Here is a 343,037-nt window from a genome sequence, read left to right as displayed (position 1 = left end):
AACATCGAATAGTACCGAATCAATTAAATCGGGAATTTAAACAAAATACCCCAGGGAAAACACTTCTTACAGATATCACCTATTTAGTTTACGGTAAGAATCAAAGGGCCTATTTATCTACAATTTTAGACGGCTCAACTAATGAAATTTTAGCTTACCATGTTTCAGAACAGATGACGTTAGAGCTCGTAACGACAACTCTCCATAAACTAAAAAGGAATCCGCGGATTCGATTGACTGACGGTGCTTATATTCATTCAGATCAAGGATCCCACTACACAAGCCCTACCTATCAAAAGCTAGTTAAAAAGCTAAACCTTGGACAATCCATGTCAAGAAGAGGAAACTGTTGGGATAACGCCCCACAAGAATCATTTTTTGGTCATCTGAAAGATGAAGCTCATATAAAACCTTGCGTGTCCTTTAATGAATTGAAACAAGAGATTAAGAAATATATGACGTATTATAATCATTATAGATATCAATGGAATTTAAAAAAGATGACTCCTGTTGGATACAGAAATCATCTTCTTGATGTTGCCTAACTTTTTTCAAAATGTCCTTTACAAAGGGTACAGATTATAAATCTAGGGGTACTTTTTTATAAATGAATTTAATAGATTCTTGTAATGGATAGTCTCGCCACATAGCCATCGAGTTAAGAAAAGCAAATACCTTAAAAACGGATATTTTATGCGTTTTACTTTTTATTGTTTTGGGATAACTGTTTTTTTTAGCTTGATAACGATGCGACGAGACGCCTAGAAGAACATTTTAAATACTCTTATTGTTTTTTAGTAACATATTTAATTCTTTAGCATCTTTTTTTGTATTTAAATAGGATATAAGCCAAGAAAATGCATATATCAAAACTATACTTTCGAAAAAATCAACAGTTGGAAAGGTTGCTATCCAATGGTTATATATAGATATAAGAAAAATAACTAAAATCATTATGAAAAAATGAATTACTAAAGCAAATACATAGCTTATTCTTTCAACATCAAAAATAAATGTGAAAATACCTGCACAAGCAGAAATTAACAGAACACTTATTATTTCAGTTTTTGTAATAAAGGTACTATTGTTTCTCGATAGTAAAACTATCATATATATAAATGATCCCGTTCCTAAGCCTTTATATAGTCGTTCTTTTAATTTCAATATTTTTTTCCTTTCGTATTTTTTTATGACTGTAAGGTAATATTCTTTAATTTTGATTGCATATAAAATGTATATAAGATTCCTCCAAAAAATAAACCTACAGACAATCCACTTATAGCAGAATACATTACATTAAATGCAATATCATCATAAAATGATAAAGATACTTCTAAAGTTACATTTAAAAGATATTTCACAAAAAAGTTAATCAAAATAATTATTAATGGCAAATAACATTTCTTTCTAAAAATAACTGTGTCTTGTTTAAAATAAATTTGATATTTTTTATATAACAAATATCCAATTAAAATGCCTGGAAGAATGAAAATAGTATAGCTTATTAAACAATACCCTAGGTGAGAAAATTTATTAATAATTTTCTCCAAACCCCACATCATAAAAATCACAGGAACAAGAAACATTTTAGACAAATTAATCGGTCTTTCTTGAGAAATAGCAATACCTCTTTTTATTAAAATAAATAATAATATCCATACCCATAATGGAGTTCTTATAAGCACTTCTTTAATCATTGTATCTCCTCCTTTGTTTTTATTAATATTTACATTAAAGGAGATATAAAGAAATACGTTTAAACATAAGTGGTAAAAATCAATACATATGTGGTTATTTAGAATACTGTTTTAACTTTTTTTTTAAAGAAGAAACATATTTTCTTGATACAATTAAATTTTCGCCATTTGAAAGCAGTGCCTCTAGATTTCCACTCGTCTTAGCCGAGAATTTATTTAAAAAATGGATATTGACAATTGTAGTCTTTGAAATTCTAATAAAGTTATCTGGAAGTGTATATTGCAATTTATATAAAGGACTTTTCATCTCAAATATATTTTCTTTTGTATAAATAAACACTTTTCTTTCAAGGTATTCCAAATAATAAATAATTGAACAAGAGATTTTTTCTTGTTCATTTTTGTGGATAGAATTTACTATTAAATAATCATCAGAACTATTCTCTAGTGTGGATACCATATCTAGAATGAAAGATGTAACTTTATGAACGTAAAAAGTACAAGATTCTTCTTTAAGTTTTTCAATGATGTTAATGTTTACTTTCATTTGTTATCCTATGTTCCTTTCTTCAAAATACATTTTATCGTTAGTTTGAAACACAGTTTTATCAAATTCAAAATAGTATTTTATATGAATATTATTAAGAAATCTATCAACATATCTCATTTTTCATCGCACCTTGTTTATAAACATCGTAACATTATTTTTAAAACACAACTTACCATATTACCATCAATTTAAGAAATGTATTCTTCTCTAAAAGGATAAAATTGTGTTGGAAATATAAAACGGAGATATTCCCGTTTTGAGGTATCTCCGTTTTGTTAGCTTGATGACAATGTTTCCATACCCCTACAATTGACTTATGGGACAACCTCATTTTTCACCTTCTATTCTAACTAACAAGTCGCGAAATTCGTTTCTTCTGCCATGAAAGTTTATAGTATCCGTATTGCAAAAGTAAACTCACAATAAATGCAGCTGGATATCCAATCCATATTCCTTTTATACCAAAATTTGTATGATAAGAAAGGTAATAAGCAACTGGGACTTCTACAAGCCATATTGATACGACACCGATAACAGTGGGCCATAGTACAGTTCCACTTGCTCGCATTGTCGCACCAATAATTTGAGCATGACCAAAAATTAAGTAACTCCAAAGTGTAATCATCACTAAACTATGTGCAATTTCGATTGTATTCGGGCTCGTTAAGAATAACGCTAGGATTTCTCTTGAAAACAAGTAAATAAGAGTGATTAATATTCCACCAATTATATAGTTCATAACAATTCCAGCGCGAATAACTTTCTGTAATCGATTAAATTGATTCGCACCAATGGATTGTGCAGCGAAAATGGATACTGTAATTCCAAGACTGACTGCCGGCATCTGAACATAACTTGCAACCTGGTTCACAACCCCATATGCAGCAGTCGCATCAGATCCGAAGCGATTCACAAATGCGATTACCGCAATCTCAGATAACGAAATAAGTATCATATTAATACTCGCTGGAATCCCAAGGCGTAATAATAGTTTTAATAAATCCCAATCCATACGAAGATATTTCCGTACTGTCTCATCTAATTGCAGTGGATGATTCTTCTTCTTTAAATAAATAAGCATAACAACAAATGTTACAATGGTTGAGATAACAGAAGCATAAGCGGCCCCATACACATCAAACTTCGGTAATCCTAGCCAGCCAAAAATTAGAATAGGTAATAAAATCATATTTAAAGCTGTACTAACAATTAAGAAATAAAATGGTGTTTTAGAATCTCCTGTACCTCGCATAAATGTTGTATAGGCAAAATATAAGAATAAAACTGGCATAGAAATAAATAAAATACGCGCATAATGCACACTCATATCAATTATATTTTCTGGCGTACCCATAAGGCGCATAATATTTAGGGCAAATATACTTCCCACCACTGCCAAAATAGCTCCTATTATAAAGGTAAAAGTCAGCGTCGTACCAACGATAGCTTTTAAACGATCTTCATTACGGGCACCAAATGCCTGACCAATTAAAATCGAACTACCTGATCCAATCCCAATTACAAATGATACAAGTAAAAAGAATAATGGGAAAAATGCTGAAATAGCAGCTAAATCATTCATACCAAGCCATCGCCCTACCACTACCATACCAAACAATTGTCCAACTGATTGTAATATATTACTTAAAAGCAAGGGAACTAAAAACATAGACATGGATTTCCATATTGGTTGCCCTTGATTTTGTGATTTTTCACTTTCTTGAATATTATCTAAGGATGATTTCAACTTTCTTTTCTCCTTTTATTAGGGGTACTATGTGATTCTAGGAATTGTACACGAAAGACAAAAAGAAATTTTAAACCCAACTTTATTATTTGTAAACATTACCCTATATTAAATAATCAACGTTTTATCATCAATTTCAGAATTAAATTTGGGGATAAAATTTAGCTAACCCTTTTTAAAACGCCCTTCTATATGGATACTTCCCATAGCCATCAAGCTATGTTTTCATCATGTTCCTCAAAAGAGAAAAATTGTATATTTTTACTCCAGAGATATCAATTTTTCTCTTTTGAGGAATGTTTCATTTTACTAGCTTGATGGGCATGTGGCGGTACCCAAAATGTACTTAATTTAGAATCAAACATCAGTTTCATTTAGACTAACCTAACTTGAGTTCCGTCCATAATAAAATATTGAACTATTGTATAATAAGTTAGCTTAATAACTAAAAAATAGAATATAAATCAAACGTATTTATTCGTAATTATTCAACTTCTAGTATCCCAAAAATTAAAATGCTTAAAATGAATAAAGTAAAAAGCAAGATATAAAACTAACTGAATAACAATAAACAACATAAAACTGATAGGTTATTAGTTAGAATTTTTATACCAATCACCACATACTCCACAAATTCCTCAGCCACAATTTTTTAGCAAATAAACCCCTTCTTGAAGGAAATGTATTGCAGGTACCTTTGACCATAGAAATGAATAGTACTCGTCGATTCATTCCTTTTTTAAAATCATTGAATCATTAACTACTATCCTCGCAATATTTCTGTTTATATCCAAACCAATTCCCACGTTAAAAACGACATAGTTACATGAGATAACACATCAAGGACAGTTACCATACACGTGGTGTTCAAGTAGTTGTAGATACTAACTTTATGGATTCTACATCTGCAATGTGATACTAGAGATGTCCTATTTGTTAAAAAAATCCAAAATACGGTCATTTATATATTGAGGATTCTCCATGGATATTAAATGTCCTACATCTTTCACCAATTCTACAGTTAGATTGGGTGATGAATTTTCAGCACATTTGAAAGCTTCTATTGGGTTATACATTACTTCATTCTCTCCTAACATTAACAGCATAGGCGTTTGAATTTTGGCTAACTCTTGATTCGTAAAAATATATGGAAATCCCTGTTCTGTTGGAGTTTCATTTTTCACTGAATTATTCCACATCATTCCTGCTACCAATTGTTCTTGAATAAATGGATGAATAGTGTATCGATTATCAAAAATCCACTCTAAAAATTTCTCGACCCCTTCCCTACTATTCATCATTCCTGAAGCATAGGAAAAAAACAAAGGATAAAAAGGAATATACGTTGCTGCAGGACTCATTATTACGGCCTTATTTACCTTATCTGGAAAAAATGTCAAGAAGTTAACAGTATGCAAAGCACCATATGACAATCCTACAATGTTGGTGCTATTAATTTCTAATGTATGTAATACATCTTTTAACCATAGTGCGTAACTTAAGCGATCTGTAAAGCCCTTTTTTGGAACACTTTTATTTTTATCTCCTAAAATATCAATACACATTATTCTAAAATGTTTACTCCAGTGTAAAATATTTGAATACCACATTGTCGAGCTCATCTTTGCTCCATGGAGTAATACGAGAGGTTGTGCTAATTTATTACCACTTTCAATAATATGAGTCTTCCCTTGAGATGTTTCTACAAAGTAAGATAAAAAACTGGTTGGCCATAATTTTAGACTTTTCTCATAAGATTGTAGATAGTTAGTTTCTTGATATTTTTGTTCTAAAATCTTCATTTTAGTTCCCTCCGTATAAATCATTTTCATAGTTCACTTTTAAAGTCACAGTAGTTTTGCTTTACTTAATACCCATTTTAAATTTAAAGGTTTCAATTTCATCGGCTGCCTTGTTATATCCTCCAGCATTTTTTAAAGATTCTCCAATTCTATGGCTATTTTTTATATAAATATCATTCGATAACACATGCATTGCTGTATTACGTAATATTTCCGGAGTAAGCAAATTACGATCTAACTGGACTCCGGCTTCTAATTCTTCTATTCTTTGAGCAACTATAGGCTGATCTCCCATAACTGGAATAACTAGCATAGGAACACCAAAATATAAGCTTTCACTGGAACTATTCATTCCCCCGTGTGTAATAAATAGATCAGTTTGTTGTAGAATATCTAATTGAGGAACGTAATTATATAACTTAAAATTAGAAGGAATATTATCTAATTGACTAATATTATTTTGTTCCCCTATAGTTAATATGACAGTAACCGAGCTATCTCGAAATGCTTCAAAACATGTGTAATAAAAGTCGGGTTGCTGATTAAATACTGTTCCCATAGAAATAAAAATCAGCTTGTTTCCCTTTTCCTGTTCTAAGGAAAAAGAATCTACATCTTTACGCTGTGCAATAGAGGGCCCGACAAATATATAAGAATCATCAAATTCTTCGACATTTGGTTGATACAATTTTGATGTATATACAATTGTAATATCCCCTGGGCATGTCATCACATTCTGTTTTTCATTAAGAGTAATTCCATAAATATCTTCCCATTTTTTCAAAATACACATGACTTCCTGATATAAAGGGGATTTTTTATTTTCTTCTCCATGATTTTTCATAAGAGTAGAAGCTATCTTTTTAGTAATGGCAAATGTTGTACATGAAGAAATTTTAGGTAATTGTAATACTTCTGCTATGATCCATCCAACAGCGAAATTATTATCATATATAACATAATCGTATTCTTCTTCTTTTACTTCTTCTAAAATTATCTCTATTATTTTATCCATGGATTTTATCATGTGTAATAATAGTTCTTGAGAATCTATTTGCCCACTCATTCTTTTTACCATGTCTATTTGTGATATGAAATTTTCATATGGTCGAAACAAAGCTCCTGTATTCTCTATTTTACTTCTATACTTTTCTACGCAATAGTAAATAACTTCCTCGCCTCTTTTTATTAGTTCTTCGACAAGTGCAATTGTCGGATTAATATGTCCTTCTCCTGGAAAATTAAACATTAGAACTTTTGCCATATTATTGTTCCTCCCCTAAAGTTTAAATAACTATTCTATTATTACTAAGATCAATCACGTACTGATATTTGAAGTAAAGGTAAAGATTTTCTCCTTTCATTTTAATGAAATCACTTGTGCTATTAAATGGAAAAAACAATTAAGAAACAAAGTAGATATAAAAAATCAAATAATTCCCTCTCTCTATTTCTCTCATGTATAATAAAAAATAACTAAGAGTAGAAAGGGCTGAATTATGCGCAGATATCAATATTTTTAATCTACCCATCACCAATATAATGGAGGTAAAAGTATTGATTACAGAATTATACACACAAAGATTACATTTAAGAAAAACAGAAGAATCCGATTCATTAAGCTTATTTAAAATATGGTCTGATCCAGATGTTACGAAATTCATGAATATTATTAATTTCACTACTGAGGATCAAGCAAAAGACATGATTAAATTTCTAAACGAGCTGGCTCAAAGCAATAAAGCGCTCCGATTTACTATTATCGAAGCAAAATCTAATCAAATCATTGGTTCATGTGGTTATAATTTCTTAGATTTCGAAAACTCTAAAACTGAGATTGGTTATGATATTTCAAAAGCATTTTGGGGCAAAGGATATGCACCTGAAGCAATCTCCGCTTTATTAGACTATGCATTTACTAATTTAAAGCTAAACCGCATTGAAGCAAAAGTTGAACCTGAAAATCTAAATTCCATAAGTGTTTTAAAAAAATTAAAATTTACATTAGAAGGAACGCTAAGAAAAAGTGAAAAATCAAATGGAAAATTCATCGATTTAAGTATCTATTCGAAATTAATAACTGATTAATTTCTGTCTCTCCCCCTATACTTCAGTGAAGTATAGGCTCTTTTTATTCCTTAAGAAAATTCAAATTGTAAGTCAATAGAAAATTGATTTCGTTTCTAGTTACTAACCTACAACTCAAAACTGTTTATAAAGGTACACTTTTATAGGCATATCAAATGCTCTCTATATCTTTGAACACGTAATAATAAAAAGCGAACCAAATGGTGTACCTTTTGAAACGTAATAAAGAGAAGAGTTTGCTATGAACTCTTCTCTTTATAAAAACAATGAATAATTTCTATTATTTAATTTACACTCTTCCCTCATAAAAATTTATTTTTTAAAGAGCATAATTATCTGTGTGCTCTTTTCATTTACTATTTTAATAACTATGTTGTTAAACTTCCTCTAACCGCACCCACTTTCACCATTAATATCAAATTAACTTCAGTGCTTTCAGTAAGGCGTGTTCTCTTGACTTGGCATCTTCTTTTGAAAAATGTGCCTCTGGAAACATAGAAGACAAATGATGGTACCCAGGGTAGACATGTAATTCCACTAAAACACCATCAAAAATCAGTTGTTTCGCAAATATTAAGGCTTCGTCTATAAATAAATCAATGGTACCTATATTCATATAAGTCGGTGGTAACCCAGCCAATGACTTTGCACGTGCAGGTACGTAATATTCACTTACTTCCTCCAGACCTAGTTCATGCCCTAATACGGATTTCCAGCCAAAATAATTACTTTGTTTTGTCCAAATAAATTCCCCTGCATAGGGATGCTCTGGTGCAATACTCGTACGGTCATCTAGCATTGGCCTTATTAGTCTTAGATGATGGATTTCGAATTCCTTCTGATCACGAATGTATAGGGCTAATCCAGCTGCCAATCCGCCGCCAGCGCTGCTACCCGCAAGAGCAACTTTCTGCGTATCTATTCCTAATTCCTCCGCATGTTCAATACACCATTTTAGCCCTGAATAGCAATCCTCGAGTTGACTTGGCTGAATATGCTCAGGTGCCAGGCGATAATACACAGATACACAACAAAAACCATGCTGTACAGCCAATGATGCATTGCTTGAACGGTCAACGGCTGGGCTTCCTAAAACCATTCCGCCACCATGGATCGAATAAAATAAGGGCATCCTATAATACTTTGATTGAGTTGGTTTAATGATTTCTATTCGAATATCCGGACCACCAAAATAACTTGGCACAACCTTTTCTTCAAATGTGACAGGGAACATCTGTGTTATATCTATTTGTGGCATCATTTGTGATTGATTCTTACGTGATTCCATTAGCGTAGATTGGGTAAGTGCGTTTGTTGGTATTAAATCAACTGCCCTGATAATTTCTGGATCAATCAAATGTCTACTTCTGCTTTTTTGCTCCGCCATAGTAAAAATCCCCTCACTTTCTTTTTATAAACATAATTTAGTATTAAAATTTCATTTTGTTTTAATCATGAAACAGGATCTATCCAAACCGTTATAAAATCTTTCTAAGAAATAAAAGTCGGCCACTACATGTATTGTTATATCGTTTTTTTATGTTGCTGACATGTTGTCTATTCATATTTTAAAGTGCCAAATAATCTTCTTAAATGGAAACAATGATTTAGAATCATTATTTCCTATTTTTTTATATAAATAAACAATTTGGTTCTGTTGCAAAGTTTGTTAAATATTATCTGATTTTGATTAAAAGCACTTTGCAGTCTTCAGGTCTCTTGTTTTGCTTAGGTAAAAATCGATTGTATTTTCTTTAAAATCAACAGCACAATACAGATACTTCCATTGACCTTTTACTTCGATATAGGTTTCATCGACTCTCCAGGAGTCATTTATTTTTTTTAGGTGATATCGGATTCGTTTGTCCAATTCAGAACTGTACTGATGAATCCAACGGATAATCGTTATATAAGAAATAGATAAGCCCCGTTCCTCCATTATTTCCACTGAATCACGAAAACTGAGGTTGTACCGTAGGTACCATCTTACCGTTAACAAAATAAGACTGAGAATGCTTTCATTTGAATACATTTTCCTTTTCCACACCAATCACGCACCCTTTCTAAAGTAATAGTATCAGTATGTCCAAGGTTTATAGATTCATTGCAATGGTCCTTAAGTTTTTGCACCAGAATCAATATAACTGCCCTCAAGATGAAGACTTACTTTTCGTAACAAATTATAAAAGGAAATATACGCAGTTAACTGTTAGAGCTATACAGAAGTTAAGTGATAAATATTTAAGTGCATTTGATGAGAAGCATAGCCCTCATCAAATGCGCCATACCTATGCTATAAATCACTATAAAGAAAATAAGGATCTGGTATTGTTACATGATCAACTTGGTCATACTTCTGTCGAGGTGACCAGTATCTATACGAACATCAATAATGAGAAGAAACGTGAGGCGATTGAACGTTTAAAAAGAAGGCAATTTGAATAGTATCAACTCATCCATTTTTATTAATCAAACTTGCATATTTTATGTAATACAAAATGTATGTTACAATATCCTCTTCATCCTTAATTAACTAGGGCTTTCATCCGTTTAGAAAACCATCGTAATAAAAAATACGATGGTTTCCTTGTATTTTTTATTTTGCTTTATCACAAGGTAATTTTACGTTTATATACGAAACTTCATAACTTTATTTCAAATCTACAAAAGATGTTTAAAAAAGTAGAGTGACATAAAACGCTATGTCTCTCTACTAAATACTACTTTCTACAACTAACAAAATATTTTTACTAATTCTTCTGCGCAAATTTTAATGTATCAATGATGGATATCACGAAAAACCTCCTTCAATTTTTCATCTGCACGGTCTGAGAAAAACATATCTAAGTTAGCTTGAGTAATGGCTGCCATTTCTCCAGCGTATGCAAACATTTTGTCTTCATAGATTTTAATTGCATCATTCAAATTAGAATGATTAATGATGGACAGCGCTAGTTCTGCGCCATCCAGCATGGCCAAATTTGCTCCAGCACCAGCAAAAGGAGACATTAAATGAGCGGCATCACCGATAAGCGTAACTCCAAATCTATTTTCCCATCGGTGATGCACAGGGAGCATATAGATTCTTCTAGGGATTATTTCTCCATTCGCACATAAAATATATTTTTTAAAATCGTCCGACCAATCATCGAAATATTCCAACAATTCTTTTTTAGCCTTCTCTGGTTCATGAAAGGGAATGCCACATTCATCTAAAAAATTGTAACTCGTTCGGAACCCTAAATAGATGCGAATTCTACCGTCACCGTTTACTTGAGCCACAAGTGTTTTATTGTCCCCCATTGCAAACATAGAGCCACTGCCATTAAATTTTAAAATGTCTGGATGCTGGTCAGCGACATTCATTATACTTAATTCAATCATGCTAATACCAGAGTATTTGGCACTGGCCTTGCTTACCAGAGGTCTAATTCGTGAGAAAGCACCATCAGCTGCAATGACAAGATCCACAGTAACTTTTTCTCCATGTTCGAATTGAAGTTCATATTGATGATTTGCCACAGGGACAGCCTGAATTAACTTATAGCCCCATTGAACGGAATTGGGGTGTAGAGAATTTAATAGCAAATTTCTTAGATCCATTCGGTCAATCTCGGGTCTGGAATTTTCCTCTTTATCCTGGAAATCATTCTTATAGCGAAGGTGACCATTCTTATTCATAATCCTTAATTCCTGTCCTTCATAACGGCAAACTTTTTCAAATTCTTTCATCAGTCCAGCCACTCGTAGAGCTTTTTGACCTGTATGAAATTCCAAGTCAAGCGTTCCTCCTTGAGATCGTTCAGTTGACGAAGATTCACGTTCGTAAATCAAAGGTTCAAATCCTGCTTGCTGCAAAATACGTGCAAGAGTTAATCCACCTGGACCAGCTCCAATAATGGCGATTCTTTTTTTTGAGTTGTACATAATAGTAGCCCCCTTTTGTATTTTATAATAAGCAATGTTCACTTTAGTATCAATACATGGTTTGTTTGTGAATTAATGTAAACTCGATATACTGATACTTTCCTATTGAGATATGGCAAAGGCTCAAAAAATACCCCCTCATACCTGAATTTTTTTATTTAAGGGATTACTTATGCTAATTATCAAAAATACGATTTACCCTAGAAATTTTTGCATCGCAGTATACCGCTTATTTATTTTCCCTTTGTAATACTTCTCCAGATTCTGGTCCTTAAGTTTTTGCATCAGAATCGTCTATCATGAGACAGTATCTTTGATAAACAATAATCTTTTTATGCAATATTGCATAAAAAACACCTGTCAATTTTGCTATAATTTCAAGAGTAAACTGTTGCATCCAACATTTTATAATCTTCTATATTCATTAATATAGAAACCCTAATTAAAGGCGAAAAGGGAAGAATATTGGTGGTTCTTCCCTTTTTGCTTATTTTTTTAACAGTCTAATGTTTTATTCTATAGTCTAAACTATTTTTATTAATGAAACCTATTAAAATTCAAACATACAAACTTGAGTTAGCAAACTAGAGATAAACACTTCATTATTTTTTCTGCTATATTGAAAAGTTCCTACTCTAAATACAATAAGAAAAGCAAAAAGAACTTGTAGGAATCCTACAAGTTCTTTTTGCGGTTACAGCCAATACACAGGACACATAAAATATCTGGTTATTCATATCGGGGAAACTATCTTATATATGGTTTGATTCCATTATACAGCAAATTGCAATTCTTTAAGATTTTATTTTTGAAAATTCTGTGAATTAAAGAAATGAGATGTTATAGCGAGCTATTAATCCCTAAAAATACCACTTATGCATTTTGTATAAAATGTTTTGAATCAATATCTATACCATAATAAATTATAAAAAATGTAAGTATAGGTAAATAGAGAAGAATGTAGGATTCTTACAGAAACATGTATAAAAATATTCAAGATTAATTAACTATAAGAAAATGAGTTTTACGTTATAACTAACTGTAATTCTTGAATATATGTAAATGGAGTATTCTTATTTTTTTATTTATGTGATGAAGAAATTTGGTGTAGGAGAATTAAACAAACGTTTGTTTTAAATATTTTAGTTATGAATCTATATGTGAGATATGGATGATGAGTTACAGTGTTCAATTGTTTGCTTAGTAAATTTCTCAATTATTATATAAATTTTATATAGCAAAGAAAAAAGCGCCCGCTATCGGTGCTTCCTCTAAAAATTTATCGCTACAAGTTCTTCTTAATGCTTTTTCTTCATGAGATGTAATTAATTTTTGAACTTTTCCAATATTCGTAACCACTATTTGTAATTCAATCCACATTTTGTTGATACTATTACAGTTACAGGTGTGTTAAAATTCATTTGAAACATTGCTTTTGGGAATACAATTGCTACTATACTTGCAATTTATTTTCTACAAACTGATTGGGTTTTAACCCAAATTGCGGTTTTATTCCGTAATCCTTAACAAATTGTTAAGGACCTTTTTTTATTTGTCCTTTGGTTGCGAAAAAATAAAGTTTTAAAAGGGGGTCCGCCAGCATTTCAGAAAAACCCCACGTTAAGCAAATTTCAACACAAAACTTAGTTGTTTGTAATATCAAAAAAAAATGTTTCCTTTAGTCCCTTTTTTCCGTCAGAGGTGATTTTTATTGCTCTTGTTTTAGGTAAACGTTGAACCCAATTTAATTCTAATAGTCTTTCTAGTAGGGCATTTCCTAATGCTCCCGCAAGGTGGTGACGTCTTTCACTCCAATCTAAACATTTATGTGTGAATGAACGACGTTTTTTCTTAATCTTTTCAAGATCAATTTGAAAATTTGTAAAGAATGACTCTCCTTTTTCGGTAACAGTAAACCCGTCCTCTTCTTCATAAATAACACCCATTTTAATTAAACAATCTGTTAATTGTACTCCTAAATTCCCCGCAAGATGATCATAACATGTTCTTGCAAAACGCATCGCTTTATCTTCCGAAGCCTGTTTTAATGATTTAATTTCAATTGGTGGAGCTATTGATAAAAATGACTCCATAACTTGAGCAACTTCCGAATTTCGGATTCCATAATATCGATGTCTCCCCTGTTTCTCAACTGTAACTACATTTGCATCGACCATTTTTGTCAAATGGAAACTAGCCGTCTGTGGTTTGATTCCTGCCATATATGCTAATTCGCTTGCAGGATGGAATCTACCATCTAATAAGACAGTTAATATTGCTGCACGAGAAGATTCACTCACAAGAGTAGCAATCATTGCTACATTTGGATTTGCGTTCATTTTAATTCCCCCTAATGTAATCCATATTTCGATGATAATCGAAATGTTTATATTCTACAATAAATAAGGAAGAACATATGAATAGGAGGAGTAATAAAGATGAAAAAAATGGATCAGGTTCCAAACACAGAAATTATTAAACCTAAAATTCTATACTATGGAACTCCTGTGATTTTATTAAATTCACTAAATGAAGATGGAACAGTAAACATTAGCCCTATGTCATCATCATGGGCATTAGGAGATTGTATTATATTAGGAATTGGACTTGGCGGGAAAGCTATCGAAAATTTAGAACGACATCCTGAATGTGTAATCAATGTTCCAAGTCCTTCATTATGGGAGAATGTTGAACAATTAGCCCCCTATACAGGGAAAAATCCCGTTCCAGATTATAAGAAAAAGAATGGATTTACATATGAAAAGGAAAAATATGATATTAGTAGATTAACACCTACTGAGTCTACATCGGTAAAACCTACTCGAATTATGGAGTGTCCAATTCAAATTGAGGCAAGGGTGAAACACATTCGAATTCCTGATTACTCTCCTGATTTTGCAGTTGTTGAGACACAAGCTATACATGTACATGCTCATAAGGAAATAATTCTTGAAGGAAATCATATTGACCCAAATAAATGGAGCCCACTTATATATAATTTTCGTCATTATTTCGGTCTTGGTAACCAGTTAGGTAAAACCTTTCGATCCGAAATATAAATATATTATCTTTTAATGTGGACAATCCGTAGTAAGAAACCGAATTCCACCTGTTAAGGAATTCGGCTTCTTTATTATTTTTTCTTTTGCTAAGAAGTGGTATTTCAATTTCCTTATAGCATCCAATACAACACAATGTCATTTATGTTGCATCAAAACTAAAAAAGACTAATGTAAATGGGTGTTAACGCAACACAATTTAAATTAGCGTTAAAATGGCTTAAAAATCCTTAGCGTGGTTTTTTCCGTTTCGCGGTCTGTACCTCATCGCTATCAAGCTAAAATTTTATAGAGCCCCCAAAACGAAAAATTTACGTTATTTATAGAAAAAAGTTCATTTTTATCGTTTTGGGTGATACTTCAAAATATTAAGTTACTGATGGCGCAAGTCCTAAATAAATCCTAGATACTAGTACTAATTAGTCTGTTTATTTTGCTTAACTAATAAAGAGAATCATATTAACTCAAGCCCTCTATACTTCTCGACAAAATATATAATATCCTCCACGGGCCATTCGTACATCTGCACTATACAATGTATCTTCTAAATAAAAAGTAATCGGTTTTGTTTTACTTTCAAACCTTAATTTCTCCTTAGACTGTATAGCATAGGTTTCAACAGCTGAACAAATTGTTTTAGGAGATGGATAATGAAGAGAATCATCTAGTTCAATATAAAAGGTTTTTCTTAATAGTTTTTTTAAAAATCTTTGCTTTTTCATCCTAATCTACTCCCCCTTCACCCTTAATATAAATCACTATTCTGAATCATCCATATTATACCATAAAATAACTCCTATTTTTGAGTATGATTACTGGTAGGGGATTTGGTTAGCCTCCAGGAACTTAAAGTAATTAAATCTAGAAAAGTGAATTACTTGGATTAATAGAAATGGGGTCCATCCCATTTCTATTAATCTAAAAAACAAAATACCCCATAAAATGAAAAAATACGTCATCCTTTCCTATGACTCTACAGAAAGAATAGCGTATTTTTTAGAAACATCGTGACTTTCTTCCAAATATACATCAAGATGTCAAATTTTTAAATAATGCTTCCTATTCAAAAATACAAATCTTTTCTTTTAGTTCATCTAAATGAGGAAACTGTTCTTTCATATCAAAAGCTCCTTTTTCATAGGCAGATAAACTGTATTGCAAACCTTGAAGTAAATCAATTTTTGGTACAGGTAGTTCATGTTCACATAATTTAGAAATATCCATCACATAAGGAACATCTCTAAATGGGAAATAATCTCTTACACTTAGATTTAAGGCTGTTATTATTTCTTCATCTATTTGTTGAACAGTAATCTCTTTAGAAGTAATTCTTTCGAATATTTTTGTTAGTTCTATCCAGGTAACTGTTTCTGGATGAGTGACATTAAATGCCTTCCCATTAACTTTTTCATTTGTTAAAGCAGCGATTAAAATATTATTTAAGTCATCGATATAGATAAATTGCTCTTCATTTTTAGAATTTTGGTAAGAAAATGCTTTGTTCATTAAATGCACAATCCAAAAAATAATTTTCACGATATAGGTTATTTCCTTTACCGTAAATATATGTAGGTCTAAAGATAACAAAGGGAACAATTTTTTCTTCAAATAAATAATCCTCGGCTTCTTTTTTATGCAGTCCATATTCTTTCCAGTTTATATTCCAACCTCTAGGTGTTTCTTCAGTCAACACCTGATAATTATCATTGTAAACAGCACCAGAACTTAGCAAAATATATTTTTTTAAACTTGTTAGATTTAAACTATTTAACAACATTTCTACATCTTCTTTTGTATAAGCAGAAACATCAATGACATAATCATATTCTTTATTCATTAAATATTTCTTTAACATTTCTTGATTATGGCGATCACAGATAATATGTTCATGATATCCATCAAAATTAACTACCTTTAATCCTCGTGTAATAAAATCGACTTGAAATCCTCTTACAATGAGTTCTTTGACTACTGATTTACCAACAAATTCTGTTCCACCCATAACTAATACAGTAAACATAAATACCCCCATCTCTTTTAGTTTATCTCCATTTTACAAAAGCTATTACTTCGCCTACTGACAGGAATACTCCCCTTTCTTTTCCCTCATAATTCCATTTTATCAAAAGTTATGTATTTGTTCATCTTGTATACCCTATACATTATTAGTTAAAATAACGTCTGATTATTGGTAGTATACAAAAAATTCATATCTCTACTGTTATTTATAAGAATTCATGTCATTTTTCCGTTTTGGGGTATGTGCTTTTCTTAGCTTGATAGCAATGGGGTAGCACCACATCACCATCAAGCTAAGGATGCCAAGAGGATATATGTGAGTGTTATTTCTTTAAATCTCTACGACTATACTAAAGATATGCATAGCAAATAAACCTATTAAATAGATGTTTTAAAAAATATTATGCAACTTTGAAACTTTGAGACAACGTGCAATCATACACAACACCTAAGATATCAAAGACTGTTTTCTTTTCGTACCGGTGAGATTTTCGCCCGTTTTTCTCTAAAAGAAAAAACAAACGCAGTAAAATTTTTAATAATTCATGGGTGTCCTTTTGTAATCCTTCATAAAACAACAGATAATAATTCTTTATCATATAGATGGATTTATATTCACTTAACTCTTTCTTTTTTTTATCCAAGAGTAACTGACGCATTTGAAACATCGTTGATGAACAGAGTAAAATACTAATGAGTTGTCCATATAAGTGGCATTCTAAGCGTTCTCTCTTAATTTCTTTGCACTTGTGAATTTGAAAGAATGACTTCCATGTTTTAAACAAAATTTCAATTTGCCAGCGTAATGAATACAAGTCATGGATATGTTCCATTGGAACATTTTCTATAGAAAGATTCGTAATATACACGTTGATTCCACTCAACCGTTTACTTCGTTCTTTGTAGGTAATACCTTTCTTTTTTTCTTTTTTAGCTTGTTCTTTCAACCTTTTGTCTGTTTGTTCCTTTGTTAATCGATGAATAATAACACGAGCTGGTAATTTTTGATACTGTCCAATGTATGCCTCTGAAATCTCCATTGTTTGACCAGGGAGTAATTGATTCATGAGTCCTTCCATATCTAACTGAATATAGAGTGTTCTTTTCTTCGCGATTCCATTTCGAAAATACTCTGGCTCATCATTCTTACGATAGATTCGAGAATTTAATTTCAAACGTGAGACATAGTAAGCGTCTTTATCATGGATCTTCTGTAAGTCATGTAAGTCGAAATAGCCTAAATCTCTTATGCACAAGTCTTTTGGTTGAATGGTTTGTAGGTTTGTTGAACCGAAGGTTTTATCATTTTCTCTTCCTTCTCCTACATAAACGTGCAGGAACTTCCCGCTTAATAGGTCATACTCCAATTGAATTTTAACTCCTGCCGTATGGCTACTTCCACCCGAACCTTGATAATGTGAAGCAAACTTATCTGGAAGCTGAAATGTTGTAGAATCTAGAATCCGAATGTGCTTAAAAGTCGTGGTATATTGATGAATTATTTCTTGTGTTGAATGAATTCTTTGAGTTAGAAGGTTAGCTAGAACTTGTTCAAGAAACTGTACTGCGGAAGCATTAAATCGTTGGTTAAGCCCTTCAGGGCTGATAAGAACACCTGTAGATACTTCAAGACAACTACATAATTGTGTGAGTGATGTACTTGCAACCTGTTGGCTAAGCCATACACATAAAGCAACTAATTCCTTTGCTTGATATTTACTCTTTCGATGAACGAATCCTATTTCTTTAGCTAAGTGCTCTAGAACATGGGGAGACATATGTCGTTGCAATTCTTCAGCAATTGGTTGAAGTTCGTCAAGAATCGGAAGATCCATAAAAAAACGCCATCCTTTCCTATAATCCTACAAAAAGGATAACGTCTTTTTTTCTTTATGGATAGTGCGAAACCTTAGATTGATAGCGATGTGGCGGTAACCTATGCAAATAAATTTAAACATTCAGAGTTTATCAAAAACGAAAAAATGAGATGACTTCTCAAAATAACTAACTGTAGAGAAAGAAAAATTTCATTTAGTGGGTACTTCAAAACCTTAGCTTGATGGCGATGGGGTCACCATATCAAAAAAAGAAAATTGTGCGTATAGTGTAGCCTTGGAATAAAGTTGGATTAAATTAACTTAATAAACCCTGATAAAAGATGCAAATAGAAAAAGTTTGATAATTTTTGCGATCCTTACTCAATTAATGCGCCCTTTGGCTGAAGAAGGGCACATCAGTCTATCACTGATTTTTCTTTTCTAATTTTAATTGATTAACAATGTAAGATACTAATGTAATTAACGGATTAATAATAGTCTTAGATGTTTTATACTCAACTTGCTGAGATGCATCAACCATAGATAATTGAGCAACGGAGATAACTTTCTTTGTATCTTTAATGATTTGATTTAAGAACTTTGCAATTTCTTGGTCGTATTCTTCTTTTAGTCCTTGCATTATCAATTCAAAAGTACTATTTATAACAATAACCTCTAAATCTAAAGATTTTTGATGATTATTAGCATGATGTTTAAGGCGTTCTACCGTACCTTCAACAGTTGCAGGATTTGTAAAAAGAATGGTCTGAGGCTGCTGTATATTGCAGAGGTAATCAAAGAATGGTTCATCAATTTTAATAATTGGCACTGAAATTGAGAGTTGGTCTTCCTGTAAAATTGCAATATAGTTTGTGCAAGTAATAAGGATAGCATCAACATTACATTGGGCAATCCATTCTATTTGCTCTTTAACTTTAAATTGAGCATCTGATTCTTGAAAATTTTCATTTAATGTAACTCGATACATTAAAGCTGGGTCAACAAAATGTATTAATTCAATGTTAAATAGGGAAAATGCGTTTTCTATATATTCTATATTTGAATAATGGGCGTGTAAGCACCCTAATCTTTTTCTCAATTCCATTCCACCTCTATTATATTTCTGCTTATTCTATCAGTATGCGCATCCAAATGTCTATAAAAATTGAGATTGAGACCTTTCCTCTTATTCCACAATATGGTCCTTTAGTGCAGGAACTTTATTGCTATTCAACGATTCCTTAATCCGCCTTTCAGTACAGATCTTCTATTCACTATAAAAACATCACAATTTTTTTATAAACGTCGCGACTTTATTCAAAACATCGCATCTTTTTTAAAAACATCGTGACTTTATTTACAAGCGACATATAGACATATTTTTCAACCGCTTCCTGTACGTTAAGGGACTCGTTATTCTTTTTACAGTTTTTTATTATGAAATTCTAAATAACTAATTATAATAGGTGAAAAAACGATCAATAGTTGGGTTACGGAAAGGATTCGAAATTACATTCTTTCTCAATACATATTATGGATAAATAAAGTAAAATATGGGTTGGGGTTATGTCTCATGTTGTGTTAATCCTAACAATAACTAAGGGTACATAATATGCTTTCATACCTTTGAATAATTTTGTTATAGGAGGGATGGAGATTTAAATGGCTCAAATTGTTGGTATTGATAGATACCTTTGTACTGGGGCTTTATCTATATGCGTGAGGGCCTTTCCCTAAGTCTTGTCAGGAAGTAAGGAACAGTAGGCAAACACTTATACAATATGAATAGAGGAGAGGAATGCCTTATGAAAATACGTAGTCAAATTACATGTGCAAGTCTGGCCCTTTTAATAGCTGGAAGTTCCCTGTTATATACAACACCAACCTCAATTGTAAAAGCAGAGCCCACGCAAAATGTATCTAGTTCGTTACAAACAAATACTCAACGAGATCGTAATTCCGTCAAGCAAGCAATGCGGGATACATTGCAACTTGGATACCCGGGGATACTTGCTAAAACTTCTGAGGGTGGAAAAACGTGGGGGTATGCCGCTGGAATAGCGGATCTGAGAACCAAGAAACCGATGAAAACAGATTTTCGCTTTCGCATTGGGAGTGTGACGAAGACGTTCACCGCAACAGTTGTACTTCAATTAGTGGGAGAGAATCGCCTGAAGCTAGACGACTACATCGAAAAATGGTTACCTGGTGTCGTTCAAGGAAATGGATATGATGGTAACAAGATTACTATCCGGCATATATTGAACCATACAAGTGGTATCGCTGAATACTCAAGGTCAAAAGACGCTGATTTTACGGATACAAAAAAATCGTATACGGCTGAAGAGTTAGTGAAGATGGGGATTTCTCTACCCCCAGACTTTGAACCAGGAAAGGGCTGGTCTTATTCAAACACAGGATACGTATTACTGGGTATGCTTATTGAAAAAGTAACCAAAAACAGCTATGCGGAAGAGATTGAAAATCGGATTATTGAGCCACTTGAATTGTCGAATACATTCCTACCTGGGAATTCAAGTGTTATTCCAGGCACCAACCATGCCCGTGGATATGACCAACCAGACAGAGCAAGTGAGCTAAAAGACGTTACTTATTATAACCCAAGTGCAGGTAGCTCTGCTGGAGATATGATTTCTACTGCTGACGACTTAAACAAATTCTTCACTTACTTGCTCGGTGGCAAATTACTGAAAGAACAACAACTAAAACAAATGCTTACTACAGTTCCTACAGGAAGAGAAGGAATCGATGGATATGGTCTTGGAATCTATGAAACTAAGCTTCCGAACGGTGTCTCGATATGGGGACACACAGGTGGCATTCTAGGGTTTACTACTCTTGTTGGAGGTACACTTGGAGGCAAGCATACGTTGGTCGTCAATTGGAACAGTTTGGGTAGAGCTGACAGTCCTAATCCTTTTAAAAATATTTTACTTGCTGAATTTAGTAAGTAGGAAAAAGGAAAAATTTACCGTAGTTTTCATAGTTAAAAATATACTTTTCTGGTTCAAAAGCCCCACCTTATTTTCGAGAAAAATTTGGGGCTTTTTTTGTTTTGGTGGCGTTTATTCTTCTTAAGTTGGTGGATGTAGGGTAGCACCACATCACCATCAAGCTAAGGTTTTGAAGTACACACTAAATGAAAATTCTCTTTCTCTTCAATTAGTTATTTTGAGAATTCAACTCATTTTTTCTTTTTGGGGGTATTTACCTTTCTTAAGTTGATGGGCATGGGGTAGCACCACATCGCTATCAAGCTAAGCTTATGCAAAATCAATTTTAGACGAGATTGTTTCTTTTTTCTAAAGGGCAAGTGTAGGTGATTGAAAGATTTGCATACGAAATAAACCCTAACGGGTTTCACTTTTTTGAATTAAGCGGCTTGATTATCAGACAGGGTACAATTGTAAACGACACCTAATATATCAAAGACCGTTTTTTTCTCATATCGATGAGATTTCCGCCCGTTTTGCTGTAGGAGGTTGAACAGGCGAAGTAACACCCTTGATAGCTCTTGGGTGTTTTTTTGTATAGTTTGGAATAGAAGAAGAAAATAGTCTTTAATCATATATATGGCTTTATACTCACTAAGCTCTCGTTTTTTCTTCATGAGGAGCAATTGGCGCATTTGAAACATGATAGAAGAACAGAGTAGAATGGCAATCAATTGACCATATAAATGGCACTCCAATCGTTCTGATTTTATCTTTTTACAATGATGAATTTGAAAGAATGACTTCCACGTTTTAAATAAAATTTCGATTTGCCAACGCAAAGAATACCAGTCATGTACCTGTCCCATCGGGACAATATCTGTAGGGGTGTTTGTCATATATACATTGATACCACTGAGTCGTTTACTACGAGGAGAATACTTCATTCCTTTCTTTTTTTCTCTTACAGCTTGATCTTGTAATCGTTTTTGTTGTTGTTCTTTTGTTAGTCGATGAACAATCACACGAGTTGGGACTTTATCAGTCATTCCTACATAAGCGTTGGATATTTCACATGTTTGTCCTGGTTGAAGAGAGTTCATTAAAACCTCCATATCTATCTGGATATACTCTGTACTTTTCTTGATTCTGCCATCTTGAAAATAATCAGGGTTAGGGTTCTTTTGATAAATACGTGTATTCGATTTGATACGTGAGATATAATAAGCCTTTTTATCTTGTATATGTTGAAGATCTTTCAAATGAAAATAACCTAAATCTCGGATACATAAATCATTCGCTGACACATTTGGGACACACAGAGAACCGTAGGTTCGATCATGTTGTTTACCTGGACCAGTATGAATATGTAGGAACTGTCCACTTAACAAATCATACTCAAGTTGAATTTTTATCCCAGCTGTATGGCTGCATCCTCCTGCACCTGGATAAACGAATGTAAAGGGATCTGGGAGTTGAAATGCGGTTGAATCTAAAATACGAATACGCTTGAAAACAGAATTGTATGGAGAAGAAATCGGAATAGATGAGGCCAGTTTTTGGGTTAGTAGTTCAGCTAATAGGTGTTGTAAAAATTGGACAGCCGCTTGATTAAATCGTTGATTCAGCCCCTCAGGACTGATGAGCACTTCTGTTGATGCTTCCAAGCAGCTAGATAACTGAGTTAAAGAAGTCGTAGCGACATTTTGGCTCATCCATACACATAAAGCGACTAAATCTTTTTCTTGGTATTTACTGGTTCGTTGTACAAAACCAACATCTCTAGCAAGATCTCGCAAGATATTTGGAGATAAAAAGCTTTGAATCTCTTGAGCAAATAGTTGTAATTCGTTAGACACAGAAACAGACATAAAAAACCCCATCCTTTCCTATGATTCTACAGAAAGAATAGCGTATTTTTTCGTTATTTTATAGTAAAATAGGTCTCATGGTATGAATGTACAATTTAGATATTTGCCCAATGAACCATATGCTTTTAGAACTGAGAAAGACCTTGAAATAAATAAGTTATATATTTTAAGACAGTAATGTTCCAAGCAGTATAGATGGGAACGTCAAGAACTTAAATGATTTAAGATTCACACTATATAAAAGTTGAAGTATACGACTAAGGAAAGAGTGCTTTGCAGTGTGCTGCATATTCAAGAATTAATCTTACGTAGGGAGTGCTTATATGAAAAGCATGAAAAATGTAATATTGCTAGTAGTATGTTTCATATTTTTAAGTGGTTGTAATCAAGTTAATGAAGATGAGGTACAAAAATATATAAAAGAAAAACACGGAATCGATGTTGTTGTAACACATATGAGCCCTTTAAATGAAAATAATATGGGACATGCATACCATACTGTGCAAGTAAAGAATAATAAAAATATTCAATTTCGAGTAGAGGTAGATGGTCTCTTCTATTCATCCATAAAAAGTGATGAATACAAATATGGAAAAAAAACATATGAGGCATATCAGAAATTCCAACCAACTCTAGAAGAAATAAAAAAGTTAGGGTACGTGGAAACTAAAACTGATAACACTCTTCAATATTTGTCAGAGGATAGAAGATCAGATGAAGGAAAACCAACTAATGAATTATTATTAACTTTGCAGATGAGTAACGAGATTGATTTTAGCCAATTTGAATCAGTAGAATTAGATCGTTTATATACTCTATTTCAACTCATCCAGAAAAATAATAAAAAGATAACAGAACTTGAAATTAAGGATTATAATGGAAAATCTTTAGGTGGACCTTTTAAAAATGTGCAAAAAATGATAACAAAAGAAGAGCTGTTATTAACAATGAAAAAAACGATGAACAATACCATAGACATTTATTTGGAAAATTGGATTAAAAATCATACAAAAATAGAAGAGAGATTAATTGCAATTCAAAACAATCGTTTTGAATTACAAGGTATTACTTATGCGAATTTGGAATATATGGATATCCGAGGATATAAGGTGAATTTAATTATTAATACCGGTAGTAATGAATTTGAAAATAATCCCCTTGTAATTAAAGATTTAATCAAGGTAACCTCAATCCTTAAAGAAGAACTATATAATAAAAAATTTCAGATATATTTACAAACTAAGAATGGAACAAGATATACACCTTGGTTATCATCAGAAGAAATTAAAAAAGCTATTAACATCGAAGAACTTGTAAAAGAGCGATATCCTAAGAATTAAATTTAAAGTACTGTTGCTGTTTGTTATTTGATGGGAAAGCATGATATTTCGATTTGTTCCGCCAGCTTGCAAATTAGGGTTCAGTTGTAAAGTTTATTAACAGGTAGAAAGTTAGAATAAGTATAGTCGAATCTGATTGAAGAGGAAGTACGACATCATCTTAAATTAGGGGTACAGACACATCGCCATCAAGTTAAAAAACTAATTATCCCCCAAAACGCAAAACACGAGCTTAATTCACATAAACAACTGTAGAGAGATAAAAATTTCGTTATGGGGGTACTTTAAAATCTTAACTTGATGGGCATGGGGTAGCACCAACAAAACGCGAATTTCGTACGCTAAGCAATTTTTTACATAGAAAAAGCCGATTTCCTGTAAGCTAAGGGGGAAAAGTTTTTTACTATTAATTTGTTTATAATGGTCGAAAGAAGATTATAGAAAAGAGCGGCTGAAAGGTTATAGGTATGAGTTGAAGTTGTTGTAAAGCATCTTCATACATTCTCCACTGACTAACGTGATCTGATTGATACTGCGAAATACAAAAAATCCTGCATGTTTGAACCATGCAGGATTTTTTCTAGTCTTTGTTTTTCATAATGTAAGAAACCAGACGAAGGATCTCTAGGTATAACCATACTAATGTCATCATAAGTCCTACTGCGCTGTACCATTCCATATACTTTGGTGCTCCACTATGAGTACCATGTTCAATTGAATCAAAATCTAGTAATAAATCTAATGCAGCAACAACAATTACAATTGCACTTATGATAATACTAATTGTCCCACCTTGATGAATATATGGAACAGTCACCCCTAAGATGCTCAATAAGAAAACAATAAAATACATAATAAAAATTCCAAGTGTTGCAACCGTTACAACCGCACGAAACTTTTTAGTTACTTTTACTATTCGAGTTGCGTATAACACTAACATGGAAAATAAAATCGAAATTGTTAGTAATACGGCAGTTAAAGCGATAGAATCACCAAAGCGCATTGTATAATATGCTGAAATACTTCCTAATAAAACCCCTTGTAATATTGCGTAAATCGGTGCGCAAATTGGGGATATGCGCGGAACGAATATAACCACAAAAGCGACAATTAGAGTAACTATTATAATTCCAATTAACACGGGTATTTTCATTGTCTCTTGTGTCATCTGTACGTAGGAATAGACAGATGCTGCAAGAAGTAAGATAAGCAAAATGAATGTTTTTCCTATCGTTCCACCTATTGTCATCGTAGAAGCGCTTGTCTTCTCTTCATGAAATTTGTCTTTTTTTAACATTGGATTAGATGTTCTCATGCTTTCCTCCCAAAATATCTTTTACTTATAAAGTGATTTTTTATATCTCTAATTTCTTATTGATAATGCGACCTGTAATCGCTACGAGTACAATTATTAACAAGCAAGTAAAACATAGCCCCAAAATAGTGAAATCTTCAATAGGGTAAAATGATGTATCAAAAAAATCATTCTTATCCATGAACCCAGAACTTTTAATAGTAACTGCATATTTCTCTAATTTACTTAACACATTCATTACTATTGTTTGTATTGTTGAAAAGATAGCAACGAAAATGATGAATAAAATTATTTTACTCATCCATGACTTCACTGGAAACAGCCTTATAATGGCTATGATAAAATAACAAGAAATAAGGATACTTATGAAATCGATTCCCCATAAAAGAAAAGCAAATATGTGTTGGAAGATTCCGTAACTATACAACTTGTGATATTCTTGTCGAAATTCTCCGGTTACTTCCCCACCATAAAGACTCGGATTATAACCAATTACTTTTCCATCATAAAGACTTTGTGAAAAATAATATGAAAAAATTAAGCCTATACCTAATAAAATAATAAACATTAATGTAAAAAATAATAAATTCGTATATATATATTTTTGGGTTGGGATGGCTGTATAACGAATCATAGAATTTTTTAATATTTTATTGAAAGAAGGCAGCGCTATTAGAAGAAGTAAAAATGCAGCTATACCAATTATTATTAGGTATATGAGTAATACTAAATCCTTTATAAACGGAGGTAGTACCCTTGAGAGTCCTATCGTACTAAATAAAAGAAGTAAAGAAATAATAATAAAACCAGAATAAAAGACTGCTATTTTTTTTCTATTGCACTTATATAAATAGAGAAAAAGTGGGTTCATTGCTCAAACACCTCCCTAAACAACTCATGTACTGCTTTCCCGTGATGAAAACGAATTTCCTCTACGTTTTCATGTAATATAATAGTTCCGTCTTTTAAAAAGATTACTTCATCAAATATATTTTCGATTTCTTCTATTAAATGAGTTGAAATGAGAATGGTACAATCTTCTCGGTAAAATTTAAGAATTAAATCTAGTACATGTTTTCTAGAAACAAGATCAATTCCACCCAATGGCTCATCTAATATATATAACTTTGCTTTCCTGGAGAAAGTTAAGATAAGTTGTAATTTTTCCACTCCACCTTTTGATAAAGCAACTATATGCTCTTCTAATGGCATTTTAAACTCAGCTATTAAGTCCATTGCCTGATGAAAATCAAAGTCACTATAAAAATCCCGATAGAAAACTACAGCATCTTTTATCGTCATCCACTCGTCAAAAACAGGACTATCAGGCATAAATGAAACAGTTTTCTTTGTTTCTATTCCTACCTTCTGACCTTCAATTGTGATAGTTCCTTTAGAAGGATAACGCAAACCAGCAATCATTTTTAATAATGTCGTTTTTCCGCTACCATTATCACCAACAAGACCAATAATTTTCCCTTCAGAAATTGTTGCACTTAAATCTTGAAGCACTGTTTTTAAGTTATATTTCTTCCACAGATTTTCAATTTTTAATAACTCTGTCATTCGTTTTCCTTCCTTTTCTTTTCTAATGAAGAATGGAGGATTGCAAGAATTTCTTCTTTCGTAAATCCTAAATTGTATATTCATATTTTCAATAGTGCGTTCCCAACCCTATTGAAAAGAAATCTATTCCGTACCACTAAGTAGATCTCTTTCCAGAAAAAGAACCTGTTCTCAATGGAAAACAGGTTCTTTTTTGTTCAAAATCGATAAATTATACTACAACAGTATTGGTTCTTTAATTAATGGTAAATACTCTATACTCATAGCATAATTTAATAACAAATTAATATACTCTTGATTTGGCTCTAAACAATGTATGTTCTTCAAATATCCTTGCGTGTATAAACAAGATGGTATAGCTACTGATAGCTCTTCTACAGATTCTAATAAAGGCATTATGAGCTCTAAAGCTTTCTGTTCATCAGTAGTTAAATTCGTATTAAAAAACTTCTCTATATATTTTTCTTGTTTCATTAACAGGATATCGTATCCAAAAGCTTGTAAACTATTAATAAATTGTTCCCATTTTAGCTGAATTGGATTACAAATATGCATGGTTTTATTTACTGTATTGGCCTTATAAGATAATTCAGTAATAGCTAAACTTCCATAGTCTACAGGCGTTAAATCTACATACGTATTGACGTCAGGAGCTATGCTAGATAGGCATATCCCTTTTAATAATCTATAAAATGCGTTTTCATTAATATTGTATTGAAATTTACCTGTTTTAGAGTTACCCACTAAATTCCCTACACGGTATATTGTGGCACGAACTTCTTTTTCCATTGCTTCTCTGACCATTTTCTCGCCTTGAAACTTACTTTCTAGGTACAGATTATCTAAATTTTGTCCTCTATCAAAATTAGACTCAAAAAATTCAAATTCTTTTGGATCGCTTTCAGCCTGACCTACTACACTTAAAGTCGATATATAATGAAAACGTGCATTTGTGTTCTTAGCTAATTCCAATAAGTATTTTGTAGACTGAACATTTACCTTTTGAAAATGCTCACGTTCTCCATAGTGTCTAACTTCTCCACCACAATGTATGATTGACTCTACCTTATTCTTTAAATGGTCCAGCTGCTTTAAATCTAGACCTAGATTCATCTGAGATAAATCTCCTTCAATTAACTCTACTCTCACCTTCAACTTTTGGAGAATTTCTTTACCGAAATAAAACTCCATTCTTTCTTTTAACTTTGCACCAATTACTTGATCTTCATTTTTTCTTACTAAACAGTAAATAGTCGTAGATGGTAACTGTAATAATCGTTCTAAAATATGTGCTCCTAAATATCCTGTTGCCCCTGTAAGGAAAACTGCTTTTGGATAATTCACCATATCTAACTCACATTCTTCTAATTTAGTTGTTTCATAAACAGGAGTCGTTTTCGTTTCATTTTCCCTACATGCTACATTCATATTTTTCTCTTTCTTGAACGACATATCTTCCATCTCTTCAATATGAGAGGCTAATTTTTCTATGGTTCTATACTTAAAGAAATCTTGAATTTTCAAGTTAGGATATAACGGTTTTAATTTGACTAATGCCGGCATAACTTTTAAAGAATGTCCACCCAAATTAAAGAAATCATCTTTTAAACCTATAGATTTTACGTTTAGAACTTCAGACCATACCTTTGCAATGTTTTTTTGTACTTTAGTTTGAGGCTTAAGTATACACTCATCCTTTTGCTCATGATCAAACTCTATTTCTGGTAGTTTTTCAAAATCAATTTTCCCATTCGCCGTTATTGGTATTTCTAGCACATGAGAGTAATATTTAGGGATCATATATTCTGGCAATACATTTGATAAATGTAAAGCTAACTTATTTTTCTCTATCCCTATACCGTCCACTGTTTTATAATAAGCTTGCAGTAACATTCCATCTTTCGTTTGTGTTACCACAGCCTGACTTATCCCATCAAGTTGTAACATTGCATCTTCTATTTCCCCTAACTCAATTCTATGCCCTCTAATTTTAACCTGCTTATCTTTTCTTCCCATAAATTCTATATTTCCATTTGGTAACCATCTTGCTAAATCACCAGTTCGGTATAATCTTTTGCTATTGTCTTCTGAAAATGGGTTTGAAATAAATGCCTGTTTTGTTTTCTCTTCCTGCTTCCAATACCCTTGGGCCAATCCTAAACTTTCAATATATAATTCACCAATGCCCCCTACCGGACAATGTTGCATATATGAATTCAATATATGAACCTTTGTATTAGAAATTGGAATACCTATCGGTATGCTTCCTAAAAGATTATTTTCATCTTCTAAGACTGGTATGAAATAATACATTGCTGAAACGGTTGCTTCAGTAGGGCCATACTCATTTACCAGCTGTACTTGGTTTTTAAAAGTATTTTGCCAACTTCTAATAGCATTTGTTGATGCAGCCTCCCCTCCCATTATTATAAATCTTAAAGAACGTATCTTTTCGCTATCCAGTTTAGTTAATGAAGTCGATAATTCATTGAAAAATACTGTTGGTAAGTCAGAAATAGTTGCTTGAGTTTTTTGAATGGCTTGAGCATATGCGACAGTTGAATAGCGCTGTTCATCACTTAATAGATATAGTTCTGCCCCATTTAACAAGGTAGAAAAAATTTCTGATACTGAAGAATCAAAACTATGGGAATAAAACTGTGTTACTTTATCATTTGGAGAGATCTGAAACACTTCATTTCTCCATTCAACTAAATTTAATACTCCTTTATGCGTTAATAATGTACCTTTTGGTTTTCCTGTTGAGCCTGAAGTATAAATTACATATGCCAAGTCATCTGGTTTATTTAAAATTTTTACATCATCATTTATAGTCGTACGATATATATCCTCTATTATTGAAACCTTATAATCACTTACATTCAAATGACTTTTAAATTTGTTACTCGTTATAATTCTACATGCCTCACTGTCACGAACTATATAATTTATTCTATCCTCAGGGTATTTTACATCGATTGGTATATAGGCAGCACCGGCTTTTAATATTCCAAGCATAGAAACGATACTATTCATACTTCTATCTAAAAATATGGCTACCTTATCACCTCTTTTTATACCTTTTTCGAGTAAATGTTGAGCTACTTGATTAGAGCTCATATTTAATTGTCTATATGTTAAAGATTCCTTTGCAGTCACTATAGCAATCCGATCGGGTTGTCTATCTACTTGCATATAGAATTGCTCTTGTATATTTTGAAAATAAGGATATGGTCTTTCTGTATGATTTACGTTTTTATATAAAGATTCTTCTTCCTGTGATAGAAATGAAAGATTTTCATATGCCACTGTTCGTCGATGAATAAAGGCGTCCAGTATATTAAGTAAATTTTGAGTAAACCTATTAATTGACTCTTCCTTGAAAAGATTAATATCATACTCAAATGAAACCCCTACATAATCCAATCCTTCTTCAACAGCTAAAGAAATGTCAAACTTACTAATATCTTGTTTATTAGGTAACAACTGAAGCTTGTATGCATCATGTTGCTGCAGAATATCTTTCTGATAACTAAACATAGTAGAAAAAATCGGGTTATTTCCAAAGCTTCTATCAGGATTTATTTGTTCAATTACTTTATCAAATGGGTACGATTGGTTTTGGAATGAATTCAAACATTTCTCTCTCACTACTTGTAATAGCTGTGTTAAATTTTTCACATCATTCAATTGTGTTCTAACCGCTAAGGTATTTACAAAAAAACCTTGTATTTTTTCAAATTCTTGATGATTCCTTCCAACAACCGGTGTACCTACAATAATATCTTTTTGATCCGTTAGATAATGTAACAATTGAATATACGCTGCCAAAAACAGCATATACATAGAAACATTCTCTTGTTCACATACTTGTTTCAAAGACTCTTTCATTTCATTATCTAACTTCATTTCAAATACTGTACCTTTATTTGTACTTTGACGATTCCTACTAAAATCTAAAGGAAGATTTAATATAGGAAGAGGTGCTGCAAGTTCGGCCATCCAATAAGATTTTTCTGTATCCCATCGACCTAAATTTAACTGCGCCTGTTCCCACTCTGCATAATCTACATATCGATTAGAAATAGTTGGCAACTCAGGATTTCTACGTTTAGCAAAGGCAATATATACCTTCATTAATTCATCTAATAAATTCCTTACACTCCACTCATCTGTAATAATGTGATGTAAATTAATATATAAATAAGACTTTTTCTTATTCAGATTAAAAATTCTAATCCTAAAAAGAGGGCCCTTTTCTAAATCAAATGGTGTATGATCCGTTTGATTTATTGTTGTACGTATATATTCTTGTTGTTCTTTTTTAGACATATGTTCAATCTCATCGTGAATCAGATCAATCGCTATTGAGTTTAAAATGACTTGTCTAGGCTCTCCATTTCTTTCAATAAACACTGTTCGTAGCATCTCGTGTCGTTCAACTAAAAATCTTATGGTGTCTTGTAAAATATCCTTATTTAAACTCGGCTCAATATATATGTGTAGTGGTGTATCATATACTCTATTAATGGCGTTATACTTATTTAAAAACCAGATTCTTTTTTGAGCACTTGATAACTGATAACTTTCCTTATCTGCAACTTTTAATACTTGCATCTCCTGTTCTTCCCTATCATGATTTACTGCCATTAATTTATCGATGTAAGCAGATAGACTAGCAATCGTTGTATGCTCAAAAATATCTCTAATTTCAATTTTTAGATGAAACTCTTTTTGAATTTGATTTAACACTTGCACAGCAATTAATGAATGTCCCCCAAGTTTAAAAAAGTCATCATCTCTGCCGATTCTATATTTCCCTAAATTTAAAATCTCTGCCCATGTTTTTGCCAATCTTTTTTCTGTTTCACTTATCGGTGGAACATATTGCTTCTGCATGTTTTCAAGTAAAGATGGGATTTGTAATTCTAATTTTTTTCTATCTAGTTTCCCGCTTGGTGATACAGGAAAACTTTCAAGGTGAAATATATAATTTGGCATCATAAAATCTGGTAAACTTTCACTTAAGAATGTTTTTAATGCCTCTTGTTTTAGTTCTGTATTGTCTTTAGATAAATAAAAACTAACGATTTTGTCGTTTTGATAAGTGAATACTACAGCATCTCTCACCTCTGGATGTTTAAATAATGTTCCTTCGATTTCATCCAGCTCAATTCGATACCCACGTATTTTTACTTGATTATCTTTCCTTCCGATAAATTCTAAATTTCCATTTGGTAAAAGACGGACTAAATCCCCAGTACGATACATCTTTTTATCCTGATTATAGGATTTATCAAAAGAAATAAACGACTCTTCTGTTTTTTCCTTTTGATTTAAATATCCGTTGGCAACTCCATCACCGCCAATAAATAACTCACCTACTACACCTGACGGACATAATGTATTGAACGGACTTACCACGAAAACTTCACTATTAGCAATTGGTTTACCTATTGGAATATTAGAAATTTCTTTTTGTATCTCACCATTTACTTCATACATGGTTGCACATACAGTAGTTTCAGTAGGACCATATGCATTAAGAACTGGAATCTTTAACCCTAGTTTACTTTGCCATTTACGAACTGATTCTGCAGGTAAGGTTTCCCCTCCTACAAATAAACGTTTTACAGAATTTAATTTAAGTAACATTTCTTTTGGCATATCAGCTATTAATTTAAAAAATGCAGTTGGTAAAACCACATTTGTAATACCATTCTTTTGACTTACATTTATAAATTCCTCTGCTGAACGTTTTTCGATTTCAGAAATTAAATGCATTCTTCCTCCACATAGCAAAATCGGAAATATTTCCATAATGGAGGCGTCAAAAATGATCGTTGCAAATTGTAAAAATACATCTTCTTTTCCTAAATGAAATGTATTGATTACTGAATATGATAAATTAACTACGCCTTTATGTGGTACAACGACTCCTTTTGGCAAACCTGTTGAACCTGACGTGTAGATAATATAAGCTGCATCTTCTATGGTATGTGTAGGCGCAATATTTTCTTTAGAATTAGCGTAATGAAAATCTTCTAGATAAATTGTATGAATCGCAAAACTTTCAACCAATCCCCTGTACTCTTTCTTCGTAATAATCATTTGACTTTCGCTATCTTTTAAGATGTATTCTATTCTTTTTTCAGGAAACTTTGGATCAATTGGTACATAAACTCCCCCTGATTTTAGGATACCTAGAATCCATACAATGGTATCAATCTCTCTCTCCATTGTAATACTTACACGTTGTCCCTTTTTCAAATCATTTTCACGTAAATAATTCGCAATTTGATTGGACCTTTGCTGTAATTCATAATAGGTAATGGATTTGTCACCCATTGAAATCGCTATTTGATTTGGCGATTTTAATGCTTGTAGATCGATTAATTGATCTAATGTTTTTAAATTAGGATATGTAAGAACATTTGAGTTCATCTCTTTGTATAGACGATGATCTTTTTCTAAAAGCAAATCCAATGAATGAATAGGTTCATTCACATTCTTCATTAATTTTTGTAACAAATATATATACCTTTCGACTAAATCACTAATACTCTCTGGTTTATATAATGCTGAGTTATAGTCAACCTCAATTTTATTCTCTGTTTCCCCTTCATATCGCATTATTCTCCAAGTCATATTAAAAGGATTTACTCTTTTACAATCTGTTAAAACTGTTGACTCAATATCAGGAATTTTTAATTCCGGTATCTTCATCGTATTAAATGCTGTGGAATATACCATATTATGATTTGTATTTGTATTTAGATTTAAATCTTTTACTATATGTGAGTATGGATTATGTTTATACGTAATAGCTAGATGAATAGATTTATTCACTTTATTAAGTATTCCCTTAAATGTTTCTCCCTTTTCTATTGTTATACGTATAGGTACTGTATTTACAAAATAGCCAAAAGTATTTCGTTCTTCTGTATGTGGTCTAGTATTAATTGGAATACCAACAATTATCTCTTCAGCATTTGTCATTTGATGAAGCAAGGTACAATAAGTACTTAACATTACTCGATAAATACTTATATTATTTTTTTTAGCAAAACATTGTATTTGATAAAATATATCTGAATTAATATTCTTACTTATATTTTTATCTGTATATCTTTTTTCATTCATTTTATTAAAATCAATAGGAAACTCTGTAGGAGTTAAGTCACCTTGTAAATAATCTTTCCAATAAGATAATCCCTCTTTATATATTGCACTATCAATAAAACTCTCCTCATACTTTACGAGGTTCTGATAAGGAGATTCAAATTCTACATTCGTCTTCCCTTGAAGTAATTCACCATACGTATTGGATAATTGTCGGATGAAAACTCCTAAACTCCATCCATCGTAAATAATGTGATGAAACATTAAATGTAAAATAAATGTATCTTCACTGAATTTAATGATGTGGAATTTAAACAAAGGTCCCTCTTCTAAACTAAATTTCTCATTCACTATAGATTCTAAGAAATTTTTTAAAATAGATTTTTGTTCTGTGTTTTTAAAAGCAATTAAATCTTTAATTGGTATATCAAATTCTACATTCTTTTGAATTAATTGCTTTATTTTTTCATCCCTCTTCTTAAATATTGTACGTAGCGCCGGATGTGATTGCACTATTACGGTAAGCGCTTTCTTCAAGACCTCTATTTGAAGTTTTCCTTTTAACTTTATTATAATCGGTTCATTGTTCATTCCTTTTTCTATTTCCATTTGATGAGCTATCCATAATGCTTCTTGGCCTACCGTTGCATCCAATTCTTCTACAATTTCATATTTCTTTTGTATTTCCTTCATATGAATTTCTCCTTTTATAAATATTTAAAAACGGATAATATTTACAGTTACAACTATATGTACATATTCTGCAATTTGTAAATCTATATTTTCCGACTAAATTCAACATTTATTTCGCTTATTGCATAGTTATTAAAATTATGAATAAAACTCATATTTATACTGTAACAGTTCATACTTTTATTCAATTTAAGCATAAAAAACCATTTCACTAATAATTCTAATTTCTTTTTATACAGTAATCTTACATATTTTATTAAAGGAAATAGTCTAATTTATACTCCAAAAATAAATTCAAGAATATTCCAACTGGTCACTATATATACTTCTAATAACATAAACTGTAAAGGAGGAGTCCGTACATAATGGAATATAGATTATTAGGTAACACCGGGTTAATAGTTTCAGAGATAGGATTCGGTTCATGGGCGATTGGTGGAGATGAATGGGGAGCAGTAAAAGATAATGAATCACTTGATGCAATTGAGAAAGCAATTGACCTAGGGGTCAATTTTATTGACACTGCTGATGTTTATGGATTAGGTCATAGTGAAACACTCGTTGCAAAAGCTATAAATAATCGCAGGCAGGATATCATTCTTTCTACAAAAGGTGGATTAATTGGTCATCATTATGACCCAAATCAACCAGCTATTTATGGAGATCCTCAAAAGATCATTGATGCGTTTGAGGCTAGTTTACTGCGGCTTAAAACGGATTATATAGATGTGTACTTTTGTCATATTTGGTGGGATAAACATGAAGAAACAGAAGCCTTTCTACAAGCTTTCCAAACCTTAAAAAAATCTGGCAAAGTGAGAGCCGTTGGTGTTTCTACTAATGATTTAGATTATATAAAACATTTTAATCAAGATAATGATTTAGATGTCGTACAATTCGATTATAGTATTTTGAATAAAGAACCTGAAAAAGACATCCTTCCTTATATTGAAAAACATAATTTAGGTGCTGTGATAAGAGGTCCACTTAAGATGGGAATTTTAACTGGGAAATTTAATCATGAAACTCAATTTCCAGACGATGATTTAAGAAAAGATTGGCCAAAAGAAAAGTGGTTTAAAGATAGCTTAAACAAAGTAGAAAAATTACGTTCACTTGTACGATCAAATAGAAGTTTAGCGCAAGTCGCCTTACGTTATGTTTTAAGTCATCCAGCAGTTTCAGTTGCTATTCCTGGTGCAAAAAATTCTACCCAGGTTGAAGAAAACTCTTCCCACTTAACTCGTCCATTATTATTAGATAATGAAATTGAATTCATTAAAAAGCTTTGATCAGCTCGTTATTCTCCCATAAAAATCAAACTGATTTAGCTACCAAATCCATACCATTACTTCTTCTCCACTAGAACATATCTTTAACACTTACACCTTATTTTTTCTCTTTTCCCAACAATATCTACAGTTTATAAGGTAGTTGAGCTCTTATATTCAACTACCTTATAATAGTTCTACATTATATTAAAATATCTACTACATTAATTGAATACATGCTAAGGCAACATGCAAACCGAATAAACAATTAATTCAGAAATATTTTTAGAAACTTCATTATCTCACAATTACTTTTTTTAAAATAAATCAAAAAATTTTTCTTTACTTTAAATTCCATAATTCATATAATCTTCTATGGAATTACATTTTTTTCTAAATAGCTCCTCATTTCTAAGTATTCAAAAGGGCAATTACAAATTATTATACCCTTATGTTTAACCAAGTAAAATAAAAATCCAGTTTTTCACAAGGAGAAGTGACTGCATGCAAGATATTTTAAAACTATTTCCGAGCGTTGACGGAAATGAAGAAAAACAACAACTTTTATTAGAATCTATGCAGAAAATAATTAAAAATCTTGACCAATTAAAAAATGAAGAGCGAGCTACTTTAGGTAAATGTGAGGAAAAATCAGAAGGATACTACAATGACTTAATTCACCAAAGTTATATTCCACTAGCTGGAATTACTATGTCTGAGGTTATAGAAGAGCTAAACCAATTTATGAATGGTCATCCGTATCCAAATAAATATTACTTGTCTAACGCTGTACCACTACCAAGTATACCTTCACTATTAGGGGTAATCACCATGGCCCTTTTAAATGGTAATGGCGTTTGGGATGTATATGGTCCAGGGGCAGCAGAAGCAGAAGTGAAAGTGGTATCCATGCTTTCAAAACTGATAGGTTATAATCCACATAATAGCGGTGGATATACCACATGGGGTGGACAAGGTTGTGTATTTTCGAGCTTACGTTTAGCAATTTCTAAACAATTTCCATCGGCAAAAGAACATGGTGCTCCACAAAATGTATATTGCTTTGCTTCTGAAAATGCACATTATAGTTTATTAAAGTCAGCTGAAGCAACTGGTATTGGGTCAAATCACTTAATAAAAGTGAAAACTGATCCTTATACAAGTTCTATGGATATAGAAGATTTAGAGGCTAAAATGATACAAGTTATTAACAATGGCGGTATCCCCCTTTATATTCTAGCTACCATGGGATCAACAGACACATTTACTATTGATGATATAAGAAAAATTAAAGAGAGCGCTGAAGCAATACAGAAAAAATATAAATTAAAACCGATTTATATCCATGCTGATTCTGCAATGGGCGGATTCTATAGTTTCTTTAATAATTATAGTTTTGAAGAAAATCCACTCTCATTTGAATCTAATGTAAAAAATGCCTTACAATACGTACAAGATAAAATGCAATATATGTCCCTTGCAGATAGTGTATGTTTTGATTTTCATAAATTAGGACAAACACCTTATGCTTCAAGTATTTTAATCGTAAAAAATCATACTGATTTACAACTGATGGACATTGAACAAGATGATACACCTTATCTTGGTAATAGATCATATGGGAGTTATCATACAGGCTATACCTTAGAATGTTCACGAGCTGGTAGTGCTATTCCGATGTATATCAATCTATTAGCCTTTGGAATTGAAGGATATCAAAAATTATTAGCAAATTATATTCGTGTAAATCTATTATTTAGAGAGAAGTTGCGCACGGCCCTGCCTCAAGTTGCAATCACAAATGATTTTACATATGGACCAATTACAACTTTCCGTTTCTATCTGAATGGAGATGGCCAAGAAAATTGGGAAAAAGAACGAATAGGTCTTGCAACAAAGGAAGAAATTGAGGATACAAACCGATTAAATATAGAACTATTTAATTACCTAGGAAAAAATCGCGATCAAGTATTTTTTGGTGATACAACTCGTTCTTGTGTAGTAGATGTAATAAACAGTTATGATAGAAATCCGATTTCTACATTAAAATTCTTTTCTATCTCTCCATATACAACTGTTGAATGTATAGATGAGATCGTAGAATTTCTTTATAAACATATTTCGATTGCTACTAAACAGATTCATTCATATGTTTAATAACCATTTTTGTTAGCGCTTTAATAATTAAGCTTAACTAAATGAAATAAAATTTTTAATCCTTTTAATTACTATTAACTATATCAGGAAAGAGGAAAAACATATGAATATAGAGCTACTAGATACACACCACGTGAAAGAGGCAGCACATTTACTTGCACATTCTTTTGTGAATAATGAACCTCTTGTAAGCAATTTACAAATTCCTTTTGCTTCTTTTCACAAAATGTGCGAAGAAATGATGAAACAAGCTGTATCTCAAGCTATGTCATTTGTAGCAATAGAAAATTTTCAAATTGTTGGAGTTCTTTTAACCAAAAAAGTAACCCAGCCACTAATAGATACAGAGAAAGCGATTGAACTATGCCCGCAAATGGAACCTATTTTTCACCTTTTAGATACATTAGAGACAGAATCTATTGAGTTTTCTCATTTAGATAAAGAAAAATTGGTCTATCTAGATATGGGCGCTTGTCATCCAGATTGGATGGGAAGTGGTATAGTCACTACCCTGCTTTCACATGCCATTCAAGAAATAAGTAAAAGAGATTTTGATTTTATTGCTGCTTGTACAAATAAAATTTCTCAAAAAATCCTAAAAAAACTGTGTACGACCTATGAAATGAATGAAATAGTGTATAGTAATTTTCTTTATAAGGAAGCATACCCCTTTGCTAATACAACAACTTCCTTAACAGCTCAATTACTATATATACCTCAATCTCAATTCGTCATTAAAGCCATATAAATTTGTAAAGAAAACTAGCTGTACTTTTGTGCAGCTGCTTTTTTTTATAGAGTAAATTAGTAATAGATATTCTTACATAAGTGCTACCTTTCACACTTTAACTTCTTGGCATTCAATAGCCACTTTCTCAGTATGCCTTATTTCTTTGCTTAGCCTACCTAAAGATCCCCTTCTATTTATTTCAACATGTTTCATTATGCTTTAATTTCATATGCTCCTTTATTTCATCTATACAAGTAACTTAGACACTTCTCCCTATTTAATAACTAATCTTTTACTTTTTAAGTAACGATTGATACACATCTTCCCACTCTTAAGTACTTTAAAATTTATTACCTAATAACCCCTTAACAATCCCTGTAATTCTTACAATTCTCTTTCATTTTGTTTATCTATCCATTCATCCCCCATATCCTTTATCTACCTAATCTTCCCCAACGAATCCAATGTAAAATTCATGATAAAAGGAAACAACCGTTTCATATTTAGCATTTAAGAAAAAAGAGTGAGAATTACTGGATTCCCCTTTCTTTTCATCCTTTTTAGAAGCTCTTTAAAGTCTAATTCTATTACATTCCTGCTAGGTAACATGTCTACTAATCATTAACAATTTGTATAGCTATTTGAACTACCCCCACTTTCACTTCGTTTAGAAGTGGGGGGATTCCTAAGTAAAGAGTTCTATCGAACTCTAATTGATTAGGCTATCTCCGCAGTCCTTGCGGTTAGAAGCCTTATCGCTTCATTCTTAAGATTGATACTTGCGTTAATATCCCTATCATGGTGTGTACGACAAGAAGGACAGTCCCATTCACGTAGGTTTAGATCTTTAACGTCTTTATTTTGATACCCACAACAAGAACATAATTGGCTGGAAGCAAATGTTTTCGATACGACAATGACTTGTTTGCCATACCATTTTGCTTTGTATTCTAACATGGATCGAAATTGCGACCATGATACTTCACTAATTGCTTTTGCTAACTTATGATTCTTTAACATATTCGATACTTGCAAATCCTCTATACCGATAACATCGTGGTTTTTGATGATTTCGGTTGAAATTTTGTCCAGGTAATCTTTTCTAGCATTTGATATGTATTCATGAATTCTAGCTACCTTTACTCGTTGTTTATTCCAGCGAGAAGATCCTCTCATTCTTCTAGAAAGAACACGCTGTGCTTTCGCTAACTTATCTTCTAATGCTCGGAAAAACTTCGGATTTTTATAGTGTGTTCCATTTGACAAAATAGCGAAATCTTTTAGTCCTACATCTATTCCAATGTAAGAATGTGTTTTCGGAAGTTCTTGTACTTCTGTTTCCACTAACAATGACACAAAATATCTACCAGAAGGGTTCCGTCTAACTGTAGCATTTACAATACGTCCCTCTACTTCACGACTTTTGGCAAATCGAACAAGGCCTAGTTTCGGCAACTTTATTTTGTTCCCTATAACGGCAATGTTTTCATTTGTTTGTTTTGTGGTATAAGATTGTACGTTGTTCTTCTTAGATTTAAAGCGCGGTGCGCTGTTTTGTTTTTTAAAAAAGCGCATATAAGCATCCGCAAGGTTGCGAACGGACGACTGAATCGCAATACTATCCACTTCTTTTAGCCAAACAAGCTCTTTCTTCATGGCAGGTAGTTTTGCAGAGCATGCACCATAGGTCAAGCCTTTTCCTGTCTCTTTGTATGCATGATCCCATAAGGATAAGAAATAATTGAATACAAAACGAGAACACCCAATCGTTTTGTTAATTAGAATTGCTTGTGCTTGATTTGGATAGATACGAAACTTATAGGCTTTATTCATCATTATTTGATTCACCTCCATTTCGGTATATGACTATTATACACCAAACGTACATTCGATAGATAGTGGAGTAATACTTTCTATATGTCGAACAATTAAGATGGCTTCCTGCCATCCCTTGTTCGAAGCCAATTCATCTCCCACCTACTCACTAGACTGTGACCCTTCACGCTCCTTGAGGAAGGAGTCTTCTTGGCTAAAATGATAAATAATACAAAAGTCATCACCGAAGTGCAGCTTTAAAATAAAGTTTTTGTTTAGCTACCTTTCATTTCCGAATAATATTTTTAACCCTGTTGATACTATTTCTGCAACTTAAAGTTACAAACTATTCCTGTAAGCATAGCGTTTCTTTTGTACAACGAGCAGTTAGTTTTATTAACTAGCTGCTTTGGTGTGCAAAATGAAGTTTTTGTCCAAGTTTTTCACCATTTGATAAAATAAACATAATAATAGTTAATGAACAGACATTTATAATCAATCTCCTAAGGAGCACTTTAATTAGGTGCTCCTTTCTACATATACAATTTAGATATCGTTGCGATATATAACTTTGAAGTTATCTCCATCTTTTCCCCGGCTTAACACTGTACGCGCGACTTTCATTGCATACAGCGTCCCATCTTATCCTTTTATACTAAAGCAACTAGATTACGAACAATATTGTACTCACCGATGTATTCATTCCCTTTTCTTACGAAAGGTCCCATCATCTTACTCGATCCTGTGAGTTACATATAGTTGATTTAGTTTTCAACGAATAAGACTAGGGACTATCCCTCCACATTTGTTACATGCTTCGTTGATACGTGTCCCCACCTTCACAAGAACAAATCAATTTCGGTTCGTTAGAACCGTATATGCACCTGTCTTCTAGTAGGCTTTGGTGACATTTTCTTGCTTACCACGTTCCGATTGACTTAGCTATACATATATCCTTAGGTGCTTGCTGTAAGCCTGTTATCTTTACATCCTCATCGTTAGATGTTCCGAATTTCATATCATTTACTCTTACTTTTCGGTAGATAACATCGTCATTAACGACATACACATTTCTAATGTATTAATCCTTTAGAGCCGTACATTCTCACCATAGATATTTTGTAGCATCCCGACCTATCCATTACCATATGATTTCTCACTTAGGTTTTGTTCAGCTAACTTCACCTAGCTTCATACAATTTGTGACTATTATCATGCCTTGCATGTAGGAGTATTAGATAAGTAGTTTAAGCTCAACCTGGCGGTTTCCATTCCTACCTTCAGTCAAACAGTTGTTGCCATAAAATTAATAACCCTCCTATTTCGTATTTGCACACTTATAAGGAAACGTGTCGTGCAAATAAGAATTTTATTTAGTTTTCTAGTTACTCTGGATTCCCATAAATGCTACCAAAAACTTAAGCCTTCTATCTCATCCTAATCAAATACCATATAGCATAGCTCGATATACTCGTTATCTCCCACCCCATAATTCCGATCCATATCATTTGGAACTTTGAATAACTGATTACTAAATCATACAATATCTCCTTCATAAACCTCCTTACCATTTTTATCTTTTAAACGTGTGTATAGTAGTATTTCACAGTGATCCTGTTGATCATGAACGAATATCCAAGCACTTTATACTGCTACCACATACACTATAAGATGTTTGTAATTTACTACATTATTTGAAATTAGAGTTAGGAGGATTTAATATGGCAAATTGTACAGGTTTAGCTTGTTTTTTATTCTCTTCGTGGCCAACAGGTACAGTTGTTACAGTTACTACTAGATCAGGTCAAATTATTGGACCTGCTACTTTTTCACTGTTCTTTCCAAATCTTTGTGCGGTGGTATTGGTAGAAGAAGATGTGCTGACCCCCTCTTCAACCAATACCATATTCATAAGTTGTGAAGATATAGAAAGCGTTACTTTAACCACACCTTAAGATGATTTAAATGGTTCCAGTTCAATCTATAAAAAAGACATTCTAATGAATGTCTTTTTTATGAAAAAATCTAATCAGAATAATCACAAATGTATTATTCTATTTTATCTATCACTTCAATAATTTTCTTTAATTTAATTTTTTCCCCTTCTAAGGGTTACTTGTCTACACATCCTTCTACATACTTTCATATGATACAGTATATTGTTTAAAGGAGGGACAAATTTGTTCTTATGTAATTTATTTCGTTGTTCAGGTGGAGTATGTAGTATTTTTAAAAATTTACAACCAGGCGAAGTCGTTACTGTGACTGGTAAATCTGGAAATATTATTGGACCTGCTATTTTTACAAATTTTAACCCTAATACTTGTATCGTCACATTAGAAGAGGAAAATTCACTTACTCCTCCTACTATAAGTATTACTAAGATCAGTTGTAAAGAAATAGAAAGTGTTACGTTTAGCTCATAATATATTTTATACCTAAAGCAGGGATTGAAATATGAAACTCTTATACATTACTTCTGGTTACTCAAAAATCTATCAATATCTAGATCAAAGCATACAGAGAACACTTATCAATCAAAATTTCGAATGGTTAGCAGTACAGCCGAGTGAATTAATAGAGCAATTAGATTTCATTACAACAACGTTTCATCCTGATATTGTTTTCACCTTATTAGGTAATCATCTACCGCAAATAGCCATTCAATATTTTAAAAAAAGGAACATTAAATTAGCTGTCTGGTTAACTGAGGACCCATTTTATATAGACACTTCTCTTCTTCTATTAAATAACTTTGATTTTATATTTACTATCGATAGTGAAGCACTTAAATATTACACAAGTTTAGGATATACCAATGTATATCACTTACCATTAGCAACTAATATAGATGTATTTAAACCTGGTCTAAAAAATTCAAAATATAAAAGTGAAGTATTGTTCATTGGATACCCTTATCCAACCCGAGTAAAATTGATACAGTTTCTTTTGGAAAAAACTCCCTATCACTATACTATTATTGGTCAAAACTGGAGAAATAAGTTAATTAAAAAATGGAAAAATCACCGAAGAATTAAGATTATAGAAGAATGGATTCCACCTCAAGAAGTTGCGTTCTATTATAATAACGCTAGTCTCATATTAAATCCTCATCGTAGTTATATGTTTCCACAGAATAAAAATAAAAATAGAGTAAAAAGTAATACCATTAATAATCGTACATTTGATATCGCCGCTTGCCAAGGCTTTCAAATTATAGAAGAAAAATCTGATCTTTCATCTTTCTTCAATAAAGATGAAATTATATCCTATAACAGCTTTAATGATTGTTTAAATAAGATATCTCTTCATTTGAATGATACGATTTCAAAAGGATTAATGATCGAAAAAATTCACACAAAAGTTATTACACAACATACTTTTCATGAGAGGATCAATTTTATAACGACTATATTACAATCACAACTTAATTGATTTATTAAATTAAAAATTTCTTTTCTTTTATAATCATTCTGAATAAATTAAAATGCCTTTTCAATTTTATGAAAAGGCATTTTAATTTATCTTTTCCCGTCAGAAGACTCCCTCCTTACTTTTCCTGAAGGTGTGCTAGCACTAACAAATAGGTAGGAGATACATGTCGGTTAGCGTAAGCTAACTTGTTTGCTACTATATACTTGAAATGAAATTTTATTAGTATTTCAGTATACTCTATCAAATTAAATCCCATGAAATAGGTGTTCCTTTTTTGATATCCTTACTCGCTTTCTTTCCGAGAATTTTGGATAAGTGTTTTGGCAATAAACCATTACCTGGTCTGATAGCTTTAATATTTTCATTCGTGAATACTTCTCCCGCTTTTATGTCTTCTACAACATATAATGACCTTCTAAACTTTAAAGAGTCTTTTTCTAAATTAGTTGGTCCATAATATACATTACCTAAAGATTCCCATGCTTTTTCAGTTTCACTTACTAATAATTTAAATTCAGCAGGTTCCATTGAAAATTCAGCGTCTACACCTCCGTCAGACCTCGAGAGTGTTAAATGTTTCTCAATTACTGTGGCCCCCAAAGCAACACTTGCTACAGATACCCCTACTCCAAGTGTATGATCAGATAAACCTATTTCACATTTAAATAACTCCTTCATATGAGGTATGGTAGCTATGTTTGTAGATTTTGGTGATGCAGGATACGTACTTGTACATTTTAATAGAATTAATTCTTTACATCCCTCTTCTCTCGCAGCCCTTACTGTTTCATCTAATTCAGCAACTGAAGCCATACCTGTCGAAATGATTATTGGTTTTCCTGTTGCGGCTACTTTACGTATGAGGGGAATATCAGTATTTTCAAAAGATGCGATTTTATAACAAGAAACATTTAATGACTCTAGAAAATCTACAGCAGTTTCATCAAATGGCGTACTAAATGGTATCATTCCTAATTCTGTACAGCGATCAAAAATTGGTTTATGCCACTCCCATGGTGTATATGCTTCTTTATATAAATGATAAAGTGATTTACCTTTCCATAAGCTGTTCGTATCCTGAATTAAAAAATCACCATTTTCTATATTTAAAGTCATTGTATCAGGTGTATATGTTTGAATTTTAAATCCCTGTGCTCCAGCCTCTGCAGCCGCTTCTACAATTTGCAATGCTCTACCTAATGATTGATTATGATTCCCTGACATTTCTGCAATAATAAATGGTGGCGAGTTATTGCCAATCTCTCTACCGCCGATATATACATTACTCATGTTTTTCACCTTCAAGTTCTTTTTTTATAGCTTTTTTCCTTTCCATCCATTGCTCATAAAACAGTGTCATTTTAATGACATCGATATATTCATTACCCTTGCAAATATGGTTCACATATCTTCCATTTTCTACAAACCCAAGTTTCTGATGAAAGTTTAAACTAATCCGATTTAATTCTAATATTTCTGCACACACTTTTTGTATGCCTTTTGTTGCAAAAATAAAATCTAATGCTAATAAACCTAATACAGTTCCAGCACGCCTTACGCTTTGTTTGTCACCTATATAAAATCCCCAATAACAAGTCCGATTCATTTCGTCTATTTTTGTAAAATTAACAAATCCAATTGGTTTTTCTTTATATATTAATAATCTTGCAATCTTTGTATCATCTATTTCTAGTTTTTTATACCATTTTAAATGTTCGTCTATTGTAATTTCATGATCTTCATACATAACCGTACGTATTTCTTTTGTATTCCTCCACTGTAAAATAAGTTCTAAATCTTTCTTTTCTAGACTTTTCAATTGAAAATCCCCTATATCTAACATGCTATCCTCCTAAAATAATTTTTGCTATTTCATCTGAATTACTGGCACACTGTATAGAAAGAGCTTTATTAGACATTTCTTTCACTATATTAGAATTTGATAAAAGCTTGCTTAGACATTTCGTAATCGTTTCATCCGAAACACTTTCAGCTGTACCAATATTCCATGTAGCTCCAGCTTTCGACACAGCCTTGGTTACTTCAATTTGATTTGGAGCAGTTGTAATTGTTATAGAAGGTAATCCAAGAAAGCAGCGTTCCCAAGTGGTTGTGCCACCAGCTCCTATCCCTAAATCCGCTCGTACGATAAACTCTTCCATATTCTCTATTTGACAATAGAATGAGGCATTAGAAATATTCCTGCAATAAGATTCAATCTCTTCTTTATGGGGATTTTGACTTCCTACTACTACATCTACTTTTAAAGTATCGCTACTTATATTTTGTATAGCTCTTAATGTTTTTAATGTTTCATTCGTTGCATCATGCCCCCCAAAAAATACAAAGATGCGTTCAATCTCGCCTGTTCTTTTTCTTAAAAATTTTTTAGCAGCATGAAACTCTGGTCGTAATATGGCATATTTAGGTCCTAATTTCAATAATGATTGCTCTGGTAATAAATCTTTATAGCGAGTATTAAGGTTATCATATAAATTTTGATCTAGTAATAAATCACAGTCATGCATTCGATTTGCAAGGTCATCGATCACCATAATCTTTCTTACAGTTTTTCTTAAAGCAGACTCCCACTTTATATCTAATCCATAATGATCCACGATTAACCAATCAAAGTTGGGAAGTTGCGACAAAATATCATCGGTCTGTTGTGCATCAACAAACCAATGATATTTTAGCCAATTTAAATAACTCCCGTGTACTGTACTTAAGAAATTCGTATTTTCACCATCTGCATCTAATAAAAACACATGAAATCCTTTATTTAAAATATATTGATGCAAATCACCTTGCAGTTTACGACAAATGAAATAAATTTGAGCGCCTTTATCCCGTAACACCTGGGCCAGTGTTAAACAACGCATAATATGACCGGTACCTATTTCAATAGATGCGTCGGCGCGAAAGGCAATTTTTTTCTCAAGCAAGCTACTCCCTCCTCACTAAAAGCGCTACAATTTATTAATTTATAATTTCGTTTCTTTATTTAGCTCATTTACTAATGATTGTTGATTTATATATTTCAGTTTCACATGACTATTGATTTGAATAAGTTCAGGATTTCCTAGGATGTAATCTTTTATTTGATGAAAAAATAAAGGTTTAGATTTTACATTCAGACTTTTATAAAGTTCATTGAACATATCTAAATCTGGTTGTTCATCTAATGTTAGCCTCCAAGTAGGGTAACGAAATGGAGGAGGGAGTTTTACTATATTGACTTGGAATAAATGGGGATTATTTATAAAATACAACGGAAGGTATTCTGCATAGGTTAAAGCTTTTTGGGTTTGTAGCAATCGTTCGATTGCCTCTAATGTAAAAATATCGCCTGCTGTTCCAACAGGTAACGTACTTAACTCTGCCTGTGTATAATCTGCACCGCTTTTCAAATGTTCATCTAGTAAAAAAGTATTGATTTCTGGTGACACAACTGGGCAATCTCCTGTAATCCGCATTACAATATTTGCATTTTCTTGTTTGGCAGCTTGGAATATGCGATCAGCAGTATTTTCTGGATCACCTCTGAAAATTTTAATCTTCCCGTCTAAATCAAATTTTTCCAAAGGATCATCTTGTGCTATATCTGAAGTAGCAAGTATGACCTGATGTTTTCCTGGAATAGCTAATGTATTTATAAGACATCTTTCAATGGAAGGAATTCCATATATTGGTAATAATGCCTTTAAAGGTAACCTAGTAGATTTTAACCGGCAAAGTACAATTATTACTACTTTTGGAGGTTCCATAACCTCTTTTGATAATGGGGTACCTGCAGACAAATTATATAAAGCTATCTGAGGTAACAATTCCTCTGCTTCAAGCTGGTTCAGTGCATTTTCAACAACATCTAGTTCCATAGCTATTTTATTAGCTGTAATAATCTCTCCTTTTTTAATATCGATTTTTGTAACAGCTCTTAACAATTTTTGATTTTGCAATCTTAATAACACCCCTTTCATTTAATGTTTAGCAACTCTATAAAACGAAAGAACTTTTCTCACCGCTTTTATTACATCCCATACATCAGCTTCTGTCATTTTCGGAAATAGAGGCAGTGTAATAATTTCCTCATATACATTTTCTGCTTGTGGACAAATACCTTTTTCATAACCTAATTTTTGATAAAACGGTTGTAAATGTACGGGTATATAGTGCACATTCACACCGATATTTTCTCTTTGTAATGCCTCGTAAATTTCTTTTCGATTGCCCTTTAATAATTTAGTATTTAAACGAATAATGTAAAGATGCCAACTTGAGTCGGTTTGGGGCAATTGCTTTGGTATGATGATTTCAGATAGACAACTAAATTCTTTATTATAAATGTCTACATATTTCTTTCTAATCTTAATAAAAGAGTCTAATTTATTTAACTGTGATAAGCCAAGAGCAGCTTGTATATCCGTTAATCTGTAGTTGTAACCTAAGAATTGCATTTCATAATACCAAGGCCCATGATTTTCAAGAAGTTTTTGAGGATTCCTTTCAATTCCATGCGTACGGAATTGAACAAGTTTTTCATAAAACAGTGGATTATTTGTAGTAATTACTCCGCCCTCTCCGGTAGTAATATGTTTCACCGGATGGAAACTAAACATTGTCATATCACCAATAGAACCAATCTTTTTATTTTTATATGTGGCTCCTAATGCGTGGGCTGCATCTTCGATGATAATCAAATTATTTTCTTTTGCGATTTTCTTTATTGCCTCTAACTCTACAGGCTGCCCAGTAAAATGTACGGGAATGATGGCTTTTGTTTTGTTTGTAATCTTTTCCTCAATAGATTTAGGACTAATGTTATATGTTTCATTGTCAATATCTGCGAATACTGGCTTTCCTCCCTGGTATAAAATACAATTTGCACTTGCTACAAATGTCATTGGAGTTGTAATTACCTCATCTCCCTCAGTTATGCCAGCTGCATAGCAAGCAGCATGCAGAGCAGCTGTACCATTTGAAAAAGAAACAGCGTATTTTGCTCCCACATATTTCGCTATAGCCTCTTCAAACTGTTGAATCGTTGGCCCTGTTGTTAAAAAATCCCCTTTTAATACATCTACAACCGCCTGAATGTCATGTTCATCAATTTGTTGTTGACCATATGGTAAATAAGTTTCTCTAACAGGCTTTCCTCCATGTATACCGAGGATTTCCCTTACCATTATTCTTTCTCCTTAGGGTTACTTTTTAAAGATTTAATCCACTCTTCTGTTTTAATAACTCCATCTTCTAAAGAAACTTTTGGTTCCCAACTCAATATTGTTTTTGCTTTTTCATAGTTACATAATAATTTTTGAATTTCACTTTGGGGATGGATATGAGTTACATGTTGAATACTTACTTTATTTCCTGAAATCAATTCTGCTAATTTATTAATGGATATATCTTGTCCTGTTCCTGCGTTAATAATATGACCATTTGCTTTTGAAGAGTATCCTGCTGCCACAACAAAATCCGCACAATCTTCAACATATAAAAGATCTCTCGTTTGTTTCCCATCTCCATAAATATTTAGTGGTACATTATCTAATTTATTATTTATAAAAATAGCAACAACCCCACCTTCACCACCAGTTTTCTGGAATGGGCCATACGTATTAAATGGACGAATAACCACAACTGGCAGCTTGTAAGCATAATAGTAAGATAAAACCATGTTTTCAGCAGCAATTTTTGACCCAGCATATGGAGAAGCTGGTTTAATCGGGTCTAATTCTGATATTCCTTGTATATTAGTAGCTTTATCGTATACCATACACGTACTCATAAAGACCATTTTGACATTATGCTTATGACATTGTTCTAACAAATTAAAAGTACCTACTGTATCATTTTCAAAAGTTGTTCTAGCATCGTCTATACTATCTTGAACATTAATACTCGCTGCTAAATGATAACAAAGGTCAAATGAATTATTTTCAAATAATTGAGCAACTAATTTTTTATCTTTAATATCTCCCTGAATGCATTGTTTTAAATTTAGATCGTGTGCAAACTCGGTAATATTTGCAGTAGTTGAATTTGCTAAGTTGTCTAATATCCATACTTCATGCTTATCCTGCAATAATCTCTTTACAACCCACCTACCAATAAAACCTGCACCACCAGTTACTAATATTTTCATAGTTTCTCCCCTCCTGTTAATAGCTGCTGGTTTAATATTAAATTTCTAAGCTCTTCTTTTGAAATAGCATTTTGATTATCAGAACGGTAAAACCCTGCCTTCGCCCTTTTTGCATTTTCATATTGAGCACCCTTTTTTAATGGGCTAGGAATGATAAACATATCTGGTAATTCAAAAGCCTGTAAAGATTCATCATGTGTCATAAGTTCTTCATACATTTTTTCACCAGGTTTTAACCCAATTTCTTCAATTTTAATATTCTCCTTGGGCAATCCATATAACTTTGTAACTTCTTCTATCATCACTTCACTTAAATCGTTTAATGAAATAACTGGCATTTTTAATATAAAAGTTTCACCACCCTTTGCTATTTTCATTGCTTCAATTGTTAACATAGTTGCTTGGGTCAGTGTCATCATAAATCTACTCATACTAAGATCCGTTACAGTTATTTTTTGGTTTTCTTTAATTTGATTTTCAAATAAAGGAATGACAGAGCCTCTTGACCCCATAACATTTCCGAAGCGAACACTTGCAAATATCGTTTCACTTGAACCTTTTGAATATTCCGCTGACGTAATCAATCTTTCAGCAGTCAATTTTGTTGCACCGTAATTATTTGTTGGTGAAATCGCTTTATCAGAACTTGTAAAAACTACCTTTTTTACTTTCTGAGCAATTGCCGCTTTTATTACATTTTGTGTTCCAAAAATATTGGTCAAAACTGCTTCAAACGGATTATATTCACAAAACGAAACATGCTTCATCGCTGCCACATGGAACACATAATCAATATTTTCCATTGCACTATATAATCGATCGTAATTTCGAATATCCCCAATTAAATAGCGAATATTTTGATTTCTCCCCCTGAGTTCTTCTTGTAATAAAAATTGATTATATTCACTTCTACTAAAAATCCTTACAACTTTGGGCTTTTCTTCTAGAATATTAGAAAGAATGCTCTTTCCAATTGTTCCTGTTCCACCAATAATTAAAATGTTTTTATCTTTAAAAAACATATAAATGCATACCTCCTCTTATTGAAATAATTTTTAGTCAAGAAAACTCTTTTCTCAATTTGTATGTAGTGCTATTGCACCAACAAATAGGTGGGAGATAAATTAGCTTTTTGAATAGCAAAACATACGATGCTGTTTTATATTTTTTGTACAGGTTGCTCATTGAAAACTGAAAATATGAGGTTGTTTAAGGAGTTATCTTTGGTTGAAATGAAGACATTTTTTTCAAACTCTAACTACAACTGCGTTTCTTCTATTGGCTCAATGGACAGTTGTTTATAAAAATTATTTACTTCATATTATTTTTTACATCATCGTCTAAATATTGATAAAAATTACTCAGTAATGGCAAACGGATATTATAATGGTTTAGCTCAGAAAAAACATTTATATATTCTAGATTTTGCGCCTAGTAATTCCCAAATAGATATCACTCAACATTTCACCCTCTTTTTCTTCTTAAGTCTTCTCTTAATTCTTTACATGTTCTTTGTGGCGGTAATAATTGTACAAATTCATTTTTTTCTTCTGCAAATAACTGCGAATGTATTGAATGTGAAGTAATATAATTGATATCTAAAATTTCATCTAAAGGATGAAAATCCCAATAATGATTTAATCTCCAAAAAAAACGTGCATCTCCTATACGATAAAATTGAGGATCTTCATCCCAGTATGAATTCCACCTTTTTTCAAGAATCGGTAAAACAGAGGCTCTATGCATAATAGAACAATGATCAATTGTACATGGAGCATTATTAGTAATTTTTTTGGCAGCTCTTTCAACAGTTTTAATAGGCAAATCTGATTCATCTAGATGAATCGTTTTTGATGCAGAATAAATAATTTGAACATCTTTATTCTCATCAAGATAACTAGACATCTTTTTGAGTCGTTCTTTTTCATATTGATTATCATCAGTAATATAAGTAATATACTCCCCCTTCGCATGCTTAAGAGCCTCATTAATTAGAGCCGCATATCTGACTTTTTTTGTCCGTTCAGAAATATGGACCACATTACTTTTATAAAAATGTATATTTTCCTTATTTATAAATGGTTGAATTACCTTCTGGGTCATTTCATTAGAATTATCATCCATGATAAAAAGCTCAAAATCTTGAAAAGTTTGGTTTAATACACTTAATATCGATTTTTCAACAAACGTAGGCTTATTGTAACTTGTCATTATAACTGAAATTTTAGGCAAATATTCCTCTCCTCCTTATAACCAAATATAAAAACAGTTACGTTATTATATAAACAGAAAGGACAATCCGTTCCGATAATTTAAAAAAAAATTTATATATATTAAAGTCTATAGCAGCGTTTATATTTATCTATATATCTCTTTTTACTCCACTATAGTCCATACCATTTCTATGAAAAGGTAATAAACTATCCAAGTACAAAAAAGAATGTATCAATAAAGGTTTATTATTATCTATTAGACTTCGCTAGAAAAAACATTCAATATTCTCAGAAGAGGTGACGATTTTGCAACCCCTAATTTCAATTATCCTTACTAGCTATAATAAGCCATCATTAATTAATCAAGTTATTGAAAGTGTCCTAATGCAAACTTATAAAGAATGGGAACTTTTTATTATGGATGATAACTCTTGTCCAGAAACTATAAATATTATAAAAAATTATTTAGATGACCCTCGAATTTATTATGAAAATAGTTTTATACAAGATAATGAGAGATATAAAACCACAAGATATGCAACTCTCATCAATAAGGCACTTCCATTAACACGTGGGGAGTATATTTGCTATTTAACGGACGATACTATGTACGTTCCAAACAGATTAGCTGAAATGTTATCTTTCTTAGAAAAACAACCTGAAATAGATATAGTGTACTCTTCTCAATACGTAAAATATGTTGATTATAATCTACAACCTATTCATGAATATGTAAGAGAAGCTTCAAAAATTTTATATACAGCTGCAAATGTTGTGGATCACTGTTCAGTTATGCATACTAGAAGAATATTATTAAAGGTTTATGAAAAATACTGTGAATATTGGGATACAAATCCTTTATATTGGTTTGTTGGAGATGCGATGTTTTGGAAACGCCTAAATACATTCCAGCCTTTTTATCCCATTAACAAAGTGCTCGATATTACTTTTAAAACACCATTTTCCTTCCAAAATTTATATGCTAACCTCCCTTCCAAAGATTTAAATGGTATTTTGTTTAGCAATTCACAAGGTGAAGTATTTTTAATTGATAATTATAAACGTAGGCTTATATCGAAAGAAATGCTTTCCTACTTCAAATATAATCAAAATGAAATTGTCTCAATCCCTGATCCCTTTATCTACAAATATACTGAAGGTCCTCCCATAACCCTTACTGAATCAATCCCAAATCTACGGGTTGTGCAAAACGAAAAAGAAGAATTATTTTATATAGAAAATAATCAAAAACGTCCATTCATTAACACCATAGCATTTCGCAAATTAAAATTTTCAAATCAAGAAATTATTAAAGTTTCACAAAGTAGTTTAGATAAATTTTCAGATGGACCACCTATTTATCCGAATTTATCTCATTACACGATTCTACCCGAAGGAAAAGTATTTATCTATCATCACAATTATTTCATAATGACAGATTACATGCTTCATCCAATAGATAAAGACATATTGCAAAAACTATATTTATTAAAGAACTGTATACCGATTTCAAAAACTAGTTTATCCTTCTTTAAGATTGGTCCTCCTATTTCATCATACCCCTCTCACTTAGCTAAAGAATACCAAGAAGAATGATATAAGAGGATAGTACCAATAAGAGATATTGCTTCAAAAAATAAACATGATACAAATTGTATTTTTTCATTTCCCATTAAAATTTTGGTACTATTTTGGAAATAACCTTCTTAAAATACCTAAATCATATTAACAAAGGTTTTCAATGAGTTGCACTAACTCAAAAATAAAAGTCAGTCTCAATAAAGAGAAATGACTTCTATCTATATCAAATACTTCCTTAAAATTAGGGAATTTTACAGAATAACAAAGTATTTGTAACGATAAATTTATCAATATAATATAACATTATTAACGAAGGCTCTTTTCACTTCTAGATTGTCAAATTCTCACTATAACTAAAAAATCTTCTCATCTTATATAAAATGAGAAGATTTTTTCAGTGGAAAGGTTTCTTGTTACATCCTTGACTTTCTAGCGATGTTTTACCACGATGTCCAGCCACCATCAATGCAAATATTTTGCCCCGTTACATAGCTTGAAGCATTAGATGCAAGAAAAACAATCAACCCTTGTAATTCCTGGGGATTTCCAATACGACCTAGCGCTGTTTTTTTCTTTAAATTTCGAATAAATTCTTTATTTTTCTGAACTTCTGTATTAGGAAATGGACCTGGAGAGATAGAATTAGCTCTAATTCCTTTTAAACCATAGTGACACGCAAGATACCGAGTAAACTGTATGATAGCAGCTTTTCCTGCTCCATAATTCGGAGGATTATTAAAGCCTGAATCGCCATAAATAGAAGGGTCTGGGGAAACAACACCATACATTGAAGAGATATTAATAATATTTCCTTTATTCTTCGGTAGCATATATTGTAATGCCTTTTTAGTAACCCGAAACACATTATTTATAGAACCATCAATTCCTGTTTCCCACTCTGATTCTGTCATTTCTTCAATAGTCTTTCCTGCTCCAAAGTAAGCATTATTAATAAGAATGTCTATCTTATTATCTGAATTATAAATCTCCTCAAATGTATGGTTTATTGATTTACTATCTGAAACATCTAGAGCATATCCCTGACATTTCACATTATATTTTTGATTTAACTGATCAGCTAAATTCATACATTTTTCTTTGCTTCTACTAACTATCATAACGTTTGCACCATACTTAGCCAGCCCTTCAGAAATTGCAGAACCAAGATAACCAGATCCACCAGTAACAATTGCATTCTGGCCTTTTAAACTAAATAATTCATGTTGATTCATTATTCACCCTCCATAAGTTCGGATTAATAATTATCTCAGGTATATCCTTAAATAATTTCTTTGCAGTATTAAGAACTTTCTCTTCTAATAAAGGTGAATTACAGATTTGAATATTTTCTTTTAATTGATCTACTGTTTCACATCCAATAATAATCTTATCAACTTCTTTCAATTCTCGAACAAATAATAAAGCCAATTGCGCTCTACTTAAATTGAATTCCCGAGCTAAAAACTCAAATTCTTTTATTGGTTTTTTAGCGATTTGTAAATAATTAGGAATTTTTTCCGTATCCATTAATAGCAACCCTTGAAGATATGGGCTTCTAGCATGTATTTCTATTCCTTTTGTTTTCAGCTTTTGTAGTAGGCCTGAACAAATTAGACGTTGATCAAATATATTTAAAGGAACTTGAATCATATCAAAACAATCAAATTCCAAAAACCGCTTAACTTCATCAGGTGTATAAACGGATACACCAATCTTTTTGATTACTCCCCCTAATTTCAATGTATTTAATTTTTGAATGATATATCCATTATGTGAAACCATATTTTTAGAATCATGTAACAGGCAACAGTCTATAATATTTGTTTTCAAATTCATCATAGATTGTTTAATATATTTATCAATTAAGCTATCTAAATGCTCAATACCAATATTTTCAGAATCAATCATAGGTATTTTAGTTACAACCTGAAAATTTTTTTCTGTTGTTTTGCTTGAGACATATTCACCTATAATAACTTCACTATTTCCATAAGAAGACGCTGTATCTAACACATCTATACCATTATTTATAGCATATTTGATGATATTTAAAGCCTCTTCCCTATCAGGTTTACCCATTATATTTCCTATTCCATAATGAAGACCCAGCTGAACAGTACCTAATGCTAATTTCATAGAGCACCTCCATAATAACCACTTAGGCTAGTTAGATATTTTAAACAGAATGACAATATATATTTACATTGAACTGCCCCTACCTTCACTCCGTTTAAAGGAGGAGCTCTTCTCCTTCACATGATAAAGATTTCTTATTTATTTTTAGTTATCAAGATTGCGTATAAAAATGTTGATGTAAAGAGAATAAAGCCTAAAATTTTTGGGCCGAATGTATATAGAATCTGTGGCATTTTCTATACGTACGATACGACAAAGAAAAAATGGATTTATCTTTTATATCCTTATGAAATCGAAAATCAAATTCGTTCCTATAGGCTCCTTCGTACAACACGGCAGACCTTACTGACCGCAAATAGCGGGATAAAGCAGGTAAATAGTATCCTGCCCAGTATATGAAAGTGACTGCTATTTGGTACAAATGATTTTGGATCTCGAATAATTAAAAGCTCACTTAAAGAATGCTACGGTGATGCGATTGCACACTCTAATACATTAATGGAAAACTACTACTTGATATTTCTCTGATGGAAATCAAAACAAATATTTCCCATTTTCCCAATAATAATTTTAAAAAATAATTATTTCACGTTCTAAATTCGTTTCTTGATTCATACGTTATTAAAGTTGTTGAAAAATAAAAAAGCGAAAGATTTAAAATATGATCCAAATGATCCAGATGATGTTTAAGAGAGGTAGGTATATCTTCTCCTAAATAAACACTGCAGCTGCTATAGCATGTGATTATTTACACTTCACTTCTGTTTAAACATTTCTAAATAAAAAATCTTGCTAACAATTCCTTACAAATACACTTAAGAAATTACATTCTATACAACTGCTGCAATTTTGTAGTTACCTTGAGAAAGGACAGATTGCTGATGCAGAAATTTAATATTAATAGGAAGCTAATTGGTGATGATTCATCAGTTTTTGTAATTGCCGAGGCCGGAATTAATCATGCAGGTTCATTTATTGAGGCGAAAAAAATGGTCGATGTTGCCAACTCAAGTATGGCTGATGCAGTTACTTTTCAGCATATAGCCTATAATGACATTGATTGTAGAAAATCTTCTAAGACCAAATTAGATTGGGATAAATGGAGATTATCAGACGAACAGATTATCGAATTGTTTGATACTGCACATAGATTGGGATTATCTACGACGGCTTGTGTAGTAGATTTTAAGTCTCTTGAGTTTATTGTCAAGTCAGGTGCTGACTTTCTTAAAATAGTTAGCGGGGATATTACATGCCATCCCTTTTTGGCTGAATGTGCAAAAACTGGTTTACCTATATTTCTTTCTACTGGAAGTGCATTGTTATCTGAAATAGAAGCTGCTTTAGAAGTGATTGAAAAATCAGGTGGAAAAAATGTCGTTGTATATCAAACTAATACTAAATATCCGACTCCACCTAATGAAGTTGATCTTAGAGTAATGGAGACACTAAAAAAATTTAATTATCCAGTAGGCTTCTGTGATCACACTGCAGGAACAGCTATCTCCTTAGCAGCAGTGACGTTAGGTGCTCACGTTATAGAAAAGCACTTCAGTTTAGACGCTACAATAAAAAGACCTGACTATGAAGTTTCTATTAATCCTCATGAACTAAATCAATTTGTAACTGATATACGTAATATTAAAAAAGCAATGGGTGTGCCGATAAAGCGCCGGCATACGGATGATGCAAATTTTATATTAACTCGTAGGTCCTTGGTAGCTTGTAGTGATATGACTAAAGGTACAAAAATCCAATGGAGTGATTTAACATATAAGCGCCCTGGAACAGGTACCCAACCTTCAGAAGCTAAGAATTTTATAGGTAGAACTTTAAAATATGATGTAAGTAAAGATGATCAATTATATGAAGATATGTTGGAGGAGATTTAATGAATAAAATTGAAAGACGTACCGCATTAGTGTTAGCTAGTTCTGATGGACTTGGCTTAGCAGTTGCTAAAAGATTATACTTTGATGGACATAATGTAATTATTACAAGTAGAAGTGAAAAATTAGAAAAAGCTAAAAAGGAAATTTGTGATATTGGTAGTAAAGGAGAAGTTCTAGCAATCCCATCCGACGTAACTAGCATCGAGGATTTAAATAAACTTATTATGCAAGGAAAAAAGCAACTGGGGAAGATTGATATTTTATTTACAAATGTGGCTGGTCCTAAAGCTGGAACGATAGAGGATTTAACTATTGAAGATTTCTGTAAAGCACACAATGATCTGTTATTGCCCGTCATTTATTTAACTAAACAATTAATTCCTGATATGTCTTCTCGTAAGTGGGGAAGAATTATTATAAATTCTTCTCTTACTGCAAAAGAGCCTTCAAAAATGCTTACCTTATCAAACATATATAGGGCTGGACTAGCTTCTCTTTCTAAAACTCTTTCTCATCAATACGCTAGTTATGGAGTTACAGTTAATACTGTTGGACCTGGTTCTTTCAAAACTGCTCGCGCATTAGAATTATTAAATGAAATGTCTAAAACACAAAAGCGAAATGTTGAAGATATCGAATTAGAAATCACAAAAAATTTACCAATGAAGAGATATAATGACCCAATAGAATTTGGTAATGTTGTAGCTTTTTTAGCTAGTGATGCTGCAAGTGCTATTACAGGTACTTTTATTCCAATTGATGGTGGAATTTCTCATGGGATATTCTAGATAAGTAGATATTTTACTATTATCCCAAAGTACTAAATGCTGAGATCGAGGGGTTTTTTATATTGTGATCTCTTCTATTGGTAAAGCAAGTTTTTTATAAAATTCAACTGGAACCATTCGATCAGGTGTTAAACCCATCTAAAAAGAAAAATAACGATAAAAAATTGCTGTTTTTTCATAAGAATACTTAATCATTTAACCATTTTGATATAATTATCTAATTGTATCAAAGCCAAAAAACTACTTACTTAACAAATATTAATGCACTTTTAACTTCAAGACCAAAAGAAGAGCGAACTGTATTGCCATTCCCATCAGAAAAAAATTAGGAAACGCACTGATTTCATAATAACAAACTTCTCCCACACATCTTGGCCCACAAGAAATTTCATATTGTAGTGAAATTTCAATCCAGACGAAGTTCTAGATTGGAAATATTAGTTCTGTTGCAAAATTAACTAAAATGTAAAATATCTGTGGTTGAAGAAAATAAATTTTATACAGGCAGCAATAATTTCTATAATTCATTGTATATCGAAAAAACGGAGTTTGGTTGAAGACTCCGTTTTTTTATATAAGGAATGAATGGCTTCAATTCCTTTTATTGTACTTGAGGCTTGAAGAGAATTTTGAAATCTTGAGGATCTAGCAAAACGACGTTTTACGTGTCTATGATCTTATTCCATACGATTATTTAGATGTTTAGCTGTAGAATTCATTGCGTTTTATAAAGTTTTTTACTTTTACATACCTCGAGATAAATCTTGTAATTTTTGAGTAACTGTAGTTTGAGGGTAATTTTTCTGTATGAAATAATCTCTTAATTGTTTAGCAGTTGTAGAATAGGAAGAATCATATAAAACCTTTTCAATTGTCTGTATCATATTTTCAATAGAATGAGTTACAAGCCAGCTTAATTCATCGTAATATTTATAATCTCTCTCCTCTGACTTAGATTTATAAACGACTACTGGTTTATCCAATAACATAGCCTCTAATCCTACTGTTGAATTAGAGATAACTACAAGATCTGAATTAGAAATGACATCATAAATACTTACTTCTGTTGTAATATACTTGACATTAGGGTATACCTTACTTAAATGAATATATTCGCTCACTAAATTACGACCTTTTTCCCAAGGGTGAGGCTTTATAATAACTGTAATATTTTTGTCTTTCATCAATTGTTTTGTTAGTTCAACATAAACTTGGGTTTTAAATGGTTGCGTTGCTATAAAGATTATTTTCTTAGAGGTATCTATATTTAGTTTCTTACAAAGTACTTTTTTTTCTAAATGCTTCTTTTCAAAGATATCATCATATCTTGGGTGTCCCAATATCTCGATTTGAGAATCCGCTCCACCTCTTCGAAAATACCACTCTCGTTCATACTCTCCATATACAATCTGTTTCGTAGCGAAAATTGGAAAAAACGCTTCTTCTCCCATTATGGCCCCATGCTGAAGACAATAACTTGGAATCCCCTTACTTTTAGAGATAAGAGTAAGTACTCGGTTCGTTATATCTTCTGTTGTACCAACAATCACACTCGAGATATCATGTTCTTCAAAAATAAAATATGCCATATTAATTTTTTCAATCATGATAGGAAGATCATTGAGTAGTTTTGTTTGAAAAAATTTATTAGAAAATAACGGATGTTCTTTACATGTTGAAAAAATTTTTTGAGCTTTTTCAATGAAAATATGAGAACTATCAGGAACTTTATTTGTATAATCCAGTGTGCAAATCGTAGGGAGACCATAAAGCTCGCTTTTTTTTGCTCTTGTTAATATTTTTGTATACTTAGGGTTAAAATGCGAAAAATTACCTGCTGAAAAACGAAGATAATCAGTATTAAGCAATACGACTCCATCTGATCCTCTTTTCTTTGTTGTTTGCTCAAGCAGAGGCAACCATTTTTCAAATTCTGACTGCAATTGTTTTTCTTCTATTGGTGCAACAGACAAATATTTATAAAAATCCTTACTTTTCATCTTACTTTTAACATCTTCTTCTAAATATTGATAAAAATTACTTAATAAAGGTAAAGAAATGTTATGATGTACTAATTCAGAAAACACCTTTATATACTCTAAATTTAATAACCAATAATTTTTCAAATAGACTTCACTCAAGGTCTCACCCTCTTTTTCTTCTTAAGTCTTCTCTTAATTCCTTACATGTTCTTTATGGTTTAATAATTGTATAAATTCATTTTTTTCTTCCGCGAATAACTAAAAATATATTGAATTTAAATTAATATATTTTTTATCTAAAATCTTATCTATCGGATAAAAACCCAAAAATGATTCAATCTCAAAAAAATATCATACCTCATGCAATAAAATTCGGTTTCTTATCCCAGTAAGAAACCTATTTTTTGAACGATTGGCAAAATAGAAGCCCAATACATGTCGAACAATGATCCATTATATATGGATCATTGTTTGTAATCTTTTGTGCAGGTCTTTTTACAGCTTTAATTGGCTGAGATGCTTCGTTAATTAAAACTGCGGAACATTGACAATTCTAATTTAATACGCTCCGTATCGATTTCTCTACAAACAATGGCTTGTAATAACTAGTCATAATAACTATAATTTTAGGCAGCTATTATCCCACTCCTTATCAATAAATAAAGTTCAGTTATATTATTATATAAACAAAAAGAACGAACTGTTCCGGTAATTATGATTTTCTTTTTGTATACACTAAAAGATAAAGGCGATATCTTGTTTGTCCATGAATTTTTATTATTTTCCGTAAAAATCTATTCCATAAGTAACTTCAATCACAATATGACTTGCTAACTAGAAAATCTTCTAATGTGAAAAATAAACCAGGAAACTCTAATCGCTTTCTAGACTTACTCCCCCTCACTCTTAAGCGTCACAATCCTTATTAGTGGTACATATGCAATTTCCGTTTCTGCCATAGCGCTGTGTCACCTTTCATGCTTTGACTTCTTTGAATTCAATAGCGCTTTATCAGCATTAACCTATCGAGATCAATTTTATATTTACCTCAACGTGTTTTACTATTATTGGATCAAATATTATCCCGATTAAAATAACCACGATATGTACAAGCATTAGAAAATAGGAAGCATAATATAGAGCATTGCCACCTATTGGCATGTCATATCAACAAGTAAATGCCTTTCAAACATGATTATTTCATAAAAAGGCATAAGTTCTAAAATTATTTTTCTTAATACGGTATGTAATCAACTTTATATACCACATGAAATAACACATAATTTTTGATAAAGGAAGTGAAGTACATGTTACCTTGCCAAGGTACGTGCAATCAATATGTAGATTTTGAGGTTTTAATTACAGCTCCTGAAGGATATATAATTAATGATACGAATTATACCGGTGCTGTCACCTGGAATACAAACCGATTAAAATGTGCATTTGAACCATGTACGCTGCAAGCACCGAACCCTTGCCTTCTTCAAACTGATCTACCAGATGGTTCCTATCCAGTACACAGTGTTCGCATATATGGAGTACTTACAATGCTTGTTAGTATTTCCCCTGTTCAAAATCAATATGGACAAGGAGATGCAGCTTTTTCTAAATGGCATAAATTCTCTATCAATCAGATTGTTTATTATACAATTGATTCGAATTGCTGCTTTGATTTTAGTAGCTTTAAACTTAAGAGTTTAACAGTTACGCCACAAGATAAAAATACATTTATCTTAAATGGCACCCTCTCTGTTTTACCAGTGCCACCAAATCCTCCTATTTATGCTTTTACAGCAAATAGAGATGATAATACTCTCTCAGTAATTAATACAGCAACAAAGACTGTCCAGCATGTAATCAATCTTCCATATCAGCCAATTAAAGTTGCTGTTAGTCCAAACAAAACATACACTTTAGTTTTGCACTCAAATGATAATAGTGTTTCTACAATTAATAATGAAACACTTACCATTATCTCTACTTTCTCGATAAACGACCCAATTGATATTGGGTTTTCTCCGGATAACCAGTTTGCGTATATACTAAATTTTTTAACTGGTTCAATGGGCATTACTGTTATTAACCTCTTAACTCAAACCATCTCTAATACTATCTCGCTTGGAGGTTATGGATTTTCAAGTATAGCAATTGATCCGAATGGACAATACGCCTACATCGTAAATTATACGACTTGGAGTATTGTAAAGGTTGATCTAAACACAGGAGAAATTGTAGCAGAACGCCCTACTTCAAACGATTATCCAAATCTCATAGAAATCAGCTTGCTTGACGGATTCGCTTATGTTACAGAAGAGTTGGTGGCGTCTGGGACTACCCTTACAGTTATTGACTTGTCCACTTTCCAAGAGATTGGGGATATTCTTACTGGAGCATATTACTACTCGTTCCTTGCTCTTTCACCTAATCAACCTGTAGCATTGCTAGGAGAAGAAACTACAGATGAAATCAATATTATTGATACAGCACAACATCAATCCACAGGCACTATTTCCATAAATGGCCCAAAAAGCGCTGCGTTTACCCCTGATGGAAAATTCATCTATATTGCACAGCCAGAACAAAACACAGTTACTATTCTTAACTCCGTTGACTATACCGTAAATACAATAGTAACAGTTGGAGCATCACCTGTAAGTGTTGCAATATAAAGTTTAATGCTTATTAACATTCAAGAAATACTGAGGATTGCACTCTCTACTTATATTAATTTCCTACTCTCCGGTATTCCATTTATACAAATAACTAGTGTCCTTCTCTCTATTTAATGACTAATCGTTTATTTTTATATGTAATAATTTATACATGGGACTCTTCTTAAATACTAAAAAACATATTATCTAATAACTCCTTAAATATTTCCTATAGTTCTTTCCATTACAATTCTCTTTAATTTTGTTTATCTATCCATTCCCTCCGTCGATCAAATCTCCCTCAAGGAATCCAATTTAAAATTCATTTTACAAGTAAACAACCGTTCCATAAGTAGATTATTTAAGGGAAAGGAGTCAGCCTTACTGGATTCCCCTTTCTTCTCATCCTTTTTTGAAGCTCTTTTAAGTCTAATTCTATTGTATTCCAGCTAAATAATATTCCCACTAATAAATAACATGTTATATAAATATATAAAAACTCTAGCAAATCATTAAAGGAATCTCCTTCCCCCTATCGAATTATTGTAGAGGAAAGGAGAGGAATACATGGAAATTCTAGGATTAGATCCTCGCGCATTAGCGACTCTAGGTGCACTTGAATACACCAATCGTCGCAATAAATTAATTGAAGACTCGGAGAATAACATATACGAGTGTAAAGAAATAAAAGAAATACTTCAATCACTCCCTAAAGAGAAGCAGATTGAGGTTCTTGAGAATCAAGCTCACTTTGAAGCTGTGGCAAAGATGATTGAACAAAACAATTTAATTCTTTTAGAACAGATGAAAGCTCTACAGCTAGCTCAGAAATAAGAAACTTATGATTGATTAATTCTACATACGATTCCATAAATAATGTATCTTTATCTATACCATCAGCCTCTGTTTTTACAGGGGCTTTTGTTATGCGTTGATTCATATTTTGAATTTGAATGGTTTCTTTTACATGTACGAATAGATCTTCTAATAAACCTGGTGTAGACTCTAATTCCTGCTTTTCAATTTCCTCTGTTACAGCACTGATAAATTCCCATAGTACCTTTGCACCTAATAGTTCTGCTAATCGTTTTTCACGCACTTCAAATGTTTTCATGTTCATGCAAATACACCTCTACAATTTATATATAATGATAAAAAAATTACCTTTTTATGTAAAATCACCTAAAACACTTTCTAAACTTACATTTCTAAAAAATCACTACATCATCTTAAAAATCTAACATTATTCAACACACTTCGTGTTGTCCTGAATCAAAAAAAATTGTTTGAACTGTAACACCATAAAAATTCGCTAATTTTATTTTTATATTATCTCGTGGGATTCTCTGTCCATTTTCATACATCTGCAATGTACTAATACTGATTCCGACTGCTTTTGCCACCTCTTCTCTAGATCTCCCATTTCTTAAATTAATTAGATTTTCAGCTACTCTTTCATAATTCATACATTCTCACCCCCAAAACCACATTTCGTGTTGTTAATTAAAATATAAACCGCACGAAATGTGTTGTCAATAGATTTCAATTATCAATTTTTAAAAGTTTTAATATATTAACACATATTGTGTTAATATATTATCAGGTGATAGAATGAAAACGTTTGGAAATATAATTCGTGATTTAAGAAAACAAAAAGGAATTACGCAAAAAGAACTGGCTCAATCCCTTCAACTAAGTGAAAGTACAATTGGTATGTATGAACGTAATGAACGTCAACCTGATTACAATACCTTGATACGTATAGCAGATTACTTTAAAGTATCTACTGATTTTCTTCTAGGGAGAGATTTTGATGCTGAAGGGAAAAGAAATGATTCAGAACTAGATCAATGGTTAAATGATATAAAACTTGCTCCATCCCAAAAACGTGAAGAATTAAAACGTTTTTGGAAATTTATAATGCAGGAAGAAAAGTAATACAATAAACCCCCACCTTTACAGTGTGGAGGTCTTGAGTTCGAGCCCTTTCCGGGCCATATATTACGGTAAAATGGCGTTCTACCCAAAGTTAGAGCGCTTATTTTTGTCCGATAATTTATTCATTAATTTAGCCGAAATATTTGCGTTACGCCGCCAAACTGTATGAAATGGAAGCCTCCTATTTCATACATTCAACGTACATCATAGATTTCATGATACTGGATTTTAGTCTGCCTTTAGACATGGAAGTGTTAACTAGTGATTATCAATACACATGAGCATTTAATGCGTAATATCTACTGGAAAAGAACGCCTTACACCACTTCGCATAACTATCTTCTCCATAATATTTGATTTTTTTCAAAGTATAATCGGTAAAAACTACTTTTATTTGCAGGTATTCGACTCTTTTTAGTTATAAATACGAAGGAGCATTGTAAAGTTTGCTTTCCCATCTCATTTATTTCTCTATTTCCTATAAATAAACAAAAGAGGAAAAAAAGTAATAATAGATTAAAATGCAAAGTGATAATAAAGTTATTTAATTTTAATATAAAAAATATAAGAGCCTTGCTACATTTTATTGTAGTAAGGCTCTTTAAAGTTTTTTAATTTCTATTCATTTAAATACATCTAAACTCAAAAATCAATAACATAGTTGTTTAATCTTATTCAACTAAAGCACCTGTTTGTTGAACAAGAGGCGCTTTAATTATAGAGCCGTTGACTTTTTAAACAAAGGTATGTAACCTCCACTGCCTATCAACTGAATGTTTTGAAGGTACCTCCAAACTTTATCGACATTTAGTTACTTATGTAGATAAAGCTCATTTTGTACATCTAGTAGTTTATTTTTTAATCTATGTCGGACTTTTACTTGAATATAAATTAAATAAGTCACATTCATTAAAAAAACTCTGATTTCCATAATGTATATGAAATCAGAGCGTTTTTTCGGTAGATCAAACTTCAATATTTTCAATAGGTCTTTTTTTAAAATACAAATGGCCAAATACATGAAAAAACTCCGCTTTTAATGTCTTCCCTTATTTGCTAAATAGAGGTGCTATTTTATCAATGCGATTTGTCCAAATTCCACCTGTATAATCATCTGGAAGACGTTTTATATCTTCAGATGAGTCAAATCCACTTGAAAATCCAAGTCCATTTCCTCCTACAATGATAATTCGCGTATCTGCTTTATCCATTCGATTAAGAAAACGATTAGGCCATCCCCAAAGCAAAGGAGCTACTTTATCTGGTATATGTAACTCTCCATGCTTCATGCTTGAAGGTATGTAACCAGTCCACCCTAACGCCATATAAGTAAGAAGATCCTTTTTCATGGTTGCTTTTGACATCGTTCGTAAACTAGGGATGTGCTCTCTTATCACAGCAATCGGCTTATCACCACCATATACTGTTAGTTGATGAAGGCGTTTCGCTGGTAGTTTCTTGAGGTAAGTAGCCAATTGGATTCCTTCATTTTCATCATCACTTTTAATATGAATAAGAAAAGAACGATCTGGAAAATGGTTAAGTACTTCATCAAGTGTTGGCATAAGATTAATCCCTTTTCCACGAAACGGGAATGTTTTTCCCCCGTCAGCTGTATACCCATAACCAATATCAAGTGCTTGTAATTCTTTTGTTGTAAAATCTCTAGTAACACCTTTACCATTAGTACGGCAATCAAGAGTCCAATCATGAAAAATGACAAAATTATTATCTTTAGTTGGTTGAACATCAAACTCTACTAGGTCAGCTCCAGCTTTAAATGCCGCTTCCATAGATGGAATTGTATTTTCTAAATAAGAATGTTCAGGTTCATGTATACGTTCTGCTGTACACGTATCCCCCTCAATTCCCTCCATGCTAAATGTTTGCGAAAGTCCTCGATGAGCAAGAAGAAGAGGATTCCCCTCGTCCCTCTTCGCAAAAAAAGAACTGTTATTTACATAAACAAGTACGAAAAGAATAAAAATTATCCAAGTCGTTTTACGTTTAAGTAACTTTTTTATTTTATTCATTGTATTCTCCTCTTAAGTATTAGTTAAAATGATTTAAACAATATCCGGCATTTAAATACTTTTAAATTCTATAGCTTATCTTATTCCTTTGCAATGGAGATTATAAACAATTGCATGTTGCTATTTTTATATAAAGCAGGAGCGATTCAAAGGTATTTTTTAACTATTATGTAGTATCATTTTTAAGAAATTATGTCTACTTTAAGGCTATCTTAGTGGCGATGGACATGTAGTGCTCTCAATAATAAGTTTTCTTCCACAAACAAAAAGAACCATAACCTTACCGAAACGGCAAATTTATGGTTTAAATCACAATTTTATCCGCACAATTCTATAACTTTTTGCAACCTACTAGTAATCGTATAATATCCCCTTACACACACATGTCTTTGTTTATTTTTTTGAGATAATTTGCAGCGAAATCTTTTAAAGACTCAGGAATTAATGTTTTTTAAAAATTCATTTTCTAATTCCACTATCTTTCTTTTACGAGCTTTTATTTTTCTTACGGGCACCCCGACATACACATACCAATCATCTAAACTTTCTTTTACCATACTCATCGCGCCAACTGCCGCTCCTTCTCCTATTACTACATTTGGAAAGATAATAGAATGCGCACCAATAATGGCATGCTTTTTTAAAATAACTTTTCCAGCTTTCACATTTTTATATTGATGTGGAACAGTCGGTCCCATTAATGTATTTCCGCTAAAATCATCAATTGCTGCATATACAATTGTTTTTGATGAAATATTTGCAAAATCATGCATTTCAATCTCCATTTCTCCTCCAAATAACGCTGTATATGCCGCTATATGCGAATAACTTCCAATTGAAATTTTGCCACTTAAAATGCAAAAGTCATCGATTCTTACATTATTTCCAACAGATATAGCACCTGGATTATATATGCTGGTTTTTTTACTTATTAATACATTTTCCCCGACAGATAGAAAGCCAATTTCGCTCAACTCTTCTTGACTATAAAAACTATTCATCTGTGGAAACCCCCTTCTGCATTAAACACATTATAATTTTCTCTACGATTTCTTTTGTCATTCCTTCCCATAAAGGTAGACTAATTATTCGTTTTTCTATTTTATTTGTATTTGTTAAATCTGTAGACTTATATTTTTTAAAGAAATCTTGTTGATGACAAGATGGTGAAAAATATGATCTAGCTTCTATCTTTTGCTTTTTCAACTTTTCTATTATCTGCATATTGTTAATTTTTTCTGAACCGAGAATAGGCATAAATTGATGAATAACTGCTTTTGTCTTTTGAACTTGCCAGCCTTTTTTGATTAATCCCGTACTTTGTAATAACTGTTTATACCATTCAGAGATACGAGTTCGTTCTTGCATTTTTTGATCCCATTTATTTATCGTTGTAATCCCAATAGCTGCTGCATATTCAGTCATTTTACAGTTAAACCCCATCATCGTACATTCACGATTATGATCAAATCCAAAATTCCCCATTCTTTTAATTTGATTTATCTCTTCCTCATTATGGCTATATATCATACCACCTTCACCAATTCCGAAAGGCTTTGTTGCATGAAAGCTATATACAATCATACCACTAAAATTCTGACCGTAATGTACACCCTCATGCATTAATCCAAACCCTGGTGCCGCATCTACAACAACCGGAACACCCTTTTTCTCTAATTCTTCATAGTCTTTCAAGTCCATCCATGATCCGAATGTTGCATATGGAACAACAACTGCAACCTCTTCTTTTAATTCATCAATCTTATCCAAAAGTACCGTTTTATCCATACACCAATCATCTAATGAAATATCAATAAAATAAGGCTCCAAGCCACACCAAATAGCTGCCAATGGAGTAGCAGGGAATGTAAAACTAGGCATAAGAGCATACTTTCCTTTTTTTCTTTTCTTAAATTGAATTGCCGCCATTAACCCTAGCGTTGCGTTTGCTACTGTTGTAACTGCTCCCCTGTTCTGAAAAAATTCCGACATAATTGTTTCTTCAAAACGTTGATTTATAGGTCCATAATTTGTATATATGTGGGATATATCAATTCGCTCTAATTCATCTAAGTACTCGTTTGCAGGTACAATTGACGCACGTAAAAAAGGAATATTCTCCATATGCATCTATTCCTTTCTATCATTTTCGGACAATATAGAGCATATCCGTTTCAGATAATCCGAATTTCCTAGCAATTTCTATTCCTTGTTTCTGAGCTATGTTATACAATTCCACCTTAAAGCCCGCATCTGTTAATCGTTGAATAAATCCCGATCGATTATAAATCCTAACATGATCTTCTTGACCAAAGGCTAATTTTCTCAATAATGGCGTTACAATAGATTTATCCTCTATAATAAAATCTACATTCATTACGATTGGCACTTGAATAATTCCCCATCCATTTGGCTTTAGTACCCTATATAATTCTCGCATTGCTTTTTCATCGTCAGGCACGTGTTCTAATACATGACTACATAAAATAACATCAAAGGTATTATTTTCGTATGCAATTCTCGTAATATCAATTTCCTCCATTAAAGAATCCTTTGGTTCTAAATCCCCACATATATAAGTAATGTTTTTAAACTGGTTAAGCCATCCTCTTACCTTCACTTCAGGTGCAATATGAAGCATAGTATAATTCCTACTTAACAAATCCGTTTCTGTTTCAATGTACGCACGATACAACCTGTCACGATCCATCGAATAGCAAACTGGACAGATACCTGTATCTTTATTCCACATCTCAAATTCATATTTTAGAAAATCATAATGTGCTGGCCAAGGTGAAAATTTTTCAAATTCTTGATTGCAATATTGGCAATAACAAATATTTTTCTCAAATATATGAGTAACTAGTTTAATTAACCCGTTTTTTATCTTTTCATTATAAATTTGATCTAGTTCTCCACTTCTTACTGCATCCTTAAGTATAAATCCCGCATTCTCCAAACAATAAGATAAGCTCTCTTTATAATCTTGTTCAGAATTTAAAAACCCACTATTATGTGCATCTGTAATTAATTCAATCCATTCTTCAATTGTCATTAATATAAAGTACATTTGTTTTTGATTTTGTCCACTATGTTGTCTAAAGTAGCTAAGAGATTCCTCTATATAAACTACTTTTCCTTTCCTCATCATATCTAACCAAGTTGCAATGTCATTAATAGAAGAATACGCTTTCCCCTTAAAATAACCAAATTTCCCTCCAAAAAAATTGCGATTAAACAAAACCGTTGTCGGTTCTCCAACTACGTTTTTCAAGTTTTTCAACATATAATTCCCTAGTGTTTCCCCTTCAAAAATTGTAGTTTCTATGGCAATTTTCATATTCAATGTTGAGGGGGGTAATACCTCTCCATTCTCATCAATCAGTTCACGGTACGACGTCACAAATGCAATGTTTTCTAAATCAAAAAAGTATTTCATCATTCTCTCAATCTTTTCAAGATGAAATAAATCATCATCTAATAAAAAATTTATATATTCACCAGTAGCAAGCTCTATACATTGATTAAAATTTTCAGCCACCAATGGATTTTCATTTTTAACATATGTTATACATTCATGTTCTTTTAAGTATGGCTGGATCATTGTTTTTACTTCATCATTTGTACTATCGTCAGAAATTATAATTTCAATATTTTCATAGGTTTGATTCAAAGCACTTTTGAGGGCTAATTCTAAGTAATGAGGTCTATTGTAGGCAGGAATTAGTATACTGACTTTTGGGAGGTGCGAGTTGATATTCATACGCTGTTTTTTCTTTTCAATATTTATTTTCTTTAGCTTGATTTGTTGATAGTAGTCCAATGAATATAATATGGATGATGGAACAATTCTTCTTGCATAGTCTAGAAAATTTGTAATAGCTCTGTCTAACTCCTCTTCGGAGGATAAGAAACCATATTTTTCTCCAGCTATAATAATACTATGAGAAAAATCTTCTAACCCATCCATCATTTTATTAGATTCATTTAACTGCTGATTTGAATGTAATCGAAAGTAACTGAGTGTCTCCGCTATATATACTGCTTTCCCTTTACTCAGTAAGGATAACCATGAAGCTACATCTACGTTGCAAAGATACCGCCTTTTATCAAATACACCATACGGTTCTGTTAAATCACTTTTACGAAATAAAACCGTTGTCGGTTCTCCTATATAATTCTTTTGATTCATAATCACCATTTTTCCTAATTGTAGCCCATCTATAATCGTATCTGTAAAAAATAAACGCATCGTTGCATAAACATCTGGCAATAGGTTTCCTTCTGCATCCATTACTTGGCGATGGGATGTTACAAGCTTAATTTCATTATCTAGGTCATTTAAAAAGTATTTCATCATTTTTTCAATTTTATTTACATGAAATAAATCATCATCCATTAAGAAGTTTATATACTGACCTTTCGCTTTATGAAATAACATACGTGAGTTCTCAAATTGTCCAAGAGTTGACTTATTTTTTATATAAATAATATTTGAATGATCATACAAGTACTTTTGTAACACTTTCTCTGTTTCGTCGTTTGTACTATCATCCCCTATTATAATTTCTATATTAGGATACGTTTGTTCTAATACACTACATAAAGCTTTTTCAAAATAGTGTGGACGATTATACGTAGGAATTAATACACTTACTAAAGGCGTTTGATTTATTTCCTTTTCATTTGTACCATTTTCCATTCTATTCCTCCGCCTTTTTATTTATTTTCACTTTTGAAATAGACATGCTACTACAAATCTATTTATTAGACGAACTAGATCTGAAAGGTGTTGCGAAAAACAAATAAATAGCTTTAAAAACAGCATCTATGTTGACATACTGTAGAATAAACCTGGATAACTTTTTTCGTCCCATTCTATTTATTTGTAAAATGCGGCATTCTTTTTTCAATAAATGCCTTTACCCCCTCCTTCACATCCTCTGTTTGAAATACTTTTCCAAAGTAACGCGCTTCAATCTCAAGCCCTTCTTGTAAAGGTACTGCTGCCCCTTCGCGAATTGCCAACTTCATATAGGCGAGAGCTGGAAGAGAAAATTTACTTATATCCCTTGCAATCTCTTTTGCTTTATTTAACGCCTCTCCTCGAGGGGTAATGTAGTTAACCAATCCTATTTCTTTTGCTTCTTTAGCTGTAATCGATTTCCCTGTGAACATCATCTCTTTTGCTTTCCCTTCTCCAATTAATCTAGGTAAGCGTTGGGTTCCTCCAGCCCCAGGAAATAAACCTAACGTAATTTCCGGTAATCCAATTAAAGACTGTTCTTCTATGATCCTTAAGTCACAAGCAAGTGCTAATTCACATCCACCACCTAGTGCTAACCCATTAACAGCAGCTATAGTCGGTTTAGACAGATTCTCTAGTTGCTTAAGAGGTTGGTGCAATTCTAATGATTTCATCTCGGCATATTTTTCACCTTTGCCCATCCAATCTGGAAATTCTTTTATATTCCCTCCTGCTACAAAGGCCTTTTCTCCACTTCCAGTTATAATTACGACTGAAATATCATTATCAATTTCTATTTCCTTTAATACATCTACTAATTGTTGAACTACTTCTAAACTTAAAGTGTTGACTGGTGGATTTTGAATTGTAACGACTGCAATACTTCCTTTTTTATTACAAGTTACTACTCGTTCATTCTTCATAAAAAATCCCCTTTTAAACTACCTAATTTTTCACAACACCAAGCATCTTTACTTCACTCACCATCAGCCTAAATTTCCGATTATGGTTCCGCTTTTAGAAATTCATCAATTTATTGTATGAACTGTAGAAGCATAAAATGAGCAATCCTTTCTTGGCATCATTTTATAATCACAACATATTTTTAAATTGTTCTTTTACTGTATTAATTTGGCTTCATGTTTCTTTGGTTTCCGTTACACAGTTTCTGAAGCTGGGATGACTCTGAGAAAAGATGAGATAAGAAGAATGATACATGAGGTACATTAAATGATAACAATTTAAGAAAGACACTATTTTAGTAACCACTTGTATTTAAGTCTTTCTTAACTAATTTGTTGTAATTACAAATAAATCACTTCATCAAACCATCCACCAATAGTTGTTTTTGAATTAAACACAGCTGCATAACCAGTTATCTTGGAAGGTTGTTCTTCTGTAGCATCCCTGGTACTTAATTTGGTAATGTCAAATGTCCGTGTTTCCTTTGGTCCTTACCATTTCCATCACCTCCCTTCAGTGAATCATCTGTAGCTTGTTTCTCACCAATTTTTGATAAGTCATTTGAAATTTAAATCGCTTGTGATTCAGGTGTATTTTTCATAGGGAATCCAAGCATATCCCAACATTATCTGGCGATGTAATTCCTGTCCGAACAATGTTGTAAGCAATGTTTATTTTCACGCTATAAGTAACAAAATCAAGGATATTTATCTTGAATTTAATACGTTTGTCAGAATTTTTGCCGAAAAAAAGAAGACTCAAATGGTCTTCAAAATTTTTCATTATCGGTCTAACTGCCTTTTGATGCAAATACACCATTGCTTGCTCGAGGTCTTCCTTAATCAAGTCCGTGTATATGTCCACATTTACGCCTAAAAACTTACCTAAATCCTTTTTGTATACATTTAGATACGCTAAGGGTTTTTCATCGTCTAGCGGGCTTTTAAGCGTCTCTATTGAATATCCTTTTCCAAGTGGAATCATTTTAACTGACCTTGCATCATCGATGGATTCCAATTGATCTAAAATCTTTTTAATTAATTTGGACTGTGCACCGTTCTGTGGATTAATATGAGCATCTAACTTAAGTAAAAATGCTAGTAATCCACCTTTTTTATACTTGTCAGTTAAAGTTTTCTCAGCTGACATAACACCTTCAAGTGTATCTTTACCTAAATCAAGAATGCCTGTACCTTTTAGATGATCGGCACCAATATTCTTCACATGTCGAATCATAAACGATGGAATTTCTTCTCCATTCACTTTGAAATGTTCTATTAATCTATCATCCAATTCTGTATAAACATTAGATGCTAAATGTAATTGGTTACCATCCAATACCGGAAAGACCTCACCTTGAAGTAAATAGATATTAGTCATTAACTTAATGAATTCAGACTGTGTAAGATAATTGTTTGGATTCTTTAAAACCTTGAGAACTGAATCATTTTTAATTTCCTTACCGTCTTTATCTTCCACAACAATCTCAGCCAACATCATTTGATTACTTATATCTTGTAGCAATTCATAAACATCACTAGATTCCAAGATATTATCATCGCCTGCATATCTACCGCCATATCGAACAGTATTATTAAAAATATCTTCGAACAAACCGCGCTTTTCAGCTTGTTTAAATAAAAAATTCGAAAACCTATCTCTTAAACCCAATTTCTCACCGCCTTTCTATTAACGAACGTTTCTGGATCCGTTAAAGTAGTTTTGTTCCTATTTTAAATTTAAGCTTTGCTATGTATGTTAGACAATTATGCATGGACAATTTCCCCAAAAGTATACAGCTAAATATAATATTGTGGAAAACAAGATTAAGATAAGGAGTGATTGTCTTTGTATCGTCAACCATCTGAAGAATGTATCTGGGATTGTATTATGAAAGGTGGAAACAGGTTTGAATGTGAAACTATATGTAATATGCATCCATCGACCTCTAATTATTACGAACACTTCCCTCACTCAATATCAACACCATACGTACCTATCGCAGCTCAAGGCATGTCTTTTTCTTCCGGATACTACTCCCCACCAACAATAATTTCAATAAACCCAAATTGCTATATTCAATGTATAAGAAATGGACATAGCCCTTGGTACTGTCAAAATGCATGCAGAAAGCATCATTGGTAAAAAGAATTTAAAGCCACTATTATTTGGTTAAGTAAATAAGAAAAAAAACAAATTGATAAAGTGAATTTTTATTTTCACACACAATCGTTACGAAATTAGGGGTTTTTCTTAAAATAAGCTTTACTAAATTACAATGTAGATATTTCATCAAAAAAGGACCATTTTTGGTCCTTATAATTAATCCCTTCGACTTAGTCCTTAAATTCAAGAGCTGAAAGGCGTGCCTCGAGGTTAGCTAATTTCTTATGTAACTCATCATTTTCAGCCTTGAGTTTTTTGTTTAAACCTTGAATAGCCGCTAATGCTACGCCTTGTATATCTATGGCTGAGATCTGTACATCATCATCTCCATTTAACCCAAAGGCAGCTTGGAAATCCTGAGCTGTTGGACCCATGTGACGTATGTTATTTGGATCGGCTTTATAATTCCAAGATTGAATTGACATACTCATTAGATTATCCAATATTTCAAGTGTATTGACATTTAAGAAGTTTTCTTTTTCATTCTTGTCACAAGTAAGCGTAATCCCTCGAACTTGAACGTCACCACTATTTAAGACTCTAAAAACTTCAGCATTTCTATTATCTCTTCCAATAATAATATTTCCAGTTCCCCACTGATTAACAATTAAAGCTGGTATATCCCTACCTCGAGTTGTAGCAACAAGAGCTGTATTTTGAGTACTTTCTGCTGAAATTGCAATATTATTACTTTTACCCATTACTCCATAACCATCTTTACTTTCACCAAATACACCAGCATGTACACTAACTCCTTCATTTACTGTTCGACCATAGACACCGTAGATTTCGCCTTCTCCAAAAGTACCTGTAACTTTACCTTTGCCCCAGACGCCAACTCCATATTGACTAGTTCCCAACACAGCAGAAGCATTTGGATGATTAACTGTATTATTAGCCCAGACTCTACCATTAGCAACCTCAACATCACCCTCAAACATACCTGCTAATCTTCCACCTTTGCCCCAGACACCAACTCCGTATTGACTAGTTCCATACACACCAGAAGCATTCGGATGATTCAATTTGTGGTTGCCCCAAACTGCCGGTCCACCAGTACTATCTCCAAAAACCGCCGCAACATTTGGATCATTAGAAGTGCCCTGCACGTTAGCCATTTAAACTCCTCCTTATGTGCCACTCCAATCAAAAAGATATTAGTAAAAACTTCATATTACAAATATATTTTGAATGCTATGTTTAAGAACTAAAAGCTCAATATATACTATGTCTATCCTTAACTTAGATATCAGTTTAATGAAAAAATTAACACTATTTTTTAACTTTGCTTATTTTACCTATAAACCCCATCTAAATATTCATCGTAATCTTCATCTGGGATAGTATCCTCCATCATATTCAATGTTTCTTTATGGCCAATTAACATGGCCACGAATCCATCAATATGTTCTGGTGATTTACGTTTAGAGGGTGTTTTTAAATTATTTATATTTGTAATTATTTTTGCGTTACTTACACAGAAAATAAGTAAAGGATTATCTGTTTTAATTCGATCCTGGAGTAATAAAATTTCAAAGTCATCAAATGATTCATTCATGTGAGTTGGATACTGCGGAACTTCCACACATTGAATACCAAGCATCTCCCACTTTTCAATGAGTTTTTCAGCAAATGCTGGATTATAGTTTATTTGACGTAAATCAAAATTCTCAAATACCTATTCCACATATTGATTGATCATCTCTTCATCAACTGTTTTCCCAGGACAAATTGTTACAAAACCTTTTTCAGCTAATGCTCTATACGGAACGTTTCTTTACTGCTCTTTGTCTTCGATTCCAAACTCCGGAATAAAATACATTTGCTTAACGATTAAAATTGCATTTCCTTCATCATCGTACGTTGGAATATTTATTGATACACAAGTTAATTGGAAGAAACGTAACCACCACCAGAAATGCAACTGCGAATGTAACTGCCATCCACGCTATCATGCGTTCACATCTGGTCCTTTATTCCGTAATGCAGACACCGATTTCATCTAAGTGTCCGCGCTTAATCAAACCGACGAACCACAAGAGGAGATTGCTATACTTACAGTTGATGAATTACGACGTTTACTTGATGCTCCAAATAAATGAAGCTATAACGATTTTCAAGATTACGTTATTATGAATCTTTTATAGACACATTCTTGCGTATCAGCAAAGTGCTGTCACTTACAGTTCACGATATTGATTTTTCAATAGTAACTACCTCCGATTATTATTCAATTCTTTTTCCTACGTATAAATCTGACCCCTGAATTGCTTCGTAACGTTAATTTCAAAAAAGCTTCAAAACTTCTCATTCGTATATCTTGGAAGAAGCGCCGGTCGAAAGATGATCAGCTACTACTCTCATCTCTCACACTATTAAATCTAACCCTAAGTCGATTTTGTAGCGGAGAAACTGAAAAAACTCGCAAAAAAGACGTGAACCGAGGTTCACGCCTATATTTCAATTATTCTTCATCTTCGTCATACATAAAATGTTTAGCTATCTACCACCTAGCCTACACTCTTAACTTTTGAAGAATTTAAGGTACTTAACATCCTCATCTTCAAAACATCTTCCTTCTGATTTTTTGTTAGCAAAGTTGAAAAACTCTTTTGCTATTTCTAAATTACCCAATTCATACGCAACTTTTCCCGAAATAAATTCTTTTTCACCTGTATCAATACGCATAAATCCGGTTAAAAACATTTTATCTGACCATTTTTTTGCTGTCTTAAAATCCTTTACAATAAAACAAGTATCAATAATATCATTCACTAAATCAAAACTTTCATTATAAATACCTTTCGGATTAGGCAATACACTCCAAGCCTCTTCTAATAATGTAATAGACTCATTATGATTACCTTTATCAAATTCATCATTACTCTGATTAACGAGACTTTCGAATTTCTCTTTTAAAGGTGATTGTAATATAGCCATTTTGCTCCTCCTTAAATAATGTCTTTAATCAAGTCAAAATATTTATCATCTTCTTCAAAAAATATCTTGTAACCTTCTAGCATGTATGCTTTTAATAAATATTCCTTAGCTTTTTCAAGTTCTCCACATTCGAACAAGCTCTCTCCAAGTCTCAATAAAATCAATGGATTCGAAATACCGTCTGGACAGTTTAAAGCATTATAAAAATTACTTTTTGCCATTTCATAGTCATCTTTAATAAGATAAGTGTCGCCTATTACTGTATATAACCAAGTACTTGCTTCCCAATTAGTCTTTGGTGCTGGCACCATATCTAAAGCCACTAAATATTTCTCCAGTGCTTGATCAAATTGTTCTACTTCAAATAGAATATCTCCCTCTTCACATAGTTGTACAATTTGATTGTATATTTTGTCATCTAGTTCCAATTCCCTTTACCTCCAATTATTTTTTAGTTGGTGGCAAATATCTCTCACCTAATTTAGCGCCTGCTGATCTATTTAAACTAAAATGATCCAATTCATAATTAACAGAATCTAGCATCCATTTTCTAACTTCCTTAGACTTTGCTCCATAATGCCTACCAATACTATTCCACCACGAGACAGCATCGGTTAGATGAGCCATATCTGATTTACTAAGATCATACCACACTCCATCACTTGCCTTAAATTGCATTTTACCGGCACGTGTTGTCCTAATTCTTGGTGGATTTTCATTTTTCATTTTTTCTATTACTTCACGGCCAGTTCTTGATTTCTTTCCAGGTGTCTTTCCTAAATATTGTTCTCTTAAACTTTTAACTTTTTTAGGTGACGATTTTTTTATAGTACTAGCAGATCCATTTGAAGAAGACTGGAATTTTTGAAGAGTATCCTTAGCATTTTGAATTGATTTATGTAAAACAAATCCACCATGTCCAACCACACCAGCACCAGCTACTGTAGCAACTCCATTTAATGGAAGAACAATTGGTGATGCCAATCCACCGGTTCCTATTTCCGCCACGATGGTTAAGAAATTAGAGCCACCTATAAGTGAAATACCTTCAAAAATTTCTATAACAGATCCTACCATCGATAAAGCATTTCCAGTAAGCCTTCCAGCTTGATAAGTTATCTTGCTTTCTAATTTATCATTATCAGGCGTTTTAAGTCCAATAAAGTTTTCCGCTGCTGCACTACCAGCACCTTGAAAAAATTCGATAACACCATTCAAATACTCCCAAGCACCAATAGCTGTTTTTTCATACCATGATCTATTATCTTCCTGAGCCCTTAAAGCCACTTGTTTTTCTATTAAATCCATTTCTTCGATTTGATCTTGAATAGCTTGTTCATACATAATTTCTTGAATAGGTGTTAGCCATTCCATATTTAATTCTCTCGTACTAAATGTGCCGCTTGCAGGATTAAATCCTTTTCCACTCTGTACTTCTGCCAGGCCAGTAGCAATGCTAGCAGCTAATTGAATTGCTGTACTATAGTTATTACTAGATGTTTGATTAAATTCATGTAGATGATCTAGCTTTTTTTGCAGTTTTTTCCTCATGACAGTAAAAAGATTCGCCATAGCTTCCATACCCGGGATTGGCATAGCTTGATTGATGGCTTCCATACTTGCTTTCATTCGGTCAATTTCTCGAATTTGTTCTAGCAACTCTTGTTCAATGACATCAGTTGAAGCTACCTGTGATTCGAAATCATTGGGAAAAGCATTATTCTGACGAATTAACTCTTCACATAAAAAAATAATTCCTTGAGCCAAAGGGCGAAAGGTTTGGACAAAGAATGTTCTTGCACTTTCGTAAGTTTGACCTTGTAAAACAGTATCACTTGCAAAAGCGTCAATCGACTGAATGGCGTGTTCCATCCCTTGAATGGTAGCCATACATACAGCATTCATGCTTTGAGTCTGGTTCTGTACTTCTCCCAAATACATATTTAAACTCATGCATTGCCCCCCTTTGCTAATTGTTGTTGCTGATAGGAAAGCTCATTTTCTAAATCACTAAGATCTCGTCTTTCTTTAAGTAACGCTTCTTTTTTGTTTTCGAATTCAAATGTAAGTTTCCGCTCAATGTGTTGTGCTTCTTTATAGACATTTATAAAAAAATGAGATAATTCTCTATCTCCATGCCAAGTTTCTAAAATTCGATTAAACAAACGACGATTTTGATTTTTCCATTCATAAAAGCCCTCTTCTGCTTGCTCTTGAGTTTGAATTGTGGATTGATTTCGGTCCTGTTCTTCAGATACACTTCGTAACCTTTGATTTAATTGTTTGATTTGGTTTTCAATACCTTGACTCATCTTTTTCCTCCTACCGTTTTACCTTTACGAAGGTGGTCACATTAGCGAAAAGTATTTTGAAGTTCGTTATCCATTCTCTCAAATTCGTTAGCTACCGAATGAATATTATCGACTGCCTGTTGAAAGGCGGTACAAAATTGTTTCATTAAATCTAAAGCTTGCTGATTTGCTTCTTGTGCTTTGGAATTAACAGTTAGCATAGTACGATTCGCCTTAGTAATAGAACGATTTATCGCACTCTGGATAGTATCAGAAGCATGCCTCATTTGCGTTGCGATTTGTTCTGCCGTTTGAAAATTACTTTGTAATTGCCCCATCGCTTAAACCCTTTCCAATATTTTTATAGAAAATTATACCATATAGGATTATATGACTGTAGCAACTATTCAAATTTATAACTTATAATTAGTTAATGGCTTCACTTCAACAAATTTTAGCTTTCTTTTAAATTTAAAAATTAAATCGCTAAACAAATCATGTTATATAACATGATTATTCATACATGCTTCAGCCTTCAAATGTCTAAAGATAGTTATCTAGCAATAAGAGATAATTATGAAAATAGTTGGACAAATTCTTTTAAAAAAGCAGATGAATTTAGGATTGATCTCATCATTATTGACGAAATTGATCGTTTAAAGTTTCCCACACTATATACAACGACATCACACTACTTCCGAAAATTACTGTCTTATTTGTATCAGACGCCAGCAAATGGCAAAATATAATTCATTGTAAACTATCGAATCCATTTCCTACCCATACTATATAATAAATTAATCCAAGACTCCGGCAATAACATATATGAGTGTAAAGAATACTTCAATCACTCCCTAAAGAGAAGCAGATTGAGGTTCTTGAGAATCAAGCTCACTTTGAAGCAGTGGCAAAGATGATTGAACAAAACAATTTAATTCTTTTAGTACAGATGAAAGCTCTACAGCTAATTCAGAAATAACAAACTTATGATTAATTAACTCTACATATGCTTCCATATATAATGTCTCTTTATCTATACCATCAGCCTCTGTTTTTATAGGGGCTTTTTTTATGCGTTGATTCATATTTTGAATTTGAATAGTTTCTTTCACATGTATGAATAGGTCTTCTAATAAACCAGGTGTAGACTCTAATTCCTGCTTTTCAATTTCCTCTGTTACAGCACTTATAAATTCCCATAGTACTTTTGCACCTAGTAGTTCCGCTAATCGCTTTTCACGCATTTCAAATGTTTTCATATTCATATTAAACACTCCCCTTATCTAATATTTTCTTAAAAATAACTAATAATTTATTTCGTTTTAGGAAAACAATATAGAAACATAACTTATCATGTTTTGAATTACACAAAACGTGACATTATTCTTCAAAAAAAAGAGTCCAATCAAAATTTAGTACCTTAGCTATATTCTTTGCGACAGAAACACTTGGATTTCTTTCACCACTTTCAATCATTGCATACATACTTCTAGATATTCTTGCCTTATATGCAATATAATCCTGTGTTTTCTCTCTATATTTTCGTTTTTCCAATAACCATAACCTCATTGTTCCCCTCCTTTCATTGTCACAAAATGTGTATATAACAATCACATTACATGAAAATAATTATAAATTCAACATTTTTTACACATTTCGTGTACTTTATTAAATGTTACATATTGTGACGTTATAATTGATATAGAAAACATCTAAAAGGAGGTAGCATATGTTTGGCACAAGACTACACACTCTTCGAAAAGAACGCAAACTGCGTCAAGAAGACATGGCAAAACAACTAGGGATCGCTCGAACTACATATGCAATGTATGAACAAGGAAATCGTGAACCCGATTATGATACATTGATAAAATTAGCCACTTTCTTTGAAGTATCAATTGATTACCTCCTCGGTACAACTAAAATAAGACAAGTTACAGACATACAAGATCCTGACCTTTATCAATGGTTTAAAGATATAAGCAATGCGACTCCTCAAAAACGTGAGGAATTAAAAAAGTTTTGGGAGTTTATATTACAAAGAGAAGAATAGATTATTTAAAAGGGTTTGAGGCTTCTTTTATTATAAGATAAACACTCCCAAATACCTTAAAAATTCTAAACTGGTCACCATTTGGTCACTCTCCTCTTAAATTTCAATTCTTTTAAAGAAGAAATAGCTAACTATCTTACAGGGACAATGGCAATCAGTACATTAGTTCAAAACTTTGCAGAAACTTATGGAGACGATATAGTAGTTCAATTCTTTAATAACAATTTAAATATTGAAGAACTATTAAATTCAAATATAAAACTTAATTTTAACGGACCAGTTCTAACAGATTCCGATAAACAAAAAATCCTTAATCTAATTAAGGTACTGTATCAATAAAATTCTCCTTAAATACAGATACAATATTTTTATATTCAATCATACATCTAAATTTTTCAAGGGGGATTATTACACAGTCTAATAATCCCCCTTAATTACATTTAATTATCATTTTTTCTTATAAAAAGCTATATACATAGTCTCTAATGCTTAATTATTAGCCTTTTGAATAAAATTAGTAGGCCACTAGTATAATTAAGCTATTCCTACCACGCTTCGCTTACTGACCTCTATAAAAGTAGTCTTGTAACCTTCTTTTATCATTATGATTTTATAGAGAGACTCTGGTAAACAATATTATTGATTTTTTATCAAAAACAAAGGACTTTTATATTCTTTGGTTTGCTCCCTATTTAACTGGTGCTACCCGTTAATGGAATACGACTTCAAATAGAAGGGATTCATTAATGATACGAAAAAGGTTATTGCATATTTCAAAGAGCGTCTAGATCCGAAGTTACCGAGTTACTATATGATTATTGAAGGAAAAAAATAATACTATAATAAATAACTTATTGTTAAATATGCATGACAAATAACAAAGAAAATAATAAATAGTCGCATAAACTATTTATTACTTTCTTTTCCCATATAAAAAGGATTAAATCCAGTTTTATTTTCATAATTTAGCTCATCAAACTTATCCACATTTAACCCCAGCTCTTCGTATTTTTTATCATCAAATATAAATATTTGCACATCTTCTTTTGAAACGTCTTCATAAAATTTTGAAATAATTGTTCCTATCGAACTTATATTTTCTTTATCAAAAGGCTTTGAAATATGATCAAGAACCAAAATTGGGATTATTGGTGTTCGTTCTTCACAGATCAAAAGTTTTATAAAGGCTAAATATCCGCATAATTGAACTAGCGTATGTCTTGCCATACTTCCCATAACATAATTTACTTCTTCTAGTTTATCCTTATTTTTCACCTTCTTTCTAGACTGTAGTACATTACCCCTTTTAATATATTTGATCCTGAATCCTTTTTCATTTACATCTGTATTTACTATCTCCGAAACTCCATATGCTGATTTATAAAGTTCTGTTATATAGTTAGAAAATTGATCGATTTTTTTAATATCATCTGCATTTTGAAGATTTTTCAAATCTTCCTTTAAAGTTTTAATTTTTTGGGTCTTGATTTGTAATTCTTTATCAACATCATATACATCATCACTAAGATATTCTTCGATCAGCATTATCGCTTTGATTTTTTCATCAACTGAAAAAATTTGAAATCTAGATTCATTACCCTGTAATTGTTTTTTCAATTTTTCCCTTTTATCCTTCAATTTTAAGATAGCCTCATCTTTAATTAAATATTTAGAAAATGATATCGCATCATCCATTTCTTCTAAAAGTTCAGTTAAAGGCTTCGTTAAGTACGTTAACTCTTTATTATCATTTAATAATTCGTTTAATACTTGTAACATCACTTTCCTATTTTCATATTCTTTAAGCATTTCCTTAGAATCATGCTGTCTATTCTCATAAATCTTTATTTGTTCATCAATCTCACTATAAGAAGCTTCTAATTCTGATATAACTTTAGATTTGATTGGTTTTTTTTAACATTTAATTGTTTATACTCTTTGATAAACGCTAAAACTTCCGATGTATTTTTACCATTATAAATTCTAGTAGAGCTTAATTTTTTTAAATTATTATTAACTTGGGATTTAATAAAAGAATATTTAGAAGCCTTTTCTTTAAGCTTGGCCATATCCTTTTGAAGAATTTTTATTTGATCTTGTAATAAAAATATTTTTTCAATATTCTTATTAAATATGTAATTTAATACCGAACTCAACTTTGTATAATATTTTACATCTCTACATTTATCTAAAAAATTATATGTTAATCCTTGTCCTTTTTCTCCCAAAAAATTAAACATAGTAAATGTCCTAAAAGTCAAATGCTCATTAGTAAATTGTTTTAATTCCTTGAGTATATCGTCGTTTGCAAAAACTGCGTTTAGCTTTTCTTTATACTCTTTTAAATTTATATAATCCTTTTCGTCAAAAGAATCCTTGTGATAATAAAAATAATTTTTTTCTTTATCCAATGTTCTTACAACACTATATTTAATCTTTTTATATTCAAAAATCATTAAAGCTTTTTCAAAGGAATCTTTATACCATACTTTTTTAGAAATATCTTCAGAAGAGCCTAACATAAAATCAATAAATTTATAAAACTCTGTTTTACCGGTACTGTTTCCACCTTTAAAGTAATTTATCCCTGTTTTAAACTCATAAGTGAAACATTCATTACTAGGAGAATATATTTGTAATTCGATAATTTTAAACACTGGATAGAACCTCCTTCAAAAATTGTTTATCTGATATCTTCTCACTTTCTTTAATAGCTTTTATTAAAAACGTGTTACTTTCAAACTCCCCGCTACTATACTTATCTTTTAATCCATGAAGTATGCCATTTCCAAAATTTAAAATATCATTTTTCACTAATAAATCTATAGCCATTATTATATATTTCAATTCATAAAAAAAATATTCATCACCAGCTAGTATAGATAAGCTCTTATACATAAGATCCTTTGTATTCTTAGCGTTATATATTTTAAAGTTTTCTACATCTTCCTTTTTTATCAAATATGCATAAACTACAGTTTTAGGTAATGTTAGCTCTCTTTGGACATGAAATAATTCATTTAAAATTTTACAATAGCTGCTTAATAACAACACCTCTGATTGCAGCTTTAAATTACTCACATTCCTCATCCTTCCATGAAATTTTTTTATCATCATCCGTATTCTCTTTTGTCAGGAAAATAGCTGAACCCCATCTTATTTGTTCATTATTAGCATAGGAATTAGACTCATTTTTAGTCCCATCTAGTCTAAAAAATGGATGCTCTTTTTTTTCAAGCCTTAATCTTCGTTTAACCGATGAAAAATTAGCATAAGTCGTATCTTCAATAGATTTAATTTTTTGTACTCTATGTCTCCCTAGGATCATTAAACGATAACGATTATAGTACAGCATGTATATCAGATGATCTTTCATTTCCCTTGAATCAAGTTCACATTCATTGAGCTGTATATACTCCCTACTACCAACTATTTTTTCATCTTTTATATTCAAATCCTTTTTGGTTTCTTTATATAGTGAGTAATCAAGCTCCACATGTTTGTCATTAATTTCACACGATATCTTTTCAACTAATTCTAGAAACTCAGAACGGTTTATAGTATAAGCTTGCTGATTATTGATTTTTTCTAAAATTTCATATGTTATCTTTTCTAAAAGTGTTTTAATACGATAAATATAAACTTTTTCTTTATCTTCTCCATCTCTTTTTCTAAATAAATCTTCATATGCCTTCATTATGCTATCATCAATATTTTCTACAGGTTTAAATTCAAATTTACCTTCAACAGCTTTATATGTATCTATAAATAATGTCTTATTATTTATAAATTGCTTTTTTAACTTTCCAATTATAGATCTTGGTTTATCTTTTAATTCTTCTTGATCAATTTTTAAGAATAAATCTTCTGCTGTCATATTAAATAGAATATTTTTATTGCCATAACTCTCTGGTGTCACTAAGGTATATTTGGAAATATTACTCTTATAACTCTCTAATAAAATCCAATTCATTAAAACTTTTAAAGCTGTTCCATTATCTATTTTTGTTCTCTTTACTTGAATAGCTTCAATTTTATTTTCCTTAAAGAGAGTATGGTTAAAGGAACTTTCATTTGAATCAAGTGTGTCTATATCTGTTTCTTTTATAGTTACATCATCATACGTTTCAAATTCTAGCTGCATATTTGATTTTAATTTTACAAGATACAATACAAAGACTCTTATTTGATAAGAGAAACCACCTAATGTATGTATTCCACTCGAATCTGTTTCAAATACATCTGCCAAAAAATTCACCTCAGTTCTAAATCTACTATAATTTTCTAATTAAATTAATTATAACAGTCATTAAATATTTATTTAACTTCAATTTCAATGAATTTTTCTTGCAGCCATTTAGACCCATCCATTTTTCTAACCAAGAATGCTATATTCAGTCAAGCTTCTCTTCCAAGTTACTAATTACTTCATCAACTACTTACTTTTCAAAATTAAATCCTCTACGTCTCTTTGCTCCCATTCCACCAACTGTTTATTAATAATTTTCTTTGCACCATGAAATTCATTTTTGTAGTAATCTATTGTTGCTGGTCACAAAGTAGCGAAAACCAACGAAAACTACAGTTCAAATAAATTTTAAAAGTCTCCTTAAACTGAAGTGCACCTCCAATTGTTAGACACAGTCTAACAATTGGGGTGCACTTCATATTTTGGTGGTCTTTTATAAACAAACACCCTTATTAAATATTAACTGTTCAAAAATCACCTTTGTGATTGTGCAGTATAAAAAACACTATAATAATTATCAATAAATAATGCTAGCCACTCATGGTTGAACAAATTCTCTTCATCTAAATCTCTGTTAAATTCTTCGTCTCTACTATTTGATACTGTAAAGTATTGGTCTCTACAGTCTGGATAAAAATCTATATCTTCTAATGATTCATCCTCACCTTTTATAATTGGTGCACTATACTTACAAACTCTAAGGTTAGTGTTTTCATCTAAAATAACAAATGAGATTTTGGTTATACTTCTATAAACAAACGGGCCAATAATATCATCATCTTTTACTACCCATTGATGGAAACGATAAACAAATTCATTATCTGGAAAAGCTACCTCAGGGTCAAATCCAGTTGTTAACCCTTGTGGGTCAAAAGGAACACCATCTAGAACATTCTCTAAATCCATAATGTTACTTATAACTATCCTCTCTTCATTCACAGTATCTACTAATACGACTTCATCAGTCTCGGTATCCCTTTCGAATGAATAACTGTAATTAAAATCATCATCTTCTGTAATAACCTCTCCCTCGATTTGTTCTCCTCTTATCATAAAATTAGAACCCGCTAATGAGTGCAGTGCCATATACGGAGAGATTCCTAATTTACGATATGAGCTTGTCCCATATGCATTTAAAGCACTTTGAACCTCTTGCCTCATACTAGTAGCTAAATGATACAAATCAACTCCATTTTGTTCAATTTCGTAGCTTATCCGTTGACCAATTCTTGATTCTAAATTATCAATTAAGGAGCCTGACCCTATAACTAAACAACTATTCTCCTCAATAGGTTCTATCCTTACTCCTGTTCCTGGCCAAGCATCAATTGAAAATAATACATTCTCCTGAGTTTCATTATCGATAACAAATCCAATTGCTCTTGAACGTATGCTAGGCTGTTGTTCCCAAAATATTTCTCTAATTTCCCTGCAAAAAGGTTCTTCCATTTCCAGTACATTATTAAGCGTAACAAATTCTCCTACTTCTTGAAGAGGAGCTACGCATCGTTCCCAAAACCTAGCATCCCCAGAAAAAAATAATCCTATATGTTCTCCAATATTAATAAACTTTAACGCTACATCAGTTTGATTACCGTTTGAAGAAGTTCTGAAATCTGATAAAAAAATTGCTCTATCATCTATGCGATACATTGAAATAATTGTCATTTTCATCCCCCTTAATAAATATATTTATAGATAAACCCTTTTAGAGTTTGTCCTTTTGTTCAGCCAATGCCTGTTCAACTGCTAAAAGAACTTCACTAGTCAAATAACCGCCACAATGCGGACATTTTTCATCAGTTACCACATAAAACTCATTATTTTTCAAAATGAATTCAAAAACTCCTTTTTCTTCAGTCACTTTGATTCTTGCCGTTTCTTCTGTTTCTTCCACAATACAAAAATCTAACAACTTTTGACTACGTAACATTCTCTCAGTTTTTGCTTTAATACTACCGCCTAAAACATCATCTTCCGGCTTGTAAAACACTAAAAAAAGTTTTCCGTCACTTGTACGCTTTATAAAATGAGACTCGCCTTTGAAAACGAGCTAACAAAATTCAACGAGGACTTAGATGTAAATCGCAATCAAACAGGACGCTTAGAACAATTTTACCTTCGAAAGTACCTACTTAATAATAGTCCAACTGGTGTATGTGCGTGCTGCGGGGAAATTATGGGTGCAGATTTACTTGTCTGCAGTCATATTAAAAAAAAGAGCGGCTTGTACGTTGGAGGAAAAAAAAGACTATAATGTCGTCACCCTAATGTGTACTTTAAACGGTTGTGACAAACTTTTCGAGCTAGGGTATATAGGTGTAGGATACGACGGCCGTATCGTCACTGTGGATAAAAATAGTTCGCACACCATAACGAAGGATCTTTCAAGACGATTAGCGCATTTAAAAGGAAGAGCTTTCCTGTCGTGGAACGCTAATAACTCAAAATTCTTCCAGTGGCATTACGAGTTTCACAAATTTCCAAATGAATAGTTTTTCCAGTCATCGGAGTAAATAACCATGTTCTTTTCAAATATACGTGTCTGAACATGTTGCCAAGGTAAATCTAGTAATTAACGCTTCGCCCTTACCGACTACGGTAAGGCTTTTTTGTAGTCAACACTCATTTTATGTAATATATCCAATGTCATACTGTTAAGTATTTTTACTTTACAACAAATCCGAAACAATTGATCAAACACTTGATTCATCTAGGCTTTCGAATGTAAATTAAAAACTAAACGGTACCCCTGAATATTTTGGGAAGTGACGTTTTTGGACAGGCTACACCAAGTATTTCATCATTCATACGGATTTTCATACTACGCCAATTGCTTCTGTAAATTCTCACCATAACTTCTCAATCCTTAAGATGTGCTCCGCCTTTTGTGGATGTCCAAATTCGAGTGCATCGGTTATGTGACCGTAAAGACGCTTTCGGCTTATAGATTAACATACCCTACAACATGTAATAGACTTACTACTGTTCTGTCCGCATAGTACCGTATATAACACTTAAGACATGTTAACGTAATAAGCCAGCAATACGCTTCGCTCCATTGCTCGGCTGAATCCTGCTATGCGGCAGTATTCACATAAAATATAATCAATATTATTTAGCTGGCTGTTACTGAAACTGATAAGCTGATAGTACATCACCGAACCGTCGAGCTGTTAAGCTCTTTAGGTGAAGGTTATTACGATATTACGTTTTACACCTATCTTTCTCTTAAAGAAAAACGTCTGTGACAACCGCCAGAGATGGCGGCTTCACTCTTCTTCCTCTACCACATCTATCTTATAAGAGGGTAGCCTGGAACAATTTTAAAATTTACGTATTATTACTAATTTCCCAAGAAAAATTTATATTTAAACTCACTTTCTTTTTTATCTTACCCTTTAAATTTTGTTACTCTTCTTCGTTTGCTAAAACCTGAACGACTGGCTTATTACATTCATCAATTGAAAATGGAAAGTTTTCCTCAATATTAAAATTGCAAAAAAACAAATATTCCCGTCCTCTAGAATCTCTTTGTGTGACAATCAATTAAAACAGTTCTTCTCTTCGAATCAGTGCTAATTTTAAACAATTATTGTACATACCATGCCAACACATTATATAATATATACATTACAATAAAATGAAATGAATACCCATTATCTATATTAAATAAATAATAAAATAAGGACTATTCCACAACATGATGTAGCTTTAACCATACAATATTATCGAAATAAGTAGCATTTAAATTTACCACAGTAATTATGTAGTATAAACACCTAAAAGAAATACTTTAACTCTTAGAATACCAATAATTAAAAGGAATATATGAAACCCTTCTACATTCAAGAGCTAGCATATATTCCTTCTTTTAAGAAAGAACACCCTTAATTGAAAGTCACGATATTATTTTAGCGAAAAATTTTTTCATATAATGCTCTCATATAATCACTTATATCTTCATATCTTTTTTCGTTTCTCAACTTTAAGAGAGTTAATATATCAGCATCACAAAGAGTTAAAACATAACCTTTACCACTGTTTATCGCATCTTTACATCTTGCTCGGTTTCGTTTCTCATCCTTAATTGATCTGCATGTTAAAATGCCAAATTCACTATAGTTTTTATTAAATCGGCCAATTAATTGATCAAATTCTGGGTTCTTTAGCTCTCCCGTATAGTTTTTACATTCAACAAGAATCTTTGCACATCTTATATGATGCAAAGAATTTAATTCCCAAAAAAAACCTTCACTTTCCTTATTATCGAAAACAATATCAATACGTTTTCTCCCCTCATTAATTAATTCTTCTTGACGCCCCCTTCTTAGTTCTTTATCAAAGATATATTTTAGGGATTCAAAAACCCAATCTTGATAATTATCTGCATGATCTATTCCTGGAATAATTTGCTTAATTTTAGTCATTAACTCGTTCTCATTAACTACTATTTTCTTTACAGATGGTGTTGAGCATAATTGTTTTATACTTTTAGGCACTTGCCTACTATCCACTGCATTACTATTAGTAATTGATAGATGGCTGTTATTAGTAACTATTCTTTCTCCTTCAGATATTACTAGACTTAATTGCTTTGTTTTTCTACACACTTCACTAGTATCAACTGGATTACTAGTTGTAATTGATAGCTGACTATTATTATTCACTATTCTTTTTTCTACACTTACATTTATTATTCCCTTACAATTAAGAGCCTCTCTTAACCCCTCTGCTATTAGAAATGCTAGTTTCGGCGGAAAAGCTCTTTTTATTTGCCTCATTTTTGATCCTCTTAACCCCTCAAAAATTACGTCTTTCGAAAATGATTGTATCGCTGCAGCTTCTTCACATAATAAAGATACATAATCTCCATTATCACTACGTATAACGATATTCTGAATAACATTGAGTGGAGGTGAAATATCATCTAAATCAATTATTTTATAAGCCCTATTGTATTTATAAATCTTTCCTGGTTCAATGATTTTTCTTCCTTCTTTACTTTTAATGTCTACATCCTTTAAAACATCTCTAACAGTAACTTTTAAGTTATCTTTTAATGGAAATTTATATCTTAAACATAAATCTTCTCTAACTCCTACCATAACTAATATTTTCCTATTTTGAGCAATCCCATAATCACTTGAATTCATTAACTCATAAGTAATACGGTAACCAAGTGTTTCAAAGGTATTTAATAGCGTCTTAATATCCTCTCTTTTATTACTTATTAATAATCCAGCAGTACTTTCAAAAACAAATGCCTTTGGCCTTTTATATTCAATAATTTTTAATACTGTATTTAGCAAATTACCTTTACTATTTACTCTCTCTTTTTTCCCTATAGAAGATCTAGGTACAGGAAGGTAGCCAATTATTACATCTGAATTTGGAATTTGATTTAAATTTACTTTATTTATATCTATATTCGCTACTTTTGCTCTTGACCAATTTTTATAAGTTTCACAACAATTTTTATCAATATCAATCCCTAAAATAGATTTAAAACCAGCTTTTTGAAAACCGTAATCCATTCCACCAGCTCCACAAAGTAAAGAAACTACAGTAGGTTTTTTATAACTATCTAACTCCAAAATAATACTCCCTTCTCCGCATAATAAACTCTTTTTATTTCAATTTATCAAAATATTAATAAAATCACTGCATTTTCTCCTAAAACAGGCTACAATCTAAAGGACATATAATATATAAATCCTTATCAATTATTTACATAAACCTAATATATCAATAGTTAATTTAGACAAAGGCTTATTCAACAAATCTTTGTCATTTCCCATAACTCCAAATAAAAAAAGATTAAATTCCTCCTCCGAAAGCTTTATGTTTAATAATTGTTCAGTCATCTCTTTATAAGCTGGAGAATACGCGTTGCTTTTATATAAGAGTTCTTGTACATAATCTTTGTGAGATTGGTATACTTCTTTTAACTTAAACATTTCTAAATGTCCTTGAATCTCATCATTATCTTCATAGGCACTATTTAACTCCAGGACTAAATCAAAATCATTAGTATTCCCAATTAAAGAATTGATATCATATGTAGAGGTTGATTTTACTTTAAAAGTAACTTGATCTTCAAACCCCTTCTCATATAAATATAATATTTTAAGTTTTCTAGCCTTTTTAAACCTACTATTACATATGGAACACGCTGGGATAAAGTTAAATAGTGCTAATGAATATAATTGAAATGCAACTTTTGGATAAAAATGATCCAGGTCACTTGTTGAACGCAGATTTCTATTTTTATTGTAAGTAGTAATATATTGTCTATTACAATAAGGACAAACTCTAATTTCTGATGAGCACAAAATATAATGCCTCATCTCCTCTGTTAAATAATTATAATCTATCATTTTTCCAATTGATTGATTAAGTCTATCTAATTTACATTTAATATGAGTGATCAGTTTTTTATAATTTTTCCATGTTTTTTTATAATGTATATGGTCTGTATCTGTTATATCTGATTCGACCCACGGATTATTTAAACTTATTATATTGTCTTCTCTTACTTTTGCTAAATGTTCACGTAAGATTTTCTGCTTCTTTATCTTCCATTTTAAATAATTTTCATCATAAAATGCTAATACGGCTGTTTTATAATAAGACTCTAGTTGGGGATATAATTGCTTGTACCTATCAGAAAAAGGATTAATTAAAATTGTTTTAATCAACTCTTCATTTAACTCACCATTGCTATCCTCAAATAAATTTACAACAGGTTCATTGGTAAAAGGATTAATATCATTTTCTGTTTTTAAAATCCTATACTTTTCTTGTATAATTGGCATCATTTGTTGAATATATTCTTCTGACAAGTCTATAATTTTCTGCGGATCAATTTTTATCATTGTTACTCCCCTTAAGTTGAGATAACTCTTCTTCTAATTCTTTAATACGTGCATTTTTTTCATCATCCGACATGATCGCTCTTATTTTTTGCTTGAGAATTGCATCTAATTTATTCTGAATAAATTTATCATCAATTATATTTATAAATGACTGTATTTCTTTTACGGCCTCTTCATTATAATTTGATAAAATATTTATTCTCTCCAAAACCTTATTAATCTCCCTTGTCGCAAATTCACCTATTGAGGAATTTAGGAAGAAGTCATCTTTTATAATGTCATACAAATTACTTCCAAAACCAAAATTCGCTTTTTCAGTAATACGAGTATATGCCCCATCCTGTTCAAGTAGTTTTATACATGTGATATTATTTTTTGGAATATCAGAAACAATAAATGGAGAATGCGTACTTATAATGACTTGATATTTAATATGTTGACCTTTTTTCACTTGATTTAAAAAGGTAGTCAAATAATAAATATATTTTCTTGCCCACTCCGGATGAAAAGATTCTTCAGGCTCATCTAGACATATGATTATATTTCTAACACTTGGATTCTCAGAAAATGCTAGTGCTTTATATAAAGAAGAAAAGTGATTAACAAAGAGCATTTCTCCTCTACTCATTTTTGAATAATGGACATGAATAACTCTTTGCAGATCATTTTTCATATCTTCATCTCTTGGGGAATACGAATCATATACTGCTAGTAACATTCCTATATTTTCGTCAAAACCACTATTAATTGGTATTTTTATTTCATCGTAAGAAATAAAGTATTCATCTTTTATAACTTGCAAATGATTTATAAAATCAATTAATGCTTGTGCATAGTAGGTTTCTTCACCATCAAGGTACTTTTCAGAAAGAGCATCACATACTTGGTTTAATACCAAATATAAATATCTTAATAAATCTTCAAAGGATTGCTCTTGTGGCAAACCTTTGAACTTTACAGCATCTATTGTTTGTTTTAATTTATTTACCTTTTCCTTTTCTACACTATCTTTATTAATTCCATTAACCCATGCATCCACAATATAATTTTCTAATAAAGTAATAATGAATTTTTCTTTTTTACTAAAAGAAATAGGTTCTTCTTTATTCTTTAACAATGAAAATATTTCTTGAGATAACTTTGAAGTAATTAATGGTTGCCCCTGATAAAGTAATCTTAATTTGTTTATATCTTTTTTTGATAAATCTATTCCCCTATATAAATTACCTTTATCTATTATGCAAAAAACATTCTGAGCGGTAAATTGTTTTGTCTCTATCATTTCATATTCTTTAGTTAAAAAATGATAAATGTTACCTAATCTCACTTGCGAAATCTTAACTCGTTTAAAACCAACATAATGATCTGAAGAATAATCCTGCTTTTCAGTTTTTAACCAGTTTGGTCCTTTTGAATCATTACCATACATGAATATTAATGTATCATTAAGAGATACTTCATATTCTTTCTCAATATTCAGTTGTTCAAACTGAATATAATCTTTAAAGTATAATCTTGTCTCATCAAAAGAATATCTACAAACAAAAGAGTATTCATGGGATGGTGTAAATCTTTCTTTAAATAATAAGTTAGGCCCCGCACCCTCTACAACAAATTTATCATCTTCAACATGATAAATAGCAAACCATTCAGAAAACCTGTTATTATGAAAACTATTAACCAATCCTTCCCCATATTTATTAAATAAATGTCTACGATTAATATTTGTTTCAGCAATTAAATCTAATATTGTTGATTTTCCTGCTCCATTTTTTCCAACAATTAAATCAATGCTATTAATTTTATTTCCCCACAGGTCAAAGGCCTTTTCTTCATTTTTTTCTATATTTAGATCATGAGTTTCTAGGTCATATTTTACTATGAACTCATTCGTAAAATTAAAATCAAAATTGCGAAACCCTCGATTTATATCTTTTATATATAGATAAATAAGTTTTGTATTCATTTGATGCTTCTCCTTACTCAATTTGTTAAACATATAAAAATCGTATTAAAAAGAACACTGATTAAGTGGTGTCTTATATCACTGTTCTCATATAATATAACAATTCAATATTAAATAATCTACTGACCCTGCATTTTTTTAGTATCTAGTCTCTTTTCAGTTCTAATACAACATATAAATCCTTATTTTCTAGCTTAATATTTGCACTAAGATCTAAACTAATTATTTTTTTCATTCATTACTTTAAATATCACTATTTCATATTCATTTGGAGAATCTTATTCAGTTCTTTAATTGTTTTGTCCCTACTTTCTAGTGATATACTACATACTTTTAACTTTTTTCTGTATTTACACGTAAATACCAAGATTGAATGTGTTCATAATAATCTATTTCAAATTCTAATTGTTTTAGATACAACAAAATTGCAGCTTATGCACGTTCACATCGCGTTTGCATCAAAAATAATTTTTATATTACCATCATCAACAACAATATTTGGTTTTAGCTGAAAAATATTATTTCCATAGTGTTCATTTACAAGTAATTTATATTCTTTATGTTGCTCACATACAATATGCTTGATAATCTATTTTACTAAAACTGATATATACCGTTTAGTATATATTTAATGGATTGCTGTGGGTGAGAACTAATAAGGAAATACCACTTAATAATTATTCCCATCAGGTTTGACACACGAAGGGTATATAAGTAGAAATTTTAAAATTAGATTAATCAATATAAAGATATAAGTTATCTTATGTATATAAACAGTTAAAAAGCTCTAGAAAGAACATTTCTAGAGCTTAATCTCTATATATCGAATCCTTCCAAGAAATTTAGTTTCTCTTAATTCATCATCTGTTAATAAGGAAATATGTAAATCAATATTATGATACATTTTATAGTACCTTTTTAAAGCATTTTTCAACTTCAAAATATCTTTTGGAATAATGGATTTATTATATTGAATTAACAAATCAACATCATTGGGATTAGGACTATGTAAAACGGATCCAAAAAGATAAACTCGTAAACTAGAGTGCGGTACGATTATTTTCTTTATTTCTCTTACGCTCTTCTGGAGAGATGTAACTAATGAAGAAATCTTTATTATCATAATTTAATGCCCCCATAAATTCTTTGAAAGAAAATAAACCTATTTTATTTTCTTTAGCCAATGCTTTGGCACTTAGGGTATATTGATTCCAGTTACTAGAATTGACTATTACATCAATTTTTGGGTAGCGAGAATATAAATCGAATAATTCTGACTCCGAAAGGATATATATGTTTACTAATAGAGCAACTAATTCGCTATTATTTTGTTTAGTCACCTTAAATAAAGGTAGCCCGATTTGTTCAACAGCCTTAACAGATTGGTGCTTCGAAATAACATCAAGGAAAAATTTAATGCTCTCGGGTCTTGGAGTTTCAAATTCATCAAGCAAATTTTCCATTTTAGTTCCTCCTTTTTTAATCTTAGTTAAGAATGTAGTAAATTTCTCTAGGAAATAAAGGGATATCCTGACTTTTGAATTCGTTTAAATGATTATTTTTAAATCCTTCAACATGATTCTTATAAATTGTCAGGGTACTCTTTTTATTATGGGGTATTAAATCAATATTTTCCTCTAAGGATTTTAATATCCTATCATTATTTGGAATAATATGAGATATAACCTTTTGCCGCCAAATATATGCAGCCTCTGAAAACGGTTTTTGTTGCGCTATAATCGACTTTGGTCCATATTGCTTAAAGATTCGTTCATTTTCACTAAATAAAAGTTCCAGTTCTTCCACTAACCTTTTTTTCCTATCTTCAATTGAATTTAATTTTAGACTATCCTCTTCTTTTAATTTATGAATTAATGTTCCATTTTCCATGAGCCTGCCTAGCGAATTATTTTTTGTCCAATACTCATGTTCAGAATTCCACAAATACTGAGTGATATAAGCCTTTGAAGAACTAATACTAATATCTATAAATCCTCCTATTGTATAACCATCAAAATGAACTCCCGAACAAACTACAGTTAGTAAACTATTATAATTATTCGCCTCATAATTGTAGGCAGCCTGATGTACATGACCTGATAAATAAATATTAACACCGTAATCATCGAATAAATTTAAAATTGCTTTTTTATCAGGTTCACTAAAACATTCTAAAGTATGGTGCCCCATGGCTATAATAGGTTTATTATTTGGATTAGAAATATTCTCTAAGCAATCAAACAGCATATCTTTTGCAATTAATAAATTCCCCTCTTCGTCCTTTTTATTAGCGATAAGACAAGAATTAATTAAAACTAAATAACATTGTTCTAAATCAAATACATTATGCACATTTTTTAATGGATAAGGTTCTCCTTTTAATTTTATATGAAATTCATTAAATTTATTAAAAGAACCTAATAAAACATCAAGTTTCCCCTCTTCTTTTAAAATAGTATCCAAATGATCAGATGGCGAACCAGACGGAATATCTAAAATTTCAGCAATTAGATCCGTCCTGGCGTTATCTCTAATTAAATCATGATTTCCAGGTACTATTAATAAATTCTCCTTTTCTAAATCAATCGAACTTAATATTTCTTGAATCATCTGCATATGCAACTCTGAAAAATCCTGTCCTTGATGAGTAATATCACCACTTAACAATAAGTAGTCAAAAGATTGTTCATTATTTAATTCAGCAATTTTATCTAAAAGTTTTCTACGCATGCGCTTGGTTTGGTAATTATTAATTTGAGCATGAATATCTGAAATTTGTAAAATACGCATAAAATAATCTCCTTTATAAACTTAACTATATTATAGCAAAAAACCCCTTTCTTTAGGGGTATACTATTATTACTAATAAATTATAACTTTCACCATACTCTCTTCATTATTTCATAATAAACTTTATTTGAATAATATTAATTTAATTATATTTGAATAAAAATAGACATTCTTTACTAATAAGCAATACTACACAGTAACTTTTGAATTTACAGTTACACAAGTTTTACTTTATATTTTCACTTAAATTTTATATATTAAGATTAACAAAAACTAACGAATTATAATATGGTTTATTTAAAACTCTCTCTTTAAAACCCATTTTTTATAATTCAATTATCAGCGTTAGAATACTTTATATTTATAAGATAAAAGAGTAGTAATTTTTATGAATTACTACTCTTTACTCAATACAAACAATTCCAATACCTGTGTTATATAGTTTTTCATCTTTATAATCAAAATACATAACAAAAATATATGTTTTTACCCTATTTAAACTTACTAATACATAGTGTTTTGCTAATATTAGAAATTCATTGCCCACAACTCTTGGTATATTTTTTCCACTGATTTTATTAAATCAGGATTCCGTGAGAAAATCCCTAAATTAACTTCTTTTTCTAATTGTTCAATAGTTAGATCTGCAGATGATATTAGAACTGCATCATCTGTAACTATAAATCTAGCATGTAGAAATGAACTTGTTTTAAAATTGGATTCTAGTTTTTTTTGAAGTGTTTCAAAAGCTAACTCCACATATTTTTTTCCCTCACCATAAATTTTTGCTCTTGATTCTTTTGATGGTAAGGTGAGAACCTTAATATCAATTTCAGGATATTTCTCTTTAATTATTACAAGATCTGTCCAAAATTCAGTAATATACCTAGATGCAATCCATATTTTTTTTGTTCTACCATATAGCATTTGTTTGACCTTATTTTTTATACTGAATTGTACATTATACGGGAGTGTCATAACAAGTTCCGGCTTTAGTAATTCTATTTTTTGATTGTGAAGCTTTTCTAAACGCTCATATGCTGAATAAGAGATTGACTTTCCATTACCACACTCTCTTAAAATTAAAGCAACCTCCGATGCAACCCAATCTTTTATTTCACAAAAATTTCTTTCTAAATATTCTTTACTTTTACAGAATATAGGATCATCAAATCCACATACTAATCCAATAGCCTGTGTAAGATATGCTTTATCTAGAAAGGAATAAACTGAATCATTACCTAAAATAAATTGTTCTCCATTGAAATAATTTTTTATTTCTCCTATCATTTCTTGTAATATATCTTTATAAAGATAATAATTATGTTCAAATAAGCCAATAATACCTATTGCTTGATCTCCAACATTAAAACTAGAGAAATTATTAATAAAATAATTTACTGCATCTGTTGTAGATTCATTTTCAGGTTCATAAGCAATCATTACCCTCATTGGTCCTACATGATTATTACTGTTAGCATGGATAAATCCCCTTACTGTTTGAACATCTTTAATTAATTCTTCATATAAAGTTTTAAATAAATAAGAATCACCTAATCCCATTTTATATATATACAATAACCTTTGCGGATCATCAAAAAACCAATCTATGTGCTTTTCGTACTGTTCAATCCCTCTAATTTTCTCAATATAACAACTAATGTTATCCCCTTCACGACTTAATAAATATAATTCTGTAACATTTCTCAAAATAAAATCTAGCTCATTTTCTACTTCTCCTTCAACTAACTTCTGTTTAAAATCCAAAATAGTTTTCCGAATATACTCATTAACTGTTAACTGTAATTCCATTATGATAATGCTCCTTATACATTTTTACTATATAATACCATTAATTATTGCAATAGATAAGTTCCTACAATTTCTTAAAAAATCATAACTACTTAATAAATTTTGCTATCATCATATTTGCCAACAAATATGATGAACATGTTATCTTCTCTCATTCTCCTCGGAATTATAAATAAATATTTTAATGATACAAGATATAAATCATCATTTTTAACTCTATAGTTGAGAAGAAATGCTAAAAAAAGAAGGGAGATGATGATGAAATATCAAACAATATTTCCCTCATTAAAAAAATCGCTTTTTATCTTTATACCTTCTTTCAGCATATTAATTTTCACACTCCCTGCCTCTACCTTTGCACAATCCAATAACAATGCAAATTCTGTTACAAATTACTATGTATCTCCAACAGGCAATGACCTCAATCCCGGTACATTAGATCACCCTTTCGCTACCATTCAAAAAGCTGCTAACGTCGCGAAAGAAGGAAGTACAATCTACATAAGAGGCGGAGTTTATAACCAAAAAGTTCGTGTCACTCATTCTGGTGCCTCAGGCGCACCCATTACTTTTCAAAATTATCAAGATGAAAAAGTCATTCTCGATGGTTCTAAAGTCAAGTTAGAAGATGATGGGTTATTTACAATAGAAGACAAAAACTATATTCAAGTAAAAGGATTAGAATTTCGTAACTTAAAGTCAACGAAAGTTAACGAAACCCCTATTGATATTTACATCACTGGAACAGGAAGTTACATTAATATTAGAAATAATTATATCCATCACATTGAAGCAAATGTAAAGGATGGAAATGCACACGGTATTGCTGTATACGGTACTTCATCTAGTGCACAAAATAATTTAAATCATATTGTCATCGATAATAACGAATTAACAAATTTGAAATTAGGACTGTGTGAGGCTATTGCTGTGAATGGGAATGTGGATTCTTTTGAAGTTACCAATAACAAAGTACATGATAACAACATTGGAATTGTTCTGATTACTCTTTAATCAAACTCAAACTAGCGCATAATCCCGTCCTAAATATAGGACGGGGTAAAAAATATAGCTGTTAAATCCTGATGTAAAATAGTTTGATACAAACTAATCATCCCTAGTAATTTGTAAATATCCCTATAACTTCTAAAATTAACGATTCATTAAGCCAAATCACGATTCATATTAATCTTCTTACTATGTTGTCTTCCCCCAAAAGTATTTATACGCATAAATACTTCATCAGGATATATTTCAATATGGATCCATTCATTTTTATCATTATCTCGAGTTCCAAATTCTAAAGTCTCCTTTGGTTCTTGATACCCATTGTTCTTATGGGAATAAAGATTAACAATGTAATACCGATTGGATAAATTACCATTATTTTTAATAGTATATTCTAAATTATCTATGCCTTTCATTGAAGATAATGCCATTATTTCTACTAATTTCAAAATTACAATTAAAAATATTTGGTAAATCTAATATAAAAGAGAATTTTTTTGTATTTAAAAGATTCTTTTTATTTTACATTATATTTAAAATCCCCCTTCACAGTGTATGACTATTCAATCCTAACGAATAGAATCATCTTATGTGTAGTTCTATGAAGTTTTTACGATTCAGTAAGTTGCATCAAAATGGGATTAGACCCTATGCATACAAAGTTAGCAGTAGTCGGTGATGTAAATAGAAGCGGTTCAATCGTTCTAGCCGCAACTCCACCCTTAAAAGCATTGAGTGTAAAAAAGAATGTATGGTTTGGTATTTAAGAATGCAAATCAGACTGTATTTGATACTATGGAACATTATCCCTTATATTTTTCATTCCTACTGCTACTTATGTTATTTCTAAATTAATATGTTCATAATTAAAAAAGAGGGTGCTCGCAGCTCCCTCTTTTTTTAGATAATTAAATATGCTCTCCATGATCCATAAACACTTCAATTGTTTCATTTTGTGATACGTCTTTTACATTAGTAAGACCAAAAGTAAAAACAGCGGATAACATCATCATTAATAAGATTGCTTTTTTCATTTTAGCGCCCTTCTTTCTATACTCTTTTTGTCTGCATCTAAAGCGATGTGTAAATACTTGCTGGCTTTTTCGTGATTTTCTGAACCATAGAATATATTACCTAAAAGATAAGCATATTCTTTTACCCAATCATATAATTCTTCTTTTTCAAAATACGAAATACCTTCCATGACCACCTTTTCTAATTCTTCTTGTGGTGCATAGTTATGTACTGCTTTTAAAATTTGAAAATGATGACGATAACATAAGTCACTAATCTTATAGCCATTCTCAATATATTCATTAGCATTATGATTATGACCTAACTTAAAATGTTCTCTTGCTAAAAGAAACATCGTTTTAGCGTTGTTTTCTAGTGATTCCTCTAAATGCTTAATTGCTAACTCTGACATGTTTTGACTTGCATATAAAAGTCCTAAATTGTGCTTTACACGTTTAGTAAGACTTTCGTCATGAGATTTTTGGAAGGTACCTAGTGCTGAAAGTAAATATTCCTCTGCACTTTCGAATTCATTTAGTCGAATGTGTGCCATCCCTAAAGTATTTAAGCATGCTGCAGTTTTTAATTCATACCCTGGACTAATTGAAAATACTTCATTTGCCTTCGTAGCAAATTGAACTGCTAGGATTGGTTTCAATATGTGATAGTAATGAACTGCAAGCCAATAATTAAATTCAGCTTTTTCGATTTCATCATGCATGTACTCTAAATACTTTTCAGCTTCTTCAAATTGCATTCTTGCTTCACTATGGTTTGCTGTATTAGTAGCATAAATTGCTTTAAATAAATGATGATAGTACTCTAAAAATGTTTCTGTAGGCTCTTGTAATGGCTCAATTTTATCCAAAATATCTTTTGAACTATCCATATCACGAATTAGCAAATTATACCGTGCATTCAATAAAGCATAGTAGACTAATATTGTTTGGTCTTCCTTAATATTATTGATTTTATCTGCAATCTCTTCTTTTATTGTATTAGACTGTAATACACTTTGTGAAATTATAGCTTGATACCAGTCGTTTAATAATTTTGTGATTTCTTCTTTAGAAATAATTTCAACATTCATATACGCTACCCCCTTTTATTAAAGGTTACCATAACATACTTGTTTATATAAATGATTTTCCGAATATTAAAACTTGATAAATTTTTTTCGAACACTCATATTAAACAATGTTAATTTCAAATTTATTGAACCACCCCCACTTTAAATAATTATCTGTTAATCTTACCAATCAAATTAGTACAACAGTTAACATGATACACAGGGAAGCTTTAATTGAATAGAAAACATATTTTGAATAACTTTCCTTAAAATTAGTATCAGTATCTCTCATTCCCTCGTCTACCGATTTTAATATCCATATTTCTTTAAGTACACGTATATATGATTTGATTTTATACGAAAAACCATGAATTATTAAAAATTTAGTTTCAGATAGAAGACGTAGACCATAGGAGTTGATGTCCCTTAACCCGCAATACATTCCTGTTTTTTTTATTGATACAAGATATAAATCGTCAGTTTTAACTATATAGTTGAGAAGGAATGCTAAAAAAAGAAGGAGGATCATGATGAAATATCAAACAATATTTCCCTCATTAAAAAAATCGCTTTTTATCTTTATACTTTCTTTCAGTATGTTAATTTTCACACTCCCTACCTCTACCTTTGCACAATCCAATAACAATGCAATTCCTGTTACAAATTACTATGTATCTCCAACAGGAATTGACCTCAATTCCGGTACATTAGATCAACCTTTCGCTACCATTCAAAAAGCTGCTAATGTCGCAAAAGAAGGAAGTACAATCTACATAAGAGGCGGAGTTTATAACCAAAAAGTTCGTGTCGCTCGTTCTGGTGCCTCAGGCGCACCCATTACTTTTCAAAATTATCAAGATGAAAAAGTCATTCTCGATGGTTCTAAAGTCAAGTTAGAAGATGATGGGTTATTTACAATAGAAAACAAGAATTATATTCAAGTAAAAGGATTAGAATTTCGTAATTTAAAATCAACGAAAGTTAACGAAACCCCTATTGGTATTTATATCACTGGAACAGGAAGTTACATTGATATTAGAAATAATTATATTCACCACATTGAAGCAAATGTTAAGGATGGAAATGCACACGGTATTGCTGTATACGGTACTTCATCTAGTGCAAAAAATAATCTAAATCATATTGTGATTGATAATAACGAAGTAGCAAATTTGAAATTAGGATTGAGTGAAGCCATTGCTATGAATGGGAATGTAGATTCCTTTGAAGTTACCAATAACAAAGTACATGATAACAACAACATTGGAATTGTTCTGATTGGACATGAAGGCGTATCTCTAGTAGCTGCTTTAGATCAGGCACGAAATGGAGTTGTTCGTAATAACATTGTCCATCACAATTCATCCATCAATAATACGAGTTATAATGAATATTCCGCTGATGGTATTTACGTGGATGGTGGGAAGGAAATTATCATTGAGCAAAATCAAAGCTATGAAAACGACCTCGGTATTGAAGTAGCTAGCGAACATGCAGGAAAAAGCGCAAGCCAAATTACCGTTAGAGAGAATACGATATCCAATAATATCATGAGTGGCATTGCAATTGGTGGATATGATAGTCAGCAAGGATATGCTGAAAATAACACAATTACAAACAATGTGATTTATAAAAATGATACAAAAGATCAAGAGAGTGGCCAAATCGAATTAAATTACGATACCCGCAATAATGTGATTACCAATAACCAAATCTATGCGAGTAATAGCCGTATTTTTATTAGCAATAATTTCAATAAAAATACTGGCAACAAACTTGATTACAATCATTACTATGGGGAATTCGATCAAAGTAATGGCTTATGGCAATGGAAAAGAAAAACATATAAAGGATTTTCATCTTATCAATCAGGTATGAACCAAGAAGGAAATGAACAACATAGTGTATTTAACAAATTATCACCTGCGTTCAAATTAATTGAAAAATAAAGCAAATCTACTAAAACAGCTGTATCTTAGCTTATTTCATCTCCCCTCTTCTATAAAAGTGAACGTAGAGGAGCTATCAATCTCCATTATTAACATTAGAATTGGCACCTTTTATATATTGCATACAGATGTTTGCAGCTCTCTTTTATCTACAAACCAGGTATTCGCAAATTGATGTTGATTTGTAATGAAATTTAAACAAAAAAACACAAACCCATAGTTTATGGTAAACAAAAAGACTCCACTTTGAAAAAGGTTTAATCAAAATGGAGTCTTTTGTTAGAAATCTGCATTTAGTTTTTATAAAAAAGATTGTTCAAAACTCATGAACATATCTATCATAATCATTTACTCATACATGAACTATTCTTCAAACCAAAACAGAACTTCAAGAGGTGCTTTTAAAACCTTCGCAATATCATAAGTAAGTTTGAAGGAAGGATTATATTTTCCATTTTCGAGATTGCCAATTGTTTCTCTTCTAACACCAACCTCCTTGGCTAAATCTTCTTGCGACATATTTAGCTTTACTCTATATTCTTTCATTCTAGTCTTAAGTGGCATCTTGCATTCCTTTCTTTTCTCTGCGCTCAAATATTTCTAAATTAATTATAAATGTGCCTAAAGGTATGAAAAATGAAATTATAACGAATAACCGAATTATATGTAAATTTTCTAATATAAAAACACTCAAAAGTAGTATACTTCCTAGTACTACTGCTACGAAAAAAGCCCTTGTAGCAGCGATACGAACATGTAGCATAAAAAGCTCATCTGGTACTACTTTTGCATATGCGAAAAAGAAAAAGAAACCGAAAAAATAATATGCCCATGAAATATTGCCTAAAAGTGTAAACGGACCTAAAAAACCCAAAAAACCGAGAAATCCTAAATAAGACAATTTATTTTTCATAAAAACCTCCATGTGATATATTTCGCTCTTTATGTTATGAATATATCACATTAACTTGAAAATAAAAAGGACTGAAAACAGTACAATTTTTATAAACGATACTTCTATTTAATAAAGAATACAACTTTATTAAATAGTAATAGTAACACAAACACATATTATATGATAAATAAGAAGAATCTGACATAAGCTTGTTCAAAATGGATTCTTTTTTTGTAAACTAGTATGCGATTTTTATAAAAAATTTGATCGTTTTGTTACCCATTATTTTGTTTCGTTCTCCGTCAATTTAAGTACCCTTCTTCAAATTATATTTAATAGGGATAAATATAATGGCTTTTAACCACTATGTTTGTGATACTATATATATTAATAATATCAATACAATGGAGGTCTACAACATGAAAATCCTAAAGGAATTTCTCAACAAGCCATCTATTAAATACCCATTAGCTATAATTTCAGCTATAGCAATAATAAAAACAGGCTATGATTTAGGTTCCTTCATAATAAAATTTAAACATATTTAAATCGTAAAAAGGAAATTGATCCTTTTAACAAATGGTCCATTTCCTTTTTATATTTTATCGCATCTTTTTTCAAAACATAGTGACTTTATTTAATAGAAAATATAAAGCTTCTGTATAAAACATAAAGCTTTATATATTTCCCCCTTTATAACTCATTTAGATAATTCATTTAATATATGTTTATTCATATAATTTCCACTCACAAAATAATAATTACGCGCCAATAAAAGCAAAACCTTTAAAAAATAAGGAAAGTCCTTCTCGTCATTTACTGTTACAGTTAACTCCTTAATCTCATCCCAATTTGAACGATTACGTATTTCACAAGTAATACGAGGGATATCTTCATAAAAATATTTAATATCAAAACTAATATTCATATTAGAATTAACATCTTCTGTATATAAGCTAATTTCGGATTGATAATGCAAAGTAGTAAGAAAAGATTCTAAAATAGTAATGAAAGCCGAAACTAAATCAAAAAAAGCTTCTATATCACCTATTTTAGGAATTTGATAATTATGTTCCATTTTATTCCTAATCTTATTAAATCTAGAAAGAGAAAAAGAATTAAAAACACCAATATCTTTAAAAAATTTAAGTTTTTGATCTAAACTTAAATTTTTCTTCCTAAATACCTTTATCTTCAAGACATATAAACATGTATCTAATTGACAATCAATTGCCCTTCTCAAATGAGAAACACAATTTATCAAATGTATATGATTAATATTTGTATCATCTTTCTTTAAGTGCAAAAGTTCGTGTTCTGCAAATTGTAAATAATCTCGTGCAAATAAATCAAAATCAGGAAATTCAAAATTACTTCCACCTGCTGAATCCATTATTAAATCGGTGAAATTTTCTAATAAAAACTCTCTTAATTGTTCAGACCTGCTAATAGTAGTAATTTCAAACATAAATTATCTCCTTTATTAAAAAATATACAAGTGTTATTCAAAAAAACGTCGCCACCACGAATCATTCTTGATACTTTCAAATTGATATTTTGTTTCTTGTACTTCTTTTATAATTCTAATCTTCTTTTAATTTATTTCCTATGTTTTTTCTCAATTAATTTGTTTATTTTGAAGTTCTGCAACAGTCTTCCATAAATCCGTAATTTCTTGCTTCTGATCTGCTATTACCTTGATAGCTAAAATAAACTTATTAATCATTTGTTGAAACTTTTCTCAAATCTTTATTTGCATAATCATCCCTTTGGCTTCGCATCGTTGTTGCAGTTTTTTCTTTAACATCAATATTCCTTGCATTCATCCGGGATAAATCCTCTTCTATTTCCATTACAGTTAAATTACGATGGAAACCCTTCTCAATAAATCGATCCCTATTAATAACGCGCTGTTGATTCTGGCTATTCAATTCTTTTGCTATTTGAGAAATAGCAAATAATTTCCAATCCATTATTGTACTCTTTTCTCATATTAAATTTTATTCTTTTTTTACAAATCCTTTTATAATTAAAACTTCTTTCTTTTGTTTTTCTTCTATATAACATTCAAGATATAATTCTCTAATCAAACTTGTTAAATCTAACACTTCATATTTCCTCACAGAATATACCAATAAAAATGTAGACTTTAAAGATGATAATACACAACTAGTAATAAAATAAAAACAACACATAATAACGGCAATTTCTATAAAAATAAAATTTAACATAAAAATATGTCCACTATTAGTAATATCAATTTTAGCATCTCTAAAATTAAATACTGTTTGAATATAATAAGTGCATAGAGGAATTAATATGCTTATAAGTACAGATAAACGAGATATATTAAACCGATTTTGATATTCTTTTTCTAAAACATCCATAAATACCTTTAAGTGTTCCTCATTATAAAATCCTTTTTCTTGAAAATGTTGACGTAATTTGATTACTTTTTCATCTCTAAGCGATTTTAAGTCGTTTAAAGTCATTAAAAATTTTGTATCTGCAACAAATAAAACGCATTTAGAGACTTTTTGTTTAAAAGTTAGACCTTTAAAATGTCCTAATCGTCCTTCAATTCTATATATTAAACAAACAAAAGAGATAAAAGTTATAATTGCTAATATTGTTATTACTACATAATATTTAAATCCATGTTGACCTAAAATTATTGTAAAAAAAAGTAAAATCATTAATAATAAACAAATTAAAGCATATACTTTTTCTTTAATAAATACTTTAGAATTACTAATGTTATCTTCATAAAAATTTAGTAACTGTTGTAAATGCGTTTCCATCGTATAACCTCCTCAATATATTTACTAACCTATTTTACCATTAAACATAATGTTAAGATTATATAATATATAAAACTTAAATTATTTCATAGTCGAATTATACACTGTATTAATAAAAATCAATTTCGCTAAGCCTCCCTTTCCAAAGATATCTTTTACACATTTATACAGGGAGTTAAACTTAAAAGTCACACATAAATCAAATAATCTCGTTACAGCACTTCTCAAGCAGGCTTCTCACGGATCCCCCAAAACCAAGATCGGCAAAGCCGAGTGAATGTTCTTTAAGAGCATTTTTCCCTTGTGGGATCTCGGACTCCTGGATGCTTCGCATCACGAATCTGTTAAAAAACATACTTCTGTTCAATTTACTTAAACACCTAGAAAGAAAAGCGAAAACACCGAGAATTACTAATTCTTCGTCAAAATACAGTTCATAAAGGAGAATTAGTCCGCAGACAAGAAATAAAAACAGATGCGCCCGAGTAGCAAGATAGCAATAACCCCTGAAATTAAAATTAAATCTGAACAGATTGAAGAATCCACTACAAAAGATCTAACAAAGCAACAATAAACTGAATATAGATTTGAATTATATTTCTCAACAACCAAAATTACTTAATGTGGTAAGAAATAATCAGGTTGGCACCCAATTCCATATTACGATGGTTCCAGTCGCAGGAAGGCGCCTTTGTGTGTCTTTTCTTTTGTTTGAAACACATTCTGGCAAAATTCTTGTATCTTTGTTGATTTACGCCTCACATAAACCAACAAACTTCGTATATATAATTTGTTACCCTAAATGGGTTGACAATACGAACCGTTATAGGAGGATTTTGTGAATGGTAAAAACAGCATGTGTAAGTATGATTACTGGCATTCTTTTAATATGTTCAACAGGATGTGCCACTCAAACTGATTCTATTACAGCTAAAACTCAATCAATAGATGATGGCACATATACAACAAAAGAGATCACAGACGCATTTCCTGTAGGAACACCCATAACTACTTACATTCAAAAAGAAGAAAAACTGAACGTAAAACATCTCACCAATATTTCACTTACAGATGGTGGCGTCGGTAGAGTTCTGGAAGCAACAGATGGTTTTGTTGTTGTATGTGGGAATGAAAAAGGAGTTTTTGATGTGTTAACATTTAAAACTCTGGAAGATGTAAAGAAATATGAACAGAGTTTAAAGCGATAATTAATATCCTCCTTATGCCTTTTACACAGACATTGTCCTCTTGCTCTTGCTATGGCCTTTTCTAAGGACAGTATAATTGCGCCATGAATACACACACGTTATAATAGTCACCTAATTACATATTAAGAGGTGCTGAAAATGAATAAAACTGAATTAACAAAAGTAGTAGCAGAAAAAGCTGAACTTACACAAAAAGATGCTGCAGCAGCAACACAAGCATTATTAGATACAATAACAAATGCGTTAGCAACTGGAGAGAAAGTACAGATTCTTGGTTTTGGTACATTTGAAGTACGTGAAAGATCTGCACGTACAGGACGTAACCCACAAACAGGTGAAGAAATGCAAATCGCGGCTTCAAAAGCACCTGCTTTTAAAGCTGGAAAAGAATTTAAAGAGGCAGTGAAATAATTACACATAGTCAAAAGGCTTTCCACACCCCAGCTTTGCCCCCTACCCTTCGTATATCCTGTTTTGGCTAGCTAATCTGGTTTGTTAAGGGGGAAAAGAGAAGGAGGGCAAAAAAAAGAATCCTTTAAAGATCAGGATTCTTTTTTTTGAAGTATCGCCTATTGTGAAGTATTTTTATAAGAATGTGTAGTAGAAGGTTATAGCAAATCCGATTATAAAGAGTAATGATACGAGGAGATAAACTCTTTTTTTGTTATCTTTTGCTATTATTTTATCTAGTGTAATAAAAATACCAACAATACCTGCGATTAATGCGAATTTAGAGAATTCAGATGGATATGTGAAGGCAACTACTGCGAAACAAGCAATAATCAATGTTAGTCTATAAAACAGTATTCCTTTAGACATTTCCATTTGAGGAATCACACCCTTCTTTTTATATTTGACTAGCAGCGCAACCAATTGCGTAACCAGCTAGACATCCAAGACAACCACCACATGCATATGGACTAGCAAATAAACATCCTCCACATGCACCTTCGCAAGCCCATTTAGCCCATTGAGGCATAGTTTTCCAGTTGTTTTTAATACAACGTTGAACATCTTCCCAGTAACCTGCTTTTGCATTGTTTTCTTTTAAGATTGATTCACTTTTTCCATCAGTGAATAATTTCATCTGATTAAGTTTTCCATCTTTTGAATTTAGGTCTAAAGTCCCTACATTTTCACCATCTAATGTTTTTACTGTTAAAAGAATCGTATCACCATTATTTGGTGTTTTCAACTCTAAAAATGTAGGGTCTGCAAACTTACTTTCAGATTCGTTAAATCCTACAGTTAGATATTGTTTTGTATCATTAGATTTAGGGTTTTCTTTTGAAGGAATTATGATAGCCGATGTTTTATTCTCTTTATAATCGACTTTAACAGCTTCTTTCCATTCAAAATCTGCTGTGGAATAAATACTTAATTTGTTTTGTTTAAGATCAGTTAATTGTTTTTTTACTTTGTCCAAAATTTGTTCGTCAGCAAATTTATTTGTTTCGTTTTTCGAAAGATTTTCTGGTTTTTTACAAGGTACACAATCGATCTTTTTTTCTTTGGTATTATTATTAATATTGTTACTAGTATTATCTTGTGCAAAAACTTTTTCTAAATTTAGTGAGTATGGTTGAAAAACTCCAAAAGCTAATATAACTACGACAAAAACTAATCCTAAAAATTTTTTCAAACTAATACAGCTCCCTTATAAGTATAATTTCTCCTCACCTCCATAATAGAACAAAAAATGAAAATTTTTAATATTTTTCTAATAATTGGAATATGCTGTTAGCTTAGAGAACTTTGATATATTCCGTTTTTCATTTATTTAAAAATCAGATTATAAAAAAACACCTTCAAGAATGAAGGTGTTTTTTTCTTATAAGTCAGCGTGTGTTTGTAATAAATAATCTGGTCTTGCTGGTGCACCTCCACCGTCTCCTATATTTACAGCTTGATTTTTAAAAGAGTCGTTTAACCCTAACGATAGAATACTAATTAAAGATATTCCAAGTATAGTTAGATAGATTTTTTTCATTATTTTAACGCTCCTTTTTCTAATTCATTTTTTTGAGCTGTATTGCTCATGTAAAAATATTGACTTGCTTTGTTATGGTTATTTTCTTCATAAAACTTTAGAGCTAAGATATCAGCATATTCTTTTACGCATTCCCATAGTTTTTCTTGTTTGAAATAAGTAATACCTTCTGAAATAAATATTTCTAAAGTTAATGTAGGGACATTGTTGTTGAGGGCTTTTAAAATTTTAAAACGATGTTGGAATTCTTGATTGTTAAAATCGTTACTAAGTTTTAATCCTTTTTGAATTAGTTGATCGCTGTAATCATGGTCATTTATCTTATAGTATTCATATGCTTCTACGAAAAATGCTTTGAAATGGTTTGGATTGTTCTTTGTTACTTCAGATACATGACGAATCGCGAGTTTAGATAAATTTTGTTTTGAATATAACCAAGCTAAATTATGTCTTACCATAAGGATAGAATTTTTATGGTTATTTTTTTGGAATGTGTCTAGTGCCTTATTAAATGACTCCTCAGCTAATTCGAAATGTTTTAAATCAATACAGCACAGACCTATAAAATTGTCACATAGTGCTACATTTATTTCATAACCTTCATGTTTTAAAAATTCTTCTTTAGCTAATTTTATATAATCAAGAGCTATTACTTGTTTATAGATTTGATAATAAAAATATCCCATTCGATAATTAAATTCAGCATGTTCTATTGGATCAGGAATGTGTATTAATAGTTCTTTAGCTTTTTCATAGTGTTCACTTGCTTCAGTGTAATTGGATGTTAAAGTAGAATGGAATGCTTTAAAGAAGTGATAATAATAACCTAGGAAGTCATCTGCTGGAGTTGTGAAATTATCCATTTCATCAAAACTGCTTTCGTTAATACTTATCCAATCTGTTAATGCTTTGTATCTAAAATCTAATAAAGAATAATATAAGAGTACGTTTTGATTTTCTTTGACATTGTTAATTTCATTGTCTATATACTCTTTTAATTGTTTTGCTTTAACTAATTGTTGTTTTAACATGGTTTGATACCAGTCGTTTAATAATTTTGTTATTTGTTCATTTTCTAGTTGAACATTCATAGAATCTTCCCCTTTTCCAAAATTATCTATATCTAATGTAAAACTATGGTATCATGGTATTACATTAGATTAACCTTTAAATAAGTTGATATATATAATTTTGAATATTCCGTTCATTTTACCTTTAATTTTATTGCGACCTTTATTTAGTATGGTTTTAGCAAAAAAATACTAATAAATCCAGGGCACATTTATGGACATAATGAAGGATATTACATACGTTTATCATACACCTATGCTTAAATTTTAAATTTATTAAATTTAATATATTAATTAATAGAAATCACCCATACACTTTAATGTTAGGTCATTGCCATCAAGTTAAGAAATTCATTATCCTAAAAATGAAAAAAATGATTTGTCATAAATTGGTGTAGAGAGATAAAAATTTTCTTTTTGTGGGTATGTTAAAATTTTAGCTTGATGGACATATGTCACGCCCCCTATTACTGATTGTTGTTAGAACTGCTGCTCCCACAAGAAGAATATCTGAAAAAATTATTTTAAAACAAAACCTCTTTATAAAAGAACACAAGCTCGTATACAATAAGAACAAACGTTCTTTTGTTTAGGAAGGAATAACAGTGTATGACTATTCTATCTTACCGAATAGAATCATCTTATGTGTTGATTTACGTAGCTTTTACGCTTCTATAAGTTGCATCAAAATGGGGTTAGATCCTATGTATACACAATTGGCAGTAGTCGGTGATGTAAATAGAAACGGTTCTTTCGTATTAGCTGCCACTCCCCCATTAAAAGAATTGGGAGTAAAGAAGATGGCCAGATTATACGAGCTTCCTCGAAGAAAAGACATTCTTGTTATAAATCCGATTATGGGAACATACATTAAATGCTCTAATTACATAACAAAGTTAGCTTTGCAGTACGTTCCTATTGAGGATTTTCACCAATATTCCATCGACGAGTTCTTCATGGATATTACGGATAGCATTCATTTATTTACTAACGATCCCTATGAATTTGCGTTGAAATTTAAACGTGAAATATATGCAAAAACACAGATCGAATGCACAATAGGAATTGACCCTAACCCTTTAATGAGCAAAATAGCTTTAGATATAGATGTAAAATAAAATAAATTTACGTAAACATGTTTAAATCATTATAAAGGAGCATAAAAGAATGCAAGAGGTTCAAATAAGAAAGAATGCAGTAGGAGCAATTATTCATAATGATATTAAAAACTATCCCTATTTAAATATACCTATGGTTATTAAAGAGAAAGATGGACAGATTTATGAAGTTATAAACACTGGTTTTCACACTAATAATGCAGTAAGAATGATAACAACGGACGATTTTGCTACAACCAGAGTAAATACACCGATTGTAACTGTAAAAAACAGTGATGGTAATATTCAAGTATACCGCTTGCCTTTAGAATTGGAATCTTGGGTAATTTCTTGTATGCAGGCTGCTTCTGCAGGAAAAATTTCATTTCCATGTAAAGTTTCCTTTGGGATTATAGATACAAAATATTATGTTGAATTCATTTAAAATTAGAATACATTTAACATTTGATGTAAATAAAGACGGAACACCAACATTTTGCAAATTCTGTACGTCAAGACTAAATCTCTTAATCAAACCATATTTTATTATACGTACCAAAACTAATTACCAACAACAAAATAGCCTAAAAAATATTAAACATCCTTTATTAACGATATTATTAATGTCAAATAAAAAAAGAAGAGAGAAAACATTCTCTCTTCACCAATAATATTTTACAGAGTAAGTAGGGTAAAAAACTATATAGAGATGAACCACGAAAATACTTTACCTAGTGAATTATATCATAAATCACTCTAAAAAATACATATCACATACAATTTTGTTTTATTTATGACAAAATTGTTAAATATTTGAATGCAGAAAGGCTTTATATCTAAATGAATAGAATGGTGTTGGTGTGGTAATAAAATTTAAGGAGGCTTTCTATTATGTTTTCAAAAAAACAAAAATTATTAACAGTAGTTACAACATTAACATTAGGGTGCGGATTTACTTTTGGCTTAACACCTGCTTCTGCGGATACTGCCAATAACACTTCTCCAATTAAGGAGGAACAGGTACGAATACAAATACCTTTCACGGGCTATGTTATTTCAGCAGACGATAATTACTTAATTGTTGCTGATACTTTTACGAAAGAAGAAGCACTTTATTATCAGCATAATTGGTGGGAGCTAGTTTCCCAAAATAAAATTTTAAGAGTACCTGTATCCAATGGTGAAAACTACAAATTAGGTGAAAAATTAAACGTATACGCTGCTGCTTGGACTTACTCTTTACCACCAATCGCTATAATGCCAACAATTGAAAAAGTAGTTGATTAAATACTGCTTATCTAATAAAAGAAACATTGCCCTAATTAGAGCAATGTTTCTTTTCCTCATTTGACATTAGAAATTGAAATGGATGAGAACAAATTTGGAATGCTATTCTCAAAAGCTAATGAAAAAGAAGGGATTAATTCATTTATTCTTTCTTGCATTGGTTTCTTATCTACTTCTCCAAGTTCGTTCAAAAGTTCATTCTCTTCTAAAGACTCATCTCCATTGATTAACATCTTTAACATATCTGAGTTAATGATATCATGAGGCGAATGAACTAGCCCATTCATCATTATATATTTTTGGAGCATGGATGAATTCCCCTCATTCGCTTGCTTTACAGCTTGTTTAAGGTATAAATCAAAATATTTCTGTGCAAATTTCACACCTTTTAGTGGAACAGCTCCTACATGTTCAACACCTTTCCAACGTAAATCCGCAATTGAACTCAGCCACCATGCCGGTTCAATAGCTTGTTGCATACGTTGCAGCACCTTGCGTTCGAATCCAGGTTTATGAGTAGAATGTTCTTTTAAACAAGTATCTAACATTTCAGCTTCAATGGCGGCTACGGTCATTCCTTGCCCATAAATGGGATCAAAGTTACAAAAAGCATCACCTAACACTAATAATCCAGATGGCCAATTTTCCATTTGTTCAAAATGTTGACGAGTTGACTCACGTGCTCTAAATCCTCTTGGGACACTAATTGGTTCTAACTCTTTAATTAACTCCCTCATCATAGGGGTAACTAATGAATCCAGCTCTTTTTCATATTCTTTTGAATTGGTTGGTGGATAATGCGTACCTCCAGCAACAAATAGTAGCGCTTGAGCTATGTTATCTTCAATATATAATAACCCTACAGCACCAACTTTTTTAGCAGGATCTCCTTCAGAAATTGCACTCAATTTCTCTTTGATATGTGAAGGTACTTTATAATATCTCGTGCTATATCCGAAATTCACCTTTAAACGTTCTGGTTCTGGAACATCATAGCCCATAGATGTAAGCCATTTATTGAGTTTAGATTGACGACCACATGTGTCAACTACCAAATCGGTTAACACAGTTCGCTTTGTTTTTAATTCGTCCCGTTCTTGAATATTAATTCCAATAACACGCTTGTGATCAGACGAAGCTAAAATGCCTGTGACTACTTGCTTTGAATAAAAATGGACATTAGGAATTTCTTGGACACGTTGGCGGATTGTCCATTCTAACAATGCTCGACTGCTTGCTGCACCTTTTCGTTCTATAACTAGTTCCAGTGCCCCATACGGAGAAAATCGAATCATTTTATCATTCTTGACATTATGGGCCCCTAAATTTAATAAATCATCAACATATCCAGGAAAGAAACGGTTCATAATTATTTCTCCACGTGGTAATACACGATGAGGATGAAAGTCTTGGGGGGTACCTGGACGTTCAGATGGTTTTTGAGGTAACTCATCTTTTTCAACAACTATCACTGTCTCAAAATAACTGGAAAGCACGCGTGCAGTAAGTAAGCCTGCAATACCAGCTCCAATCACAAGTGCCTTTTCTCTTTTTTGCTGTTGATATAGTAATTGACTATCCATCAATAATCTCTCCTCTTTCTAAAAAGTATGTTTGTTCAACATGAATCTATTAAAACTTTTCCAGAAATCAGAATAAATGAATGATGATTCTTCATTATTTTAATCAAGGTGGTTCAAATCAGAAAGTACACTCAAATGAGTATCATTTTTTAACAAGATTCAGGTTCATATAACCTGTATAACTGCTCACCGTTTATAATAGTCTTTTGTAAATACCGCTTTATTCACCCTCTTTTTATATTTTTTATAATTTGCACCTTAAATGTATCACTTTTGTTATCCCTATAAATATTTAGGGTTTTTAGAAATATTTATTTAATTTTTAGTAATATTAGGATTCTATTTTATCAAATAAATACTAGAAGGTTTGAGAGAAGTATGTAATAATGCATAATAAATCAACTGGATATTATGATATACTTTCAAAGAACTAATACAAAATTTCTTTAGATTGGAAAACTGAAGTCTTATCTACCTAATTGTGGGGACGCCTTATGGCGTCTTTTCTTTTTATTATAAAAAACCCTCAAGCATCCATATGCTTAAGGGTTTATCAATTGAAAGGTAGAGCTGTTTGAAATTCTTTAAATTAAGAACAAAGCGGGATTACTCCTAAACCAATTAATAAAGCTGCAGCAAACACTGGAATTGGCGCAGGAATTTCGATACCTTCTACAACTAAAAAGTATTGTCCATTTACTACTTTAAAACAAACTAATTGCATGGCTAATCCTCCCTTCTGTTAGGATTAATACATTACATTAAAAACAAATTATTTATATAATTAAATAATTTGTTTTTAATGTAATGTATAATTTATCAACGTTCAAGGGAAACAGATTAATTTATCTTCCCTTATTTTCAAAAGGACCTGCTCAATTCACACATAAAAACATAAGGTAAATTGAACCCATTAAAACACATGGAATACCCCCTAGTTTTACCCTCTTATCTAAAGGAGGAACTATTATTATGGGATATGGTGGTAGTTGCGGCGAAGGCTGCGGTTTTGCTGGAGGCTTTGCTTTACTCGTTGTACTCTTTATACTATTAATCATTATTGGATGCAGTTGCTTCTGCTAAAAAACTATTAGAAAAGGCACTTTAGGGTGTCTTTTCTTTATGCGTAAGAACCTCGCCATCTTATGGAAATGGCGAGGTTCTTATCTATATTATTTATTATCTTGTTCCAGGCTTTTATCAAGATTAGAATTACCATTATTATGGTAACGTTGATAGTTCTCTTCATGTAGCCTTTGTTGTTCTTGTTCAACTTTATTATCATGATCAATTACCTTAATAACAAAAAATAATATTACGATTACAAACACTACAAATGGGATGAGAGCAGTTTTAGAAAGCTCCTTTAAATCCTCTTTTGCTTGTCGCTTTTCTTCTCCTGTTGAAAAGAGATAAGCAAACAAAGCTATTATAAATGCGAAAAAACCTAAGAGTATTTCTACAACTGCAAAAATAGCATCTAACATTACTTATGTATCCCCCTAATATAACATATATGTATTACTAATTAACCAATAATTCCCTTACACATTATATCACCTAGAATACATGAAAGTATAATATATTATTTGTATAGTTAATTTTATTAATTAACATGCATTACTATACAACAATTCGAATCGTCGGAAGACCCCTTAAGTTTTTTTTATGGAAAAATCCCCACACATTGTGTAGGGACCTTGTTTTTCTTACCATTTAATTTTTGTTGGATTTAACTTGGAAATATATCCACGTACTAATTGTTTTTTGTTACTGTCATAGATACCGATATCACCAGAGAAATTTTCCCAATATTCCCCTAAATAATCTTTTGATGGTACTTTCAAATCTACATTTAATCCCATTGCCCCAAAACTTGCCACCTGGCGCGCTGCTATGTCGCCTACTTGTTGCGCTCGTTCTTTCGTTGTTCCAGCTGGAACGATAACAACAATTCGAGTTAGATTGTCTTTTGCTTCAATATGGACGTCTTGCGCCTGTGCAGCCACCTTTATTCCATCCTTTGCTGTTTCGATGCCTAATTGGCTTAATTTCACATCTTTATTACGCGCTCCCTGGCCTTGTGCTGTCATCGATTGTTCCACTTTTTCTTTTGCTTGTGCCTCATTTAACCCGCTGACTTTCGGTTGTTCAACAGGCGTTGACTCTGCTTTTTGTTCTTCTTTAACTGTTTCTTTTACTACATTTTCATGCTGTTTTGACGTATCCGTCGATTGTTGCACAGTTACTTTCCTATCTTCTTGCTGCTTTTCTGCCTGAAATGCTTTAACTTTTTCTTTTTGTTCCTCTTTCTTCACATCTTGCTCTATTTTCGCTTCTTCAGTACCACACGCTGCCAATAATAAACCTGCTGCAATTGTTAAACCTGCTAATTTAATTGCTTTCATAATAAATACCGCCTTTTCATAATTTAATTCTTTCATATGTATAAACGAACTCAGCTACAAATATTGACTTTGTACTACATATTTGAATTATTTAAATGATAACATATTAATATTCAAATTCTTTATATTTAAATATTAATTTTATAATCTATTTTCAATCAAAACAAATTAATATTTGCATAAAACGTGGCAGTCATTCTTTTAAATCGATAGTGATAGGGTACCGCCACACATCCATCAAGCTAACAGAACAGATTACCCCCTAAACGAAAATTTTGTGTCTTTTTTTAGCGCAGAAGTTCATTATTATCGTTTTTTATGTTCCTTAACTTGATAGAGGTGTGGTGGATCCCTTTTTTAGAAGTAAATACTTCTAAAACCTTGAAGTATTTGAAAATCAATTTTATCTGCTTTTGTCCTTTGAATTATAAAATCTAATCCATTTTTGGTATTGTCCGCATATTTAGGCATTGCTTCAAGAGTATCTGTCAATGGTTTGTTGAAATCGTCCCAATGTATTGGAATAACAAGCTTCGGTTGTACTTTTCGTACAGTTTGCTTGTAATACGTATTTTGGAAAGTACTTTCCTGCTTTCCTAATACCCCTATTCCTAAAAACAAGACATCAGCTCGAATATCATCTAATACTCCTTCTATATAGTTAGCACTTGGTTTAACAAGGAAAGTTTTATTATTATGTGTAATCAAGTAATCATAAGAAGAGTCTTCATGATAATCTAGGGTTTTAGCAGGTTGTTTAAGTGGCTTTTTTATTTTTTCTCCTTCATCAAAGGTTGGTGAATGTTTCGATGGAAGGACAGTAACAGTAAAATCACCAAACTTCATAGCCTTATTTACTTCATATACAGACATCTGGTTCTTATTTATATCACCACCAATACCTATGTTAATTGCTGATTCTGAATCATATACATGTGTTCCAGTTCGTTTAGCTATATAAGCTAAATCAAACGCATGATCATAATGTGTATGTGCAATAAATAATCCCTTAAGTTTATTATTATCAACCCCTATTTGATTAAAAGCTTTATCCACAGTATCTTCATCTGTTTTTATATTGCTGAACAACATTTTTGGTAAGGATGGCCTAGAAATAAAACCATCAATCATTAATTGTGTATTTCCATCATCAAATAGTAAAGATGATGTTCCTAAAAATGTGACCTTTACCTCACCTTGATTCAATACTTTTTGTGTTGTTTTTGGAGCATAATACTCCTTGTATTGTTGAATATCTGCTGAAGGTGTTAAAAACTTGTAATAAACGAAAATAGAAGTGATTATTACTAGTACTAGTAATCCTATAAAAAACACCCTTAATTTTTTTCTTAATGTGTATTTCAAAAAACATTCTCCTTTCTAGACAAAAAATATTATTGTTTGCCTGTGCTAAATCCTCCTACTTGAGGCTACCACAAAGTATCTATAAAATTTAAAAAACGCCATCCTTTCCTATGATTCTACAGAAAGAATAGCGTATTTTTTCTTTTTATGGATACATTTTTTAGCACAATAACGATGGGTTGTTACCTCGAATATAATTATTTTATTTAAATGTCTCTTTTAAATTTGTTTCATATCTTTTCATAGGTTGGTATACAAGAACGTGTAGTGATAAACCTATCACTGCAGCAATGTTTAAAATAATACTTATAATCATTAAAGACCCTTCTATAACTGGAGAAAAGTATCCATTCGTACTTAACGTAGAAGAACTTATACCAAGTAGTAAAATCACTATTAGTAAAGGTAAGTTTTTAACCAATTTGAATCCCCCTTTAAATGTAATATCTTTATATTATTATATCACACACTAGTTTATGTAATTACTATAAGATAGTTATCTATGGGCAATTTCACATGTTTTTTTGTTACAAGTTAGCACGAAATTTTGTTCTGGAGTATTATAAAACTTCCGCTTAATGGCGATGTGGTTCTATCCCATCGCTATCAAGCTAAGAAATTCATTGTACACCCAAACGAAAAAAGATGAAAAAATAATAAAAAGCTTATCATTAAGTGCTAAAAGATAAGCTTTTTTGTCTATACTTATTAAATTTTATTTGATTTCTTCCATGCTAATACTGTAATAAGATATTGAATACCAAATAGGAAAGCAAAAAGTATAATAAATCTTGCTATTACTGATAACCATCCAACGAAATCTTCAGGTAAGTTATATTTGTATGTGGTAGCACCTATTGCGACAAAACATAAAATAAAGGTATTACTCATTTTTTCTTTTAACTTTTCATTTAATTGTTCTTTATTATTAATATCTGTTTCATAAATACCAGTCAAAATAGATTTAATAAAAAAGAATATCATATAAAAAATTATAATGGCTAATGAAGCAGCCCATTCTAAAAATGGACGGTGTAGATATGCTCCTCTTATTATAAAATCAACAAAAGCTATAAGTAGGACAATAATTCCAGATTGAGCCCAAATTTTCATTTCAATTTGTTGGATTCTTTCATCTGGGTGTGTACTGAGTGAAAACCATTTTTTTAGTTTTTCCATTTTAAAATTCCTCCCAAAATAATTTATCTAAACTTTTATCTAGTGTTTTAGCTGTATGAATGCAAAGTTTTAAAGAAGGGTTATAATTATTACTTTCAATAATACTAATGTTATGTCGTGTAACATTTACAATATTGAACAACCCTTGTTGGGTCAGACCTTTTTCAACCCTTGCAATCTTCACTTTACTTAAAGTCATTAAATACACCTTACTTGTAAAGATAACTTCACACCATAAATCTTATATTTTATATATTAAATTATTAACAACATTAATGCAATATATATTTTACATTTAGTCATGTATAGGTTGCAAATTCCTGTGTTTTTGTATCTAAAACTATCCTACAAATATAAAAAAATTCTTTCTGTAGAATCATAGGAAAGGGTGAATTTATTATATCTGTTTCTATATATAATAAACTAGAAGTATTTGTTCAAGAGATTCAAAGTTACTTGTACTTATCTCCCAATTAATTGTGCAATCTAACCTTTTCATCTACTAAGTTCTTTTACTAAGGAATAGAAACTAAAAAAGAAATAGAAATGAGCCTTTTTATTATTTTGTTCATCTTTTTTCTTTTTAGGAGAGATTTTATTTTTTAGCTTGATAACAATGTGGAGAAATCCTAGGTTTAAAAATCCCTTTAGTTACTGCATACTAGCAACAACCTTTTGAAATTTAGGTTACTGCGATGTATAATTATCAGAAAATCTAAGGAGTTTTATATATCGATAATATAAAAATAATAGCTGAGGTTCTGAGTATAGGGTTACAAATTGGTTTATTTTCAAAAACTGAAATAATTGATTGGGCTGATCAGACAATTGAAGCATGAGATAGCCCTTCTATTGAAATTATAGAAGTTTCTCTATCTAGTAATGATAAGTTGGTTGACATCGTACCTAAATTAAAAAACGTAAAAGGAACGTATGATAAAAAATTACCCGTAAAAATAATACTGGGGCTGTTATGGGATAAATTTATCCTAAATGAAGAAAATGTATTGAAAATAAAACCATTTATATCTAATTTGATACATAATGATTGCTGTGAGGGATTCAGTTATGTAGATGAACAGCTATATAATTTTAATGAGGACATTAATTTAGCAGTAGATAATATATATGGGAATCTAGAAGATATTAGTCAAGAATTAAAAAGCTTTCTATTTCCTTATAAAGACTTTAGTAATTATTTCAGTTTTTGGGAAACTTGAAAAATATTAAATTGATGGTGATTGTATTCCCTAATGTAGTTGGTGGAAATGTTAGTCTTGGATTAGCGCCAGTTGCAGCTTCTCAACTTTCACCTGGTGGTGGTGCTGGTGGGGTCATGTTCCCCCAAGTTGCCCCTATGCAACCTGGATTTGGTGGTAGATAAAAAAATTTAACAAATATTTTATTTCAGTATATAAAATTAATTAAGTATAGAAAAAACTACACTTAATATAGAAATGGACCAAATTTTTTTTAAAAAAAAGATCCTTTTTCAGTATCAATAACGAATTTCATGTCAACTAGCACCTCTTACGAGGCGCTAGTTGTTATTTTTGTTGTATACATATTAGAAGCATACGTTGACCGCAAACTAAAAAGGAATAAGTTGATCAAAACGGCCATCTTATGCTTCTTGTTACAATTTTAAACATAGAGTATACAAATTATTACACTTACTTTTCTTCACCGCTTGCTTGTATGGAATTAAACGTCCAATTTAATTTCAATGCATCTCCCTGAAATATATTTTGGCCTTCACCGCTATCTACGAATGTGAACATTACATAAAATGTATCATCATCACCTGGAGTAAATCCATTTCCTTCTCGATCTAAAATACCTTTCTTTACAAGGTCAGGAATACTTCCATTTTGCGTAGCTACCTTTAATTTAGATAATGTAGAATAGTACGTTTTTGCTTTACTCGTTGTACTCTTTATACTTTTAATCATTATTGGATGCAGTTGCTTCTGCTAAAATACTAAGGGAAAAGACACTCTTATTTGGGTGTCTTTTCTTTATTTCTCAATATAAGAGCTATAAAAATATGCTATGATTTTAATAGAAATTCCCTTGTGTGCAATGAGATAGTAATACCCAACAAAAACCCACCTATTTCCGTAGGTGGGCCTTATCTTTATTACACAATCCAAATTATACTCTGATTTTCCCATCAACTTTATGCAATTATACATATCTGGAAAAAATACACCGAATGAATTTTATATATAGTAAAATAATAAACGTGGATACATTCTATAAAGCAGATTCTTTTGAAAGGCGTAACATACCAATCATTATGGAAGGTGTCGCGTCACTCTAATACTGATCTCAAATCTCTTGTACTTTGTAAACTAACAATCTGGTGTATATAGACGATTCTGTTTTATAGGGTGTGTTTACACGTATAACAAAGGGATAATACGGATAAGTTTATACTAAATGAACGTGGTTCAAGTCGGAGGAAGGCACCTTAGGGTGTCTTTTTTTGTACATAATAAAAGCCTCACCATCCTATGGAAACGGTAATTCCTTTAAAACAAATAATAATTGTAAATATATTAATTTTACATTACATTAAAAGTTAGAGAAAGCTCTTATACTAATACAGTGCTAAATAGTAGGTGAAAAAATGGAATTTAACGATTTGGGTATTACCATTAAAGAACTTAGAATAAAAAAAAACATATCACAATCCGAATTGTGTCATGGAATTTGTTCACAAAGTCAAATTAGCAAGATCGAAAAAGGTGTGATTTATCCATCTAGCATATTGTTATATCAATTATCAGAAAGACTTGGCATTGATCCGAATCATATATTTGCACTAACTCAAAACAAAAGATTAAAATATACAGAAAATGTAAAATACGTAATAAAAGATTGCTTAAAGCAAAAACAATATAAAGAACTTTATGAAATAGTAAAAAAAGAGAAAAACTTAAATAATTTTCAAACAAAAGAAGAGAAACAATTTCTAATATGGCATGAAGCAATCGCTATATTTGAGGTAAATAGATCAACAAAAACTGCTTTAACTCTTTTAAATCATGCATTAAAACTAACTTTAACCAATTCTGATTTTTTATCAGAAAGAGAAATACATATTATGCAAACAATGGCTATATTTCATGGAGAAAACAAAGAATATGAAAAAAGTATTACGATATTAAAAAGATGTTTAACTAATTTTAATAAGTTAGATCTTCCTAGAGATAAAGAAATTAAATTAAAAATCATTTTCAATTTAGCAAAATGTTTAGACTTCACATATCAACATGAAGAGGCAATAAAATACATTGATAGGGGCATCAAATTAGCAATTAATCTAAATACTTTATACCTATTAGGTGAACTATTCTATTTAAAAGGTCAGTGTTTATTAAAGATTAAACAACACAATGTAGAAGATGTTGTTTATAACTGGAAAAAAGCATTATTTATATTTGAACTAACAGAAAAAGAATATTATATAGAAATGGTACAAGATGAACTTATTGAAATACAAAATAAAAAACACTCATAATTTCGTAAAAACTACTAAAAAAAACCACAGGAAAAGTTTCCGTAGGTTTTACATTTATAAACATATTATTATTTTTTATAAAACCGCATCTCCAATTATTAGATAACTATCTAATCCATTGGAAATGCGGTTTACTTAGGTCATTAATGTTTCAGCTATTCTCTTTATTTGAAAATTACATCTACCATACTAATTTAATATTATATTCCTGAAGCCAACTATTAACTTGAAGTAAATAATCTATTATACCTCTTGCATCATTACCTGAAATTACTTCGTCTTTTCCTTCTGCAATAGCACGAACTCTTTCTACATTAATTAATGGCAAAATAGGTGATTCAGGATTGTTCAACACATGTAACATCCAATCACTAATACCTTGTAGATAAGAGGCATCCTTAGTGCTTGGATATGCACTTTTTTTGCGATAACGTACATCCTCTGGAAGTACATTTTCAAAAGCTCTACGTAAAATACCTTTTTCAATATTGTCTATGCTTTTCATTTCGAATGGGACATTCCATAGGTATTCTACAAGCCGGTAATCGCAAAATGGAACTCGTACTTCAAAGCCATTCATCATACTTGTGCGATCTTTTCGTTCTAGCATAAATGGCAAGAAACGTGTAATAAACATGTAAGACATTTGACGTTGCTTCATTTGCAGATCACTTTCACCTTCTAAAAAGGGAACCTCAGCAACTGCATCTTCAAATTTTTGTTTTTGATATTTTTCAGGGCTAATCTTCGCTTTAAAATCCTCTGATAAAATTTCTGTACTATACCATAAATTAACACTCCAAGGGAATATCTCTGCATCTAGAAACTTCTCTTGATGGAACCATGGATATCCTGAGAATACTTCATCTGCGGATTCGCCTGAAAGTGCAACTGTTGCGTCTTTTTTCATTTCCTTAAATAGCAAATAAAGAGACGTTTCTAGTTCTCCAACTCCAGGTAGATCACGCGCTCGCATTGGAGTTAATAAATACTCTATTAAACTATCTGATCCTATCTCTATAGAATGATGCTTTGTTCCTACATATTCAGCCACACGTTTCACCCAAGGTTCATCACGATCAAAACGAAGGAAGTCTTGCTCAAAGTCTTTTTCATCATTGATGAAATTCAGGGAATATGTATGAAGGCGTTCCCCTTTATTCCCAAATTCATTTCCTGCTAAACCTGTCAAACCACTGGAATCTAAACCTCCGGAAAGCATAGATACCACTGGTTTATCAGCAATTAACTGCCGTTTAACCGTATCTTGTAAAATGGAGCGGATTGTCTCGACTGTTGTATCAATATCATCAACATGTTTTTTACTTTCAAGTTTCCAATACTGTGTCGTAGTCGAGCCATTAGAGGTAAACGTCATATAATGGCCAGCACGCACTTCATGTATATCCTTGAAAATAGCATGACCAGGAGTACGTGTTGGTCCAAGACAGAATATTTCAGAAAGTCCTTCTTTATCTACCTCTGCATCTACAAGCGGATGCGAAAGTAAAACTTTTAACTCTGAACCAAAGAGAATTGCGCTTCCCCTTTGAGCGAAAAATAAAGGCTTCACGCCTAGATGGTCACGACCAAGCATCAATTTCCCAAATCTTTCATCCCAAATACCAAAAGCAAAAATCCCATTTAAGTGTTGAATACAATCTTCTTGCCACTCTAAGTAAGCATGTAGTAATACCTCTGTATCTGACTTGGTCTGAAATTCATGACCTTTCTCCTCAAGTTCTTTACGTAATTCTTGATAGTTATAAATTTCTCCATTGAACGTAAGGCCAATCGTATCATTTCCATCTTTATACAGCATAGGTTGAAGGCCACCTTCAGGATCAATGACGATGAGACGTCGATGACCTAATGCCGCTCGTTTTGAAAACCAATGCCCCTCTGCATCAGGCCCTCGATGAATGATAGCATCTGTCATTTTTTTTAACGTTTCTTGTTCATGAGACAGGTCTTTAGACCAGTCTATCCACCCTGCAATTCCACACATAGTGTCTACCTTCTCTCAAATAGTATAGAAACCGACTGAAATCAAATATCAGTCGGTTTTCCGTAAAAAAATCCGACTAAAAGTATCTTTTAGTCATGTTTATATAATAAAACGAATTAAATAAAAAATCAAACAATTCACTCAAGAAAGAAATCACTGTCCCCTTTCACTTGAATTCTCATCGTCCGATTATAAAAATTATTACCTCAAACTTTCAACTTTATCCCTAGGTTATAAAGTTGCATTCTATTATAGTTATATACTAGAAATAAGAATGGTGTATGTTATTCTATAAGAAGCAAATAGAGGATTTTCTATTAGGAGTTACAAAATTACAAATGAACTGATACAGAATGTAAAGACAGAAAACTTCGCTAAATATTTCAAGGATAGGGTGTAGACAATGATCAAATTAGAAAAAGAAAATAAAAAAATGAAAATCATTCAATCTGCCACAATACTGTTCTCTACGCGTGGTGTCCGTAACACAACGGTTGATGAAATTGCAAAGACAGCTAAAGTTGGTAAAGGTACTATTTATTATTACTATACAGATAAAACTGAAATATTATGCGACTGCTATATGCGTCATATTCAGCTTAAACGCTCACAATTATTTAATTTATATAAAGAAGAAAAAGATGTTTTACTTCGAATACAAAAAATTCTTCATTATATCAGCCTAGAATATCATCAAGATCCGTTTGTTTCTACACTCTTTCAAGAATATAAAGAGTACCATTCACCTGAAATTACAACTTGTTTTAAACAATCTGAAGAAGAAGCAATTAACATGATAAGTAATTTACTCGAAAAAGGTTATCAGCAAGGAGCTTTGCATAAGGTACCATTACCGCTTACAGCTTTTATGTTAGTACGAATGATTTTTAACTACGAACAGGATTATATAAAAAATGATAAAAGTGATACAGAATTTCTGCAGTTGCTAAAACATATGCTTCTTAAAAACTAGTTTTAACCACATACAAAAAATAAGTGCGGTGCAATTATATGAAGAAGAACGTGAATAATAGATGGTTTAATAAGCTCTTTTCAGTTTGGACAAACCTGCAAAATATCCAACGCTTATGTAGGAATGACTGATAAAATCCCAACCCGTGTAATTGTTCATCGACTAATAAAAGAATAACAGCGATTACAAGATCAAACTGTAAGGGAAAAAAGAATGAAATAAAGTATTCTGCTCGTAGTTAATACTTAGCGATATTAACAAGAAGTACCAATCATTTACTTGTGCTGATGGGAGAAGTAAATGATTGGTATTCTTTACGTTAGCCAATATAATTTTAATTTAAAACATGATAAGCATTCTTCCTCATTCATCGTTGCAAAAAAATAAAACGAGAAAGATTAGAATGCGAATTCAGGTGATGTTTTTATCATGTACTAATATTCGAGTTCATTTCAATGTGCTTAAGCTTTTTATTTTTTACCCTATTAGATATGGGTTTACATTACTAATCTAATTAAATCAGATTTCTTTACGCACCCTCTTCTGAATCCCACACTTCAGTAAATTGAAAACCTTTTAATTCACTCTCTAAAATTGCATTTTTGAATTGATCTGATACTAAAAGATAGTTAGGATGTACCTTCCCATTTATATTCAATTTAAAAATCGGTTCGTGCTGGACAACATAAGGAATAAATACAAATTTTTTACATCCTATTATTAAACCTGAACTTAACTTATCAAAGATTGTTTTATTAGTATCAAGTGCTTCCAACACCCTTAAAACATGCATAGCATAGTATTTTTTATTTGTTTGTTTATGAATTAATGGTAAAAATTCAATATTATCTCCTACTATAGGTTCTAAAACATTCTTGGCTTTTTCACTAATTATTTGTACACCAGACTTTCCCCAAAAAATAGGGGAATCGCTTAATTTCCCATCATCTTTTACCTCAATAAACTTAGGCGTCCATGAATCTGACAAACTCACCATAGAATTAAAACTAGTTTTAAAATATTTTTTATCCTCTTCATAGTTCAATAATTGAAAGCTTTCATAATCATCAGTCGAGCTTTTTAATTGCCAAATCTTCATATATATTCCCCTTTATTATTACCATTTATATAGTTATTTCTTGGGTTCATTTAATCGTAAATTGCCTTCTAATAAATCTCTTCTTATCCATGTAACACTCTCTGAGTTCACATTCCTTATTTAATTCTTGTAAAAAAATAAAAAACAGACTAACCTTTAAAATGTTAGTTCGTTTTTAATAAATCATTAAATTAATATCAGGCAAGTGAACTACCCGCCACTTAACGTCCTAACGGACTGTTTGAAGTGGCGGCTTCTCGGTTAATCATTACTTTTGATAGCTAACGAATTTGTCCTTAGACAGCCGAGCTAACTCCCTTGTTCCAAAGGTTTTGTTATTGCAATTTATCCTAACGCTAATAGGCGTATTGCTTCATTTTTGATATTAATAGCTGCGTTATAATCTCTATCGAGATTTACACCGCATATACAAGAATAAATTCGTTCAGACAAAGTCATATTTTTTATATTTCCACAATTGCTACATGTTTTGGTGGAAGGAAACCATTTGTCTATTTTCAAAAGTTGTTTTCCTTGTTCGTTTAGTTTATAAGCTAAGAAAGAAGTGAACATACCCCATCCATTATCAGTGACACTTTTTCCAAAATGAAGTGCTTGCGACATTCCTTTCATGTTAAGATTTTCAATAGCTACGACATCAAAATGAGTAGCTAACTTTTTAGACTCATGATGAAGGAAATTCTTACGTTGGTTAGCTACTTTCTCATGTAACTTAGCTACACGAATACGTTGTTTATGCCAACGCTCAGAACCTTTATTACGCCTTGATAATACTCGTTGTGCCTTTGCTAACTGGTCTAACATGTTACGATAGAAATTAGGATAATTGGCTTTCTCATCCTCAGAACTAACGTATAATCCATCCATCGCAAAGTCTAACCCCACAACTGTTTCTACTTCTTTTTGTACAATTTCTTTTTCATATTCAGTCAAGATGGACACATAGTATTTACCCGTAGGAGTCATAGAAATCGTACATGACTTGATTCTATAATCTTGTGGTATCTCTCTATGTTGTTTGATACGTACCATTTTGAGTTTTGGCAATTTGATATGACCATTCAGCAACAAAATATTTCCGTTTACTACATTCGTTGTATAAGACTTTCTGTCTTTTTTACTTTTGAATGTTGGGAAGTCATTTTGACCACTAAAGAAATTCTTATAGGCAGTTTGCAAGTTTAGTTGAGCATTTGCCAAAGCTAATGAATCCACTTCTTTTAACCACTCAAATTCTGCTTTATATTTCGCGGGAGTTGGAGGCTTTTGTTTCTTTAGTTGCTCCCTATCATCTTTGTATTTTTCGTACGCTTCTTTTCGTTCAGCTAACATTCTATTATATACAAAACGTACACAATCGAAGGTTTTATGCATAAGATATGCTTGTTCTTCTGTTGGATACAAACGGAATTTATATACTTTATTGTGCTTTGGCATATCATTTCACCTCACTTTTCGCCTTGATTTTCAATATATTTCTTTACTACGTCTATTGGAGAATCCCCAGTAGTTAATAAGCAAAAACTTCTTGACCAAAACATCTCTTTCCAAAGTTTCGTTTTCACTCGTGGAAAGTCTCTCTTGATGAGTCGAGAACTTGCACTTTTATAAGCATTAATAAATTTTGTCATTTCTGTATTCGGATGAGCCTTGAACAAAATATGAACATGGTCTACATCATGATTCCACTCTATCAATGTTATGTTGTAATTCTCAGATAACCTGACAAACATGTCTTTTGCATAGTCTGATATATCATCATTGAACACATTTCTTCTGTATTTCACAACCAATACAAGGTGATAATATAGCAAGAACACCGAATGATTATTATTATCTAATTTTATTGATATACCAACCTTTATTCTTTATAAGACTGATTCTATCAGAGGAAAAATAAAAAGCAAAGCCTTTTGGCTCCGCCAAACCGAAATTCGTCTCCCACCTATCGTCGGGCTACGCCCTTCACACGCTTGAGGAAGGAGACTTCTTTCGGGAAATAAGTTAAAAATGAATTTCAAATTATGTTTAACATTAATTATTTTTATCCATTGGTATTGTATTTAGTGCTAAACCAATAGATCCTAATTTTTCAATTATTTTTTTTGCTTTACCATATGGAGCTCCTTTTACTAATGTAAAAGGAAGGTTTTTCGATCCTTTTAATAGTTCCCCTGTTGAAATATCAAGTGCGAGTACACTTTTTATCTTTACTAAATCTTTTAATCCTCCATTAGGAATTTCTATTAACACTATATTACACGTATCAGGGATTTCTTCTTTTATTTTCTGTATTTTTTGATTCAAACACCCCGTATTTACCCATTCAATAAAATCTAATGTAACTACAGTGGCATGATTTGGATTCATATCACCAGAATCAACAGCCCTTACTTCTCGTACATCTGCACCTTGCGACATTAAAAAAACATTGCCACTACCATCATCACCAATAGCAACATAACCATTTGCATATTCTGCTACTTCCCAAGTCTCATTTCGTTCTATAATATCATCAGTACCATAAATTATTAATCCTCCACCTATAGAAAAACCATTTGTATACTTCAATAAATCTTTATGTACATTTGGTAATTTAACTTTCATTACATCTTCTATTTCTTGAATTTCAATATCATTTGCTGGCTTATTTTTTATTAAACCAGAAACATTAGATAAATTTATCATTTTTTCACAAAACCTCCCAAACTATCAAAATATTTATAAGCATCTACCAATACTTTTCTTGCAGTTTTCTGATCAACTCCTGCCTCAATCATTTCTCTATAGCTTACATTAAATTCATAATTTATATCAGTATCATATCCTTCAAGCCTTCTTCGCTTTCTTTGCATAGCAGAAATTTTCGCATGAGGTAAACCAGAACTTGATGGTAAAAGTATTGCTTGAGCTTTCTTTTCGTTATAATCAAATCCACCCTTAATAGCCCATCTTTTAGCCCATTCATTTTGTATAGGATGATGTGATTGTATTCGATTATCAGCAGCTATATTTTTATTTCCTGGAGCACGATTAACCGCCGGACTTAAATAACCATGTTCATCGATATCTCCTTTTTGATATCCCCCTGGTCTTTTTGCATTTCCTAGCTTTATATTCATTCCGTTATTTGGACTACTTGCTTTAACCAAATAATCTTTCATTGTAGGTATTTCAATTTTCATAGAACCCATACCTGCAATAGCCAGACGGTCTCCCATTTGCAAATTACTTGTAACACTTGATAAACCTTTTGTTAATGTAGTTACATTGCCCACTTGTCCCAATTTACTTACTTTACTTAATCCTTTATCACCAATAAGCCCAAGTCCAATTTGTGTAAAAGCATAACTTCCCCACTTAGCACGACTTTCAGCGTCTCCATTTATTACATCATTAATAAACGAATCTGATAATGTGTTCCACATAGCAGGTAAGGTTTCACTTAAATGAGTAAAAGCGTACCCCATGTTCTCCCATGTTTCCCATTTACCAAGTGCCACAACACCATCTATTGTATCTTCAACTGCTTGACCCGTACCTTCTAAAATACCATCTATAATTTTTTCAGAAGTAGATTTTTCAGGAGGTTTCTTGCACACCGCTCCCTCTTCCATTGATCCTTCCTTTAAAAGATTATCAACTTGACGTTTTCTTTCATCAGCAATTTCTTGGATCGAAACGGTCCAATCCATATTTAATCCTTGTGTACTAAACGTACCACTTACAGGACTAAATCCTTTTCCACTTTGGACTTCAGCAAGGCCGGCAGTAAGGCTAGCTACAAGTTGAAGAGCTGTGTGGTAGTTATTACTGGACGTATAGTTAAATTCATATAGATGCTCTAATTTTTCTTGCAGTTTTTTTCTCATCTCCACTAAAATAATAACCATGGCATCTATTCCAGGCAACACTGTAGCAATACTAATCGATTCTATACTTGAGATCATTCGATTAATTTCTTGAATTTGCTCTCTTATTTCTTGTTCAATGACATCTGTGGAAGCAACTTGTGATTGAAAATCGCTTGGAAATGCATCATTTTGACGGATTAATTCTTCACATAAATAAATGATACCTTGTGCTAAAGGACGAAAAGTTTGGACAAAAAATATTTTTGCACTACTATATGTTTGCCCTTGTAAAACTGTATCAGTTGCAAAGGTATCAATTGATTGGATTGCTTGCTCCATAGCTTGGATAGTAGCGACACATACAGCATTCATGCTTTGGGTTTGATTTTGTACTTCCCCTAAATACATATTTAAACTCATGCTTTATCCTCCCTTTTTAATCGCTGTTGCCGATAGATAAGGTCGGTTTCTAAATCAATAAGATTGCGTCTTTCTTTAAGTAATGTTTCTTTTTGATTTTCCAATTCCAATGTTAATTTCCGCTCAATATGTTGTGACTCTTGAAGCTTATTCATAAAAAAATGAGAAACATCTTTATCACCATGCCATGTTTCTAAAACCCTATTAAATAAACGTTTTTTTTGATTTCTCAATTCGTGAAAGTCCATTTCTGCTTGTCTCTGGATTTGAATCTCCGTTTGATTTCGATCCTGTTTTTCAAATACTATCCGTAATTCATGATTAAATTCATTTATTTGCTTTTCCACATCTTGACTCATCTTATTCTTCCTACCCTTCTCCCTTTACCGTAGGTTGCCACATTAGCGAAATGTCTTTTGTAGTTCGTTATCCATTCTTTCAAAATCCTTAGCTACTAAATGAATATTATCAATTGCTTGTTGAAAGGCCCCACAAAATTGTCTAGTCAAATCTAGCATTTGTTGATTCGCTTCTTGCGCCTGAGCATTAACAGATAGTGTAGTACGGCTCGCCTTTGTTATAGAACGATTTGTCGCACCTTGAATTGTATCCGATGCATTTTTCATTTGTGTAGCAATTTGTGTAGCCGTTTGAAAATTACTTTGAAAGTTTCCCATCATTTAAACCCCTTCTAGTTCCAAAATCATCAAGAAAATTATACCATGTAAGAATATTTCAATGTATCAAATATTTCTAGTAAGGAATTGATAGCTCTTAATGATAAGAATGAAGCTTTTCATACCGAATTTCAATTAAAGATCGCTTCAACAGATGTAGTTGAACTAGAACTATTAGAACAAATTGAAGAGATTGACTGAATCAGAACAAATACTGAAATTACAAAGCAAGTTATGCCACTAGCAGGTATGGGTGCAATGAGGAACAAATATTTTTATGGAGTTTGGTTTAGGATGGATTGGAGATAAAGGAGCAGGCCAAATTGGAAAAGTAACTTCCCTTGGAGATCTGTAAAGTTAACGAAATTTTCAGGTGATACACCTTATATTTCAAGCCACTTACCATTAAAAGATCGATTTGCTTTTGCTGGTGGAGATGGTTTGCGATCTAGATTTGACACACCAGACTTTAAACAAGCTGAAGAAAAACTCTCTACCTATCAATTTGCTAGTAGTGGAAGAATTAATAGTAGCAGAACTAATGGTGGCAATGTTCCGTATAGTTTTGATTCATCACTTATGGAGCACCTTTTTCACGGGGAACTAAAACAAAAATGGTGGGGACTAAAAGCTGTTGGATATCACCATGAAAGTATGATGGGTGGAGGAGAAATAGTTAGAATTACCCATGCACCAAATTCTGCGGGAGTATATAGAGCAAAAGTAAAAGTAGACGGTGAAACAAAAAATGCGCTTTCTTCATTTTTCCCTAAGGATTGGGATAGAGTACAGGTACTTGATTCTATCAAAGAAGCATAAGATAATAAGATTCAAGTCGATACAGTTAGATATGTAGGACAAACATCCCACGGATTTAAAGTAGAAATGATTATACAAAATAATGAGATAATAACAGCATATCCTGTTTATACTAGGAGGTAAAAAATGAAATATACATACGAATTTTATCGTGATGGACTTGGCGGATTAAGAATACGTTTGCCAAAAGAAATTTCTATAATTTCTCATTTCTTGGAAGATATTTTAGATGATGAAGCAGATGAGTATATACAAATTTTAGATAATGTAGTAGACCAAAAAGTTCCGCAATATGAAATAGAAGGGAACGTAGCAGCAGTCTACATTGAACCTAATTACACCAGTGCTATTAACTTATTTATGAGTGCTCCAAATAACCAATGTAAAATTGAGACCTCTGAATTTAGAAAACTACTTGTGTTGTGGCAAGATACAGTGGTAGCAGAAGGGAAAGATATAGAAGTATAAAAGAAAACTACCTTCTGTGATATTTAGATCATAGATGCTAAACTCAATAAAATCAAAGGTAGGAATATATTAAATATATTTCTACCTTTTTATTATGTGGCGAGACTCCACATCCATTAACTTAAAAATTTTTTATTTAACAGGAATTGTACTTGCAGGAATATAAAAGATTTTACAATTAAGATGCTGCACTTAATATTGTTAACAGTTATTTTTGCTTATCCTTCATTAATTGTAAACTACCACCCTTAACCCCTATGTTTTTCCGGTACAAGAATAAAATGTTAAAAACAGTTTTAAAATGAGTTTCTTTTTCACCTTGTAAGCTGTAGAGCTTTCATATATTCCCCTTTTCTTTCAAGGGCCTTTTTTGCATCCTTAGCCGTTAATGCAAAATCTACTGCAATGTTCTGTAATAACTCCTTATTAGCTTACCTGAAGAAATCTCTTAGTTGTTGATTTGCTAACCTTTCTTGTTTACTATCAATCAATTAAAAAAAGAATTTTTTTGTTTAAGTGCTACTTTAAAATCTTAAGTTGATGGATGTGTGAACGAACCGCTACTAAAATTCTTGCTTTTAAATCATTATTACTGTATTATATTTACATATAAACATGAGGATTATAGTATATAAAAAGGGATCAAATCTATAAGTAAGATTTAAATCCTTTGCCAAGTCAAAAAGACTTTGCCAAAATCTAATATAATTTATGCTTGTCTTTTTAATATGTATCTAGTAATAACATATTTTTTATCAATAGAATTCTGTTTTCAATGATAGGAATTAGTGTTCTAAACAAGGAACCATACAAAGTGATCTGAAAAACCTGAGAGATATTGTATGTAGTTTGCTCATCTCCCGGTACTACAATAAAAGAGCCTTACCTCTCTAGGCAAGACTCTACTAGTTTAGTTGTATAATATTTACGTAATAACTAAGAAACAGAAAATATATAACACCAAATAGCAGCACCCTATTACTCCTCCTACAGCTAATACCTGTTTAACCCAACTCTTAAATTTTTGATTACTGTAAATCGCTTGCACTCTTTCCATATTTCCTCCTATTAAGGACAACCCTTATAGACTCTCACCTTGCTATGGTAACATTAAAAAATGGCTAATAGAGGCCTAATGTATAAATATGCAATATTGCATACATAAATGTATTGTTATAATTGTAAACGCTTACTATAATAAAGTTATAAAGATTCACTAAATCTTAATACGAAAAAAGAGGAGCAAATAATATGGAAATCGCAATGGCAGTTTTAAAATTTCTAGGTGGAGCAATCCCATTAATTCAAGAACTTCTAAAAGCATTTATGTAAATTCACTATTTAGCAATTATTTATAAAAATTATCATACAAATGATCTGTATATCAAAAACGAATTGATTTACAGATCATTTGCGTGAGCAAGTTCCCTTTAACATGACTAAGAGACTTTTTTAATTTTTAAATATGACTAATGTCTCCCATTTTATCGTACTGATTACCTATACGAGGTTTTAAAAGAACCACCTTGACTAAAATGATAAAACAAGAAATCGAAATGAGCCCCTTTTTTATTTTGTAAGCAGTAAAGCTTCCATATAATGCTCTTTTCTCTCAAGAGCTTTTTTTGCATCATCAGCTGTTAATATATAATCTACTGCAATGCTCTGTAATAGCTCCTTATCCGCATTTGGCAACTGAATCGTTATCTCTTCCACACTACTCTTATTATTTCCATTTGTCTTATTAAATTCTTGAATACCTCTTGCCAGCTCTGCTAATTTTTCCATATGCACAGGATTGTTTACATCCAAAAATATATTACTTCTAAAAACTGCCGTAACATATTTCTTTACATTTTTCTTTTCTTTTTCTGCTTCTTCTTTTTTATCAAAAACAATATTTCCCGTATACATTTGTTCAAACGTAAATATATCGTTATTCTCTTTTCCAGCATAATATGTATGGAACTTTTCTTTTACATCATTCGCTTCTTTTTTGATTTTATAATTATCACTATCTACTTTTGGGGAGATTCGTCCATCCAAAGCTAGCTGAAACTGCAAATACGGTTCATTTACTTGCTGTACATGAGCTATCCGTACATCTGGCCCCAGTAAATCTTTATAATTCCCCGGTATTTCAACTTCATTTAGTTTAACAGAAAAACCATACTGCGATTTTGTATAACTTTGAGCTTTTTGTTTAATTTCTTTATCCGATATATCACATGATGTTAATAGTATTAAACTAAACATCATACTACATGTTATTTTCATATGGTATCTCCTTTTATGCTTACTTCATATACATAAATGCTAATATAGATTTCCGATAAAGTCACGAAGTTTAACAAAAAAAGAGCAGTTTTAAGTTGCTATGTTTATACAATTTCATATGAATCAGAGTTAAGTTTAAAGGAAGTAAATCGTGAGTTTTCTCTTTATACAATCATTTAACTTACTAACACTTTTCATAAGATATTTACACACTGCATTTAGGTAAAGAAATACAGAAATGTGTTTTTTTCTTTGTACTATCTAAATTTATGCTCCCTCCATGTTTTTCTACTATATGCTTAGCAATAGTTAATCCAAGACCTGATCCCCCATTATTTTCTCGAGAATCATCTACTCGAACAAATGCATCAAAAATACTTTGTTTCATATCCTCAGGTATTCCAAATCCATTATCTATAATGTTTATATATACTTTGCTTTCATCCTCAATTAACGATACAAACACGGTCGTACCTGCCGTATTATACTGTAGAGCATTAGATATTATATTAGAGATAGCACGGTATAGTAACCTGTTGTTAATTGGAGCAATCACTTCTTTAGAGGGTATTTGATATTGAAGGATTAAGCGCTTCGCTTGAAATAAATCATAATATTCTACAAGCAATTCACGAATAAACTCAGATACATCAGTTGGATGTACTTCAAAAGGGTAATCAGAATGCTCTAATTTAGACAGTTCAAAAATATCTTCAGTTAATACCGCAATGATTCGAATCTTATTATATATTACATTCAAAGTTCTTTCTCTTTCACCTTTTTCAGTAATGATCCCTAGTTGTAATGCTTCAACATAACCTTGAACGGTTGTAATTGGTGTCCTTAAATCATGAGACAAATCTACAAGCATCTTCTGCTTGGTTTCTTCCAACTTCTTCTTCTCTTTCTCTATTTTATCCAGTTTTTCCGACATAACATTAAACGAATGCTGTATTTGCATTAACTCAAAATATGTTTCATAGTTTAACCTTTTATCATATTTTCCACTAGCAATTTCCTCAAATCCAGTTGCTAGTTTATCCAATGGCCTGGTTATTTTCCTAGCAATTTGCCTACTAAATATATATACATTCATAGAGAAAAATACAAAAAATAAAACGATTGTAGTAAGCAATATCTTATAAAAAACATATACGTATTCCTCATTTTTATCAGAAAACGTATATTCATACTTTATTGCTTTTTTAGGAACCTTAACAAGGCAATATAATATTTCACCTTTTTTCGTTACAAATGTTGCTACAGATGAATAATAAGGAAGCTTGTCATTATCAAAAAATAAAGTAGCAAATTCTTTTTGTGAATATGATAAAAGCTTATCCTTCTTTTCCCCTTTGGTATAGATAACTTGTAAATTTTCATTAAGAATTTCTACCCAACCACCAAATGATTCTATTGATTCTGAATTAATAGTTTCAAAGTTTTCACGCAATACTTCACTTGCTTTTAAATTATTTAGCTCTCCTAGTTGCTTTTCTGTTTGGTACATCAAAAATATAAATAAGATTATCACCGTGAAACCTATTGCTAGTGCAAATATAACGTAATTTTTAATTAAGATATATAAAACTTTATTTTTCATAAAGTTCTTCCTTCCTAGCAAATCTATACCCAAGTCCCCGGATCGTTTTTATATAAACTGGATTCTTTGGAGAATCCTCTAATTTCTCTCGCAGTCTACTAATATGAACCATAATCGTATTATCATCTGCACAGTAATAATCCGACCATACACTTTCAAAAATTTGTTTTTTAGTAAAAATTCTCCCTGGTTCTTCCATAAAAAGTGTTAAGATTTTATATTCCGTAGCACTGAGAGAAATGGATTCGCTTGATTTATAGAGTGTACAAGAATGATGATCTAATACTAAATCACCCATATGAATTTGCTTCTCCTTACCTTCTACAGCCTTATCATTAAATTCATAGGACCTTCTAAGGTGAGCTTGAACTCTAGCTATAGTTTCTAAAGCACTAAATGGCTTTGTAATGAAGTCATCTGCTCCAATCCCTAAACCTATAATTTTATCTACTTCTTGAGATTTGGCTGACAATATAAGTATTGGGAATTGTAACGTCTCACGAATCTTTTTAATTAATTGGTAACCATCCATTTTAGGCATCATAATATCAACGATAGCTAAATCAATATGATTTTCTTCTAGACACTTTAAGGCAACTTCCCCATTTAAAGCCTCTATAACAAAAAAATTTTCCATTTCTAAAAAAAGCTTTAAAAGATCAATAATATCTTTGTCATCATCAACAATTAATATATTTTTTTTCATACTCTCCCTCGCATCGGTCAGAATTTTCAAAAATCCATTTAAGGTTATTGTAAGGTAAATGAAAGTGACATGAAAGACTAACCGTTTAATATACAGGTATGAATTAAAAAAGGAGGCATTATCACATGAAAAAATTTGTTGGAATTGCGTTAGCAGCTACCATTGGAATTGGAGGTTTAGGAACTTTTGCTACTACTAAAACTCACGCTGCAGTAAACAATCCAGAATCAACAAAATCGTTTTATCAAGTATCTGATGTGCAAGGTGAATTTATGCACATTAAAGTGGGGAAACCTTGGTCAATGACGCCAAGCGGAAATCAATACAAATATGTCTTATTTAGTGAAAATAAAATTTATGTCAACCCTAAAACTGGTGTAGTAACAGCATATGAAGAAGGAGCAGCTGAAGGCAGAGTACTCGATAAAAATGGAAATGTTGTTGCTATTTGGTATATTACAGCTTTTAAATAATGAAGGGTTAATTTTACAAGGTTGAAAAGAGCATCTTTAAGTTTATTATGAAAGTAGTAAAAGAATTTCAAAACTTCTAATTACACTAAAATAAAAAAGCTTATCCTTTAACACGTAATGATAAGCTTTTTTATTATTCTTTTCATTTTTTGTTTTAGGAAGTATTTCTTTAAGTTGATAGCAATGCGGTGCTATCCCATCACTATAAAGCTAAAACTTTATAGTGCCCCCAAAACAGAAACAACGGGTTGCATTTATATAAATAGCTTTTAAAAAATTAATAATTTTGTTTAGGGATACTTTAAGTTTTTAGCTTGAATGACATATAGTGTTAACTCATACTGAGTGATTAGACTATTAAACTTAAAAGTGTTGTTTTTAGCATTCTAAATAATCGGGTTCAATGTATTTTTCTGTTTCAGGAGAGCTTTTAATTTCTATTGGATATTTCTTAAAAGCTACAACAGTGATCCTATCTTCTTGAACTAAACTTCTGGATTCATTTATAGAAGAGAAACCTGTTCGCGTTAAAAAATTGTATAGAGAGGATTTTGTCATCCAAAAACTAGTAACGTTATCTAATGATGCCCATTTTGATTTTAAACGTTCTTCTATTGATGAATTAGCAGAGTGTTCTAGCATTGTGTGCCCCTTATATTCATAATTTTTATAAAGTACTGACACATTAGGAGTAGAAGTGATATGAGTATCAATTATTACAAACCTTTTGCATACTTCATACACTTTTTCTAAAAAGGGGAATACATCTGAGCAGTCTAAATGATATAAAATACCAGAGCATAAAACAATATCAAAATGACCATATTTTTCAGCACTTAAATTTCTTACATCATCTTGATAAAAGGTTAAGTTTTCCAACCTTAATAAATCTTTAGCGAATATAGCTTTTTGTATGTTTGATTCTCTTCCTTCTATCCCTACAACAGTTGCTCCTTGCATAGCAAACTCAATAGCGTAATGCCCCTCTAAACAAGCTAAATCTAAGATTCGAAGATTTTTAAAATCACATTGTGTGATATCTTGAATCATTGTCACAATTTTTTTTAATGCAGGATTTGGTTGTCGAATATCTCTTGTATATAGAGTATCCGTTAATTTAATATCATAAGCGGTCCATTCACCATATTTACGAATAATGTTTTCTTTTTCGAGAACAAAATCTTTCATAATACAATTCGCCACCTTTAACATAATATTATGTGTAATATATACCTTAATAAGATCAATATATGTATGTATAACTTGTATTTAGACGAAGGTAAACATTTTAAAGCTTCTCACTTTATCATGTGGTACGTCCACGATTCCTTCTTTTTGGGAGCCACTCGCAAATTTAGAACAATATGCAGCTCAAATAGTCAACTAATTAAACTACCTATTCATCTCATCTATCTAAATTATAGAAATAATTCTAATTTAACTAATTAAGATTTTTTCTTTTACATAGAAAATCTTATTATATTCATTTTTAGCCATAGCCAGTGCAAATGTCATAATAATAAGTGGGACACCACATTGCTATCAAGCTAAGCAAACAAAATACTCCTTAAAATAAAATGAAAAAATACATTATTTTTTCTTATAAAAGAAAAGCAAAGAATAAACTTTAATATGTATTAATCCAAACAAGAGAAGATGATTCATGTGAAACAATTTACTAAATTTCCTCTGACATTTTTAGTTATGTTCCTAGCCAATTTAGCGAACTATTATTTTATCCTATTTATGTAATAATAAAAGCCTTCCTAATTATAGGAAGGCAACGTTCTAAAATGAAAACCTATATTTGATTACTAATTAAATTACCTCAAACTGATAATATACACTTTTCCCATTCTCCCTAGTTACTTTAATTTCAGCAAATCCTTTACCAATGACATCCATTCTAACCTTTCCATTGCCCTGTACTGTATATTTGACAACTTTTTCTCCATCTATTGTTGTATGCTTTGCTGCAACTCCATCTTCTGTTCTAGATTGACCAACACGCCAACAGTCACTGCACTTTTTTGTGCTCTTAGATATCATTTCATTTTTTACATGTACGCTGTTAGTAGATGCATCAGCAATACCATTTGTACTCAACAAAATTATGGAAGTTACTAAACCTATTCCCAGTTTCTTTAACATTATTTCATCCCTCCTGTGATAATTCATAATTTTATATTAAACTGAGATTCTTTCAGGTAACTTTCATTTACCTTACAATAACCTTAAATCCCTTTCTGTAGATATCGAATTCTTTGGAAGAAAGAATTCACATAGTTTATATTGATTTTTTTAACATGGCCATGTGGATTGGCCCTACATTATTAGCTATATGTACCTTTCCGTTCATTTTCTGCTATTAGTTCATGTGTTAAATAAATCAAATACATAATGACTGAGAGAATTAGATAACTAGCAGTTTTACCTTTATCAGCAATTAAATGCCTTGCTTCGACTAGAATCACTTTTATTATTAACAAAATCTCACTAGCTCAAATGTAATAACTTATGAGTATAAGAATATTTTCTGAGCTTTAATATAATGTAAAATTAGTAAGAAACTTATTTCATGAAAAAATGTTAACTATTAAAGAATTAGAAGTGATTATATGAATAAATTATTACTATCGTGTTTATTAGCTACATTCTGTCTAAATATCGCAGGATGTTCTAATGATATGACTATACTAAAGGATAGTTCTAAACCTTCAATACCTACGAAGGCGAAATGCATTAACAAAGCTTGGTACAAAAAACATATGCCATGTAATAGGTTATGCTAAAGATCCTAAGGCGAATATGAATGCATATAGTAAACAACATATAAAAACATTGTAATTAGTTGTTATAAATCTACCTAAAAAGACTATCAATAATGGTGGTCTTGTTTATATTGGTGAGATTGTACTAGGATGATAGAATAGATTTAACTGTATGACGTAGGGTGGGTGCTGTCCTTTCTCTTTTTTATGTAGAGGGAAAGTAGGTGACTCCTATGATGGAATATTTACTGTCTTTGCTACAGAATTTATTGAAAGTATTTCTAGGAATTATTGTTATTGGTTATGGAAACAAGCTAGTGAATAATATTAGCAAAACGCAAAAGAACCTCCCTACGCCGTCGGAAGCAAAAGGGAAGTTCTAGAAAAAGAAAATAAATTTATTTAGTAACTACCCGCCTTACGGCAACAGTTACCAGAAGAGATGTATCAAGCATCTCTTCTTTTATTATATACCCAAGGTATTACTGTAATACTACTGTAGTAATAATTATATCAAACGAAGATAAAGTAATCTAGCAACTTGACCACGTGTAATACTATCCACCAAAATCATATGTACCATTTTCCATAACCAGCTACTTTACTTTCCCTTTTTATATCTATGTTTTCTTTATATAACCAAATGGTCAATAAGAATATCTTTAAAGATTATATCTGTCCGTAGATTTGCTAAAGATATTAAAGTTGTTGCTGCAAATACTGCACCTAAAAGTTGTTTCATTTTCTCACTATTTCCCCTTCTTACCCTAATTATTTTTGCGAATAAAAATATCCTTTATTTCCTAACACAAATCACCTATATATAATAATTTATATATTAATAATAAACAAATTAATTCCTCCCAGAATACTGTAGACTCACTAAAAAACTCTTCTTGCCTATAGAAGAGTTTTACTACGACTTCACTGTTAAATAGCATTTTCCTTTATTTCAAGTAAATGTCTGCTGTATTCTTTTTAAACTAGCCGAGATATTGTTTTAGTATTTCTAGCCCTATTTTCAACTCTTCTAATGAGTTTGTAGAGGATAGAGCAACTCGTAAATACTGATTAGGCATGGTTTGTGCGGTAATAAAGCGCTCGGAATGAAAAACCCGAATGCCGTGCCTCTCCAAATCTGTTTCTAATTGAAATGCATCATAATGATTTTGAATAGGTAGCCAACGGTAAAAACTAAAAGGATGCCCGACAGGATTGTTGGAAGAAAAATATCCTGAATAAATTTCGTTTGCAGACTCCGCTAAAAATTTCTTCTGCTTAACAATTTCATGAGCTTTTCCTGATAACACTAGCTCTGTTATCACCTCTACGTCTAAGGAAGATGTTTTAACATTGACATTAAATATAGCCTTTAAAATATCCTTACGTAAGGCATCTCCGAATACCATATAAGCAACCCTTAATCCTGAACAAATGCACTTAGAAGTTCCACTAATATAAACACTTTGTTCTGGAAGTAAATTAAACATTGGTTGCTCATAATCAGAAATAACCCCTGCTGTCAAAAATGCATGAATATCATCCTCAATCAAAATTATTTGATGCTTTCGAATGATTGCTGCTAACTCTTTCTTTCGAAAATTTGCAATCATAATCGTAGTAGGATTAGAACAAGAAGGCATTAAAAAAATACCATGAATATCTAATTGACTACATTGCTTATCGAGTTCACTTGGGAGCATTCCAAATTCATCCCCTTGAATGGGTACTAATTGAATATGTAGCATTTTTGCCAATTCGATAAAATTTGAATAGGTGTATACATCAGTTGCAATTCGGTTTCCAGGTTTAAACAACGCTGTCAATGTAATCGCTAAAGCATTTTGTGACCCCGAAACTATTGCTATATGGTCTTGATCCACATTAATGCCAAAAGACTTCATCCAATTGAGACCTGCCGTTTTTTGATGCGGAAGACCAGTTGGATCATTGTAATTTAATAGTTGCTCTAAATACTTTTTATCTACTACCTTTTGAATAGTCTCTGCGACAATACTATTAGTTTGCTCAAATGATGCTACTAATCCAAGATCAATGCAGTTTCTGATTTCCTCTGTAGAAATAGTAATGGAACGAGTTGCATTAGGAGCTACAAAAGTTCCACTCCCTGTGATTGCGTAAATTAGGCCTTTAACTTCACATAGTTTGTAAGCTCGGGTAATTGTTGTAAAGTTTAAATCTAAAAAATCCGCTAATTCTCGTTGTGGAGGCAATTTTGTTCCTGGAGCTAAAAAACCATTTACAATATCATGTTCAAGTAGTGCTGCAATAGAGGAATAAAACGGACGCTTTAATAGTTCCTTATTAGGTTTCCAAGACATAGAGTAATTTTCAAATGAATTTACTGGCATGCTTCACCTCTACGATTAAATTTTTATAGATAAACTCAGCATTATTTTAAAGTTAGAATAACACACTCCTCTAAAGAAAATTGTAATCCATACAATTTTCTTATTCATTGTATGGATTTTATGTGTTAAATTTGTATGCAATAAAGCTCTTGATTAAGGATGTGAATAATATGAAAAATAGAAATCAAATACGAATCGCATTCCGTGCAGCTTTCCCTTATACAATACCTATTTTTGCTGGTTTTGTATTTTTAGGAATTGCTTATGGAATCTACATGAACTCTCTGGGTTTCAGTGCAATATATCCAATTCTAATGAGTTTAATCATATTCGCTGGATCAATGGAATTTATTGCAGCTAATTTATTACTGGTTGCTTTTAATCCAATTCATGCACTTTTTCTTACTTTAATGGTGAATGCACGGCATTTATTTTATGGTATTTCTATGCTAGATAAGTATAAAGGAACTGGTAAGAAAAAGTTTTATCTTATTTTTGGACTATGTGATGAATCTTTTTCTATTAATTCTACTGTTGATATTCCAAAAGGTGTTGATAAGGGTTGGTTTATGTTCTTCGTGACACTGCTTAATCATTTGTATTGGGGTATAGGAGCCGCAATTGGTGGTATTTTTGGTTCCCTTGTACACTTCAATACAAAAGGACTAGATTTCGTTATGACAGCACTTTTCGTTGTGATTTTTGTTGAACAATGGATGAGGGAGAAAAAGCATTATAGCGCTCTTGTAGGACTGGGATTATCGATATTTAGCCTAATTATTTTTGGTGGAAACAATTTCATAATTCCTGCAATGATTATGATTTTATTAGTACTTACTATCCTAAAAAAAACAATAGAGAACATAGAGGAGGTTTCCGTGTGACAATGAGTTTACTGCAACAAGTTATAACAGTTGGTATAGTGGTTTTAGGCACAATGATTACAAGGTTCCTTCCCTTCTTAGTGTTCCCATCAGATAAACCTACTCCGCAATATGTCCAGTATCTCGGTAAGGTACTACCTTCAGCTGTCATAAGTCTTTTAGTTATTTACTGTTTTAAGGATCTGAACTTATTATCCGGCAATCATGGTGCTCCAGAATTAATTTCAGTAGGAGTAGTAATAATCCTTCACATATGGAAGAGACAAATGCTTCTCTCCATAGCAGGTGGAACAATTATCTACATGCTGTTAGTACAATTGTTTTTTAATTAAATTTAAAGTGACAAGTAATTGATCCTATCATCCTTCTATTTTAGAAATAGGATCATTATATTCAATAAACTAAAGAATAAGCAATGAATGCATTAGCATGCGCAATTCTTTTCGATAATACAGTGAGCTTCGAGAAAGATTACTATTAGACTAGTTACAACGCACCAGTGGGCTAAATCTAATTATCAATGTTGTCTCTACTTCTGTAATATTTTGTATTTAACTCCAGCTACAAAAAATATGAAGAAGGTTGGCAAATATCTTACCTCTTAGTTCAGAGCATATTAATTTTCCTAGATGAATACAACTTTATTTTTAGGAATTCTCCTTCGTTTTGTCCTTTAAGGGAATCAGAACCTTAGCTCTTTCCAAATTCTCTTAGCGTACGAAATTTGCGTTTTGATGGCGCTACCCTATCGCTATCAAGGTAACAAGACAAAATACTCTCTAAAATGAAAAAGGCGTTATTCTTTCTGAGAAATCATAGGAAAGAATAACGTCTTTATATTAATATTGCAACCCGTATCTAAAACCGCAATAGCTATGTCCTTTCCTTTCTCCTTTTTCTCCCATACTAACGGAGAAAACTCATCTCTTAGCCTTAGGAACTACAGGGATAGCATAATCAATCAAAATCCACGAGGTTTCCGTACTTAGAAATCTCCCACTTAACGACCTTACAGCCTATAGAAATTGAAAGTAGTTTAATTCTCTAACATGGATTGCGGAACAACTTTTTTTCCCACTACTTTAAATTCAATTTCCCCTTTTTCTCCATATATTAGTTCTATAATTGGAATAGTTACCATTAATTTTCCCTTCTTTTTTCTTTCTGTCTCTAAATCAATTATTTTCATGTCACAATCCCCTTTATTTATTATAAACAAGGAGAAAGCACTCATTTGAGTGCTTTCTCCTTGTTTATAAGTGGACCTTGTAGGACTCGAACCTACGACCGAACGGTTATGAGCCGTTTGCTCTAACCAGCTGAGCTAAAGGTCCAAAGCGTAAAATTTACTTCATAAGACGTTTTCATATATATCATTTTACCATATAATGTATCAATCCACTTTACTTTTTATTTAATATGCATATTTACATCGTGTTAATAATGTTTATATTCTGCAATCCTAACCTTTTGTAATTAGTACTATCTTTTAATACCTTTATAGAGGCCTGATTAACAGTAAAAAATTCATATATCAATCATATTAAAAATGATATAGTTACAACATTGAATTGTTTATATTTTCAAATGCTTTTATGCCATATTTCTTTATATCAGAAATTGTAACTAAATTATATGCCTGTTTCATTGTATTAAAGCAATTATCTATCTCTTCTTTTTCCATAATAGGTTTACCGGGATCATTATCTTCTAATTCTAGATGCGCAACTTCCCATGGTAAGTCAAATAGAATCATTTTTTCTAAACTCTTCCCACTATAACAACCTAAAGTATTGATTACACAGTCTAATATTTCCTTTTCTATTTGAGTTAATTGATTTGTACTATCATAATTAACTTCAAGATTGTCGTACTGATATACTTTATATTTATTAAAAATAACTCGATATACCGGGCCATGACTTCCTACTTCACAATCATCTTCAAATAAATATGTCCCAGTAAGCACCTTACAAAATCCTTGCGCATAGTATAACAGCTTTTGAAGAGCTAAAGGAGTAATATCATCATTTTTATATAGCAAATAGTTAGCAACTTCCTCGATTTTCGTAGTCTGCGTAGAAGGAATATCATCATTTTCCTGTAGCTTTGCGATTGCTTCTTTAGAGACTCTATATGCTTTTTGAGTAATTAAATCTTTATTTCTTTCCAAAATATCTAGCATAAAAGATTGATCTCTACCTAATCTTTTCAATATATCCGAGTACTGCTTCGTCGGAATATCTCCATTTACATACCTTGTTAGGGTAACCTCTCCCCAACCTAAAAGTAAAGACAATGGACGTTTTCCAATCTTATATTTTTCTAAAACCTCTCTTATTTCAGAAATAGTAACTAACTGTTCCTGTTGTCTATAGGCATGATCTAATTGTTCTAAATTATAATCATGAATGTTAGGAACAAATATTTCAGATTTACACTCCTCGCAATTTGCTTCTTTACCTACATAATGATATTGCTTCCCTCTAATGACTGTCACTTTTGAAACATCTTTAGTAGAATACTTTACCATATCTCGACAAAACTCACATAAAACCAACATAAAAATCCTCCCTCATTCTAAAACCATTAATCACTTATCTTTACCTAAAAAGATAAGTGACTGGTTTATTCCTTTTATGAAAAGAAACAACAATCATGTATTTGTTCCTGTCCTTATTTTCAATTAGATTCATCTTAATATATATGTCTACCGACTTCTTTTGTCCCCAATTATCTAACTCATATTGTGGACAAAAGATATACAATTTTTCATGAGCAAAATTTGGATTTTTATTATCAACTGCATAACAAAAATCACGTACTCCTATATTAAGAAGAATCTCTTTCACTTTACTAGCGTTAATCTTATTAGCCTCTAAAAATTCACTATTCTCTTTCCTTTTTTCATTTCGAGAAACCGTAAATCGATTATTTTTAATTAATTTTTTAAACTCTAATATGTACTGCTCAATCTCCCCGATTGTAAAATTAGTGTGCTTTTTTGTCTCCCTATTTTGAAAGCTAATATGCATTAAAATTCTTTCCCCTTTCAAATCGTACCTCATATTTACTAGAATTACAATAAAAAACGTATCAATTGATACGTTTTTTAAAAAATTCACAGTAAAATTCTATTCATCCTTCTTATAATGAGTACATTTATGTCGTCTACAAAACTTCTATATAATTATTTTTGCTGCGATTCGTAAATCTATTATGTATCTATTTTACAATCACAGTTTCATATATCCGTGTATACATTTAACGTAAAAAAACTACATATCCCTCCAATTTCCCTGATAAACAAATCAATTACTCATATGTTTTCTCCCCCTATATAAATTTCCTATCTTAATCTGTTGTTTTATACAGAAATATATATTTATACCTGTTTAAACCCAAACAAAAAAGGCCTCCTCAAGCCGATTAATTGTGCATAGCAAAATAAGCTAATTACACTAATCGGCTCAAAGAAGCCCTTTCAAAATTAAAGTAAGAACAAAACTTACTTCTACAACTCAACCACAACACATAAGGTGTGGGAATGAACGGAATCAAATAAACTAACAATATAACTGTATATTACATAATAAAATTATAATTCTCAAGGGTATTTGATTAAAATATTCCTACAGTGCTTCTACCGTAGGAACATCAGCGGGTGCCCACTTTAAATGCTTTAAATCCTTAATACTCATCCATTTTAGCTCTGCATGTTCAAGAGCTTTAGGCTTACCTGCCAAGATTCTAGCTTTATATGTAGTAAGATGAACAACAACGGTTTCATACTCGTACTCAACTTCCTCTACCTTCTCATCTACAACAATTGTACATCCAAGCTCTTCTTTAATTTCACGAATTAATGCAGCTGATGGTTCTTCTCCTTTGTTTATCTTACCACCTGGAAACTCCCAATAATCAGGTAACGTCATTGTCGGAGAACGTAATGCACATAAGACTTCATTATTTTCATTAACAATTACCGCACCAACCACCGATACTTTTCTCTTCATACTTACACACTTCCTTATACAGATTAATTAATACTTACTATCTTATATTAATTCATATTTTAACACCAAGTTTTCCTTTTAAATGATGATTAACCTTTCATTTGCTAATGAATGAGCCAAAATAAAGCATCTAAAATCTCTAATATACTAAAATCTTTCGAGTAAACAAGACAAAATGAAAATAAAAAAATGGAAAATTTGTTAACGACAATGATATGCTTACATATGTATATTTGTTACATAAATACATTAATTTTATTGAATGAGAGTTGATGAATTGCATCTCAATATTAAATCATTACAGTATTATAATTTATAAGCAAAATCTAGTATCTTAGATAAGGAGGTTCTTAAATGAACTGGAGAAAAATTTTTGGTTATCGCTCTAAAACCGCATGGAAAATGTTTATTGCTTCCATTGTTTATATCTTTATTTTATTTTTAATACTTCAAGCAATTATTCCAAATTCTATCCGCCCTGCCCTTGTTAATATTGGTTTTTTGGGATTTTCGTTAAGCTTACTTGCTTTAATTATTGGATTAATTAAACCACAATTTGTGTTACCCAAAATACAAATTAAAACCAGAAAGAAAGTAGTATATTCATATTTATATCTAGTACTAGCTTTCTTTTTAATGGGTATTGTATTTATTGATGGAAAATCAACTTCCAATCAAACTGTACAAAAGGCAGACACCAAAGTTGCCACTTCACAAGATACTAAAAAAGATACAGCAGACACAAAGAGTAAGGAAGAAGCTGACCGTAAAGCTCAAGAAGAGACTCAACGCAAAGCTCAGGAAGAAGCTAACCATAAAGCTCAGGAAGAAGCTAACCATAAAGCTCAGGAAGAAGCTAACCATAAAGCTCAAGAAGAAGCTCAACGTAAAGCTCAGGAAGAAGCTCAACGTAAAGCTCAGAAAGAAGCTAACCGTAAGGCCCAGGAAGAAGCTTCACAAAAAAGTAATGCTGTTGTTTCCTCATCTAGTGGTAATCATAACGGTTCTAATCGGAAACCTTTCCAAAATGATCCTAGTGATGACAAAGAAGCCAATACCACTTGTAAAGGACAAATTAAAGGAAATGCCAATTCGAAAAAATACCATGTTCCTGGTGGACAATATTATGATTCTACAAAAGACAATATTGTTTGGTTCTGTTCAGAAGCTGATGCTCAAGCAGCTGGTTATGTGAGATCTAAAAAATAAAGTCAATTACATTAGAAAAGGAAACACTGTATAAGCGTTCCCTTTTCTAATGTCAAAATATTATTATCCATTTATTAATAGCGAATAATAAGCTACACCCTATTAAGAGATTAAATATAAGCTGCTTTAAAAGCTTGTTGGACAGCTTGTACTTCAGATGAATTTTTACCATATAAGTTTGTTGCTATACGAATACAACCCTCTTTTAATTCTTTTAATTCTTTTAATTCTTTAAAATCAGAAATCATATTTAACTCATCTTTATTCACATAATACAAGATATTAAACATCTTATCTTCTTCCAAAATCTCTTTTCTCTCTTGCTTTTCTTTTAACTCTAACATTTCAAATTCCCCGTTATTATTTATTTCTATTTTCTATTATCCCTATACATAATTACTTAGGTATAGCTCCCTTTCCTCCTGTTAAAAAAATATATTTTGATCAAATCTTTAAATTGAAAAAAGAGGTTATTGTTATAAAAATTACAATAATACATACTACTTGAATCTCAACAAATATAAATTGATAGAATATTCCGTCTTATATTGATAAATGCTATTAAATAGATTTTGATAGAGGAAATTTCTGATATGATACTAATTGCTGCATAATATCTTTGGAGAGGATGAAATTGAACAATGAATGTTCATATACAGGGGAACGAGCAAATAACTCATTTATTAAATGAATGGTATCAAGAAATTAGAGCTAGGCATGTAGACGCCGCTCAATTACTTAAACAGGAAATCGAAAACAAAATCCATAACATAGAGGAAAATCAAACGATATTATTATACTTCTCACTACTAGATTTTAGACATCAATATTTAATTGATAGTTTAAGTATTTCTAAAGATAGCTTTAAACAAAGTGATGCTTATAAAACTCCTACAGACGATTTCCTTTCATACTATTATCACTTCTTTAAAGCCATTCATTCCAATGTTACTGGCAATCATAGCCTTGCAAAAATACATTACGATAAAGCTGAATACCTATTAGAAACAATTCCTGATGAGATTGAACATGCTGAATTCCATTATGAGTTGGCCATTTTCTATTGTCATACACATAAATCGATTTTATGTATTAATCATGTAATGAAGGCGAAAGATATATTTTCAAAACATCCTGGGTATGAATTGAAAGTTGCCTTCTGTAATAACCTATATGGATTAGCATGTACTCATTTAAAGGAGTGGGAATTAGCTGAGGAACACTTTATCTCGGCTATGGATACATTCCAAAAAGAAAATTTAGAATACAATATTTTGATTGTTCGTCACAATCTAGGATTTATGTATGCTACACAGAATTTATCCGAGGTAGCATTACGTTATTTATCTGAAGTTAATCAGAAGCTACCTAGCGATTATAAAGCTGTTTTTATTGAAGCTAGGGAACATTATAAATTAGGAGAACATCAAATTGCTCAAGAATTAATAAAAAGAGGCCTACAGCTTTCTACTCAATTGGGAATTGAAGGCTATATACATCACTTTAAGATTTTAGAAAAAATGAATCTAAATAGTTGTGCTACTGATATAGAAAAAACTGTTTTAGAAGGAATTTCTTATTTTGAACGCGAAGAACTATATGAGTATATAAATGAATATACTGAAAAGTTAGCAACCCAATTTTACAAAGAAAATAATCATAAAAAAGCCAGCTATTACTATTATGAAGCTAGTAAAGCCAGTGAAAAAAACTTTAAAAAAGGAGCATTAAAATGAAAAAATTAGCGGTTAGCTTACTGGGTATCTTAATTGTTGTAACAGTAACTTTTGGATCAAATTCTTCAACAGGCTCTCAAAGTACTATAAATGTTATTAAATATTCACATGGACATACTGGATGATGAAAGGAAGGATTATACCTTCCTTTTTCTTATATTTTAGAATTCAATACGTATCCCCCTCCTACATTTATTTATATAAATTTAAGAAATAAATAATTCAAAAGGTAAAATAAAAATACTACAATTAAAAACTTCCATTTGTTTCTTTTCGTTGGTTTTCCAGCATGTTGTATATAAAAAAATAAGGCAATACCTGCCATAGCAATTAAAAACATTTGATAGTAATCAATCATCTGTAATACCCCCTCCATACAAAAAATAAGAAGTCTCTTTTTAAGAGACTTCTTATTTTTAATACAAACGACATACATAGGCTAAACATACACAATAAAGTCAGGATGATGTACTTTATTGCCTTTTTATCATAACATATAATTTATCATTTTTGTTTAATAATTCCATATAATAAAACTTTATCAACCTTAAAATGTTTTATAATAAACGCTGTAGAAATAAATCCGAATATCGGTTCAAACATTGATTAACTCCTTCTGAACTCATATGTGTAGCTGTATTTGCATAAAACTGATTAAATAATCAAGTAACAGAATCGCTTGCTCCTTCTCGACGATTCCAGATACATAAGACCGTCAAATCTCTTGCACTATACTAACTTTTACATTTTACCAAACCTATCTCTTATTCAAGTTGTTGAAGATGGGTATCGCTGTAGTTCTTTAGTGAACAAATGAAACCCATTCTGAATTGATGGATTTATACAAAACGCCATCCTTTCTGTATATTTCTACAAAAAGAATAGCGTTTTTTGTTTTATGGATACACTTTTTTAACTTAATAGCGACGTGCTATAATCCCCAACCATTTCTGTAAAAGATTATTATCCCCAAATGTCTACTTCAGCTACTGAAGCAAATCCATTCTGTCCATTCGTTACTTCTATTTTTACATACTTTGCAGTAACTGGGTTAAATGTTGCCGTTTTCTTATCACTATTATTTCCCCATGTTCCTGATGATGCTTTTTCATATTTAATACCATCTACACTTGTATAAATACTGTACCCTAAAATGCGGCCGTTCTCTGATCCATCTTGTCTTGGAAGATAATCCACTTTTGAAATTGTTTGATTTTTGTCAAGTTCCAATGTCAAATTGTATGGATATTGATTTGGTGTCCAACTGCTATGCCAAAATGTATCTGTTTTTCCATCAATTGCTTTACTAGCTGAACCACTTGATTCCTCACTATTTGCACTTGCTTTCATTGTATTTTTAGGCAATACGTATGGTTTAACAGATGGAGAATCAGTTAGAATATCTACTTCAGCTGCTGAAGCAAATCCATTCTGTCCATTTGTTATTTCCACTTTTACATATTTTGCAGTAACTGGATCAAATGTTGCATTTTTCTTATTACTATTATTTTCCCACGTTCCTGATGATATTTTGTCATACTTAACACCATCTACACTCGTATAAATATTGTAAGTTAAAATACGGCCATTTTCTGACCCATCCTGCCTTGGAATATATGCCAATTGTGAAATGGTACGTGTATCGCCAAGTTCTAGTGTTAAATTGTATGGATATTGATTTGGTGTCCAACTACTATGCCAAAATGTATCTGTTTTTCCATCTATCGCCTTACTAGCTGAACCCGTTGATTCCTCACTATTTGCACTTGCCTTCATTATTTTTTTAGATAATACAGCAAGTGGTTTAACAGGTTTAGCATCCGTTGCTTCCCATATAGGTGCAATTAATGTCGGGTTATTTAAAGCTTCTACTTTTTGTCTCGTTTCTTGGGTTGCCTTCAATCCCCACTGATCAAAAAACGGTAGTACATTTTGTTTTGCTATTTTCGATGTATTGTAAATAAAAGCTTGTATTTTATCTTCGTCTGTTTTTGGAAGTTGATCCTCTGGTATCTCACGATATAATTTGTGAAGATTTGGATAAAACTCATCCCCATATGCCAAATGAAGCTGCCAAAGCATAACAAGTTTTACAAACAGGTCATCAATATTTTTATATTCTTTATTCGTTTGTTTTAAATAAGTAAAAGCCCTATTATAATCTCCCTCTGTATCTAAACGTGTTGGTTTATTTGGATATATTTTCTTGAATGCAGCTAAAGAATATAGATTAACAGTTACTTCACCCATACCTCTTAAATCATTCCACGTCCATGGATATTGTTGTCTTGCATGTCCTGCTTCATGCATTTGTCCCCATCCAAACTCATTTACATTTAAAGTACTTTTGATTGCTTCACCAGCAGTTGTAAAGACGGCACCATCCCAACTTGCATACATGCCCCAGCTTTGTGCATTAGGGTTTTCTACAAAGGTCCAAATACGACGAGTTGAACGATGTAAAGGATTAGGTTCTGTTTCAGATAGCCCCGATATCTTGTCTTGCGCTCGAATCATTTCATCATATTTATTTAATAGTGGCACAGGATCTTGATTTACAATATATTTATTGGCACTATCACGAGTTACAGTTAGTACTGCTCGTTCTGATTTCAATTGTACTGCATGTGCATCTGGATATTTGTTCATCATGGCAACCCAGTCTTCTTTCGTGTGTTTCCCTAATTCAAAGAAAGGAATAGGACTTCCGCCTTGCGTTACCTGCACCTTAACTGTTCCTGTACTTTGAAAATTATCTAACCCTAATACACCGCCGTTCGATGAAGAAATAGTATTAGAACCGGGAGAAAGATCAATTTCTTTTCCCCATTCTTTATCATATTGATGTGTCCCAATAATGGCTCTAATCTTTTGCGTTCCTGATACTGTAATAGTAACCTGTTCATTAGGTTTCACATAAATGCCTGTTGGCATATAATTTTTTTGCTCACCTCTTTTTTCTCTTTTTGCTTCATCCGAAAAACTGCCTGTACCTGGAAGATCAAACTCTCTTTGTTCAAGTTGAGTTGCAGTTTGTGCAGTTTCAGCATGTACAGCTAAATTATTTGTCATGATAGGTGCAAATAAAGTAGTTGCTAAAATAGCGGATGTCGCAAACACCTTTATAGTTTTTTGTAATCTACCACTCTTTCTTTTGTCCATATAAATCAGTCCTTTCGTTCAATTTCATTATTACTTACATACGAAATATCAGTTTTCTCACTAATTTCAAAAGTGGATTTATTAAATGTACATGTATTTTAAACAATGCTAATTATATTTTTGGATGAGTATAATAACACTTCAAATTCTTTTCCTAATTAATCTAGAGATACATTTCCTTCATTGATTTTTTAAATCACTCCTCTAAATAAGAATTTAAGATAAATGTCCTGTCTCAAAGGTCCTTTCCTAATTTTGGTATTACGAATTAAGTATAATTCGAAAATAAAATTATACAATTGAGAAAAATAATAATGTTAAAAATTTACATACGCGTAAAGTTTTTAACATTTACTGAAAAATAATGTGTTATATGAGGATTAATTTAATATATTTGGTGTTAAAAAATATTTTTAATAGAGGATTGTTCATTCCCATTCAGAAAAACTCCACCTTGGTGTTTTCAAATTATGAAGTCCCCACTTTCTAGTCTTTCTACAAAAGATATAGAGTTCATTTACAATCTGATTCATGATTTTTTTAAATTACCCTTCCCTTCTGTTAAGAAGACTTCAAAACTTGAATAGATTACCTTATATCGCTACTTTGTGTATGCAAAATTACATACCAATCCCCATTGAAAATAGTTCTCATTGTAACTATAATGGTTTCAGGGATTGAAATTTTCACTTTCGTTTCAAATCTCACAATATATTAAAGGAGGAAATACTATTATGAAAAAATTGATTTTAGCAGGGGCACTAGGAATTGCAGTATTTTCAGGTATGAACTTACCAGGGGCTGAGGCATTAAAAGCGAGTGCAGCTACTACGAATTTAGAAATTCAAGAAGTCACAAAATACTACTCTATGAGTTCCTATGAAGTGTCTCAAAAAGAATCATTTAATCTTAAAAAAGGGGAAGAACTTACAGTCTTTGTACAAAATTCAGGATTCCCAATTTCTTATACAGTCTTTGATGCGGATAATCAAGTAATTGGCACATTCAATGCTAATTCCCCATATGGTCGCGTATTTAAAGCGCAAAAAGACGGTAATATTTCTGTACAATTTCAAGCAGGTGTAAATTCTACGTACATGAAGAAGATGAATTTTACAGCTAAATTTGCTGTTTCTAAACTTAACCAATAATAAAAAATGTAACGATCCTCTTTACAAACAAATTAAAAAGGTATATCCCTTCAATGGGATATACCTTTAGTTTTAGTGAATTTTATATTGACCAGATAGCTGCTCTTGCGCCATACGAACTAAACGTTTCGTAATCTCTCCACCTACTGAACCATTTGCTCGTGCAGTTGAGTCCGGTCCAAGTGTAACACCAAACTCCTGAGCTATTTCATATTTCATTTGTTCAATTGCACTTGCTGCAGCTGCTATTAAGATTTCGTTTGAATTATTATTTTCGCGAATTTGCATTTTTTAAACACCTCCGTTGAATTTGGTAATATCATGCTCTATTTCCAACAAAATATGCAAAAAAATTATTCGTTTAGCTATTTTACATATATACCTAAGCTTTCATCTCTTATATAGGAATAAATAAAGGTATAGGTCATACTCTATACCTACACCTTCTCCTATCCTACTTACTTTTGAATTCCCCTATTAACCCCTGTAATTCTTGCGAGAGCCAATTTAAAGAATTTGCCAACTCTGCAATTTCTTGTACATATAGTTCTTGCTCTTTCATACTTGACTCCACATTACTACTGCTATTCACATATGTATTTGCAATGTGTGATAATTCATTTACAAACTGAACAATGGTTTGATTATCTTTTAGAATGTCACTTGAATGATTCGAAGTCGCTTTAATTTGATTTGTAACAGATTGTGCAGATTCTGAAATCTTTTCAAAGAAAGCACCACTACTTTGAACAAGTGTTATTCCTGATTCTACTTCCTTTGAACTCTTCTGTATGGATCTTACAGCCTCCTCTGCTTCAGCTTGGATTTCACCAATTAATTTAGCTATATCCCTTGTAGATGCCTCGGTTCTTTCCGCTAATATACGTACCTCGTCCGCAACACCTGAAAATTCTTCCCCCATCTCTCCAGCACATGAGGATTCAGTAGAAGCATTTAAAGCTAATGAATTTGTTTGATTTGAAATGGTTGTAATTACAGTAAGAATTTCATGAATTTCCTTAGATTGTACTTCTAATGCATAAATACTAGAAGATACATCCTGAACTGTATCTTTGATTCTTTTCATTTGATTCACGATTTGCTTAATCAAACCTTTTCCCTCTACAGAATGCTGGTCCATGTCTTCCAAAGCATTGCCAACTTGTTTTGCAGCTCCTTTAATTTCTTTCATCTTACTTTCTATTTCTTGAACAATCCCTAAACATTTTTGCACTACATATTCATGAGAATGTGCTCCTAAATTTAATCCTGTAATAGCACTTGCAATTTCTTTAAAGGCTATGCTATTCTCTTTTGTACTTACCGACAATTCCTGTGAAGATGTCGAAACCTGTTCAGCAGTCTGCCTTACTTTATCTATAATCCTATTAAACTTTTTAATAGTGTTATTAAAATAGATATTGGTTATCCCTATATCATCAGATCTTTCATTCAATTTAATACTTAAATCCCCTTCACCAACTTTACGTAACCCTTCTTGTAAATCCTTTAAAGGCGATAGAGAGTTTCGTGAGATAAATATTTGAATTGTAATTGCGATAGTTAATGAAATTATAATAAATAGTAAACCTTGTATCATAAAGTTTTTCTTTGTAAGAGGAATAATAGAAGCTTCCAAATCTGCTGCAACAATTGCAATTATATTTTTATTTTCATCTGTAACTGGCTCTAAAATTGTTACCCAGAACCCTAATTCATCTTCATACACTTCTGTCATTTGTGCCTGTTTTGTTTGTATTACTTTATCGTATGTTTTCATCCAATAAGTAGGCTGCTCATAGTATTCACCTGGCTTTACAGAAACAGTATTTGCTAATTCTGTACCCAAAGCTACTATTTGTAATTCAGCTTTATCATTTAGCTTGGCTCCTGTAACATATGTTTGCCCAACACTTTTCATATCTTTTATAGATTTATCCAATTGCTCTGTCAATTTTTCTTTCTTCACTCTTTGAGCTGTGGGGTCTTTTGCTACATATCTTACTATTTCTAGATCTAATTGATTTAACACCGCATCACCTGTTTCAAAAGACTGCCTCTCAAATATAGACATCATACTATTTTGAAACATATTAAAACTTAACGCTCCCATACTTCCAACAAGGGTCAGAATTACTAATACCGTTAGTAATACATTTTTTTGAAGCAACGATAGCTTATGCCAATATTTTTTCATTGATTTCACCTTTCTTATTTTCAACAATACAAAAACAAAGTAGTAACATATTAAGAGGTTCTCTTTCTGTTATTAATTTAAACTTTAAAATAGCATACTAATCGTTCAACCAAACGTTCCAATTTTTTTCATTTACAATTGCATCTTTTATATGTCCAGCTGCTCCTGGAAATCTATTAAAAGGAAGACGTAATACTTCTACCACTTCATCTTTTCTATTTGTACTGATTTCTTCTAAATCGATGATATTAAAGGATTTGCCTATAATAATTGCTATAATGTTTTATAGACGACTAAGAATATTTAAAATTCCATATTTATCTCCTAAAGATTTTCAAATTAGATTTGTTGCAGTACCTTCAGCAAGGATTTTTTATAATATCGTTAGTTTTAAATAAAGATAAGAATTTTTAAGAGCCTCATCTTTAGTTATTTTTATCTTGCAGAACAATAAAATCTGAAAGTTTAATTCAATCTCCTATTTTATAACTTTTCCCCTTATTTTTCTATAATATTATAATATTTACCTGTACAATCTAAACTTAGACTCTTTTGGCCTTTACTCTTCAAGTGTCTTAAATTCATATGAGGTAGCGCAGAAAGTAAATTTTTAATAAAAAACTTTTGTATTAAAAAATGCAAAAATACATACTCCTCCAAAACTATATGCACTTAAATATTCATATAGTAAAATAAACAGTACAAGCGTGTCCTATACAGCATATTTCCTTAACTGGCTTGATATTATATTCATCATAAAATTGGTGTGAACTTAATATCTCACTTAGCTCTTTAATATTTTAATATTAACAATATAGTGTTAATATATCCCTACTTTATCGCTACACCTACATATAAGCCAAGAATTCAATTACAGAACGGTTTTCATCAATAGTAGACAAAAACATGTCAAACAAAAAGAGACTCAATTATTTATTACTTTTCGTATAGATGTAATAAAAGATTATAGGAGAAATATATATGCTCAAAAAAATAAATAGATTTATGTTTGCTTTGCCTACCATTTCTTTTATTTTTCTTATTTTATTAGGATCATTTTTATTTGTAATACCATTAGATCTATTCTTACCTGAAATACAAAAAAACCCAATAACAGAAGCACCTCTTATTCTTCAAGTTTTATTAGGGGTATTAGCGGCACCTATATATGAAACAATAGTTTTTCAAGTATTTTTATTTTGGCTATTAAGTTGGATTCCTTACATTAAAAATCACGATTACCTTATCATATTAATAACTTCAATTATATTTGGATTAAATCATCCATATGGAATCACTTATATAGTTGGTACAACGATAATTGGTCTTTTATATAACTATGCTTATTGGGTATATAAAAAAAAGAATGAAAAATATCAGGTTACCATGTCTGCTTTTGGGGTTGTTTTTTTGATTCACTTATTACATAATTCTGTTGCTTTTATAGCTTCAAATTTATCATTTTAGCCAAGAAGACTCCTTCCTCAAGGAGCGTAAAGGGTCAAAAAGCCAATTTAAATATGTAGAAGAAATGAATGCATTTGCTTGTCCGATGGGGTGTATTTTAGAGTATGCGACAACGGATCGTGAAGGATATCATCAATATAAATCCAATCCAGAAGACTACGCTGTTTGTCCGCTACGTGAGGTATGTTTTTCAAAGAAACAAAAAGTTATTACTCATCATATATGGGAGAAATATAAGGATATCGCTAGAAAAAACAAACTAACAGTTACAGGGAAAAAGTTTTACAAAGTACGCTATTCAACTATAGAGCGAAGCTTTGCGGACGCCAAAGAACTACATGGCTATCGATATGCTCGATTTCGGGGGCTGAAGTCTGTCCAAATGCAGGCTTATCTCACCGCAACTTGTCAAAACATGAAAAAAAACAGCCCTCCATCTGACCAAAAAAGGTCTGGTGGAGGGCTATTTTTTTGAAACTCTATTATTTTATATTGTTTTTATTCGCTAAAATCAAAAACAAACTCATCTTATGACCGCGTTTCTTCTTACGAAATTAAGTAATTATTTCAATAGCTGGTTTTTTAGTCATAGAATTACTTTCTCTCTCAGCTTTATTATTCTGTTCTTTCGCCTAAAATTCCAATATCCCCATTACTTCCTTCGTAAATAGTTTGAAATCAGTTAAATGTTTTTCAATAATTTGACGAACAATATCTAAATTTACACTTTGATAATCATGAACAGCAATATTACGAAATCCAACCATCGCCTTTAACTTATTTGCTAGATCAGCGCTAAGTAATCCTGCTGTAACCAATAAATCAAAGGCCTCTCGACTAGATTGGGGTAGTCCTAATTTTTTCCCAGCAACAATATGCATTGCTAGATCAATACTCGCTTCACAAGCTCTTTGTATATTCAATATTATTGAATCTTGTTTTGTAAAGTCCTCTAAATTTTCAGGGTCATTTCCATACACATCTTGGATTCTTTTTATACAACGCTCTATTGTAGAAATTTTATTTAAAATAACCTCATTCTTCATATATAGAACCTCTTTTCTTTATATCATCAAATACTACCTGTCGTTCTTCATTCAATTTTGAATACATTTTTAAAGTTTTCATTTCAAAAATAACCTTACGTTTTTCATCGGAACAAAATATTGTCTTTCCTGTATGTATAATCTGAGCTTGAAAAACTGTAGAAGCTTCGGATAAATCAACTAAATCAACATCTCTCTGAACAATGTTAGCTAACTCCTGTGCTAATAAAAAACGTTCATAGTTCCCTAATGTTGTGTCACTTACATAAGCTATATCAATATCACTATCTTCTCGTTCTCTGTTCTCAGCCGTTGATCCAAACACAATTATCCAATAGGGATTCACCGTCTCTTGTAATTTTTCTATAATAGCTGTTATCATGCTTTGAAAAATCATTTAATTAATCCCCCTTATTGTACTTGAATTTTATTATATCATAACCAATCATAAATCCTTTAAACGACTATAAATACGTAAACAAAATTAAGCTTTTTTAGTACTTAACTCCTCACAAAATTAGAAGCTTATTTCTGACCTAAAATTATTATAGTTCAGGAGTAGATATATTGTAGCTTTGGATCATAAATAATTGTTAATAATCCAACACTTGTCTGTTAAATGCCTTTTATATTTTCTTCGTGCAAAAGTAAAAGACTGACAATAACTGTCAGCCTTTTACTTTTACAACTATAAAGAACTTTAGCCTATTTCACAATATACATTCTAATAGTTTGAGGATATATTGCTCTAACAAAGCATTATATATTAATCCACCTTTAATTTTTCTTTTACCTTTGTAGGGAGTTCGTCTTTTTTAAGTTCTTCCCAAGATTTCACACCTTTTTTCTCAGAGTAATATATACGTAAAAACGCTTCTTTACGAAGGTTTTTTAACGCTGTAAACTCCATTTCTTTCTCTTTACCATCCTTATCAAATCCAGGTAATTTATATTCGTAAGTCGTATCCCCATTTACATTTTTCTCTTTTAATTTTTCACCATCCTTGGTAATTTGCACATAATATGTATCTGTACCAAGACGATTTAAATTACACCCGGATAACAACACAGTAAACATCACAAAAACGCTACACATAAGCACTATTCGTTTCATATTATTCACCTCATATCTTTTCTCACAAAAATTATATCCTAATCTATTGGCTGCCAAAATTCATTTCCATTACGCTAACATTACGTTTTTGTAAGGTAGTAAAAACAGCTTAAAATAAAAAGGATATAAATTCATATTTCTATTGAATTCATATCCTTTGTTCTTATTGAGTAAACTATTTTGCCCCATGCTTAATAGGAAGTATTTCTATTATTCTGGGAAAATAAAGCTAGAGTCCTCTCCACTATTAGCGGTATCTTCTTTCGGGAATGTAATAGCAGATCCTTCATTTCCCTTATTTCCTTTATTTATTTCTTGTTCCTCAGGAAATACAATGGAAGAATCATTACCTAAGTTTGGTGAAAAACCAAGTTTAGATAAAATAGCTTTTAAGTCAGGTAAAACACCAATTTTATCAGAAGTTGGATCATTGGATTTCGTTCCGGTGCTAGAATCACTTAAAATATCCCTAAGCTGTCTTGGTGTATATACTCTCCCCTGATTATTTTTTGCAATTCCTTGAATTGATGCTGCAGCACCAGCAATAATAGGTGATGCGCTAGATGTTCCAGCAAAACTAGATGTATATAGATTTGTTATAAATTCACTTGGTTTAGCATCTGTAGTATCTACTGCATTCCCCCATCCATACACATCCACTCTACTACCGTAATTAGAGAAATATGAACGCTTATGAGGAACCCTTGCAGAAGCTGCCCCAACCATAATTGCCCCTGAATCTTTAAAATCAGGACTATTACGATTTAAAACTTGTTTACCATTACGGTCTCTAAATTGATCCAAGTCATTTCCGCCGTTTGCACCTGCTTCAATAATAATAATTCCCTTATTTGTTCCCATACGAATTGCATCAAATATGTCTGGTTTTACTTCCACAGGAAAATAGTTCTTATCTCCATATCCATCGTAAGTTGCTTGTGCCTCTAGTAAAAGAATATCTCCAGCTTGCATATTGTTAACCGCGCTTAAAATAGCATCAGCTGTATTATAATTTCCGTTATCCCTAATCTGAGATACAACCTTTACCTTAGCTTTCGGTGCGATCCCAATTCCACCTATGTTATTATCCTCTGCCGAAACAATTCCTAAGACTGAGGTACCATGATCATGGTGCTCGCTTTTATTCTGTCCAGATATCAGTTCAATCTTTTGATTCACTAAATCCTCATGATTAAATAACCACCCATACTCCATATCTACGAAAGTAGTTCCTTTTCCATCTCCACCTTTTATGCTCCAGGCATAAGGTGCATTAATTCCTAATGGTGCTGGTTCAAGGTAACCTTGTCTTGTAAGTCTAGGCTCATCATATGGATTAACAGATAAGTTTGGCAAACGCTCTGCTGGTGGCGCCTCTTCTTCCTGTAAATACGCCGTTTCAACAAGAGATGATTTTTCAAATTTTGTAAGTAATGCTTGTACATCAATATCATCTTGAGTTTCTACAATATAATAGTTTAGCAAATTAGAAGAAATATGATCAGAACCTTTTATTTCTTTACCAAGATTTTTAATTTCTTTAGGATTTAAAGAATTAAAAAGTCGATTTATAGTTACATTTGGATATTCAGCTAAAATTCCAATTAATTCAGGATCTTGTTTTTCTTCTTTAATGAATTTTTCTATTCCATCCTGATATGGTAAATTCGCTTCATTTTTAAATTTCAAAATTAATTGTTTAGTAACTTGCTTATGTACAGTAGAATTCAATTGCTTATTTGAATAATTGTAAGTAGCCGCATAGGCAACTTCTGATTTTTCATTTGGAAGTAGTCCGCCTACCCCATTAAATGCTGTTAATGCAATTGAAGAAACTAAAATTCCCTTAAAAATTTTCAAAACATGCACCTCTTTTCATTAGTATATAGTTATAAAAAAATGTATATTACCTAATTTCTTTTTATACAAACGTTTTATATGTAGGACTATATTTTCAACTCCATTCATTCTTTAATATTTGTTTATACATCATTAATACAACCAATTCATACCAACAACTTTATTAATTCAGTTGCATCACTGTAACCAGTGTAGTTACACCTTGTGAAATAGTCAACCTTAAATGCAATTTTGCATGTAAAATCATACATACTTCTACCAAGTTACTCCCAATTATTTCAAGAGAAGTTGAACTTCTATCATTTTGAGTAATTGCATATATATAATATAAAACATATAAGGGGGGTTAAAACGTGGTAATCTCAAGACAAGATTCTTGGACTGATGATAACGATTTACTTCTCGCATCAACAGTACTTCAGAATATTCGTAACGGTGGCACACAGTTAGCTGCATTCAAAGAAGTAGCAAAACTACTAGCTAGAACACCCGCAGCTTGTGGATTTCGTTGGAATTCATATGTGAGAAAACAATACCAAGAAGAAATACAACAAGCAAAACAAGACCGAAAAATGGGAAACAACATTCCCCTCTCCCCATCAGAAAAAGAAAAAAACTCTTTGTCTATTACATTAGAAGATATTATTCTCTTTCTACAAAATTATAAAGATATGAATGAATTGACAAAGTTACAAAATCAAATTGAAGATTTAGAAACAGAGAATCAATCTCTTCTACAACGTATAACTATGTATGAAGAAGAGTATCGTATGTTACTGAGCCATATCGATAAGACAAGAAATTTAATTGCAGTGGATTAAACAGCATAACTATAATGACTTTCCAGTAGGATCTTCGCCCGCCAAAACCACCATCAATAAAGAAAATTCAGACTATTATTGGTAATAATAAGTAAAATACACATACATAATGTATGTGTATTTTTACTTTGACTATTATTAAAAGAAATATTTAGTCTATGTTACATCTTTTCTAATATTTCTTGCCTTTCACACCATTTTGTTAGCTTTTCTAATGCTTTTTTAGATAAACGTTTTGTTTTATAATTACAAAACCTAGATAATGTAGACGGAGAAATACTCATTTCATCTGCTATTTCACGAATGCTTACCTTTTTTTCATTGTGTACTTTCAGTATTTTGTCACGGATCTTTTTCTCTATTTGTTCGACTGATTCTACAGTCTTCTTTATTTCTTTAACAACTGTTACTTCCGGTAACTGCTCTTGTGGTTCCTCAATACTCTTCTTTCCTATTACCCTATCCATTGACTGTAACATTTCTTCAGGTGGCAAAATCGTTATTCCTAAGTTAGTGTAATAATTTTTAAACCAATTACGTTTCCCAATTTGTTGTTCATCCAGTGGATCACTATACTCCCAATGAGAGATTACTTTTTCATTTTCTAAATCCATTAGAACGTTTTCTAACTGTTCTCTAATACGATTAGGCTTCCAATCTTTCGGGATATCCATTACTGCTAGCAGGCCTTTGTCCCCACCTATAGAATATGGCTTTTTCAATGATGAATACATTTGTCTAATTCTCCATTGCCATGTTAAGTATCGTATTAACCTTTTATGATATTTGTGTCTATAACTATTGTATTCAAGTGCTTTTTTAGACAATAATGCTGTTGTATTATTTGATCCGTATAAATAATTGGTTAAAAAGCTGCCTGGCTTAATACGACAAGATTCAATACCCATATATTCATTTGTAACACTATGTCTCCACAATACAACCGAATCTAATACAAATAATCGTTTAACAACCTCACGCTTTAATTCTAGTCGTTCCCCTTCATCTTCACGGTCATTTAATACTACGACTTCATTCTCATCATTTAAATAGATAAAAATACTTGCTAAAGCCGCAATTCTTTTTGCTATTTTAATTTTATCTTCCGCTCTATAGTATTCCTTATTTTTGACTACTGTTTTTGGAATGTTGCACATCTCTAAAACTTGCTCATAAGAAAAATCAATGAATTCGTCTGGAGATTTTGCTTCGTTTATCCATTGTATTGTAATTGCATCTAGACAATCTGCCGTTAAATCATCCATATTACTCATTACATCATCGACAAGAGTATTCCATCGAGCAGCTTCTTCTATATTAGTAAGTCTTAAATCTTCATCTTTGTGTGAAGAAAGCTGGGCTACACCATTAGAAGATTTTGTTTCAATAGGATATTGTAAAACCTTACTTAATTCATCTTCTTCAAATTGATTTTTTGCAATCCCATCTCTTAGCTTATAATAAACAGCAGAGTTATTTACCTCATAATAATCCTCATGGTTTACTATACTTGTCTCTTCTATATTTTGATCATTTTCTACTATTATGGAACTTGAAGAAGCTATATTTTGGAATTCTTTGTCTATAAATCCTTCAATTTCTTTATATATTTCTTCCTTATAGGAATCAATTTTGGCATAAATTTGTACTAATGTAGTACCGGATTCTTGTTTTTTCTCTAGCCAAGACACTAATGCAGTAAATGATGGGGAAGCATGAGGTGATGTGAGTACTTTATTATTATTGTTTTCAACATCTTTAAAATATGCATTCCACTTATTCCATACTAGCTCGTTAGTTTTATAAATTGGCTCAGAGATTAACAATGCATCTCGAAACATTTGTAATAAGTTATCCACTTTCTTTTCCTCCCTAAACCATGGATCACAATTAAATAATTCTCAGTATAAAAATCTTAACTACTATTATATTTAATTTATTGTAACAGATATTTACAAATTTTTGTTTCTTTCTTCTCTATTCTGCTTTTCTTGCATTCCTTTTGCAACTTTCTTTCCTGAACTTGCAACATGCTGCTCTTTCTTTTCCCTATTTCTTCTTACTTGCATTTCTTTTGCGCTTTGCTTTCCTTAACTCCTTAACTTGCAACATACTGCTCTTTCTTTTCCCTATTTCTTCTTCCTACATTCCTTTTGCGCTTTGCTTTCCTTAACTCCTTAACTTGCAACATACTGCTCTTTCTTTTTCCTATTTCTTTTTCCTACATTTCTTTTGCGCTTTGCTTTCCTTAACTCTTCAACTTGCAACATACTGCTCTTTCTTTTCCCTATTTCTTCTTCCTACATTCCTTTTGCGCTTTGCTTTCCTTAACTCTTCAACTTGCAACAGGTTGCTTTTTGTCTTACCTATTTCCCCTTACTTACATTCCTTTTGCGCTTTGCTTTCCTTATATTTCTCAACTTGCAACATACTGCTCTTTCTTTTCCCTATTTCTTCTTCCTACATTCCTTTTGCGCTTTGCTTTCCTTAACTCTTCAACTTGCAACAGGTTGCTTTTTGTCTTACCTATTTCCCCTTACTTACATTCCTTTTGCGCTTTGCTTTCCTTATATTTCTCAACTTGCAACATACTGCTCTTTCTTTTCCCTATTTCTTCTTCCTACATTTCTTTTGCGCCTTGCTTTCCTTAACTCTCCAACTTGCAACAGGTTGCTTTTTGTCTTACCTATTTCTCCTTACTTACATTCCTTTTGCGCTTTACTTTCCTTAACTCTTTAACTTGCAACAGGTTGTTCTTCCTCTTACCTATTTTCCTTTACTGACATTCTTTTTGCGCTTTGCTTTCCTTAACTCTTTAACTTGCAACATGCTGCTCTTTCTTTTCCCTATTTCTTCTTCCTACATTTCTTTTGCGCCTTGCTTTCCTTAACTCCTCAACTTGCAACAGGTTGCTTTTTTTCTTACCTATTTCTCCTTACTTACATTCTTTTTGCGCTTTGTTTGCCTTATATTTCTCAACTTGCAACACGTTTGCTCTTTCTCTTACCTATTTCTAATCAACTTGCAACACGTTTGCGGTATCCTTTCCCTATCTCTTTCAACTTGCAACAGTATAATTAATTTCTCAACTAAGTAATTCTAAAAAAAATCATGTCATTTTAAAGTTTTTAAGCTATTTATCTCATATTTTTAATAAGTTACATACATAATATGCAACATGTTTGCGGTATCCTTTCCCTAACTTTCCTACCATTTTCACTCTAATCCTTTATATACCAAGGGTTTAGGTGCTTTTCTATTTACTTTTATACATATTACCCAACTTGCAACACGTTTGCGGTATGCATGCCCTTATTTCCCTCACTATATGCAACACTGTTTGCGGTATCCTTTCCCTACTTTCATTCTATAAATGCCGACCAATCCTTTTATATCAAGGGTATTTATTACAATTCATTTTTAATGATTGCGTTCACTAACTTGCAACATGTTTGCGGTATCCTTTCCCTAACTTTCCTACCATTTTCACTCTAATCCTTTATATACCAAGGGTTTAGGTGCTTTTTCGCTTACTTTTATACATACCACACAACTTGCAACACGTTTGCGGTATCCTTAACACAAAAAAAAATCATGAAATTCTCTTATCCCTTGATACAACTAGCTTCATAAGCTGTTGCAAGTTGCTAATTTTCTTCTTAAAGGAGCGCCTTTCATCATTTTTCGATTTGCTATAATCAAAATTGGTATATTTTATAGTATTTTGACATATATTTCTGAATTTGTAGAACGGAGGTGAAAAAGATGGGAAAATCATTTGTGATACGTAATCAACGTAGCTTAAATGGGAAAACAACAAACGCAGTTTTAGTAACACTCAAATCTTGGCAAAAGTTTGTGGAAACATTTGAGGAGAAATACTACAGCTATAAAGATACATATTTAGAAGATATTTTGCAGCACATGACATACGAAGAGCGTATTGCGGATGTAGAAGGTTTTGTTGAAAAAGCCAAACCATCTTTTTCACGTCGGGCAATGTCTACACTTGCAGAAAAAGCAGGACGAAAACATAAATTATACGGTATTACGAATGCTGATCTTGAAGTGTTCTTGTACTTACATAAAAAATGCTATACAAACGGCGTCATTCCAAATGTAACCATACATATGATGTGGGAAGATTACAAGCAATATAAAGAAGAATTTGCTTATATCCAACACTCTCAATTCTATATCGCATTAAAGAAATTAAACTTACATAACATTATCTCCATCGAAAATGGAGTAGATGGCCGTTATACAATCAAACTCACTCATTTTATGAATGAGGAAACAGAAAAAGCAAATCCGTACGTATATATTAGTCCTGTTGTATTTACAAAGGATTTCTTTAAGCTATCTGTAGCAGCTAAGAAACTATTCTTAGACATCGCAATGCAACAACATACGGAAACAACATTAAAGCGTTCTTTAGACAAGCAGGACGAAAGAGGAAACAAAACTCACTTCGGTGGGATGTATCGTTTCTTACATAAAAAATATCCGCATCAGATCCGTGCAGTTATCGAGGAATTAACAACTGCATTACCATGTACGGGGAATCCCCTATTCAAAATTTGCAAAATGCAAAAAGGTGTAAAGCATACAAAACGATATACAACATTATATCTGTCTATACATTCAGACTTCTTATGTTCGAAAGAAGCTGGAGAAGAACAACATAGGGATCCATTTACACCAAAAGCTACCTATGCTCGAAAAGCGAAATTTATCGAAGCAGTCCTACAAGAGATGAATATCGGTGAACTTTCTGCAGACATGAATAAATTCATTCATGTATTAAAGCACACTTGTCATCGTCAAATTCGCAGTGTAATTCACGGACTACGTGACATGGTTGATCGAAAAGAAGGATATCCAACGAAAATTGTATATACATTGAAGAAACTATTGCATCAAACATCTCAATATCAAATTCTCGATACAGCAGCTAAAGAAGGTATCTACCCTCTTATTGCGCAGCATATACCAAAAGAGAGAAATAGCGAACGTGAGCAAGCTATCTTTAATTTCGGCCTACATTATTCTATGTACTCTCTTCGTAACATTAAAAAGATGTTTAAAAATGTGCATGCATTATTGAAGCAGAAGTTTGCGGTACCAGTAACAGAAGAATCTTATCACCGTAATTATATAAAATACCAGGAAGAAACGTTATTTAGAAAATATGCATATGATCAGGGAGTGAATCTCCATGCATATATCGCTTTAGAAATTGAAATGCGTGAAAAACTAAAAGTTCGTGGTCATAAAGAACGCACAATTCCAAGTGATGTACGTGAATGGTTTATTGAAACAATTGATAAACTACCACAAGAACAACTGCGTGTGATTGAGCTACCAAAACAGTTTAATTTACTAGAGTTTATGCGTACCTTCGAACGCTTAGTACGTGCTGGTGTAACAATAACAGCTCCAGATCAGGTGCTACACGCGATGGAAATAAAATAATAGTAACGAGCTCTCTATTTTTGAAAAAATCGAAATTAGAGGGCTATTCGTAGTTGTTTCATTCATACTCCTTTTCTACTACTCTATTTATAAATACAAAATCAGAAGGACTTCATGTAAAATGAGGTCTTTTTTTATGCACTTCTATACAAATTCTCTTCTAGCATTATAGAACTCTCCACATAGTGCTAAGGAGTATTCTTTTAAAGTAGTAAAACCTATCTCATAAAACCTACAAAAAATCAGAAGAAAAATAATAAAAATAGTGGATATGAGGAAAAATATACTTGAATGTGAATAATATTTTCCTGACATCATTGTAACTACTAGTGTCGTTGTATTTATCTAATAAAAATCATCAATAATAATGTGAGTTATGTGGAAATACTTTGTAATGTTAATAAATAGCAGCCTAATCTGGATAAAATGTGGGTAATTGAACGCTAGATACTGCTATATTTAACAAAATAAAGAAAATAAACCCTATTTACATAGTTGGATAAATATAATGTGATATGTATCAATTTCTTTCTGATTTCATGTAGAAATATATGATTCTCTTTATGTTTTTTTGTAGAATTGATAGTCTAATAATCATTGAATTTCCAGATACATTTTCTACTATTTATGATTTCTTACGTTCTATCATCAAATTTCCCCTTGTGGGAGTAGATCTTTCCCCTATTTTTGATAACCTATAATAGTTTTATCTTTATTTCTTTTTAATATATAAGATATATATTTATATAAGATTTTTAATACAGCTAGTATACTTGTTAATAAGATGTCAGACCTAATTGAAAAAATATGTAAATTCCGTTATAATAATGGTAATTAAACATATCATTACCCACATAAAAAAGGACAAACCTACGTATCCCTACCAGGGCGAGGTTTGTCCTTTTTTCATTTTAATAAACAATTCATATTGGGAGGATTAAACATGGCTGTACTAAAAGATTCGACTTACATAGAAATGAAAACTTATAACGAGATTGGATTTTTTAAAGGGATTCTTTGGGGTTTAGTTTTTGTAGTTCCTTTTTGGATATGCCAGCAACCGTGCGTAGCAAAGGGCGGTAGCAGGTCTTTCACTTATTTTCTGTTATAGTAATTCCTAAGAAATTAGGTGATTATAATGAGCGAAAACATTAGCAGCCTTTTCTGCTTATTTAACAGAAAAAGGACGGAAACAATCCACGATTAAACGTTATGCTTATAATATTAAAGATTTTTATAAGTGGCTAAGAGCAAATGAGAAACTTCTAGATATCAAATCATGGAGTGAACTTTTTGAAGCAGACTATCAGATGTATTTCTCTGAGTTAGAAGACAAGCGTAAATATTCTCAGAAAACAAGACACAGAATATGGGTTGTTTTAAAGAAGTTACACATGTTTTTAGGTATAGTTAGTCCATTGGATGGTATTAATCGCTCTTTAATTCCGGATCTATCACTAAATGATAATAATTTTATTACCGAAATGGAAGAAAAGCTTTTAAAACAAACTGTTCTATCAACAAATGGGTTAACGGAAAGACAAGCTAAATATCGCCCTCTTATTATGGATAGAAACGTTTGTATTATAAATTTAGTAAACTATGGGTTGTCCTTGCAAGAGCTTGTATCGCTTAATATGAGCCATATACAGTTTGCTAGAAATATCTTAATGGTACCTGGGGAAAATGGAGCAACTAGGTCCGTCTCTTTAACTATGGAAGATACGCAGCAGCTTTACAAATATTACACGACTATTCCGGAACCTGTAAGACCTAGACAACACACAGATAATCCTCTATTTGTGGCATTTGATATTAATCGAGGTACGTATCGTTGGGTGTACGAAAAGGATGCGCCAAAAGCTTTGTCTGAAGTTGCTATACAAAAGATGATACGACTTGAAGTGAAACGTGCGGAATTAAATAGGCGTATCTCTGCACAGCAGATGAGAAACACTTTTATTCTCCGTCTTATTAAGCAAGGATTAACTGAGGATGGGGTTCAAAACTAAAATATCTTTAAAAAGATATTATCAATATTTACAGTTGTAGCTTTGAAATAAAGTTTGATCAAAAATACCTCGCAATCCAAAGTTTTACGATAAATAAAAAGAATCCATTTTGAAAAAGATTGATCAAAATGGATTCTTCCCCAGCAGATTTAAGTTTGGTTTTTATAAAAAAGTTTGATCATTTCTACCTATGTTGTTCAACAATCGCGCCCGTTTGTGAAATTGGCAAAGGCAGTCTAATTATCGAATAGCCCTCTTCCTCTCAGATTTGCGGAAACAGGCTCCTTTCCTATTTCACGTGCCCATATAGATAACTGGCCAATATGGTGGATTTCGTGGACAATGACATGACGTATGATCTCTCCGTGTGTACATTCAATGACTCGGCGCCTGATTGGTGCGTCTCTAGAGCTAATCGGTTCTTCATTGAAATCAGTTTCTGAAAGTTTCCGAGAATCCATTTCATTTGTCAAAGATGTCACAAATGGCTTCACTTTCTCATGGTATTGAGCTGAAAGATTTTTCACTTTTTGTAAGCTAGCATAATCCTCAAACAATGGCTCCTCAGGCACTGGTTCACCTCGCAAACCTAAGATCCACATATATTCCACATCTACAATGTGAAATAGGGTATGTAGTATACTGCCGAACCCACCGACCCGTTTCTTTAATAGTTCTTCATCTGGTATGTCTTCGCACAATGTAAACCAATCATCACGGACTTGCCAGTTATATTGAAACAGTTTCAACATCACAACAACCTCTATCTTTTATAGATTTAATATTTAATTTTCACCAAGAGACTTCAAAATCCTTTTTTAAATAATAACCCTAAAAAACCTGTTAAAATCCTCCACAAACTGGCCCTTTAGTTGAGTAACTTTATTGCTACTCAACGATTCCTTAATCCGCCTTTCAGCTCAGATCTTCTTTTCACTATAAAAATAGCCCTTTAGATAAACAGATCCAAAGGGGCAAAACATCGCAACTTTTTTATAAACGTCGCGACTTTATTCAAAACATCGCGTCTTCTTATTAATATATTTTTCTTTGATTACTTCTTACTTTTCCGCATCTATCTTTTTAATTGCAGCTTCGTTCTGACTAATTATATCTTGAAAATGCTCTTTCTTATTTTCTTCTACAAACTGTATAAGTTCTTCGAATTCCATTATTATCACCTTATTTCATTAACTTTGATTACTTGTTCTAATTCAAATACAGAAAGTACCTGGATATGTAAAAATGTCTTTAGGGCATTCCAAACCTCTCTGTGGTCATCTAACGATACCTGGAGAGCGCTTTTCCAAACATCCATCCCAACCTCGTTATATTTAGGACTTCCTTTTATCAGGCATGATTTATGTATAGTAAACGAAACCGGATCCGCTTTTACATCTTGATATAGTACAAGTGTAGGAACCCAATCAATCGGAGTATGTAAGTGCATAAGATTTTCCAAACATTTCTTTAGAACGCTATTGTCTCCTATACAATGTATTTCACCGCTTATTGTATCCATTATGATTTTTTCACTCGGATGTATCTCTCTAACGTAAAATGGTACTTGATCTTCATAATGTTTATATATCCTTTTAAATGCTTCTATGGCCTTTTCTATTGATGTCGCATTAATAAAACTGATTTTATGTTCTGTAGTAATTTCTAATATGTATAGGCGCATAATTATTAATCCCCCTATATTTTCTATATATTAATTGATACATTGTATTATCTTACTTTTAATTTAAAGAAAGTACCTACGTTACTGGTACTCTCTTTAAATATAGCTTCTATTTATTGTTTTCCGACAGAAGACTCCTCCCTCAAAAATGTGAAGGTGTAAAACACCAATTTTAGGTGGGAGATGAATGTCGGTTGGCATAAGCCAACATGTTTGCTACCATATACTTGTACAGATTGCTCTTTGAAAACTGAAGATATGAGGTTGATTGCAGAAAAACGTTGCAATCGTAAAATCTTCAACGTTCTTTCGCCCCACGTTTGCTGAAGTTGCGAAAACCAAGCTAAAGTTAGGAAGCGTGGTGAGTCAACGTACAAGATACTTATGTTTTCACCGTAGGAATTACGGGCAGAGTCTGCTAAGATAACTGTTGGATACATCGGTGTTCGCAGGAATCTCCCACTTCAAGCAGTCCGTAAGGACGTTAAGTGGTGAGTAGTTCAAATGTTAATCTATTAAAAAAGCCTCGTTTCTTAATTCCTTAAGTATTTTTACAAAGAGATGGTTTGTCTCTTCGGATAGTATTTCCTCTGTTTCTATTAATCTAGAAAGTCTATTTGTAAACTCTGCTGCATACAAAAGCTTCGCACTAGCTTTTTCATCTTCTTTAAAAAATTGTTCATTCTTTATGGATTGAATTAATAGCTGAATTAGCATTTGTTTATGTTGTTCGTTCTTCTTTCCATGGTACATATCCATTCCTAACCAATGACGAACAATTCGTTCAGCGTCTCTTGCTTCTGTTACATCTACTCTAGATACAACAAAGGTTAGCTTGTTCCATGTTAACTTTGCAACTTCATTTGAATAATTTGAAGGAAAGAAGAAAAAGCTTTGTTGTGTAATTCTTTGCCGCTCTTTAATCCAACGAAATAGTTCCTGCTTCCCTAGATGAATATCTATTTCTACAAAAAATACGGGAAATGGAGACGTTGTTTTTTCCTCATTTATTGTACAATCGGGTTTGAACACCAACTCACCTAGATATGCGTGGTGTATAGGTTCCAATTCATCTCGGTATACTCTAATTCCATCCGTTTCATACCAGGCTTGCAGTACTGCCTCAATCTCTTCTTCAGAAATAAGACTTGTATTCATCTTTTGTTGTGTAAAAAGTAGATACTCTAAAAGCATTCTTCTACCTTCTACCGTAAGCCCTCCTGGTGCATAGTCTCCTTTTTCTGTGCGATCAAACATAATATAATCATATTCAGTATGATTTTGAATTGAAAACAAGTCCGAATCCCCTTTATTTTCGTTTTTAAGGAGTGTTTGCAGACTTCGCCTATTCATTACATTCCGATAACGAATATCGTTTCTAATGGAGCGTAAGAAGCTTTTCCATGATTGTAGATAAGCATAATCTGTATATCCTTCGCTTATTAGCTGGGTTAGCATTTTATCCTCACCATTCATCATAAGACAAGTCCAATAGCCACTACGCGAATTTGCAGCTCCACGAGCATTTCCTTGTTGTTTTCCGCCTGTTTTTATGCCGCATTCAAACATAGCTTGTCCGTATTGTATACTCATTTCTTCTACATCCACACCAAAAGGAGGTATCCCTCTATCTAGAAGCAACATCCATACTTCATCACCGGTTAAGAATTTGACTGGATTAAAGCAGAGTATATTTTTCATATCATTGTGACGTGAAAATAAAGATTCATTACTTACTGTATATTTTTGAATACTCTGTCTTCTAAGTGCGCTTTCTTCGTTACTTACATATCTACATAAAATATCTGTACATAATTAAAAAATCATTATTAAGTACCTGTTCCATTCAACCTCAAACTTATTACGTAATTGTACATAATTATTTATCGTGCATAATCACTACAAATTATGCAAACCAAGAGCTTCTGCCTACATTTTAACGAAAATATAGCCAACCTAATTCCGACATCAAAAGAACCAACATTTCTATCCTAGTCCCAATATCAGCATGGCTACAATTAGGGGTAAAGTAATTCATTTTATAATTTCAATTTTTATTAGTGCACGAACAAATTAGCTCTAACTCTTCATTTAATTTTTGCTTTTTCCAACTACCAAGTAAACGATCTTTTTTGTTCCTCAGGTAATTAATCTAATAACCATTCGTATGATACAGATTTAATTTCTTGTGTAGCCATGTCAATGTGTTTAATTGATGTTCTCATAAACTATATCCCCATTCTTTTATACAGAATTCCATATATCGCTAATTAAACGTGGAGTTGTTCAATATCCAGAAGATTCTTTTAACGAAATTGTAAACATGGGCTTTACAAAAGATACAAATGTTAAACTTAAGAAAACGAGTGATATCTGTATACGTACTGATATCACTCGTTTTATATAGATGCTTAATAGTTAATTTGGTAATTTATGGAATTTCGTGAAATTAGTTTTACTTTTTATAGATAACCATTATGGTCTAATCATATCATTCTAGGAATTTTGTACGTTTAAATATTATTTTTAGCTCTTACGGACTTTTGGGGAGTTGTTCTGTCGTTTTCTACATTTTTATAAACACCGTAACCTAAAAATGATAATTTTTAAAAAAATACAAATAAAGAAAATCATGTTACAATCCAGATATAACCTGTTTAGAGGAGGATATAAATGAATATTATAAACGTGACTGATTAAAATTTTGAACGCGAAACAGATAAAAGTATTGTTTTAGTAGATTTTTGGACAAAATGGTGTGGTCCTTGTAAAAGATTATCCACGGTGCTAGAAGAATTTGACACAAAAATGAAGGGGAAAATAAAGGTTGTAAAAATAGACATAGATAAAAATAAAAAAACTTCTCATAACTTTAAAGTTATGAGTATACCAGCCTTATTCGTATTAAAAGATGGTCAAGTAGTCTATTGAGCACTTGGATTCAGATCTAAAGAGGCGTTAGTAGAATTAGTATCAAAACAATTCTAGTAGTCACTTAATAAAATTGTTTAATCTTAGCTAACTTAATCCAAAAATACTACGACAATGTCATTCATAAAGTTGAAAATAAACTAGTTTGATGCACCATAACCCAATAACATTAAATATTTTGAATATACTCCCCAAAAATCATTCCTTAATTTTTATGAATGTGATTTTTTACTAATGGTTACTAAATTAAGAGAAGCACCAATCGGTTAAATAATCGTACCTATAAACCCTAAGTACATTACATAGTAAAAAATTTTATTTTTTAACATAATACACACTCAATTTTATTTTCTATTGGTACTTTTCTCTCCTATATATCGAAATAACAATTTACTTAATTTAACCTATGACTTTATTTGCTTCACTTACTACACTTTATTTTTTATAAATCATCTAAAAAATCACTGGTAACTTGCCTAACCCTCTCATTAAGTAAGTGGGACGCCAAGACAAAGTTTCCAAGTCAGCATTAAGTCTAATATTTGGTACTCTTTTCAATACTGTATTGATAGCAATCTTTCCCTCAAGGCGAGCTAGGGGAGCCCCAAGGCAATAATGAATTCCCATACCGAATGCTAAGTGATGATTATTACTTCTTGAAATATCTAAATATTCAGGATTAAAGAATTTAAACTCGTCGCGATTAGCTGAAGCTAAGGACACCACGATCATATCTCCTTTACGAATTAGTTTGTCACGAATAAATAAATCTTTGCTAGCCCACCGATTTGTTGCTAGTTCAACCGGACTATAGAAACGCAACAATTCTTCAACTGCAGAGTCAATAAGATTAAAATTGCTTTTAAGTTTTTCTAGTTGCTCCGGAAATTGTAACAATGCTAAAATTCCATTACCAATTAGGTTAACTGTTGTTTCATGCCCTGCAATTATTAATAAAAAAACCATGGAACATATTTCTTGTTGTGTAAGCTGGTCTTCTTCAGATTTAGTATAAATTAATTTACTAATAAGGTCATTTTTAGGTTGTTCTTTCCTTTTCATAATTAAAAATTGAAGATAATCAGAAAAAGCTTGGAATTCCGGACGCGCATCTTTCATTTTACTTGGAAAATTACTTGCCTCCACTAATGTATTAGACCATTTACGAAACATTTTATAATCACTTTCTGGTACTCCCAAGAGACTTCCAATAACTGCAATCGGGAGTGGGAAGGCGAAGTCGTCAATTATATCCATTTCTCCTTTATATTCAACTTTATCTATTAAGTCTTGAGAGATATCTTCAATTTGCCTGCGTAAAGATTCAACTGTTCTAGAACTAAAAGCTGTATGAACAACTTTGCGTAATCTAGTATGATTAGGTGGATCGGAGTTTAACATGTGATTTGTTAACAAATCTTTTTCTAGATTTGGGAACATTTTCTCTATTTCTTTCGGCTTAAAAAGCTTATATGGATCTTTTATAAATTGATTATCTTTTAATATTTTAATTGCATCATCATATCTAGTAATTAACCAAGCAGTTTTCTCACTAGGGAGTGAAAAGCGAAATACAGGATTATTTACTCTAAGACTTTCATAAAATAAATAAGCATCTTTCTTAAACTCTGATGAAAATAAATCAATTTGTAATCCCTCTTGATAGGATAACGATTTAAATGACATCTTTAAAACTCCCTTCATTTTTTTAATACATCACTACCGTTTATATAGGGCCTTTAATCTAATATATATGTAATAAAATAATTATAATTTCTCCCTTTTTATTTCTATATATTTACTAGATTTTTTCTTTGATTCTAGATTTAAAAGAAGTAACGAAGGTATAAAAGATGTTACTAAAAGTACAGAAATCCATTTTTTCATCACGTTTAACCCCTTGTATACGAATATGTAATTTTTTATTTATAAAAGAAACCACTTATATACATTAGATGATTATAAGCAGTTTCTTTTTATATGTTTTTGATGATTAATTTCTAACGGTATATATTACTTAATATCTAACTTACGAATGAATTTTAATTATATCCCTCTAAAATAAACAATTTCTTCTAAAGGTGCTCTACTAGTTTTATATTGATTCTGTTCATGCTCAGAATCCCCATATCCAATAGCAATTCCTAACATTATTTTAAGATGGCTTGGAATATCTAAAATTTCTCTCAATTTATCTGGATATGTTACAAAAGTATAAGAAGGAGCTGAATCTAATCCATGAGCTTGTGCAGCTAACATTAAGCTTTGTGATAATTGTCCTATGTCTAATACTGACCATTCAGATAGAGAAACGTCCATACATAAAAATGCTACAACTGGCGCACCAAAAAAGTTAAAATTATTTTCTATATGCTTTTGTCTAGCCTGTGTATCGTCCCGATCAATACCCATATTTTCAAATTTCTCAATAGCCATTTGTTTCATACGATCATCTAATTTTTGGGGCCAATTTTGTGGTCTAGGAATATCTGAATTAATGGGAACTCCATTTTTAAATGCTGTTAAATAAGCTTTTCTTAACTCTTTTAGTTTATCTCCCCCTGCAACAAAAATTTCCCAAGGTTGCGAATTGGCCCAAGAAGGCGATTTTGTTGCATCTACAAATACTTTTTCCAATAGCCCCTTATCAACTTGTATATTTTTATATGCACGGCAAGTATAACGGGATCCAAATAATTTAGTTTCATTTAATGTAGAATTATTCATATTTTCCTCCTGAGAATTTATTTCAAATAATACTCAATAGTATTTCTAATTGTATCTTGCAATTTATATTTAGTGATAAATCCCTTTTTCCTAATTCTATTATCATTTATTAATCTATTTGTTGAAAATGCCTTAACTGTAAACGGAGTTAAATTATACTTTTTAATTTGCTCACTAGTTAGATTTTTAGGTAAATTAACCATTTTTGATTCTTTGCCTATTACATCATCGATTGCTTTTTTTAATTGATACCAAGTAGTATTAAATCCCTTTACTAAAAAGACACTATCATTTTCATTATTGCACTCATATGACCCTAACCAAGCCATAGCACGGCCAATATCTCTTGCATCAATAAGAGATACTTCGGGATTCCCTTTTTCTATAAGTGGATATAGATTATTAGAATGAGATTCTAATAATCTTGTAAAAAATGAAGATCTATCCCTAGTTCCAATAGAAATAGCTGGACGTAATATGCAAGTTTTAATTCCGTTTTGTTGACCAATTTCCCGAACTACTTTTTCCCAGTGAATACCTAATTTTTGAATCTGATATTGAGGGTTTGGGACATAGAATTCATCAATATTATCCTCTTTTTGAAAATCGTATATTAAAATTGTGCTTAAATGAATAAACTTAGAAATTTTAGTGTTGGAGGAATAAATAATAAGCTCTTTGGTAAATTCTATTTCCTCTTCAATATCTTCTAAAAAGTTATTATGTAATTTATCCTCTATGGATAAATTGTAAACAACATCATGTCCTTTGATAATTTGTTGAATTGAACTAATATCCGTTTTATCGAACTGAACAATATTGACTGCCATGTCTCTTAAAAAACTTATATTATCGATATCTTGTGTAGCTATAGTTACCATATATCCGGCTGAAATTAGTTGTTCAATAATATGACTGCCAATATAGCCAGTTCCTCCAAAAATTATTGCTTTCATATTCTCATCCTTTCATTTATGAAAACAACTCTTTTAGTAATATAAAGCATATATTTAAAACAGTGTACCTAATGATTCAACTTGGAAAGGACGTAACTCATCAAAACGACCATCACGTACTTTTACTACCCAAGCAGGATCGGCTAATAAAGCACGACCAATAGCGACTAAATCAACTTCTTCTTGTTCGAGCATATCAATTAATTTATCAATATTCGTATTATTAGCACCTTTACCTTCTAAAAAAGCGCTTAAAAACTCATTATCAAGACCAACTGAACCAACTGTAATAGTTGGTTTTCCGGTTAATTTCTTAACCCATCCTGCTAAATTAAGTTCGGAACCTTCAAATTCAGGTAACCAAAAACGACGAGTTGAACAATGAAAAATATCAACTCCTGCATCTACAAGAGGGCGTAAAAATTCGTCAAGCAATTCAGGTGTTGAAGCTAATTTAGCGGTAAAATCTTGTGTTTTCCACTGTGATAAACGGAAAATAATTGGGAAATCGGGTCCCACAGCCTGACGACATGCCTCAACAATTTCAGCAGCAAATCGCGTACGAGCAACCATATCCCCACCATAGCCATCCTCACGCTGATTGGTTCCCTCCCATAAGAATTGGTCTATTAAGTAACCGTGCGCTCCATGAAGTTCAATTCCATCAAATCCTAGACGCTGAGCATCAGCAGCCCCTTGTGCAAAAGCTTTAATTACTGCTTTAATATCTTTCTCAGTCATTGGATCAGTTACTTTTACACCTGGTTTTTCTAGACCAGAAGGACCAATTGGTTTAGCTTCAGGGTTCGGTGAATCACCAACTTTACGGTCCATTCCTACATGCCACAATTGTGGAATAATACGTCCGCCTGCATCATGGACTTCTCGAACCACCTCTTTCCATCCCTCTAATGCATCTTCACCATAAAAGCGTGGAACATTAGGATCACTTGCAGCTACTGGGTGATTAATGACTGTACCTTCTGTAATAATTAAACCCACACCGTTCTCAGCTCGGCGTTTATAATATGCTGCAACATCAGGTCCGGGAACTCCATTTGGAGAACATTTACGGGTCATTGGAGCCATAACAACTCGATTTGATAAAGTTAAATTCCCAAGATTAAATGATTCAAACAAAGGCGTAACAGATTTGGATAATAAAGTTTTATTATTATTCATGAAAATACCTCCAATTTTTATATGAAAATTTTTGATATGTTTACCTAGTTTTTTAATATTACATATTAGCGGCTTCAATTTCGATTTGCATTTTTTTGACTTCTTCATTCGCTAATGCAATAGCTTTATCAATTTCCATTACAGGCTTTAAATTATATATTTTCATTATTTTTTCTAATCTTTCTTGAATACTTCCCGATACTATATGATATTTAATCTCAAGTTCATCGAGTGTTCTAAGTAATAATTCATCCGATAATTGTCTAAACCTTTCTGATACAGGTCGGTGTCCATCTGCCACTAATGGAAATTCTACTGGTAAATGAATAAACTCATCATAATTACGTTTAGCATGCTGTTTCATAACAGCTCCCATATTATCAATTACTTCTTCAAAAAACACCATACTAGCATCTTTTTCTACGTCTTTATTCATTCCCACTGTATCATTTGGGTTAATTCCAACTCTAATTCTTATTTTTCCATACACCCATTCATGGAGTGAGGAACCATCAGATATAAAACCATTTGGCAAATGACTTTCATGTACTGCACGCTCGACTAAACGACGCATACCTAACTGGAAAAGTTCTGCTGGAGTACAATCTTCTAGTCTTTTTCCTGGCAATGCATCAGGTAAAATTTCACGCATAGTTTTTGCATGTGTTCGTGGAATCCCTGTTAAATAAGCTAATGCCAATGTAGTTGTTGTTTTACCTGAAGAATAAGTACCTGAAATCGCTAAGTTCATATTCTATTCACCTCATTTTATTATTTAACTTTATTATTTTTTTACCTAATTAACTTTTTCTTGTAAAAAAACTCTTTAATATTATTTCAATCAACAGATGGTAATTCGTGAGCAAGGTAATAATGTAAACTATAATTTTTATATTCTCCAAACATTTCAGTTGTTCTCCACATACTACCTTTTAATTTCAATAAATTACTTTTTGAAATATATGTTGATGCAACAAAGGGCTCATATGGCTGATAAGGATTTTTATTTTCAATAATAACTTTTCTCATCCAAAGGGTATTACTATTGCTACGATCAATATCATCAACTTTATATATTAGCGCTTGAGCCATTTGGGCAACAGTTATCATACAGTCGATAATTGAGAAAGATGGGTAATAGGCAGCCTCCATCCCCTCCACCTTAAAAGGACTTTCATTTATATGTGTCACATTAACTAACGATGTAACTTTTTGATTTTGAAAATCAAATTGCACATCTTCCATGATTTGTTGTGGATTTTTATACATATCTCCGTAATATCTTTTGCTATGTAATCCTAAAATTTGATCTATGCTATCAAATTTAGCTCCTTCATTGCATTCTTTTTCTATATCGTGTTCTATTTCACACCGAATTTGCATAGAGCCAATCTGAGATTCAAATATAGATACGTTTGTACCTAAAGAGTCAGAAACATTTTTTGTTTTAATATGTTGAGTGCTAATTATAAGTTTATTTAAATCTTCTTGAGGTGTTGTTCCTGCTTTCAAAACAATACGCTTCAGCCATATTTTTCTTCTTTGAGCTTCTGTAATCCCAAACTTTTGCATAATGTAAACTTCATTTAGTTGTAAACTCAATACTGTAGCATCAATAGTACTAAGATGAGGTTTTAAATCTGTATCTTCTGACTTTTTAGACCAGTCAGTAGGATAGCTAATATCAGCTGTTGCTACAACACATTTTTCACTAACCTCTATATCATATATTTGATGATTTACTTTTTTAAATCCCGAGCCAAAAAAACGTTGTTCTCTAGATCCCAAGATATCATCAATGTCTTTATATCTAAGATCAGTAGCTAGCATACTAGTCAACTCCTTCTTATTTTCGATATAAATTTTTTTAACTCTATAAACAAAAATATTGATTTTATTTCTGAAAACAAATTGTTCCTTCTTTACAACTAACTTTACTTGTTATGAATCACCTCCTTATCCTTTTGTTATATTCGATAAATAAATTCCCTTCTTAAGATTCCTTATATTCAAATAACTTTCTTTTACATTTGTTATTATAAACCTATTAGTAAAAAAATTCCAAAGTTATTTTTCTGCATTTTTTGACATTTAATTACATTAAATTACTTTTAATTACATAAAATTACACAAATATCCTTATATTTATAAAATAAAAATCTCTTTTCTAGAGATTTATATTTTATATAAACTCCAGAAAAGAGATTTTTATTAAAGTATTTTAAAATTATATTTCAGTACGTACAAATCGCCAAGTTAAGAAAGAAGCCACAAGATAAGCAATACTCATTACCAAGAAAGCAATAGTTGCTCCATTGTACCAACTATGTGCTTCATGAAGTACTACCCCCATTATAGCGACACCTACTAACGCCCCAACTTGACGATTAGCATTTAATGTAGCTCCTGCTATATTTGCATGTTCCTTACCTGCTGCCTGCATTACAGTAGCAGTCATTGCCGGGACCGCAACGCCTACTCCTAAATTAGCAATCGCATAAATAACAGCCAATATCCAATAGGGTGCACTAGAAACACTAAACATTAAAAGTAGTGAACCTATTCCCGCTATTGTAAACGATACTAACATTGGAATTTTAACTCCTAAACGTGTTGTTAATCGTGCAAATAATAGATTTCCTATTACAAATACCGCCATAATTGGTAATAATTCCACGCCAGCTATAAAAGGGCTTGCTCCTTTTGCTTTTTGAAGAAATAAACCAAACATGAAAATTCCTCCAAATAATGCAAAATTAATTAAAAATCCAACTAAATTGGCTGATGAAAAACTTGAATTATTGAATAATTTCATAGGGATAATTGGATCTTTTACTCTACGTTCTATAGATATAAAAAGAGTTGCAGTAACAATCGTTACAATAAGTGCAATTATTATTGAAGAAGATGACCATCCCAATGATGGGCCTTCAATAAGAGTGAAAGAAAGTCCAGCTAAGGTAATGATACCTAGAATATGATTGAAAATATTCAGATTACCTTTTTTCCCAGGGGAAGATGTCACAATAAAATAGGCCATTAACAGTCCGATAATACCTATTGGGATATTAATTAAAAAAATGCTTCGCCAACCAAATGTATTAACCAATACTCCACCAACAAAAGGACCTAAACCTGAAGAGATGGAAACAATAGCAGACCATATCCCAAACATTTTTGCACGTTTGTTCGCATCTGGATAAGAAATTGCCAATAAACTTAAGGAACTCGGCATAAATAATGCTGCTCCAACTCCCTGAATAGAACGAGCTACTATAAGTATAGTTCCAGTAGGTGCTAAGGCACATAATACAGATGCAATCACGAAAATTGTTAGTCCAATCAAATAAATATTTTTAGCTCCATATCTATTTGCTAATGAACCACCCGCTAAAAGTAAAGAAGCAAAAAATAACATATAGCCATCAACAATCCATGTTGTACTTGAAAGACTAATTTGTAGTTTTTCTTGAATATCAGCAACTGCTACATTTACTACAGTAACATCAAGTGTCGCCATGATAAATCCCATTGCTAAAGATACTAAAATCCAAATATCAGAAATAGTGCGGGTATGCGTCTTAAGTAACTCTGCTCTATTATTGTCTGTCTCTTGTATTGTCATTTTTATCCCTTACCCTTCCCTTTAATCTACATATATTGATAGTGATTTTATAGTTTGTTATGAATTTACTATTCATAAACTATTGGAGATCTTAAAATTACATATCTTCTCGTACTATTCATATTATCACCTCCTTTAAACTAATAACCCTTGTGTATTCCGGGAAAATAATTGATGATTAAATTTATTATTTACCATTAGTTCTTTATAAAATATAATAAATGAAGTGCTACAATTATAAAAGTACTGATTTTTTGTATAGTAACTATATTTATATATAGTATCAGGAGGGAATAATGTATGCTTAAACAAGAAGAAGAAAAATTGTCTAAATGCCCTATAGAAAAAACAATGCTGGTAATTGGTGGGAAGTGGACATTTGTTATTCTTAGAGACCTTTTTTCGGGACCAAAACGGTTTGGTGAATTAGAAAAATCCTTAAAAGGAATCAGCCCTAGAACACTATCCATGAGACTAAAAGAATTAGAAAATGAAAAAATTATTCAACGTGTAATTTACTCTAATATCCCACCTCATGTAGAATATTCCTTAACTGATAAAGGACAAACTCTACAGCCTATTTTTAACGAAATGAAGATATGGGGAAATACATGGGATGTATTAGGACTTAAGAAAGAGCAATGCAGAAAATAAATAGTTTGTATGGCTGATTTTAATATTAAAAGTGTAAAGCATGTTCATATAAAAACGAATATTATAGAGTATAATTTAAATTCTTATATTGAACTATAAAAATATGAATACATCTTGTATATAATAATTTTTAAATCCTATTAAAATATATATTTCAAAAGGGATAATACTTTACCAACAGTGTTTCTGTCTCTTTTTAGTTATGTATGCAGAATGAGAAAAGAGAATCCATTAAGATTCTCTTTTCTCAAAGTATTTAAGTTCAACATTCCAGGATAATCCAATTTAGAAAGTTCAGCACCATATGAAATCATTAGGATGGAAACCTACAGACCACCACTGACTACCATTAACTTATTGGTTAGAAGAACAGGAACTAAAGGTTGTGCTCTTGAATACAACCTATGTGAAAAAGTCCAAGAAACTGGACGATATCCGCGAAGGAATGAACTGTACGAACGAACATCTCATAAAGAATCTTCAAGCGGTTTGAAGGCTCGTTCATCAATGAATTAACTGGTACTTCCCTAAGTAGACAAAGGTCTTTAATGATTGAGAAAGGAAAAACACCTTACAAGATTAATTATAATTCTCAAAAAATTAATCCAATGGAACCTTTTATTAAAACTATGGATACATATTGTATAAAAAAGTTCCATTGTTTTGTTGAACTTTTTATACAAGTGCTTTCTATCGTTAAATAGTGAACTTTTTAACGATACTATTCCAACCTTTTATTTATCGCCAGCAATGATATTCATAAACAAAGAATTCTTGTACACTTTCAATCTCTATCCAACTTGTCGTATAATCATTCTCAATAGTAAATACTATATAATCCTATTCATTGTTCTAACTAAAATCTATTCCACTATATAGTAATCCAATAAACACTATATCGACATTCTGATCAGCAGTAGTAAGGTGTTCAGTAATTCCAATAATATCCTTCGTTAAAATATTGACTTTTAAGACATAAAAAATAAGAAACCCTTTAATATAAGGTTTCTTATTTTAATTTATGCACAATTCATTTTTGTACTATTTTTAGCAGATAAACGAACGGCCAAAGCAAGGACTCCATTGTACTCTTCAAAGTAGTCTACTACTTTTTTAGTTGGGGAATCTATTAGTATTTCCTTCATCTTACGTTGCATGGGTTTAACTTTAAGGGAATCAGTACACCATCGTAGTCTACTATTTCCTGTTGGTGGAAGAACACCTCTACCTAGTAGTTTATACCAATATGAATCTTTCATTAATGGTCTAACACTATGTACTATAAACGGAAGGTTTTGCTTATCCGCATTCTTTTGGATTTTCTTTAATGTACGTGAGATATAAGCAGTCATAACAGGTGTTTCTACCCCAATCTCGGAAGTTAATATATGAATAGGTTTTGTACGATCTTGTAGCGACAGCTCGGAAATCGCATCCCATAGCAATGTCAACATAGCAGAACTATCTTTCCCCCCGCTATAACCTACAAAACAACAATCGCGAGATAAATAGACTTTTTTCATTTCCTCTTTAATTAGTGTGTAAATGTCCATAATTATATTGTTAGCCCCTAGCAAAATAAGATTTTATTTTGTTATGTATGGGGCATTCCTCCTCTTTTTGAGATAGAAAAAGAGAGTCCCTTAGTAAGGCACTCTCTTTTATATATTTCCTCTATATTTAATCGATTACGATTTTATTTATATTTAGCTTGTTTAAGGTCTCTTTATAAAAACGAATTACTTTTTGAGCATGTTGTATAGCTATTAACCCATCTTGAACAGTAAGGGCTTCAAAATACGGATAACGAATGTCTGTAGCATAACCATTCAGCTGCACGCATTGTTCTAAAATCAATGAGAACTCCTCATCTAATCTACAACAAAATTTATGCAGCATTAAAAGGTTATGAGTTTTAGGGACTGGCCTACCGTTTAGTGCAAGAAATCCTTTTAGGAGTTTCTCCACACATTGTTGACTATGATAACAAATAATTGCAGTGGGGAAAGGTTTCATATCAGATAAGTAAATAGCAGAATCTAAATCGGATTTTGCAATGAATACCCACTCTTTTAGATCCTCAATATTTCTCATATAGGACCGTCCCTTCTAGTGCAATCTTATGTTCCATAGTTACAGTACGACTAGCACGTTCTTGAAACTCTTCTGGCCCATACACTAAAATATCAACTGGCGTTTCCATTACATCGTAAATTCCCCAATTAATACGATTAATGACTTCCCTTTTTCTTTCTCCTACACCTTCCACAACAATACAGAGATCAAAATCACTGTCTTCATTTGGTGTGCCATATGCATGAGAGCCAAAAAGGATGATTTTTTGGACAGAAGATACAGTTTCACGAATCTTTTGCACCAATAGGTCCAATTCTCTTTGTACCTCTTCGTTAATCCGAATCACCCCTCGGATAATGTAATTAAATTGACGTTTAAGTATATTATACATGCGTTTCTCTTCTCCCTGCTATTATATATATTTTTTTTATTCATTTTAGCCAAGAAGACTCCTTCTTCAAGGAACGCGAAGTGAGTAGGTGGGAGATGAATTGGCTTCGAACAAGGGATGGCAAGGAGCCATCTTAATTGTTCGACATACATAAGGTGTTACTTCACTATCTATCGAATGTACGTTTGGTATATAATAATCATATACCGAAATGGAGGTGAATCAAATGATAATTAATAAAGCCTATAAGTTTCGTATCTATCCAAATCAAGCACAAGCAATTCTAATCAACAAAACGATAGGTTGTTCTCGCTTTGTATTCAATCATTTCCTATCCCTATGGGATCACGCATACAAAGAAACTGGGAAAGGTTTAACATATGGTACATGCTCTGCCAAACTACCTGCCATGAAGAAAGAGCTTGTTTGGCTAAAAGAAGTGGATAGCATTGCGATTCAGTCGTCTGTTCGCAACCTTGCGGATGCCTATACGCGCTTTTTCAAAAAACAAAACAGCGCACCGCGCTTTAAATCTAAGAAGAACAACGTACAATCTTATACCACAAAACAAACAAATGAAAACATTGCTGTTGTAGGGAACAAAATAAAGTTGCCGAAACTAGGCCTTGTTCGATTTGCCAAAAGTCGCGAAGTAGAGGGGCGTATTGTAAATGCTACAGTTAGACGGAACCCTTCTGGTAGATATTTTGTGTCACTATTAGTTGAAACAGAAGTACAAGAACTTCCGAAAACACATTCTTACATTGGAATAGATGTAGGACTAAAAGATTTCGCTATTTTGTCAGATGGAACCCACTATAAAAATCCGAAGTTTTTCCGATCATTAGAAGATAAGTTGGCGAAAGCACAGCGCGTTCTTTCTAGAAGAATGAAAGGATCTTCTCGCTGGAATAAACAACGAGTAAAGGTAGCTAGAATTCATGGATACATATCAAATACTAGAAAAGATTACTTGGACAAAATTTCAACTGAAATCATCAAAAACCACGATGTTATCGGTATAGAGGATTTGCAAGTATCGAATATGTTAAAGAATCATAAGTTAGCAAAAGCAATTAGTGAGGTATCTTGGTCGCAATTTCGATCCATGTTAGAATACAAAGCAAACTGGTATGGAAAACAAGTCATTGTCGTATCGAAAACATTTGCTTCCAGCCAATTATGTTCTTGTTGTGGATATCAAAATAAAGACGTTAAAAATCTAAACCTACGTAAATGGGTTTGCCCTTCATGTCAAACACATCATGATAGGGATATTAACGCAAGTATCAATCTAAAGAATGAAGCGATAAGGCTTCTAACCGCAAGGACTGCGGAGATAGCCTAATCAATTAGAGTTCGATAGAACTCTTTACTTAGGAATCCCCCACTTTCACTTCTAAACGAAGTGAAAGTGGGGGTAGTTCAAAATAGATTTTATTATTACTAATATGATTGTTAATAAGATGTAAGACCTAATTGAAAATATTTGTAAAATCCGTTATAATAATGGTAATTAAACATATCATTACTCCCATGTAAAAGGACAAATCTACGAATCCTTATTAGGACGAGATTTGTCTTTTTTTCATTGAAAATAAAAAACAACATATCAAAAAGGAAAAGGGTTGTTTGTCCGTTTTCCTTTTTGATATGCCAGCAACCGAGCGTAGCAAAGGGCGGTAGCAGGTCTTTCACTTATTTTTTGTTATAATATATGATAAGAATTTAGGTGATTATAATGAACCAGGGTATTAGTTTAGAAGTAGCATTTTCTGCTTATTTAGCAGAAAATGGACATAAACAATCTAGGGTTGAACGTTATAATTACGATATTAAAGGTTTTTATAAGTGACTAAGAGTAAATGAGAAACTCCTACATATCAAATCATGGAGTGAACTACCTAAAGAAAATTATTAGGAGTATTTCTATGAGCTAGAAAATAAGGCACAGAATATGGCGGTTCTTAAATAAATTGAACATGTTTATACTTCAGTAGATGATTTTCACCTCTCCTTAATTCCTGATCAATCACTAAGTGATAAGGATTTTATAATTGAAGCAGAAAAAAACTATTAAAACAAACTATACTTTCAACAAAAGGATTAACAGAAAGACAAGTTGAATATCGCCCTCTTATTATGGATAGAAACGCTTTTATAATAGATTTAGTAGTAAAACTATGGGTTGTCCTTACAAGAGCTTGTATCGCCTAATATGAGCCATATACAGCTTGCTAGGAACAATGTAATTGTTCCAGGTGAAAATGGAGCTATTAGATCTGTCTTCTTAACAGCTGAAGATACACAGCAGCTTGACAAATATTATTCGACTAGGCCTGAACCTGTAAGACCTCGACAATACACAATTAATCCCCTATTTGTGGCATTTGATTTTAATGGAGGTACTTATCGATGGGTTTACGAAAATGATGCGCCTAAGGCTTTGTCTGAGGTTGCTATACAAAAGATGAATCGACTTAAAGTAAAACGAGTAGGGTTGAATAAACGTATCTTGACGCAGCAAATGCGAAATAAATTCATTGTTCGTCTTATTAAGCAAGGCTCTTAATTATTGTTATCGTGAGAGGTTTAGAAGTGTATGAACAAGCGATTAGCTGCTTGTTTATCTGTATTAACCTAGATATTTTGTATAATGTCTGTGAGATATCAGCCATCATAGCAAGTGTTTCTACTCCAACTTAGGAAGCTAAGATATGAATAGGTTTTGTACGGTTCTCTAGCAGAATCTCAGCAATTGTATTACATAATAGTGTCAACGGACTATCTTTTCCCCACTGTAACCTACAAAACAACAATCTCGAGATAAATAGACTTTTTTCATTTCCTCTTTAATTTCTCTATAAGTATTCATCATTATAAAACATGCCTCTTCTTTTCTACATAGAAAAAGAGAGTCCCTTACTATAGGAACCCTCTCTTATGTATATCCTCTATTTTTAATCCATCTTGGACAGTAAGTGCTTCAAAATACGGATAACGAATGTCTGTAACATAACCATTCAGCTTCACGTATTGTTCTAAAATCAATGAGAACTCCTCAACTAATTTACGACAAGATTTGTGCAGCAGTGAACTACCCGCCACTTAACGCCCTAACGGACTGTTTGAAGTGGGGGCTTCTCGGTTAGTCGTTACTTTTGGTAGCTAACGAATTCGTCCTAAGACAGCCGAGCTAACTCCCTTGTTCCAAGGGTTATTTTATTGCTATCTATGCTAACGCCAATAGGCGTATTGCTTCATTTTTGATATTGATAGCTGCGTTATAATCTCTATCGAGATTTACACCGCATATACAAGAATAGACTCGCTCAGACAATGACATATTTTTCACATTTCCACAACTGCTACATGTTTTTGTGGAAGGAAACCATTTGTCTATTTTCACAAGCTGTTTGCCTTGTTCATGTAGTTTATAAGCTAAGAAAGAAGTGAACATACCCCAAGCATTATCAGCGACGCTTTTTCCAAAATGAAGTGCTTGCGATATTCCCTTCATATTTAGATCTTCAATAGCTACAACATCAAAATGAGTAGCTAACTCTTTAGACTTATGATGAAGGAAGTTCTTACGTTGGTTTGCTACTTTTTCATGCAGCTTAGCTACACGGATACGTTGTTTATTCCAACGCCCTGAACCTTTTGTACGTCTTGATAATACTCGTTGAGCCTTTGCTAATCGGTCTAACATTTCACGATAGAACTTAGGATAATTGGCTCTCTCATCCTCAGAACTGACGTATAATTGATCCATCGCAAAGTCTAATCCAACAACTGTTTCTACTTCTTTTTGTACGATCTCTTTTTCGTATTCAGTCAAAATGGACACATAGTATTTACCAGTAGGTGTCATAAAAATCGTACATGACTTGATTATATGGCCTTGTGGTATTTCTCTATGCTGTTTGATACGTACCATTTTCAGTTTTGGCAATTTGATATGACCGTTAAGCAACATAATATTTCCGTTCACTACATTCGTTGTATAAGACTTTCTGTCTTTTTTGCTTTTGAATGTTGGGAAGTCATTTTGACCACGAAAGAAATTTTTATAGGCAGTTTGCAAGTTTAGTTGAGCATTTGCCAAAGCTAATGAATCAACTTCTTTTAACCACTCAAATTCTGCTTTGTATTTCGCAGGAGTGGGAAGCTTTTGTTTCTTTAGTTGATTCTTATCATCTTTATGTTTTTCATACGCTTCTTTCCGTTCAGCTAACATTCTGTTATACACGAAACGTACACAATCGAAAGTTTTACGCATAAGATGTGCTTGGTCTTCTGTTGGATACAAACGGAATTTATATGCTTTATTCTGCTTTGTCATATCATTTCACCTCACTTTTCACTTTGATTTTCAATATATGTTTTTACTACGTCTATTGGCGAACCACCAGTAGTTAGCAAGCAAAAACTTCTTGACCAAAACATCTCTTTCCAAATTTTCTTTTTCACTTGTGGAAAGTCTCTTTTAATAAGTCGAGAACTTGCACTTTTATAAGCATTGATGAATTTTGTCATTTCTGTATTAGGGTGTGCCTTGAACAAAATATGAACGTGGTCTACATCATGATTCCATTCAACTAATGTGATGTTATAGTTTTCAGATAGTCGAACAAACATATCTTTTGCATAGTCTGACATATCATCATCAAACACATTTCTTCTGTATTTCACGACCAACACAAGGTGATAATATAACAAGAATACTGAATGGTTATTACTATCTAATTTCATTTATATATCAGCCCTTATAATTTATAAGACTGATTATATCAGAGGTGAAATAAAAAGGAAAACCTTTTGGCTACGCCAAACCGAAATTCATCTCCCACCTACCGTTGGGCTACGCCCTTCACACGCTTGAGGAAGGAGAATTCTTTCCGGAAATTCGTTAAAAAAAACCATAATTTTTCCTCCAGTTATATATATCGAATAGTAGCAAACAAACCTGACATTCTACCGAATATTATAATTTGCAAATGTAAGTATAACACACCTAAGACACTATAGGATGCCAAACAAAGCCTTAACCATTTGTTCCTCTATAGTTTAAAAAGAAAAAAGACATTGAAACAAACCGTTCAATGTCTTTTTTCTTTTTAAATGTTTGTATACTCAAAGTATAATTTTTCTGGTTTTCCATACATGTTAATTTCATTTTGATATAGGACAGCTAATGGCTGAGACATCTCAATGCTTTCCACATAGGATAATGAAGCAGTTGCTTCTATTTTTTCTTTAATCTCATTAGGAATGGCTGAGTAAGATAAGTTATTCATTTTACTTCCTAGTTTAGTATCTGTAGCAGCTTCATAATAAATCTCGGTAATTAAAAATTCATCATCTTCCGGATCATACATGTATCCTCGATTAACTGTAATCATATTATATAACTCCTCTCAAGTTTCATATTCTGATTCCTCGTGCTTTTAGCATTGCAACAAGTACTTTCCATATTTAGATTCCCTTTTTCTTCTCTTTCGAATGCCATTATGAATGGATACTTATTATCTTACTTCATCGTAAAATTTTGGAATTTCCAACAATATAAAGGTTTGATTTTATAGATAGTAAGTTCATAACTTTTAACGCGGTAATTAATTTTTTTCTTTTGAAAGTTTTAAATGATTTCCCCTATTGATAATGTTGGCTTATCTAAAGTAATTGCATGTTCATATTTCATCATAAATATCCTCTTTTCTAAATAAAAAGCACGAAATATGTGCGTTTATCCATATTTTTTTATGCTATGCTCTGTAAAAATTCATATAATCTCCCCTCTAAATTAAACAAAAAGCACAAAATATGTGTTTTCTCATTTAGCATACTTTTAGTCCTAAAAGTTTATGTATAAGTGATTCCTAACTCGAAGACAACACAAAAAGGACTTCTTCAAGTCGATTAAAATGTGCATAGCAAAATAAGCTATATATACACTAATCGGCTCAAAGAAGCCCTTTCATAATTGAAACAAGAATACAACTTGTTTCTAAAACTCAACCACAACACATAGGGTGTGGGAATAAACGGAATCAATTAAACAATAAATATAGATTTATATTAAACTATTTTTATATTATATTCAATTATTTTCAATAGAACAGGGATAAGAAGGAAGTTTATATGCAGATCCCACATGTATTGTATAATAATGCCCCTGAATCCCCTGCTATAAATCCCCTCTTATATTCAGTCCCTGAAGTTACTTCATGTACTGTATTTCAAAATATAGCTTTTCTGGCTTTTGATTTTGAACTAAATAACAAAGTATTTCCTTTATATTTTTTTCTTCTACTTCAACACTTTCCATATAGGTCATACTTTCGTTTTCCTGGACCTTTTGAAAAATAGCAACAGGTACTTTAACTGCATCAAATACACCCATTTTACTGCCTAACTTTTTTTCTGATGTACCATCATAGAAAATTTCATTTACTATTACCTCATTATCATCAGGATCGTACATGTACCCTCTTTGTATACGTAGCAATATAGTACTCCTTTCTTGTATATTCCTCCAATAAAATAACTATATTTGTATATAATGTTATTTTATTAACAGGTGTCAAAGAATATTATTTCGCAAAATCTGTGCTTTGTATAGAGGTAGATACAGGATTATTAATTTTGTTAAGTTTTTTTGAATACTCCAAGCTAATTATAAAATAAACAAGCCACCCTTAAAGCGAAAGCTTGTATGGTGGCTTAGTTTTCTATAAATAGCTTTGTATCTAATTGTTTGATCTCCCCTTCTGCAAGAGGTTGATAAAAAGCGTGTTGTAATCCTTGAAAATGTAAAGATTCCCCTATGCATAACAATACTTTACCAGGAATTAAATCAAGTAATAGTTCATTATTAATTTGCTTTGCTTGTTTTTTAGTAGAAACATAAATAACTAAGATTGTAGGGTTATTCCCTAAGTCCTGCATAATAACATCTTTTCCTGACTCTACAAAAGTCTTCCATCTAGCAATTATTCGTTTTAATCGATCCTTTTGATCAGATAATAAGGTGGAGTATACAACAAAGTTAAATTTACGTTCTTTTCCTCCATTTATTATAAAACTTAAAGAAGGGGTAAAAACCCCTTTACTAATAGATGGATGCATAATATGACCTAAAAATGAAGGAGCGTAGCGTAAATGACAAAGTAGGTCTATGTCATGCCAATAACGCAGGTGAACATATTTACCATGATTGTCAAGACGCTCTGGGGCAAAGAAGAACATATTTCCTTGCCAGTATTTTAGTAGTTTAAATCCATTATTGGATAAGGTATATGTTTCTTCAAAGATTTCCATATCAAAAATTTCTACTTGCCATTTTTCGATAAATTGATAGTAAAGTAATCCTTGAAGTGCATTGTTAATTTTCTTTCGCGAAAATTTATTCTTGAATAGATATAATAAATGATTAAACCGAACGGATGTATGAACACCAATAAAATTGAGTATAGCATATTGTTCCTCTGTTAAAAGCTGCTTAAACTTAACTAATTCGTCATAAGAGTGGAATATATAGGTTTTATCCAAATCATGTATCCGATATATTTGAAGTCCTTGTATATCCTCACTTGATAAATGAGGAATAGAAGGAATATAAGTAGACATTTGTTTCTCTATTGTACGCATAATCATCCATTAAAATTGGTAAATTGACGAATTAGATTTTTTACTTTGGCCTTGCGGATAATTTAGGATACGTACAGTTCCTCTTCTATTTTTAGCATCAATATTAAGCAGCTCACATGTAACAATTGTTTGGTTTACTGCGTCATCCACAGTTGGATTTGCCAGATTACGACCCTTTAGCCCTTTAAACTGAATACCTGGTGCAACTTCTACGAAAATCCCAGCAATAGCATCTACACCTACAATTTTACCTACAAAGCGGTCACGTCGTTTGTTTAATTCTAATAGTTTTTCCATTGGATCCGTTTCAAGTTTCTTTTTATTTCCTCTAAACTCATAGCGCCCATCCTTTTCCACTACTTTATCGATGATAAGCTCTACAACATCGCCAATAATAATATCCGCCGAACGAACGAATGAATGAGACCATTGCGAGTATCTTACTCCTACTGTTACACCATGAACTTCAACCAGAATAGTTTGTGCAGATGGAATATGTCCAGAAACTGTTCCTGTGTATACTTTATTCCCCTCTTGCTCTACTATTTCTTCATATAATTTTCTTTGCAGTGCAAGTTCTCCTGCAGTGATAGATACAACAGCAAAGTTCCCTTCCTCAGTTCTTTGGAAATGCTCAATAATAACGGGTTTTGTTTTACCTATCAGCCATTGAGGATTTTTAGGAATATTTATACCTGCCTCTGTAAGTGGACAATATGCTGTCGTATGAGTACCAATTTGCATTGTGAGCACTTGTATCCGCTCAGATGTCCCGTTTTTAGTTGGGAATAATTTTTCAGATACTATGGTAATTAAGCCTTTCCCTACAGTACGTTCACGTTTCATACGAGCTAATTCTTCTAATTCATGTTCACGTATTCTTTCAAATTGATTGAAAGTTGATTCTATAAAGATGTCCTCTAGCGTGTTATCCGGTTCAAATGCCATCCCTAGTTCTTTTGTAATATGAGTATTTACCTTATCTTCAACCATTATATTTTCCTCCTAGAACGTAAAAAAGGACACACCTGTACCGTTGGAATGGTACGTAAGGTGTGTCCTTCACGTAAGTCATGTTTTATTTATATAATTATTAATTAAAATATAACGTTTTTATGTAATTTGTGCAAGTATTATTTTTTGAAAAGGGAAAAGTTAAAATACTATATCTAACCTTTCCTCCTAATTTAAGTTAGATTTTCCCTAAAAATATAATCTTGAATAAAAAGTTATTTTAGGTTTCTATAGGTATTAATCAAAAAAATCATCTAATTCCTTACTCATTACATTAGATGTATTTTTCTTTTGTTGCTGGTTTTTATTAAGTAGTGAATTTGTATTGTTATACGTATTCTTTTGTTTGGCTTTTAAGTTTTTTTTGCGTTCTTTATAGTCGATATGTTTATCTTCATGCTGCTCTTCATTATTTCTAGTGTTCTCTACCATATTCTTTTCTAAGTTTTGATGAACAGTAATGCTAATAGATTCGTAAACTTTTGCAACCTCTTCATCAAGTTTATTTTCTTTAGTGGGATTAACTGTTTTTGTAGCTGGTTTCAAATTAGTTTTCATATCTGTTTTTGTTTCCTCTAATACTGTGGTTATAAGTCCCTCTGTTAGAAGCTTTTTTTGCAATGGATCAGTTTCTACAGGAATTCCTAAATGAATTGGGTAATCTATATCCCTTTTTGGTTCCAGCATAGTATTAGATACCTCTTTCTTCCGTTCTGCTAGCTCCATATTTTTTTTAGGACCTACTATTTCCCTATGTGTCTCTTTTGTTATATTCGGCAGCTCGCCATTCCGTTGTAGGGCATCTTGTAATCTTGAAGCACGTGTATAATCAATTTTAAATGCGTTCTGTAGTGCATGTATAGAAGAATTCCCTGATGCCTTAACAAAGGCTACTACATCATCATATAGGATGTCTTTAAAGAAGCCTGTTTCCTCTTGCTTTGCTTCTGATTTTTCGTTTGGAATGCTATTTTCTCGTGAAGTCGTATTATCTAAATCTGTATTAGATGAAGGAGTAGTATTGATTTGAGAATCCTTTGATAATATCAACGTATTATTATTGTTTGAAATTAAAACTTTACGAGGGCTATTCCCGGTGTAAGTGCTCACAATGTGATTGTGTTCTAACTTCTCAATAAATTTTACAGCCTTTATATGGCTGATTCTGAATTTTCTTTGCAAAAGAGATGGTGAGATTTGTTGTGATTCAATAACGAATGCCTTAATTTCTTCATACAACTTATTTTCAGTTTCTTCAATAACATTTCCCTGTTGACTGACATCCTTAAAATAATCAGGAAAAGTTACATTTTCTACAGTGTTTGTTTCTATGGAATTATTTTGTTCTATTTTATCACCATGCATAGGTGGAAATGATTCTATCTGTTTTTTATTATTTGCATCTACATGTTTCATAGGATTTGATTTTGCGATAGATTCTTCAATGAGTCGAAGACGTTCAGTTTCCCAATATTGTCCAGACTTGATCTCTACTTGAATGATTGCTTGAGTAAATTCCTCTTTGGGTACAAAGTTACTAGTAATTTGTTGTACAGGTTGCACATGATTGTCTTGTACAATACGCGCAGCACAAATGAAGGCACCTTGTGCCATAATATCTCCTGGTGACATAACGACTTCTTTTAATTTTTGATATGTCGAACCTAAGCGACTAACGGGATTCTCTTGCATAGGAGAAATCCCTTGTTCGGATTCGGATTCTTTAAATTCCTCTGTTTCACCAAACATGTCAGAGAAAATTTTCGCATCATATGGTGTTACATCACCAAATATCATCTTGTTACGGAACGAACCTAGTAAAGTAAACATATACTGCTCTGTGAAATCCAAAGCTAATTGAGATAGTGTTTGACTTGCAATTGTCAGAATGACTTTATATTTACGAGATTGTGCAGGGAACTCTTTGAACGGGCGCACAACATAATCAGGGAATTCATCCACAATAATATGATGGTATGGTGAAATATTTGGTTCTCTTCGGAATACAGCATTTTGCATACTTAGTAATACGAATTTTCCTAGTACATTAGAAAGATCTGCAAGTTCTCCTTTGGCTGTATTTACTAGTAAAATACCACCTTGCTCTAGATGAACATCAAAATCAAAATCTGATTTTCCAAATAAAACACGTCGTATTAAAACATTTGAGGCTAAATCTTTTAAGATGTTACGCAAACCTTTTACATATTCTTCTTCCCGGTCATAATGCATTGGTTTTCCACGATATTTTCCAGATTTATAAACGGCCGGTTCCCCTTGGAAACCCGTTTTTTCACGAATGGTATTATCGAACCATTCATCGATACCTTTTATAATCTTATATTCGTTTTTTTGATCACGTGAAGCAACACCACTTTGAACAAAATCATATAATTTTTCTACCTGTACTTTTAATAGTTTGTGCATACGGTGTACACGTTCTACATCGTCGTACATATCTATTAAGTCATCAAAGGTCACATCTTTTTGTGGGTTATGTAGTTTTAATAAATAAATATGTTGCTTAAGGTGGTTCCGTTGTGCTTGTTCAAAGAATGCATTATTAGATTCCGACAGACCCTGGATAACCATTGCAAAAACCTCGGCTACTTTATCAACTGGTCCACGTAAAATATTAATGTTTTTGGTATCAGGGTTTGTGGGATCAATATAATAAATTGAACTTTCAGGAATCTTGTGTGCTTGTACTAACTTAAATACCTTTTGACATAAATCATTACTCGGTTCAATAACAGTTATCCCATTTAAAAATGTTCCTTTTACTTCTTCTGTATCATAATTATTCTTTTTATACGTATTTTCAAACTTATTTATAAAACGTACCATCCAGTGTAAATCTTGATTAATCATTGGAATAATTAAACTAGATGTCTTACCAGAACCAATAGGACCAATAATAATTCCATTTAGGGTTCTATCTTTCCCCTTGATTCGAATCATTTCTTTGTGCTTAATATGAGGACCTATATCAACATCAGGATATATTTGTTCCTCTTGGCTATTAAACCACTTTTGCAACTTATGATTTTTATATTCGTATTTTTGTACCCACTTTAAGATTTCTTCTCTGTAACGTATAATATGGCCACTATACCAAAGAGTAAACAAAATCATAAATACGGTCGGTAAGAATACAAATATCATGGTGAGTGTATGGAAATTTCCTGTTAATACATCCCCTATTGCTTGATATTCACCAAAATTAACATGTTTTGCTTTATTCATAAGATAAGGAATAACTTTCGCATGGATAGGAGTAGTTGCAAACCATAAAAACTGAATATCTACTGCAATATGAGAAGCAATTAAAATTAATAACTTGCCATTTTGAAATTGTAAAGCTGGGATACGGCTGTAGAACCTAAAACTAAATTCTCCTAATAGCAAAGAGAAGAACATTAAAAATAGTGGTACATATGTAATTTCTATAGGATAAGACGGTGGTTCAAATGCATAGTAGAGTAACTGGATATAGTTTAATACACCAAATCCAAATGAAAGGATAAATCCGCTAATTAAGGCGATTGTAGTGTATAATGGTAATCTTTGCTTAGATGTCTCCATAAGGGTTCACCTACTTTTTAAAGACATAGTTGAGCTTTATGGTGTAATGTAAAACGATTATGAAGTTCTGGCTTGAATTGTTCCTTTGATTTTTTTAGAAAGAACTTCGCTGCATCTTCAGTTTGTTTTAAATATAAGTCAATACTATCTCCTTCACACAATTGGTTATATTCTTCTTGAGAAAGTACTGCAATATTTATCTCTAGTTTGTTATTCGCCGCAGTTTCAATTATTACATCGTACCAATAATAATTAGGTTTCCCTGGAATTTTGATATCTTGTAGGGAAACGCAAAATTTAGCTCCCCCTTCTGTAATATGTTTAAGGACTAGTTCTGGAGTTTTAAATGCTTCTCTTGCTGAGAGCACTCCCCCAGTAGTTGTTGCAAATTGTAAGTTCATTGTCATTTTCCACTTCCACCTTTCTCCATACAAAAAAAGGCAAGCGACACCCACTGTAAAAACAGCGTGTGTCGCTTGCCTTAATTTCATATGTTCTGATTTGATTGTAGTTTTGAGTGTTTAGTTCAAACGTTATTCTATCACCTTAAATAATAAAAATCAATAAAGTTATATAAAAGTATATAAAAAATAAACGATTAATATAATTCTACAAGTTTACGTCTTTTCGGATTAATGTTATTTGCAGCATGTACCATGATCTGTTCATCGGTTGCTATATTTGTATTTTGAATGGATAGAAGTAGTACATTATCATAAGTGTCCATCAGTAGAATATCTCTAGGATTTTCACGTTTAGGATAGATAACTACAAGCGGAACGCCTTCATCTCCATCCCTTCTTGAAAACACGACATCATCTAATCTTGCAATCATTCGGTAATCATTTTCATTTCCAAAAATAAAAAAGAAATCTTGAATAGAAGCTTTATCTCTCTTGTATGTGCGTCGAAGGCCACCATCTATTGATTCTTTAAACGTTTGAATTTTTTCGACAAAAGTGTAACGCCAATTGACATCTCCTACTGTACGTTGAGATAAAGGAAAAAGAATATCTTGTTCCAAGTTTTGATTATCATTTGTTCCTAGAATGATATCTGAAATAACATCCCCAGCATCTTTCAATGAGCAAATGTGTACATTTAGATTTGGTATATTCATTAATAATTCATGATGCTTCCGCATAGAAAATAATAGATTTTTCATACGTATGTATGGCGGTTCTGCATCTTCAGCAAGGAACATTGATTTGTCGTACATAACAAAGACAACCGTTACATCCTCATTTGTTTTTTTTGCATATTCTATGTACTTCTCTACTTTTTCAACTAAGATAGAATTTGTCTCTTTGCACATGTCCATCTCAATATGGATATTTTTATTTTGGTATGAAATATGTTCATCAGGAATCAAGGCCAATTGGTTGTCCTCAATTTTTATATTTTTTTTCTGGTAAAAAGAACGAATATCCAATTCATATAATACTTCATTGGTTTGTGTCTTCTTTGTAGTCGCTAAAAGAGTACGGATCATGACTTCACGTGAACACATAGTGTGAAGAGAAGTTGTTCTTGAGTACCGTCTTTTTGAACTTTTTTTGGGAATTCTTCCTATTTCCAATAAGAATTCAATTGTCTTTTCTTTTAAGGAAAATAAAGCGCGTTTCGTAATACTGTCAGCCCTTTTATCTATTCTTTTAGTTAACATAGCTCCATATTGTGAGTACCGGTCAAGCTTTGTAAATATGCTAGCTTCAGAACATTCTCTTCCCTCAAATGCACTATATAACTGCGTGATTTGCCTTGTTGTAAGTGCCCTTTTGTAATATAAAACTGTAAAGACAAATATGTCAGCTTCTTTTAAGTGAAAATGTTTTTGGGTACCTGATCTTCTATATTTATACACTTTTTCGGACAATGCATACACCTCTTATATTGAATTAAACTAAATTAAATACTTATTATTTTTAATATACTATTACATTGATGTGGTGGTTGTAAAACCTGAAAAAATAAATAAGACATTTTAATTTTTAGAGGTACTTCATTTTGTACGTTGAAGTTGAGATGAAAACTACTCTTATAAATCTCTTATAAATTATTGATTTATAAGGCTCTATTAAATCGTTTGTTTTGTTAGGACGAGCTACTACTAGATACCTAACAATAGTTATAATGAAATTCTATTTATAAAATAATGTTATGACGTCCTAACATTTATTAGATAGCCAAACTACTATTTTAATTGATTAAAATTATTCAAGATTTATAAAAAGGTTTATTGATAATAAAGAATAATTTTTTCTATCCTTAATTCGAAATTCAACTTTTTATTAGTGATGAAACGCTCTTTTCAACTTCTACTATTTGCTCAATGTAAAATTCCAACTTTTTCTTTTATGTTTTTTTCTTGTATAGAATCATAAATTCACTTAGACAAATAATATTAATTGTTTATACCAAATCATAAATAAGTTAACAATATGTCTATAGATACTTAACATATTGGTTTTAGTCAATTGAATTACCTTCACTTTTTCTTCGTTAAACAAGGAGTTATCTTAACTGAAATAATAAAATTGAACAGTTGTTAATTTTATGTGAGGTTGTAATTGCTATCATCATTCCTCCTGCATTACAAAAAATTTTATTATAATGTAAGTATCACTTTGATGTTAATAAGATGAGATTTCACTTTTAATAATCTAGTTTGAACAAATGTTTCTTTTTTATAATAGAGATGTGATTGTTAGCCTACTACTTTTAGAATGTCAAAGTTGATTTATCCTAGTACTCCCTTTTTAATATGTTGAATATTGAGGGTATTGATGCTGTTCATATGAAATTAACAACCTTTTCTACTGGCTTTTGAGGAATGAATGAAATTGACAAGGAATTGAATTCAAATGAGGAAAAGAGGATAATTTTTCTTATAACATATATAATAATGTGAACTAACAAGTACTAAGTGAAGAACAGTACATTAACATAACATTAACAATGAGCGGTCTTATAAGTGATAAATCCCGTTAAAACAGCTAGGTAACAAAGAAAAACTTAGTGTGAATTGCTATAAGAATGTCTTGAAATCTCCCTAGTAATATAAATACACTCGAACAATATTTATTGTTGGAATATTAAAAAAGTTTAGTTGAATTATATAAGCTTTACAAATACAGTTTACATACAAGTTTTATATAAGAGACTTATATAAAACTTGTATGTAAACTAGATAATTTGTTTTTTGATTTAACTAAGATATAAAAGCATTATTTTATACGTTTTATATATAAAGCTTATATATAAAACGTATAATTATTTCTGGAATTTTTATGCTAAAAAAATTGGTGGTTTTTAATCTGTTTTTTAGAATTTTGATTTGGTTTTTTTAATAATCTTTTTTGAAATGTCAATCACATGAAATTTAAGATTGATATAACATGTATACGCATTATATATAAGGCGTATACATAAACCCTTATAAAATATATATTAATTCTATTTTTAATTTTATAAGTCTTATATACAAGTCCTGTATATAAGTTTTATTTATAATGACTTGATATACGACGTGTAATGATGTACTATGTTTCTAGGAATAATTAACCAGTGTTTTAAGGGGGGGGACGACTTGAACGAAGTTTTAAGTGAAAAATATCAAACAATCAAGTTTGCAGATGAAGTAGTAAACATGTTTGCTGATATACTTGAACAAGATGAGATACTCTATAGTGTATTTCTATACATAGGAAACATAGTAAATAAACAATTTCAAGAGACGAAGTACATGAGGGGCATATCTATTAATGAAATAGTGGAAAATGTAGTTATTGATAGGAGAGTAAAGAAAAAAAAGGGAAAATCCTATTCTTTAGAGGTTGAACGTACGAATATATCTAGACGTTCAGCTGAAATAAGTGTGAGTACACTATCATCAATGTCTTTAATCTATGAAAAAACCATGCACCCATATAAATTTTTGATCTCAACTTATAGAGGGCAACAAGTACTGATTGAGTTAGGGAAAAGAAAAAAGATAAATAAGGAGAGATAAAATAATGGCAAAAAACTTCTTGAAGAATGAAGTGGCAGTTAAAATGACGATGGTCGGTTTTGGTCAAGCTGGTACTAGAATGGTAGATAAATTTGCGGAATATACACATACAGATGGTACAGCAGTATATAATTGCTTAGCACTAAATAGTAATGATGGAGATCTAGCTGAATTAAAAAATGTACCCAAAAGTAATCAAGTTTCACTGAAATTAGGTGGTTTAGGTAAGAATCCTGAGCGTGCAGTAAAAGTCCTTGATTCAAATGAGGAAGCAAAAGAAAAGCTAAAAGAATTTATTACTGAACGAGTAAGACCTTCGGATGAACTTGTTTTATTTTTTGCAGGTTTAGGTGGAGGAACTGGAACTTCTACAATCATTAAGGCTATTGAAGAATTTTCGGCTTTTCATAACAAGCCAGTAATCAGACAAGAATTACAAAAAGTTGCGCAGCTATATCCAATGTCTGAAATCAAGGCGAATCAAGCGAAGTTTGCGAGAATAGCCTTTGAAAATGCTATTGAGCGCAAAGACTTTATTAAAATGGGGATTGTTGTAACTCTTCCCGTCCGAGCAGATGGGCCTGATGTATTACGACAAGTAAATAAATTTTCACAGGAAATTTGGAAATTAGCAAATGATAAATCAAAAGGTGTAGCATTTGTTGTGTTTGCTGATAACCAGCATTTTTACGATGAATTTAAGGAATTGAATGAAAATGAGAAAAAAGGTATTGCTAATTCACGAGATTATGCAAATCAACGTATTAGTGAAATTATTCATGAGTTAAATACCGCTGCTAATGGATCTGGTACATCTGTAATACTGGATTCTCAAGATTTTAAACGTATTTTACTGGAGAAAACGGGCTGTTTAGTAATTAATAAGGTTTCACGTAATATGAATCAAATAGAAAATAGCCATGCAATTATAGAAATGTTCCAAGAATCATTAAGAGGAAGCTCTTTCCATCCCCCGATTGATTTGATGAAGAAGAACGATGATGGTTCTGTTGAAGCATCAAAAGTACATCATTTTGGTATGCTTGCTATCCTAGATGAGCAAAAGAATATTAATGATTCCTTTATGGATGACGCTAAGGTAGAAGTTTCAAATAATTTACCTATAAATGGTACAGTTTTTAATGGATATTTGGTAAGTAAGAATGATTTCTTAGGAACTGTATATACCTTCTATAAAACCGATGCATTACCATCGAGATTATCTAAAGGTTTAGTTGAAGAATTTAATGAATTTAAAGAAAGACAAAGCCAAATTCAGTATAAAAAGTCTCAAATTAGTACGATTGAAAGTATAGATGAGGATGAGGATTTAGGTTTTGCATTTGGAGATTTTATTGATATGGGGAGTGACGAAGAAAATAATAATGCTGGAGCAAATGAAGATGAAGATCTAGCAGATTTTCTAGATCCGGATAAGATGTTTGGTACTACAAAATAATAAAAAAGTCTGGACTAAGTTCCAGACTTTTTTATTATTCCACTGAATCCATAAGAGATTTTATATACTCAATAATATTATCTTGTATGTACTGCTCTATGAAGAGTTGTTTTTTACTCAAGTCTTCCTCTTTTTTAAACCAGCCTGCTTTTCTAGTGCGCTCTTCCTCAGGTTTATTATTCCATAAGCTCTCTGCTTGTTTTCTTAATTCCTGACGTGCCCTATGCTCAATAATAAAATTATCAAGCCTATCTTGGCGTTGGCGTAATTTTAGCGTTTCTACATCTTCTGGTTGTGGTAACTGCTTTAATATACTTTCTACCCTCTCTTCATAATGAGATTCAATATGTTTTATTTTTTCTTCTAACTGTTTAGTTACCATTTTTTCAATAATTTCAGCAGTAGCTTGAAGGTTTAATTCAGTGGATACCTCATTTGTTTGATGTTCTGGTGAAACTGGTCTTAAATCAAATTGGTGTGGTAAAAGGTCAATAATTGCATCTAGAGACCATTTCTCATCCCTTTTCTGCTTTATAAATAGAGCAATTTCAAGATCTAAAGCATTATAGAGTTTTTCATTTGTATTTTGAGTTCTTAAAGTTTCATGAAGTCCCTTTTCTTCTAGGATATTGAACCAATTATAAACTGTATTATGATGACGTCCTACTAGTTTTGAGAATTCTGTTATCCGCCATGCTTTTTCGAAAACATTATCATCTAATATATCATCATCGTTAATTTGATGGTCTTGTTTTTCATTTTTTTGCTCAATCATTGTAACTACCTCCTCAAAAATCAACTCATAAATAACTAATTATAATTAATATGTTAGCTGAGATTAACATGTTAGCTAGTATTTCGATAATATTTGTAAAAATCCCTACCAATCCAGTGGATTACATGAAATATAGAATTAACATGTAAACATATACTTGTTAACAAAACATTAACGTTTAGTATAGAATTCGGTGAATCAGTAACTTTATTACCAATTATATATTTCGAATTGGTAATGTTTTGTTAATGGGAATATATATATATTGTAGTAGCGCTACTGATAGTTGCTATGAGATTAACAAATTAGGCTACTTAATATTAATGATAAGGAAATAAAGCTATTTTGTAAATAAGTTATAAGGATATAATCCGGGTATATAACGGAAAATACACAAAGTAACGCCCAAAATCTAATTATCACGTATAAAAACTAGTAAAAAGTAAATAATATTAATGTAGAGTTAGTATTGTTCAATAAACAAAACGGTATTTAAGGATATAGGAGCACAATCATAATACTTCGAAGAGGTTCGTCCTACTCCCTATTTACTTGCTACATACAAGTTAGGATCTACTTATGTATATTAATTTAGTATAGAATGTACAATTTAAGTTGTATATTGCATGTCATGATAGAAATTTATGTAGTCAGTATCAACAAAATGATCTTTATCAGCATTAAAGAACAGATTGAGCCTGTGAGTTGACATTAACATGAAACGTGACATTGACATGAAATTAACACTACAACCACCTACTAACAACATACGAACACCTATTGTTAATGTTTTGTTAACTATAATAGATATAGATCGACCCTTTATATACATGTTGATCTAAAAAGATTACCTTTTAACATGAAATGTGAACCATAAACGAAGGATTTTATAGATAATTTTGAGGAAGTTTTTAAGATACTAAGGTTCGACTTAGAATACTAGAATAATCCAAGTGATGTATTTTGTAGATATCCGATTTCTAGTATATGTTTGCATATATTAATAAGTTCATAAATAAGACAATGAGATTGATATGTTAACGAAAATTAGATAAGCATACTTCGAATATCCATAAAGATAACATTGACATGAAATAAGGTATTGCTATGAGATTGATACGACATTAACAAAAAAACATCCAAACAAAGGATAAATCATCCTAATTGTTAATGTTATGTTGATCAGAAATAGAAACTGCCATTTACATTTAGAAATATTAGTTATTCTAATGGGTGTTTATGACTTAGATACCCATTAAAAAGTTAATAAAAGTAATTAGTAATAAAATATAGCGTGCGCTGGTTTGTTAGTTATTACATTCCAGTAACTAATGATAATAAATGTAGATCTACTAATTGGTTTTACGTTAATTTATATCTGAGTATCATCGGATTGATATAACATGTAAAATATCAATATGAAATCAACATCTACACATTTTTGTTTCGTTTCATATCAATGTCGGTTGATGTGTTAATTTCATTCAAGGGTATTGGTGTTAGTTAATTGTTTATATGACATTAACAAATTTGGGTTGTGTGCTTCAAATTGTGTTAAAAATTAAATGGAGATAGACTTTCTTTGAAACCTTCTTGATCAAGGAGGTTTATAAAAAGAACGGTGTAGCATATTGGGAGTTTTAGTTATAAATAGCAGTTGTAATACTTAGGTATACGACTTATTTATTTGGGCATACTATAAGTATGAGTTCTTTTCTATGATAAAAAAAGTGCAGCTAATATCTTTACAATCTATAATTATAGATTGTAGTTTTTATAGTATTTGAGTAGAAGAAATGATTTTGTGTATCATTCCAATATAAGTATATACTAACTAAAAGTCATTTTAATTGTTACAAGAAAAATATGTTATGGATGTATATTCATTATTAGCGTGCTTTTTGTTTAATAACTAAAATAGGAACTTAAAAGCTATTTTATAATTTTTGTTTGCGAAATATGTAATTAATAAATTGGCTTAGGTATGAACTGGATGGTTAGTTTAACTTGTATTCATCTCTCAATATGAAATTTCATGTCAATGTCAGTTGATATGTTGATATCAACCGAACGAGTTTGTGTCGCTTTATTGTTTACATAACATTAATATGCTTTAGTCGTTTACTGTTAGTTATGCTATGAGTAATATAAAGATTGTTTTATATTTAAAGTTCTCTAAGGTAAGGAATATATTAAATGAATGTTTTTTACTTTTGAAATTTAGTTGTAAATAAAAAATCGAAATTTTGTTATGAAAATCCTATACTTAGATATACTAATAGTATTACCTGAATTAGGTTATTAAATGACATATGCAAAAAAGAAAAGGTTAATCAATTAGAAGCATTATTTTTGTGAGTTTATTTAATAATTGCGAAGTAGTATTGACATTTAGATATTATATAGATAATCTTATACATAAGTTTTATTGTTTAAAATTAATATACAAATCGAGAGATATTTAATTCTTGCTAAACGGACACACCGAGGGCATATACCTGCCATTGGTGTGTCTTTTTTTATTTAATAACTAGAAAATGATAAGGAGAGTATTAAAGAATGAATGAAATTATTAGTGAAAGTAAAAGAAGATTTGATAAATATTGTAAAGATAATCAAGTTTTTGAGGAGAGAATTAATTCTCTTATTAACTACTATTTTTTACTGCTTGCTGATCGTGTAAACATTTTACAAGATAGAGAATTTAATAACGAGGTCGAAGAGAAGCAATTTAAAAGCAATCTCAAAAGATTTGAAACATTATTCCCAGCTGCTGCTAAGAATGCATTTCTAAAAGGATATCAGCTTGGTTTAGAGTTTTTCAAACATCCAGAGACAGTGATTCCGGATTCTCTATTTATAAATCCTAATTTTGTACAAGATATTCCTTTTGCAATTGTAAATGCAGCAGAATTTAGCATTTATGAATTAGTTCGAACGGATGAAACACAAGAATTTAGTGTATATGCTGTTCGAACGTATGAAGGCATTAAACCCATAATGGAACAAGTATTTTGTGAAATTGCATTGTTTGGTGCGGAAATTTCGCTTGAGCATGAACGTGAGGAAAGAGGACTGAAAGTAGTTGAAGGAAAAACAACTACTTTTACAAATGTTCCAGTAGATCGTTTATTTACAATTACTCCATCTGTAGCTGCTAATGTTGTGCATGCGGACGGCCGCTGTGAAATCTGGAGTCTAAACTGGAATACAAAATTAACTTTAGATAATCCTTTTATTGAATTAGTACAAGTAACCATTGTTTACAAAGACAAGACAGAAATACAAAAAAATCTTCGGGATGGATTTATATATGAACAAAGTTTATTTAGTGCGATACCGTTAGAAGAAATAGAGGATCGTTTAGAGGTTAGAGTCAAATATAACCTTATTGATAATATGCCATGTAATTTGGAGGGATTTGAAATAGAATCACTTCTCACCGAACTATTAACAAAAATACAATACGCAACAAAAGTGCCTTTTGAAAACATGCTATTACTTTAAAGTGATTTTCTATCAAAGAGGAGTTTTTCATAATGAAAAAGATTGTATTAGCTATTAGTGATACTGTGTATACGGCATATTTACGTGAGGATTTTGTTGGTGCAGGATTTGAAGTAGCTGATAGTGATGTCATGCACATAAAGTATTTAGATGAAATTCTAGATACGGAGCAACCTGATATTCTATGTATTAATGACAAACGATTAAATATTGATGCGGGACACGAAGATAAGCGAGAATTAATTATTTTACAGAAGTTAAGAGACATTCGCTTTCAGCGGGATATTCGCATTGTAGTATTTACAGAGCGTGAAAATAATGATGAATTTTTAGCGAAACTGATTTATCTAGGTATCTATGACATTTTTAACTCTCGTAAAATTGATATTGATAATAAAGTCATCCCGCAGCTGCTACAGGAATCGGATATTAAAAATGTGGTGGAAATTGTAGGAGCAAGTCAAGCACCGCAACATACGAAATTGCCTGTAGTTCCTTTTGATGAGGAAGAAGAGAAAGTATCAAGTGAATTAGAGGAAGGTAACAACAGTGAATCACATTCTAATTTAAAATTATTTAAAAACAAACAAAAGCGTAAGTCTATTCAGGAAGAAACGCCAAAAGCGCCAATTATAAAAAAAAAGTATAAATTGGCTTTTGAGCCAGTATATGAGAAACAAATTGGTATCGCTATTCCAAGAAGAACAATTATTGTGGCCAACATGAATAGGAGAAGTGGTGCCACTTTTGTTTCACATCTTTTAGCCGCTTACTTAAATGAGCTACAGATTGATGTGAATTATATAGAGAATCTATATGATGATGGTTATACGTATCCGTTATTAAAGGGATATACAGAAGCGCCAGAAAACTATCGTAGTGAATTTATGTTGCAGCGATATAAAGAGATGCTACAGAAGGAATCTGATATATTATTAATTCCAAAATGGAAGCAAGGAAGAATAAATTATATTGTAAAGAATCCTATAGTTGACCAAGAGCTTCAAAACGAAACAGAGCAGGACTTCGACCATTTTATTAAGGTTTTATTGGCCAACCAAGAAGCACCTATATCTATTATTGATGCAGGGAGCGATTGGGATAAAGATTTATACCATGAGATATGTGAAATGGCGGATTACATATTCTTTGTAGCGGAACCAGATCTGCATCAATTGCTAAAGATAGCGCATCCTCTTACACAAAAAGAGAGAAAGCTCGTTTCTTACTTAGCTTTAGAGAAAGTGAGGATCATTGGAAATAAGTTTTCTCCTGCACTTTTAAAGCATGAAATAGTAGAAGAATGCTTTGGAGATAAGGTATTAACTGCTTTACCACCATATGAAATAGAAGATGTGTTTGAGTCACAATTGAATAGTAGTACGTTACTATCAAGTCGCAACTATTATAAAGAGTTAGAAGGAATAATGAAGGAAATAGCAAAGTTATTGCTACCAAATCAATTGTTGAATCCCCAAAAAAGTTCCATTTTAAGTGGATTTCGATTTCGAAAGTCTGAAAGTTAAGGAGGCTGAAGAGGGATGCAAAAGTTTATTGTTGCAGCAAGTATGTTGCTGTTATTTGTAGGTTGTCTATTCTTTGTAACTGATATGGTGATTGGAGATACAACACATACTGATAATAAATCGTCTTTAGAAAGGGGAGGCGAGATAGCTGTGGCTAAGTCTGTAAAAGTAGGTACTCTGCGTGCAGAAGAAGAAATAGCTATTGATCCAGAAAAAGCGAAACAAGAGTTTGAAAAGGCGTATAACGGTAATGCGGATTTTAAAGATCCCGCTTCAAAACGTAACTTCACTGTACATGATGTACAGGAAAAACCAGCAATGATTGCTGTCGAAGGTGATGCAGAAGCTGCTAGTTATTTTAAGCAATTTGATGAAAAAAAAGAAACGATAAAGAGTAAAGCGAGAAGTATTATTATTTATGATGCGAATGGAAAAGAAAAACAATTAGGTGGAAACGTAAAATAAAGAAAAAGAGTAGGTGCATTAAAAATGCAAAATACAGTAACTACGGCTCTATTCCTTACCTTTTCTTTATTATTAATTAGCCTTTTACCCGAAGGCGTTTTGTATGGAATACAGTTAGTGAAAGCACATAACTTTGCTGCTGATATGGTAGAAAACGCAGAAAATAAGGGTGGATTTCAATATGATTACAATGGAAAAAGGGTGGATTTAGTCCCTGGGATAGAGAAAAGAATGAAAGAAGAAAAGATGGATGGATGGAAGTATGAGTATACAAAGGGACGCATCGATCATAATCAATCCCTTTCTTTTAAGGTGAAAGCAGAACACCATTTCTTCATATTTAAGCTGATTGGTGTAGATGGCATAAAAGCTCCGATATGGGCGAGTAAAGAGGGATTGGGACAAGTATATTTTAAGTAATGAAAATTCTAAGATTTGTACTATAAAAGACTATGCTGAAAAGTATAGTTTTTTTGTCAGAAAAATATACCTATATAGAACAGAAGTTATAAAAAATGTTAATTAATTAATTTATATGTTAAATTATCTGGATTTTATGTTTAAATTAGGTACAATAAGAGAATCTATGAAAAACTAATATATTTGGAGGAACAAACAATGGCTAACAAATTTTTAAAAACAGCAACAGCACTAACAATAATGGGTACATCATTACTAGGAGCAGGAGCATTTACTGCTAAGGCTGATAACACAGACTCATTAAAATTCAATGATGTTCCAGCAAATCACTGGTCTACAAAAGCAATTTATGATTTAACAAATCGTAAAGTAGTGCAAGGGTACGGAAATAATATCTTTGGCTTTGGTGATAATGTAACTCGTGGGCAAGTTGCTCGTATGATTTATATGTACGTAAAACCAGCAGATGCAGATGCTAGCTTCAAAAATCCTTTTACTGATATTAAAGGACATTTGTTTGAAAAAGAAATCTTAGCACTTGCTAAAGCAGGACTTGTGAATGGATTTGGTGATGGGAAATATGGTCCAGATGATATTTTAACTCGTGAACAAATGGCACAAGTACTTACTAATGCTTTTAAATTTAAGTCAACGAAAACAACAACATTTACAGATGTTGATAAAAACTCATGGGCACTAAAAGCAATCAGCGCATTAGAAGAAAATGGCGTTACTATTGGTACAGGAGGTAATATGTATTCTCCAAAAATGTTTGTAACACGTGAAGCGTATAGTCAGTTCCTATATAACTCTATTAATGCAGTTGAAAAAGAAACAAAACCAGAAGTGAAGCCAGATTCAAAGCCTGAAACAAAACCAGAAGAAAAACCAGAAGTGAAGCCAGATCCAAAGCCTGAAACAAAACCAGAAGAAAAACCAGAAGTGAAGCCAGATCCAAAGCCTGAAACAAAACCAGAAGAAAAACCAGAAGTGAAACCAGATCCAAAGCCTGAAACAAAACCAGAAGAAAAACCAGAAGTGAAGCCAGACCCGAAACCTGAAGTACCAGCAGGTTTAGATGAAAGCCTAGTACAACCGGATTTTGATTTTCATCCATCTGCGTTAGAGAATCCTACTGTGAAAAAACAATTAGCTCCAGAAGCGCAAAATATCTTAAAAGAGATTAATAGAAAATATAACACAAATTTAAAATACTCTAATTTAAATGGGGCTGTAACTATTCTAGATAAAGGCATGTATTACCCAGAAGGTTCATATGCCGGTGGTCAATTTGTAGTAGAAGGTGGAGGAGATACCTTTAAAATTGGGTTTTTAGATAATAATCCGGCAACTGTAGAATTAACAAAAAAATGGGTGACATATTTAACAGGGTTAGACTTAAATCAGGAGATTCAAAATGCTGTTGATTCAAAAACAATTACTAACTATCAAAAAGGTGATTTTAAAATTCGTATTGGAAAAACTATGATTCGTGATACAATGTCTATTTTAATTGAACCTAAATAACGTTATAATGCAATTAAAAGATTAAAAATTGGATATAATATTTAATAAGATACGGAAAGGACACACCTAACGTACCAGCCAATGGTATAGGTGTGTCCTTTTTTGTTTTAGGAGGGAAACTTATGAAATTGAAAAGAAGTTTGTTATTACTGTGTACCTCGACAGCATTAATGATTCCAAGTATAGCAAGTGCGAAAAATGCTGACGTTCCTTTTTATAACGGAACAGATGATACCTCTCTTACTTCTAGATATTTGCAAATGAAAGGTAAGTTTTATCGTTTTGGGAGTCGTTATGCGCCACCGGGTGTAGATTTAGCGTATAAAGGAGATCTTCATTACCCTGCTGTTTACAATGGCTCTTTTAGTTTTGAAAACCCACAAGCAAACTTAGTACAAAGAGAAGACCTAAGTGAGCCTTATGTGCGGATTTCGAATGAAGGTTATTGGAATAGTGCTATCGCTGTTGGGGATCGTATGATAACGGAAAAAGAGAGGATTACTGAATCTATCATTTCTGATAAATATTGGGGTAATTCTCAATTTGTCCTAAATAATATAGATTCGCACACAGTATCTAATGGTAATTCACCAAAATCATATGGTCTGTTTTATTGGATTCGTGATATAGCCTATCTTTCTGGTGGATATGCAGGTGCTGGTGGCGTAAATGGAATAAATAAATATAGTCTATGGTATGTACGAACTAGTAAACCTGAAATAAAAGATTTTAAAGTCTCTAGTGGTAAGAAGGATACACCTGTTAAGTTTACATTTAACGGTTTCGAGTATGTAAGTAAAGAGAAAGGATATACAGAACGTGGTCCCAAACTCGATATAGGTAACCCTTATTCATCGATAGCAGGTGAACGAAATCGTGTGCAATGGCTACTAGATATTACTAAAAGTGGTGAAACAGTGCATCATCAAGAAAATTACTTACGTTCAACGCCACAAAAAGATAATCAAAAACCAAATGAAGGTGATGCAGGACGATTTACGAAAGAAGATATAAGTTGGCAGCCTCAGATGTGTGGTCGTTATACTGCAAAATTAAAAATTATTGATGGGGTTCAAAGGGGGTCAAACGAGAAAACAGTTGATTTTATTGTAGATGGAAACTGTGGTACAGAAGTAACACCTAATCCAGATCCAGGTGATGAAGATGATTTTAAATATAAAATTGATTTCTCTGCTGACCGAATTGAAGGAGAAACAGCAAGAGAAGGAAAGAATATCAAAACAAGAGTAGATGTATCACGTGATAATTTTAAACTAGAGCGTGACCAATATAGAGCAAAAGTAAACAACAATATTAATAAGTCTCAACAAGAAATAAACAGCACTGAATCTGATAGAGATAGTGCACAATCCAGCTTAAGTTATTGTCGTCGTAATCCAATTCATGAAGTAGATGCCGAGGGAAAGGACCACTATTATGATAGAGACTGCTCTTGGGAAGAAAATAAACTAGATAGTGCGGCAAGTAGGCTAGATAATGCAAGGCAGAAACTAGAAAAAGAGAAGAATAAAATTAAAAAGTTAGATGTATTAGAAGAAAAATATATGAATCCTGAAACAGTAGTTGTGTTAAAACATAACGGACAACAAGTAGCTTTACAAAAGGTAAGATTAACTGAGGGAGAAAAGAAAACCCTGAACCTTGACTGGCAACATAAAGGTAAAGGAACAATTCAAGCGGAAATTAACCCTGCTGGTAATCGTATAGACATCGAGGAAACTACGTACAAAAATAATCCTATTAAAACAGCAATCTATGAGCCTTCAAAAGAAAAGGCAATGTGTGGTGTAACGAGTGTAAAAGGTGTAGTAGAAACAGTAAGTGAACGTGTATCAAAAGAAGATATAACTGGGGAAATGTATTATGAAACTTTGACAGGGAGTATTGGTAATTTAGCTCCTTCTAAGCTACATTCTGGTTATGGATTTTCGTATGAAGTAAACGGTAAGTACAAAAATGATTGGAATGCGAATTACCCTGGTGTATTTACTGCTGCTAAGGCACAATATCCATTTGCAGACGAAGGATTAAAGTCTACTCAAGATTTAGAGAAGAAAGAACTTAAAGATACTACAGCAAAATTCCTACCTAAAAATATGTATTTATCTGAAGCAACAGGACATGTTTTTGATAGTAAAAGACCAACTAAGTCTTTATATTGGGATGGACAAGAGAAAATCATTGATGGTGGCCAAAAATGGTATTCACCACTGAAGACAAAAGATGGTGTATACACTTTTAATGTAGAAACAGCTTCAGCAGGTATCAATGAAATGAGTTTATGTTTAACTGAGCAAGTAGAGATTAAGGGTGTTGCGTATGATGATTTCATAAAAAGAAGAGTATTTCCTGACGATCCATTCCCTGGAGGAAGTGGAGTTGGTTGGAATTGGGTTGGTAAGGAAGACGTACTTTATAAATTAACAGATTGGTATTACATGAGAAATAGGAAATGAGAATAAAATATAGTATAATTAGATGAATCAACACAATAAGATATCCTTCTTAAACTAGTAGCTGAATGGATAAACCAAAGGCACATCCCTTAATGGGATGTGTCTTTTTTTTGTAGAAAGGGGAATATTGAATGGATAAAAAGAAAAAACAACGTATGAAACGTGTAATTTTCATTGGAATTATCGTAATGATTGCATCGTTATATATTGGAAGTGAATTTCAGGATCGGAATGGGAAAAGTTATGCTCCTGCAAAGTATTTTGAAACAGGAACAAAATTGATTTCGTTTTAATAATAATTTTGCCTCTTGCATCAACTATTGTGAAAAGTATTTCCAAATGATCTCTTCTTTTCTCCATAAAATGAAAGAGAAAGGATAGCAACCGACACCTTGGAATATTCAGTTGTGTTAGATTAATTACAACATATTTTTGGGATGCTTAATAGGTTAGAAACCTTGTTATAACAGGGTTTTGGGAGCGAGGTTAATTATCGATTACGTGGTTTTTAAATAGAAAAAACAGATATTTTTTAGAAATGATTGACATGAAACTATATATATCATAATATTGAGATTGTAATATTAAAGAAAATAAATCCAACATTTTCATATAGACTTTAGATTAGCTAAAAGGACACACCTAAGGCGTTTTACGCCATAGGTGTGTCCTTTTTTGCGTTTAAAGGCTACATAAGGAGGAATATAAACATTGAAGCCGTCTAAGTTTCAAAAGAAGCAGATTACAGCGGTAGGTTTAGCTGCTATAACAGTAGCGGGTATCTATGGATACAATCATTTTGCAGTAGAAAATGCAGTAAAACCAACAAAAGTTGTTGTAGCTGCAAAGGATATACCTGCGCATACAGAGATTAAAGAAGAAATGCTAGTGGAACGAACATTACCTGGTGATGGGATTCCTCCAAATGCATTACGTGTAAGTAAAAAAGAGGTTATAGGTAAGTGGACAAATGATGGGCAGCCAATCACCGAAAATAGCTATCTTTTTAAAAATAAAGTAGTAAAGAAAGAGGAGTTACCTGACTCTGCCATTTTAAATTTGAAAGATGGAGAAGTTGCATTCCCGTTACTCGTTGATTTGGAAACAAGTTCAGGTAATAGTATCATTCCTAACACTTATGTGGACTTATATTTTAAGCAGGTTGTAAAGGACGGGGACAATGAGAAGGTAGTATTCGGTGGTCTTTTCCAACGTGTACGTGTTACGGCTGCAAAGGATAGCAATACAGAAGATGCATTTGTACTAGAAAAGAAAGAATCAAAAGAGGAACAAGAAGGAAAACAAAAGCCAAAAGTAACGCGATTATATACATTGGCTGTTTCACCAGAACAACTTCAATATCTAAATCGTGCGAAAACACTTGGAGATGTAATTCCTGTTGCAGTTGGACAAAAGGTAGAACAAACAGGGAAAGAATTAGAACCAGCAGAAGGATTCTCGCAAATATCTGATCAGAAAAATATTTTAGACTATGTAGAGAAGCATTCAACCAACCCCATATCTAAAAGTGTAAAAGAATATGTTGCACAGTATCTGAACGAATCCAAATAAGGAAGGGGCTTTTAAGATGGACCGGCAAGTAAGAATGGTTGCCTTTTATGCGACAAACGAAAACGTAGGAAAAAGTACGTTAAGTATTGCGATGGCAAATGAGTTAGCTCATTTAGGGAAAAAGGTGCTTTATGTAGAAGCGGACCAAGTAAGACCAAACTTCGCGGTTGGAACAGGTCTTAGCCATGAGAGTAAAAATATGCTAGGGCTTGTAAGAAAAGAAAATGAATACAATCTCTTGCAGTATATTTGTACCAAGCAAGATTTACTAGAAAAAAAAGTGAATCCAAGGTTGACGCAAAAATTACACGATAAGATGGATTTTCTGGTGTTTCCATCAGGTTATAGTTTAACTCAATTTCCAGAGATTCAAAACAAAGAATTGTTTGTAACGACATTTATCGAATCACTTGTAGATACAGAATATGACTACATCATCCTATCGGTACCAACTGAATTATCCGAGGTGCTTAGTTACCCAATCCTATACCAATCAGACCTTGTTGTTCATGTGCTAAATGGCAACCCTCGTGGTGCGTTAGCAATTAAAAGAGAATTACAACTAATAGAAGAAGCAAAGCTAACATTACCTCGTATGATTCATGTTTTGAATATGGGAGACGAGGACTATGTAGAAGATATTGAAAAGCTTTCTTCCCAAAACATTGCAGTGACAATTCCGTATGACAGAGATCGTACGAGTTATGAATGGGGGATGCAATTTGGTTCCCCGCAAATTAATGCAAAGGTCCATCATATTATGGAAGCAGCTGGTCTTGATATTCCATCCCAGCACTCCTCTATGAAAAAGGGTCTCTTTGGTTTACGAAATTAAAAAGGTGGCAAGTAGTATGTGGGGCTATTTACAGGAAAAACAAGTATTCTTAAAGCGAAATCGAGTGGATTTATATCACTTTGGTTATAGGATTCGTTCTAAATCGGTGCGAAAGTTAGGAACAACTACAGCTCAACAAATTAAAGATATTACAGATGAAATTCGTGCATTTTTAGTAAAAGAACATCGTGATATCTTAAGCGAATCCTTTATGAATAAAGAGAAGAGAACAGCTGTGGAGCAAATTATTAAAGGCTTTTTACTAAGCAATCAAGTCGTCGTTTTAGATGTACCTTCAGAACAGTTACTAAATATGGTGTGTGATGAAATTGTTGGATTTGGGATTATAGAACCTTTAAAAGAAGATAAGGATGTAACTGATATTTATATCAATGGTACAAAAGAAATCATTTACGAAAAAATCGGAGAGGGAGAATGTACATTTCCTTACCGATTTGAGACAGAAGAAGAAGTGAAAGCCCTAGCTTATAAGATGGTAAACAGTACATCAGATTCATTAAATACAGCAAAGCCATATGTTGACTGCGTATTTCCGTATATACGTATCAATATTGCGTTAGATGAACTTGGGGGACTCGGAACAACGATAACGATTCGTAAGAATGCGGATCACCTTCGTGCTTCTGAAGAGCGGATGTTATCTACCAATCAAGCATCGAAAGAAATGTTGAACTTTTTGGCTGCAGCTGTGAAAGCCAAAATGAATATTTTAGTTGCTGGAGCTACGGGTACAGGGAAATCAGAGTTTATGAAATATCTTGCTTCTCACATTCCGAAAGGAAAGAAAAAAGAACGTACTCTTGTAGTAGAAGATAACCCTGAATTATATTTGCATCGCATTTTTCCAGAACATCATTTTGTTCCGATGCAGTGTAGGGCATCGGAAGTAGAAGAAAATGCAATCGACTTTGATAGATTGTTAACAAATGCTTTACGTCAAGGGCCCAAGCGATTAATTGTAGGGGAATCGAGGGGGAAAGAAGCGTTAAAAATGATTAACTTTTTCCAAACAGGACATCCTGGTTTCACTTCTGTCCATGCAAGAAGTGCAAAAGAAGCAGTTAGGCGTTTAATGCTTATGTGTCTGCAAAGTGGTGCGAATATTGATGCCCAGTATTTATATGAATTGATTTCACAGACATTTGATGTAATTGTCTTTTTGGAAAAGAAAGATGATGGAAATCGTTATATTACAGAGATGATTGAACTATTGGATTATCAGGAAGATATACAGTTTAATCCATTGTCTCAGTTTATGCCAACATATGAGAAACAAGATGAAATGAATGAAAGAATAGGGAAAATTCATGGCCAACATATTATTACAGCAAAAATGTCAGCTGAAATGGAGAAGAAATTCCGTTCTTCTACTGTAAATCCAGCTCTTTATGCGCCATTCCTTTCACAAAAGGAGGTGCAGTATGCATAGTTTGTTAGCCTATGGATGTATATTTTTAATCTTTATTAGTGTAGGATTGCTCGTTTTACTTTTTGCGAAATCTAAAGGTTCTGCTCTTTCTCAATTTGTTCAAGAAAATGAGAAAGAAGAAAGGCGCTTGGAATTAAGAAATATCAAAGGGATACGAATGTATTTGCCACAATCCGTTATCCAAGAAGCCCAAAAGTACGAGTGGAAATTAACAAAAAGTATGTACTGGGTATATACGATTCTTTCCGGAATGAGTATTGCAGCAGTATTCTATTTTTCTTTTGGTAGAGATCCTTTTACACTGATTACCGTTTCATCTGGATTTTTAGTTCCAAGGTTTCTTCTTTATCGAAGAAAAAAACGTTACTACTTGGTTGTCATTGACCGTCTTTCTATCTATATGAAAGCTGTAGCAAATGCACTTCAAATTAGTAACAATGCAAAACGGGTATTAGTTCAGGTGAAGCCAATGATGCATGAAAGCATTCAAGAAGAAATAGAGAAAGTTTCTCTTTTATTAGAAGGTGGAACCACAATGCATCGTGCATTTAGAGGATTCAATGAAACGTTTAACTTTAGAGAATTGGTTTTCTTCCATGAAATGTTGGAAGTGTGCAGCCGAGAAGGTGGAACAAATTCAGTTCAAGTCTTACTAGATATTGCAGAAGATTTCGAAAAACAAAAGCTATACCTGGCAAGATTGCGTTCTAGTTTGTCGCAAGCGCAACGTGCCTTTGTACAGAACTGCTTAATTGTCATTGCTATGCCGATTGTTATTATGTTGATGTCAAAAGAAGCATATGGATTTTTAGCAGGTTCTATGATGGGAAAAATCGCGTTAGCGGTAAATATGTTCATTGTCTTTTTCTTAGCAACCCGTGTAGAAAAGATTGCAAATTATAACCCAACAGAAAGAGGGGAATAAGGTGGCTACGATTTTAGCTGTAGTGGTATTCGTTGTCATGTACTGGGTATTCTCTACCTTTCTACAAAGTAAAAAAGATAGCGGTAGCTTACTTACGAACTATGTAGAAAATGCAAAACGAATTGAAAAGAAGAATTTAAATCAGATGATGCTCGCGCCCTTCCAGTCGTTATCACATAAGTACCTGACAGAAGAAAAGAAAGAGCAGATTCAGAAAAAATTAGAAGAAGCTGGCCTGGATACGAAACCAGAAGAATATTTAAAGATGAAGGTAGCATATCCCATCATTTTCACCTCTGTTTTCTTGATATGTACGGTGTTCCATGATTACTACTTATTTAAAGTGGGAGTTTTGATTTCACCACTGCTTTACTTCTATCCTGATTATCTATTAAAGAGAAGAATCAAGCAGGCGATAGAAGCTAGGAAGTTCGAATTACCAGAGTATTTAATTCCTATGCTGCAGCTGTTAAAAACACATACAACATTAGAAGCAGTAAAAAAGGCAGAGATATATGCTGGAAGACATCTTCGTCCGTATGTATCTACACTTACTGCGGAATTAGAAATGTATGCTGGCTCGGATCAACCATTTCGAAACTTTGCTGCTGCTTTAAATAGTCCAGAAGTAAATACCTTTACGATTGCATTGCAACAAGCGCAAAAAACGGACAAGGTACAGAGTCTTCGTATTATGGATGCACAGATTAAAATGATGCGTGAGTTAAAACATGAGAACTATAACCGTCTCATTCAAAATAAGCCGATGGAAATGAATAAATTTAACGTCGCAGTTATTGGATGTATTGTGATTTATCCAATGGTGATTGTTATTCAATCCTTAATGCAAGGATTTGCAAGTTTATAGAAGACGTTATCAAAAATGGAATAGGTAAAGGAGCATTACAAATGTTAACAAAAATGAAGAATTGGTTAAAAAACGAAGACTCACAATTATCATCAGAAAACGGTATGTTAATCGCGTTAGCGGTCATTATCGTATTAGTGATTGGCCCGTTTGTATGGAAAGCAATTCAAGGCGGGTATGATACAATTCTAGCTCGATTTACAAAAGCATCAAACAATGCAGATGTGAATTCTTGGAACAAGTAATAGAAGTTTTAGATGAATGATGTTTATTACGTATAGCTCAAATAAATGGAGAAGGGAGATTCAATCATGTTAGCAAAAATGAAAAATTGGTTAAAAAATGAGGATTCGCAACTATCATCAGAAAACGGTATGTTAATCGCTCTGGCGGTAATTATCGTATTAGTAATTGGCCCATTTGTATGGAAGGCGATCCAAGGTGGTTATGATACGATCCTGGCAAGATTCACAAAAGCATCAAGCAATGCAGACGTAAATTCTTGGAATAAGTAATTAAAGATTTAAATAGATAAGTTCTAATTTTAGTAGATACTTAAAATTGATATATAAAGGAGACGAAATGAAATGTTAGCAAAAATGAAAAGTTGGTTAAAAAACGAAGACTCACAATTATCATCAGAAAACGGTATGTTAATCGCGTTAGCGGTGATTATTGTATTAGTAATTGGCCCGTTCGTATGGAAAGCAATCCAAGGTGGTTATGATACAATTCTAGCTCGATTCACAAAAGCATCAAGCAATGCAGATGTTGATTCTTGGAACAAAAAATAAATATAAAAATAAACGAGGGGGCTACTCTAAAAGTGGTTCCCTTTTTTACACAGTATTTTGGTATGAAATTAAGAGGGGAGTAAAGAAAATGAGCCTGTATATCATGGGATTATTTCTAAGTTATATGGTACTTAATGTATTTACCGACTTAAAGTATAGAAAAACAAAAAATATATGGCATTTCATTTTTTTAGTAGTAGGTTTAGGTATCACGTATTTTGCTGGAATACGAACGGGAAAAGAGATTGTAATTGTACTAACTATGGCCTTAGTATGTGGCTTATTGTTAGAGACATTTAAATTTTCTTCACCCGGTGATACGAAAATGCTTGTGGTGGCAGCTCTATATGTTAGCGATGTAGCAGAGGAATCGGCTATGCTTACCGCTATTACATTAACAGCTTTCCATTTACTATTCTTTTGGATTGCTAGCGTGTATCGTTTAATTAAAATTCTAGGGTTTGTAGGAGCGATTAAAGACCAATTGGAGCATGCTGCTTCTATATTTGGGGCAAAACTACCAAAGAAAGAAATACAGCTGATACAGAGCTTTCCAGGGGCTTGTTCTATTTTATTAGGAGCAATTGTGTATATTGCTTTGACTATTTATCAAAATGGAGGTATCTTGGCTTGAACAGTAGAATCATTCATCAAAGAGAAACCTATATTTACTTTACAATTTTTGCTCTAATAGGCGTTATTATTTTAAACATGTTTATTAATATATTGTTTGTATTAGCATATCCTTTACTAATAGGATTAATTGTGCAGGTTATCTTGTTGCAGAAGATAAAGAAGCCATTTTATCGGAGCGGAAAAGAATTAACAGAACAGTTAAAACTAAAAAATATGTTTCTAGTAGAATCAAATATTTTAGGAGATGAAGAAGGAACAGTTTATGAGGTGCATCAAATGCCTTTTACAATCTCTAATGGATTAATTAAAAAAGATAAGACTTATAAAGTGATAAAACAAGAGTATGAGAGAAAAGTCAAAGAGGATTTAACGAAAATTTCTAAATGGCAAGTTACAACAAAAGCTAGACTTGTTACGACAACTCATTTTCGTTTATATACAATTTGGCAGAAAAATAGTACCGGTTATCAATTGAAAAAAATTGAGGAGTGTGTTGATCCATACGCCAAGATGAACCTTATACAATGGATGATTGCTTCATTTTGTACGACTGGTCGTATTAAGTACGATAAGAAACCAAAAGAGTGGGCAAGCTATGAATGGATTACTTTAAGGTAAATAAAAAAGATAGAAAATAATAAAATGTACCCTATAGAATTGACACTAGAAAAAAGTCTATTCTATAGGGTACATTTTACATTGTATGTGTTTTTTCTCTTTGTGTAGTTTTTCAACAAAAAGAGCGATTTTAAGGCGCTTTATGGCCAATAACTATATTGATAAAGATGCTCAGGATTCCATTGTATGTATGTCTTTTAGATATGTGTAGGTTTAGACAAAACCGTTATCTCGTAGTAAGCAAAAAGAGCATACATGTAAGTATGCTCTTCGATAAGAAAGGTAGATCTCTATGAGCGGAGAGACTACATACAAAAGCGTATGTTTGTTTCCTTTAAATGTGAAGAAAAAATCAACAAAAGGTCAACGTGAACTCAATAAAAATGCAACAAAAACGCTATTGTATAAAAAAATCAAGTCAGAAATAAATATCTGATTTGATTTGAAATTAAAAATATAAACCTTTGCCTACTGGCTGAACAGTTTCTAGCACAGTATCAACCATTTCGTCATTAATTAATGTTCTTATAATCCAAGCTGAGAGGTCTTGTGCAGCAAAGCAACCTGCAGCAGTCGAAATATTGCCTTCGTTTACGAAACTTTTTTCAATAACGTCTACATCAAACTCTTTAAGTTGTTCAACTACGGATGGATATGTAGTTGCTTTTTTGCCAGTTAACAATTTTTTAGCTCCTAGTAGTAGTGAACCAGAACACATAGAGCCTATTAATTGTCTTTGAGGATCTACATGGATTTTATTAAGATATTGTTGATTTTTATATAAATCTTGTACACCCTTACCACTTGCAAATATTACAGCGTCAGCAGAAGGGATATTGGATATGCTTCCTGTCATGGGTATACGTAAACCAGACATGGATACATGAGTCTTTTCTGTTCCTAATAGTTGGACCTCCCAATCAGAAATACCACCAACTAGACGTACACGATTTAATAAATCCCATGGTAAAAAAACATCTATATCAGTAAAGTTATCGAAACAGACTATTGAAATTTTCATTCTCTAATCCTCCGTAATCGAAATGTTGGAAATGTTTAAATTATAACACTTTCAAATATAGTTAGTAAGGTTTAAGTTTTTCACTAAGGATAGTAGATAGGAAAAAGTGTATTGGATTGTAGAGAAACATCACAAAAATTTCAATTTGTATTAAGTTGGAATATAAAAAGAGTACTTAGTAATGTGCTCTCGTGACGAGCCTCATTTTATAACGACTATTTTATAAAGAAATGAACTCAGAATATTATATGTGCGCAGTCAATTGAGTAACTTGTACAAATAAAGAGCAGCTAGCAAAAGCTAACTGCTCAGGTAATGGAATATGGTTCGAAATGGGTTGTCTACAGTATTGACGGAATATTGGTTTTTATTCGTGAAGAATTACGTTTAACTTAATGCATAGCCAACGGTCAAAGTTAGTGTTAAAAACACTGATAATAAAAGTATTAGTAGAACGGTTGCTATGTTTCTAAGCATCGCAACCCAATTATTTATTTTAGAAAATCCTTTCATACCAGCAAAAAAAGTTCCTACTGTTAAAACTAGTAAAAAAATAAAGGGTAGATAGGTAGTGAATTCATAATAAAGGTTTTAACGATTAGGCATATTTAAGAATCTCGAACATAAGATGGTAATGACACCGAGAAGAATTCATTGTGTTCGCTACTCGCTTTAATACGTTTCGAAAAGGCACCTATTTAGGTGCTTTTTGTTTGCATCTTTCGAGATGGACGAGCATATATTGGAATGTGTGGATGGAAACCAATTTATATATCAGAGCACCTATCAATTATGGGTGTTCTTTTATTATGTAAACATTTTAACATTTTAGCCAAGAAGACTTCTTCCTCAAGGAGCGTGAAGGACCAAAGCTTAGTGAGTAGGTGGGAGATGGATTGGCTTCGAACATGGGATGGCAGGAAACCATCTTAATTGTTCGGCATACAGAAAGTGTTACTCCACTATCTATAGAACGTACGTTTTGTGTATAATAGTCATATACCGAAATGGAGGTGAATCAAATGATGATTAATAAAGCCTATAAGTTTCGTGTCTATCCAAATCAAGCACAAGCAATTCTAATTAACAAAACGATTGGTTGTTCTCGCTTTGTATTCAATCATTTCCTATCCTTATGGGATCACGCATACAAAGAGACAGGAAAAGGCTTGACCTATGGTACATGCTCTGCCAAACTCCCTGCCATGAAGAAAGAGTTTGTTTGGCTAAAAGAAGTGGATAGTATTGCGATTCAGTCGTCTGTTCGCAACCTTGCCGATGCTTATACGCGCTTTTAAAAAAAACAAAACAGCGCACCGCGCTTTAAATCTAAGAAGAACAACGTACAATCTTATACCACAAAACAAACAAATGAAAACATTGTCGTTGTAGGGAACAAAATAAAGTTGCCGAAATTAGGCCTTGTTCGATTTGCCAAAAGTCGTGAAGTAGAGGGACGTATTGTAAATGCTACAGTTAGACGGAACCCTTCTGGCAGATATTTTGTGTCACTATTAGTTGAAACAGAAGTACAAGAACTTCCGAAAACACATTCTTACATTGGAATAGATGTAGGACTAAAAGATTTCGCCATTTTGTCAGATGGAACACCTTATAAAAATCTGAAGTTTTTCCGAGCATTAGAAGATAAGTTAGCGAAAGCACAGCATGTTCTTTCTAGAAGAATGAAAGGATCTTCTCGCTGGAATAAACAACGAGTCAAGGTAGCTAGAATTCATGAATACATCTCAAATGCTAGAAAAGATTACTTGGACAAAATCTCAACTGAAATCATCAAAAACCATGATGTTATCGGTATAGAGGATTTGCAAGTATCGAATATGTTAAAGAATTATAAGTTAGCAAAAGCAATTAGTGAGGTATCTTGGTCACAGTTTCGAACAATGTTGGAATATAAAGCAAAATGGTATGGCAAACAAGTCATTGTCGTATCGAAAACATTTGCTTCCAGCCAATTATGTTCTTGTTGTGGATATCAAAATAAAGACGTTAAAAATCTAAGCCTACGTGAATGGGACTGTCCTTCTTGTCGTACACACCATGATAGGGATATTAACGCAAGTATCAATATAAAGAATGAAGCGATAAGGCTTCTAACCGCAAGGACTGCGGGGTTAGCCTAATCAATTAGAGTTCAGTAGAACTCTTTACTTAGGAATCCCTCACTTCTAAACGAAGTGAAAGTGGGGGTAGTTCAAAAGTTGTGTGAGAGTTGATAAATAGTATATTATCTTTCTCAATGTACATATTAAGAAAAGTTTTTAATATCATACATAAAAGGCGGGATAATATGAGTGAAAATAAGAAAAAGGAAGAATTGAATAAGATAAAGAAGTATTATTTTAATAAGGACAATCAACCAGTAGCTGGTATAGAGTTAATTTTGCCGCCGGATATAGGAATCATGTTAGACCCGAAATCAGTTAATGATGAAAGTAGAGATATTGATAATGAATAAGTTTAATTTAAGCATCCATGCGGGTGCTTTTTTCTTTGTTATATAGAAATTACACATTAGCCCCTTTAATACATGACTTAGGCATAGTTGGGAATGAGATCATATAATGATACTGAACGGTGTCCAACATGTTCCCCTATATTTTTTTAAGCGAGAGCACTTATTGGGGGAGTGCTCTCTTTCGCTTGCACATAAGGAGGCTTTCATCATACAATATTGAGTCAATGCCAACCAACTTATTCCGTTTCCGAGAGCTATATATATTCCGCTATAAAGCTCTTTTAGGTTGCGCCATTAGAACGGGCAAGGCATTGTCGTATATTTTATACTCAGAAGCTTAGGGCACTTTATAGTGTTCTCTTTTTATTGAACAAAATGGACATTTGAATAGAAAACATATCCTTAAAATAACCTTAATTTAACTATGGATTTAATAATACCTGAAAACTAAATGGTATAATTTTCTAAAGAAACTCAAATAAAGTTTATTTTAGAAAAGGGGTAGAGGAAAAATGTTTCAGAAACTTAAATTTTATTTAATGAGCATATTAATTAGTGCATTTTTAGGTGGGATTATCATAGGTGCTAATTTCTTGGTACATAACATATATAATTTAGTTGCAGGTAAAGAATATCAATTTAATATGTGGTCTTCTATTATTATATTTAGTGTTGTATTTATTTCGGGTTTCTCGTACATGTTGAAGAAGGGACCAGATATACTTGTTAATGATTAAACCAATAGCAATTATCGTAGGCGCTGCCGTGATCTGGGTAGCGTCTTGTTTGTTGTTAAGGAAAGATAAAGGATGAAATAGACTTGCAAATTGAAATATTATTAGTCTAAAACATAAAATATAGACTAATAAACAAGCTGTTTTCACCTTTTAATCATAGAATATGATGAATTCTATTTTTAGAGGAGGGAATCATATCTATGGGATGGAATAATAATTTTGGACATTCTCGAGATTGTAATAGATTTTGGGATGATTTAGTATTTTGCGGATGCGGTCGTAGACGTAGAAGAAACGATTTTAACGACTGTCATTGTAGACGCGATTGCGATTGTGATGAGTGTCGTCGTAGACGTGATCATGACCGCAATCGTGATCATGATCATGGTGAACATCGAGATTGGTAAAGTCTTTTGAAGGAGTGCATATCTTAATAGCACTCTTTTTTATTTTATAAAGAATTCACTTTAAACATTTCTTATAACTAAGAATACTTATGTAAATATGGGAAACATATTTAATTCTTGGAATGAGGGGATCGATGTGGATATAACGCAAAGTATTGCAAGAATAGTTGTTAATGGGATAGATCTTCCGTTTACTTCAGTTAGAACAACTGCATGGATTAATGGACCTGCAAATGATTTAATTGTTACGACTAGGCAAAGAGTGAATGAGCTTTATCGTGTTATGTGGTCGCGGGTGCCAGTCATGCTAACAATGTATTTCATTCATGGGGCGGACATAGTGAGATTTGCTAGAGTTGCAGGAGTTGATGAAAGTATAACGGGAGAATATATATATCATTTTATTTGGTGATAAGACAAACTTTAAGTAGCCTAACAGCTGCTTTTTTATTTTATAAAAAAAAACCTGCAAACCTGCAGATTCTCCTGATAATGATTTATGGAGCAAGACCCGAAAATATAATATAATAATTCGAAAATGAGTTCAAGTAAATAAAAAGAACAAGCTGGAGTTCGGGCCCTTTCAGAAGTGATGATGTATTCTCGGCTTGGGAACTGAGAAAAACACAAAAATATAATACATCGAGTTTTAGAAAATTTCAATATTAAATTAAATATTATCGTGGAGGGAGTTATATCATTTGATGAAGAAAACAAGGTAGTGATAAAGCATATGAATTTTAAAAAAATGAGCGGGATATCTTAAGAAAACATAAAATTATTGAAATTTTTGTATGAATTCATTAATATGGAATTATATTTATTGTTTAATTGATTCCGTTTATTCCCACACCTTATTGTTTTGTGGTTGAGTTGTAGAAGCAAGTTGCGTCTTGTTTCATTTATGAAAGGGCTTTTTTGAGTCGATTAGTGTATATATAGCTTATTTTGCTATGCACATTTTTAATCGACTTGAAGAAGCCCTTTTTGTATTGTCTTCAAGTTAGGAATCATTTGTAAAAAGGTCTTTAGATTTAGGTATACAAATAAAAAAGGGGGAATCTATTTGTATCATGTCTATTTCAATGGATGTATACGAGATTTCCTTTTTTATTGGAGAGATGCTTTAGAGGGAAAAGTTATCGCTTTACTGCAATCCGTGATTTTCTAGAAATGGATGCTCATTCTACACAGCTATCATGTAAAAACTGCAGATGTAGATTGTCTTTTTAATGTTACTTGTTACTCGTTATAGGGAAAGTTATCATGCAATGAAGAGTGAGAAATCAAGAATTATAAAAAATATAGTATGTTGGAAATAATATATTTAGATGTTATAATTAAAATCTCTAAAACTACCCAAAAAAGACTACCAATATGAAATTGTACCCCAATTGTTAATTATGTGTCTAACAATTGGGGTGCACTTCACAAATGGTGGTCTTTTTTATATAGGTGAGATTGTACTAGTATGATAAAGTAGAATTAACTGTATATTGTGAGGGTGATTATTTATTCCTTCTTTCTATTTAAAAGAAAAGGGGGAGAGAATATATCTATAGATTTTTTGTTTGAGCTTCTAAAAGAATTTGTGAAAGCAATTGTAAGTGAAGTTTCTGCGTATGTTTTTAGGAAACAAACTTTAGAAAAAAGATAACAAAAAACAATCCCCGTTGCCATCGGAAGCAAAAGGGTAGGTTTCGTAAAAATAAATGATATAACTACCATCCTGACGGTAGCAATTACTAGAAGTGATGTTAGCGCATCTCTTCTTTTTTATGTACATTTGACATAAAAAATTAATGAGCACGTAATAGATATAATGTACAAAAGAAAAGACACTCAAAAGTGTCTTCTTACGATTTGAACCGTCGTAATATGGAATTGGATACCAATCCGAGCATTATTTTCCCACGTTAAATAATTTTGGTTATTGAGAAAGAATAAAAGCACTCTTTCGAGTGCCTTCAACTATTCAACTTTTAAATTAATTTCTTTACCTGTCATACCGCCACTTGCTTTTAAGAAAAGACCTTCAGCATCTTTTGGTATATCAAATACAATTTTACCTGTCTGTGTTAGACCAGGATTCAATTGTTTTAAGAAGAAGTCAGTTTTCCCACCATTAGCTAAGTCAAAAGATGTTTGACCTTGTGTTGAATATGTGAATTCACGACCTTTGCTATCTACTAATTTAAAACTATTAGCATCAACAGTGATAGCGTCTTTTTGATTATTAGTAAGTGTAACTTCTAAAATTTTAAAGACACCTTGTGCTTGTTCTTTTGTATATTCATTACCCACAGAATCTACTGTTTCCATAGATCCTACAGCGATTTTTACATCAGAAGATACACCTTCTTTTGATACTGCTTTAGTGTCTGTTGAAGTTTTTTCAGTTGTGTCTCCACCACCAGCGACCATAGCAATTATTCCGATTACAAATAAAGCTATAATGCCTAGGCATCCAAATTTGAATATTTTTCCCACGTTTGTTCCTCCAATTATGTAAAATATAAGATTGCCAAGCTAATAATAACAAACTATATATAAAGATATTGTCATATTATGTCGAAAGGAAATAAAAAAGATAGTTTAGAATTTTCAGGCTAAAATTCCGTCTTATAACCTATTTTTCCTCGCATCTTGGCTGTACTTCTTATTCATAAAAAAAGACACCTAAAGGTGCCTTCTTCCTACTTAAACCACTTTAATTTTTGGGCTCTCATTCTTACCGAATGGAAAGTAGAGATGATTCAATTATGTACCGATCTGGAGCGTCTCCTATATAGTCAAAAGGATAACAAGTTGTTAATGTTGGCTCACTTTTTTCTACAATAACTGTTCGATCTTCTGAATCTGTTATCCAATGCTTGTTAATTTTATATGTATATGTTTTATTTTCATATTCCACGATAAGTTGGTCATTTTCCTTTAGTTGACCAAGATCGGTAAAAACAGTATCTCTATGTCCACTTAAAACTGTATGACCATTTCCAGATGGTGTAGTAGTTAAGCCACTAACAAACATACCTACACCCTTTTTTAGTACTTTATCATCAGCTCCCCAATATACAGAGTATTTCTTTATTTGAATAAAAAATGGTCCTTACATTACGTAAGAACCTCAAAATCGAAGAAAAAAGTCGTATGTGAAACCATGTAGGAATCACAATCATATTTCAACACCTATATATAGTTGTCTATATATGATTGAACAAAATAGTTATTTAAACGAAGGAGCTCTAGATTTAGGGATCTAGAGCTTCTTGTGTTGGTATAACCCACACGGTTTATGAAAAGAAAAGAACTTACTGAAGATAACACATGAATGTTTCATAAATGTATCAAAAAAGTGAACAAAATAGTTATTTTATCAAAGAAAAAACATGCACAAAAATTGCGCATGTATAATAAAAATCTATGTCTTGTCTATGTAAATATATGATTGGCTTATAAAAATCGTGAGGGTGTTTGAAGAAAACGGTTATTTATTAACAAATCAAAAGAGCGCTTTTTAAGGCGCTCCATGACCAAAACTAATATTGACAAAGAATACCACATGATATTTTATGTATGTTCTTAATAAATGTGCAGTTTTTAACCAAATTCTTATTTTGCACAACAAAGCAGCTAGTTCATAAAACTAACTGCCTGTTGTACAAAGGAAAAGCCGCACTTACAGAAATAGTTTGTAACTTTAAGTTACAGAAATAGTATGAGCAGATTTGAAAATGTTATTCGGAAATAAAAGAAAATAAAAAAGACCAGCTAGCAAAAGCTAACTGCTCTCCAGAAAAGCATTAAGAAGGAAGTTCAGAACTCAAGTGCATTTATAGTATGGACCAAAATATCAAGTTTATGTAACAAAAATAAAAATCGAGCAGTTAATGGGAGAAACTACTCGATTCGATACAACATGGGTAAGAAGCAGATTGTATTGTGATTAACATTAACGGAATATTGAATTTTATTCAACTTTTAACAAAATCGTTATTTGAAAATAAATAACCACAATAACGTCAGGCAATCAAGTTGCCTGCTATGTTCTTGCATGGTAAATGATAGATTTCCCTACAAAAGAGAAAAATAATAAAAAAGGTTTTTAAATGAAATTCATAAAAGTTTGATAGGCCATGCCGAGGGAAAATACCGTTGCTACCGCATGGGCAGTCCATTTAGGCATATTTAACTTTAATATAGTGTTGTATAAGATTCCATATACGATACAAATGGCTAATACAAATGCAATTAATTGAAGTGCTAACAGAAATAGTGGTTGTTCTAAAGCACTAAATTCAAGTTGTTCCATTAATTTATCACACCCTTTATTTAATATATTAATATAATTAATTAAAAAATAAAGGATTTATTTCTATAAAGTTCCAAATGTATGAGGTTATAGAGTAAGAAAGTGAATTTGAACCAAAACGCTATTTTAATAAGAGTTGGTTCTCACTCGAAAGCAAGGATTGTATAGGAAGTCCCAAAATGTTCTTTTTAGATGTATTAATAGTTAGGGAAACATAAATCTGGAAATAAAACTTGATATTCTGGGATTAATCGAAGGTCAACAGTTGTACTTGCAAAGGATTTATATTTTGTTTCTAATTCAGCTAGTGTAACTAGGTGATGCGTACCTAAGCCCTTCTGTATGCTATGTTTAGAAAGGGTTGGACCAATTTGTAATTTTCGATTTTTCATAGCTATGTTCCATGGACTGTAAAAGAATTTTAAAACGAAAGCAGGGTACATGTAAACGATAAAGGAATGATTTGACCAATGCCTTCCGGCTATATAGTTACCATGCGAATAATTGTGGATTAGTCTACCTCCGTAGTATGGGGCAGGTGGAGTAGGATGGATTATTCTCCCGTGATAACGCTGTTTGACAAGGGGAATTCCGTATCTCGGATTGGAATAACCATGAGTCGGGTCATCTACCATCAGAATAGTCCTAATAGCATACATGTTTTGCCCTAAAGTGACAAGAGATGAGAAAAAGGCTTCCTTATCAAAACAGCAAAGAAATTCAGTGGTATTTAATACCATTTTCCACCCTGTAAGTTCTTTTTCTATGTTCATTACTTCTTGATCAACTAATATGGCATCAAACTCTACTACTTTTGAATGGCGGATTTCCCAATGAGGTGCAAATAATCTACATATTTCTACTGAGCGATCAGTAGATCCTCGATTAATAAGAATACCGTGATCAAATAGTCTTGTGTGGTGCATTAGCCACCATGGGAGTAGATACTCTTCATTGTAAAAATGGGAAATTAAAGTTGTATTAATGAAAAAACCCTCCTTATAAATATGGATAAAATATTTCTTGCACTAGTATAATGTTTATCCTAGTAAATATGCATGTCGTGAGTATATTTGAGCAAAATGTTTATTGACAAATATAAAGAGCGCTTTTTAAGGCGCTCTAAAACAAGATATATTTTGAAAGAGGAATCAAAGCATTATATGCATACTGTTTTAGAATGTTGTAGTTTGAAAGTTTAATTGTAATAAAAAATAAAGCCAACATATAAGTGTGCCTTTATGAACGCTTTGAATGTGTATAGTGACTAGCTAGTCACTATACACCATTATTAGGATTTTAATTCCAATAATGGTTGTTGAGAAATAAAAATCTTATTTTGCACAACAAAGCAGCCATCTCTAATTAGCTAACTATTTGTTGTACAAAAGAAATTAGGCCCTACAAGTTCGGATATGTAACTTTAAGTTACAGTTATAGTATGCACAAGACTCCACATGTTATGTGGGTGCAACTTAATAAAAATTTCATTTTGTATTAAGTTGGAATATAAAAAGAGCACTTAATAAAGTGCTCTCGTGACGAGACTCATTTTATAACGACTATTTTATAAAGAAAGGAACTCAAGATATTATATGTGAACCAGTTAATTGAGTACCTTGTACATATAAAGAGCAGCTAACAAAAGTTAACTGCTCAGGCAATGGAATATAGTTCGAAATGGGGTATCTACAGTATTAACGGAATATTGAGTTTTATTCAGGGAAGGTGCTGTTAGTTGAGGAAATGGATCCAACTGAAAAAATTGAATGGAAATGTATTGGATTTCCGAGCTATAAAACCTTAGAAGAGATTTATAAGGAGAAAGAAATAAACAATTTGGTCTGAAGATACGCTGTGTGTGGTTGTAAGTTTAGAAAACTGAACAAAATCATCCTTTTAAAATAAAGTGAGGTTAGGAAAATGAGAGTGAGCTTAGAAGGTGTGAAATTTTTTATAGAAATACTCGATGGAGAAAGTGTGGAAATATAGTAGACATAGTAAAAGATGCTGGTAGTAATGGAATGTTCGAACTCGCCATTAATGAAGAAGTAAAAGATGGATATACACTGCATTCAGTTGTTCCGTAATTAGGTCCAAGTGGTGAAACTGAGAAATACATTATGATCTTTTTCTATGTTCACGATGATGAAGAAGATGAAGAATAGATAATAAAGAAAAATGAATCCATAACGAGTGCTTTTTTCTTTGTTATATAGAAATTACACATTAACCAGTTTTAATAGATGTATTAGTTATAGTTGGTGAATCCATATAATAAATATAATAATACTGAACGGTTTCCTACATTTACCCTTATATTTTTCAAGAGAGAGCACTTATTGGGGAGTGCTTTCTCTTGTTTTCACCTTTTGATGAGGACAAGCATATATTGAAGTGTAGGGCAGGCTTACTGGCTTGTATCTATCCTTATTTTAATGCTCATTGAAAACCCTTATCACATTAAGAGGATCTACTGGCGCAGGTCCTCATTTTTTATTGAACAAAATGGACATTTGAATGGATAATGCCTTCCTTAAAATAACTGTAATTAAAAAACAGTTTTTATAAAAAGTATAAAATTAATGTTATAATGACCTAAATAACCCCAAATAAAGTTTATTTTAGAAAAGGGGGTAGATGGAAAATGTTTCAGAGGCTCAAATTTTATGTAATGTGCATATTAATTAGTTCATTTTTAGGTGGAATTATCATAGGTGCTAATTTCTTGGTACATAACATATATAATTTAGTTGCAGGTAAAGAATATCATTTTAATATGTGGTCTTCTATTATTATATTTAGTGTCGTATTCATTTCGGGTTTCTTGTACATGTTGAAGAAAGGGCCAAATATACTTGTTAATAATTAAAACAATATCAATTATCATAGGCGCTGCCGTGATCTAGGTAGCGTTTTGTTGTTGTTAAGAAAAGATAAGGTATAAATCAAAAAAAGAGAGCTAATGCCCTCTTTTTAAACAAAACCTAAGGTTTATGCACAAATTGGAATCCCTAATGCTATTAAAGTCAATGCTACTTGAAGAGAAAGCTCTAATCTAGCAATTTCGATTCCGGCAACTGAGACCACTAAAAAAGGTTGTCCATTAACGAATAAAACACAACTGTCCATGCTTACGCCTCCTTTCTAGTAATCTACTACAGTATATGAATAAAATCTTTATATGTAATAGTTGAATTAATCGATTTAATAGAATTGATAGATTTGTCCTGTTTTACAAAACAAACCAACACGAAGAACGAACATAAATGTCCTGTGTACCAGTCTAAAAGTTGATGCTTTTAGATAATGCGGAAAAATTATTGAAATCACACCTTAAATCCATCTAAGGGTTAGTCTGAAATAAAATATGCAAAACAATGATAACTCTTAAATAGTATCAGGGGATGATGATGGGATATCCAAGAGCTAGTATAAGAGAGGAAGATCTAGAATTACAATTTAACATGGTAGAAACATATGGTTGTACAAAAATATTCATTCAAAAGGAGAATAGGGCGAAAAATCTTAAGGAAATATAAAGTTGTTGAAATTTTTGTGTGAATTCATTAATATGTAATTGTATTTATTGTTTATTTGATTCTGTTTACTCTCACACTTTATAAGTTGTGGTTGAGCTGTAGAAGCAAGTTTCGTCTTGTTTCAATTCTGAAAGGGCTTCTTTGAGCCGATTAGTGTATATATAGTTTATTTTGCTATACACATTTTTAATCGACTTGAAGAAGCCCTTTTTGTGTTGTTTCCAAGTCTATTTAATTGGGAGAACCAATTATCAAATTGGGTAAAAATTTTCATTTAGGGGGATTTAATTATGATAATCAGTTATGAAGTATCATTATTTTATTCTGCACATCCTGATGATCCTATTCAGAGTTTACGTGCATTACAAGCACTTAATCTGATAAAAGAGGATGTATTCTCTTTAATAGGTGTCAGTGTATCGTAATGAATAATTTACAGAATTAAATGGTAGTATGCAGACAGAGGGAATGACAGAAATTCGTAGTGAAGAATTACTATGAATTTCTGTCTTTTATTTTATAAGGAGCAACAAAGACACGTATGGAACGTAAGATTGACAAAGAATTTGAGAGAGCTACACAAATGTTGGATGCTTATCATTATAAAAAACAGGTGGAAAATCTGATAGAATACCTTATCAAGGGAAAGGGTCTGTGTACTTTGATACAGTAATTAAGTTAGATAAGAGGAGAACACAAAAGTATTCGAATCATACGTAGAACAGAATTTACTAAATCAAGAACATAAAAATGATCATTTAGTTTGTAATACGTATTCTTATGTATATCCATTAGGTAAAACATACTTAATATCCTAATGTAAATATAGATAGTTTAATAGAATTAAAAGTCCCATATATAATAAACAGTATACGAGGAGTGGGGGAAAATGAATTTTAACATTCAAAAAGGTCAATTTCGTTTAACAAGTGCTTATCCAAGAGGTAGCTGGTGGGAATTTTATCGTGTTACGTGTCCAATTTGTCATAATACAGGTAATTGCATGCTGCATATTTCGCAAGAGAAGGTAGCATGTACACGTGTAGAAAGTAAATGGATTTATGGGAAAAACACGGGGAATCCAAGCTACATTCATTACATAAATGGTAAAGATAAGTATCAATTGCCTGAGGCGGATGAAGTTCAGATTCATGATAAGAAAAGCAATGAAGAATTAGATGTTTTTAATCGGAAGTTAATGGATTTCATACCATTACAGAAGCATCATCATGCACATTTATTAAGAGATAGAAAAATGAGCGAGGAACAAATACAAGTACGTCAATATCGTTCATTCTTAAAACAACAAATTGTGTTAGAGGAGGATAATACGTATACGACTGTTTGGGAGCAGCTATTTAAACAGATTGGGAATAAAAATTGCTGGCAGGGAATCCCGGGTTTCTATGAGATGAAGAAAGGTCGACTTTCTCTTCGTTTGATGTCAGGATCTCCTGGTATATTGATTCCTTTTCGAAACCAGTACAATCAAATTGTTGGATGGCAAGTTCGTGTGGATGAAGTGAAAAACTCCGTTCATGTGAAATCAGCACCTCCTGGAGTTCAAGCAGAATTAATTGAACAGCCTAATGTTATAAAGATAACTAAAAATGGTGATTGTATCTTTGAATGCGAACTAGAAGTGAGCAAAAAGGTAGAGATTCCATTTCAAGAGGGACAAATAGTTGTAAAGATTCATAAAGGGCAAAAATATCTGTGGGTCTCATCAGCAAACAAAAATCAAGGAACTGGTGCAGGAGGTAGTGAAAATCCACTTCCTGTACATGTAGCTGTACCAAGTTCTCATTTGAAACATTGGAATTCTGGTACCTTACATCAAACCAACTCAGTAATGATTACAGAGGGAGCTATGAAAGCAGATCTGGTTGCTGATTTGATTGCAGTGAGATTTAATAAAATGGAATTTTCTGAAGTAGGGAAGACGGTTCTTGCAATTCCTGGTGTGAATGCTTGGCGAATTGTTATGCCTGTATTAAAAGATATGAGTGTAGAAAATGTCTATTTAGCGTTTGACGCTGATTTAGTAGAGAATCAAAAAGTAAGAAAAGCTCTTATAGACTTTGCGACAAAGTTAAAGACAGAGGGCTATAACGTAATTATTGCTGCATGGAACCCAGCACAAGGTAAGGGGCTAGATGATGCAATGCAAGCGGGATTTAAACCTGTATTTCAGAGATTGTGAAATTCATAAAGTAGGTTGGTATTTTCATAAATAGGTAGATTGAAAAAGATAGAGTTTGTAATTCTATCTTTTTCTTATATCCAATTACCACAGAGGATTTAAATTAACTAAAAGAAAGGTAGAAGAGAATATGAATACATCTATGAAAAAAAGTCTAGTAAATTTACGAGTTGATTTTGCTTTCAAGCGCTTGTTTGGAGTAGAAGGAAACGAGGATATACTCATTGGTTTTCTTAATGCGGTATTACAATCCTCTTTAGATGAGAAAATCATTTCTTTGCATTTGGATGATCCGCATCTTCACAGGGAGCAAAAGGATGATAAATTGTCTATTTTAGATTTGCGAGCTACTCTGAATAATGGTATAAAATTAAATATAGAGATACAGGTTCGCGACAAAAAAGACATGATCGAGCGATCTTTGTTCTATTGGGCTGGCATGTATTATTCTCAAATGACTCAGGGGATGAAGTATACAGAATTAAGACCAACTATTTGTATTAATATAGTAGATTTCATTCTGTTTCCAGGAGAAGAGGACTTTCATAATGTCGGTGTAGTCATGAACAAAAAATCGGAGCACATAATTTCAGAGAATATGCAATTGCACTTTCTTGAGATTCCAAAAGTAATTCGAGAATGGCAAGAAGATCGAATGGATCCATGGGAGGATATATTAGCACGTTGGCTATTATTATTTCCTGCATATGAAGATGAGAAATTAACTACAATCCTGGAGGGAATCGCGATGGAAAAAGATCCAGTTTTGAAAAAGGCAATAGAGGATTGGGAGCGTTTAAGTAGTGATAAAGACTTTTTACGCTTATATGAGGCGAGAGAGAAGGCAATAAAAGATAGAATATCAGAAATAGAGACAGCAGAAGAAAAAGCAGCAAAAGAAGCTAGAATAGAAATGATTCATAATTTAATTAAAGTAGGTGTACCTATAGAGAAGATAGCGGAAGCCACTGAATTAAGTGTCGAAAAAGTTAATGAAATTTTAAGAAACAAAGAGTAGATAGAAGTAGTGAAAAACAGGTACTTGTGAAAAATGCACAATTACCTGTTTTTTGTTTCTAATGAATAGTTTGATAAACACAAGGCTTAGACACTCCTTAATAGGTAGTATACTCTTATTAAGGAGCATAATAAGTTGTTGGAGGGATTAAAATGAATAAGAAAAAAGAAGCGCATACCCTTAGAGATAAAATAGAATCATGTTGCTTACTGAAAGAAGATATGAATGCTTTAGGTCTTAAGGACGGTAATATGGTACGATCCTAACAAAGAGGGTATAAATAAAGGTGTAAACAAGGACTTGTTTTTATAAAAACGTATTGATATAATATAAAAGTAATAAGATTTTACAATAAAAAATATAAAATTAATCAGTTCGCATATAAGAGAAGACCTCAATATGCGCCATGTCCTTAGGGGACGTGTGCGTGTATTGAGGTCTTTTTGCGTTTTGCGAGCAAAAACACCTGGAGGTGCAGGAATTATGTTGAATTGGTTGTCTGCAAAACTTATGACAACATCAGTAGGAGATTTCTTACTGGCAAAAAGTAGCTTTACGAAGGGGCTTGGTGGTAGTGGCAGTGGTGCCAATGCTGAAACCGTCCAAAAAAGCATGAACACTTTGGTGAAAACCTTAATTGGTTTTGGGGGAATATGGGTGGCAGCTTGCGTTGTATTTGCAGCTATTAAACTATCTGGTGCACAAGGGAAGAATCCTGAAAACCGTACACAAGCTATGATTGGTTTAGCCTGCGCAGCAATTGGAGGCTTTGTCATGATTAAAGCTTACGATATCGCTGCTTGGGTTACGACAATCTAACATAAGAGTTTGTACAAGCTCTCCTCGATTTGGGGAGAGCTTCTCTTATACAAGGGAGGAAAAAGAATGAGAAAAGTAACTGTTCCTGTTGATATGACTTCGGAGCAAAAAACACTATTAGGAGTGCTGAGCAAACGCCAATTGATTTATCTATTGGGTGGCGGAGCATCCCTTTATTTATATGTACCATTCTTATGGCGGTTATTTGCACCTATTGATGCGGTAGTAGCATTTTTTATTTGCTTAATTTTAGCACTACCAACGGTAGTAAGTGTAATAGCGTTTGCGTTTATATATAAAGAAAAACAACACATGTATCTAGATAAGTATTTAATTATTAAAATGCGTAGCCGCTCCGAAAAAGGTAAGTGGAGAAAAGGGTACGAGCCAACTACATGGGCAAAGGAGAATCTGTAAATGTTAGAAATGATATATTTTGCGGCGATAGCCATTGTAGGATTTTTCTTTTATCGGAAAATGAATGGAAAACCGCTGTTTGGTTCTAAGAAAAAAGGGAAAAAGCAAGGTGGAGTAGAGAAACACACTACTGAAAAAGCTGGAAAGAAAAATAAAAAAAATATGTCTGCTGAATCGGAAATTGATGAGGATAATGTTGACTTCTTTCGTACTTTTGTAGAAGACATTAAGGAAATTGATAATCATATGATTCGGTATCATGATGACACATTTGTCCTGATTGCGGAAGCACATCCAGTTAACTATTATTTACTTTCCAATATGGAACAAGAAGCGATTGATATCAAAATTGAATCATGGTTAACCACATTAGAGTTTAATACGAAAGTATATATTCAAAGTAAGTTTGTAGATTTAACAGATCCTGTACGAAAAATGACAGAAACGATGAAAGGTGCGAAGGACCTTACACCAGAGACGGTTCTATATGGTCAAGAAGTTATTGATAATTTAGAGTACTGGCAACGTTCGCAACCTCGATATGAACAAAAACGTTATTTAATTTATCCATACAAGGTTGATATTAGTACGATTACGGCTGATACAGAGGACGAGTTAGAAGAAAAGATTGTGGATAAGGCGTTTAACGAATTATATCGCCGTTATAATGCTTCTCGAAATCTACTATCGAAAGCAAAAATTAATGTAGAAATGTTAACGAAAGATAAATTAATAGAACTTTTATATGTAGCATTTAACCGTCGTAAAGCTGTAAAAGCTCGTTTCCAGGACTTAATTGAAAATGAGAATTTCTCCCTCTATTCAACAGGGGAAACAAATGAAAGAAAACTAGAGTTAATGAAGAAAGTGCTAGCGGAAGAAAAAGCAGAAAAATCAAATAACGGGGTGGCGTAAACATGAGGTTATTCGGAAAAAGGAAAAAGGAAAAGAAAAAAATAGAAGCAGAAGAGAAGGATGAATTGCAGCTAGAGGAGGAAGAGTCGGAAGAAGAGGAAGTACCGACGCAATTAGATAATCAAACAACAGTGTTTGATGTTATTGCTCCAGAAGGAATGAAAATTGATGCAGAAGATTATGGGGTCATTAAACAATCTTTAGGAAGTAATACGTTCTTTCGTCCGTTTTATATTCCACGTGATGGGTACCCGCGTATGATGCAAACCAATTGGCTCAACATGTTAACTTCGGCTGGGGAAGTGGATGTCATGATTGATATTCATAAAGAACCAAAAGCTAAAGCAATGCGATCATTAGATATGCAGCTGACGATGTTACGTTCCAATCTTTCTTTCCAACGTACACGAGGAAACATTGACCAAGAAAAAGACTTAGATGCAAAAATTCAAGATACAAACAATTTAATGGATGAAATCCAGTTCAATGAAAACGACTCTTATATGGTGAGTACAATGGGTGTTGCTTACGCAGAATCAAAGAAAGAATTGGACGTTTTATGTGAGTATATTGAAGATGAAATGCAAGCATCTCACTTTAAGATAGCAAGTACTTGGAACCGTGTGAAGAGTGGTTTGAAAGCTGTTATGCCGCTAGGAGCACTAAATACGTTACAAGATACCTATCGAAATATCGATAGACGTGCGTTATGTACATTTGCACCTTTTGTGTCAGGTTCCGGAAGGTTTAATGGTGGGATACCAATAGGAAAGAACAAAATTACTGGGCAAGTAGAATTTTTAAATTCATTCGGGAATGCAGATTATCGTCCTCCAAACTATAACATTGGTGTAACAGGGATCTCAGGTTCCGGAAAAAGTTTACTTTTAAAAATGAAGTTAGCTCGTGAAACGTCACTTGCAGATACGCATGCAATGATTATCGATCCAGAAGGAGAATTCGTAAAAATTACAAAACGTCTAGGTGGTATTAATTTAAATATTTCACCTGAAAGTAATATCATTATCAATCCTTGTGCAATCGCTGTAACAGAACTTCAGATTACGGATAAAGATGAAGAGCTAGAAGCACTTGAACAATATGATAAGAAAGAACTTGTAGAGCGTGATGGCATGAAGTATGTGAGATTTGTACCAATTTTAGAGAAAATCAATGAAATACTAGGTTTCTTTGACATTATTATTCGCGGGCAAGACTTTGATCAACCAGGATTAAATGTATTCCAACGTACTATGCTAGAAGATGCAATCCGTGAAGTGTTTGATAAACATGGTATTACTTCACATCCTTCCTCTTTATATACAGATGAAGTGAAGAAAGTGGATGGACAGTTAATTCAGTCTCAAGTGAGAAAGCCAGAGCCAGAGTTAAAAGAAATCTATGATGTCATAGTAGAACATCATGGAGACGATGTAAAAGCAGAAGAGTTAATTGCTGCGATTCGACCATTCTTACGCGATGGTTCAAAACCATTATTTGATGGACAAAGTCATTTTGGTCGTGGTGTAGAAACACAGTTAAATGAATCTCGTGTTGTTAATTTTAATATTAGTCATTTAGAAGAAGGATTCTTAAAACCAATCGCTTTCCACGTTATCTTGAACTATATTTGGGAGCATTGGATTAAGAGTCCAGAACACGCTATCAAGCGAAAAGTATTATATGTCGATGAGATGTGGCAGTTTATCGACTATGAACAAACGGTTAACTTCCTGGAAAAAGTAGCACGTCGTTCACGTAAAAGAAATGCTGGTATGTGTTGGGCGAGTCAGGACTTCGTTCGTATTTTAGAAAATGTAAAAGCTCGTGGTATCTTGCAATCTACTTTCTCTTATTTCTTCTTAGAACAAAATAAGATTGATAAGAAAAAGATCCAGGAGAACTTTAACCTAACTGCTGGGGAGCTTGATATTATTCTCAACAACCCTGGAAAAGGAGAAGGGATTTTCCGAGTAGGAGATAGTTCGGTTTGGATTCAAACTGATCCATCTGACAAAGAAATGATGTTCATTGAATCGAATGAAGCGGTACTACAAGAGCTTTTAAACAATATGAAGAAAGTACAAGGGTACGCAGGATAATAGTGTACTCTTAAAAAGGAAGGTGAAATTATGCTTGAGAAAATAGTAGAGTGGGTCGGAGGCTTAATTATTGCTATAGTAAAGGCTTTTCTTAGTCCGGTGTATGCAACTTTGGATCCGCTGCCAGTTTTAGTGTTTGGAGGAGAGGGAACAGAAGGAAAGGGGACAAACTTAGATTTCTTATTTTCAGGTAATTCTCTAACCAAAGTATTAGACACAGGCATGCCTGTCATGTTCAAGCTTGTTGCTTTTTGTGTCCTTGTCAGTGTAGTTATTACGGCGGCAAAATATTCGGCAACAGCTATTAATCCAAATAATAGAACAGCATTAATAGAGTATGCGAAGGATTTGATGATCATTTCAATTTTTCTTTGGCACCTCGATTACTTCTATACACTTATATTTGAAATCAATTCTTGGATAATAATAGAGTTTAGAGACGCTGTTAATGTAGCAAGTGGGGGGGATTTTGATCCAGATAAGGGTACTAAATTTCTACAACCTGGATTTGGTGGGGCTGGACTTACCATTACCGAGCTGGGTTTGAAAGGTCATGAAAATGACTATATGTTTATTATATTTGGTTTGTTTATAGAAGCTGGTCTCATCGTCTGGGCAAACTTTTACTACTTAATGCGAGCGGTGTCACTATACGTTTTAATGTTAATTGGTCCGTTAATGGTAGGCATGTGGCTATTTCCACAAAAGAAACAACAGACATTATATTGGATACGTGAATTTATAGGAGCGGTGTTCATACAAGCAATTCATGCGATTACCTTATGGCTCATTATTTCTTTAATTGGAGCAGCAAATAGTCCGTTAATCAAATTAATTTTACTTGCTATGTTTATTCCAATAGGTGAGATTGTAAAAAGTTTTATTGGCCTTAGTACCAATGCATCAGGTGGCATTCATAGAGCAGGTACGATGATGGGTATGGGTGCTTTAGCAAGTGTGGCTGGACTCGTTAAAGGTGTTCGTGATGACTACCGTAATTCAAAAGCAAAACCTGATGATAAAGGGGATAAAGAAAAGACAAAAGAAGATGCTGATAACCCGAAAGATGCATTAGGAGCGAATTTAGGGACAGATGTTGGTACAACATCTCGTGCAGCTCGTATGTTAAAAGCTGGTCAAATTGGAAGTTCAATTGGTAAAGCGGCTGGTGGACTTGCAGGTATGACAGCAGGAGCTGGTCTTGGACCAGAAGGAATGGCAATAGGGACGTTTGCTGGCAGTAAAGCGGGCGGATTTACTGGTGCAGTTACTGGAAGATCTGCTGCTGCAGTTGGCGAAGGGGCTGTAGCCTTAGGAAAACATATTGGTTCGAGTGTAAAGAAGGGTGCGGATACGTATTCAAATTTAAATGACAAATCTTATCCAGAACTAACCGATGAAGATATTGCACAGGATTTAGCTACAAAAGATTTTGAAAATTGGAAAGCGGATAATCCCGATTCTGCAGTTGCAAGTCGCTTAAAACAAGCATTCCCTAGTGCTTCCGATGCAGAGATTGCTAAAAAAGTAGCGAAAACAAATAATGATCAGATGTCTCGTTTCTCAAATCAGCGGAAACAAGATTTACAAAATATGAAGAAAACCGCTACACCATATGGAAATGCTAGAGAGTTAGTTAACGCTGCAACGAATGCATTCCAAAAGGGGTATGAGGCAGACCATAAAGATACGTTTATGAGTCAGTTACCAGAAAATATGTCAGCAGAAGAGAAAGAGAAACACTGGAGCGACCATCTGAGCACAAAAGTACAAGGATTTAGAAACCACGCAGAACAGGCGGCAACAAAAGCGGGAGCTATGCCAGTTGATGCGAAGGATAAGCAAGGAAATAATCTGTTTGATAAATCCTATGTGAATAAAGATGCGTTTGCTTCTCGACTTGCATTAGGAAAAATCGGAAAAGCAGTCGAGGATGTAAAAGGAGAAACGTTAGAAAGTGGCCATCAAAATATGGGACAAGTAGGTGCCCTTGTCGGTGCTTCTACTGCTGCATTTAAGAAAGCGTATAGTGCAGACCATAAGGCTGGATTTATGAAACAATTCCCGGCAGATATGCCGCAACAAGAAAAAGAAGCAGCATGGAATAAGCATTTAGATCAAAAAGTACAAGGATTTCAAAATCATGCGCAACAAGCGGCGGAATCAGCTGGTATTGTACAGCAAAAAGACGGTACAAACTATGCGAATAAAGAAGCTTTCGCTTCTCATTTATCACAACAGTTACAAAAAGATCCTGGTTTAAATGCTATGGGTGTATCTAGCGCAGCAGACATTCAGAAGGCAGTCAACGGTGTGAAAACGCACGGTTTGACAAGTGGAGCAGGAAGCCAGAAAGCGAAACAAGTAAGTAATGTTGAGAACCTGGTACAAGCCTCTACAGAATCTTTTAAACAAGGCTATGCAGCAGAACAACAGGCAAGCTTTATGAAAAAGTTGTCTCCAACTATGTCTCAACCACAAAAAGAGCAAGCTTGGCGGTCGCACCTGAATGAAAAAGGAAATGAATTTAAAGCAGTCGCACAACAAGCGGCAGTACAAGCGGGAGCGATGCCCGTACAGGCGAAAGATACGAGTGGTAAGAGTCTACATAATCAATCTTATATTAATAAAGATGCCTTTGCTTCGCAATTAACGAAAGGATTACAAAGCCATCCAAGTCTTGGAACGGTGAGTCAACAAGTAGGTTCTGGAATTACTAGTGCGATTCAAGGTGTTCGTTCACATGGTGTTGCAACAGGTGGCGCAATCAATAAAGCTGTATATGCGGCGACACAAACGCAAGCGAGTATAGCACGTGCAGGAGATCTTTCCGTTGCGGAAATTGAACGCTCTTATGCAGATGCATCAACAAGTGTAGCAAATATTGCACAAAGTGCTGGTAAAATGTCTATCCCAACATCTGCAGTGGGACGTATGACACAGCAGAGTACAAAACTTGGCATGAGTGTAATGGAAGGTGCGAAACACCTTATGCTTGCGGATAGCATTGATACGGTATCAAAAGCATACTATAGTGCTGCGAGTGCTGTACAACAATCTGGAGGGAATGCAGTACAAAGAGTGATAAGTGGGACTAATGCTGCTGTTAATACATCATTAGGAGGGAATGCAGCAGAGCGTCACTATAATGTGACAAAAGGCTTAAGTTACGCCGCAGGTGTGATTGGTGGTGCAGGTGCTTATCAAGCGACTGCACGTATGGTAAGTAAACATAATCCTTATAACAATGCTGTTCAAACAGAGGCAAAAGAAATTCAAGAGATTCAGAGAATGGTACCAACAACAACGGATGCTACTGGAAAACAATCGGTTGTTCAAGGTGCAGTACGTCTTGTTACGACAAATAATAAATCCTGGATTGAAGCAAAAGATTCTAGTGGTGTGACGCAAGTTGTATCTCGTTACGCTAGTGGTGATAGTAGTATTCGTTCGGGACAAGTCGTATATCAAGATTTAAATATTTCGGACGGACAATTAACGCAGTACCGTAATGGTATGAAAGCTACACCAACGTATGTTCAAGATTCTAGTGGTGGGAAAATTAGTATCAATCGTTCTATCAACGTTAACCCAAATCAATTAGTAGGAAACCAAAATCAAAGGTCGTTACACCAGAAATCAGTATTTAATGAACCGCCACTTACGGTAAATCACAAGGTGGACAATGGTCACTTCTATATGTCTGATTTAGACCAAGGTGGTTATGAGAATGTAAAAATGGTCGTAGAAAGAGATCGTAGTTATATGGTTGCGACAACAACAGACGGTACACTGTCACGTATTTCGCCATTCGGAAAAGGAGATACGCGCTTACAAGCAAACCAAAGGATTGAAAGAGCTTGTGAAGTGAAGGACAGTAGTATTAAGCCAAGAGAAGAAATCCTAGTAACACATACACAGGACAAAGTTGTTCGTACAGAGACGCACCTGAATTTATCAGAACATGACCCACAAAATCTGATTCCATTTGCTCCAAACCCTCGCTTAGCACAGCGAAGAGGAAGAAATTCTCAAAATGGAAAATATGGTGTGATAAGTCTATGAGTCAAAATCCTAACGATCCAAATGAACAGAAAAAAAGTAACCCTTTAAAAGATGTAGCTTCCCACTTTATTAAGAAAAAAGGGATGCAAGCGCGCGGGAAGATGGCAAAATTGGCAGGGAAAGCAGGAAAGGCAGCAGCGAAAGCTGCTGCCAAAATGCTAAAAGCAGGTATACTAAAAATTGTGGGTGCCGTTATAGCAGCGGTTGGAGTACCTGCCGCTTTGGTTATGGGAGTAATTATTGCTGTGTGTGTGATTTTAGTCTCTTTTGTACCTTTTACCGATGATGAAGGTAAGACAGAGGAACAAGTAAAAAAATATATGGAAGTCTCAATGGCTCTGAATGTGGATTGGAAAGAGATTATCGCCTTTGACATGGCACGATATGATAATGATTTAACTGGTAAAGATCCGCATGATGCTATATCATATTTCTTGGATATCCAATATGAAGAATATACGGAAAAAGAGGTATGTGAGGCAGGACCGAATGGTCCTTGTGAAAAAAAGAAAAAAGAGATGCAAAAAACAAAATCTGAAAGTTACTCCGGACCAGATGTAAAAAAGATATTAGGAGATACAGATTTTAAGAAAAAAATAGATGAGATTAATGCAAGTGGAAGCAAAAAAGTGACAACATCTTCTCATGGGCTAGAGAAAGCTATGGAACTCGCAAAGTTTAGTAAAAGTCAAAAAGAGCGTGCGCGTGAGATATTAGAGGCCGGGATGTTAGAAGGTATGTATGGACATCTAGCACCTTCTAGTAATTTTGTTGGTGGTATGTGTGTAGGTAATGTGAGTCCTGACGGGGAGCCTGTCAATCTTAATGCAAAAGTTACAGGATATCTTCCAAAGATTAAAGAAATGGCAGAAAAACATGGTGTTGCTCAATATGTTGGTATTTTGGCAGCCCAAATGATGCAGGAATCAGGTGGAGCAGGAAATGACCCGATGCAGGCTTCAGAGGGGCAATATGGAGACATGAGCTCATCTTGTATTGGTGTAAAGGGAAATGCTCGTGTAGGGTGTATTAAAGATCCCAATATTTCTATAGAAGCAGGTGTACGGGAATTTAAAGATGTACTAGGAAAGGCCAATGGTGACATTGCACTCGCTTTGCAGTCATATAACTTTGGCGAAGGTTTTATTAGTTACGCTTTAGCAAAGGGTGGCTATTCAGAAGAAACAGCTATTGAGTTCTCAAGAAGTAAGAATCATTTAAATCCAGATGGTTGCTCCGATCCGAATAACTTCCGAACCAAGGTAAATGCGTGTTATGGGGATTTTACATATGTTTCCAAAGTTTTAAAATATTACAAAGATTTAGGTTGTGTAGCAAATGGAGATGGAGAATGGATTTCTGATAAAGGTTGGAAATGGCCAACGAAATCAGGGCGTATTACAGGTACATTTGATGAAATTCATAATAACAAACCGCATAATGCTGTAGATATTGGAGCCATGACCGCTGGAAAACCAGGAGACCCTGTATGGTCGATGGAAGCAGGAATAGTTACAGCTCAAACAGGATATGTAAACTACGGTGGTCTAGGTGTCTATATTGACCATGGAAATGGCATTGTATCCCGTTATTTACACTTGAGTAAGATTTCAGTTACACCAGGAACTATGGTAACCAAAGGACAAATTATAGGGGAAATGGGTGGTTCTAACTATGTTGGTGGTGTTCTGAACATGCTTGGATACGCTGTCCATTTAGATTTCCAAATTCGTATAAACGATCAACCGACAGATCCAATGAAGTTCTTTAAGAAAAATGATGATCCAGGGTTATCATCTGGTGGTTCTCCTACCATGACAAATGCTAAACGACAAAAGGTACTGGAAGAAGCGAAAAAATGGCTAGGGCAAGGAAAAGTCAGATATGTATTAGGAGACCGTAATCCACCAGGTGGCTCTTCAGATTGCTCAGGATTTACGCAGTATGTCTTTAGAACAAGCATAGGTGTACAACTTGGAGATTGGACAGGTGCTCAAGTCGGACAAGGTAAACAAGTACCAGATATCAATCATGCACAGCCAGGGGATCTTATTTTCTATGAAAACCCAGGGCACGTTGCAATTTATATGGGGAATCAAAGAATGATTCATATTGGTGATAATAAAGGTGTACAAATTACAGGTCTAAACTATACGGCAAGAGGTCAACATATGACGCAAATTCGTAATGTTATAGACTGATTTGGGATGTGAAGAAATGAAGAAAGTCATGAATGTGTTAGCGAATCTGCCTCGTAAGTACTTAGTTATATTGGGGATTATTGTGTTAGTAGTAGGCGTTGCTACTTATAATACTATTCATCGTTACATGATGAAATCTCAAGTACAAGAGGAAGAGCAGGTAAATCAAGATGAAATCGAGATGCTTGGTGATAAGCCAAAGGGATTTGATACAAAAGAGGAAGAATATATCGCAAAGACAAAAACAGTAGAGGATTTACTACGAAAAATTTCTAATAGTAGTTATGATGTCCCGTATTTGTTTACAAAGGCTGGATTTGGTATTGAACCAATGAAAATGACAAGCAATGAGCGTATGCTTGCTACAGAAGCTGTACAACGATATTTCCTAAATGGGGATAAGTTTTACAATGCGCGAATTACCAAAATTGACCGTGGGAAAAAAGTAGATACGTTTCATATTGAAGTTTTAATTCAACAGGTAAACTTCTTAGAACCACGACAATTTAAAGTGCAGGTAAACAAATATGCACAAATTGTAACACCAATTGCACAAATTCCACATGGACAAGAAGAGGAACCTGTGGATTAAGAAGGAAATGAGGGTTGTGGAAGAAAAACACAACCCCTTTATAAAAAATAAAGAGTACCTAAAATTATTTATTGAATATTCATAATTTTCCGATATAATAAACCTATGGTTAAAAGAAATTTGTATATAACGCTAAAATGAAATGGATATGGAGGAATACGAATGAGAATGTTAATTGGAACAGCTGCGAATTTTGTTTCGGGATATTATATAGGGCGAAATTCCGGATTATTAGGAACGTTGCTTGGATGGGCTTTTTTGTTGGGTGGTGGCTATCTGTTAATAGAAAATTGGGATAGCATCACAACATGGATGCATAGTTTGAATATTGTACGAGGGTTAGATGGTTACGAAGATATGAGCAATGGCTTCATTTTCATCTGTTTGGTAGTAAGTGGCTTTATTTTTATCTTGTTGTCCCCGATTTTTATTATTTTAATAATAGTTTGTTTCGTTTTAATGAATATTGTTGCTTGTACACTTGTGTTATTAACATCACCAAGTACGTATATAAAGAAGAAAGATAAGGAGAATGAGTGGGAATGAGTACAATTCTAGTTTTAGGTGGATCAAATGGAAGAACGTTAGAGAAGTTGGCCAGAAAAAGAGACTCCCAGGTTATTTTCCATGATGGGAAAAATCACGGAGGCGTAAAGAAAACGTTTCGTAGTGTTATAAAAAAATGCGATGTTATTGTCATTCAAAAAGGTGCATGTGGCCATGTATCTATTGATGTAGCAAAAGAGTACGCAAAGAAGTATGATGTCCCACTATTATTTAATCCGGGATTTGGTGGAACTGGTGCGCTTGAAATGGGATTAAAGCATCTGCAAGCGGCTTGATTTTAGTAGGTAGTCTGAGATAACTGTATGGGTACATAATTATATAATTAATATATATAATTTTTAGTCTTTATTTGTAATTTCTTAATGTAATAAAATATGAATTTTGTAGAGAAGTAGGTGGGTTTATGAAAGAAAAGATTGATTCAATTAAAAATAAACTCTCTAATGGAAAATCTCGTTTTGAGAATGGTAAGACCGTGGTAGAGGTTAGTTTATCTGAATTAAATGAATTACTGAGCATGGCTTATGACATTAATAATTATCGTTTAAATGCTTTGTGGAATTTAGAGCAAACATCAAAGGCATATAAAGAGTACAAAATGCGTAACGAAAAATACCAAGAATCGTTAAAACTAATAAAAGGAATAACAAATGGAGTAGATAATGCAATTGTTAAAGATGTGAATCGAATAGCAAAAGAATCATTATCATAATTAACCAAAGCGTTGTTTGAAAATAAAGGAGCTGGGGAAATGGACGATAAGAAATTGGAATTGAATGAAGATCAAAAATCTGTATTACTGAAGGTGTTAAAGGATATGCACTTTGCTAATGCTCAATTACGTGAATGGGTGAGTAAAGATTTACTTTCAATCGAAATGTCAAAAACACTTCCATCATTGATAGAAAGCTATTTTAGTGAAGCAGCAAAAGTACTAAATTACGAATCATATCTATTGGAAGAAAAAGAAAAACGTTATGCGGAGATTAAAAAGGCGAATCAAAAGATACATGAATTACAGGGTAAATTAGGTTCCGATAAACCAGTTGACGGTTTAAAAGAACAGTTGAAACATCTTTCTGAAGTTGTTAGTGAATGGTGGAATACAGAAGGTTTTAATCATGTGCATGATACGAACTATTATCCCTATGGTGGAATGAGAGTGAAACTTAGCTTTATGTTAGAACATTGTCGTTCTTTCAGTAAAACTCCTGTAACAGATAAAAGGAGCCGAGAGGAACACATTCAATATTTACGTGAAATGGGATTTGAATTTGCCGACTTTGAAAAAGGACGGAGTGAAAAATTGGATTTAATCGACAATCATCAAAATCGTTCATTACTTATAAAGATGCTTACAGAGCGTTTTCCTTCTCTTGAGGTTCATAGCTTTAGCAACCATAGTAGTTACTCTAAAAAAGAAATTTTTATTATTAAGCATATAGATGCTTCAATTTATAATTTATCTGATATTTAAAATCGATGAAATAAAACAAAATAATTATTTAAGAGAAAAGGGGAATATATATGGATGATACTCTAGATCTTTTACAGGATTCAATTGATTTACTAATAAATCTTAGAGATTGGATGTACGTCGTACCAAAAGCCAATTTAAGAGGATTCAGTATTGATAAAGAATATTGGTTTAACTATGAAGATTTCAAGATGTTTAGAACACCAGAGGATGTAGGTATAGCTGTTAAAAGTGACACGGGAGAATTTGAACTTTTTAGCTACAGCGAATTTTTATCTTTCTTCGATCGTAAATAAAAAGGAAGTTAGCAAAAAGCTGACTGCAAGAACTAAACAAAATTTTTATTTGAGAGGGGAATGAAATCGTGAAATATGATAAACAAAAATGCCCAAAATGCAGCAAGCAAGTTAAAACTTTATATAGACCATCAATGAATCATAAAGGTCCCAATCTTTGCTACTGGTGTAATAGAAAACGTGTTAAAAAAGAAAATGAAATGGTCTTACAAAAATAACATGAAAATTTTATAAAAAAGACGAATGAAAAACATCACTGGATCCAATGAAAGTTCGTTATTAAAAACAAAATCGTAAATTAAATAAAAAAGTGAAAGGCGAATACATTAACATGAATAATAGTAATATACATAAATCAGGTTATATCATACTCATTTATTTTGTAATGACTCAATTTGTTGGGATTATAGGTGTACAATTGCTAGCGAAGACGGGCTGGTATGATATTCAGGGAAACCAACAGCAAGCAATCCAACAACTTCTTGTGCATTGGGAACTAATTGGATTTTCACTTACATTAATAATCTTTTTTCTTATATATAGTAAAGAGCTAATGAATGATCCCAAGTTATCGATTAAATTATCAAGAAATTCAGTTGTATGGATTTTAGTTGGGATCATAGTAGTATTTCTTGCGCAGATGGTTGGTAGTGTTTTAGATAAGAGTGTATTTCAGCTAACTACGCAATCAGCAAAAACGTCTAGTACAGTCGCTGCAGCAGCAATATCTCCTGTGGCACTAGTTTCAATTGTTCTTCTTGCACCTTTAGTAGAAGAGTTTGTTTTTCGTTATGCGGCCATAAATATTTTAACTGGAAAGTTTAAACAAACCTGGAGTATACTAATAAGCTCATTGTTCTTTTCTATTATGCATTTTGACTTTCCTTTTATATTTGGATATTTTTTAATTGGGCTTGTACTTGCTGTAGTATATGTGCGTACTAATAGGTTACTAGTATCATTTGTTGTTCATGCTAGTATGAACTTAATTGTTGTTATACTCCAGATTTCTTGATGAAAAAGCAGCAGATTCGCGCATCTTACTAGTGATTTAGTTTTTTTATGTTTATGAATTCTAAAATTATGGTAAAATTAATAAGACTACATTTGAAAATGTGGGTTCAAGTTGCTGTATTGACTGAATTGCACCAAAAAAAACAATTCCATTACACGGGAATTGTTTTTTTGGTGTGTGTTGTTAGCATAATTATTGACGGCCTAAAGGAGATTTGTTTCTTTGTAGTTTAGTATAACTTAAATAAAAAGAAAATTCAAAAACAAAATGATGAATCTTTACATATTTTTAAATTACAACACAAAAATGTAAAGATATGGTTTATAATAGGTAGTGAAACACTCTCCTATGTTTCTAGTGATTGTATCTTTTATCTGTTTTTGGTGCGAAATCTGTTGATAGATTTTGCACTTTTTTATTTAATGTTTAATAAGATCAGTGTGATTTTTTTAAGGGGGAAATTAGTATGTTTGGGAATAAAGAAAATGAGATTAAAGAATACCTTATAAAAGAAGGTTATGAGATTAAAGAATATTTAAGAAAAAATGGAGATTGGTACTATTTTAAAGTACATACTTTTTGGTCAGGAACGCACTTAGTAAAAGTAAAAGATGGAGTATTTAGTTTTAGAATAGAAAAAGCGTAAATCTCATAATAAAAAAATGTAACTAGCAAAATTAAAGTTTACTTTCATTTTTTTCATCTTTAACACAATTATCGCTATAAAGCATTGATATTATTAATTTATATACTCATTTTATAAATAAATGGTTTTCTGGACAAATGATTCTAAACATACATTTTTCTTAGAATCATATAGTAACCTCTATTTCTTGTAAATTCCTTTTCTCCATATCCATTCAATTGGACCATAGCGGAAATGTTTACTCCAAATCTCACTAAATATAATTTGTACGAAGCTAATAAAAAGCCCGAAGATACATAATTTCCAGTAATATACGTGTGAGACATCTTTAAAGTACAACGAAAGAAGGACAAGAGTTAGTATACTTTGGCTAATGTAATTCGTTAAAGCGTACTTGCCTACATTCTTAAAGGGATGCAGACATTCTATATATTTTTTATTCTCACAAACTCTAAGTAGAGTACAAATATAGAATATAGCTAGCGTTTTCCCCAAAAATAGAATCCATAGTTGTACATCCTGAGAGTAATAGACATCTGTTTTTATAAAGTAGTAGATAATAGGACAAGAGAGAAGACATGAGATACATAACGAACTCCACTGTAAAAATCTAATTTTCTTTATTAATTCCGGTACCCTTTTAAAAATATTTTTCTTACCAGCCCATAACCCTATTAAAAATAAGCCTATATATTCCGGAATTCCTATTAGTAGTTGCTGGAATTCCTGGGTCATTAGAAAGAAAAGACGTGCTTTTACTTGATGTGAATAATGTGTAAATAGATTTACGGTGTGATTGGTAGTGTTGCCTGTAAACATATATTGATAGTAATTTGGTACTTCAGTAATAGAAGAACTTGCTCGCAAAAATACAATAATATGTAATACATAACTAACCAGTAAGAAACTACAACCAGCTATAAAAATAAGCTTAGTAGATCGCTTATAAAAGAATAATAGAATAAATCCAGCTATAGCATACGCATGTAGAATATCTCCATACCATAGAAAGGTAAAGTGGAGTAAACCGAAGACTAGTAAAATACAAATTCTCCGGGTAAATAGTCTATACATGGGATATCCTTTTGCTTCTGTATTTTTCATAAAGATGTAAAATCCTACTCCAAATAAGAATGCGAAAATAGTATAGAACTTTGATTGAATAAATAAATCTACTAAAAAGCGAATTATTTTATCTATACCAATATAACCGGCTTGATTAAAGGGATCTAGTCCCGTCATAGTGGGTAGATTCGCAAACAGGATACATAGTATGGCGATACCTCTTATTATGTCTAAAGAATGAATACGGGCGTTTTGTTGCATGTTAATTCTCCTTTCTTACAAAGAAAAACGAGTACTATACTAGCTAGCGCTCGAAGTACGTCTTGTAAAGAATCCATCATATGTAGCAGCTGAAACGGCTCCTTCTAGTCGTTCAACTTCTTCACCTCTGTTATAAGCTACAACTACTGGAGTACCTGGAATGTCGAACTCTTGAAAGGCACTTTGATTTTCTGGTGTAGAGATATCAATACGATAAATGGTTCTATCATGCTTTTTTGACATACGATTGATATCTGGTGCAGCCTTTTTACAATAATGACAGGTAGGTTGATAGTAATACGCAATGAACTCTTCATGGGATTGTATTTTTTGCTTTAATTCTTCTTTTGAAATATCTTTTATATTTTCAGGTGCTTCTTTTACATTTGCAGCAGATACAATTGTTTTTTCAGGTGCTATAGTTTCTGTTTTAACTGATTCATTCTTAGTTAAAGTAAAGATCGCGATACAAGCAACGCATAAAGTTGTGATAACTGCTCCAATTTTGTAGACCTTTTTCATAGTAAATTCCTCCTTAAAATAAAAAAAAGGACAAACCTCGCCCGAGTTAACAGGGCGTAAGGTTTGTCCTTCACGCTACGTACAATAGAGTATAAACAATGGTAACAAATTTTCTATCTATATAATACCATAAGATTTATATAGAATGCTATAAGAATTTTAAAAGAAAAACAAAGGAATAAATTAATTGTAAAATTTCATGTACCAAATTAAATATTAAAAACAATAAACAGCACAACAAGGGGATTCTCTGTGGTGTATCCAACTGATAGGGACACTATCCTCCTCCAATAAGCATAAAATCATTCAACAAACACATCTCAAAAAGTGTGTGTACTTATGAAGTATGTCTTAAGTACATTTTGATACCTTTTGAAGTAGTTTACGCTGCAAAGAATATACTATATCTAAAGCTGTACCTTTTAGTACACATAAAAAGAAGAATCTTCAATTCGATTCTTCTTTTATAATTATTATAAAATGTGTTACTTATATTGTTCAAAAGACTTTTAAACAATATTTATCTCATAATAAATTATGAAAAATTTAAATATAGGTAAATAGAGAATAGCGTTGTTACCTAAGTATCTATATTTAACTGTAATGAAATGAAATTCATGTTATCACTAATTATAATTTTCGAATCGTTTTTAACTTTCCTATTTTCAGGAACGTATATAATTAATATTGATAATTAAATTTTTATTAATATGACTACAAATAAAATTTGTAGTCATATTTTTTGTAGATTCTTTTGTTTTAGTATGATATTTGGATTAAAATTAATAAATATACAAAACTTGGAGGATAAAAAATGAATGAAGTAGTAGAATTCTTTAAGAGTTATGGCCCAATTATTACTTTTATTATAGGTATAACAGGGCTTGGTACAAGTTTGTTTTACTTTTTAAAAAATAGAAAACAAAAAAAATTAGAATATGTCATTTCTAATAAAACGGCATTATTTAATCAATTACATAGCAAAATAAAGATATTTTTTAATGAACAGGAAATTAAAGAAGATGCCTGTTTATCTATTTTAATTATTGAAAACATTGGAAATGAGCCGATCAAAGAAGAAGAATTTGAGAAGAATAAGCCTTTGAAAATCAATTTCTTAAGAGCAGACGGTACACCGGTTAGGATATTTGACGTAGAAATATATAAGGCTAATCCTGTAGATTTTAATATTGAAGTTGATTACAATGATCTGGAAGGTATATTATGCATAAAACCAACATTATTTAATCCGAAGGATTATGTTACTTTGAAACTTATATCTACTGAATTTGAACAAGTTAGCATATCAGGTAGAATTATAGGTGGAAGTGTTGTAAATGGTGAGAAGAGAAAAAAACGGAAGGGATTTCAACGTTCCATTATGCCATTAGTTTTTTCAATTATGTTTTCTACTATCGGCATATCTTTAGGTAAATTTTTCAATAATACAATATTTTTGCTTCTTATAATTGGTGTTGTTATAACTTTCTTAGGAATTATAAGTGCTATCAGTGTAGTACTAAAGAAGCAAGAGAAAAAAGGAAATCTTGAAAGCTAATATGTAATAAATTGTATAATCGGTTAGCAACACAATTCCGCCAATCTTAAGTAAATACATCTACCTAAAAACGATAAAAGGAGCAAATGAATTTGCTCCTTTTTACATAAATTCTACATAAAATTTAGTGTCGATGATTCCGAAGGCAACTTTACATGGAAACGGATTTTTTTCTACTGAAGCAGCACGCATACAAGAAAGTACCCAATGTTCTAGTTCTAAAGGTAAACGATATGCTTGAATACTACCATCATTGTTTTTTACTGTTATAATGGGTGCATTTACCCTGGTTGTAGTAAAATCATCCGTTGTTATCATTGCTACTGCATCATTAGTGTAAAAACCAGCGTTTAACACCTCATAAACCATTCCGTCTTCCTCATTAATAACCATAGGTATATTTAGAAAGGGGTATTTTTTAATATCATTATGAATAACTACTCCTGCTGTGTTCTTCTTTAATTGATTCCCTTGCATTTTTACACTCCCTTAAATGAACCTAACTTGATAACGTTAATTTGTTCTATTTTACACCTATTATATTAGAAAATTGCAGTTTTATCTTGTTATAAAAAGCATCGGTACATATAACAGCACTATTTGATGGATCTATATCAACAACAGTCATATAGCTAGAGAGTAAATAACCGTCTTCGTAGTATGTAATTAGTATTTCTTCTTCAGATAATAAGGAACATAATAACATGTTCTCAATCAATTCTTTTTCGTCATCTGTTAAGATCGGCCGAGTTACTTTGTTTTTCTCCTTGATGATTTCACGAATACCAGCAAACTGTTCAGGCATTGCTGCGAATGGAGACCATTTTACCATACCTCTTCCTTTTGGCATATTAGCGTTATTCATGATCTGTGTCCTACTATTAGTGTGTTTCTATGTCTAGCTGTAGCGCTATGCGTGTAGGAAATCCCTCGTAAAATACTGTTCTTCCCAAACTTTGTTCGTATTTCATCCATTACTTTTGTTAACTTAACTTCTTGTTCTCGTTTCGTGACATTATCAAAAAGAGAAATTTGTTCTTCTCCTTCTTGAATTAGGTTTGTTAAGGATATGTTTATGCTGCGAATGGGTTCGCCAGTATATTGTTGATGTAAAAAGTATGTACAGATATGATATATATCCATTGTTAAATTTGTTGGGCGGTTTAAAGTATGTGTTTTTCTAATGCCACCGGTATAACTCTTGCTATAACCAACAGAAAATTGAACGGTTTGAGCAAGTTTGTTTTGTCTTCTAAGGCGATAACAAACTTCTTCAATATGTTCCAGTAGAACAATTGGGAATTCTTCTATTGTATAGTCACGCATTAGAATTTGGCTTTTTCCAATAGAAGTTGTAGCAGGAACGTATTTCTCCGAAATACGGCTAAAGTCAATGCCATTGCTATGTAAGTGCAATTCCTCCCCAATCTTGCCGAAACTCTGTTTTAAATATTTAAGAGGATAATTGGCTAAATCTCCGATACAATGTATTCCTTTTCGATTCAACCTTTCTTCTGTTTTGTACGAAATGCCCCAAAACTTATTAAGTGGTCGTATGCTCCATAATTTCGTAGGGACATCTTCATACTTCCAAAGAGCAATTCCATCCTTGTTCTTCTTAGCTTCAATGTCTAAAGCAACCTTACTCATGAGTGGGTTTTGAGCAATTCCAATGGTACATTCAATTCGTGTATGTTCATATATTTCACGTTTGAATTTCAGGGCAAATTCGTATGGATCATTAGCAAATAAATGAATGCTATCGGTAATATCCATGAAAAATTCATCAATGGAATATTGGTGAAAATCCTCAATAGGAACGTATTGTAAAGCTAGTTTTGTTATGTAGTTGGAGCATTTAATATAAGTTCCCATAATTGGATTTACAACTAGAATATCTTTACGACGAGGAATCTCGTATAGCCTTGCCATCTTCTTTACGCCCAACGCTTTTAATGGGGGTGTTGCAGCAAGAACAATTGAACCATTTCTATTTACATCGCCGACTACAGCCAACTTTGTATGCATGGGATCAAGTCCCATTTTGATGCAACTTACTGAAGCGTAAAAGCTGCGTAAATCAACACATAAGATGATTCTATTCGGTAGGATTGAATAGTCATACATTGTGATTCCTCCTAAAGTTAAAGAACGTTCGTTCTTATTATACACGAACTTACGTTCTTTTATAAAGACGTTTTTAAATATAGGGGTCCCGCCAACATAACGCGAATTTCGTACGCTAAGCAAAATTTTATAAAGAAAAAAGCCGATTTCCCATATATTAAGGACGTCGGCTTTTGTTCATATTCTTTTACTTAATCAATTTCTGACATGAAACTTATAATAATACATTTTTAAAAAAGTAATAAAAATACCTATACTAACTAAAAAAGGGTTCATACTGTGCATTTTAAATATCAATTAAGCACTAATATTTTTGTTATACGCTGTTTCACCTTTATGGGAAACATAACTATGTGCTATCATTCCTAACATTATTACAAACATACCACACCAAGATAAAATAGAGGGGAATGAAGAATGTAATAAAATTATTTCTCCGATAACAGCAAAAAGCACCTCCATGGATTGTGTTGCTTCAACAGTTGCAAGTTTCTGCATATCTCCTTTAACCATATCAGTCGCTTTAAAAAATAAGATAGTTGCAATTACACCCGAAAAAATAGCAACTAAAATAGATTGCATAGTTTGTTCTTTACTAGGAACTCCTGCTGTAAAAAGACCGTACAAGGATAATAAAAACCAAAATGGTAAGCTAGCTAAGGTCATTCCAAGGACACGTTGATAAGCATCTAGACGATCTCCACAAACCTCCATCATCTTACGATTCCCGAGCGGGTAAGCAAAAGAAGCCACAATAACAGGGATAATACCTAATAAAATATCTTTTATAGCAAGCGATTTTGCTTGTTCCATTTGCATAAGGAAAATACCAAGAAGAATAATTAATGACATACCCATACCCTTCATTGGGATTTCCCCTCTTTTCTTAAGAATTCCATCTGGCGTTTGAACGATTTGAATAAAAAGAGGAGCTAGCAAAGATCCTGATATAATAGTAATTTGCCATGTCCCAGCAATTATCCATCCTGGTGCATGTGCAGCGGCAAAGCATAATGGAGCGTAAAATAAACCAAATCCTACAAAGCTCCATAAAAACCATGTTCTTAAATCCTCTCTCATAACTTGTAATAATACTTTTAATTTTTTCCTACTCATAACAAGAAGTAAAAGGAATGGAAGCATGAAAATAAATCTTAGTGAGGCACTCCATATCCAGTTACCACCTGATAATTCCATTGCTCGATTCAGTATAAATGTGAAAGCAAAAAAGAAAGCAGCACATATACCTAAAAAAATAGGGCGCAAATTCCTCACCTCAATCTGTCTCATAAGTCATTAATTTCTCAAGACTTAACCAGTTTTGTTCTACAAGATGCGCTGTTGTTTCTTTATCTTTATTTTTGCACGCCTCTATAATTTTCTGATGTTGTTCTACTGACTTTAGACCATTTATAGAAGTGAACTGAGAAATCTCGAGACGTTGAATCTTAGATATACTTCGTTCTAACGCACGAATGATTTCAGGATTTCCTGCCACATCTAAAAAAACATTGTGGAATAATTCGTCAGCTTCAATTGCTTTTATAATATCTTTTTTCTCAATAGCTAATAGTAAAGCTTTATTACTGAACTCTAATTCTTGAATATCCGACTCTTTTAATAATGGTACTGCTAAACGAGCAGCTAAAGAGTGTAAAACTGCTACCACAGTAAATGCGTGTTTCGCCTCCTCAAGATTTAATGGTGCAACGCGAGTAACTGAACCAGGAATAGATTCAACAAGTCCTTCATCCTCAAGACGCTTCAAAGCCTCTCTAACTGGAGTACGACTAATTCCGAATTCTTCTGCTAACTCTTTGTCATTTAAGCGTTGCTCAGGTTGCAGCTCTAATGTAACAATTGCTTTTTTCAAAGTTAGATATACTTCATCTCTAAATGACATACGTTTAATGGGTTTAATAATATCCTTTTTCATAAAACCAATATATCGGATATTGGTTTTATGGTCAACTATAATTTTTCAATACAATATACTCGATTAACAAGTTCTAAAAAAGACCGTTTATGGAACTTTATTGAATTCCAATCAAACTAAGAGAAATATGGCCAAAAAACAGTTCCAAAACTCATTACCAAAAACAAAGTATCATACCAAATATCAAATACCGTTTATGGAACCTTCTTAAAGTACGGAAAAACCAAGTTTTTTAAATGAAAAATTCCTTAGCGTACGAAATTCGCGTTATGTTGGCGGTACCCCATACCCATCAAGCTAAGCTTATATAAGTTTAATTTCACGTGAGGTTTTTTCTTTTTTCTAAAGATCCAGTGCAAGTTCTTTAAAGATTTGCATACCAAATAAACCCTATCGGGTTTCATTTTTTTCGATTACGCTACATGATTGTGAGACATAGAAAAGTTGTATACGACGCCTAAGATATCAAAGACTGTTTTCTTCTCATACCGATGGGATTTTCGTCCGTTTTTCTGTAAGAGATTGAACAGACGAAACAATATCTTTGTTAATTCTTGGGTGTCTTTTTGTAAAGATTGATAAATAAGTGAAAAATAATCTTTTATGATATAAATCGATTTATATTCGCTTAATTCTCGTTTCTTCTTGATGAGGAGTAATTGACGCATTTGAAACATGGTGGAGGAACAAAGAAGGATGCTAATTAATTGTCCGTATAAGTGACATTCTAGTCGTTCTAATTTTACAGAATTACAGTGATGAATACGAAAGAATGATTTCCATGTTTTAAAGATAAGTTCAATTTGCCATCGTAAGGAGTAAAAATCGTAAACTTGTTCCTTTGGTAGATATTCCAAAGGAACATTTGTAATGTAAAAGTTAATTGCACTTAGCCGCTTACTGCGTTCTTTATAGGTAATTTGCTTTTTGTGTTCTTTAAATGCTAAATCCTTTTGTCTACGTTCCATTTGCGTTTCAGTTAATTTATACAGAATTAGTCTTGCGGGAAGTTTTTGATACATTCCAATATAAATTTCAGAAATTTCATATGTTTCACCTGATTGTAATTGGTCAACGAATTGTTCCATATCTAATTGGATGTACTCAGAGTGCTTTTTTATTATTCCATTTTTAAAATATTCAGGTTCATTATTTTTTTGATATATACGTGTATTAAGCTTTAACCTTGAAATAAAATAAGCATTACACTCTTCTATCGTATATAAGTCTTTTAAGTCGAAGTATCCTAAATCACGTATACATACATCGTTCGGTTGAAGAGACGTTAAACAAGTAGAACCATACGTTTTATCATTGTGCTTTCCTGATCCTACATGAACATGTAGAAACTGACCACTTAGTAAATCATATTCTAGTTGAATTTTTACGCCAGCACCTTGACCACTACCACCGGAACCTTGATATGTAGAAACGAATTTATCCGGAATCTGAAAATGTGTAGAATCCAATACACGAATACGCCGAAAATAGTTTGTATACAAAGTTGGAATCTTGCTAGAAGAACAAAATTGTTGGTGAAGTAAATGTGCTAATAGTTGTTGTAAAAACTGAACAGCTTGAGGATTAAAACGCTGATTGAGTCCTTCTGGACTCATAGAAATACCTGTGTTAGCCTCTAATCGACTACATAGTTGTGTCAATGAAGTATGAGATATATTTTGACTTAACCAAATACATAGAGCCACTAAATCTTGTGCGCGGTATTTACTTTTTCGTTTCACAAACCCTACATTTCTTGCTAATTGCTCCAAAGCATGTGATGACATATAACGTTGCAACTCTTTAGAAAACAATTCGAGTTCATCAGAAATTGATAAATTCATAGCAAAAATATCATCCTTTCTATTTGTTTTTACAAAAAGAATAACGTTATTTCCGTTTTATGGATACAATTTTTCTTGAGCTTGATGGTGATATAGTGCACCCCTTTCTTTATTTGATATCAATAATGATAAAAAGCTAGCATAGAGATAACTTTTTTACTTCGATTAAGTGATGTTATATTAAATATAATTATATAGAAAAAACGTATTGTACATTATACATAGATGTACTTTTTTATTTTCTTTTACAAAGTTTGTATACATTTTCCGTTTTCAAACGTTAATTATATAGAAGGGAGTGTCAGATGAAACATGATACATTTGAATCACTATTAGTAGAAAAATCCCAAGTTATTTATAAGTATTTATTAAAGCTTGGTGTAGAGGTAAAAGATGCTGAAGATATTGTACAAGATACATTATACAAAGCAATGTTTTTAATGGATGATATTTCGTTAGAAAAACTGACTCCGTGGTTATTACGGGTAGCAATTAATCAATATCGGGACTTATATAGAAAATCAAAACGTTTTAATCCGGTACCTATTGAGTCAGTTATACTTATTGGTCAAAAATCGTTAGATGAAATTATTCTAACGAAAGAGTTCCAAGTGGAAATACAAGAAGTGCTGGAAACAATGAATCCAGATTATAAGAATATTTTATTACTGAAATATGATTATGAATTATCTTATAAGGAAATTTCTTCTTTATTAGACATGAAAGAAGAAACCATTAAAACAAATTTATACAGGGCACGTAATCAATTTAAAGCATTGTATAGGGGGAAGAAGCACTATGAGTCGGAAAGCGTTTGAACTAGATATGGATGATAAACATATGAAGGGGTTATTAAAGAAAGCAAAGAGGAAGCATCTTTTGAGAAATTGGATTATCTCTATGTGTGCATCGATTGTCGTGATTATAGGAATTTATATTTCATCTATTTATTTTTCTCAAAAGACTTTTATTAAAATGGAAAGACAAAGGAATGTATTGCATACTGTAAAAGGCCCTAATATTTTATTTAAAGGACATACCAAATTAAGTATGGGTTTAACTGGCGGTACAATTATATATAGTTCTTATAAAAATATTGCTGGACAACCAGTTAAATGGATTGATGAAATATATGAGTATTCATCAATTTGGGGGTATAGTCAATTGAATTTTAGTGGAAATACAATATTAGACGAAGAATCCGGTAATAAGAAGAATGAATTTGAGAATTTACCAGATTATAATAGTCAAACGATGCAGAGAGAAATGCGATTTTATTTACCGTTTGTTACATATAAAAATTATGTAAATGACCTTAAAAATATTGGAGAGCTTCAAAATAAAGTTGGAGAAATAGCTATATCTTTTGATAAAGCATATACAGTTGAGCAAATTGAAAAAATGTTACCAAAAGATGTACAACCAGTTTGGTATTGGGTAGACACATACAATGAAAATAACCCAGATACTTATGTAGGTTTAAAAGAGCCTAAAACTGGTGCTGTTTTGAATGCTGTGATGTCTACGCATGTATATGGATTTCAAGGAAGTTATACAAAAAAAGAAGAATATTCAAAAGAGAATTTAAAGAGAAATTCAAAAGATTTTATGGATGCAATGAAAAAATTAAATGAGAATAATCAACTTAATAATGATGATGTTCAAAATCATTATAAAAATATAAAAGGTATTTCTCCAAAAGATTTACCTATATATGGTGTAGTAATCACAGGAACAACAGAATCTTTGCAACAGTTACAAGACGCTCCTTATATAAAGGCAGCGGTCAGAGGAGTAATTGTTGATAAGCAGTAATAATTAGTTATTCAATTCATGATAAGTATAGGGTCAGTAATACTTATGAATAAAAATTCCCTTTAAAAAATTTAAAGGGAATTTTTATTTACATAATCAGTATTATCCGTAGTCAACCATGTGTGAAACTTTTGTTTTGGATTTAATCTGATTTTTTAAATTAATGAACATAGGTTAGTACCCATGCTCATCAAGTGAATATTTTGAAGTATCCCTAAACGAAAATTTCACCTTTTCATGGTTGTCCATAAGAATTTAATTTATTTTTTTTGTTATGGGGGAAATATATTTTTTAGCTTGATGGTGATGGGGTCCCACCCCACATCCATCAACTTAAGGATTTAGACTATTTTTGAAGTTAAAAGCACGTTACTATTTTCTTATGTTAATGAGAAAGGGTGACGTGTTTTTTATGAATATGAATCAAAAACACGAATTATCTTTATTCGCTGAAGAGTTATATCGATATATGTCTCCCGCTACACTTAATCAATTAGCCATAGAAGCAGGCGGAATGAAACGAAAACGTAAGTGCCACGGGCACCATTTCTTATCTTTGTGTGTATGGCTAAATCAACAAGTCGCTACTACCTCTCTTACTCAACTATGTAGTCAATTAGAAACTTCAACAGGACTTAATCGGCGATTTAACTCTACTTCTGTAGCCTTCTTTCGAACTGTATTTACTACACTTCTACAAGCTAAAATTGGAGGCGTATCTAAGATTTCTCATTCTCTTTCTTCCTACTTTGAGCGCATTCGCATCCTTGATTCTACAACCTTTCAGGTTCCAGATCGATTCGCATCTACCTATCCTGGTGCCGGAGGATGTAGTCATAAAGCTGGTGTGAAAATTCAACTAGAGTATGACTTGTTGAGTGGGGAATTTTCTGATGTGAAAATTGAGCCAGGAAAACGAAGTGATCAGGCGTATGGTGCGACTCGAACAGGCATGATACAAAAGAATGAGCTGTATATTCGTGACTTAGGATATTTTCGTCTACAAGACTTTAAGTCTATTCAAGACAAGCAGGGGTATTATTTATCTCGTCTTAAGTTACCAACTAAAATATATAGAAAAGAGTTCGAAACAGTGGTATTTAAAACAAAACCCTCTCAATTGAAACCAGTATATATACAAATTCATTTGGAAGACATTATGAAACAACTACAACCTGGCCAAGTGTATGAATTACACGATGTATATGTAGGGAGTAAGGACAAATTGCCTACTCGTATTGTAGTTTATAGGTGTACCGAGGAGCAAAAACAGAAACGCCTACGTGACCGAGCTATTCGTGAAAAGAAAAAAGGAATTACATATACAGAGCGTACAAAGCTTTTACAAGGTATTACGGTATATATGACAAACATTCCTACGGAATGGGTACCAAAAGAGAAAATCTATGATTTATATTCATTACGTTGGCAAATTGAGCTGTTATTTAAAATATGGAAATCTTGGTTTCAAATTCATCGTTGTAAATCTATTAAACAAGAGCGATTAGAATGTCATCTTTATGGGCAACTCATTAGTATTCTATTATGTTCTTCTACTATGTTTAAAATGCGAGAACTCCTATTACGTAAGAAACAGAAAGAGCTAAGTGAATATAAAGCGATGTACATAATTAAGGATTATTTTTCACTTTTTTACCAAGCATTACACAAAAACACCCAAGAATTATCAAAGGTTCTCCTTCGTCTGTTTAACCTCCTACAGCACAACGGACGAAAATCTCATCGATATGAGAAAAAGACAGTCTTTGATATTTTGGGTGTTGTCTATGAGTATACCACTTCTACTCATCAGGTAGCATAGTAAAAAATTGAAACCCGTCAGGGTTTATTTGATATGCCCGCTTTTATAAAATCTACAAAAGATAATAAAAAACTATATGGAAAGACCGCATTTTGTTTGAAAATATACCTTAAGTTGATGGATGTGTGGCGCTACCCCTATATAAGAACAACTGATAATACAATTATTGATTTGTGTCTCTCGGATTTTCCAGAAATTTTCGCTATCCATAAAGGGTTTAGTGATAAAGAAATTAAAAAATCTACAAATGGAACTTATAAGTCTAAATAAATAACAAAGTAATGGAGGAATGAAGAATGAAGATTGCTGTATCGGAATGGAAAGCATTGAAAAAAGAAACAAAGATAAAGCTATTGCGTTATGCGATGTTAGAAAGCAAATATAAGTATGCAAAATAAAAGCTCTTCATTTGCAAAAGCAAACAAAGAGCAAAAGTCATGAGTGACCGTCGAGGAAAGAAATTGGCAGGTTTCTTTCCTTTATATTTTAATATATTAAAAGTTGTAGAGAAAAGGGGGCGTGTAGAATGGAAGAAGGTCGTATTTCCTTTCAGCAAGGGTTTAAAGAATTTCTTATAATGATGCTCTGTTTTTGATTCATTATGTTTCTCGTGTATGGTGAAAGCCTGTTACAATAGTAAAGAATAACTTGGTTACAAATTGATAATGAAATGGGGAAATATGCTGGATGAAAGCAACCGGAGTAACTAGAAAAGTGGATGAATTAGGGCGTATAGTAATTCCAAAGGAACTTAGAAATACGCTTGGGATTAAAGAAAAATCACCATTAGAGATTTTTGTAGAAGGGGAAGACATCATTTTACAGAAGTATCAGCCTGGTGCTGTTTGTGTATTAACAGGAGAAGTGTCAAATCGTAACATAGCATTAGCAAATGGTAAGATCACATTAAGCCCAGAAGGTGCAGAACTATTAATAAAAGAAATAGAACAGTATCTTGTAAAATAAGTGCTCCTTTCAAGGGGCTTTTTTAGTAAAGATATTTAAAATTTCACGTACCGTGATATTTAATAAAAAACAAGATACATAATCAATAGTCTACATTGAATCTTATGTTGAACTCATCTGCTAAATGGAGTCCCTTCTCTTTTGTCCAGAATCCTGTAGACGTTTTTTTTAATTCCCACTCTTTAAAACGATTTGGATATAATTCATTCAACATATGATAAGGACGACTACCCAAAAATTATAGCGCATTTAACATAGCAAATGGACTTGATTTGCATAACTTTATACAAGGAGTTTGGAGTCGATGTTTTAACAACCATTTTTGTGAATATACATCATTAACTCTTCACGAGACAAGTAAACGGACCTTTATTTAATACTTAAATTATCATTCCGATTTTTACCACAAATTCTTTTTAATTGTATAGCAGGTGAGAATTTTCTGTACTTATTTCGTTTTAGCTTCCATACTTTATGTATGTAGTGCATTCTTATCAATTTTCCCCATTACTTTAACTCGTAGGGGCATTAACTTTAGAACTCTACTAATGGATAAGCAAGTTAATAATTATACTTGAAAATGGAGTGATACGATGAATAAGACGTATGATGTCATCATTACCGGTGCTAGATGTGCCGGCTCTACCCTTGCAATTTATCTTGCTAAGGCAGGTTTCCATGTGTTGTTAGTGGACCGAGCGAATTTTCCAAGGGACACATTATCAACCCATACCTTTTTCAATAATACTGTCGCTCTTCTTCGAGAAACCGGTGTCCTGGACAAGTTATTGGAAACAAAAGCACCGCCGGTACGGGATATTAAATTTCAATTTGAGGATACCGTGATAGAAGGTCTCATCCCTGAGGTTTACGGAGAGGAAAGTTGTTATTGTATTAGAAGAACTTATCTCGATCATATTCTACTTGAACAAGCCAAATCCCAAATGAATGTAACTGTTTTAGAAGGATTTCGTGTGACGGATGTCATCCGTGATGACGAAACAGTGATAGGCGTGAAAGGTTTAGACGGCGACAACGAGAAACAAGAATTTTTAGCTCGCCTGGTAGTCGGGGCAGACGGCCGATCCTCTATTATTCGCAAGCTGGTAAAAAGTGAACTCAAAATAAGTATTCCGGCAACAGTCGGCATCTATTTCGGGTATTTCTCTGGATTTCGCCACGATAATGTCCCTAAATTTGAAGTATACAAGATAAAAGATAACACAGCCATTCTCTTTCCGACGAATGATGATTTATATGTAATTGTCGGCATTTTCCCATTAGAAAATAAGGAATTGATAGAACGGTTGAAATTAAATCCGGAAAGCTGTCTACGCAATTTCTTTACAGATAACTTTCCGAATACAACAATTGGGGCGCGCTTGAAAAATGCAGAACTAGTAGAACCGGTCAAAGGCATTCTCGGATATGATAATTACTGGTATAAAGGAATGGGAAAAGGATGGGCGTTGGTTGGAGATGCAGTTTGTTTTAAAGATCCTGGCATGGCGCAGGGTATCCATGATGCTATATGTGGAGCACGTATATTATCCAATATTCTATCAAAATATAAGGGACAATCCGATCAATCAAATCAAATGTCTGAAGAATATCAAAAGGCAATAGAAGATGAGTTTATGGTTCGGTTTCACATGGGATGCCAAATTTCGAAGAATGAACGCATATCTGAACAACAGGATGCTGTCAACAAGCTAATCAGTTCCCATCCAGAGGCTATAGAGAAGTTTTTAGGGATTTACAATTATGCAAACGAGCCCGCTGCTTTAGAAAAAGAACTCGCACGAATTATGCAATCGATCTAGCAATGATTTTAGAGATTAAGTAATTTAAGTACAAAAATAATTCACTATGAACCTCCCCCACTTACTCGCTTCCGCTTGAAGTGGGGATTTCTTAGCATCAACAAAGACAAGGTCCCATGAGAAGCGGATTTTCCATCTCCTCTCTGCACCTATGCAGGGACTCCTTTTCTTCATTTGACTAAGCAACTTCTGCACATGCAGAAGGGTGGGACCACACCGTCTACTACTTTTTGCTTACGCAATCCACAAATACTTTCTCTTCGTTTCTTCCGGGATATGACACATCTTTCCGTACAGTTCTTTTACCAAAATGTTGCGGGCACCGTGAATGTCCCAGTGTTCTTCGTAGCCGCACACACAAACGTAGTTACGTGTCCACACTTTCTTCTTTGGCAACAAGGGCATGTTTGAGAAGTGTATGCTTCGTCTACGAGAAACAATAGAGGTACCTTTAGCAATCTAACCTATTTCGATGCTGGAGCCAGAGTGACTTCGGGTGATGCTACAAAAGCCCTCAATAACCACCGTTTGGTAAATATTGTATCGCTGTGACCCATTTTTACACGTATCTCGGCTGAACCCCTATAGGGGTAGCTTCAGGAAAATGCAGATGCTTTGTGGGACTGTTTAACTGGATTTATAGGTCTTCCTATAACAATAGAATGGGAATTTTTCGAGAGTACTCAAAAAATGTTAGGACCTTATGCGGATTTAATTTTAAAAATATTTCAAGATGCACAAAATGAAATGCCAGGTAAGTTCTATATTGTTGTAAAATAATTAAAAGGATCTTAGGTAAAAATAAAAACCGTGGAAATATTTAATTTCTACGGTTTTTATTGTATCAATTAGGTTTTCTTTCATAGTGGCCCCTCATACCTCGAATCGTTTCCGTACCCCTACAATGTAAAACCAGAATCAATAACAAAAAAGCCATGCAAATGCATGACTTTGATTAATCAATATGTATCTCTGTTAAATCAAGACATTACGATTCTACGGGCACCGTATATACCTTCCCTAAGTTTCGTTAATAACATCGAATACAAACAAAAAGGTATATAGCTATAATTGATGAGAGGTCTGCTGAATAAACAGACCTTTTCATTTGAATTCCGCAAAAAATTTTGTGTCTATAATTCCAAAAGCGACTTTACAGGGGAATGGATTTTTTCCTTCTGAAGCAGCATGCATACAAGAAATCACCCAATATTCAAGTTCTAACGGTAAGCGGTATATTTGAAGGCTACCATCATTGTTTTTTGCTGTTACGATCGGTGCATTTACCCTGGTTGTAGCAAAACCATCCGTTGTTATCATTGCTACAGCATCATTAGCTTGAAAACCAGCGTTTAACACCTCATAAATGATCCCATCTTTCTTGTTAATAATCATAGGTATATTTAGAATGGGATAGCTATTAATATTATTATGAATAATTGCTCCTGCGGCGTTCTTTCTTAACTGATTTCCTTGCATTTTTACACTCCTTTTTAATAATCCAAACGTGATTACATCAATTCACTTCATTTAACATCTATTATATTAGAAAATTGCAGTTTCATCTTATTATAAAAAGCATCCGTACATATAACAGCGCTATTTGAAGGATCAATATCAACAACGGTCATATAATTAGTGAGTAAATAACCATCCTCATAATATGTAATCATTATTTCTTCTTCAGATACTAAGGAACATAATAACATGTTTTCAATTCGTTCTTTTTCCTCAGTTGTTAAGATCGGACGGGGTAATTTGTTTTGTTCCTTAATCATTTCACGTATCCCATCAAATTGAGATGTTAATGCAGCGAATGGAGTCCACTTGACCATTTTTCTTCCTTTTGGCATATTAGCGTTATTCATGATTTGTGTCCCCCTATTAGTGTATTTCTGTATCTAGCTGTGGCGCTATGCGTGTAGGAAATTCCCCGCAATATACTGTTCTTCCCATACCTTGTGCGTATTTCATCCATTACTTTTGTTAGTTTTACTTCTTGTTCTCGTTGCAGGACATTATCGAAAAGAGAAATTTGTTCCTCCCCTTCTCGAATTAGATTCGTTAGAGAAATGTTTATGCTGCGAATGGGTTCTCCAGTATATTGCTGATGTAAAAAGTATGTACAGATCCTATAAATATCCATTGTTAGGTTAGTTGGACGACTTAAAGTATGTGTTTTTCTAATACCACCGTTATAAGTCTTGCTATAACCGACTGAAAAATGAACGGTTTGAGCAAGCTTATTTTGTCTTCTAAGCCGATAACAAACTTCTTCAATATGTTCCAGTAGAATAATCGGAAATTCCTCTATTGTGTAATCGCGCATGAGTATTTGGCTTTTCCCAACAGAAGTTGTGGCAGGAACATATTTTTCTGAAATGCGACTAAAGTCAATTCCGTAGCTATGTAAGTGTAATTCTTCTCCAATCTTACCGAAGCTCTGTTTTAAGTATTTAAGAGGGTAATTGGCTAAATCTCCTATAGAATGTATTCCTTTTCGATTCAACTTTTCTTCCGTTTTGTACGAAGTGCCCCAAAATGTATTAAGCGGTCGTATGCTCCATAATTTTGTTGGGACATCTTCATATTTCCAATAAGCGATGCCGTTTTGATTCTTCTTTGCTTCAATATCTAAAGCTACTTTGCTCATTAAAGGGTTAGGGCCAATTCCTATTGTGCATTCGATCCGTGTTTTCGCATATATTTCATTTTTAAATTTCAATGCGAATTCATAGGGATCGTTAGCAAATAAATGAATACTATCCGTAATATCCATGAAGAACTCGTCGATGGAATATTGGTGAAAATCCTCAATAGGAACGTACTGTAAAGCTAGCTTTGTTATGTAATTCGAGCAATTTATGTAAGTACCCATAATTGGATTTACAACAAGAATGTCTTTTCTGCGAGGAATCTCGTATAATCTGGCCATCCTTTTTACACCTAATGCTTTTAATGGTGAAGTGGCAGCTAGAACAATTGAACCGTTTCTATTTACATCACCGACTACTGCCAATTTTATATACATAGGATCTAACCCCATTTTGATGCAACTTACTGAAGCGTAAAAGCTTCGTAAATCCACACATAAGATGATTCTATTCGGTAAGATAGAATAGTCATACACTGTTATTCCTCCTTAAATCAAATAAGAACGTTTGTTCTTATTATATACGAACTTGTGTTCTTTTATAAAGGGTTTTTTGTTTGAAAATATTTTTTTGCATAAAGAAAAGACACTCGTATACGAGTGTCTTTCAGATATTCTGTAAATCATGTAATTCAAAATAGCCTAAATCTCTAATATAAAGTCTTTTGGTCGAATGGTTTGTAGGCTTGTTGAACCAAAGGTTTTATCATTTTCTCTTCCTTCTCCTACATAAACGTGCAGGAAATTCCCACTCAATAAGTCATACTCTAACTGAATTTTAACTCCTGCCGTATGGATACTTCCCCCCGCGCCTTGATAATGTAAAGAAAACTTATCTGGAAACTGAAATGTTGTAGACTCTAGAATCCGAATGTGTTTAAAGGGCGTGGTGTATTGATGAATTATTTCTTGTGTTGAATGAATTCTTTGAGTTAGAAGGTTAGCTAGAACTTGTTCAAGAAACTTGTACTGCGGAAGCATTAAATCGTTGGTTAAGCCCTTCATGGCTGATAAGAACAACTGTAGATACTTCAAGACAGCTACATAATTGTGTGAGTGATGTACTTACAACCTGTAGGCTAAGCCTTACATATAAAGCAACTAATTCCTTTGCTTGATATTTACTCTTTCGATGAACAAATCCCATTTCTTTAGCTAAGTGCTCTAGAACATAGGAACACATATGCCGTTGTAATTCTTCAGCAATTAGTTGAAGTTCTTCAAGAATCGGAAAATCCATAATAAAACTCCATCCTTTCCTATAATTCTACAGAAAGATTAGCATATTTTTTCATTTTAGGAAGGGACCTTGTTTTGTTAGGTTGATATGGATAGGACGGGACCTCCTTCTAGTTTTGGATACTCATTTGCTTTATCTATTGTAAATAATTTTGAGTCTGATGGATCTCTTATTCTTGGCGTAAAATTAAATCCTAATAAATGAGTAAATCCGAAAATCTATTTTGTGTAACCGACTGTGTCTATATACAGCAATATGACTTTACTTGGTGTAATAGGTATGATAGGCTCGTTATTCAGAAAAGATTCCAATTGAAAAAAAGCACATCCATAGAGGAGGATTGGTAACCATGAGTGATAAAGTACTTATTGTGGAAGATGAACGCGAAATTGCGGATTTGGTTGAGCTATATTTGAAAAACGAGAATTATACGGTTTTCAAATACTATACCGCCAAAGAAGCATTGGAATGTATAGATAAGAATGTGCTTGACCTTGCAATATTGGATATCATGCTTCCCGACGTAAGTGGTCTCACTATCTGTCAAAAAATAAGGGACAAGCACACCTATCCAATTATCATGTTGACGGCGAAAGATACGGAAGTAGATAAAATTACAGGGCTAACAATTGGTGCGGACGATTATATTACAAAACCCTTTCGCCCACTAGAGTTAATTGCGCGAGTCAAGGCGCAGTTACGCCGATATAAAAAATACAATGGAGTAACGGCACAGAACGAGAATGTTATCGTTCACTCTGGTCTTGTCATTAATATAAGCACGCATGAGTGTTCTCTGAACGAGAAGCCGTTATCTCTCACTCCCACCGAGTTTTCAATCCTGCGTATCCTCTGTGAAAACAAGGGGAATGTGGTTAGCTCTGAGCAGCTGTTTCATGAGATATGGGGTGACGAATATTTCAGCAAGAGCAATAACACTATCACCGTGCATATCCGACATCTGCGAGAAAAGATGAACGACACGGTTGATAATCCGAAGTATATAAAAACGGTATGGGGGATCGGCTATAAAATTGAAAAATAAAAATAAGAATAAAAAAATCGATTATTCAAAATTAAAACGAAAACTCTACCAATATATCCTTACGATTGTCATGGCAGCAGTTGTATTTGTGCTGTTTGTGCGTCTATTTATCCAAGGGACACTGGGGGAGTGGATCGTACGTTTTTTGGAAAACAGTTATCATTTAGAGCGTTGGGACGCAATGATAATATATCAGTATACTATACGGAACAATATAGAAATTTTTATTTATGTGGCGGTTGCCATTAGTATTCTTATTCTATGCCGAGTTATGCTTTTAAAATTTGTAAAATACTTTGAAGAGATAAATACCGGTATTGATATACTTATTCAGAACGAAGATAAACAAATTGAGCTTTCTGCGGAAATGGAGTTCATGGAACAGAAGCTCAACACATTAAAGCGAACCCTTGAAAAGCGAGAGCATGATGCAAAGGTGGCCGAACAAAGGAAAAATGAAGTTGTTATGTACTTGGCACACGATATTAAAACGCCCCTTACATCAGTTATCGGTTATCTGATCCTGCTTGACGAGGCACCAGACATGCCAAGAGAGCAAAAGGCAAAGTACGTGCATATCACGTTAGACAAAGCGTATCGCCTGGAACAGCTAATCGACGAGTTTTTTGAGATTACGCGATATAACCTTCAAACGATTACGCTCACGAAAAAGCACATAGACCTATACTATATGCTGGTGCAAATGACTGATGAATTTTATCCCCAGCTTGCTGCGAAGGGGAAACAGGTGGTACTCCATGCTTCTGAAGATTTGACCGTATTTGGTGACCCTGATAAGCTAGCGAGGGTCTTTAACAATATTTTGAAAAACGCCGCTGCATACAGCGAGAACGACAGTGTAATTGACATTACGGCGGAACTCTCCGATGATGTGGTATCCATCGTTTTTGAGAACGCCGGAAACATCCCGAAAGATAAACTCGCTACCATATTTGAAAAGTTTTACAGATTGGATGATGCCCGTTCTTCTGATACGGGCGGCGTGGGACTTGGATTGGCGATTGCAAAAGAAATCATTGTTCAGCATGGCGGACAGATTTACGCGGAAAGTAATGATAACTCTACGACTTTCACGGTAGAACTTCCAGTCTTCCAAGACTCGGTTGATAAAGGGGATTCTTAGAAAATAATCATTATTTCTTAAGAAATTCTTAAAGTTATCTCTACTTTTTCTTAGGAAATTAACAATTTAATATTAAAAAATGGTTCGTTCTTATGCGGTAGATTTAAACCATAAGAACGAGCTTTTTTTATTTCGTCAAAGAAAGATATGATAACTTATGCGTGGATTAAAATAGCTCAAATGTTTAGAAAAAGAGTGACACAAATATTTCTTTTCTTTTTAGCGAATTGTGCCAAATGAGCAATCTACTGTTTTGGATGTTCCTGCACACCACTGAACAGAGTATACACATCTAGATATAGCATCGCTTTGCAGAAAGTAATCGTTAAGAGTTTCATATCCGAAATCTTCAGCGTTTGAATCAGCGTGACATTATCATCAAGTCATTTACCTAAGGAGGAAGCTGAAAATGAAGAAGTGGTGTTTTTTTATTGTTATTTTTCTTAGGTTTTGCTTTCATGAATAAAGCACTGTTTTTTCAGAATAAAGTAGAGGTTCAAAAATATGATCAAAATCACAAAGATAACATAGATAATACAGGGACTACCTCAATTATTCAAAAGAAAGAGATTGTAAAAGAACACATCTATCAAGGGAATCTGCTCTTAATTAACAGTAAATATCCTATGCGCCAAGTGGACTTTACCATGAGATGGAGGCTGATTATGCCTTACCAGCAGGTTATAGTGAACATAATTCAGGTTTATCACTTGATGTAGGATCAGGCTTAACGCAAATGGACCGAGCACCTGAAGGGAAGTAGATAGAAAAAAATGCTTGGAAATACGGCTTTATCTTACGCTATCCCTCGGATAAAACGGATGTTACAGGTATTGAATATGAACCTTGGCATATTCGCTATGTCGGTTTGCCTCACAGTACGATTATGCAAAAAATGAATTTAGCCTTGGAAGAATACCTGGATTATTTAAAAGAAGAAGAGAGCATTTCAGCAAGTATTGAGGGGGAAAAATATACGATGTCATATTATCCCTTTTTTCAAAGCAAGACAATTGATGTTGAAATACCTGTAAAAGATATGGGTGGGGTGATTATGACCACCCGTTCTTGAATTATATTCTAAAATGACAAAGTTATAGATTACAATATAAAGTTAGGAGATTTTAAATGCATTCAGGAGTTTTGATTAATTATTTATATACTTATTTTTTTACTATTATTTTTTGTATAATGTTTCAAATTGGATTTTATTTTAAAACGAAAAAAAATATATCTATTCAGCATTTTCTATGGGTGTATGTTTTTCTATTCTACCTTTCACTAGTGTATAAGGTGACGCAGATAGGGACTATATGGGACATAGGTAGATACGAAACATTAATTCGTGCAAATCAAATTAACTTGATTCCATTTGCTTCTGAAGGTATGACTACTTATGTCTTAAACATTTTACTGTTTATGCCATTAGGTTTTTTATTGCCGGCTATTTGGCCGCAGTTTAGAAGAGTGAAAAGTACTGCCTATGCTGGATTCGGTTTTTCATTGGCTATTGAGTTAGGTCAATTGCTAGATAATAGAATTACAGATATTGATGATTTATCTATGAACACCCTGGGAGCAATTATTGGGTATTTATTATATAGAGTATTATTCAAAATGTTATATAAAAGAGATGAAAAAAAGATTGATAATAATATTTCTCTAGTAATAAAATACGAGGCTATTTTTTATTTGGTTTGCTCATTTGTAGGTATGATGTTAATTTATTATCCAGTTTTATTTAGACGGCCTCTAATCCTTCAATAAGGTGATTAAGATGCTGTCAGATAATTATATACATATAGTAAATTGATTCTTAAATAATAGGATATTACAAATACCCATTTATATTAAATTCTCATAGAAATCTTTCAAAACTACTCTTATTGAAGGTTGAGTGGTTATTGAATTGATTTCTATTGCCCCCGTTTTATATCATAGTACCAGCCTTTAATTAACAATTATATCCATTGCGAAAAAATAAGATAGGCTTTAATATTTACCAGTATTTAAATGCCAAAAATTGTTTAAGGCATTTCAACCAAAATTTAAGAGGAGCATACAATGAACAAACTAAAAAGGTTATTGAAACGTAAAACGACTTGGATAATTCTTATCCTATTCGTATTTGTTTATGTAAATAACAGTTCTTTTTTTGCTAAGAGGGATGATGGAACTCCTCTTCTTCTTGCTCACCGAGGACTTTCGCAAACATTTAGCATGGAAGAGATTGAGAGCGATACATGTACAGCAGAACGTATAAATAAACCTGAACATTCTTATTTAGAAAATACAATTCCATCTATGGAAGCGGCATTTAAAGCTGGAGCTGATCTAGTAGAGTTTGATGTTCAACCAACTAAAGATAATAATTTTGTTATTTTTCATGACTGGACTCTTGATTGCCGTACTAATGGTAAAGGTGTTACAAGAGATTTTACAACAAAAGAACTACAAGCACTTGATATTGGTTACGGTTATACAGCTGATGGAGGTAAAACATTCCCGTTTCGTGGTAAAGGGATTAATCTTATGCCAACACTTGATGAAGTACTTAACCATTTTCCAGATCGTTCTTTTCTTATTCATATTAAAAGTGATGATGAAAATGAAGGAATCCAATTGGCTGCTCACCTTAAGAAATTACCAGCGAAACGCCTTGATCAACTAACTATATATGGTGGCGATAAACCAATTGCTGCGATAAAAGAGCGCATCCCTAGTTTACGAACAATGTCAAAAGCGACCATGAAAAAAGATCTTATTACTTATATGGCATTAGGGTGGACTGGCTACATACCTTCAAGCCTGAAGCATGGAGAGTTACATATACCAGACAAAGTAGCTCCTTGGCTTTGGGGATGGCCAAATCGTTTTCTTAATCGAATGGATAAAGCAGATACTCGAGTTATCGTTGTAGGAGGAAATGGGTTTGGATTTTCAAGTGGATTTGACTCATCTGAAGATATAAAACGCCTTCCTGACGATTATACAGGTGGAATTTGGACAAATCAAATTGATAAAATAGCACCTTTATTTAAGAAATAAGGGACAATATAATAATCGAAGTTTTTCATCTGTTTAACCATCTATATTTTAAAAGAAGACTTATTAATAATGTTGAAGTTTTATATACTGAAAAACACCCCTAATTTCCTATACATAATGGAAATCAGGGGTGTTTTTGGATAAATGGGACTTACTTTATTTATATTCAAACAGAAGTACAACAACTATCAAAGAATAAACCGCTAGATGTATAAAATGAGCTGATGTAGATAAGTAAATTTTTCGTTTGGGGGTACCTTCAAGATCTTAAGCTTGATGGGCATGGGGTAGCACCACATCGCTATCAAGCTAACAAAATATAACTACCCCCAGAACGAAATTTTATGCTAATTTGTAATAAAAAGCTCATTTTTTCGTTAGGAGGTGGATTTGTTTGCTTAAGTTGGTGGGCATGTTGCAGACCCCTCGATAAATTTAATAGCGTATAATTTTCACGTTTTTTCGGCGAAACATATAATGTGTTATTCGGTTTGATGTAATATATTCTTTACTTTTTGTAAAAAACATATTACTATTACGTTAATATAACTGTATAATAGAAGAGAGGAATGACATGCTTGAAAATAATATAGTAGTAGGAAGAGCTGAAAAAAGATGGACTCAACAACAATTAGCAGATGCAGTTGGTGTCAGTCGACAAACTATAGTAGCTTTAGAAAAAAATAAATATAACCCTTCTTTGATTTTAGCTTTCAAAATTGCTAATTCACTTGAGAAAGAGATAACTGATGTATTTAAATATGAGGAGGATGAATAATGGTTAATATTGCTACGATTGTAATTTGTGTGTTAGTAGTATTAGTGTTTATTGCAGAAATTTACAAAATTACATTTGAACGTCGGATGGAGTCACAAGATGAGAGAGGGCAAATGTTCATCTTTAAAATTAAATCATTATCTTATACTGTTCTAACGGTTGGTATATTAATTGGAGTAGCATTAGTAGCAATATTTAAGTTAATAGATAAGGAATATTTTATTTATTATGTAATGCTTGTGTTTTTTATTCAAAGTATAGTATCATCCATTTATTTGGCTATTGTTCGGAAAGTATAAAACTGTTCACTAGATAGCGGAGTATTTTTACATATTCTATTAATACTATTAATTCCTTCTTCAAAAATCCCCCTAAAATGAAAAAATACGCTATTCTTTCTGTAGAATCATAGGAAAGGATGGCGTTTTTGTATGTCTGTTTCTGTGTCTGACGAATTACAACTATTTGCTCAAGAGATTCAAAGTTTTTTATCTCCAAATACCTTACGGGACCTTGCTAGAAATGTTGGTTTTGTACAAAGATCCAGTAAGTACCAAGCAAAAGATTTAGTAGCTTTATGTGTATGGGTAAGCCAAAATGTCGCTACGACGTCTTTAACTCAATTGTCTAGCTGTTTAGAAGCATCAACAGAAGTACTCATCAGTCCTGAAGGACTGAATCAACGATTTAATCAAGCAGCCGTCCAATTTTTACAACACATACTAGCTGAACTACTAAATCAAAAATTGGCCTTATCTATGCCAATTTCTTCTCCATATACTTCTATTTTCAAGCGTATCCGTATTTTAGATTCAACTGCATTTCAGCTCCCAGATCCCTTTTCATCCGTTTATCCGGGTGCAGGAGGATGCAGCCATACAGCGGGGGTGAAGATTCAGCTTGAGTATGATCTATTAAGTGGTCAATTCCTTCATATTCATACAGGTCCAGGTAAACAACATGATCGAACCTACGGTTCCCTGTGTGTCCCAACTGTTACAGCAAATGATTTATGTATCCGAGATTTAGGCTATTTCCATTTGAAAGATCTTCAACATATACAAGAGAAAAAGGCTTACTATATCTCACGTATCAAATCGAATACTCGTATTTATCAAAAAAATCCTAACCCTGATTATTTTCAAGATGGCAGAATCAAGAAAGGTACAGAGTATATCCAGATAGATATGGAGGTTTTAATGAACTCTCTTCAGCCAAGACAAACATGCGAAATATCCAACGCTTATGTAGGAATGACTGATAAAGTCCCAACTCGTGTGATTATTCATCGACTAACAAAAGAACAACAACAAAAACGATTACAAGATCAAACGGTAAGAGAAAAAAAGAAAGGGATGAAGTATTCTCCTCGTAGTAAACGACTTAGCGGTATCAATGTATATATGACAAATACTCCTACAGATATTGTCCCAATGGGACAAGTACATGATTGGTATTCTTTACGTTGGCAAATTGAGATTTTATTTAAAACGTGGAAATCATTCTTTCATATTCATCGTTGTAAAAAGATAAAACGAGAACGATTGGAATGCCATTTGTACGGGCAACTGATTGCCATTCTACTCTGTTCTTCTACCATGTTTCAAATGCGGCAATTACTTCTTAGAAAAAAGAAGCGAGAAATGAGTGAATATAAGGCCATATATATGATTAAAGATTACTTTCTTCTTCTTTTTCAAGCTATACAAAAAGACACCCAAGAGCTATCAAAGATTCTAATTCGCTTGTTCAATCTCCTACAGCAAAACGGGCGAAAATCTCATAGATATGAGAAGAAAACAGTCTTTGATATATTAGGTGTCGTTTACAATTGTACCATGTCTGATAATCAAGCGGCTTAAATCAAAAAAATGAAACCCATTAGGGTTTATTTCGTATGCAAATCTTTAAATTCCCTATACGTAGCCTTTAGAAAAAAGAAATAATCTCTACTATAATTGACGTTGTATGAGCTTAGCATGATAGCGATGGGGTAGCACCAACAAAACGCGAATTATGTACGCTAAGCAAAAATATAATAAGCTGTCCATATGGACAGCTTATTTACATAATTCTCGTTATTGGAAGTTACTTTTCAATTATTAATAGACGGTCAAGTTGAGTTTCGTGATAACTCTACAGGCTTAAAGTGTTCAACTGTTGGAAATGGATCATAAAAGTGATGCAATAATGCTTTCCACTCTTGATATTGTTCAGATTGACGAAATCCTATCGTGTGGTCTTCTAAAGTTTCCCATTGCACAAGGAGCAAATATTTTCCTTTCTGCTCCATACAGCGTTGTAATTCATGATTTATGTATCCTGGCATGGAAGAGATGATTGAGGATGCTTGCTTAAATACTGATTCATACTCCGTCTCCATACCGTCTTTTATTTGCAACATGACTGCTTCTAAAATCATTTTGAAGTTCTCCTCCTTTTCTTAATTGTACCATGTGAGGGGAACGCTGGATGAGGAGTTTTGATGTATAACATATACACGTGAAGTTAACATAACGTCCTATTATTAACAATCGTATATTCGTTAAAAGCTTTTTGGGATAGTTACGATCCTATTGGGAACATTAAATTTTATGGAGGTGATTGTAATGAATAATAACAAACAACCAAACAAAACTTCTGTAGGAACAAATGCTGCATCTAACAAATTTGGAACGGAATTTGCTAGTGAAACAGATGTACAAGCAGTAAAACAACAAAACGCTCAAGCAGAAGCTAAAAAGAACCAACAATCTAGCCAACAATAAAGAGTTAAGAAACAAAGGATATTTTCTATAATTGTGGGAAATACCCTTTGAGTAAACTATTCAAGATGCGATAAAGCATCATTTATGGAACCAAATTACGTAATAGAAAAAGACTACTTCTTTTAACTGGGAAAAGGTAGTCTTTTTCTGTTTTTAAGATGTATATTCTATTCATGTGAGGTTAACATAACGTCCTATTATCAGTAGCAATAGTAAAGGAGGAACCCTACTCTCACAAGGGAACCCCCTTTTTTGTGCTATGGGTCTATGCATTTTTCTATACATTACTATCCTGACAAGGTTTTAGGGTCCTCTTTTGTTCGTGAATTAGTAGAAAAACTGTATAATATCTTGCATACTCTTAGCGTGGTTATTTTCCAAAATGCTGGTGATACCCCTCATTGTATTTAGAGTAAAAATTTTTAAATATAGCAGAAATGATAATGAAGTATCTATCTCTAATTTGCTAACTAAAAATTTTCAATACAATTAATGTAGAAGCAATGGAGAAATAGGTTATTAAATATTCTACATTTTATAGACTTGCTAAGCAGTATAAAGAAGTAAAAAAAGGGAAACCTAACGAATAATTAAGGATGATTCAGGGGGTACCAAATGGAGCATAAAACAGAAGTAACAATTGGGGATTATGTTCAATTTTTATATCGTAAAAACCCTAATTTAGAATTAACCGGATATGTAGTCAGTGTTCTACAGAATACAATTGTTGTAGATATTACAGAGATAATGGGATTTGAAGTAGATGATGTTAGGCAAGTAGTAAAACACGGTTACTATAATAAAGTGAATCAAAGGCAAATAAAAAATAATGTTTCAAAAAAATGCTCCTAGATCAATCTAGGAGCATTTTTTTGATGAAGTTACTGGATTTCTTACGATGATAAATACCAGCCGTTAAAGAGTAACATATTCATTTAGAAAAAGCACTATCATGGATTCTTTTATATGACAACCGACGTTCATCTCCACCTAAAATTGGTGTTTCACACCTTCACATTTTTGAGGAAGGAGTCTTCTGTCTGAAAATGATAAAAAAGTCCTTAACAATTTGTTAAGGACTGCGGAATAGAACCGCAATTTGGGCTGACACCCAATCAGTTTGTAGAAAATAAATTGCGATTATAATAGCAATTGCATTCCCAAAAGCAATATTTCAAATGGATTGTAGCATACCTGTAACTAGATTGGTATCAATAAAATATGGATTGGATTACAAATAGTGGTTTTGAATATTAGAAAGAGTTTAAAAGTTAATTACTTCTCATGAAGAAAAAACCTTAAGAAAACTTGTAACGATAAATTTTTTAGAGGAAGGGTGGATTTTTAATTATAAATTCACATAATTTTCAAATATTAAAACTCTGGATGTTAATATTTGTTATATAATGAAATCAAGCCGTAATCAATATGGTTTCCCCGTTATGAATAATGAGATAATTTATGTGTCCCGTGTATTCGCTTTAAAACAAAAAGAACTTGTAGTGATTTCTACAAGTTCTTTTTGTTTTTCTTATTGTATTAGAAAAAAGCCCTTGAAATATAGCAGAAATAATAATGAAGTTTTTATTTCTCGTTTGCTAACTAAAATTTTGTATTTTAACAGGTTTCATTAATAAAAATATTTTAGACTATAGAATGAATCATTAGAGAGATAAAAAATAAGGAAAAAGGGAAGAACCACCAATATTCTTTCCTTTTTCCTACAATTAGGGTCTCTATATTAATGAATATAGAAGATTATAAAATGTTGGATGCAACAGTTTACATTCAAAATTATAGCAGGAGCGACAGGTATTTTTTATGCAATATTGCATAAAAAATTATGATTTATCAAATATACATGTCTAATGAGAAACACAAAAACTCTATATAGGATGAATTTAATCTTTACAGTTTCTTTATAGTGAATTAAAAACGGCAAAAAATAAAAAGGTTAATTTTATCAATACGAGTTTTTTCTTTTACATATTAAAATGGAAGTACCCTTTCAATGTATACTGACCCCTTCACAAATCGTGAAGGGATTTTTTTATTTAATAAATGAGTTTTACAAAACATATAGAATGTTAAACTGATAAAACCCATTAATCTCAGTATGTGTGCATGAGATCAATGGGTTTTTATTAATATGTGTTCGAAGATGTGGGAAGTATTTTGTGTGTCTATAAACGTTAGTTTTAAAATTTACGGATGTCTGTATATTCTATGAACATTTACAGATATTTTTGTTATAATTATTGATGAGGTGTATGAAATGAAACATAAAACATTTGGATATGTACGAGTTTCCGGTAAAGATCAAAATGAAGAACGACAAATTCGAAATATGAAAGATTTAGGGATAGAAGATCGAGATATTTTTATCGATAAACAATCTGATAGAAATATTCAACGCGAAAATTATCAAATGTTAAAACGTCTTGCTCGTACAGGTGATACCATTGTATTTGATTCTTTAACTAGACTAGGAAGGAGCATGAATGATGTCCTAGAGGAATTCAGATACTATGAAAAGCATGAGATTAATTTACAATTTATAAAAGAACCATTCATTAATGTAAATTACACAGGTAAGAGTACAAATGATGTTATTCAAAGTGCTATTCAGAAAGCAACTCTTACCATTTTATCTGCTTTTGCAGAAAAAGAACGGCATGATATTAAACAGCGACAAGTGGAGGGTATTGCTCTAGCTAAAAGGAAAGGTAAGCGGTTAGGACGTCCTCCAGTAGAAATTACAGCCGAATTTATTGAAGCCTATAAAGAATGGAAGTCTGGTGGCATTACAGCAGTAGGAGTCATGAAGAAATATGGTATCAAACGTTCTTCGTTTTACAAACTTGCTAAGCAGTATGAAGAAACAAAACATAAAAATCTACTGAATGATTAATTATAATTTAGGAGGTTATTATATGAAACATACAGCAAAAGTAAAAATTGGTGATTGCGTTCAATTTTCTTATCGTAAGAATCCTTCCTTGCAATTAACTGGATATGTGGTAAGAGTTTTAACGAATACCATTGTTGTAGAGGTTTCAGATATGATGGAAGAGGAGTTAATTGATGCTAGACAGGTAGTAAAGCATGGGCGTTATCATAAGATAGCCCGTAAACAAGTAAAAAGTAAAGTTTCATGACAAACGCTCTTAAAGAAATCTAGAAGCAACTTTTCAAATGTCATATACTGTCTTGAATACATTTGTGTATTGGTATTTTTGTTCGTATTTTGTATACTAAATGTGAGTTTCCTTACAGTAGGCAATCTTTCAATTTCTATGACAGCCAACTAATCTGTTAATTATGTATGGTAGCAAATAAGCTCTTATGTCCACAGATATAAGAGCTTATTTGTATATGAATCACTCTTTTATGTACAATGAAAGAAAAACATCATATGAGATGGGAAGAGGAAAACCCATGTCCAACCAACAATTAGTGAATTTACGCATTGATTTTGCTTTTTAACAATTATTTGGTACAAGTGGAAATGAGGATATTCTCATTGCTTTTTTAAATGCTATATTACAGGATTCTTTAGAATCGCCCATTGTTTCGTTACAATTAGAAGATCCACACTTGCACCGAGAACACGAAGAGGATAAATTATCGATTTTAGATATTTCCGCTACATTAGATACAGGAACAAAGGTAAATGTAGAAATACAGTTGAATAACAATCATGACATGATTAAGAGAAGTTTATAGTACTGGGGAAGGCTATATACATCCAAATTACAAAAGGGAATGCCATATAGTTCTCTTCACAAAACCATTACGATTAATTTATTAAACTTTGTGATGTTTCCAGAATATGAAGCATTTCATACAATAGGAATCCTATGGAATCAACAGCAACAAAAGAAGTTAAGTGATGATATTGAAATTCATATAGTGGAAATTCCAAAATTAATGCAACAGTGGCGTAATGAACAAGTAAATCCTTGGGAAGATTCGTTTGTTCGCTGGTTGTTACTACTTCCAGCGAATGAAGATGAACGATTAACCCAGACATTGGGGGATATTGCGATGAACCAAGACCCGATTTTACAAAAATCTATGAACAAATGGGAACGTATGAGTCAAGATTCTTCTTTCCGACAAGCGTATGAAGTAAGGGAGAAAGCGTTGATGGATGAAGCTGCAAAGTTTGCTCATGCTCGTAATGAAGGAAAAAAAGAAGGGATTCAGCAAGGGAAAATACAAATAATTAACGGTATGCATGAACTAGGTGTACCAATTGAAACAATTGCTAAAGCAAGCAAGTTAAGTGTTGATGAGGTTGAACGTATTCTAGAAAAAAAGAATTAGTAAAAAAAGAAACGAAGTCAAATTGACTTCGTTTCTTTTTTATATGACTTTTTATTAGAGCAAAGTAACGATTATTACTTTTAGGGGGCTCGTCACATACCCACCAAGCTAAAATTTTGAAGTGCCCCCAAAACAAAAAAATTATTGTTTTACCGTGATTTATGAGAAGTCAACTCATTTTCTTCGTTTTGGGGAGCTACCAATTTCTTAAGTTGATGGCAATGGGGGTACTATCCTTTATTAAGGTTAATTTAAGTCTTTTGGAAATTAATTCTTTAAATTAGTTTAAGTACTTGCTATTATTTAGGGGAAATAAAGGGGGAGAAAATATACGATGAACATACGTAGAGCGACAGTAGAAGATGCAAGAGAAATAGTTGTGATAAAACAAAAGATTGTTGAAACTACAAACTTTTTTCTTCGATCACCTGAAGAGCCGCAAGAAAAGGCAGAAGATTATCAAAAAAAGATACAAACAGGACAAGAAAATGGAGGATTAACATTAGTAGTAGAATTTAATGATCAAGTCATCGGTTTTTTATCTTTTTCTAGATCTTCCTATATACGTTTACACCATGCCGGTTCATTTGGAATGGGGATCAAACCAGAATTTGGTAATGCGGGTATTGGAACAAAATTACTATCCCATTTTATTGAATGGGCAAAAGAACAAGAAGGATTAGAAAAGATATGTCTGGATGTATTTTCAAACAATGAACGGGCTATAAATTTATACAAGAGACTAGGATTTAGAGAAGAAGGTAGGCAAATAAACCAAATTAGGTTCAAAGATGGTTCTTATGCTGACATTATTTTAATGGCACTTTATATAAAAATACCGAGTAAATTCGCATACTAAGGGTGAGAATTTACTTGCAGTTTCCGTAATTTATGTTATACCCCAAAACCATGTATCCACAAGGTTATGTAATATCCATCCGATATGTATCCGAAATCATACTTGTTCACCAAATTGAGTTTTATCATAGGAGTCAAGTCACATGTCTGTCAACTTGGATTAGTACTAACGTTGCTATAATAAGGGAGAATGTAAATATTTTAAATAGTAGAGTTTTGACTTCCAGAACTTTTTTATGGAGTTACTTCAAAATCTTTGCTTGTTAACGATATGTTGATTCCTAATACCTGCATAATATTTAGTCATATTTCCTTATCTATATTAATTTCTTGAGAAACATTGCAACAGAATCGTTCTATGAATTAGATATATCATTTTTGTAACATGAGCGGTCATAGAATAGTACGGTAAAGATTAGGGTTAATGTTAAAGCATTCAATAGTTATACTGATAAGGAGGAAACTAATGAAAAAACTAACTTTTAACGATTTGAACTCGCCGGAAACTATGCGTAATCCCATTATGTTCTATAAAAACCTCATGGAGCAACAAGAGCGTTTCTTTCGCATTGATGACTTTTATGGCATGGGAGGGGCATGGGTTGCATTTCACTATGATGATGTGGTTGCAATTTTGAAAGATTCCCGTTTTATCAAAGATTTACGAAAATTCACACCGCCTCGTGATAAGCAGAATCCTATTGAGGAGAATACAGCAGTGAGTAAACTATTTGAATGGCTTATGAATATGCCGAATATGCTTACGGTAGATCCCCCTGATCATACTCGCCTACGTCGGCTAGTCTCTAAATCCTTCACACCACGTATGATTGAGGACCTTCGTCCTCGTATTCAGCAAATTGCCGACGAATTGTTGGATGTTGTACAGGAACAAGGAAAGATGGAAATTATTGCAGACTTTGCTTACCCACTACCCATTATAGTCATTTCAGAGATGCTTGGGATTCCCACCAATGATCGAAATCAGTTTCGCGCATGGACACAAGAACTGATGAACGCCTCAGTGGATCCTGGTCAAGGGACTGCAGTGACAGCAACACTTGAAAAGTTTATTAATTATATTGAAGTATTGTTTAACGAAAAACGCCTAAATCCTAGTGATGATTTAATAAGCGCGCTAGTTCAAGCAAAAGAACAAGAAGACAAGTTGAGTAAGAACGAGCTTCTTTCGACAATTTGGCTGCTCATTATCGCTGGACATGAAACGACAGTTAATCTAATTAGTAATGGCGTACTAGCGTTACTTCAACATCCTGAACAAATGAATTTACTAGGGCAAAATCCTTCTCTGCTGCCTTCCGCTGTCGACGAACTATTACGCTATGCTGGCCCAATTATGTTTAGTAGCCGTTTTGCTAGTGAAGATGTGACAATACATGGAAATAGGATTCGTAAAGGTGAATTAGTTCTACTCTCCCTGACTGCTGCAAATATTGATCCAAACATATTTCCTTATCCAGAGGAATTGAATATTTCACGGGAGGAGAATAACCATTTAGCCTTTGGGGCTGGTATACATCACTGTTTAGGAGCTCCGTTGGCGCGTTTAGAAGGACAAATTGCATTAGGCACTTTGTTAAAGCGGCTACCTAATCTTCGCCTAGCAATCGAAGCGGATCAATTGATTTATAACCATAGTAAAATTCGTTCCCTTGCAAAACTACCAGTTATTTTCTAACCTAAGGTCCGACATTAGTATCCATGGTGATTAAATTATTTATAGTTTTGGAATAAAGGTTGATTAAAAGTGCCTTATAAAACTTGATTTTAGTTAAAGATATCGCCACATTGTTATAAAACTAAAACTTTATAGTACCCCAAAACGATAAAATTAGCATCTCCAGGTGAAAATGTATAATTTTTTGTTTTGGGTATATTTAAATTTGTTAACTTGATGGGCATGGGGGCTCGCCACACATCCATCAACTTAAGAAAACAAATCAGCCCTAAAACGAAAAAATGAGCTTTTTTATTACAAATTAGCAAAAAATCTTGTTCTGGGGTAGTTGTATTTTTTTAGCTTGATAGCGGTGTGGTGCTACCCCTACGAGTGTTTTTCAGATATTCTGCTTGTGGGAGCAGCAATTCTAACACCAATCAGCAATAAGAGGGCATAGATATATATCCTCTAACTATTGATTAAAGGCGATGGATAACTTGCAATTTGTTAAGACAACCTATGGAAATGCTGCGAGCCAAACAGATTTAGCGAAATTAGGAAAATGTTTAAAAGCGTTAAGAATTGCTAGGGATACAATAGGCGAGGCGCGTAGTGAATTATCCACTTACGAATAATTATCATAAAAACCAATTAGTATTACATAACATCCTCAGAAGTATATATGAAGTTTAGCGTTTTCTTTGTAGTTAAGGAAACAGTAATCTCAAAGATTTCAATTCTAATGTTTGGTACATGCAAGAGGATAGCAAGGAATGGAAGGTAGGAAAGATCAACGCTGTTGAATACATGGACAAGGCTGGCATGAAGAAAGCGACATTTTACAAGAGAATGAGGGAATACGAGGAAATAAAATCCTTAAAATGATATAAAAAGATGTTTTGATTTTAGTGTTTGATATTGCAACCACAGTCATTAGATAGGATATAGTTGTCTGTGTAGCAACGGAACCAAAACTTACATTAAGTATTAGCGAATATTCATTTCATATATTAGTGGATATAAAAGACCGATTTTGAGTGTTATGATGTCCGCTAATGATACTTATAGGACATTCTGAAATCAAAAAACGAGAAGCGTGCGGTCAAAAATCATTTGTGTACCCAAAAATCTATATAATTTTAGTCATTTTCGCCGTTTTTAATGTCCGCTAATGCTTTATAGCGTGATTTGGTTCCATGTGTTACACAAAGGCTTAATTGTAGTATTGCATGCAGATGATACCGGAAAAACATCATTTAATCCGCTTGTTCATATGTGAGTAGTAACTAAAAATATTAACATGAAGTCAACAGGTGTTAAACGAAGAATAGATGAATTAGGGTGGATTGTTCTTCCGAAAGAGTTAAGAACAACGTTAGGAATTGTAGAAAAAAATCCTATGGAAATATTTGTAGAAGATGAAAAAATCATTTTACAAAAATACAAATCTTATGATGCTTGTGCAATAACTGGTGATATTTCAGAAAAAAATATATCATTAGCAAATGCTCAAATCGTTCTTAGTCCTGAAGGTGCTAAACTGTTAATTAAGGAAATCCAACAGCAATTAGTTAAGTAGATTCATTATTCTTAGTAAATTACATTAAAGCAAAAGACACCTTAATAGATGTCTTTTGCTTTAACTTGAACCAACATAATTCCATCAATACTACTTTTACAATAGCAAATATATTAGCAATCTTTCATATCATATTCATTTTAGTATAGATCAGACTGTTTTTTAAATCATTCGAATATTTTAAAATGTAAATTTAAAATTCCTACCTTAAAAGTGGTCCCGCCACATCGCTATCAAGCTAAGGTTTTGAAGTACCCCCTAAACGAAAATTTCTTTTCTCTACAGGCAGTTACTTTGAGAAGTCAGCTCATTTTTTTCGTTTTAGGGCGTTTATTTTTCTTAAGCTGATGGGCATGTATGGTGATCCACATAATACAAATAGAAATCAAGAAAATGCCAAAAAAGTTGGCATTTTCTTGATTTCTATTTATCTTTTCACAAAACATTTACCATATTCAACAAAATCACAATCTACATAAAAATAATTATTTCCAGACCAAATTTGAACTCGTTGCTTTGCGCTATCAAAAACATAATTATCATATCCTGGATATGCATCTCTAACCCATACATATTCAGTAGCTGCGCTGACAGGTAATGCGGATGTAACTAAAGCAGTTGCTAAAGCAATCCCTCCTATAGCTTTCTTGATTTTAGATTTCATCATAATTTATATCCCCCTTTATTTTTTGCTATTAAACTTTTAATGTTTAATAGATTACTATCAATATAACACTCTTCTGATAATTGTAAATATTTAGGTAGTTTATAAAAAATATGCAGAATATTACAAATGTATATATAATTACCATAAGGTAGTGCCCCTTAATATATAGAGGAGGGCGTTTATGAAATCTACGGGAGCCTATCTACATTAGGAAACTACTATTGATTAAAGGAACAAAGCATATAAAAAGACACTGTATAGTGTCTTTTTATATGTGGATATAGCTCTAAAGAAAATGTAGTGATTAATCAAAGAAACTTGGATGCTTATTAGTTAAACTTAGTATAATTTTAATATACATAAATTTTATTTTCCATTCGTTTCACCTGCATATCAAACTGAATTAAAACAATTTAATCATAATAACATGAAGTGTTCATATAATGGATGTTTTTTATTTTACAAAGAGAACCTGCAAACCTGCAGATTCTCCTGATAATGATTTATGGAGCAAGACCCGAAAATATAATACAATAATTCGAAAATGAGTTCAAGTAAATAAAAAGAACCCGCTGGAGTTCGGGTCCTTTCAGAAGTGATGATGTATTCTCGGCTTGGGAACTGAGAAAAACACAAAAATATAATACATCGAGTTTTAGAGAATTTCAATACTAAATTAGAGTAATTTCGGAGGAGGCTGAAGAATGGAGAATCAATGTGCGGTATTAGTGTAAAGAATTGATAAGCTAATTAAAACAGTTGCGGAACAACAAGACCAGATCAATAATTTATCGCGTGAAGTAGGAAATTTAAAGACTCATGTGAATTTTCTAGAAGTGCAGGTGAAATAAAGATGAAACTAAATAAACAAGAACAAACAGTTGTTGTCGGTCATTTAATCAACAAAGTTATTGGGGGTGGAATTAGTTAAACAACACATTGAGCCACAGAAATTAGAGAAGGCTATAGTTTTACATACAATGCTGTAACACATGGTTTCTTCCATAAATATTTTCCAGAAGATGTAGCTGATTTAGCTGCTGAGATCATAGATAAGAATCCGATTGATATATTATGGGAAAACATAACGATTCAATATACGGCTATTATCAGGGCACAGCAATTAATGTTCGTTAAATATCAAGAAGATACGACGAAAGAACTACGTAAGAATAAAGTTACTGAGAGTGGATTCGAAGAAGAATGGAAAATTCAATTCGGTTGGGACAAACATGCTACTTTTTTAAAGCCCAATCAAGGGCGATGAGCACATTATCTTCTCTTATTAGGGGTACCACCCCATCGCTATCAAGCTAAGAAAATACAACTACCCCCAGAACAAGATTTTGTGCTAATTTGTAATAAAAAAGCTCATTTTTTCGTTTTGGGGATACCTTAAAATTTTAAGTTGATGGGCATGGGATCCCGCCCACATTTTAACGAAAATATACGCTAAGCAAATTCCAACATAAAGCGAGCCGAATTTTCTACTCTTAAGAAAAATTTCGGTTCGTTTTATGGTTTCATGACAAGTTGTTTACTGAACAATAAAGTTCTTTATTGGAACAGGCTACTTTCTTCAACAATCGGGCCAGATTGTTGAAGAAGAAATATAATAAAAATGCTTATGATTGTTTTATTAAACGAATTAAACCGCAAAAAACAAGAAGAATTCCCCCCCCCCTTTACTAGTACACTAAATCCTATAAAGGGGGGAGATCATGAACAATAAAGCCATTGGATTATTTCAAGGAATTGCGTTATACATTTCAGCTATTCTAGGATCAGGTGTCCTTTTTTTATCGGGGGTAACGGCCTCAATAGCGGGCCCTGCATCTATTGTATCCTGGTTTATCGTTATTATAATTAGTTTTCCGCTTGCTTATTCCTTTGCTAGTTTGGCACGGATATATCCTGATTCCGGTGGAGCAGCAACCTTTGTTAGAAATTCTTTTGGATATCATCTTGGCAATATCGTTGGGTGGTTTTACTTTGTAACAGCAGCAGTTGGTCAAACGATTGTATCTTTAACTGGTGCTTTTTACGTCAGTCAGGCATTTGGATTTTCGCATTTTGAAACAATTTTAATTGCCGTCTTTATTTTGGTAATTGCAGGTGTTTCCAATTATTACGGCGTAAATGTTAGTGGTAAAGTTGCATTGATTTTAAGTTCCTTATTACTGATTCTTTTAGCGTCAGCTGTATTTGTGGCGTTTCCAAGAATACAATGGGGAAATTTTACTCCCTTTGTTCCAAATGGATGGTTTTCTGTCGGGAACGCTATAACGGTTATCTTTTGGTCATTTTTCGGTTGGGAGGCGATTTGTAATCTGGCTGAGCACTTTAAAAGGCCAGAAAAAGATATTGTCAAAGGAGCAGTTATTAGTGCAGTTGTCATTGGATTATTATTTTTAGCGCTAAGCCTTGTCACTATTGGAACGGCCACGTATGGCAGTCAAGAAAGCAACCTGTCTCCTATTGGTGTTATAATGGGAGATACAGTAGGCGGAGGTGCCAAAGTCGTTACAGCTGTTTTAGCTTTAATTATTTGTACAGGGACAGCGAATGCTTTTGTAGCCAGCCTAACGCAATTAGGATATTCATTAAGCAGAGATGGTGATTTCCCAAAATTTTTCTCAAGGCTGCATGCAACTACTCAAATTCCAAGACAGATGGTATTGTTTGTTATCTGTTTTTCGGTAGCAGGTGTGTTAGTGACAAAAGCTTTGTCACTAACGTTTGATGATATTTTGTTTATACCGACTTCTCTTGGGATTCTAGTTTATGTTCTTTCAATGGCAGCAGGCGTTAAATTATTTAGGAAGAACACACGGGCATGGTGGGCATCGTTAATCTCTTTCATTTTATGTTTGCTGGTGATTCCATTTTTTCAATTGTATATATTTGTTCCGTTAATTGTCGTGGCTATATATGCGATTTATATGATTTTGAGTAATAAGATTTTCGCCTACAAGGGAGGGTTAAATTCTAATGAAGGATCAAAATAACCTTTCCAGAGATACCATGTGGAAAGCAACAGTATCATGTGATTCAGCGTATGACGGGATATTCTTTTACGCAGTCAAGACAACTGGAATTTTCTGCCGGCCTTCTTGCAAGTCTAAGGTTCCTAATTATGAAAATGTATCCTTTTTTTCAAATGCGCACGAAGCTCAAAGGGCAGGCTATCGTCCATGCAAAAGATGCCGATCAGATCTAAATATAAAAATATACGACCCGTTCGAATGCGTTTTGGAAGATACTATGCGATTGATAAAAAATAATTATGTTCAAAACATGTCTTTAAATGAAATTGCATCAAGGGTAGGAGTTAGTCGTTTTCATTTAAATCGGATTTTCAAAGAAAGAACAGGGTATACTCCTCGAATATATTTAGAAAGGATCAGAGTTAAGAAAGCAAAGGAACTTCTCTTGACAACGGTCTTTAATAGTACAGAGATTGGTTATCAAACAGGCTATCAAAGTGTATCTAGCTTTTATAATGCATTTAAAAGAAATACAGGATTTTCACCGAGTCAATTCCGTGCTTTCCATAGTGGAAATACCGTAAACCAAGAACTTGACTGAATTCACGTTCTTTAACAAAAGATAACATGAATTAACAAGAGTGCTTTGTACTCATCGTATTTTTTGATAAATCATTACTGATTGATTAAAAGTAAGCAACTTTGTATTGAACAATAATAAGCCATTTTTTCTCTGTTATAGAATTGTAAGCTTTTTAATTCAATCCTCAACAAACGGGCAGGATTATTGAACAAGTTTTATGAACTTTAGTGGTAGCATCATTAGTGAAATGCTTTATAACAACTAATTAAGGAGGGATAGAATATGAGAAATAACTTTCAAATCGTTGCGTTACAAGAGAAGGAGTTTAATAACCTATTTCTAATGAACGAAGAAGTATTAAAAAGTATCGGGGCAGTCAAAATAATAGCAAATAAAAATCCTGGATATCCTTGCAGGATAAGTTTGAAGGATGCAGAGGTAGGAGAAGAGGTAATTTTACTGAATTATCAATATCATAGTGTTAATTCGCCTTATAAAGCAAGTGGTCCTATATTTATACGAAAGGGAGCAACTACTGCTAAGCTAGATGTAAATGAAATTCCGCATATGTTACATCATAGGTATCTATCTGTACGCGGCTACAATGCTGACTCAATGATTGTAGAAGCAAGGGTTACAGAAGGTGTAAATTTAAGAGAAAATATAGATGAAATTTTTGATAATAAAGAAGTAGAATATATTCACATTCTTAACGCTAAACCAGGATGCTATAACTGCCTTGTTAATAGAGTGTGAAAAAATTGAAAATGCAAACTTCTATTATCCTATAAGGGGTACCACCAATCGCTATCAAGCTAATTCAACAAAATCCCCCCTAAAATGAAAAAATACGCTATTCTTTTTGTAGAATCATAGGAAAGGATGGCGTTTTTGTATGTCTATTTCTGTATCTGATGAATTACAACTATTTGCTCAAGAGATTCAAAGTTTTTTATCTCCAAATACCTTACGGGATCTTGCTAGAGATGTTGGTTTCGTACAACGAACCAGTAAATACCAAGCAAAAGATTTAGTCGCTTTATGTATATGGATGAGTCAAAATATCGCTACAACCTCTTTAGCCCAGTTATCTAGCTGTTTAGAAGCATCCACAGAAGTACTCATCAGTCCGGAAGGACTGAATCAAAGGTTTAATAAATCAGCCGTTCAATTTTTACAACATATATTAGCTGAACTACTAAACCAAAAATTAGCCTCATCTATGCCGATTTCTTCTCCATATACTTCTAATTTCAAATGTATTCGTATTTTAGATTCAACTTGAGTATGATTTATTAAGTGGACAATTCCTTCATATTCATACAGGACCAGGTAAACAACATGATCGAACCTACGGTTCCCTGTGTGTCCCAACTGTAATAGCGAATGATTTATCTATCTGAGATTTAGGCTATTTTCATTTGAAAGATTTTCAACATTTACAAGATCAAAAGGCTTATTATATCTCACGTATCAAATCGAATACACGTATTTATCAAAAAATCCTATCCTAATTATTTTTAAGATGGAAGACTTAGGGGTAGCATCACATCGCTATCAAGCTAAGAAAATACAACTTCTCCCGGAATGTAAATTTTATCCATTGTTGAATACTGATAAGATGGTTATGTTAACTGAAGGCAATAGATTTATATAAAAAGGATATTGTAATCGACTTAGCTCGTGAAGAGAAAAAATAAAGTATATGATAAAAAACGCAAACCCCTAATCAAAAGAGGCTTGCGTTTTATTAACTAACGTTTTTCCACTTTTCCTCATTAACCAATAGAAAGCAGACAATTTTTTCGTTTTGGGGTGTTATAAAATCCTTAAGTTGATGGGCATGTATGATGACCACTAACAGGGGTCACTAACAGACCATTTGAAATGAAAAATTACTAAGTAAAAAAACTAGCGGTTTCTAATTGCGTTTCCTCTTTTTTATTTCAAATCAAGATTCTTAACAGTTTTTAAAGTGAATTACATGCATTCAAAGTTAATTGTATGGTTAAAAAGATTGATTAACAGGTTGATATATAGTAGCTAAAGTTTGCACTTCTGATTCTGGAGCTGTAGATAATGGATAATACCCTTTTTTGACCATATATTGCCATACATCGTATGCATGTCTACCACTATTTAAGAATGCATTTTCTAAGAATGTTCTTAAGTTAGGGTTTGCGCATTCTAATACAGAACCAGCATAATTTAAAGCTGCTGACTTTTGATTTAATAAGTATCCAGTTGCAATTGCTCGGTCATTAGGTGGTGCTCCGCTTACATCCGGAGTAACAGGCGGCAATTCTTCAACAGGTGTTCTTAAGTAAGAAGATAGTACAGGTGTTAACTTAGATGGCTGAAATTTTTCAATATTTGGTTCACTTAGACTCTGTACGAATTCAACTTTTAAATTATAATCCTGCACATGTAATGGAAAATGTTGTTGCAATAATTGTTTTAATTCGGGATCTTGTGCCTGCTGAATGTATGTACTCATCGTATTAATTGTATTGTAACAACCAGCAATTAATTCACTTAAATCACGTAATTCATGTGTAGCTAATTGCATATTTTATTCCTCCTTTTTCATATCAATTCTATGTTTTACTAAAACAATAGAAATTATGATTAAAACAAAAATAAATTTTTATGAATACATATTTTTCATAAATTTAAATTGATAGTAAAAAATCTTAGATTGATAATGATGTGCTCCTAAGGAAACTTGTAGTCTAAATAATAGCCATTCTCATGCGTTATTGAAGTGATTTATAAATGGGGTCGCACCACACATCCATCAACCTAACAGCACAGGTTGCCCCCAAAACGATAAAAATGAACTTCATTGCTATAAAAGACTCTAATTTTTCGTTTTGGGGGCATTATAAAATTTTAACTTGATGGTGATGGGGTACCGCCAGCATTTCGGAAAAAACCATGCTAAGAGCATGCAAGATTTTATACATTTTTTCGGCTCATTTAGTAACAAAGGAGAACCTGAAAACCGCACCATGATAGAAATGTATAAAAATATGAATAGGGTATAGAAAAAGGTGAATTCCTCTTGAAAGTAGGGGTTCGCCTTTTTCTTTGCTACCGATAATAGGACGTTATGTTAACTTAACTTGTATACAATATACAAATCAAATTATAAAACATATTAGTTCTTCTAAATGGTACAATAAGGAAAAAAGGGGGTTCTAAATAATGCCTTTAGAAACGACTATTTCTTGCATCATTATTGCAATAATCATTGGTGCACTATTTGGAGGAATTATACGTATAATTCAGCGTAACAGTAATCAAAAGAAACAAAATCAAGTTGAGCAAAAATTAGATAGAGTTATTCAACTGTTAGAAAAACAAAACAAAGATTGACCTTACCTCCAAACAGAAGTGGTTTGCTATAAAAATCATTAATAGGAGCTAAAACATGAATTTTACAGAGAAAGAAATTAAGAAAACCAAACAAAAAGTGTTAATTATATTATTTTGTATAGCTGGTTTGTTCGTATACGGAGTTTATTGGGCATTCTTCAGTATGGATCGACTACCTACAGGTGAAAAGATTGCTGAAAAACAATCTCCTGACGGAACATATACATTTAAAGCTTATGTAACAAATGGCGGAGCAACAACAAGTTTTGCTGTTAGGGGAGAGTTAGTATTTAATCATCGTGAATATTTCAAGACAAAGAATGTGTATTGGAATTACCGAGAAGATACGGCAAAGATTGTATGGAAAGACAATAATACAGTAATCATTAACGGACATACGTTAAATGTTCCTGAGGATACATACGATTTCAGAAACGAATAACTATAGACTTACAGATACATTGACTACCATTAACGAATTTTATGTAAATTAGCCTCTCTTGTAAGAGCTAGTTTTTTCTTAGTGTGGATTTTTTCCAAAATGCTGGCGATATCCCCACAAGGCTATTAAAAAAGGGCTGATATGAATATCAAACCCTTTTGATTATGTATGATTATTTCACTGCTTCTTTTAATTCTTTTCCAGCTTTAAAAGCAGATGCCTTTGAAGCGGCGATTTGCATTTCTTCACCAGTTTGTGGGTTACGTCCTGTACGTGCAGATCGTTCACGTACTTCAAATGTACCAAAACCAAGAATTTGTACTTTTTCTCCATTTGCTAGCGCACTTGTTATTGTATCTAAAACAGTTTGTGTTGCTGCAACTGGATCCTTTTGTATAAGTTCCGTTTTTTCTTCTACTACTTTTGTTAATTCTGTCTTATTTATTTTTTGCACCTCTTCATATGTAATTAGGTGACTATTATAATGTGTGTATAATATTATGCATAGAAAAAGTACTAGCAAGAGATAAGGGACAATTTCTGTATGGTAGTAAGAAGAAAAATCTGTTAATGAAACTTCAGGGTTTTAGCTTGATGGGCATAGGTTAGTGTCAAGAAAATGCGGATTTACAGCGTTAAAGAAATTTCAATATTAAAAAGCCTAACTTCTCAATTTAATATGAAGAAATTAGGCTTTTTTCATTTAGTGGTGAAACCCATTATCACATTTCGTTTCATGTGGCATAGGTCCGTCAAGGGAATCCAGAAAGGAAACGGTCTGTTTGAGGTTCCTCAAAAATAAATGTGCAAGATCCATGGAAAATCCATTTCGAACCACAACGCGCATAATCGTCACCGCTTCCATATCTGGAGGCAATGGGTAGGCAGGTACTTGCCAGCCGAACACACGCAATTGTCGAGATAAATCATAAAGATTCCAATTTGATGTGTAACCTTCTTTTAGTCGCCAAGCGAAAACCGGAATATCCGAACCATCGGACAAAAGTTCGAACGGTTCCATCTTCTGAATGGCTTTGCTAAGAAAAAGAGCGACTTTCTGGGAAGCCCTTTGTACATCATAGTACCCACTTTTTCCTAAACGCAGGTAATTGTAATATTGTAGGAGCACTTGTGCACCAGGACGAGAGAAATTCAGGGCAAAGGTCGGCATGTTCCCGCCTAAATAGGAGACACGGAAGATTAGATCCTCAGGGAGATCTTCAGCTTCCCGCCAAATTATCCAACCCAATCCAGGATAGACTAATCCATATTTATGTCCGGATACATTGATGGACTTCACCCTCGGTAATTGAAAATCCCAGACTAAATCTGGTTGAAGAAACGGTGCTATAAATCCTCCCGAAGCTGCATCCACATGCATGGGAATGTCAAGACCCGTCCTCGCCTGTAAATCATCCAACGCTTTCGCAATTGCGGCAACCGGTTCGTAAAGACCGGTATAAGTTTCACCGAGAATCGGTACCACACCAATCGTATTTTCATCCACGGCTGCGAGGACTCCCTGAGGATCCAATTGGGGATGTTCTGGGCTAATCTTCACATAGCGTGGTTCAACCTCCCAATAATTCGCGAATTTTTCCCAAACGACCTGAACAGCGGAACTAAACACAATATTGGGACGATCCACTGGCTTCCCTTCGTTTTTACGTGCATTTTGCCAGCGTCGCTTTAAAGCAAGTCCACCGAGCATACATGCTTCCGACGATCCAGTTGTTGAAACGCCCATAGTCGTAAGGGGGCTGGGCGAATGCCAGAGGTTGGCTAAGATGCGGACACACCGCTCCTCAATTTCAGCTGTCTGTGGATATTCGTCCTTGTCAATCATGTTCTTGTTGAATGATTTTGCATATAATTGCTCTGCGGCAGGATCCATCCATGTGCTAACGAATGTTGCAAGATTCAGGCGGGCGTTTCCATCAAGAGCAATTTCATCATGGACGATTTGATATGCTGTTTCTGGTAACATACCTTTATCAGGAATATGAAAGCGCGGAACGACGGATTCTCCTTCGCGGGCAAACAGAGGATTTACAGAAAATTCGTGAGGCAGCTCTTTTTGCATGTGACGCGGTAGAGATTTTGAATTATCTGGCATAATCTCTTTGTTTTTATATGCATCCTTTTGAACTTCTGCTTTTCGATCCTGTGGCATACAAGTCCCCCTTAATTAATTTTTTAACAAACATATTATTTACAAAAACTCATTTGTTAAACCAAGGGACAATTCTATTAAATGATTCACCATACTACCTACTTTAGCTTGGTTTTCGCAACTTCGGTAAGTGTGGGGCGATAGAACGTTGAAGATTTTACGGTTGCAACGTTTTTCTGCAACCAACCTCATATCCTCAGTTTTCGAAGAGCAATCTGTACAAGTAAATGATAGCAAACATGTTGGCCTATGCCAACTGACATGAATCTCCCACGTACTCACTTCGCGTTCCTTAAGGAAGGAGTCTTCTTGGCTAAAATGATAAATTATAAAAATATAGGTATAGGTAAATAGAGAAGAATATATCATTCTTTAAGAATGATATATATTTAAAGTTAATTAACTATAAGAAAAAGAATTTCATATTACAACTAATATAATTAATTTACTTTACCTATGTGATGAAAAGAACAGTTGTAGAAAAATTAAACAATCATTTGTTAAAACATTTTTAGTTATGAATTAATGTGTGGGGATTATAGAGTTTTTTAGTTTTCTATTTAATAAATCTCTCATTTAATATATAAATTTTATACAACAATGAAAAAAGCATCTGCTATGGATACTTCCTCTAAAAATTTATCTCTACAAGTTCCTCTTAAGGATTTTTCTTCCTGAAAAGTAATTAACTTTTAAACTTTTTCTAATATTCGAAACCACTATTTGTAATCCAATCCATATTTTATTGATACCAATGTAGTTACAGGTATGTTAAAATTCACTTGAAACATTGCTTTTGGGAATACAATTGCTATCATAAACGCAATTTATTTTCTACAAACTGATTGGGTTTTAACCCAAATCGCGGTTTTATTCCGCAGTCCTTAATAAATTGTTAAGGACCTTTTTTATTTGTCTTTTAGCTGCGAAAAAATAAAATTTGCAAAGATATAAACTTTTCATAATGGGGGTATTTCATAACTTTATTTTGATAGCGATCTGCTGAGACTCCTTTTTATATGGATATAACAATGATATGGTTAATTTTTATTCATAAAAAAACAAAAAAAGAAGAGGGATATCTCCCTCTCCACCAACAAAATCAAACATATTTACAATTAAGGAAGGGCATACATTCATCAAGTGATGAAAGGAACAATAATAGTTCACCTAGTGAATTATAACATAAAACAACTCCTATTAATAGGTAATATTACCATTAATGTAATTTATGTGACAAATTCGTTAAATATCTTAATATTAAAAGGCTTTATATGTATGTAAATGGAATGTGGATAGTGTAGGGATAAAATATAAGGGGGATATATATGATGTTTAACAAAAAACAAAAATTAGTAACAACGGTAACAGCTTTAACATTAGGATGTGGATTTACTTTTGGATTAACACCAGCCTTTGCAGATTCTACTAAGATTTCCGCAAACAATACTCCTGTTCATTCTATTCAAAACCAAGAACAAGAACCTTTTACTGGATATGTCATTTCAATAGATAACAATTATTTAGTGGTTGCTGCTACTTCTACAAAAGATGAAGCACTTACTTATCAATATGATTGGTGGGATCTAGTTTCCCAGAACAAAATTTTAAGAGTTCCTGTTTCAGATAGTGAAAACTACACATTAGGTGAAAAATTAAACGTATATGCAGTTGGGTGGACTGCATCATTACCACCAATTGCTGTTATGCCTACAATCGAAAAATTAACCCAATAGGTAATAGTGCTTACAATAATAAAGGGCATCGTTCTAATTAGAATGGTGCCCTTTATTTAATAACAATTCAAACGTGATCACTCAAATCTATTATATTTGAAAATTACAGTGTCAACTTATATAAAAAGCATTGGTACATATGACAGCACTATTTGACGGGGTACTTTGTGTTATTTCTTAATCATTTCACGTTTGAATTTCAACGCAAACTTATAGGGATTCTTAGCAAATAAATGAATACTATCCGTAATATCCATGAAGAATTCGTTGATAAAATATTGGTGAAAATTCTCAATAGGAACGTACTGCAAAGCTAGCTTTGTTATGTAATTAGAGTATTTCGAATAATTTTATTTCGAGTGATTTTACTATGATATTCAATACTTCCTAACCGTATATTAATTTATTTTGATATAATAAAATTATAAGATTGATCTTTGAAATACATATCATAAATCTATTAGTTAGTAAAAAAGACTAAATCTTTCTACCTCATTTTTATTATATAAAAGACAGTAAATATCTGCTTTTAAAAATGGTCTAAGCATAAAGAACTACCATAATAGGACAAAAGGTGATAATTTCGGAAAAGTGGTAAATAGCCTGAAGAAAGTAAAGGAGAAGTTGAAGGACAACAAGAAAGATTTTAACACAAGGAGTGGAGCAAACAGAGAAGAATCAAACAGATAAGGACAACCCTTATTTGAACGATAAGAAGCGCCAACAAATTAACGAATTGTACAATTCTAGGGATGAGATTGAAAGTAGAATGAAATAGTATAATTCGGTTAGAAGGCTCTCACATCAATTGTAAGAGCTTTTTCTATTATAGGTATAAACATACATTAGTAGAATTATAGAAATGCTTATACTTATCAGGTATTTGCAATTTGGAGTATTGCCACATCACTATTTCGCTAAAATTTTACAGAATTTAAAATAGAAAAATTGTAGATTTTCAACTTTAGATGTTAATTTTCTTGTTTTGGAGTATTTGCTTTTATTAGCTTGATAGCGATGTGGCTCTACCTCTTTGTACACAATGAAAGTATTTCTTCCACAAGAATCTAAGGCACTAAAACAAACAAAAGTTTTTTCATTTATTTACAAAAAATTCAGTTAATGGTTTTTTATTCCTTTTAATGTATATATCTATTAAATTCAGTTGTTTATATGCATTTATAATAGTTTTATTTGCATATTTATTAATTTTTAGACTGTTAGAACTTTATTTTTTTTCAATTAAATCATTTGCCTCTTCTGTATAAGGAATATATACTTTGAGGTGTAAGGATTAATACCTTATAAAAAATTTAAAGGAGGTTTTTTTATGAAAAAAATGAAAAAGTTAGTGAACATTGCTTTAGCCGGAACTATCGGTTTAGGAGGTTTGGGAGCGTTTGCGCCAACAGATGCAAGTGCAGCTGAGGTCTCTCCTGCTAAAACTAATATTCCTACTAATCTATCTACTGAATTACCTACTAATTTTGTAGAGTCTAAGTTACCAAATGCAGCAAAAGCTAGTGCCAATTTAGATGTAAGTATAGATGTATTAGGTATCGCTAATTTGATTAGGAATGCTATTAATAGTCAAACTAATCGTTCAGGATTTGTAAAAGGTGTAATGGAATCAACATTTTATTCTGCAGGTCAACGTTATAATGTTATGGTTTTTAACTTAAACCAAAACTATGAGGATCGTTTTAACGGTGTTAAATTCTTTGGAACAACAGTATATGATGGAATCACTTTTGGAATTTGGGTATTTGAGGATGGGGAATTCACGAATAAAGGTGATGGTGGATGGATTAACTGGGCATTTAGAGGTTGGTTCGATCGTGATGGTGGCCATGTTAAATTTTATCGCCCATAAAAATAAACCACAAAATCAGCCAATTTTGCGGTTTATTAAATAAAAAGTATTATCTAAGCCTAGGAGATCATATTCTAAAATCAACTCCTAGTAAAAACAGTATAGTTGATATTTGTTAAAAAGAAAAGCACTCTCGGGAGTGTTTTTCTTTTTTTATTTAAAAATTAAGATTTTTAGGAATGGAAACAACAAACCCTTTATCTTCTTTATTGACGTAATAAGCTGTAAATAAACAATAAGATTGTTAGTATTTTTTATCATTTTAGTTAAGGAGGCTCCTTCCTCAAGGAGCGTGAAGCGTTCAATTGTATATAAACCCATTTATGGTCAATTAATATTAGAGCATATAAAAAGACACTATGTATAATATAGTGTCTTTTTATAAGTTGACTTATTCTGAAAGAAAATGTAGTGATTAATAATAATTTGTTGGATACTTCTTGGTTAATTATATGATAACACTATCATATAAAAATGTAAATGTATTTATGTATATATATAATTTTATCATATATTAGATGCGTTTGAATTTCATTTCATTTCCAAAAATTCCAGTTTCTTTGTTTTTATGAAAGTTATTTTGAACGTAAGGAATTTGTAAGGAAGAGGTAAGAAAAAAGAGATTTTCATTGTGTATGATTAAAATGTATAGAAGAGTGAGAGGAGGAACAAATACTGTAAATTTATATGAAAAAACAAATCAATTAATAAGACTTGTATGGAAGAAAAGAGACATTACAAAGATTAACATACATGTAAAAAAGGATAGGCCATTTTCAGGTCAGAAATTTGTTTGTGAAATAATGGGCATAAGAATGATTACAAATTCAATAGCGCTCTTTTGTCTTTGGGTAAGATGTAAGCTGTGTGATTAGTTGAAAAACAGCAAAAAACATCTATACGATATAAATAGGGGAGAGGAATATTTTGATGAAAAAGCACCGTCAAATTACATTTACAGGTTTAGCCCTTTTAATAACTGGAGGTTCCCTGCTATATACAACTCCAACCTCAATTGTAAAAGCAGAGTCCATTCAAAATGTATCTAATTCGTTACAAAAAAACAGTCAAAGGAATCGTAATTCTGTCAAAGAGGCAATGCGGGATACATTGCAACTTGGATATCCAGGGATACTTGTTAAAACTTTTGAGGGTGGAAAAACATGGAGTCATGCAGCTGGGGTAGCAGATCTAAATACTAAGAAACCAATGAAAACAGATTTTCGTTTTCGAATTGGCAGCGTGACAAAAACGTTCACTGCAACAGTTGTACTTCAATTAGCAGGAGAAAGCCGCTTGAATTTAGACGATTCTATTGAAAAATGGTTACCTGGTGTCATTCAAGGAAATGGATATGATGATAAACAGATTACTATCCGGCAATTATTGAATCACACAAGTGGTATCGCTAATTACACAAGGTCAAAGGATTTTAATATGATGGATACAAAAAGATCCTATACTCCTGAAGAATTAGTAAAGATGGGAATATCCATGCCTCCAGATTTTGCTCCAGAAAAGAGCTGGTCGTATTCAAATACAGGATACGTATTACTAGGGATCCTAATTGAAAAAATAACTGGGAGCAGTTATGCGGAAGAGATTGAAAAACGTATTATTGAACCACTTGAATTATCGAATACATTCTTACCTGGGAATTCAAGTGTGATTCCAGGAACCAAGCATGCCCGTGGATATATCCAATTAGACAGAGCAAGTGAGCCAAAAGATGTTACTTATTATAACCCAAGTATGGGGAGCTCTGCCGGTGATATGATTTCAACAGCTGATGATTTAAACAAATTCTTTTCTTACTTACTTGGGGGGAAATTACTAAAAGAACAGCAACTAAAGCAAATGCTTACAACAGTCCCTACAGGAGTAGATGAACTTGGCGATTCCGGGCTTGGAATTTTTGAAATGAAGCTTTCAAACGGTGAAGCGATATGGGGGCATGGAGGAACCATTCCTGGCTTTTTAACTTTTGCTGGGGGCACACTTGGAGGCAAGCATACATTGGCCGTCAATTTGAACAACCTTAAAGCGGATACCCCTGATCCTTTTAAAAATATTTTACTCGCTGAATTTAGCAAGTAGGACAAAAGGGAAAACGGATAAGTTTTATCATATTTTCATAGTGAAACAAATAAATGATGAAAACGATTACTAATTTAAGGAGGTAATTACATGGTGAAAAATAAGCTAACTGGTGTGTTAGCCACTGCATTAGCGGTAACTATGATTCTACCAACAGGAGCAAAAGCATTTTCTGAAAGTAAGACTACAATTGTAGCTGGTGAAGAATTAGCTAGTCAGGAACTGAAGAAGATTGCAGCAGAAAAGGCGGAGCTACTTACAAAGTCCCATGGAGCGAATAGCGTGCAGTATGCGCTAATTGATAATGGAAAAGTTATTTTGTCGGGTCAGACTGGCAAGAACGATATGGAAGGGAGACAGCAGCTAACCAAAGATACTCTATATGGGATTGGTTCAGTCAGTAAAATGTATGCAACAGCGGCTGTAATGAAATTGGTCGACGAAGGAAAAGTTGATTTGGATGCTCCCGTTGCCCGTTATATTCCTGATTTTAAGATGAAAGACAGTCGGTACAAGTGCATTACACCGCGAATGTTATTGAATCATTCCTCTGGCTTGCAAGGTTCTACGTTAGGTAATGCATTTTTATTTAACGATAATGATACCTATGCCCATGATGCCTTGTTGCAGCAATTATCCAATCAGAACTTGAAGGCGGACCCTGGTGCTTTCTCGGTATACTGTAACGATGGCTTTACGTTAGCCGAAATTTTGGTGGAAAGAGTTAGTGGTATGGGCTTTACCGAATTTCTACATCAAAGCTTTACAGGACCTTTAAAGATGAATCATACGAAAACGCCGCAGGACAAATGGAGAGACGAAAATCGGGCCGGACTATATTTCCCGGCGTATCAAGGACAACTTCCAATTGAATCAGTGAATGTAATTGGTACGGGAGGCATATCTTCTACGGCAGAAGATATGGTACGATTCTCACAATTATTTATGGGACAGGGAAAAGGTATCCTTTCTGATAAGGTAGTAAAGGCGATGGAGCAAGAGGAATATAAAAAAGGAATGTGGCCGGGGACTGGAGATAATATTTTTAACTATGGTCTTGGCTGGGATAGTGTGAACCTATACCCATTCAGTGAATATGGGATTAAAGCTTTGGCAAAGGGCGGTGATACGGCATTGCAACATGCTATACTCGTCGTGCTTCCGGAACAGAAAATAGCAGCGGCTGTATTGTCATCTGGTGGCCGCAGCTCTACAAATCAATTAATGGCAACTGAATTGCTGCTCGCCACGCTTAAAGAAAAAGGTACTATTAAGGACATCAAGCCAAATAAATCCTTTGGCAAGCCGGTCAAAGTCAAAATGCCTCAAGGTGTAGCAAAGAAAGCAGGATTTTATGGCAATAGCGAAACTCATTTTAAAATTGAAATTACGAAGAACGGAGAACTATCCTTACCATCTAGTAGAGAAGAAAAATATGTATATACTGCTGATGGAAGCTTTATTAATGAGAAGGGTACTTCTAAGCTCAATTTCGTAACCGAGAGGAATGGAAGAACTTATTTGAAGGAGAGCGCATATAAATCGTATCCAGGTTTAGGGCAAAATGTGATGACCCACTATTTAGCTGAGAAACTAGAAGACAACGTGCTATCGAAGAAAACCGCTGCTGCATGGGCAAAGAGGGAAGGCGTTAAATTCTATCTTGTAAACGAGAAATTTAGCTCTATTCAATATCTTGTCCAACCGAAACTTCTTACTACACAAATTAATCGTAAGGAAGGCCCAGCAGGCTATTGGGATGGTAGAAAAATTACAGGTCCGAATACCGCAACGCACCAACTCCAAATTCCCGTGATGAATGGCCGTGATACGACGGAAACGAACTTTTATACAGAAGGTGGAAATGAATATATGGAGATGGCTGGGTTGTTATACGTAAGTGAATCTAATGTAAAACCGATTGATATAGGCCAATCATCCAAAGTTACGTTGGGAGAAAATGGGCATGCGAAATGGTTTACAATCTCGCAAGCGGCAACAGAGAAAATGATTACCGTGACGTTGCCGTCAAAAGGTTCATTTGCGGTGTATGATGAGAAGGGAGTTTGCGTCAACTTTACCATCGTGAGTGGCAATAACAAGGTGAAACTGCCGAAGAACGGAACGATTGTATTCGCTGGGGCACCGAAATCAGAATTTGCAATCTCGGTGAAATAGCTATATTGAACTACTCACCACTTAACGTCCTTACGGACTTTTGGAAGTAGGAGATTCTTGCGAACACCGATGTATCCACCGGTTATCTTAGCAGGCTCTACCCGTAGTCCCTACGGTGAGAACATAAGTATCTTGTTACGTTGACGCACCACACTCCCTACTTTAGCTTGGCTTTCGCAACTTCGGCAAGCATGGGGCGATAGAACATTGAAGATTTTACGGTTGCAACGTTTTTCTGCAACCAGCCTCATATCTTCAGTTCTCGAAGAGCAATCTGTACAAGTAGATGATAGCAAACATGTTGGCTTATGCCAACCGACATTCATCTCCCACTTAAAATTGGTGTTTCACACCTTCACATTTTTGAGGAAAGAGTCTTCTGTCGAAAAACGATAAATTTGTGAAAAAAGAGGCATTCTATAGCAGGTATCATACTTGTGTAGAATGCCTCTTTTTTCTCTTGTACAGAAGAATCTATATACAATGATGAGGAAAGAGCAGGTAGGAATAATAAGATGGAATAGGAAGTGAAGTTAATGACAAATGAACCTAAATTCGAATCATGTGAGACGTACGGCACTGGTATAATGTATGGTTTCAGTATACATAATGACTGTTAAGATAAGAAGGAACCTGAATTTGAATAATGGGAGATGTGAGGAGTCGATGTTGTTTAACAAATTATCCGGTAATTGAATAAAAGAATATGAATAGAAAAGAGCCCCCATTAATTTATCGGAGGCTCTTATTTTTTACTTCAGTACAGAAGGAGTCGTCTTTTCTAACCATAGAATGCCATCATATTGTTCTGTCGGAATCATGATTTCTTCTTTTAATTTATTTCCCCAATAACTTGCTGCAGTAGGAGTAAACATCCATGAAGTTTCTGGTCGGTTACTTTCTCCTTTTAAGTTAACGAAAACATGGGGACTTCCTACAGTGCTGATGATTTTTTCAACACTTTGTTCTTCATGTTCATTATGTACAGGAATAACATTTTCATTAACATCATCCCAACTGCTTCCACTATACGCAAATACACCGATTGTGTACATTTGGTCTTTGATACGCTGTGGAAGATAATCCATCATATTTGGGCCAATATAATTGTATTGCTGCACCTTCGTAAAGTCTAATATCATTTTTGAATTTTGTTTTCGAATATGATAATTATGCCCCCACACAATAATTTTTTTATTTTTATATTGCATTTCAGTGAGCCATGCGAAATTTTGTGCCATTTTTTGATCTCGGATATAAAAAGAATAGTCTGTCAGGTTAGGTGAGGAGATGCCACCTCTGACTTTCATATCAGCATCTAGATGCGTTTTAATCGCATCAATCCGTATACTGATTGATTTCTCAAACAAATTCACATCATACGTAGGATGTGGTGCAACTTGAATCAATTCAGATTTATGATTCTGAATAAACATTCTAACCTTTTCAAACTTGTTAATTACGGGCTGTATTTCCATTTTAAATCGATCATAGGGATATGTTTTATTTTTATTGTAATACCTATCCAGTTCAATCAACTCTGACACTGCTGTATCAAATTCACTCGCCACTTCAGGATTTACTTTTTGCAACCATTCTTTTGCATAAGAGCGGAATGAAGATTTATAAAACAAATTCATATCAAAACCAGCTAATGTGAGTGGCTTCCCTTTTTCTTTTTGTTCTTTCATATAGGTAAATAATTGTTCAAGTTCCTCAGTTTTCCATACAGGGTATAAAGATTGTTTCATCGCTTCCGTAGCGGTTAAGTTATCAAAATTTTGCTGAACAGCTGCTGCTTCTCCAAGCCCTGTTTCAAATGCAATCACATCATATCCCATTTCCTCATGTAAGTACTTAATCATACGTATTTTGGATTGATTGATTTCCTTTGCACCATGCGTACTTTCACCAAGTACAACAATACGCTTGTCCTGTACGGCCTCTTTAAGAAATGATAAATCCTCACTTGTTTGGGAAGTTGGTTCATTTAATATTTTTGCATGTCCGTTTAACCATTCCTCCCATTTGGATTGATCGACTGGTTTTTCTGCTGCGAATGCAACAGATGTAAAGGTGGTACAGGTAAGAAGGGTACTCATTAGTCCAAGTTTCCATTTATTACGCACAACAACGCCTCCAAGTATCATAGTTTACAAGCTGGAAAAAATAATACCAAAATTTACTAATATAACATTATTTATAATAATATATATGATAATCTCTAACAATACTAATATTGCGAAAATTTAAAAGTCTCCTTCAGTGTAGTGAAGAAACCCTTCTTTCTATGTCACGTCTTGTAATCAAATATACACATTGCATGTACGTTTTCTGCATTCCTCTTGTGTGGAATCTGGAATGAGTACATGAATTTCAAAGTTCATTTTTATCCAAAAGGATCAAAAATCTCTAATTTACATAATATATTTATCGTAAACTTATTAGTTTGAACAAATGTATTAATCTATATATTAAATATATAGATATATTATGTTATAATGTGAAGTAGAAACTCGCGTGTTTCAAATACAACATTTTTATCTTCTTGATGGCCTCTTATCTTTCCGTAAGAGGTCCTTTTTTTATCCCTCCATATTGCATAGTCGTTAAAATACTATGAAAAGATACTAAAGACTACTACATTACTATATTCTCTAGTATTTTTTCTTTACCTAGATTATCTACTGTTGGGCAAACGATAATTTAAGGGTTTTTTGTATAATTTTCACAAAATTACTTTGATTCATTATTTATTTCACTATAAAATAATAAAAGGATATATATAGCCAAAGATTATAAGAATAGGTATGTCCTTTTTTGCAATGCTAATCCAAATTGAAGCCTAATACTGAAACGGTAAATGAGTAGAATTAGGGCTGAAACAGATAGTGAGGAAAGTAAAACAATAATAGCAAACAATACTTATAATGAAAACTTTCATAATGGACTGTCTATGGATGGAGAAAGAATACGAAAATATAAAGGGGTAAATGAATATGAATAGATCCTTCAAAGGTATTGCATTAGCAGGGTTAAGTGTTAGTTTCATGCTAGTAGGTTGTACATTAAATACATATGGACTTACACAGTCAGAGTATAGAAAAGTAGATAAGTATTATGATGCAGATAAAATGGTATCTGACCTAAAGAAATTGCACTATAGTGATGAACACATTGAAAACCAACTAAGAAACGTATTGTCTAGAATTGAGTATGAACAGGGAAGTAAGGAAGACGAATCAAGTAGTAAAGAAAGTAAATCAAATGTATCAGACACGGAAGGTGAAAAGAAGGTAAAGGTATCTGAAAAAGATTACCCTTATCGTTTGACTGAACTACACTTAGAATTCCAGTATCATTTAAAAAAACTAGAAAAGAAAACTGATAAATTATTTACAGAAGAGGGTGTCTACATAGGTGAGATAGATTCCTTAATTAGTCACATTAGTTTGGATATAAACCGTTTTGAAAAAATCAAGCCACCTAAAAAGTATGAAGATTACCAATTCTTAATACAAGAAGGGGTAGAAGAGATTAGAAAACACCTAATAAAAGTAGAAGATGCAGTTAGACAGTATGATGACCGTAAGTATGATGGTGAATATGATAAGGATAAAGCAAAAGAAATCATACAAAACGGTATGTTTGGGATAGATGATGGTGTTTCTAAATGGGAGACAGTATTTAATGGGATAAACGAAAAATACCCTGATGTAGAGCAAGAGGTAAAGGAAGAGAACCAGAAACATGCGAAAGAGGGTCATCGTGAGGATGATTTAAATGAAAAAGTTAGTGGTTCAGAAGTTGATAAATACAAAGCAGCCATCGTAGGAAATACAAATAAGATGGATGAAGTTATCAGACTGATACAAGATATAGGGCATTCAGATGTAAAGGATTATGAGTCAAAGAAAAGTGAAATCCAACTGAGTTTGGATATAGCAAAAACACACGTAAGAGACATGAAATACCTTGAGGCACCTAAAGAGTTAGAAGTTGAACAGGAAAAGATAAAACAGGCAATGGATAATTACTGGGATGCTCTGCGACTACTTTCAGAAGCATTAGAAGAACAAAATAATAGCAAGTTTGAACAAGCAAATAACAAAGCAGAACAGGCAATGAAACTTTTTAAAAAAGCAACTGACAGTATTGAAAGTAAAACGAACTAATCATGAAAATGGTCATGTGGTGGTATCCCTATTATAAATCAATAAATAAAAAAGATAAGATCGGATAGTAGGATCTTATCTTTTCACAAAGAGAAATATATTGCAAGATATCTTATTGTTCATAGTAGTATATGTAACTTTCGATTTCCATATACATTTCACAATTAACAATAATATCTATATTGAGAAATCGACCATAAAAATTCTAAAAGGGGGATCTTCATTATTCTGGAAAACCCCCACGCTAAGAAAAAAACTAGCCCCCACATGAGAGACTAATTGATGTGAAATTCGTTATTGGAATTTAATTATATTTCTCTACGTACTAAATAAAAAGCTAAGGAACCTATAAATAATAGGCGTAATCAAACTAGACGAATATGACCTAGTAATAGTAAAAAGAGAGAGTATAACTACATAGATAACAACTATTCCTATAAATACAGGAATTTCAAATTGAAACTTCCTACATTGTTTTATGTTCCTTTATAATAATCCTCCAATTAGGCAAACTACAAGATCTAGTATACTACCAAATATGATGAGAATTATAATGAATCCAAATAAGTTAGGCAAATCATTCTGGTAAAAATAAATAGGATCAAAAATATATGACATCAAGAGCAATATGATAATAAAAGTAAGCAGATTTGCAGCATAACTAATTGAAAATCTTCCCAACGTAAGTATCCTGACAAATATATACCCTTGATTAACTAATAACTGCCCTATACGTTATATAGGCTAAAATAACTGAAAGGTTTATTCTGATAAAATCCAAATGACTACAACAATTCCTGTAACTGCTGCACCTCCAAAAAAACCTACCAACATTTTTCCATCAGAACCAGTAACAATTTCTTTTAAATCTGCTTTTGCTTTTTTCTTGTCTTCTCCTGTTGAAAAGAGATAACTAATAAAATGTACGACTAGTGAAACTAGTGCCGCGATTATTTCTATCATTACTTATGTCCCCCTAATAATGTGTACTATTAATCAATAATTGCCTTATACATTATATCAGTTAAGGTACATGGAAAATATAATTAATTATTTATATAATCCATTTTATTAATTGATATCGCATTACTATAAGATGGCCCATATCAAAAAAGACATCTAATAATTCCTTAGCGTACGAAATTCGCGTTTTGTTGGCAGGCCCACATGCCCATCAAGCTAAGATTTTAAAATATTCTCTAAATGGAAAGTTTGTGTTTTTATCGTTTTGGAGGTAAAAGTTGTTGTAAGTCATTATAAATCGAAAAAACGAAGTTTGGTTGTTGCAAACTTCGTTTTCGCTTATATCTTTTTATTGTTTTAAAACTTCTCCCATTATTTCCATTACGTCCTCTGAATCGTTTACTTTATCTTTTGAAAAACGCCATTGTTCTTTTCCATATCGCTCCATCTCAACCTTTATTACTTTTTCTTTATCTGAAACTTTTGCTTCTGGCAAAATAGATATAAAGTAACCAAACGATTGGCTAAATAATTTAGGCTGTTCAATTCCTGGATTTTCTTTTAGCAATCTTTCATTTTCCTTATGTAATTTTGGTTGCAATTCGCTTAATAATAATGGTTTTACTTTTAATTCCACTTCAACTTTATCTTCCTCAGGAGAAGAACCTACTGATTTTACTTTAAATGTAACTTTTTCCTGCAATACAGATTTCAACTTTTTATAATAGTTTTCAAATTCCTGGTCACTAATTCCATTATGCGTACTGGACAGTGCATCTTTTTTAAATTCTTGTTGTATATTTTGAGTAAATTGTTTTCCATCTTCACCGGATAATTTATTAATTTTGTTTATATCCTTATCATAATAAATAGCATTTATATAGGATTTTAGAGCTTCAGCTGGCTTGTTTAAGTCTTTTGTATTCTTTTCTATTTCTTGCGTATCAATTTTGAAAGAAACTTTTTCTGTTTCATCGTCTCTTTTTTTTGTTTCTTCATTGGAATAAACGAGCTCATATGATGAGGCCTTATTCACTTCATAGTAGAGAATCCCCGATGTTTTTTTACCAGGTTCTAATTCTATTAAACGTAATTTATCTGAATCAGCCTTATCATATTTCTTCATTTTTTCATCACCTTGATATAGTGTAAAGAGATAAGGTGATATCTCTAACATTTCATCCCCTTTATTTTTCAAACTCACTTTGAATTTCAATACTGTATCTTTATTTATTCCTCCCATGGCCCCACTTAATGGTAATACGTACTCAGCATTTTCAACTTCAACTTCCACATTTTTTGAAGACGAAGATGCCTTTCCGTTTTTTACAGTTGTAGAACTTTGTGAAGAACTACAACCAGTCACAATAGTTAATGTGAATATAAACAAAAAACAAATCATAAAAATCTTTCTAAGTTTCACTTAAAACCCCTCCATCCCCTTGTTTGAAAACATTTACTATTTTACCATAAAATTCTATTCATATGTCTATTGAGCGACAAGATAGCCAAACTTAGAGATAGAAGGACTAGAGATCCTCCAAGCCATACTGGTGACATTGTGCACTTGTTACCTTGTGACTACAGAAACGATTGAAATTCCTATTTGTAGAACGAAATTATTAAAAATTTACATTTGATGTATTCGGATTAGCTTCAATTAAATAATTTTGTTGAGGTAGTGCAAGTCACCAACTCAATGCATCTCAAATTATCATAAAAGGAATGCAAAGATAAAAAGGACAATCCTATATATAGAAGAAGTTAGTTGATAAATCGAATTTGAAAATAAATGAAGCGGTATTAAAAGACATGTATAAAAAGAAAGAAGTGATTGAAAAAAGCTCACCAAAATAAGAAAGTCTTAAGCAGTATCAATCTATAGTTCATTATAAAAAATACCAAACAAGATGATATTGTTTTCCAATGAGATAAAATGTATAATGAGAGTGTAGAGATAAACCTTTTATTAAAGGTTTTAACTTACTAACTATGTGCATAATAATAAAAGACGAGATGCTGGTAACATCCCGTCTAACTTGTAACTGCTGCCGTTAGGTGGTAGATTGCAAAGTTTAATTATTTTTTCTTCGAACCACCTTTCTTACGTTTGGCAGACGTCTGGGTGGTTCTTTTACTTTTATTATTACGTTTTGCTACTAACTTGTTAGCACAAGCAGTTGCAAAAGTTGTTATGAACACTGTTACGAATAGTTTCGTAGCGTCCTGTAATAATTGTTGTAAAAATTCCATATCGGTTACACCTCCTTTCCCTCTAAATTAAGAGAAAGAAAGGTTGCAACCTCCCACCACACGCCTTCAGTTACTAGCAATATTATACCATAATTAGAATTAGTTATAGTTTATAATTTATTCCGTTTGAAAAACATATTAGGATTATATAATGAGATTAAGATTATATAAAACGCCACTATATATAACAAATTTGGAATGTTTAGGGCGTTAAGCTATCTTATAAATAGACTTCAATATAATAACTTTGACACCCAAATTTCTATGATTTTCTGATTGTTATTAAAACGCGTTTTTCGTGTGCCACAAATGAATCTAATCATTCAGCCGACATAGCTGAAAAGTCATAAAAAGTGAGCATGAAAAAATCAAATAGGTAACAGAAAAGAGATGCGAAAGAAGATGTGCCAGTAAAAGAAATACATACCACTATTAATGCAGGATCCTTTAAATATAGCATTAATTTAGATATAAAGTCGTACTGTTTATTAAAAAGTTGTACCGTTTTAAAGTTATTTAAACTGTTTACAAAAAAATTTACGGTCTTATTTCTTTAATAATAAATTAGAAAAAGTATGAATCCACATTAAGTAACTAAAAATAATTTAAATGTTATAATGAAAAGTTATAATTTTTGAAATGCACTCCCAATTGTTAGATACAGTCTAACAATTGGGAGTGCATTTTTTTTGACTAAATTTACTTCAGAAGACAAATTGAATGTAGTCATACGTTAATAAAATGGACGTGAAAATATAAAAGATATCGTTAAATTATGGGGAGTGAATCATGAAGTGGTTCGTATGTAGATAAAACAATTTAAATATTATGAAATCCAAGCATTTGAAAAAGTTTATACAACGTATTCTGCGCAGTATAAACTAGACGTATTAAATTATATGATCGAGAATAGGACGTCTCAAACGAAACATCATTTATTTTTAATATCCCATTTAAAAAAAAGATAACAAAGTGGATATTTTATAAAAATATCCACTACTAATTAAATTTTTTATGTTGATGGACATAGGAAAGGATTCTATAAATATAAAAATAAGATTGACAACGAAAGATTACAAGTGTAATATTCAGTTACAGATTACAAGTGTAATCCGAGGAGGGGTGTAATTTAAACTAATGAAAGAATTACCTAAAATTTCGGAAGCTGAATTAGAAGTAATGAAAGAATTGTGGTCAAAATCTCCACAAACGGCAAATGAAGTAATTGAAGTGTTGGAGGTGAAAATGGATTGGAAACCCAAAACGATTCGAACGTTGATTAATCGATTAGTTCACAAAGAAGCAGTTGCTTATCACCAAGATAAAGGGCGTTTGTACTCTTATTATCCTTTGGTTTCGCAAGATAGTTATTTACAAGTAGAAACAAAATCTTTACTTAAACGTTTCTATGGTGCAGCATTTAAACCTTTACTTGTAAATTTTTTAAAAGAAGAAAAACTGTCTTCAGAAGATATTAACGAACTTAAACGTATTCTAGATGAGAAAACTGAGGAAAATCAGAGGAAGGATAGATTATAGTTGTGGAAAAATTTGTTGATATTTATCTACCTGCATTTTTTGATTGGGTGATTGAGACCTCGGTTATGGCTAGTATATTAGTGGGCCTAATCTTGTGTATCAAGGTCTTGTTTAGAAATAAATTAACTCCACGCTGGCAATATATGCTATGGATCATATTAATTATAAGACTTGTATTACCTTGGTCGCCAGATAGTTCCTATAGTATCTATTCTGTTCTTACTTACAAGAGTGATGATGCATTCATTTCTAGCCAAAACCCTGTAGCTAGCTTTCTTACAAAAGAACGTATGCAAGAATTAAAAGATATAGACAATAAAAAGTTACTCACAAAAGAAGATACTTATACCACAAGTTCAACAAAAATTGGTCAGGTAAACAAGACACAAACACACAGTAATGAAGATGATGAGACGATTTTATTTTATACAATCTTTATATACATTTGGCTTACTGGCGTTATCCTTCTAAGTGTTGCTACTTTTGTAATGAACAGGCGTTTATTACTTTACATAAAAAAACAGCCTGTTATTACAGATGAGAAGATTGTTCAAATTTTTGAAAAGTGTAAGCAATCTATGTCTGTTCAAAGGAATATCCCATTGCTTGTATCTGGAAAGGTTTCCAGTCCGACAGTGTTGGGGTTTATTAAGCCAAAGTTGTTATTATCAACTGTACATATGAAAATATTAGATGAACAACAGTTACGATATATTTTTCATCATGAATTAGCTCACATCAAGCGAAGAGATGTTGGTGTAAATTGGCTTATGCATGGCTTACTAATTTTAAATTGGTTTAATCCCATTCTATGGTATGCCTACTCATGTATGCGAGAAGATCAAGAACTAGCATGCGATGCATTAGCCCTTACATATATAGATTCAGAGGAACAAATTGCGTATGGACATACTATTATTAGTCTTTTGGAACATTACTCAAGTTACTATAAAGTACCGAGTATGGCAAATTTCAGTAAAAACAAAAGGATGTTAAAAAGGAGAATTTTAATGATTAAAAAATTCCAAAAAAAATCGTATCGTTGGTCTGCACTAGGAGCTGTAGCAGTTATTGCTGTATCATCTGTATCCTTATTAAATGCCCGGGCTGATATGCCGACTAATTCTGAGAAACAACAAATAGAAGTGAAAAATAATATGAAAGAATCAAAAACGCAAACCGATATTCCTATACAACAAATTGTAGAAAAAATGATTGGTACAAAAAAACAGGCAGAAGCAGAATTTTTTGTTTCCGAAGGAGACTATAATACTTTACTTACAGAGATTGGAGTGGCGAGGAATCTGTTTACGAAAGAAGAATTTGATCGATTCATTACATTGGAAACAGAAGCACATATTTTAGATAAAAAAGTAAGGCAAGTAGGAAGTCCTGAAAAGTTAGACCCAGAAGAGGAAAAAAAATATGAGAAAAACAGTGAAGAAATTGGACCATTTAGAGAGAAAATTCATTCGCATTTTAGATTAACTAAAAAGGAAGCACAGAAATATGTTGATTTTCCAATTAACACCCCAAGTTATGTGGTAAAAGGGTTTAAATTAACTGGAGAAGGTGTTAATACACCGATGACTACTGGAAAAATGAATCCCGATTTTATTTATGAATATCAAAATGAAAGTAAAGATAATGTATATATTGTGCACCAATCTGCAGTTACTGCTGAGGGAATAGAATTCTCGAATAAAAAAGCGGATTATAATGAAAAGGTAACAAATTATGAATTAGAAGGTACAAAAATAACCTTAGTTGAAAGTCTTGATACAGAGGAAACCTATAAAGTAATGCAAATGATTGTTCCTGCAAAAGGAAAGAATAGCGCTTTTCAAGTCATAATTCTTGCAGGTGATTTAAGTAAAGAAGAAACAGAGAAAGTTATGCTGTCCTTTCTAAAATAAAAATAGAGTCTCAGGATCCCGTTCTTGAGGCTATATTTTTTAGCTTAAACGAAACCTATAAGTGGGAAGAGAAATTAGTATAGTCTATATAATAAAAAAGTAAAATGATATTTAGTTTTGCTAGCTTGATTGAGGTGGATAAAAAATAACAATTTAAAACATAAATTGAATCTAGGTAGGTATATTGTATGGAGAACAGGAGGGAGTATAATTCAAAAAGAAGTAATGGAAGAATACTAGCAAATGGTGATGTATTTTACCGCTATCACCTGGATCTCAAGTAAAACCTCATCATTTAGATATAGTTTTACGTGCCCTTTTATAATAAATGCTATTTCTTCACCTTTATGTGCCACAGGCTCCATAGATGAAGCGGTTTGAGGTAGCTGATTGATTAAAGCCAATTCCAGTGATCCATCTAAATTAGGAGATAATAACTCATACGAAACATTACCGCTTTCAGGGAAAGTTATTTTTATCTTTGGTTAGCTCTTACAACTAATTCTTCTGTATTGGTATCTTCCAAGAAAAAATTTAATAAAAGAATATTTAATGCTACAGAAATTAACTTTAGTGTTTGTAAGGGTGGATTCGTGATCCATTGCTCAATCTTACTTAACATGGAAGGCGTTGTATCAGCTATTTCAGCTAAATGTTTACTAGTTAATCCTGCACCTTTTCGAAATGCCATAATTTTTTGAACAACATTAATATTGTTCATATAAATAATCTCCATTAAATAAGTGGAGTATATTAAATTTAAATTAATTTTATTTACTTATACTTAATGTAATGTTAATATATTTAATTAAAATAAATTAATATTAATTTTCAAACTGTCAACTGATGCGAAACCGTGGAAAAAAATCTACTTAGAAGTAAAGGGATTACTGTTATTGAATATACAACAGACTATAGTAAAGCGATAGAAAAAGAAGAATACAAGCTAATAATGTATTCTTGAGTTTTTAAAGGACGTGAAATGAACATGAAACCAGTTTTAAAATATATAATTATTTCCCTTGTTTTTTCAATAGTAGGGGTGTGTTGGGCGCTGTTTGACATCTTTATGTTAGATGCAGACTGGCTATTGATTTGGATAGGTGTATTAATGGCATATCTATCGTTGTATATTGTGATAGGTCTATATAGTAGAAAAACGTACGATTCAAAATTGGCTAAAGTGCTTCTAAAAACAATAATTACAACCTTTAGTTTTGGAGCATTAGGAATATCATTCGGAGTTGTACACGAGATATTAGGACCATTGAGTCTTACTTTAATGACATGGTATTGGTTTATAATGATATTTTTATATTTAATACCCATAATATTATTATCGATTTTAGTATTGGTAAATAGTAAAAATCATAATTTCCCTGGGGTATATAGTATACTTATAATTCTAAATATACTTCTTACGTTATGGCCGTTATTATGGCCATTATTTATTAATTTTATGGGATCTGGTATGAATGCAAGTGCAGGATGGTAGCAGCTCACAGATTATAAAAAGATTAAATGAAAAAGGTTATGAATTTGAAGCTTATAACCGAATAAAAAAAAGGATGAATAAGTTAAATGAATGGAATAAGAAATTAATATAGGGTTTAAATATTGGTAAGAGTGTGTTTAGCTAAATATATAACAACACGCTCTTTTAACTGGCTATTTTTTATTATTTAAATTTTTAAAAATAATATTGATTAAATGAAAAGAGAGTTTTGCTCTCTTTTTTTTGCATTTCAGCAAAACCTTATTAAATGTGAAGTGAAAATTCATTTGGAATTTATATTAGTAACGAAAGATATTCAAGAAGTATCTACTTTCGTGTCTAAAAAGTATCCATTTTCATGTCTCAATAACGGGACATGAAAGTCTAAACTTTTTGAACATAGGACAAGAAACTCTAAACTACTTAGCCAATAATAATACAATAAAAAGAAAGTAAACTTTTACCCAAAAGTTTACTTTCTTTCAATCACTGTGTTTATAACATTTCTTCATATTTCGAATAAATATCCAAAAAGGATACATTCAAAACACTGTTATTTTGGTTGTTATGAACAATTGCTACTTTTACATAAAAAACAGTCGAACAGCTTAAGAATTATATTTACGTGTCCGATTAACTAAAATGATTTATCAAATCAAAAAAGAGAGTGAGGCAGATGAAAATAAAATTCAGAGTTGGTAAGTTGAAAGTGTATTTCGAGATTAACAGAGCTACATTTAAATTAATAGACGAGTTAATAATGAGGTCGCGCCAACTAAACGCGAACTTCGTATGCTAAGGAATTTCTAAGTTAAAAACCTGGGTTTTACCGTACGTTAACAAATTTCCATAAACGACATTTAATGTTTGTTATGGGATTTTGTTTTTAGTAATGAGTTTAAGAACTGGTTTTTGGCCGTATTTCTTTCAGATATCATCCTTTATTTATTATATATAGTTTGGAAAAATTACCATTTACACACAATCAGTATTAGTGTATTATTCATCTAGTACACTAATACTGAGGAGGGAATAAATGGGAATTGATTTTTCTCCTAATATCCCGATTTATATTCAGGTAATGGAATACATAAAAAAGGAAATTGTAACAGGTCGTTTAGCACCGGGTGATAAAATCCCAGCTGTACGTGAACTAGCCAGTGAATTACAAGTGAATCCCAATACGATTCAACGCACATTTCAAGAGCTAGAACGAGAAGGTATTGCTGTGACACGAAGAGGAACAGGGAGATTTGTAACGAGTGAAGGAGAAAAGATTACTGAACTACGCAAAGAAATGGCAACAGAGTTGCTTGATAATTTTATAAATGGAATGGACAATTTAGGATTTACGAAAGAAGAAATTCTTCCAATCCTCCATTCTTCATTAGAAAAGAAAAGGAAGGAAAACGAATGACAGAGTTATTAAAAATTGAAAATCTGTGGAAAAGATATAACTTAAAAACAGTGCTTCAAGATTTAAGTGCAACAATTTCTGAAGGGAAAATTATTGGTCTTGTTGGTGATAATGGTAGCGGAAAAACGACATTATTAAAAATGATTGCTGGTTTGCGTTATCCTTCTAAAGGAACTATCACAATTGAAGGTCAGAAGGTAGGAATAGAAACAAAGAAAACTGTTTCATTTATGCCTGATAGTCCTGTTTTTGACGAGTGGATGACGATAAAAGATGCTGTAGTTTTCTATCGGGATTTTTATAGTGACTTTGATTTTCATCAGGCAATGGACTTAATAGCTGAGTTTAAAATGCCATTAGAAGAGCATATAGTTGCTTTATCAAAAGGTGGAGTGGAAAAATTACAACTTATCTTAACTTTCTCCAGGAAAGCAAAGTTATATATATTAGATGAGCCATTGGGTGGAATTGATCTTGTTTCTAGAAAACATGTACTAGATTTAATTCTTAAATTTTACCGAGAAGATTGTACCATTCTCATTTCAACTCATTTAATAGAAGAAATCGAAAATATATTTGATGAAGTAATCTTTTTAAAAGACGGAACTATTATATTACATGAAAACGTAGAGGAAATTCGTTTTCATCACGGGAAAGCAGTACATGAGTTGTTTAGGGAGGTGTTTGAGCAATGAACCCACTTTTTCTCTATTTATATAAGTGCAATAGAAAAAAAATAGCAGTCTTTTATTCTGGTTTTATTATTATTTCTTTACTTCTTTTATTTAGTACGATAGGACTCTCAAGGGTACTACCTCCGTTTATAAAGGATTTAGTATTACTCATATACCTAATAATAATTGGTATAGCTGCATTTTTACTTCTTCTAATAGCGCTGCCTTCTTTCAATAAAATATTAAAAAATTCTATGATTCGTTATACAGCCATCCCAACCCAAAAATATATATATACGAATTTATTATTTTTTACATTAATGTTTATTATTTTATTAGGTATAGGCTTAATTTTTTCATATTATTTTTCACAAAGTCTTTATGATGGAAAAGTAATTGGTTATAATCCGAGTCTTTATGGTGGGGAAGTAACCGGAGAATTTCGACAAGAATATCACAAGTTGTATAGTTACGGAATCTTCCAACACATATTTGCTTTTCTTTTATGGGGAATCGATTTCATAAGTATCCTTATTTCTTGTTATTTTATCATAGCCATTATAAGGCTGTTTCCAGTGAAGTCATGGATGAGTAAAATAATTTTATTCATCATTTTCGTTGCTATCTTTTCAACAATACAAACAATAGTAATGAATGTGTTAAGTAAATTAGAGAAATATGCAGTTACTATTAAAAGTTCTGGGTTCATGGATAAGAATGATTTTTTTGATACATCATTTTACCCTATTGAAGATTTCACTATTTTGGGGCTATGTTTTACTTGCTTGTTAATAATTGTACTCGTAGCGATTACAGGTCGCATTATCAATAAGAAATTAGAGATATAAAAAATCACTTTATAAGTAAAAGATATTTTGGGAGGAAAGCATGAGAACATCTAATCCAATGTTAAAAAAAGACAAATTTCATGAAGAGAAGACAAGCGCTTCTACGATGACAATAGGTGGAACGATAGGAAAAACATTCATTTTGCTTATCTTACTTCTTGCAGCATCTGTCTATTCCTACGTACAGATGACACAAGAGACAATGAAAATACCCGTGTTAATTGGAATTATAATAGTTACTCTAATTGTCGCTTTTGTGGTTATATTCGTTCCGCGCATATCCCCAATTTGCGCACCGATTTACGCAATATTACAAGGGGTTTTATTAGGAAGTATTTCAGCATATTATACAATGCGCTTTGGTGATTCTATCGCTTTAACTGCCGTATTACTAACAATTTCGATTTTATTTTCCATGTTAGTGTTATACGCAACTCGAATAGTAAAAGTAACTAAAAAGTTTCGTGCGGTTGTAACGGTTGCAACACTTGGAATTTTTATTATGTATTTTATTGTTTTCTTATTGAGCATCTTAGGGGTGACTGTTCCATATATTCATCAAGGTGGGACAATTAGTATTATCATAAGTGCAATTGTAATTGTTGTTGCTGCATTAGATTTATTACTAGATTTTGATTCAATTGAACATGGTACTCATAGTGGAGCACCAAAGTATATGGAATGGTACAGCGCAGTAGGACTTATGATGACATTAGTATGGTTATACCTAGAGATCCTTCGTCTGGTTTCTTACATTATGAAAAACAAAGACTAGAAAACATCCTGCATGGTTCAAACATGCAGGATGTTTTTGTATTTCGTAGTATCAATTAGGTCACGTTATGTAGAGAAAGAAAAATTTCATTTAGAGGGTACTTCAAAACTTTAGCTTGATGGATGTGTGGTGCTACCCCTATAAGCTCAATAGGTCATAGTTGGAAAAAAAGTAAGGCTATGGCCTATTTTTACACGTATCTCGGTTGTACCTCTTTAACCGATGAATATTGCAAGTAAGAACGGCCCATTCAATATTTTCTATTCAAATATGATAGAATGAAGATATATCTAAAATGGAGGGAAAACAAATGAACTCAAACACAAAACAGTTTATTTATGATATCCAGCAAAGAAAGAACAATTATATAGAAAATGTATTAATAGCAATACAACACCCTCAAAAAGAGCAATCTGAACAAGTCATTCAAAATATAGTAGAGAAGATGGATATGATGATTAGTTTAGTTACTACTTACATGGCTATTGAATCCGAATCTACAAAAGAATTAAAAGAGCTTCAGGAAGAACTTATTCATGCTCAAGCATATATTCAAAAACGGAAATTTGAAGAAACACAGAGATAAAACCCTGTGTTTTTACTTGGTGGACTATGACATTAATTTTTTATAAATTTGATTATTGCTTTGGCATAATCCATACAATTTGTTGAATGCGTACAATATATGGCGCCGTATCTTCAATGAGCAAATGATCTGGTTTCACATCCTTTAATTTACCTCTTATATTGCCTCTTACAGTTTCAATAACCACATGTTTACCAATTACTGATTGTAATGTCTGATATACATAGGGATTAGGCACACTTACCATATTTTGTTTACTAAAGTCATTTCCCTCCAAATAACTCATTCTATAAGACTCCTTTCTAACTTGCATTCTTTCTACTAATATATGATATAAATCTTATAAATATGCTAGAAGGATAATTCATTATATGGACGGAAATAACATTTTAATAGGGTACGGTTTCTATTTCTACATTGCTAAAAAAATGATTTATATAAAGTTACTTTTACTAGTTAATAGGAGATGATAAAGGGATATTTTGAATATACATCTAGGTTGTTCGTTTCTGGATATGTATCATTTTAAATACGGCCTTTATTAGAATAGTGCTCATACTTTTTTTGAGATTCTTTCGTAATACGTGCGTTAAGTAAAATTGCTAACAATAAAAACACTCCATATTTTCCTCCTGTAGCTCCTATGATAATCACACTACTACAAACAAGTATAATTAATAGGATAAACGAAACTGAATAAATACGGTCATAATTCTTTGACATCTTTTCGTATTTTATGCGTTCTTTCCTTGCATTCATCTAAATTCCTCCTTTAAATTATCCATTTCACTATCAAATAAATCTCACCCTTAAAAAGGAAATAATATAACGTTATGTAAATTAGTTTGTTTTTTTATCAACTAATTTATATAACGTAAAAAGAAACCCTACCAATATTAAGCTTTCCATTATGATAATTCCGACCCTCTCCTTCCTTTTAATCCCAACACATCAAATAAAAGTTGCAGCAAACAAAAAGGATCATCCCTTTTCGTAAAGGATCATCCTTTTCTTCATTCAACAATTTTCAGGTATTCTTGATTGATTAAAATAACAGCCGGTCCATCTACAACAATTCCACCAACTTCAATTTTTTCATAAGGCTCAATCTTTATAGAAGTAATCCCTTTCCGCTTTTTTAACTCGTTACTTAATTCTTGCGTTGGCATGCGTTTCATATCTTCACTCCTTCTTATTGTTTCATTTAATCTTATTATGTTAAATAAATTGTAAAAATGGTTTCTAGTTCTAGAAATCCCATCAATTTGTATCGTTGACCATATATTTAGATGTTACCAACTCGCGTATCTCTCTTATGAAAAGAAGATAAACAATTACTATTCACTGTCTCAGTGAATGTAAAAATTCTTAAAGATAGAGATGAGATTGATTGTTTTTTCTTTTAGAAATAATGACTTAGATATATACCTAAAACAATGAAAGCCCTACCTCTCTTTCATCCTTACGGCTCCTTGTCCGTGCCAGTGTGAATCAGGATTGCAAAAATTCAAGTGACTATTTGATCGAGTTATTTAATGAAACTTCGAACGTTCGTAAAAGAAATTTAAAAATAAAAATGGATTAGATTGAAGTAATAACAAAAGAGGTTCCTACTCTAAAAGTGAGTTGAAGAAATTGAATGTCTTTGAAATGAGTTGCTTTTAATACTCATCATATTCCCGAAAGATTTAGAATGTTTTTAGAGGATATAACGCATTATTTATAATGAACCCTAACAGAAACTTTTTATTTGATTTTCAGTGATTCCTTTAATTAATTCTAGTTCACTGACCAAAAATCTATATGCATCATCCAACAATTTTTTTTCGCTTGTATTCAATGCTTTTTCTTTCTTCATACGCATTAAATCCCGTACAACTTCAGCACCTTTTTGTATTTCACCCGTTTTTATTTTGTCCGTGTTCACTTTATGCCTTTGTTTCCACGGCAGTAATTTACAGGATTCTTCATGCTGAAAAATGTGTATAATGTGCTTTAATGCAAGTATATCAGTAACTGGGCGTATATTCGAATTCAATATTTTACCCGTAGGAATCATGACTTGCATATTACTGATCGACATTTTTATGACAAAATACTGTTGTTTTTTTCCTGAGAATTCTTTTTCTACTATGGCTTCAATTATACCTGCTCCGTGCATTGGATAAACAATGTTATCGCCAATTTGAAACATATAATCCACCTCCATATGTGGTAACCTTCTCAAGCTTAACATATATGTTGTTTTTTATCAAATATTTTATAATATCATAAAATTATTTTTCGTGTCAATTTATTTTTCTTTAAAAATCAAATTAAGTAAAACTAGCACAAAAACCATAAGGATTGTGTAAGATTTCTAATAAAGGGAAGGGGAATTTCCCCTCGCATATTCTGAAACCTCTACTCATTAACGTAGATCCGTTTTCCCTTGAAAACGACCAAATCGACCCCTTATTTTTTTCAATCTTGTGTGGTACTCCAAAATCTCAATTCTTGCTTTTTCTGCAAGAGGGGCAATTGGTCGTAAGTCTTTTAACCCCCAATACTCAACCACTACATCAAGTACTTGATCAAAATATTGTAGTGGTCCATAGTTTGCTTCTTTTGCAATCACAGCCATTCTATTTTCAAAATCAGGCATGACGGCACCTGGCATTTTAAAATTCCTAATCACATTGGCAATATGGTAGCAATAATTTGGTTCCAATTCTAAATGAATTCGAATAACGTCTCGATAAAACGCATAATGAAGTGTTTCATCTTTTGCAAGACGGCGTAATAATGTAGCAAGATCTGAATCATGCTTACTTGCAACTTTAGCAACATTATTGTAAAACACCATTGTTGCAAGTTCTTGTAGCGTCGTATACGTCATAGCTTCGATTGGTGTATGAAAATCAGGTTCAAATCCCCCCTCAACGACTGACTTTCTTAATTCATGTATTCGTTTAGGATTCACACTTCGAGTGAGTAGTAAATATGTCTCCAATAGATTCGAATGTTGATCCTCTTCTGATGTCCAAGTATGAATAAAGTCTGTAATAACAGAGAGGGAGCCTTTAAAAGTCGCAGATAAATACGTGGTAAACCAAGGTAAATTCACTTCTGTTAATAAAGCTGTTTCAATGGCTGTAATTACACCAGTAGGAAGAGTAACTTGACTTTCATCCCAAGGAACTCTTTTAAAGTCCATTCCCTTATCCCATGGTAAAAACTCATGATAACCCCAGTCTATCTTCTGCGCTCTAATTTTATGTTGTTCATACAGTTCTTTTAAACGTGGTTCTAATCGGAAATCTAAATCATTTGTTAGCATAAAAGTCCCCCCATTTCTTATCACAGATAGTCATTCTATTTTTACTCTTAAAATTTTCTACAAATAAATATTACGTTCCTTTTTTTAAGTCAAATATAATAAATTTGTAACAAAACCTTTTAAGAGCGCTATATTTTTATAGGATTTTTTTATTAAAAGAGGGACCGTTATATATTTTCCTTTTTATAAAATAGATACTGAGGCATACAATATGTTAGTTAGCCTAAATAGAGAAACTAACCTCAGTAAATTCAGAATAACATTCATGGATGAAGATACTCGTCATGTTATAAATCTTCGTGAGTGTAAAAAGGTGCATGCTTATAAAGAATCATTTTATAATAAAGATAGATAGTGTTTTATACACATTAACAACTTATTTAGATGTAAATCCAATATATTAGATTAAGCACTTGAAAACCAAATAAAGTGGATGAGATAGCCTTAAACGACAAATCCCAACTAGAACAATGTACATTGGCTATGTATGGTGAGTTAGACCAAATTTTGTTATACAACAAAAAAGGGAAGAGGCGATAAACATGCAGTCAACAGAAGCGCATATGAAGGAAAAACAACGTAGAGAAAAAATAGAAATTATATTTAGTCACAGGGTAAAAGGGGAGAGTTATTTTCACGGCTCTTCCTATCAATGGAAAAACATTGTATATCAAAATTATGATAGAATACAACAAAAAGAGATGGAAGTTGAACAACTCATTTCGAAAATGGAAAAAGCAGGGGTTCGTTTTACGCAGCACCGTTCACTCATATACTATCCCGTCATTGATTTTGTAAAATATATAGCTAAGATTTATAAGGAACCCCTCGAAATACAATAATCATATTTAAAGGAAACATTTATAAAAGGTTTATTTTCGAGGCTTTTTTAACTAAAACCTTAAAAAATCATTACTACATTCTTTTTATTTTCAATACTCATCGGTTTTGTTATAATATCAACCATAGCGTATTATATTCGTTTGTATATTTTCATATTTTGGGGATTTTATTACACAAAAAGACAACTCTTAATTGGAGTTGTCTTTTATTTTTTTCGATATACACAATACTATTCTGATACAAAAACATCAAGATTCTTACAACCAAAGAAAAAGTAGGATTTCTAATAAGAAAGATCCTACTTTATTTCCTCATATTCCGTCATTATTTTATGAAACGTGTTTTTCTTTAGCTCTAACATTTACATAAACATAGTAGCCGTCTTTTCTTCACCTTTACATTTATTACAAAAAATGTTATTATTAAAATGAATTATTTTTGTTCGGTGTAAAGGATTTGTAACTTTTCACCTTTATGATCACTGAGAGCAAGGATAGTATTACATTGTGTGTGTTTACACACTAGGAGGCAATACAAATGGAAAAAGGTAATGTAAAATGGTTTAATGGCGAAAAAGGCTTCGGATTCATCGAACGTGAAGGTGGAGACGATGTATTCGTTCATTTCTCAGCGATTCAAGGCGAAGGTTACAAAACTTTAGAAGAAGGTCAAGCAGTGACTTTTGATTTGGAGCAAGGTCAACGTGGACCTCAAGCTTCAAACGTACGTAAAGCTTCTTAATTTTACAAACTAGGGAAGGCAGGCTCTTTTATAAGAGTCTGCTTTTTTTCCGTGAAACAAAGACCCCCCGACTCGTAAAGGACATGAAAACAGTAAATCAAATGGTAAACCAAGTCTAGCATATACTTACGGAGTATCCTAATTTAATTTTTGAGCTACCAACTTTATAAGCCTTTTTTTAGCATAAAAGTACCCCCTAAATGAAAATTCTCTTTCTCTACAGTTGGTTATTTTGAGAAGTCAGCTCATTTTTTGTTTTGGGGGTGTTTACACTCCTTAAGTTGATGGATGTGGGGTATGGCCACATCGCTATCAAGCTAACAAAATATAACTACCCCCAGAACGAAATTTTATGCTAATTTGTAATAAAAAGCTCATTTTTTCGTTAGGAGGTGGATTTGTTTGCTTAAGTTGGTGGGCATGTTGCAGACCCCTCGATAAATTTAATAGCGTATAATTTTCACGTTTTTTCGGCGAAACATATAATGTGTTATTCGGTTTGATGTAATATATTCTTTACTTTTTGTAAAAAACATATTACTATTACGTTAATATAACTGTATAATAGAAGAGAGGAATGACATGCTTGAAAATAATATAGTAGTAGGAAGAGCTGAAAAAAGATGGACTCAACAACAATTAGCAGATGCAGTTGGTGTCAGTCGACAAACTATAGTAGCTTTAGAAAAAAATAAATATAACCCTTCTTTGATTTTAGCTTTCAAAATTGCTAATTCACTTGAGAAAGAGATAACTGATGTATTTAAATATGAGGAGGATGAATAATGGTTAATATTGCTACGATTGTAATTTGTGTGTTAGTAGTATTAGTGTTTATTGCAGAAATTTACAAAATTACATTTGAACGTCGGATGGAGTCACAAGATGAGAGAGGGCAAATGTTCATCTTTAAAATTAAATCATTATCTTATACTGTTCTAACGGTTGGTATATTAATTGGAGTAGCATTAGTAGCAATATTTAAGTTAATAGATAAGGAATATTTTATTTATTATGTAATGCTTGTGTTTTTTATTCAAAGTATAGTATCATCCATTTATTTGGCTATTGTTCGGAAAGTATAAAACTGTTCACTAGATAGCGGAGTATTTTTACATATTCTATTAATACTATTAATTCCTTCTTCAAAAATCCCCCTAAAATGAAAAAATACGCTATTCTTTCTGTAGAATCATAGGAAAGGATGGCGTTTTTGTATGTCTGTTTCTGTGTCTGACGAATTACAACTATTTGCTCAAGAGATTCAAAGTTTTTTATCTCCAAATACCTTACGGGACCTTGCTAGAAATGTTGGTTTTGTACAAAGATCCAGTAAGTACCAAGCAAAAGATTTAGTAGCTTTATGTGTATGGGTAAGCCAAAATGTCGCTACGACGTCTTTAACTCAATTGTCTAGCTGTTTAGAAGCATCAACAGAAGTACTCATCAGTCCTGAAGGACTGAATCAACGATTTAATCAAGCAGCCGTCCAATTTTTACAACACATACTAGCTGAACTACTAAATCAAAAATTGGCCTTATCTATGCCAATTTCTTCTCCATATACTTCTATTTTCAAGCGTATCCGTATTTTAGATTCAACTGCATTTCAGCTCCCAGATCCCTTTTCATCCGTTTATCCGGGTGCAGGAGGATGCAGCCATACAGCGGGGGTGAAGATTCAGCTTGAGTATGATCTATTAAGTGGTCAATTCCTTCATATTCATACAGGTCCAGGTAAACAACATGATCGAACCTACGGTTCCCTGTGTGTCCCAACTGTTACAGCAAATGATTTATGTATCCGAGATTTAGGCTATTTCCATTTGAAAGATCTTCAACATATACAAGAGAAAAAGGCTTACTATATCTCACGTATCAAATCGAATACTCGTATTTATCAAAAAAATCCTAACCCTGATTATTTTCAAGATGGCAGAATCAAGAAAGGTACAGAGTATATCCAGATAGATATGGAGGTTTTAATGAACTCTCTTCAGCCAAGACAAACATGCGAAATATCCAACGCTTATGTAGGAATGACTGATAAAGTCCCAACTCGTGTGATTATTCATCGACTAACAAAAGAACAACAACAAAAACGATTACAAGATCAAACGGTAAGAGAAAAAAAGAAAGGGATGAAGTATTCTCCTCGTAGTAAACGACTTAGCGGTATCAATGTATATATGACAAATACTCCTACAGATATTGTCCCAATGGGACAAGTACATGATTGGTATTCTTTACGTTGGCAAATTGAGATTTTATTTAAAACGTGGAAATCATTCTTTCATATTCATCGTTGTAAAAAGATAAAACGAGAACGATTGGAATGCCATTTGTACGGGCAACTGATTGCCATTCTACTCTGTTCTTCTACCATGTTTCAAATGCGGCAATTACTTCTTAGAAAAAAGAAGCGAGAAATGAGTGAATATAAGGCCATATATATGATTAAAGATTACTTTCTTCTTCTTTTTCAAGCTATACAAAAAGACACCCAAGAGCTATCAAAGATTCTAATTCGCTTGTTCAATCTCCTACAGCAAAACGGGCGAAAATCTCATAGATATGAGAAGAAAACAGTCTTTGATATATTAGGTGTCGTTTACAATTGTACCATGTCTGATAATCAAGCGGCTTAAATCAAAAAAATGAAACCCATTAGGGTTTATTTCGTATGCAAATCTTTAAATTCCCTATACGTAGCCTTTAGAAAAAAGAAATAATCTCTACTATAATTGACGTTGTATGAGCTTAGCTTGATAGCGATGGGGTATGGCCACATATCCATCAAGTTATCTAAATAAAACACCCTCTAAAAATTAAGAATATCCAAAAATAAAATAGACATTAATTAACTTTGTTTGTTATAATTCAAACAAAATAAAAAAACGTTTACCTTTTATATTTAACGATATCAAATTTACTGGAGGGGATAAAGATGAAAAAAGCACTTTACATCAATATAGGTGGAGAAGGACACTTAAATCCAACGTTAGGATTAGTACAGGATTTAGTACAACGTGGAGACAACATCGTCTATTATTCATCAAATGATTTTGAAGAAAAAATCAAAAAAGCAGGCGCACAATTCCGTCCCATCAATCAAGAGACACAAAGAGAGCTTTCGGAAAATATGAATCTTATGACTTCCCATCCTCAAGAGTACTTATTACACTTCCTTCATGCTATGGAAAGAATTACTGATTCCATTTTCGAAGAAATTTCCAAAGAAACATACGATTACATCCTCTATGATGCACAGTCTTTACCTGGAAAATGGGTCGCTCACCATAGAGGTTTAGCATCTATTGCAACTTGGACCACATTTGCTTTTTCACAAGAACTAAAAGAAAATATGAACCTGACAGGAACAAGAAACATAGAACAAAAACAGGAGCGTTTAGCTATGCTACAAGCATTTTTGCAATTAGAAGAAATAGCAAAAATGAAACAATATTTAGAAGGAAAATATGAAGTACCCCTATCTGATAATTTTTTACTTTGTCCGGGTTCAGGCGATTTAAATATTGTCTTTACTTCTCGCTATTTCCAAAGAAACAGCAAGGATTTTAAGGATGGCTATATTTTTATCGGTCCTTCCATTACTGAAAATGGAACTCTAAGTGATTTTTCGGTTGATGAATTAAAAGGAGAACGTGTGATTTATATTTCTATGGGAACTATAATTAATAATCAACCTGAATTCTATCAAAAATGTTTCGTCGGTTTAAAAGATCTCAATGCGAAAGTAGTACTTAGTATAGGCAAACAATTAGCAGTGGAGCAACTAGGAGATATACCTGATAATTTTATTGTTGGTAACTATCTTCCACAATTAGATATACTGCGTCAAGCGGATGTATTTATTAGTCATTGTGGAATGAATAGCACAAGTGAATCACTTTATTTTGAAGTACCTCTAGTTATGCTCCCATTTATAAATGATCAGCATACGATTGCTGAGCGAGTATACGAACTTGGCGCAGGACTTATGTTAAATATCCAGCAATTATCGGCCGAGGATTTAAAACATGCCGTTAATGAAGTGTTGCAGCATTCGCTTTACAAAGAGAATGCCAAAAAAATTAGTCAATCATTCCGTGAGGCAGGTGGTTATATCAAAGCTGTTGATGAGATTATTACATTTACTCGTTAATTCTGCTATGTATGCCACTCAAGGCCTATTAACTTAAGAATTTTATAACACCCTACAACAAAAATATAGAAGATAGAAGAAATGCTGGCAGTATCCCATACTCATCAAGCTAAGAAATTAAATACCTCACATCCACCAACTTAAAAAATCAAGTCATCCCCAAACGACAAAGCTAGCTTCTTATTTTAAAAAGATAAGAAGTGAGCCTTTTTGTCTACTATGATAATGATTGATATGTAAGTTACATTTTTATAGCATTAAGTTTTTTATCATTTCTATATACTCTTTTTTAATGAAACGCTGCCATTTAAGGAAATAAAAAAGCTATTTCAAAGAAATAGCTTTTTTATAGACTCAATTTTTTAGTAATTAAATTATAGAATAGGTTTCGGATATTTAATTAATATAGGACTCTGTTTTTTTATTTTGAAATTCAGATTTTAATTTATCATATGAAACGGACACAATAGAATCATGTACTTTTTCTGGGAAGGTATTTGAGTTGTCACATATAATATTGGTGTCTCCGTTTTCTGACATACGTAATTGAAATGCATTTGGAATATCTAATTTAATCTTTTTATAACTATCTTTATTAAATTGGTATACCCAAATTTTTTGATTGTCAGTTCTAAATGCCCAATAATTCATAGTTGCACTCATAGATCCAATCCCATCTCCTTGTTGGGTATTTACCCCTTCAATAGAGAGTGGTGTTACCTGCTTAGAGTCCATATCCAAAATGAAATAACTTTCAATTGAATTTTCACTTGTTTTTTCATCGTTAGATAAGCTTACATAGACTATTTTGTTACCTACAATTTTAGGAGCTAAAACATTATTTTGTGGAACTACATATTTGTTTATATTTTTATTTTTCAAGCTATATGTGCTTATGGTAGTTTGTTTTTCAGTAGAGTTAGTATAGACTAATTTATCTTCATTCATATGAAGTGCAGTACTAGCTGTATCATAAGATTGTACAGTGTCTATTTTCGTTTTTGTATTGGTTTCTAGGTCATAGAGAATAATATCTGCATTTTTTTGACCTTCATTAATTTCCATCCATGATACATAATGTTTATAAAGATAAGGTTCTATAATTTCATTTGTTTTATGGATTTGATTTTCCTTATCATTACTTAAATTTTTTGCGTATAGAATGGTTTTTGATCCAATAGCATTGGTATCCATCCATAATAACCATTTTTCATTGGCATGTACCCCTTGTATATTTGCCTCGCTACCCATTTTCGAATGAAATATAGTCTCTTCTGTTTGATTAGAGAAATTATATGCAAGAAGTTTATTAGGTAGACGTTCTTTAGTATTATCAGAAACAGGTAAGTACATTTTGTTATTGGATGTAGATGCCATGTAATAGTTTTCATAATCCAATTTTAATTCTGTATAGGTACTATTAAGCTCTTTTTCTTTTATATTTGATTTGTTTTGACTGCAAGATACAAGTATACCTAGACATAGAATAAACAATAATATTTTAAAATTTCTCAATATACTAATGTTGGATTGCCACCTGTTGCACTTAGAACGGCTTTTCCTACTCCTTTTCCATTCTCGTCTACTTTCTCCTCATATACACCACCTAAGGATTTTCCATCTTTATCTAATTTGTGATTAGGATCGACAATTTGCATTGTTCTATCTGCACCATGATAGCCATTAATTACTATAAAATGCCTATAGTTCTTTTCTGCTCTTTTATAACGTTCCATGTGTTGTGTATTTGTCAGCACAATCGGTACATTCGTTCCATCTGATAATTTGTTTTTTACTAATACTTCTAGTTCCCTAATGCTACTAGGGCTCATAGCTCCATAGGTACTATCAGCAAAATCATAATTGTCTTTGTATGCATTTAATCCCCAAGCCAAATTAAGAGAATTTGTTCCTTGGTTAGTTGTTAACATTAAAGAAGCAAGAAGTTCTTCAGTTGGTATTGGAAATGATGATCCACTATCTGATTTGTGGAAAGTCAGAACACTGCGTGCTGATGCTGGTCCGCAATAAAACCAATCACTTTGTTTAAAATGTGTAACAGGTCGAAAATAGCTTTCAGATGGTGGTCGCATTCTGTTTATCTTATTTTTTTGATTTTCTTGTTCCCAAGCTTTCCTAGCTTTTTCCTTTCCGATTTCAAGGATTTTTTTTCCTTCTTCAGGATCTAATGATGGTGGTTTTGATGTGACAACAGTTTTTTTGTCTTGACTAGAATCAATGTTTTCATCCGCAAAACTGACAGTAGAAGGAAGTAAAAGACTCATTGCTAAAACACTCATGCTTACCCCTTTAATAATAGGTTTCATATCGCATCTCCTTAATTCATAATCTTATAACATTTTAGAATAAATGGTATATTATAGCAATTGTATTCCTTAAATATGCATAATTGCATATTTAAGGAATATAAAAAACTGACCCCTATTTATGAGGTCAGTTTACATTATCAAAATCTTATATAATTACTTTGATAATTCTTTAGAGATACGTTGTATATCTGCTTTAATTTTAGTTTTTTCTTGAACAGTTAAAGCATTAAATTTTTGTTTCTCTGCACTAGGATCAAAAGGCTTCACCGGTGGAGGTGGTGGATCTTGGGGATTCGGAAGCAATTTGTTATCCCATAAAATAACCCCATATGCTCTGCCTGCTTCATCATTTTCTTGATCAAAATAATTATCAGCCCATCCTTTTAATTCCTCGCTATACCAGATTTGGTAAGCTCCTTCAATATCAGCTAATAGTTCAATTGGTATTGTTCCAGCTCTTGCTACATAACCAAAGTGAATATTTCCTAAGTCTTCACCTTTCATCAAGTAGCCATTGTAAATGAACTGTTTTTTTCTTCCGAATTTTGTTTTATAATCCCATTCACCACCAGGCTTTACTTTTTCGGCAAATGCCAATCCAACACTCCAAGGATAAGTGCCTTCTTCTTTAGCCTCTTCAGCAGCATAAGCCATAATTAAGGCATTTCTCTTTAAAATGTAAGAGAAACTTGAAGTCATTTCATTTGATGGGATTGTTTGAGCAGATGCAAAGCCACCTTCGGATAAACAAATAGAAAATAATAAACAAAAAATAAGTAATGTTTTCTTCCACATATTTATGGACCTCCCTTTTTAGTAGTCTATATATTTATAATTCAATTTTAAAAATATGTAAATTTTTATATAGGAAAATAATTTACTTTTTTCTAAATATTGTTATATCATATGTGAGAATTCAAAATTTTATAGAAAAGGAGTTTTTGTATGTTTAAAGTATTTCGAACTAGTTATACCGTTTTAACCTTTTTATTTTTATTTTTCGTCACTACAACCAGTGTCAATGCCGAAGAAAAGGGAGATTTAAGGATTGTCCCTATTGAGAAAGCGACACAACAAGCAATGAATTATTTTAATATTATTCAGAATAATTCTAATACTGATTGGAAAGACAGTAAGCTGGTATTTGATAGAAAATTATATGACGAAAATAAAAAAATAACTGCATATCTTTTTGTTGTACAAAAAGCAGACCAGGAAAATGGATTTATTATTGTGAGCGGTAACGAAAAGATTCCGGGTGTAATAGAATCTACAAGGAAAGGTGCTAATCCATTCAAAACAATTAATAAAGAGAATAGCATTTATGTGTCACCTATTTCATATTTGCAAAAATCAGATACAGAAGGTTCCTTCATTGATTTGAACACTAAAAAATCAGTATCTAAGGAAAAATTAGAAGAAATAAATATATTTACGAATGCACAGAACACTACCTCAAATATAGAAAATATAAAAAAAATTAATGGGTTAACTCGCTCAGCGAATGCTCCATAT

General features: G+C 32.4%; 293 protein-coding genes, 1 tRNA gene and 37 pseudogenes (1 of these 331 cut by a window edge). 146 read left to right on the top strand and 185 right to left on the bottom strand.

Features of this window, described 5'->3' with window-relative positions; translation table 11 throughout:
• Positions 1-545: IS3 family transposase (locus MKY21_RS30250; protein ID WP_341078468.1), on the top strand; the 545-nt coding region annotated here is incomplete at its 5' end.
• Positions 546-774: 229 nt separating this feature from the next.
• On the opposite strand, the gene MKY21_RS30245 is transcribed toward MKY21_RS30250, so the two are convergent.
• The 6 genes from MKY21_RS30245 to MKY21_RS30220 all read right to left on the bottom strand — a co-directional run bounded on the left by MKY21_RS30245 (position 775) and on the right by MKY21_RS30220 (position 7,060).
• A complete protein-coding gene (locus MKY21_RS30245) occupies positions 775-1,164 on the bottom strand; it encodes a DUF3021 domain-containing protein (RefSeq protein WP_087947940.1) in 390 nt (129 codons plus the stop codon).
• Between the two features lie 23 nt (positions 1,165-1,187).
• Positions 1,188-1,697 carry a hypothetical protein gene (locus MKY21_RS30240; RefSeq protein ID WP_341078465.1) on the bottom strand — a complete coding sequence of 170 codons (510 nt, stop codon included), beginning with the start codon at positions 1,695-1,697 and terminating at the stop codon, positions 1,188-1,190.
• Positions 1,698-1,791: 94 nt separating this feature from the next.
• A complete protein-coding gene (locus tag MKY21_RS30235; protein ID WP_047387505.1) occupies positions 1,792-2,244 on the bottom strand; it encodes a LytTR family DNA-binding domain-containing protein in 453 nt (150 codons plus the stop codon).
• 349 nt (positions 2,245-2,593) lie between these two features.
• Positions 2,594-3,922: an MATE family efflux transporter gene (locus MKY21_RS30230; RefSeq protein ID WP_254241636.1), complete on the bottom strand. Its 1,329-nt coding sequence runs from the start codon at positions 3,920-3,922 to the stop codon at positions 2,594-2,596.
• A 1,001-nt stretch (positions 3,923-4,923) separates the two neighbouring features.
• The gene (locus tag MKY21_RS30225) at positions 4,924-5,796 is read right to left on the bottom strand and encodes an alpha/beta fold hydrolase (RefSeq protein WP_098472660.1); all 873 of its coding nucleotides are present in this window, start codon (positions 5,794-5,796) and stop codon (positions 4,924-4,926) included.
• A 61-nt stretch (positions 5,797-5,857) separates the two neighbouring features.
• Positions 5,858-7,060 carry a macrolide family glycosyltransferase gene (locus MKY21_RS30220; RefSeq protein ID WP_088361292.1) on the bottom strand — a complete coding sequence of 401 codons (1,203 nt, stop codon included), beginning with the start codon at positions 7,058-7,060 and terminating at the stop codon, positions 5,858-5,860.
• Positions 7,061-7,353: 293 nt separating this feature from the next.
• Between MKY21_RS30220 and MKY21_RS30215 the strand changes: the two genes are divergently transcribed.
• Positions 7,354-7,884 carry a GNAT family N-acetyltransferase gene (locus MKY21_RS30215; RefSeq protein WP_000627284.1) on the top strand — a complete coding sequence of 177 codons (531 nt, stop codon included), beginning with the start codon at positions 7,354-7,356 and terminating at the stop codon, positions 7,882-7,884.
• 415 nt (positions 7,885-8,299) lie between these two features.
• Here MKY21_RS30215 and MKY21_RS30210 read toward each other — a convergent pair whose 3' ends face one another.
• Positions 8,300-9,271, bottom strand: coding sequence for an alpha/beta hydrolase fold domain-containing protein (locus tag MKY21_RS30210; protein ID WP_000840477.1), 972 nt, complete (start codon positions 9,269-9,271; stop codon positions 8,300-8,302).
• A 306-nt stretch (positions 9,272-9,577) separates the two neighbouring features.
• Positions 9,578-9,929, bottom strand: a pseudogene (locus tag MKY21_RS30205) (IS6 family transposase); the annotation flags it as partial.
• Between the two features lie 88 nt (positions 9,930-10,017).
• Between MKY21_RS30205 and MKY21_RS30200 the strand changes: the two are divergent.
• Positions 10,018-10,329: pseudogene (locus tag MKY21_RS30200) on the top strand (tyrosine-type recombinase/integrase); the annotation flags it as partial.
• Positions 10,330-10,662: 333 nt separating this feature from the next.
• On the opposite strand, the gene MKY21_RS30195 reads toward MKY21_RS30200, so the two are convergent.
• Both MKY21_RS30195 and MKY21_RS30190 read right to left on the bottom strand, forming a co-directional pair.
• A complete protein-coding gene (locus MKY21_RS30195) occupies positions 10,663-11,811 on the bottom strand; it encodes an FAD-dependent oxidoreductase (RefSeq protein WP_098472657.1) in 1,149 nt (382 codons plus the stop codon).
• A 1,643-nt stretch (positions 11,812-13,454) separates the two neighbouring features.
• Positions 13,455-14,150, bottom strand: coding sequence for an ArsR/SmtB family transcription factor (locus MKY21_RS30190; RefSeq protein WP_341078449.1), 696 nt, complete (start codon positions 14,148-14,150; stop codon positions 13,455-13,457).
• Between the two features lie 99 nt (positions 14,151-14,249).
• Between MKY21_RS30190 and MKY21_RS30185 the strand changes: the two genes are divergently transcribed.
• Positions 14,250-14,870 (top strand): flavin reductase family protein, encoded by a 621-nt coding sequence (locus MKY21_RS30185; RefSeq protein ID WP_106102825.1) that lies wholly within the window; start codon positions 14,250-14,252, stop codon positions 14,868-14,870.
• Positions 14,871-15,343: 473 nt separating this feature from the next.
• On the opposite strand, the gene MKY21_RS30180 is transcribed toward MKY21_RS30185, so the two are convergent.
• The 5 genes from MKY21_RS30180 to MKY21_RS30160 form a co-directional block, all read right to left on the bottom strand.
• Positions 15,344-15,598, bottom strand: coding sequence for a DUF4318 domain-containing protein (locus tag MKY21_RS30180; RefSeq protein ID WP_153019811.1), 255 nt, complete (start codon positions 15,596-15,598; stop codon positions 15,344-15,346).
• Between the two features lie 331 nt (positions 15,599-15,929).
• Complete coding sequence (locus tag MKY21_RS30175) at positions 15,930-16,376, bottom strand: hypothetical protein (protein WP_341078445.1); 447 nt, start codon at positions 16,374-16,376, stop codon at positions 15,930-15,932.
• Positions 16,345-16,890 carry an NAD-dependent epimerase/dehydratase family protein gene (locus tag MKY21_RS30170; protein ID WP_341078443.1) on the bottom strand — a complete coding sequence of 182 codons (546 nt, stop codon included), beginning with the start codon at positions 16,888-16,890 and terminating at the stop codon, positions 16,345-16,347. The genes MKY21_RS30175 and MKY21_RS30170 overlap by 32 nt, the downstream gene beginning before the upstream one ends.
• 400 nt (positions 16,891-17,290) lie before the next feature.
• Complete coding sequence (locus MKY21_RS30165) at positions 17,291-18,724, bottom strand: IS4 family transposase (protein ID WP_341078440.1); 1,434 nt, start codon at positions 18,722-18,724, stop codon at positions 17,291-17,293.
• 406 nt (positions 18,725-19,130) lie between these two features.
• The gene (locus MKY21_RS30160; RefSeq protein ID WP_002001615.1) at positions 19,131-19,811 is read right to left on the bottom strand and encodes a hypothetical protein; all 681 of its coding nucleotides are present in this window, start codon (positions 19,809-19,811) and stop codon (positions 19,131-19,133) included.
• A 700-nt stretch (positions 19,812-20,511) separates the two neighbouring features.
• Here MKY21_RS30160 and MKY21_RS30155 point away from each other — a divergent pair.
• Complete coding sequence (locus MKY21_RS30155; RefSeq protein WP_341078437.1) at positions 20,512-21,681, top strand: serine hydrolase domain-containing protein; 1,170 nt, start codon at positions 20,512-20,514, stop codon at positions 21,679-21,681.
• Between the two features lie 419 nt (positions 21,682-22,100).
• On the opposite strand, the gene MKY21_RS30150 is transcribed toward MKY21_RS30155, so the two are convergent.
• Positions 22,101-23,531, bottom strand: a complete 1,431-nt coding sequence (locus MKY21_RS30150; RefSeq protein ID WP_070183592.1) for an IS4 family transposase — start codon at positions 23,529-23,531, stop codon at positions 22,101-22,103.
• A 323-nt stretch (positions 23,532-23,854) separates the two neighbouring features.
• Between MKY21_RS30150 and MKY21_RS30145 the strand changes: the two genes are divergently transcribed.
• Entirely contained in the window at positions 23,855-24,871 is a 1,017-nt protein-coding gene (locus MKY21_RS30145; protein ID WP_341078433.1) for a hypothetical protein, read from the top strand.
• 580 nt (positions 24,872-25,451) lie between these two features.
• Here MKY21_RS30145 and MKY21_RS30140 read toward each other — a convergent pair.
• From MKY21_RS30140 to MKY21_RS30120, 5 genes and pseudogenes are all read right to left on the bottom strand, one after another.
• Positions 25,452-26,186 (bottom strand): Bax inhibitor-1/YccA family protein, encoded by a 735-nt coding sequence (locus MKY21_RS30140; protein WP_098294311.1) that lies wholly within the window; start codon positions 26,184-26,186, stop codon positions 25,452-25,454.
• 40 nt (positions 26,187-26,226) lie between these two features.
• Positions 26,227-27,057, bottom strand: a complete 831-nt coding sequence (locus tag MKY21_RS30135; RefSeq protein WP_098472695.1) for an ABC transporter permease — start codon at positions 27,055-27,057, stop codon at positions 26,227-26,229.
• The gene (locus MKY21_RS30130; RefSeq protein ID WP_341078431.1) at positions 27,054-27,752 is read right to left on the bottom strand and encodes an ABC transporter ATP-binding protein; all 699 of its coding nucleotides are present in this window, start codon (positions 27,750-27,752) and stop codon (positions 27,054-27,056) included. The genes MKY21_RS30135 and MKY21_RS30130 overlap by 4 nt, the downstream gene beginning before the upstream one ends.
• Positions 27,749-27,826, bottom strand: a pseudogene (locus tag MKY21_RS30125) (GntR family transcriptional regulator); the annotation flags it as partial. The gene MKY21_RS30130 and the pseudogene MKY21_RS30125, both read right to left, overlap by 4 nt.
• A gap of 142 nt (positions 27,827-27,968) precedes the next feature.
• Positions 27,969-35,567 carry a non-ribosomal peptide synthetase gene (locus tag MKY21_RS30120; RefSeq protein WP_341078427.1) on the bottom strand — a complete coding sequence of 2,533 codons (7,599 nt, stop codon included), beginning with the start codon at positions 35,565-35,567 and terminating at the stop codon, positions 27,969-27,971.
• A 365-nt stretch (positions 35,568-35,932) separates the two neighbouring features.
• Between MKY21_RS30120 and MKY21_RS30115 the strand changes: the two genes are divergently transcribed.
• From MKY21_RS30115 to MKY21_RS30105, 3 genes are all read left to right on the top strand, one after another.
• Positions 35,933-36,859, top strand: a complete 927-nt coding sequence (locus MKY21_RS30115; RefSeq protein WP_000456655.1) for an aldo/keto reductase — start codon at positions 35,933-35,935, stop codon at positions 36,857-36,859.
• Between the two features lie 483 nt (positions 36,860-37,342).
• Complete coding sequence (locus tag MKY21_RS30110) at positions 37,343-38,995, top strand: pyridoxal phosphate-dependent decarboxylase family protein (protein ID WP_341078423.1); 1,653 nt, start codon at positions 37,343-37,345, stop codon at positions 38,993-38,995.
• Between the two features lie 103 nt (positions 38,996-39,098).
• Positions 39,099-39,743, top strand: a complete 645-nt coding sequence (locus MKY21_RS30105) for a hypothetical protein (protein WP_076775557.1) — start codon at positions 39,099-39,101, stop codon at positions 39,741-39,743.
• 699 nt (positions 39,744-40,442) lie between these two features.
• Here MKY21_RS30105 and tnpB (MKY21_RS30100) read toward each other — a convergent pair.
• Positions 40,443-41,561, bottom strand: a complete 1,119-nt coding sequence (gene tnpB / locus MKY21_RS30100; protein ID WP_341078421.1) for an IS200/IS605 family element RNA-guided endonuclease TnpB — start codon at positions 41,559-41,561, stop codon at positions 40,443-40,445.
• A 1,515-nt stretch (positions 41,562-43,076) separates the two neighbouring features.
• The gene (locus MKY21_RS31295) at positions 43,077-43,142 is read right to left on the bottom strand and encodes a YopX family protein (RefSeq protein WP_098298235.1); all 66 of its coding nucleotides are present in this window, start codon (positions 43,140-43,142) and stop codon (positions 43,077-43,079) included.
• Positions 43,143-43,261: 119 nt separating this feature from the next.
• On the opposite strand from MKY21_RS31295, the gene MKY21_RS30095 reads away from it, so the two are divergent.
• The 3 genes from MKY21_RS30095 (at position 43,262) to MKY21_RS30085 (ending at position 44,975) form a co-directional block, all read left to right on the top strand.
• The gene (locus tag MKY21_RS30095; RefSeq protein ID WP_001262468.1) at positions 43,262-43,495 is read left to right on the top strand and encodes a hypothetical protein; all 234 of its coding nucleotides are present in this window, start codon (positions 43,262-43,264) and stop codon (positions 43,493-43,495) included.
• Positions 43,496-43,720: 225 nt separating this feature from the next.
• Complete coding sequence (locus MKY21_RS30090) at positions 43,721-43,966, top strand: hypothetical protein (RefSeq protein WP_000477974.1); 246 nt, start codon at positions 43,721-43,723, stop codon at positions 43,964-43,966.
• A 31-nt stretch (positions 43,967-43,997) separates the two neighbouring features.
• Complete coding sequence (locus MKY21_RS30085; protein WP_000772276.1) at positions 43,998-44,975, top strand: CgeB family protein; 978 nt, start codon at positions 43,998-44,000, stop codon at positions 44,973-44,975.
• A 240-nt stretch (positions 44,976-45,215) separates the two neighbouring features.
• On the opposite strand, the gene pseI is transcribed toward MKY21_RS30085, so the two are convergent.
• The 9 genes and pseudogenes from pseI to MKY21_RS30040 all read right to left on the bottom strand — a co-directional run bounded on the left by pseI (position 45,216) and on the right by MKY21_RS30040 (position 53,355).
• Positions 45,216-46,265, bottom strand: a complete 1,050-nt coding sequence (gene pseI, locus MKY21_RS30080) for a pseudaminic acid synthase (RefSeq protein WP_000073378.1) — start codon at positions 46,263-46,265, stop codon at positions 45,216-45,218.
• Complete coding sequence (pseH, locus tag MKY21_RS30075; protein ID WP_098294855.1) at positions 46,258-46,818, bottom strand: UDP-4-amino-4,6-dideoxy-N-acetyl-beta-L-altrosamine N-acetyltransferase; 561 nt, start codon at positions 46,816-46,818, stop codon at positions 46,258-46,260. The genes pseI and pseH overlap by 8 nt, the downstream gene beginning before the upstream one ends.
• A gap of 1 nt (position 46,819) precedes the next feature.
• Positions 46,820-47,920, bottom strand: coding sequence for a UDP-2,4-diacetamido-2,4,6-trideoxy-beta-L-altropyranose hydrolase (pseG, locus tag MKY21_RS30070; protein WP_341078418.1), 1,101 nt, complete (start codon positions 47,918-47,920; stop codon positions 46,820-46,822).
• Between the two features lie 39 nt (positions 47,921-47,959).
• Positions 47,960-48,955 carry a cytidylyltransferase domain-containing protein gene (locus tag MKY21_RS30065; RefSeq protein ID WP_341078415.1) on the bottom strand — a complete coding sequence of 332 codons (996 nt, stop codon included), beginning with the start codon at positions 48,953-48,955 and terminating at the stop codon, positions 47,960-47,962.
• Positions 48,956-50,161: a UDP-4-amino-4,6-dideoxy-N-acetyl-beta-L-altrosamine transaminase gene (pseC, locus tag MKY21_RS30060; protein WP_089149335.1), complete on the bottom strand. Its 1,206-nt coding sequence runs from the start codon at positions 50,159-50,161 to the stop codon at positions 48,956-48,958. It abuts the gene before it with no gap.
• Positions 50,161-51,123 (bottom strand): dTDP-glucose 4,6-dehydratase, encoded by a 963-nt coding sequence (locus MKY21_RS30055; protein ID WP_000699379.1) that lies wholly within the window; start codon positions 51,121-51,123, stop codon positions 50,161-50,163. The genes pseC and MKY21_RS30055 overlap by 1 nt, the downstream gene beginning before the upstream one ends.
• Positions 51,120-52,145, bottom strand: coding sequence for an SDR family NAD(P)-dependent oxidoreductase (locus MKY21_RS30050; protein ID WP_000465151.1), 1,026 nt, complete (start codon positions 52,143-52,145; stop codon positions 51,120-51,122). Before MKY21_RS30050 ends, MKY21_RS30055 begins: the two co-directional genes overlap by 4 nt.
• A 239-nt stretch (positions 52,146-52,384) precedes the next feature.
• A pseudogene (locus tag MKY21_RS30045) lies at positions 52,385-52,586 on the bottom strand (CDP-glycerol glycerophosphotransferase family protein); the annotation flags it as partial.
• Between the two features lies 1 nt (position 52,587).
• Positions 52,588-53,355, bottom strand: a complete 768-nt coding sequence (locus MKY21_RS30040) for a glycosyltransferase family 2 protein (protein ID WP_001124414.1) — start codon at positions 53,353-53,355, stop codon at positions 52,588-52,590.
• Positions 53,356-53,642: 287 nt separating this feature from the next.
• Here MKY21_RS30040 and MKY21_RS30035 point away from each other — a divergent pair, with 287 nt between their 5' ends.
• Positions 53,643-54,932, top strand: coding sequence for a glycosyltransferase family 2 protein (locus MKY21_RS30035; protein ID WP_001182747.1), 1,290 nt, complete (start codon positions 53,643-53,645; stop codon positions 54,930-54,932).
• 425 nt (positions 54,933-55,357) lie between these two features.
• Here the strand turns inward: MKY21_RS30035 and MKY21_RS30030 are convergent, their stop codons facing one another.
• Both MKY21_RS30030 and MKY21_RS30025 read right to left on the bottom strand, forming a co-directional pair.
• Positions 55,358-56,149, bottom strand: coding sequence for an SDR family oxidoreductase (locus MKY21_RS30030; RefSeq protein ID WP_001071530.1), 792 nt, complete (start codon positions 56,147-56,149; stop codon positions 55,358-55,360).
• Positions 56,136-57,053, bottom strand: coding sequence for an aldo/keto reductase (locus MKY21_RS30025; RefSeq protein WP_341078405.1), 918 nt, complete (start codon positions 57,051-57,053; stop codon positions 56,136-56,138). Before MKY21_RS30025 ends, MKY21_RS30030 begins: the two co-directional genes overlap by 14 nt.
• Positions 57,054-57,934: 881 nt before the next feature.
• Between MKY21_RS30025 and MKY21_RS30020 the strand changes: the two genes are divergently transcribed.
• Positions 57,935-58,945 (top strand): N-acetylneuraminate synthase family protein, encoded by a 1,011-nt coding sequence (locus MKY21_RS30020; protein ID WP_001168998.1) that lies wholly within the window; start codon positions 57,935-57,937, stop codon positions 58,943-58,945.
• Positions 58,945-59,733 (top strand): SDR family oxidoreductase, encoded by a 789-nt coding sequence (locus tag MKY21_RS30015; protein ID WP_098878169.1) that lies wholly within the window; start codon positions 58,945-58,947, stop codon positions 59,731-59,733. The genes MKY21_RS30020 and MKY21_RS30015 overlap by 1 nt, the downstream gene beginning before the upstream one ends.
• 517 nt (positions 59,734-60,250) lie before the next feature.
• Here the strand turns inward: MKY21_RS30015 and MKY21_RS30010 are convergent.
• From MKY21_RS30010 to MKY21_RS31290, 3 genes and pseudogenes are all read right to left on the bottom strand, one after another.
• Positions 60,251-60,443 (bottom strand): annotated as a pseudogene (locus MKY21_RS30010) (DDE-type integrase/transposase/recombinase); the annotation flags it as partial.
• A 33-nt stretch (positions 60,444-60,476) separates the two neighbouring features.
• Positions 60,477-61,874, bottom strand: a complete 1,398-nt coding sequence (locus MKY21_RS30005) for a CDP-glycerol glycerophosphotransferase family protein (RefSeq protein WP_000005859.1) — start codon at positions 61,872-61,874, stop codon at positions 60,477-60,479.
• Between the two features lie 4 nt (positions 61,875-61,878).
• Positions 61,879-62,244, bottom strand: a pseudogene (locus MKY21_RS31290) (glycosyltransferase family 2 protein); the annotation flags it as partial.
• Between the two features lie 778 nt (positions 62,245-63,022).
• Between MKY21_RS31290 and MKY21_RS30000 the strand changes: the two are divergent.
• On the top strand, positions 63,023-64,384 hold the full coding sequence (locus MKY21_RS30000; protein WP_088338135.1) for a YncE family protein: 1,362 nt from the start codon (positions 63,023-63,025) through the stop codon (positions 64,382-64,384).
• Positions 64,385-65,075: 691 nt separating this feature from the next.
• Here MKY21_RS30000 and MKY21_RS29995 read toward each other — a convergent pair.
• Together MKY21_RS29995 and MKY21_RS29990 are read right to left on the bottom strand one after the other, a co-directional pair.
• Complete coding sequence (locus MKY21_RS29995) at positions 65,076-65,486, bottom strand: hypothetical protein (RefSeq protein WP_098878168.1); 411 nt, start codon at positions 65,484-65,486, stop codon at positions 65,076-65,078.
• A 127-nt stretch (positions 65,487-65,613) separates the two neighbouring features.
• Positions 65,614-65,832: a helix-turn-helix transcriptional regulator gene (locus MKY21_RS29990; protein WP_098878167.1), complete on the bottom strand. Its 219-nt coding sequence runs from the start codon at positions 65,830-65,832 to the stop codon at positions 65,614-65,616.
• A gap of 145 nt (positions 65,833-65,977) precedes the next feature.
• Here MKY21_RS29990 and MKY21_RS29985 point away from each other — a divergent pair, with 145 nt between their 5' ends.
• Positions 65,978-66,304, top strand: a complete 327-nt coding sequence (locus MKY21_RS29985; RefSeq protein WP_000846661.1) for a helix-turn-helix domain-containing protein — start codon at positions 65,978-65,980, stop codon at positions 66,302-66,304.
• A gap of 1,049 nt (positions 66,305-67,353) precedes the next feature.
• Here the strand turns inward: MKY21_RS29985 and MKY21_RS29980 are convergent.
• The 16 genes and pseudogenes from MKY21_RS29980 to MKY21_RS29905 form a co-directional block, all read right to left on the bottom strand.
• Positions 67,354-68,337, bottom strand: a complete 984-nt coding sequence (locus MKY21_RS29980) for a glycerophosphodiester phosphodiesterase family protein (RefSeq protein WP_098878166.1) — start codon at positions 68,335-68,337, stop codon at positions 67,354-67,356.
• Between the two features lie 434 nt (positions 68,338-68,771).
• Complete coding sequence (locus MKY21_RS29975) at positions 68,772-69,338, bottom strand: acyltransferase (protein WP_341078395.1); 567 nt, start codon at positions 69,336-69,338, stop codon at positions 68,772-68,774.
• The gene (locus tag MKY21_RS29970; protein WP_086423680.1) at positions 69,331-70,461 is read right to left on the bottom strand and encodes an aminotransferase class I/II-fold pyridoxal phosphate-dependent enzyme; all 1,131 of its coding nucleotides are present in this window, start codon (positions 70,459-70,461) and stop codon (positions 69,331-69,333) included. The genes MKY21_RS29975 and MKY21_RS29970 overlap by 8 nt, the downstream gene beginning before the upstream one ends.
• 19 nt (positions 70,462-70,480) lie before the next feature.
• A complete protein-coding gene (locus MKY21_RS29965; protein WP_341078392.1) occupies positions 70,481-73,039 on the bottom strand; it encodes a glycosyltransferase in 2,559 nt (852 codons plus the stop codon).
• 176 nt (positions 73,040-73,215) lie between these two features.
• Positions 73,216-74,007: an enoyl-CoA hydratase gene (locus tag MKY21_RS29960; protein WP_341078390.1), complete on the bottom strand. Its 792-nt coding sequence runs from the start codon at positions 74,005-74,007 to the stop codon at positions 73,216-73,218.
• 505 nt (positions 74,008-74,512) lie between these two features.
• Positions 74,513-75,718, bottom strand: a pseudogene (locus MKY21_RS29955) (phage portal protein).
• A 665-nt stretch (positions 75,719-76,383) separates the two neighbouring features.
• The gene (locus tag MKY21_RS29950) at positions 76,384-77,331 is read right to left on the bottom strand and encodes a tail fiber domain-containing protein (protein ID WP_087947924.1); all 948 of its coding nucleotides are present in this window, start codon (positions 77,329-77,331) and stop codon (positions 76,384-76,386) included.
• Positions 77,332-77,507: 176 nt separating this feature from the next.
• A pseudogene (locus MKY21_RS29945) lies at positions 77,508-77,870 on the bottom strand (terminase TerL endonuclease subunit); the annotation flags it as partial.
• Positions 77,871-77,990: 120 nt separating this feature from the next.
• Entirely contained in the window at positions 77,991-78,137 is a 147-nt protein-coding gene (locus tag MKY21_RS29940; protein ID WP_341078387.1) for a hypothetical protein, read from the bottom strand.
• A 599-nt stretch (positions 78,138-78,736) separates the two neighbouring features.
• The gene (locus MKY21_RS29935) at positions 78,737-79,153 is read right to left on the bottom strand and encodes a hypothetical protein (protein WP_087947923.1); all 417 of its coding nucleotides are present in this window, start codon (positions 79,151-79,153) and stop codon (positions 78,737-78,739) included.
• 11 nt (positions 79,154-79,164) lie between these two features.
• Positions 79,165-79,581 (bottom strand): tetratricopeptide repeat protein, encoded by a 417-nt coding sequence (locus MKY21_RS29930; RefSeq protein WP_016083030.1) that lies wholly within the window; start codon positions 79,579-79,581, stop codon positions 79,165-79,167.
• 16 nt (positions 79,582-79,597) lie between these two features.
• Positions 79,598-81,106, bottom strand: a complete 1,509-nt coding sequence (locus MKY21_RS29925; protein WP_087947922.1) for a T7SS effector LXG polymorphic toxin — start codon at positions 81,104-81,106, stop codon at positions 79,598-79,600.
• Entirely contained in the window at positions 81,103-81,465 is a 363-nt protein-coding gene (locus MKY21_RS29920) for a DUF3958 family protein (RefSeq protein WP_087947921.1), read from the bottom strand. The genes MKY21_RS29925 and MKY21_RS29920 overlap by 4 nt, the downstream gene beginning before the upstream one ends.
• Before the next feature lie 41 nt (positions 81,466-81,506).
• The gene (locus MKY21_RS29915) at positions 81,507-81,782 is read right to left on the bottom strand and encodes a TIGR04197 family type VII secretion effector (protein WP_087947920.1); all 276 of its coding nucleotides are present in this window, start codon (positions 81,780-81,782) and stop codon (positions 81,507-81,509) included.
• A 516-nt stretch (positions 81,783-82,298) separates the two neighbouring features.
• Positions 82,299-82,709, bottom strand: a complete 411-nt coding sequence (locus MKY21_RS29910) for a hypothetical protein (RefSeq protein WP_341078382.1) — start codon at positions 82,707-82,709, stop codon at positions 82,299-82,301.
• A 115-nt stretch (positions 82,710-82,824) separates the two neighbouring features.
• A complete protein-coding gene (locus MKY21_RS29905) occupies positions 82,825-83,013 on the bottom strand; it encodes a helix-turn-helix transcriptional regulator (RefSeq protein ID WP_341078380.1) in 189 nt (62 codons plus the stop codon).
• Positions 83,014-83,173: 160 nt separating this feature from the next.
• On the opposite strand from MKY21_RS29905, the gene MKY21_RS29900 reads away from it, so the two are divergent.
• Positions 83,174-83,497, top strand: coding sequence for a helix-turn-helix domain-containing protein (locus MKY21_RS29900; RefSeq protein ID WP_341078377.1), 324 nt, complete (start codon positions 83,174-83,176; stop codon positions 83,495-83,497).
• Between the two features lie 906 nt (positions 83,498-84,403).
• Here the strand turns inward: MKY21_RS29900 and MKY21_RS29895 are convergent.
• From MKY21_RS29895 to MKY21_RS29840, 13 genes are all read right to left on the bottom strand, one after another.
• Complete coding sequence (locus tag MKY21_RS29895) at positions 84,404-85,276, bottom strand: hypothetical protein (protein WP_341078375.1); 873 nt, start codon at positions 85,274-85,276, stop codon at positions 84,404-84,406.
• 98 nt (positions 85,277-85,374) lie between these two features.
• Complete coding sequence (locus MKY21_RS29890; protein WP_341078372.1) at positions 85,375-86,154, bottom strand: hypothetical protein; 780 nt, start codon at positions 86,152-86,154, stop codon at positions 85,375-85,377.
• A complete protein-coding gene (locus MKY21_RS29885) occupies positions 86,147-86,578 on the bottom strand; it encodes a hypothetical protein (RefSeq protein WP_341078369.1) in 432 nt (143 codons plus the stop codon). Before MKY21_RS29885 ends, MKY21_RS29890 begins: the two co-directional genes overlap by 8 nt.
• Positions 86,571-87,746: a hypothetical protein gene (locus MKY21_RS29880; RefSeq protein ID WP_341078367.1), complete on the bottom strand. Its 1,176-nt coding sequence runs from the start codon at positions 87,744-87,746 to the stop codon at positions 86,571-86,573. Before MKY21_RS29880 ends, MKY21_RS29885 begins: the two co-directional genes overlap by 8 nt.
• Positions 87,747-88,220: 474 nt before the next feature.
• Entirely contained in the window at positions 88,221-89,414 is a 1,194-nt protein-coding gene (locus tag MKY21_RS29875) for a hypothetical protein (protein ID WP_341078365.1), read from the bottom strand.
• A 40-nt stretch (positions 89,415-89,454) separates the two neighbouring features.
• Positions 89,455-89,739, bottom strand: coding sequence for a hypothetical protein (locus tag MKY21_RS29870; RefSeq protein ID WP_341078363.1), 285 nt, complete (start codon positions 89,737-89,739; stop codon positions 89,455-89,457).
• A 1,921-nt stretch (positions 89,740-91,660) separates the two neighbouring features.
• On the bottom strand, positions 91,661-93,343 hold the full coding sequence (locus MKY21_RS29865) for a DNA cytosine methyltransferase (protein WP_341078360.1): 1,683 nt from the start codon (positions 93,341-93,343) through the stop codon (positions 91,661-91,663).
• Positions 93,344-93,472: 129 nt separating this feature from the next.
• Positions 93,473-94,624 carry a hypothetical protein gene (locus MKY21_RS29860; RefSeq protein WP_341078358.1) on the bottom strand — a complete coding sequence of 384 codons (1,152 nt, stop codon included), beginning with the start codon at positions 94,622-94,624 and terminating at the stop codon, positions 93,473-93,475.
• Positions 94,611-96,590 carry an AAA family ATPase gene (locus tag MKY21_RS29855; RefSeq protein WP_341078356.1) on the bottom strand — a complete coding sequence of 660 codons (1,980 nt, stop codon included), beginning with the start codon at positions 96,588-96,590 and terminating at the stop codon, positions 94,611-94,613. Before MKY21_RS29855 ends, MKY21_RS29860 begins: the two co-directional genes overlap by 14 nt.
• An 802-nt stretch (positions 96,591-97,392) precedes the next feature.
• Complete coding sequence (locus MKY21_RS31285; protein ID WP_413927683.1) at positions 97,393-97,713, bottom strand: DUF6932 family protein; 321 nt, start codon at positions 97,711-97,713, stop codon at positions 97,393-97,395.
• The gene (locus MKY21_RS29850; protein ID WP_341078353.1) at positions 97,631-98,053 is read right to left on the bottom strand and encodes a hypothetical protein; all 423 of its coding nucleotides are present in this window, start codon (positions 98,051-98,053) and stop codon (positions 97,631-97,633) included. The genes MKY21_RS31285 and MKY21_RS29850 overlap by 83 nt, the downstream gene beginning before the upstream one ends.
• 22 nt (positions 98,054-98,075) lie before the next feature.
• Positions 98,076-99,380: a metallophosphoesterase family protein gene (locus MKY21_RS29845; protein WP_341078348.1), complete on the bottom strand. Its 1,305-nt coding sequence runs from the start codon at positions 99,378-99,380 to the stop codon at positions 98,076-98,078.
• A gap of 528 nt (positions 99,381-99,908) precedes the next feature.
• Positions 99,909-101,192, bottom strand: coding sequence for a phospholipase D-like domain-containing protein (locus tag MKY21_RS29840; RefSeq protein WP_341078345.1), 1,284 nt, complete (start codon positions 101,190-101,192; stop codon positions 99,909-99,911).
• 258 nt (positions 101,193-101,450) lie between these two features.
• Between MKY21_RS29840 and MKY21_RS29835 the strand changes: the two are divergent.
• Positions 101,451-102,197 (top strand): annotated as a pseudogene (locus tag MKY21_RS29835) (DUF1565 domain-containing protein); the annotation flags it as partial.
• A 158-nt stretch (positions 102,198-102,355) separates the two neighbouring features.
• Here MKY21_RS29835 and MKY21_RS29830 read toward each other — a convergent pair.
• Positions 102,356-102,631, bottom strand: a complete 276-nt coding sequence (locus MKY21_RS29830; RefSeq protein ID WP_257148117.1) for a hypothetical protein — start codon at positions 102,629-102,631, stop codon at positions 102,356-102,358.
• Between the two features lie 120 nt (positions 102,632-102,751).
• On the opposite strand from MKY21_RS29830, the pseudogene MKY21_RS29825 reads away from it, so the two are divergent.
• Positions 102,752-102,946 (top strand): annotated as a pseudogene (locus tag MKY21_RS29825) (DNA repair protein); the annotation flags it as partial.
• Between the two features lie 162 nt (positions 102,947-103,108).
• Here MKY21_RS29825 and MKY21_RS29820 read toward each other — a convergent pair.
• On the bottom strand, positions 103,109-103,234 hold the full coding sequence (locus MKY21_RS29820) for a hypothetical protein (protein WP_000709205.1): 126 nt from the start codon (positions 103,232-103,234) through the stop codon (positions 103,109-103,111).
• On the bottom strand, positions 103,231-104,304 hold the full coding sequence (locus tag MKY21_RS29815) for a Rap family tetratricopeptide repeat protein (RefSeq protein ID WP_098518178.1): 1,074 nt from the start codon (positions 104,302-104,304) through the stop codon (positions 103,231-103,233). Before MKY21_RS29815 ends, MKY21_RS29820 begins: the two co-directional genes overlap by 4 nt.
• Positions 104,305-104,813: 509 nt before the next feature.
• Between MKY21_RS29815 and MKY21_RS29810 the strand changes: the two genes are divergently transcribed.
• Positions 104,814-106,232 carry a right-handed parallel beta-helix repeat-containing protein gene (locus MKY21_RS29810; protein ID WP_341078341.1) on the top strand — a complete coding sequence of 473 codons (1,419 nt, stop codon included), beginning with the start codon at positions 104,814-104,816 and terminating at the stop codon, positions 106,230-106,232.
• A gap of 363 nt (positions 106,233-106,595) precedes the next feature.
• On the opposite strand, the gene MKY21_RS29805 is transcribed toward MKY21_RS29810, so the two are convergent.
• The 5 genes from MKY21_RS29805 to MKY21_RS29785 form a co-directional block, all read right to left on the bottom strand.
• Positions 106,596-106,796 carry a helix-turn-helix transcriptional regulator gene (locus MKY21_RS29805; protein WP_001128812.1) on the bottom strand — a complete coding sequence of 67 codons (201 nt, stop codon included), beginning with the start codon at positions 106,794-106,796 and terminating at the stop codon, positions 106,596-106,598.
• On the bottom strand, positions 106,786-107,145 hold the full coding sequence (locus tag MKY21_RS29800) for a DUF3796 domain-containing protein (RefSeq protein WP_074642482.1): 360 nt from the start codon (positions 107,143-107,145) through the stop codon (positions 106,786-106,788). The genes MKY21_RS29805 and MKY21_RS29800 overlap by 11 nt, the downstream gene beginning before the upstream one ends.
• Positions 107,146-107,827: 682 nt before the next feature.
• The gene (locus MKY21_RS29795; RefSeq protein ID WP_097919159.1) at positions 107,828-108,595 is read right to left on the bottom strand and encodes a hypothetical protein; all 768 of its coding nucleotides are present in this window, start codon (positions 108,593-108,595) and stop codon (positions 107,828-107,830) included.
• A 250-nt stretch (positions 108,596-108,845) separates the two neighbouring features.
• Positions 108,846-109,100, bottom strand: a complete 255-nt coding sequence (locus tag MKY21_RS29790; RefSeq protein ID WP_098446996.1) for a hypothetical protein — start codon at positions 109,098-109,100, stop codon at positions 108,846-108,848.
• A gap of 27 nt (positions 109,101-109,127) precedes the next feature.
• Entirely contained in the window at positions 109,128-109,928 is an 801-nt protein-coding gene (locus MKY21_RS29785) for a hypothetical protein (RefSeq protein ID WP_098281513.1), read from the bottom strand.
• Positions 109,929-110,770: 842 nt separating this feature from the next.
• Between MKY21_RS29785 and MKY21_RS29780 the strand changes: the two genes are divergently transcribed.
• Entirely contained in the window at positions 110,771-111,136 is a 366-nt protein-coding gene (locus MKY21_RS29780) for a hypothetical protein (RefSeq protein ID WP_000241080.1), read from the top strand.
• Between the two features lie 138 nt (positions 111,137-111,274).
• On the top strand, positions 111,275-111,547 hold the full coding sequence (locus MKY21_RS29775; RefSeq protein ID WP_001043942.1) for an HU family DNA-binding protein: 273 nt from the start codon (positions 111,275-111,277) through the stop codon (positions 111,545-111,547).
• Positions 111,548-111,721: 174 nt separating this feature from the next.
• On the opposite strand, the gene MKY21_RS29770 is transcribed toward MKY21_RS29775, so the two are convergent.
• From MKY21_RS29770 to MKY21_RS29755, 4 genes are all read right to left on the bottom strand, one after another.
• Positions 111,722-111,961, bottom strand: a complete 240-nt coding sequence (locus MKY21_RS29770) for a hypothetical protein (protein ID WP_002182105.1) — start codon at positions 111,959-111,961, stop codon at positions 111,722-111,724.
• Positions 111,962-111,983: 22 nt separating this feature from the next.
• On the bottom strand, positions 111,984-112,778 hold the full coding sequence (locus tag MKY21_RS29765) for a hypothetical protein (RefSeq protein WP_000713970.1): 795 nt from the start codon (positions 112,776-112,778) through the stop codon (positions 111,984-111,986).
• A gap of 189 nt (positions 112,779-112,967) precedes the next feature.
• Positions 112,968-113,126, bottom strand: a complete 159-nt coding sequence (locus MKY21_RS29760) for a Phr family secreted Rap phosphatase inhibitor (RefSeq protein WP_000725639.1) — start codon at positions 113,124-113,126, stop codon at positions 112,968-112,970.
• The gene (locus MKY21_RS29755) at positions 113,126-114,217 is read right to left on the bottom strand and encodes a response regulator aspartate phosphatase (protein ID WP_086423697.1); all 1,092 of its coding nucleotides are present in this window, start codon (positions 114,215-114,217) and stop codon (positions 113,126-113,128) included. The genes MKY21_RS29760 and MKY21_RS29755 overlap by 1 nt, the downstream gene beginning before the upstream one ends.
• Before the next feature lie 584 nt (positions 114,218-114,801).
• Here MKY21_RS29755 and MKY21_RS29750 point away from each other — a divergent pair.
• From MKY21_RS29750 to MKY21_RS29740, 3 genes and pseudogenes are all read left to right on the top strand, one after another.
• Positions 114,802-115,311, top strand: a pseudogene (locus tag MKY21_RS29750) (Y-family DNA polymerase); the annotation flags it as partial.
• 52 nt (positions 115,312-115,363) lie between these two features.
• On the top strand, positions 115,364-115,738 hold the full coding sequence (locus tag MKY21_RS29745) for a hypothetical protein (RefSeq protein ID WP_001158653.1): 375 nt from the start codon (positions 115,364-115,366) through the stop codon (positions 115,736-115,738).
• Positions 115,739-116,184: 446 nt separating this feature from the next.
• Positions 116,185-116,580, top strand: coding sequence for a DUF3221 domain-containing protein (locus tag MKY21_RS29740; RefSeq protein ID WP_000491767.1), 396 nt, complete (start codon positions 116,185-116,187; stop codon positions 116,578-116,580).
• A 56-nt stretch (positions 116,581-116,636) separates the two neighbouring features.
• On the opposite strand, the gene MKY21_RS29735 is transcribed toward MKY21_RS29740, so the two are convergent.
• Positions 116,637-118,163: an NAD(P)/FAD-dependent oxidoreductase gene (locus MKY21_RS29735; protein ID WP_098878139.1), complete on the bottom strand. Its 1,527-nt coding sequence runs from the start codon at positions 118,161-118,163 to the stop codon at positions 116,637-116,639.
• 589 nt (positions 118,164-118,752) lie between these two features.
• Entirely contained in the window at positions 118,753-118,887 is a 135-nt protein-coding gene (locus tag MKY21_RS29730; protein ID WP_341078334.1) for a hypothetical protein, read from the bottom strand.
• Between the two features lie 248 nt (positions 118,888-119,135).
• On the opposite strand from MKY21_RS29730, the gene MKY21_RS29725 reads away from it, so the two are divergent.
• Positions 119,136-119,246, top strand: a complete 111-nt coding sequence (locus MKY21_RS29725) for a YjcZ family sporulation protein (protein WP_000540371.1) — start codon at positions 119,136-119,138, stop codon at positions 119,244-119,246.
• 89 nt (positions 119,247-119,335) lie between these two features.
• Here MKY21_RS29725 and MKY21_RS29720 read toward each other — a convergent pair whose 3' ends face one another.
• The 6 genes from MKY21_RS29720 to MKY21_RS29695 form a co-directional block, all read right to left on the bottom strand.
• Positions 119,336-119,650 (bottom strand): hypothetical protein, encoded by a 315-nt coding sequence (locus MKY21_RS29720; protein ID WP_000882894.1) that lies wholly within the window; start codon positions 119,648-119,650, stop codon positions 119,336-119,338.
• 222 nt (positions 119,651-119,872) lie between these two features.
• A complete protein-coding gene (locus MKY21_RS29715) occupies positions 119,873-120,607 on the bottom strand; it encodes a hypothetical protein (protein WP_003304189.1) in 735 nt (244 codons plus the stop codon).
• Positions 120,608-120,928: 321 nt separating this feature from the next.
• Positions 120,929-121,936, bottom strand: a complete 1,008-nt coding sequence (locus MKY21_RS29710) for an MBL fold metallo-hydrolase (RefSeq protein ID WP_341078331.1) — start codon at positions 121,934-121,936, stop codon at positions 120,929-120,931.
• A 202-nt stretch (positions 121,937-122,138) separates the two neighbouring features.
• Positions 122,139-122,357, bottom strand: a complete 219-nt coding sequence (locus tag MKY21_RS29705) for a hypothetical protein (RefSeq protein ID WP_000240396.1) — start codon at positions 122,355-122,357, stop codon at positions 122,139-122,141.
• Between the two features lie 287 nt (positions 122,358-122,644).
• Positions 122,645-123,115, bottom strand: coding sequence for a DUF6773 family protein (locus MKY21_RS29700; protein ID WP_000413129.1), 471 nt, complete (start codon positions 123,113-123,115; stop codon positions 122,645-122,647).
• A gap of 1 nt (position 123,116) precedes the next feature.
• Positions 123,117-123,314, bottom strand: a complete 198-nt coding sequence (locus MKY21_RS29695) for a helix-turn-helix transcriptional regulator (RefSeq protein WP_097998423.1) — start codon at positions 123,312-123,314, stop codon at positions 123,117-123,119.
• A 532-nt stretch (positions 123,315-123,846) separates the two neighbouring features.
• Between MKY21_RS29695 and MKY21_RS29690 the strand changes: the two are divergent.
• A pseudogene (locus tag MKY21_RS29690) lies at positions 123,847-124,335 on the top strand (hypothetical protein).
• On the top strand, positions 124,332-124,499 hold the full coding sequence (locus MKY21_RS29685) for a hypothetical protein (RefSeq protein ID WP_172851996.1): 168 nt from the start codon (positions 124,332-124,334) through the stop codon (positions 124,497-124,499). Before MKY21_RS29690 ends, MKY21_RS29685 begins: the two are co-directional and overlap by 4 nt.
• A 289-nt stretch (positions 124,500-124,788) precedes the next feature.
• On the opposite strand, the pseudogene MKY21_RS29680 reads toward MKY21_RS29685, so the two are convergent.
• Positions 124,789-125,019, bottom strand: a pseudogene (locus MKY21_RS29680) (TasA family protein); the annotation flags it as partial.
• A 10-nt stretch (positions 125,020-125,029) separates the two neighbouring features.
• Between MKY21_RS29680 and MKY21_RS29675 the strand changes: the two are divergent.
• Both MKY21_RS29675 and MKY21_RS29670 read left to right on the top strand, forming a co-directional pair.
• Positions 125,030-125,092: pseudogene (locus MKY21_RS29675) on the top strand (YjcZ family sporulation protein); the annotation flags it as partial.
• 655 nt (positions 125,093-125,747) lie between these two features.
• Positions 125,748-126,641 carry a helix-turn-helix domain-containing protein gene (locus MKY21_RS29670; RefSeq protein WP_098472632.1) on the top strand — a complete coding sequence of 298 codons (894 nt, stop codon included), beginning with the start codon at positions 125,748-125,750 and terminating at the stop codon, positions 126,639-126,641.
• A 181-nt stretch (positions 126,642-126,822) separates the two neighbouring features.
• Here MKY21_RS29670 and asnB read toward each other — a convergent pair whose 3' ends face one another.
• Positions 126,823-128,649, bottom strand: coding sequence for an asparagine synthase (glutamine-hydrolyzing) (gene asnB, locus MKY21_RS29665; RefSeq protein WP_172852039.1), 1,827 nt, complete (start codon positions 128,647-128,649; stop codon positions 126,823-126,825).
• Between the two features lie 403 nt (positions 128,650-129,052).
• Here asnB and MKY21_RS29660 point away from each other — a divergent pair, with 403 nt between their 5' ends.
• Together MKY21_RS29660 and MKY21_RS29655 are read left to right on the top strand one after the other, a co-directional pair.
• Positions 129,053-129,622, top strand: coding sequence for a TetR/AcrR family transcriptional regulator (locus tag MKY21_RS29660; RefSeq protein ID WP_000593070.1), 570 nt, complete (start codon positions 129,053-129,055; stop codon positions 129,620-129,622).
• A gap of 66 nt (positions 129,623-129,688) precedes the next feature.
• Positions 129,689-130,029: pseudogene (locus MKY21_RS29655) on the top strand (IS4 family transposase); the annotation flags it as partial.
• A 122-nt stretch (positions 130,030-130,151) separates the two neighbouring features.
• Here MKY21_RS29655 and MKY21_RS29650 read toward each other — a convergent pair.
• From MKY21_RS29650 to MKY21_RS29620, 7 genes are all read right to left on the bottom strand, one after another.
• Positions 130,152-130,721, bottom strand: coding sequence for an imm11 family protein (locus MKY21_RS29650; RefSeq protein WP_097846107.1), 570 nt, complete (start codon positions 130,719-130,721; stop codon positions 130,152-130,154).
• 345 nt (positions 130,722-131,066) lie between these two features.
• A complete protein-coding gene (locus MKY21_RS29645; protein ID WP_341078324.1) occupies positions 131,067-132,179 on the bottom strand; it encodes an RNA-guided endonuclease TnpB family protein in 1,113 nt (370 codons plus the stop codon).
• 11 nt (positions 132,180-132,190) lie between these two features.
• Entirely contained in the window at positions 132,191-132,589 is a 399-nt protein-coding gene (tnpA, locus tag MKY21_RS29640; RefSeq protein WP_000762720.1) for an IS200/IS605 family transposase, read from the bottom strand.
• Between the two features lie 187 nt (positions 132,590-132,776).
• Positions 132,777-133,430: an SMI1/KNR4 family protein gene (locus MKY21_RS29635; RefSeq protein ID WP_097846106.1), complete on the bottom strand. Its 654-nt coding sequence runs from the start codon at positions 133,428-133,430 to the stop codon at positions 132,777-132,779.
• Positions 133,427-135,016 (bottom strand): T7SS effector LXG polymorphic toxin, encoded by a 1,590-nt coding sequence (locus tag MKY21_RS29630; RefSeq protein ID WP_341078322.1) that lies wholly within the window; start codon positions 135,014-135,016, stop codon positions 133,427-133,429. The genes MKY21_RS29635 and MKY21_RS29630 overlap by 4 nt, the downstream gene beginning before the upstream one ends.
• Positions 135,013-135,375, bottom strand: coding sequence for a DUF3958 family protein (locus tag MKY21_RS29625; RefSeq protein WP_098295278.1), 363 nt, complete (start codon positions 135,373-135,375; stop codon positions 135,013-135,015). The genes MKY21_RS29630 and MKY21_RS29625 overlap by 4 nt, the downstream gene beginning before the upstream one ends.
• A gap of 42 nt (positions 135,376-135,417) precedes the next feature.
• Complete coding sequence (locus tag MKY21_RS29620) at positions 135,418-135,696, bottom strand: TIGR04197 family type VII secretion effector (RefSeq protein WP_000971917.1); 279 nt, start codon at positions 135,694-135,696, stop codon at positions 135,418-135,420.
• Between the two features lie 259 nt (positions 135,697-135,955).
• Between MKY21_RS29620 and MKY21_RS29615 the strand changes: the two are divergent.
• Positions 135,956-136,635: pseudogene (locus tag MKY21_RS29615) on the top strand (EndoU domain-containing protein); the annotation flags it as partial.
• A gap of 3 nt (positions 136,636-136,638) precedes the next feature.
• The gene (locus MKY21_RS29610; RefSeq protein ID WP_000878116.1) at positions 136,639-136,980 is read left to right on the top strand and encodes a hypothetical protein; all 342 of its coding nucleotides are present in this window, start codon (positions 136,639-136,641) and stop codon (positions 136,978-136,980) included.
• Between the two features lie 925 nt (positions 136,981-137,905).
• Here the strand turns inward: MKY21_RS29610 and MKY21_RS29605 are convergent.
• Positions 137,906-138,037: a hypothetical protein gene (locus MKY21_RS29605; RefSeq protein WP_341078319.1), complete on the bottom strand. Its 132-nt coding sequence runs from the start codon at positions 138,035-138,037 to the stop codon at positions 137,906-137,908.
• Between the two features lie 88 nt (positions 138,038-138,125).
• On the opposite strand from MKY21_RS29605, the pseudogene MKY21_RS29600 reads away from it, so the two are divergent.
• Positions 138,126-138,312 (top strand): annotated as a pseudogene (locus MKY21_RS29600) (hypothetical protein).
• A gap of 237 nt (positions 138,313-138,549) precedes the next feature.
• Here MKY21_RS29600 and MKY21_RS29595 read toward each other — a convergent pair.
• From MKY21_RS29595 to MKY21_RS29585, 3 genes are all read right to left on the bottom strand, one after another.
• Positions 138,550-139,257 (bottom strand): hypothetical protein, encoded by a 708-nt coding sequence (locus MKY21_RS29595; protein WP_341078317.1) that lies wholly within the window; start codon positions 139,255-139,257, stop codon positions 138,550-138,552.
• A 205-nt stretch (positions 139,258-139,462) separates the two neighbouring features.
• Positions 139,463-140,860: a HAMP domain-containing sensor histidine kinase gene (locus tag MKY21_RS29590; protein ID WP_341078316.1), complete on the bottom strand. Its 1,398-nt coding sequence runs from the start codon at positions 140,858-140,860 to the stop codon at positions 139,463-139,465.
• Positions 140,850-141,566 carry a response regulator transcription factor gene (locus tag MKY21_RS29585; protein WP_341078314.1) on the bottom strand — a complete coding sequence of 239 codons (717 nt, stop codon included), beginning with the start codon at positions 141,564-141,566 and terminating at the stop codon, positions 140,850-140,852. The genes MKY21_RS29590 and MKY21_RS29585 overlap by 11 nt, the downstream gene beginning before the upstream one ends.
• A gap of 125 nt (positions 141,567-141,691) precedes the next feature.
• Here MKY21_RS29585 and MKY21_RS29580 point away from each other — a divergent pair, with 125 nt between their 5' ends.
• Positions 141,692-142,039 carry a hypothetical protein gene (locus MKY21_RS29580; protein ID WP_098321714.1) on the top strand — a complete coding sequence of 116 codons (348 nt, stop codon included), beginning with the start codon at positions 141,692-141,694 and terminating at the stop codon, positions 142,037-142,039.
• Between the two features lie 378 nt (positions 142,040-142,417).
• On the opposite strand, the gene MKY21_RS29575 is transcribed toward MKY21_RS29580, so the two are convergent.
• The 3 genes from MKY21_RS29575 to MKY21_RS29565 all read right to left on the bottom strand — a co-directional run bounded on the left by MKY21_RS29575 (position 142,418) and on the right by MKY21_RS29565 (position 147,182).
• Positions 142,418-143,227 (bottom strand): class I SAM-dependent methyltransferase, encoded by an 810-nt coding sequence (locus MKY21_RS29575; RefSeq protein ID WP_000651395.1) that lies wholly within the window; start codon positions 143,225-143,227, stop codon positions 142,418-142,420.
• Between the two features lie 630 nt (positions 143,228-143,857).
• The gene (locus MKY21_RS29570) at positions 143,858-144,190 is read right to left on the bottom strand and encodes a hypothetical protein (protein WP_000914230.1); all 333 of its coding nucleotides are present in this window, start codon (positions 144,188-144,190) and stop codon (positions 143,858-143,860) included.
• 1,603 nt (positions 144,191-145,793) lie between these two features.
• Positions 145,794-147,182, bottom strand: coding sequence for an aminotransferase-like domain-containing protein (locus MKY21_RS29565; RefSeq protein WP_001145017.1), 1,389 nt, complete (start codon positions 147,180-147,182; stop codon positions 145,794-145,796).
• A gap of 170 nt (positions 147,183-147,352) precedes the next feature.
• Between MKY21_RS29565 and azlC the strand changes: the two genes are divergently transcribed.
• On the top strand, positions 147,353-148,066 hold the full coding sequence (gene azlC, locus MKY21_RS29560; protein WP_098438003.1) for an azaleucine resistance protein AzlC: 714 nt from the start codon (positions 147,353-147,355) through the stop codon (positions 148,064-148,066).
• Complete coding sequence (locus tag MKY21_RS29555) at positions 148,063-148,398, top strand: branched-chain amino acid transporter permease (RefSeq protein ID WP_000178819.1); 336 nt, start codon at positions 148,063-148,065, stop codon at positions 148,396-148,398. The genes azlC and MKY21_RS29555 overlap by 4 nt, the downstream gene beginning before the upstream one ends.
• Before the next feature lie 704 nt (positions 148,399-149,102).
• Here the strand turns inward: MKY21_RS29555 and MKY21_RS29550 are convergent.
• The 5 genes from MKY21_RS29550 to MKY21_RS29530 all read right to left on the bottom strand — a co-directional run bounded on the left by MKY21_RS29550 (position 149,103) and on the right by MKY21_RS29530 (position 152,082).
• Positions 149,103-149,255 carry a hypothetical protein gene (locus MKY21_RS29550; protein ID WP_000691090.1) on the bottom strand — a complete coding sequence of 51 codons (153 nt, stop codon included), beginning with the start codon at positions 149,253-149,255 and terminating at the stop codon, positions 149,103-149,105.
• Positions 149,256-149,326: 71 nt separating this feature from the next.
• Positions 149,327-149,400, bottom strand: a tRNA-Ile gene (locus tag MKY21_RS29545).
• A gap of 224 nt (positions 149,401-149,624) precedes the next feature.
• On the bottom strand, positions 149,625-150,629 hold the full coding sequence (locus tag MKY21_RS29540) for a type II toxin-antitoxin system antitoxin SocA domain-containing protein (protein WP_000960611.1): 1,005 nt from the start codon (positions 150,627-150,629) through the stop codon (positions 149,625-149,627).
• Positions 150,630-150,669: 40 nt separating this feature from the next.
• Positions 150,670-151,101 (bottom strand): hypothetical protein, encoded by a 432-nt coding sequence (locus tag MKY21_RS29535; RefSeq protein WP_000548170.1) that lies wholly within the window; start codon positions 151,099-151,101, stop codon positions 150,670-150,672.
• Positions 151,102-151,698: 597 nt separating this feature from the next.
• Positions 151,699-152,082: a (deoxy)nucleoside triphosphate pyrophosphohydrolase gene (locus tag MKY21_RS29530; RefSeq protein ID WP_044585142.1), complete on the bottom strand. Its 384-nt coding sequence runs from the start codon at positions 152,080-152,082 to the stop codon at positions 151,699-151,701.
• Between the two features lie 354 nt (positions 152,083-152,436).
• Here MKY21_RS29530 and MKY21_RS29525 point away from each other — a divergent pair, with 354 nt between their 5' ends.
• Positions 152,437-153,291, top strand: coding sequence for a sunset domain-containing protein (locus MKY21_RS29525; RefSeq protein WP_341078305.1), 855 nt, complete (start codon positions 152,437-152,439; stop codon positions 153,289-153,291).
• 110 nt (positions 153,292-153,401) lie between these two features.
• Here MKY21_RS29525 and MKY21_RS29520 read toward each other — a convergent pair whose 3' ends face one another.
• Positions 153,402-153,635 carry a M4 family metallopeptidase gene (locus tag MKY21_RS29520; RefSeq protein ID WP_097995625.1) on the bottom strand — a complete coding sequence of 78 codons (234 nt, stop codon included), beginning with the start codon at positions 153,633-153,635 and terminating at the stop codon, positions 153,402-153,404.
• Between the two features lie 297 nt (positions 153,636-153,932).
• Between MKY21_RS29520 and MKY21_RS29515 the strand changes: the two genes are divergently transcribed.
• Together MKY21_RS29515 and MKY21_RS29510 are read left to right on the top strand one after the other, a co-directional pair.
• Positions 153,933-155,027: a Rap family tetratricopeptide repeat protein gene (locus MKY21_RS29515; protein WP_001100598.1), complete on the top strand. Its 1,095-nt coding sequence runs from the start codon at positions 153,933-153,935 to the stop codon at positions 155,025-155,027.
• Positions 155,024-155,152 carry a hypothetical protein gene (locus MKY21_RS29510; protein WP_000732002.1) on the top strand — a complete coding sequence of 43 codons (129 nt, stop codon included), beginning with the start codon at positions 155,024-155,026 and terminating at the stop codon, positions 155,150-155,152. The genes MKY21_RS29515 and MKY21_RS29510 overlap by 4 nt, the downstream gene beginning before the upstream one ends.
• Before the next feature lie 71 nt (positions 155,153-155,223).
• Here the strand turns inward: MKY21_RS29510 and MKY21_RS29505 are convergent, their stop codons facing one another.
• Together MKY21_RS29505 and MKY21_RS29500 are read right to left on the bottom strand one after the other, a co-directional pair.
• Complete coding sequence (locus tag MKY21_RS29505; RefSeq protein WP_165852350.1) at positions 155,224-155,385, bottom strand: hypothetical protein; 162 nt, start codon at positions 155,383-155,385, stop codon at positions 155,224-155,226.
• A 605-nt stretch (positions 155,386-155,990) separates the two neighbouring features.
• On the bottom strand, positions 155,991-158,189 hold the full coding sequence (locus MKY21_RS29500) for a discoidin domain-containing protein (RefSeq protein ID WP_341078301.1): 2,199 nt from the start codon (positions 158,187-158,189) through the stop codon (positions 155,991-155,993).
• A gap of 734 nt (positions 158,190-158,923) precedes the next feature.
• Between MKY21_RS29500 and MKY21_RS29495 the strand changes: the two genes are divergently transcribed.
• Positions 158,924-159,340 carry a hypothetical protein gene (locus MKY21_RS29495; protein ID WP_044585145.1) on the top strand — a complete coding sequence of 139 codons (417 nt, stop codon included), beginning with the start codon at positions 158,924-158,926 and terminating at the stop codon, positions 159,338-159,340.
• Between the two features lie 72 nt (positions 159,341-159,412).
• Here the strand turns inward: MKY21_RS29495 and MKY21_RS29490 are convergent, their stop codons facing one another.
• Complete coding sequence (locus tag MKY21_RS29490) at positions 159,413-159,628, bottom strand: alpha/beta-type small acid-soluble spore protein (RefSeq protein ID WP_001167047.1); 216 nt, start codon at positions 159,626-159,628, stop codon at positions 159,413-159,415.
• Between the two features lie 166 nt (positions 159,629-159,794).
• Positions 159,795-161,537 (bottom strand): methyl-accepting chemotaxis protein, encoded by a 1,743-nt coding sequence (locus MKY21_RS29485; protein ID WP_341078300.1) that lies wholly within the window; start codon positions 161,535-161,537, stop codon positions 159,795-159,797.
• Between the two features lie 981 nt (positions 161,538-162,518).
• Here MKY21_RS29485 and MKY21_RS29480 point away from each other — a divergent pair.
• Positions 162,519-163,004 carry a CPBP family intramembrane glutamic endopeptidase gene (locus MKY21_RS29480; protein ID WP_061663250.1) on the top strand — a complete coding sequence of 162 codons (486 nt, stop codon included), beginning with the start codon at positions 162,519-162,521 and terminating at the stop codon, positions 163,002-163,004.
• 34 nt (positions 163,005-163,038) lie between these two features.
• Positions 163,039-163,513: pseudogene (locus MKY21_RS29475) on the top strand (transposase); the annotation flags it as partial.
• A gap of 123 nt (positions 163,514-163,636) precedes the next feature.
• Here the strand turns inward: MKY21_RS29475 and hepT are convergent.
• The 4 genes from hepT to MKY21_RS29455 form a co-directional block, all read right to left on the bottom strand.
• Entirely contained in the window at positions 163,637-164,050 is a 414-nt protein-coding gene (gene hepT, locus MKY21_RS29470; protein ID WP_000787540.1) for a type VII toxin-antitoxin system HepT family RNase toxin, read from the bottom strand.
• Positions 164,040-164,447: a type VII toxin-antitoxin system MntA family adenylyltransferase antitoxin gene (mntA, locus tag MKY21_RS29465; protein ID WP_000577229.1), complete on the bottom strand. Its 408-nt coding sequence runs from the start codon at positions 164,445-164,447 to the stop codon at positions 164,040-164,042. The genes hepT and mntA overlap by 11 nt, the downstream gene beginning before the upstream one ends.
• Before the next feature lie 369 nt (positions 164,448-164,816).
• Positions 164,817-165,164, bottom strand: coding sequence for a YxeA family protein (locus MKY21_RS29460; protein ID WP_098280866.1), 348 nt, complete (start codon positions 165,162-165,164; stop codon positions 164,817-164,819).
• Between the two features lie 210 nt (positions 165,165-165,374).
• A complete protein-coding gene (locus MKY21_RS29455; RefSeq protein WP_341078297.1) occupies positions 165,375-167,024 on the bottom strand; it encodes a S8 family peptidase in 1,650 nt (549 codons plus the stop codon).
• A gap of 353 nt (positions 167,025-167,377) precedes the next feature.
• Here MKY21_RS29455 and MKY21_RS29450 point away from each other — a divergent pair, with 353 nt between their 5' ends.
• Positions 167,378-167,845 carry an RsfA family transcriptional regulator gene (locus MKY21_RS29450; protein ID WP_098280868.1) on the top strand — a complete coding sequence of 156 codons (468 nt, stop codon included), beginning with the start codon at positions 167,378-167,380 and terminating at the stop codon, positions 167,843-167,845.
• 161 nt (positions 167,846-168,006) lie between these two features.
• Here the strand turns inward: MKY21_RS29450 and MKY21_RS29445 are convergent, their stop codons facing one another.
• The gene (locus MKY21_RS29445; protein ID WP_016090252.1) at positions 168,007-169,704 is read right to left on the bottom strand and encodes a helix-turn-helix domain-containing protein; all 1,698 of its coding nucleotides are present in this window, start codon (positions 169,702-169,704) and stop codon (positions 168,007-168,009) included.
• 1,906 nt (positions 169,705-171,610) lie between these two features.
• Here MKY21_RS29445 and MKY21_RS29440 point away from each other — a divergent pair.
• Together MKY21_RS29440 and MKY21_RS29435 are read left to right on the top strand one after the other, a co-directional pair.
• Complete coding sequence (locus MKY21_RS29440) at positions 171,611-173,320, top strand: hypothetical protein (protein ID WP_016090251.1); 1,710 nt, start codon at positions 171,611-171,613, stop codon at positions 173,318-173,320.
• A gap of 1,145 nt (positions 173,321-174,465) precedes the next feature.
• Positions 174,466-175,372, top strand: a pseudogene (locus tag MKY21_RS29435) (tyrosine-type recombinase/integrase); the annotation flags it as partial.
• Positions 175,373-175,568: 196 nt separating this feature from the next.
• On the opposite strand, the gene MKY21_RS29430 reads toward MKY21_RS29435, so the two are convergent.
• The 3 genes and pseudogenes from MKY21_RS29430 to MKY21_RS29420 form a co-directional block, all read right to left on the bottom strand.
• A complete protein-coding gene (locus MKY21_RS29430) occupies positions 175,569-176,084 on the bottom strand; it encodes a DinB family protein (RefSeq protein ID WP_000915548.1) in 516 nt (171 codons plus the stop codon).
• A 425-nt stretch (positions 176,085-176,509) separates the two neighbouring features.
• Positions 176,510-177,016 (bottom strand): hypothetical protein, encoded by a 507-nt coding sequence (locus MKY21_RS29425; RefSeq protein ID WP_001242097.1) that lies wholly within the window; start codon positions 177,014-177,016, stop codon positions 176,510-176,512.
• A 507-nt stretch (positions 177,017-177,523) separates the two neighbouring features.
• A pseudogene (locus MKY21_RS29420) lies at positions 177,524-178,807 on the bottom strand (phosphoadenosine phosphosulfate reductase); the annotation flags it as partial.
• Between the two features lie 882 nt (positions 178,808-179,689).
• On the opposite strand from MKY21_RS29420, the pseudogene MKY21_RS29415 reads away from it, so the two are divergent.
• Positions 179,690-179,947, top strand: a pseudogene (locus tag MKY21_RS29415) (thioredoxin family protein).
• A gap of 453 nt (positions 179,948-180,400) precedes the next feature.
• Here MKY21_RS29415 and MKY21_RS29410 read toward each other — a convergent pair.
• The 7 genes from MKY21_RS29410 to MKY21_RS29380 all read right to left on the bottom strand — a co-directional run bounded on the left by MKY21_RS29410 (position 180,401) and on the right by MKY21_RS29380 (position 188,437).
• The gene (locus MKY21_RS29410; RefSeq protein ID WP_097796850.1) at positions 180,401-181,633 is read right to left on the bottom strand and encodes a cytochrome P450 family protein; all 1,233 of its coding nucleotides are present in this window, start codon (positions 181,631-181,633) and stop codon (positions 180,401-180,403) included.
• Positions 181,634-181,993: 360 nt separating this feature from the next.
• Positions 181,994-182,674 carry a nitroreductase gene (locus MKY21_RS29405; protein ID WP_001066121.1) on the bottom strand — a complete coding sequence of 227 codons (681 nt, stop codon included), beginning with the start codon at positions 182,672-182,674 and terminating at the stop codon, positions 181,994-181,996.
• A gap of 17 nt (positions 182,675-182,691) precedes the next feature.
• On the bottom strand, positions 182,692-183,630 hold the full coding sequence (locus tag MKY21_RS29400; RefSeq protein ID WP_097796851.1) for an NAD-dependent epimerase/dehydratase family protein: 939 nt from the start codon (positions 183,628-183,630) through the stop codon (positions 182,692-182,694).
• Between the two features lie 54 nt (positions 183,631-183,684).
• A complete protein-coding gene (locus tag MKY21_RS29395; RefSeq protein WP_097796852.1) occupies positions 183,685-184,812 on the bottom strand; it encodes an NADH:flavin oxidoreductase in 1,128 nt (375 codons plus the stop codon).
• Between the two features lie 58 nt (positions 184,813-184,870).
• A complete protein-coding gene (locus MKY21_RS29390; RefSeq protein ID WP_097796853.1) occupies positions 184,871-185,563 on the bottom strand; it encodes an ATP/GTP-binding protein in 693 nt (230 codons plus the stop codon).
• A gap of 86 nt (positions 185,564-185,649) precedes the next feature.
• Entirely contained in the window at positions 185,650-186,642 is a 993-nt protein-coding gene (locus MKY21_RS29385; RefSeq protein ID WP_097796854.1) for an AvrD family protein, read from the bottom strand.
• Positions 186,643-187,039: 397 nt separating this feature from the next.
• A complete protein-coding gene (locus tag MKY21_RS29380; RefSeq protein ID WP_341078290.1) occupies positions 187,040-188,437 on the bottom strand; it encodes an MFS transporter in 1,398 nt (465 codons plus the stop codon).
• Between the two features lie 300 nt (positions 188,438-188,737).
• On the opposite strand from MKY21_RS29380, the gene MKY21_RS29375 reads away from it, so the two are divergent.
• On the top strand, positions 188,738-189,091 hold the full coding sequence (locus MKY21_RS29375; RefSeq protein WP_000917567.1) for a winged helix-turn-helix transcriptional regulator: 354 nt from the start codon (positions 188,738-188,740) through the stop codon (positions 189,089-189,091).
• 1,058 nt (positions 189,092-190,149) lie between these two features.
• On the opposite strand, the pseudogene MKY21_RS29370 reads toward MKY21_RS29375, so the two are convergent.
• The 3 genes and pseudogenes from MKY21_RS29370 to MKY21_RS29360 form a co-directional block, all read right to left on the bottom strand.
• Positions 190,150-190,647, bottom strand: a pseudogene (locus MKY21_RS29370) (phosphoadenosine phosphosulfate reductase); the annotation flags it as partial.
• A 124-nt stretch (positions 190,648-190,771) separates the two neighbouring features.
• Positions 190,772-191,185, bottom strand: coding sequence for a HEPN domain-containing protein (locus tag MKY21_RS29365; RefSeq protein WP_097796857.1), 414 nt, complete (start codon positions 191,183-191,185; stop codon positions 190,772-190,774).
• Complete coding sequence (locus MKY21_RS29360) at positions 191,172-191,558, bottom strand: nucleotidyltransferase domain-containing protein (RefSeq protein WP_000282361.1); 387 nt, start codon at positions 191,556-191,558, stop codon at positions 191,172-191,174. Before MKY21_RS29360 ends, MKY21_RS29365 begins: the two co-directional genes overlap by 14 nt.
• 226 nt (positions 191,559-191,784) lie before the next feature.
• Between MKY21_RS29360 and tnpB (MKY21_RS29355) the strand changes: the two genes are divergently transcribed.
• On the top strand, positions 191,785-192,906 hold the full coding sequence (gene tnpB, locus MKY21_RS29355; protein ID WP_086790803.1) for an IS200/IS605 family element RNA-guided endonuclease TnpB: 1,122 nt from the start codon (positions 191,785-191,787) through the stop codon (positions 192,904-192,906).
• Positions 192,907-193,299: 393 nt separating this feature from the next.
• Positions 193,300-194,124, top strand: a pseudogene (locus MKY21_RS29350) (integrase); the annotation flags it as partial.
• Positions 194,125-194,263: 139 nt separating this feature from the next.
• Here MKY21_RS29350 and MKY21_RS29345 read toward each other — a convergent pair.
• The 11 genes and pseudogenes from MKY21_RS29345 to MKY21_RS29295 all read right to left on the bottom strand — a co-directional run.
• A pseudogene (locus MKY21_RS29345) lies at positions 194,264-194,436 on the bottom strand (phosphoadenosine phosphosulfate reductase family protein); the annotation flags it as partial.
• 47 nt (positions 194,437-194,483) lie between these two features.
• A complete protein-coding gene (locus MKY21_RS29340) occupies positions 194,484-194,609 on the bottom strand; it encodes a hypothetical protein (RefSeq protein WP_255256420.1) in 126 nt (41 codons plus the stop codon).
• A 181-nt stretch (positions 194,610-194,790) separates the two neighbouring features.
• Entirely contained in the window at positions 194,791-195,903 is a 1,113-nt protein-coding gene (locus MKY21_RS29335; protein ID WP_341078284.1) for an RNA-guided endonuclease TnpB family protein, read from the bottom strand.
• An 11-nt stretch (positions 195,904-195,914) separates the two neighbouring features.
• A complete protein-coding gene (tnpA, locus tag MKY21_RS29330; protein WP_341078281.1) occupies positions 195,915-196,313 on the bottom strand; it encodes an IS200/IS605 family transposase in 399 nt (132 codons plus the stop codon).
• Positions 196,314-196,678: 365 nt separating this feature from the next.
• Positions 196,679-196,963: a hypothetical protein gene (locus tag MKY21_RS29325; protein WP_000633825.1), complete on the bottom strand. Its 285-nt coding sequence runs from the start codon at positions 196,961-196,963 to the stop codon at positions 196,679-196,681.
• A gap of 818 nt (positions 196,964-197,781) precedes the next feature.
• On the bottom strand, positions 197,782-198,069 hold the full coding sequence (locus MKY21_RS29320; RefSeq protein ID WP_002083359.1) for a hypothetical protein: 288 nt from the start codon (positions 198,067-198,069) through the stop codon (positions 197,782-197,784).
• A gap of 215 nt (positions 198,070-198,284) precedes the next feature.
• Positions 198,285-199,211, bottom strand: coding sequence for a hypothetical protein (locus MKY21_RS29315; protein WP_001259114.1), 927 nt, complete (start codon positions 199,209-199,211; stop codon positions 198,285-198,287).
• A gap of 9 nt (positions 199,212-199,220) precedes the next feature.
• On the bottom strand, positions 199,221-200,204 hold the full coding sequence (locus MKY21_RS29310; RefSeq protein WP_000228953.1) for a hypothetical protein: 984 nt from the start codon (positions 200,202-200,204) through the stop codon (positions 199,221-199,223).
• 258 nt (positions 200,205-200,462) lie between these two features.
• On the bottom strand, positions 200,463-203,810 hold the full coding sequence (locus MKY21_RS29305) for a DNA translocase FtsK (RefSeq protein WP_097797455.1): 3,348 nt from the start codon (positions 203,808-203,810) through the stop codon (positions 200,463-200,465).
• A gap of 17 nt (positions 203,811-203,827) precedes the next feature.
• A complete protein-coding gene (locus tag MKY21_RS29300) occupies positions 203,828-204,301 on the bottom strand; it encodes a hypothetical protein (protein ID WP_002006391.1) in 474 nt (157 codons plus the stop codon).
• A 107-nt stretch (positions 204,302-204,408) separates the two neighbouring features.
• On the bottom strand, positions 204,409-205,686 hold the full coding sequence (locus MKY21_RS29295) for a replication-relaxation family protein (protein ID WP_341078276.1): 1,278 nt from the start codon (positions 205,684-205,686) through the stop codon (positions 204,409-204,411).
• Between the two features lie 1,713 nt (positions 205,687-207,399).
• Here MKY21_RS29295 and MKY21_RS29290 point away from each other — a divergent pair.
• Both MKY21_RS29290 and MKY21_RS29285 read left to right on the top strand, forming a co-directional pair.
• A complete protein-coding gene (locus MKY21_RS29290; protein WP_001006726.1) occupies positions 207,400-207,822 on the top strand; it encodes a hypothetical protein in 423 nt (140 codons plus the stop codon).
• A gap of 4 nt (positions 207,823-207,826) precedes the next feature.
• Positions 207,827-209,281 carry a cell division protein FtsZ gene (locus tag MKY21_RS29285; protein ID WP_001097031.1) on the top strand — a complete coding sequence of 485 codons (1,455 nt, stop codon included), beginning with the start codon at positions 207,827-207,829 and terminating at the stop codon, positions 209,279-209,281.
• A gap of 34 nt (positions 209,282-209,315) precedes the next feature.
• Here the strand turns inward: MKY21_RS29285 and MKY21_RS29280 are convergent, their stop codons facing one another.
• Complete coding sequence (locus MKY21_RS29280) at positions 209,316-210,056, bottom strand: MerR family transcriptional regulator (RefSeq protein ID WP_000572539.1); 741 nt, start codon at positions 210,054-210,056, stop codon at positions 209,316-209,318.
• A gap of 2,559 nt (positions 210,057-212,615) precedes the next feature.
• Here MKY21_RS29280 and MKY21_RS29275 point away from each other — a divergent pair.
• From MKY21_RS29275 to MKY21_RS29195, 17 genes are all read left to right on the top strand, one after another.
• Positions 212,616-213,563, top strand: a complete 948-nt coding sequence (locus tag MKY21_RS29275; protein ID WP_341078274.1) for a hypothetical protein — start codon at positions 212,616-212,618, stop codon at positions 213,561-213,563.
• 32 nt (positions 213,564-213,595) lie between these two features.
• Positions 213,596-215,089 (top strand): hypothetical protein, encoded by a 1,494-nt coding sequence (locus MKY21_RS29270; protein WP_098281251.1) that lies wholly within the window; start codon positions 213,596-213,598, stop codon positions 215,087-215,089.
• A gap of 15 nt (positions 215,090-215,104) precedes the next feature.
• Positions 215,105-215,554 (top strand): hypothetical protein, encoded by a 450-nt coding sequence (locus MKY21_RS29265; protein WP_001168897.1) that lies wholly within the window; start codon positions 215,105-215,107, stop codon positions 215,552-215,554.
• 24 nt (positions 215,555-215,578) lie between these two features.
• Positions 215,579-215,974 (top strand): DUF4320 family protein, encoded by a 396-nt coding sequence (locus MKY21_RS29260; RefSeq protein ID WP_001181729.1) that lies wholly within the window; start codon positions 215,579-215,581, stop codon positions 215,972-215,974.
• A gap of 198 nt (positions 215,975-216,172) precedes the next feature.
• Entirely contained in the window at positions 216,173-217,501 is a 1,329-nt protein-coding gene (locus MKY21_RS29255; protein ID WP_341078271.1) for an S-layer homology domain-containing protein, read from the top strand.
• Between the two features lie 122 nt (positions 217,502-217,623).
• Positions 217,624-219,978 (top strand): hypothetical protein, encoded by a 2,355-nt coding sequence (locus tag MKY21_RS29250; protein ID WP_341078269.1) that lies wholly within the window; start codon positions 217,624-217,626, stop codon positions 219,976-219,978.
• Between the two features lie 131 nt (positions 219,979-220,109).
• Entirely contained in the window at positions 220,110-220,271 is a 162-nt protein-coding gene (locus tag MKY21_RS29245) for a hypothetical protein (protein ID WP_000358416.1), read from the top strand.
• Positions 220,272-220,689: 418 nt separating this feature from the next.
• Positions 220,690-221,550, top strand: coding sequence for a Flp pilus assembly protein CpaB (gene cpaB, locus MKY21_RS29240; protein WP_000804789.1), 861 nt, complete (start codon positions 220,690-220,692; stop codon positions 221,548-221,550).
• Positions 221,551-221,566: 16 nt separating this feature from the next.
• Positions 221,567-222,385 carry an AAA family ATPase gene (locus MKY21_RS29235; RefSeq protein ID WP_086423471.1) on the top strand — a complete coding sequence of 273 codons (819 nt, stop codon included), beginning with the start codon at positions 221,567-221,569 and terminating at the stop codon, positions 222,383-222,385.
• Positions 222,386-222,401: 16 nt separating this feature from the next.
• On the top strand, positions 222,402-223,835 hold the full coding sequence (locus MKY21_RS29230) for a CpaF family protein (RefSeq protein ID WP_098542399.1): 1,434 nt from the start codon (positions 222,402-222,404) through the stop codon (positions 223,833-223,835).
• A complete protein-coding gene (locus tag MKY21_RS29225; protein WP_098542400.1) occupies positions 223,828-224,760 on the top strand; it encodes a type II secretion system F family protein in 933 nt (310 codons plus the stop codon). Before MKY21_RS29230 ends, MKY21_RS29225 begins: the two co-directional genes overlap by 8 nt.
• A 1-nt stretch (position 224,761) precedes the next feature.
• On the top strand, positions 224,762-225,628 hold the full coding sequence (locus MKY21_RS29220; RefSeq protein ID WP_000201168.1) for a hypothetical protein: 867 nt from the start codon (positions 224,762-224,764) through the stop codon (positions 225,626-225,628).
• Between the two features lie 41 nt (positions 225,629-225,669).
• The gene (locus tag MKY21_RS29215; RefSeq protein ID WP_000956352.1) at positions 225,670-225,873 is read left to right on the top strand and encodes a hypothetical protein; all 204 of its coding nucleotides are present in this window, start codon (positions 225,670-225,672) and stop codon (positions 225,871-225,873) included.
• A gap of 66 nt (positions 225,874-225,939) precedes the next feature.
• Positions 225,940-226,143: a hypothetical protein gene (locus MKY21_RS29210; protein WP_000879955.1), complete on the top strand. Its 204-nt coding sequence runs from the start codon at positions 225,940-225,942 to the stop codon at positions 226,141-226,143.
• 72 nt (positions 226,144-226,215) lie between these two features.
• Positions 226,216-226,422 carry a hypothetical protein gene (locus MKY21_RS29205; RefSeq protein ID WP_000879960.1) on the top strand — a complete coding sequence of 69 codons (207 nt, stop codon included), beginning with the start codon at positions 226,216-226,218 and terminating at the stop codon, positions 226,420-226,422.
• An 88-nt stretch (positions 226,423-226,510) separates the two neighbouring features.
• Complete coding sequence (locus tag MKY21_RS29200; RefSeq protein WP_000061107.1) at positions 226,511-227,056, top strand: hypothetical protein; 546 nt, start codon at positions 226,511-226,513, stop codon at positions 227,054-227,056.
• Positions 227,053-227,676 carry a hypothetical protein gene (locus MKY21_RS29195; protein ID WP_001088462.1) on the top strand — a complete coding sequence of 208 codons (624 nt, stop codon included), beginning with the start codon at positions 227,053-227,055 and terminating at the stop codon, positions 227,674-227,676. The genes MKY21_RS29200 and MKY21_RS29195 overlap by 4 nt, the downstream gene beginning before the upstream one ends.
• Positions 227,677-228,124: 448 nt before the next feature.
• On the opposite strand, the gene MKY21_RS29190 is transcribed toward MKY21_RS29195, so the two are convergent.
• On the bottom strand, positions 228,125-228,697 hold the full coding sequence (locus MKY21_RS29190) for a DJ-1/PfpI family protein (RefSeq protein WP_109141061.1): 573 nt from the start codon (positions 228,695-228,697) through the stop codon (positions 228,125-228,127).
• Positions 228,698-229,719: 1,022 nt separating this feature from the next.
• Between MKY21_RS29190 and tnpB (MKY21_RS29185) the strand changes: the two are divergent.
• The 6 genes and pseudogenes from tnpB (MKY21_RS29185) to MKY21_RS29160 all read left to right on the top strand — a co-directional run.
• A pseudogene (gene tnpB / locus MKY21_RS29185) lies at positions 229,720-230,841 on the top strand (IS200/IS605 family element RNA-guided endonuclease TnpB).
• A 167-nt stretch (positions 230,842-231,008) separates the two neighbouring features.
• Positions 231,009-231,176, top strand: a complete 168-nt coding sequence (locus MKY21_RS29180) for a hypothetical protein (RefSeq protein ID WP_001293562.1) — start codon at positions 231,009-231,011, stop codon at positions 231,174-231,176.
• Positions 231,177-231,688: 512 nt separating this feature from the next.
• Complete coding sequence (locus tag MKY21_RS29175) at positions 231,689-231,913, top strand: hypothetical protein (RefSeq protein ID WP_000486797.1); 225 nt, start codon at positions 231,689-231,691, stop codon at positions 231,911-231,913.
• A gap of 200 nt (positions 231,914-232,113) precedes the next feature.
• On the top strand, positions 232,114-232,320 hold the full coding sequence (locus tag MKY21_RS29170; RefSeq protein WP_016090324.1) for a hypothetical protein: 207 nt from the start codon (positions 232,114-232,116) through the stop codon (positions 232,318-232,320).
• 97 nt (positions 232,321-232,417) lie between these two features.
• Positions 232,418-232,732, top strand: a complete 315-nt coding sequence (locus MKY21_RS29165) for a hypothetical protein (RefSeq protein ID WP_001999512.1) — start codon at positions 232,418-232,420, stop codon at positions 232,730-232,732.
• 624 nt (positions 232,733-233,356) lie between these two features.
• Positions 233,357-233,551, top strand: a pseudogene (locus MKY21_RS29160) (hypothetical protein); the annotation flags it as partial.
• 740 nt (positions 233,552-234,291) lie between these two features.
• Here the strand turns inward: MKY21_RS29160 and MKY21_RS29155 are convergent.
• The 4 genes and pseudogenes from MKY21_RS29155 to MKY21_RS29140 form a co-directional block, all read right to left on the bottom strand.
• On the bottom strand, positions 234,292-234,810 hold the full coding sequence (locus MKY21_RS29155; RefSeq protein WP_061663059.1) for a DUF4352 domain-containing protein: 519 nt from the start codon (positions 234,808-234,810) through the stop codon (positions 234,292-234,294).
• Positions 234,811-235,051: 241 nt separating this feature from the next.
• Positions 235,052-235,408 (bottom strand): annotated as a pseudogene (locus MKY21_RS29150) (sortase); the annotation flags it as partial.
• 1,017 nt (positions 235,409-236,425) lie between these two features.
• Complete coding sequence (locus MKY21_RS29145; protein ID WP_000436148.1) at positions 236,426-236,632, bottom strand: hypothetical protein; 207 nt, start codon at positions 236,630-236,632, stop codon at positions 236,426-236,428.
• 197 nt (positions 236,633-236,829) lie between these two features.
• Complete coding sequence (locus MKY21_RS29140) at positions 236,830-237,558, bottom strand: glycosyltransferase family 2 protein (protein WP_341078260.1); 729 nt, start codon at positions 237,556-237,558, stop codon at positions 236,830-236,832.
• Positions 237,559-239,279: 1,721 nt separating this feature from the next.
• On the opposite strand from MKY21_RS29140, the gene MKY21_RS29135 reads away from it, so the two are divergent.
• On the top strand, positions 239,280-239,504 hold the full coding sequence (locus tag MKY21_RS29135; protein ID WP_000487740.1) for a hypothetical protein: 225 nt from the start codon (positions 239,280-239,282) through the stop codon (positions 239,502-239,504).
• 122 nt (positions 239,505-239,626) lie between these two features.
• Here MKY21_RS29135 and MKY21_RS29130 read toward each other — a convergent pair whose 3' ends face one another.
• Positions 239,627-239,764 (bottom strand): DUF3956 domain-containing protein, encoded by a 138-nt coding sequence (locus MKY21_RS29130; protein WP_000376551.1) that lies wholly within the window; start codon positions 239,762-239,764, stop codon positions 239,627-239,629.
• Between the two features lie 700 nt (positions 239,765-240,464).
• On the opposite strand from MKY21_RS29130, the gene MKY21_RS29125 reads away from it, so the two are divergent.
• The 17 genes from MKY21_RS29125 to MKY21_RS29045 all read left to right on the top strand — a co-directional run bounded on the left by MKY21_RS29125 (position 240,465) and on the right by MKY21_RS29045 (position 258,507).
• Positions 240,465-240,599 (top strand): hypothetical protein, encoded by a 135-nt coding sequence (locus MKY21_RS29125; RefSeq protein ID WP_016078541.1) that lies wholly within the window; start codon positions 240,465-240,467, stop codon positions 240,597-240,599.
• Between the two features lie 464 nt (positions 240,600-241,063).
• Positions 241,064-242,377, top strand: a complete 1,314-nt coding sequence (locus MKY21_RS29120) for a DUF3854 domain-containing protein (RefSeq protein ID WP_098878280.1) — start codon at positions 241,064-241,066, stop codon at positions 242,375-242,377.
• A gap of 130 nt (positions 242,378-242,507) precedes the next feature.
• Positions 242,508-243,395, top strand: coding sequence for an Rpn family recombination-promoting nuclease/putative transposase (locus MKY21_RS29115; protein ID WP_098542313.1), 888 nt, complete (start codon positions 242,508-242,510; stop codon positions 243,393-243,395).
• Between the two features lie 399 nt (positions 243,396-243,794).
• Complete coding sequence (locus MKY21_RS29110) at positions 243,795-244,214, top strand: hypothetical protein (protein ID WP_016083212.1); 420 nt, start codon at positions 243,795-243,797, stop codon at positions 244,212-244,214.
• A gap of 66 nt (positions 244,215-244,280) precedes the next feature.
• Positions 244,281-244,631: a PrgI family protein gene (locus MKY21_RS29105; RefSeq protein WP_001233534.1), complete on the top strand. Its 351-nt coding sequence runs from the start codon at positions 244,281-244,283 to the stop codon at positions 244,629-244,631.
• Positions 244,632-245,546 carry a hypothetical protein gene (locus MKY21_RS29100; protein ID WP_098878281.1) on the top strand — a complete coding sequence of 305 codons (915 nt, stop codon included), beginning with the start codon at positions 244,632-244,634 and terminating at the stop codon, positions 245,544-245,546.
• A gap of 2 nt (positions 245,547-245,548) precedes the next feature.
• Positions 245,549-247,648: a VirB4 family type IV secretion system protein gene (locus tag MKY21_RS29095; protein WP_341078254.1), complete on the top strand. Its 2,100-nt coding sequence runs from the start codon at positions 245,549-245,551 to the stop codon at positions 247,646-247,648.
• 30 nt (positions 247,649-247,678) lie between these two features.
• A complete protein-coding gene (locus MKY21_RS29090; protein WP_341078252.1) occupies positions 247,679-251,713 on the top strand; it encodes a hypothetical protein in 4,035 nt (1,344 codons plus the stop codon).
• Positions 251,710-253,914, top strand: coding sequence for a lysozyme family protein (locus tag MKY21_RS29085; protein WP_341078250.1), 2,205 nt, complete (start codon positions 251,710-251,712; stop codon positions 253,912-253,914). The genes MKY21_RS29090 and MKY21_RS29085 overlap by 4 nt, the downstream gene beginning before the upstream one ends.
• A gap of 16 nt (positions 253,915-253,930) precedes the next feature.
• Entirely contained in the window at positions 253,931-254,506 is a 576-nt protein-coding gene (locus tag MKY21_RS29080; RefSeq protein WP_341078248.1) for a hypothetical protein, read from the top strand.
• Positions 254,507-254,668: 162 nt separating this feature from the next.
• Positions 254,669-255,052, top strand: a complete 384-nt coding sequence (locus MKY21_RS29075) for a hypothetical protein (protein WP_001242517.1) — start codon at positions 254,669-254,671, stop codon at positions 255,050-255,052.
• The gene (locus tag MKY21_RS29070; protein WP_341078244.1) at positions 255,049-255,348 is read left to right on the top strand and encodes a DUF2325 domain-containing protein; all 300 of its coding nucleotides are present in this window, start codon (positions 255,049-255,051) and stop codon (positions 255,346-255,348) included. Before MKY21_RS29075 ends, MKY21_RS29070 begins: the two co-directional genes overlap by 4 nt.
• A 128-nt stretch (positions 255,349-255,476) precedes the next feature.
• Positions 255,477-255,785, top strand: a complete 309-nt coding sequence (locus tag MKY21_RS29065; RefSeq protein ID WP_000659906.1) for a hypothetical protein — start codon at positions 255,477-255,479, stop codon at positions 255,783-255,785.
• Positions 255,786-255,824: 39 nt separating this feature from the next.
• A complete protein-coding gene (locus tag MKY21_RS29060) occupies positions 255,825-256,550 on the top strand; it encodes a hypothetical protein (RefSeq protein WP_341078242.1) in 726 nt (241 codons plus the stop codon).
• Between the two features lie 50 nt (positions 256,551-256,600).
• Positions 256,601-256,846, top strand: coding sequence for a hypothetical protein (locus MKY21_RS29055; protein WP_000342851.1), 246 nt, complete (start codon positions 256,601-256,603; stop codon positions 256,844-256,846).
• Between the two features lie 331 nt (positions 256,847-257,177).
• Entirely contained in the window at positions 257,178-257,861 is a 684-nt protein-coding gene (locus MKY21_RS29050; protein WP_341078239.1) for a CPBP family intramembrane glutamic endopeptidase, read from the top strand.
• A gap of 466 nt (positions 257,862-258,327) precedes the next feature.
• Positions 258,328-258,507 (top strand): hypothetical protein, encoded by a 180-nt coding sequence (locus tag MKY21_RS29045; protein ID WP_106082438.1) that lies wholly within the window; start codon positions 258,328-258,330, stop codon positions 258,505-258,507.
• Positions 258,508-258,687: 180 nt separating this feature from the next.
• Here the strand turns inward: MKY21_RS29045 and MKY21_RS29040 are convergent, their stop codons facing one another.
• Positions 258,688-259,833: a DUF418 domain-containing protein gene (locus MKY21_RS29040; protein WP_341078233.1), complete on the bottom strand. Its 1,146-nt coding sequence runs from the start codon at positions 259,831-259,833 to the stop codon at positions 258,688-258,690.
• 39 nt (positions 259,834-259,872) lie between these two features.
• A complete protein-coding gene (locus MKY21_RS29035) occupies positions 259,873-260,355 on the bottom strand; it encodes a thioredoxin family protein (RefSeq protein WP_341078232.1) in 483 nt (160 codons plus the stop codon).
• An 814-nt stretch (positions 260,356-261,169) separates the two neighbouring features.
• Here MKY21_RS29035 and MKY21_RS29030 point away from each other — a divergent pair.
• Positions 261,170-261,913 carry a hypothetical protein gene (locus MKY21_RS29030; protein ID WP_341078231.1) on the top strand — a complete coding sequence of 248 codons (744 nt, stop codon included), beginning with the start codon at positions 261,170-261,172 and terminating at the stop codon, positions 261,911-261,913.
• Between the two features lie 102 nt (positions 261,914-262,015).
• Here MKY21_RS29030 and MKY21_RS29025 read toward each other — a convergent pair whose 3' ends face one another.
• From MKY21_RS29025 to MKY21_RS29000, 6 genes are all read right to left on the bottom strand, one after another.
• Positions 262,016-262,390, bottom strand: coding sequence for a hypothetical protein (locus MKY21_RS29025; RefSeq protein ID WP_341078228.1), 375 nt, complete (start codon positions 262,388-262,390; stop codon positions 262,016-262,018).
• 46 nt (positions 262,391-262,436) lie between these two features.
• The gene (locus MKY21_RS29020) at positions 262,437-262,778 is read right to left on the bottom strand and encodes a YolD-like family protein (protein WP_071680258.1); all 342 of its coding nucleotides are present in this window, start codon (positions 262,776-262,778) and stop codon (positions 262,437-262,439) included.
• Positions 262,775-264,040 (bottom strand): Y-family DNA polymerase, encoded by a 1,266-nt coding sequence (locus tag MKY21_RS29015; protein ID WP_341078224.1) that lies wholly within the window; start codon positions 264,038-264,040, stop codon positions 262,775-262,777. The genes MKY21_RS29020 and MKY21_RS29015 overlap by 4 nt, the downstream gene beginning before the upstream one ends.
• 297 nt (positions 264,041-264,337) lie before the next feature.
• On the bottom strand, positions 264,338-265,330 hold the full coding sequence (locus tag MKY21_RS29010) for a DMT family transporter (protein WP_098631811.1): 993 nt from the start codon (positions 265,328-265,330) through the stop codon (positions 264,338-264,340).
• Positions 265,317-265,976, bottom strand: coding sequence for a GntR family transcriptional regulator (locus tag MKY21_RS29005; RefSeq protein WP_098631810.1), 660 nt, complete (start codon positions 265,974-265,976; stop codon positions 265,317-265,319). The genes MKY21_RS29010 and MKY21_RS29005 overlap by 14 nt, the downstream gene beginning before the upstream one ends.
• A 413-nt stretch (positions 265,977-266,389) precedes the next feature.
• Positions 266,390-267,820 carry an IS4 family transposase gene (locus MKY21_RS29000; protein WP_341078220.1) on the bottom strand — a complete coding sequence of 477 codons (1,431 nt, stop codon included), beginning with the start codon at positions 267,818-267,820 and terminating at the stop codon, positions 266,390-266,392.
• 305 nt (positions 267,821-268,125) lie between these two features.
• Here MKY21_RS29000 and MKY21_RS28995 point away from each other — a divergent pair, with 305 nt between their 5' ends.
• The 5 genes from MKY21_RS28995 (at position 268,126) to MKY21_RS28975 (ending at position 274,246) form a co-directional block, all read left to right on the top strand.
• Entirely contained in the window at positions 268,126-268,638 is a 513-nt protein-coding gene (locus MKY21_RS28995) for an RNA polymerase sigma factor (RefSeq protein WP_116366686.1), read from the top strand.
• A complete protein-coding gene (locus tag MKY21_RS28990; protein WP_341078217.1) occupies positions 268,619-269,635 on the top strand; it encodes an anti-sigma factor in 1,017 nt (338 codons plus the stop codon). The genes MKY21_RS28995 and MKY21_RS28990 overlap by 20 nt, the downstream gene beginning before the upstream one ends.
• 412 nt (positions 269,636-270,047) lie before the next feature.
• The gene (locus tag MKY21_RS28985; protein WP_341078216.1) at positions 270,048-271,457 is read left to right on the top strand and encodes an IS4 family transposase; all 1,410 of its coding nucleotides are present in this window, start codon (positions 270,048-270,050) and stop codon (positions 271,455-271,457) included.
• A gap of 687 nt (positions 271,458-272,144) precedes the next feature.
• Positions 272,145-272,423, top strand: a complete 279-nt coding sequence (locus MKY21_RS28980) for an AbrB/MazE/SpoVT family DNA-binding domain-containing protein (RefSeq protein WP_000648342.1) — start codon at positions 272,145-272,147, stop codon at positions 272,421-272,423.
• A 593-nt stretch (positions 272,424-273,016) separates the two neighbouring features.
• Positions 273,017-274,246: an NAD(P)/FAD-dependent oxidoreductase gene (locus MKY21_RS28975; RefSeq protein ID WP_001044754.1), complete on the top strand. Its 1,230-nt coding sequence runs from the start codon at positions 273,017-273,019 to the stop codon at positions 274,244-274,246.
• A 302-nt stretch (positions 274,247-274,548) separates the two neighbouring features.
• Here the strand turns inward: MKY21_RS28975 and MKY21_RS28970 are convergent, their stop codons facing one another.
• A complete protein-coding gene (locus MKY21_RS28970) occupies positions 274,549-274,686 on the bottom strand; it encodes a zinc ribbon domain-containing protein (protein WP_198284614.1) in 138 nt (45 codons plus the stop codon).
• A 160-nt stretch (positions 274,687-274,846) separates the two neighbouring features.
• Here MKY21_RS28970 and MKY21_RS28965 point away from each other — a divergent pair.
• Positions 274,847-275,026 (top strand): annotated as a pseudogene (locus MKY21_RS28965) (barstar family protein); the annotation flags it as partial.
• Between the two features lie 324 nt (positions 275,027-275,350).
• Here the strand turns inward: MKY21_RS28965 and MKY21_RS28960 are convergent.
• From MKY21_RS28960 to MKY21_RS31280, 5 genes and pseudogenes are all read right to left on the bottom strand, one after another.
• Entirely contained in the window at positions 275,351-275,725 is a 375-nt protein-coding gene (locus tag MKY21_RS28960; RefSeq protein WP_001161906.1) for a hypothetical protein, read from the bottom strand.
• Positions 275,726-275,772: 47 nt separating this feature from the next.
• The gene (locus tag MKY21_RS28955) at positions 275,773-276,114 is read right to left on the bottom strand and encodes a YolD-like family protein (protein WP_341078213.1); all 342 of its coding nucleotides are present in this window, start codon (positions 276,112-276,114) and stop codon (positions 275,773-275,775) included.
• The gene (locus MKY21_RS28950) at positions 276,111-277,376 is read right to left on the bottom strand and encodes a Y-family DNA polymerase (protein WP_341078211.1); all 1,266 of its coding nucleotides are present in this window, start codon (positions 277,374-277,376) and stop codon (positions 276,111-276,113) included. The genes MKY21_RS28955 and MKY21_RS28950 overlap by 4 nt, the downstream gene beginning before the upstream one ends.
• A 133-nt stretch (positions 277,377-277,509) precedes the next feature.
• Positions 277,510-278,139, bottom strand: a pseudogene (locus tag MKY21_RS28945) (IS4 family transposase); the annotation flags it as partial.
• Between the two features lie 77 nt (positions 278,140-278,216).
• The gene (locus tag MKY21_RS31280) at positions 278,217-278,312 is read right to left on the bottom strand and encodes a hypothetical protein (RefSeq protein ID WP_372584817.1); all 96 of its coding nucleotides are present in this window, start codon (positions 278,310-278,312) and stop codon (positions 278,217-278,219) included.
• 176 nt (positions 278,313-278,488) lie between these two features.
• Between MKY21_RS31280 and vanR-A the strand changes: the two genes are divergently transcribed.
• The 8 genes and pseudogenes from vanR-A to MKY21_RS28900 all read left to right on the top strand — a co-directional run bounded on the left by vanR-A (position 278,489) and on the right by MKY21_RS28900 (position 286,016).
• A complete protein-coding gene (gene vanR-A / locus MKY21_RS28935) occupies positions 278,489-279,184 on the top strand; it encodes a vancomycin resistance response regulator transcription factor VanR-A (RefSeq protein ID WP_001281108.1) in 696 nt (231 codons plus the stop codon).
• Positions 279,174-280,328: a vancomycin resistance histidine kinase VanS gene (gene vanS, locus MKY21_RS28930; protein ID WP_044585209.1), complete on the top strand. Its 1,155-nt coding sequence runs from the start codon at positions 279,174-279,176 to the stop codon at positions 280,326-280,328. The genes vanR-A and vanS overlap by 11 nt, the downstream gene beginning before the upstream one ends.
• A 784-nt stretch (positions 280,329-281,112) precedes the next feature.
• A pseudogene (locus tag MKY21_RS31275) lies at positions 281,113-281,400 on the top strand (M15 family metallopeptidase); the annotation flags it as partial.
• A gap of 56 nt (positions 281,401-281,456) precedes the next feature.
• Positions 281,457-282,095: a VanZ family protein gene (locus MKY21_RS28920; protein WP_000555583.1), complete on the top strand. Its 639-nt coding sequence runs from the start codon at positions 281,457-281,459 to the stop codon at positions 282,093-282,095.
• A 297-nt stretch (positions 282,096-282,392) separates the two neighbouring features.
• Positions 282,393-283,376: a glycerophosphodiester phosphodiesterase family protein gene (locus tag MKY21_RS28915; protein WP_097842537.1), complete on the top strand. Its 984-nt coding sequence runs from the start codon at positions 282,393-282,395 to the stop codon at positions 283,374-283,376.
• Between the two features lie 574 nt (positions 283,377-283,950).
• Positions 283,951-284,154, top strand: coding sequence for a helix-turn-helix transcriptional regulator (locus MKY21_RS28910; protein ID WP_000892394.1), 204 nt, complete (start codon positions 283,951-283,953; stop codon positions 284,152-284,154).
• A complete protein-coding gene (locus MKY21_RS28905) occupies positions 284,154-284,453 on the top strand; it encodes a hypothetical protein (RefSeq protein WP_000247165.1) in 300 nt (99 codons plus the stop codon). The genes MKY21_RS28910 and MKY21_RS28905 overlap by 1 nt, the downstream gene beginning before the upstream one ends.
• 132 nt (positions 284,454-284,585) lie before the next feature.
• The gene (locus MKY21_RS28900; RefSeq protein ID WP_000116998.1) at positions 284,586-286,016 is read left to right on the top strand and encodes an IS4 family transposase; all 1,431 of its coding nucleotides are present in this window, start codon (positions 284,586-284,588) and stop codon (positions 286,014-286,016) included.
• Between the two features lie 251 nt (positions 286,017-286,267).
• On the opposite strand, the gene MKY21_RS28895 is transcribed toward MKY21_RS28900, so the two are convergent.
• Positions 286,268-286,576, bottom strand: a complete 309-nt coding sequence (locus MKY21_RS28895) for an antibiotic biosynthesis monooxygenase family protein (RefSeq protein WP_000599690.1) — start codon at positions 286,574-286,576, stop codon at positions 286,268-286,270.
• Between the two features lie 187 nt (positions 286,577-286,763).
• Here MKY21_RS28895 and MKY21_RS28890 point away from each other — a divergent pair, with 187 nt between their 5' ends.
• The 9 genes and pseudogenes from MKY21_RS28890 to MKY21_RS28850 all read left to right on the top strand — a co-directional run bounded on the left by MKY21_RS28890 (position 286,764) and on the right by MKY21_RS28850 (position 295,369).
• Complete coding sequence (locus MKY21_RS28890; protein ID WP_001063580.1) at positions 286,764-286,922, top strand: gamma-type small acid-soluble spore protein; 159 nt, start codon at positions 286,764-286,766, stop codon at positions 286,920-286,922.
• A 615-nt stretch (positions 286,923-287,537) separates the two neighbouring features.
• Positions 287,538-287,774, top strand: coding sequence for a DUF2187 family protein (locus MKY21_RS28885; protein WP_000400417.1), 237 nt, complete (start codon positions 287,538-287,540; stop codon positions 287,772-287,774).
• A 1,423-nt stretch (positions 287,775-289,197) separates the two neighbouring features.
• Positions 289,198-289,833 carry a recombinase family protein gene (locus MKY21_RS28880; protein WP_098294966.1) on the top strand — a complete coding sequence of 212 codons (636 nt, stop codon included), beginning with the start codon at positions 289,198-289,200 and terminating at the stop codon, positions 289,831-289,833.
• Between the two features lie 22 nt (positions 289,834-289,855).
• Positions 289,856-290,080, top strand: coding sequence for a DUF2187 family protein (locus tag MKY21_RS28875; RefSeq protein WP_000683046.1), 225 nt, complete (start codon positions 289,856-289,858; stop codon positions 290,078-290,080).
• Between the two features lie 280 nt (positions 290,081-290,360).
• Positions 290,361-291,251 (top strand): annotated as a pseudogene (locus MKY21_RS28870) (Rpn family recombination-promoting nuclease/putative transposase).
• A gap of 334 nt (positions 291,252-291,585) precedes the next feature.
• Positions 291,586-292,110: a GNAT family N-acetyltransferase gene (locus MKY21_RS28865; RefSeq protein WP_088360979.1), complete on the top strand. Its 525-nt coding sequence runs from the start codon at positions 291,586-291,588 to the stop codon at positions 292,108-292,110.
• A gap of 465 nt (positions 292,111-292,575) precedes the next feature.
• The gene (locus tag MKY21_RS28860) at positions 292,576-293,808 is read left to right on the top strand and encodes a cytochrome P450 family protein (RefSeq protein WP_044585214.1); all 1,233 of its coding nucleotides are present in this window, start codon (positions 292,576-292,578) and stop codon (positions 293,806-293,808) included.
• 479 nt (positions 293,809-294,287) lie between these two features.
• A complete protein-coding gene (locus MKY21_RS28855) occupies positions 294,288-294,425 on the top strand; it encodes a hypothetical protein (protein ID WP_165851690.1) in 138 nt (45 codons plus the stop codon).
• 665 nt (positions 294,426-295,090) lie between these two features.
• The gene (locus MKY21_RS28850) at positions 295,091-295,369 is read left to right on the top strand and encodes an AbrB/MazE/SpoVT family DNA-binding domain-containing protein (protein ID WP_341078201.1); all 279 of its coding nucleotides are present in this window, start codon (positions 295,091-295,093) and stop codon (positions 295,367-295,369) included.
• A 427-nt stretch (positions 295,370-295,796) separates the two neighbouring features.
• Here MKY21_RS28850 and MKY21_RS28845 read toward each other — a convergent pair whose 3' ends face one another.
• Positions 295,797-296,036, bottom strand: coding sequence for a hypothetical protein (locus MKY21_RS28845; protein ID WP_000978065.1), 240 nt, complete (start codon positions 296,034-296,036; stop codon positions 295,797-295,799).
• Between the two features lie 976 nt (positions 296,037-297,012).
• On the opposite strand from MKY21_RS28845, the pseudogene MKY21_RS28840 reads away from it, so the two are divergent.
• From MKY21_RS28840 to MKY21_RS28820, 5 genes and pseudogenes are all read left to right on the top strand, one after another.
• Positions 297,013-297,323 (top strand): annotated as a pseudogene (locus MKY21_RS28840) (phage terminase small subunit); the annotation flags it as partial.
• A 434-nt stretch (positions 297,324-297,757) separates the two neighbouring features.
• A complete protein-coding gene (locus MKY21_RS28835) occupies positions 297,758-299,044 on the top strand; it encodes an APC family permease (protein ID WP_341078198.1) in 1,287 nt (428 codons plus the stop codon).
• The gene (locus MKY21_RS28830; protein WP_000654819.1) at positions 299,028-299,624 is read left to right on the top strand and encodes a bifunctional transcriptional activator/DNA repair enzyme AdaA; all 597 of its coding nucleotides are present in this window, start codon (positions 299,028-299,030) and stop codon (positions 299,622-299,624) included. The genes MKY21_RS28835 and MKY21_RS28830 overlap by 17 nt, the downstream gene beginning before the upstream one ends.
• 264 nt (positions 299,625-299,888) lie before the next feature.
• Complete coding sequence (locus MKY21_RS28825; RefSeq protein ID WP_001245414.1) at positions 299,889-300,362, top strand: DUF1203 domain-containing protein; 474 nt, start codon at positions 299,889-299,891, stop codon at positions 300,360-300,362.
• A 139-nt stretch (positions 300,363-300,501) separates the two neighbouring features.
• Positions 300,502-301,108 (top strand): annotated as a pseudogene (locus tag MKY21_RS28820) (transposase); the annotation flags it as partial.
• Between the two features lie 506 nt (positions 301,109-301,614).
• On the opposite strand, the gene MKY21_RS28815 reads toward MKY21_RS28820, so the two are convergent.
• Positions 301,615-302,175, bottom strand: a complete 561-nt coding sequence (locus MKY21_RS28815; protein ID WP_001175194.1) for a spore coat protein — start codon at positions 302,173-302,175, stop codon at positions 301,615-301,617.
• A gap of 638 nt (positions 302,176-302,813) precedes the next feature.
• Between MKY21_RS28815 and MKY21_RS28810 the strand changes: the two genes are divergently transcribed.
• Entirely contained in the window at positions 302,814-302,984 is a 171-nt protein-coding gene (locus MKY21_RS28810) for a DUF4083 family protein (protein WP_001127871.1), read from the top strand.
• A 55-nt stretch (positions 302,985-303,039) separates the two neighbouring features.
• Complete coding sequence (locus MKY21_RS28805) at positions 303,040-303,426, top strand: DUF5412 domain-containing protein (RefSeq protein ID WP_001011829.1); 387 nt, start codon at positions 303,040-303,042, stop codon at positions 303,424-303,426.
• Positions 303,427-303,598: 172 nt separating this feature from the next.
• Here MKY21_RS28805 and MKY21_RS28800 read toward each other — a convergent pair whose 3' ends face one another.
• Together MKY21_RS28800 and MKY21_RS28795 are read right to left on the bottom strand one after the other, a co-directional pair.
• Positions 303,599-303,871: an HU family DNA-binding protein gene (locus MKY21_RS28800; protein ID WP_087948279.1), complete on the bottom strand. Its 273-nt coding sequence runs from the start codon at positions 303,869-303,871 to the stop codon at positions 303,599-303,601.
• A gap of 258 nt (positions 303,872-304,129) precedes the next feature.
• The gene (locus MKY21_RS28795) at positions 304,130-305,599 is read right to left on the bottom strand and encodes a glutamate decarboxylase (protein ID WP_341078195.1); all 1,470 of its coding nucleotides are present in this window, start codon (positions 305,597-305,599) and stop codon (positions 304,130-304,132) included.
• Positions 305,600-306,930: 1,331 nt separating this feature from the next.
• Between MKY21_RS28795 and MKY21_RS28790 the strand changes: the two genes are divergently transcribed.
• Positions 306,931-307,335 carry a DUF3221 domain-containing protein gene (locus MKY21_RS28790; RefSeq protein ID WP_033685851.1) on the top strand — a complete coding sequence of 135 codons (405 nt, stop codon included), beginning with the start codon at positions 306,931-306,933 and terminating at the stop codon, positions 307,333-307,335.
• Between the two features lie 173 nt (positions 307,336-307,508).
• Here the strand turns inward: MKY21_RS28790 and MKY21_RS28785 are convergent.
• Positions 307,509-307,682, bottom strand: a pseudogene (locus MKY21_RS28785) (DNA repair protein); the annotation flags it as partial.
• Positions 307,683-308,665: 983 nt separating this feature from the next.
• Here MKY21_RS28785 and MKY21_RS31270 point away from each other — a divergent pair.
• The 3 genes from MKY21_RS31270 (at position 308,666) to MKY21_RS28770 (ending at position 313,483) form a co-directional block, all read left to right on the top strand.
• On the top strand, positions 308,666-309,208 hold the full coding sequence (locus MKY21_RS31270; RefSeq protein WP_000738326.1) for a hypothetical protein: 543 nt from the start codon (positions 308,666-308,668) through the stop codon (positions 309,206-309,208).
• A 930-nt stretch (positions 309,209-310,138) separates the two neighbouring features.
• Positions 310,139-311,305, top strand: a complete 1,167-nt coding sequence (locus tag MKY21_RS28775; protein ID WP_016078497.1) for a serine hydrolase domain-containing protein — start codon at positions 310,139-310,141, stop codon at positions 311,303-311,305.
• Positions 311,306-311,398: 93 nt separating this feature from the next.
• Positions 311,399-313,483 carry a serine hydrolase domain-containing protein gene (locus tag MKY21_RS28770; RefSeq protein WP_341078478.1) on the top strand — a complete coding sequence of 695 codons (2,085 nt, stop codon included), beginning with the start codon at positions 311,399-311,401 and terminating at the stop codon, positions 313,481-313,483.
• 752 nt (positions 313,484-314,235) lie between these two features.
• Here MKY21_RS28770 and MKY21_RS28765 read toward each other — a convergent pair.
• Positions 314,236-315,612 (bottom strand): erythromycin esterase family protein, encoded by a 1,377-nt coding sequence (locus MKY21_RS28765; protein WP_341078192.1) that lies wholly within the window; start codon positions 315,610-315,612, stop codon positions 314,236-314,238.
• A gap of 864 nt (positions 315,613-316,476) precedes the next feature.
• On the opposite strand from MKY21_RS28765, the gene MKY21_RS28760 reads away from it, so the two are divergent.
• Positions 316,477-317,658 (top strand): DUF7018 domain-containing (lipo)protein, encoded by a 1,182-nt coding sequence (locus MKY21_RS28760; RefSeq protein WP_086423428.1) that lies wholly within the window; start codon positions 316,477-316,479, stop codon positions 317,656-317,658.
• A gap of 308 nt (positions 317,659-317,966) precedes the next feature.
• Here the strand turns inward: MKY21_RS28760 and MKY21_RS28755 are convergent.
• The 4 genes and pseudogenes from MKY21_RS28755 to MKY21_RS28740 form a co-directional block, all read right to left on the bottom strand.
• Positions 317,967-318,339 (bottom strand): annotated as a pseudogene (locus MKY21_RS28755) (hypothetical protein).
• Between the two features lie 81 nt (positions 318,340-318,420).
• Complete coding sequence (locus tag MKY21_RS28750) at positions 318,421-318,621, bottom strand: hypothetical protein (protein ID WP_086423427.1); 201 nt, start codon at positions 318,619-318,621, stop codon at positions 318,421-318,423.
• Between the two features lie 349 nt (positions 318,622-318,970).
• Entirely contained in the window at positions 318,971-320,044 is a 1,074-nt protein-coding gene (locus tag MKY21_RS28745; protein ID WP_341078190.1) for a DUF5105 domain-containing protein, read from the bottom strand.
• A 656-nt stretch (positions 320,045-320,700) separates the two neighbouring features.
• Positions 320,701-320,874: a hypothetical protein gene (locus MKY21_RS28740; RefSeq protein WP_000395068.1), complete on the bottom strand. Its 174-nt coding sequence runs from the start codon at positions 320,872-320,874 to the stop codon at positions 320,701-320,703.
• A 1,137-nt stretch (positions 320,875-322,011) separates the two neighbouring features.
• On the opposite strand from MKY21_RS28740, the gene MKY21_RS28735 reads away from it, so the two are divergent.
• Both MKY21_RS28735 and MKY21_RS28730 read left to right on the top strand, forming a co-directional pair.
• The gene (locus MKY21_RS28735; RefSeq protein ID WP_000661419.1) at positions 322,012-322,413 is read left to right on the top strand and encodes a BlaI/MecI/CopY family transcriptional regulator; all 402 of its coding nucleotides are present in this window, start codon (positions 322,012-322,014) and stop codon (positions 322,411-322,413) included.
• Complete coding sequence (locus tag MKY21_RS28730) at positions 322,410-324,329, top strand: M56 family metallopeptidase (protein ID WP_065845902.1); 1,920 nt, start codon at positions 322,410-322,412, stop codon at positions 324,327-324,329. Before MKY21_RS28735 ends, MKY21_RS28730 begins: the two co-directional genes overlap by 4 nt.
• A 252-nt stretch (positions 324,330-324,581) precedes the next feature.
• Here MKY21_RS28730 and MKY21_RS28725 read toward each other — a convergent pair.
• Positions 324,582-325,050 (bottom strand): annotated as a pseudogene (locus MKY21_RS28725) (helix-turn-helix domain-containing protein); the annotation flags it as partial.
• 267 nt (positions 325,051-325,317) lie between these two features.
• On the opposite strand from MKY21_RS28725, the gene MKY21_RS28720 reads away from it, so the two are divergent.
• The 6 genes from MKY21_RS28720 to MKY21_RS28695 all read left to right on the top strand — a co-directional run bounded on the left by MKY21_RS28720 (position 325,318) and on the right by MKY21_RS28695 (position 330,124).
• The gene (locus MKY21_RS28720; RefSeq protein ID WP_061663971.1) at positions 325,318-325,824 is read left to right on the top strand and encodes a DUF3902 family protein; all 507 of its coding nucleotides are present in this window, start codon (positions 325,318-325,320) and stop codon (positions 325,822-325,824) included.
• A 1,036-nt stretch (positions 325,825-326,860) separates the two neighbouring features.
• Positions 326,861-327,241: a GntR family transcriptional regulator gene (locus MKY21_RS28715; RefSeq protein WP_086423424.1), complete on the top strand. Its 381-nt coding sequence runs from the start codon at positions 326,861-326,863 to the stop codon at positions 327,239-327,241.
• Entirely contained in the window at positions 327,238-327,936 is a 699-nt protein-coding gene (locus MKY21_RS28710) for an ABC transporter ATP-binding protein (protein WP_000137759.1), read from the top strand. The genes MKY21_RS28715 and MKY21_RS28710 overlap by 4 nt, the downstream gene beginning before the upstream one ends.
• Positions 327,933-328,763, top strand: a complete 831-nt coding sequence (locus tag MKY21_RS28705; protein WP_098472695.1) for an ABC transporter permease — start codon at positions 327,933-327,935, stop codon at positions 328,761-328,763. Before MKY21_RS28710 ends, MKY21_RS28705 begins: the two co-directional genes overlap by 4 nt.
• A gap of 40 nt (positions 328,764-328,803) precedes the next feature.
• Positions 328,804-329,538, top strand: coding sequence for a Bax inhibitor-1/YccA family protein (locus MKY21_RS28700; RefSeq protein WP_098294311.1), 735 nt, complete (start codon positions 328,804-328,806; stop codon positions 329,536-329,538).
• Positions 329,539-329,848: 310 nt separating this feature from the next.
• On the top strand, positions 329,849-330,124 hold the full coding sequence (locus MKY21_RS28695; RefSeq protein WP_001087724.1) for a hypothetical protein: 276 nt from the start codon (positions 329,849-329,851) through the stop codon (positions 330,122-330,124).
• Positions 330,125-330,176: 52 nt separating this feature from the next.
• On the opposite strand, the gene MKY21_RS28690 is transcribed toward MKY21_RS28695, so the two are convergent.
• The 5 genes from MKY21_RS28690 to MKY21_RS28670 form a co-directional block, all read right to left on the bottom strand.
• On the bottom strand, positions 330,177-330,410 hold the full coding sequence (locus MKY21_RS28690; protein ID WP_000120817.1) for a YuzF family protein: 234 nt from the start codon (positions 330,408-330,410) through the stop codon (positions 330,177-330,179).
• Between the two features lie 239 nt (positions 330,411-330,649).
• Positions 330,650-330,883: a hypothetical protein gene (locus tag MKY21_RS28685; protein ID WP_000993974.1), complete on the bottom strand. Its 234-nt coding sequence runs from the start codon at positions 330,881-330,883 to the stop codon at positions 330,650-330,652.
• A 254-nt stretch (positions 330,884-331,137) separates the two neighbouring features.
• The gene (locus MKY21_RS28680; RefSeq protein ID WP_000827566.1) at positions 331,138-331,302 is read right to left on the bottom strand and encodes a BC1881 family protein; all 165 of its coding nucleotides are present in this window, start codon (positions 331,300-331,302) and stop codon (positions 331,138-331,140) included.
• Between the two features lie 554 nt (positions 331,303-331,856).
• Positions 331,857-332,318 carry a CarD family transcriptional regulator gene (locus tag MKY21_RS28675; RefSeq protein WP_161956353.1) on the bottom strand — a complete coding sequence of 154 codons (462 nt, stop codon included), beginning with the start codon at positions 332,316-332,318 and terminating at the stop codon, positions 331,857-331,859.
• A 216-nt stretch (positions 332,319-332,534) separates the two neighbouring features.
• Positions 332,535-333,443: an acyl-ACP desaturase gene (locus MKY21_RS28670; RefSeq protein ID WP_341078183.1), complete on the bottom strand. Its 909-nt coding sequence runs from the start codon at positions 333,441-333,443 to the stop codon at positions 332,535-332,537.
• A 542-nt stretch (positions 333,444-333,985) separates the two neighbouring features.
• Between MKY21_RS28670 and MKY21_RS28665 the strand changes: the two genes are divergently transcribed.
• Positions 333,986-334,285 (top strand): hypothetical protein, encoded by a 300-nt coding sequence (locus MKY21_RS28665; RefSeq protein ID WP_001191997.1) that lies wholly within the window; start codon positions 333,986-333,988, stop codon positions 334,283-334,285.
• Positions 334,286-334,584: 299 nt separating this feature from the next.
• On the opposite strand, the pseudogene MKY21_RS28660 reads toward MKY21_RS28665, so the two are convergent.
• A pseudogene (locus tag MKY21_RS28660) lies at positions 334,585-334,692 on the bottom strand (integrase); the annotation flags it as partial.
• Positions 334,693-334,823: 131 nt separating this feature from the next.
• Between MKY21_RS28660 and MKY21_RS28655 the strand changes: the two are divergent.
• The 5 genes from MKY21_RS28655 (at position 334,824) to MKY21_RS28635 (ending at position 339,192) form a co-directional block, all read left to right on the top strand.
• The gene (locus tag MKY21_RS28655; RefSeq protein WP_000410775.1) at positions 334,824-335,027 is read left to right on the top strand and encodes a cold-shock protein; all 204 of its coding nucleotides are present in this window, start codon (positions 334,824-334,826) and stop codon (positions 335,025-335,027) included.
• A gap of 582 nt (positions 335,028-335,609) precedes the next feature.
• Entirely contained in the window at positions 335,610-335,813 is a 204-nt protein-coding gene (locus tag MKY21_RS28650) for a helix-turn-helix transcriptional regulator (protein WP_000892394.1), read from the top strand.
• Complete coding sequence (locus MKY21_RS28645) at positions 335,813-336,112, top strand: hypothetical protein (RefSeq protein WP_000247165.1); 300 nt, start codon at positions 335,813-335,815, stop codon at positions 336,110-336,112. Before MKY21_RS28650 ends, MKY21_RS28645 begins: the two co-directional genes overlap by 1 nt.
• A 132-nt stretch (positions 336,113-336,244) precedes the next feature.
• Complete coding sequence (locus tag MKY21_RS28640) at positions 336,245-337,675, top strand: IS4 family transposase (RefSeq protein WP_000116998.1); 1,431 nt, start codon at positions 336,245-336,247, stop codon at positions 337,673-337,675.
• A 299-nt stretch (positions 337,676-337,974) separates the two neighbouring features.
• On the top strand, positions 337,975-339,192 hold the full coding sequence (locus MKY21_RS28635) for a macrolide family glycosyltransferase (protein ID WP_098472568.1): 1,218 nt from the start codon (positions 337,975-337,977) through the stop codon (positions 339,190-339,192).
• A 396-nt stretch (positions 339,193-339,588) separates the two neighbouring features.
• On the opposite strand, the gene MKY21_RS28630 is transcribed toward MKY21_RS28635, so the two are convergent.
• The 3 genes from MKY21_RS28630 to MKY21_RS28620 form a co-directional block, all read right to left on the bottom strand.
• Positions 339,589-340,569 carry a hypothetical protein gene (locus MKY21_RS28630; RefSeq protein WP_241673066.1) on the bottom strand — a complete coding sequence of 327 codons (981 nt, stop codon included), beginning with the start codon at positions 340,567-340,569 and terminating at the stop codon, positions 339,589-339,591.
• A 134-nt stretch (positions 340,570-340,703) separates the two neighbouring features.
• Complete coding sequence (locus tag MKY21_RS28625; protein WP_086400824.1) at positions 340,704-341,519, bottom strand: C39 family peptidase; 816 nt, start codon at positions 341,517-341,519, stop codon at positions 340,704-340,706.
• A gap of 156 nt (positions 341,520-341,675) precedes the next feature.
• The gene (locus MKY21_RS28620; protein WP_341078177.1) at positions 341,676-342,317 is read right to left on the bottom strand and encodes a polymorphic toxin type 44 domain-containing protein; all 642 of its coding nucleotides are present in this window, start codon (positions 342,315-342,317) and stop codon (positions 341,676-341,678) included.
• Between the two features lie 150 nt (positions 342,318-342,467).
• Here MKY21_RS28620 and MKY21_RS28615 point away from each other — a divergent pair, with 150 nt between their 5' ends.
• On the top strand, positions 342,468-343,037 hold the beginning of the coding sequence (locus tag MKY21_RS28615) for a PA14 domain-containing protein (protein ID WP_341078175.1). 1,722 nt of this gene lie beyond the right edge of the window; only the first 570 of its 2,292 coding nucleotides appear in the window; the start codon lies at positions 342,468-342,470; its stop codon lies beyond the right edge, outside the window.

Origin of the sequence: Bacillus sp. FSL R9-9497, assembly GCF_038005805.1 — a bacterium.
Taxonomy (GTDB): Bacteria; Bacillota; Bacilli; order Bacillales; family Bacillaceae_G; genus Bacillus_A; species Bacillus_A cereus.
Note: the sequence above shows the minus strand (reverse complement) of the source record. Positions and strands in the feature narration are given on the sequence as shown.

Excerpts from the sequence above, each read along its gene's own strand:
- MKY21_RS29145 (WP_000436148.1), bottom strand. The coding sequence starts at position 236,632 with ATGGAACAACTTGAATTTAGTGCTTTAGAACAACCACTATTTCTGTTA.
- MKY21_RS28775 (WP_016078497.1), top strand. The coding sequence starts at position 310,139 with ATGAAAAAGCACCGTCAAATTACATTTACAGGTTTAGCCCTTTTAATA.
- MKY21_RS28835 (WP_341078198.1), top strand. The coding sequence starts at position 297,758 with ATGAACAATAAAGCCATTGGATTATTTCAAGGAATTGCGTTATACATT.
- MKY21_RS28700 (WP_098294311.1), top strand. The coding sequence starts at position 328,804 with ATGAGAACATCTAATCCAATGTTAAAAAAAGACAAATTTCATGAAGAG.
- MKY21_RS30135 (WP_098472695.1), bottom strand. The coding sequence starts at position 27,057 with ATGAACCCACTTTTTCTCTATTTATATAAGTGCAATAGAAAAAAAATA.
- MKY21_RS29745 (WP_001158653.1), top strand. The coding sequence starts at position 115,364 with ATGCAAGAGGTTCAAATAAGAAAGAATGCAGTAGGAGCAATTATTCAT.
- MKY21_RS28845 (WP_000978065.1), bottom strand. The coding sequence starts at position 296,036 with ATGATGAAATCTAAAATCAAGAAAGCTATAGGAGGGATTGCTTTAGCA.
- MKY21_RS29840 (WP_341078345.1), bottom strand. The coding sequence starts at position 101,192 with ATGGAATTACAGTTAACAGTTAATGAGTATATTCGGAAAACTATTTTG.
- MKY21_RS30065 (WP_341078415.1), bottom strand. The coding sequence starts at position 48,955 with ATGAAAGGGGTGTTATTAAGATTGCAAAATCAAAAATTGTTAAGAGCT.
- MKY21_RS28620 (WP_341078177.1), bottom strand. The coding sequence starts at position 342,317 with ATGTGGAAGAAAACATTACTTATTTTTTGTTTATTATTTTCTATTTGT.
- MKY21_RS29110 (WP_016083212.1), top strand. The coding sequence starts at position 243,795 with ATGCGCCATGTCCTTAGGGGACGTGTGCGTGTATTGAGGTCTTTTTGC.
- MKY21_RS30145 (WP_341078433.1), top strand. The coding sequence starts at position 23,855 with ATGAAAAGCATGAAAAATGTAATATTGCTAGTAGTATGTTTCATATTT.
- MKY21_RS29860 (WP_341078358.1), bottom strand. The coding sequence starts at position 94,624 with ATGATAAAAATTGATCCGCAGAAAATTATAGACTTGTCAGAAGAATAT.
- MKY21_RS30170 (WP_341078443.1), bottom strand. The coding sequence starts at position 16,890 with ATGTTTACTGTATTAGTTATGGGTGGAACAGAATTTGTTGGTAAATCA.
- MKY21_RS29260 (WP_001181729.1), top strand. The coding sequence starts at position 215,579 with ATGCAAAATACAGTAACTACGGCTCTATTCCTTACCTTTTCTTTATTA.
- MKY21_RS30235 (WP_047387505.1), bottom strand. The coding sequence starts at position 2,244 with ATGAAAGTAAACATTAACATCATTGAAAAACTTAAAGAAGAATCTTGT.
- MKY21_RS30050 (WP_000465151.1), bottom strand. The coding sequence starts at position 52,145 with ATGTTTTTTAAAGATAAAAACATTTTAATTATTGGTGGAACAGGAACA.
- MKY21_RS28635 (WP_098472568.1), top strand. The coding sequence starts at position 337,975 with ATGAAAAAAGCACTTTACATCAATATAGGTGGAGAAGGACACTTAAAT.
- MKY21_RS29210 (WP_000879955.1), top strand. The coding sequence starts at position 225,940 with ATGTTAGCAAAAATGAAAAATTGGTTAAAAAATGAGGATTCGCAACTA.
- MKY21_RS29085 (WP_341078250.1), top strand. The coding sequence starts at position 251,710 with ATGAGTCAAAATCCTAACGATCCAAATGAACAGAAAAAAAGTAACCCT.
- MKY21_RS28865 (WP_088360979.1), top strand. The coding sequence starts at position 291,586 with ATGAACATACGTAGAGCGACAGTAGAAGATGCAAGAGAAATAGTTGTG.
- MKY21_RS29775 (WP_001043942.1), top strand. The coding sequence starts at position 111,275 with ATGAATAAAACTGAATTAACAAAAGTAGTAGCAGAAAAAGCTGAACTT.
- MKY21_RS28920 (WP_000555583.1), top strand. The coding sequence starts at position 281,457 with ATGCATTCAGGAGTTTTGATTAATTATTTATATACTTATTTTTTTACT.
- MKY21_RS30020 (WP_001168998.1), top strand. The coding sequence starts at position 57,935 with ATGCAGAAATTTAATATTAATAGGAAGCTAATTGGTGATGATTCATCA.
- MKY21_RS28980 (WP_000648342.1), top strand. The coding sequence starts at position 272,145 with ATGAAAGCAACCGGAGTAACTAGAAAAGTGGATGAATTAGGGCGTATA.
- MKY21_RS30015 (WP_098878169.1), top strand. The coding sequence starts at position 58,945 with ATGAATAAAATTGAAAGACGTACCGCATTAGTGTTAGCTAGTTCTGAT.
- MKY21_RS28860 (WP_044585214.1), top strand. The coding sequence starts at position 292,576 with ATGAAAAAACTAACTTTTAACGATTTGAACTCGCCGGAAACTATGCGT.
- MKY21_RS29670 (WP_098472632.1), top strand. The coding sequence starts at position 125,748 with ATGGAATTTAACGATTTGGGTATTACCATTAAAGAACTTAGAATAAAA.
- MKY21_RS29535 (WP_000548170.1), bottom strand. The coding sequence starts at position 151,101 with ATGCATATTAGCTTTCAAAATAGGGAGACAAAAAAGCACACTAATTTT.
- MKY21_RS29895 (WP_341078375.1), bottom strand. The coding sequence starts at position 85,276 with ATGTTACAAGTATTAAACGAATTATTAAATGATAATAAAGAGTTAACG.
- MKY21_RS29235 (WP_086423471.1), top strand. The coding sequence starts at position 221,567 with ATGGACCGGCAAGTAAGAATGGTTGCCTTTTATGCGACAAACGAAAAC.
- MKY21_RS29730 (WP_341078334.1), bottom strand. The coding sequence starts at position 118,887 with ATGCAATTAGTTTGTTTTAAAGTAGTAAATGGACAATACTTTTTAGTT.
- MKY21_RS28825 (WP_001245414.1), top strand. The coding sequence starts at position 299,889 with ATGAGAAATAACTTTCAAATCGTTGCGTTACAAGAGAAGGAGTTTAAT.
- MKY21_RS29045 (WP_106082438.1), top strand. The coding sequence starts at position 258,328 with ATGTTTGGGAATAAAGAAAATGAGATTAAAGAATACCTTATAAAAGAA.
- MKY21_RS29010 (WP_098631811.1), bottom strand. The coding sequence starts at position 265,330 with ATGAGACAGATTGAGGTGAGGAATTTGCGCCCTATTTTTTTAGGTATA.
- MKY21_RS29175 (WP_000486797.1), top strand. The coding sequence starts at position 231,689 with ATGTTTCAGAAACTTAAATTTTATTTAATGAGCATATTAATTAGTGCA.
- MKY21_RS29515 (WP_001100598.1), top strand. The coding sequence starts at position 153,933 with ATGAATGTTCATATACAGGGGAACGAGCAAATAACTCATTTATTAAAT.
- MKY21_RS29565 (WP_001145017.1), bottom strand. The coding sequence starts at position 147,182 with ATGCCAGTAAATTCATTTGAAAATTACTCTATGTCTTGGAAACCTAAT.
- MKY21_RS29165 (WP_001999512.1), top strand. The coding sequence starts at position 232,418 with ATGGGAAACATATTTAATTCTTGGAATGAGGGGATCGATGTGGATATA.
- MKY21_RS28880 (WP_098294966.1), top strand. The coding sequence starts at position 289,198 with ATGAAACATAAAACATTTGGATATGTACGAGTTTCCGGTAAAGATCAA.
- MKY21_RS29760 (WP_000725639.1), bottom strand. The coding sequence starts at position 113,126 with ATGAAAAAAATCTATCTAACTATACTTGGAATATCTTTAATTAGTATT.
- MKY21_RS28890 (WP_001063580.1), top strand. The coding sequence starts at position 286,764 with ATGAATAATAACAAACAACCAAACAAAACTTCTGTAGGAACAAATGCT.
- MKY21_RS28885 (WP_000400417.1), top strand. The coding sequence starts at position 287,538 with ATGGAGCATAAAACAGAAGTAACAATTGGGGATTATGTTCAATTTTTA.
- MKY21_RS29125 (WP_016078541.1), top strand. The coding sequence starts at position 240,465 with ATGATAATCAGTTATGAAGTATCATTATTTTATTCTGCACATCCTGAT.
- MKY21_RS29335 (WP_341078284.1), bottom strand. The coding sequence starts at position 195,903 with ATGACAAAGCAGAATAAAGCATATAAATTCCGTTTGTATCCAACAGAA.
- MKY21_RS30220 (WP_088361292.1), bottom strand. The coding sequence starts at position 7,060 with ATGGCAAAAGTTCTAATGTTTAATTTTCCAGGAGAAGGACATATTAAT.
- MKY21_RS28905 (WP_000247165.1), top strand. The coding sequence starts at position 284,154 with ATGGTTAATATTGCTACGATTGTAATTTGTGTGTTAGTAGTATTAGTG.
- MKY21_RS29525 (WP_341078305.1), top strand. The coding sequence starts at position 152,437 with ATGAACTGGAGAAAAATTTTTGGTTATCGCTCTAAAACCGCATGGAAA.
- MKY21_RS30095 (WP_001262468.1), top strand. The coding sequence starts at position 43,262 with ATGGCAAATTGTACAGGTTTAGCTTGTTTTTTATTCTCTTCGTGGCCA.
- MKY21_RS29035 (WP_341078232.1), bottom strand. The coding sequence starts at position 260,355 with ATGAAAAAGGTCTACAAAATTGGAGCAGTTATCACAACTTTATGCGTT.
- MKY21_RS29385 (WP_097796854.1), bottom strand. The coding sequence starts at position 186,642 with ATGCTAGCTACTGATCTTAGATATAAAGACATTGATGATATCTTGGGA.
- MKY21_RS29620 (WP_000971917.1), bottom strand. The coding sequence starts at position 135,696 with ATGATGGGAAACTTTCAAAGTAATTTTCAAACGGCTACACAAATTGCT.
- MKY21_RS29250 (WP_341078269.1), top strand. The coding sequence starts at position 217,624 with ATGAAATTGAAAAGAAGTTTGTTATTACTGTGTACCTCGACAGCATTA.
- MKY21_RS29315 (WP_001259114.1), bottom strand. The coding sequence starts at position 199,211 with ATGCGTACAATAGAGAAACAAATGTCTACTTATATTCCTTCTATTCCT.
- MKY21_RS29365 (WP_097796857.1), bottom strand. The coding sequence starts at position 191,185 with ATGAGAAATATTGAGGATCTAAAAGAGTGGGTATTCATTGCAAAATCC.
- MKY21_RS29790 (WP_098446996.1), bottom strand. The coding sequence starts at position 109,100 with ATGGATTGGAAATTATTTGCTATTTCTCAAATAGCAAAAGAATTGAAT.
- MKY21_RS29965 (WP_341078392.1), bottom strand. The coding sequence starts at position 73,039 with ATGGAAAATGGTACAAATGAAAAGGAAATAAATCAAACGCCTTTAGTA.
- tnpB (WP_341078421.1), bottom strand. The coding sequence starts at position 41,561 with ATGATGAATAAAGCCTATAAGTTTCGTATCTATCCAAATCAAGCACAA.
- MKY21_RS30110 (WP_341078423.1), top strand. The coding sequence starts at position 37,343 with ATGCAAGATATTTTAAAACTATTTCCGAGCGTTGACGGAAATGAAGAA.
- MKY21_RS29510 (WP_000732002.1), top strand. The coding sequence starts at position 155,024 with ATGAAAAAATTAGCGGTTAGCTTACTGGGTATCTTAATTGTTGTAACA.
- MKY21_RS29265 (WP_001168897.1), top strand. The coding sequence starts at position 215,105 with ATGCAAAAGTTTATTGTTGCAGCAAGTATGTTGCTGTTATTTGTAGGT.
- MKY21_RS29625 (WP_098295278.1), bottom strand. The coding sequence starts at position 135,375 with ATGAGTCAAGATGTGGAAAAGCAAATAAATGAATTTAATCATGAATTA.
- MKY21_RS30140 (WP_098294311.1), bottom strand. The coding sequence starts at position 26,186 with ATGAGAACATCTAATCCAATGTTAAAAAAAGACAAATTTCATGAAGAG.
- MKY21_RS28995 (WP_116366686.1), top strand. The coding sequence starts at position 268,126 with ATGAAACATGATACATTTGAATCACTATTAGTAGAAAAATCCCAAGTT.
- MKY21_RS29400 (WP_097796851.1), bottom strand. The coding sequence starts at position 183,630 with ATGAAAGCAATAATTTTTGGAGGAACTGGCTATATTGGCAGTCATATT.
- MKY21_RS30105 (WP_076775557.1), top strand. The coding sequence starts at position 39,099 with ATGAATATAGAGCTACTAGATACACACCACGTGAAAGAGGCAGCACAT.
- MKY21_RS28990 (WP_341078217.1), top strand. The coding sequence starts at position 268,619 with ATGAGTCGGAAAGCGTTTGAACTAGATATGGATGATAAACATATGAAG.
- MKY21_RS28815 (WP_001175194.1), bottom strand. The coding sequence starts at position 302,175 with ATGCAATTAGCTACACATGAATTACGTGATTTAAGTGAATTAATTGCT.
- MKY21_RS29505 (WP_165852350.1), bottom strand. The coding sequence starts at position 155,385 with ATGATTGATTACTATCAAATGTTTTTAATTGCTATGGCAGGTATTGCC.
- MKY21_RS29610 (WP_000878116.1), top strand. The coding sequence starts at position 136,639 with ATGAAATATACATACGAATTTTATCGTGATGGACTTGGCGGATTAAGA.
- MKY21_RS29300 (WP_002006391.1), bottom strand. The coding sequence starts at position 204,301 with ATGAAATTAAGGCAAGCGACACACGCTGTTTTTACAGTGGGTGTCGCT.
- MKY21_RS29285 (WP_001097031.1), top strand. The coding sequence starts at position 207,827 with ATGGCAAAAAACTTCTTGAAGAATGAAGTGGCAGTTAAAATGACGATG.
- MKY21_RS29390 (WP_097796853.1), bottom strand. The coding sequence starts at position 185,563 with ATGAACTTAGCGATTTCAGGTACTTATTCTTCAGGTAAAACAACAACT.
- MKY21_RS28975 (WP_001044754.1), top strand. The coding sequence starts at position 273,017 with ATGAATAAGACGTATGATGTCATCATTACCGGTGCTAGATGTGCCGGC.
- MKY21_RS29015 (WP_341078224.1), bottom strand. The coding sequence starts at position 264,040 with ATGTATGACTATTCAATCCTACCGAATAGAATCATCTTATGTGTTGAT.
- MKY21_RS28795 (WP_341078195.1), bottom strand. The coding sequence starts at position 305,599 with ATGCCACAGGATCGAAAAGCAGAAGTTCAAAAGGATGCATATAAAAAC.
- MKY21_RS29850 (WP_341078353.1), bottom strand. The coding sequence starts at position 98,053 with ATGGAAAATTTGCTTGATGAATTTGAAACTCCAAGACCCGAGAGCATT.
- MKY21_RS29925 (WP_087947922.1), bottom strand. The coding sequence starts at position 81,106 with ATGAGTTTAAATATGTATTTGGGAGAAGTACAGAACCAGACTCAAAGC.
- MKY21_RS29180 (WP_001293562.1), top strand. The coding sequence starts at position 231,009 with ATGAGTGAAAATAAGAAAAAGGAAGAATTGAATAAGATAAAGAAGTAT.
- MKY21_RS30025 (WP_341078405.1), bottom strand. The coding sequence starts at position 57,053 with ATGAAATTAGCATTAGGTACTGTTCAGCTGGGTCTTCATTATGGAATA.
- MKY21_RS29305 (WP_097797455.1), bottom strand. The coding sequence starts at position 203,810 with ATGGAGACATCTAAGCAAAGATTACCATTATACACTACAATCGCCTTA.
- pseI (WP_000073378.1), bottom strand. The coding sequence starts at position 46,265 with ATGAGTAATGTATATATCGGCGGTAGAGAGATTGGCAATAACTCGCCA.
- MKY21_RS29570 (WP_000914230.1), bottom strand. The coding sequence starts at position 144,190 with ATGTTAAAGAAACTGGGAATAGGTTTAGTAACTTCCATAATTTTGTTG.
- MKY21_RS28630 (WP_241673066.1), bottom strand. The coding sequence starts at position 340,569 with ATGGCATCTACATCCAATAACAAAATGTACTTACCTGTTTCTGATAAT.
- MKY21_RS30190 (WP_341078449.1), bottom strand. The coding sequence starts at position 14,150 with ATGAACGCAAATCCAAATGTAGCAATGATTGCTACTCTTGTGAGTGAA.
- MKY21_RS30120 (WP_341078427.1), bottom strand. The coding sequence starts at position 35,567 with ATGAAGGAAATACAAAAGAAATATGAAATTGTAGAAGAATTGGATGCA.
- MKY21_RS29605 (WP_341078319.1), bottom strand. The coding sequence starts at position 138,037 with ATGGAAAGAGTGCAAGCGATTTACAGTAATCAAAAATTTAAGAGTTGG.
- MKY21_RS30225 (WP_098472660.1), bottom strand. The coding sequence starts at position 5,796 with ATGAAGATTTTAGAACAAAAATATCAAGAAACTAACTATCTACAATCT.
- MKY21_RS31285 (WP_413927683.1), bottom strand. The coding sequence starts at position 97,713 with ATGATAATAAAGATTTCTTCATTAGTTACATCTCTCCAGAAGAGCGTA.
- MKY21_RS29715 (WP_003304189.1), bottom strand. The coding sequence starts at position 120,607 with ATGAAAGAATTAAATTATGAAAAGGCGGTATTTATTATGAAAGCAATT.
- MKY21_RS28685 (WP_000993974.1), bottom strand. The coding sequence starts at position 330,883 with ATGAATGCAAGGAAAGAACGCATAAAATACGAAAAGATGTCAAAGAAT.
- asnB (WP_172852039.1), bottom strand. The coding sequence starts at position 128,649 with ATGTGTGGAATTGCAGGGTGGATAGACTGGTCTAAAGACCTGTCTCAT.
- MKY21_RS29635 (WP_097846106.1), bottom strand. The coding sequence starts at position 133,430 with ATGATAAATTTATCTAATGTTTCTGGTTTAATAAAAAATAAGCCAGCA.
- MKY21_RS29700 (WP_000413129.1), bottom strand. The coding sequence starts at position 123,115 with ATGGAAAAACTAAAAAAATGGTTTTCACTCAGTACACACCCAGATGAA.
- MKY21_RS29575 (WP_000651395.1), bottom strand. The coding sequence starts at position 143,227 with ATGAAAGATTTTGTTCTCGAAAAAGAAAACATTATTCGTAAATATGGT.
- MKY21_RS30195 (WP_098472657.1), bottom strand. The coding sequence starts at position 11,811 with ATGTACAACTCAAAAAAAAGAATCGCCATTATTGGAGCTGGTCCAGGT.
- MKY21_RS28640 (WP_000116998.1), top strand. The coding sequence starts at position 336,245 with ATGTCTGTTTCTGTGTCTGACGAATTACAACTATTTGCTCAAGAGATT.
- MKY21_RS29410 (WP_097796850.1), bottom strand. The coding sequence starts at position 181,633 with ATGTCATTTAAATCGTTATCCTATCAAGAGGGATTACAAATTGATTTA.
- MKY21_RS29975 (WP_341078395.1), bottom strand. The coding sequence starts at position 69,338 with ATGAATAGTTTTTATAGTCAAGAAGAGTTGAGCGAAATTGGCTTTCTA.
- MKY21_RS29425 (WP_001242097.1), bottom strand. The coding sequence starts at position 177,016 with ATGCGCCTATACATATTAGAAATTACTACAGAACATAAAATCAGTTTT.
- MKY21_RS29270 (WP_098281251.1), top strand. The coding sequence starts at position 213,596 with ATGAAAAAGATTGTATTAGCTATTAGTGATACTGTGTATACGGCATAT.
- MKY21_RS29725 (WP_000540371.1), top strand. The coding sequence starts at position 119,136 with ATGGGATATGGTGGTAGTTGCGGCGAAGGCTGCGGTTTTGCTGGAGGC.
- MKY21_RS29255 (WP_341078271.1), top strand. The coding sequence starts at position 216,173 with ATGGCTAACAAATTTTTAAAAACAGCAACAGCACTAACAATAATGGGT.
- MKY21_RS29395 (WP_097796852.1), bottom strand. The coding sequence starts at position 184,812 with ATGAATAATAATAAAACTTTATTATCCAAATCTGTTACGCCTTTGTTT.
- pseH (WP_098294855.1), bottom strand. The coding sequence starts at position 46,818 with ATGTTAGATATAGGGGATTTTCAATTGAAAAGTCTAGAAAAGAAAGAT.
- MKY21_RS28650 (WP_000892394.1), top strand. The coding sequence starts at position 335,610 with ATGCTTGAAAATAATATAGTAGTAGGAAGAGCTGAAAAAAGATGGACT.
- vanR-A (WP_001281108.1), top strand. The coding sequence starts at position 278,489 with ATGAGTGATAAAGTACTTATTGTGGAAGATGAACGCGAAATTGCGGAT.
- MKY21_RS29950 (WP_087947924.1), bottom strand. The coding sequence starts at position 77,331 with ATGGCTAACGTGCAGGGCACTTCTAATGATCCAAATGTTGCGGCGGTT.
- MKY21_RS29020 (WP_071680258.1), bottom strand. The coding sequence starts at position 262,778 with ATGAATAACGCTAATATGCCAAAAGGAAGAGGTATGGTAAAATGGTCT.
- MKY21_RS29695 (WP_097998423.1), bottom strand. The coding sequence starts at position 123,314 with ATGACTTTAAGTAAAGTGAAGATTGCAAGGGTTGAAAAAGGTCTGACC.
- MKY21_RS29055 (WP_000342851.1), top strand. The coding sequence starts at position 256,601 with ATGGATGATACTCTAGATCTTTTACAGGATTCAATTGATTTACTAATA.
- tnpB (WP_086790803.1), top strand. The coding sequence starts at position 191,785 with ATGATAATTAATAAAGCCTATAAGTTTCGTATCTATCCAAATCAAGCA.
- MKY21_RS28680 (WP_000827566.1), bottom strand. The coding sequence starts at position 331,302 with ATGAAACGCATGCCAACGCAAGAATTAAGTAACGAGTTAAAAAAGCGG.
- MKY21_RS29820 (WP_000709205.1), bottom strand. The coding sequence starts at position 103,234 with ATGAAAAAAGCAATCTTATTAATGATGATGTTATCCGCTGTTTTTACT.
- MKY21_RS30165 (WP_341078440.1), bottom strand. The coding sequence starts at position 18,724 with ATGGATCTTCCGATTCTTGACGAACTTCAACCAATTGCTGAAGAATTG.
- MKY21_RS29590 (WP_341078316.1), bottom strand. The coding sequence starts at position 140,860 with ATGAAAAATAAAGTTTTATATATCTTAATTAAAAATTACGTTATATTT.
- MKY21_RS28655 (WP_000410775.1), top strand. The coding sequence starts at position 334,824 with ATGGAAAAAGGTAATGTAAAATGGTTTAATGGCGAAAAAGGCTTCGGA.
- MKY21_RS29540 (WP_000960611.1), bottom strand. The coding sequence starts at position 150,629 with ATGTTGGTTTTATGTGAGTTTTGTCGAGATATGGTAAAGTATTCTACT.
- MKY21_RS28915 (WP_097842537.1), top strand. The coding sequence starts at position 282,393 with ATGAACAAACTAAAAAGGTTATTGAAACGTAAAACGACTTGGATAATT.
- MKY21_RS30185 (WP_106102825.1), top strand. The coding sequence starts at position 14,250 with ATGAAAAAAATGGATCAGGTTCCAAACACAGAAATTATTAAACCTAAA.
- MKY21_RS29915 (WP_087947920.1), bottom strand. The coding sequence starts at position 81,782 with ATGGGGCAATTACAAAGTAATTTTCAAACGGCAGAACAAATCGCAACG.
- MKY21_RS29630 (WP_341078322.1), bottom strand. The coding sequence starts at position 135,016 with ATGAGTTTAAATATGTATTTAGGGGAAGTACAAAATCAAACCCAAAGC.
- MKY21_RS29245 (WP_000358416.1), top strand. The coding sequence starts at position 220,110 with ATGGATAAAAAGAAAAAACAACGTATGAAACGTGTAATTTTCATTGGA.
- MKY21_RS29900 (WP_341078377.1), top strand. The coding sequence starts at position 83,174 with ATGTTTGGCACAAGACTACACACTCTTCGAAAAGAACGCAAACTGCGT.
- pseC (WP_089149335.1), bottom strand. The coding sequence starts at position 50,161 with ATGGTAAGGGAAATCCTCGGTATACATGGAGGAAAGCCTGTTAGAGAA.
- MKY21_RS28900 (WP_000116998.1), top strand. The coding sequence starts at position 284,586 with ATGTCTGTTTCTGTGTCTGACGAATTACAACTATTTGCTCAAGAGATT.
- tnpA (WP_341078281.1), bottom strand. The coding sequence starts at position 196,313 with ATGAAATTAGATAGTAATAACCATTCAGTATTCTTGTTATATTATCAC.
- MKY21_RS30055 (WP_000699379.1), bottom strand. The coding sequence starts at position 51,123 with ATGAAAATATTAGTAACTGGTGGTGCAGGTTTTATTGGTAGGTGGGTT.
- MKY21_RS28695 (WP_001087724.1), top strand. The coding sequence starts at position 329,849 with ATGAACTCAAACACAAAACAGTTTATTTATGATATCCAGCAAAGAAAG.
- MKY21_RS29815 (WP_098518178.1), bottom strand. The coding sequence starts at position 104,304 with ATGAATGTTGAAATTATTTCTAAAGAAGAAATCACAAAATTATTAAAC.
- MKY21_RS29325 (WP_000633825.1), bottom strand. The coding sequence starts at position 196,963 with ATGATTACAGTTAATCGAGGATACATGTATGATCCGGAAGATGATGAA.
- MKY21_RS29800 (WP_074642482.1), bottom strand. The coding sequence starts at position 107,145 with ATGAAAAATAAATTGTCTTATTTAGGATTTCTCGGTTTTTTGGGTTTT.
- MKY21_RS29875 (WP_341078365.1), bottom strand. The coding sequence starts at position 89,414 with ATGACAATTATTTCAATGTATCGCATAGATGATAGAGCAATTTTTTTA.
- MKY21_RS29740 (WP_000491767.1), top strand. The coding sequence starts at position 116,185 with ATGTTTTCAAAAAAACAAAAATTATTAACAGTAGTTACAACATTAACA.
- MKY21_RS29360 (WP_000282361.1), bottom strand. The coding sequence starts at position 191,558 with ATGTATAATATACTTAAACGTCAATTTAATTACATTATCCGAGGGGTG.
- MKY21_RS29200 (WP_000061107.1), top strand. The coding sequence starts at position 226,511 with ATGAGCCTGTATATCATGGGATTATTTCTAAGTTATATGGTACTTAAT.
- MKY21_RS29785 (WP_098281513.1), bottom strand. The coding sequence starts at position 109,928 with ATGGAAACGCATTTACAACAGTTACTAAATTTTTATGAAGATAACATT.
- MKY21_RS29430 (WP_000915548.1), bottom strand. The coding sequence starts at position 176,084 with ATGTTGAAACTGTTTCAATATAACTGGCAAGTCCGTGATGATTGGTTT.
- MKY21_RS29980 (WP_098878166.1), bottom strand. The coding sequence starts at position 68,337 with ATGAATAAAATAAAAAAGTTACTTAAACGTAAAACGACTTGGATAATT.
- MKY21_RS29025 (WP_341078228.1), bottom strand. The coding sequence starts at position 262,390 with ATGCAAGGGAATCAATTAAAGAAGAACACAGCAGGAGTAGTTATTCAT.
- MKY21_RS29310 (WP_000228953.1), bottom strand. The coding sequence starts at position 200,204 with ATGGTTGAAGATAAGGTAAATACTCATATTACAAAAGAACTAGGGATG.
- hepT (WP_000787540.1), bottom strand. The coding sequence starts at position 164,050 with ATGAAGAATGAGGTTATTTTAAATAAAATTTCTACAATAGAGCGTTGT.
- MKY21_RS29960 (WP_341078390.1), bottom strand. The coding sequence starts at position 74,007 with ATGAAGAATGAACGAGTAGTAACTTGTAATAAAAAAGGAAGTATTGCA.
- MKY21_RS28750 (WP_086423427.1), bottom strand. The coding sequence starts at position 318,621 with ATGATAGAAATAATCGCGGCACTAGTTTCACTAGTCGTACATTTTATT.
- MKY21_RS29205 (WP_000879960.1), top strand. The coding sequence starts at position 226,216 with ATGTTAGCAAAAATGAAAAGTTGGTTAAAAAACGAAGACTCACAATTA.
- MKY21_RS28850 (WP_341078201.1), top strand. The coding sequence starts at position 295,091 with ATGAAGTCAACAGGTGTTAAACGAAGAATAGATGAATTAGGGTGGATT.
- MKY21_RS29120 (WP_098878280.1), top strand. The coding sequence starts at position 241,064 with ATGAATTTTAACATTCAAAAAGGTCAATTTCGTTTAACAAGTGCTTAT.
- MKY21_RS29485 (WP_341078300.1), bottom strand. The coding sequence starts at position 161,537 with ATGAAAAAATATTGGCATAAGCTATCGTTGCTTCAAAAAAATGTATTA.
- MKY21_RS29645 (WP_341078324.1), bottom strand. The coding sequence starts at position 132,179 with ATGCCAAAGCACAATAAAGTATATAAATTCCGTTTGTATCCAACAGAA.
- MKY21_RS28985 (WP_341078216.1), top strand. The coding sequence starts at position 270,048 with ATGAATATGAATCAAAAACACGAATTATCTTTATTCGCTGAAGAGTTA.
- MKY21_RS28705 (WP_098472695.1), top strand. The coding sequence starts at position 327,933 with ATGAACCCACTTTTTCTCTATTTATATAAGTGCAATAGAAAAAAAATA.
- MKY21_RS29130 (WP_000376551.1), bottom strand. The coding sequence starts at position 239,764 with ATGGACAGTTGTGTTTTATTCGTTAATGGACAACCTTTTTTAGTGGTC.
- MKY21_RS29580 (WP_098321714.1), top strand. The coding sequence starts at position 141,692 with ATGAAAAAATTTGTTGGAATTGCGTTAGCAGCTACCATTGGAATTGGA.
- MKY21_RS29650 (WP_097846107.1), bottom strand. The coding sequence starts at position 130,721 with ATGAAGATTTGGCAATTAAAAAGCTCGACTGATGATTATGAAAGCTTT.
- MKY21_RS29030 (WP_341078231.1), top strand. The coding sequence starts at position 261,170 with ATGAATGAAGTAGTAGAATTCTTTAAGAGTTATGGCCCAATTATTACT.
- MKY21_RS29460 (WP_098280866.1), bottom strand. The coding sequence starts at position 165,164 with ATGAAACGAATAGTGCTTATGTGTAGCGTTTTTGTGATGTTTACTGTG.
- MKY21_RS29585 (WP_341078314.1), bottom strand. The coding sequence starts at position 141,566 with ATGAAAAAAAATATATTAATTGTTGATGATGACAAAGATATTATTGAT.
- MKY21_RS30210 (WP_000840477.1), bottom strand. The coding sequence starts at position 9,271 with ATGGCGGAGCAAAAAAGCAGAAGTAGACATTTGATTGATCCAGAAATT.
- MKY21_RS28830 (WP_000654819.1), top strand. The coding sequence starts at position 299,028 with ATGAAGGATCAAAATAACCTTTCCAGAGATACCATGTGGAAAGCAACA.
- mntA (WP_000577229.1), bottom strand. The coding sequence starts at position 164,447 with ATGATTTTTCAAAGCATGATAACAGCTATTATAGAAAAATTACAAGAG.
- MKY21_RS29935 (WP_087947923.1), bottom strand. The coding sequence starts at position 79,153 with ATGGCTATATTACAATCACCTTTAAAAGAGAAATTCGAAAGTCTCGTT.
- MKY21_RS28895 (WP_000599690.1), bottom strand. The coding sequence starts at position 286,576 with ATGATTTTAGAAGCAGTCATGTTGCAAATAAAAGACGGTATGGAGACG.
- MKY21_RS30150 (WP_070183592.1), bottom strand. The coding sequence starts at position 23,531 with ATGTCTGTTTCTGTGTCTAACGAATTACAACTATTTGCTCAAGAGATT.
- MKY21_RS28625 (WP_086400824.1), bottom strand. The coding sequence starts at position 341,519 with ATGAAACCTATTATTAAAGGGGTAAGCATGAGTGTTTTAGCAATGAGT.
- MKY21_RS29140 (WP_341078260.1), bottom strand. The coding sequence starts at position 237,558 with ATGCACCACACAAGACTATTTGATCACGGTATTCTTATTAATCGAGGA.
- MKY21_RS29755 (WP_086423697.1), bottom strand. The coding sequence starts at position 114,217 with ATGAATGTTCAACTAGAAAATGAACAAATAACAAAATTATTAAACGAC.
- MKY21_RS29920 (WP_087947921.1), bottom strand. The coding sequence starts at position 81,465 with ATGAGTCAAGGTATTGAAAACCAAATCAAACAATTAAATCAAAGGTTA.
- MKY21_RS29190 (WP_109141061.1), bottom strand. The coding sequence starts at position 228,697 with ATGAAAATTTCAATAGTCTGTTTCGATAACTTTACTGATATAGATGTT.
- MKY21_RS30085 (WP_000772276.1), top strand. The coding sequence starts at position 43,998 with ATGAAACTCTTATACATTACTTCTGGTTACTCAAAAATCTATCAATAT.
- MKY21_RS29970 (WP_086423680.1), bottom strand. The coding sequence starts at position 70,461 with ATGGAGAATATTCCTTTTTTACGTGCGTCAATTGTACCTGCAAACGAG.
- MKY21_RS29005 (WP_098631810.1), bottom strand. The coding sequence starts at position 265,976 with ATGAAAAAGGATATTATTAAACCCATTAAACGTATGTCATTTAGAGAT.
- MKY21_RS29040 (WP_341078233.1), bottom strand. The coding sequence starts at position 259,833 with ATGCAACAAAACGCCCGTATTCATTCTTTAGACATAATAAGAGGTATC.
- MKY21_RS29810 (WP_341078341.1), top strand. The coding sequence starts at position 104,814 with ATGAAATATCAAACAATATTTCCCTCATTAAAAAAATCGCTTTTTATC.
- MKY21_RS29995 (WP_098878168.1), bottom strand. The coding sequence starts at position 65,486 with ATGAACATGAAAACATTTGAAGTGCGTGAAAAACGATTAGCAGAACTA.
- MKY21_RS29070 (WP_341078244.1), top strand. The coding sequence starts at position 255,049 with ATGAGTACAATTCTAGTTTTAGGTGGATCAAATGGAAGAACGTTAGAG.
- MKY21_RS28690 (WP_000120817.1), bottom strand. The coding sequence starts at position 330,410 with ATGAGTTATTTGGAGGGAAATGACTTTAGTAAACAAAATATGGTAAGT.
- MKY21_RS28710 (WP_000137759.1), top strand. The coding sequence starts at position 327,238 with ATGACAGAGTTATTAAAAATTGAAAATCTGTGGAAAAGATATAACTTA.
- MKY21_RS29990 (WP_098878167.1), bottom strand. The coding sequence starts at position 65,832 with ATGAATTATGAAAGAGTAGCTGAAAATCTAATTAATTTAAGAAATGGG.
- MKY21_RS28955 (WP_341078213.1), bottom strand. The coding sequence starts at position 276,114 with ATGAATAACGCTAATATGCCAAAAGGAAGAAAAATGGTCAAGTGGACT.
- MKY21_RS29780 (WP_000241080.1), top strand. The coding sequence starts at position 110,771 with ATGGTAAAAACAGCATGTGTAAGTATGATTACTGGCATTCTTTTAATA.
- MKY21_RS30000 (WP_088338135.1), top strand. The coding sequence starts at position 63,023 with ATGTTACCTTGCCAAGGTACGTGCAATCAATATGTAGATTTTGAGGTT.
- azlC (WP_098438003.1), top strand. The coding sequence starts at position 147,353 with ATGAAAAATAGAAATCAAATACGAATCGCATTCCGTGCAGCTTTCCCT.
- MKY21_RS28805 (WP_001011829.1), top strand. The coding sequence starts at position 303,040 with ATGAATTTTACAGAGAAAGAAATTAAGAAAACCAAACAAAAAGTGTTA.
- MKY21_RS29105 (WP_001233534.1), top strand. The coding sequence starts at position 244,281 with ATGAGAAAAGTAACTGTTCCTGTTGATATGACTTCGGAGCAAAAAACA.
- MKY21_RS28875 (WP_000683046.1), top strand. The coding sequence starts at position 289,856 with ATGAAACATACAGCAAAAGTAAAAATTGGTGATTGCGTTCAATTTTCT.
- MKY21_RS29000 (WP_341078220.1), bottom strand. The coding sequence starts at position 267,820 with ATGAATTTATCAATTTCTGATGAACTCGAATTGTTTTCTAAAGAGTTG.
- MKY21_RS29520 (WP_097995625.1), bottom strand. The coding sequence starts at position 153,635 with ATGTTAGAGTTAAAAGAAAAGCAAGAGAGAAAAGAGATTTTGGAAGAA.
- MKY21_RS29050 (WP_341078239.1), top strand. The coding sequence starts at position 257,178 with ATGAATAATAGTAATATACATAAATCAGGTTATATCATACTCATTTAT.
- MKY21_RS30115 (WP_000456655.1), top strand. The coding sequence starts at position 35,933 with ATGGAATATAGATTATTAGGTAACACCGGGTTAATAGTTTCAGAGATA.
- MKY21_RS28720 (WP_061663971.1), top strand. The coding sequence starts at position 325,318 with ATGAAACCAGTTTTAAAATATATAATTATTTCCCTTGTTTTTTCAATA.
- MKY21_RS28810 (WP_001127871.1), top strand. The coding sequence starts at position 302,814 with ATGCCTTTAGAAACGACTATTTCTTGCATCATTATTGCAATAATCATT.
- MKY21_RS29905 (WP_341078380.1), bottom strand. The coding sequence starts at position 83,013 with ATGAGGTTATGGTTATTGGAAAAACGAAAATATAGAGAGAAAACACAG.
- MKY21_RS30240 (WP_341078465.1), bottom strand. The coding sequence starts at position 1,697 with ATGATTAAAGAAGTGCTTATAAGAACTCCATTATGGGTATGGATATTA.
- MKY21_RS30230 (WP_254241636.1), bottom strand. The coding sequence starts at position 3,922 with ATGTCTATGTTTTTAGTTCCCTTGCTTTTAAGTAATATATTACAATCA.
- MKY21_RS29115 (WP_098542313.1), top strand. The coding sequence starts at position 242,508 with ATGAATACATCTATGAAAAAAAGTCTAGTAAATTTACGAGTTGATTTT.
- MKY21_RS29060 (WP_341078242.1), top strand. The coding sequence starts at position 255,825 with ATGGACGATAAGAAATTGGAATTGAATGAAGATCAAAAATCTGTATTA.
- MKY21_RS28740 (WP_000395068.1), bottom strand. The coding sequence starts at position 320,874 with ATGGAATTTTTACAACAATTATTACAGGACGCTACGAAACTATTCGTA.
- MKY21_RS29495 (WP_044585145.1), top strand. The coding sequence starts at position 158,924 with ATGAAAAAATTGATTTTAGCAGGGGCACTAGGAATTGCAGTATTTTCA.
- MKY21_RS28645 (WP_000247165.1), top strand. The coding sequence starts at position 335,813 with ATGGTTAATATTGCTACGATTGTAATTTGTGTGTTAGTAGTATTAGTG.
- MKY21_RS29090 (WP_341078252.1), top strand. The coding sequence starts at position 247,679 with ATGCTTGAGAAAATAGTAGAGTGGGTCGGAGGCTTAATTATTGCTATA.
- MKY21_RS29480 (WP_061663250.1), top strand. The coding sequence starts at position 162,519 with ATGCTCAAAAAAATAAATAGATTTATGTTTGCTTTGCCTACCATTTCT.
- MKY21_RS29720 (WP_000882894.1), bottom strand. The coding sequence starts at position 119,650 with ATGTTAGATGCTATTTTTGCAGTTGTAGAAATACTCTTAGGTTTTTTC.
- MKY21_RS29795 (WP_097919159.1), bottom strand. The coding sequence starts at position 108,595 with ATGTTTGAAATTACTACTATTAGCAGGTCTGAACAATTAAGAGAGTTT.
- MKY21_RS29135 (WP_000487740.1), top strand. The coding sequence starts at position 239,280 with ATGTTTCAGAGGCTCAAATTTTATGTAATGTGCATATTAATTAGTTCA.
- MKY21_RS29910 (WP_341078382.1), bottom strand. The coding sequence starts at position 82,709 with ATGAATATGAAAACATTTGAAATGCGTGAAAAGCGATTAGCGGAACTA.
- MKY21_RS28675 (WP_161956353.1), bottom strand. The coding sequence starts at position 332,318 with ATGTTTCAAATTGGCGATAACATTGTTTATCCAATGCACGGAGCAGGT.
- MKY21_RS29275 (WP_341078274.1), top strand. The coding sequence starts at position 212,616 with ATGAATGAAATTATTAGTGAAAGTAAAAGAAGATTTGATAAATATTGT.
- MKY21_RS29065 (WP_000659906.1), top strand. The coding sequence starts at position 255,477 with ATGAAAGAAAAGATTGATTCAATTAAAAATAAACTCTCTAATGGAAAA.
- MKY21_RS29830 (WP_257148117.1), bottom strand. The coding sequence starts at position 102,631 with ATGGCATTATCTTCAATGAAAGGCATAGATAATTTAGAATATACTATT.
- MKY21_RS28960 (WP_001161906.1), bottom strand. The coding sequence starts at position 275,725 with ATGCAAGGAAATCAGTTAAGAAAGAACGCCGCAGGAGCAATTATTCAT.
- MKY21_RS28910 (WP_000892394.1), top strand. The coding sequence starts at position 283,951 with ATGCTTGAAAATAATATAGTAGTAGGAAGAGCTGAAAAAAGATGGACT.
- MKY21_RS29985 (WP_000846661.1), top strand. The coding sequence starts at position 65,978 with ATGAAAACGTTTGGAAATATAATTCGTGATTTAAGAAAACAAAAAGGA.
- MKY21_RS29805 (WP_001128812.1), bottom strand. The coding sequence starts at position 106,796 with ATGCCACTTAAGACTAGAATGAAAGAATATAGAGTAAAGCTAAATATG.
- MKY21_RS29380 (WP_341078290.1), bottom strand. The coding sequence starts at position 188,437 with ATGACAATACAAGAGACAGACAATAATAGAGCAGAGTTACTTAAGACG.
- MKY21_RS29500 (WP_341078301.1), bottom strand. The coding sequence starts at position 158,189 with ATGGACAAAAGAAAGAGTGGTAGATTACAAAAAACTATAAAGGTGTTT.
- MKY21_RS29735 (WP_098878139.1), bottom strand. The coding sequence starts at position 118,163 with ATGGATAGTCAATTACTATATCAACAGCAAAAAAGAGAAAAGGCACTT.
- MKY21_RS29490 (WP_001167047.1), bottom strand. The coding sequence starts at position 159,628 with ATGCAAATTCGCGAAAATAATAATTCAAACGAAATCTTAATAGCAGCT.
- MKY21_RS29225 (WP_098542400.1), top strand. The coding sequence starts at position 223,828 with ATGCATAGTTTGTTAGCCTATGGATGTATATTTTTAATCTTTATTAGT.
- MKY21_RS28670 (WP_341078183.1), bottom strand. The coding sequence starts at position 333,443 with ATGCTAACAAATGATTTAGATTTCCGATTAGAACCACGTTTAAAAGAA.
- MKY21_RS29530 (WP_044585142.1), bottom strand. The coding sequence starts at position 152,082 with ATGAAGAGAAAAGTATCGGTGGTTGGTGCGGTAATTGTTAATGAAAAT.
- MKY21_RS29660 (WP_000593070.1), top strand. The coding sequence starts at position 129,053 with ATGATCAAATTAGAAAAAGAAAATAAAAAAATGAAAATCATTCAATCT.
- MKY21_RS30155 (WP_341078437.1), top strand. The coding sequence starts at position 20,512 with ATGAAAATACGTAGTCAAATTACATGTGCAAGTCTGGCCCTTTTAATA.
- MKY21_RS28790 (WP_033685851.1), top strand. The coding sequence starts at position 306,931 with ATGTTTAACAAAAAACAAAAATTAGTAACAACGGTAACAGCTTTAACA.
- MKY21_RS29375 (WP_000917567.1), top strand. The coding sequence starts at position 188,738 with ATGCTTAAACAAGAAGAAGAAAAATTGTCTAAATGCCCTATAGAAAAA.
- MKY21_RS29595 (WP_341078317.1), bottom strand. The coding sequence starts at position 139,257 with ATGAAAATAACATGTAGTATGATGTTTAGTTTAATACTATTAACATCA.
- MKY21_RS29170 (WP_016090324.1), top strand. The coding sequence starts at position 232,114 with ATGGGATGGAATAATAATTTTGGACATTCTCGAGATTGTAATAGATTT.
- MKY21_RS30030 (WP_001071530.1), bottom strand. The coding sequence starts at position 56,149 with ATGAATCAACATGAATTATTTAGTTTAAAAGGCCAGAATGCAATTGTT.
- MKY21_RS29770 (WP_002182105.1), bottom strand. The coding sequence starts at position 111,961 with ATGGAAATGTCTAAAGGAATACTGTTTTATAGACTAACATTGATTATT.
- MKY21_RS29855 (WP_341078356.1), bottom strand. The coding sequence starts at position 96,590 with ATGAATACAAAACTTATTTATCTATATATAAAAGATATAAATCGAGGG.
- MKY21_RS29280 (WP_000572539.1), bottom strand. The coding sequence starts at position 210,056 with ATGATTGAGCAAAAAAATGAAAAACAAGACCATCAAATTAACGATGAT.
- MKY21_RS29550 (WP_000691090.1), bottom strand. The coding sequence starts at position 149,255 with ATGAAAATAATTGATTTAGAGACAGAAAGAAAAAAGAAGGGAAAATTA.
- MKY21_RS30130 (WP_341078431.1), bottom strand. The coding sequence starts at position 27,752 with ATGACAGAGTTATTAAAAATTGAAAATCTGTGGAAGAAATATAACTTA.
- MKY21_RS29100 (WP_098878281.1), top strand. The coding sequence starts at position 244,632 with ATGTTAGAAATGATATATTTTGCGGCGATAGCCATTGTAGGATTTTTC.
- MKY21_RS29440 (WP_016090251.1), top strand. The coding sequence starts at position 171,611 with ATGGGAAAATCATTTGTGATACGTAATCAACGTAGCTTAAATGGGAAA.
- MKY21_RS28735 (WP_000661419.1), top strand. The coding sequence starts at position 322,012 with ATGAAAGAATTACCTAAAATTTCGGAAGCTGAATTAGAAGTAATGAAA.
- MKY21_RS29075 (WP_001242517.1), top strand. The coding sequence starts at position 254,669 with ATGAGAATGTTAATTGGAACAGCTGCGAATTTTGTTTCGGGATATTAT.
- MKY21_RS29095 (WP_341078254.1), top strand. The coding sequence starts at position 245,549 with ATGAGGTTATTCGGAAAAAGGAAAAAGGAAAAGAAAAAAATAGAAGCA.
- MKY21_RS30175 (WP_341078445.1), bottom strand. The coding sequence starts at position 16,376 with ATGAACAAAGCATTTTCTTACCAAAATTCTAAAAATGAAGAGCAATTT.
- MKY21_RS29215 (WP_000956352.1), top strand. The coding sequence starts at position 225,670 with ATGTTAACAAAAATGAAGAATTGGTTAAAAAACGAAGACTCACAATTA.
- MKY21_RS28760 (WP_086423428.1), top strand. The coding sequence starts at position 316,477 with ATGAATATGAATAGATCCTTCAAAGGTATTGCATTAGCAGGGTTAAGT.
- MKY21_RS29080 (WP_341078248.1), top strand. The coding sequence starts at position 253,931 with ATGAAGAAAGTCATGAATGTGTTAGCGAATCTGCCTCGTAAGTACTTA.
- MKY21_RS28715 (WP_086423424.1), top strand. The coding sequence starts at position 326,861 with ATGGGAATTGATTTTTCTCCTAATATCCCGATTTATATTCAGGTAATG.
- MKY21_RS30160 (WP_002001615.1), bottom strand. The coding sequence starts at position 19,811 with ATGGAATTGAGAAAAAGATTAGGGTGCTTACACGCCCATTATTCAAAT.
- MKY21_RS29230 (WP_098542399.1), top strand. The coding sequence starts at position 222,402 with ATGTGGGGCTATTTACAGGAAAAACAAGTATTCTTAAAGCGAAATCGA.
- MKY21_RS28665 (WP_001191997.1), top strand. The coding sequence starts at position 333,986 with ATGCAGTCAACAGAAGCGCATATGAAGGAAAAACAACGTAGAGAAAAA.
- MKY21_RS29405 (WP_001066121.1), bottom strand. The coding sequence starts at position 182,674 with ATGAATAATTCTACATTAAATGAAACTAAATTATTTGGATCCCGTTAT.
- MKY21_RS29845 (WP_341078348.1), bottom strand. The coding sequence starts at position 99,380 with ATGCGTATTTTACAAATTTCAGATATTCATGCTCAAATTAATAATTAC.
- MKY21_RS31270 (WP_000738326.1), top strand. The coding sequence starts at position 308,666 with ATGAAAAAAATGAAAAAGTTAGTGAACATTGCTTTAGCCGGAACTATC.